At 63.9% G+C, this 455468-nt stretch carries 441 protein-coding genes, 7 tRNA genes and 13 pseudogenes (1 of these 461 running past the window's edge); 230 read left to right on the top strand and 231 right to left on the bottom strand.

The features are described from left to right. Positions 1-364: the end of a PAS domain-containing protein gene (locus CP556_RS08030; RefSeq protein WP_098727326.1), read on the top strand. It extends 488 nt beyond the left edge of the window; the window shows 364 of its 852 coding nt (coding positions 489-852); the start codon falls outside the window, past its left edge; its stop codon occupies positions 362-364. Positions 365-431: 67 nt separating this feature from the next. Here the strand turns inward: CP556_RS08030 and CP556_RS08025 are convergent, their stop codons facing one another. From CP556_RS08025 to CP556_RS08015, 3 genes are all read right to left on the bottom strand, one after another. Beyond that, positions 432-1721 (bottom strand): adenosylhomocysteinase, encoded by a 1290-nt coding sequence (locus tag CP556_RS08025; RefSeq protein WP_098725138.1) that lies wholly within the window; start codon positions 1719-1721, stop codon positions 432-434. Positions 1722-1989: 268 nt separating this feature from the next. Beyond that, entirely contained in the window at positions 1990-2715 is a 726-nt protein-coding gene (locus CP556_RS08020) for a hypothetical protein (protein WP_255291427.1), read from the bottom strand. A 213-nt stretch (positions 2716-2928) separates the two neighbouring features. Continuing rightward, positions 2929-4227: an amidohydrolase gene (locus CP556_RS08015; protein ID WP_098725136.1), complete on the bottom strand. Its 1299-nt coding sequence runs from the start codon at positions 4225-4227 to the stop codon at positions 2929-2931. Between the two features lie 94 nt (positions 4228-4321). Between CP556_RS08015 and CP556_RS08010 the strand changes: the two genes are divergently transcribed. Both CP556_RS08010 and CP556_RS08005 read left to right on the top strand, forming a co-directional pair. Beyond that, the gene (locus CP556_RS08010) at positions 4322-4969 is read left to right on the top strand and encodes a stage II sporulation protein M (protein ID WP_098725135.1); all 648 of its coding nucleotides are present in this window, start codon (positions 4322-4324) and stop codon (positions 4967-4969) included. Positions 4970-5180: 211 nt separating this feature from the next. Further along, entirely contained in the window at positions 5181-6029 is an 849-nt protein-coding gene (locus CP556_RS08005; protein ID WP_098725134.1) for a DUF4382 domain-containing protein, read from the top strand. Positions 6030-6107: 78 nt separating this feature from the next. Here the strand turns inward: CP556_RS08005 and CP556_RS26605 are convergent, their stop codons facing one another. Further along, positions 6108-6242, bottom strand: coding sequence for a hypothetical protein (locus CP556_RS26605; RefSeq protein ID WP_255291426.1), 135 nt, complete (start codon positions 6240-6242; stop codon positions 6108-6110). A gap of 718 nt (positions 6243-6960) precedes the next feature. On the opposite strand from CP556_RS26605, the gene CP556_RS08000 reads away from it, so the two are divergent. After that, positions 6961-7161 (top strand): hypothetical protein, encoded by a 201-nt coding sequence (locus tag CP556_RS08000; protein WP_098725133.1) that lies wholly within the window; start codon positions 6961-6963, stop codon positions 7159-7161. Between the two features lie 192 nt (positions 7162-7353). On the opposite strand, the gene CP556_RS07995 is transcribed toward CP556_RS08000, so the two are convergent. Together CP556_RS07995 and CP556_RS07990 are read right to left on the bottom strand one after the other, a co-directional pair. Further along, positions 7354-9951: a heavy metal translocating P-type ATPase gene (locus tag CP556_RS07995; protein ID WP_098725132.1), complete on the bottom strand. Its 2598-nt coding sequence runs from the start codon at positions 9949-9951 to the stop codon at positions 7354-7356. Positions 9952-10035: 84 nt separating this feature from the next. Beyond that, complete coding sequence (locus tag CP556_RS07990; protein ID WP_098725131.1) at positions 10036-10626, bottom strand: AsnC family transcriptional regulator; 591 nt, start codon at positions 10624-10626, stop codon at positions 10036-10038. 126 nt (positions 10627-10752) lie between these two features. On the opposite strand from CP556_RS07990, the gene CP556_RS07985 reads away from it, so the two are divergent. Continuing rightward, positions 10753-10950 carry a heavy-metal-associated domain-containing protein gene (locus tag CP556_RS07985; RefSeq protein WP_098725130.1) on the top strand — a complete coding sequence of 66 codons (198 nt, stop codon included), beginning with the start codon at positions 10753-10755 and terminating at the stop codon, positions 10948-10950. 68 nt (positions 10951-11018) lie between these two features. Here CP556_RS07985 and CP556_RS07980 read toward each other — a convergent pair. Next, a pseudogene (locus CP556_RS07980) lies at positions 11019-11198 on the bottom strand (permease); the annotation flags it as partial. A gap of 411 nt (positions 11199-11609) precedes the next feature. Here CP556_RS07980 and CP556_RS07975 point away from each other — a divergent pair. Next, positions 11610-11981, top strand: a complete 372-nt coding sequence (locus tag CP556_RS07975) for an SHOCT domain-containing protein (RefSeq protein WP_098725129.1) — start codon at positions 11610-11612, stop codon at positions 11979-11981. A gap of 117 nt (positions 11982-12098) precedes the next feature. Here CP556_RS07975 and CP556_RS07970 read toward each other — a convergent pair whose 3' ends face one another. After that, complete coding sequence (locus tag CP556_RS07970; protein ID WP_098725128.1) at positions 12099-12995, bottom strand: ABC transporter permease subunit; 897 nt, start codon at positions 12993-12995, stop codon at positions 12099-12101. Beyond that, complete coding sequence (locus CP556_RS07965) at positions 12992-13951, bottom strand: ABC transporter ATP-binding protein (protein ID WP_098725127.1); 960 nt, start codon at positions 13949-13951, stop codon at positions 12992-12994. The genes CP556_RS07970 and CP556_RS07965 overlap by 4 nt, the downstream gene beginning before the upstream one ends. Positions 13952-14123: 172 nt before the next feature. On the opposite strand from CP556_RS07965, the gene CP556_RS07960 reads away from it, so the two are divergent. Then, positions 14124-14756: a helix-turn-helix domain-containing protein gene (locus CP556_RS07960; RefSeq protein WP_098725126.1), complete on the top strand. Its 633-nt coding sequence runs from the start codon at positions 14124-14126 to the stop codon at positions 14754-14756. A gap of 48 nt (positions 14757-14804) precedes the next feature. On the opposite strand, the gene merB (CP556_RS07955) is transcribed toward CP556_RS07960, so the two are convergent. Together merB (CP556_RS07955) and CP556_RS07950 are read right to left on the bottom strand one after the other, a co-directional pair. Beyond that, positions 14805-15443: an organomercurial lyase gene (merB, locus tag CP556_RS07955; protein ID WP_098725125.1), complete on the bottom strand. Its 639-nt coding sequence runs from the start codon at positions 15441-15443 to the stop codon at positions 14805-14807. A 109-nt stretch (positions 15444-15552) separates the two neighbouring features. After that, positions 15553-17792: pseudogene (locus tag CP556_RS07950) on the bottom strand (copper-translocating P-type ATPase). 137 nt (positions 17793-17929) lie between these two features. On the opposite strand from CP556_RS07950, the gene hisG reads away from it, so the two are divergent. After that, complete coding sequence (gene hisG / locus CP556_RS07945) at positions 17930-18790, top strand: ATP phosphoribosyltransferase (RefSeq protein WP_098725124.1); 861 nt, start codon at positions 17930-17932, stop codon at positions 18788-18790. 91 nt (positions 18791-18881) lie between these two features. Here the strand turns inward: hisG and CP556_RS07940 are convergent, their stop codons facing one another. Together CP556_RS07940 and CP556_RS07935 are read right to left on the bottom strand one after the other, a co-directional pair. Next, positions 18882-19301, bottom strand: coding sequence for a DUF7344 domain-containing protein (locus CP556_RS07940; RefSeq protein WP_098725123.1), 420 nt, complete (start codon positions 19299-19301; stop codon positions 18882-18884). Between the two features lie 423 nt (positions 19302-19724). Next, a complete protein-coding gene (locus tag CP556_RS07935; protein ID WP_006092636.1) occupies positions 19725-20285 on the bottom strand; it encodes a TATA-box-binding protein in 561 nt (186 codons plus the stop codon). Positions 20286-20814: 529 nt separating this feature from the next. Between CP556_RS07935 and CP556_RS07930 the strand changes: the two genes are divergently transcribed. The 3 genes from CP556_RS07930 (at position 20815) to CP556_RS07920 (ending at position 22861) form a co-directional block, all read left to right on the top strand. After that, complete coding sequence (locus tag CP556_RS07930) at positions 20815-21909, top strand: methyltransferase domain-containing protein (RefSeq protein ID WP_098725122.1); 1095 nt, start codon at positions 20815-20817, stop codon at positions 21907-21909. A 231-nt stretch (positions 21910-22140) separates the two neighbouring features. After that, positions 22141-22395 (top strand): AbrB/MazE/SpoVT family DNA-binding domain-containing protein, encoded by a 255-nt coding sequence (locus CP556_RS07925; RefSeq protein WP_098725121.1) that lies wholly within the window; start codon positions 22141-22143, stop codon positions 22393-22395. A 1-nt stretch (position 22396) separates the two neighbouring features. Further along, entirely contained in the window at positions 22397-22861 is a 465-nt protein-coding gene (locus CP556_RS07920; RefSeq protein WP_098725120.1) for a type II toxin-antitoxin system VapC family toxin, read from the top strand. Between the two features lie 57 nt (positions 22862-22918). On the opposite strand, the pseudogene CP556_RS07915 reads toward CP556_RS07920, so the two are convergent. Next, positions 22919-23431, bottom strand: a pseudogene (locus CP556_RS07915) (acyl-CoA thioesterase). 97 nt (positions 23432-23528) lie between these two features. On the opposite strand from CP556_RS07915, the gene CP556_RS07910 reads away from it, so the two are divergent. Continuing rightward, positions 23529-24044: a DUF21 domain-containing protein gene (locus CP556_RS07910; RefSeq protein ID WP_098725119.1), complete on the top strand. Its 516-nt coding sequence runs from the start codon at positions 23529-23531 to the stop codon at positions 24042-24044. A 39-nt stretch (positions 24045-24083) separates the two neighbouring features. Here the strand turns inward: CP556_RS07910 and CP556_RS07905 are convergent, their stop codons facing one another. From CP556_RS07905 to CP556_RS07895, 3 genes are all read right to left on the bottom strand, one after another. Further along, entirely contained in the window at positions 24084-24545 is a 462-nt protein-coding gene (locus tag CP556_RS07905; protein ID WP_098725118.1) for a hypothetical protein, read from the bottom strand. Between the two features lie 28 nt (positions 24546-24573). Then, positions 24574-25578 carry an AAA family ATPase gene (locus CP556_RS07900; RefSeq protein ID WP_098725117.1) on the bottom strand — a complete coding sequence of 335 codons (1005 nt, stop codon included), beginning with the start codon at positions 25576-25578 and terminating at the stop codon, positions 24574-24576. Positions 25579-25663: 85 nt separating this feature from the next. Continuing rightward, the gene (locus CP556_RS07895; RefSeq protein ID WP_098725116.1) at positions 25664-26788 is read right to left on the bottom strand and encodes a DUF7282 domain-containing protein; all 1125 of its coding nucleotides are present in this window, start codon (positions 26786-26788) and stop codon (positions 25664-25666) included. Positions 26789-27042: 254 nt separating this feature from the next. Between CP556_RS07895 and rnz the strand changes: the two genes are divergently transcribed. Both rnz and CP556_RS07885 read left to right on the top strand, forming a co-directional pair. Then, positions 27043-27981: a ribonuclease Z gene (gene rnz / locus CP556_RS07890; RefSeq protein WP_098725115.1), complete on the top strand. Its 939-nt coding sequence runs from the start codon at positions 27043-27045 to the stop codon at positions 27979-27981. A gap of 418 nt (positions 27982-28399) precedes the next feature. Next, positions 28400-30061, top strand: a pseudogene (locus CP556_RS07885) (DUF460 domain-containing protein); the annotation flags it as partial. Positions 30062-30236: 175 nt separating this feature from the next. On the opposite strand, the gene CP556_RS07880 reads toward CP556_RS07885, so the two are convergent. After that, positions 30237-31403 carry an ISH3 family transposase gene (locus tag CP556_RS07880; RefSeq protein ID WP_098725114.1) on the bottom strand — a complete coding sequence of 389 codons (1167 nt, stop codon included), beginning with the start codon at positions 31401-31403 and terminating at the stop codon, positions 30237-30239. A 48-nt stretch (positions 31404-31451) separates the two neighbouring features. On the opposite strand from CP556_RS07880, the pseudogene CP556_RS25230 reads away from it, so the two are divergent. Further along, positions 31452-31769, top strand: a pseudogene (locus CP556_RS25230) (DUF460 domain-containing protein); the annotation flags it as partial. 15 nt (positions 31770-31784) lie between these two features. On the opposite strand, the gene CP556_RS07870 reads toward CP556_RS25230, so the two are convergent. Both CP556_RS07870 and CP556_RS07865 read right to left on the bottom strand, forming a co-directional pair. Next, positions 31785-32045 carry a DUF8015 family protein gene (locus tag CP556_RS07870; RefSeq protein ID WP_098725112.1) on the bottom strand — a complete coding sequence of 87 codons (261 nt, stop codon included), beginning with the start codon at positions 32043-32045 and terminating at the stop codon, positions 31785-31787. A gap of 179 nt (positions 32046-32224) precedes the next feature. Next, entirely contained in the window at positions 32225-32404 is a 180-nt protein-coding gene (locus CP556_RS07865; RefSeq protein WP_098725111.1) for a DUF7470 family protein, read from the bottom strand. Positions 32405-32534: 130 nt separating this feature from the next. Here CP556_RS07865 and eif1A point away from each other — a divergent pair, with 130 nt between their 5' ends. Continuing rightward, positions 32535-32822, top strand: a complete 288-nt coding sequence (gene eif1A / locus CP556_RS07860; protein WP_098725110.1) for a translation initiation factor eIF-1A — start codon at positions 32535-32537, stop codon at positions 32820-32822. 921 nt (positions 32823-33743) lie between these two features. Next, on the top strand, positions 33744-35105 hold the full coding sequence (locus CP556_RS07855) for a S8 family peptidase (RefSeq protein WP_098725109.1): 1362 nt from the start codon (positions 33744-33746) through the stop codon (positions 35103-35105). Positions 35106-35281: 176 nt separating this feature from the next. Here CP556_RS07855 and CP556_RS07850 read toward each other — a convergent pair whose 3' ends face one another. The 5 genes from CP556_RS07850 to CP556_RS07830 all read right to left on the bottom strand — a co-directional run bounded on the left by CP556_RS07850 (position 35282) and on the right by CP556_RS07830 (position 39723). Next, positions 35282-36394 carry a pyridoxal-phosphate-dependent aminotransferase family protein gene (locus CP556_RS07850; RefSeq protein WP_098727325.1) on the bottom strand — a complete coding sequence of 371 codons (1113 nt, stop codon included), beginning with the start codon at positions 36392-36394 and terminating at the stop codon, positions 35282-35284. A gap of 71 nt (positions 36395-36465) precedes the next feature. After that, positions 36466-37143, bottom strand: coding sequence for a plastocyanin/azurin family copper-binding protein (locus CP556_RS07845; protein WP_098725108.1), 678 nt, complete (start codon positions 37141-37143; stop codon positions 36466-36468). A 279-nt stretch (positions 37144-37422) separates the two neighbouring features. Then, positions 37423-37899 carry a plastocyanin/azurin family copper-binding protein gene (locus tag CP556_RS07840; protein WP_098725107.1) on the bottom strand — a complete coding sequence of 159 codons (477 nt, stop codon included), beginning with the start codon at positions 37897-37899 and terminating at the stop codon, positions 37423-37425. A gap of 121 nt (positions 37900-38020) precedes the next feature. Further along, a complete protein-coding gene (locus CP556_RS07835) occupies positions 38021-39253 on the bottom strand; it encodes an MFS transporter (RefSeq protein ID WP_098727324.1) in 1233 nt (410 codons plus the stop codon). A 131-nt stretch (positions 39254-39384) separates the two neighbouring features. After that, the gene (locus CP556_RS07830; protein ID WP_098725106.1) at positions 39385-39723 is read right to left on the bottom strand and encodes a DsrE family protein; all 339 of its coding nucleotides are present in this window, start codon (positions 39721-39723) and stop codon (positions 39385-39387) included. A gap of 261 nt (positions 39724-39984) precedes the next feature. On the opposite strand from CP556_RS07830, the gene CP556_RS07825 reads away from it, so the two are divergent. From CP556_RS07825 to CP556_RS07815, 3 genes are all read left to right on the top strand, one after another. Next, on the top strand, positions 39985-41337 hold the full coding sequence (locus CP556_RS07825) for an O-acetylhomoserine aminocarboxypropyltransferase/cysteine synthase family protein (protein WP_098725105.1): 1353 nt from the start codon (positions 39985-39987) through the stop codon (positions 41335-41337). After that, positions 41334-42539 (top strand): homoserine O-acetyltransferase MetX, encoded by a 1206-nt coding sequence (gene metX / locus CP556_RS07820; RefSeq protein ID WP_098725104.1) that lies wholly within the window; start codon positions 41334-41336, stop codon positions 42537-42539. The genes CP556_RS07825 and metX overlap by 4 nt, the downstream gene beginning before the upstream one ends. A 133-nt stretch (positions 42540-42672) precedes the next feature. After that, entirely contained in the window at positions 42673-43479 is an 807-nt protein-coding gene (locus CP556_RS07815; RefSeq protein ID WP_098725103.1) for a DUF7978 family protein, read from the top strand. 200 nt (positions 43480-43679) lie between these two features. On the opposite strand, the gene CP556_RS07810 is transcribed toward CP556_RS07815, so the two are convergent. Both CP556_RS07810 and serB read right to left on the bottom strand, forming a co-directional pair. Then, positions 43680-44057, bottom strand: coding sequence for a hypothetical protein (locus CP556_RS07810; RefSeq protein WP_098725102.1), 378 nt, complete (start codon positions 44055-44057; stop codon positions 43680-43682). A gap of 198 nt (positions 44058-44255) precedes the next feature. Beyond that, positions 44256-44900: a phosphoserine phosphatase SerB gene (gene serB, locus CP556_RS07805; RefSeq protein ID WP_098725101.1), complete on the bottom strand. Its 645-nt coding sequence runs from the start codon at positions 44898-44900 to the stop codon at positions 44256-44258. A 131-nt stretch (positions 44901-45031) separates the two neighbouring features. Between serB and CP556_RS07800 the strand changes: the two genes are divergently transcribed. After that, entirely contained in the window at positions 45032-46489 is a 1458-nt protein-coding gene (locus CP556_RS07800; protein ID WP_098725100.1) for a PAS domain S-box protein, read from the top strand. Positions 46490-46523: 34 nt separating this feature from the next. Here CP556_RS07800 and CP556_RS07795 read toward each other — a convergent pair whose 3' ends face one another. After that, positions 46524-46979 carry a universal stress protein gene (locus CP556_RS07795; RefSeq protein ID WP_098725099.1) on the bottom strand — a complete coding sequence of 152 codons (456 nt, stop codon included), beginning with the start codon at positions 46977-46979 and terminating at the stop codon, positions 46524-46526. A 241-nt stretch (positions 46980-47220) separates the two neighbouring features. Here CP556_RS07795 and serA point away from each other — a divergent pair, with 241 nt between their 5' ends. After that, positions 47221-48807: a phosphoglycerate dehydrogenase gene (gene serA, locus CP556_RS07790; protein WP_098725098.1), complete on the top strand. Its 1587-nt coding sequence runs from the start codon at positions 47221-47223 to the stop codon at positions 48805-48807. Between the two features lie 182 nt (positions 48808-48989). Here serA and CP556_RS07785 read toward each other — a convergent pair whose 3' ends face one another. Next, complete coding sequence (locus CP556_RS07785) at positions 48990-49268, bottom strand: AbrB/MazE/SpoVT family DNA-binding domain-containing protein (RefSeq protein ID WP_098725097.1); 279 nt, start codon at positions 49266-49268, stop codon at positions 48990-48992. A 145-nt stretch (positions 49269-49413) separates the two neighbouring features. On the opposite strand from CP556_RS07785, the gene hisI reads away from it, so the two are divergent. The 3 genes from hisI to CP556_RS07770 all read left to right on the top strand — a co-directional run bounded on the left by hisI (position 49414) and on the right by CP556_RS07770 (position 51449). Next, entirely contained in the window at positions 49414-49782 is a 369-nt protein-coding gene (gene hisI, locus CP556_RS07780; protein WP_098725096.1) for a phosphoribosyl-AMP cyclohydrolase, read from the top strand. A gap of 1 nt (position 49783) precedes the next feature. Next, complete coding sequence (locus CP556_RS07775) at positions 49784-50965, top strand: DUF7118 family protein (protein ID WP_098725095.1); 1182 nt, start codon at positions 49784-49786, stop codon at positions 50963-50965. A gap of 88 nt (positions 50966-51053) precedes the next feature. Then, on the top strand, positions 51054-51449 hold the full coding sequence (locus CP556_RS07770; RefSeq protein WP_098725094.1) for a universal stress protein: 396 nt from the start codon (positions 51054-51056) through the stop codon (positions 51447-51449). Positions 51450-51927: 478 nt separating this feature from the next. Here CP556_RS07770 and glmM read toward each other — a convergent pair whose 3' ends face one another. Further along, entirely contained in the window at positions 51928-53304 is a 1377-nt protein-coding gene (glmM, locus tag CP556_RS07765; RefSeq protein WP_098725093.1) for a phosphoglucosamine mutase, read from the bottom strand. Positions 53305-53429: 125 nt separating this feature from the next. On the opposite strand from glmM, the gene CP556_RS07760 reads away from it, so the two are divergent. From CP556_RS07760 to CP556_RS07745, 4 genes are all read left to right on the top strand, one after another. Next, a complete protein-coding gene (locus tag CP556_RS07760) occupies positions 53430-54374 on the top strand; it encodes an HVO_0234 family beta-propeller protein (protein ID WP_098725092.1) in 945 nt (314 codons plus the stop codon). 102 nt (positions 54375-54476) lie between these two features. Further along, the gene (locus CP556_RS07755) at positions 54477-55004 is read left to right on the top strand and encodes a hypothetical protein (RefSeq protein WP_098725091.1); all 528 of its coding nucleotides are present in this window, start codon (positions 54477-54479) and stop codon (positions 55002-55004) included. Between the two features lie 166 nt (positions 55005-55170). Next, complete coding sequence (locus tag CP556_RS07750; protein ID WP_098725090.1) at positions 55171-56028, top strand: ribose-phosphate diphosphokinase; 858 nt, start codon at positions 55171-55173, stop codon at positions 56026-56028. A 104-nt stretch (positions 56029-56132) separates the two neighbouring features. Next, entirely contained in the window at positions 56133-56675 is a 543-nt protein-coding gene (locus CP556_RS07745) for a heme NO-binding domain-containing protein (protein ID WP_098725089.1), read from the top strand. 161 nt (positions 56676-56836) lie between these two features. Here CP556_RS07745 and CP556_RS07740 read toward each other — a convergent pair whose 3' ends face one another. The 3 genes from CP556_RS07740 to CP556_RS07730 all read right to left on the bottom strand — a co-directional run bounded on the left by CP556_RS07740 (position 56837) and on the right by CP556_RS07730 (position 62781). Beyond that, positions 56837-58927: a CARDB domain-containing protein gene (locus CP556_RS07740; protein ID WP_098725088.1), complete on the bottom strand. Its 2091-nt coding sequence runs from the start codon at positions 58925-58927 to the stop codon at positions 56837-56839. Positions 58928-59250: 323 nt separating this feature from the next. Then, entirely contained in the window at positions 59251-62457 is a 3207-nt protein-coding gene (gene ileS / locus CP556_RS07735; RefSeq protein WP_098725087.1) for an isoleucine--tRNA ligase, read from the bottom strand. 93 nt (positions 62458-62550) lie between these two features. After that, a complete protein-coding gene (locus tag CP556_RS07730; RefSeq protein WP_098725086.1) occupies positions 62551-62781 on the bottom strand; it encodes a DUF8151 family protein in 231 nt (76 codons plus the stop codon). A 118-nt stretch (positions 62782-62899) separates the two neighbouring features. Between CP556_RS07730 and CP556_RS07725 the strand changes: the two genes are divergently transcribed. The 5 genes from CP556_RS07725 (at position 62900) to CP556_RS07705 (ending at position 65392) form a co-directional block, all read left to right on the top strand. After that, positions 62900-63589, top strand: a complete 690-nt coding sequence (locus CP556_RS07725; RefSeq protein ID WP_098725085.1) for a uracil-DNA glycosylase — start codon at positions 62900-62902, stop codon at positions 63587-63589. Between the two features lie 92 nt (positions 63590-63681). Beyond that, positions 63682-64158, top strand: a complete 477-nt coding sequence (locus tag CP556_RS07720) for an SRPBCC family protein (RefSeq protein ID WP_098725084.1) — start codon at positions 63682-63684, stop codon at positions 64156-64158. A gap of 71 nt (positions 64159-64229) precedes the next feature. Further along, the gene (locus tag CP556_RS07715; protein WP_098725083.1) at positions 64230-64649 is read left to right on the top strand and encodes an HIT family protein; all 420 of its coding nucleotides are present in this window, start codon (positions 64230-64232) and stop codon (positions 64647-64649) included. A gap of 146 nt (positions 64650-64795) precedes the next feature. Beyond that, positions 64796-65101, top strand: a complete 306-nt coding sequence (locus tag CP556_RS07710) for a hypothetical protein (RefSeq protein WP_098725082.1) — start codon at positions 64796-64798, stop codon at positions 65099-65101. A gap of 63 nt (positions 65102-65164) precedes the next feature. Then, complete coding sequence (locus tag CP556_RS07705) at positions 65165-65392, top strand: hypothetical protein (protein WP_098725081.1); 228 nt, start codon at positions 65165-65167, stop codon at positions 65390-65392. A gap of 299 nt (positions 65393-65691) precedes the next feature. Here CP556_RS07705 and CP556_RS07700 read toward each other — a convergent pair whose 3' ends face one another. Then, the gene (locus CP556_RS07700; protein WP_098727323.1) at positions 65692-66720 is read right to left on the bottom strand and encodes an A24 family peptidase; all 1029 of its coding nucleotides are present in this window, start codon (positions 66718-66720) and stop codon (positions 65692-65694) included. 190 nt (positions 66721-66910) lie between these two features. Between CP556_RS07700 and CP556_RS07695 the strand changes: the two genes are divergently transcribed. After that, on the top strand, positions 66911-67423 hold the full coding sequence (locus CP556_RS07695) for an HPP family protein (protein ID WP_098725080.1): 513 nt from the start codon (positions 66911-66913) through the stop codon (positions 67421-67423). A gap of 52 nt (positions 67424-67475) precedes the next feature. Here CP556_RS07695 and CP556_RS07690 read toward each other — a convergent pair whose 3' ends face one another. From CP556_RS07690 to CP556_RS07670, 5 genes are all read right to left on the bottom strand, one after another. Continuing rightward, the gene (locus CP556_RS07690) at positions 67476-67922 is read right to left on the bottom strand and encodes a low molecular weight phosphatase family protein (RefSeq protein WP_098725079.1); all 447 of its coding nucleotides are present in this window, start codon (positions 67920-67922) and stop codon (positions 67476-67478) included. Between the two features lie 54 nt (positions 67923-67976). Next, a complete protein-coding gene (gene arsB, locus CP556_RS07685) occupies positions 67977-69137 on the bottom strand; it encodes an ACR3 family arsenite efflux transporter (RefSeq protein WP_098725078.1) in 1161 nt (386 codons plus the stop codon). Continuing rightward, complete coding sequence (locus CP556_RS07680; protein WP_098725077.1) at positions 69130-69528, bottom strand: ArsR/SmtB family transcription factor; 399 nt, start codon at positions 69526-69528, stop codon at positions 69130-69132. Before CP556_RS07680 ends, arsB begins: the two co-directional genes overlap by 8 nt. Before the next feature lie 460 nt (positions 69529-69988). Further along, positions 69989-70378: a ferredoxin Fer gene (gene fer, locus CP556_RS07675; protein ID WP_098725076.1), complete on the bottom strand. Its 390-nt coding sequence runs from the start codon at positions 70376-70378 to the stop codon at positions 69989-69991. 423 nt (positions 70379-70801) lie between these two features. Then, positions 70802-71983, bottom strand: coding sequence for an inorganic phosphate transporter (locus tag CP556_RS07670; protein ID WP_098725075.1), 1182 nt, complete (start codon positions 71981-71983; stop codon positions 70802-70804). A 352-nt stretch (positions 71984-72335) separates the two neighbouring features. Between CP556_RS07670 and CP556_RS07665 the strand changes: the two genes are divergently transcribed. Beyond that, a complete protein-coding gene (locus CP556_RS07665; RefSeq protein ID WP_098725074.1) occupies positions 72336-73073 on the top strand; it encodes a hypothetical protein in 738 nt (245 codons plus the stop codon). 20 nt (positions 73074-73093) lie between these two features. Here CP556_RS07665 and CP556_RS07660 read toward each other — a convergent pair. The 3 genes and pseudogenes from CP556_RS07660 to CP556_RS07650 all read right to left on the bottom strand — a co-directional run bounded on the left by CP556_RS07660 (position 73094) and on the right by CP556_RS07650 (position 76719). After that, a pseudogene (locus CP556_RS07660) lies at positions 73094-73466 on the bottom strand (universal stress protein). Between the two features lie 63 nt (positions 73467-73529). Then, on the bottom strand, positions 73530-74696 hold the full coding sequence (locus CP556_RS07655) for an inorganic phosphate transporter (RefSeq protein WP_098725073.1): 1167 nt from the start codon (positions 74694-74696) through the stop codon (positions 73530-73532). A gap of 163 nt (positions 74697-74859) precedes the next feature. Further along, positions 74860-76719, bottom strand: coding sequence for an SLC13 family permease (locus CP556_RS07650; RefSeq protein ID WP_098725072.1), 1860 nt, complete (start codon positions 76717-76719; stop codon positions 74860-74862). A 118-nt stretch (positions 76720-76837) separates the two neighbouring features. Here CP556_RS07650 and hisA point away from each other — a divergent pair, with 118 nt between their 5' ends. After that, entirely contained in the window at positions 76838-77590 is a 753-nt protein-coding gene (gene hisA / locus CP556_RS07645) for a 1-(5-phosphoribosyl)-5-[(5-phosphoribosylamino)methylideneamino]imidazole-4-carboxamide isomerase (protein ID WP_098727322.1), read from the top strand. A 256-nt stretch (positions 77591-77846) separates the two neighbouring features. On the opposite strand, the gene CP556_RS07640 is transcribed toward hisA, so the two are convergent. Continuing rightward, the gene (locus tag CP556_RS07640; protein WP_098725071.1) at positions 77847-79343 is read right to left on the bottom strand and encodes a TrkH family potassium uptake protein; all 1497 of its coding nucleotides are present in this window, start codon (positions 79341-79343) and stop codon (positions 77847-77849) included. A gap of 126 nt (positions 79344-79469) precedes the next feature. Then, positions 79470-79736: a DUF8028 family protein gene (locus CP556_RS07635; RefSeq protein ID WP_098725070.1), complete on the bottom strand. Its 267-nt coding sequence runs from the start codon at positions 79734-79736 to the stop codon at positions 79470-79472. 266 nt (positions 79737-80002) lie between these two features. On the opposite strand from CP556_RS07635, the gene hisB reads away from it, so the two are divergent. Then, positions 80003-80590: an imidazoleglycerol-phosphate dehydratase HisB gene (hisB, locus tag CP556_RS07630; protein ID WP_098727321.1), complete on the top strand. Its 588-nt coding sequence runs from the start codon at positions 80003-80005 to the stop codon at positions 80588-80590. Positions 80591-80678: 88 nt separating this feature from the next. On the opposite strand, the gene CP556_RS07625 is transcribed toward hisB, so the two are convergent. After that, the gene (locus CP556_RS07625; RefSeq protein ID WP_098725069.1) at positions 80679-81341 is read right to left on the bottom strand and encodes a hypothetical protein; all 663 of its coding nucleotides are present in this window, start codon (positions 81339-81341) and stop codon (positions 80679-80681) included. A gap of 150 nt (positions 81342-81491) precedes the next feature. Between CP556_RS07625 and trpY the strand changes: the two genes are divergently transcribed. Further along, positions 81492-81995 carry a TrpY family transcription regulator gene (trpY, locus tag CP556_RS07620; protein WP_098725068.1) on the top strand — a complete coding sequence of 168 codons (504 nt, stop codon included), beginning with the start codon at positions 81492-81494 and terminating at the stop codon, positions 81993-81995. 91 nt (positions 81996-82086) lie between these two features. On the opposite strand, the gene CP556_RS07615 is transcribed toward trpY, so the two are convergent. Further along, positions 82087-82506: a DUF7522 family protein gene (locus tag CP556_RS07615; protein ID WP_098725067.1), complete on the bottom strand. Its 420-nt coding sequence runs from the start codon at positions 82504-82506 to the stop codon at positions 82087-82089. 163 nt (positions 82507-82669) lie between these two features. On the opposite strand from CP556_RS07615, the gene CP556_RS07610 reads away from it, so the two are divergent. Next, positions 82670-83284: an IMPACT family protein gene (locus tag CP556_RS07610; protein ID WP_098727320.1), complete on the top strand. Its 615-nt coding sequence runs from the start codon at positions 82670-82672 to the stop codon at positions 83282-83284. A gap of 45 nt (positions 83285-83329) precedes the next feature. On the opposite strand, the gene CP556_RS07605 is transcribed toward CP556_RS07610, so the two are convergent. Beyond that, positions 83330-84007, bottom strand: a complete 678-nt coding sequence (locus tag CP556_RS07605) for a hypothetical protein (protein ID WP_255291425.1) — start codon at positions 84005-84007, stop codon at positions 83330-83332. Between the two features lie 363 nt (positions 84008-84370). On the opposite strand from CP556_RS07605, the gene CP556_RS07600 reads away from it, so the two are divergent. Beyond that, complete coding sequence (locus CP556_RS07600) at positions 84371-84571, top strand: YgaP family membrane protein (RefSeq protein WP_098725066.1); 201 nt, start codon at positions 84371-84373, stop codon at positions 84569-84571. A gap of 53 nt (positions 84572-84624) precedes the next feature. Here the strand turns inward: CP556_RS07600 and CP556_RS07595 are convergent, their stop codons facing one another. Both CP556_RS07595 and upp read right to left on the bottom strand, forming a co-directional pair. Continuing rightward, the gene (locus CP556_RS07595) at positions 84625-85002 is read right to left on the bottom strand and encodes a cupin domain-containing protein (protein WP_098725065.1); all 378 of its coding nucleotides are present in this window, start codon (positions 85000-85002) and stop codon (positions 84625-84627) included. A gap of 84 nt (positions 85003-85086) precedes the next feature. Then, positions 85087-85764: a uracil phosphoribosyltransferase gene (upp, locus tag CP556_RS07590; RefSeq protein ID WP_098725064.1), complete on the bottom strand. Its 678-nt coding sequence runs from the start codon at positions 85762-85764 to the stop codon at positions 85087-85089. A 201-nt stretch (positions 85765-85965) separates the two neighbouring features. On the opposite strand from upp, the gene CP556_RS07585 reads away from it, so the two are divergent. From CP556_RS07585 to CP556_RS07575, 3 genes are all read left to right on the top strand, one after another. Continuing rightward, positions 85966-86688 carry a DUF5828 family protein gene (locus CP556_RS07585; protein WP_098725063.1) on the top strand — a complete coding sequence of 241 codons (723 nt, stop codon included), beginning with the start codon at positions 85966-85968 and terminating at the stop codon, positions 86686-86688. 90 nt (positions 86689-86778) lie between these two features. Then, complete coding sequence (locus CP556_RS07580; protein WP_098725062.1) at positions 86779-87972, top strand: inorganic phosphate transporter; 1194 nt, start codon at positions 86779-86781, stop codon at positions 87970-87972. Positions 87973-88060: 88 nt separating this feature from the next. After that, positions 88061-88792: a hypothetical protein gene (locus CP556_RS07575; protein ID WP_098725061.1), complete on the top strand. Its 732-nt coding sequence runs from the start codon at positions 88061-88063 to the stop codon at positions 88790-88792. 4 nt (positions 88793-88796) lie between these two features. Here CP556_RS07575 and CP556_RS07570 read toward each other — a convergent pair whose 3' ends face one another. Beyond that, positions 88797-90206 carry a hemolysin family protein gene (locus tag CP556_RS07570; RefSeq protein ID WP_098725060.1) on the bottom strand — a complete coding sequence of 470 codons (1410 nt, stop codon included), beginning with the start codon at positions 90204-90206 and terminating at the stop codon, positions 88797-88799. Between the two features lie 112 nt (positions 90207-90318). Here CP556_RS07570 and CP556_RS07565 point away from each other — a divergent pair, with 112 nt between their 5' ends. From CP556_RS07565 to CP556_RS07555, 3 genes are all read left to right on the top strand, one after another. Then, positions 90319-90624, top strand: coding sequence for a glutaredoxin family protein (locus CP556_RS07565; RefSeq protein WP_098725059.1), 306 nt, complete (start codon positions 90319-90321; stop codon positions 90622-90624). Next, positions 90624-91139: a redoxin domain-containing protein gene (locus tag CP556_RS07560; protein ID WP_098725058.1), complete on the top strand. Its 516-nt coding sequence runs from the start codon at positions 90624-90626 to the stop codon at positions 91137-91139. The genes CP556_RS07565 and CP556_RS07560 overlap by 1 nt, the downstream gene beginning before the upstream one ends. Positions 91140-91200: 61 nt before the next feature. After that, complete coding sequence (locus tag CP556_RS07555; protein WP_098725057.1) at positions 91201-91785, top strand: L-threonylcarbamoyladenylate synthase; 585 nt, start codon at positions 91201-91203, stop codon at positions 91783-91785. Positions 91786-92099: 314 nt separating this feature from the next. On the opposite strand, the gene CP556_RS07550 is transcribed toward CP556_RS07555, so the two are convergent. Both CP556_RS07550 and CP556_RS07545 read right to left on the bottom strand, forming a co-directional pair. Next, complete coding sequence (locus CP556_RS07550) at positions 92100-92786, bottom strand: CRISPR-associated protein Cas4 (protein WP_098725056.1); 687 nt, start codon at positions 92784-92786, stop codon at positions 92100-92102. A gap of 199 nt (positions 92787-92985) precedes the next feature. Then, a complete protein-coding gene (locus CP556_RS07545) occupies positions 92986-93576 on the bottom strand; it encodes a conditioned medium-induced protein 4 (RefSeq protein ID WP_098725055.1) in 591 nt (196 codons plus the stop codon). A 181-nt stretch (positions 93577-93757) separates the two neighbouring features. On the opposite strand from CP556_RS07545, the gene CP556_RS07540 reads away from it, so the two are divergent. Continuing rightward, positions 93758-95935 carry a (Fe-S)-binding protein gene (locus CP556_RS07540; protein ID WP_098727319.1) on the top strand — a complete coding sequence of 726 codons (2178 nt, stop codon included), beginning with the start codon at positions 93758-93760 and terminating at the stop codon, positions 95933-95935. 99 nt (positions 95936-96034) lie between these two features. Here CP556_RS07540 and CP556_RS07535 read toward each other — a convergent pair whose 3' ends face one another. The 5 genes from CP556_RS07535 to alaS form a co-directional block, all read right to left on the bottom strand. Then, complete coding sequence (locus tag CP556_RS07535) at positions 96035-96217, bottom strand: hypothetical protein (protein WP_098725054.1); 183 nt, start codon at positions 96215-96217, stop codon at positions 96035-96037. 99 nt (positions 96218-96316) lie between these two features. Continuing rightward, complete coding sequence (locus CP556_RS07530) at positions 96317-97048, bottom strand: type 1 glutamine amidotransferase (RefSeq protein ID WP_098725053.1); 732 nt, start codon at positions 97046-97048, stop codon at positions 96317-96319. A 133-nt stretch (positions 97049-97181) separates the two neighbouring features. Next, positions 97182-98444, bottom strand: coding sequence for a class I adenylate-forming enzyme family protein (locus CP556_RS07525; RefSeq protein WP_098725052.1), 1263 nt, complete (start codon positions 98442-98444; stop codon positions 97182-97184). A 126-nt stretch (positions 98445-98570) separates the two neighbouring features. Then, positions 98571-99356 carry an alpha/beta fold hydrolase gene (locus CP556_RS07520; protein ID WP_098725051.1) on the bottom strand — a complete coding sequence of 262 codons (786 nt, stop codon included), beginning with the start codon at positions 99354-99356 and terminating at the stop codon, positions 98571-98573. A gap of 58 nt (positions 99357-99414) precedes the next feature. After that, positions 99415-102192: an alanine--tRNA ligase gene (gene alaS / locus CP556_RS07515; RefSeq protein WP_098725050.1), complete on the bottom strand. Its 2778-nt coding sequence runs from the start codon at positions 102190-102192 to the stop codon at positions 99415-99417. Between the two features lie 354 nt (positions 102193-102546). On the opposite strand from alaS, the gene CP556_RS07510 reads away from it, so the two are divergent. The 3 genes from CP556_RS07510 (at position 102547) to CP556_RS07500 (ending at position 106255) form a co-directional block, all read left to right on the top strand. Then, complete coding sequence (locus CP556_RS07510) at positions 102547-103203, top strand: twin-arginine translocation signal domain-containing protein (RefSeq protein ID WP_098725049.1); 657 nt, start codon at positions 102547-102549, stop codon at positions 103201-103203. Continuing rightward, on the top strand, positions 103200-103898 hold the full coding sequence (locus CP556_RS07505; protein ID WP_098725048.1) for a hypothetical protein: 699 nt from the start codon (positions 103200-103202) through the stop codon (positions 103896-103898). The genes CP556_RS07510 and CP556_RS07505 overlap by 4 nt, the downstream gene beginning before the upstream one ends. A 146-nt stretch (positions 103899-104044) precedes the next feature. Next, a complete protein-coding gene (locus tag CP556_RS07500) occupies positions 104045-106255 on the top strand; it encodes a GAF domain-containing protein (RefSeq protein WP_098725047.1) in 2211 nt (736 codons plus the stop codon). A gap of 444 nt (positions 106256-106699) precedes the next feature. Here the strand turns inward: CP556_RS07500 and CP556_RS07495 are convergent, their stop codons facing one another. Then, on the bottom strand, positions 106700-107692 hold the full coding sequence (locus CP556_RS07495; RefSeq protein WP_098727318.1) for a replication factor C small subunit: 993 nt from the start codon (positions 107690-107692) through the stop codon (positions 106700-106702). A 166-nt stretch (positions 107693-107858) separates the two neighbouring features. Here CP556_RS07495 and CP556_RS07490 point away from each other — a divergent pair, with 166 nt between their 5' ends. The 4 genes from CP556_RS07490 (at position 107859) to CP556_RS07475 (ending at position 110284) form a co-directional block, all read left to right on the top strand. Next, a complete protein-coding gene (locus CP556_RS07490) occupies positions 107859-108953 on the top strand; it encodes a bactofilin family protein (protein WP_098725046.1) in 1095 nt (364 codons plus the stop codon). A 63-nt stretch (positions 108954-109016) separates the two neighbouring features. Next, positions 109017-109292 carry a ubiquitin-like small modifier protein SAMP2 gene (gene samp2 / locus CP556_RS27130; RefSeq protein WP_098725045.1) on the top strand — a complete coding sequence of 92 codons (276 nt, stop codon included), beginning with the start codon at positions 109017-109019 and terminating at the stop codon, positions 109290-109292. A 57-nt stretch (positions 109293-109349) separates the two neighbouring features. Then, on the top strand, positions 109350-109799 hold the full coding sequence (locus CP556_RS07480) for a GNAT family N-acetyltransferase (RefSeq protein ID WP_098725044.1): 450 nt from the start codon (positions 109350-109352) through the stop codon (positions 109797-109799). Between the two features lie 116 nt (positions 109800-109915). Next, positions 109916-110284, top strand: a complete 369-nt coding sequence (locus tag CP556_RS07475) for a hypothetical protein (protein WP_098725043.1) — start codon at positions 109916-109918, stop codon at positions 110282-110284. 84 nt (positions 110285-110368) lie between these two features. Here the strand turns inward: CP556_RS07475 and CP556_RS07470 are convergent, their stop codons facing one another. The 3 genes from CP556_RS07470 to CP556_RS07460 all read right to left on the bottom strand — a co-directional run bounded on the left by CP556_RS07470 (position 110369) and on the right by CP556_RS07460 (position 113853). Beyond that, complete coding sequence (locus CP556_RS07470) at positions 110369-111748, bottom strand: tryptophanase (RefSeq protein ID WP_098725042.1); 1380 nt, start codon at positions 111746-111748, stop codon at positions 110369-110371. Positions 111749-111921: 173 nt separating this feature from the next. Then, complete coding sequence (locus CP556_RS07465) at positions 111922-112509, bottom strand: hypothetical protein (RefSeq protein ID WP_098725041.1); 588 nt, start codon at positions 112507-112509, stop codon at positions 111922-111924. A 165-nt stretch (positions 112510-112674) separates the two neighbouring features. Then, positions 112675-113853, bottom strand: coding sequence for an aspartate kinase (locus CP556_RS07460; RefSeq protein ID WP_098725040.1), 1179 nt, complete (start codon positions 113851-113853; stop codon positions 112675-112677). Positions 113854-114073: 220 nt separating this feature from the next. Here CP556_RS07460 and CP556_RS07455 point away from each other — a divergent pair, with 220 nt between their 5' ends. Beyond that, positions 114074-114511 (top strand): hypothetical protein, encoded by a 438-nt coding sequence (locus CP556_RS07455; protein WP_098725039.1) that lies wholly within the window; start codon positions 114074-114076, stop codon positions 114509-114511. A gap of 377 nt (positions 114512-114888) precedes the next feature. Here the strand turns inward: CP556_RS07455 and CP556_RS07450 are convergent, their stop codons facing one another. After that, on the bottom strand, positions 114889-116526 hold the full coding sequence (locus CP556_RS07450; protein ID WP_098727317.1) for a DNA-directed DNA polymerase II small subunit: 1638 nt from the start codon (positions 116524-116526) through the stop codon (positions 114889-114891). 231 nt (positions 116527-116757) lie between these two features. Here CP556_RS07450 and CP556_RS07445 point away from each other — a divergent pair, with 231 nt between their 5' ends. Both CP556_RS07445 and CP556_RS07440 read left to right on the top strand, forming a co-directional pair. Beyond that, positions 116758-117639 carry a S24/S26 family peptidase gene (locus CP556_RS07445; protein ID WP_098725038.1) on the top strand — a complete coding sequence of 294 codons (882 nt, stop codon included), beginning with the start codon at positions 116758-116760 and terminating at the stop codon, positions 117637-117639. 168 nt (positions 117640-117807) lie between these two features. Next, positions 117808-118770 carry a S24/S26 family peptidase gene (locus CP556_RS07440; protein WP_098725037.1) on the top strand — a complete coding sequence of 321 codons (963 nt, stop codon included), beginning with the start codon at positions 117808-117810 and terminating at the stop codon, positions 118768-118770. A 323-nt stretch (positions 118771-119093) separates the two neighbouring features. On the opposite strand, the gene CP556_RS07435 is transcribed toward CP556_RS07440, so the two are convergent. Then, entirely contained in the window at positions 119094-120926 is a 1833-nt protein-coding gene (locus CP556_RS07435) for a Cdc6/Cdc18 family protein (RefSeq protein ID WP_098725036.1), read from the bottom strand. A 1337-nt stretch (positions 120927-122263) separates the two neighbouring features. Here CP556_RS07435 and CP556_RS07430 point away from each other — a divergent pair. The 5 genes from CP556_RS07430 to CP556_RS07415 all read left to right on the top strand — a co-directional run bounded on the left by CP556_RS07430 (position 122264) and on the right by CP556_RS07415 (position 125630). Further along, positions 122264-122902: an Era-like GTP-binding protein gene (locus CP556_RS07430; protein WP_098725035.1), complete on the top strand. Its 639-nt coding sequence runs from the start codon at positions 122264-122266 to the stop codon at positions 122900-122902. 5 nt (positions 122903-122907) lie between these two features. After that, the gene (locus CP556_RS07425) at positions 122908-123309 is read left to right on the top strand and encodes a DUF2073 domain-containing protein (RefSeq protein WP_098727316.1); all 402 of its coding nucleotides are present in this window, start codon (positions 122908-122910) and stop codon (positions 123307-123309) included. After that, on the top strand, positions 123309-124313 hold the full coding sequence (locus CP556_RS07420; protein WP_098725034.1) for an OapC/ArvC family zinc-ribbon domain-containing protein: 1005 nt from the start codon (positions 123309-123311) through the stop codon (positions 124311-124313). The genes CP556_RS07425 and CP556_RS07420 overlap by 1 nt, the downstream gene beginning before the upstream one ends. A gap of 445 nt (positions 124314-124758) precedes the next feature. Continuing rightward, positions 124759-124848: a hypothetical protein gene (locus CP556_RS27540; RefSeq protein WP_486187772.1), complete on the top strand. Its 90-nt coding sequence runs from the start codon at positions 124759-124761 to the stop codon at positions 124846-124848. Then, positions 124848-125630: a DUF7089 family protein gene (locus CP556_RS07415; protein ID WP_098725033.1), complete on the top strand. Its 783-nt coding sequence runs from the start codon at positions 124848-124850 to the stop codon at positions 125628-125630. Before CP556_RS27540 ends, CP556_RS07415 begins: the two co-directional genes overlap by 1 nt. Positions 125631-125777: 147 nt before the next feature. Here the strand turns inward: CP556_RS07415 and CP556_RS07410 are convergent, their stop codons facing one another. Beyond that, the gene (locus CP556_RS07410) at positions 125778-126356 is read right to left on the bottom strand and encodes a DUF7090 family protein (protein WP_098725032.1); all 579 of its coding nucleotides are present in this window, start codon (positions 126354-126356) and stop codon (positions 125778-125780) included. A 402-nt stretch (positions 126357-126758) separates the two neighbouring features. Here CP556_RS07410 and CP556_RS07405 point away from each other — a divergent pair, with 402 nt between their 5' ends. Beyond that, the gene (locus CP556_RS07405; RefSeq protein WP_098725031.1) at positions 126759-127439 is read left to right on the top strand and encodes a class I SAM-dependent methyltransferase; all 681 of its coding nucleotides are present in this window, start codon (positions 126759-126761) and stop codon (positions 127437-127439) included. Between the two features lie 311 nt (positions 127440-127750). On the opposite strand, the gene CP556_RS07400 is transcribed toward CP556_RS07405, so the two are convergent. Continuing rightward, on the bottom strand, positions 127751-128332 hold the full coding sequence (locus CP556_RS07400) for a DUF1684 domain-containing protein (protein ID WP_098725030.1): 582 nt from the start codon (positions 128330-128332) through the stop codon (positions 127751-127753). Positions 128333-128471: 139 nt separating this feature from the next. Here CP556_RS07400 and CP556_RS07395 point away from each other — a divergent pair, with 139 nt between their 5' ends. Continuing rightward, entirely contained in the window at positions 128472-130847 is a 2376-nt protein-coding gene (locus tag CP556_RS07395; RefSeq protein ID WP_098725029.1) for an ATP-dependent DNA helicase, read from the top strand. 178 nt (positions 130848-131025) lie between these two features. Next, positions 131026-132897 (top strand): SLC13 family permease, encoded by a 1872-nt coding sequence (locus tag CP556_RS07390; protein WP_098725028.1) that lies wholly within the window; start codon positions 131026-131028, stop codon positions 132895-132897. A gap of 6 nt (positions 132898-132903) precedes the next feature. Here the strand turns inward: CP556_RS07390 and CP556_RS07385 are convergent, their stop codons facing one another. The 5 genes from CP556_RS07385 to CP556_RS07365 all read right to left on the bottom strand — a co-directional run bounded on the left by CP556_RS07385 (position 132904) and on the right by CP556_RS07365 (position 137667). Further along, positions 132904-133095: a hypothetical protein gene (locus CP556_RS07385; protein ID WP_098725027.1), complete on the bottom strand. Its 192-nt coding sequence runs from the start codon at positions 133093-133095 to the stop codon at positions 132904-132906. Positions 133096-133176: 81 nt separating this feature from the next. After that, a complete protein-coding gene (locus CP556_RS07380; RefSeq protein ID WP_098725026.1) occupies positions 133177-133488 on the bottom strand; it encodes a hypothetical protein in 312 nt (103 codons plus the stop codon). Between the two features lie 99 nt (positions 133489-133587). Then, positions 133588-134634, bottom strand: a complete 1047-nt coding sequence (locus CP556_RS07375) for an ABC transporter ATP-binding protein (protein ID WP_098725025.1) — start codon at positions 134632-134634, stop codon at positions 133588-133590. After that, entirely contained in the window at positions 134631-136544 is a 1914-nt protein-coding gene (locus CP556_RS07370) for an ABC transporter permease (RefSeq protein ID WP_098725024.1), read from the bottom strand. Before CP556_RS07370 ends, CP556_RS07375 begins: the two co-directional genes overlap by 4 nt. 4 nt (positions 136545-136548) lie before the next feature. After that, positions 136549-137667 (bottom strand): thiamine ABC transporter substrate-binding protein, encoded by a 1119-nt coding sequence (locus tag CP556_RS07365; RefSeq protein WP_098725023.1) that lies wholly within the window; start codon positions 137665-137667, stop codon positions 136549-136551. Positions 137668-137785: 118 nt separating this feature from the next. On the opposite strand from CP556_RS07365, the gene CP556_RS07360 reads away from it, so the two are divergent. After that, on the top strand, positions 137786-138898 hold the full coding sequence (locus CP556_RS07360) for an AI-2E family transporter (protein WP_098725022.1): 1113 nt from the start codon (positions 137786-137788) through the stop codon (positions 138896-138898). Between the two features lie 85 nt (positions 138899-138983). After that, positions 138984-139553 (top strand): DUF5518 domain-containing protein, encoded by a 570-nt coding sequence (locus CP556_RS07355; RefSeq protein WP_098725021.1) that lies wholly within the window; start codon positions 138984-138986, stop codon positions 139551-139553. Positions 139554-139571: 18 nt separating this feature from the next. On the opposite strand, the gene CP556_RS07350 is transcribed toward CP556_RS07355, so the two are convergent. From CP556_RS07350 to CP556_RS07340, 3 genes are all read right to left on the bottom strand, one after another. Continuing rightward, the gene (locus tag CP556_RS07350) at positions 139572-140960 is read right to left on the bottom strand and encodes an ABC transporter permease (RefSeq protein WP_098725020.1); all 1389 of its coding nucleotides are present in this window, start codon (positions 140958-140960) and stop codon (positions 139572-139574) included. Beyond that, on the bottom strand, positions 140957-141733 hold the full coding sequence (locus CP556_RS07345) for an ABC transporter ATP-binding protein (RefSeq protein WP_255291424.1): 777 nt from the start codon (positions 141731-141733) through the stop codon (positions 140957-140959). The genes CP556_RS07350 and CP556_RS07345 overlap by 4 nt, the downstream gene beginning before the upstream one ends. An 87-nt stretch (positions 141734-141820) precedes the next feature. After that, a complete protein-coding gene (locus CP556_RS07340) occupies positions 141821-142156 on the bottom strand; it encodes a Sec62 family protein translocation protein (protein WP_255291423.1) in 336 nt (111 codons plus the stop codon). A 276-nt stretch (positions 142157-142432) separates the two neighbouring features. Between CP556_RS07340 and CP556_RS07335 the strand changes: the two genes are divergently transcribed. From CP556_RS07335 to rpiA, 3 genes are read left to right on the top strand one after another with little or no spacing between them, the layout of a single operon-like run. Next, positions 142433-143374 carry an ABC transporter ATP-binding protein gene (locus CP556_RS07335; RefSeq protein WP_098725019.1) on the top strand — a complete coding sequence of 314 codons (942 nt, stop codon included), beginning with the start codon at positions 142433-142435 and terminating at the stop codon, positions 143372-143374. Further along, positions 143371-144228, top strand: coding sequence for an ABC transporter permease (locus CP556_RS07330; RefSeq protein ID WP_098725018.1), 858 nt, complete (start codon positions 143371-143373; stop codon positions 144226-144228). The genes CP556_RS07335 and CP556_RS07330 overlap by 4 nt, the downstream gene beginning before the upstream one ends. 52 nt (positions 144229-144280) lie before the next feature. Then, the gene (gene rpiA, locus CP556_RS07325; RefSeq protein ID WP_098725017.1) at positions 144281-144988 is read left to right on the top strand and encodes a ribose-5-phosphate isomerase RpiA; all 708 of its coding nucleotides are present in this window, start codon (positions 144281-144283) and stop codon (positions 144986-144988) included. 23 nt (positions 144989-145011) lie between these two features. Here the strand turns inward: rpiA and CP556_RS07320 are convergent, their stop codons facing one another. From CP556_RS07320 to CP556_RS07310, 3 genes are all read right to left on the bottom strand, one after another. Beyond that, positions 145012-145419 (bottom strand): hypothetical protein, encoded by a 408-nt coding sequence (locus tag CP556_RS07320; RefSeq protein ID WP_098725016.1) that lies wholly within the window; start codon positions 145417-145419, stop codon positions 145012-145014. Between the two features lie 51 nt (positions 145420-145470). Beyond that, entirely contained in the window at positions 145471-145926 is a 456-nt protein-coding gene (locus CP556_RS07315) for a hypothetical protein (protein WP_098725015.1), read from the bottom strand. Positions 145927-146066: 140 nt separating this feature from the next. Continuing rightward, the gene (locus CP556_RS07310) at positions 146067-146234 is read right to left on the bottom strand and encodes a DUF1931 family protein (protein WP_008013450.1); all 168 of its coding nucleotides are present in this window, start codon (positions 146232-146234) and stop codon (positions 146067-146069) included. Between the two features lie 282 nt (positions 146235-146516). Here CP556_RS07310 and larB point away from each other — a divergent pair, with 282 nt between their 5' ends. The 5 genes from larB (at position 146517) to CP556_RS07290 (ending at position 150461) form a co-directional block, all read left to right on the top strand. Next, complete coding sequence (gene larB / locus CP556_RS07305) at positions 146517-147275, top strand: nickel pincer cofactor biosynthesis protein LarB (protein WP_098725014.1); 759 nt, start codon at positions 146517-146519, stop codon at positions 147273-147275. 119 nt (positions 147276-147394) lie between these two features. Next, positions 147395-147544 carry a DUF7563 family protein gene (locus CP556_RS25885; protein ID WP_006184973.1) on the top strand — a complete coding sequence of 50 codons (150 nt, stop codon included), beginning with the start codon at positions 147395-147397 and terminating at the stop codon, positions 147542-147544. 87 nt (positions 147545-147631) lie between these two features. Continuing rightward, positions 147632-147880, top strand: a complete 249-nt coding sequence (locus CP556_RS07300; protein ID WP_098725013.1) for a GIY-YIG nuclease family protein — start codon at positions 147632-147634, stop codon at positions 147878-147880. Between the two features lie 165 nt (positions 147881-148045). Next, complete coding sequence (locus CP556_RS07295; protein WP_176548147.1) at positions 148046-148975, top strand: DUF8054 domain-containing protein; 930 nt, start codon at positions 148046-148048, stop codon at positions 148973-148975. Positions 148976-149066: 91 nt separating this feature from the next. Then, positions 149067-150461, top strand: coding sequence for a phosphoglucomutase/phosphomannomutase family protein (locus CP556_RS07290; RefSeq protein ID WP_098725011.1), 1395 nt, complete (start codon positions 149067-149069; stop codon positions 150459-150461). Between the two features lie 145 nt (positions 150462-150606). Here the strand turns inward: CP556_RS07290 and CP556_RS07285 are convergent, their stop codons facing one another. The 5 genes from CP556_RS07285 to CP556_RS07265 form a co-directional block, all read right to left on the bottom strand. After that, a complete protein-coding gene (locus CP556_RS07285; RefSeq protein WP_141551645.1) occupies positions 150607-151920 on the bottom strand; it encodes a hypothetical protein in 1314 nt (437 codons plus the stop codon). Beyond that, entirely contained in the window at positions 151815-152321 is a 507-nt protein-coding gene (locus CP556_RS07280) for a hypothetical protein (protein WP_098725009.1), read from the bottom strand. The genes CP556_RS07285 and CP556_RS07280 overlap by 106 nt, the downstream gene beginning before the upstream one ends. Positions 152322-152484: 163 nt before the next feature. After that, positions 152485-152994: a serine O-acetyltransferase gene (gene cysE / locus CP556_RS07275; protein ID WP_098725008.1), complete on the bottom strand. Its 510-nt coding sequence runs from the start codon at positions 152992-152994 to the stop codon at positions 152485-152487. A 195-nt stretch (positions 152995-153189) separates the two neighbouring features. Then, positions 153190-153858 carry a metallophosphoesterase family protein gene (locus tag CP556_RS07270; protein WP_098725007.1) on the bottom strand — a complete coding sequence of 223 codons (669 nt, stop codon included), beginning with the start codon at positions 153856-153858 and terminating at the stop codon, positions 153190-153192. A gap of 465 nt (positions 153859-154323) precedes the next feature. Next, positions 154324-154914, bottom strand: coding sequence for an IMP cyclohydrolase (locus CP556_RS07265; protein WP_098725006.1), 591 nt, complete (start codon positions 154912-154914; stop codon positions 154324-154326). 122 nt (positions 154915-155036) lie between these two features. Between CP556_RS07265 and CP556_RS07260 the strand changes: the two genes are divergently transcribed. From CP556_RS07260 to CP556_RS07250, 3 genes are all read left to right on the top strand, one after another. After that, the gene (locus tag CP556_RS07260) at positions 155037-155600 is read left to right on the top strand and encodes a homing endonuclease associated repeat-containing protein (RefSeq protein ID WP_098725005.1); all 564 of its coding nucleotides are present in this window, start codon (positions 155037-155039) and stop codon (positions 155598-155600) included. A gap of 74 nt (positions 155601-155674) precedes the next feature. After that, positions 155675-155747: transfer RNA gene (locus CP556_RS07255), tRNA-Gln, on the top strand. Between the two features lie 129 nt (positions 155748-155876). Further along, on the top strand, positions 155877-156554 hold the full coding sequence (locus tag CP556_RS07250; RefSeq protein ID WP_098725004.1) for a rhodanese-like domain-containing protein: 678 nt from the start codon (positions 155877-155879) through the stop codon (positions 156552-156554). Between the two features lies 1 nt (position 156555). Here CP556_RS07250 and CP556_RS07245 read toward each other — a convergent pair whose 3' ends face one another. The 4 genes from CP556_RS07245 to CP556_RS26595 all read right to left on the bottom strand — a co-directional run bounded on the left by CP556_RS07245 (position 156556) and on the right by CP556_RS26595 (position 161094). Beyond that, on the bottom strand, positions 156556-157935 hold the full coding sequence (locus CP556_RS07245; RefSeq protein WP_098725003.1) for an oxidoreductase: 1380 nt from the start codon (positions 157933-157935) through the stop codon (positions 156556-156558). 125 nt (positions 157936-158060) lie between these two features. Further along, positions 158061-158567: a KEOPS complex subunit Cgi121 gene (gene cgi121 / locus CP556_RS07240; protein WP_098725002.1), complete on the bottom strand. Its 507-nt coding sequence runs from the start codon at positions 158565-158567 to the stop codon at positions 158061-158063. Beyond that, positions 158567-160945, bottom strand: coding sequence for an ATP-dependent DNA helicase (locus tag CP556_RS07235; protein WP_098725001.1), 2379 nt, complete (start codon positions 160943-160945; stop codon positions 158567-158569). The genes cgi121 and CP556_RS07235 overlap by 1 nt, the downstream gene beginning before the upstream one ends. 26 nt (positions 160946-160971) lie before the next feature. Next, positions 160972-161094: a hypothetical protein gene (locus tag CP556_RS26595; protein WP_255291422.1), complete on the bottom strand. Its 123-nt coding sequence runs from the start codon at positions 161092-161094 to the stop codon at positions 160972-160974. Between the two features lie 250 nt (positions 161095-161344). On the opposite strand from CP556_RS26595, the gene CP556_RS07230 reads away from it, so the two are divergent. Then, positions 161345-161830 (top strand): universal stress protein, encoded by a 486-nt coding sequence (locus CP556_RS07230; protein ID WP_176548146.1) that lies wholly within the window; start codon positions 161345-161347, stop codon positions 161828-161830. A 186-nt stretch (positions 161831-162016) separates the two neighbouring features. Here CP556_RS07230 and CP556_RS07225 read toward each other — a convergent pair whose 3' ends face one another. Together CP556_RS07225 and CP556_RS07220 are read right to left on the bottom strand one after the other, a co-directional pair. After that, the gene (locus CP556_RS07225; protein ID WP_098724999.1) at positions 162017-163225 is read right to left on the bottom strand and encodes an inorganic phosphate transporter; all 1209 of its coding nucleotides are present in this window, start codon (positions 163223-163225) and stop codon (positions 162017-162019) included. Between the two features lie 99 nt (positions 163226-163324). Then, a complete protein-coding gene (locus CP556_RS07220; protein WP_098724998.1) occupies positions 163325-164164 on the bottom strand; it encodes a class I SAM-dependent methyltransferase in 840 nt (279 codons plus the stop codon). A gap of 114 nt (positions 164165-164278) precedes the next feature. On the opposite strand from CP556_RS07220, the gene CP556_RS07215 reads away from it, so the two are divergent. Next, the gene (locus CP556_RS07215; protein WP_098724997.1) at positions 164279-164524 is read left to right on the top strand and encodes a ferredoxin; all 246 of its coding nucleotides are present in this window, start codon (positions 164279-164281) and stop codon (positions 164522-164524) included. Between the two features lie 135 nt (positions 164525-164659). On the opposite strand, the gene mdh is transcribed toward CP556_RS07215, so the two are convergent. Then, positions 164660-165574, bottom strand: a complete 915-nt coding sequence (gene mdh, locus CP556_RS07210; RefSeq protein ID WP_098724996.1) for a malate dehydrogenase — start codon at positions 165572-165574, stop codon at positions 164660-164662. 248 nt (positions 165575-165822) lie between these two features. Between mdh and CP556_RS07205 the strand changes: the two genes are divergently transcribed. From CP556_RS07205 to CP556_RS07195, 3 genes are all read left to right on the top strand, one after another. Beyond that, positions 165823-166281 carry a TIGR00725 family protein gene (locus CP556_RS07205; RefSeq protein ID WP_098724995.1) on the top strand — a complete coding sequence of 153 codons (459 nt, stop codon included), beginning with the start codon at positions 165823-165825 and terminating at the stop codon, positions 166279-166281. 71 nt (positions 166282-166352) lie between these two features. Beyond that, positions 166353-167096: an Sjogren's syndrome/scleroderma autoantigen 1 family protein gene (locus CP556_RS07200; RefSeq protein ID WP_098724994.1), complete on the top strand. Its 744-nt coding sequence runs from the start codon at positions 166353-166355 to the stop codon at positions 167094-167096. A gap of 312 nt (positions 167097-167408) precedes the next feature. Next, positions 167409-168266: a phosphatase PAP2 family protein gene (locus CP556_RS07195; RefSeq protein ID WP_098724993.1), complete on the top strand. Its 858-nt coding sequence runs from the start codon at positions 167409-167411 to the stop codon at positions 168264-168266. A 19-nt stretch (positions 168267-168285) separates the two neighbouring features. Here the strand turns inward: CP556_RS07195 and CP556_RS07190 are convergent, their stop codons facing one another. Then, positions 168286-170736, bottom strand: a complete 2451-nt coding sequence (locus CP556_RS07190) for a DEAD/DEAH box helicase (protein ID WP_098724992.1) — start codon at positions 170734-170736, stop codon at positions 168286-168288. Between the two features lie 131 nt (positions 170737-170867). On the opposite strand from CP556_RS07190, the gene CP556_RS07185 reads away from it, so the two are divergent. After that, positions 170868-171368 carry a TspO/MBR family protein gene (locus tag CP556_RS07185; protein WP_098724991.1) on the top strand — a complete coding sequence of 167 codons (501 nt, stop codon included), beginning with the start codon at positions 170868-170870 and terminating at the stop codon, positions 171366-171368. Positions 171369-171423: 55 nt separating this feature from the next. Here the strand turns inward: CP556_RS07185 and CP556_RS07180 are convergent, their stop codons facing one another. From CP556_RS07180 to CP556_RS07165, 4 genes are all read right to left on the bottom strand, one after another. After that, entirely contained in the window at positions 171424-172644 is a 1221-nt protein-coding gene (locus CP556_RS07180) for an MFS transporter (RefSeq protein ID WP_098724990.1), read from the bottom strand. A 112-nt stretch (positions 172645-172756) separates the two neighbouring features. After that, the gene (locus CP556_RS07175) at positions 172757-173341 is read right to left on the bottom strand and encodes a diacylglycerol/polyprenol kinase family protein (RefSeq protein ID WP_098724989.1); all 585 of its coding nucleotides are present in this window, start codon (positions 173339-173341) and stop codon (positions 172757-172759) included. Between the two features lie 219 nt (positions 173342-173560). Further along, the gene (gene glyS / locus CP556_RS07170) at positions 173561-175339 is read right to left on the bottom strand and encodes a glycine--tRNA ligase (protein ID WP_098724988.1); all 1779 of its coding nucleotides are present in this window, start codon (positions 175337-175339) and stop codon (positions 173561-173563) included. After that, positions 175332-176186 (bottom strand): CBS domain-containing protein, encoded by an 855-nt coding sequence (locus CP556_RS07165; RefSeq protein WP_098724987.1) that lies wholly within the window; start codon positions 176184-176186, stop codon positions 175332-175334. The genes glyS and CP556_RS07165 overlap by 8 nt, the downstream gene beginning before the upstream one ends. Before the next feature lie 134 nt (positions 176187-176320). Here CP556_RS07165 and CP556_RS25880 point away from each other — a divergent pair, with 134 nt between their 5' ends. Continuing rightward, positions 176321-176482 carry a DUF7556 family protein gene (locus tag CP556_RS25880; RefSeq protein WP_176548145.1) on the top strand — a complete coding sequence of 54 codons (162 nt, stop codon included), beginning with the start codon at positions 176321-176323 and terminating at the stop codon, positions 176480-176482. Positions 176483-176501: 19 nt separating this feature from the next. On the opposite strand, the gene merB (CP556_RS07160) is transcribed toward CP556_RS25880, so the two are convergent. Further along, positions 176502-177155: an organomercurial lyase gene (gene merB / locus CP556_RS07160; protein ID WP_098724986.1), complete on the bottom strand. Its 654-nt coding sequence runs from the start codon at positions 177153-177155 to the stop codon at positions 176502-176504. Positions 177156-177231: 76 nt separating this feature from the next. Between merB (CP556_RS07160) and CP556_RS07155 the strand changes: the two genes are divergently transcribed. Then, positions 177232-177585 (top strand): winged helix-turn-helix transcriptional regulator, encoded by a 354-nt coding sequence (locus CP556_RS07155; RefSeq protein ID WP_255291421.1) that lies wholly within the window; start codon positions 177232-177234, stop codon positions 177583-177585. Between the two features lie 153 nt (positions 177586-177738). After that, positions 177739-178245, top strand: coding sequence for a hypothetical protein (locus tag CP556_RS07150; RefSeq protein WP_098724985.1), 507 nt, complete (start codon positions 177739-177741; stop codon positions 178243-178245). A gap of 111 nt (positions 178246-178356) precedes the next feature. On the opposite strand, the gene CP556_RS25875 is transcribed toward CP556_RS07150, so the two are convergent. The 6 genes from CP556_RS25875 to CP556_RS07125 form a co-directional block, all read right to left on the bottom strand. Next, positions 178357-178512 carry a hypothetical protein gene (locus CP556_RS25875; RefSeq protein ID WP_176548144.1) on the bottom strand — a complete coding sequence of 52 codons (156 nt, stop codon included), beginning with the start codon at positions 178510-178512 and terminating at the stop codon, positions 178357-178359. A gap of 177 nt (positions 178513-178689) precedes the next feature. Further along, positions 178690-180006: an ABC transporter ATP-binding protein gene (locus tag CP556_RS07145; protein ID WP_098724984.1), complete on the bottom strand. Its 1317-nt coding sequence runs from the start codon at positions 180004-180006 to the stop codon at positions 178690-178692. A 10-nt stretch (positions 180007-180016) separates the two neighbouring features. Continuing rightward, a complete protein-coding gene (locus CP556_RS07140) occupies positions 180017-181186 on the bottom strand; it encodes an ABC transporter ATP-binding protein (RefSeq protein ID WP_098724983.1) in 1170 nt (389 codons plus the stop codon). A 2-nt stretch (positions 181187-181188) separates the two neighbouring features. Then, entirely contained in the window at positions 181189-182223 is a 1035-nt protein-coding gene (locus CP556_RS07135) for an ABC transporter permease (protein ID WP_098724982.1), read from the bottom strand. Positions 182224-182225: 2 nt separating this feature from the next. Then, a complete protein-coding gene (locus tag CP556_RS07130; protein WP_098724981.1) occupies positions 182226-183227 on the bottom strand; it encodes an ABC transporter permease in 1002 nt (333 codons plus the stop codon). Positions 183228-183329: 102 nt separating this feature from the next. After that, a complete protein-coding gene (locus CP556_RS07125; RefSeq protein ID WP_098724980.1) occupies positions 183330-184913 on the bottom strand; it encodes an ABC transporter substrate-binding protein in 1584 nt (527 codons plus the stop codon). Positions 184914-185217: 304 nt separating this feature from the next. Here CP556_RS07125 and CP556_RS07120 point away from each other — a divergent pair, with 304 nt between their 5' ends. Continuing rightward, positions 185218-185637 carry a PPC domain-containing DNA-binding protein gene (locus CP556_RS07120; protein ID WP_098724979.1) on the top strand — a complete coding sequence of 140 codons (420 nt, stop codon included), beginning with the start codon at positions 185218-185220 and terminating at the stop codon, positions 185635-185637. Position 185638: 1 nt separating this feature from the next. Further along, positions 185639-189313 carry a DNA polymerase II large subunit gene (locus tag CP556_RS07115; RefSeq protein WP_098724978.1) on the top strand — a complete coding sequence of 1225 codons (3675 nt, stop codon included), beginning with the start codon at positions 185639-185641 and terminating at the stop codon, positions 189311-189313. Positions 189314-189616: 303 nt separating this feature from the next. Here CP556_RS07115 and CP556_RS07110 read toward each other — a convergent pair whose 3' ends face one another. Beyond that, positions 189617-190528 (bottom strand): alpha/beta fold hydrolase, encoded by a 912-nt coding sequence (locus tag CP556_RS07110; RefSeq protein ID WP_098724977.1) that lies wholly within the window; start codon positions 190526-190528, stop codon positions 189617-189619. A 398-nt stretch (positions 190529-190926) separates the two neighbouring features. Between CP556_RS07110 and CP556_RS07105 the strand changes: the two genes are divergently transcribed. The 3 genes and pseudogenes from CP556_RS07105 (at position 190927) to CP556_RS07095 (ending at position 192647) form a co-directional block, all read left to right on the top strand. Beyond that, complete coding sequence (locus tag CP556_RS07105; protein ID WP_098724976.1) at positions 190927-191265, top strand: DUF7130 family rubredoxin-like protein; 339 nt, start codon at positions 190927-190929, stop codon at positions 191263-191265. A 72-nt stretch (positions 191266-191337) separates the two neighbouring features. Continuing rightward, a pseudogene (locus CP556_RS26590) lies at positions 191338-191609 on the top strand (DUF7130 family rubredoxin-like protein). 129 nt (positions 191610-191738) lie between these two features. Beyond that, on the top strand, positions 191739-192647 hold the full coding sequence (locus tag CP556_RS07095; RefSeq protein ID WP_098724975.1) for a ketopantoate reductase family protein: 909 nt from the start codon (positions 191739-191741) through the stop codon (positions 192645-192647). 148 nt (positions 192648-192795) lie between these two features. On the opposite strand, the gene CP556_RS07090 is transcribed toward CP556_RS07095, so the two are convergent. Further along, positions 192796-193161: a NifU family protein gene (locus tag CP556_RS07090; protein ID WP_098724974.1), complete on the bottom strand. Its 366-nt coding sequence runs from the start codon at positions 193159-193161 to the stop codon at positions 192796-192798. A gap of 81 nt (positions 193162-193242) precedes the next feature. Beyond that, a complete protein-coding gene (locus CP556_RS07085) occupies positions 193243-193560 on the bottom strand; it encodes a DUF5783 family protein (protein WP_098724973.1) in 318 nt (105 codons plus the stop codon). A gap of 258 nt (positions 193561-193818) precedes the next feature. On the opposite strand from CP556_RS07085, the gene CP556_RS07080 reads away from it, so the two are divergent. Further along, entirely contained in the window at positions 193819-194211 is a 393-nt protein-coding gene (locus tag CP556_RS07080; RefSeq protein WP_098724972.1) for a hypothetical protein, read from the top strand. Positions 194212-194237: 26 nt separating this feature from the next. On the opposite strand, the gene CP556_RS07075 is transcribed toward CP556_RS07080, so the two are convergent. From CP556_RS07075 to CP556_RS07065, 3 genes are all read right to left on the bottom strand, one after another. Beyond that, positions 194238-195047: a DUF7260 family protein gene (locus CP556_RS07075; protein WP_098724971.1), complete on the bottom strand. Its 810-nt coding sequence runs from the start codon at positions 195045-195047 to the stop codon at positions 194238-194240. After that, entirely contained in the window at positions 195044-195973 is a 930-nt protein-coding gene (locus tag CP556_RS07070) for a DUF7551 domain-containing protein (RefSeq protein WP_098724970.1), read from the bottom strand. Before CP556_RS07070 ends, CP556_RS07075 begins: the two co-directional genes overlap by 4 nt. A 1296-nt stretch (positions 195974-197269) precedes the next feature. Beyond that, complete coding sequence (locus CP556_RS07065; RefSeq protein WP_098724969.1) at positions 197270-199126, bottom strand: sensor histidine kinase; 1857 nt, start codon at positions 199124-199126, stop codon at positions 197270-197272. Positions 199127-199534: 408 nt separating this feature from the next. Between CP556_RS07065 and CP556_RS07060 the strand changes: the two genes are divergently transcribed. Continuing rightward, complete coding sequence (locus CP556_RS07060; RefSeq protein WP_098724968.1) at positions 199535-200290, top strand: PHP-associated domain-containing protein; 756 nt, start codon at positions 199535-199537, stop codon at positions 200288-200290. Positions 200291-200471: 181 nt separating this feature from the next. On the opposite strand, the gene CP556_RS07055 is transcribed toward CP556_RS07060, so the two are convergent. Beyond that, entirely contained in the window at positions 200472-201347 is an 876-nt protein-coding gene (locus tag CP556_RS07055; RefSeq protein ID WP_098724967.1) for an ABC transporter permease subunit, read from the bottom strand. After that, the gene (locus CP556_RS07050; RefSeq protein ID WP_098727313.1) at positions 201344-202333 is read right to left on the bottom strand and encodes an ABC transporter ATP-binding protein; all 990 of its coding nucleotides are present in this window, start codon (positions 202331-202333) and stop codon (positions 201344-201346) included. The genes CP556_RS07055 and CP556_RS07050 overlap by 4 nt, the downstream gene beginning before the upstream one ends. Positions 202334-202435: 102 nt before the next feature. On the opposite strand from CP556_RS07050, the gene CP556_RS07045 reads away from it, so the two are divergent. The 7 genes from CP556_RS07045 (at position 202436) to sufU (ending at position 207277) form a co-directional block, all read left to right on the top strand. Continuing rightward, positions 202436-202777 (top strand): ArsR/SmtB family transcription factor, encoded by a 342-nt coding sequence (locus tag CP556_RS07045; RefSeq protein WP_098724966.1) that lies wholly within the window; start codon positions 202436-202438, stop codon positions 202775-202777. A 5-nt stretch (positions 202778-202782) separates the two neighbouring features. Continuing rightward, entirely contained in the window at positions 202783-203106 is a 324-nt protein-coding gene (locus CP556_RS07040) for a hypothetical protein (protein ID WP_098724965.1), read from the top strand. A gap of 123 nt (positions 203107-203229) precedes the next feature. After that, positions 203230-203589: a DUF7521 family protein gene (locus CP556_RS07035; protein WP_098724964.1), complete on the top strand. Its 360-nt coding sequence runs from the start codon at positions 203230-203232 to the stop codon at positions 203587-203589. Positions 203590-203600: 11 nt separating this feature from the next. Beyond that, positions 203601-204461 carry a sensor domain-containing protein gene (locus CP556_RS07030; RefSeq protein ID WP_098724963.1) on the top strand — a complete coding sequence of 287 codons (861 nt, stop codon included), beginning with the start codon at positions 203601-203603 and terminating at the stop codon, positions 204459-204461. A gap of 366 nt (positions 204462-204827) precedes the next feature. Continuing rightward, positions 204828-206075 carry an aminotransferase class V-fold PLP-dependent enzyme gene (locus CP556_RS07025; RefSeq protein WP_098724962.1) on the top strand — a complete coding sequence of 416 codons (1248 nt, stop codon included), beginning with the start codon at positions 204828-204830 and terminating at the stop codon, positions 206073-206075. 117 nt (positions 206076-206192) lie between these two features. Then, complete coding sequence (locus tag CP556_RS07020; protein WP_098724961.1) at positions 206193-206642, top strand: response regulator; 450 nt, start codon at positions 206193-206195, stop codon at positions 206640-206642. Positions 206643-206857: 215 nt separating this feature from the next. Continuing rightward, the gene (gene sufU / locus CP556_RS07015; protein ID WP_098724960.1) at positions 206858-207277 is read left to right on the top strand and encodes a Fe-S cluster assembly sulfur transfer protein SufU; all 420 of its coding nucleotides are present in this window, start codon (positions 206858-206860) and stop codon (positions 207275-207277) included. Between the two features lie 217 nt (positions 207278-207494). On the opposite strand, the gene radA is transcribed toward sufU, so the two are convergent. From radA to htpX, 4 genes are all read right to left on the bottom strand, one after another. Further along, positions 207495-208526, bottom strand: a complete 1032-nt coding sequence (gene radA / locus CP556_RS07010) for a DNA repair and recombination protein RadA (RefSeq protein WP_098724959.1) — start codon at positions 208524-208526, stop codon at positions 207495-207497. Positions 208527-208698: 172 nt separating this feature from the next. Beyond that, entirely contained in the window at positions 208699-209886 is a 1188-nt protein-coding gene (locus CP556_RS07005) for an outer membrane protein assembly factor BamB family protein (RefSeq protein WP_098724958.1), read from the bottom strand. Positions 209887-210600: 714 nt separating this feature from the next. Next, positions 210601-211206 carry a PspA-associated protein PspAB gene (pspAB, locus tag CP556_RS07000; protein WP_098724957.1) on the bottom strand — a complete coding sequence of 202 codons (606 nt, stop codon included), beginning with the start codon at positions 211204-211206 and terminating at the stop codon, positions 210601-210603. Positions 211207-211230: 24 nt separating this feature from the next. After that, the gene (gene htpX / locus CP556_RS06995; RefSeq protein ID WP_098724956.1) at positions 211231-212121 is read right to left on the bottom strand and encodes a zinc metalloprotease HtpX; all 891 of its coding nucleotides are present in this window, start codon (positions 212119-212121) and stop codon (positions 211231-211233) included. A 396-nt stretch (positions 212122-212517) separates the two neighbouring features. On the opposite strand from htpX, the gene CP556_RS06990 reads away from it, so the two are divergent. From CP556_RS06990 to CP556_RS26585, 3 genes are read left to right on the top strand one after another with little or no spacing between them, the layout of a single operon-like run. Continuing rightward, on the top strand, positions 212518-213642 hold the full coding sequence (locus tag CP556_RS06990; protein WP_098724955.1) for a 60S ribosomal export protein NMD3: 1125 nt from the start codon (positions 212518-212520) through the stop codon (positions 213640-213642). Continuing rightward, positions 213635-214810: a class I SAM-dependent methyltransferase gene (locus CP556_RS06985; protein ID WP_098724954.1), complete on the top strand. Its 1176-nt coding sequence runs from the start codon at positions 213635-213637 to the stop codon at positions 214808-214810. The genes CP556_RS06990 and CP556_RS06985 overlap by 8 nt, the downstream gene beginning before the upstream one ends. A 55-nt stretch (positions 214811-214865) precedes the next feature. Continuing rightward, positions 214866-214988 (top strand): hypothetical protein, encoded by a 123-nt coding sequence (locus CP556_RS26585; protein ID WP_255291420.1) that lies wholly within the window; start codon positions 214866-214868, stop codon positions 214986-214988. Between the two features lie 141 nt (positions 214989-215129). Here the strand turns inward: CP556_RS26585 and CP556_RS06980 are convergent, their stop codons facing one another. Further along, positions 215130-216995, bottom strand: a complete 1866-nt coding sequence (locus CP556_RS06980; protein ID WP_098724953.1) for a helicase C-terminal domain-containing protein — start codon at positions 216993-216995, stop codon at positions 215130-215132. A gap of 202 nt (positions 216996-217197) precedes the next feature. On the opposite strand from CP556_RS06980, the gene CP556_RS06975 reads away from it, so the two are divergent. Beyond that, positions 217198-217286 (top strand) — tRNA-Gly (locus CP556_RS06975). Positions 217287-217501: 215 nt separating this feature from the next. On the opposite strand, the gene CP556_RS06970 is transcribed toward CP556_RS06975, so the two are convergent. After that, positions 217502-217747, bottom strand: a complete 246-nt coding sequence (locus tag CP556_RS06970; RefSeq protein ID WP_098724952.1) for a DUF7561 family protein — start codon at positions 217745-217747, stop codon at positions 217502-217504. Positions 217748-217883: 136 nt separating this feature from the next. Between CP556_RS06970 and CP556_RS06965 the strand changes: the two genes are divergently transcribed. Then, positions 217884-218879 (top strand): YkgJ family cysteine cluster protein, encoded by a 996-nt coding sequence (locus CP556_RS06965; protein ID WP_098724951.1) that lies wholly within the window; start codon positions 217884-217886, stop codon positions 218877-218879. A 60-nt stretch (positions 218880-218939) separates the two neighbouring features. Here CP556_RS06965 and CP556_RS06960 read toward each other — a convergent pair whose 3' ends face one another. Next, on the bottom strand, positions 218940-219113 hold the full coding sequence (locus CP556_RS06960) for a DUF5786 family protein (protein ID WP_255291518.1): 174 nt from the start codon (positions 219111-219113) through the stop codon (positions 218940-218942). A gap of 180 nt (positions 219114-219293) precedes the next feature. Between CP556_RS06960 and CP556_RS06955 the strand changes: the two genes are divergently transcribed. Both CP556_RS06955 and CP556_RS06950 read left to right on the top strand, forming a co-directional pair. After that, positions 219294-220301 (top strand): DUF5784 family protein, encoded by a 1008-nt coding sequence (locus tag CP556_RS06955; RefSeq protein ID WP_098724949.1) that lies wholly within the window; start codon positions 219294-219296, stop codon positions 220299-220301. Positions 220302-220401: 100 nt separating this feature from the next. Continuing rightward, entirely contained in the window at positions 220402-221466 is a 1065-nt protein-coding gene (locus CP556_RS06950) for a zinc-dependent alcohol dehydrogenase family protein (RefSeq protein WP_098724948.1), read from the top strand. Positions 221467-221742: 276 nt separating this feature from the next. Here the strand turns inward: CP556_RS06950 and CP556_RS06945 are convergent, their stop codons facing one another. Continuing rightward, positions 221743-222030, bottom strand: coding sequence for a DUF5789 family protein (locus tag CP556_RS06945; RefSeq protein ID WP_098724947.1), 288 nt, complete (start codon positions 222028-222030; stop codon positions 221743-221745). A gap of 158 nt (positions 222031-222188) precedes the next feature. Here CP556_RS06945 and CP556_RS06940 point away from each other — a divergent pair, with 158 nt between their 5' ends. Next, the gene (locus CP556_RS06940) at positions 222189-222980 is read left to right on the top strand and encodes a PHP domain-containing protein (RefSeq protein ID WP_098724946.1); all 792 of its coding nucleotides are present in this window, start codon (positions 222189-222191) and stop codon (positions 222978-222980) included. Between the two features lie 44 nt (positions 222981-223024). After that, positions 223025-223189, top strand: a complete 165-nt coding sequence (locus tag CP556_RS25870) for a DUF6757 family protein (RefSeq protein ID WP_176548143.1) — start codon at positions 223025-223027, stop codon at positions 223187-223189. A gap of 17 nt (positions 223190-223206) precedes the next feature. On the opposite strand, the gene CP556_RS06935 is transcribed toward CP556_RS25870, so the two are convergent. The 3 genes from CP556_RS06935 to CP556_RS06925 form a co-directional block, all read right to left on the bottom strand. Beyond that, on the bottom strand, positions 223207-223530 hold the full coding sequence (locus tag CP556_RS06935; RefSeq protein WP_098724945.1) for a 4Fe-4S dicluster domain-containing protein: 324 nt from the start codon (positions 223528-223530) through the stop codon (positions 223207-223209). A 70-nt stretch (positions 223531-223600) separates the two neighbouring features. Then, positions 223601-224401 (bottom strand): TrmB family transcriptional regulator, encoded by an 801-nt coding sequence (locus tag CP556_RS06930; protein WP_098724944.1) that lies wholly within the window; start codon positions 224399-224401, stop codon positions 223601-223603. Positions 224402-224722: 321 nt separating this feature from the next. Next, a complete protein-coding gene (locus CP556_RS06925) occupies positions 224723-225895 on the bottom strand; it encodes an MFS transporter (RefSeq protein ID WP_098724943.1) in 1173 nt (390 codons plus the stop codon). A gap of 165 nt (positions 225896-226060) precedes the next feature. Here CP556_RS06925 and hemB point away from each other — a divergent pair, with 165 nt between their 5' ends. The 3 genes from hemB to hemL all read left to right on the top strand — a co-directional run bounded on the left by hemB (position 226061) and on the right by hemL (position 231210). After that, complete coding sequence (hemB, locus tag CP556_RS06920) at positions 226061-227089, top strand: porphobilinogen synthase (RefSeq protein ID WP_098724942.1); 1029 nt, start codon at positions 226061-226063, stop codon at positions 227087-227089. 483 nt (positions 227090-227572) lie between these two features. Beyond that, a complete protein-coding gene (locus CP556_RS06915; protein WP_098724941.1) occupies positions 227573-229249 on the top strand; it encodes an ammonium transporter in 1677 nt (558 codons plus the stop codon). A 563-nt stretch (positions 229250-229812) separates the two neighbouring features. Continuing rightward, positions 229813-231210 carry a glutamate-1-semialdehyde 2,1-aminomutase gene (hemL, locus tag CP556_RS06905; protein WP_098724939.1) on the top strand — a complete coding sequence of 466 codons (1398 nt, stop codon included), beginning with the start codon at positions 229813-229815 and terminating at the stop codon, positions 231208-231210. Positions 231211-231243: 33 nt separating this feature from the next. On the opposite strand, the gene CP556_RS06900 is transcribed toward hemL, so the two are convergent. The 3 genes from CP556_RS06900 to CP556_RS06890 all read right to left on the bottom strand — a co-directional run bounded on the left by CP556_RS06900 (position 231244) and on the right by CP556_RS06890 (position 235512). Then, positions 231244-232428: a sensor histidine kinase gene (locus CP556_RS06900; RefSeq protein ID WP_098724938.1), complete on the bottom strand. Its 1185-nt coding sequence runs from the start codon at positions 232426-232428 to the stop codon at positions 231244-231246. 184 nt (positions 232429-232612) lie between these two features. Further along, on the bottom strand, positions 232613-234931 hold the full coding sequence (locus CP556_RS06895) for a nitric-oxide reductase large subunit (RefSeq protein ID WP_098724937.1): 2319 nt from the start codon (positions 234929-234931) through the stop codon (positions 232613-232615). 215 nt (positions 234932-235146) lie between these two features. Then, positions 235147-235512: a group I truncated hemoglobin gene (locus CP556_RS06890; RefSeq protein ID WP_098724936.1), complete on the bottom strand. Its 366-nt coding sequence runs from the start codon at positions 235510-235512 to the stop codon at positions 235147-235149. A gap of 219 nt (positions 235513-235731) precedes the next feature. Between CP556_RS06890 and hemC the strand changes: the two genes are divergently transcribed. Genes hemC through CP556_RS06875 form a run of 3 tightly spaced genes read left to right on the top strand, consistent with a single transcriptional unit; the run spans position 235732 to position 238446 of the window. Beyond that, positions 235732-236871: a hydroxymethylbilane synthase gene (gene hemC / locus CP556_RS06885; RefSeq protein ID WP_098724935.1), complete on the top strand. Its 1140-nt coding sequence runs from the start codon at positions 235732-235734 to the stop codon at positions 236869-236871. 14 nt (positions 236872-236885) lie between these two features. Further along, positions 236886-237698: a uroporphyrinogen-III C-methyltransferase gene (gene cobA, locus CP556_RS06880; RefSeq protein WP_098724934.1), complete on the top strand. Its 813-nt coding sequence runs from the start codon at positions 236886-236888 to the stop codon at positions 237696-237698. A gap of 4 nt (positions 237699-237702) precedes the next feature. Then, on the top strand, positions 237703-238446 hold the full coding sequence (locus tag CP556_RS06875) for a uroporphyrinogen-III synthase (RefSeq protein ID WP_098727312.1): 744 nt from the start codon (positions 237703-237705) through the stop codon (positions 238444-238446). Between the two features lie 34 nt (positions 238447-238480). On the opposite strand, the gene CP556_RS06870 is transcribed toward CP556_RS06875, so the two are convergent. From CP556_RS06870 to CP556_RS06860, 3 genes are all read right to left on the bottom strand, one after another. After that, a complete protein-coding gene (locus CP556_RS06870; RefSeq protein ID WP_098724933.1) occupies positions 238481-239506 on the bottom strand; it encodes a YndJ family transporter in 1026 nt (341 codons plus the stop codon). Next, a complete protein-coding gene (locus tag CP556_RS06865) occupies positions 239503-240180 on the bottom strand; it encodes a DUF4166 domain-containing protein (protein ID WP_098724932.1) in 678 nt (225 codons plus the stop codon). Before CP556_RS06865 ends, CP556_RS06870 begins: the two co-directional genes overlap by 4 nt. A gap of 85 nt (positions 240181-240265) precedes the next feature. Next, on the bottom strand, positions 240266-241138 hold the full coding sequence (locus tag CP556_RS06860) for a complex I NDUFA9 subunit family protein (protein WP_098724931.1): 873 nt from the start codon (positions 241136-241138) through the stop codon (positions 240266-240268). 202 nt (positions 241139-241340) lie between these two features. On the opposite strand from CP556_RS06860, the gene CP556_RS06855 reads away from it, so the two are divergent. Both CP556_RS06855 and recJ read left to right on the top strand, forming a co-directional pair. Next, the gene (locus CP556_RS06855) at positions 241341-242429 is read left to right on the top strand and encodes a CapA family protein (RefSeq protein ID WP_098727311.1); all 1089 of its coding nucleotides are present in this window, start codon (positions 241341-241343) and stop codon (positions 242427-242429) included. A 72-nt stretch (positions 242430-242501) separates the two neighbouring features. Further along, positions 242502-244184, top strand: coding sequence for a RecJ family nuclease (recJ, locus tag CP556_RS06850; RefSeq protein ID WP_098724930.1), 1683 nt, complete (start codon positions 242502-242504; stop codon positions 244182-244184). A 127-nt stretch (positions 244185-244311) separates the two neighbouring features. Here recJ and CP556_RS06845 read toward each other — a convergent pair whose 3' ends face one another. From CP556_RS06845 to CP556_RS06820, 6 genes are all read right to left on the bottom strand, one after another. Further along, positions 244312-244605, bottom strand: a complete 294-nt coding sequence (locus CP556_RS06845; RefSeq protein ID WP_098724929.1) for a DUF424 domain-containing protein — start codon at positions 244603-244605, stop codon at positions 244312-244314. Between the two features lie 4 nt (positions 244606-244609). Further along, positions 244610-245548, bottom strand: a complete 939-nt coding sequence (locus CP556_RS06840) for a tetratricopeptide repeat protein (protein ID WP_098724928.1) — start codon at positions 245546-245548, stop codon at positions 244610-244612. Positions 245549-245639: 91 nt separating this feature from the next. Next, positions 245640-247265: a hydroxysqualene dehydroxylase gene (locus CP556_RS06835; protein ID WP_098724927.1), complete on the bottom strand. Its 1626-nt coding sequence runs from the start codon at positions 247263-247265 to the stop codon at positions 245640-245642. Between the two features lie 107 nt (positions 247266-247372). Further along, positions 247373-248014 carry an isochorismatase family protein gene (locus tag CP556_RS06830; protein ID WP_098724926.1) on the bottom strand — a complete coding sequence of 214 codons (642 nt, stop codon included), beginning with the start codon at positions 248012-248014 and terminating at the stop codon, positions 247373-247375. A 102-nt stretch (positions 248015-248116) separates the two neighbouring features. Continuing rightward, entirely contained in the window at positions 248117-249982 is a 1866-nt protein-coding gene (locus CP556_RS06825; protein WP_098724925.1) for a hydantoinase B/oxoprolinase family protein, read from the bottom strand. After that, positions 249979-252042 carry a hydantoinase/oxoprolinase family protein gene (locus tag CP556_RS06820; protein ID WP_098724924.1) on the bottom strand — a complete coding sequence of 688 codons (2064 nt, stop codon included), beginning with the start codon at positions 252040-252042 and terminating at the stop codon, positions 249979-249981. The genes CP556_RS06825 and CP556_RS06820 overlap by 4 nt, the downstream gene beginning before the upstream one ends. Positions 252043-252338: 296 nt before the next feature. Between CP556_RS06820 and CP556_RS06815 the strand changes: the two genes are divergently transcribed. From CP556_RS06815 to CP556_RS06780, 8 genes and pseudogenes are all read left to right on the top strand, one after another. After that, the gene (locus CP556_RS06815; RefSeq protein ID WP_098724923.1) at positions 252339-253556 is read left to right on the top strand and encodes a CaiB/BaiF CoA transferase family protein; all 1218 of its coding nucleotides are present in this window, start codon (positions 252339-252341) and stop codon (positions 253554-253556) included. After that, entirely contained in the window at positions 253557-254648 is a 1092-nt protein-coding gene (locus CP556_RS06810; RefSeq protein ID WP_098724922.1) for a LeuA family protein, read from the top strand. Between the two features lie 153 nt (positions 254649-254801). Further along, positions 254802-255395: a helix-turn-helix domain-containing protein gene (locus CP556_RS06805; protein ID WP_255291419.1), complete on the top strand. Its 594-nt coding sequence runs from the start codon at positions 254802-254804 to the stop codon at positions 255393-255395. Positions 255396-255544: 149 nt separating this feature from the next. After that, positions 255545-256102, top strand: a complete 558-nt coding sequence (gene thpR, locus CP556_RS06800) for an RNA 2',3'-cyclic phosphodiesterase (RefSeq protein WP_098724920.1) — start codon at positions 255545-255547, stop codon at positions 256100-256102. A gap of 8 nt (positions 256103-256110) precedes the next feature. After that, positions 256111-256359 (top strand): annotated as a pseudogene (locus CP556_RS26580) (hypothetical protein); the annotation flags it as partial. Positions 256360-256455: 96 nt separating this feature from the next. Continuing rightward, positions 256456-256608: a 50S ribosomal protein L39e gene (locus CP556_RS06790; RefSeq protein WP_006184874.1), complete on the top strand. Its 153-nt coding sequence runs from the start codon at positions 256456-256458 to the stop codon at positions 256606-256608. A gap of 2 nt (positions 256609-256610) precedes the next feature. Next, positions 256611-256889 (top strand): 50S ribosomal protein L31e, encoded by a 279-nt coding sequence (locus tag CP556_RS06785; protein WP_098724919.1) that lies wholly within the window; start codon positions 256611-256613, stop codon positions 256887-256889. Positions 256890-256891: 2 nt separating this feature from the next. After that, on the top strand, positions 256892-257557 hold the full coding sequence (locus CP556_RS06780; protein WP_098724918.1) for a translation initiation factor IF-6: 666 nt from the start codon (positions 256892-256894) through the stop codon (positions 257555-257557). 22 nt (positions 257558-257579) lie between these two features. On the opposite strand, the gene CP556_RS06775 is transcribed toward CP556_RS06780, so the two are convergent. Next, entirely contained in the window at positions 257580-257891 is a 312-nt protein-coding gene (locus CP556_RS06775) for an ASCH domain-containing protein (RefSeq protein ID WP_098724917.1), read from the bottom strand. A gap of 151 nt (positions 257892-258042) precedes the next feature. Here CP556_RS06775 and rpl18a point away from each other — a divergent pair, with 151 nt between their 5' ends. The 6 genes from rpl18a to CP556_RS06745 all read left to right on the top strand — a co-directional run bounded on the left by rpl18a (position 258043) and on the right by CP556_RS06745 (position 264783). Next, the gene (gene rpl18a / locus CP556_RS06770; RefSeq protein ID WP_098724916.1) at positions 258043-258219 is read left to right on the top strand and encodes a 50S ribosomal protein L18Ae; all 177 of its coding nucleotides are present in this window, start codon (positions 258043-258045) and stop codon (positions 258217-258219) included. Next, positions 258216-258668, top strand: coding sequence for a prefoldin subunit alpha (pfdA, locus tag CP556_RS06765; protein WP_098724915.1), 453 nt, complete (start codon positions 258216-258218; stop codon positions 258666-258668). The genes rpl18a and pfdA overlap by 4 nt, the downstream gene beginning before the upstream one ends. Before the next feature lie 25 nt (positions 258669-258693). Beyond that, positions 258694-260367, top strand: a complete 1674-nt coding sequence (gene ftsY / locus CP556_RS06760; RefSeq protein ID WP_098724914.1) for a signal recognition particle-docking protein FtsY — start codon at positions 258694-258696, stop codon at positions 260365-260367. Between the two features lie 79 nt (positions 260368-260446). Next, positions 260447-261082, top strand: a complete 636-nt coding sequence (locus tag CP556_RS06755; protein WP_098724913.1) for a hypothetical protein — start codon at positions 260447-260449, stop codon at positions 261080-261082. 331 nt (positions 261083-261413) lie between these two features. Continuing rightward, positions 261414-263114 carry a nitrite/sulfite reductase gene (locus tag CP556_RS06750; RefSeq protein ID WP_098727310.1) on the top strand — a complete coding sequence of 567 codons (1701 nt, stop codon included), beginning with the start codon at positions 261414-261416 and terminating at the stop codon, positions 263112-263114. After that, complete coding sequence (locus CP556_RS06745) at positions 263104-264783, top strand: Coenzyme F420 hydrogenase/dehydrogenase, beta subunit C-terminal domain (RefSeq protein ID WP_098724912.1); 1680 nt, start codon at positions 263104-263106, stop codon at positions 264781-264783. The genes CP556_RS06750 and CP556_RS06745 overlap by 11 nt, the downstream gene beginning before the upstream one ends. Positions 264784-265327: 544 nt before the next feature. On the opposite strand, the gene CP556_RS06740 is transcribed toward CP556_RS06745, so the two are convergent. Next, positions 265328-266287 (bottom strand): AEC family transporter, encoded by a 960-nt coding sequence (locus tag CP556_RS06740; protein WP_098724911.1) that lies wholly within the window; start codon positions 266285-266287, stop codon positions 265328-265330. A gap of 597 nt (positions 266288-266884) precedes the next feature. On the opposite strand from CP556_RS06740, the gene CP556_RS06735 reads away from it, so the two are divergent. Further along, on the top strand, positions 266885-267490 hold the full coding sequence (locus CP556_RS06735; protein WP_098724910.1) for a GNAT family N-acetyltransferase: 606 nt from the start codon (positions 266885-266887) through the stop codon (positions 267488-267490). Between the two features lie 49 nt (positions 267491-267539). On the opposite strand, the gene CP556_RS06730 is transcribed toward CP556_RS06735, so the two are convergent. Next, positions 267540-268229 carry a haloacid dehalogenase type II gene (locus CP556_RS06730; protein ID WP_098724909.1) on the bottom strand — a complete coding sequence of 230 codons (690 nt, stop codon included), beginning with the start codon at positions 268227-268229 and terminating at the stop codon, positions 267540-267542. Positions 268230-268356: 127 nt separating this feature from the next. On the opposite strand from CP556_RS06730, the gene thiE reads away from it, so the two are divergent. From thiE to CP556_RS06715, 3 genes are all read left to right on the top strand, one after another. Next, on the top strand, positions 268357-269022 hold the full coding sequence (thiE, locus tag CP556_RS06725; protein WP_098724908.1) for a thiamine phosphate synthase: 666 nt from the start codon (positions 268357-268359) through the stop codon (positions 269020-269022). Beyond that, a complete protein-coding gene (gene thiM / locus CP556_RS06720) occupies positions 269019-269849 on the top strand; it encodes a hydroxyethylthiazole kinase (RefSeq protein ID WP_098724907.1) in 831 nt (276 codons plus the stop codon). The genes thiE and thiM overlap by 4 nt, the downstream gene beginning before the upstream one ends. A gap of 154 nt (positions 269850-270003) precedes the next feature. Then, positions 270004-270276, top strand: coding sequence for a DUF7553 family protein (locus tag CP556_RS06715; RefSeq protein ID WP_098724906.1), 273 nt, complete (start codon positions 270004-270006; stop codon positions 270274-270276). A gap of 369 nt (positions 270277-270645) precedes the next feature. Here CP556_RS06715 and CP556_RS06710 read toward each other — a convergent pair whose 3' ends face one another. Then, positions 270646-271281 carry a rubrerythrin family protein gene (locus CP556_RS06710; protein ID WP_098724905.1) on the bottom strand — a complete coding sequence of 212 codons (636 nt, stop codon included), beginning with the start codon at positions 271279-271281 and terminating at the stop codon, positions 270646-270648. A gap of 278 nt (positions 271282-271559) precedes the next feature. Here CP556_RS06710 and CP556_RS06705 point away from each other — a divergent pair, with 278 nt between their 5' ends. Beyond that, positions 271560-272780, top strand: coding sequence for a polysaccharide deacetylase family protein (locus tag CP556_RS06705; protein WP_098724904.1), 1221 nt, complete (start codon positions 271560-271562; stop codon positions 272778-272780). 360 nt (positions 272781-273140) lie between these two features. Here CP556_RS06705 and CP556_RS06700 read toward each other — a convergent pair whose 3' ends face one another. Then, positions 273141-274004 carry a sulfurtransferase gene (locus tag CP556_RS06700; protein WP_098724903.1) on the bottom strand — a complete coding sequence of 288 codons (864 nt, stop codon included), beginning with the start codon at positions 274002-274004 and terminating at the stop codon, positions 273141-273143. A 279-nt stretch (positions 274005-274283) separates the two neighbouring features. On the opposite strand from CP556_RS06700, the gene CP556_RS06695 reads away from it, so the two are divergent. Beyond that, positions 274284-275099 carry a sulfurtransferase gene (locus CP556_RS06695; protein ID WP_098724902.1) on the top strand — a complete coding sequence of 272 codons (816 nt, stop codon included), beginning with the start codon at positions 274284-274286 and terminating at the stop codon, positions 275097-275099. Positions 275100-275384: 285 nt separating this feature from the next. On the opposite strand, the gene CP556_RS06690 is transcribed toward CP556_RS06695, so the two are convergent. The 3 genes from CP556_RS06690 to CP556_RS06680 form a co-directional block, all read right to left on the bottom strand. Beyond that, positions 275385-276830: a dihydrolipoyl dehydrogenase gene (locus CP556_RS06690; protein WP_098724901.1), complete on the bottom strand. Its 1446-nt coding sequence runs from the start codon at positions 276828-276830 to the stop codon at positions 275385-275387. Between the two features lie 144 nt (positions 276831-276974). Then, entirely contained in the window at positions 276975-277373 is a 399-nt protein-coding gene (locus CP556_RS06685) for a hypothetical protein (RefSeq protein ID WP_255291418.1), read from the bottom strand. 224 nt (positions 277374-277597) lie between these two features. Beyond that, the gene (locus CP556_RS06680; RefSeq protein WP_098724899.1) at positions 277598-277819 is read right to left on the bottom strand and encodes a type II toxin-antitoxin system HicB family antitoxin; all 222 of its coding nucleotides are present in this window, start codon (positions 277817-277819) and stop codon (positions 277598-277600) included. A 154-nt stretch (positions 277820-277973) separates the two neighbouring features. Between CP556_RS06680 and CP556_RS06675 the strand changes: the two genes are divergently transcribed. The 5 genes from CP556_RS06675 to CP556_RS06655 all read left to right on the top strand — a co-directional run bounded on the left by CP556_RS06675 (position 277974) and on the right by CP556_RS06655 (position 282249). Then, complete coding sequence (locus CP556_RS06675; protein WP_098724898.1) at positions 277974-278510, top strand: winged helix-turn-helix domain-containing protein; 537 nt, start codon at positions 277974-277976, stop codon at positions 278508-278510. Next, the gene (locus CP556_RS06670) at positions 278511-278957 is read left to right on the top strand and encodes a toxin-antitoxin system TumE family protein (RefSeq protein WP_098724897.1); all 447 of its coding nucleotides are present in this window, start codon (positions 278511-278513) and stop codon (positions 278955-278957) included. A 151-nt stretch (positions 278958-279108) separates the two neighbouring features. Further along, positions 279109-280503 (top strand): signal recognition particle protein Srp54, encoded by a 1395-nt coding sequence (locus CP556_RS06665; protein ID WP_098724896.1) that lies wholly within the window; start codon positions 279109-279111, stop codon positions 280501-280503. A 156-nt stretch (positions 280504-280659) separates the two neighbouring features. Beyond that, complete coding sequence (locus CP556_RS06660; protein WP_343124870.1) at positions 280660-281613, top strand: hypothetical protein; 954 nt, start codon at positions 280660-280662, stop codon at positions 281611-281613. A gap of 270 nt (positions 281614-281883) precedes the next feature. Then, positions 281884-282249, top strand: coding sequence for a VOC family protein (locus CP556_RS06655; protein ID WP_098724894.1), 366 nt, complete (start codon positions 281884-281886; stop codon positions 282247-282249). Positions 282250-282309: 60 nt separating this feature from the next. On the opposite strand, the gene CP556_RS06650 is transcribed toward CP556_RS06655, so the two are convergent. Beyond that, positions 282310-282723, bottom strand: a complete 414-nt coding sequence (locus CP556_RS06650) for an RNA-binding domain-containing protein (protein ID WP_098724893.1) — start codon at positions 282721-282723, stop codon at positions 282310-282312. Beyond that, a complete protein-coding gene (locus CP556_RS06645) occupies positions 282720-283301 on the bottom strand; it encodes an AAA family ATPase (RefSeq protein WP_098727309.1) in 582 nt (193 codons plus the stop codon). Before CP556_RS06645 ends, CP556_RS06650 begins: the two co-directional genes overlap by 4 nt. 365 nt (positions 283302-283666) lie before the next feature. Here CP556_RS06645 and CP556_RS06640 point away from each other — a divergent pair, with 365 nt between their 5' ends. The 6 genes from CP556_RS06640 to CP556_RS06615 all read left to right on the top strand — a co-directional run bounded on the left by CP556_RS06640 (position 283667) and on the right by CP556_RS06615 (position 287570). Beyond that, positions 283667-284059, top strand: a complete 393-nt coding sequence (locus tag CP556_RS06640; RefSeq protein ID WP_176548142.1) for a hypothetical protein — start codon at positions 283667-283669, stop codon at positions 284057-284059. Between the two features lie 176 nt (positions 284060-284235). Then, a tRNA-Arg gene (locus tag CP556_RS06635) sits at positions 284236-284310 on the top strand. Positions 284311-284481: 171 nt separating this feature from the next. Further along, positions 284482-284721 carry a DUF7563 family protein gene (locus CP556_RS06630; RefSeq protein WP_098724892.1) on the top strand — a complete coding sequence of 80 codons (240 nt, stop codon included), beginning with the start codon at positions 284482-284484 and terminating at the stop codon, positions 284719-284721. Positions 284722-284957: 236 nt separating this feature from the next. Beyond that, on the top strand, positions 284958-285479 hold the full coding sequence (locus CP556_RS06625) for a PD-(D/E)XK family putative nuclease (RefSeq protein ID WP_098724891.1): 522 nt from the start codon (positions 284958-284960) through the stop codon (positions 285477-285479). 166 nt (positions 285480-285645) lie between these two features. Next, positions 285646-285948 (top strand): hypothetical protein, encoded by a 303-nt coding sequence (locus CP556_RS06620; RefSeq protein ID WP_098724890.1) that lies wholly within the window; start codon positions 285646-285648, stop codon positions 285946-285948. A gap of 2 nt (positions 285949-285950) precedes the next feature. Beyond that, positions 285951-287570: a DUF7845 domain-containing protein gene (locus tag CP556_RS06615; protein WP_098724889.1), complete on the top strand. Its 1620-nt coding sequence runs from the start codon at positions 285951-285953 to the stop codon at positions 287568-287570. 596 nt (positions 287571-288166) lie between these two features. On the opposite strand, the gene CP556_RS25225 is transcribed toward CP556_RS06615, so the two are convergent. Continuing rightward, complete coding sequence (locus CP556_RS25225) at positions 288167-288961, bottom strand: hypothetical protein (RefSeq protein WP_141551644.1); 795 nt, start codon at positions 288959-288961, stop codon at positions 288167-288169. A gap of 71 nt (positions 288962-289032) precedes the next feature. After that, complete coding sequence (locus CP556_RS25220) at positions 289033-289815, bottom strand: hypothetical protein (RefSeq protein ID WP_141551643.1); 783 nt, start codon at positions 289813-289815, stop codon at positions 289033-289035. A 296-nt stretch (positions 289816-290111) separates the two neighbouring features. On the opposite strand from CP556_RS25220, the gene CP556_RS06605 reads away from it, so the two are divergent. Continuing rightward, positions 290112-290393: a DUF7692 domain-containing protein gene (locus CP556_RS06605; protein WP_098724887.1), complete on the top strand. Its 282-nt coding sequence runs from the start codon at positions 290112-290114 to the stop codon at positions 290391-290393. Positions 290394-290744: 351 nt separating this feature from the next. Here the strand turns inward: CP556_RS06605 and CP556_RS06600 are convergent, their stop codons facing one another. The 8 genes from CP556_RS06600 to CP556_RS06560 all read right to left on the bottom strand — a co-directional run bounded on the left by CP556_RS06600 (position 290745) and on the right by CP556_RS06560 (position 297110). Continuing rightward, positions 290745-291128: a PD-(D/E)XK family putative nuclease gene (locus tag CP556_RS06600; protein WP_098727308.1), complete on the bottom strand. Its 384-nt coding sequence runs from the start codon at positions 291126-291128 to the stop codon at positions 290745-290747. Positions 291129-291288: 160 nt separating this feature from the next. Then, the gene (locus CP556_RS06595; protein ID WP_098724886.1) at positions 291289-292455 is read right to left on the bottom strand and encodes a hypothetical protein; all 1167 of its coding nucleotides are present in this window, start codon (positions 292453-292455) and stop codon (positions 291289-291291) included. A gap of 193 nt (positions 292456-292648) precedes the next feature. Then, positions 292649-292966, bottom strand: coding sequence for a hypothetical protein (locus tag CP556_RS06585; RefSeq protein ID WP_098724884.1), 318 nt, complete (start codon positions 292964-292966; stop codon positions 292649-292651). Beyond that, positions 292963-293769, bottom strand: a complete 807-nt coding sequence (locus tag CP556_RS06580; RefSeq protein WP_098724883.1) for a hypothetical protein — start codon at positions 293767-293769, stop codon at positions 292963-292965. The genes CP556_RS06585 and CP556_RS06580 overlap by 4 nt, the downstream gene beginning before the upstream one ends. After that, positions 293766-294332 (bottom strand): DUF8063 family protein, encoded by a 567-nt coding sequence (locus CP556_RS06575; RefSeq protein WP_098724882.1) that lies wholly within the window; start codon positions 294330-294332, stop codon positions 293766-293768. The genes CP556_RS06580 and CP556_RS06575 overlap by 4 nt, the downstream gene beginning before the upstream one ends. A gap of 2 nt (positions 294333-294334) precedes the next feature. After that, positions 294335-295987: an Env/VP5 family phage fusion protein gene (locus CP556_RS06570; RefSeq protein ID WP_098724881.1), complete on the bottom strand. Its 1653-nt coding sequence runs from the start codon at positions 295985-295987 to the stop codon at positions 294335-294337. A gap of 132 nt (positions 295988-296119) precedes the next feature. After that, a complete protein-coding gene (locus tag CP556_RS06565) occupies positions 296120-296659 on the bottom strand; it encodes a hypothetical protein (RefSeq protein WP_098724880.1) in 540 nt (179 codons plus the stop codon). 16 nt (positions 296660-296675) lie between these two features. Continuing rightward, positions 296676-297110: a DUF8023 family protein gene (locus tag CP556_RS06560; RefSeq protein WP_098724879.1), complete on the bottom strand. Its 435-nt coding sequence runs from the start codon at positions 297108-297110 to the stop codon at positions 296676-296678. A gap of 120 nt (positions 297111-297230) precedes the next feature. Between CP556_RS06560 and CP556_RS06555 the strand changes: the two genes are divergently transcribed. Further along, positions 297231-297416 carry a DUF8053 family protein gene (locus tag CP556_RS06555; protein ID WP_098724878.1) on the top strand — a complete coding sequence of 62 codons (186 nt, stop codon included), beginning with the start codon at positions 297231-297233 and terminating at the stop codon, positions 297414-297416. 344 nt (positions 297417-297760) lie between these two features. Here the strand turns inward: CP556_RS06555 and CP556_RS06550 are convergent, their stop codons facing one another. After that, a complete protein-coding gene (locus CP556_RS06550; protein ID WP_098724877.1) occupies positions 297761-298150 on the bottom strand; it encodes a type IV pilin domain-containing protein in 390 nt (129 codons plus the stop codon). Positions 298151-298716: 566 nt separating this feature from the next. Further along, on the bottom strand, positions 298717-299094 hold the full coding sequence (locus tag CP556_RS06545; protein WP_098724876.1) for a type IV pilin N-terminal domain-containing protein: 378 nt from the start codon (positions 299092-299094) through the stop codon (positions 298717-298719). A 325-nt stretch (positions 299095-299419) separates the two neighbouring features. Between CP556_RS06545 and CP556_RS06540 the strand changes: the two genes are divergently transcribed. Further along, positions 299420-300214, top strand: a complete 795-nt coding sequence (locus CP556_RS06540) for a hypothetical protein (protein ID WP_098724875.1) — start codon at positions 299420-299422, stop codon at positions 300212-300214. Between the two features lie 9 nt (positions 300215-300223). Here CP556_RS06540 and CP556_RS06535 read toward each other — a convergent pair whose 3' ends face one another. Further along, entirely contained in the window at positions 300224-300457 is a 234-nt protein-coding gene (locus CP556_RS06535) for a helix-turn-helix domain-containing protein (RefSeq protein WP_098724874.1), read from the bottom strand. 643 nt (positions 300458-301100) lie between these two features. Between CP556_RS06535 and CP556_RS06530 the strand changes: the two genes are divergently transcribed. Continuing rightward, the gene (locus CP556_RS06530; protein ID WP_098724873.1) at positions 301101-302153 is read left to right on the top strand and encodes a tyrosine-type recombinase/integrase; all 1053 of its coding nucleotides are present in this window, start codon (positions 301101-301103) and stop codon (positions 302151-302153) included. Between the two features lie 452 nt (positions 302154-302605). Here the strand turns inward: CP556_RS06530 and CP556_RS06525 are convergent, their stop codons facing one another. Continuing rightward, on the bottom strand, positions 302606-302872 hold the full coding sequence (locus tag CP556_RS06525; RefSeq protein WP_255291417.1) for a HalOD1 output domain-containing protein: 267 nt from the start codon (positions 302870-302872) through the stop codon (positions 302606-302608). 818 nt (positions 302873-303690) lie between these two features. Between CP556_RS06525 and CP556_RS06520 the strand changes: the two genes are divergently transcribed. Both CP556_RS06520 and CP556_RS06515 read left to right on the top strand, forming a co-directional pair. Next, positions 303691-304020 carry a hypothetical protein gene (locus CP556_RS06520; protein WP_098724871.1) on the top strand — a complete coding sequence of 110 codons (330 nt, stop codon included), beginning with the start codon at positions 303691-303693 and terminating at the stop codon, positions 304018-304020. A 447-nt stretch (positions 304021-304467) separates the two neighbouring features. After that, a complete protein-coding gene (locus CP556_RS06515; protein WP_098724870.1) occupies positions 304468-305646 on the top strand; it encodes a C45 family autoproteolytic acyltransferase/hydrolase in 1179 nt (392 codons plus the stop codon). Positions 305647-305819: 173 nt separating this feature from the next. On the opposite strand, the gene CP556_RS27535 is transcribed toward CP556_RS06515, so the two are convergent. The 3 genes from CP556_RS27535 to CP556_RS06505 form a co-directional block, all read right to left on the bottom strand. Then, a complete protein-coding gene (locus CP556_RS27535) occupies positions 305820-305996 on the bottom strand; it encodes a DUF7511 domain-containing protein (protein WP_486187771.1) in 177 nt (58 codons plus the stop codon). Positions 305997-306005: 9 nt separating this feature from the next. Then, a complete protein-coding gene (locus CP556_RS06510) occupies positions 306006-306233 on the bottom strand; it encodes a UPF0058 family protein (RefSeq protein ID WP_098724869.1) in 228 nt (75 codons plus the stop codon). A gap of 326 nt (positions 306234-306559) precedes the next feature. Beyond that, entirely contained in the window at positions 306560-307672 is a 1113-nt protein-coding gene (locus CP556_RS06505) for a glutamate--cysteine ligase family protein (protein ID WP_098724868.1), read from the bottom strand. Between the two features lie 268 nt (positions 307673-307940). Between CP556_RS06505 and CP556_RS06500 the strand changes: the two genes are divergently transcribed. The 3 genes from CP556_RS06500 to CP556_RS06490 all read left to right on the top strand — a co-directional run bounded on the left by CP556_RS06500 (position 307941) and on the right by CP556_RS06490 (position 309953). Beyond that, the gene (locus tag CP556_RS06500) at positions 307941-308549 is read left to right on the top strand and encodes an NAD(P)/FAD-dependent oxidoreductase (protein ID WP_098724867.1); all 609 of its coding nucleotides are present in this window, start codon (positions 307941-307943) and stop codon (positions 308547-308549) included. A gap of 115 nt (positions 308550-308664) precedes the next feature. After that, positions 308665-309288: a VOC family protein gene (locus CP556_RS06495; RefSeq protein WP_098724866.1), complete on the top strand. Its 624-nt coding sequence runs from the start codon at positions 308665-308667 to the stop codon at positions 309286-309288. Continuing rightward, complete coding sequence (locus CP556_RS06490; protein WP_098724865.1) at positions 309285-309953, top strand: alpha/beta hydrolase; 669 nt, start codon at positions 309285-309287, stop codon at positions 309951-309953. Before CP556_RS06495 ends, CP556_RS06490 begins: the two co-directional genes overlap by 4 nt. A gap of 78 nt (positions 309954-310031) precedes the next feature. Here CP556_RS06490 and CP556_RS06485 read toward each other — a convergent pair whose 3' ends face one another. After that, positions 310032-310448 carry a universal stress protein gene (locus tag CP556_RS06485; protein ID WP_098724864.1) on the bottom strand — a complete coding sequence of 139 codons (417 nt, stop codon included), beginning with the start codon at positions 310446-310448 and terminating at the stop codon, positions 310032-310034. 667 nt (positions 310449-311115) lie between these two features. On the opposite strand from CP556_RS06485, the gene CP556_RS25865 reads away from it, so the two are divergent. Further along, entirely contained in the window at positions 311116-311292 is a 177-nt protein-coding gene (locus CP556_RS25865) for a hypothetical protein (RefSeq protein ID WP_176548141.1), read from the top strand. 495 nt (positions 311293-311787) lie between these two features. On the opposite strand, the gene CP556_RS06475 is transcribed toward CP556_RS25865, so the two are convergent. The 3 genes from CP556_RS06475 to CP556_RS06470 all read right to left on the bottom strand — a co-directional run bounded on the left by CP556_RS06475 (position 311788) and on the right by CP556_RS06470 (position 314550). Beyond that, complete coding sequence (locus tag CP556_RS06475; RefSeq protein WP_098724862.1) at positions 311788-312882, bottom strand: aminopeptidase; 1095 nt, start codon at positions 312880-312882, stop codon at positions 311788-311790. Between the two features lie 78 nt (positions 312883-312960). After that, positions 312961-313107: a DUF7859 family protein gene (locus tag CP556_RS25860; protein ID WP_176548140.1), complete on the bottom strand. Its 147-nt coding sequence runs from the start codon at positions 313105-313107 to the stop codon at positions 312961-312963. A 426-nt stretch (positions 313108-313533) separates the two neighbouring features. Next, a complete protein-coding gene (locus CP556_RS06470) occupies positions 313534-314550 on the bottom strand; it encodes an NADP-dependent oxidoreductase (protein WP_098724861.1) in 1017 nt (338 codons plus the stop codon). A 269-nt stretch (positions 314551-314819) separates the two neighbouring features. Here CP556_RS06470 and CP556_RS06465 point away from each other — a divergent pair, with 269 nt between their 5' ends. The 9 genes from CP556_RS06465 (at position 314820) to CP556_RS06425 (ending at position 324008) form a co-directional block, all read left to right on the top strand. After that, on the top strand, positions 314820-315014 hold the full coding sequence (locus tag CP556_RS06465) for a cold-shock protein (protein WP_005554588.1): 195 nt from the start codon (positions 314820-314822) through the stop codon (positions 315012-315014). 129 nt (positions 315015-315143) lie between these two features. Continuing rightward, the gene (locus tag CP556_RS06460) at positions 315144-316016 is read left to right on the top strand and encodes a hypothetical protein (RefSeq protein ID WP_098724860.1); all 873 of its coding nucleotides are present in this window, start codon (positions 315144-315146) and stop codon (positions 316014-316016) included. Further along, the gene (locus CP556_RS06455) at positions 316013-316579 is read left to right on the top strand and encodes a cupin domain-containing protein (RefSeq protein WP_343124869.1); all 567 of its coding nucleotides are present in this window, start codon (positions 316013-316015) and stop codon (positions 316577-316579) included. The genes CP556_RS06460 and CP556_RS06455 overlap by 4 nt, the downstream gene beginning before the upstream one ends. A gap of 123 nt (positions 316580-316702) precedes the next feature. After that, positions 316703-317812 (top strand): FecCD family ABC transporter permease, encoded by a 1110-nt coding sequence (locus CP556_RS06450; RefSeq protein WP_098724859.1) that lies wholly within the window; start codon positions 316703-316705, stop codon positions 317810-317812. Continuing rightward, positions 317812-318675, top strand: coding sequence for an ABC transporter ATP-binding protein (locus CP556_RS06445; protein ID WP_098724858.1), 864 nt, complete (start codon positions 317812-317814; stop codon positions 318673-318675). Before CP556_RS06450 ends, CP556_RS06445 begins: the two co-directional genes overlap by 1 nt. A gap of 48 nt (positions 318676-318723) precedes the next feature. After that, positions 318724-319830, top strand: coding sequence for an ABC transporter substrate-binding protein (locus CP556_RS06440; protein ID WP_098724857.1), 1107 nt, complete (start codon positions 318724-318726; stop codon positions 319828-319830). Positions 319831-319889: 59 nt separating this feature from the next. Further along, entirely contained in the window at positions 319890-320993 is a 1104-nt protein-coding gene (locus tag CP556_RS06435) for an ABC transporter substrate-binding protein (protein WP_098724856.1), read from the top strand. A 106-nt stretch (positions 320994-321099) separates the two neighbouring features. Next, positions 321100-323166, top strand: a complete 2067-nt coding sequence (locus CP556_RS06430) for a DEAD/DEAH box helicase (protein ID WP_098724855.1) — start codon at positions 321100-321102, stop codon at positions 323164-323166. Positions 323167-323312: 146 nt separating this feature from the next. Continuing rightward, positions 323313-324008, top strand: a complete 696-nt coding sequence (locus CP556_RS06425) for a DUF7504 family protein (protein WP_098724854.1) — start codon at positions 323313-323315, stop codon at positions 324006-324008. Between the two features lie 193 nt (positions 324009-324201). Here CP556_RS06425 and CP556_RS06420 read toward each other — a convergent pair whose 3' ends face one another. Next, positions 324202-324456, bottom strand: a complete 255-nt coding sequence (locus CP556_RS06420; RefSeq protein ID WP_098724853.1) for a pro-sigmaK processing inhibitor BofA family protein — start codon at positions 324454-324456, stop codon at positions 324202-324204. An 83-nt stretch (positions 324457-324539) separates the two neighbouring features. On the opposite strand from CP556_RS06420, the gene CP556_RS06415 reads away from it, so the two are divergent. From CP556_RS06415 to CP556_RS25855, 5 genes are all read left to right on the top strand, one after another. Further along, positions 324540-324612: transfer RNA gene (locus CP556_RS06415), tRNA-Pro, on the top strand. A 270-nt stretch (positions 324613-324882) separates the two neighbouring features. Continuing rightward, positions 324883-325311, top strand: a complete 429-nt coding sequence (locus CP556_RS06410; protein ID WP_141551641.1) for a hypothetical protein — start codon at positions 324883-324885, stop codon at positions 325309-325311. Next, positions 325304-325723, top strand: a complete 420-nt coding sequence (locus tag CP556_RS06405) for a hypothetical protein (protein ID WP_141551640.1) — start codon at positions 325304-325306, stop codon at positions 325721-325723. Before CP556_RS06410 ends, CP556_RS06405 begins: the two co-directional genes overlap by 8 nt. Continuing rightward, positions 325716-327074, top strand: coding sequence for a replication protein (locus tag CP556_RS06400; protein ID WP_255291416.1), 1359 nt, complete (start codon positions 325716-325718; stop codon positions 327072-327074). Before CP556_RS06405 ends, CP556_RS06400 begins: the two co-directional genes overlap by 8 nt. A gap of 74 nt (positions 327075-327148) precedes the next feature. Continuing rightward, on the top strand, positions 327149-327319 hold the full coding sequence (locus CP556_RS25855) for a hypothetical protein (RefSeq protein WP_176548139.1): 171 nt from the start codon (positions 327149-327151) through the stop codon (positions 327317-327319). On the opposite strand, the gene CP556_RS25215 is transcribed toward CP556_RS25855, so the two are convergent. Beyond that, entirely contained in the window at positions 327316-327996 is a 681-nt protein-coding gene (locus CP556_RS25215) for a hypothetical protein (protein ID WP_141551639.1), read from the bottom strand. The genes CP556_RS25855 and CP556_RS25215 overlap by 4 nt on opposite strands. Before the next feature lie 132 nt (positions 327997-328128). Between CP556_RS25215 and CP556_RS06395 the strand changes: the two genes are divergently transcribed. Next, entirely contained in the window at positions 328129-328398 is a 270-nt protein-coding gene (locus CP556_RS06395) for a hypothetical protein (RefSeq protein WP_255291517.1), read from the top strand. 12 nt (positions 328399-328410) lie between these two features. Here CP556_RS06395 and CP556_RS25210 read toward each other — a convergent pair whose 3' ends face one another. The 3 genes from CP556_RS25210 to CP556_RS06390 all read right to left on the bottom strand — a co-directional run bounded on the left by CP556_RS25210 (position 328411) and on the right by CP556_RS06390 (position 330268). After that, entirely contained in the window at positions 328411-329124 is a 714-nt protein-coding gene (locus CP556_RS25210) for a hypothetical protein (protein ID WP_141551638.1), read from the bottom strand. A 201-nt stretch (positions 329125-329325) separates the two neighbouring features. Then, the gene (locus tag CP556_RS25205; RefSeq protein WP_141551637.1) at positions 329326-329994 is read right to left on the bottom strand and encodes a hypothetical protein; all 669 of its coding nucleotides are present in this window, start codon (positions 329992-329994) and stop codon (positions 329326-329328) included. Beyond that, positions 329987-330268 (bottom strand): phage repressor protein, encoded by a 282-nt coding sequence (locus tag CP556_RS06390; RefSeq protein WP_098724850.1) that lies wholly within the window; start codon positions 330266-330268, stop codon positions 329987-329989. Before CP556_RS06390 ends, CP556_RS25205 begins: the two co-directional genes overlap by 8 nt. Positions 330269-330791: 523 nt before the next feature. On the opposite strand from CP556_RS06390, the gene CP556_RS06385 reads away from it, so the two are divergent. The 3 genes and pseudogenes from CP556_RS06385 to CP556_RS06375 form a co-directional block, all read left to right on the top strand. Further along, positions 330792-331820 carry a tyrosine-type recombinase/integrase gene (locus CP556_RS06385; RefSeq protein ID WP_098724849.1) on the top strand — a complete coding sequence of 343 codons (1029 nt, stop codon included), beginning with the start codon at positions 330792-330794 and terminating at the stop codon, positions 331818-331820. Positions 331821-331988: 168 nt separating this feature from the next. After that, the gene (locus CP556_RS06380) at positions 331989-332414 is read left to right on the top strand and encodes a DUF7563 family protein (protein ID WP_394340729.1); all 426 of its coding nucleotides are present in this window, start codon (positions 331989-331991) and stop codon (positions 332412-332414) included. Between the two features lie 70 nt (positions 332415-332484). Continuing rightward, positions 332485-333129, top strand: a pseudogene (locus CP556_RS06375) (DUF7845 domain-containing protein); the annotation flags it as partial. Positions 333130-333508: 379 nt separating this feature from the next. Here CP556_RS06375 and CP556_RS06370 read toward each other — a convergent pair. After that, positions 333509-334045, bottom strand: a complete 537-nt coding sequence (locus tag CP556_RS06370; protein WP_098724848.1) for a hypothetical protein — start codon at positions 334043-334045, stop codon at positions 333509-333511. Between the two features lie 756 nt (positions 334046-334801). On the opposite strand from CP556_RS06370, the gene CP556_RS06365 reads away from it, so the two are divergent. Together CP556_RS06365 and CP556_RS06360 are read left to right on the top strand one after the other, a co-directional pair. Beyond that, positions 334802-335557, top strand: coding sequence for a hypothetical protein (locus CP556_RS06365; protein WP_098724847.1), 756 nt, complete (start codon positions 334802-334804; stop codon positions 335555-335557). Between the two features lie 227 nt (positions 335558-335784). Then, positions 335785-336039, top strand: coding sequence for a DUF7692 domain-containing protein (locus CP556_RS06360; protein ID WP_098724846.1), 255 nt, complete (start codon positions 335785-335787; stop codon positions 336037-336039). Between the two features lie 351 nt (positions 336040-336390). On the opposite strand, the pseudogene CP556_RS06355 reads toward CP556_RS06360, so the two are convergent. After that, positions 336391-336770: pseudogene (locus CP556_RS06355) on the bottom strand (PD-(D/E)XK family putative nuclease); the annotation flags it as partial. A 254-nt stretch (positions 336771-337024) separates the two neighbouring features. On the opposite strand from CP556_RS06355, the gene CP556_RS06350 reads away from it, so the two are divergent. Then, on the top strand, positions 337025-337219 hold the full coding sequence (locus CP556_RS06350; protein WP_098724845.1) for a hypothetical protein: 195 nt from the start codon (positions 337025-337027) through the stop codon (positions 337217-337219). 150 nt (positions 337220-337369) lie between these two features. Here CP556_RS06350 and CP556_RS06345 read toward each other — a convergent pair whose 3' ends face one another. The 4 genes from CP556_RS06345 to CP556_RS06330 all read right to left on the bottom strand — a co-directional run bounded on the left by CP556_RS06345 (position 337370) and on the right by CP556_RS06330 (position 340100). After that, positions 337370-337756 (bottom strand): type IV pilin domain-containing protein, encoded by a 387-nt coding sequence (locus CP556_RS06345; protein ID WP_098724844.1) that lies wholly within the window; start codon positions 337754-337756, stop codon positions 337370-337372. A 2-nt stretch (positions 337757-337758) separates the two neighbouring features. Then, complete coding sequence (locus CP556_RS06340; RefSeq protein ID WP_343124868.1) at positions 337759-338133, bottom strand: type IV pilin domain-containing protein; 375 nt, start codon at positions 338131-338133, stop codon at positions 337759-337761. 1024 nt (positions 338134-339157) lie between these two features. Then, a complete protein-coding gene (locus CP556_RS25850; protein ID WP_176548138.1) occupies positions 339158-339331 on the bottom strand; it encodes a hypothetical protein in 174 nt (57 codons plus the stop codon). 193 nt (positions 339332-339524) lie between these two features. Next, entirely contained in the window at positions 339525-340100 is a 576-nt protein-coding gene (locus CP556_RS06330) for a hypothetical protein (RefSeq protein ID WP_098724842.1), read from the bottom strand. A 63-nt stretch (positions 340101-340163) separates the two neighbouring features. On the opposite strand from CP556_RS06330, the gene CP556_RS06325 reads away from it, so the two are divergent. Both CP556_RS06325 and CP556_RS06320 read left to right on the top strand, forming a co-directional pair. After that, complete coding sequence (locus tag CP556_RS06325) at positions 340164-340724, top strand: DUF502 domain-containing protein (protein WP_098724841.1); 561 nt, start codon at positions 340164-340166, stop codon at positions 340722-340724. Positions 340725-341075: 351 nt separating this feature from the next. After that, positions 341076-343178 (top strand): minichromosome maintenance protein MCM, encoded by a 2103-nt coding sequence (locus tag CP556_RS06320; protein ID WP_098724840.1) that lies wholly within the window; start codon positions 341076-341078, stop codon positions 343176-343178. A gap of 54 nt (positions 343179-343232) precedes the next feature. On the opposite strand, the gene CP556_RS06315 is transcribed toward CP556_RS06320, so the two are convergent. The 13 genes from CP556_RS06315 to CP556_RS06255 all read right to left on the bottom strand — a co-directional run bounded on the left by CP556_RS06315 (position 343233) and on the right by CP556_RS06255 (position 357505). Continuing rightward, a complete protein-coding gene (locus CP556_RS06315) occupies positions 343233-344132 on the bottom strand; it encodes a transcription initiation factor IIB (protein WP_098724839.1) in 900 nt (299 codons plus the stop codon). 99 nt (positions 344133-344231) lie between these two features. Then, positions 344232-344585, bottom strand: coding sequence for a hypothetical protein (locus CP556_RS06310; protein ID WP_255291415.1), 354 nt, complete (start codon positions 344583-344585; stop codon positions 344232-344234). Positions 344586-344675: 90 nt separating this feature from the next. Further along, a complete protein-coding gene (thrC, locus tag CP556_RS06305) occupies positions 344676-345935 on the bottom strand; it encodes a threonine synthase (protein ID WP_098724838.1) in 1260 nt (419 codons plus the stop codon). 499 nt (positions 345936-346434) lie between these two features. After that, positions 346435-347364, bottom strand: a complete 930-nt coding sequence (gene argF, locus CP556_RS06300; protein ID WP_098724837.1) for an ornithine carbamoyltransferase — start codon at positions 347362-347364, stop codon at positions 346435-346437. A 28-nt stretch (positions 347365-347392) separates the two neighbouring features. After that, the gene (locus tag CP556_RS06295; RefSeq protein WP_098724836.1) at positions 347393-348463 is read right to left on the bottom strand and encodes a [LysW]-lysine hydrolase; all 1071 of its coding nucleotides are present in this window, start codon (positions 348461-348463) and stop codon (positions 347393-347395) included. Then, positions 348460-349608, bottom strand: a complete 1149-nt coding sequence (locus CP556_RS06290; RefSeq protein WP_098724835.1) for an aspartate aminotransferase family protein — start codon at positions 349606-349608, stop codon at positions 348460-348462. The genes CP556_RS06295 and CP556_RS06290 overlap by 4 nt, the downstream gene beginning before the upstream one ends. After that, positions 349605-350477 (bottom strand): acetylglutamate/acetylaminoadipate kinase, encoded by an 873-nt coding sequence (locus tag CP556_RS06285; protein ID WP_098724834.1) that lies wholly within the window; start codon positions 350475-350477, stop codon positions 349605-349607. The genes CP556_RS06290 and CP556_RS06285 overlap by 4 nt, the downstream gene beginning before the upstream one ends. A 1-nt stretch (position 350478) precedes the next feature. After that, the gene (gene argC / locus CP556_RS06280; RefSeq protein WP_098724833.1) at positions 350479-351555 is read right to left on the bottom strand and encodes an N-acetyl-gamma-glutamyl-phosphate reductase; all 1077 of its coding nucleotides are present in this window, start codon (positions 351553-351555) and stop codon (positions 350479-350481) included. Further along, complete coding sequence (gene lysX, locus CP556_RS06275) at positions 351555-352433, bottom strand: lysine biosynthesis protein LysX (RefSeq protein WP_098724832.1); 879 nt, start codon at positions 352431-352433, stop codon at positions 351555-351557. Before lysX ends, argC begins: the two co-directional genes overlap by 1 nt. A gap of 88 nt (positions 352434-352521) precedes the next feature. Continuing rightward, positions 352522-352686, bottom strand: a complete 165-nt coding sequence (gene lysW, locus CP556_RS06270; RefSeq protein WP_005554620.1) for a lysine biosynthesis protein LysW — start codon at positions 352684-352686, stop codon at positions 352522-352524. A 228-nt stretch (positions 352687-352914) separates the two neighbouring features. Further along, a complete protein-coding gene (gene argH / locus CP556_RS06265) occupies positions 352915-354438 on the bottom strand; it encodes an argininosuccinate lyase (protein WP_098724831.1) in 1524 nt (507 codons plus the stop codon). A 2-nt stretch (positions 354439-354440) separates the two neighbouring features. Beyond that, complete coding sequence (locus CP556_RS06260; protein WP_098724830.1) at positions 354441-355679, bottom strand: argininosuccinate synthase; 1239 nt, start codon at positions 355677-355679, stop codon at positions 354441-354443. Between the two features lie 662 nt (positions 355680-356341). Then, entirely contained in the window at positions 356342-357505 is a 1164-nt protein-coding gene (locus tag CP556_RS06255; RefSeq protein ID WP_098724829.1) for a helix-turn-helix transcriptional regulator, read from the bottom strand. A gap of 85 nt (positions 357506-357590) precedes the next feature. Between CP556_RS06255 and CP556_RS06250 the strand changes: the two genes are divergently transcribed. The 3 genes from CP556_RS06250 to CP556_RS06240 all read left to right on the top strand — a co-directional run bounded on the left by CP556_RS06250 (position 357591) and on the right by CP556_RS06240 (position 358794). Beyond that, the gene (locus CP556_RS06250; protein WP_098724828.1) at positions 357591-357785 is read left to right on the top strand and encodes a DUF7554 family protein; all 195 of its coding nucleotides are present in this window, start codon (positions 357591-357593) and stop codon (positions 357783-357785) included. A gap of 68 nt (positions 357786-357853) precedes the next feature. Then, entirely contained in the window at positions 357854-358354 is a 501-nt protein-coding gene (locus CP556_RS06245) for a 2'-5' RNA ligase family protein (RefSeq protein WP_098724827.1), read from the top strand. Between the two features lie 68 nt (positions 358355-358422). Next, positions 358423-358794 carry a hypothetical protein gene (locus CP556_RS06240; RefSeq protein ID WP_098724826.1) on the top strand — a complete coding sequence of 124 codons (372 nt, stop codon included), beginning with the start codon at positions 358423-358425 and terminating at the stop codon, positions 358792-358794. A gap of 26 nt (positions 358795-358820) precedes the next feature. On the opposite strand, the gene CP556_RS06235 is transcribed toward CP556_RS06240, so the two are convergent. After that, positions 358821-360971, bottom strand: a complete 2151-nt coding sequence (locus CP556_RS06235) for an ATP-dependent DNA helicase (protein WP_098727303.1) — start codon at positions 360969-360971, stop codon at positions 358821-358823. A gap of 168 nt (positions 360972-361139) precedes the next feature. Here CP556_RS06235 and CP556_RS06230 point away from each other — a divergent pair, with 168 nt between their 5' ends. Further along, complete coding sequence (locus CP556_RS06230; protein WP_098724825.1) at positions 361140-361559, top strand: hypothetical protein; 420 nt, start codon at positions 361140-361142, stop codon at positions 361557-361559. Positions 361560-361617: 58 nt separating this feature from the next. Here the strand turns inward: CP556_RS06230 and CP556_RS06225 are convergent, their stop codons facing one another. Beyond that, complete coding sequence (locus CP556_RS06225; protein ID WP_098724824.1) at positions 361618-362562, bottom strand: cation diffusion facilitator family transporter; 945 nt, start codon at positions 362560-362562, stop codon at positions 361618-361620. Positions 362563-362719: 157 nt separating this feature from the next. Here CP556_RS06225 and CP556_RS06220 point away from each other — a divergent pair, with 157 nt between their 5' ends. After that, complete coding sequence (locus tag CP556_RS06220) at positions 362720-363235, top strand: metallophosphoesterase (protein ID WP_098727302.1); 516 nt, start codon at positions 362720-362722, stop codon at positions 363233-363235. 319 nt (positions 363236-363554) lie between these two features. Here the strand turns inward: CP556_RS06220 and CP556_RS06215 are convergent, their stop codons facing one another. From CP556_RS06215 to CP556_RS06205, 3 genes are all read right to left on the bottom strand, one after another. Then, positions 363555-364358, bottom strand: coding sequence for an ABC transporter permease (locus CP556_RS06215; RefSeq protein ID WP_098724823.1), 804 nt, complete (start codon positions 364356-364358; stop codon positions 363555-363557). After that, the gene (locus tag CP556_RS06210) at positions 364358-365410 is read right to left on the bottom strand and encodes an ABC transporter ATP-binding protein (RefSeq protein ID WP_098724822.1); all 1053 of its coding nucleotides are present in this window, start codon (positions 365408-365410) and stop codon (positions 364358-364360) included. The genes CP556_RS06215 and CP556_RS06210 overlap by 1 nt, the downstream gene beginning before the upstream one ends. 80 nt (positions 365411-365490) lie before the next feature. Then, complete coding sequence (locus CP556_RS06205; protein ID WP_098724821.1) at positions 365491-366666, bottom strand: CBS domain-containing protein; 1176 nt, start codon at positions 366664-366666, stop codon at positions 365491-365493. 230 nt (positions 366667-366896) lie between these two features. Between CP556_RS06205 and CP556_RS06200 the strand changes: the two genes are divergently transcribed. The 3 genes from CP556_RS06200 (at position 366897) to CP556_RS06190 (ending at position 369019) form a co-directional block, all read left to right on the top strand. Continuing rightward, positions 366897-367130, top strand: a complete 234-nt coding sequence (locus tag CP556_RS06200) for a MarR family transcriptional regulator (RefSeq protein WP_098724820.1) — start codon at positions 366897-366899, stop codon at positions 367128-367130. 206 nt (positions 367131-367336) lie between these two features. Continuing rightward, on the top strand, positions 367337-367867 hold the full coding sequence (locus tag CP556_RS06195; protein ID WP_098724819.1) for a 50S ribosomal protein L16: 531 nt from the start codon (positions 367337-367339) through the stop codon (positions 367865-367867). 285 nt (positions 367868-368152) lie between these two features. Beyond that, positions 368153-369019: an ATP-grasp domain-containing protein gene (locus CP556_RS06190; RefSeq protein WP_098724818.1), complete on the top strand. Its 867-nt coding sequence runs from the start codon at positions 368153-368155 to the stop codon at positions 369017-369019. A gap of 123 nt (positions 369020-369142) precedes the next feature. On the opposite strand, the gene CP556_RS06185 is transcribed toward CP556_RS06190, so the two are convergent. Then, the gene (locus CP556_RS06185) at positions 369143-369544 is read right to left on the bottom strand and encodes an Hsp20/alpha crystallin family protein (protein ID WP_098724817.1); all 402 of its coding nucleotides are present in this window, start codon (positions 369542-369544) and stop codon (positions 369143-369145) included. Positions 369545-369616: 72 nt separating this feature from the next. Beyond that, a complete protein-coding gene (locus tag CP556_RS06180) occupies positions 369617-370630 on the bottom strand; it encodes a type II glyceraldehyde-3-phosphate dehydrogenase (RefSeq protein ID WP_098724816.1) in 1014 nt (337 codons plus the stop codon). A 247-nt stretch (positions 370631-370877) separates the two neighbouring features. On the opposite strand from CP556_RS06180, the gene CP556_RS06175 reads away from it, so the two are divergent. From CP556_RS06175 to CP556_RS06155, 5 genes are all read left to right on the top strand, one after another. Beyond that, positions 370878-371834, top strand: coding sequence for an aminopeptidase (locus tag CP556_RS06175; RefSeq protein ID WP_098724815.1), 957 nt, complete (start codon positions 370878-370880; stop codon positions 371832-371834). A 152-nt stretch (positions 371835-371986) separates the two neighbouring features. Then, entirely contained in the window at positions 371987-372568 is a 582-nt protein-coding gene (locus CP556_RS06170) for an LURP-one-related/scramblase family protein (RefSeq protein WP_098724814.1), read from the top strand. Between the two features lie 62 nt (positions 372569-372630). After that, a complete protein-coding gene (locus CP556_RS06165) occupies positions 372631-373284 on the top strand; it encodes an HVO_0476 family zinc finger protein (RefSeq protein ID WP_098724813.1) in 654 nt (217 codons plus the stop codon). 144 nt (positions 373285-373428) lie between these two features. Continuing rightward, positions 373429-374064, top strand: coding sequence for a protein-L-isoaspartate(D-aspartate) O-methyltransferase (locus CP556_RS06160; RefSeq protein WP_098724812.1), 636 nt, complete (start codon positions 373429-373431; stop codon positions 374062-374064). 56 nt (positions 374065-374120) lie between these two features. Beyond that, complete coding sequence (locus CP556_RS06155; protein WP_098724811.1) at positions 374121-374891, top strand: protein-L-isoaspartate O-methyltransferase family protein; 771 nt, start codon at positions 374121-374123, stop codon at positions 374889-374891. A gap of 622 nt (positions 374892-375513) precedes the next feature. On the opposite strand, the gene CP556_RS06150 is transcribed toward CP556_RS06155, so the two are convergent. The 4 genes from CP556_RS06150 to CP556_RS06135 all read right to left on the bottom strand — a co-directional run bounded on the left by CP556_RS06150 (position 375514) and on the right by CP556_RS06135 (position 378809). Then, positions 375514-377637, bottom strand: coding sequence for a bacterio-opsin activator domain-containing protein (locus CP556_RS06150; RefSeq protein WP_098724810.1), 2124 nt, complete (start codon positions 377635-377637; stop codon positions 375514-375516). 200 nt (positions 377638-377837) lie between these two features. Beyond that, positions 377838-378251 carry a group I intron-associated PD-(D/E)XK endonuclease gene (locus CP556_RS06145; RefSeq protein ID WP_098724809.1) on the bottom strand — a complete coding sequence of 138 codons (414 nt, stop codon included), beginning with the start codon at positions 378249-378251 and terminating at the stop codon, positions 377838-377840. 146 nt (positions 378252-378397) lie between these two features. Beyond that, positions 378398-378470: transfer RNA gene (locus CP556_RS06140), tRNA-Asp, on the bottom strand. Between the two features lie 266 nt (positions 378471-378736). Further along, a tRNA-Asp gene (locus tag CP556_RS06135) sits at positions 378737-378809 on the bottom strand. A 327-nt stretch (positions 378810-379136) separates the two neighbouring features. Between CP556_RS06135 and CP556_RS06130 the strand changes: the two genes are divergently transcribed. The 9 genes from CP556_RS06130 (at position 379137) to CP556_RS27530 (ending at position 389259) form a co-directional block, all read left to right on the top strand. Further along, on the top strand, positions 379137-379364 hold the full coding sequence (locus CP556_RS06130; protein ID WP_098724808.1) for a DNA-directed RNA polymerase subunit H: 228 nt from the start codon (positions 379137-379139) through the stop codon (positions 379362-379364). Beyond that, entirely contained in the window at positions 379365-380945 is a 1581-nt protein-coding gene (locus CP556_RS06125) for a DNA-directed RNA polymerase subunit B'' (protein WP_176548137.1), read from the top strand. A 3-nt stretch (positions 380946-380948) separates the two neighbouring features. Further along, complete coding sequence (gene rpoB / locus CP556_RS06120; protein ID WP_098724807.1) at positions 380949-382778, top strand: DNA-directed RNA polymerase subunit B; 1830 nt, start codon at positions 380949-380951, stop codon at positions 382776-382778. Positions 382779-382781: 3 nt separating this feature from the next. Further along, positions 382782-385709, top strand: coding sequence for a DNA-directed RNA polymerase subunit A' (locus tag CP556_RS06115; protein WP_098724806.1), 2928 nt, complete (start codon positions 382782-382784; stop codon positions 385707-385709). After that, positions 385702-386895, top strand: coding sequence for a DNA-directed RNA polymerase subunit A'' (rpoA2, locus tag CP556_RS06110; protein ID WP_098724805.1), 1194 nt, complete (start codon positions 385702-385704; stop codon positions 386893-386895). Before CP556_RS06115 ends, rpoA2 begins: the two co-directional genes overlap by 8 nt. 3 nt (positions 386896-386898) lie before the next feature. After that, the gene (locus CP556_RS06105) at positions 386899-387324 is read left to right on the top strand and encodes a NusA-like transcription termination signal-binding factor (RefSeq protein WP_098724804.1); all 426 of its coding nucleotides are present in this window, start codon (positions 386899-386901) and stop codon (positions 387322-387324) included. 253 nt (positions 387325-387577) lie between these two features. After that, on the top strand, positions 387578-388006 hold the full coding sequence (locus tag CP556_RS06100; protein ID WP_004267302.1) for a 30S ribosomal protein S12: 429 nt from the start codon (positions 387578-387580) through the stop codon (positions 388004-388006). Between the two features lie 2 nt (positions 388007-388008). Further along, positions 388009-388617: a 30S ribosomal protein S7 gene (locus CP556_RS06095; protein ID WP_098724803.1), complete on the top strand. Its 609-nt coding sequence runs from the start codon at positions 388009-388011 to the stop codon at positions 388615-388617. Positions 388618-389133: 516 nt separating this feature from the next. Further along, positions 389134-389259, top strand: a complete 126-nt coding sequence (locus tag CP556_RS27530) for a DUF7503 family protein (RefSeq protein ID WP_486187770.1) — start codon at positions 389134-389136, stop codon at positions 389257-389259. Positions 389260-389261: 2 nt separating this feature from the next. Here CP556_RS27530 and CP556_RS06090 read toward each other — a convergent pair whose 3' ends face one another. From CP556_RS06090 to CP556_RS06080, 3 genes are all read right to left on the bottom strand, one after another. Continuing rightward, a complete protein-coding gene (locus CP556_RS06090; RefSeq protein WP_255291413.1) occupies positions 389262-391055 on the bottom strand; it encodes a hypothetical protein in 1794 nt (597 codons plus the stop codon). Positions 391056-391435: 380 nt separating this feature from the next. Beyond that, a complete protein-coding gene (locus CP556_RS06085; RefSeq protein ID WP_098724802.1) occupies positions 391436-392134 on the bottom strand; it encodes a DUF7504 family protein in 699 nt (232 codons plus the stop codon). Positions 392135-392281: 147 nt separating this feature from the next. Further along, entirely contained in the window at positions 392282-393037 is a 756-nt protein-coding gene (locus tag CP556_RS06080) for a DUF5781 family protein (protein WP_098724801.1), read from the bottom strand. Positions 393038-393315: 278 nt separating this feature from the next. Here CP556_RS06080 and CP556_RS06075 point away from each other — a divergent pair, with 278 nt between their 5' ends. Beyond that, positions 393316-395502, top strand: coding sequence for an elongation factor EF-2 (locus CP556_RS06075; protein WP_098724800.1), 2187 nt, complete (start codon positions 393316-393318; stop codon positions 395500-395502). 453 nt (positions 395503-395955) lie between these two features. Here the strand turns inward: CP556_RS06075 and serS are convergent, their stop codons facing one another. Beyond that, positions 395956-397335 carry a serine--tRNA ligase gene (gene serS, locus CP556_RS06070; protein ID WP_098724799.1) on the bottom strand — a complete coding sequence of 460 codons (1380 nt, stop codon included), beginning with the start codon at positions 397333-397335 and terminating at the stop codon, positions 395956-395958. Positions 397336-397457: 122 nt separating this feature from the next. Between serS and CP556_RS06065 the strand changes: the two genes are divergently transcribed. Beyond that, a complete protein-coding gene (locus CP556_RS06065; protein WP_098724798.1) occupies positions 397458-398666 on the top strand; it encodes a potassium channel family protein in 1209 nt (402 codons plus the stop codon). Positions 398667-398838: 172 nt separating this feature from the next. Here the strand turns inward: CP556_RS06065 and CP556_RS06060 are convergent, their stop codons facing one another. The 4 genes from CP556_RS06060 to CP556_RS06045 form a co-directional block, all read right to left on the bottom strand. Next, positions 398839-399420 (bottom strand): magnesium transporter, encoded by a 582-nt coding sequence (locus tag CP556_RS06060; RefSeq protein WP_098724797.1) that lies wholly within the window; start codon positions 399418-399420, stop codon positions 398839-398841. After that, the gene (locus CP556_RS06055; protein ID WP_098724796.1) at positions 399420-399995 is read right to left on the bottom strand and encodes a magnesium transporter; all 576 of its coding nucleotides are present in this window, start codon (positions 399993-399995) and stop codon (positions 399420-399422) included. The genes CP556_RS06060 and CP556_RS06055 overlap by 1 nt, the downstream gene beginning before the upstream one ends. Positions 399996-400142: 147 nt before the next feature. Beyond that, complete coding sequence (crcB, locus tag CP556_RS06050) at positions 400143-400610, bottom strand: fluoride efflux transporter CrcB (RefSeq protein ID WP_394340728.1); 468 nt, start codon at positions 400608-400610, stop codon at positions 400143-400145. Continuing rightward, positions 400607-401014, bottom strand: coding sequence for a CrcB family protein (locus tag CP556_RS06045; protein ID WP_098724794.1), 408 nt, complete (start codon positions 401012-401014; stop codon positions 400607-400609). The genes crcB and CP556_RS06045 overlap by 4 nt, the downstream gene beginning before the upstream one ends. 358 nt (positions 401015-401372) lie before the next feature. Between CP556_RS06045 and CP556_RS06040 the strand changes: the two genes are divergently transcribed. Then, a complete protein-coding gene (locus CP556_RS06040) occupies positions 401373-402317 on the top strand; it encodes a cation diffusion facilitator family transporter (protein WP_098724793.1) in 945 nt (314 codons plus the stop codon). Here CP556_RS06040 and CP556_RS06035 read toward each other — a convergent pair. Next, entirely contained in the window at positions 402293-403462 is a 1170-nt protein-coding gene (locus tag CP556_RS06035) for a sensor histidine kinase (RefSeq protein ID WP_098724792.1), read from the bottom strand. The two genes, CP556_RS06040 and CP556_RS06035, sit on opposite strands and share 25 nt — an antisense overlap. A 153-nt stretch (positions 403463-403615) precedes the next feature. On the opposite strand from CP556_RS06035, the gene CP556_RS06030 reads away from it, so the two are divergent. The 3 genes from CP556_RS06030 to CP556_RS06020 all read left to right on the top strand — a co-directional run bounded on the left by CP556_RS06030 (position 403616) and on the right by CP556_RS06020 (position 408758). Then, positions 403616-404536, top strand: coding sequence for an MBL fold metallo-hydrolase (locus CP556_RS06030; RefSeq protein ID WP_098724791.1), 921 nt, complete (start codon positions 403616-403618; stop codon positions 404534-404536). Between the two features lie 201 nt (positions 404537-404737). Beyond that, positions 404738-406684 (top strand): AMP-dependent synthetase/ligase, encoded by a 1947-nt coding sequence (locus tag CP556_RS06025; protein ID WP_098724790.1) that lies wholly within the window; start codon positions 404738-404740, stop codon positions 406682-406684. Positions 406685-406877: 193 nt separating this feature from the next. Further along, positions 406878-408758, top strand: coding sequence for a cation:proton antiporter domain-containing protein (locus CP556_RS06020; protein WP_098724789.1), 1881 nt, complete (start codon positions 406878-406880; stop codon positions 408756-408758). A gap of 134 nt (positions 408759-408892) precedes the next feature. Here the strand turns inward: CP556_RS06020 and CP556_RS06015 are convergent, their stop codons facing one another. Next, positions 408893-409306, bottom strand: coding sequence for an EamA family transporter (locus tag CP556_RS06015; RefSeq protein WP_098724788.1), 414 nt, complete (start codon positions 409304-409306; stop codon positions 408893-408895). Between the two features lie 177 nt (positions 409307-409483). Here CP556_RS06015 and CP556_RS06010 point away from each other — a divergent pair, with 177 nt between their 5' ends. Further along, entirely contained in the window at positions 409484-410380 is an 897-nt protein-coding gene (locus CP556_RS06010; protein WP_255291412.1) for a DMT family transporter, read from the top strand. Between the two features lie 52 nt (positions 410381-410432). Here the strand turns inward: CP556_RS06010 and CP556_RS06005 are convergent. Together CP556_RS06005 and CP556_RS06000 are read right to left on the bottom strand one after the other, a co-directional pair. After that, positions 410433-410696 (bottom strand): annotated as a pseudogene (locus CP556_RS06005) (M20/M25/M40 family metallo-hydrolase); the annotation flags it as partial. A 27-nt stretch (positions 410697-410723) separates the two neighbouring features. Continuing rightward, a pseudogene (locus CP556_RS06000) lies at positions 410724-410852 on the bottom strand (DUF2391 domain-containing protein); the annotation flags it as partial. 114 nt (positions 410853-410966) lie between these two features. Between CP556_RS06000 and CP556_RS05995 the strand changes: the two are divergent. Beyond that, entirely contained in the window at positions 410967-412652 is a 1686-nt protein-coding gene (locus tag CP556_RS05995; protein WP_098724786.1) for an aldehyde ferredoxin oxidoreductase family protein, read from the top strand. 21 nt (positions 412653-412673) lie between these two features. On the opposite strand, the gene CP556_RS05990 is transcribed toward CP556_RS05995, so the two are convergent. The 3 genes from CP556_RS05990 to CP556_RS05980 form a co-directional block, all read right to left on the bottom strand. Then, positions 412674-413432 (bottom strand): TraB domain-containing protein, encoded by a 759-nt coding sequence (locus CP556_RS05990; protein ID WP_098724785.1) that lies wholly within the window; start codon positions 413430-413432, stop codon positions 412674-412676. Positions 413433-413523: 91 nt separating this feature from the next. Then, positions 413524-413841 (bottom strand): PLD nuclease N-terminal domain-containing protein, encoded by a 318-nt coding sequence (locus CP556_RS05985; protein WP_098724784.1) that lies wholly within the window; start codon positions 413839-413841, stop codon positions 413524-413526. A gap of 451 nt (positions 413842-414292) precedes the next feature. Then, the gene (locus CP556_RS05980; protein WP_098724783.1) at positions 414293-415429 is read right to left on the bottom strand and encodes a thiolase family protein; all 1137 of its coding nucleotides are present in this window, start codon (positions 415427-415429) and stop codon (positions 414293-414295) included. A 174-nt stretch (positions 415430-415603) separates the two neighbouring features. Between CP556_RS05980 and CP556_RS05975 the strand changes: the two genes are divergently transcribed. The 3 genes from CP556_RS05975 (at position 415604) to CP556_RS05965 (ending at position 418659) form a co-directional block, all read left to right on the top strand. Beyond that, entirely contained in the window at positions 415604-416584 is a 981-nt protein-coding gene (locus tag CP556_RS05975) for a DUF5806 family protein (RefSeq protein WP_255291411.1), read from the top strand. 63 nt (positions 416585-416647) lie between these two features. Continuing rightward, positions 416648-417079 carry a hypothetical protein gene (locus CP556_RS05970; protein WP_098724782.1) on the top strand — a complete coding sequence of 144 codons (432 nt, stop codon included), beginning with the start codon at positions 416648-416650 and terminating at the stop codon, positions 417077-417079. A 107-nt stretch (positions 417080-417186) separates the two neighbouring features. After that, positions 417187-418659: an aldehyde dehydrogenase family protein gene (locus CP556_RS05965; RefSeq protein WP_098724781.1), complete on the top strand. Its 1473-nt coding sequence runs from the start codon at positions 417187-417189 to the stop codon at positions 418657-418659. An 18-nt stretch (positions 418660-418677) separates the two neighbouring features. Here the strand turns inward: CP556_RS05965 and CP556_RS25845 are convergent, their stop codons facing one another. From CP556_RS25845 to CP556_RS05930, 8 genes and pseudogenes are all read right to left on the bottom strand, one after another. Beyond that, positions 418678-418824: a hypothetical protein gene (locus tag CP556_RS25845; RefSeq protein WP_176548136.1), complete on the bottom strand. Its 147-nt coding sequence runs from the start codon at positions 418822-418824 to the stop codon at positions 418678-418680. Between the two features lie 201 nt (positions 418825-419025). Next, positions 419026-420242 (bottom strand): annotated as a pseudogene (locus CP556_RS05960) (RNA-guided endonuclease InsQ/TnpB family protein). 110 nt (positions 420243-420352) lie between these two features. Next, positions 420353-420436, bottom strand: a tRNA-Leu gene (locus tag CP556_RS05955). A 78-nt stretch (positions 420437-420514) separates the two neighbouring features. Continuing rightward, positions 420515-420856, bottom strand: a complete 342-nt coding sequence (locus CP556_RS05950) for a ferredoxin (RefSeq protein WP_098724780.1) — start codon at positions 420854-420856, stop codon at positions 420515-420517. A 72-nt stretch (positions 420857-420928) separates the two neighbouring features. After that, a complete protein-coding gene (locus CP556_RS05945) occupies positions 420929-421882 on the bottom strand; it encodes an oxidoreductase (protein WP_098724779.1) in 954 nt (317 codons plus the stop codon). Between the two features lie 85 nt (positions 421883-421967). Next, entirely contained in the window at positions 421968-424682 is a 2715-nt protein-coding gene (locus CP556_RS05940) for a PAS domain-containing protein (RefSeq protein WP_098724778.1), read from the bottom strand. Between the two features lie 122 nt (positions 424683-424804). Further along, positions 424805-425359 (bottom strand): peptidylprolyl isomerase, encoded by a 555-nt coding sequence (locus CP556_RS05935; RefSeq protein WP_255291515.1) that lies wholly within the window; start codon positions 425357-425359, stop codon positions 424805-424807. A gap of 277 nt (positions 425360-425636) precedes the next feature. Beyond that, entirely contained in the window at positions 425637-426155 is a 519-nt protein-coding gene (locus CP556_RS05930; protein WP_098724777.1) for a peptidylprolyl isomerase, read from the bottom strand. Between the two features lie 157 nt (positions 426156-426312). Between CP556_RS05930 and CP556_RS05925 the strand changes: the two genes are divergently transcribed. After that, positions 426313-427284, top strand: coding sequence for a succinylglutamate desuccinylase/aspartoacylase family protein (locus CP556_RS05925; protein WP_098724776.1), 972 nt, complete (start codon positions 426313-426315; stop codon positions 427282-427284). A 35-nt stretch (positions 427285-427319) separates the two neighbouring features. Here the strand turns inward: CP556_RS05925 and CP556_RS05920 are convergent, their stop codons facing one another. Then, complete coding sequence (locus tag CP556_RS05920; protein WP_098724775.1) at positions 427320-428078, bottom strand: SDR family NAD(P)-dependent oxidoreductase; 759 nt, start codon at positions 428076-428078, stop codon at positions 427320-427322. A 595-nt stretch (positions 428079-428673) separates the two neighbouring features. Here CP556_RS05920 and CP556_RS05915 point away from each other — a divergent pair. Beyond that, positions 428674-430047: an MATE family efflux transporter gene (locus tag CP556_RS05915; protein ID WP_098724774.1), complete on the top strand. Its 1374-nt coding sequence runs from the start codon at positions 428674-428676 to the stop codon at positions 430045-430047. Between the two features lie 594 nt (positions 430048-430641). Here the strand turns inward: CP556_RS05915 and CP556_RS05910 are convergent. After that, the gene (locus tag CP556_RS05910; RefSeq protein WP_098724773.1) at positions 430642-431415 is read right to left on the bottom strand and encodes an IclR family transcriptional regulator; all 774 of its coding nucleotides are present in this window, start codon (positions 431413-431415) and stop codon (positions 430642-430644) included. 195 nt (positions 431416-431610) lie between these two features. On the opposite strand from CP556_RS05910, the gene CP556_RS05905 reads away from it, so the two are divergent. Both CP556_RS05905 and CP556_RS05900 read left to right on the top strand, forming a co-directional pair. After that, positions 431611-432807: an acyl-CoA dehydrogenase family protein gene (locus CP556_RS05905; protein ID WP_098724772.1), complete on the top strand. Its 1197-nt coding sequence runs from the start codon at positions 431611-431613 to the stop codon at positions 432805-432807. 6 nt (positions 432808-432813) lie between these two features. Then, entirely contained in the window at positions 432814-433812 is a 999-nt protein-coding gene (locus CP556_RS05900; RefSeq protein ID WP_098724771.1) for an MBL fold metallo-hydrolase, read from the top strand. On the opposite strand, the gene CP556_RS05895 is transcribed toward CP556_RS05900, so the two are convergent. From CP556_RS05895 to CP556_RS05885, 3 genes are all read right to left on the bottom strand, one after another. Then, entirely contained in the window at positions 433785-433937 is a 153-nt protein-coding gene (locus tag CP556_RS05895) for a hypothetical protein (protein ID WP_255291410.1), read from the bottom strand. The genes CP556_RS05900 and CP556_RS05895 overlap by 28 nt on opposite strands. 80 nt (positions 433938-434017) lie before the next feature. After that, complete coding sequence (locus CP556_RS05890) at positions 434018-434956, bottom strand: D-2-hydroxyacid dehydrogenase (RefSeq protein WP_098724770.1); 939 nt, start codon at positions 434954-434956, stop codon at positions 434018-434020. 3 nt (positions 434957-434959) lie between these two features. After that, positions 434960-436567 (bottom strand): class I adenylate-forming enzyme family protein, encoded by a 1608-nt coding sequence (locus tag CP556_RS05885; RefSeq protein WP_098724769.1) that lies wholly within the window; start codon positions 436565-436567, stop codon positions 434960-434962. 265 nt (positions 436568-436832) lie between these two features. Here CP556_RS05885 and CP556_RS05880 point away from each other — a divergent pair, with 265 nt between their 5' ends. Together CP556_RS05880 and CP556_RS05875 are read left to right on the top strand one after the other, a co-directional pair. Beyond that, the gene (locus CP556_RS05880) at positions 436833-437981 is read left to right on the top strand and encodes an acetyl-CoA acetyltransferase (protein WP_098724768.1); all 1149 of its coding nucleotides are present in this window, start codon (positions 436833-436835) and stop codon (positions 437979-437981) included. Next, the gene (locus CP556_RS05875) at positions 437978-438403 is read left to right on the top strand and encodes a Zn-ribbon domain-containing OB-fold protein (RefSeq protein WP_098724767.1); all 426 of its coding nucleotides are present in this window, start codon (positions 437978-437980) and stop codon (positions 438401-438403) included. Before CP556_RS05880 ends, CP556_RS05875 begins: the two co-directional genes overlap by 4 nt. Before the next feature lie 22 nt (positions 438404-438425). On the opposite strand, the gene CP556_RS05870 is transcribed toward CP556_RS05875, so the two are convergent. Beyond that, positions 438426-439454, bottom strand: a complete 1029-nt coding sequence (locus CP556_RS05870; RefSeq protein ID WP_098727299.1) for an FAS1-like dehydratase domain-containing protein — start codon at positions 439452-439454, stop codon at positions 438426-438428. 535 nt (positions 439455-439989) lie between these two features. On the opposite strand from CP556_RS05870, the gene CP556_RS05865 reads away from it, so the two are divergent. The 8 genes from CP556_RS05865 (at position 439990) to CP556_RS05830 (ending at position 450241) form a co-directional block, all read left to right on the top strand. Then, the gene (locus tag CP556_RS05865) at positions 439990-440763 is read left to right on the top strand and encodes an SDR family NAD(P)-dependent oxidoreductase (protein WP_098724766.1); all 774 of its coding nucleotides are present in this window, start codon (positions 439990-439992) and stop codon (positions 440761-440763) included. 125 nt (positions 440764-440888) lie between these two features. Then, positions 440889-442478 carry a class I adenylate-forming enzyme family protein gene (locus tag CP556_RS05860; protein ID WP_098724765.1) on the top strand — a complete coding sequence of 530 codons (1590 nt, stop codon included), beginning with the start codon at positions 440889-440891 and terminating at the stop codon, positions 442476-442478. A gap of 42 nt (positions 442479-442520) precedes the next feature. Further along, positions 442521-443813 (top strand): MFS transporter, encoded by a 1293-nt coding sequence (locus tag CP556_RS05855; protein WP_098724764.1) that lies wholly within the window; start codon positions 442521-442523, stop codon positions 443811-443813. Positions 443814-443924: 111 nt separating this feature from the next. Continuing rightward, on the top strand, positions 443925-445466 hold the full coding sequence (locus CP556_RS05850; protein WP_098724763.1) for a molybdopterin-dependent oxidoreductase: 1542 nt from the start codon (positions 443925-443927) through the stop codon (positions 445464-445466). 301 nt (positions 445467-445767) lie between these two features. Continuing rightward, a complete protein-coding gene (locus CP556_RS05845) occupies positions 445768-447186 on the top strand; it encodes an ABC transporter substrate-binding protein (RefSeq protein ID WP_176548135.1) in 1419 nt (472 codons plus the stop codon). A gap of 102 nt (positions 447187-447288) precedes the next feature. After that, positions 447289-448242 (top strand): carbohydrate ABC transporter permease, encoded by a 954-nt coding sequence (locus CP556_RS05840; RefSeq protein ID WP_098724761.1) that lies wholly within the window; start codon positions 447289-447291, stop codon positions 448240-448242. After that, positions 448239-449111, top strand: a complete 873-nt coding sequence (locus tag CP556_RS05835; RefSeq protein WP_098724760.1) for a carbohydrate ABC transporter permease — start codon at positions 448239-448241, stop codon at positions 449109-449111. The genes CP556_RS05840 and CP556_RS05835 overlap by 4 nt, the downstream gene beginning before the upstream one ends. 44 nt (positions 449112-449155) lie before the next feature. Next, positions 449156-450241 (top strand): ABC transporter ATP-binding protein, encoded by a 1086-nt coding sequence (locus tag CP556_RS05830; RefSeq protein WP_098724759.1) that lies wholly within the window; start codon positions 449156-449158, stop codon positions 450239-450241. A 6-nt stretch (positions 450242-450247) separates the two neighbouring features. Here the strand turns inward: CP556_RS05830 and CP556_RS05825 are convergent, their stop codons facing one another. The 5 genes from CP556_RS05825 to CP556_RS05805 all read right to left on the bottom strand — a co-directional run bounded on the left by CP556_RS05825 (position 450248) and on the right by CP556_RS05805 (position 455426). Beyond that, positions 450248-450823 (bottom strand): RDD family protein, encoded by a 576-nt coding sequence (locus CP556_RS05825; protein ID WP_098724758.1) that lies wholly within the window; start codon positions 450821-450823, stop codon positions 450248-450250. A gap of 75 nt (positions 450824-450898) precedes the next feature. Next, entirely contained in the window at positions 450899-451180 is a 282-nt protein-coding gene (locus tag CP556_RS05820) for a hypothetical protein (protein ID WP_098724757.1), read from the bottom strand. 120 nt (positions 451181-451300) lie between these two features. Further along, entirely contained in the window at positions 451301-452551 is a 1251-nt protein-coding gene (locus tag CP556_RS05815) for an acyl-CoA dehydrogenase family protein (RefSeq protein WP_098724756.1), read from the bottom strand. A 272-nt stretch (positions 452552-452823) separates the two neighbouring features. Then, the gene (locus CP556_RS05810) at positions 452824-454074 is read right to left on the bottom strand and encodes an acyl-CoA dehydrogenase family protein (RefSeq protein ID WP_098724755.1); all 1251 of its coding nucleotides are present in this window, start codon (positions 454072-454074) and stop codon (positions 452824-452826) included. A gap of 146 nt (positions 454075-454220) precedes the next feature. Continuing rightward, positions 454221-455426, bottom strand: a complete 1206-nt coding sequence (locus CP556_RS05805; RefSeq protein ID WP_176548134.1) for a thiolase family protein — start codon at positions 455424-455426, stop codon at positions 454221-454223. Positions 455427-455468: the final 42 nt, after the last annotated feature.

The raw sequence follows: 455468 nt of genomic DNA, 5'->3' as shown, positions 1-455468 counted from the left end.
GCTGACGACGCTCGCGCGACGATCGCTGGCGAGCGTGGAGTTCGCCGGCGATGCGATCGCGATCGTCGACCCCGACGGCGACGTCCAGTTCGCGAGTCGCTCCTTCGCGATGCAGTTCGGCTCCGATCGCGACGCGCTCACCGGAACCCCATGGCGGGCACTGTTCACCGACGCGGCCGTTTCCCACCTCGAGTCGGCGGCGCTCCCGACCGTCGCCGAGGGATGGCGGTGGACTGGTAGTTGCACCGGCCGTCGGCAGACGGGCGCGACGTTCCCGGCTCGCGTTCGGCTCGGCGGTCTCGAGGACGACAGTCTGGTGTTCGCGGTCGACGAAAGCAAGGGAAGCGACGGGCTCGAGGAGTGAGTGACGATGCCACGAATACGGAAAGAGAGCGCAGTGCGCTGCTAATTCTACTGAAAACGCGGTCGAGCTACGTTCCGTGGTCCCAGCTGCCCATGTAGTCGCGCTGGGTGTCCGTCAGCGAATCGAAGTCGACGCCCTCGGCCTCGAGTTTGATCTCGGCGATCTCCTTGTCGAGGTCGTCGGGGACGTCGTGGACGCCGGCGTCGTAGGCGTCGCTGTTTTCCAGCATCTCGCGCACGCAGACGGCCTGAACGCCGAACGACTGGTCCATGACCTCGACGGGGTGGCCCAGCGAGACGGGCGCGGCGAGGTTGACGAGTCGCCCCTCGGCGATGACGTTCAGCTTGCGACCGTCGGCCATCTCGTACGCTTCGACACCGTCGCGGGCCTCGAAGCGATCAGCCGCGAGGTCGTCGAGCGCCTCAAGGTCGATCTCGATGTCGAAGTGGCCCGCGTTGGCCAGCAGGACACCGTCTTGCATCTCCTCGAAGTGTTCTTCGACGATGACGTCGCGGTTGCCCGTCGTCGTCAGGAAGACGTCGCCCACTTCGGCCGCTTCCGACATGGGCATGACGTCGTAGCCCTCCATGTGGGCCTCGAGCGCGCGCCGGGGCTCGACTTCGGTGACGATGACGTTCGCGTTCTGGCCCGAGGCCTTCTTCGCGACGCCCTTGCCGCAGTAGCCGTAGCCCGCGACGACGACGTTCTTGCCGGCCCACGAGAGGTTCGTGGTCATCGCGATGGAGGCCAGCGAGGACTCGCCAGTGCCGTGGACGTTGTCGAAGAGGCGCTTCATGGGCGTGTCATTGACCGCGAAGACGGGGTACTCGAGCGCCCCGTCTTCGTCCATCGCGCGCAGGCGGTGGACGCCGGTGGTCGTCTCCTCCGCCCCGCCGACGATGCCGTCGATCAGTTCGGGGTAGTCCTCGTGGATCGCTGCCACGAGGTCCATCCCGTCGTCGACCGTGACCGTCGGCTCGTGGGCGATGACGGCCTCGATCGCGGCGTAGTACTCGTCGTCGTCGACGCCGCGCTTGGCGTAGCTGGTGATGTTCTCGTGCGTGTCGAGCGCCGCGCTCACGTCGTCGTGGGTCGAAAGCGGGTTGCAGCCCGTGACTGCGACCTCGGCGCCGCCCTCCGCGAGCGTTTCGACGAGGATCGCCGTCTTTGCCTCGACGTGCATCGCCATCCCGATACGCTCGCCCGCGAAGGGCTGGTTCGCGACGAACTCCTCGCGAACGTGCTCGCAGATCGGCATGTGTTGGGCGGCCCAGTCCATTTTTCGGCGTCCCTCCTCGCGAGCGGACTCGAGATTGTCGAGTTGCTCGCTGATCGGGAGATACTCGGTGTCGGTCATGTGTCGACTGAGTGGGACCGTGGGCAAAACGGTACCGAACCGCTCCGACGGTCGGTTCGTGGCGTGGCTCGGGTTCGACGACGAGAGATCTCTCCTGGGTCAAAACAAATCGGCGAGAGTGGTGGGTGATCCGCGGTCGCTACGTGCCTGCTCGATCGGGGCAATCGCCTCGAGGGCGAGCGCCGCGATCGGGTTCCGACACCGACGACGGTTCACTGCACGTCAGTGCCGTCGTCCGGCATCGGTCGGTCAGTCCGATCGAACCGGATTATTCTTCGGCATCGTCTTCGTCAGCGTCGCCGCCATCGTCATTCGGTCCGCCCGCATGACTCGGCGGACCGCCGCCCTTCTCGTCGTCACCGTCGGTACTGTCGTCGCCATCGTCACTCGGTCCGCCCGCGTGGCTCGGCGGCCCTCGTTCGTCGTCGCTCTCGTTGTCGTCATCGTCGTCAGCCGGCGGGCCGGCGTGGCTCGGCGGGCCGGCGTGAGCCGGCGCGTTCCCCGGATTGTTCTGGACGACGAAGCTCGCGATCGAGATCCCGATCGACGCGTTGGTGTCGTTCGAGTCGTTCTGCTGGGTCTGGACGTACTCGGAGACGATCGCCCCGAAGTTCGTCGCGGATTCGTTGCCGTCGTCGGTCTCGTTGCCATCATCGCCGTCAGTTTCGTTTTCGGTCTCGTTACCGTCGTCCGCCGCGGCGTCCGCGGTTAGCGTCACCGTCGTCGTGGCGGTGTCGTTCTCAGCCGTAGCGGTGACCGAGACCTCGACGTCCGCCGCAGGGGTCGGGAGTTCGACCGTTCCGTCGTCGTCGGTCGTGTACTCGCCCGCTCCCGCGTACGAGGTGTTATTTTCAGTCGTCGTTACGTCGACGGTCGCGTTCGCGACCGCAGTGTCGTTCGCCGTCACCGCGACGACGATATCGTCGCCGTCGTCGACGGCCACTGCGAGCTCGCTATCGCCCTCCTGTGCCGCCACGCCTGCCGATGCGAACACGGACAGGATCATAACGGCGACCAGTGTCATCGTTAGTAGTCGGTTTTTCATTCACTCGTGACTTTCCGTCTTTGTTAAATAAATCCGGACGGCGGTTCTCGTTGTTCGCCCACAATAGAAATCGTTCGAAAATTGTCCTAAGGGTTTATGCGACATTTTGAGCGTTTATTTCGATATTAGGTCAATCTGGGTCGAACGGTTCGAGCCCGGCGATTACTCGGCGGCGCGGGCCGAAAGCGACTCGGCGGCTTCGAGCGCTCGCTCTCGAACTGCCGCTTCCTCGAGCGTCAGTACCTCGCGATCGCGCATGAGTACCCGGCCGTCACAGACGGTGTGTCGCACGTCGGCGGCCGCCGCCGCGTACGCGAGGTGGCTCACGAGATCGTGTCGCGGCGTCAGGTGCGGTTGCTCGAGGTCGATCACCGCGAAATCGGCCGACGCGCCCGCCTCGAGACGACCCGACTCGAGGCCGATCGCGTCGGCGCTCCCCCGCGTCGCGAGGTCGACGACCGCTTCGGCGGGCACCGCGCTGGCGTCGTCGGCCGCGAGTTTGCCCAGCATGGCCGCGTCGCGGGCCTCGTCGAGCATCGAGAGGTCGTTGTTCGAGGCCGCGCCGTCCGTCCCGAGGCCGACGGTGACGCCGGCATCGAGCATGCGCTGGACGGGCGCCATCCCGCTCGCCAGTTTCATGTTCGACGCCGGGCAGTGGATCACGCCGGTGCCGGCCTCGGCGAGCAGTTCGATCTCCCGGTCGTCGACGTGGACGCCGTGGGCGACGAAGTCCTCGGACTCGAGGAACCCGTGCTCGGCGGCGTACTCGAGCGGCCGCTGGCCGTAGTCGTCGACGATCGGCGCGACCTCGGCTTCGGTCTCGTTGGCGTGATAGTGGATCGGCACGCCCGCTGCTCGGGCTTCGGGAACGAACTCCTCGAGGTACTCGCTCCCGACGGTCGTCAGCGAGTGGGGCATAAAGGCCGTCGAAATCCGCCCGTCGGCCGCGCCGTCGTACTCGCGGGCGATCTCGAGACTCGTTCGCGCGTCGTCGCGCGCGGCCTCGCCATCCTTGCCGACGGTGACGATACCGTGGCCGAGGCGGGCACGGAGCCCCGCATCCTCGACCGCGGCGGCGACCTCGGGGACGTGGAAGTACATGTCCGCGAAGGCGGTCGTTCCGGATTTAATGAGTTCGAGCAGGCCGAGTTCCGCGCCGACGCGGACATCGTCGGGCGTCAGCTCTCCTTCGGCGGGCCAGATGTCCTCCTGGAGCCACGCCTCGAGCGGTTTGTCGTCGGCGTACCCCCGCAGGAGCGACATGGCGACGTGGCAGTGGCCGTTGACGAACCCCGGCGTCACGAGCGAGTCCGCGGCGTCGAGCGTCTCGTCGGCGTCGCCCGCGAGATCGGGGCCGATCTCGAGGATTTCGCCGCTGTCCTGATCGATCAGTACGTCGGCAGTCGCCACCGTTAGATCGGGGCGGAGGACCTGCCCGTCGGTAATCGCAAGCGTCGTCATTGCTGGAAGATTCTCGTCGGGCCGCCTTAGCCTGTCGATGGCCACCCGCGAGACGAGCCGCGGGCTTTATGCGTTATTTCGGAAATATAAGACTATGAACGAACGAACCCAGCGCGAGCGTGACCGCTCCACCGGTGGCTATCCACCGCGCGAGGCGCTCGCGGACGCGTGGGACGAGCATAGCCGCTACGTTGGCTTCGCCGCTGGCCTGTTCGCGATCGGGATCCTCATCGGGATCGCGCTGATGGCAGCCGGCTACAACCTGCTCGAGATCATCGAAGAGATGGTTGGGGAGCCGCTCTTCCCGGATATCGGCGGGCAGAGCAGAACCGAACTCGCGCGCTTCTTGCTCGTGAACAACACGCGGGCGTTCCTGCTCTCGATCCTCGGCGCGCTTACGCTCGGTCTCCTGACGGCCTGGGCGATGGTGTTCAACGGAATCATTGTCGGGAATCTCGGCGCGTTCATCGCCAGCAACGACGGCATCGGCTTCATCCTCGTCGGCCTCCTTCCACACGGAATCTTCGAACTCCCCGCGCTCTTCATCGGCGCCGGCGTCGGCTTCCGACTACTATACCGGGTCGGCCAGCGGCTTCGCGGATCGCGCGACGCGATCCTCACGAAACGCTACTTCTACCGGACCGGGCTCCTCGTTCTCGCGGGCTGGCTGTTACTCGTCGTCGCCGCCGTCGTCGAGGCCTTCGTCACGCCCGCGCTGCTCGAGGCGCTGTTCGCTGCCTGACTCATTCTGGTGTACCGATGTACCGGAGCAACCGCAGGACGGTTCGCGGTTGCTCCGGCAATGACTTACAACAGATCGTATCAAAGGGCGGACAACAGCCTCACCGGAACATCGGCCAGCCCGCTGTTTTCCCAGTTTTGGAGGGTCTAAACGGTTGTGAACGGATCGAATCGTCGACCCCCTTTTACCGAATGGCTGACTGTCACTGCGTGTGAACAGACAAGCGGTCCAACTGATACTCGTGGCAGCCCTCGTCGCCATCGCCGGCTGTGCCGGCGGGATGGGTGGCACTCCAGAAAGCGATTCGCCGACCGACGACTCGTCCACCACGGACTCGAGCGATGGCGGGATGGGGACGGCCGCGTTCTACGTCAGCGACGACCCAAGCGTGATCGACGATTTCCAGCATCTCAACGTGACGATTACGAAGGTCGGATTTAAGCGAACCGGCGATCTGAGTGACGGCGACTCGAACGAGACCGACAGGAGCGGGAACGAAACTGACGGAGACGACGGGAACGAGTCCGACGATGGCTCCGAGTCGACGAACGAAACGGCGACTGAGACGGACGATAGCAACGAGTCGACGAACGAAACAGACGGCGAGACGGACGACGACGCGTCCGACGAGCACTGGGTCGAGCACGACGTCGACAATCGGACGGTCGATCTCACCGAGCTGAAGGGCGCGAACGCGTCCATGATCGACGAGTTCGAGTTGCCGGCCGGCGACTACGAGAAAGTCTTCATCTACGTCAGCGACACCGAGGGAATCCTGACCGACGGGAGCGAGACGAAAGTGAAACTGCCGAGTAACAGGCTCCAGATCAACTCGAAATTTACCATCGGGGACGGCGAGCGGGTCGACTTCGTCTACGACATTGCACCCCACAAGGCCGGTAACAGCGGGAAATACATCCTCAAGCCGGTGATCAGTCAGAGCGGCACCGGTGACGATGTCGAAATTCGCGACATCGACACGGAGAAAGACGACGGCGAGGACGGCGACAAACAGCGCGGCAACGGGAACGACGGCGAGAAGCAGGCCGAAGCGGCGTAAACTCGAGCACCGTCCGATCAGCCGCGGCCTGCGCACAGTTTACGTGGTCGATCGGCCGGCCGGTAGCACTTGATTCAGTTATCGGTTGTATCCACCCCGTTTGCCGTATTTCTCGTAGAGCGATTCGGGGCGACGCCGCGGCTCGGACTTGCTCGAGCCGAAGACGATCAGGTACGAACGCTGTGCGTGTCGTGCGAGGTTTTTATGTCTCATGAATCAGCATGGAATCATGCTTCGAAATCGTGGTGGTTTGGAAGCGCGTCTCGGGTGTGTCAGCACCCGGGACTTCGGTATCCGGACGAGGTGTGAAACTGAAACAGCGGATGTGACAGGTCGGTGTGCGAACTGAGCGAATGAGAGGGGCCAATTGCGGTTGAGTAGGGAGAAGACATATGGCACCCAACATTCATCAGTTGATATGAAGCGTCGGCTACTCCTCGCTGGAACGGGAACAGGGGTAAGTACTTTGCTTGCCGGTTGTTCAGGACTTGAGAGAGTAAGCGCACTGACTGGCGGGTCAAACTCGCCGAATCATTTCGTGCAACTCATAAATTTCAGGGACACAGCCTGTGAGGTCTTCGTTGAATGCGGATTTGACAGTGAAGTAGCCGAATATGGCCCAACAGTGGTGGAATCAGACGAGACTTGGCAGATCACACGGGTGAAGAACCAAGGGACGTTCACTGTTCGATTCTACGTGAATGACGAACTTGTGTGGGAAGACACACACGAAGTACCAACACCAGATGAGGGACGCTCCTCATTTGCCCAAGTAGAGTTACTTTCTGATGGTGGGACCCGAACACAGGTCATGGTAGAACACTAATTGAATAGTAAAGTTTGCTGAGTACTTCCTCTGTACTGAACGGAATTTTGTATACGAGTGTATCGGAGAACGGAGGTTTATTTCCGAAACGCCTCCAGAGACAGTATGGCGGAAACGCTCACAGCCCTCTACCAGCGCAACGAAGTGTTCTGGCTGGGATTGTCCGCAATTATTCTCGGAGTGTTGATTCCCGATACCCTCGCATTCGGGGGAATCAACCTCTCGGAACTGTTCGTCGTTACTGGAGGTGGCCTCCTGATTACGAGTGTTTTCGTCGGTATCTACAGACTCCTCACACCGACGTAACTGCCGGAGCGGTCGGCAACAGTGAGAGCGATACGGAGATACGTTGTACGTCCCGTGAGTTTCGTGGGGGCTGCTGAATGAAAAAAACCCATGTTATATCGATTGAGACGGACTTTGAACCGTCCGTTTCTACTCGAGCAAAATCCGGCCGAGGCTCGAGCAAAAAGCAGCCCCTCGAGGTCGGAGCGCCGCTCAGCGCCGAAGTCGCCCGAACAGTTCGTAGTCGTGATCCGGCGTGTACCGACGGAAGAGCAGGCTGTTCGAGAGGACCGACACCGAGGACAGCGCCATCGCGCCGGCCGCGAGGACGGGCTGGAGCAGCCCCAGCGAGGCCAGCGGGATCATCGCGGTGTTGTAGCCCAGCGCCCAGACGAGGTTCTGCTTGATCTTCTGGAGGGTGGCCTCCGAGATCCGGATCGCCTTCACCACGTCCAGCGGATCGTCGCGCATCAGCGTCACATCCGCAGCCTCGATGGCCACGTCCGTCCCCGAACCGATCGCCGTCCCGACGTGGGCGACCGCGAGCGCCGGCGCGTCGTTGACGCCGTCACCGACCATCATCGCCTTGCGATCCGTCGACTGGATGTCCTCGAGGGCGTCGGCCTTGTCCTCCGGCAGGACCCCCGCCCGGACGTTGTCGGGGTCGATTCCGACCCGCTCGGCGACGGCGCGGGCCGTCCGCTCGTTGTCGCCGGTGATCAACATCACGTCCAGCCCGCGCTCTCGCAGCGCAGCGACCGCCTCGGCCGAACTCTCTTTGACCGTGTCGGCGTCCGCGACCACGCCCGCGACCGCGCCGTCGACCGCGACCAGCATCGCGGTCTTGCCCTCGTCCTCGAGCCGTTCCATCGCCGCTTCAGCGGGCGACGGATCGACTCCCTCGCCCTCGAGCAGTCGCCGGTTGCCGACCAGCACCTCGCGGTCGGCGACGGTCGCCCGGACACCCTGTCCGGGGACGTTCTCGAACGCGTCGGGGTCGGCTAGCTCGAGGTCGCGCTCCTCGGCCCCCTCGACGATGGCCTGCGCGAGCGGGTGTTCGCTGTTGCGCTCGGCGCTGGCCGCGAGCCGAAGCACCTCATTCTGATTGAGCCCTGCTCGAGTCGCGAGCGCCCCGCCGTCGGCGGCTGGCTCGCCGCCGTCAGCGGCCGCTTCCGTCTCCCCGTCCTCGAGCGCGACGACATCGGTCAGCGTCATCTCGCCGGTCGTCAGGGTGCCGGTCTTGTCGAAGACGACGGTGTCGACGTCCTTCGCGCGCTCTAAGATATCGCCGCCCTTGAACAGGACGCCGTTTTGGGCACCCAGCGTGGAGCCGACCATCGTCGCCGCGGGCGTCGCCAGTCCGAGTGCGCAGGGACAGGCGATCAGCACCGCGGAGGCGAAGACGACGACCGCGAACTCGAACGTCGACAGCGCGGCCGGGCCGCCGCCGACCAGTCCCCACAGGGGGAGCGCACCCACGACGCCGGAGAGCGTCTCGGGGAAGAGGAACCAGACCAGCCCCCAGAAGATCGCGTTGAGGATGACCGCGGGGACGAAGTACGCCGAAATGCGGTCCGCGAGGTTCTGGATTTCGGGCTGTCGCGATTGTGCCTCTTTGACGGTCTGGACGATCCCCTGCAGAGCCGTGTCCTCGCCGACCTTGGTCGCCTCGACGGTCAACACGCCGTTCTCGTTGATCGTCGAGCCGATCACTTCGTCGCCCGCTTCCTTTTCGACGGGGACGGACTCACCGGTCACCATCGACTCGTCGACCGCGGACTGGCCGTCGACGACCACTCCGTCGGTCGGTACCTTCTCGCCCGGCCGGACCTTCATTCGGTCGCCGACCGCGACGTCCTCGAGGGGCACCTCTTCCTCGTTCCCGTCGTCGTCGACCAGCGTGGCCGTCTCGGCCTCCATCTCGAGCAGCTTCCGCAGGGCCTCGCCGGCCTGACCCTTCGAACGGGCCTCGAGGTAGTTACCCAGCGTGATGAAGACGAGGATCAACGCGGCGGTGTCGAAGTACATGCTACCGGCCAGCAGTCCCAACAGGACGACGAGGCTGTAGACGTACGCCGTCGACGAGCCCAGCGCGATCAGCACGTCCATGTTGGCGCGCCGGTTCTTCACGAGCGCGTTGTAAGAGTTGACGTAGAACGGGCGGCCCAGCACGAGCTGGACCGGCGTCGCGAGCAGGAACTCGAGCCAGCCAAAGTCGATTCCGAAGACGGTTTCCGGTATGAGCGTCCCACCGAGGAGGAACTTGTCGGCGAGGAAGAGCAGGAACGGGGCCGAGAGAACGGCACCGAAAATCGTCAGGCGGCGCTGTTTTCGCAGCTCCGCCTGTCGGGCCGCGTCGCGGCGCTCCCCCGCCGACTCCTCGTCGCCCTCATCGCGGACGGGCGCGTAGCCGGCCTCCTCGATCGCCCCGTAGAGGTCGGAAAGCGAGACGTCGTCGGGATTGTATTCGACCGTCGCCTCGTCGGTCGCGTAGTTCACGTCGGCGTCGATGACGCCGGGAACGTCCTCGAGCGCCGACTCGTTCGTTTCGGCGCAGTTCGCACAGGACATGTCCGTGATCCCGATCGACCGGCTTGCGCGCTCGGCACTATAGCCGGCCGTCTCGATGGCCTCGTAAATCTCGGCGAGCGATACCTCCTCGGGGTCGTACTCGACGGTGGCGTCGTCGGTCGCGTAGTTGGCGTTCGCCTCGCTCACGCCGTCGAGGGACTCCAAGGCATCGCCGATCGTCTGTGAACAGTTCGCACAGCTCATGCCCCGAATGTCCAGGTGTGCGGTCCGAGTACTCATTGAGAACTAGTACGGGATCCGACCTTACCCCCTTTACTGGTTACAATCCGAAGTTCAGCGGACTCGTTTCTTTGCGATCGAAGGTCAGACGCCCTCCTCGAGCCGGTCGTACCGCCCTCGGAACCGGCTCGCACAGGAGGGACAGCAGAAGTGGTACACCTCGCCGTCGATCCGGGTCGACTCCCCCTCGCTGTCGACGGTGTTCCCACACTCCGCGCAGGTGAGTGCAAACGCCGTTCCCTCGAGGGAAGGGGTCCACTCCGCGTCGTCCACCAGCGTGACGTCGTAGTCGACGCCGTCCGCGTCGGGGAGGAGCCCCTGAAGCCACTCGCGGACCTGTCGCACCTGCGCACGAGCGTAGAACCAGCACTCGCCGTCGGCGGTGACGAACACGTGCTCAACGGCGTCGGCGTCCGCGATGGTCGCTTTGCAGTCGTCGACGTCGGCCGCGGGAACGGTCGCCTGCACGAACACGGGGATTCCGGCTCGGAGCTGTGACTGATCCACGTCGACGGTGAATCCCTCGATGACGCCCGCCTCCTCGAGTCGCTCGACGCGGTCGGAGACGGCCGGCCCGGAGAGGTCCACCGCCTCGGCGATTTCGCTGTACGGTCGCCGAGCGTCTTCACCCAGTAGCCGCAGGATCTCCATGTCGGTCTCGTCGAGGTCGCGCATAGCGCTCGTTGAATCCAGCGATCAAAGAGCGTGGCGATTTTTTCTTTGTGTTCGAAAGTACTAGCCGTCTTTGAGTTAGCATTGAAAGTAGTAACGCACAAAGAATAGCCGCCCGTATCGTTTCGTATGAGTCAGACCATTACCGTCGAAGGAATGTCCTGCGAACACTGCGAGCAGACCGTCGGAGACGCGCTCGAGGATGTAGCGGGCGTCGAGTCGGTCGACGTCGATCGTGAGGCGGAACGGGCCACCGTCGAGGGGGATGTGGACACCCAGGTACTCGTCAGCGCGGTCGACGACGCCGGCTACGACGCAACGGCGTAGACGGAACTCGAGCGGCGGATGAACTCGTATTGTAGGCCATTGCCGACCGCTCTTGGAACCGGGATCAGCTTCGTGAGGATCGTGAGATCGCTCTCTCCGAGAACGTTCGCCATTCGCTCCTTCGAGACGTACACCTGAACGAGACTCGTGACCGTGAGCCCCATGCTGATCGCCCACGCCGCCGTCCAGAGGAACCCGACGCCGATCCGGAGCGACTCGAGGATTCCATCGATAAGTGTCGCCGCCATGCGTAGTAGATCGGATGGATCAGCTATTGCTGTTCTCCTTCGAAAAGCGTTGTCTGATCCGGCCCAGGCACTGATATCCAAAGTGAAATGGGGAGTGTGTATTGCAGAGGGTGGCGTGAAGACCGCTCGTTGGTCTCGTGGCGTCCCAGTACAGGGATCAATGAGGCCACCGATCACGCAAAACGATTCTGTACGTGGACATACTCCGCTGGAAGCAGGTATCGAGTGGTTCAACACGCTCCGAACGGGTGGCTCACTGGTCTCGGTTCAATGATGATCGCATAGTAATTCTAAACGATGGATATCAAAGATATTCCGGATCTAGACGCAAGGTTCGAAGGCAGAATCGCATTGAGTACGGAGGTCGTCTCTCTAGATAGAGACGGAACGATCCGTCACTGGTGAGATCTCATGGCAACAGAGACGAACGATACGAGACTCGTCACGATCGTCCTCATTACCCTCGGTGCCCTCGTGGTTCTGCCGACGGTCTTCATGGGGTTCGGCCCGATGATGGGGTTCGGCCCGATGATGGGCGGAATGTGGGGACACGGAGCGTGGGGTGACGGAACGGCACCCGGCTGGATGTCGCTCGTCGCCGTCCTGCTCCAACTCCTGTTCGTCGCCGCCATCATCGGTGGCGGATACCTCCTCTATCGTGCGATTGCCGGGTCGGACGACTCCGATCGGGCGCTCGAGGAGCTTCGCCTCACGTACGCTCGTGGCGAAGTGAGCGACGAGGAGTACGAACAGCGGCGAGACGCGCTCGAGCGGGACGGGTGAGGACCGGCGCCCTCGTGTAGAAACGTGATCCGTCGGCGACGACCGGCCGTTCGAACACGGTTCGTGAACGGGGCGTTCGGCCGCCTCGTGCTCGAGTCGATCGAAGCCGAGTCACCGTCACCCGAGGTCCGCGTCCTCGAACCGCCAGTAGCCCACGACGACGGGAACGAGTCCCCACGCGAGCAACACGACGACCGAGAACCAGTCGGCGAGGTAGAACGGAACCTCGCCCGCGATCCGGTTCGAGAGTTCGAGCGTCTCGGCTGACGCGGTAGCCGGGACGTCCTCGAGCGGGAACTCGGGGACCGCGTCCACCCGCTCGTCGAGGACGGCACCGGTGAGGACGCGATACGCCTCGAGCGGGTTGAGTCGCTTGAGGACGAAGTACCAGGTCTCGGCCCGAATCCCCGGCAGTGAACCGGTAGCCGCGTAGTGTATCCCGACGATCACCGGTTTCCAGAAGAACACCATTCCCACGAACGATCCGATGGTGAGCGTCCGCGCTCGTCCCTGGGTCGACGCGGCGGCCGACCCGCCGACTGCGAGGGCCGTGAACGTCAGCCCGAGCAGGACGCCGGTGGCCACGAACCCGGCGAACGTCGCGACGTCGGGGACGCCGTACAGCGCCACGACGAGGACGCTGGCCACGGCGAATCCGATAGTCAGCGCCGTCCCGGTAACGAGCAGTCGGCCGGCGAGTTTGCCGGCGACCACGTCGCCCCTGGAGAACGGATAGCTCAGCAGCACTCGCAGGCTCCCGGACCGGCGCTCGCCGACCACGGACATGTAGCCGGCGACCAGCGCGATGCCCGGGACGAACAGTTGCGCGAGCATCGCGACGCCCGAAAGGGCCATCGCGGCGCCGACGGTCACGGGCTCCGGGAAGAGCTGTTCAGCCGAGAGCAGCGACATCACCAGGAACGCGACGAAGACGAAGACGAGCCCCCAGAGCAGCCTCGAGCGCGCGGCGTCCTCGAAGTCCTTCCGGGCGACGTCTCGCCAGGAGACTGTCACGGTACCACCTCCGTGACGACGGCGGGGTCATTCACCGGTGATTCGGTACCGTCGCCGTCCGTCGTGTACGCCGTGAACACGTCCTCGAGGGACGCTTCCTCGGAGTCGATGTCGAGGATATCGACGCCGGCGTTCGTCAGTCGGGTCACGACCCGCGCTTTCGCACGCGAATCCGAACACGCGACCCGGAGGAGACCGTCCGCCAGCCGAACCGAATCGACCCCCTCGATATCGGTGATAGTGACGTCGATGTCGCCGGTCACGCGCAGGCGCAGTTCCGAGCCGGCACCGACGGTTCTCCGCAGTCCCTCGACGGTATCGACGGCCACTAACTCGCCCGCCGACAGGATGCCGACGCGGTCACAGACCGCCTCGACCTGGCCGAGAACGTGGCTCGAGAAGAACACCGTCGTCCCGTCTGCGGCCTCCTCGCGGACCAGTTCCCGCATCCGACGAATCCCGTGCGGATCGAGCCCCGAAGAGGGCTCGTCGAGGACGAGCAGGTCGGGATCGCCGACCAGTGCCATCCCCAGCGCGAGGCGCTGTTGCATCCCCTTCGAGTAGTCGCCGACCGACCGGGTGGCGTCGCGTTCGTCCAGTCCGACGCGGTCCAGTATCGCGTCGGGATCGTCGTCGGCGTCCGCCCACTCGATCGCGAACTCGAGGTGTCGGCGGCCAGTCAGGCGGTCATAGAGACTCATTCCCTCCGGAAGCACGCCGATTCGCTCGCGAAGCGTCTCCGACTCCTCGCGGACGTCCATGCCGAGTACCGTCGCGGTTCCCTCGGTCGGGCGCACGTAGTCCAGCAGCATGTCGATGGTCGTCGACTTCCCGGCCCCGTTCGGCCCGAGGAAGCCGAACACGTCTCCCTCCGCGACGCGCAGATCGAGGCCGTCGACGGCGACGACGTCGTCGCCGAAGCGCTTGGTGAGGTTATCTGTCTGAATCGCAGGCATCACCGCACGATACCGGCGCGGAACGCAAGGGCCGTTCTCCGAGTATACTGGGACGGTTTATCTACCCGCTCGAGCGACCGTCGGCCTTCGATTCAGGAGCCGTGGAGACTGGTACGGGAAGTGATCGGTGGATACCACTTTATTCGATGGCCGTCTGATGCTACCTAGAGCCATGCGAGAAGCCCGCGTGCGGATCAGCGACCCGGCGTTCGATCGGATGGGCATCGCGGAGCTCGTCTCGCTCTCTCGCGAGGCGGGGGTGCTGGGATTCGAGGAACTCGCGTGTCACGGAACCGGTGCGATCGTGCAGGTCGCGGTGGAGACGCCGATCGACGCGGACCGACTGTCCGACCTCGAGTACGTCGACTGGTGGGAGCGGATCACCGACTCGGAGAGCGACCACCGCTACGTGATCGCGTTTACCGCACCGGAGCTCCCCGAGAGCCTCACGGAGCGGGCGGACGATCTGGTCGGCACCTGCGAGCCTGACGTGACCGATCGGGGTGCCACCCTGTCGCTGGTCGGGTCACAGGAGACGATTTCCGGAACCGTCGACGAGTACGAGACGGCCGGTGTTTCGCCGGATCTACGGAAATTCGGGTCGTACGACGGCCGCGACCACCCGTTGGACGAACTGACCGAGCGGCAACGCGAGGCGGTCCGGACGGCCTACGAAATGGGGTACTACGAGGTGCCGCGAACGGTGACGACCGCGGACGTCGCCGCCGAACTCGACGTCGATCCGTCGACGATCGCCGAGCACCTCCAGCGGGCCGAGCGAAACCTATTGGGCCAGCACCTGTGAACGGGGCCGGTACGAGTCGAGACCGACGCCGGTCGTCCGCGCGGTCGGTCACGCGACGAGTTCGGCCGCCAGTTCCGTGGCACCCGCGAGCGGCATCGCGACGGTCGCCGCCGGAACGGTCGTCGCCCACCGTTCGTACGCCTCGAGATCCGGAAACGCCCTGACGTATGGACAGACCGCGGCGTAGATAGTCGAATGCGACGGTCCGTCGTCCGGCGGCAGCGCCACGGTTTCGTCGACACCGACGGAAAACACCGCCGTTTCGGGGGTGACTGTGAGCTCAGTCGTCCCCACAGCGCGCGCTTCGATTACCGCTCCGCCCGGGCTTTCGGTTCGAATCGCGACCGGTGTCTCCGCGAGCGCCGACAGAATCACGGCGTCGTAGAAACACCGGAAATAGTAGCGCTTCCCGTCCGTCTCGCCCCGGTGCGCCGTCTCCTCGCCGGTGTGGCACAGGTCGTCGACTGCGATCGGTCCGCCGCCGGTTCGGCGACGGATCTCGGTGCACCACTCGGCCAGCGTTTCGATCGCCTCCTCGCCGAGGAGCCGACCTAACGCAGCCCGGACATCGCTCGGGAGCGGTGCCTCGAGAACCGGTGTCTCCGGTATCCACCGATCGGAAGTCGATTCGGGTTCGTCCGCCTGTCCGTCGGTGGCGCTGTCGCAGGGGCACGGATCGTCTCCCATACTGTCCCGTCGAATGGCCACGGCTATCGGCTCGACTCCCAAATTACTGGGACCGTTTAGATGAGCGAGCAAGAACCGTACGGACGGTCGACGGGATCCAGTCATCGGATCAGTCCGCCGGTCGCGGCTCCCGCTGCGCGGAGACGCCCGGCAGGCTCGGGACCGAGAGATCCACGCGCCGGAGGAACTGTGCGTTGATCGCGACGATCACCGTGCTGAGCGACATGAGAAGCGCGCCGACGGCCGGCGAAAGGAGGATGCCGATCGGTGCGAGGATCCCGGCCGCCAGCGGGAGCGCGAAGACGTTGTAGCCCGCGGCCCAGACGAGGTTCTGTTGCATCTTCCGGTAGCTCGCCTGACTCAGTTTCACGAGTCGAACCACGTCCATCGGATTGTTCTTGACGAGGATGATGTCCGCCGACTGGACCGCGACGTCCGTCCCGCTCCCAATCGCGATCCCGATGTCGGCGCGGGTGAGCGCCGGCGCGTCGTTGACCCCGTCGCCGACCATCGCGACCGATTTGCCCTGCGCCTGAAGCGCCGTGATCTTCTCGTCCTTGTCCTCGGGCAACACCTCTGCGAACACCGTATCGATCCCGAGATCGGCCGCGACGGCGTTGGCCACGTCCTCGGAATCGCCGGTCAGCATCGCCACCTCAAGGCCGAGTTCGTGAAGCGCGTCGACGACCCGATAGCTCTCCTCGCGGATGACGTCCGCGAGTGCGAACGCGGCGACCGGCTTGCCTTCACGAACGAGATAAACCACCGTCTGTGCGTTCTCACCCGCTCGATCGGCGAATCGCTCGAGTTCCGCTGGCACGCCGCCCTCGAGTTCCGAGAGCAGGTTCGGACCGCCGACGTGTACCCGCTCGCCATCCACTGTCGCGCGAACCCCGCGCCCCTTTAACGCCTCAAACTCCGTGGCGGATCCCCTCGAGACGCCGCGCTCGTCGGCCGCTTCGCGAACCGCTCGAGCGATCATGTGTTCGGAGTCGCCCTCGACGGTCGCGGCGAGCCGCAGGGCGTCTTCCTCGGAGACATTACCGACGGTCTCGATGTCGACTACGCCCTGTTCGCCCTCAGTGAGCGTTCCGGTCTTGTCGAAGACGACCGTATCGAGGGTTCGGGCCCGCTCCATCGCGATGCGATCACGGACGAGCATCCCGTTGCGCGCGGCCAGCGAGGTGTTGATCGCAACGACGAGCGGAATGGCCAGTCCAAGCGCGTGCGGACAGGCGATGACGAGGACGGTAACGACCCGTTCGATCACCGTCGAATCGAATCCCACCGAGATCGTCCACGCGACGGCCGTGACGACGGCCGCGCCGAGGGCGACGTAGAACAGCCAGCCCGCGGCGCGATCCGCCAGCGCCTGCGTTTTCGATTCGCTCGACTGGGCCTCCTCGACCAGACGCATGATGCCGGCGAGAGTCGTCTCCTCGCCCGTCGCGCTGATCCGCACCCGGAGGCTGCCGTCGCCGTTTACCGTCCCGCCGATCACCTCGTCTGTGGGTTCCTTCGAGACCGGCGTCGATTCGCCGGTGATCATCGACTCGTTGACGTCCGACTCGCCCTCCTCGACGACGCCGTCCGCCGGCACGCTCGAGCCGGGCCGAACGAGGACGAGATCCCCTTCCTCGAGGTCGCTCGCGGGAACTTCTTCGGTCTCGCCATCGCTCGTAATCCGCTCGGCGGTATCCGGCATCAGCTTCGCCAGTTCGTCCAGCGCACTCGAGGCCCGCCGGACCGAGCGCATCTCGATCCAGTGACCCAGTAGCATGATGTCGATCAGCGTCACGAGTTCCCAGAAGAACGCCGACTCGGTCGGGACGACGAGGCTCGCGAGACTGTAGACGAACGCGACCGTGATAGCCATCGAGATGAGCGTCATCATCCCCGGCGCGCGCTCTCGCAGTTCCGGGACCGCCATCCGGAGGAACGGAACGCCGCCGTAGGCGAAGACGATCACCGCAAAGACGGGGGTGAGCCACTCGCTACCGGGGAACGCCGGCACCGAGAAGCCGAGCACGCCTGGAGCGTCTCGCTGTAGAGAAGGACGGGAATCGAGAGCAGCGTCGAGACGAAAAACCGCCGCCGGAACATCGTTTCGTGGCCGGCATGCATGCCGCCGCCGTGGTCACCGTGCTCGTGGCGGTCATCGCCGTGAGCGTCGCCAGCCCCGTGGCCGTCGTGCTCCTGTCGGTTGCGGATCTCGTCTCTGCCCCGTTCGGCGTCGTTGGCCTCGTCCTCGAGCAGGGACTCCTCGACTCGGTCCGACCGCTCACCGTTGCCTCGGTCGATATCGGACGGCACCGGATCGTCCTCGGATCGGCGGTCGTGGTCGTCCATTGGTCGGTTCTCGACCGGTAGCTATGTGGTCACGCACCAAGGAAGTGGGGCTTGGCTGCTCCCGGGAGAAGGGGCCGTGAGGTGGCCGTCGGTCGGATGAAAAGACAATTCCCGTCCCGCCGCCAAGACGCCAACATATGCGAATCGCCGTTCCCAACAAGGGCCGCCTGCACGAGCCGACGATCGACCTCTTAGAGCGGGCGGGGCTCCATCTCGAGAACGGAGCGGACCGAAAGCTCTACGCGGACACCGTCGACCCCGACGTGACCGTATTATTCGCTCGTGCGGCCGATATCCCGGAGTACGTCTCCGACGGCGCGGCCGATCTGGGTATCACGGGCTTCGATCAGGTGCAGGAGGCGCGCGTAGACAACGTCTCGGAGCTGCTCGATCTCGAGTTCGGGCGCTGCCGACTCGTCCTCGCGGCTCCCGAGGACGGCGATATCGAGCGACTCGAGGATCTGGCGGGCAAAACGGTCGCCACCGAGTTTCCGAACATCACCGAGGACTTCTTCGCCGATACCGGCGTCGAACCGGATATCGTCGAGGTGTCGGGCGCGACGGAACTCACGCCCCACGTCGAGATGGCCGACGCCATCGTCGACATCACGAGTACCGGAACGACGCTGAAGATGAACCGGCTGGCTATCGTCGACGAGGTGCTCTCGAGTTCCGTCCGGCTGTTCGGTCGCGACGACGTACTCGACGAACCCAAGATCGACGAGGTCAGGACCGCTCTCTCCTCGGTCAAGCAGGCCGAGGGCAAACGGTACCTGATGATGAACGTGCCTCGAGACCGACTCGAGGACGTCCGCGACGTCATCCCGGGGCTGGGCGGGCCGACGATCATGGACATCGCCGACGAAAACGACGATGAGGCGACCGTTGCTGTCCACGCCGTCGTCGACGAGCGAAACGTCTTCGAGACGATCACCGAGGTCAAAAACGCCGGCGCGAGCGGTATTTTGGTGACCGAGATCGAGCGACTGGTCGAGTAGTCCGGCCGGTCGGGACTCGAGGGGGTGGGTGAATTGGGACTCGAGTCGCTGGGTAAGCCGGGGCTCGAGCACCCGATCGATCCGAGTCCGACTACTCGAGTCGGGCGGCGATCGGTCGCTCGAGCGAGTCGAACTCGAGGAGCGAGCCGAACGCGGCGCAGTTCGCCGCCGGGCCGACGAGGCTCCGCACCCGATCGAAGCGCACGATATCGTGTTCCTCGAGCAGCGGGAGATGGGTTTCGCGGAGCGACGTGTGGATCCGCTGGCGCAGTTGGTGGATCGTCGTCCCGACCGTGGGGTCGTGTTCGGCGTCGGCGAGTCGGCCGACCAGCGTTCGGAGCGGGATCGGATCGTCGGTCGCGAGCACGCAGCGGAGGATCTCGCACCGGCGGTCGCTGTCGACGACGCGGGAGATTGTCTCGCGCGGGAGGGGGCGACGACCGAGCGCACCGTCGTTGCCGAGGCGAAACCGATCCGAAGCGGTCGGCGTAGGATCAGAGTGGATCGTCATGGGCACGAGAAAGTCAGTGACGGCACATCGGATAAACGCGACCGGTCGTTTCGACGAGTGTGACTCGATTCAGGCCAGTCGGGCCCGCTGTGGCCGGAATGAACGGTCGATAATCCGGCCAAAGCGGCGACGAGTCAGGTGACCGGTCCGGGAACTCGAGACGATTCGGAAACGGAGCGGTCCCCAGAACGCGAGTAATATGATACTACCGGCTGGCAGTGTACGGAATCAGTCTATAGACTGTAGATTCGAGACGATATCGCACGAACGTTCACCGACGAGACGACTGTGAGACGGACCGGTGTACGTTCGTTCCGAAGCAGCCGCGAACCGTCTTGTGATTGCTTCGGGACATCGGTACAGCGGACCGGATGAACGGACGGCAACTGGTGGCGACACCGGCTCGAGCGAAATCTGACAGCGTTACTCGAGCAGGCCGAGGTCCTCGAGCCGGGAGACGATCTTGTCGACCGCGTGTTCGGCGTCGACGGGCTTTTTCCCGCCGGTGATGACGAGCTTCCCGGAGCCAAAGAGCAGGGCGACGACCTCGGGGTCGTCGAGTCGGTAGACGAGACCGGGGAACTGCTCGGGCTCGTACTCGATGTTCTCGAGGCCCAGCCCGATGGCGATCGCGTTCAGGTTGAGGTTCCGGCCCAGATCCGCCGAGGTGACGATGTTCTGGACGACGATCTCGGGGTCTTCGTTGACCTGGATCTGGAGTTCACGGAGCTTGTCGAAGACGATGCGCAGGCTCTCGTGGACGTCGTCGGTGCTTTTCGCGCCGGTACAGACGATCTTTCCCGATCGGAAGATCAGGGCGGCGGATTTGGGATTCTGGGTTCGGTAGACGAGACCGGGGAACTGCTCGGGGTCGTAGTCGGCCCCCTCGAGGTCCATCGCGACGCTCTGGAGGTCGAGTTCCTGCCCGATGCCGGTCGACGCCACCACGTTTTCGATGTTGATGGTGTCCTTCGGATCCGTCATTAGTCGCTTAAAAGGACGTATTTAAGATTTATAAAGGTTGGTACCGCCACCTGATATATCCGGTAGATCCGACTAAAATCGATCCGAGACCGTCGCCGGGTCGCGGTTGTTCACACGACCAGTCGTATCGATCCGTGACAGACCAAACCACGTGCGGTGGCGCGCGCTGGGTCGCGGTTCGCCGTCAACGGCGAACCGCGGCGCGACCATGCGCGAGGTCTTCGTGAACGTAGTGAACGAAGGCTTGTCAGAGCGTGCTCTGACAGTGGATGAGCGAAGGAGCGAAGCGACTGAGTGTTAGCGCGGGACCGTCGGTCCCGCGAACCAGACGAACGGGCCTTCGGCCCGTGAGTAGAAATCGGCTGGGGAGGGCGTGGCGATTCCCTGTTGCCACGATAGCAGGACGCTCGTTTTCGACAAAATTCGTCCTCGAGCCCGCAGTGGAGGGTGCGAGACGAACGGACGAGCACCCCGTGAGTGAGTCGCGAAAAACGGCAGCCTCATACTCGAGGCGCGGCGACAGTCGTCCGTGTACCTGCTCGAGTTCGGCGGCGAGGACGACGCGTTCGCGGCCCGCGAGGCCCGGAGCGCCGCGACCGGCGTGGAGGGAATCGCACCGGGACTCGCCGTCGCACGCACAGTCGTCCCCGATCGCATCCGCGGCCTCGCCTACACCCACCGCGCGAGCGACCTCCTCGGACGGGGCGACGCTGACCTCGAGAGCGCTCGCGCGATCCTCGAAGCCGCCGCGATCGACCGGGAGGGATCGATCGCGGTGCGGGCGACGGACGTCCACGGCTCGAGCGGCGTGAGCACCGAAACGGCGGAACGCGAACTCGGCCAAATCCTGGTCGATCGGGGCTTTTCCGTGGATCTCGAGGAGCCGGATCACCGCCTGCGCGTCGCGTTTTCGGAAGGCATGCTCGAGGCCGACGGGGATGACGGCGTGCTCGATCCCCTCGAGGCCGACGGGACCGGTGACGCCGACGGCGAGGAAGTCTCCGTCTGTGCGCTCGGCTGGCTCGCGGCCGAGAGTGTCCGCGATTTCGGCGCTCGCGCGCCGACGGACAAACCCTTCTTTCAGCCCGGCAGCATGGATCCGCTGCTCGCGCGGGCCGTCGCGAACGTCGCCGGCGCGCGACCGGGCGCGACGATCCTCGACCCGATGTGTGGCACCGGCGGCGTGCTCGTGGAGGCGGGCCTCGTCGGTGCGGACGTGATCGGTACCGACGCGCAGGCGAAGATGGTCGAGGGCGCGCGGACAAATTTGGAGCACTTCCTCGAGCGCGACGAGCCCTCGCCGACCGGCGTGTCGCGGGGATCGTGGCACGTGGGTCGGGGCGACGCGACCCGGCTGCCGCTGGCTGACGACGCGGTCGACGGCGTCGTCTTCGACGCCCCCTACGGGCGTCAGTCGAAGATCGAAACGCATCGGCTCGCGGACCTCGTCGCCGGCGCGCTCGAGGAAGCCCGTCGGGTGGCCCCGCGAGCGGTCGTGGTCGCCGATCGGTCGTGGGCCGGGGAGGCCAGAGCCGCCGGGTGGGAACTCGAGTCCGCGTTCGAGCGCCGGGTCCATCGGTCGCTGACGCGGTACGTGATGGTGCTCGAGCGGCAATCGTCGTGAGGGTAGTGCAGTACCGTCTCCGAGCCTGCGCCGGAACCCGCACTGCAGCGGGAACGCTACTATCGTGGCGACGGGGAGTCGCTACGCATTCCCCGGTCGATTCACTCGCGACCCGACGCGCCATCATCAAGCCGAGTGGATAGCCGTTCAGTGGTGATTGATATGATGGACCCCTATCCATCCCCATATCTTATGGGGAACGATTACGTTTGATTAGATACGGGTGATAGAATGAGCGGGACAAACGATACTGCCAGCGAGGAGTATGGAACAGCACGAATCAATCAACGCGGCCGGTTGACGATTCCGAAGGAACTCCGTGACGAACTCAATCTCGAGGATGGGACCGAGTTCCGAGTCGTTCGCGACGGTGGCGACATCCGTCTCGTCAGGGAACTTCCCGACCTCGAGACGCTTACGCGGGGAGAAAAGTGGGGTGACGAGGCGTTCCGGGACGCGGGTGACGCGACTTTCGGTGGTCGGTAAGATGGGGTCGAAACGCGTCTTGCCCGACCTCAACGCACTGTCGATTCAGTTAGTGGACGACCATCCCGGCCATCCATACGTCGCTGAGGAACTGGTTCCAGCGCTCACCGGTAGCGATTCACTGATCGTCTTCGGCTATCTTCCGCTCCGGATTCAGTGGGTACTCGAGGATCTCGGCTTCGACACGTACGAAGCCCGAAACGCCGTTTCGTCGCTTCTTCAGTACCCGCTCGAGTTCGTCGACGTGGACGACGAGACCGTCCTCGACGCCTACGAAATCAGTGCGGAGAAGAACCACGATGTCTACGACTGCTTTTATATCGCGCTCGCCCGACAGACCGATGCCGACGCACTGGTGACTACCGATCGCGACTTCGATCGTCTCTCTGACAACGAACCGTTCGAGTACGTCAATCCGGTTCCGAAAGAAGTACTCGAGCGCTTTCACAACGTCGACGAATCGTAACGGCAACTCTGTGCGTTCGGCACGACGGAACTGAACCGGATATACAGACGAGTGGTATCAGTCCTCGATCTCGGTAACCCGATCCCGAAGCCGCGCTCCTTCCTCGGTCTCGACCGAGAGGTCGGGGACGGTGACCTTCTCGCCGTTTTCGTCGATGGCGACGAAGGTGAACGTCGACTCGGTCGTTTTCTCGGTCTCGCCGCTACGGGGTTCCTCGCGCCAGGCGCGCAGCGCGACGTGAACGCTCGTCCGTCCGGCGTCGTAGATACTGTCGGCTGTAAGTCAGTGAGGCGATTCACCGGACGATCACGGCGAATCGCCGCCACCGTTACAGCCGACAGTATAGGCCTCCACGAGGGCCGTATCGCCGATCTGAATCGGACGCTCGAAGTCGAGTTCGTTCACCCGGGCCGTGACGCAGGTCTCGCCGGCGAAACGCATCGCCGACATCGCGCTCACCTCGTCGAGCCACTTCATCAGGTTGCCGCCGTGGAGCGTGTCGTTGTTGTTCGCGTGATTGGGCTGGACGCGGAAGCGATTCCGAATGTGGATCTCGAGAAGCGTCGGCATACCCGACGTTCGTCCGGCGACGGGATAACGCTCCGTATCGGCGCGACATCGGCCGCTGAACCCTCGCTTTCATGGACGTTGTCCCGAAATCGAGGGCATGGTCGATCTCACGCTGGCGTGGTTCGGACTCGGTGCCACCGTCGTCTTACTCTGTTGTAGCGCCTTCTTCTCGAGCGCGGAGACGGCGATCTTCACGCTCCCGACGGCGTGGATCGACGAACGGGCGACGGGTGGCGATCGGCGAGCGACCGCGCTCAAATCCCTGCGGGACGACCCGCACAGGCTGCTCGTGACGGTCCTGGTCGGGAACAACGTCGTCAACGTGGCGCTCTCGAGCATCGTGACGGTCGTCTTCGTCACCTACCTCCCCACCGGAATCGCCGTGACCGCTGCGACGGTCGCCGTCAGCGTCGTCGTCCTCGTGTTCGGCGAGATCGTCCCCAAGTCGTACGGGCTGGGAAACGCCCAGCGGTGGGCGATGGCGGTCGCGCGACCGATCTCGCTGGTTGAGCGCTCCCTCTCGCCGCTGGTGACCGTTTTCGACGTCGTGACGGGCTGGATCAGCGATCGGCTGGGCGGAACGACGCATATCGAGAACCCGTACGTCGACTGAATCGACTGCCGAACGAGACGCCGTCGTCCTGACGAGCCGTCAACTGACTGCCGCCCGCTCGAACCGGTGAGCGGTGGTAACGGCGCTAACGACGAGGAACCCAGTACCGATCACCACATCGGGAGGGGACGAGCCGGTCGCGACTACCCAGCCGACAAACGCGCCGATAGCACTCAGCAATGCAGCGAAAAAACCCACCGAGAGCGCGGACACGATGGTCGGTCCGAACCGCCGGAGCAAGCACTCGGCGACGACGACGCCGCCGATCAGCGACGTGAGGATGATCGCGTTTCCCGTCGGTGACTCACCGATACCGGGCGTGATACTGAGGGGAATACGAACCTGCGGTGTGAGAATGAACACGGCCCAGAAACGAGTGAACAGCGTGATCGATTTCGGTTCATCGTTCGAGATAGCCGGGTCCTCGAGCGACGATGGAGAGCGAGACGGGGGCCCCGACTCGAGATCCGCGAGCCGTTCGTCGAGCGAATCGTCCGTCATCAGTGAGTCTCCATCAGGGGGACAGTCGTCAGGCGTCCCGACCCAGCTCCGCGAGCAAATGCGAGACGTGAATTCGATCGCTCGTTCCCTCGTGCATCTCGAAGTCGATATCGGCAGCCAGCCGGTGGATCTCGGCGAGGTGCTCGCCTTGGTAGCGCTTGCGCGCGACCCGGAGGATCACGTCCAGCACCTCGTTACCGTCTAACCCCTCATCGACGAGCAGGTCGTCCAGCGTCGATCGCGCGTCGGTGAACTCGCCGGCTTCGGCATCGTCGAGCATTTCCTCGACCTCGTCCTCGAGACCGACCTCACCGATCGTCTCGTAGGCCGCGCTCATCGTGAGTTCCCCCGCGTTCTCGACGGTCGTCTGGGCCGCGAGGATCGCCTGTCGAAGGTTGCCGTTCGCGTAGCCCGCGACGAACTCGAGGCCGTCGTCGTCGTACGCGACTTCCTCTTCCTCGACAATGCGCTCGAGGACGGTGACGATCTCCTCGCTGGTCGGCGAGGGGAAAGAGACGGGGAAACACCGCGAACGGATCGGCGGGATGAGCTTGGTCGGCTGGCGCGTGGCGACAATGAACTGCGTCGTCCGGTGGTGTTGCTCCATGATCCGGCGCAGGGCCTGCTGGAAGTCCTCGCGGACGTCCTCGGCGTTGTCGAGCAAGATTGTGGTGTACCCCCCTGAAACGGGCGCGTAGCTCGCCGACTCCTTGAGGACGTGGTTGATCATGTCCCGCTTGGACATCGACGAGCGGCCGACGAGGAAGTGTTCGAAGCGGGGATCGTTCTTGATCTCGGTCTTGGTCCGGCCGAAGAAGTCGGCGACGTTGATCTCGACGAAATCGTTGTCCGGATCCGCGTGCGCCTCGCGGACCAGTGCGCGCGCCGCGGCCGTCTTCCCGCTTCCGGGCGGGCCCTGTAGGAGGAGGTTGATCGGCTCCTCGACGGCCCGTTCGAGGTACTCGCGGGCGTCGTCCTGTGGCAACTCGGCCAGCTCCGGGGCGTGGGTTTCGGTCCACAGCGGCGCGTCCATCGCCAGCCAGTAGGGGTGGGCCGGGTAAGAATCGGTCGGTTACTCGGCGGTCGAACCGGCAGCGACTCGGCGATTGAACGGACGGCTACTCGCCGGTCGATTCGTTGTCGGAGCCGTCACCGTCATCGCTCGAGTTCTCGGCCGCACCCGCGAGCGTGAACGTCGTTTCGACCGGTTCTCCCTCGAACTCGATCGGCGACGCCGAATCAACGTCGTTCGGATCGCCCGCGTAGAGGCTCGCCGTCAGCTCCTCGTTCTCGTCGATGGCGGTGTCGTTGGCGAGATCGACGGTGACGTTCTCGTGCTCGCCGGGCTCGAGTTCGTCGCTCGTGCCGATCATCGAGCCGTCGTGCTCGAGGGCGACGAATCCCGCCTCGGGAATCGCCGCGGAGACCGTCACGTTCCCGTCGCTCGCGGTTTGGACCGAGACGCTCGGATCGGTATGGAACTCGAGATCGATCCGGTCGAGTTCCCCGTCGTCCTCGGTGTAGACGCCGATCGACTGGTTCCCAGGCGGTGCGCCGCTTGTGTCCGTCTCGAGGGCCACGGTCCGGGTCTCACCGCCCTCGAGTTCCAGCACCTGTCTCGCGAAGACGGCCCCGTCGATACGGACCTCGACGGGCTGTTGGGCCCGGAACTCCGTCGGATTTCGGATCGTGGCGTTCACCTCGATCGTCTCGTTCGTCGTCGCCGTCGCCGGCACGTCGATCGATTCGACCATGAACGAGTCGCTGACCGCATCGTCGCCGGTCGTCACCGTCGCGGTGTCACTGACCGGGAACCCATTCTCGAGATAGGGCTGATCCTCCTCGCCGCCGCTCGCCTCGTAGGCGTACCCTTCGTCGTCCGACGTGTCCCGATGAACCGTCGCGGTCAGCTGCCCGAGGAGTTCGCGGGTCGCGTCGTCCTCGCGCTCGAGGGTTACGTTCTCGTGGCTGCCGGCCTCGAGGCGTTCGGAGACCGCCAGCGGCTCATCGCCGCCATCGCTGATGACGACGTAGCCGCCCTCAGAAAGGGTAACCGACTGCACCGTGACAGTGGAGCCGTTGCCCTGTTGATCCTCGAACGTGATCGAGGCCTCGGGGTCCTCCTCGACGCCGAAGATGGCGGGGGCCTGGCCGACGACGATACCGGCGGCGATGACGATCATGATCGCGATCAGAATCGCACCGATCCGCTTCAGCGTGCCGAACGTCAGTCTCGAACTCATTGGGGGTGTCGTCGTCCTCGTCTTCGTGTTCGACGGACGTAAAATGCGCAGTCCGTTCGCAGACAACCGACTTGGTTCGGGATAGTTTTGCTGAATAATCGCCAGTTACGAGAGTTCAGAGAATCTGTTCGTCGCTAACGGGCGATCCGAACGGTCGGGCTCGCGATTCCCTCCCGAGGAGGGGAGTGCGAAACGCGAGACTCGACTCGAGCGATCCGAAGCCGGTTTAGTCGCGGCCCGCCGAAGGGGTACCGATGCCACTGCGCGTGACGTTTCTGGGGACGGCCGGCGCGATTCCGACGACGGAGCGGAACCCGAGCAGCGTCTTCGTCGCCCGCGAGGGCGAGGGGCTGCTGTTCGACGCCGGCGAGGGAACCCAGCGCCAGATGATGCGCTTCGGGACGGGCTTTTCCATCTCGAATCTGTTCGTCACGCACCTCCACGGCGACCACGTTCTCGGGATTCCGGGACTGCTCCAGACGATGGCCTTCAACGACCGCGAAGCACCGCTGGCGATTCATACCCCTCGCGGCACGCGTACCCAGCTCAAATCGCTGGTGAACGCCCTCGGAAACCGCCCCTCGTTTCCGGTGCGGATCAACGAAGTCGGCGGCGGCGACGTCCCCTATCGCGCCGAGGAGTACCAGGTCCGCGCGTTCGACACCGACCACGACACCCGCTCGGTCGGCTACGCGCTCGTCGAGGACGACCGCAAGGGCCGGTTCGACCGCGAGCGCGCCGAAGAACTCGGCGTTCCCGTCGGGCCGAAGTTCTCGAGACTCCACGAGGGCGAGTCCGTCCGGCTCGAGAACGGCACCGTCGTCGACCCCGAACAGGTCGTCGGCGACCCCCGCCCCGGTCGATCGATCGTCTACACCGGTGACACCCGCCCCGCGCAGGCGACGATCGAAGTCGCGGACGACCCCGACCTGCTGATCCACGACGCGACCTTCGCCGACGACCGGGCCGATCGGGCGACCGACACCGCCCACTCGACGGCCCGTCAGGCCGCAGAAATCGCGAACCGCGCCGGCGCGGATCGGCTCGCGCTCATGCACCTCTCCTCGCGCTACGCCGGTCACACCGCCGATCACGAGGAACAGGCTCGCGAGGTCTTCGCGGGCGACGGCGAGAACGTGTTCGTTCCCGACGACGGACAGGGGCTCGAGATTCCGTATCCCGACGGCGAGTAGGCCAGTCGACGCTACCGTCCGAGACAGGGGAACTGCGGATCACTTCGGACCAGCCACCCGGCGTGCAGTGGCGCGCGCTTGAGGCCAACCGAACGCAGTGAGGGTGGCCGATGACACTGCGCGAGGGATGAGCGAGCGGTGCGAGGCGCGAACACTGTGAGCGCCTCGGATAGCGAACGGTGACTGAAGGGAACCGTGAGCAGAGCGAGCGAATCGGCTGGGGAGGGCGTGGCGATTCCGTGTAGCCACGAAAGCAGGACACTTCGTTCACCGGATACCTATCAAAATCCGCTGTTCCATTCACCAAGTGAATAAGCGACTCGGCCGGAGAACGCGTCCCTGCTCCCGACTGTCACCCGACTCTATCGGAGTGCGAACCCGCGTCGGATTTATAGCCGTCTCGTTCCTATGGCCCGCTGTGAGTACGCGAACGAGTGCGCTCGATGCGGTCGTCTTCGGTGTCGATATCCAGAGCGGTGACGTGCGCGGCGATGCACCATCGTACGCACTGGCGGTCTACGATGGGGAGGAGATCACTCGAGACGTCGTCTCCCACCGCAAGCTCAGACGGCTGATCGACGACGAGGAGCCGGCGATCGTCGCGACGGACAACATGTACGAGCTGGCCGCCGACAAGGACCAGCTGATCCACTTCCTCGGCTCGCTGCCGACCGGAACCAAGCTCGTACAGGTAACAGGTGCCGAACAGCCCGAGCCCCTCTCCCGCGTCGCGAACCGCCACAACGTTCCCTACGGGAAAGACCCGATGCAGGAGGCCGAAGCCGCCGCCCGGCTGGCCGCCCACAACGTCGGCCACGAAGTCTCCGCGTTCACCGACACGACCGAAGTGAAGGTCGCCCGCGGCCGCTCGACCGGCAGCGGCGGCTGGAGCGAGGACCGCTACACCCGCCGCATCCACGGCTCGGTCAGGAAACGAGCCCGCGAGGTCGAGTCCGAACTCGAGGCGTACAACCTCGAGTACGAGCGCGACGTTCGGGAGGCCTACGGCGGCTTCGCGAACGCGATTTTCACCGTGCAGGCCCGGCCCAGCGACATCCCCGTCTCCCGGAATCGATCGGGGGACGTCCGCGTCGAGATCGAGCGCGAGCGCCGCGACGGCATCGAGTTCGAACCCCTCGTCAAGCGCCGCGATCACGTCGTCGTCGGCATCGACCCCGGGACGACGACCGCCGTCGCCATCGTCGGCCTCGAGGGTGAGGTGCTCGACGTCTGGAGTTCCCGCACCAGCGACACCGCCGACGTGATCGAGTGGATCGTCGAGCGGGGCCGCCCGGTCATCGTCGCGGCCGACGTGACGCCGATCCCCGAAACCGTCGAGAAGTTCCGCCGAAGCTTCGACGCCGCGGGCTGGACGCCCAAGAGCGATCTCCCGGTCGACGAGAAGCAACACCGCACGCGCGAGCACCCCTACGACGACGACCACCAGCGCGACGCGATGGCCGCCGCGCTCTTCGCCCTCGACGCTCACGAGGACCAGTTCGAGCGCATCGCCGACAAGCTCCCGCCGGGGATCGATCGCGGCGAAGTCACCGCCCGCGTCGTCGCCGGCGAGGAGAGCGTCGAGGCCGCCCTGCGGGACCTGACCGACGACGAGGGCGGCGAGGAGGAGGAACAAAACGAGCACGAGCCCCGCGAACTCACCGAGGAAGAACGGCGGATCAAGGACTTGGAGCGCCAGGTCGAACGGCTCCAGTCACACGTCGAACGCCTCGAGGGCCGCGTCGCCGAGCGTGACGACCGGATCGACGAACTCGAGTCGAAACTGACACTCGCCCGCCGCGAGGAACGAACGCAAGTTCGCAAGGACCGCGAGGTGAACCGCCTCGAGCGGAAGGCGAACCGCCTCGAGCGCGAGCGCGACGACGCCCGCGAGGACGTCGAGAGCCTCGAGAACAAGGTCGAGCGGATGAAGGCCCTCTGGAAGCTCGACCACTCGAACTTCAGCGACGTCTCCGCGAAGAAAGAGGGGCTGGTTCCGGTGAAGGTCGTCGAGAAGTTCACGAAGGGCGCGATCCGCGAGGCCGACGAACAGTACGGCATCGCGAGCGGCGACGTAGTCTCAGTACCTCACAAAGCATCGCCAGTTCACCTGACCTGAGTCACCTGTTCTGTTGTGATGAGTCGCCGATAGCGGTTGAACAACGCTGTTCGAAGGCGGAGCTGTCGCGTCGGCGGCTGACCGCCGCCGACAGCGACAGCGTAGCCACTCACAAGGCGGCGTTCCTGGTCGGTGACTACCGGTGGAACCGGTCGTCTGGTGGCCGGTTCGCGGGGACGGCCCGACGCACCGCGAGGGCCGTCCACGCAGCCCGTCGAACCATATTGATAAACTCCTTGTACGGCCACCACCAGAGGCGGCGCCCGCCTCGGCGGGGCGTCGCCACGTATTCGTGGTGGAGATACCGCCAGACGTTCTGCAACAGCAGACTTACTACGACGTACAGCAGTCTCACCGTCGCGTCTCGCGTTGTTGTCGTCGCTATCGTTTGCTCGGACAAGCGATAGCTCGACTCGATACCGAAGCGTTTCGAGTAATGGTATCGAGCGTCGCGTGGCGTGTCAATGAACGGTGCGTCAGCGGCGTAGCCGTGACGCGCCACGCCGTTCTCGTCGTACCGTCCGTTCAGGTACGTACAGTCGATGTAGACCGGAAACTCGACGGTCCAGCTGTGACCGTCGAGTTTCCCTGTCAGGTCGTGGTTGATGACGCGACTCCATCCTTCCGAGAGTTCCTGCTGAATCGTCTCACCCCACCGGATAATCGGGACAACGTAGGCGTAGTTGTGCGTCTGGAGTAACGTGAGACACTTGCTGTCGTAGAATCCGCGATCGAGGTAGACGGCCTTGACTTCGGTGTCAAGGCCGTCGAGGACGCCGAGGAACTCAGCGAGGACGCTGCTGGCGGTGTCGCCGTCTTCGAGACGGCGCACCGCCAGCGTGTAGCGTTTGTTCTTCACACGCGCGTAGAGTGTGGCGTAGGCGTGGAAGGCGGTGGTTCCGCGCTTGGCCTCGGAGTGGTAGAGGCCGTCTGTGTCGGCTTCGTCACCGTAGTAGGGTCGCAGGTGGAGGTCTGCGCAGACCTCCACCTGCTCGGGGAGCAATTCGACGACATCCTGCCGAAGGAGTGTGTTAGCCACTCGTTCGAGCCGTTCCGGCTCGAACTTCGTCCGCAGATGATAGAGAATCGTGTTCGCTGCGGGTGAGTTCTCGCTAGAGCCACATAACGTAGAGACCGAGGTCCCGTCGGCGCACGCGCCGACGAGGACCTCGTAGATGACCTCAGCATCTATTTCAGCGTTTTTCGAAAGGCCGAGCGAAACTTCCTCGTCAAGCCGGTTGACGAGAAAGTTAAGGAGTTCGTCTTCGTGGATTTCATTGTCTGCTTGTTGGGTCTTGAACACACCTTCAGCAAGCAGACGTTCTAACTAACCGGCTTTGTGAGGTACTGAGTCTACATCCGGGACGCCAGCGGCGCGGGCCGGTCGACAGCCGAACTCCTCGCGGAGTTCGATCCTCGCGTCGTCCTCAAGGACGGCGGCCTCTCGGAGATCGCCGACGAACTCCTCTTCGAGAGCGAGATTCCGGTCGGCCCCGCCGACGACGTGGCCATGCAGGAGGTCGACGAACTCGCCGTCGCCCGCGAGGCCGACGTCGAAGCCGCTATCGACGACTGGCACGAACGCGCCGAGGCGCGGAAACGCGACCGCAAATCGGCGATGGTCGACCAGCTCATCAGCGAGCACCGAGCCGGCGACAGCGAAGTGTGAACCGGCTCGATCGCGTTACGATTCGGGACCGGTTTTCATCGTTGAGAGCACCTCTGGCACCTCCTCGACGGAGACTTCCTCCCGCAGATCCTCGGCGTCGTCGACCGGCCCGTTGACGAACAGCGCGTGACCGATGAACGCGATCGAAACGAGTCCGAGCACGCCGATCGCGGCCGTGAGCGGGACGGGCGTCGCGTACCCGACGACGGCTCCGGTCCCGAGGCTCGCTGCGATGGCGACCAACACGAGATCGTAGTACTGGAGCGTGTATCCCATACGAGGGATACGCGATTCGAACGGAAAGCGCTTGACCCTCTGTGCTCAGGTCCTCGCTCGAGGACTCAGACGGGATACTATAGTAGCCACTAAAAGTCAATGCACACCAAATCGCACGAGTGCATTGGATCAGTGTGTAAATCGTTTCAGTGGCTACTATAGAGAGACAGCAGACCGTCTCAGAACATCCCGAAGTTCTGGAGCATCCCCGAGATCAGGGACTTGACGACCAGGCCGAGGCCAGCAACGATGAGTGCCATCCCCGCAGCGATCAGTAGATTCTGGGAGGCGATGAGACCGATACCGGCGAGCAAGATCACGATACCGGCGATACCGAGCGCGCCGAGGTTTTTCAACATACGCAGGGGTGCAGAGCCGAGCGAAATAAACGGCGTGGTTTCCGCGCTCGCACGTCCGTCACGCGCTGTCAGCGTCCGGCGTTCGGACGGACGATAAAGGATTAAACCACTCGAACGCGAATCCACGGTCATGAGCGACGGAGACGGCGGTCGGAAGAACCTCCGGATGCCCGAGGATGACGAGGTCTTCGCGACCGTCACGAACATGCTCGGGGCGAATCGGGTCACAGTACGCTGTGCCGACGGCACCGAGCGCACCGCGCGCATCCCCGGAAAAATGCAAAAGCGCGTCTGGATCCGCGAGGACGACGTCGTGCTCGTCGAACCCTGGGACTGGCAGGACGAGAAGGCCGACATCACCTGGCGCTACGAGAAGAGCGAGGCCGATCAGCTTCGCGAGGAAGGGCATATTCAGTGACCTCCTCCTCGCCGTAAACGGAGAGGGGGCGAAGCTCCCTCAAGCAGTCGGGCGGAGCCCGACGACGGCGAGGCTTCCCACGTCCGCACCGCAACGCTGGTTTGGGATATTTGCTGGTTTGTAACCCGGTCGGCATGACTGGGCTACTGGCGGGGCCACACCGCCGTTACTCCTATCCCGGTAGGGGGACTCAGAGTTATCTTGACCGAGACACCACAGCGGTTCGAGAGGGTGTCTCGAACGTTCTGGGTCTCGGAGTCCCCAATATTGTGCATTTAGGGTGGCGGTGAGACCGCCTCGGTGTACGTCATGTTACGACGTGATGACACTTAAATATCTGGAGTAGCGTCAAAATGTGGTTCGTGGAGGCATCGTCGGATTCACTCCCGCCGCAAACGGCAGGATTCTCTCCTCGAAGAAAGATAGAAACGAAGTTTTGCGCTGCGGGCCGCCTTCGGCGGCCCTCGGCAAAAATTCGATTAAAAGCACCGGAAGACGCGAAGCGTCTTCCGAGCCCTCGTTCACTCCGTTCACGAGGACACTCCTCCTTCCGTTTCGTGACGCTTCGCGTCACTCCACGTCAATCGTCGGCCCGCTCGCTCAGCCGTCTCACGGCCTTCGGCCGTTCGACTGATCGCGGCGCGTAGCGCCGCGCACGGCTTCGCTCGCGGTGAACGGCGTTGCTCACGGCTCATTGCATTCGCCATTCGCATTCCCGCGGTTCTCGCCCCTTCGGGCCCCGAACCGCGCACTGTTCGGGTTCTTCGAACCGCTCACTCGGCGACGATACCGGTGGATTGTTTCCGCTATCCGTCACTCGTCAGTCAATTCTACTGTTGCTCGAGGACGCACGACTGATCGCTTCGGCAGACTGTCATCGGACACAGAAGACTTATTCCGTCCTTGTCCGTCGACCCGCGCATGAAACTCAGCCGGCGACGGTTACTCGGCGGTATCGGGGCCGGCGCCGCGGCCGGGCTGCTCGGAGCGCCGGCGTCGGCTGCGGAATTTAATACCGATACCGACACCGAGCGGGTGTTCGTCCACCCCGAAACGGGGCTGCTCGAGGACCTCAGCGAACTCCTCGGCGTCATCGATGACAGCGGCGGAATCACGGTCCTCGAGTACGACAACTTCGAGTTCGTGGTCGCGGAGGTGCCGTCGAACAGGCTCGACGAGCTGCGCGGCGACCGCCGCGTGGCGTCCGTCGAAGACGACGAGGAGACGGGGATCCCGTCGAACTGGTCGCCGTCCCTGTCGGACATCCTGAATCCCCCCGGGGGATCCGACTGTTTCGGTCATCCCGATCAACGACCGTCTTGGGGCGTCGAACGCATCGGCGCCGATACCGTCGAACCGGACGGTTCGGGCGTCGACGTTGGGATTCTCGACACGGGAATCGAATCGCAGCACTGCAGTCTCTCGGTCGAGGGCGGTCGAAACTTCACCGATGACGGGACGCCAGGCGACTACGAGGACCGCCACGGCCACGGGACGCACGTCGCCGGAGTCGCCGGCGCGTCGGACAACGACCTCGGCGTCGTCGGCGTCGCTCCCGGAGCGAATCTATACGCGGTGAAGGTGCTCAACGACGACGGCTCCGGTCGGTACAGCGAACTGATCGCCGGGATCGACTGGTGTCTGTCGAACGACGTGGAGCTAATCTCGATGAGCCTCGGCGGCGAGGCCGCGAGTTCCACGATGGACCGGGCGATCGAGGCCGCACACTCGGCGGGACACCTCCTGCTTTGTGCGGCCGGGAACGAAGGAAACGGCGGGAACGGGTCGTGCGAGGCGGAGACGATGACCTATCCGGCGACCCACGAGGACGTCATTGCGGTGACCGCGATGGACGAGGACGACACGCTGGCGTCCTACAGCAGCGTCGGTTCGAATATCGACCTGCTGGCACCGGGAACGGGCATCACCTCGAGCACCGTCGACAACGAGTACGCGGAGGCCAGCGGGACGAGCGTCGCCTGCCCGTTCGTCACCGGCGTCGCGGCGCTCGTCTGGGAGACCCGAGAGGAAGACGCCCCCGGTCCCACTGAGCAGGTGCGCCGGATTCTCACTGACACCGCCGAACCGGTGCTGGGCTCCTGCGAGGAGGGACACGGACTCGTGGACGCCCGCACGGCGCTCGGTCACGAACGCGCGGACGGGGGCGGTGGCGTCGTTGCCGGTGGCGTGGGGTCGATTATCGAGAATATCGTCTCGGGACTGGAATGGATCGCGAATCAGATCGCGGCCGTCCTCGAGTGGTTCCTGGGCCTGTTCCGGTGAGCATCGGTCGAGCGGCTCGCTCGCAGGCGAGCGCGTACACACTGACCGTGTAGGCTGCCAGTTATTGACCGGACGGAGCGCGGCGAGACCCCACCGCAGCACCGGTCGATAGTACTAAATTTAGAATTGGTTACCCCCATCTGTGTGACGAGGATGAGCAGCGACGCGAGCGCCGACTACAGCCCGGCGACGTCTTCGATGGCGTCGGTCAGTTCCTCGATCGACTCGAGGTCGTGTTCGCCCATGTGGCCGATGCGGAACGTCTCTTCGCCGAGTTGGGAGCCGTAGCCGTTCGAGAAGACCATGTCGTACTTCTCGTCGACGGCCTCGATCGTCTCCGCGACGTCGATCCCCTGCGTGTTCTCGATACAGGCCACCGTCTGCGATTCGTACCCCGCCTCGGGGAACATATCGAAGTGCTCGCGGGCCCACTCGCGCGTGTACTCGGCCATTTCCCGGTGGCGCTGGTCGCGGGCGTCGTGGCCCTCCTCGAGCATATGCTTCATCTGTTTCCGATACGCGAGCATGACGGGAATCGCCGGCGTCGAGTGGGTCTGGCCCTTCCGGTCGTAGTAGTCCAGCGAGCGCTGGAAGCCGCCGTACCACGACGCCGACTCGGACTCGAGTTCCCGTTCGTAGGCGTCGTCGCTGACGACGCAGACGGCGAGCCCCGGCGGCATGGCGAAGGCCTTCTGAACCGACGTGAAGATGACGTCGATGTCGTGCTCGTCGATATCGACGAGGTCGCCACCGAGCGCGGAGACGGCGTCGACGACAAAGTAGGTGTCCGGATAGTCGGCGACGACGTCGCCGATCTCCTCGATCGGATTGCGGACGCCGGTCGAACTCTCGTTCATGACGCAGGTGACGGCGTCGTACTCAGTCTCGCTCTCCTCGAGGGCCTCGCGGACGTCCTCGGGTTTGACCGCCTGGCCCCACTCATACTCGAGCGTGTCGACGGACTTCCCCAGTCGCTCGGCCACGTTAGCCTGTCGCTCGCTGAAGCTCCCGCAGGTCGTACAGAGGACGTTCTCGTCGACGAGGTTGAGGAGCGAACTCTCCATGAACTCGGTCCCCGACCCCGTGAGGATGATGACCTCGTTGTCGGTGCCGAGGAACTCCTTCGTGTCCTCGACGACGGTGGTGTAGAGGTCGGTCATTCGATCCATTCGGTGGCCGAACATCGGCTGGCACATCGCCTCGAGGACGTCCTCGCGTACCTCGGTCGGGCCCGGGATGTACAGCGTTTTGTCCGGATAGTCGTCCTTATATTCGCGTTTCTTGCTCACGGAAATCACCTGATACGGATTACTGAGTCGCGAGGTGGTATGGTACTTTTGATGCCCGACCGACGCCGGCATCACTCGCCGGTTCGGACCTCGATGCTTCCCCGCATTCCGGCGTTGTTGTGAGGGTGACAGACATAGAGAGTCATCTCCTCGCTGGCGGTAACCGTCATCTTCTGCTCCTCACCGGGATCGGTGACTAGTTCGGTTTCGAGTCCATTAACGACCTCCTCGTCGTCGTTCCAGATCTCGATGTTGTGCATGGATCCGTTGTTCTCGGTCCAGCCGATCGTGTACTCCTCGCCCGCCTCGAGAACGAGCGTCGGGTTCGAGATTCCCTCGATTCGCGACGGCTCGAGGCCGACCCATTCGACGGTTTCTCCGCTGAATAGGACCTCGGCTCCTGGTTCGATCTCGAATTTGCGATTGGTATCGGTCGGTTCGGTCTCTCCGTCCTCGGCGTTGGTATCCGAATCGGAGTCGTCGGCGTCGGCGGAACCGTCCGACGCCGAATCACCGTCAGAACCGTCCCCGTCCGACGCCGAATCACCGTCAGAACCGTCCGCTGCCGACCCGTTCTCTCCATCAGTATCGTCTCCAGTCCCGGTTTTGTCGCCATCGCTGTCGTTGGTCGAGCTGCCGGGATCGTCGGTCGTACTTCCGTCTAGACAACCCGCGAGGACGCCAGTCACTGCTGTCAGTCCGCCGACTCGGAGTAGTCTGCGACGCGTCCGGTATTTGTCGTTTTCCATGAATATGAGAATATGTCAGCCATACTAAAAGGTGCTCATTCGGCTGGAAACGTAGTGGCCACACCCGGTAACGTATCGAAGTTGACAGAGCAACGCGGTGGAATGGTACTTTTGATGCTGCATCGGGACGACCGAGGACGGCATCAGCTCCGTCAATGTTCGCTACCGGCTCCTGTGTGGCTATCGTGTCCCACCGGAGAAAAAACGTCAGAAAGTGACCGGCAATTACAGCGGTCAGTGCGGTATCGACCGTTGCGGTCAATTCGAGACTAGAAGCCGTTATTCGAGCTCGATACTGCCCGCCATTCCGGCGGAGTAGTGGGGCTCACAGACGTACTCGACGGTATCGCTCGACGCGTCGAATTCCACGCTCAGGCCGGGTTCGCTGTCGCTGACCTGTTCGGTCGGTCCCGCGACTGCCGACTGGCTGTCGTCGTAGATTGCGAGGTTGTGCGAACCACCCTCGTTCTCTACCCACTCGATCGTGTAGGTCTCGCCCTCGGTGAGGCTAAGGTCGGGGTTCTCCACGCCTTCGATCGAAGACGGCGCGACGCCTTCCCAGGACTGAGCCAGCGATTTGAGTTCGATGGTCGTTCCGGACTCGATCGAATACGGGCCCTCACTGTCTCCGTTACCGTTGCCGTTGCCGTTACCGTCTCCGTTACCACCGCTACAGCCGGCGACGAGCGCCGTCGATGCGGCCGCGCCCGTGAGCTTCAGTGCTGTCCGCCGCGAAACTGGGTTGTCTCGTGCCATCATCGGGGATTGGGTCTGACCGCATAAAAATTGATACCTTCTCTCGTTACAATGTTATGTGAATACATACCGCAACATAGGGGAGAGTATATTCGCTGACTGTCCGATAACGTGACCGGTGTCAGGCGTCGCCGCGGTCGCTCGAGCGAACGCGATCGGTCGCCTCGAGCGGGAGTCGCAAAAACAGTGGCACCGTGACGACGGCGATCGCGATCTCGAGGCCGCCGACGACGAGAAAGGCGGTGCCGTAGCCGTAGCTGCTGGCGACGGTGCCGCCGAGGAGGAAGCCGCCGAGGAAGCCGAGGCTGCCGGCGAGATTGAATCCGGCCATGGCGATCCCGCGTTCGCTCTCGTCTGCGAGGTCGGTGACAAGCGCCATCGTCGCGGGGGCCACGAGCGCGCCGAGGACGCCGACGCCGACCATCGCGATCGCGGCGGTTGCGACCGATGGCGAGGCCCCGACGAGGAGGATCCCACCGCCGTAACACAGCGAACCGACGACGATCGGGATCGTGCGGCCGATCCGATCCGAGAGGGTACCCATCGGATACTGCAGGAGGGCGAAGGGCGCGAAAAAGCACGCCAGCATGAGCCCGGTCGTTCCGGCGTCGAGCCCGAACGCCTCCTGGAAGTAGAGGGTCCCCACGAGCGCGAAGAAACCGGCCGTGAGCCGATCGACGAAGCCGAAGGCGAACGGAATCGACAGCGTCGGCCGCCGGCGGATCCCGTCGACGAGCACGCGAGCGGACCGGCGTTCGTCTGGCGTGCGGTCCTCGACGAGCGAGACGGCGATGCCAACGAAGACGAGTAAGCCGGCGGCGACGAGCAGCGGTGCAAGCGGGTCGACCTCCGTTAGCTGGCCGCCGATCGGCGCGCCGAGGGCGGCACCGAGTCCGATGGCGATCCCCGCCGCGCCCATGTTCCGACCGTGGCCGCCCTCGAGGTCCATCAGCATAGTCATCGTCAGGGAGAACGCGCCGATGGTCATCGCGCCCTGAAAGACCCGCAGGAGGAGCACGCCCTCGAAAGGGATCGAACCCACCGCGGGCACGGCGGCGAGCGCGGCGTAGCCGACGGCACCGGCGACGGCGCTGGCGACGATGAACGGCGTCCGGCGGCCGGTCGCATCGCTCGCGACGCCCCAGACGCCGACGAACGTGACGTAGGCGGCGAACTCGGCGACCAGAAACCACATGCTTGCATCAAGCGGTGTCGCCGCGAACGCCGAACCCGTCGCGTCCGCACCCAGCGCCGCCACCAGCGTCGCCACGCCCGGATAGAGCAGCACCTGCGAGAACAACACCGCGAAGACGAGAGCGGCAAGCACGGCCCGGTCGCGATCACTCGAGTGCACGACGGGGGCTTGGCGCTCCGTGAGTATGAAGCCGTCCGTCTCGAGGCGAGCCAGTACCCGCCTGAGAGAGATCCTCGTCGGCCCTGTCATGCGGGAGAAGGGGCTCGGTGGGACGATGAGAGCGGCCGAACCTACGGACGGATGTAGGCGTAGCCCTCGCTCTGCAGTCGGGTGAGTTCGCCGCCGCCGGAGGGAACTGTTTCGACGCCCTCGACGAGATCCGATTCCGCGAGGTCTTTGAGATCGAGCGTGTTGCCACAGGCCTTGACCGAGATGCCCGTCTCGAGGAGCGATTCGACCGTGTCGCTGCCCTCCCCACCGGCCGTCAGCGGCTCGATCCCGTCGGCCTGTGCGACGATGGCGATGTCGTCGATCTCGACGGAGTCGTCTTTCGTGAGATTTTCTGCGATCGTGAGCGCGGTCTGTTGTTGTGCCGGTTCGTCGGCGATGAGGTGGAAGACCGTCTGCATGTCTCGATAGGGCGGCCGGCTAGGGAAAGCGTTTGAGCCTGCAAGCGAAGCGCCCGGCGGAACCGATCGGCTCGAGCCGATGGAAACGGTCGCTCTCGTCATCGCAACTCACCGACTCGAGTACTCGAAGCGCGTGGCTTCGGTGGACAGACGCGAGTAGCCCCGATCAGTCCACGATCGACCAATGCGTGACATTCTCTAGTCTGCGGTTTTTGCCGTTACTGCCACGCATATGAACGTGGAGTAGTATGCATACTAAACATGAGCGACGACGCGAGCGACGAGCACGGTGCCGACTCCGACGCCGAGGTCGGCGGGCGCGGACTCGGCACGCGCAGCGTCCACGCCGGCCAGTCTCCCGATCCGGAGACTGGCGCGATGGCACCGCCGATCTACCAGACGACCTCCTACGTCTTCGAGGACGCCGATACGGCCGCCGCCCGCTACGCCCTCGAGGACGACGGCTACATCTACTCTCGCATCGCCAACCCGACCGTCACGACGCTCGAGGACCGCCTCGCCGACCTCGAGGGCGGTGCCGGCGCGGTCGCGACCGGTAGCGGCATGGCCGCATTGGATTCCGCGGTGTTGATCCTCGCCGAGGCGGGCGACACCGTCGTCTGTTCGACCGACACCTACGGCGGGACGACGGCCTACTTCTCGAAGACGGCGACCCGCAGGGATATCGAACCGAAATTCGTCCCCACGCTCGAGTACGACGCCTACGAGGAGGCCATCGACGAGGACACCGCCTTCGTCCACGTCGAGACGATCGGCAACCCGTCGCTGGTGACGCCCGACTTCGAGCGCGTCGCCGAGATCGCCCACGACAACGGCGTCCCGCTCGTCGTGGACAACACCTTCGCGACGCCGGCGCTGTGTCGACCGCTCGAGCACGGGGCCGACGTCGTCTGGGAGTCGACGACCAAGTGGCTCCACGGCTCCGGCACCACGGTCGGCGGCGTGCTGGTCGACGGCGGCTCGTTCCCCTGGGGTGAGCACGGCTACGACGAGATCGCGGGGCAGAATCACGCCTACCACGACGTCGACTTCTCGCGGGACTTTTCGGACGCACCGTTCGCGGCCACGGCCAGATTCCGCTCGCTGCGCAGTCTCGGCAACCAGCAGTCGCCGTTCGACGCCTGGCAGACCCTCCAGGGGCTCGAGTCGATGCCCCTGCGCGTCGAAAAGCACTGCGAGAACGCCGCCATCGTCGCGGAGTACCTCGACGACCACGAGGACGTGGCCTGGGTCACGCATCCCGGACTCGCGGACCACCCCACTCACGACAACGCCACGCGGTATCTCGCGGACTTCGGCGGCATGGTCGCGTTCGGGCTCGAGGAAGGGTTCGAAGCTGGAAAGACGTTCTGCGAAAGCGTCGACCTCGCCCAGTTCCTCGCGAACATCGGCGACGCGAAGACGCTCGTCATTCACCCGGCAAGCACGACCCACGGTCAACTCTCGCCGGAAGAGCGCGAAGAAGCGGGCGTGACGGCCGATCTGATCCGGATGTCGGTCGGGATCGAGGATCCCGAGGACATCTTGGCCGACCTCGAGCAGGCGATCGAGACGGCGACGCGGGCCAGTGGAGGGACGGGTGAGACAGCGTGACGACGAAGGAGACGGTCGATCTGGGGGAGTTTCAGTTCGAGTCGGGGGAATCGATCCCGAACCTCGAGGTCGCCTACGAGACCTACGGCGATTTCACCGGCGATAACGCGGTCCTCGTCTGTCACGCGCTGACCGGCAGCGCCCACGTCGCCCGGCGACCGGACGCGGGCGGCGAGACGGCGGGACAGGCCCGCGCCTGGTGGGGCGACGTCGTCGGTCCCGGGAAGGCGATCGACACGAGCGAGTACTACGTGGTCTGTGCGAACGCACCCGGGTCGTGTTACGGGACGACCGGCCCTGCCAGCGAGAACCCGGAGACGGGCGAGCCCTACGGCACCGACTTCCCCCCGGTCACGGTCGGCGACTGGACCCGCGCTCAGCGGGAGCTACTCGACACCCTCGGCGTCGGCCGGCTCCACGCCGTCGTCGGCGGCAGCGTCGGCGGGATGAACGTCCTCGACTGGCTCCGCCGGTTCCCCGACGACGTCGAACGCGCCGGCGCGGTCGCCACCGCCGCTCGGCTCGACCCGCAGTGTCTCGCGCTCGATACCGTTGCCCGCCGAGCGATCACCAGCGATCCCAACTGGAACGGCGGCCACTACTACGGCGGCCCGGAACCCCGGGACGGCCTCGCTCGAGCCCGCCAGATCGGCCACATCATGTACCTCTCGAAGGCATCGATGGGGCGGAAGTTCGGCCGCCGCTCGGCGGGTCGGGAAGCGGTCCGCGGGGACCCGCCGGACTCCGCGGCCGCCTTCTTCCCCTACCGGGAGGTCGAGTCCTATCTGGACTACCAGGCCGACAAGTTCACCGACCGGTTCGACGCCAACAGCTACCTCTACATGACCCGCGCGATGGACGACTTCGACCTCTCGGCGGGGTACGAGTCCGACGCCGACGCGCTCGCGGCTTTCGAGGGAGAACTCCTCGTGCTCTCGTTTACCGGCGACTGGCACTTCACCGTCGAACAGGCCGAAGCGCTGGCCGAGGCCTGTCGCGACGCGAGCGTCGACGTCGCACACCACGTGATCGAGTCCGATCACGGCCACGACGCGTTCCTCGTCGAGCCCGAAACCGTCGGCCCGCCGCTCTCGGACCTGCTCGAGACCGGACTCGAGGGCCGTGCGATCACCGATACGGCACCGGCGGCCGACGAGACCAGCGACTTCGCCCCGGTTCACACGAGTCTGTTTTCGAAGTGATATAATCGCCCAACCGATACGAACGGAAATTTCCGCTCGAAAGGAGGCCTCGAGTATACGTACGATAAACAGAAGATCATGCTATATAAACAGTGTCGTAAAGTATAATACCACTCTGTCTGATGTGTTAGTGATGTCAGACGGGAAGCAACTGGATTACGACACCGAGGAATCGACGGAAGAACGCCAACGCGTACCGCGGGACGAGGGGAGCGATCTACCGATCAAAGAGGGGGCGGTGTTCGGAGCCATCGCCGTGGTCGCCACGTATCTGACGCACCTGCTTCTGACGGCGATTGCGACGGCACAATCGTCCCCCATCGCTGCATCCGTCGGGGCGGACGGCGACGTGGTCGTCACCGAAATGGTCGCCTCCTGGAAGGCCGCTGGCTGGAGCTACCTCAGCGTGTTCGGGACCGGATTCGAGGCCGACGGCGAAGCCGCAACGCTCAGTGACGCTCCGAACCACGGTGCCGCGTTCGCAAGTACCCTCATAAACGATGTGAGCAGCGCATTCGAACTGGCGACGCTGTTCCTGTTCCTTGTGACGGTCGGTGGAATCGTCGTCGCCGGGTATGCAGTCGCGACGTACACCGACGCAGACGGCCCCGTCGACGCCGCGAAAGCCGGCGTTACCGTCGCTATCCCCTACCTCGCGTTCGCCGCGATCGCGGCGTTCGTGATGACGCAGACGTACTCCGAGGTGCCCACTGTCGTGAACCTCATCGGCGCTGAGGACGGCGGCGTTCTCGGACTCACCACCGGCGACTACCTCAACGACGCGGGAGATTCGGTCAGCACTGACGTCGAGTTCGCTCCGTCGATGACCGATGCGATTCTCTTCGCCGGCATCATCGTTCCGGCGATCTTCGGCGCCGTCGGCGGCCTGCTCACCCAGCCGCGTGACGCCCTCGAGACCGTGATGGCGAAGGTTCAGTAAGGGAACTACGATCACCGATCGAACTACCCGGCACAGATATAGATCAGTGTCTCAACTGATTTTTCCGAGCTGATCACTGCGCCGAGAGCTGCGGCGCTCGAGTCGCCACTGTCGGAACGGTCGACGGACGATAGCGACGACGCGAGCATGGCGGCGGAAACACGAGGAAAGGAACGGTTCCGGACGCGAACTGTCGAGTATCAGTACTGCTGTTTGTGACCGTGGTCGAACGAAACGTACTGGTCTGCGGTCGAGCGGTCGGAGCGTCGGCGGTCGATCCAGTACTGCAGATCGGAGACGAACAGCGCGAGGTTTTCGCGGGCGAGCAGTTTCATCGAGACGCCCTGCGGCGAGCGGAACAGGGCGATCAGCGACCACATCGAGCCGGCGGCGAACGCGCCCATCGCGGAGAAGTTCATCCCGAGTGTGAAAAACGTCGTGCCGTAGACGAACCCGATCCCCATCGACGGGAGGCTCGTGCCGAGCGGAACCCGCGCGCTCGAGTCGCGCAGCGTCGGCGCGAGGAAGATAATCGAAAGGCCGCTTCCGAGCATGAATACGAGATCTTGCCACATCATCGAAAGTACTTACTCGAGTGTGAGTTAAAACTCTCTCGGTCCGGAAATCGGTAGTTATCACGGACACTCACCGAGTACTAACGGAGTGTCGAAACCGGCGCCAGGAGGACGAAAAACGCCGGAATCCGCAGAACGATCCGACGTCGCAGGACCGCAATCAGCGATTACGCGATCATAATAGAACGCGTTCCCGACGGATCAGCGCTCGGTGAGAACAGCCTCGTCGAGCAGCGTCTCGCGGGCCTCGGCCATCGACGTAACGACGACGTCACAGTGGGGCTCGACCGCCGGTTTGGGTTCGAACCCGATCGCCAGTCCGGCGACCTCGAGCATCGGCAAGTCGTTGGCACCGTCACCGACCGCGACGGTCTCCGCGAGGTCGACGCCGACGTCGTCGGCGAGGGCCGCAAGGGCGTCGTCCTTGGTGCCCTCGATCAGCGGGCCGTCGACCGTACCGGTGAGCTCGTCTCCCTCCATCGGGAGCCAGTTCGAGACGATGTGATCGACGGAGACGCCCTCGCGCTCGAGGGCGGCCGCGACGCCGCGTTCGAATCCCCCCGTGAGAATAGCAGTTGTGACGCCAGCCGCGTTCAGTTCCTCGATGAGGTCGGCGGCCCCCTCGCGGAGGACGACCTCGTCGAAGGCCGCGTCGGCCTCGTCTCGGGGGAGCCCCTCGAGCAGGGCCGCGCGCTTGCGCAGACTCTCGGCGTACTCGATTTCATTGTTCATCGCGCGCTCGGTAATCTCGTCCATATCGGCGGCGACGCCGCGGCGGTCGCCCAGCAGGACGGTCATCTCGGAGTCCGAAAGCGTCCCATCGAAGTCGAAAGCGACGACTGTCATTGTGCCCCGGTTGTGGGTCCCCGGATAAACCAGTTCAGGTTTCCCGTCGTCGAGCGGACCGATCGGTCGTCACCGGCGAACGGGTGTGAGTGGCCACTGTCTATATACATCGGGCGTTCCGTGACTGTTGCGTGATAGACGGCGAACGGAACGAAACGAACGCGACCGAGTCCCTCGAGTCGCCGCTCTTTGCGTTCGACGAGAGCGAGTTCTTCCGACAGCTCGTCGCGAACACCTCCGAGGGGTTGCTGACCATCGACGAGGAGAGCACCATCGTGTTCGCGAACCCCGCAATCGAGGACATCCTCGGTTACAGTCCGGGAGATCTCATCGGTTCCTCGAAGATGACGCTGATTCCCGAGCGGCTCCAGTCGGCCCACGCCGCCGGCCTCGAGAAGTACCTGCGAACGGGCGACAAACACATTAACTGGGACGGGATCGAACTCCCCGCCTTGCACAAGGACGGACACGAGGTTCCCGTGCTAGTGAGCCTCCGAGAGCACACCCACGAGGGACGGCGGCTATTCACGGGATTGTTCCGAGATATCTCCGATCAGAAGGCGCGTCAGCGCCGCTTCGAGGCCGTCTTCAACAACACCTACCAGTTCACCGGCCTCCTCGAGCCCGACGGAACGGTCCTCGAGATGAACGAGGCCGCGCTGTCCTTCGGCGACCTCGAGCGCGACGACGTCGTCGGGACGGCGATCTGGGACACGTACTGGTTCCGGACCCGCGAGGAAGCGCGCGAAACGGCGCTCGAGGGAGTCGAACGTGCCAGGGACGGGGACCTGTTTCGGGGCGAGATTCGAGTTCAGGGAACCGACAGAACCGCGACCATCGACTTTTCGATCCGACCGGTCACCGATCGGAACGGGAAGGTACAGCTCCTCATCCCCGAGGGGAGAGACATCACCGCCCTCAAACTGCGCGAACAACACCTGCGGGTCCTCCATCGACTGCTCCGACACAACCTTCGAAACGAACTCAACGTGATCAACGGGTACACCGAAACCCTCCTATCGGAGGTCGAAACCGACGCACATCGCGAGTACGCGGACGAAATCGCAGAGACCTCGAGCGCGCTCATCGAGATGACCGAAACGGCGAAACAGCTCGCCGATGTCGCCCTCGACGGAGGCGGGAAACAGACGGCGACTGACGTTCGGGACGTTCTCGAGGCGGTCGTCTGCGACCTCCGAGAGCAGTACCCCGCGAGTTCGATCACGGTGACCGAGTCGATCGACGTCGCGGTCGCTGCGGACCCTCGACTGCACACCGTCCTCGAAGAAGTGATCCACAACGCGATCACACACGCCGAGGAGTCCGATCCGACGGTGGAGATCGCGATCGTCGACACCGGCGGCGACACGATCGATGTGCGAGTCTTCGATACCGGTCCCGGGATTCCCGCGACGGAGCGGACGGGGATCTTCAACGACGAGCAGATCACGCAGATCAAACACGGGAACGGGCTCGGGCTCTGGCTCGCAAGCCTGATCGTCGACGACTACGGCGGATATCTTGATTACGAGCCCCGGTCCGACGGCGTTGGAAGCCGCGTGACCGTCTGTCTCCCGCGAACGCACTGACCGATCGGCCGGGAGCGGCCGACGGCGTCGGAAGTTACATCTCGTCCTCGACCGGCGTCTTGACGATCGTCACCGGTCGCGAGGCCAATCGTGCGACTCGGTCGGTGACGCTCCCCAGCAGCTGGCGGTAGTCACCGGGCCGTTCCTTCGATCCCATGACGAGCAGGTCGACGTCGGCTTCGTCCGCGTACGCGAGAATTTGCTCGTGAGGAGAGCCGTGCCTGACGACCGTCGTCGGCTTCAGCCCCGCGTTCCGGGCCGCCTCGGCCGCCGACTCGAGGGCGTCCTCGCCGACGTGTTCGAGCGCTGCCTCGAGACCCTCGAACTCGTGGACGTACTCGTCGCCGCTGTAGGAGTCGTACACGTCGCTGTCGACGACGTACAACAGGTGGAGCTCCGCACCGGTCCGTTCGGCGACGGCGATGGCGTGTTCGGTGGCAAGTTCCGTCCCCTCCGCCGCGTCCGTCGGTAATAGGATTCGGTCGTACATACTCAATGGTACGCGCTCGACGGGATAAGTTGGACCGGCTATTTCACGTTCGCGGGAATATCGTCCGGACGGCTGCCAGTGGTCGAGCGGACGTCGACCGAACGAGGAACGGCGTCGGCACCAGCGCAGAGTTGGCCGGCGACGGTCGCATCGCCCCGATTTCGCTTCGGAAGTGGCGGTATTTTTTGCCGCCCCTCGCGACAACGGAAGGGTTTACGTTCTCCACGCGGTTGTCTCGCGCATGAAGGTTCTCGTCACGGATCCGATCGCAGACGCGGGTCTGGACGTACTCAGAAACGCCGGCCACGACGTCGAAACGGGCTACGAACTCGAGGGCGACGACCTCCTCGAGGCGGTTTCGGACGCGAACGGACTGATCGTCCGCTCGGGCACCGAGGTCACCGAGGAAGTCCTCGCAGCCGCCGACGAACTCGCGATCGTCGGCCGAGCCGGCATCGGCGTCGACAACATCGACATCGACGCCGCGACGGACAGCGGCGTCATCGTCGCCAACGCCCCCGAGGGGAACGTTCGCGCGGCCGCCGAACACACCGTCGCGATGACGTTCGCGAGCGCTCGCTCAATCCCGCAGGCCCACATCCGCCTGAAAAACGGCGAGTGGGCGAAAAGCGACTACCTCGGCACCGAACTCGACGGCAAGACGCTCGGCGTCGTCGGCCTCGGCCGCGTCGGCCAAGAGGTCGCCAAGAAGCTCGACTCGCTGGGGATGGACATCGTCGCCTACGACCCCTACATCAGCGAGGAGCGCGCCGAGCGCATCGGTGCCGAACTCGTCGAGTTCGATCCGTGCCTCGAGCGCGCCGACGTCCTGACCGTCCATACCCCGCTCACGCCGGAAACGGAGGGCCTGATCAGCGAGCCCGAACTCGATCAGCTCGGCGACGGCTACCTCGTCAACTGCGCCCGCGGCGGCGTCGTCGACGAGGACGCCCTCGCGGCGAAAGTCGAGGACGGCACCCTCGCCGGCGCGGCGATCGACGTCTTCGCCGAGGAACCGCTCCCGGCGGACTCCCCGCTGCTCGAGCACGACGACATCATCGTTACGCCCCACCTCGGTGCCTCGACGGAGGCCGCCCAAGAGAACGTCGCGACCTCGACGGCCGCACAGGTCAACGCCGCGCTGGTCGGCGAGCCGGTCGCGAACGCACTGAACGCGCCGTCGATCGACGAGAGCGCGTTCCCCCGCGTCGAGCCCTACATCGAACTCGCCGAAACCGCCGGCAAGGTCGCCGCGCAGTTGCTCGAGGGCCGCATCGAGAACGTCGAAGTCGTCTACGAGGGCGACATCGCCGACGAGGACGTCGAGTTCGTCACCGCGAGCGCGCTCAAGGGCGTCTTCGAACCCCTCGAGTGGCAGGTCAACGCTGTCAACGCTCCCCAGATCGCCGAGGATCGCGGCGTCGACGTCACCGAATCCAAGACGCGACAGGCCGAGGACTTCCAGAGCCTGATCTCCGTGACGGTCAGCAACGACGACGATCAGGTTTCCGTCGACGGGACGCTCTTCGCCGGCGACGACCCGCGCATCGTCCGCATCGACGGCTACCGCGTCGACGCCATCCCCCACGGCCGGATGGTCATCACGCGAAACACCGACGAGCCCGGCGTCATCGGCCTCATCGGCTCCGTGATGGGTAAACACGGCGTCAACATCGCCGGCATGTTCAACGCTCGCGAGACCATCGGCGGCGAGGCGCTGACCGTCTACAACGTCGACAGCGAAGTCCCCGCGGAAGCGAAAGCGGAACTCGAGGAAGACGAGCGGGTCATCGGCGTCAGCGACATCACGCTGAACGGTCAGAGCTGAGCGGTCTCGAACGGACGAATCGGGACGGACACGGTGCTCGTTTTCAGCTCTATTCGATCGCATCGAGTGTTTTCGTCTCGACGGACCGACTCAGACGCCGTGATCACGGAACCGCTCGGACGATACCTCGAGCGGGAGATTATCGAAATCGTCGTAGCTATCGGTCATTCGTCAGTGTCAGGTCAGAGACGGTCGAGCGTCTCCGCTTCACGACGGTGGTCGGCGTCTCTGAGTTCGCGTACTCGTTCGGTGACCGACCCGGATTCGCGCTCATCGGCGTGAATTCCGTGGAGTTCATCGGGTGACGGGACCGGTTCGATGACGATCCGCTCGTCTGCTTCGTAGACGAATACCTCACCCGGCGTCTCGATCCCGAACGTTTCGCGGAGCGCCTTCGGACTCGTCGCCTGCCCCTTCTGCGAGACGCGGACAACTTCTGGGCCGTTCGTACTACTACTCATTTGTTGTTGTACCTCTGATCTCGAGTGTTACGGAGCTATCGCTCCCGAATGCCATCTCACTCTCGTACCCGTCACACCGCTCGGCGTCGTGGAGGTCCATGCTCGCGGCAAAAGACCTATCGCTCGGACGAACGATACTGCGCGTATGGACGACGACGTTTCGGTCGACTTCGGCGAGGACGGACTCGTCCCCGCCGTGGCACAGGACGCCGATTCCGGCGAGGTGCTCATGCTCGCGTACGTCTCCCCGGAGGCCCTCGAGCGGACCCGCGAGACCGGCCGTGCACACTACTACTCCCGGAGCCGGGAGGAACTCTGGGAGAAGGGGGCGACGAGCGGCCACGTACAAGACGTCGCGGAGGTCCGGGTCGACTGCGACGCCGACACGCTCCTCTATCTGGTCGACCAGGAGGGCGGCGCGTGCCACACCGGCCACCGGTCGTGTTTCTACCGGACGATAGCGGGCGAGAACGTCGGCGAGCAAGTGTTTGACCCCGACGCAGTCTACGAGTGAGATGAGCGAGCGCGTCCACTCCGCCGACGCCGACTCGGACGCCGGCGTCGGCACTGACGACGACGGACCGACCCCGCTCGAGGCGCTCGAGGCCGCCCGCCAGCGGTTCGACACGGCCGAGCGGCGAATCGCGGAGCACGGCGAGGAGACCGTCGAGGAGGTCGCGACGGCCTACCGCGACGCGACGAAACTACTGGACGACTACGTCGACCGAGCGACCGGGACCGGCAAGGAGAACTTCCAGGCCTACATCGAACTCGAGGGGAAGTTCGACGGACTCGTCTCGAGCCTCTCTGACGACATCGTCGAGTACGAGGCCTTCGAGGACTCCCTCGAGGCGATCGACAAACGCCGGCTCAGCGAGTCGGACTTCGAGCGCGCTCGCCAGGCCCTCGAGCCGGCCGCCGAGTACGCCGACCTGCTCGAGGAACGCGAAGCCGCCCGCGAGGAGGTCGCGGAGGCGCGCAAGGCAGCCAACAAGCGCTCGCGAGCGCTCGACGACGAAATCGCCGAACGCGAGCGGCTACTCGAACTCGCGACCGCCGATCTCGACGCGCCGGTCGAGCGGCTTCGGGAGCCGATCGAGCACTACAACGAGGCCATCCGCGAGGCCGTACAGGAGTACCGGCTCGCGGCCAGCGCACGCGAAGTGTTCGACCTGCTCGAGCGGAGCGCGTGGTACCCGTTCGTGAACTACGAGCAGCCGCCCGACGATCTGCTGGAGTACGTCCACGAGAATCCGGCGGGCGAGTACACGATTCCGGAATTGCTCGAGTACGCCGACTACTCCCGATCGAAGCTCTCACACTACGTCGACAGCGCGGACGAACTCAAGCGCAACGTCGCGACCCAGCAGACGTACCTCGACGGCATCGACGCCGAGCCGCTGACGGTCGACTGGCCACCGGAGTCGGCCGGCACGCTGCGTCGACGCGTCCGGGAGTACCGCCCCTTCGTCGCTCGCGTCGCCGACGAAGACGTGGTCGCGAGTCTTCGCGAGGTCCGCCTCCTCACGACCGACAGCGACTACGACCGCCTCCAGACCGCGGCGCAGGCCGTCGCCCGGCTCGACCCCGCCGAACGCGAACGGCTGACCGACGGTCGCGTCGCGGACGAACTCGAGGCTCTGCGGGCCGAACGGGAGCGACTCGAGGCGGCGCTCGAGGCCGACGACCTGGTCTGAGCGGCTCGCAGTTCGAGCGGCTCATGGTCCGAGCGGCTCGGTTCGTTTGGGCCCCGCACTTTAGCCGTCGGAGCCCGATTTCACTCGCATGAGCAGACACGTCCTCGTCCCGATGGACGACTCCGAGCCGGCGCGGGCGGCCCTCGAGCACGCCCTCGAGTGGGTTCCCGCCGATCGAGTGACGGTCGTTTTCGCGGTCGACGACCTCGATGCCGATTACGGCAGCGTCGTCTCGGGTGACGACGAGCCCGACTTTTTCGCCGAGGTCCGGGCGATCGCCGACGAGTACGATAGATCGGTCGAGACGACCGTCGCCGAAGGGTCGGGGGTGGCGGACACCATCCTCGAGTACGTCGGCGAGGCGGACGTCGACGCGATCGTCATGGGCAGCGAGGGGAAAGCCGGCGTCTCGCGGATGCTGCTCGGCAGCGTCGCGGAGGCGGTCACGCGGCGCGCGGAGATTCCGGTGACGATCGTTCCGTGACGGACAGTCGGAGTCGGTCGAGAGAGCTATGAATGGAATCGCCGATTCTAATGAGAAACAGCGAAAGAAGCGTCCTACTATCGTGGCAACAGGGAATCGCCACGCCCTCCCCAGCCGATTTCTACTCACGGCGGCGGAGCCGCCGTCTGCTTACGGGCCTTCGCCCGTTCGCATGGTCTGCGAGACCTCCGGTCTCGCACTATTCGTATGGTTCGCGGAACCGGAGGTTCCGCGCTAACGTTCGCGCCTCACGGCGCTCACTCATCCCTCGCGCAGTGTCCATCGACCGCCCTCACTGTGCTCACGGTTCCCTGCGGTCACCGCTCGCTTTCCGAGGCACTCACTGTGTTCGCGCCTCGCGACGCTCGGCCGGTCGACAGCGCGCGCCACAGCATGCCGGATGGTCGGTCTGGAGCGAGACGTTGCTCCCGTCACTGAGCGTTCGTGGGTGCTGAACGAGCGGCGGTAGAAACCGAATTCAGGCGTCGGCCTTCGCGTCGGCCAGCGCCTCGTACATGTCGTCGACGAGTTCCTCGGCGCGGTCGCCCTCGCGGGCCTCGGCGTAGATCCGGACGAGCGGTTCGGTGCCCGACGGGCGGGCGAGCACCCACGCATCGCCGTGATCCAGCCGGTAGCCGTCGCGGGTGTTGAGTTCGGCGTCGGACGCCTGGGCGTGGTTGGCAGCCGCGTCGAGCATCGCGTCGCGCTCGGCCGTCGACTCGTATTCGACGTTGCGCCGGACGTTGACGTAGCCGTCGTAGGGGGCGACGATCTCGCTGACCGGGCGCTCGGCGACTAACTCGAGGAAGCGCGCTGCAGTGAACGCCCCGTCCCGCGAGAGCCGGTATTCGGGGAAGAAGATGCCACCGTTGCCCTCGCCGGCGACCGGCACCCGCTCGCCGTTGGCCTCGAGTTCCTCGATGCGGGTGATGATGTTGGTCGAGCCGATGGGGGTCAACTCGAGTTCGGCCCCGACCGCGGTGACCACGTCGACGAGTCGCTGGGAGACGTTGACCGCGGAGACGGTGGTGTCGCCGGCCTCGAGTTCGGCGGCGGCGAGCGCGGCGAGCGTGGCGTCGCCCTCGACGTAGTCGCCGTTCTCGTCGAAAAAGATCGCGCGGTCGGCGTCGCCGTCGTGGGCGATGCCGACGTCGGCGTCGGTCGCCCGGACGAGCCGGCCGAGGTCCGCGAGGTTGTCCGGAACCGGTTCGGGGTCGCGACCCGGGAAGTGACCGTCGGGCTGAGCATTAACGGTGACCACGCGACAGCCCAGTTCCCGGAAGAACTCGGGGCTGGTCAACGATCCCGCGCCGTGGCCCGGATCGAGCGCGACGGTGAGGTCAGCGTCGGCGATCACCTCCCGATCCGCTGCCGCGAGCAGCCCGTCGACGTACTCCCGTTTGACCCCGTCGATCTCGCGGACGCGACCCGTCTCGTCCCAGGGGGCGACGGTAAACGACTCCGCGAGCAACGTCTCCTCGATGTCCTCGAGGGCCGAGATCGAGAGTTCGACGCCATCGCTCCCGACGAGTTTGACGCCGTTGTACGGCGGCGGGTTGTGCGAGGCCGTGATGACCATGACCGGCACTCCTTCGCGTTCGGCGTAGGCCTGTGTCCCCGGCGTCGGAACGATCCCAAGGCGATCGACATCGGTACCCGTACTCGCCAGCCCGCTGGCGGCCGCATCGGCCAGCATCCGCCCCGTGTGACGGGTGTCGCGAGCGATGGCAACCCGGTCCCCACCGCGACCACCACCCCAGGTCGTCCCCGCCGCTTTCGCGACGCGCAGGACGAACGCGGGCGTCAACTCCTCGTTGGCGACGCCCCGCGTCCCGCTCGATCCGAAGACTTGCATCACGTGGTACTCTAACCGGACCCCCCAAAGGGATTCCGCAAACCGATTCCGACGCGGCGGCCGCCGTCGCCCCGTGTGCCAGCGCAGGACGGAACGTTTTCGTCCCGCCCCCACGACGTTCCCGTATGGATTCGATCGAGGAAAAGCGCGTCTACGGCGACCGCGCAGGGGCAGTCACCGCGTACGTCGCGAGCGCAATGGGCATCGTTCGCGTGCGCGTCGCCGGCGACACCGTCGGCGAATTCGGCCTCTGTGAACGCTGTTCTGCTCGAGACATCGCGGCGGGCCCCGCCGCGGTCGCCATCGCGACCGACGAAGACGTCCGAGTACTCGCCCTCGAGGACGGAGCCGGAACGAACCGCAGCGGCGGCGACGGCGGTGACGATGAGAACGTTGGCGACGCGTCAATCGCGACCGAGGAGGAGACGTTCGTCGGGACGGGGTTCGGCCCGGCGGTCGCCGTCGGCTACGACGATGACGGCGATCTCCTCGCGGCCGACCCGGACGGTCGCGTCGCGTGTCAATCCGCGGACTCGAGCGAGTGGACCGCGCTCGCGGACGAGACCGTCGCGCCGGTTCGGGCGATCGACGGTGATCTCGTCGGGACGGCGGACGGCGTCTACCGCGTTCAGGACGGCGGACTCGACCACGCCGGACTGACCGACGTGCGCGACGTCTCGGCGGCCGGCGTCCCGCTCGCCGCCACCGCGGACGGACTCTACAAGCTCGGCAACGGCTGGATGGCGGTCCTCGAGGGGGCGTTCGACGCCGTCGGAGCCGATCCCCGCTCGGAGCCGGGCCGGCTCGTCCGCGCGCACGCGGTCACGGATGAGGCGATCTACGAGTACGCGCCCGACGACGACGCGTGGCGCGAATCCGATCGGTCGACCGATTCCGTGATCGGCTTTAGCTACGGTGAGACGACCTACGCCGTGACGGAGCAGGGGGCCTTCCTCGCGGGCGTGGGGCGTTCCGGAGGGACGGGCCACGTTGGGAGCGACGGGGAGTGGCGGACGCGAACGCTCGGTGTCAGGGACGTGACGGGGATTGCGATCCCTCGACGAGAGTGAGATCAACGGCCCAGCGATGTCGGAGAGTGTGCGTCTGAGACCGCCGGTCAGGCGCGATGTCTGACGGACGTTTAACTATACGGGATTATTCTCTGTGAGTACATGAGCGAACTACCACGCCGACGACTACTGGCTGTGACCGGCACCGCACTCACGGGTGCGGTCGCCGGCTGTACGGGCAGCGACGAAGACGCAGGGAACGGTAACGGGGACGGGAGCGGAAACGGGAACGGAAACGAACCCGCCGAGCCCGAGAACGAACCGACCGATGCGACGAGCGGCACGCTCCTCGGGGAAATCTCCGTCGAGAATCTAAACGACGAATCGCATACGGTCGACGTCATCGTCGAGTTCGGGGGCGATCCCGAACACTGGTCGACCCACGAACTCGCGGCCGACAGCGGCGCGGAACTCGAGCGGAACTGGTCGACCGAACCGGGTGCGTTCAACATCATGTTCCGGCTCGACGGGGGGGAACCGACCCAGGTCACGCCGGCGAAGTGGAACGATCCGGACTGCATCAACGTCTTCGCGCTGGTCACCCGAAACGGCGAACTGAAGATTCTAAGCGACACCGACGGCGGCGCGTGCGGCGACGGCGATGCGACGGTCGACGATGCCGAGGCGTGATCGAACGGGTCGTGAGCGAGCGATCGAATCGCGTGCCGAGTCGAACGGGTAGTTGCGTCCATTTCCTCACAACGGATCGCGACGACGCTTTTTTGCGAACGGTGCGAGTCGACTCTCTCGGTCCGAGAACGAAAACTGGTTTACCCCCCGGCCTGTCCCACCGACTATGATCGTCAGCGGATCGGCGTCGCAGGCTCTCGCCGCGACGCTCGCTCGAGAGCTCGAGGAACCGCTCGCCGCCGTCGAATACGACCGCTTTCCCGACGGCGAACTGCTCGCGGCCGTCCCGGGACTGGCCGACACCGACCCGGATCGGGCGGTGATCGTCGCCTCGACCGTCTCGAGCGACGCCCACCTCGAGGTACTCCAGTTACAGGACGCCGCTCGCGAAGCGGGCGTCGAGGAGGTCGTCACCGTGCTGCCGTACATGGGCTACGCTCGACAGGACGAGGCCTTCGAGGCGGGCCATCCCGTCTCCGCGCGGGCGGTCGCCCGTTCGATCTCGACCGGCGCGGACCGCGTGCTCACGGTCACTCCACACGAGGCGGGCGTCTGCGAGTTCTTCGAGCCGACGGCGACGGCCGTCGACGCGGCGGGTCGACTGGCCGAACCACTGCCCGACGACCTCGTAGAGCCGGTCTTTCTCTCCCCCGACGCCGGCGCAATCGATCTCGCGGAGACGGTTCGGGACGCCGCCGGCGCGGGTGAGACCGACTACTTCGAGAAGACCCGCCACTCCGGGACCGACGTCGAGATTTCCCCGAGCGACGTCGACGTGGCCGACCGAGACGTCGTCGTCGTCGACGATATCATCGCGACGGGGTCCACGATGAGCGAGGCCGTCGCCGTCCTGCAGGAGCGAAACGTGGGGCGCGTGTTCGTCACCTGCGTCCACCCGCTACTGGCCCGCAACGCCGTCACGAAGCTCTCGCGGGCCGGCGTCGAAGCGATCTATGGCACCGACACCATCGAGCGCGGGGTTAGCACCGTCTCGGTCGCACCGACCCTCGCAAGACACCTGTAAGCAAACGATTAAGTAGTCCCCGGCCAGTCACCTAGTTGTTAGCGCGTGGCACGAGACTTGCTCGGCCACACGAGACGCCGCGGATATCGAACTACATTGACTCGATGCACGGAATCGTCCACAAAACCCTCAAAGAGTACGTCGTCGCCCGGACCGACGACGACACGTGGGATACGATCGTCGAGCGCTCCGGCCTCGAGCCGAAGCTGTACCTGCCCGTCACCCACTACGAGGACGGCGAAATCGACGCCGTCCTCGAGACCCTGTCGACGATGGCCACCCAGGACAGGCGCGCGATCGAACGCGACTTCGGTCGGACCCTCGCGCCGGAACTGCTGTCGACGTTCAGCGCTCACTTGCGCCGCGACTGGGAGCTGCCGGAACTGCTCGAGTCACTCGAGGCGGTCACCGACGACGTGGAAGCTGCCACCGAGGGGACCGTGCTGCCTGCACTCTCCTGTCACCGCGAGTCCGACGCTGTGGTCGTCACGTACGAGTCGGGCCGCGACACCCGATACTGCGGCCTCGCCCACGGGATTCTCGAAGGGATCGTCGCCGCGTTCGACGCCGACGCGACCGTTACGGAAACGGCCTGCGCCAGCGACGGTGCCGACGCGTGTCAGTTCCGCGTCGACCTCGAGGCGTGAGCCCCGCGGTGAGTCGGCCGGTACTCGTTTTCATCTCGAATCAAATTCGTCAGTAGCGATGAGCACGAACGCCGCAGGTGCGGTCGTGCATAACGGATCGCGGTCACCCCGAACGTCGAACGCGGGATCCGTCTGAGCCGCGGTCGCGATCCCTCTCACGGTCAGCGACGGCGGACCAGCAACGCCCCGGAAACGGCCATCACGAGGGCAACGAGGGCCGCCGGGACGCCGAAGCCGGAGACCTCATCGAGCGCCGCGGCCGGCCCGCCGCCGACGCGAACGGTGACCGTCTGCTCGCCGACGCCGATCTCGTATCGCCCGCTCTCGTCGAACTGGAGGGTCGCCTCGACCGTCGTCGACTCGCCGGGTCGGAGCGCCACCGATCGCTCGGCGACGACGCCCTCGGCGGTCCGGAACGCGATGACGGCCGCCGCCGGTCGGTCGTCGGCGGATTCGACTGTCGCGGTCGCCGTCACCGACTCACCGGGATCGATCGTCTCGGAGGAGAGTCGGAGGTCGGAAACGGTCACGCTCGGAGCCGACCGGACGACGGCGGTCAGCCGCTCGGAGCCGACGCGAACCGTGTACTCGCCGGGCTTCGACGGCGTCCACGAGAGGCGATGGCTCGTCCCCTCGCCGGGCGCGAGCGTCCCCTGCTCGTGATCGGCCACTCGGCCGTCGACCTGCAGGGTCGCGTCGTAGGTCCCGTCGCGATCGCCGACGTTATCGACCGTGACCGGGATCGACACGGATTCAGCGACCGGAACTGCGATTACGTCGCCGTTCTCGCCGCTGATCGAATCGATCGTCGACAAGTTCCAGCGCGGCCACTCTCGGTCTCCCACGTCGATCGACTCGGTTCCCAGCCCGTACTCGAAGACTGCGACCGGCTGGTCGAAGGCCGCCCCGTGCTGGCTCCGACTCCACATCTCGGGGGTCGCTTCGGTCCGCGTGTACCGCTCGGCGGCGGCCCGGACGTCCGTTCCGCCGTACTCCTCGAGCAGGCGGAGGAAGTCCGCCTCGGTTATCTCCCCCTCCCGGGCGTTCAGCGTGCGGAAGACATCCTCGAGCGTGCGATCGCCGTCGGTCGCGAGCCGCAGTCGGCGGTCGATCTCGCCGTAGACGAGCGCCCCCTTCGCGTAGTCGGTGTCCGGGTCGTCCCACGTCGATCGGTCGATCAATACTCCGTCGGCGTACCGTGACCGTTCCCCTCGCTCGAGGAGGTCGCTGAAGTCCCCGAAGTCGGTGCGCCCGGTCTCGAGGGCAAGCAGACCCGCGTAGTAGTCTGCCTGGGCCTCGACCAGCCACTCCACTTCGGCGGCGGTGTCGTCGTTCGAATTGGAGAAGCGCTGGCGAACGTGAACGTACTCGTGGAACCAGACCGGGTTCGACTTCTCGAGCCGTTCGTCGGCGACAACCCACGCGTCCGATCGGCCGTACTTGAGCCCCGGCGGCCCCCAGTCGACATCATTTGGGACCGCGACGACGAACACCTCGTCGCTTCGCATCCCGACGTCGAGTCGGCCGCTGGCCTCCGTCAGCGCCGACAGGATCGCCTCGGGCGACTCCTCGAGGGTCGCGGCCTCGGGAACGACCAGCCTGAACGTCTCCCCGCCGACGGTCCGCCGGTGCTCCTGGACCTCGCCGAAGAACGCGATGTCGCCGCCGGTCGCACCCGGCCCGTCGACGCGCACCGACTTTTCGATGCCGACAGGATCGGTCCGACTGTACCCGATCGAAACGTCGGGCACCTGGACCACGCCCCAGTCACCGGTGTCGACGAACGTGTAGCCGTCGCTCGACGAGCCGACGGTCCCCTCGTCCCCCGTCCGATCGGCCGGCATCGTGTACCGAATCGTCGGCTCGTCGGTCGACTCGGTCCACTCGTAGGTCCGCTCGCCCGTCCGTTCGAACCCCGTCGTCGACTCGACGGTCGCACCGGGCTGTAACGTGATCTCGAGTTCCGTGACGGAGTCGGGGACGTCAAGCGTCGTCTCCGCCTCGAACAGGTCGGACTCCGCCGGACGGTGCCGAAGGACGGTCGTCCGGTGGAGGACGTCCTCGGAGCCGGCCGTTGCGGCCACCGATCCGGCGCTCGTCCCGGCCGAAACGAGCGACTCGCTGGAACCGACATCGAGACCGGACATCGCCTCGGAATCCGCGGTTCGTGCCGGCTCGAGGGCACCGACACCGGCCGGAAGACTGCAGACGAGTAAGACGACAAACACGAAGGTGGCGAGCCGAGATTTCACTACCCGTTGCTGGTCAGTCAGCGCTCAAGACGTTTATGGCAGCGGTACTGTCACGTTTCGTTGAAACAGCGGCGAGTGAGAACGATCCGGCGAGCGGTAGCCTCGTGACCGGTTAGTCCGACGCTTCCGCGGCCGCCAGCGGTTCGATCGTAATCTCGGACATCCACCTTTTTCTGCTCGGATGACTCCCTTCGGTCGTCATCCCTCGCGCAAAAATCCGTCCGGCGAGAGCAAAGCTCTCGCTGACCTTGCCTCACTCCGTTCGGCAAGAGACCAAAAAGCAGAACGGTCGGCTTCGCCTCTCGTTCCGGAGATTTATCGCATCAGTCCGACGCTTCCGCGGCCGCCAGCGGCTCGATCGCGATCTCCATCGTCACACCCTCGACATCCCACTCCTTGCGGTGGCCGTCCTCGACCGCGCGGCGCTCGTCCGCGCGAACCTCCTCGCTGATCAGGTCCTCGTGGTCCGCGACGAGGTCGGCGACGCGGTCGTCGTCAATCTCGAGATCCAGCGCGATCCGCTCTTCGACGTCGAGATCGAGATCCTTGCGCATCTCCTGGACCCGGCGGATGACCTCGCGAGCGTAGCCCTCGCTCTCGATATCGTCGGTCAGCGAGGCGTCGACGTAGGCGACGCCTCGGTCGTCGCCGTCGGTGCTGAACGCGGTGCCGGCGACGCCGTCGGGCGTCTGGGTGACAAAGGAAACCATCTCGTCAGTGATCTCCTCACCCGCGTCCAGTGCGTCCGCGACGGCGTCGTCGATCGCCTCGAGGCTCGGTTCGTCGATACGGGCCTCGTTGAGCGCGTTCATGACTTGGCCGGCGCGGTCGCCGAAGGCCGGGCCGAGTTCGCTCATGTCCGCTTCGGCGCTGTACTGGAGTTCCTCCCAGCGCTCCTCGGGCGAGACGAGTTCGATCTCGCGGGCGTTGAGCCGATCCTCGAGTAGCCCGGTGTGGCGCTCGACGGCATCGACGACGCGCTGGTCGTCCGCGGCGACGACGACGCGCGGAACCGGCCAGCGCAGCTTGCGGCCGGCCTGCTGGCGCGCGTTCGCGCCGGCCTCCTCGATCGCGCGGAGGAGGGCGACGTCCTCCTCGAGCTGTTCGTCCTGCCAGTACTCGTCGACCGCGGGCCAGTCCTCCATGTGGACCGTGGGGTGGCCGTCGTCGCCGGTGAGCGTCCCGTAAATCTCCTCGCTGATGAAGGGCGCATACGGCGCGAGCAGGGCGACGCTCTCCCGGAGCACCCGATAGATCGTCGCGTAGGCCGCAGTCTTCGAACCGCTGTCCTCCTCGGCCCACATGCGCTCGCGGACCGCCTGCACGTAAAAGCGCGAGACGTCCTCGACGACGAACTCGAGGAGCGCGTCGACCGCCCTATCCTGGCGGAACTCCTCGAGGTGGTCGGTCATCTCGGCCTTCGTGGACTGCAGCCGGGCGAGCACCCACTCGTCGATCAGCTCGAGATCTTCGTCCGCGTCCTCGAGGGGGGTTTCCTGTGGATCAAACTCGTCTAAGCGCATGTACGGCAGCGGGAACCGGAAGACGTTCCACAGCGTCCGGAGGTGGTTCTCCATCGTCTGCATCCCGTCCCAGTCGAAGCGCATGTCCTCGCCCTGCGGGTTGTTCGACAGCAAGAACAGCCGCATGGTATCCCGGCCGTGGCGGTCGATCGCCTCGTGGGGGTCGACCAGGATGTCCTTGGACTTGCTCATCGCGCGGCCGTCGGGCATGAGCGCGTGACCGTGCATCAACACCTCCGTGTAGGGGCTCTCGCCGAGTGCGGCGGTGCCCATCCCCAGCTGGGACCAGAACCAGCCGCGAGTCTGGTCGTGGGCCTCGAGGATGAGGTCGGCGGGCCAGAGCTCGTCGAACCGGCTGTCGTCCGAGGGGTAGTTCAGCGTCCCCCACGACGCGACGGAGGAGTCGAGCCAGACGTCGAACACGTCGGGAACGCGAGTGTAGGCGGTGTCCCCGTCGGTGATCGTCAGGTCGTCGACGGTGTCCTTGTGGAGGTCGACTTCCTCGGGGTCGATATCCTGATCGACGCGCTCGGCCAGTTCCTCGCGCGTCGAGACGACGATCATGTCCTCATCATCGTCCCGGTCTTCCGGCGTCCAGATCGGCAGCGGAATGCCCCAGTAGCGCTGTCGGGAGACGTTCCAGTCCGGTGCCTCCTCGACGAAGTCGCGGAAGCGGTTGTCGCGGGCCCACTCGGGGTGCCACTCGCTGTCCTCGATGTTCTCGAGGAGGTCGTCTTTGATATCGGTAATCGTGATGAACCACTGGTCGGTGACGATCTGGAGGATCCCCGTGTCACACCGCCAGCAGTGGCCGTAACTGTGATTGACGGTGCCCGAGGCGAGCAGCGCGCCCTCGTCCTCGAGGTCGGCCGTGATCTCGTCGTCCGCGTCCTTGACGAACTGCCCCTCGTATTTGCCCGCTTCCGCGGTGTAGACGCCGTCGCTACCGACTGGACAGAAGATCGGGAAGCCGAGTTCGCGGCCGCGCTCGAAGTCCACCTCACCGTGGCCGGGCGCGGAGTGAACCAGCCCGGTCCCGTCGCCGTCGGTGTCGACGTAGTCGGCGGCGTAGACCTCGAGTGCGCCTTCGTGGTCCGGATGATCGGGAACCTCCTCGCTGAGCGGATGCTCGTAGGTCCAGCCGAGCAGTTCCTCACCGGTGACTTCCGCCTCCACCTCGTAGTCGTCGTAGCGGCCCTCCCGCAGGACCTCCTGGTGTTTCGCCTCGGCGAGATACAGCAGCTCTTCCTCGCCGTCTCTCTCCGCACGAACCCCGACGTAATCGCCGTCCTCGTCGACCGCGACGAAGGTGTTCGCCGGGATCGTCCACGGGGTCGTCGTCCAGATGACGAGCGAGCCCTCTCGCTCGGCGAGGTCGAATTTGACGTAGATCGAGGGATCCTCGACGTCCTCGTACTCGACCTCGTTGTTCGCGATGGCGGTCTCACAGCGCGGACACTGTGAGATGGAGCGGTGGCCTTTCTCGACGAGGCCGCGGTCGGCGGCGTTCGAGAAACCCCACCAGGCCGCCTCCATGTACTCCGGCTCGACCGTTCGGTAGGGGTCGTCCCAGTCCATCCAGACGCCGAAGTCCTGAAAGTCGGATTGGAGTCCCTCGAGCTGTTCGTCGGCGTAATCCTTGCACTCCTGGATGAAGTTCTCCTCGCCGAACTCCTCGATGTCCTTCTTGTTCTCGAAACCCAGTCGCTCCTCGACGCGGGTCTCGATGGGAAGCCCGTGCATGTCGTAGCCGGGGCGATCGGTGACATCGTACCCCTGCATTCGCAGGAAGCGGATGTAGACGTCCTTCAGCGACTTGTTCCAGGTGGTCCCCATGTGCGCCGATCCCGACGTGTACGGCGGGCCGTCGACGAAGAAATAGGACTCACCGTCCGCTCGGTGCTCGACCGTCTGCTCGTAGGCGTCGACGTCGTCCCAGTACTCGAAGACCCGCTGCTCGAGTTCGTGTGGGTCGTACTGGTCGTCGACCTCGCCGAACCTGCTCATACTCGACCTAATCGCCTCCGGTAGTAAAGAGGAATCGATATTGCAGGTCGCTCGCGTCGATGTCTCGAGAAATCGAACGTCGTTTTCGGCCGCTCAGACGTACTTCGAGAGGACCTTCTGATAGCCCAGTCCGTACGCGCCAGCGTAGAGCATGACGCCGCCGAGGAGAGCCATCCACATTGCGATCATCGCCTCGCCACCCCCGAGGTGCTGGAGGCTCGCCTGTTCGACGAGGACGCCGCCGACCGTCAATACACCGGCGACGACGGTGTAGACGACCAGTGTGAGTGATTCCACGAGTAGTTCAGGATCGAGCGTTGGCATTACCCTGCTGGTACCCACCCACAGAAGGTAAACCTGTCCCCTCGAGTGCGACACGACCACATGGACGGAAGCCGCATCGAATCGACCGGTCTAAGCGCCTGCGGTCGTATCTCGGTATGTGCCCGCGACCGACCCCGATACCGATGCCGAACCCGACTCGGCAACCGCAGAATCCCCGGCCTATCCGAGCGACCGAAACGTCCTCGAGCCCGACTGCACACGCTGTTCGGCACTCGTCGAGTCCCGCGAGTGCATCTCGTGGGGAACCGGCCCGCTCGAGGCCGACCTGGTCGTCGTCGGCGAAGCGCCGGGATACGGCAACCCCGACGCCGACCGCTGGCGGGGCGGCAACTGGACCGGCAAAGCCTACACCTCGAGACACTCCGGTCGGCGCATCCGTCGGATGATCGACGAGATCGGCTACGGCGACGACGCCTACTACACGAACGCCGTGAAGTGCTTTCCGGCGAGCGATGACCCGACGAGTAATCGCGAACCAACCCCCGAGGAGCGCGCGAACTGCCGGACTCATCTCCTGACCGAACTCGAGACGATCGATCCGACGGTCGTCCTCGCGACGGGAAAGCACGCGACGAAGACCGTACTCGCGGCCGAAGAGCGGACGCTCGAGGGCTTTATCGACAGCGTGCTCGAGCCGGTACGGTGCGAACGGCTCGACGTCCGGCTCGTGCCGATTCTGCATCCATCCTATCAAGACGTCTGGATCGGCCGACTGGGATACGAGCCCGAGGAGTACCTCGAGGCGATCGGCGAGACACTCGACGAACTGTGCGTCGGTACCGCATAGGGACTCGGCTGTTCGGATCGTCGGGATCCTCGAGTCGGACGAACTCACACCCGCGGCTACTAAAATTTAAGCCACGAACGCAAACGTTCGGTATGCCGACGTATCAACGGACGGCAGTGGTCGATGCCGACTTCGAGACGGTCTGGAACTTTTACGACGGCGTCGAGGAACTGGAAGTCCTGACACCCGACTGGATGGGACTACAGGTACCTCGCGTCATCGGCCCCGACGGCCAGCGGGATCCGGACGGCTACGAGGTCGGAACCGAAATCCACCTCCGATCGCCGCTGCTCGAGCGGCTTCCGGCCGGCGAGTGGGTGGTCCGGATCACCGAACACGAGCCGAGCGAGGAGCGGGCGTATTTCGTCGACGAGCAGGTCGGTGATCGAGGGCCCTTCGAACGGTGGCGACATACGCACCGGTTCGCGGCGCTGGACGGGAAAACCGTGATTCACGACCGGGTGAACTACCGGCTGCCGGGCATCGGCGACCTGCCGCTGGCGACGCCGTCGCTCGCGGTCACGCTGTGGTATCGCCACCGTCGAACCCGGACGCTGCTGGCCGAGTGAGCCCGGTGTCGCGCAGCCCCAGGGTGATCGGCCGGGTAACCTTCATACGGCAAGCCGACACACACTCGAGCATGAGTACGATCTTCAGTCAGATCGTGGAGGGGGAGATCCCCGCGCGCATCGTGTACGAGGACGAGACGACGATCGCCTTCCTCGACGCCAACCAACTGGCACCGGGCCACACGCTGGTGATCCCCAAAGACGAGTACGAGCGGCTGAACGACGTTCCCGAAGACATTGCGACGGATCTCTACGCGACGATCCATCGCATGGTCCCCGCCGTTGAGGAGGCTGTCGACGCCGACGCGACCACCGTCGCGTTCAACAACGGCGAGGACGCCGGGCAGGAGGTTCCACACGTCCACTGTCACATCGTCCCCCGGTTCGAGGGCGACGGCGGCGGCCCCATTCACGCCATGTTCGGTGGCCCGGCCGATCTCGAGGACGACGAACTCGACGACATCGCCGACGAGATCGAGTCTCGATCCTGACTCGAGCGAACACCGTCACCGAGCCGGTCACGTCGCTATCCCAGAGGCGCGATTACGGCTCGCGGTCCCCGATCGCGATGCGGGCCGCTCCCGGAGAACATGTTCGCAGCGACGCCTTTGCTTCGCAGCCCCGAGTACGCCACTGGATGACCGATCGAGAGGCCGCCCTCCGAGAGCTCGCCACGCGGCTCCACGAGTACGACGCCGTCAGCGACGCGTTCATCGCGAAGAGTTTCACCGATCACATTCTGGTTCTCGACCTCGAGCGCGAGGAAACGGTTCCGAAGAACGTCCGCGAACTACTCGCTGCACACGATCTCCGCGGGGCGAATGCAGAGTACGGAACCGGGACGGATGACCCCTCATTCACCGGCGATCTCGGCGATGGAACCCGCCATCAGTTCGTCGATACCCGGACCCGGGGCGACCACCAGTCGTACGTCGTTGATTGACGGGACGGCGCACTCCGTCGAGGCCGCCGTGACGTTTTTACCGTCCGCGCGTGAGCCTCGCGTATGACCATCGCCGGCATCGTCGCCCAGTTCCGCGCTCACCCCGTCGCCACGGCCCTCGAGCTGGGCAGCGTCCTCGTCTGTTGCCTGCTCTTTGCGGGAACGTTCGTGCTCCTCTCGAGTGGCGTGCCGACCGGCCGGGGCGATCCGTGGCTGGCATTGATCGGCGTCGGCGTCGCGTTCGTCCTCTTCTGGACCGTCGTGGTGCCGCTGTACGAACGGACGCTGTAGGCGGTTCGTGGGACTGCGTTCGTAAATGGAGCAGTGGGTTCTGAGGGGGATACGGTGAACGGAGTGTCCTGCTATCGTGGCAACAGGGAATCGCCACGCCCTCCCCAGCCGATTCGTTCGCTCCTATTGTCGCTCACTCATCCCTCGCACAATTTCGAGTCGCGATTCGTCTTCGACTCACCGCGACTCAGCGCGCGCCACCGCACACTGGATGGTCGGTCTGGAGTGAAACGTAGTTCCCCTATATCTACCGCGAGTTTCGCAGGGAAAGTTCGAAACAGAACGCGCCGTCAGAGACGTTAAAACAACGTTCCCAGCAGTAGGTCGCCGTAGACCAGCGCGATCACCAGCCCGGCGAACACCGGGACGAGAAACGGCGTTCCCGGCGAGATCCAGACCGTCTCTTCGGTCGTGAGCACGTCGAGCCCCTCACGGAGCGTCTCGGGCGTCGTTCCGTAGGCCGAGCCGTCGATATCCTCGAGGAAGGCGTCGGCACCCCACGGATCGTCGTACTCGGGCGCGTCCGAGTCCGCCACGGATTCGGGGACCGCGTCGTCGGCGTCCGACTCGAGCGTCCCACCGTCGCTGCGCGGCTGTGCGGTCGCAGTCACAGCGCCGTCGGTCGGCGGATTCGGTTCGGTGGGCAGCGTCGACGGGTCGCGGTACCGCTTCGGGTCATCGCGCAGGTCGGCAAGCGAGAGTCCCCGCCAGCGGAGGTACATCCGGAGCGCGTCGATGTCGAGGCCGCCTCGAGAGAGCCCCGCCGGCGTCTCGAGCAGGCGGCCGTGGGTCTCCGGAATCCGCTCCCAAGAGACGGGCCAGCCGACGAACATGACCGGCGCGATTCGTCCCGCGGCGGCGTTTCGGATCGCCAGCGCGATCGGGAGCGCGATCCCCACCAGAACGGCGTTGGTCAGGATCGTAAACGAGAACGTGCCGATTGCGGTCGTCTCGCCGAGCGGGAGCGTCCGCGAGCCCAGCGCGTACTCGGGAAAGGTCGGAAAGAGGACGGCCAACACGAGCAAGGCCTTCGCGTCGGCCCCGCCGAAGCCGCCGAACCACCAGAACAGGTAGGCGATCGGGACGACTAGACCCAGGCTGATCGCCGTCGGAATCAGAAACTCGAAGGTCCAGGCGTCCCCGCTGGCGCTCCAGGCGAGCCAGCCCTCCCAGCCCAGCAAGACGGCCCCGAGCAGGGCGAGGGGGATCCAGACGGTACTCGAGACGCGTCTGGTCTCGATGTCGCGGTAGGCGGTCCAGGCGAAGACGGGAACGGCGAGGAGTCGGAGCAGATCCGGAGCCGTCCCGATGGCACCAGCGAGCGTCACGATCATCCATCCGAAGCGCGGTGCCGTTACGTTTTCGGCCTGTCCGGAATCCGTCATTCCGACTCGACCCGCGCTCGAGCGAATCGGTTCCGCTCCGACAGCGGTCGCGATTGTGTTCAAAGAGTCAATTCTGAGAGGCGGAACCAACGAAAAGTGAACGTCTATCCGTTTGCGCTGACAAGCACCGCGCATGAGAGAGGGCGCGGCGTTTTCGACCCTGTACGTCGGCGTTTTGCTCTCGGTTCCGGGACTGTTGGCCTGGGTGACCGGACAGGCGTTTATTTTTCCGAGTCTGGGCCCCTCCGCCTTTCTGTTGGCGACGGTTCGAGAGGGAGAGGTCACCGCGCCTCGGCGGGTGATCGGCGGGCACTGCATCGGCGTCGTGGCCGGACTGATCGCGTATCACGCTATCGCACCCGATCTCGGCGTGAGCGTGACCACGTCCGCACCGGCACTCGCGACCGCACAGCTCCGATTCGTCGCCAGCGGCGTGATCGCCGTCGTGCTCACCTCGGGCGGCATGCTCGCAACCGAGACGGTCCATCCGCCCGCCTGTGCGACGACGCTGATCGTTTCACTCGGATACCTCTCGTCGATCGTCGACGGCGCGCTCATCGTGCTGGCCGTTGTCGTCCTCGTCGCCGCGCACAGGTTCGTGAGACACGGGCCGTCGTTCGGCGACTACGGTCCGCTCGAGCAGTGACCGCGGCGGTCCCGCCGAAAGTCGGCGGAGGAGAACGAATATTAGCTGCAGTTTAGGGCGCGTCGGTGAATTCGTCGAACAGCGACGCGACCCGCTGTTCGATCTCGTCGCGGATCTCGCGTACCCGCTCGAGATCGCGACCGTCGGGATCCTCGAGCGCCCAGTCGCGGATCGCCACGTCCGTGCCGACGTCGCCGACCTCGAGCGTCGAACAGCCCATCGTTGCGACGTAGTCACACGATCGAAGCTCGTCGATCGTGATCTCACGGGGCGTTCGGTCGGCAAGGTCGAAGCCGGCGTCGGCCATCACCTCGATCACTTCCTCGTGGACCTCGTCGGCGGGATGGGTGCCGCCGGTCAGGATTTCGACGTGCTCCTCGAGGCCGCGTCGGGCGCGTTCGCGCTCGGCGAACGCGGTCGACATCTGGGAGCGGCCGGCGTTCTGGACGCACATGAAGGCGATACGAATCGGCTCGTTCGGCGTGGGGTTGGGGGTCATGATCGTGGTCGATGTGGGCAGTAGTTGTCAGTGAGTGTCGGCTACCAGTGGCTATCAATCGTCAGTGGGCGAGTCGGGTGTCGTCGTCTCGAGACTGCCGGTATCGGATCCGCTCCAGTCGAACCGGCGCTGGAAGTACAGCGCGACGTTGACCAGTGCGAGCAAGACGGGAACCTCGATAAGCGGGCCGACGACGGTCGCGAAGGCGACGCCGGAGCCGACGCCGAACACCGCCACGGCGACGGCGATGGCCAGTTCGAAGTTGTTCGATGCGGCCGTGAAGCCAATCGCGGTCGTCGTCGAGTAGTCGGCACCGATCCCGCGACCCATGCCGAAACTCACGAAGAACATGACGATGAAGTAAATCGTCAGCGGGACGGCGATCAGGAGGACGTCGCCCGGTGCGGCGACGATCGTCTCGCCCTGCGTGGCGAACATCACGACGATGGTAAACAGGAGCGCGACGAGCGTCAGCGGGTCGATCGTCGGCACGAACGACTCGTCGTACCACTCCCGACCTTTCGTCCGCGTCCCGACGTAGCGAGTGAGAAAGCCGCCGGCGAAGGGGATCCCGAGGAAGATCACGATGGCCTCGAACACCTGCACGGGCGAGACGTCGAACGTCGTGATTCCGGCGACGAGCGTCTCCATGCCCAGCAGCGGGGGCAAGAAGAGCCCGAAGAACCAGACGTAGACGCCGTAGGTGACGATCTGGAAGAGGCTGTTGAACGCGACCAGTCCGGTCACGTACTCGGTCGACCCCTCCGCGAGTTCGTTCCAGACGAGCACCATCGCGATACACCGGGCCATCCCGATGAAGATGAGTCCGAGAAAGTACTCGGGACGGGCCGGAAGGCCGGGCACGAGCCCGCTGAAGAAGACGACAGCCAGTCCGAACATCAGGGTCGGCCCGATGAGCCAGTTCTGGACGAGGCTCAGGCCGAGCACCCGCCAGTTGCGAAAGACCGTCGGGAGCCGCGAGTAGTTCGCCTTCGCCAGCGGCGGGTACATCATCGCCACGAGCCCGATCTCCACGAGGTGGAGCTCCCGGATCGGTTCGGTCACCGACGGCGCGACGGAGCCGAGTCCGACGCCGACGGCCATCGCGGCGAAGATCCACACGGTCAGGTACTTGTCTAGGAAGTCCATCGACCGCGGATCGCCGCAGCTCTCACAGCCGCAGTTCGGTCCGTGCTCGTGGGTTGCGTTACTCATCTCCCACGCTTCCCTCGAGGACGGTCACGAGAGCCACCGCCCGGTTCGTCGCTCGATACTTCTTCCAGCGCCCCTCCTTCCGGCCGTCGACGAGCCCCGCATCGACGAGCTGCGAGAGGGCGTGGCTCAGCCCGCTCTCGGTCACGTCGACGACCGCGTTCAGTTCACAGACGCAGAGCTCCTCACCGGCCGCGACGAGAACCCGCACAAGCGTGTACCGAGTCTCGTTTGCCAGCGCCGAGAGCACCGAGAGCTCGGCGTCGACCCGCTCCGAGCCGAGCGCCGCCTCGAGCGTCTCGAGTTCGTCGAGCCGCCGATCGACGTCTTCGTCGCGGCAGCCCTCGAGTTCGTCCTCGAGGTACCGTTGTAACCGATCCGTCACTTGAGACATCAGCAGATAGTTGCAAATCAGTTCAAGTAATAGTTCCGGTTAGGATCTATATAGTCAATATAGAGCCATGGATAAGGGTACTGGATGCCATTTTTATAATGATTTCTATAGTATGATTGAGTAAGTATTCAATTCTTTTGGGGAGAGGGGGACGATCCCTGCGTTCATCACGATCACCAAACAGTACCCGAACCGAAACGGAGGGCCAAAACCGGTCCTACCGCTCGAGGAGAACGGAGAAGAGCGAACGGTGGGTCACCGTCGTTCGGATCGGATGGCAAAACGGCGGATCTGGTGCGATAGTAGCCACTGACGGTCACTATACACCAGATCGCACACTCCCCTCGCGATCAGATAAACCGTTTTAGTTGGGGTATAGACGAGCAATACAGCTCGGGCAGCGGCTGAAAATACTCCCCGAAGACGGGGAAACGGTCGAACGACGACCGTCGGATGTGGCTTAAATGACGCGGTTTTGCAGGTAGTCGAGGTGTTTGGCGTTGTAGACGATCTTGACCTCGTCGGTCTCGGCGGATCCGATACAGGTCAGACGGACGTCCTTCTCCTCGACCTCCTCGTCGGAGAGGATCTGCTGCATGTCCATGTCGATCTCACCTTCGAAGACGATCGCCGCACAGTTCGCACAGGCACCGGCTCGGCACGAGAACGGCCAGTCGTAGCCCTGCGCCTCAGCCGCCTCGAGGATGTATTCGCCCTCGGCGACGTCGAGCGTGCCGTAATCCTCCTCGTCGAGGCCGGCGTCACTGGCCTCGTCGAAGAGGTCGTCGTCGTCCATGTCCCAGCCCTGGTCGTCCAGTACTTCGTAATTGAGGTATTCTACCGTGGGCATCACTCTGCGGTTCGAGGGCCGCATTGGTATAGCTTGCTGTTCAGTCCTAAATTGTCTTTGAGTCAGAATTGACCAATTCGAAGGAAAGAATGCGGTGATTCTACACAAGATCAGTGATCGAACGGGAGAGGAAAAAGAAATGTCCGAACGTGTTCCCCCGAGCGGCGCGTTTGTTGCCGGATTCGAAACAGGCGTCACTCGTCCTGATACCGGTCCGTGGATCCGCGAAGCGTCGCTCGAGGCCATCACTACCCGATCGTGGCAGTCTACCGGCTCACGCGTCGTCGCGATTCGGCTACGAAAGCCTGTCAGCAGGCCAGTCCGACGATCACCATTACGAGTCGGAAACGGAAAGACGAATGGCACGGCGCGACAGAGACGATCTGCCGGTCCATCAGGGATCGGATACTGGGGCCTGGCCTCTCAAAAGCCGAATATCGGAACGAACCGGAACGTGAGATAGGCGCCGATCGTCGAGATCGCTGGGACGACGTTCTGCATGAGGATTACGCGGGCGGTCGTCGAGGGGTCGAACAGATCCGACGCCTGCGGGATGTCCTCGGGTTCCTCCTCGCCGATCTGGGGGGATCGTTCGCCCTCTTCCTCGGCGGTCAGCGCGCCGACCGAGACGCGCGTTTCCTCGCCGGCTCTGACTCCCGACAGGGTCGTCGTTCGGGTGGCTCGTCCCCAGCCCAGCCCGACGATACTCATCGTCGCGATGACGACGAAGCTCGCGGGGATGCCGATCGACGAGAGTCCCACGACGATTCCCGAACTGATCACGGCGACGACGATCGCCGCCGTCAGCGGGAGATTCGTGATGTCGTTACCGAGCGTGTCGAGGGTGCGGCGGGCGATAGTAAAGCAGCCGACCGCGACCGCCGCCGAGCCGATCAGGATCAGCGGCACCATAGCGACGTCGCCGGTACCGTAGATCGGCGCGATCGCGTTGGCGATGTTGCTCGTTCCCGATGCGAAGCCCATCAGACAGCCGATAGCGACGACGACCATTGCACCCGTGATTTCCCGGCGGGTGGCGTCAGCACCGAACTGGAGCCGCGGAGCGAACCCCGAGCGGTCGATCGTGACCATCGGCCGACCCTCTTGCTTCCCTTCGATTGCGACCCAGGCGTTGATCTGGGGGTAGAAGTACCGCCCGACGACGCCGGCGACCCAGAAGCCGGAGATCGGCGCCACGACCCACCAGATGACGATCTCACCCAGCACCTCGAGGTCAAGTTCACCGGTCGCCATTCCCAGCGCGGCGATCGCGCCGACCGCGGTCATCGACGTCGAGGCGGGGACGCCAGCGTAGTTGCCGACGAACAGCGCGCCGCCGATGAAAAAGAGCACGGCGACGTTCGATCGCATCGTGAAGATCGACGTATCGGTAACGAGGTCGTTGCCGAGGGTATCGACGACCTGCGGACCGATGGTATAGGCACCGACGAAGAAGAATATCGACATCAGTCCGGCGGCCATCACCTTCGTGATCACGTTCGCGCCGACGGCCGGCCCGAACGCGGGCCCGGTCGTCGAGCCGCCGATGTTGAACCCGACGAAGATGGCGACGAGAATCCCGATGATCAGCAGTACTTCCGGCACGTTCGGTAGGTCATGCGATCCGACCGTAAAAACGCGCTTATTCGCGTCAGTGTCGGCGAATCACCAGGTAGTCCCCACTCGCTCGAGGGGTCGAACAAGGATCCGCCCGAGTTTCGTCTCGATATCTGACAAATACACTACTCGAGTCGGAGCAATCGGGACGAGAACGACAGTGACACGGCTCGTTCCCCCCGACGGGATCCCAAAGGATTTCACCGAATCGGCCCCTGTAGTACTCTAGAATGTTATCACGTGCGTACTCATTTCAGCCGGACAGCGATCCGAAGGACGGACGACGGTCCTCGCGATCGGAGAACACGTCGATCGATGCGTCCACAACTGTCGGTCAGCTATGAGACCGGCGCGCATCGACGCGATCATCGACTTCGCGTACGGCGGGTTGATTCTGCTCGCGGTCGTCCTCATCGCGACGCTCGATATTCGGGTCGGGCTGACGTTCGGGCTGGGGGTCTTCGCCTCGTATGTCCTCCACGTCGTCTGGAAGATGGCCCGGTTCGATCCCGACTGGATGACGTCGACCGTGCAGGAAACCGTCGAGAAGTCGGTCGAGCGATCGGTCGAGGAAACGGTCGGCGACACCGTCGAGAAACAGGTCGAAGAAACGGTCGATAAGACAGTCGGCGACACCGTCGAGCAAACCGTCAGTGAGACCGTCGAAGAAACGGTGGATCAGACAGTCGGTGAAACCGTCGAGAAAACGGTGAGCGAGACCGTCGAAGAAACGGTCGACCAGACAGTCGGAGACACCGTCGAGAAAACGGTGAGTGAAACCGTCGAAGAAACGGTCGGTGAAACCGTCAAAGAAACGGTTGATGAGACGGTGAGTGAAACCGTCGAGGAGACGGTCGAAGAAACGGTCGGTGAAACCGTCAAAGAAACGGTCGATGAGACGGTTGGTGAAACCGTCGAGGAGACGGTCGAAGAAACGGTCGGCAATCAACTCGAGGAGGTACAGGCCAAGGTCGAGTCCGTCGACGAACGCGTCGACCGTCGGCCTCGAGAGGACGAAGTCGAGGAACTGCTCGAGGAATCGGACGACGGTGACCAGGGTGACCGTACCGAGGGCTGAGCGGTTCCGAACTATCCCGCTCACCGAACGACCATGACTGGAACCGGTGACCGACGAACGACTCGCTCCGCGACGTTCCCGACAAACAGTCGTTCCGAAACGGTTCCACCGTGCGTACCGATCACGACCGTCTCATAGTCGTCGGCGCAGTTGAGACTCGTACGAACTGGATGGCCGAGTTCAACAATGGTCTCGAGGTCCGCGTCATCGCCGGCGTCCGCGGCGAGTTCGCGCGCGATCGAAGACCGGCTGTGCGAGTTCCTGCGCTTCGTCCTCGAGATCGTCGGCGAGCGCGAGGCCGACTACCTCGCCCCACATCGACGACGGGTCGCCCACGACGGTCAGGACGGTTATATCGGCGTCCGGGTTGGCCTCGAGTGCACGTTCGCTCATCTCCGAGCCGTCCAGCGGAACGAGAACGTGACCGACGACGATACGTCGAATAAACCCGAGGTATCACCCGACGAACGGAACAGCGACGAAGAAGCCGTAGGCGAGAATCGTCGACATCGACGGGCCGATGATCCACATCGAGACGTATTTCATGATGGCCCGCGGGTTGAAGAGATCGCCCGCGTTCAGGACCTCCTCGGGCTCTTCCTCGCCGATCTGCGTGACCGGGGCCTCGGGCTCTGCCTTCAGTGCACCCATCGACATCTCCGCGTCAACCTGACCGCGAACGGCGTCTCGAGCCGTGACGGGGCGAGTGGCTCGCCCCCAGCCCAGTCCGACGATCGTCATCACGGAGGCCATCACGAGGCTAATCGGAATCCCGGCCGCCGAGAGCAGGGTCGTGATCGTCGATGCGGTTATCATGACGACGAGCGCCGCGAGTAATGGGATGTCGCTGAGTTCGCTGCCGACGGATTCCATCGTCCGACGCGCGATAGTAAAGCCGCCCAGCCCGATCGCGACGGTCGCGATGATAATCGCGTTATCGGCCCCGAGCGCGCCGCTGCTGACCAGCGGTGCGACGGCGTTCGGGACGTTGCTCGCACCGGCGCTGAACGCCATGTAACAGCCGATGACGAGGACGACGATCGTCCCGACGAGCTCCTGACCGGTCGTGTTCGGTCCGAGACCGATCGAGGGGAGCGATCCGGTCCGATCGACGGTGAGCAATGACCCCTCGGTCGCCGAGATCTCGAACCGTCGATTGAGTTCCGGATAGATGTACCGGCCGACGAACGCGCCGATCCAGAGGGCGAGGATCGGCGTGACGATCCACCACGAGATGATCCACCCGATCGTCTCGAAGTCGAGCGTTCCCGTGGCCAGCCCCAGTCCCGCGATCGCCCCGACGGTCGTCATCGACGTCGGGACGGGGACGCCGAAGATGTTCGCGATGAGAATCCCCAGTCCGATGAAGAAGAGAACGGCGACGCCCGCCGCGAGCGAGATTTCGATCGAAATGATGTCGCCGCTGAGCGTGTCCATCACGTTTCGGCCGACGGTCCACCCCCCGAGAAAGACGAAGAACGTCATCAGTCCGGCCGCGGACGCCTTGCTGAGGAGACCGGCACCCACGGCGGGGCCCCACGCGATCCCGGTCGACGAGCCGCCGATATTGAATCCGACGAAAATCGAGGCGACGATTCCCACCAGCAGAACGGTTTCGACCATTCATCGGTAGTACAGGGCTGCTCCTGAAAGAAGTACTGAAACCGATCGCAGCGAGAGCGCCGCGATACTGCAATCTGACGACACTGTCGTGCGACTAGCGGCGCGGACGGTTCCGGTCGACGGTCCGACTGACGGCTCGCGTCACGACGGTCAGCGAGTCCGATCACACCCCCCAGAAGACCGCGATTCCGAGGACGGTCACGATCGACAACACCACCTGCAGTGGCGCGCCGATCCGAGCGAAGTCGCCGAATCGGTAGCCGCCGGGGCCGTAGACGAACAGGTTCGTCTGGTAGCCGATCGGGCCCAGAAACGCGGTGCTCGCGGCGAAGGTCACCGCGAGCACGAACGCGAACGGGTTCGCACCGATCCCCGCGGCCGCGGCCGCCGCGACGGGGATCAGGAGGACGACGCTGGCGTTGTTGCTGATAACGTTGGTCAGCAGCGCCGTGAGCAGGTAGAACAGCCAGAGGACCGCGATTTCGGGGAGCGGTCCCGCGGCCTCGACGACCGCGAACGCGAGCAACGCCGCTCCGCCGCTGTCCTCGAGAGCGATCCCCAGCGGGATCACGCCCGCCAGCAGAAAGATGATGTCCCACTCGACGGCGTCGTAGAGCTCGTTGGGCTCGAGCACGCCCGTGACGACCATCGCAACGACGCCCGCGAGCGCGGAGATGAGAATGGGTGAGAGCCCGAGGGCGGCGACGGCGACGACGCCGAGCATGATGGCGACGGCGATCGGCGCTTTCTCCGTGCGGTAGTCGGGCCGTGGCGGTTCGCGGGCGACGATCACGTCGTCCCCGCGGGCGAGTCGGTCGAGTACATCCGGCGGTGCCTGAACGAGCAGCGTGTCGCCGACGCCGAGGCGCTTGCCGACGATGCGCTCACCGACGAGTTCGCCCCGACTGCGCAATCCGAGCACGGCGGCGTCGAACTCCTCGCGGAACCGCTCGAGGTCGAGGCGCTCGCCCACGAGTTGCGAATCGAGCGAGACGACTAGTTCCGTGAGCACGCCGTCGGCCGCTGTCATGGCGTCCGCGGCTCCGTCCGGTCGGCCGACCGGTTCGACGCCAGTGGCGTCCTCAAGGGCCGTGATCGCGTCGCGGTCGGTCCTGACGACGAGGACGTCGCCCTCCCTCAGCGTGGCCCCCTGACGCGGTGCGATCGACCGTTCCTCGTCGCGGATCACCTGAACGACATCGATATCGGGGCCGAGGGCTTCGGTCGCGTCGCGGACCGTCTCGCCTACGAGCGGCGATCCCGGGACGACGGCGACGTCTGCGATGTAGTCGCCGACCTCGTACGACTCGAGGTAGTCCGCGCGCGGCGGGACGCGCTCGGGCAGGAGGTAGTGCCCGACGAAGATCAGGTAGAGGCTTCCGACGAGGACGACGATGATGCCGAGACCCGTGAACTCGAACATCGAGAACCGGTGGAGTTCGGGATACTCGGAACCGAGGCGAGCGCTGACATCGCTCGCGAGGATGTTGGTCGAGGTGCCGATCAGCGTGAGCATCCCCCCTAACTGCGAGGCGTAGGAGAGGGGAATGAGCAGCTTCGACGGCGACGTGTTCCCCCGATTCGCGACATCGGTGACGACGGGTACCAGTAGCGCGACGACCGGCGTGTTGTTCAGGAAGCCGGAGACGGGAGCGGTCGCAGCGACGGTCGCGAACACCTGTTTTCGAGTGCTTTCGCCCGCGAACGCTGCCATCCGGCGACCCAGTTCCTGAACGATCCCGGTCCGACTGATGCCACCGCTCAGGATCAGCATGGCCAGTACCGTGATCGTCGCCTCGTTCGCAAAGCCCGAGATGCCGGTCTCGGGATCGACGCCGGTCCAGGGCTCGAGGACGACTAGCATCACGATCAGCAAGATCGCAGTCACGTCGATCGGCAGACGCTCGGTGAGAAAGAGGACAAGCGCGAGGCCGACAACGCCGAATACGACAAGCATGTCCGTCGTCACGTCGGATCGAGGTACAGTCGCCTGTACGAGGAAATCGCACGCCGACAGCGGCATGGGACGAGTCACACCGACCATATATGTAATAATTCTGTTGGAAAGGAGAACAGTGTCGCGGCGATGGTCGTTCGGCGAAACCGTCGCCTTTACTCGCGCCGGCCTCGCGCACTCGAGTATGACCGACGATGCGAGCGGCGAGTTCGAGGAGTTCGAGGTGATCCCGGCGGTCGACATTCAGGACGGCGAAGTCGTCCAACTCGTCCAGGGGGAACGCGGCACGGAGAAGACCTACGGCGATCCCGTCGAGGCAGCCCGGCGGTGGATCGACGCCGGCGCAAGGACGCTGCACCTCGTCGACCTCGACGGCGCGTTCGAGGGCGAGCGACAGAACGCGGCCGCCATCGACGGGGTGATCGACGCCGTCGACGTTCCGACCCAGTTGGGCGGCGGTATCCGCACCGCGGAGGGAGCGATCGATCTGCTCGAGCGCGGCGTCAACCGCGTCATCCTCGGGACTGCGGCGGTCGAGAATCCAGAGATCGTCGGCGAGATCAGCGACCAGCAGCCGGACAGCGTCGTGGTCAGCCTCGACGCGAAGGACGGCGAGGTCGTCGTCGAAGGCTGGACTGAGGGCGCGGGGATCAGTCCCGTCGAAGCGGCCAAGCGATACGAGGAACTCGGTGCCGCCGCGATCCTCTTTACGAACGTCGACGTCGAGGGGCGACTCGAGGGCGTGGCGACCGATCCCGTCAGCGAACTGGTCGACGCAACCGATATCCCCGTCATCGCCAGCGGCGGTGTCGCGACGCTCGAGGATATCCGAGCGCTCGACGCGGCCGGCGCGGCGGCGGTCGTCGTCGGGAGCGCACTGTATGAAGGGAATTTCACGCTCGAGGACGCGCAGGCCGCGGTCGACGCCGAGGAGTAGTCACACCGAGCCAGTTTGCAGTGGCCGGGAGCGCGGCTCGAGCAACGCGAGAGTCGTGTGACTCGGGGGAGGGCAGGCGGTTTCCCGACACTCACTGCGAGCGAGGCCGCAGGCCGAGCGAGCGGCTTTTTGGTCGAGATTTTTGCGCGAGTGGTGAACGAAGTGAACCCGAGCGGAAAAAGGTCGGAGTGAGTGCTTTTATACGAAATTTTGCCGAGGGCCGCCTTCGGCGGCCCGCAGAGCAAAATTTCGTTCCTTAGGACCGCCAGAACTCCGGCGTCAAGAGGACGAGCACCGGGAGGATTTCGATGCGGCCGATCCACATCATGACGATCATTACGGTGCGAGTGAGCGGCGAGAAGGCGAGATAGTTATCGAACGGGCCGGCGACGCCGAACGCGGGACCGATGTTGAGGAAGATCGAGGCAGCCGCGCCGAGGGCGTCGAACTCGTCGACGGGGTTGCCGACGCGGGCGGCGTCGACGACGATGACTATCGTCAGCAGAAAGAAAATCACGAGCGCGAGCATAACGTACGTGAAGACGTCCCCGATGGTCTCCTCGTCGACCACCGTGTCGTCGAGTCGGACCGGCCGAACGGCGTCCGGGTGAACGGCGGTAAACAGGGTTCGGCGAAACGCCTTGAGGATGACCAGCCAGCGAAGCGACTTGATCGAACACGTCGTCGAGCCGGCCATCCCGCCGGTGAACATACAGAGAAACAGCATGTGCTTCGCGCCGGGCGACCAGAGATCGAAGTTCACCGAGGCGTAGCCCGTCGTCGTCACCATCGACACCACGTTGAAGAGTCCGTGACGGATCGTCGGCTCGAGTCCCATCGCGAGATCCGGGTCGAGCGCGAGCATGGCGACGACGATCGTCGCAATCGACGCGAGGATGCCGGCGTAAAAGCGGAACTCGGCGGACTCGAGCGGGCGCCGAATGTCGCCCTGTGTCACGGCGTAGAGGATCACGAAGTTGGTCGCGCCGACGATCATCACCGGGATCAGCGTCCACTGGACCGCCGACGAGAACGCGCCGATGCTGTCGGGCTCGGGTGAGAAACCGGCCGTGGAGACGCTCGTAAGGGCGTGCGAAACGGCGTTGTAGAGGGTCATCTCGGGTGCGAGGCCGACGAGGTGGAGCGCGAAAAGAAAGCCCGTCGTGAGGACCGTCAGTCCGATGTACAGTCCCCAGATGAGGCGAGCGGTCTCGTCGAGGTGGGGGCGGAGCTTGCGGACGTTCTGCGTCTGGGATTCGGTCTCCATCAGCTGGGCACCGCCGACGAGCAGGTGCGAGAAGAGGCCGATCGCGACGATCAGGATCCCGAGGCCGCCGAGCCACTGGAGGATCGCTCGCCAGAGCATGATCGCCCGGGAGTGGGCGCTGAAATCCGCGATCACGGTCGCGCCGGTCGTCGTCACGCCGCTCGTGCTCTCGAAGACGGCGTTGACCGGCCGCGCGAGCACGCCGTCGCCCGCGACGAGGAACGGAATCGCGCCGACCAGCGCGACGCCGAGCCACGTCAGTGCGACCATCAGGAACGCCTCCCGTTGTCCGATCTCGACGTCGTCGGTCAGCGCCTCGAGACCGATGCCGAGGACGACGGTGACCACGAGAGTGACGGCGAACGGGAGCGGGTCGTCGCCGTCCACCAGCGCGAGCGCGAGCGGCCCGCCTAGCGGAACGGCGAGCCACTTCAGGATCGTTCCGGTGAGACGACAACTCGAGCGCCAATCGACGCGCAACGACATCTAGTAGCAATACGTTGTTCACGGAGGGTATAACGATTCGGAACGGAGGCGACGGGAAGCGAGGGATCGAAAGGGAGGGTGTCAGCGGCGACCGGCGGAGCGCGACTGGTGGCTGGGAACCAACTCTCAGTGCTGGTTGTAGCCGTGACCCACGTAGAGAGCAAAGACATTGGCCGTCAGCAAGACGACGAACGTCAGCGTTACCGCCGGATCGCCGAGTCCCTGTGCGAGGAGGGGGAGATGCACGAATGGGAGCGCGATAGCGACCCAGAACGAGAGGAACTGGGCGGGGCCTTTGACCGATCGGAGCAGTCGGTTTCGCTCGTGCTGGGACTCCGACTCAGGGTTCGACGGAGCGATCGATTCGTTCGAAACGGGGGAGGGATTGGACATCGAGACGGGACACCTCTTCTCGATTACGACATTCACTCCCCGGATCATATAACGGCACGAATATTGTCGCCGTTTCGGCCCGTTTTATCGTCGTATTGTGATCGTACTGTTGTTTTCAAACTCCTTCAGAAGCCGTTAGACCTTTTACTATCCGTTCTGGGATGTTTTCCCGGAATTGTCTCCGAATTGTCCGGGCTGCCCTCCGAGCGGCGGCCGGCGGGGAGACGAGCGGAATTTCCTTGTACCGGGGGCGGTATGAGTTCGTCATGAGCGAGCGAACGGCGACCCGTACGCGCGAGACGGCCGAGACCTCGATCGAGTGCACGCTCACGATCGACGGGACCGGGACGGCCGCGATCGACACCGGCATCGGTTTCTTCGACCACATGCTGACGTCGTTCGCCAAGCACGGCCTGTTCGACCTCGAGGTCGAGTGTGATGGCGACCTCGAGATCGACGACCACCACACGGTCGAGGACGTGGCGATCGTCCTCGGAGAGGCGTTCGACGAGGCGCTGGGCGATCGATCGGGGATCGTCCGATACGCCGACCGGCGGGTGCCACTGGACGAGGCGGTCGCGGGGGCCGTCGTCGACGTGAGCGGTCGACCGCGGTTTTACTTCGATGGGACCTTCTCTCAGGAGTCGATTGGCGGATTCACCAGCGACATGGCGCGACACTTCGGCGAATCGTTGGCGATGAACGCCGGAGTGACGCTCCACCTCGAGGTCACCGGCGAGAACGCCCACCACGAGGTCGAGGCGCTGTTCAAGGCGCTCGCGCGGACGCTCGACGATGCGACGCGAATCGACGACCGCCGAGAGGGAGCGCCCAGCACGAAGGGAACGCTCTAGCCGTCGACCGGCGCTGTAGCGATTACATGGATTCGGGACGAGCGGTGCCTCGAGTCGATGCCGACAACCGTATCCGGTCTACGGTCTACTACGGACGGCGCAGCGTTCCCTGCTCTTCGACGAACTCGTCGGTCTCGACGGCGTAATCGACGACCGCTTCGACCTCGTGGCGCTCGAGGTCGTAAGCACCCGCAGCGAGCTCCTCGACGGCGCTGCGTGTCATGGGAAACTCGCGGTTCCGAAGGAGCCGGATGACCTTGCGGTAGGTCGCCGGTGGACGGGTCGACGCGGACGGCGAGTCCTCGTTCGCCGTCTCAGCGTCGTCCGGTGTCTCGGCGTCGTCCGATGTCTCAGCGTCGTCCGGTGTCTCGGCGTCGTCCGCCGTTTCGGTGTCGATCGGACGCTCGTCGCGCTCGAACGTGATCCCCTCCTCGCGACTCGCGGCAGTGTTTGGCTCGTTTTCGGTGCTCGTCAGTTCGTCTCCGACGGCGAGTCTCGAGCCGTCAGTAGCCGACTCGTCGTCGGTCGTCTCGAGGACGTCGGCTGCGGCCCCATCGTCGGTCTCGACAGCTGTCTCGGCCCTGGCGCGGGCGAGCAGCGGTTCGAGCAGCGTCTCGAGTCGCTCGCTGCAGTCGGAACAGCAGACGACGCGGCGCTGTTCGGCCTCCGTCGGCTCGAGTTCGGGCGGGACGATTTCGAACGCGCCGACGGCGTCGTCGGCACAGAAGTCACAGTTCCGGAGTGCGCGCATACTGTCGGCAATCACGGAGAACGTAAAAAATCATCCGTCAGACGAACAGTCACGCGAACGTATTTCTCTCCCCGCTCGAGGCGAACCGCAGACAGCGCGCGAGACCGATCACCGGGCATTATACCGACGCGTGCGTACACCCGGCAACGAATGTTCGACGAGATCATGGAAAAGTTCGAGGGATCGCCGAGTCAGCAGGCCGTCATCCGCCTGCTGCTCGAGCGGGGCTTCTCCGTCAACGACGACGGACGGGTCGTCTCTGGCGGCATCGAGATTCCGAACACGGGGATCGCTCGCGAGATCGGCGTCGACCGACGCGTCGTCGACTCGACGACCGACGTCATCCTCGACGATCCCGAACTCCGGCGCATCTTCCAGAACATCTCGCAGGTGCCGAGCCTGATGGACCTCGCGCCGGTGTTGGATCTGACGGTGCTGTCAGTCGCCGTCGACGACGCCGAACGGGAGGGGATCGTCGCCCGGGTCACGGGAACGCTCGCGGACAACGGCATCTCGATCCGCCAGACCATCAGCGAGGACCCCGAGTTCACCGACGAGCCCAGACTCTATCTGATCACCGACGAAACGCTCCCGGGCGAGGTGATCACCGAGATCCGCGACCTCGAGTTCGTCCGGAAGATCGAACTCCAGTAGTCCGCACGAGTCAGACAGACTGCTGTCAGTCGGTGTGGGCACACCCGCAGGACGGTCACCGTCGCACCGGGAACCCGGTACAGAGATCCGCTCAGTCGTCGGCGTCGTCTAGAGCGGCCGCGGCGACGGCGTCCGCGAACTCGTCGAGCACCGACGCGAGCGCGCTCGTCAGTTCTTCGAACCGGTCGATCGACATGTCGTCGGTCGTCACCCAGACACCGTGGGGACCCCGGATCACTCGCGAGAGAAAGCCGTTCTCGAACATGCGGATCGTCGCCTCGTACTCGCCGAGTTGCGTGTTTCGGTAGGCTGACTGCGAGTGAAATCCCAGTCGTTCGTGGTCGGCGAAGCCGATGAGATCGGCGGTCTGCTCGAGGTCCGAGCGGAGATACAGCTGTTCGACATCGTCTTCGGTGAAGTAAGTGATACTCCGCAGTTCGTCCCCGACCGTCGTCCGGCAGACGCTGTGAATTTCATCCGCGAGCTCGGAATCGATTGTATCGCCGTTCATGTGTGCACATATAGCACCCGAGAATAATAGCGTCTGGGGTCCAAGCGAAATCAACGGGACAACGCCGCTCGCGACGCGCGGGGGACCGACGGTCTCTTTTCGTCGGCCGGCGAATCGTCGCCATGAGCAGCGTCGGGACCCGACGGCGATGGGGTGGCCGATCGTGAGCGGCGCGTACCGAACCGTCGCGGCCGCCGCCACCGCCGAGTTCGTCGTGCAGGGGTCGGAGTTCATCGGCCACGTCCGACCAGTCGACTCCGTCCCGGCCGCCGAAGCGTTTGTCGAGGCCGTCGAAGACGAGTACGCCGACGCGACCCACAACGTGCCCGCCTATCGCGTTCGAGACGGCGACGACGCAGACGGCCACTTTCTCCGGGAGTACTCGAGCGACGACGGCGAGCCGTCGGGTTCGGCCGGCAAACCGGCGCTGAACGTCCTCACACAACAGGAACTCGAGAACTGCGCAGTCGTGGTGACTCGCTACTACGGCGGGACGAACCTGGGCGTCGGCGGCCTCGTCCGGGCGTACTCCCGCGCGGTGAAAGAGGCCGTCGAGGCGGCGGGAATCGCCGAGGAACGACCGCACGAACAGATCTCGATCACCGTCGCGTACGACGACTCGGGGACCGTTCGATCGGTCCTCGAGAGCGAGGGCTTCGAGTTCGAGGCCGACTACGAGGCGGAGGTCAATTTCGACGTTCGGGTCCCGCTCGCCGAGGGCGACGCGCTTCGGGATCGCATTCGGAGCGCGACGAGCGGTCGGGCCGACCTCGAGTGACTGGAAACCGAACCGGTGATCGATACCACCCATCTCGAGGCCGCATTACGGCGCGCCAGGTGCGCCGTTCCGGAGGGACTGACGGTGACGTTCGATCTCCGTCCGTGCGGCCTCGAGGTCGGCGAGTTGGTCGCGCTCGAAGCGCACGTCGAAGAAGCCCTGATCGAGGACGAGTTCGTCCTCGCACAGCCGAACGTGCGAGATGTCGGACCATCGCACGAGCGATCGGGTGTACGGTCGTCGCTTGACGAGACCGGCATCGTGGACGTGGATTGCAGGTGAATCACCCAGCGATCCGACCCGCCACCGGCCCTCGGCGAGGCTGGTGACTGCCCAGAGGATTGCGAGTCCCGTCCACACGATCGACGGCAACCAGTCACCGGTGGTTGCGTTGGCCGCGCCCAGTAACAGCCACATGGCGAGGACGATCGCGTCCAGTTTCGGGGTCCCCGGCGGCTCCCACTGCCACGTCGCAGCGGGCTCGTCGTCGGTGACCGAATCGACGTATCGGGCCTCCGCCAGCCGCATGACGGCGTATCCGGCGATCGCCACAGCGACGGCAAGCACCGCGACGATGAGACGGAACTCGAGCCAGCCGAGTAGCGCAGCGCCGACGGCGATGCCGAATGGTGTCGCCGAGAAGGGAAGGGCAGTCCGTCGAAGCCAGTTTCGACCGAGGCGTATCGGGAGTTCGCGGACTCGCCTCGCGAGGACGATGCCCACGAGCGCGCCCCCCAGGAGACCGACCGCGGCCGCCCCGAGGACAGCGATTCGGGTCGGCTCCGTGAGCGAGATGGCGACCGCGACGAGACCGGCGACGAGCGTGCCGACGTAGCCGGCGAACGCGAGTCGAAACGCCGTTTTCGCCGTTCCGGTGTTCTAGTTGCCAGTCATAGGAGACCCTATGTCAGTTCGTGTTAAAATGGTGTGGTTATTGCTGTGGATAGTACTGCTGTGACCGTCCGTTCGATGACCGGTTCGTCTGGACCGAGCGACGAAATATCCCGTAGAATGCGTCGGGGTTCGACCGGAAGCGAAGGGGTTGCAAGGATCATCGATATCCGCGTCGCGCTCCTCTAGCGAAACATGGACAAAAACGTGTGTAGAATCGACCGTCTCGGCCGCGTTATCCTCGCAACGATACTCCTCGTGGTCGGCTATCGAAACCGAAATCGGACACTCGGTTCGCTCGGATTCATCGCCGGAAGCGACCTCCTCGCGACCGCCGTCATCCAGCGCTGTCCGGTGAATTCGGTGCTCGGTATCGACACCTGCGAGACCGAGTGACGGCAGCGCAGCGAACGGAACACGCCGCTCGAGAACGTGCGCTTGCGACCCGCTTACTCGTCGGGGTCGTACGGTACGGCGTCGCCGTCGACCGGTGGAGCACCGATCGCGACGACCGAAACCGAGTCGGCCGCATCCTCGGGATTGTACGCTCGTTGTGGTGCCTCGGGCTGCACTGCGAACATCGATCCCGCCGGGACTGTGAACTCCTCTGCGGGCGTCTCGACGTGGAGTGTCCCCGAGAGGACGACGAACGCCTCTTCCTGCGTTTCGTGGGAGTGGTAGGCCAGCGGCAGCTGTTCGCCCGGCTCCGCATCGAATCGGTTGATCGCGACGTTGTCCAGTCCGGCCGCCTCGCTCAGTCTGCGAAGATCGCAGGGTCGACCGTCGACGGGTTCGAGATCATCCGGATCGACGACGCTGTAGTCCATGCGGTTCGATTCGGACCGACCTGCAAAAGTCCGTCGGCGCTCGTCGATCACGCGACCGCTCGGGAGCAATCGATTGACGAACGCTCAGGTCGTTCGGAACGCCCGGTCGCCGGCGTCGCCGAGGCCGGGGACGATGAACCCGTCCTCGTCGAGGCGGTCGTCGATCGACACCGTCAGCAGGTCGGCCTCGTCGAACTCCTCGTTGACGCGAAGGAGCCCCTCCGGTGCCGACACGGCAGAGAGGACGATCAGGTTCTCCGGTCGGATCGCGTTGTCGACGATGTGTTCGAGGACGGTACACATCGTACTCCCCGTCGCGAGCATCGGGTCGGCGATGATGACCGTGTCCTCCTCGTGGATCTCGGGCAGTTTGACGTAGTCGACCGAAATGGGGAAGGAGCCGTCCTCGGCGCGGCCGGCTTCCTCGTCCCGACTCGCGCTGATGACTCCCTGTCGCGCTCGCGGGAAGGCCTTCAACAGCCCCTCGACGAACGGCGTCGCGGCGCGCAGGACGTTGATGATCACGACGTCGTCGAGGCCGCGGACGCGCTCGCCCATCGTCTGCTCGAGGGGCGTCTCGATCTCGACGTACTCGGTCTCCATCCGGCCGTCGATGATCTCGTAGCCACAGATTCGACCGAGTTTGACCAGCCCCTTGCGAAAGCTGACCTGCTCGGTCTCGACGTCGCGAATGCGCGAGAGGGTGTCCTTCGCCAGTGCGTGCGTAACGAGGTGGGCGTTATCCCGGTCTTCGATCGTCATATCCCAACAGCCACTCGCCGGGTAGTTCACAGTATCGATCAGCCACGGTCAGGGCCCAGTGTGCCGTCTCGGGACACCGCTCGGCTATGAGAGTGGTGTTACCACAGTCCAAATACAAACCGATCGACCGGTTCCATCAGCACAGGCGAGTGACGGCAGAGAAGTTTATACCTGTCCGCACGCTACCACTCGGCCAGCCGAATGGAAGAGAGCATCTCGGGGTTCAAGCTTCGCGGTGACTGGGGCGACATCGTCGAACACGGCGAGCGGATCACGCGCGCGCTTCGAGACGCCGGCGTCCACGATCCTGATCGGGACGCCGACGCGCGCTACGCCGACGCGTTCGACGAGTGGGACGAGTGGCGCCCCAAGGCCCACGAAACCCTCGATTCCGACGTCAGTGAAAAGACCGCCGATCAGGCCAGCGTCGAGGAGGGCAAAGGCGAAAAAGCCGGCAAAGAGCCGGACGAAGACATCAAGACCGCCGGCGAGAAACTCTCGGAGTCGTACGAACAGCTCGAGGAGGACGACGCCGGGGCCGCGATGGACAACTGGAAGGAGTCGATCGATTACGTCGCGCGGGCGGCCGACTCCGCGAGCCGCAAGGCCCTGCGCCGGGTCGAGGACACGGTCTACCAGAACGTGATGACCCAGCTTGCGCCCTACTACTTCGACAACGAACTCGTCAGCGCCAACGTCCAGCAGTCGACGCGCAACGGCGGCAACGGCGAGCAGTTCGTCTTCGAAGTCAACGTCAACGACGACGAGCTCAAGGAGGAGGTCTCCGACCGTCTCGCCGAGTACGAAGACGAGGTCGACCGCTGGCACGTCGAAGTCGAGAAAGACACCGACGCCGCCGAAGCCATCGAAGGTGCGGAGCCGCCGCCCGAACCGGATGACAACTCGAGGTCGACGACGAACTGAGCGAGTCAGCCGGCTCACGTTGCGAGCAACCGGTACTGCCGGCCGACAGTCGGCACACACTTGTAGGGGCCGCTAATAGGGTCCGGATAGATGGTCGATATCGCCACGTTCGGCACCTTTGCTGTGGCCGCAGTCGCGAGTCTGTTTATGGCCTGGGCGATCGGTGCCGGCTCGAGCGGTTCCACCCCGTTCGCGCCGGCCGTCGGCGCGAACGCGATTTCGGTGATGCGAGCCGGTTTTCTCGTTGGCTTGCTCGGTTTCGCCGGTGCGGTCCTGCAGGGCGCGAACGTCTCCGAGGCGGTCGGGACCGGACTGATCGGCGGCGTGACGCTGTCGTCGCTCGCCGCCACGATCGCCCTGCTCATCGCGGCCGGCCTTGTGGCGATCGGGATTTTCACAGGGTATCCGATCGCGACCGCGTTTACCGTCACCGGGGCGGTTATCGGGACCGGACTTGCCATGGGCGGCGACCCCGCGTGGGCGAAATACACCGAGATCGCCACGCTGTGGGTTCTGACGCCGTTCGTCGGCGGCGGCATCGCCTACGCTGTCGCCCGGGCCCTCCGCGCCGAAGTGGTTGCCGAAGAGTACCTCATCATCGCCCTGGCCGCCATCGTCGGCGCGATCGTCGCCAATATCGAGTTCGCGCTCCTCGGCTCGCCGGGAGCCGGCGGGGCGTCGATCGCGCAGGTCGCGGGCGGTTCGCTTCCCGGACCGGCGATCGCCGGGACCGCGGCTGCGACGCTCATCATCGCGGCGGCCTGGGCGGGGGCGATCGCGCTGGACCTCAACAACGGGACCGAACGCGGCGAGCGACACTTCCTGCTCATCCTCGGCGGGCTCGTCGCGTTCTCCGCCGGCGGCAGTCAGGTTGGGCTGGCGATCGGGCCGTTGATCCCCCTCTCGGGCGAGCTCGAGCTGCCGCTGATCGCGATGCTCGTCGGCGGCGGCTTCGGGCTCCTGATCGGGTCGTGGACCGGCGCACCGCGAATGATCAAGGCGATCTCGCAGGACTACTCCTCGCTCGGGCCGCGACGCTCGATCGCCGCGCTCATCCCCTCCTTTATTATCGCACAGGCCGCGGTCTTCTACGGCATCCCGGTCTCGTTCAACGAGATTATCGTCAGCGCGATCATCGGGAGCGGTTACGCCGCGGCCGGCGCTGGCGGTGGCGTCAGCCCCCGTAAAATGGGCTTTACCGTGCTCGCGTGGATCGGTTCGCTCGCCGGCGCGATCGCCGTCTCCTACGTCGCCTACGTCGCCATCGCTGCGGTCTTGCTCTGAGACGGACCACTGTGCATCAGTTTCACAGCAGACCGGACGAGTCGAGCGACATCGAACGGTCTTTACACGACGGGTCGCGAGTGCGAGTATGGACGAGGACGCCGTCGACGTCACCGAAACCCCCGACGAGACGACCCAGTGGCGACGCGACGCGAGCACCTCGCGAACCGTTCGACTCCTGTGGACCTTCGGCGTCGGCACCTTCTTCGCCGCAATCGGTACCGTCGTCAGCTGGCGTCTGTACAGGGTCGCCGGCGAGGTTGGCGGCGGAGCCGTCGTCATCGCACTCATTGCCGCGCTTGCCGCGACGGTCCTCGCCCTCGCTGCCACGGACGACACCGAACGGCACCTCGAGCGGCTCACCCGACCGCTCCCCGTCGACGTCCCGTCAGGGACGAAACTGGATCGAGCGATGGACGCCGCCGTCGGTGCGGTCGTGATGGGGGCGGTCATCGGCGCGCTGATGGCGGTCGGTCGGTACGTCTCGCAGAACGAGCTGCTGGCCGTCGGCGCCGGCCCCTTCACCGGGCTGGCCGCACTGTTGATTCCGATCGCCCTCTTCGCGCTCGTGTTCGCCTCGTTCCTCCAGTCGGTCGGCGCGCTCGACCGCGAGGACCGCACGGTCTACCTCTACGAACCGGATCAGGCGATCGATCTCTCAGTCATCGAAGACGTTTCGATCCGGCCGATCGGCGATAGCGCCGTGGTGACGCTCAGTTACGCCCAGCCGGACGGCCAGTACGTCCAGGGGCCGAGACGGCTCGTCGTCCCGCCCGCAGTCGCACGTGACATCGCAGCGATCGTCGACTCGCAGCGCTGATCGCTCACTCGTCGTTTTCGTCGATCTCGAGCGGGGGCTCCCCCGCTTCCTCGTCCGGTTCAGGTTCCGCGTCCGTGATCTCGAGTTTCTTGAGACGGGCTTTCATAATGCGGGTATTCTCGACGGACTCGACCGTAATGCGGACGCCGTCGTAGGTGATCTCCTCGCCCTCCTCGACGAGCCGGCCCGCGCGATTGAAGATGAAGCCGGCGATAGTCTCGAACTCCTGGCCCTCGGGGAGATCGATCTCGAGGGACTCGTTGACGTCCTCGATATTCACCTCGCCCCGGACGAGGACGGTGTCGTCGTCGATCTCCTCGATCGGCTGTTCCTCGCCGCCCTCGAGGATCTCGCCGATGATCTCCTCGATCATGTCCTCCATCGTCACCAGCCCCTCGGTGGTTCCGAACTCGTCGATCACGATCGCCATGTGCATCCGGTTTTCGCGCATCTCGGTCAGCAACTCGTCGACGTTTTTCGATTCGGGGACGTGCAGTGTCGGCTGGATGAGATCCGCGAGCTCGAGTTCGTCGTTCGCCGACTCGCCGTAGTTGAGATCGCGGACGAGATCGCGGATGTGGACGACGCCCTGGACGTTATCGAGACTTCCCTCGTAGACCGGCACGCGGGCGTGACCGCTCTGGATGCAGGTTTCGATGGTCTCGTTGATCTCGGCGTTTTTCGGAACGGCCGTCATATCCAGCCGCGGGGTCATCACCTCCTTGACGATCGTGTTGTTGAATCGGAATATCCGCTGGAGCATCTCGTGTTCCTCCTCCTCTAAAACCCCCTCGCGCTCGCCGGACTCGATCATCTCCTGGATCTCGTCGCGGGTGACGTACGGTGTCTCGATCGCCCCCGTCGTCGAGCCGGTGAGACGGTTGATCTGTCTGGTGAGATAGTCGAAGAGGACGACGAGGGGGAGCATAACCCGTTCGGCGATTTTTAGCGGTCTGGCGACGCGAATCGACCAGGACTCGGTGTTCTCGACGGCGTAGGACTTGGGCGCACTCTCGCCGAACAGCAAGACGATAGCGGTGATCCCGAGCGTCGCGGCCGTGACGGCCGCCAGCCCGCCGAGATACAGTCCGAGGAGGGCCGTCGCAATCGATGACATCGCGATGTTGACGATGTTGTTCCCGACGAGGATCGTTACGAGCAGCCGATGGGGGTCCTCCTTTAGCGCCTTCACGCGTGCCGCGCCGGGAATGCCGTCTTCGGCCATCCCCTCGACGCGGTGTTTCGGGATCGAGAACAGCGCGATTTCGGACGACGAGAAGAACGCGGAGAGACCGACGAGGACAACGAGAGCGAGCGCGCCGAGGATCGTCACCATCGACTGGTCGATCTCGAGACCGACCAGTGGGATCTCGTAGACAGCGAGCACGACCTCGGGGGGCGGAGACAACGCCATTGATGTACAGGCTTATAGCCGGATCGGTTAACCGTTTCCCATTTTAGGATCGGTTACGGCTATCGCCGCCGGCGACGACACGTTTACCCGGCTCTTTCCCGTTCATTCGTCTATGAGCGAGACCGCCGAACCACCGATCACGTTCTACCGGCTCCAGGGCTGTCCGTACTGCGAGCGGGTCACCCGGCTGTTGAACGAGTACGACCTCTCGTACCGATCGCGGTTCGTCGAACCGATGCACTCCGAGCGGAACGTCGTCAAACGCGTCGCCGGTGTCCGAACCGTCCCCGTCGTCACCGACGAGAACACGGGCGTCACGATGGCTGAAAGCGCCAACATCGTCGACTACCTCGAGTCGACCTACGGCGAGGGCGATCGCCCCGACGCGGCCGCGGCGAGTACGGGAGGTGGCGACTGATGCCCGACTTCGAGGTCGTCGAACTCGGCCCAGCGGACCACCCCGAACCCGGCGAAGCAGCCCCCGACTTCACCCGGCCGCTCGTCACCGACGAGTTCTGGGAGGATCGGACGCTGTCCGAACTCGTCGACGAACGCGACGGCCGAACCATCCTCGTCTTCACGCCGATGACCGGCTCCTTCGTCGCGAAGTACGTCTGGGACGAACTCGCGGAACGCGACTGGGACGAACGCGCGGACCGGGTCGTCGGCGTCACGGCCTCGACCCCTTACGGCGTGAAACGCTTCCTCGAGGACAGCGACTCCCCCTTTACGTTCTTCAGCGATCCCGGAAACGAGGTCGCGGCGTCGTACGGGATCGACCACGACCTCGACGGCATGACCGGCATCAGCGAACCGCGAGTCGCCTTCTTCGCGCTCGGCGCAGATTGCACCGTCGAGGGCGCGTGGGTCGCCACCGACTGGCCCGAGTTCCCCGACTACGACGACCTCGAGGACGAACTCGGCCTCGTGTAACGACCGTCGCGCCTGCGAGTCCCGATAGCTTTTTGCCCGGCATCCGCCGATTTCGAACCGAATGAGCGAACTGGACCGCGCGGCCGACGCGATCGATTCGGGAGCGCTCGTCGTCTATCCGACCGAGACGGTCTACGGCCTCGCCGCGGACGCACTCGAGCCCGAGGCCGTCGATCGCGTCTTCGAGGTGAAAGGGCGAGATCGATCGAAGCCGCTCTCCTTTGCGGTGCCGTCGGTCCCGTCGGCGCTCCGGTACGTCCGCGCGACCGATCGAGAGCGGCGGTTCATGGCGACGTTTCTCCCCGGCCCCGTGACAGTCCTCTGTCGGCGACGCGAGGCCGTCCCGGACGAACTCACGGCGGGCCGCGACCGCGTCGGCGTCCGCGTGCCGGACCACCCACTCGCGCTCCGACTCTGTGAGCGGGCCGAGACGCCGATCACCGCGACGAGCGCGAACGTCAGCGGTCGAGCAAGCGCCCGGAAACTCGCGGATCTCGATCCCGAGATACGGGAGGCCGCAGCAGTCGTCCTCGAGGGAGGCGAAACCGCCGGCACCGAAAGCACCGTCGTCGACGTCTCGAGCGAGACGATCCACCGTCGCGGTGCGCAGGCCGACGAGATCGACGCGTGGCTCGAGGACTCGTAAATGGGGAAGCCTCAACCAGTAGCAGGGACCACTGTCTCACTTCGGACCGGTCAACCGGCGCGCGGTGGCGCGCGCTGTCAGCCGACCGAGTGCTAGCGAGGGGGGGCTGACGATATTGCGCGAGGGATGAGCGAACGAAGTGAGCGAATCGGCTGGGGAGGGCGTGGCGATTCCCTGTTGCCACGATAGCAGGATACCCTCTTTTTCTCTCAATCATCCTCGAGCGAACCGTTCCATTTACACGCCTATCGAATGGTTCGACTCGAGTCAGCTTCATCGTTCGAAACCGCATACATCACTGTCCGAAACCGTCACTATCCGAACCCCAACAGCGACCGCAAGGTTCGCGTCTTGACCCCACACTCTGTCGCAAACTCGCAGGACTCACATTTCGAGCGGTTGTTCGTCCGCCCGGGCGGACCGTCTAACTCGCGAACCGCCCGCAACGCGCTCCGATACTGCGCCTTCCGTCGCGTCGTCAGATCGATCGAGCGGATCACGCCGGAGGCCGGATACTCGAGCCAGGCCCGCTCCACCGACACCTGGTGCTCCCAGGCCAGCGCCTTCGCGGCCGCGACGGCGTGGACCGACTGGGACGTCCAGACGCCGGTTTCGGGCGGCTCTCCCGACGAGATCAGCGCCGGCTCGAGCGGGTCCGCGAGCACCTTGTGGACGATGCCCCGACAGTGACGCCCGGTCGCGAACACCTCTCGGTCGACGGGGTCACTGAGGCGCTCCCACTGGCCGCTTCCCTCGAGTCGGTCCCGGGTCGCCGCCAGCCGCTCGCGGTAGCGAACGGACGGGACGGCGATCGGTTCGGACTCGAGGGCCCCCGGCGGGGCCTCGAGTAACTCGTCGTACCGAGTGGCGAGCGATCGAATCGCCGCGACTTCGGGCGGCGGCTCGCGGTCCTCGTCCGGCAGCCGCCGCTGATAGTAACACTTCCGCGGACAGTAGGCGGCGGTCCGCAGATCGCTGAACGAGATGGGCGTGCGAGTCACGCTCCGTCTGGCCGCTCCCCCTCATAAAAAGTCTCGTCCAAATGGGCACTGTCCACGAGACCAGCAGTTCTACCGAGCGCTCGCTTCGCTCACGCTCAGCCGCATTCGTCGACGGCTCATACGGACTGCTGTCAGTCAGTTCCGGAGCAACCGCGAACCATCCTGCGGTTGCTCCGGTAAATCGTTACAGCAGACCGTCTCAGAACTCGACTTCGGTCTCCATCCCCTCCGTCGCGTCCTCGAGGCCGTCTTCGCGGAGGTCGGACGTCATGCGCTCGGAGAGATCGGCGTCGGCGAGGACGCTGGCGAACTCGTCGCGGTAGCGATCGTTCGCCGCGCGGGACTGGTCTTCCGCCTCGGCGACGCGACGGTATCGTCGGATCCGGGCCTCGCTCACGTCGTACTCGTCGGCCAGCGTCGCGTCGTCCTCCTCGCGGTCACGGATCGCCGCGAGGTCGACCTCGTCCGCATCGGTCTCGCCGACGAGGTGCAACGACAGTCGCGCCTCGAAGACCTCGTCCGCGTCGACCCCCAGCTCGTCGGCGACCTCGTCGTCGCTCCGGTCGTCGTAGAAGGCTCTGGCGACCGTGATCAACTCGTCGTCCGAGAGCGACGTTTCGAACTCGTAGCGCTCACGCATCTGCTGGACGACGCTCTCGAGGCGGTCCTCGTCCGATCGCTCGTCTCGCTCGAGCGAACCGCGGGTGTTCTCCTGTGATTCGGTGACAGTTTCCTCGCCATCGGTGACGTCGGTGAAGATATCCCGGAGCTCCTCGGTTTTATCGTTCATGGGTGGACACTCCAGACGGGAGTCTATATAAGCCTGTTGCCAGATCACGTTGGGTCGTTGAGTCGAACACGGATGACTAGTATAAACTCGAAATCGGAGGAAAATTTCCGCAAGACGGCAGCGAGGTTGTCTTCCGGTCCGTGGGGCAAGAATTAAGTTACAGCCCTGCCCGTCAATGGACATGAACACCATCGCACAAACAAGGGAGACGTACTGGGGGATCACCAGCGTCGAGTACGCGGTGTTCTATCTCCTTGCGTTTATCGCCATCGCCGTCCTCACCTACGGCGTCTACCAGCGGTTCAGCCGCTACGCCGAGGGGGACGACGATTCGTTCTCTCGGGTCAATGACCTCGGAAACCGAATCGTGAGCGCGACCAGAACCGTGCTCTCGAACGAGAAGCAGTTCAACAGGGACCTCTACGGCGGACTGATGCACTCGTTTATCATGTGGGGATTCCTGACGCTGTTCATCGCGACCCTGATCATCATGGTCGATCAGTACGCCTTCCAGAAAGTCCTCCACATGACGTTCTGGGAGGGCGACTTCTATCTCGCCTACTCGTTCATCGTCGACGCGATGGGGCTGCTGTTCGTCGTCGGCATCGGAATGGCCATGTACCGACGCTACTGGGTCCGTAACCACCGCCTCTGGGACCGCCACACCTCCACCGAAGACGACATCTTCATCTGGACGCTGTTCGCGCTCGGCGTCGGCGGCTTCCTCCTCGAGGGGCTGCGGATTTACAGCGCCGGTATCCCCGACTACGAGATCGTCAGCTTCGTCGGCTACGGGTTGGCGCTCGCCTTCAACGGGATCGGCCTCGCCACGCTGGGAGCCGAGCAGGCGGGGCTCAACGGGGCCGGCCTAAACGTCGAGAACCTCCACTGGCTCGCGTGGTGGACCCACTCGCTGATCGCCTTCTTCTTCATCGCGTGGATCCCCTACGCCAAGCCGTTCCACATGCTCTCTTCGTTCGCAAACGTCGTCACGCGCGACGAGAAGGCCGGTCAGCGCCTTCCGAACGTCCCCTCGGATCTCGACGCGACCAACGCGGAATCCATCGACGACTTCACCTGGAAAGAGATCCTGGACCAGGACGCCTGTACCAAGTGCGGCCGCTGTTCCTCCGTCTGTCCGGCGAAGGCCTCCGATCGTCCGCTCGATCCGCGCAACGTCATTCTCGACCTGAAATCGTATCGGGAAGACCTCGACGCCGGCGGCGAGGAACAACCCATCGTCGCCGACGGCGGGACGAGCGTGATCAACGCGGAGACCATGGAGTCCTGCATGGCCTGTATGGCTTGCATGGACGCCTGCCCCGTCGAGATCGAGCACCTCAAGAGCTTCACCCGGCTCAACCGCCAGATGACCGACCAGGGCGACGTCGCCCCCAGCATGCAGGACGTCTTCCAGAACGTCATGCAAAACGGCAACACGTTCGGCGACTCGCCGCGCAACCGTGGCGACTGGGCCGACGAACTCGAGTTCGACGTCACCGACGCCCGCGAAGAGGAAGTCGACTACCTCTGGTACGTCGGCGACTTCCCGAGCTACGACGAGCGAAACAAGCAGGTCGCCCGCTCGCTGGCGACCATTCTGAAGGAGGCCGACGTCAGCTTCGGCATCCTCTTCGACGACGAGAAGTTCGACGGCAACGACATCCGCCGCGTCGGCGAAGAGTTGCTCTACGTCGAACTGGCCGGCCACCACGTCGAGACCTGGGAGGACTGTGAGTTCGACAAAATCGTCTGTACGGACCCCCACTCCTACAACACGTTCAAGAACGAGTATCCGGAGGTCAACTTCGACGAGTTCTCGGACGATCCGATGATGCCGTTCGACTACGAGGAGCAGTGGAACGAGGACGGCGAGATCGAGATCTATCACTGGACGCAAGCCGTCGAGGAACTCGTCGCGGACGGCGCCCTCGACCTGAGCGGCACGGAACTCGACTACACGGTCACCTACCACGACCCGTGTCATCTCGGCCGATACAACGACGAGTACGAGGCCCCCCGCGAACTCATCAAAGCCACAGGCTGTACGCTCGACGAGATGCCCCGCAACCGCAGTAACTCCTTCTGCTGTGGCGGCGGCGGTGGCGGCCTCTGGATGGACTTCGAGGAAGAACCAAAACCCAGCGAGGAACGCATTCGGGAGGCGCTCGAGGACACCGACGCCGGCAGCGGCGTCGAGAAGTTCGTCGTCGCCTGCCCGATGTGCATGACGATGTACGAGGACGGCCGCAAGACCGGCGGCTACGAGGACGAGATCGAGGTCGTCGACGTCGCCGAACTCATCGTCGAAGCGATCGGGAAAGCAGACGAAGCGCAGGTCGAAGTCGCTGCGGACTGATCGACTCGCAGTCAGTTCGATCTCGGTGATGGGCGCGTTTCGGTCGCGTTCTCCTGCGGACCGACGTATTTGAGACGGAGCCGTGCACTCACTGTCCGGTTACGGCTCCAAATCGTCACGAAACAGCTCGATCACCTCGTCTTTCGATTCGGAGGCATCCCGAATGATCTGTTCGAGTATCACCGATTTGGGGACGGTCCGTCCGGTCTCGCGACGGATCTCCGCCTGTAGCTCCTCGAGCCGGTCGTTCGACGTTTCCGTGCTCTCGACCGACGGTTCCATGTATACATATTTTGACTTCTTTCGGAAAATATTTCTGCTGAGTTCCGTTCGAAACCGGCAGTAGCTGGCAGCAGCCACCGGGCAGAATGGAACACCGCTTCAGTCGGAACGACTGACCGAAGCCGACGCGTCAGCAGTGGTCTCGATCCGCTTTACCTCGCGAACGAACTCGAGGAAGTTGTCGAAGACCAGTTTCGCCTCGCAGGACCGCTGATAGTTTTCGTCCGTGATTTCGCCGAGGATCGACTCGAGGCGTTCGTCGGAGAGCTCCTTCCGGTGGACGAGTTCGCGAGCGGTCTTCGTATCGTACTCGGGGTGGAACTGGACGCCGAAGACTCGGTCCGCGCGGAAGCCGTGGTTGGAGTAGTCGTTCTGGGCGAGGGGCTCGGCACCGGGCGGCAACTCTGCGACCTCGTCGGAGTGGCTGGTGAAGGCGGTGAACGTCTCGTCGATGCCGTCGAACAGTCGCGACTCTGCATCCACGACCTGCTCGATCTCGCTGTAGCCGACCTCGTAGACCCCCATGTCCGCGACGGTGCCGCCGAGAACGTCGGCCAACAGCTGGTGACCCCAACAGACGCCGAGGAACGGGACCCCGCGATCGATCGCCTCACCGACCCACTCTTTGACGGGTGCCATCCACTCGTCGTCCCAGTAGACCGACGCTCGAGAGCCGGTCACGACGGCTCCGTCGTAGTCGAAATCGTCCGGTACCGCGCCGTCAGTGACGTCGAACTCCGCCAGGGAGGCGTCGAGTTCGCGCCGGAAGTTCCGCGTCGTGTTCTCGTCCCGATGGGCTGCGTTCAGGACGGCGATTCGCAGTTGACTCATTGCCTCCTAGTGGCAACTCGATAAAAATAGGTGTTCCGCCCAGTGCCGACATTGCCGTGACCGCCGACAGTGATCGGAAGCGCCAGCGCTCGAGCGGAGCGGCCAACGGACGGCCACAGTGGACCGCTGACGATTATCCACGAACGTAGTTCCCGTCCCCACCTCGGCGAAACCGGTCGCCGGTGTCGAACCAGCCGTCGATAAACCGACCGCGGTCACTACGCTCGTCGGACTCGTCGCGCTCGAGTTCGGCGGGTTCGTCCCAGTTCTCCGTACCGGTCCCACCGGCAGTCACGTAACCATCGGCGAGCATCGGTCCGGAGAGCTGCAATCGGCCGTCCGCTTCACCCTCGAGGGGGTCGCCCCCGCCGTCGACTAGCCGGGCGCGACAGTCCGGCACCGGGCGGCCGACAGCGGTCCCATCGATATCGTCTCCCGCCGAATCGCTCTCGGTTTCGAATCCCTGGCTCAGGGCGGTCGGACACTCGAGGCAACCGTACACTCGTGCGATCGGGACGCCACACTCCCGGTACGCCGCGACCACGTCGTCACCGACCGGGGCCTCGCAGATGGCTCGCTCGAGCGACTCGACGGCGTCCTCGAAGCCGGATTGGGCCGCGAGATCTCGAAGGACGGTCTCCCGACCGGCCAGCAGCGTCGCCCGCTCCTCGGCGATCGCGGCCAGCGCGTCGCCGGGGTCGAACGCGCGGTCGAGCAAGAGCGTGCCGCCGACGTACAGCACCGACAGCGCGACGCGGACGAGGCCGGCGGCGGTCGAGAGCGGCGCGGTGAGCGGGACGGTATCGTTCGCGGCGACCCCCCACGCCGCGACGCTCGTGAGGCAGTTGCGCTCGATGGCGTCGGGCGAGTAGCCGGCGACTGGTCGACCCGTATCACCGTGGAGGGCAAGCAGCGGGTTTTCCATCGACGGTCGCTCGTCGGCATCGACATCGTCTCGCTCGGTTTCGGATAGTTCCTCGAGCGTCACCGCCCGATCGAACGGGATCGATCGTACCAGATCGCGCTGGGCCGCCTCCGAGACGACCAGATCGGGCTCGAGGACGTCGAACGGGCGCTCGACGGTGGCCGGCGTCAAGAGGTGGGAGATCGGCGCGAACGTCGCACCGAGGCGTCGGCAGGCGAAAAACAGCGCGAGCGCGGCGACCCGGTTTCGCGTGACGAGACAGACGGTCTCTCCGGGACCGATAGCCAGCGTCGAGAGGCGCTCGGCCGTCCGCTCCGCGACCGTCGACAGCTCCCCGTAGGAGACGCGATCCTCGTGGATCGTCCCCGCAGGCGCGTGAAGTCGCCGCTCGGAGATGTCGACGACCGCCGTCCGATCCGGGAAGTGCTCGGCCCGGCGAGCCAGCGAGAGGGTCACGGCGAATGCTCCCACGCTCGAGTACGTAGTAGATAGGGGGTCAGGCGCAAGCACGGAACCGGAAGACGGGCCGACGCTCCAGCTGGCGCGCCGAGTCGACGGTTCACGCTTCGGTCGGGTCCCACCAACTGTCCGGCCGACTCACTCGGAATCGTCCGTCTGCGCCTCGAGAAAGCCCAACAACAGATCGTTGACCGTCCGCGAGCGCTCGACGAAGGCCAGGTGGCCGGCCCCCTCGAGTTCGCGGAACTCCCCTCGCGGAAGTCCCCGAACGAGGTCCCGCCCGGCGGCGGGCGAAACCAGTTCGTCCGCACCGCCGTGAATCACCCGCGTCGGCTGGGTCACCTCGACCAGCCACGCTGTCGCGTCGAAACCTTCGAGCGCCGCGACCTGAGCGTCCCACCCCTCGCGGTCGGCGTCGCCGTCCGCTCGCCAGTCAGCGATCCCGTCCAGCACGTCGGGCTGGGCCTCGAGGAAGTCATCGGAGAGCCCCGCCGCGATCGATCGGCGAAGCGCGTCCCGATCGTCCGGCGGCGCAAAGAGCGGCTCGAGGTCGTACTCGTCCCCGCGAGCCGCGGTTCCGAACAGCGTCAGCGTCGCCACGCGACTCGAGGTCCGGGCCGCCTCGAGCGCGATCGCACCGCCGAGTCCGCAGCCGACGAGGTGGGCGTTGCGGATTTCGCATTCCGAAAGGACCGCCTCGAGGTCGGCGACGAGCGTCTCGAGGGCGTAGGGGCCGGGCGGCGCATCGGAGCGGCCAGTGCCGCGGAGGTCCCAGACGACGACCTCGTGGGGGCCGGCGACGGCGGCGTGTTGCCAGCCCCAGAGCCAGCCGCCGAGGCCGGCCTCGGGGACGAAGACGACGGAGTCCCCCTCGCCCGCGCGGTCGTAGTGCAGTGAGACGCTCCCGTTCGATGCGGTCGGCATGGATGGATCGTCGTAACGGATACCGAAAGAAGGGGTGGATCTCGACTCGAGTCGGAGTTCAGGCGTTCAGTACCTGCCGCAACACGTCCGGCGCGTCCTCGAGCGCGTCGTCTAACGCCTCGACGTTGGGGCCGCCGCCCTGTGCGAAGTCCGGCGGGCCGCCGCCGCCGCCGCCGACTCGGCCGGCGAGTTCGCCGACGACCTCGCCCGCGTTGACGCCCACGTCGTCGGGCACGGCCACGACGAACTGGGCACCGCTCTCACCGCTGCCGAGGACCGCGATCTTGCCCTCCTCAGCGATGGCAGTCGCGGTCGCGCGCAGTTCGTCCATATCGGCGTCGATCCGGTCGACGACGGCCGTCGTGTCGCCGACGTCGACCTCCTCGCCGCCGCCACCGCCGCCGGCTCGAGCCTCGGCGAGTTGTTCTTTCAGGTCCTCGATCTGCTTGCCCCGTCCCTTCCACTCCTCGAAGAACCGTTCGGCGGTCTCGGGCACGTCTGCGGGAGAGACGTCGAGGATCTCGGCGGCCTCGTAGAGCGCGTCCTCTTTTTCCTGGGTCGCCGCGATGGCGGCCTCGCCGGCCGCGAAGGTGATCCGCTCGACGCCGTCTTGCACGCGCTCGGTGTTGAGGATCTTGATCGTCCCGATGTCGCCGGTCCGGGCGACGTGCGTGCCACCGCAGGCCTGCGTATCTTCGTCGACGTGGATCAGTCGGATCTGCTCGCCCGGCGGGATACCGCCCTGGTAGAGGTCGAAACCGTATTCCGCCTCCGCGTCGTGGCGATCGGGCCACTCCTGGGAGACCGCGGTGTTGTCCATCACGATCTCGTTGGCGCGATCCTCGATCCGCTTGACGGTCTCGCGGTCGATCCGGTCGTAGTGGCGAACGTCGATCCGCGAGCTCTCGACGCCCTTCTGGGCACCGGCCTGTCGGATGTGCTCGCCGAGCACCTGCCGTGCGGCGTGGATGACGATGTGGGTCGCGGTGTGGTGTCGCATGAGCTGTCGGCGGCGCTCACCGTCGACCTGGCCGTTGACCAGTTCGCCCTTCCCGGGGTCCTCGTCGGCCCGGTGAAGGATGACGCCGTCGACGATCTGGACGTCCTCGATCTCGAGGGTGGTGTCGTCGGTCGAAAGCGTTCCCGTGTCCGCGGGCTGACCGCCGCCCTCGGGGTAGAACATCGTCTGATCGAGGACGACGTCGTACCCCTCCTCGCGCTCGAAGACATCCAAGACGACCGCCTCGAACTGGGTGCGCTCCTGGTCGTCGTAGTAGAGTTTCTCCGTCTCGGGGAGGTCCTCGAAGCGCTCGTTTTCGCCCTCTTCGGCGGCCGCAACCGCTTCGGGCGTGTCGTGGCGCTTCGCGACGAGGCTGTAGAAGTCGTCGGGAACGTCGACCGCTGCGCCCGTCTCCTCGGCAATTTCCGCGACCATGTCCGGCTGGATCCCGTGGGAGTCGTAGAGTTCGATCAGTTCCTCGATCGGGATCGGCTCGCCCTTCTTGGCGTACTCCTCGGCGAGCGTCTCGACCCGGCGACCGCCCCGCTCGAGGGTCTCGCGGTACTTCTCGACCTCGGTGCGAACGATGTCCCGTATCGTATCGCGGTTCTCGTATGCGAGGCGCTCGGCCTGCATGTCGACGAGTTCGTCCAGCGGCGCGTCGACGCCGACCGTGTCACAGAGCCGTTTGGTTCGCCGGAGCACCATCCGCGCGAGGTAGCCGGTGCCGACGTTCGAGGGAACGATCCCGTCGCCCAGCATGTACGCCAGCGTACGGCAGTGGTCCGCGATCGCGTAGATGTCCTCGAGGGGCTCCATGAGCGCCTCGAGTTCCGCGGCGTCGACGCCAAGTTCGGCGGCGATCTCGCCGCGGGCGGTCTCCATGTCCTCGGCCTCGTCGATGTCCATGTGGCCCGCGAGCTTCGCGGTGCGGTGGATCAGTTCCTCCTGCTCTTCGGTGTGGTCGATCCCCGCGTTCTCTTTGAGGAACGCGATCATGTCGGGGTAGACCGCCTCGTAGACCGTCGGGGTGCCCTGAGACACCCAGGTCCAGCGCTCGAGCCCGTAGCCCGTGTCGACGATGTAGGTGTCCATCGGGCTGTAGCGGTTCCCGTCTTTCATCTCGTACTCGCCGTCGGGGTCTTGCTCCATCGACATGAAGACGAGCGTGGCGAGTTCGACGCCGCGGTAGATGACCTCGATGGCGGGGCCGGCGTTGCCGCCGCCGACCCACGGATCCTCGATGTAGATGACCTCCTCGAGATCGACGCCCATCGACTCGAAGAAGCCGTCGCAGAGTTCGACAGTGCGGTCCTTCCAGTAGACCTCGCCGTAGTAGGCGTACTCGTCTTCTTCGACGTCCTCGCGCGTGTTGAACGCATGATGGGCCATCATTTCGAAGGCCATGGTGTGCCGCCCCGTCTTGCCGACGTTGTCGATGTCCTGCATCCGGATACAGGGTTGGGAGACGCAGAGTGGGTTCGCCGGCGGCGGCGTCTCGCCGCTCGTCACCAGCGGCTGGAAGTCGTAAATCGACGCCTGCGTCAACAGGACGTCGTCGCGCCAGCGGTTGGCCGCGACCGGGTATGGATCGATTCGCTCGTGCTCGTTGGCCTCGAAGAAGGAGAGAAAGGCCTCGCGCATCTCCGACAGATCGTACGACTCGTCGAATCCAGAGTTGTCGATAAAGCCGTACTCCTCGCAGGGCGGCTCACCGCAGGTCACCCTGCTCTCGTCGCGCGTCCAGAAGTGAGCGCCACACTCCGGACACTCCTTGCGCTCGAACCCTTCCTCCTCGAAGTACTCGAGGCGGTACTCCTCCTCTAGTTCGCTCATTACGCGTCAATTGGCCCTGCAGCGCGTAAAACAGTTCCGCAACCGGTGTCACGACGCGATCGGTCGCGGCAGCGGTGACCGGTCTTCGTGCGGACCGGAACCCCCACGGTACCACCGTCATCGAGTCGTCCGACCGATACTCCTGCAGCGTTTGTTAACCCACTGCTGCCACAATATCATCCGTGATTAAGATAAGCAATTGATAAATATTCGTCAGTGAAACGTTCCGGTAATGGCGAATCTCGAGCGAACTCGAAGTGGTGTTCGGGCGACGCGATCCGGTGGGACGGATCGGGCGAGTCCGACTCACCACGGTGACACACACGGATTCGCGAACGAGGGTGAATACTGACGATGGGGACCAGACGTTCCTTCCTCCGGAAAGCCGGCCTATCCGCCGTCGGAACGGTCGCCGGTATCACCCTCCTCCCGCCGCCGCCCGACGCGACGGATCCGACGGGGACGGTCGAGGCCGCCGAACCACCCTCAGCGGTCTCCGAGTGGACCGACGAACCGATCACCGACGAAGACGACGCGCCGATCGGTCGCTACCACTACGAGCCGACGGGCGACGGGTTCCGCGCGACCGCTCCGTTCAACGTCGTCGTGCTCCCCGAAGCCGACGGCGATCGCGGCCTCGAGACCGTCATGTCCGTCCTCGAGGCCGAAGGGTGGATACGCAGCCCCGAAGAATACACGCGGTTCGCGTGGGATCGGGAGACCGAGTCGTACGTGCGCCAGCAGGCCACGGCCGCCCAGGCCTACTACGGCGTCAACGGTCGCCGCCACGTCCGGTGCTGGTCGTTCGACGGCGTCATCTCGATGCAGGCCCACGAGGATTCCCCCGCTCGGCCGACACACGGAGTCCCCTCCTACCAGCGGGGCCGAGACACGATCGAAGCGATCTTCGACGGAGCCGACTGGCGGGTTTCCCCCAATGCGATCGATCTGGCGAACGCGAAGAGACCCGATCACGACGGGGTCGCGACGGTCATCGCGGAGGACCCATGAGTACCGAAACGGACAGCCACCGATCGCTCGAGGTACGGGCGGTCGTGAGTGCCGCCCTCAGGCACCCCTTGCTCGGTCTCGAGCCGCGACGGACGGCGCTCGCGGGTGCCTATCTACTGGGGCTCATCGCGACGGTTCTCGCCAGCTACGTCGGAGCGAGAGTGCCGATCAGTGACTCCCTTCGCACGCCGCTGACGTCGGGGCTGGATACGCTCAGTCTGCTCGTCATCGCGCTGGTGACGGCGACGATGCTGCTCGCACCCTTGTGCTACGCGGTCTGGAACGGCGGTCCGCTGCTGTCGTTCGGCCTCCCCCTCGTCCCGGTCGCCGTCGGCGACACCGTGGCCGGTGCGTACGTCCTCGATCTCGATCTCGCGGTCGCGTTGACGGTCGGCGCGAGTGCGGCCGCACTCGCACTCCTCGCCACGGACGTTCGGCAGGTTGGGTCCGTTCGATTCTGGCGGGCCGAGCATGATGGCGACGATGATCGGTTACTGTTCGTCACCGCGCTCGCGACCGTCACCGCCGTCGGCGTCGGCCGGTTCGTCGGTACCGCCCCGTCATACGTGCTCGAGTGGTACGCGCCGATGGGGGCCGTCTGGCTCGTGACCGCCGCAGTCCTCGGGAGCTACTGGCTGAACTGGGCTCGATCGGCGTGGCACGCTCGTTCAGACCGGAGCGCCGGAGCATCGTAGCGTTCCATCGAGCCGCCCGAATCGGCAGCCGGTCGGATCCGCGAAGGAGTCAGTCGATTGCCGGCCGCGGCTCAGTGTTCGATACGCGCGACAAAGCTTTACCGTGCGGGACAGTCACGCCACACAGACAATTGAACGGCGACGGCATGGCGACTCCGCCAGCGAACACCCGACCGCGAACCGTGCTCTACGTGGCCGCCTCGGAAACGGCCGCCAGCGACGGTGCCGTCGCACTCGAGCGACTCGAGTCTGGCCCGAAGCGGTCGGTCCGCGCCGTTACCGAAGTCGACCGGATCCGTACCTGGGCGCCGGAGTCCGACTGCGTCGTCTTCGCTGAGACGCCGACGACCGCGGCGGGGTCGAACCTGCTCGAAGTGGTCGAGGCCTGTGACTCCGCGCCCGTGATCCTCTTTTCCGAGGCGTCGTACGCGCCTGCGGCCGCCCGGTCGACCGACGGCATCGACGGCTACGTCCGCCGCGATACCGACGACGCCGTTTCCCACCTCGCGGACGAGATCGAGTGGGTCTGTGGCGGTGTCGGATCCACCGGAAACGCCAGTGGGCGCGAGATCGACGCGGAATCCGACCCCGACCCCGACGCCGAGGCCGAATCTGACACCGACGCCGAAACCGAGGTCGAATTCGACACCGAAACCGATTCCGAGACCGACGTGATCGCGATGGCCGGTGTCCCGGCGCCACCGAGCCGTCGACCGGCCGACGCATTCCTCGAGTCGATCCCCGAACTGGTCGCCTGTCGCGACCGCGATCGGCTCTTCGAATTACTCGTCGAAATCGCGGCCGACGCGCTCGAGTACGAGTACTGCTGGCTGTCGACGGTCCGCTTCGGAGATCTCGTCCCGCGGACGACCGCGCCGGGGCTCTCGGCCAAGGCTCTCGAGTCGCTGTCGCGTGCGGGGCCGCTCGGGGACGTCCTCCGAACGGGCGAACCGCTCCGGATCGACGATCTCCCGACCGATGATCGGCTGCCGACCCCGCTCGAGGGGGTCGAGTCGATGTACTGCGTTCCGGTCGGCGACGTCGGGATCGTGCACGTGGCCGCCGACGCACCGGCGGCGTTCGACGAGTGTGACCGTGACGCCCTGACGACGTGGGGCCGGATCGCCACGTCGGTTCTCGAACGACTCGACGCCGACGCGACCGACACCACGGCGCGAGAGCGCTTGCGTCGGGAACGGGACCGACTGCGGACCGAGCGCGACCGTCTCGCGGCCGAACGCGACCGTCTCGCGGCCGAACGCGACGAGCTAGCAGCCGAACGCGACCGATATCGAACGGTCTTCGCGAACGTTCCGGATCCGGCCGTCCGGTACGAGATCGTCGACGGAGAGCCCGTCGTCAGGACCGTCAACGACACCTTCGCCGACGTGTTCGGTACCGATCCCGAATCGATCGTCGGCGACCCCGTCGACGAGTCGATCGTCCCGCCGGGTCTCGAGCGACGACGGGCGACGCTCCTCGAGTCGCTGCGGGCGGGCGAGCGGCGCCAGCTCGGTAGCCGGCGCGAGACCGTCGACGGCGTCCGCGAGTTCCTGCTCACGCTGGTCCCCCTCGCCGTGAACGCCGACGGGGATAGACACGGAGACGGAGACGCGGCCCCCGAGGGGAACGAGGGCGCCGACCACAACTCCGAGGGGCTGATCGTCTACAGCGACGTCACCGAGCACAGCCGTCGCGAACGCGAACTGGCCGCCGCCGAAGCACGTCTCGAGACGATCGCGGCCCTGATCCACGACGACGTACGAACGCCGCTGAACGTCGCCCGCGGCTACCTCGAGATCGCCGAGGAAACCGGCGATCGGGAGCACTTCGCGGCAGTCGACGACGCACAGGAGCGATTGCGGGAATCCGTCGATCGGCTGGTCACGATCGCCGGACGGGACGACGTCCTCGTCGAGACCGAACCCGTCGCCGTCCACGACGTCGCCCGGCGGGCCTGGGTGGCCGTCGACACCGGCGACGCGCGGCTCGTCACGCGAGCGGCGAATAATCGCGTCCTCGAGGCTGACAAGGCGCGTTTGCGGGAGCTACTCGAATCGCTGCTGATGGCCGTCGTCGACGAAGCGAACGAGAACGAGCCGGTCGTCACTGTCCGCGCGACCGACGACGGCTTCGCCGTCGCTCGCCGCGACCCGGCCACCGCAGAGACGGACACCGATCTCGAGGCGGATCCCGTCTCCGACCGGGTGGCCGCGGCGGACGGGACCGGCTTCGGGCTCGGCACCGTCGAACGGATCGCCGACGCCCACGGCTGGGACGTCGGCGTCGCCGAAGCGAACGGTCGCCTCACCGTCTCGTTTCGCGGGATCGAACCGGCCGACGTGGAGGGAGAGTGACTCCGTTCGAGGGTCGATCAGCGGTACACGGCTCGAACTGGCTGTAACTCAGCCGTTCCGTACAGGGTAGCCACGTCTCACTCTCGACCAGCCAACCGGCATGCGGTGGCGCGCGCTGGGCCGCGGCGAACGGAGGCGAGACGTGAACGAAGTGAGCGCCTCGGAAAGCGAACGGTGACCGCAGGGAACCGTGAGCCGTGTGAACCGCGGTATAAAGCCGTGCGAGGGATGAGTGAGCGCCGTGAGGCGCGAACGAATCGGCTGGGGAGGGCGTGGCGATCCCCTGTTGCCACGATAGCAGGACACTTCCTTCACTGTATTCCAGCCAAAACCTACTGTTCCATTCACACAGTTTCCCCTTCGTACGGACTACTCTCCGTCAGTTCCGGCGCACCCGAAACCTGCCAGAAGGACGCGCCGGCCACACAGGCCCAGCGGCCCGTCTCAGGCCTCGTTCTCGAGCGCCAGCGACGCCAGCATCGCCTCGAGTTGCAGCCGCTCGTTCGCGCCTTCGGTGATCCGGTAGTCGACCTCCCCCAGACGCTCGAGCAGGCGGACCGTCGCCCGCTCCGGAATGTCGAACTCCCAGGCGGAGCGGTGGAGCTGGTCGATGACGTCGCCGCCGGCGAGGCCGCGCTCGGTCAGCAAGTCCTCGAGGGCGGCTCGAGCAGCGGTGAAATCGCCGTCGATGGCGTGGCCGACCATCGCCTCGACCTCCTCGGGGCGGGCCGTCGCGGTGATCGCGAAGACGGTCTCCTCGTCGACGGTTTCGCCCATCACCGCGGCGGCCTGCAAGGCGTTAATCGCCTTGCGCATGTCGCCGTCGGCCGCGTAGACCAGCGCGTCGACGCCGTCGTCCGTCACGTCGATGTCCTCGTTCGCGGCGATTTCCCGGACCTGCGCCTCGATGGCGTCCGCGGAGAGTTCGGTGAACCGGAAGACCGCACACCGCGACTGGATGGGGTCGATGATCTGGCTCGAGTAGTTACACGAGAGGATGAAGCGCGTGTTGTTCGAGAACTGCTCCATCGTCCGGCGCAGCGCGGACTGGGCGTCAGAGGTCAGCGCGTCAGCCTCGTCGAGGAAGATGATGCGGTGTGAGTAGCCGCCGAACGACGAGCGCGCGAAGTCCTTGATCCGGTCGCGGACGACATCGATCCCGCGCTGGTCGGAGGCGTTGAGCTCGAGGAAGTTCTCGCGCCAGTCGTCGTCGTAGACCTCTCGAGCGATGCTCTTCGCTGCTGTCGTCTTCCCTGTACCGGCTGGCCCTGCGAAAAGAAGGTGGGGGAGATCGTCCTGCTCGACGTAATTTTTGAGTCGCGGAACGATGTCCACGTGGCCCTTGATGTCGTCGAGTCGCTCCGGACGATACTTCTCGATCCAGACTTCGGTCTTCCCGGGGGTGGGCTCCGCCGCCTCGGCGTCGGCCTCGCTCATACCGGTCGAAGGGGTGGCCCGAAGATAAAACGACCGAAGGTCGACGTCGGACAGCGTCGCCGGTGGCTCTGTCATCAGTGGTGGACAAATCACGGAATCGGACGGTTTCCGGCCCTGAAATCGTGGTCCCGGGTTTTAGACCCTGCTCGAGGAAGGAACACTCGTCATGCTCGGAAACGACTCGCTATCACGATTCGCCGTCGCCGTGCTGGTCGTCCTCGTCGTTTTCGGGACCGTCCCGGCGACGGCCGCCGCCCAGTCCGACGCCCGAACCGGCGGAACGATCGTCGTCGAGGAAGGCGAGACGGTCGATAGCCTCGAGGCCTTCGGCGGAAGCGTCGTCGTCCGGGGCACCGTCACCGGCGACGTCAGCGCCGTCGGGGGCGACGTTCGAATCGAAGAAACGGGCCAGGTCAACGGCGACCTCGAGGCCGCCGGCGGGAGCGTCACCATCGCCGGAACCGTCGACGGCGACGTCGAGGTCGGCGCGGGGAGCTTCACGGTCACCGAGAGCGGAACCGTCGGCGGCACCGTCATGGCCGGGGTCGGGAGCGCGACGATCGACGGCACGCTCGAGAGCGACGCCGAAATCGGTGCCGAGACGATCCGGCTGGGCGAGAGCGCGTCGATCGCAGGCGATCTGCGCTACGACGGTGATCTCGAGGGGAACACCGATGCTGTCACGGGCGAGATTCGAGAGGACTCCTCGCTCGGGGTCGACGTTGCGCCGACGATTCAGCCGTTCGCGTCGTGGCTGTTCACCGCCTACGCCTTCGCGGTGAATCTACTGCTCGGTGCACTCCTGCTCGCGCTGTTCCCGCGGTTCTCCGACGCCGTCGCCGACCGGGTCGCCACGGGTCCCCTCCGCTCCGGACTGGTCGGGCTGGGGGTGCTCGTGGGGATCCCGATCCTCCTGATCGCGCTCGCGATCACCGTCGTCGGCATCCCGCTGTCGATGATCGGCGGGCTCGTGTTCGCCCTGCTGCTCTGGATCGGAATTATCTACGGCCGCTTCGCCGTCGCTGCCTGGCTCCTCTCGCTGGTCGGTCTCGGCAACCGCTGGCTCGCGCTCGTCGTCGGCCTGCTCGCCGGTGCCCTCCTCTCTCGGCTGCCCATCCCCGTTGTCGGCGAGGTGATCAGTCTGGTCGTCCTCCTGCTCGGCGTGGGCGCGATCGCTCGCGCGCTGTTCAGTAATCGACGGCACGCTCGAGAGCGAGAGCAGCGGGTCGGCTCGAGCCCGGACGAACCGACGACGGACTGACGATTCGGGACTCGCCAGCGCGCGGAGCGACGCGCTCAAGGCCGCCGCCCCGTAACGCGGCGTATGCACGTCACCGTCGACGTCAAGGGCGAGGACACCTACGAACTCGAACTCGAGGCGGTGGCAGGGGCTGCGGATGCCGACGCTGACGCCGCTGACGGTCCCGATGTCGACGCCGCTGGCGGTCCCGACGGAACGCCGACCTACGCGGACCTGCTCCGCGCGATCGACCTGAGTCCCCACGAGGTGAGCGTCCTCGTCGACGGTCGCCCGGTCCCCGAGGATCAACCGGTCGAGAGCGACCACGTGACGGTGTTACGGCTCATTAAAGGCGGGTGATTCGATCGAGCCGAAATCGACGCGTTGTTAGCTCGCGCCGATCGACCCTCCTGACGAATGTTCGTCCGCACGGCCACCCCCGACGACGCCCTCGAGGTCCGGCGCATCCTCGACGGCGCAATGCTCGAGCCGGGCGACGTCGAGAGCCGGATCGACGCCGGTGACGTCCTCGTCGCGGGTGATCGACGGGGTGGCACGGCGAGCGCCGGTGACGATGGGACCGCTTCCGCAGACGGCCCGGACGCGACCGAGCGAATCCTCGGCACGGTCGTTCTCGAACCCCTCGACGCCGAGTCCGGGGCCCACGTCGGCGCGATCGGTGTCCGGCGTCGCCACCGTGGTCACGGCATCGGCCGGGCGCTGATCGAGCGGGCCCTCGAGCACGAAGGCCGACTGACGGCCCGGTTCGACGACCGCGTCCGGCCGTTCTACGAGCGCCTCGGATTTTCGATCGAGCCGATCGACGATCAGCGCCACCGCGGCGTTGTCGCGGCTGACCGCGTCTGACCGCAGCTTACCGCGTCTGACCCCGGTCCGCGTCTGACCGTCCGGTCCCGATCCCCGCCGCGACCCGTCGCCTGCCAGCGGAGTTTTATCCGAGAGAACGTGGTAGCCACCTCCGCATGGCGCTTCAACGGATGCTCAGCGGCGATCCATCGAAGAGTTCGAAGGTCTATCTAGCGATCGGTGCACTCTCGCTCGCGAAAGCGATCGCGGTCCGAAAGGATCGAGAGCGGTTCCGGCGCGAGCTACTCGACGCCGGCCTGTTCCTCGGCGTCGGGTTCGTACTGCGCCGGTTCAGCCGGATGAAAGCACAGAAACGACAGGAACTCGAATCCCAGCTCCCGAACTGGGCGGCCGACGTGATGAACTCCGAAGCCGCCTCGAGAGGGGTCCAGTCCATCGCGAAGCAGCGACTCGCTGGCAGAGCAGAGCCGGAGCCGGAACCGACGCTCCGGGATCGCGCCCGAGGCGTTATCTCGAGCCTGTAGCGACCCGATCCGTCGACTCTCTGCTCACAGCCAGTCCCGGCTCTCCTCCGCGTACAGTCAGTCCCCGCTCTCCTCTGCGTACAGTCAGTCAGTGTTCGTGCCAGTCGCAGCCGCGGGCTCCGCGGACAGCGGCTCGAGCGACGCCGAAAAGTGACGGAGCTCCGGGACTGCAGGGTCCGAGACGATCTCGAGTCCGGAAACATCGTCGCGCTTCTCGAGGACGGCTTCGGCCGTCTCGACGACGTGATCGAAGTGCTCCCGGTGGTAGGTCCGGCGCGGGACCGCGAGCCGAACCAGTTCCGGCCGGTTGGTCTCGGGAAACGCGAAGCTTCCGAGTTCGACCCCTCGAACCCCGCCCTCCCGATACAGTTCACAGACCAGCGCTTGCCCCGGAAACTCGTCGGGCGGAATCTCGGGAAACGTCGCTCCCGCGTCGATGTAGACCGCGTGTCCGCTGGTCGGGGTGTACACCGGGAGCCCGACCGCCTCGAGCATCGCGCCGAGTTCGCGAACCTGCCCGACCCGATCTTCAACGTACGATTCCTCGACGGCCTCGCGCAGGCCGACGGCCATCGCGGCGACGTCCCGACCGGCCATCCCGCCGTACGTCGGAAACCCTTCGTAGAGGATCGCGCGCTGTTTGCACCGCTCGAAGAGAGTCTCGTCGTCGGTCGCGACGAAGCCGCCGACGTTCACCAGCCCGTCTTTCTTCCCGCTCATGACGAGCGCGTCGGCGTAGCCCAGTTGCTCGCGAGCCGCCTCGGCTACCGTCGCGTCGGCGAACTCGTCCTCGCGTCGGGTCACGAAGTAGGCGTTCTCCGCGAACCGGCAGGCGTCGATCACGAACGTCGCATCGATCTCGTCGGCGAACGCCCGAACCCGACGGGTGTTTGCGACGCTGACCGGCTGGCCCGCCGCCGAGTTGTTCGTGATCGTCAGAATTACCAGCGGGACGCGCTCCGGCCCGACCTCGTCGACGACCGCTCGCGCTCGCTCGAGCGAGAAGTTCCCCTTGAACGGCTCGTTTGCCTCCGGATCTTGAGCGCCCGACACGGGACAGTCGACCGGATCAGCACCCTGATTCGAGACGTGCGCTCGCGTCGTGTCGAAGTGGGTGTTGTTGAGCGCGACGTCGCCCTCGGAGAGGAGGGTGCCGTAGAGGACGTTTTCCGCGCCGCGGCCCTGATGGGTCGGCACCACGCGCTCGAATCCCATCACGTCCGCGACCGCGGACTCGAGGCGATCAAAGCTCGCCGATCCGGCGTACGCTTCGTCGCCCCTGAAGAGCGCGGCCCACTGATCGTCGCTCATCGCGCCCGTCCCGCTGTCGGTAAGGAGATCGATGAAAACGTCGTCAGCGGAGAGATTGAAGGCGTTGTACCCGGCTTCCTCGAGCGCTCGTTCTCGCTGTTCTCTCGATGGGAGGCGGATCCGTTCGACTACTTTCGACTTGTAGGCGACCATAGTCGTTCGACGCCGCCGCGCGTGTTCAGTCTAGTTGGCGTCTTGTGACCGTCGACGGCTCGAGACGGCCCCTTCCGGACGGATCGGCGCATCGATGGACGGAACCGGCGAGACCATCGCTAGCGGGAGTGGCGATAGCGGGGCGGCCGGGCTCGACTCTTTCCGTCGGAGAATCACTGATCGCCGATCGCGGCGCTGTCGAAAGCGTCGTCGGTGAGCCGCGTTGGCGTCGGATCAGGGCCAACGAGTTGCAGGTCGTCGGCCCTACCGTCGCGAATGGTGAGCGTGCCCGACGAGGCGACCGCAGTATCGGCCGAGCCGGCGTTCGCGGATTCGGTCGTTTCGACACTCTCGTCGGAGCCGGTCGCCCGGGCGGAGGTCGGGTCGGTTGCGGTGAGCGCGTCGAGTTCGGCCGCCGTCGCGTCGACGACGGCACCGTCGTCCCGCACGACCACGTCCGAGTCACCGATGAATTCGAACTCGAGGTCCGCTCGCGTCGCGGACGCATCGTCGTCTTCATCGGTTCGATCCGTCTCGCCGAGATCGGTATCTCGGGAGTTCGCGTCCGCCGTTTCCACGGCCTCGAGATCGGCGAACAGTTCGGTCGCCGTCGTGTCGACGACGTCGTCGGACCGCGTCTCGTGCTTCCCGCCGCCTTCGACGAGTTCGGCCGGTGTCTCCGCGTCGTGTGCCTCGAGGATCGCGTCGGGATCGGGATCGATTTCCTCGAAGACCTCCCTCGCCGTCGAATCGGTACTCATGGTTTTCACTCCACCGTTTCCCCCCTTCGTTACGATGGCGTTACCGCTGTATTACCGACCGAATACTATCGAGAGTGTGACTATCACCGTCGGCGATCGATCGCACTCGCGGAGACGGCGACAGCGGAACCGATCGCGAGCGCGTTCGAAACGGGTTCGACCGAATTAGAACAGGTTCTGCGTCAGCTCGAGGGTCTCCTCGCGGTCGTCCCAGTCGACGAACAGGGCGACGCTGGTCGCGCTGGTGATGATGTCGTTGAGATGGATCCGGGCCTCGGAGAGGGGGTTGACGATCTCGCTGATGATCCCCGGCTGGTTCGGGAGTTCGCCGCCGGTCACTCGGATGACGGCGACCGGCGAGTCGACGGTGACGCTCGAGAGTTCGTCGCTGGCGATGACCTCGCGGTGAAGGATGTTCTCGGCGCGTTCGGCCTCCTCCTCGTCGATGTAGAAGGTGATCGTATCCATCCCGCTCGCGACGGCGTCGATGTTGACGTCGCTCTCGTGCAGGGCGGCCGAGAGGCGATGGAAGACGCCGGGCTGGTTCCGAATCGCGCGGCCGGCGACGGTCAGGCAGGCCAGCGGGCGCTCGCGCAGGTCGACCAGGTTCCTGAACTCGCCTTCAATGCTCGTCCCGCCCGACAGCAGGTCACCGTGCTGGTAGTGGACGACGCGCACGTCGAGAGTTCCGTCCTTGTAGGAAAGCGCGGAGGGCGCGACGACCTCGGCCCCGCGAAACGAGAGGTTCCGGAGTTCGTCGACCGAGATTTCGCCGACGTTTCGAGCCCCTTCGACGACGTGGGGGTCGCCCGTCATGACGCCCTCGACGTCCGTGACGATGACGACCTCGTCGGCGTCCATGTACTTGCCCAGCATGACCGCCGAGGTGTCGCTGCCGCCCCGGCCGAGCGTCGTGATCGAGCCGTCGGGGCCTTCGGCGAGGAACCCGGTGAGGACCGGTACCGTTTCGTCGAGCTTCGACGCGAGCTCCTGGCCGCGCCGCTGGGTCTCTTCGACGTTGACCTCGCCGTACTCGTCGGTGATGACGGGCCACTCGTCGCTACCGGGCTCGAGGAAGACCGATTCGATACCCCGAGCCGATAGTGCGGCCTTGAGCATCCGAACCGACGTCCGCTCACCCATGCTGACGATCTGGGCGCGGTCGGCTTCGTCGGTTTCGAACGTGATCTCGTCGAGCAGTTCGTCGGTGGTCGACCCCATCGCGCTGGCGACGACGGCGATCTCGTGGCCGTCCTCGACGGCCGCAGCGATCGAGTCCGCGGCGCGGTTGATCCGGTCGCCGCTGCCGAGACTCGTCCCGCCGAATTTCGCTACGACGCGCATACTGCCACCTCGGAGACGGCCCGCTTTGCGATACTGTGACTCATACTCGATCCGTTACCAGAGCGGGCAGATAACTGTGTCCCATCGATCGCACTTTTACCAGTCCCCGAGCGGGGGCTGAATCGACTCGAGGACGCGCGAAAATTGACAGTCGTCGAACCAGTCACGCGGGGCGGTCGCGACCGGGATTTATTGTTGTGCGTCGCATTACCACACGTCGATGAACGTACGGGACGCACTCGAGGCGGACGCGGACGCGCTCGCGTCGATCGCGGACTCCCCCACGGACGTGATGCGGAATCTCGTCCACGACCGCACGGTGCGCGTCGCCGAGGACGGGAGTCACGATCCGAACGCTGATGTCTCGAGTTCGCAATACGGCGGCTCCGATCCGGAGGACCTGCTCGGCTTCATTAGCTTCGACGCGCGCGAAGATACCGTTCACGTCACGCAACTCGACGGCACGAGCGAGGCCTGTGAGCGATTGCTGGCCGAACCGGTGCGCTTCGCCGAGCGCGAGTCGATGGCCGTCGAAGTGCTCGCCGCGCGGGATGCGACCCCCATCGAGACCGCCGCCGAGGCGCTCGGCTTCGAGCGGCGCGGTCACGGCCCCCGCTTCGACGGAGCCCCGACGGTTCGGTTTCGACTCGAGCCCTGACCGACGGCGAACGACATGCGCTGTGGCCCGCGCCTCGAGTGCTGACCGGCAGCCGTCCGCTCGGCGCTGATACCGCTTGCTTCCGCCAAGTCACTCGTGCTGTACAGGGGAAGGAGTGAACGGCTTGAGCATCCGCGAGCGAAGCGAGCGGTTCACCGCCGAAGCGGACGAAGTCCGCAGAGGCGGCTTTTTAGCGTAGATTTTTGCGCCGAGTGGTTCCGAGCGAAGCGAGGAATCCCGAGGCGGAAAAAGGTACTTCTACACGATCTATTGACCAAGAGACCTGAACGAGAACAGCGGAAAACCTGAGGAAAGAATCGCCGACACGGCCGAACTCGAGGCGCTATTCGGGACGAAGAGACGTGATACCGGATCTCTCAACTGAATTTCTGTACCGTCACGTCGAGCGTATCGAGATCGACGATCGGCGCGAAGCCGGCATCGGGGTCGATGTTGACGCTCTTCTGGAAGTCGGTCTGGGCCTGCCAGCAGCCGGAATTGATCGCGAGCACGTTGTGGTACTTCCCGAAGCCGAGTTTGTGAACGTGACCGGTGTGGAAAATGTCGGGAACCTCCTCCATGATGAGGTAGTCCTTTTCTTCGGGTGCGAGCCGGGTGTGGCCGCCGAACTGCGGGGCGACGTGGCGCTTCTTGAGGAGGTGGTACATCGCCTTGTGTGGGTCGTCGTAGCTTGCCTTCTCCTCGGGCAGTTCCGCGATCACCTCGTCCAACGAGACGCCGTGATACATCAGGACGGATACCCCCTCGAGGGTCACCGTCGACGGGTTGCTCACGATCTGTGGGTCGTGAGCGGACATGATCTCCCGGAGTTCCTCGTCGAACCCGGGCTGGGGCTCCGCGAGCCGAACCGCGTCGTGGTTGCCGGGGATCATGACGATCTCGATGTCACCCGGAACCTTCTTGAGATGCTCGCTGAACGCCTCGTACTGCTCGTAGATGTCAACGATGTCGAGTTCCTCGTCCTGATCCGGGTAGACGCCGACACCTTCGACCATGTCGCCCGCGAGCAGCATGTACTCGACGTGCTGGGCCTCCTCGGTGTGGAGCCAGTCGGCGAAGGCGTTCCACGCGTCGGCCATGAACTCCTGACTGCCGACGTGGACATCACTGATCAGGGCCGCCTGGACGTGGCGATCCGCGGTCGAGGGCTCGTACGTGCGGGGCACGTCCGGGAAGTACATTGAATCGACGAACGCAATTCCCGAATCGTCCGCCAGCGTCCCCTCCATCGCTACCACCTCGTCGCAGAGCAGTTCGTCGACGAGATCGACGTACTCGCGATCCTTCATCACCAGCCACGGGAAGGTCCCGGTCGCGTCCTCGAGTTCGATCAGCCAGTGGCCGCTGGCGGTCGATCGGATGTCGTTGACCAGGCCGACCATCGCGGCGTCGCTCCCGCCCGGCATTCCCTGAATGGCCGTCGCAGGGCGGTGATTGACCCGGCCTCGTAATTTCGCTCCGAGCCGCTCGAGGCGGTCCCGAAAGACGGAGACGAAATCGCTGTACTCGCCGGTCCCCGTGCTTTCACCCGTCATATCCCCGGTGATCTCGAGCGAACGGATCGCAGGATCGGCGAGACGATTCGCTGGGGAAGACCCCTCCGTTTCAACTGGAGATCGATCGGGCGAATCACCCCCCGAGGCACGTTCGGTTCCAGTTGAAACGGAGGGGGTCGAATCGGTGGACGACGCATCGGTTCGAGTGGCGTTGCGCCCCGCCGTTTCGCTCCCGACGCTCGTGGTACCCGATTCGACGGAATCGCCAGTATCGGAGCCGTTGGTTCGAGGCGAACCGGTGGTGTCGCTCCGCGAGAGGACCGACTCGACGTGATCGGCCCGGACGACGAGCGCATCGTTCGGAACGTCCTCGAGGACGCGCTCGAGTGCGGCGTTCGGATCCTCGGCCGCCGCGAGCCGTGTCACCGCCTCGCGTTCGGCGTTGTAGCCGCGGCTCGTGAGTTCGCTAACGAGTCGGGCAGCGGCCTCGAGTGGCACATACCCCGCATTCGCGAGGGACGGCAAAAGGATAGCGAATCCCCGATTCCCCGCGTCGGTTTTCCGATCGGTTCGAAAGGGACGGGGCCGGTTCCGGTCGCGCTCCCGTCCGCTCACGAACTCCGGCCGTTCCAGCCGTTTTGTGGAATCGGCAGCTTCCGGCGTCTGTACGTGAAAGCAGTCCGAAGTTTGCCGGAAAGTTGATACCGGGTTCGGAGAAACCGGTGGTCAATGGACGGTCCCGACGCCGACGACAGGAACCGCGATCGGCCCAGCCGTCGCGATCCGCCCTCGGGACCAGAGACGGGTCCGCCGTCAAAACCCGGAGACAGAGAGCGGACGGCCGGGTCGCGGTCTCGAGCGAAGCGCGACGATGCGGTCACGATCGAAGACGACGGCGTCGTCCGCTGGCTCCTCGAGACCGAGGATCGAACGGGAACCGCGGTTCGAGACATCGCGACGATCGGCGCGATCATCGCAGTCGTCGGCGTCCTCCTGTTCGGAATTACCGGTGCCTGGCCGCCGATGGTCGCCGTCGAGAGCGGCAGTATGGAACCCGCCCTCGAACGAGGGGACCTCGTCTTCATCGCCGACGACGGACGGTTCGCCGGCGATGGAGCTGTTGCGGGAACGGGTATCGTCACCGCTCAGAGCGCTCGAGAGACCGGATACGAGCGATTGGGTGAGCCGGGCGACGTTATCATCTTCGTTCCGAACGGTGATTCGACGCAGACGCCGACGATCCATCGCGCCCAGTTTCGGGTCGAACGAGGCGAACGATGGGTCGAGACGAAAGCCGATCCCGCATATATGAACGGCGCGACCTGCACCGACCTCGCGTCGTGTCCGGCTCCACACGACGGATTCGTCACGAAAGGCGACGCCAACCCGGCCTACGACCAGTTGCCGCGATCGGGCGCGGAGACGACCGTCGTCAGCGCCGAGTGGGTCACCGGCAAAGCGATGGTTCGGGTTCCGTGGGTCGGAGGAATTCGACTGACGATCGACTCGATACGCTCGATCGTCGGAAGCGGGCCGATCGTCGTTGCCGCCGTTGGCACCGCGCTCGCACTCGTCTGGTACGGGGCGATCGCCGGAGAGCGCGATCCGTAGATCGGTTTGAGCCGTCGGGTCGATCAGGGGTCGACGAAGCGATGTGGAATACAGTGATCACTGAATCGACGAGGCGACGTCGATGGCAGTCAACGAGGTGGCGTCGACAGGAGTCTATGAGTAACGCGAACAGAAAGTTAATTTCCGGGCCCGGTGAAACGGGTGACGATGAGCGGCCCTAGCTCCGGGAAGCCACCTGGCGATTCCGGCGACGACGACCGTGATCGGTCGGCCTCGAGCGCCGACAGTTCCCAGACGCCATCACGGGAACCGTCAGAGCCTACTGCCGATTCACAGCCTGCTGCCGATTCCGACGCTATTACCATCGAGGACGACGGCTACGTCCGCTGGTTCCTCAAAACGAACGACGAGAACGTCGTGATCGCGCGGGATATCCTGAGCAGCGTCGCCATCGTCGGCGTCGTCGCCCTCCTCCTGTTCGGAGTCAGCGGTATCTGGCCGCCACTCGTCGCCGTCGAGAGCGGCAGTATGCAGCCGAACATGCAGAAGGGAGACCTCATCTTCGTCGTCGAGGAAGGTCGGTTCAGCGGCGACGCTGCCGTCGAGGGAACCGGCGTCGTTACCCGCCGGAGCGCCCAGGAGACCGGCTACGACAAGTTCGGTAACCCCGGAGACGTCATCGTCTTTCGGCCTGACGGCAGCCGGGCCGAGACGCCGGTGATACATCGGGCGCACTTCTGGGTCGACGACGGCGAACACTGGGTCGAATCGAAAGCCAGCGAGGAAATCGTCGGCGACGCGACCTGCGAGGAAGTCCCCAACTGTCCCGCACCGTACGCCGGCTTCGTCACGAAGGGCGATAACAACGGGGGGTACGATCAGATAGGCGGCGGCGCGAATTCCGGCATCGTCAAACCGGAGTGGATCACCGGCAAGGCGCAGTACCGAATCCCGTGGCTCGGATGGGTCCGACTCACCTTCGACAACCTCCTCGGGGGCATGCTCGTTCCCGCGTCGCCCTCGAGCCCGGCGCTGCACGGACAGCCGTCACCGGCGACACCGTCCGGCGGCCCCGACGCAGCCGGCTTGGGATCAGGAGGTGAGCTCGCCGGCGTCGCGGGCATCGCCGGTGCCGGTGTCGCACTGGCCGCGGGCCGCTATCGGTCCTGAGCCCCAACCGCGAGCCGTTTCGAGCGGTCGTTTTCGAACGCAAGCGCTCTTTCCCGAACTCCCTCCACCGAGCTTTCAACGCTCTCTCGAGTCGAAACGAAGGGGCGAAACACTGTCGATCCATTGCCTCTATCGCGAGCAGAACGTGACGAACGGGACGCGTGAACGGTGTCTGCTGGCTGGAGGACTCGCTCGAGAACGAGTTGACGATCAGCAAACGCTGAAAAAGCCGGTGTCGCCCGTGATCGACTCAGCGTCCAGCGGTATCGCTTCCACTATTGGTGGGAGCGCCACAGTGTTGAACGGAGCCGTCGTCAGTTCCCTCAGTTCTCGAACCGGGCCTGAACGAACGGCTGAATGTCGTCGATATCGCTCAAACGGGAGTCGGAAAGCAACACGGCCTCCGTCTCTTCGAGTGGAACGGAGAGACTGATTTCCTTCGTCCGACCGTACCGACCTTTCGAGACGACGACGGCGTTGACGATGCCGAGCATGTCGAGTTCGCTGATGAGGTCCGTCACCCGACGCTGGGTCAGCACGTCCGCGTCGATCTCCTCGCAGAGGCGCTTGTAGATGTTGAACACCTCGCCCGTGTTGATGCTGTGGACGCCGTTTTTCTCGAGCAGGATGATCGAGAAGAGCACGAGCTTGCTCTGCGTGGGGAGCGTACGGACGACCTCGACGACGCGATCGAGTTCGATTTTGTCCTGGGCCTGCCGGACGTGATCTTCAACGATCGTCTCGGCCTGCGATCGCTCGGCCAGCTCGCCCGCCGTTCGAAGCAAATCGAGCGCGCGGCGCGCGTCGCCGTGTTCCTGTGCGGCGAAGGCCGCACACAGCGGGATGACGTCGTCGGAAAGCGCACCCCCTTGGAACGCGACGTCGGAACGGTGTTCCAGGATATCCCGCAGCTGATTCGCGTCGTACGGCGGGAAGACGATCTCCTCCTCGCCCAGCGAGGATTTGACCCGCGGATCGAGGAAGTCGGTGAACTTCAGGTCGTTCGAGATACCGATGATCGACACCCGCGAGTTCTCGAGTTCGGAGTTCATCCGCGAGAGGTTGTAGAGCGTGTCGTCGCCGCTTTTCTCGACGAGTTTGTCGATCTCGTCGAGCATGATGACGACGACCCGCTCGTCGTAGTCGACCGCATCGAAGAAGACGCTGTAGACCCGGTCGGTCGGCCAGCCGGTCATCGGAACCTCCTCGAAGGACTCCTTGTCCGCCTCGAGGTCGTCGATTTCGGCTTCGATCGCCTCGCGGTCCTCGAACGACGTCGACTCGAGGGGATGGTCCAATGGGTGCGTCGACGAATCGCCAGCCGACGCGTCATCGGTGCCGTCGCCGGTTCCCCGATCGGTGTTATTGCCGTCTGTCCGATCGGTACTGTCGCCGTCCGTCAGATCAGTGCCGTCGGTGGGACTCGAACGATCGGCGGGATCCGAAGACCCCTCCTTTTCGGGTGGAGAATCGGCCGACTCGGGGCTACTATCGTCTCCAGGTGAATCGTCAGCAATCGATTCTTGTGGGTCGTCAGAAACGAAATCGAACGGATCGGACGCCGTCTGATCGTCTACCAGATCGGTCGAATCGGACGCTTTGGCCGCCTCACGTTCGCGGGCCTCCAGATCGGCATCGTACTCGTCGAGGGCCTCGAGCAGCGATTCGAGTTCCGCAACGCGTTCGTCGATCCGCTCTTCGTTCTTTTCGATGAACTTGTTCGCGAGTTGTGCGAGTACGCGATACTGCGTATCGGTGACCTCGCAGTTGATGTACTCGACGTCACACGGGACGCTGTACTTCTGCGAGGTGCTCTCGAGTTCCTTGCTGACGAATTTCGCGCTTGCGGTTTTGCCGGTCCCGGTCTTCCCGTAGATGAGGATGTTCGACGGCGTTTCGCCCCTGAGTGCGGCGACGAGGATCGTCGCCATCTTGTTGATTTGGTCGCTCCGGTGGGGCAGTTCGTGTGGGGTATAGGACGGACGGAGGACTTCCTTGTTCTCGAAGATTGGTTCGCCGCTGAGAAGATCATCGAACAGCCCCTGATTCGACTCCTCGTCATCGAGGTCCGCTTTCTCGAGATTCGTCGAGAATCCACTCGTTCCGTCGATCTCGACCTCGTCTGACCCGTCGATATCTGAGTTGTCGTCTGACATCCGTCGTATACTAGCCCCCTTATTTCGTGTGGAGTGTCGAACCGGGAAGCAGGAATATCATCGTATTATGGCCTCCGTGGGAGGATTCACTGTTTCAGTTTCTCGGTTCGGGTCCAGTTGATGCAAACGAAACAGAGGAAAACCACGCTAATAAATTCTTCCTTTCCCCGCGCTCCGTGCCGGGACATCGACATCGGTTGCGGACGATCGAGCCGTGAATCGTTCGGAGAGATCACTGACGTATTGGCTCCGTGGGACCAGCAGTCGGAGCGAACAGCTCGCCGAGAGTCCGGATTACTAATTTTGTATATCTTGTTTTCGTATGCGTGAGCTTTATTGGAGGAGTGATTTGGAAGGGGAATATCCGTCTAATCGAGTGGTTTTGAAGATCGTCTACTCGAAAAGAGGGGGTGGGGATTCGATCGGTTCCCCGCGAGATACTCCGAGTGAGAGTGGAGAGTAACGTGGTAGGAGAGGATGAGAAGGAGAGTGAGACTCTGAGAGAGAATATGTGTGGGATGTCACATGATGTGGTATATTGCGGGACATTGCTGAATATGTAGGTAGGTAACACATGACAAGGCAATTCGGCCGACCCCCCCCCCACCCCTTCGTTTCGGGTGGAACAGTCAGAAGGAGGGAGGGGGGTGAAACAGGGGTCTATACAAGCGAATCTTTATGTGGATGGCACAGAAAATGTACCCGTAGAACTAGCAGACAAAACCATATTACTAGGTTGGTTGTTTGTATTGCTAGGACCAACTAGAATCTTTTTCTGGAACTGTAGGGACTACTAGACTACAGTATTTGTTACTAGAACCCTCTTGATTGGTCGATTCGACCGTCTCTGGCCTCAACGATTCGTCTCGAGTCGAAGGAAGGGGGTATTAGACCGACAACTCCGCCGATCGTTGAGCCGTGCCCTCGTTCGTCTCCACTCGAAACGAAGGGGTGGGGGGCTCGAATCGTTAGTTGTGGTGTGTTATCTTGCCGCAAGGTTATTGTGGTGTGTTATCTCACCATAATTATCTCACCATAATTGAGTTACCAGTCAGATCCGCTATTTCCCGGTTTCATCATCTCCAATTTTCATCATCTCAAATCGCAGATTTCGGATCACTACTCCGCTCGATTCAGAAACTCCACTCGGTTCAGAAACAATCGCGTCGTCCCTTCGTGACTCGAGCAATTCAGATCCACTCGCGACTCGAGTTTTCGTTTCATCCCGTATTCCGACACTCAGCTCGACCGAATTGTCAACACGTCTGACGTAGGCTTAAGTGAGTTCGCTCAGTAGTACGCGCAGATGCACCCCGCGGTGCTGGAGGCCCCCACAGATGGGACTATTCACAGAACTCAAAGATAGTATCTCTCGGGCTGCGGATCGCCTGTTTTCGGAACAGGAGCCCAAACGAATCGGTATCTACGGTCCGCCCAACGCTGGCAAAACAACGCTCGCAAACCGTATCGCGCGTGACTGGACCGGTGACGCAGTCGGTACGGAGAGTCACGTCCCTCACGAGACACGTCGTGCACGTCGGAAGGAAAACGTCGAGATCGAACGGGACGGCAAGACGGTGACCATCGATATCGTCGACACGCCCGGCGTGACGACGAAGGTCGATTACGAGGAGTTCACCGACGAGATGAACGAAGACGACGCCATTCGTCGCTCCCGCGAAGCGACGGAGGGCGTCGCCGAGGCGATGCACTGGTTGCGTGAGGACGTCGACGGCGTTATCTACGTCCTGGATAGTGCGGAGGATCCGATCACGCAGGTCAATACGATGCTGATCGGTATCGTCGAATCCCGTGATCTCCCGGTGCTCATCTTCGCGAACAAGACCGACCTCGAGGAATCGAGCGTCAAGCGGATCGAGGACGCCTTTCCGCAGCACACGACCGTTCCCCTCTCCGCGAAGGAAGGAGAGAACATGGACGAAGTGTACGGGAAGATCGCGGAGTACTTCGGGTGATATCGATGCCGAAAGCAACCAACGCAGACGATTCGGAGCCGGCCGACGGCGTACAGATCGACCTGATGAGCGGCGAGCGCATGGACGGCATGGCGACGATGGAGAAGATCAGAATGATCTTGGACGGCGTCCACGACGGCAACATCGTCATCCTCGAGGAGGGGTTGACGCCCGACGAGGAGAGCCGACTCATCGAGGTGACGATGGCCGAGATCAGTCCCGACGAGTTCAACGGGATCGAGATCGAGACCTATCCGAAGTCCGAGACCCGCGACTCGTCGTTACTCGGCCGGATCATGGGTAACGACGAGACGGAGGCGAAGCTGACGGTGATCGGACCGGCGAACCAGATCGAGACGCTCCACAAGGACGAAACGCTCATCAGCGCGCTCGTGTCCCGTAACTAATGCCACACCAGTGTACGAACTGCGGCCGGACGTTCGATGACGGCTCCAAGGAGATGCTGTCGGGCTGTCCCGATTGCGGTGGGAACAAGTTCCAGTTCGCACCGACTACCGCGGCCGCAGCTGAATCGTTCGACGGGGACGCCACCGCTGGATCGGCCGAGTCCGTCACCGGTGTCGAATCCGCCGGTGTCGCCGATTCGGCCGACGGTCCCGGCACGACGGACCCGTCCACCGAATCTGACAGCGTCACGACGCGCGCCGCGGAGACGGTTCGCGATTGGATGCCCGGTGGCTCCTCGGGCACTTCGGACCCCGCGGAGCCGTCGCCGAGAGTGGATGCCGGTTCAGGCGTCCACTCTCCATCCGAGACTCCATCGGAGTCTCCACCCGGTGATTCGGAACCATCCTCGAAGTCGGACAAATCCTGGCCCTCGAGCGGGAGACCCGACACCACCGAACCGGACGCCTCGGCGGAGGGAGAGTTCGCCGACTGGCCGGAGACGGCGCGGCGACCCGAGGACCGATCCGGCGCAACGAGCGAGCCGCCGGATGAGGAGTCCGTCGATGTCGAACACTCGAGCGAGCGACCCGACGGTCCAACCACGACGATCGACGACGAGAACTCGGCGCAGGCCGACGCCCGCAGTGAGGTCGTTCGCCCGGACGATCTTCCCGCTCATTCCGACGGATTCGATCCAGCCGAGACTGAGCGCGACGGTGCTGGTGGCGGCGCAGTTGACGCCTCGACGACCGGATCCGACGCCCCGCCGGAACATGGCCGCGTCGTCAGCGAACCCAGCGGGGATCGTCCGTCGATCGAAGATCTCCGGGAGGAACTCAACGAACAGTTCGAGAGCATCAAGATCGTTCGCCCGGGCCAGTACGAACTCAACCTGATGGAACTCTACAATCGCGACGAGTACATCATCTCCCTGCAGGAGGACGGCCGGTACGTCATCGATGTTCCGGATTCGTGGCGCGAGGGCGACGACAGCGACGATTGAGTGAGCCGAACGTCAGCATAGCTGATCGAATCGTCGAAAATCATGTGTTCGGCAATGAACCATCCTCGAAATGACACCGGATCGTTTCTACTGCAGAACCATTATATTCTCCGATAGAAGCTATCCTCTCGACAAATCTGTGTCCACTCGAAATGTTGGTCTCAAACGACACGACGACCGACAGCCTGAGAGCTGATTCTCCGGATACCCTCGAATTCGCAGCATTTTCTGTCGAGCCGTCGGCTCGACGAGAAACGACGGGAGTTCCACGAGAGGCAGGGGGTGTCGACACGGGGGTCATCGCTTGCCGAACTCCCTCGAGCCAATTGCGCACTCGAAGCGACTGGCGGTATAGAGAGCGTTCGAAGCGAAGAGGAGCCTTTGAAGCGAGGAGTAGCGAGCCGAGACAGATGGATTTAAGCGATACGGAACCGACGCCTCGAGTATGAGCACCGCAACCAAGGTCGTTCTCACGACGGTCGCCGTATCGGCACTGCTGTCGATTTTGCTCGTTTTCCAGACCGCATTCGCCTGATGTTCGCGGCGCGTCCACTTTCGGATTGGGTCGAGGCCGTCCGCAAGGAGCGCGCGCCCGACGTTCGGGTCCTCGACTGCGAGCGTGACTTCGAGACGCTACCGCCGGCGCACGCCGAGGATCTCGGTCTGCTTGTCGATACCCTCGAGCCCGCGAGCTATCCAGCTGACTGGCTCCCTGACGACGCGCCGACGCTGCTCGCTCGATACGCGAGTTCGGATCTCACGATCGGGATGCCGGGAGACGGTAGCGTCGCCTGGACCCGTCAGACCGAGCCGCCGATCGCCATCGTCAAACCGCGGGTCGAGGGCTCACCCCACGCGTTCATCGACTTTCTGATCGCCGAGGCGCTCATCCAACTCGATCTCGGAGTCCCCGAGCACTTCATCGGCTTCTTCGAGGAGTCGTATCGCGACCTCGATCAAGCCGTACCACTCGACCCGAACGACACCTACCAGGTCGCTGCGGCGCTGTACGACGGTTGGATCGGTTTGCAGACTCGTGAGGTCTTCGCGGACTGGCACGACGACCATTCCGAACTCGCTGACGCCTGGCAGGACGCGGGAACGCGACTCGAGGACCGCGTTTCAGGGCTGTCGCGTGCGGTCGCTCGCGGTGACACGGACTTCGCGGACGCGACCGAACTCGCGTGTGCGGCGATCAAGCACGCGATCGAACTGCCGGCTCCCTTCGCCGCGCTCGACACTGACGCTTATCTGGATCACGGGCCGGCGTACGCGATCCAGTGGGCCGAGAAAACGTTCGACTCGATCGAGAACTGATCGCTTCCAGTCATGCGAGTCGAAAGCCCACGCCCGTTGTTTCGAGCGTAGATTCTCCTGAAGAGGCGTCGGTGAACGAAAACTGATACGGGGAATCGGGAACGAAAGGCGCCGACAAAAACAGCGGTGCGTGTTGTCGGTCGCTACTTAAAATTCGGTGTCGACGCTGCCGTCCTCATCGAGGTCGATGACGCCGTCAAACAGCCCGCGGAACTGATCGACGAGCGCCTCGTCGTGGGGATCCTCCGAGAGGTGGAAGAGGCCGACGGCATCGTGTTCTGCGAGCAGTTCGAGGATCCGTTCGACCGCCTCGAGGGCCTGGTCGTCGCCGGCGTAGTAGGCGAGTTCGGTGACGGAGTCGAAACTGATGCGGAGTTTGCCGTCGTGGCCGTCGAGGAAGCCGTCGATGTGCTCGACGATGCCGTCGATGTCGTCGGGGGCGGCGACGTAGTGGACGGTGTCGCTCGAGCGCCGCGAGTAGCCGCGTTCGATGCTGAGCGTGTCGAGGATCTCGGCGCATTCTTCGTCGACGTCGTAGTACTCGAGTTTCTGCCTGACCTCGCGGGCGGTGGTTCGCGTGGAGACGACGAGGAAGTTGTCGGTATCGATCTTGAGGAAATCAGTGTCGATACGGTCCGTTTCGCCGGTACTCGGATGCAAGAGGAGTACGCCGGTCCCGCCCGGAATCGTTTCCGGGGTCCCGTCTATTTCGAGCGCATAATCCATATTGACGTGAACAACTTTCGGCACTCCCTTAAGATTGCGGATGTATCTTCCACGGCAGAGACACGTCCGAAAACGGCGGAAGGGTCTCGAAAACTGGCGAGGTGGGACAGAACGACTCACCGAGCGTCGAACTCGAAATCCGGATGCCCACGGATTTCGGTCACTGACGACCCTTCGATTCCATAATTTAGGCCCACCTAAAAGAATCTGTCGGTGATTCTCGCGACGGTGAGAACGATGCCGGTGTCGCCGGGAGTTACTGCGAAACGAGCGCTACGAAACAACCGAGCGCTACGAAGGGAGTTATCGCAGTCAGAACTGCAACCGGATATTACCGGTGTCCATGCGAACGACCAGTGTCCATGCGAACGAGTTTATTCGTGCGCCTCCCATCGGCCGCATATGACCGTCCGCGAGGAGTTCGACGAGTGGGCAACGAGCGGCCGAGACAGGGGGATGGAGGATCGCCACTGGCACACCGCCAAGCACGCCCTCGCACGGATGCCCGTCGAGTCCGGCGATACGATTCTCGATCTCGGCTGCGGAAGCGGGTACGCCGGCCGGGCACTCCGAGACACCAGAGACGCCGGTCGGGTCTACGGCCTCGATGGCGCACCGGAGATGGCCCGCAATGCGGCCGGCTATACGGACGACGAGGACGTCGGCTACGTCGTGGGTGACTTCGACGCGCTCCCCTTCGCTGACGACTCGATCGACCACGTCTGGAGTATGGAATCGTTCTACTACGCGGCGGACCCGCATCAGACGCTCGAGGAGATCGCGCGCGTCCTCCGACCCGGTGGCACCGTCTACTGTGCGGTCAACTACTACGAAGAGAACGTCCACTCCCACGAGTGGCAGGAGTTCATCACGATCGAGATGACGCGCTGGGATCGCGAGCAGTACCGCGAGGCGTTTCGCGATGCGGGGCTATCCGTCGCCGAACAGGATACTATTCCCGACCGCGAGATCACGATCCCCGACGAGAGCGAGTTTCCGCTCGAGGATTGGGATACTCGCGAGGACATGGTCGAGCGCTACCGCGAGTTCGGGACGCTGCTGACCGTCGGCGTCGCTCCCTGAACGCCGGATCGGTGCGCGCGATTATCTGACGCGAGGCAATTTTCCGACGCGGATCCTCTCCCTTCTCTTCTTCCCCATCGGTTCGTCGGATACGTCCCGAATCGGCGGCTGAACCCCCCAATTTCCACTCGAGACGCCCATTCCTCCGCGACAGCCCCCAACACGCCCGGTGGCTCGAGTCGAAACGCACCCGTGGTGGGGTTGAGAGCCGTACTGACTGCTATAGCGAGCACTCGAGGGCTACCGAATTCGACCCGTGCGTGACTACCGAGTCGAGAGATGGGGTGGGAGAGACTGCGACGACGAGCGAGTTACTCGTCCCGTTCGCCCGCCGGAATCGCTATTTCGAGCCAGTTTTCCTCGGGCGGGAGCGGGCAGTCGAACGTCTCGCTGTAGGCACAAAACGGCGAGTACGCGAGGTTGAAGTCCACGACGATCTCGTCGCCGGTCGTCAGGTCCCGTTCGGACTCGAGTTCCATGTATCGACCACCGTCGTAGGTCTGCTGGCCGGTCGTCTTGTCCCGGAACGGCACGAACAAGGGCTCCTCGTTCGGACTCTCCTGCTGGTAGGCCGCGAGTTCGAACGTGCCGTTTTCTAAGTCGTCGTCCTCGCGGTCGAGTTCGAACTCGAGCGTGACAACGCGGAGGTAGCGCATCTCGCGGCCTGCGGTGGTCTCCATCGACACGACCTCCGGATCGTCGTGAGCAGTTGCAGTCGCGCTCACGCGGTAGGCCGGGTCCGGCTCGAAGTAGTCAAGCCCGTCGAACTCGTCTCGCTCCTCCGGCGGAATCGGCGACTGTGGATGGTCTGCGAAAAACTCGTCTTTCTCGGCGCGTTTCGACTCGAGTTCGTCGCGCCAGCGGTCGACGTCAATGGAGTCGGTGTCGCTCATGGCCGATCTAGGCGGGCGGGACTGGAAGGCGTTACGTTCCGTTCGGCCGTCGGCTTTTATTCACCTGACATTCATATACCATCGCGCGGCCAATCCACTCCGTCAACGCTATGGACGACCGACGATGAGTACGGCAAGAATGACGAATTGGCGGACGGTGTTCGGCCACCCCCAACCCTACGAGCCCCAGGTCGACGGTATCGAGGCGGCCATCGAGACCGGACAGGATGGCGGCTATTCCGTCATCGAAGGTGCCTGTGGGACCGGGAAGACGATGATCGCGCTCACCGCGGGGATCGACCTCGTGCGCGACCCGGACACCGACTACGAACGCGTGCTCGTGCTCACGAGCGTCAAACAGCAACTGCGACAGTTCGAGGAGGACCTCGAGACGATCAACGAGAACCTGCCGGCCGACTGGGACGCGATTTCCGGACTCACGCTGGTCGGGAAGGCCGACGTCTGTCCGTACAACCGCGAGAGAGCGGCGGGGTTCGACGACGGCAACGTCTACGACCGCTGTGAGACCCTGCGCGAGCGCACCCGCGATCTCACCGGCGAGGGCGGCGATACGACCGCACAGAATCTGGCCGCTCGTGCCCGAAGCCAGCAGATCGGACTGGCAGACAGCGGTAGCCAGTCCAAGAATACGTTTCTCGAGACCGCGGGCGAACCGACATCGTACCCGCCGGCGCTCCCCGAGTACGGCGATGGCGGGCCCGTGGGCGCAGAAACCGAGTACTGCCCGTTCTACGCGCAGTACCTCGAGGACCTGCCGGACGACGAGGAGAACGGATCGGCCGCGGAGGCGGTTCCGTACGACTTCACCGACGCCGGGATGGTCTCCCCGGAGGAACTGGTCGCCCGCTCGGTGAAACACGGCACCTGTCCCCACTCCGTGATGGGGGCCGCTCTCGGCGAGGTCGAGGTCGTGATCGGCAACTACTACCACGCGTTCGACCCCCGAACCGTCGGCTCCTTTACCGGCGCGTTACTCGACGAGTCGACGTACGTCGTCTGCGACGAGGCCCACATGCTGGAACCGCGCGTCCGCGACCTGGTCAGCGAGGGCGTCGCCGACAGCACGCTCCGGGACGCCGAAACCGAACTCTCGCGGGTCATCCAGCCGATCAAGTTCGAGCGCGAAGGGAGGCAGGCCGAAGGCGGCTCCAAGACCGCCGACGCAGACCTCGTTCGCGCGGAACTCAACGACAGCGACGTCTCTTACGAGGAGCTCAATCGAACACTCGAATTCGTCCGGGACCTCCGCGAGGAACTCGACCGCCGGGTTACTGCCCACCTCGACCGGAACCACCGGGGCTGGCAGTCTGACCTGAACGATCTCCCCGACGAGGAGATTCCCCTCCGCGATCCGGGCGAGCCCGCCGAGGACGAACTCAGCGAGTGGGCGACCGAGGCGGGGTACGGCGACGCCGACTGGGTCCGCGCCGAGTCCGTCGGTGCGGTCGTCGCGCGGATCCTGAACGAGGCCGAGGACGAGGATCGAACCCGCGCCGCACCCGCCGTCGGCCGAGTCCTCGGCGAGTGGTATCGACAGGGCCACACCGATTACTTCCGGGAGATCGAACTCGAGCGCACGTGGGACGACACCGAGCCCGCGGACTCGTGGCGGCGGGCCTACAACGCTCGGCTGGCCCTGCACAACTGCGTCCCCAGCGACGCCATCGGCGACCGTCTCGCCATGTTCGGCGGCGGGATTCTGATGAGCGCGACCCTCGAGCCGATGGACGCCTTCACCGAAGTCACGGGACTCCAGTACCTCGCACGCGAGGAAGATCGACCGGTCGTCGAGCGGCGGTACGGACTCCACTTCCCCGCCGAAAACCGCGAGAGCTTCGCGGTCGCCGCACCGAAATACACCTACGATAATCGCGGCAGTCCGGGAGAAACCAATCCGACGCGGCGATCCTACGCCAACGCGATCGCGAAAGTCGCGCAGCTTTCCGGTAACGTCCTCGTCGGGATGCCCAGTTACGCCGAGGCCGAGTGGGCCGCCGGCGTCCTCGAGGATCGAGTCGAAAAGCCGGTTCTGCTCGACGCCGCGAGCGACGACGAGACCACGCAGTCGCTCAAAGACGAGTTCTTCGCGGGCGAGGGGAAGGTGCTCGTCACGAGCCTGCGGGGGACGCTGACCGAGGGCGTCGACTACAGCGGCGACCGCCTCGCCGCGGCGGTCGTCTGCGGCGTTCCGATCGTCAACACCTCGAGCCCGCGGACGAAGGCCGTCCGCCGAGCCTACGACGACGAGTTCGGCGATGGCTTCACCTATGCACTCACCATTCCTGCAGTTCGGAAGGCCAGGCAGGCCATCGGCCGCGTCATCCGCAGCCCCGAAGACGTCGGCGTTCGCGTTCTGCTCGACGAGCGCTACGCCCGCGATAGCTGGGACTCCGTTCGGCCCTATCTGCCCGATACCGACGAGTTCCAGCCCGTCAGTCCCGACATGCTCGACGTCGGCCTCGAGCGATTTCGGTCGCGGCTCGCCTCCCAGTAGCGAGTGATCGCGTCGATCGGCCGTCAGTAGGGGCCTCGAGCGAGTTCGCCCCGAATCGGGGCCTTCAAGCGCCAGCGCCAGAGAAGTGGGACCGTCAACTGTGTCCGGACTGCTTCCACTCGAGACTGGCATTGCCCCACTGGCTGCCGACTCGAGTTCGCTGGCAGTAACGCCCGAGATGCTGGTCGTCTTTGGGATCATCGGTCTCGCGCTCGTGTTGTTCGTTACTGAACTGCTCCCGGTCGACGTGACCGCCATTCTGATTATGGTGTTGCTGATGGTGTTGGGAGCCGACGGCGTCGTGAACTTCACCGAAATTTCGACGGCAGAGGGGACGTCGGGCTTCTCGAACTCGGCGACGATCACCGTGCTGGCGATGCTCATTCTCAGTTCGGGGATCAGTCAGACGGGGGTCGTCCAGATACTCGGGCGGAAGATGTCCGCGTTCGCGGGCGACGACCTCGACAAACAGCTACTGGCGACGATCGGCGTCAGCGGCCCGATCTCCGGCTTCATCAACAACACGCCGGTCGTCGCAATCCTCGTTCCCGTCATCTCCGATATCGCTCACAAGGGGAAGACATCGCCCTCGAAACTCCTGATCCCCCTCTCATACGCCTCGATGTTCGGCGGGATGCTCACGCTTATCGGCACCTCGACGAACATCCTCGCGAGCGACGTCTCCGAACGGCTGCTCGGGCAGCCGTTCTCGATGTTCGAGTTCACCAAGCTCGGAATCATCGTCCTGCTCGTCGGCAGTATCTATCTCATGACCATCGGCCACCGACTGTTACCCGAGCGCGTCCCCGTCGAGGAGGACTACGTCCAGGACTATGCCATCGAGGAGTACCTGACCGAAGTCGTCGTCGATGAAGACTCGCCGCTGATCGGGACGACCGTCGCCGACGCCATCGACCACGTCGAGTTCGACGCCGACATCCTGCAGGTCGTCCGCGACGACGAGGAGTTCATCGAACCGATCGGCCAGAAGACGCTCCGATCGGGTGACATGCTCCGGCTGCGGGCCGACCGACCGACCGTTCAGCAACTCGTCGATCGGGGGACGCTGACGCTCGCCGGTAGCCCCGAGACCGCCGACGACTTAGAGCCCGAGGCGGTCCCCGACCGGACCCTCGTCGAGATCGTCGTCCCCCGGGGCTCGTTCCTCGTCGGCGAGTCGCTCGAGAGCTCGACGTTTCGCCAGCGCTACGACGCGACCGTACTCGCCTTCCGAAGCCGGGGCGAGACGGTTCGGAGCGACATGGACGAGCGCCGGATCCGAGTGGGCGACACGCTGTTAGTTCAGGCGGCTCCGGACAGCATCGATCGACTGTCGAAAAACGACGACTTCATCGTCGCACACGAACCCGAGGAACCCGATTACCGGACCGAGAAGATCCCCCACGCGGCGGCGATCATGGCGGGTGTCGTCGGCTTCGTCGCCGTTCCGTGGGGCTCGGTCGGCGCTGCGCTCGCCGGCGCGACCGGCGTCGGCGCGTTCGAGGGACTTGCCGCCTTTTCCCTGCCGATCCTCGTGACCGCGCTCGCGGGGGTCGTCGCGATGGTCGCGACGGGCGTCCTCAAACCGACCGAGATCTACGACGCCGTCGAGTGGGACGTGATCTTCCTCTTGGCCGGCATCATCCCGCTCGGGATCGCCCTGGAGCAGACCGGCGGGGCGGATCTCCTGGGAACCCTCGTCGCCTCGACCGGTGCCTACCTCCCGGCCATCGGCGTGTTGTGGGTGTTCTATCTCGCGACGGGCCTCATTACGGGCGTCATCTCGAACAACGCGAGCGTCGTGTTGATGCTCCCGGTGGCCGTCGAGACCGCGACCCAGATCGGCGCGAACCCGTTCGCGTTCGTGCTGGCGGTGACGTTCGCGGCCTCGACCGCGTTCCTCACGCCCGTCGGCTATCAGACGAACCTCTTCGTCTACGGGCCGGGCGGCTACAAGTTCATGGACTTCGTCCGGGTCGGCGCACCGCTGCAGTTGCTGCTCTCCGTCGTCACCGTCTTCGGAATCGCGTTCTTCTGGGGCCTCACGTAGCGACTCTCACTCCTCGGCCTCGCCGCTCTCCTCGGTAGACTCTTCGTCAGCCAGCTCGGAATCGTCCAGTTCGGCTTCGTCCTCGTCCGTCGGTTCGTCCTCGTCGCCGCGCTCGAGTGCTTCGTCCAGTTCCTGTTCGCGCTGGCGCTTCTCCGCGTCGTCGGCCTGCTTGTCTCGGCTGTCTTTGGAGTCTGCCATCGGATCGGATACGGTCGCTGGCGGGATAACACTGTGGCAGCCACTACCGTCCGTCTGCAGACGGGACCGCTCACGGAGCCGTCACCGAGAGATTGCGGGTCGATACGGACGGAGTGCGGCCGCGTTCGGCACCACTCGAACGAGCGCTGAGGCAGGGTTGTACGCCACGCGGTCGCTTGGAGATTTCGCCGCCGTGAGTTTCCAGAACCCGGGCGAATCGAACCGCAGCCGACACAGCCCCCGCTCGTCCGTCCGTACCGACTTCGTTTCGGTCGTAACGACGGCTCCCTCGACGGGCCGTCGTCGGTTATCGCGGACGCGGACGGCGAACTCGGTGCCGACCGCTACCTCGCTCTGCTCGAGGCCGATCCGGAGCTGTCGAGTAACTCTCATGCGGAGTGGTACCACGACTGTCGTGAAAGAGGGCCGCTTGCGTGTTCCGGGCCGGCCGAGACGATTTTCCGCGGCGGCCGAGACGACCGACGACGGTTCTCAATGCGAATCGACGACGTGTGCGTCGTCGGGGTCGAACCCGACCGTCAGTTCGTCGCGGTCGGGAACCGTGGGAAGTCGGAGGACGATCCGCCCACCGTTCCATCGACCGTTGACGCGGACGGTTTCGCCGAGAAATTCGCTGGTCTCGACGCTTACCGTCAGCCGGTTTCGCTCCGCGGACTGCGAGAGCGCGCCTGGCCGCACGCAGAAGGCGAACCGATCGGTTCCGTCGGGCGCGGGCAGCGCGAACCGCTCGCCGTCGACCTCGACCCGCGCGTACTCGCCCTCGCGGCTCCGGACCTCGCCGTCGAAGACGTTGTTGTCGCCGACGAACTCCGCGACGAACCGCGTTTCGGGTTCGCGATAGATCTCCTGCGGTCGGCCGACCTGCTCGACGCGGCCGCCGTTCATGACCGCGAGCCGATCCGAGATCGCCAGCGCCTCCGCCTGATCGTGGGTGACGTAGACGGTCGTGATCTCGAGGTCGGACTGAATCCGTTTGATCTGTCGGCGCAGCGACTCCCGGAGCTGGGCGTCGAGCGCGCTCATCGGCTCGTCGAGCACGAGCAGATCCGGAGCCGGCGCGAGCGCTCGAGCCAGTGCCACCCGCTGTTGCTGGCCCCCGGACAGTTGGTCGGGGCTTCGGTCACCCATCCCCTCGAGATCGACCAGCTCGAGTAGTTCGGCGACGCGTTCGTCGACCGACAGTCCGTCGGGCGGCTCACGAAACTGGAGGCCGTAGCCGACGTTTTCGGAGACGTTCATGTGTGGAAACAGCGCGTAGCTCTGGAAGACGACGCCGACATCCCGTTGTTCGGGCGGGACGCCCGCCATCTCCCGACCGTCGAAGCGGACGGTTCCCTCGGTCGGCTCCTCGAATCCGGCGATCGTCCGCAGCGTGGTCGTCTTTCCGCACCCGGAGGGGCCGACGAGGGTGAAGAACTCCCCGTCGCGAACCGTCAGATCGACGCCCTCGAGCGCGACGGTTCCGGTATCGTCCGCACCGTAGACCTTCGAAACGTTCTCGAGGCGGAGGCCGGTCATCGCTCGAACCTCCCGCCGACGCGGTCGACGACGACGAAGCTCGCGGCCGTGACGCCCAACAGCACCGTCCCCATGGCGATCGCGGGGCCGGAGCGGCGACCGAGATAGCGCTCGACGGCGACGGGCATGGTGTACGCCTCGCTGCCGCTGGCCAAAATCACCGTCGAAGAGAACTCCCCGATCGAGATAGCGAAGGCGAAGGCGGCTCCGGCGACGATGCCGCTGGCCACCAGCGGGAGCTCGACGTCTCGGAGCGCACGATATCGGGAGGCTCCGAGCGCTCGAGCGGACTCGACCATTGCGGGATCGAGATTCGCGAGCAGCGGCGAGACGTTGCGCGTGACGAAGGGATAGGCCGCGACGGCGTGGGCGGCGACGATCGCGACCGCGCCCGTCACCTGGAATCGCCAGCCGCCGGGCAGCGGAATGCCGAAGACGAGGCCCTGTAGCAGGCCGATTCCGAAGACGACGCCGCTGACCGCCAGCGGGAGCATCGCCAGGGTATCGACGATCGCTCCGCCCCGGCCCGCGCGGACCGTCACCACCGAGACGACCACGCCCATCGGCACGGCGACGACCAACGTCGCGACCCCGAAGACGAGCGAGTTCCGGATCGCGATCCACGGCAGCGTCTGGTAGTCGGCTCCCTCGAGCTGGCGCTCGAGCAGGAACGCGTAGTGGCGAAGCGTGAACCCGCTTCCGTCGGTCACGCTCCCCAGGACGAGACTCGCCATCGGGCCCACGAAGACGACGACGGTGACGAGTCCATACCCGATGATCGCCAGTCTGCGCGGTGAGAGCGCCGTCCGGAGATCCGGAAAGAGCGGGGTTCGAGAGGGTGCAGTGGCCCCTCGAGCCAGCCCGGATCGAGCGGACTCGTACCGGAGGTAGGCGTAGGTCAGGGCGAGCGAGAGCACCGTCTCGAGGATCGCGAGCGTCGCGGCCTCGGCGTAGGCGAGCTGTCGAACGCGATCGTAGATCCAGACCTCGACGGTCGCGAGCTGCAGGCCGCCCAGCGCGAGGACGATGGGGAACGTCATGAACGTGAAGATGAAGGTCAACAGCGCGCCGGTCATGACGGCCGGCAGGAGCTGCGGCACGACGATGTCGCGAAACGCCCGGCGGGGACTCGCCCCGAGACTGCGAGCGGTTTCGCCGGCCCGAACGTCGACGGACTCCCAGGCGGCGACGGTGACGCGGGCCACCAGCGGCGCGTTGTAGAACGCGTGAGCGACGATCACGATCGCGAGCGGGTTCCACTCGATGAACGGGAACGGCCCGAGTCCGCCGATCGCGAGGAGCTGGTTGAGCGTCCCCGTCCGTCCGAACATCGCGTAGAAGCCGACGGCGACCATGATTCCCGGCAGGACGAAGGGGAGGATCGTCAGCGAGCGCAGCGTCCGTCGACCGCGGAACTCGTAGTTCGCGAGGACGTACGCGGCGGGTAGTCCCAGGGCGAGACTCGCGATCGTCGACAGCGCGGCCTGATAGGCCGTAAAGCCGAACAACCCCTTGCGAAACGCCGGGAGCTCGAAACTCGGCCACGGTACCGGCAGCGGAATTCCGGGGAGCGGGTACTCGAGCGACACCGTGATCGAGACGGCCGTCAGCCAGCCGACGAGCGACTCGAGGTGCGTTCTCACCGCCAGCGGCTCTGCGAAAACGTCCGCGAGCACCCCGAAATAGAACGGGTCGGTGAGGACCGCGCGGAAGAACGCGAGGGTCGCTGTGCCGTCGTCGAAGACGGCGTTGACGAAGACGACGCCGACCGGGAAGTAGAGCATGACGGCGAGGACGGCAGCTGTCGCGAGCGCCGTCAGGGCGAGCGCGCGGCGCTCGAGCCAGCGGCGAGCGGTGGCGGATCGCCGTCGAAGTCCGGCTCCCCGCTCGGACCGTTCCGGTCGAGACACGGGCCTACTGGCCGGCGAATTCGCGCGCCCAGTCTTCGACCCAGCCGTTGAGGTTGCCCCGGAGGTCGTCGTAGCCGATCGTCACCGCCTCCGGCGGCACGTGTGCGTACTGGTCGAACTCCTCGTCGAGGTCGACGTACTCCGATTCGACGGCCGGGAACTGGACGTTGCGCTGGGCGATGACGGCCTGAGACTCGCTCGAGAGGGCGAAGTTGAGGAATTCGTATGCGAGATCGAGTTCGGACGTGCCCTCGAAGATCCCCATCCCCTCGGGGTTGGCGTACCCCTGATCGTTCGGGAACGCGATCTGGTGACGGCTCATATCGTAGTCGTACTCGTTGGCGAACACCTGATCGGTCGAGTAGGAGACGACCATCGGCCGTTCTCCGTTCATGTAGGAGGCGGTATAGGACTCATCCCAGCTGTCGAGGATACGAACGCCGTTCTCGTCGAGAGCGCGCCAGTAGTCGAGATATCCGTCCTCGCCGTAGGCGTCGATCGTCCACAGCAGAAAGGCCTGTCCCGAGTCCGCACTCTGGGCGTTCTGGGCGAGCAACGCGTCCTCGTAGGCCGGTTCGGTCAGGTCGTCGAGCGTCTCGGGTTCGTCGACGACGGTTTCGTCGTAGACCAGACAGATGTAGCCAGTGTCGTAGGGGAGGACCCGCCCGTGAGGGTCGCCCATCTCGAGCCCGTCGCGGATCCGCTCGGCGTTGTCGATCCGGTCGACGTTGAGCTTGCGGAGGAGGCCGCCGTCGTCGAGGGTATCATCGATTCGGACGAGGTCGTCGACGTTCGCTCCGAGATAGACGTCGGCATCGATGTCGGCGTTCTGCCGTTCGCGATCGATGTAGTCGTTGATGGCGTTGTTCGGAACGGTCCACGTCAGTTCGGCGTCGGGGTATTCCTTCTCAAACGCCTCCTTGAGCCACGGGCCGGCCGTGCCCTCGCCGTCGACCATCGTCTCGTACGTCGCGACCTGCAACTCCCCTTCGAGGTCCAGATCGTCCGGCTCGGGATCGCCGTCGTTGGCGGGGTCGCCGTTCTCTCCGTCGCGAGTCAAACAGCCGGCGATGCCGGCGACGGCGCTCCCACCGACTGCGCCGACGAACGTTCGTCGTTTCATTACCCGGTGGTTGCACTGGGTTGTCTTAAGGCTCTTGATCGGTCGACGGTCCGCTTCGACGGGATCGCTTGAGCCGAAAGACTTTGTCCGCCGGGTGATAGTCACGGCTGTGACGGGAATGTCGACACAGAATGCGCGCGCGGACAGACGCCGTCCGTACGTACTCGCAGGAGTCGTCGTCGCGCTCGGCGTCGTGACCGGCGCTATTCTGCTCGAGGTACTCGGAACCATCCTCTTCGCCCTCACCGTCGCGTACGTCCTCATGCCGGTCCAAGGCTGGCTCGTCAGACGCGGGCTCACCGAGTGGACCGGCGCGCTCGCGGCGACCCTGATCGGCTTCGTAAGCGCGGTCGCCGTTTTCTCACCGTTGGTCATCGCGCTCTACGTTCGACTCGAGCAGGTCGTCGACCTCGTCGCGTCGCTGCCGCGGGAGCCGTCGGTGTCCGTTTTCGGGATGACGTATGCGATCGAAGCCGGTCAAGTACAGTCTTCCGTCCTCGACTTCCTCAGCGGGGCCGCGACCTCGTTCGCGCTGGAGCTGCCGGTGCTCGCGATAAAGTTCGCGCTATTCGTTGTGCTTCTGTTCGGACTGCTACTCAAGGGCAGTGAGGCGGGCCGGGCCGCCATCGCACCGGTTCCACACGACTATCGGGATATCGTCTACGCGCTCGCACGACGAGCCCGCGAGACGCTGTACGCCATCTACGTCCTGCAGCTGGCGACATCGCTTGCGACACTCGCCGTCGCATACCCGTTGTTCTGGGCCCTGGGCTACGAGGCGGCGATGACGCTGGCGATCGCCGCCGCGGTCTTACAGTTCGTTCCGATCATCGGCCCGAGCATGCTCGTCGTTCCGATCACGCTTTATCACGTCGCTGTCGGCGACCTCGTCGCGGCGACGCTGATCGGCGTACTCGGCCTCGGTCTCATCGCCTGGCTCCCCGATGTCGCCGTCCGCCCGCGACTCGCCAGACGGTCGGCCGGCTTTTCCGGCAGCCTCTACTTCGTGGGCTTCACTGGCGGGCTCTTCACCCTCGGCGCGATCGGCGTCGTCGTCGGTCCGCTGATCGTTGCCGTCTTCGTGGAAGCCGTCGATCTGCTCGCCGACGAGGTCGCCGACAGCGACGCCACGTTCACCGAACTCATGGAAGAGGGGCCCGAGGAGCCGTCGACCGATCCCGGAGAGACGGAGACGACGTTCGAAGAGCCGAGTTCGAACGCCGACGACTGAGACCGTCTCCCGACACGATTCGCGCACCGACGGCAGACACCGTTTGACCACCGACACTTTTCTCTCTGCTACCCTTTGGTTCGGTATGGTTCGGAGCCGAACGATCGTCAACGCGGGTATCGGCGCTATCATCGGCGTCGTCCTCTCGTTTATCCCCTTCTCGCCCGTCCTCGGCGGGGCCGTCGCGGGATTCCTCGAGGGACCGGACGAACGAGCGGGCGCGGTCGCGGGCGCGCTGGCCGGAGCGATCGCGTTCCTCCCCATCGCGGGGATCGGGTTCCTCCTCTTCGGCTTTCTGAGCCTCGGACTCGCCGGTGGCGTCCCCGTCGAAGGGGTCGCCCTGTTCGCGCTCGTGATCCTTGGCGTCGGGGCCTTCATCCTCCTCTACACCGTCGGGCTGTCGCTGCTCGGCGGGTATCTGGGGGCGTACCTCGCGCGGGAGTATCCCGACAGCCACCGCCGAACCCGGGAAACGGTCGGATTCGAAACGAACTCGGCGGACGGATCTCGCACGTCCGATTCGACGGCGACTCGAGACCGCGAGTTCGGCCACGAGTCCGACTCCGCGCTCGAGGGCGGCGACTCGAGCCGACGCCAGGACGATCGATACGCGGACGGGGATCGCGACCGCGGCTCCGAGCGAGAGCCGAAATAGGCCCTCGAGTCCCGTTCGTCACTCGTACCTGAGCGCGTCGATCGGATCCGTTCGCGCGGCCCGCCAGGCCGGATACAGCCCCGCGAGGACCCCGACGAGTATCCCCACGGCGATGGCGATCGCGACGTACTCGAGGGGGTAGACCAGCGGGAGATCGACGTACTGCGCTCCGAGATAGCCGCCGACGAGCCCCAGTCCCGTTCCCAGGATAGCGCCGATCACGCCCAGAATCACCGATTCGGTCAGGAACAGCCCGAGCACGTCGCGATTCTGCGCGCCGACGGCTTTCATGATCCCGATCTCGCGGGTCCGCTCGGTGACGCTGACGAGCATGATGTTCGCGATCCCGATCGAGCCGACGAGCAGGGAGATGGCCGCGATGCCGACGATGAAGTTCCGCAGGAGATCCAGCACGTCCTGAAGCTGGCCGAGCAGTTCCGTACTCGTCCGGAACTGCACCTCGAGGTCGTCGCCCAGGAGCTCGCTCGCGTCGGAGGCGTCGCTCTCGAGGTAGCTGGTCGCGCTCTCGCGGGCGGCATCGATATCGGACTGGTCGGCCGATTCGGCCTCGATGATGATCGCCAAAAACCGAGCGTCGCTGCTCGTGTCGCCCCCGTTGTCACCGCTCCCGTTACTGGCGCTTTCGTTGCTGCCACTCTCGTTTCCACTGCTCTCGTTGCCACCGCTCCCGTTGCCGTCGCTCTCGGCTCCGCCGTCGCCGTTACTCTCACCGTCACCCCCGAATCCCAGCCCGACTGCCTGTTCCGCGTAGTAGGGGTCCGTCGGCACGTAGATCCGCGGCGAGGACTCGAACCCCTCGAACGGGCTCAGCCCCTCGCTGGTGTCGGTGATGCCGACCACCTCGAGGGTCGTCTCTTGGCCCCCCAGTATCGTCACGGTCAGGTTGTCGCCGACGCTGACGTTCTCCTCGAACTGGCCCGCCGCCGCGGGGTTGATCACCGCTTCGCGTTCCCTCATTTCGAACTGCCTCCCCTCGACCAGTCGCTCCTCGCGGATATATGACTGCCCCGACGCGATCAACCCGTTACCCTGTGCGACCTGCTCCTCGCCGTTCGAGATCGCCTGCGTCTGGATCGTCGCGTAGCCGTAGGCCGCCTCGACCGCCTCGCGGTCCTCGACCGCCGCGAGATCGTCCGGCGTGAAGACGGGTTGGGCACCCGCCAGCGGGCCGCCCTCGGTGTCGGGTTCGGCGGCCCAGCCGTAGACGTTGCGCTGATCGTCGGGACTGATGTCACCGATCACGCCGGCCTGCAGGCTCGCACCCAGCGTGACGAACGTGATCACCGCAGCGATGCCGATCACGATCCCCAGCGTCGTCAGCGCCGAGCGGAGCCGATGGCCGCGGATCGACCGCCACGCGAGACGGAGGCTCTCGAGCGGATTCATTCGGCGTCGCCTCCGCCGTTTCGCCTTCCCTCGCGTCCCGATCCGCGGTCAGTCGTCGGTCCCATCCGCGACTCGCCGCTTTCCTTGAGTTCCTCGATCCGCTCGATTTTCCCGTCGAGCAGGTGGACGATCCGATCGGCCCGCTCGGCGACGTGGCGCTCGTGCGTGACGACGATCATCGTCGTCCCGCCGCCGTGGAACTCGTCGAAGAGGTCCAGAATATCGGCTTCAGTGGCGGTATCGAGGTTCCCCGACGGCTCGTCGGCCAACACGATCGCCGGGTCGTTGACCAGCGCCCGGGCGAGCGCCACCCGCTGGCGCTGACCGCCCGACAGTTCGTTCGGCAGGTGGTCGGCCCGATCGGCCAGGCCGACGCGCTCGAGCAGGTCGCGCGCACGCTCGCGGCGCTCGGAGCGGCCGACGTTCTGGAACAGCTGCGGTAACGCCACGTTCTCGACGGCGTTCAGCCGCGGCATCAGGTTGAACGTCTGGAAGACGAAGCCGACTTCGGTCCCCCGAAGTCGGGTCCGTTCGCGGTCGCCGAGCGTCCCGACCTCGCGACCCCCCACGACGACCGTGCCCTCGGTCGGCGTATCGAGACAGCCCACGAGGTTCATCAGCGTCGATTTCCCGGAGCCACTCGGTCCCATGATCGCGGTGTAGGATCCCCGTGGCACCTCAAGGGAGACGCCGTCGAGGGCGTGGACCGGCTCGCCGATCCGATAGGTCTTGCGGACGTTTGAAAGGGAGACGGCCGTGCCCGAAGTCGCCATGCGCGTTCGACCACGGACGCTCCAAAAAAGGTTCGGCGCAACGGCGGCCCGAAAGCGGTCACTGACCGCGAATTGCGGGCGACGTTCCTACCACTCGCTACTGACCGCTCCGTCTTGTGACGGTTCCCCGCTCGTCACGTCACTGCGGATAACGACGTAGATGATGAGGGCGATAATCCCCAGCGGTGGAAAGAGGAAGAGGAGTCCGGCAACGCCGATCGTCCACAAGAGTTCGTTGTTCGCCCGCTTCGAGGCGTCCTTGTAAACCCAGTAGGCGACGCCGATCGTGATGAGGAGGAGGACCAACGCCCCGATGAGATAGTACATCATCAGGTCGCCTGCGTCGGTCTGTAAGGGGAGGAGGGCGTGCTCCAGCATCATCTCACCTGCCTCGAGCGGTCGATCGTTCGGACGCGGGACCATCGGTGTCGATCGATGTCGACTCGATCGACGGGACGCGGAGTGCGTTCGTTCATTGTATCGTCCTCCACGTGATATACAATAAACACTAACTAAAGATCTTTCCATTGACAGCACGACGGGTCGCCGCGATACCAGCGGCGAGTACGGCCGGCTGTCAGTCGCATCGCTGTTCATCGAAGGCTGAGGGTGCAGGTACCGGAACGCCCTCTCGCGTCGCCGCTTCCCGGGCTGATGAGACAACCTATTTGTACTTCGAAAAACTACGATACTTAAACAGTGCCCTCCATCGACATCTCGGATGTGACGAAGCGGTACGGTACCGAAACGGCCCTCGAGGGACTGGATCTCACCGTCGAACGCGGCGAGATCTACGGCTTCCTCGGCCCGAACGGCGCGGGAAAGTCGACGACGATCAACCTCGTGCTCGATTTCATTCGGCCGACCCAGGGCGAGGTGCGCGTGTTCGACCTGGATGCCCAGTCGGACAGCCTCGAGATCCGCGAGCGGACCGGCATCCTCCCCGAAGGGGCCGAACTGTACGACCGGCTGACCGGCCGTCAGCACGTCGAGTTCGCGATCGAATCGAAACGAGCCGACGACGACCCCGACGAACTCATCGAGCGAGTCGGACTGTCGAGCGACGATGCCGATCGGAAGGCCGGCGGCTACTCGAAGGGGATGGCCCAGCGGCTCATGCTCGCGACGGCGCTGGTCGGCGAGCCGGACCTGCTGATCCTCGACGAGCCGTCGACGGGACTCGATCCCAACGGCGCTCGACAGATGCGCGAGATCATCCGCGAGGAGAACGCCCGCGGCGCGACCGTCTTCTTCTCCTCGCACGTTCTCGGTCAGGTCGAAGCGGTCTGCGACCGCGTCGGCATCCTCCGGGACGGCGATCTGATCGCCGAAGACACCGTCGACGGGCTCCGCGACGCCATGCCGAACGAGACCCGGCTTCGCGTGATCCTCGACCGCGTCCCGGACGACTCCTCAGCCGCGCTCGAGGCGGTCGAATCGGTCGACGGCGTCTCGTCGGTGACGCCCGAGGGCCGAACCATCGTCGTCGCCTGCGAGGACCGGGCGAAGACGACCGTGTTGCACACCATCGAGGAGTACGGCGTGACCGTCGAGGACTTCGAAACCGACGAGTCCTCGCTCGAGGACCTGTTCATGGCTTACACGTCCGATTCGGCCGGTAGTACGGGGGTGGTACAGTGAGTTCGATCGTCGTCGCGAAGAAGGATTTTCGCGACGCCATGCGATCTCGCGTGCTGCTCGGTCTCATTGCCGTCTTCGCTCTGTTTACCGCCGGTGGCGCGTTCCTCGCGTCGCGGCTATCGGGGCTGTTCGACTCGGGTGGCGGCGACACGACGATCGATCTGATCCTCGCGTTGCAGACGCCGGCGAGCTTTCTCGTGCCCGTCATCGCCCTGGTCGTCGGCTACGGCGCGATCGCCGGCGAGCGAGAGAGCGGGAGTCTGAAGTTCCTCCTCGGACTGCCACACCGTCGCCGTGACATCGTCTTGGGGAAGGTACTCGGTCGAACGGCGGTGGTGGCCGTCTCGATCCTGATCGGCTTCGGCGTCGGCCTGATCGGACTCGTCGCCTTCATCGGTCAGGTCTCGATCGTCGATTACGTCACCTTCACGCTGGTGACGGTGCTGTTCGGGTTCGTCTACGTCTGTATCGGCGTCGGAATCTCCTCGATGACGCGGTCGACGACCAAAGCCGCGATCGGTGCGTTCGGACTGGTCGTGCTGTTCTGGTTCCTCTGGAGCTTCCTCGCGCAGGCGCTGCTCTACGTCATCGAAGGCGAGTTCTTCCCCGACACGTTTCCCGACTGGTTCCTCGCGATGAACTCGTTGACGCCCGACGCCGCCTACGGCTCCGCGATCGCCGCCGTGCTCAGTGACAATCAGTTCACGGTTGCCAGCACCTACGAGACCGCGGGATTGACCGACGGAACGCTCCCGCTCCTCGCCGAGCCGTGGTTCGGTTTCGTCCTGCTGACGATCTGGGCACTCATCCCGCTCGGATTCGGGCTCTGGCGGTTCGACCGCGTCGACCTCTGATCGACGCCGCCGAGCTACAACGTTTTTCCCGTCGCCGCTCGCTTGCATAGCCATGAAGACGGAGGGTGGCTCCACCGCAGCGAAACGACGGGCCGGCGAACGTGCGGCCGAGGAAGCCGAAGCCGGATCCGTCGTCGGGCTCGGCACCGGCTCGACGACCGCTCACGCGATCCGGGCGCTCGGTCGCGCCGTCGACGACGGCCTCGAGATCCGCGGGATTCCGACTTCCTTCCAGTCCCGCGAACTGGCCCTCGAGGTCGGGATTCCGCTGACGGAACTCGACGCGGTCGACGCCGTCGACCTCGCGATCGACGGCGCGGATCAGGTGGTCGACGACCCCGATGCTCCGGCCCGCGGCGCGCTCATCAAGGGCGGCGGTGGAGCACACGCGCGCGAGAAACTCGTCGATACGGCCGCGGACCGATTCCTCGTCGTCGCGGATCCCTCGAAGCTGACCGATCGCCTCGAGCGGCCGGTCCCACTCGAAGTCCGTCCCGATGCCCACACGGTCGTCGCCGAGCGGATCCGGGAACTGGACGGCGAGCCGACGCTCCGGGACGCCGAGCGAAAGGACGGCCCGGTCGTGACCGACAACGGGAATCTGCTACTCGACTGCGCGTTCGGCTCGATCGACGATCCCGACGCGCTGGCGACGCGACTTTCGAAAATTCCGGGCGTCGTGGAACACGGCCTGTTCGTCGGACTGGCCGACGCGACCTACGTCGGTACCGAGGGGGGCGTCGAGGTACGGCGCTACTGACGCGGGGGCTGTTGAGCCGTTTCTCACTCCGTCGGCTCCGGATAGTCACCCGCCGCGTCGCGTGGCGCATCGACCGGCCGCGAGAACAGTACGGCGAGCAGGTAGACGGCCCCGAGAAGACGGGTCGCAGGTATCACCCAGCCCTTCAGCTCGAGGTCGTCGGGGTTTTCGTAGGCCGCTCCAAGCCCCCAGTCGACGACCGTCCGCGGGAGCAACGCCATGAGACAGCCGCCGATGACGATCCCCGTCTCGAGGCCCGCCGGCAGCCCATCGTCTCGGTGGAGGAGCCAGACGAACGCCAGCCCCTCGAGTCGCGCGATCGGGACCGTCCACGGTCGTAATCCGCCCCGATCGGGGGCCTCGAACGCGAGTCGTTCACCGAATTCGATGACCCGGTCGGGCGCGATCACCTCGAGCAGGCCGAACCCCATTCCAGTGTTCGTGTCGTAGTTCGCATCGGTTCCGTATCGATGTTTCAGCCGTTACCTCGAGCGGAGACGAAGCCGAGGCGACGACTGCTCCGATTCGTCGCGCGTCTCGTCGCTCGTCGTCCCCTCGCCCGTGCTCCGGGAGAGCAGCGTGACGGTCAGGTAGAGCACGCCGAGCAGGCGCGCCGCGGGCTTCACCCAGGGCCGTACCTCGAGGTCGTCGGTGTTGGCGTAGACGAAGTGCTGACTGAGCGTGATGATCGGTCGCGGGACGAGCACGAGCGCCAGCCCGGCGAGTCCAAGTCCCGCAGTGACCAGCGTCGATCCCTCGCGACCGCGGCCGAGCAGCCAGACGAAGAGCAGTCCCTCGAGTCGAGCGCCCGTCAGCGCCAGCGGTCGCCGCTGGGTCGCAGCGGGGTTTCGCAGGCCGATCCGCTCGCAGATTTCGATGATTGGCTCCGGCATGACGATCTCGACGAGTCCGAAGGCGATCAAGAGTCTCCGTAGCATGTCCCGCTCGTACCACGTCGGGGGGCAAAAAACTCGAGCCGGCGAGCCGAAGGTAACCGAACGGAGACCGGCCCGGCGATCGGTTCGGCGGCTACGCTACGTCGGTTTGCGTCCGCAAAAAATCGCTCAGATAGCGCGCCTTACAGGTCGCGGGGCTGGACCGTCTTCCGGTCGTTCGCCTCTGCGCGGCGGGCGGCGTCGTCGAGCAGTTCCGAGACTTCCTCGTCGAGTGCGTCGTAGAAATCCGAGGCGACGTTTTTGTCATCGAGCGCTTCCTTAACGGCGGCTTTGACGATAAGGTCTGCCATACGATGTATTCGTTTCGCATTACCCCATATAAGGATTCTGCTTAGCGACGGAAATACGGGGGTTGCAGCGGTTGATTCGCCCGTTTCGACGACCCGATCCACCGGAAAGTATATGTTTGATGAGTGGCGGAGCCGGTTTTCGCCGCTCTCGAACCGGTGGATCCGGCTCGCGCGCGGCCCTCCGGGGCTCGCGCGCACGTTCAGCGACTGGGGGACCGCCGGTCCCGTTCCGTCTCGAGACCGGGCCGACGGATTCGAGTACGTCGGTCGCGGAGGGCGAGTATGCGTGAACTGCTCGAGGCCGTCGCCGACGGCTCGCTGTCGCCGGCGGCAGCCGAAGCCGAACTCAGAGGATACGTCATCGGCGAGGCGGGCCGATTCGATGCGGCCCGCGACCGGCGTCGCGGGGTCCCGGAGGCGATTTTCGCAACGGGGAAGACCACCACACAGATCGTTGCACTGGCTGAAACCGCGCTCGAGACGACGGGGCGGGCGCTGCTCACGCGCGTCTCCGACGAACAGTTCGAGCGACTCGAAGCCCACCTCGACGAGACAGTTCCGGCGGCGACGATCGACCGGCGAAGCGGGGCGGTCCGAGTAACGACGCCGGCGTACGACCCGCCGTCGCTCGACGCGACGGTCGGGATCGCGACCGGTGGGACTGTCGATGGACCGGTCGCCGACGAGGCGGAACTCGTCTGTCTGGACGCCGGTGCGACGGTCGACCGGGTCGACGATATCGGCGTCGCAGCGCTTACCCGGACGCTCGACCAGCTCGATCGATTCCGCGAGGCGGACGTGTTGGTCATCGCTGCCGGCCGGGAGGGGGCGCTACCGACCGTCGTCGCCGGCCTCGTCGACACCCCGGTCATCGGCGTTCCGGTCTCGAGCGGCTACGGTCACGCCGGGGACGGCGAGGCGGCGCTCGCCGGGATGCTCCAGTCGTGTACCGTGCTGTCGGTCGTCAACATCGACGCGGGGTTCGTCGCCGGGGCCCAGGCGACCCTGATTGCACGGGCGATTGATGCCGCTCGTGACTGACATGCACACCTAGTTACGGAAAAATAGTTTCCACTACCGAAAACTCACACAGTGTATGGGGAAGGATATTTAACCGTTCACCCGGTACGTTCGAGTACCGGCTTCGGCCGGTGTGACCAATGCCCAAGTGTGACCACTGCGGCGCGCACGTCTCCGAACGGTTCGCACGCGTCTTCGCCGACGAACACGGCGAGATCCACGCGTGTGTGAGCTGTTCGGCCAACGCTGGAATCGCGGAAGCCGCGAAAGAGCGCGCTCGCGGCACCTGACCATCGCGATCGACGACCACACGAGCAACGACCACGCGCCCCCACCGGACCGGACGCTTTTTACGCTCCCCCGCCTGGCCACGAGCGATGGCCGATCACGTCGTCTACGTACTCGAGTGTGCCGACGGATCGCTCTACACCGGCTACACGACCGACCTCGAGCGCCGCGTCGCCGAACACGATGCCGGCGAGGGAGCGAAGTACACTCGCGGACGAACGCCGGTCGAACTCCGCTACCACGAGCGGTTCGACTCGAAGTCGGCCGCGATGTCCCGCGAGTACGAGATCAAGCAACTGCGCCGCGCGGCGAAGGAACGTCTCGTCGGCCTCGATTGAGAACCGGCCGCTCGAGGCGGTCGGTAGCCAGCGGTTCGTTGCTCTTCCAGTCGCCGGGCAACGCTTTGGCGCTCCCGAAGCCGTGAGCGCATCCCCGTCTTCCCTATTATCCCGAACACACTATCCGAAAAATAGATGTGTCGAGAGAATAATCGTTCTCTCGAGATGCAAATCGATGTCGTCGACGATCTCAGACAGCCCGAATACACCGGTGAGAACCGATGCGAACCGTGCACCGTCCTGAATCTGGTCATCGCGGCGGTACTCGGTTCCGTCATCGCGCGGAAATCCCGCCTCGGCGGTCTCCTCGCCGTCGGCGTTTCGGTGGCATTGATCTATCTTCGGGGATATCTCGTCCCCGGAACGCCGGCGCTCACCAAGCGATATCTCCCGCCCGAAGTCCTGCGCTGGTTCGGCAAGGAACCCGAACCGGACGTAGCCAGCGGTCTCGGAGGCGTCGACCCCGCGGCCGACACCGGGGACGTGACCAGCTTCGACGAGGCCGAGGCACTCGACACCGACGACGCTGGCGCCACCGCCGGCGAATCGACTGCACCCGAGGAGGAACCGACCCCCGTCGATCTCGAGACGCTGTTCCTCGAGCACGATATCCTCGAGCCCTGTGACGATCGGGACGACCTCTGTCTCACCGCCGACTTCGAGGCGGACTGGTTCGACGAAATCGACGCCCTCGACGAGTCGGGCATCGACGCCGCGGCGGCCGTCGACGCGTTCGGCTTCGACGCTGATCCCGACGAGTTCGAGCTCAACGAACAGAGCGAGTCGTGGTCGCTGCGCTCCCAGTCCGGTGCCGCGGGTCGCTGGCCCTCGCGGGCCGCCTTGCTGGCCGATATCGCGGCGAGCCGCGCCCTCGAGCCGTGGGTTTCTGACTGGGCTACTTACCCCCCCGAGACGAGAGGCGAGGTGCTCAACGGCCTCCGGATGTTCCTCGAGACCTGTCCGTCCGGCGGCGACGTGCGGATGGGCGAGGAGGTCGTCGAATCCTGCTGTACGTCACACGAGGTCGTCGCGGTCACCTGCGAGGAGACCGGCGAACGGCTCTTCGAACAGCGCCTCGCCGACGTCGACGCCTGACCCGGCCCCCTCGTTCGATTCCGGTCGTCGCGAGTCGCGCTCGCCGGCCCGTGCCGTCGCTTTTTTCGCACCGGCTGTCGACCACCGCACCATGGAGACGATCAGTTTCGGCACCGACGGCTGGCGGGCGACGCTCGAGGAGTTCACGGCCCCGCGGGTTCGGATGGTGGGGCAGGCGGTCGCCACCTATCTAACCGACGAGGGGATAGCGGGGCCGGTCGCGATCGGGTACGACGCCCGGGAGACCTCGCGCGGGTTTGCCGAGGAGCTGTCGCGAGTGCTGTGTGCGAACGGGTTCGACGTGTTGCTCGCCGACCGGGATCGGCCGACGCCGCTCGTCGCCTACGCGATCGTCGACCGCGACCTTGCGGGTGGGTTGGTCATTACGGCCTCGCACAATCCGCCGGAGTACAACGGCGTCAAGTTCATTCCCGAGGACGGCGCGCCGGCCCTGCCCGCCGTCACCGACGCCATCGCGGAGCGACTCGCTGAGCCCGAGTCGCTTCCCGAGGACGAACACGGGACGGCACGCGAGGTCGACTTCGCCGAACCTCACGCCGATACCGCCCTCGAGCTGGTCGAGTCGATCACTGGTACCACTGATCTCTCGGAGCTGACCGTCGCCTACGACGCGATGCACGGCAGCGGTCGCGATACGACCGACGCCCTGCTCGAGCGCGCCGGGGCCTCCCTCGAGCGCTCTCGTTGCGAGCGCGACCCCGAGTTCGGCGGTGGCTCGCCCGAACCCGCCGCAGAGAACCTTGGGGACCTGATCGCGGCCGTGACGGACGACGAAAGCGATGTCGACCTCGGGATCGCCAACGACGGCGACGCCGACCGTATCGCCGTTGTCACGCCCGAACGCGGCTATCTCGACGAGAACCTGTTTTTCGGCGCGCTCTACGACTACCTGCTCGAGACGGAGTCGGGCTCGGTCGTCCGGACCGTCTCGACGACCTACCTGATCGACCGGGTCGCGGAGGCCCACGGCGAGACCGTCCACGAGGTCCCGGTCGGCTTCAAGTGGGTCGCCGAGGCGATGGGCGAACACGACGCCCTCGTCGGGGGCGAGGAGTCCGGCGGGTTCACCGTCCGCGGGCACGTCCGCGAGAAGGATGGCGTCCTCATGGCGCTGCTTGCGAGTGCGATGCACGCCGCGGAACCGTTGGACGAGCGGGTCGATCGGCTGCTCTCCGAACACGGGACGGTCGTTCAGGACAAGATCAGCGTGGCCTGTCCCGACGACGAGAAAGAACGGGTTCTCGCGGCGCTCGAGGCCGAGATTCCCGACGCGGTCGCGGGGACCGACATCGAGGGCGTCAACACGGCTGACGGCTTCAAACTGCAACTGGCCGACGGCTCGTGGTTGCTCGTTCGTCCGAGTGGGACCGAACCCGTCCTGCGGGTCTACGCCGAGGCATCGGACGAGGATCGGGTCCAGGAACTACTCGAGGCCGGCGAGGAACTGGTCGCGCCGCTGGTGTGAGCGTTACGGTCGCCGAGACCCCCCTCGATACTGTCTCTATACCGTAAGGTCCGACTCGATAGAGGTGTCTTTCGTTAGATTCGATTGGCGACCGCTCTGGCTTCATCGATGTTTGAGCGTAGTAGATGAATGTCGCTGTGATCGGTCAGTTCGGGATTACGTGCTTCGATTCGGTCCAACAGTTCTTCGCCAGTCTGAATGCTCTCTTCGGCGATTGAACTGGTTTTGATGACGACTTTCTTTGCTTCCGGAAGCCGCTGATTCGGGTTGTCGGCCCCTTCGTATCGCAATACGTTTCTGCCCATGTGGTGTTGGCGACGTTTGTCTTCTCGAGGAGGTACCGAACGTCGTCTAACTCGGTGACGAACGTACGTGCCACACTCGAGTCGGAACTCCGCGAGAGCCGCGCCGCCAGCGCTGCCTGCTCGCTCGAGGAGAGGTCCTCGAGGTGGCGTAGCCCCTCGAGTTGACCGAGCGCGTGGTCGATACTCCCGGCAGTTTCCATCCCGTGCTCCTCTCGAAGCTGGCGACGAACGGCCGGTGCATCGATGTCCGGACTACCGCCGTCTGCGACGATTCGGTGAGTGACTTTCCCGGTCTTCGTGTTGATCGTATCGACCCGTCTGAGACCCGCCCCCGAATCGATGACGTCGCCGGCGTCGTCGAGCGCTTTCCGGAGATCGCCCGTACTCGAGACGCCTTTCAGCGTCCCCTTGGACCCGACGACCGTCTCGAGGACGAGATAGGTGCTGTAGCCCTGGTACCAGCCCGAGGCGAACTGACAGTAGTCCGACGACGAGCGGGAGGAGTCGGCGTACTGTTCGAGACAGTACTCGGCGGCTTCACTCGCAGTGTCTTCCGGTGTACGATGAGGGTTGTCCGTGTCTTGCGTGCGGTGGGTATCCGCGGCCATCCCGCGAACCATCTCCATCCAGAGTTGGCTCTCGTGTCTGGTGGGATCTTGCTGCACCGTCACGTACTCTTGGCTGAATTCGGCGATTGCCTCGCCGATCTCCCGGGGATCGTTGAAGAGCAAGCGAACGAAATCCGGGAGTTCCGCGGCGGCGTGCGTGAACCCCGAGAACGTACCGAGGTCGCTCTGGTCTGCCCAGTCGAATTCTCCGGCCAGGTGGCCGCCGATCGATCGTTTGCTGGCGACCGTTGTCGAACCGCGATTTCCGTATTTGTCTTCGGCCGTGACTACGGTATTGGCGCCGCGGAAGTCCGAGAGGACTTTTTCGCCTTCGGCATAGAAGTCGATCTTCTCTTCGACTTCGGTTGGTTCGATGCCGTACTGGGTGGAATACGTGTCAGAGAACTCCGTTACTCCCGTCTGTTCGAGTTCGACGTAGCTCACTCCGTGTGGGTCCTCGACGCAGATTTCGAAGACGAACTCGTAACCGGGGCGGTCGTACTCGCAGTCCGGTAGTTCGATCCCATCTCGCTCGCATCCCCCCACTTACCCAGTGTCCAGTGGCTATCGAAATCCTTCAGGTAGATTTCCGGTGGTGACGTACTGAAGATGGTGGGGTCTTTGTCGGGATCCTCGAGGGCCTCGTCGTCGGGAATGCCGTCGCCGGTAAGGGCGATGTCACCGAAGCTAGTCGTGTCGATCTGCTCGGGATCCGTTCCGAGTTCGAACTCGACGGCGTCGGGGAGACCTTCGCCGTCGGTATCGTCGAGTAACGGATCGGCGGAGACATCTCGAGTCGAGAAGAACGACGAGGCGTCACGGGGGTCGTCGGGATCGACGGCGACTTCCATCAACTCCTGGGCCTCGGACGAATCGTCGACGACTTCGATCTCCCAGCCCTCGAGCTGTTGAGCGTCGGTGAGGCCGTCGCCAGTCGTATCGATCATCGCGGGATGGTGAGACGCGTGGGTAACCGACGCATGAAGTTTCGTCTCGTTGTCCTCCTGGAAAAATCGAGGCGGGCGTTTCGGCGTCAAGAAGCCGGCGGGTGCGGACGGTGCAGTGAGCAGCGAACAACAGCGATAATCCGGCGCTCTCGACTGGTGTCGATCACTCGACTCGATCCGCGGGAACGCCGACGACAGTCGCGCCCGGCTCGACGTCGCTCGTGACGACCGAGCCGGCGCCGACGGCCGCGTCCTCGCCGATCGTGATGTCCCCTAGGAGTGTCGCGTTGGCACCGAGCTGTGCGCCCTCCTCGACCGTCGGATGGCGCTTGACCGGTTCGTTCGTGTCGCCGCCGAGCGTGACGCCGTGGTACATGTGGACGTTGTCACCGATCTCGGCGGTTTCGCCGATCACCACGCCCATTCCGTGATCGATCGTGACTCGCCGGCCGATCTCCGCACCCGGGTGGATTTCGACGCCGGTTAGCAGGCGGACGATGTTGGACAGCAGCCGTGCGGTGAGTTGAAAACCGGCGTTCCAGAGCCGATGAAGCAGCAGGTGCGCCCAGACGGCGTGCAGCCCGGGATAACAGAGCAGGACCTCGAGGTAGCCCGTCGCGGCGGGGTCGCGCGTGGCCATCGCGCGAACGTCCTCACGAATTCGTCGGACCATCGTTCACCTCGAGAGCCGACGGAGCGATCGCGACACGACGCCGTCGAACTGCGCTTAGACGGGGTGAGCGACAACACCGGCCCGCGGCGCCGCGAGGGTGGTTCCGCTCGGTACGCACGGGTGGGCCGGTGAATACCATATCCGACCGTAGCTGTGGGGACAGTGTAAAAGGATTCGTTTCCGTCCCTTCCCGGCTCACTCGCCGCGAGCCAGCCGCGTTCCGATTCGATCGGGCAATCCGGCTTCGTCGACTGCCTCCTGTACCGCATCGATGTCGTACTCGACGCGGTGGGTCTCGACGGTCAACGCGTCGAGGTCGAGCACCGCGTAGCCCGCCCGCGGATCGCCGTCGCGGGGCTGGCCGACGCTGCCGGGATTGACGACGATCCCCTCCGCGAACCGTTCGACGCCCTGCACGTGGGTGTGGCCGAGCACCAGGACATCCTCGTCGCCGAGCAGTCGCGGCGAGAAGTCCCTCGGATACGTGTACCGTGTGTACCGGTCGGGATCGTCCGGATGTCCGTGGACGAGTTTCACTCGCCCGTCGCATGCGAGGCGTTCGTCCGGAAGGTCGGTGAGCCACTCGAGTTGATCGTCCGACAGCTCCCGTTTGGCGTATTCGACGCCTGCACGGGCCATCCCGTTGAACCGAAAGGGTGCATCCCCGGCGACGGCGGCGTCGTGATTTCCCATCACCGTCGGCACGTCCCGCGCTCGCAACTCGTCGACGCAGTCAGCCGGCCAGGGATTGTAGCCGACCACGTCGCCGGCACAGAGGAGGTGGTCGACCGGAGGCATGTCCTCGAGGACGGCCTCCAGTGCGACCCGGTTGCCGTGGACGTCCGAGATGAGTCCGGCCTTCATGCTCGGACATAACAGTCGCGAGGTGTTTGTAGGTTGGCCGGGAGGGGACGCAGAAACTGTTCAATGGAGTGAAACTACGTTTTACTTCGGGCTGGCAAACCGGGGTGCGGATGGCGCGCGCTTGAAGCCGACCGAACGAAAGTGAGGGCGGCTGACGACATTGCGCGAGGGATGAGCGAACGACTGCAAGGAGTGAGCGTTAGCGCGGGACCTCCGGTCCCGCGAACCATGCGAATAGTGCGAGACCGGTGGTCTCGCATACCATGCGAACGGCGGCGGAGCCGCCGTGAGCAGACGGGCGCTGCGCGCCCGTGAGCAGAAATCGGTTGGGGAGGGCGTGGCGATTCCGTGTTGCCACGAGAGCAGGGCACTTCCTCACACGCATTCCCATCAGAACCCACTGCACCATTCACACGTCTATCGAACGACCGAAATCGACCCTCGAGCAGTTCCGTTCCGCGTCGATCAGTCGCCGTTCTCGATCGCCGTCTCGAACCCGCTATCGGTCCGAGCCACGCCGGCCGCACAGACCGCGTGCTCGAACTCGAGGTCGTAGACCTCGCTCGCGGCCGCTTCGGCACTCCCCGCCTCGAGATCGATCGGTTCGGGGCCATTCTTCTCGTAGGTCGCAACCAGCGTCGGCTCGTCGACGGTCTCGACGAGCAGCGCGTCTTTCCGAACCGTCCCGATCAGCGCCTCGCCGTCGCCACCGATCGTCGCCGCGATTCGAGGCGTGTCGTAGTCATCCTTCTCGTAGTCCAGCGCCAGCAGGCTCTCCGCCAGCGCGTCGCGGGCGGGATAGCCCACCTCGAGTTTCTCCGCGATCGGATCGACGTGCGAGCCGTTGCCGAAGGCGGCCGTCTCGCCCGTCGGCGTCTCGACTACTCGAAGACAGTTGTACGAGACGTACGGGTTGTCCGTTTCCGGGGCGTCCTCGGTGGGACCGACGGTGAGCGCCTCGTCTCGAGCGGTTATCTCTCGGTTCGGGAACGACCGCGACGAGACGCGGTACGCGCCGACTTCGGGACCGACGACGACGAATCGTCCGACGTACATACTCGAGCGTGCGCGAGAGAAGGGAAAAGGGATGTCGGTTCGCGCTCGTAGCTCGTCTTCATCGGTGCCGCTTCCGAACGCGCTCGCGAGGGTTTATATTGGAAGGCGCGGCGAACGGTGGTGTGACGACGGAGAAGGAGTGTCTCGAGGCGCTGCAGCGGGCGGCTGAGCAACTTGGTGAGTCACCGACGAAGGCGCAGTACGAGGAGTTGGGGCTGACGCCGGCTTCTGCGACGATTATGGAAATATTGAACGGGTGGAACGCGGCGAAAGAGCGTGCGGGATTAGAGACCTTTGATCCGTGTGTGACGGGCGGACAGCCCGTTCAGCCGAAACCGGATTGGGTCGATATTCCGGATGGCGTCGAGTGGCAGGAACTGACGGGCCAACAGCGTTGGTATTACAAGAACCGAGAGGAACGCATCGAGCGAAAGGATCGTCGCCGGGCGGAGATCCGTCAGTGGCTCTATTCGTACAAGAATCGCCACTGCGAGTGTGTCCGGTGCGATGAAGATAGACCGCCTTGCTTGGATTTCCATCACCCAGACGAGAAAGAACACAGCATCGCGACGATGGTTGCCAATGGTCACTCGAGGGCGAGTATTCGCAAGGAGATCGAGCGCTGCATCGTCCTCTGTGCGAATTGTCATCGACTGGAACACCACGACTCAGTGCTGACCGCCTGAGTTCGTAACACTCTAATACGGAAGCCAACTATGCTGTAATACCTCGTCGAAAGCCGACCCGGCGAAACATGTCAAGTCCATTAGGGTAGTGGCCAATCCTGAAGCCTTCTGGGGGCTTCGACGCTGGTTCGAATCCAGCATGGACTACTTCTCTGCCGTTTCGACTCGAGCACTTTCATACACCTGTCCCTTGGTCTCCAGTTGAAACGAAGGGGTCTCGCGGTAACTGCTACGTCACCAGAAGCCATATCTCTCTGTCCTCGCTATCTATCCAGCATGAACCGACGGACGTTCCTCGCTGTTGGCGGGACAGCAGCGATCGGCGGAGTGGCTGGTTGTCTCGGTGGCGGCGATGGGTACGCGACGAACACGGTCAACGGTATTGACGTTCCGCTCGCACCGGTTAAGGATGTCTACGAGTGGTACGAAGACGACGAGGCACGGATCGTCGACTCGCGTGGGCGCGCCCAGTACGACGCACTCCGGATCGCGGATGCCGTCTTTTCGCCTGCACCGAACGGGACCGCTGATGACCCCGTCGAAGAGTGGTCGACTGACACGCAGATCGTCACCTACTGTCGCTGCCCACACCATCTCTCCTCCCAGCGCGCCGCCGCGCTGATCGATGCGGGGTACGAAGACACGTACGCGATCGATGAAGGACTCGACGGCTGGGTGAACAACGACTATCCAGTCGCCGGTTCCAACGTCCAAGCTCAGCGCCAGCGCTACGAGATCAGCGGAACGACAGGTTCCCAGTACGCCGGTCAGGATGTCATGCTCGAGCAAGTCGGCGTAGACCGTCGCGAAGCGGCACCGATCGCCGACGACGGCTCGTATACGCTGCAGCTCTACTTTGCGGGCTCGACCGACTCCCGGTTCGAAGTCAAAGCGCCCGACTACACGACCGAGGGAACGCTCGCGGAACTAACGAGCGACACCGTCACGGCCTGAATCAGTCTCCCTCGGTCCGTTCGTAGGCTCCCTCTCGCTCGAGTTCCCCTCGTCTCCGAACGACATCGGGCGTCCGGCAGATTCCCGGGGCACCCGTCGCCTGCGGGACCGTACAGTTGTTGCAGCTCTCACAGAGCACGCGCGCCCCCTCGTCGCCCGACTCGGTCTCGAGCAGCCGCGCCCCTAACTGAGGCTCGGCGTAGAAGGGGCGCGCCATGCCGACTATGTCACAGGCGGGTGGTGCGTCGTTGGCGTCTGTGCCTTCTGCCCCGCTCTGCTCGCTCGAGCCGAGCAACCGATCAATCTCGCCCCGCTCGCGGATCCCGCCCTCTGCGAGCACGGGAATCGATAGTTGATCGCGCACGCGTCGACAGAAGTCCTCGTTCCACGCGGGTTCGAAATTGTACTGGAGCGACTGCACGCGGTTCGCCAGGGCGACGAGCCGCCGTCGTCCTGACCCGCCGAAGGCCGCGTCGTACTCCTCGCGAAGCGCCTCGTTGGCCCACGCTCGCTCGGGGTACTCCCCGCGGACGATACTCATATCCCAGATGACCGACGTCTGGACCGGGACGACCGCGTCGTAGCCGATCCGCTCGAGTCGGCGGGCGATTTCGACCCCGTCTGCGAGCGAGAGTTTCCGCCGAACGAGCGGCGACGGTGGCGCGGGCGTCTCGGCCGGCACCTTCGTCATCAGGGGGATGTCCCCCGCTCGTTCGCGGATCTCGTCGTGGACGACCGCCAGGAACTCGAGGCGGGCCTCGGGCGAGCCGCCGAACTCGTCGTCCCGTCGGTTGTAGAAGGGCGAGCAGAACTGCTGGACGATCCCCATGTTCGCGCCGGCGAGGTGAATCCCGTCGTAGCCGGCGTCGGCGGCTCGAGCCGCCGTGCGGCCGAAATCAGCGGCGAGATCGTACACCTCGTCAGTCGTGAGGACGTGCGGATCGTACTCGAGGAATCCCAGCCGATCGAGCAGCCGCAACTGCCACGGCGGTTCCGAGACGGCGAGTTGTTCGAGGTCGGGATGTTCCCGGCGATACTCGGCGTGCCAGGTCTCCATACTTCGGAGCCCGCCGTGCTCGAGCTGGATGAAGATCCGGCTCCCGTGGTCGTGGATCCGATCGGTCAGTCGCGCCAGTCCCTCGACGAACTCAGCGTCGTGGACGCGGGTCATTCCCGGCGCGGCACAGCCGCCCTCGCCGCGGACGATCGTCGCGCCCTGACAGATGAGTCCGACGCCCGACGCCGCCGCGGGCTCGAGGTCGTTGATCAACGCCTCGACCGCATCGGGGCCGTTGCCTGCACACTCGAGCAGCGGCGCGCGGTAGAGCCGGTTGGAGATCGTGAGATCGCCGATCTCGATTGGGTCCTCGAGGGTGGCCATAGCTAGACGTCCAGCGGATCGCACAAGAGCGTGGCGTCGACTATCACCCGTCGACTCCCGTCTGACGGCCGGTCACCGGCTCATCTTTCGTCGCCTCGCCTTTTTCCGCCTCGTCTTTCGTCGGTTCACTTCTCGACTTCGAGCAGGGCGACCCGTTCGCCAACCAGCGCCGACAGCGGCGCGTCGGTGGCTCCGCGTTCGGCGTCAGTAATTCCGAAGAACTCACAGAGCGTCTCCTCGTCTCGCGACTCGAGCGTCGGCTCCCGTTCGACGAACGCGTTCAGTTCTTCGAGAGCCTCGAGTGCGTCCGCTTCCGCGTCGACGGCGTCGCCATCGACGAGGACGACTGCCCGATTGTCTCCCTCGCCGACGCCCATCTCGAGCGCCCGGTCTATCTGCCGCCGGCCCGCGGCGTACAGCAGGATCTCGACGGCGCGATCGCGGGCGACGTTCTCGCCGCGCTCGATGGCGCGATCGGCCAGTTCGACGGCCCGCTCGAGGTGGGGACGATCGGCGATATACTGCGAATCGAACGCTTGGATCGTCACGCCGTGGCGATCCCCGATCGCGCCGATTTCGGTTACAAACGAGTCCAGATCGTCAATCGCGAGTCGGCACTCGAGTAGCTCCATCAGAAATCACCCAGGCTCGCTTGACTGTCGTCCGGATCCGCCGACTCTGCCGTCGTCGCGTCGCTGTCCGCGTCGCCGCTCGAGTCACCGATTGGCGCTCCACCTCCCGACTCGGCGGGCTCGACGCCGTCCATCGAGGGATCCTCTCGGCCGGCGTTCTCGAGGATGGTCTCGGCCGTCTTCTTCCCCTTGAGTACGCGGAGAACGACGCCTTTGTCCGCGGTCCGCAGGTCCGCGGGCTCCTCGATTCCCGCGTCGTAGAGCCGTCGAGCGCGCTTCCGGCCGACGCCGCCGACCGAGACGAGCTCGAGGAGCTCCTCGCCGACGCCGTGTTCGACGCGGGCGCGGGCCTCCCGGACGGCGATGGTCCACTCGCTGTCGATTTCCGCGGCGAGCGACTCGGCCGCACCGAGCAGCCACTCGGCGGTGTCGACCTTCCCGCGGAGGTCGCCCGGGCCGATCTTGTACCGGTCGGTCAACTGCTCCTCGTCGGTCTCCGCGGCCCAGTCCTCGAGCAGTTTCCCCGTCTTGAGCGCGGAGAGCCAGTCCTCGAAGCGCTCCTCCTCGAATTCGCTGGGCGCGTCACCCAGCAGTTCGGCCTCGCGCTCGTAGTAGAGTTCGCCGAACTTCTCGTCCTCGCCCGATCGGAGGTAGAGCTCGTACATGTCCGGCGTCCGCGAAACGAGCTGGTAGAGTCCAAGCGCGGTCGGGCGCTCGTTCGCCCGCTCGAGCCCGTGGACGATCGTCGCGGCGCTCATCGGATCCAGGTAGAGCCGGGAGACGGTGTGGCCGAGACTGGTGGCCTCGAGCGACTCGTCCCGACCACTCTCCTCGGCGAGGTCGGCCGCGGAGGTGAACGCGCCGGCTGCGTCGTCGCCGTCGTCGCCGTCGTCGTCCCCGCCCGAGTTACTGCCACCGTCGCGTTCGATAAAGTCGTTCGACTCGAGGTACGCCAGCACCGTGTCGGTCACCGTCTCGAGCCGGCCGGCTTCGGTCGACTGGCTGGCGTAGAGAGTGGCTTCGAGGAACTCGAGGAGTCCACCCCGCGTTCGGGCGAAGCCGGAGGCGATGGTCGCGAGGACGTGGGTCCGCAGCGCGGGCTCAGCTGCCAGCTTCGAGCGCACCGGTTCGGGATCGGCCCAGACGTATCGGTCGAACAGCTCCTCGCTTTCCTCGTGGCTCTTGGCGAGCAAGACGGCCTCGCCGTAGGGGTCGAGCCCTGGCCGACCCGCACGTCCCATCATCTGGTGGACCTCGAGGACATCAAGGGGTGCCATTCCGCCGGCGCTGGGGTCGAAGCGTCGCCAGTCGCGGACGATAACCCGTCGAGCGGGCGTGTTGACCCCTGCTGCGAGCGTCGGCGTCGCCGAGATCACCTTGAGGAGCCGGTCGCGAAAGGCGTCCTCGACGATGCTCCGCTGGGTGCTCGAGAGGCCGGCGTGGTGGAAGGCCGAGCCGCGTTCGACGGCCTCGGCCAGGTCCTTGCTGGTCTCGGTGTCGCTGTCGTCGCGGATGTCGTCGGCCAGTTCGGCCAACTCATCCCGTTCCTCGCCGGTCAGTTCGTGCTTCGAAACGCCGCCCAGCCGTCTCGCGGCGGCCTCGGCGTTCCGGCGGGAGTTGACGAACACGAGCGAGGAGCCACCCTCCCGCAGGATGTCGCGGACGAGCGCGGCCTCCTGTTTCTCCGAGCCCTCGACCGGCACCTCACGAGTCGAGCCGTCGTCGAAGTTCAGCGCGTTGCCGTAGTGGACGCCCATCTGGAGGTCGATCGGCCGCCAGTCGGTGTCCACGAGCGCGGCGTCGAGCCAGTCGGCGATTTCGTCGGCGTTGCCGACCGTCGCCGAGAGCGCGACGACCTGCATGCGCGGATTGAGCTTTCGGAGCTTCGCGAGGGTGACCTCGAGCGTCGGCCCCCGATTCCGGTCGTCGATGAGGTGGACCTCGTCGCTGACGACGCAGGTCAGATCCGAGAGCCAGTCGGCCCCGTTTCGCACGAGCGAGTCGACCTTCTCGCTGGTGGCGACGATGATATCCTTCGTCGAGAGCCAGTCGCTGGTGCTCTCGTAGTTGCCGGTCGTCACACCCGTTGTCACGCCGAATCGCTCGTAGGCTTCGAACTCCTCTTTTTTCTCGCTGGCGAGCGCTCGCAGCGGGACGATGTACAGCGCCTTCCCGCCGCGCTCGACCGCCGACAGCATCGAGAGCGCGGCGATCATCGTCTTCCCGCTGGCGGTGGGAACCGCGGCCACGAGGCTCTCGCCGTCGGTCGCGCCGGCCTCGACCGCCTCGGCCTGTGGCGGGTAGAGCTCCTCGATGCCGTCGCTCCGGAAGTGGTCGACGGCACCGGCCGGGAGCCCCGTCAGCTCCTCGATATTCATTACCTCTCCTTGGCGCGTCCCGCGGTTTAAAGTATCGTCTCGAGGGCCGTGGGCTCGGATCCTCGAGCAATGCGTTTGTCCGCCTTTCGATCCGTGTCGATCGCTGGCGGCTCCGTGCTTCCCTCGAGCGTTCGGTACAGCTGAGTCATGTCTCACTTCGGACCGGTCACCCGGCGTGCGGTGGCGCGCGCTATCGGGCGGCCGAACGACGAGTGAGGCCGGTCGACGATACTGCGCGAGGGATGAGTGAGTGACCATCGGGAACGAACGAATCGGCTGGGGAGGGCGTGGCGATTCCCTGTCGGCGCGCTAGCAGGACACTTCTTCCCCATATACCCATCAAAACCCACTGCTCCATTCACACCGCGAAGAGAGCGCTCGTTCGACGGCGATAGATCGATGGCCGTGGCTCCCGAACGGAACCGTATGTCCGCCCCCGATCGCGTCCTCGTCCCGACGCTCGGCCGTCCGCGGGAGGACGAGGCGCTCGCGTACGCCCTCGAGACGTTCCCCGACGCCGAGATCACGCTGCTCGCGGTCGTAACCCCGCTGGACGCGCCGCTCAGCGAGGGCGGCGTCTTGGAGCGAAGCGAGGACCGCACGTCGCAGGCTCGAGCCAGCGCCGAGGAGTTGCTCGAGTCGGTCGCCGGTTCCATCGACTCTTCCGATCTTACCGGTTCCGCGGCGGCGGACCGCGTCCGGATCGAGACGGCCGAGGGACGACCCGGCACCGTCGTCCCGCAGTACGCATCCGAGGAGGGAATCGATCACGTCGTCATCTACGGCTCCCGAAGCAGATCGACGGGGTTTCTCAGGCGGTTTCTCGGCCGCGGCATCGCCGCCACGGTGGTCGAACGCACCGCGCGACCGGTGACGGTGCTCTAGCCCCGACTGAAACGGTTTTCAACCGATCGTACGGCTGTCGTGCGACCCAGTGTCGAGCGGCCGCCGTGCAGTAAGCACCGCGCAGCGACCGTCAGTGGCTCCTCTCGAGCGAGGAATCGGGTGCCGGATCGTCTCGAAAAAAGATGGATTTCAGTGGTTTCTCGAGTTGTCAACGCTATCAGGGACTCAGCTCCCGATGACCCACGCGAACAGTTGATAGAGTCCGTAGCCGACGACGACCGAACTCCCGAGCGTCACCAGCCAGAAGGTTATCGTGATGCCGATCTTGCGCCGCGAGACGCCGGCTGAGCCGCCGGCCAGCCCGCCGCCGATGACCCCCGAGAGGATGATGTTGTTCAGCGAGATGGGGATCCCGAGCGCGATCGCTAGTTGGGCGATGATGAAGCCCGGCACCAGCGCTGCGATCGATCGGCGCACGCCGAGCTGGGCGTACTCCCGGGAGGTCGCCTGCAACAGCCGCGGCGCGCCCATCCAGGCCCCCGCGAGGATACCGACCGCGCCGATCGCGAGCAGGAGGCTTCCCGGCAGGCCGAGCTCGGCTCGAAAGAGGTTCTCGAGGGGGCCGGTCGCGAGCCCGACCTGCGAGCCGCCCGAGGAGAAGGCGACGATGCCGCCGAGGACGAGCAGGAACGAGCGGATGCCGTTTTCGACGGAGACGCGGACGCGCTCGCGAACCCAGTAGAACGCCAAGGCCCCGACTCCGATCGTTATGAGGACGGTGCCGAGATCGATCCCGGCGGCGAGCGTCGGCCCGCCGCCAAACTGTCGAGCGACGAAACTCGCGAGAGTGCCCTGATCGGCCGTCGGATCGGGGATCACCCCGAGGCGGACGTTGGCGACGATCGCGCCGACGATCCCCGCGAGCAGCGGGACCCCGACCGTCTCGGGAACGTCGTCGCGCCGCAGGACCGTCGCCGTCGCGTACGCCAGCCCGCCGGACATGATCGGCACCAGCGCCCAGAAGATCCCGAGTCGTCGGTAGGTGGCCATCGCCGGGTCGCCGCCAAGCGAGAGGCCGACGCCGACCATCGCGCCCGTCGTCGCGAACGCCGCGGGGATCGGATACCGCGTGTAGATCCCGATCGCCATGAACGACGCCGCCGTCAGCAGGCCTGCGGTGGCCGCAAGCGGCGTGATCGTGACGCCATCGATCAGCTCCCCACCGACGGTCTCGGAGATGCTGCCACCCTGCATGAGCGCCCCCGCGGCCGCGAGCAGTCCGATGACGAACGCCGCCCGCATCGTCGAGATGGCGTTCGCGCCGATTGCGGGTGCGAACGGCGGCGAGTTACTGTTGGCTCCCAGCACCCACGCCATGAACAGACAAGTGACGATCGCGGTCCCGACGAGGACAGCACCGGACAGTGCGACCATTTCGTCTCCCGTACCCCGTCGTTCCACGACTGCGTGGAAAAGCGTTCCCTCGGCAGTACTGTCGACCGCACGTTCGTCACGGTCGAGTCGACCGCCTCGTCAGCCGGTCTTTTCGAGCACCGCTCTGTAGTGAGCCGCCTCGTCGCCCCGAGACACGCCGCAAACGTCCCACGGCGTTTCGATCACCGCCTCTCGAAGCCGAGCGGGCGAGCACAGCAGGAACTGGAGCGTCCGCCCGATCTCCCGGCGCGGCTCGCCGTCGTCCGTCTCGCGTTCGAACTCGAGGTGGAAACACCGGTGAGCGATGCCCTCGCGAGGGTCGGGTCGGTAGCCGAAGAAGTCCTCGTCCAGTCGCGTCGGATCGTAGTTATCGACGACCGCGACTCCGCCGTCGTCGGTGACGCGGGTGAACTCGACGAGCAGTTCGCGGACGCCGACCAGCGAGCGGCCGAGGCCGAGCTGCGTGCCGACGACGTGGACGGCCCCGAACGCGTCCGTCGGCACCGGCAGATCGAACATGTCGCCGACGAGAACGTCCTCGAGGCCGCGCTCCGCGGCTTCGCCGCTCCGCCTCGAGGTCCTACGGACCTCGCACCGCTCGCGGGCGGCCAAGACCGCATTTGGACTCGCGTCAACGCCGACCGCATCGACGCCCCGATCGGCCCACCACAGGAGGTGGTTCCCTGCGCCACACCCCACGTCGAGGACCGGCTCGGCGTCGGCGACGCGCTCGAGCCCGTCGATCGTTTCCCGATCCCACGACTCGGGGCTCGAGAAGTAGAACTCGGCGACGTTCCCGTCCCGTCGCTCCGTCCCATCGCGATAGGTCAGCTGTCCCGGGGTATCGCGGTGGTGAGCGAGCATTGCTCGGCCGAGCGGATCCGCCCCACTCTGCCGTCGTTCCTCGGCTGCCGACGAGCCGGTCCGGTCCTGGCTCATACCCGAATCAAGGGGGCCGAGGATAGTAAATCACCGCTGACAATTGGTCCCGTATAACGTCTCTCACGGTAGACGACCGCTAACGATTTACGGGGATCGGCCCAACCCTCGCCCATGAAGGTCGAGTTCGACGAGGACACCTGTATCGGGATGTTCCAGTGCGTTGCCGAGTGGGACGCCTTCGAGGAGGACAAATCGAGGGGGAAGGCGACCCTCACGGACAGCGAGGAGGTCGAGGACGGGACCTTCGTCCGCGAAGTCCCCGACGACGCCGAACTCGACGCGAAGTTCGCCGCCCGGTCCTGCCCCGTCGACGCGATCACGATCTACGACGACGACGGCGAGCAGCTAATTCCCTGAGCCGGACTCCTGTCAGTCATCTCTAGGCGCATCCGTGACCAGCTATGCGGGTGCACCGGGACACAGTGACAGCAACCCGTATGACGCCGGCTCGAGCAGCGGACGTGAAAAAAGCCGACCGGGAACGACCGTCGCTTACGAGATCTCGTCGTACTGCTCCGACAGCTTCTCGGCGGCCTCGCCGAGCTGGTTGCGCTCGTACTCGGTGAGGTCCCACTCGATGATCTCCTCGACGCCGTCGGAGCCGAGCTTGACGGGGACGCCGAAGGCGGTGTCCTCGTGGCCGTACTCGCCCTCGAGCGCGACGCTGCCGGGGAGCACCTCGCCGGTGTCGCGCAGGATGGCCTCGACCATGTGGCCGACGCCGGTCGCCGGGCCCCACTCGGTCGCGCCCTTCTTCTCGATGACGTTCATCGCCGAGGCCTGGAGCTCCTCGAGCAGTTCCGCCTTCTCGTCCTCGTCGAACTCGGGGTCCCGGCCGTCGACGCGGACCTTCGAGAAGACGGGGACCTGCGCGTCGCCGTGCTCGCCGAGGATCGTCGCTTCGACGTTCTGGACGGGCGCATCGAAGCGCTGGGAGATTACGTAGCGGAAGCGGGCGGAGTCGAGCCGACCGCCGAAGCCGATCACCTTCTCGCGGGCGCGCTCGCCCGTCTCGTAGAGGTGCCGATTGAGCAGGTCGACCGGGTTCGACGTGGTGACGGTGATGAAGTCGTCGTTGTGTTCGGCCAGCGAGGAGCCGATATCCTCCATGATGGGCGCGTTGTCGCCCGCGAGGTCGATCCGCGTCTGTCCCGGCTGTCGCGGAATGCCCGCCGTGATGACGACGACGTCCGAGCCGGCGGTGTCCTCGTAGTCGCCCTGTCGGATCGTCGTGTTCGAGTCGTAGGCCGCGCCGTGATTGGCGTCCGCGGCCTGTCCGATCGTGTCGTCTTCCTTGTCCGGAATGTCGACGAAGACGAGCTCGTCCGCAACGTCCCGAAGCGCGATGTTGTAGCCTGCGGCGGCCCCGACCGTCCCGGCCGCGCCGACCACGCTAACTTTCGTCATACCACGTATTGCTTCCCCATCCCACACGTTAAATCCGTCGGACGATGGCGTTCGAACAGTGCTGCTGCTGTAGATATCGACGGCTGTCGTCGCGTCTGACCGTCCCGCAGTTACCGACGATCGAGCCGACCAGGCCGGCGCGAACCACCGTGCTGTCCTCGAAAATTTCCCGATTGACTTCGCGTTCCCGCGAGCCACGATCGCCTCGAGACCGAACCGATCATGCCTGTCGCTCGCGGAACGCACCCATGCGCGTCAGCGTCATCGGCGGCGGAACGATCACGGACGAACAGGCGGCTCGGGCGGAAGCGGTCGGACACGAACTCGCTGCCCGCGGCCATACGGTGGTCTGTGGCGGCCGCGACGGCACGATGGAAGCGGTCTGTCGCGGCGCGAAAGCCGCGGACGGCACGACGATCGGGATCCTTCCCGGCGAGTGTCGCGGCCACGCCAATGATTACGTCGATCACCCAATTGCCACCGGGCTCGGCCATGCCAGAAACGCCCTCGTCCCGCTGAACGGCGACGCAGTAATCGCGCTCGCTGGCGGCGTCGGCACACTTTCGGAGATCGGCTTCGCCGGCATCTACGACCGCCCCGTTATCGGCCTCGAGACGCACGACGTCTCGGATTTCGGGATGGCTTTCGAGACGGTCGAGTCGCCGGAAGCGGCCGTCGATTCGGTCGAATCGGCCCTCGAGCGGTGACCGAACCCGTCGCAAATCGGTGACGGTCGGCTGTCGCAGCTTTTTCGACGCTTCGAAACGTCTCGACGGATATGAGCGACTTCGACAAGGAAGCCGAGCGCGAGAAACTTCGAGAGAAGTACGAGCAGGACAAAGAAGAGCGCGAGGCGACCCAGCGGATGAGCGACCTACTGCTCAAGGGCGCGACGATGACAAACGCCCACTGTGGCACCTGCGGCGACCCGCTTTTCCAGTACGAGGGAACCACGTTCTGCCCCAGCTGTCACGGCAATCCCGACGCCGTCGAGGGGACGGGACTCGAGGCGCAACCGGCCGACGAACAGCCAACGGCGGGACAGCCCGCGACGGAACAGTCGACTGCGGAGCAGCCCACTACGGGACAGTCCGCTGCAGGGAAGTCTGCGACGGACCAATCCGCTGCAGGGAAGTCTGCGACGGACCAGCCGGCCGACGACGGTCGCGACCGTCCTGCGAAGGCCGATGCGACGACCGCGGACACGGTCGACGCTGCCGACTCCGAGGCTGGCCGTGCGGCCGACGCCAACGGGGAACCGACCGCTGCCGGCCGGCGACGAGCCGACGAGGGGGTCCGTCAGCCGCGATCCGAGACGTCCGATTCGAGCGCCGGGTCGAGGTCGCAGTCGACAGTAACCCCGCCGTCGGTCGACGGCGACCTCGAGACCGCACGCGACGCGCTCGTCCGCACGCTCGAGAAGTTCGCCGCGGAGGCCGCCGCCGCCGACGACCCCCGGTATGCCCGGGACTGTCTCGAGGCGGCACGCGAGGCCGGCGAGACGCTGTCGACCCTCCGTTGATGACGCTGGCCGGTACTGCTAGCTCTGCGTTGACGGCTCTCGACTGGTGGTCCCACCGACCAAATCTCACTTGTCGGTCCTCCCGGAGTGTCGTCGCGTACCATTCCGGCGTGAGAGTCGATCCGGACACGGATCTGTACACCAATAGATATATATTTAGTAAAAAACGTATACTCTAATGACACTCATCGACGGGCCAGATCGGCCAATTGCGCGCGCCGTGGTTCAGGTAGCTATTTCCCTCCGCCCTCCGTGCTACCGTCCCACAGACCGAAGTCACCCGTCGAACCACGAACTTGGGAGAAACTAACGATGGCACTTGGATTCGTCGTCATGCTCACGGTACTCGTCGTTTGCATCGGACTCATAGGAACCTGTGCGACCTGCCTCGATCGGACCGCTATCAGCCGGACGGCGGCTGAACTCGATCACCGATTCCTCGAGACCGCGCCGTATCTCGGCGCGGCGGCCCTGTTCTTCCTGGCAAAGCGGGCAACGACCGGCCATAGTGAACGGATCTCGCACGCGCTCGACTGGGACATCACCGCGGAGATATACGCCGTCGAAGGGGAGTTCGTGGCGGTTCTCCAGGACATCGTCCCCAAGGCCACGCTGGAGTTCTTCTCGGCGATGTACATGTTCGGGTTCCCGTTCCTGCTGGTAACCGCGCCGATCCTCTACTTCCTGTTGCCGTCCCAGCGCCACCTCAAGGAACTCCTCATCGCGTACCTGTTGAATTACCTGATCGGGACGATCTTCTACACGCTGTTCATCGCATACGGGCCGCGGAACCACCTGTCGTCCGTCTCCGGGCTGATGTACGACTTCTATCCGGAGACCCAGACGGTGACGTCGGCAGTGTCGTCGAACACGAACGTCTTCCCGTCACTGCACACGTCGCTGGCAGTTGTCGTCTTGGTGTTCGCCTGGCGGTCGCGCAGCGAATACCCGCGGTGGTTTCCGATCGCGTCGTTCGTGACCGCGTGCGTCGTCTTCTCGACGATGTACCTCGGGATCCACTGGGCGATCGACGTCCTCGCGGGCATCGTCCTCGGCGTCGGAGCCGTCTGGATCGCCGACTGGATCGTCACCCGCGCGGAGGGGAGACCGGGCCCCGCTCCCATCGGCGACGAGAGCGAGGACGGGATCACCTCCGAAGCAAGCGACTGAGCCGCGGGCCGAGTCGGACTCAGCCAGTGTAGTCGCTGCCGATAACCTCCCGAATCCGCTCGGCGGTTACCCGCCCGACGCCGTCGGCCGCCTGTAACTCGTCTTCCGTCGCGATCATCACACCTTCGACCGTGCCGAACTCCTCGAGCAGCGACCGTGCAGTGACGGGACCGATCTCGGCGATCGAGGCGACGACGTACTCCTGTTGCTCGCTCAGGGTCTTGGTCCCCTTCTCGCCGTGGACCGACACCTCCCGGTCGGCGGTCGACTGTTCCCGGCCGGCGATCACTGCCAGCAGTTCGGTCGTGTCGTCTTCGCTTTCGGTCCGCAACACGCTCGCACCGAAGTCGACGGCGAGACTCGAGAGCGCCCCCCTGATCGCGTTCGGGTGGACGTCCCGCTGTTCGTACAGCCCCTCGCCCTCGACGACGACGATCGGCCGCGAGTAGTGGCGAGCCATCGCGCCGACCTGCTCGAAGACGGATCTGTCACCCCCGACCAGGGAGTCGACGAAATCAGCGACGGACTTGCGCTCGACGACGACGCGATCCGACAGGACGTAGTCGCCGACGGAAAGCGTCTCGAGGCTGATCTCGTACTCCTCGCGTCGCGAGAGATCGCGGGCGATGTTCGCGTCCATCTCGCGCTGGTCGGCGACGACCGCGACCGTCTCGCCCTCGGCGTGCGGTTCGTGGGTTTCGACCTCGCCCTCGGAGTCGTCTCCGTCATCGTCATCGCTACTCGCTTCCGAGTTCTCGGGCCCGAACTCCTGCAATCCGGGCTGTCCCGCAACCCCCTCGCTTCCGCTGGAAGACCCACCGACTGCGTCGGGGTCAGCGACGCATTCGTCCACTTTCGCTTCGCTCTCGCCGGACGCCTCGAAATCGGCCAGCGATTGCTGGGAGTCGTCGAGTTCGTCCGCGAGGTCGTCGGCCATCCCCTTGAGGTCGCGGAGTTCGGACTCCATCTCCTTCTCGCGGCGCCGGGAGATCCAGAAGTAGGCCTCGTCGCGGGTGTCCTCGGCCATGAGGACGACGACGCGGCCCTCGGACTGGCGACCGGTCCGCCCCTTCCGCTGAATCGACCGGATCGCGGTCGGGACGGGTTCGTAGAAGAGCACGAGGTCGACCTCCGGGACGTCCAGCCCCTCCTCGGCGACCGAGGTGGAGACGAGTACCTCGAACTCGCCCGCCCGGAACTCGTCCAGTACTTCCTGTTGTTGTTTCTGGGTCATCCCGTCGGAGCCCTCGCGATCGCCCTGTCCGACGAACCGCTTCGCGTCGAAGCTCTCGCACAGGAACTCGGTGAGCGCCTCCGCCGTGTCGCGGGACTCGGTGAAGACGATCACCCGCTCGCCGCCCTCGAGCCCCAGCGTCTCGGCGAGCAGCATGCGAGTCTTGCTGTACTTGGGGTGGATCTCGTCGAAGCTCTCGGCCTTGCGCATGGCCTCGCGTACACGCGGGTCCGAGACCATTCGCTGGCTCGCCTTCGACGCGCCGGACGACCGCGCCTGATTGCGCTGGCGATCGAAATACCGACAGAGGGCCTCGACGCTCTGGGTCTCCACGAGGGTGACGGCCTGCCGGAGCTTCATCACTTCCGCATGAACCGACATCCCCTCGAACCCCTCCGACTGGTCGTTGTTGATCAGTTCCTGTAACTCCGCTCGCATCCGATTCAGGTCCTTCTGGGACTGGTCGGGCTGGGTCGAACTCGCGACGCCCAGTTCCTTGAGCTTCTCGAGACGTTCTTTGATGACCTCGTTCAGGGCGTCCCGGATCTCGAGGACTTCCTCGGGGAGGTCGATGCGCTCCCACTCGACTTCGGTGTCGTGGGTGAACTCCTCGACGTCGGCGTCCTCCTCGGTCATTACCTCGACTTCATCCAACCCGAGGTTCTCACAGACCTCGAGGATGGCCTCCTCGTCGCCGCCGGGCGAAGCAGACATTCCGGTAACAAGCGGTCGCTTCGCGTCGGCGTGGTAGCGCTCGGCGATGTAGTTGTAGGCGTAGTCGCCGGTCGCGCGGTGGCACTCGTCGAAGGTGATGTGGGTCACGTCCGCGAGCGAAACTCGACTCCCGACGAGGTCGTTCTCGATCACCTGCGGGGTCGCCATGACGACCGTCGCCGACTCCCACATCTCGGCGCGGTCGTCCGGACTCACGTCGCCGGTGAAGACGACGATTTCCTCATCCGGTATCTGCAGCGCTTCCCGGTAAAAATCCGCGTGCTGCTGGACGAGTGGTTTCGTCGGCGCGAGCATCAGCGACTTGCCGCCGACCTCCTCGAGTCGCCGTGCCGTCACGAGCAAGCTGACCGTCGTCTTCCCGAGTCCCGTCGGGAGACAGACGAGCGTGTGGTAGTTTGCGGCCGTGCCCGCGAGTTTCAGCTGATAGAGTCGGCGCTCGAGGAACTCGGGCTCGAGCAGCGGATGCTCGATAGACGCGATCTCCTCGTCCGTCGTTGCCATTACCGGCCGTTCATCGCCGCCGCGAATAAGGGTTCCCGTACCGGGGTGAAAGTGGTCCCGCGAGTGCACCGGCAGTGTCACCGGGCCGCGGCGGGTCGGCGGTATAAACCTGCAGGTGACATAGAGCGCGTATGGTGACCCGATCGATATCCCAGCGCCTTCCGGACGGGAAGTCGATTCTGACCGCCGTCGCCTTCGTCCTGCTGATCAATCTCGTCGGCGGGCTACCGGGCGTGTTCTCCTCGCCCGAAACGGCCTGGTTTCGAAGCCTCGAGAAACCCTGGTTCTACCCGCCTGGAATCGCGTTTCCGGTCGTCTGGACGCTGCTGTTTACCCTGCTCGGCGTTGCGCTGTGGCTGGTCTGGCGCAGCGACGCCGCCGGTCGGCGACTCGCACTCGGGCTGTTCGCCGTGCAAATGCTGTTCAACGTGGTCTGGACGCCCGCGTTTTTCACGCTCGAGGCACCGCTGGTCGCGCTGGGAATCATCGTCACGCTCTGGGTGCTCGTCGCCGGGACGATCCTCGCGTTTCGGCGGGTCGACCGCCGCGCTGCGGCCCTGCTCGTGCCGTATCTCGCGTGGGTAACATTCGCGGCCGCGCTCAATTTCGAACTCTGGCGGCTGAACGCGTGAGGACGTGAGAACGATGTGACTCCGGCCTCGAGTCTCAGAAGGCCGACGCGAGGGATCACTGCTCTGACAGCTCGGGCAGCCACTGGGTCAACACCACCGCGACGGCGACGAACCCGGCAAGTATCAGGTATGCCTCGTCGAAGAATCCCCGGTCGGCGAGCGCGCCGAACAGGACCGGACTGATCGCGCCGATGGTCATGTAGACGGTCCGCAGGAAGCCCAGTCCCGTCCCCTTCATGTCCGCCGGGAACGCCGAGGTCATGTACGGCAGGGTGATCGTCCCGTATCCGAGGATGCTCGAGAGGAAGACCGTGCCGACGACGATCGGCCAGAACCCCTCGAGGAACGGCAACGCGACCAGCGAGACCACGACGACGCCCAGTACGGGCGGGAGCGATTTCCGGATCCCGAATCGGTCGTACAGCTGGCCCGTCAGCGGCTGGACGAGGATCCCCATCGCGAAGAACGCGCTGAAGAGCCCGGTGGCGACGCCCTGGGAAAAGCCCTTGATCTGGATCAGATAGGTCGGATAGAAGCCCGTAAAGGCCTGCCAGACGCAGTAGGTCAGGATCTGGATCGCGGTCACGGTAACGATCTCGGGTCGGCGCAGCTCCGAGAGGACGTACCGGACCGTCTCGAGGGAGACGCTGTCGACGGCGCTGGTCGCGCCGGAGGTGCGTGCGGGAACGACGACCCAGAGGCCGACCGCCACGAGTGCGAAGGCGGGGACGGCGAGGCCGAAGCCGTACTGCCAGGCGAACGCCGAAGCGATTCCGCCGGCCGCGAGCGGCAAGAGCGTGTTTCCGACCTGTCCCGCCGCCATCGTCACGCCGATCGCGGTGCCGTCGTTGTCGGGGTAGACGTCCGAGAGCGTCGTGAAACGGGCGACGCCGTACAGCGCCGTTCCGAAGCCAAACGCCCCGGTCGCGAGGTATACCACCGGCGCGGAGCCGGCGACGGCGACGAGTCCGAGCGTCACTGCCGAGATCAGGGTACTCGCGACGAGGATGTTTCCCTCACCGAACCGGTCGGCGAGCAGACCGCCCGGGAGCTGCCCCAGCGCGTAACAGAGCCAGAGCGCGGTCAACAGGAGCCCGGCCGTGGTCAGGTCGAGTCCGTACGATTCTCGAAGATAGGGCAACAGAACGGGGTAGGCCAGACGGACGCCGATCGAGAGGAACCAGCCGGCGGCGACGGCGACCAGAATATCGCCGCGACTGTCCGTCAGGAAGGACCGCACGATCGACAGTCGATTCGTCGTTTCCGGGGGAGACACGTATTGATTCACCCTTTCGTCGGTGACGGTCTTGAGCGACCCAGAACGGTACGACCTTGCCGATATCGGAACCGGTCACTGCCGCCGTCGTCGCCGTCGGCAGCTCGCGCGGTCACAACGGCACGAACTCGAGGGCCACCCACGCCAGACAGGCCGCGTAGATCGGTATCGTCAGGTTGTCGTCGATGATGTAGGTGCGGATCTCGAGGGTGACGCCGTCGGCGAGGGTCGCGCCCAGGGCGGCGACCAGCGCCACGCCGATCGGGAGGAACGGGATCGCGATAACCGTCGAGACGAGGAACATCGTGATGAGTACCTTCGGCGGCTTGACCCGCTGGAGGGTGTTGTCCGAGACGGCTCCGCTGATCGGATCGCCGAGCGAGAGCATCAACATCGCGGGGAGGGCGATATCCTGCTGGAAGATCACGACGACGATAGCCATGCTGATCATGTACAGGGCGTAGCCGGCGGGATTGTCCTGCTCGTACTCGCGAGTCAGCACGTCGTAGAGTCGCCAGTCGAGTCCGATCCGAAGCCGCAGGAACTCGAGGACGAGCGCGCCGGTCGCGATGGCGACCATGAGAACCTTGAATCGGGGCCACGTGAGCCCGGCCTCGAGATAGTCGGCGAGCAAGTAGAGGGCGACCAACCCGGAGCCACTGGCGTGGACGAGTCGCCGCTTCAGTTCGTCAGCCATCACTTCGTGCCTCGGGGGAGGTGACCTTCAGTCCGTCGATCAATTCCAACCTTTTACCCTGCGCTCCCTTCGGTCGCTCGGTAAAAGGTTGATCAAAAGCCTCCTCCTTCCCCTCCGTTCGCTTCGCTCACTCCGGATCAGTCGTCGGCCCGCTCGCTCACCCTTCGGGTTCGCTCGCGGGTGCAGTGGGAATTACGTATTGCCAGCCTTGACGACTCCCTACAACTCCTCGAACGCGAGGTCGCCGGCACGAATCGCCGACAGCGTCTCGGGCAGCTCGTCGATCGGGAGCCGCTTCTGGTCGGTCGAGTCGCGTTCGCGGACCGTGACACCGCCGTCTTCCTGCTCAATACTCTCGTAGTCGACCGTCACGCAAAACGGCGTCCCGACCTCGTCCTGCCGGCGGTAGCGCCGACCGATGTTCCCCGAGTCGTCGTAGGTGACCGACAGCCCCGCCTCGCGCAGGGCCGCGGCGATCGCTTCGGCTTCGGCCTCGAGTTCGTCGTCGCTCTGGAGCGGGAAGACGCCGACGAACGTGGGTGCGACTTCCGGCTCGAGCTCGAGGAAGGTGCGCTCCTCGTCGGCGACCTCGTCCTCGCGATAGGCGTGGTGGAGGACGGTGTAGACGGTCCGGTCGACCCCGAAGGAGGGTTCGACGACGTGGGGGGTGACGTGCTCGCCCGCTTCCGTCTGCTCCTCGACCGCGAAGCCGGTCTTCGCGACGGGAATCTCGCGGGTCTCGCCCTCGAGATCGATCTCAACGTGATCCGCCTCGAATGCTGAACGATCGCGAGCCGCCAGGTCCTCGAGCTTCTGGACCACGGCCTGTGCGTCACCGCCGAACTCGGGACCGAGGTAGCTCATGTCGGGATCGACCGTGGCGCGCTCGACAGTCTTCGGTTCGTCGTACTGCCGGAAGATTGTGAATCGGTCGCCGGAGTGTTCGGCGTGCTTCGAGAGGTCGTAGTTGCCCCGGTGGGCGAAGCCGGCCATCTCGATCCAGTTGCCGTCGATTTCGCTCTCGGCGTCCCAGCAGTCGCTGGCGTAGTGGGCCCGCTCGCCCGCGAGGTGCTGGCGGAACCGGAATCGGTCCATGTCGACGCCGATCGATTCGTACCACGGCTTCGCGACGCCGAGGAAGTACGCGACCCACTGGTCGGTGATGATGCCTTCCTCGACCGCCTCGCCGATCGTCGTCTCGAACGCCTCGCCGTCCTCATCGTTCTGCTCGCTGGCCGGGTAGAGCGTGACCTCGACGGCTTCGACGCTCGAGAGGTCCGGTTCGTCGGCCTCGGGGTCGATGAAGTACTCGAGTTCGGCCTGCGTGAACTCCCGCGTGCGGATGATCGAGCGGCGAGGGCTGATCTCGTTGCGATAGGCACGGCCGATCTGGGTCACGCCGAAGGGAAGCTGGTTGCGCGCGTACTCCTTGAGCCGCGGGAACTCGACGAAGATCCCTTGCGCCGTCTCGGGGCGCAGATAGCCTGGATCGGAGTCGCCGGGACCGATGTTCGTCGCGAACATCAGATTGAACGAGTCGACGGCCTGACCGGCCAGCCCCGCACCGCAGTTCGGGCAGACGAGTTCGTACTCGGCGATGACGTCCTCGACTTCGGGGATGGGGAGGCTCTCGGCGTCCTCGTACTCCGTCTCGTCCTCGACGACGTGATCCGCGCGGTGGCTCTCGCCGCACTCGGGACATTCGACGAGCATGTCGTCGAAGCCGTCCAGATGGCCCGAGGCCTCGAAGACGGGTTCGGGCATGATCGTCGGCGCGTCGATCTCCATGTTGCCTTCCGCGAGCGCGAAGCGGTCGCGCCAGGCGTCCTCGACGTTGCCCTTCAGCGCCGCGCCCTGCGGGCCGAAGGTGTAGAAGCCGCCGACGCCGCCGTACGCGCCGGAGGACTGGAAGAAGTAGCCCCGCCGTTTGGCCAGTTCGACCAGTTTCTCGCTCGTCGGTTCCTCGGCGCTTTCCTCGGCGCTTTCGTTGTCACTCATACAGCGCCTCCAGAAGATCGACGTCGCAGACGATGCCGGCGAGGTCCTCGCCCGAGACCATCGGAATCTGTTCGATATCGTTGCTGATCATCCGCTGTGCAGCCTCCTGAATCGTCGTCTGGCTCGAGACCGTCACGATGTCGTCGCTCATGAACCCTCGGACCGGCCCCGTCGGAATCTCGATATCCCGCGTGGGGAGATAGCGGCTGCCGACGGCCTTGATCCCCTCCCAGGACCAGTCGTCGTCCTGATCGCCGAAGTTGTCGCCCGTCTCTTCCTCGCCCTCGACGATACGGGCGACGTCGATGATGTCGACTTCCGTGAGGACGCCGTTCATCCGGCCCTCGTCGTCCAGTGCGATCGTGTAGGGGACGTTCGCGTACGAGAGTTCCCGCTCGGCGACGGGGAGGGGCGCGCCCTCGTAGGTCGTGTTTACGTTCTCGCTGGCGTGGGACTCGACGGTGCCGTCGGTCGCCTGATCGCCCGTTGCGATCGCGTGAATGACGTCCGTCACCGTGACGATCCCCTCGAACTGCCCATCGACGACTGGGACGCGGCGCGCGCCCGCCTCGACCATCGTTCGCGCGACGTCCGCAAGGCCCGTCTCGGCGGTCGTCGTCGGCACGTCCTCGTTCATCAAGATGACCAGCTGGTCCTCGTCGGGCTGGTCGATGAGTGTCTCCCGGGAGATCAACCCCCGGTACTTGAGCCCGTCGTCGGTCTCTTCGACGACCGGCACGGACGAGAACGATCGTTCTTGCAGGTACTCGAGCACGTCAGTTCGGGTACCCGGCAGGTCGACGGTTACCACGTCCTCGCGGGGCGTCATCGCGTCGGCTACGTTCATATCTCCACGGTACGGCGAAAATGAGTATAAACCCAGTGTTTCAGAGGCCGGGAACCCGTCCGATTTCCGATCGGTATCGAGAACGGACAGTTCGATCCGATGAGTTTATATGTCAGTGGTTGTCACTCACTAACATGGCGACGAACCCCCACGCCATGACGTCCGACGACACCATCGTCGGTTCGATCGATTCGACGGCCGCGAGCGACGAGTACGTTATCGCGGATATCTCCGCGGACGGTGCCTGGCTTTCCATGCAGGCGGACGACGCACCGACGCTGCCGGCCTGGCGATAACTGGGGTGGGAAAATGGGATCAGTCGTCGACGAGACCGGTCGCGACTCCCGTCGCGGCCGATACCGGCATACCGACGGTTGCGACCGGCGTCTTCGCTGCCCACTGTTCGTACGCGCTCCGAGTCGGAAACGCAACGACTGCTGGACAAATCGAAGCGTAGGCGTTCTCGAGCGTCGGTTCGGCGTTCGTCGCCGCCGAGCCGTCGGTCGCGACGCCGAAGGAGACGACCGCCGTTGACGGCGTCGCCGTCACGTCGCCGTCGCCGGTCGCTCGAGCCTCGACGACCGACCCGTCCGGGCTCTCGGTGCGAATCTCGACCGGTTCGGACGTCAGTTCTGCGAGTGCGACCGCGTCGTAGAAACACTGGAAGTCGTAGCGGATGCCGTCCAGTTCGCCCCAGTGACCCGTCTCCGCGTCGGCGTGACAGAGGTCGTCGATTTCGATCGAGCCGCCGCCGGTTCGCTCTCGGAGCTCGGTGACCCACTCCGTGAGGGTGGTGATCGACGCGTCCCCGAAGAACCGCTCCATCGCCGTCTGAACGTCGCCGGGGAGGGGTGTCTCCATCACGGCCGTCTCGCCGAGCCAGCGATCGACCGACGGCCGGGTCTCGCTCTGCGTCTCCATCGATCGGCTATCGACCGTTCCGCAACACGCGCATGCTTTCTCCGTCATACACCGATACTTCGATCTGCGAAGTACTTGTACTGTCGAGTCCGAAGTAACGGAGTAGCTGCGGTGATCGAAAGCTATGGCCGAGACCGCTGACGACCGACTTGAACCGCCCGATTCGACCTGTGATGTCGACTGCTACTGCCGACTCGACGGGCTGATGGAACTGCTCAGCCGCCGGTACGCGATGCAGCTGATCTGCGTCGTCGGTGCGATCGGGCCGGCGCGATACGGCGAGATCGAGGACGCGTTCGACGACGTGAGCAGTTCGACGCTCTCGACCCGACTCGACGAGCTGGTCGATGCAGACTACCTCGACCGAGAGCAGTATGCCGAGATTCCGCCGCGCGTCGAATACGACCTCACCGACGACGGCGACGAACTCTGCCGGCGACTCCAGCCGCTCCTCGAGTGGGCCGCCGACAGGGACTGATACCCCCGCTATAGTAGCCACTGAAGTCACTGCACACCTGATCGCACGCTGCGTTGCGATCAGTCTGTAAATCGTTTCAGTGGCTACTATAGTATCCCGCGCTGCCGGTCGCACACCGGTAACAGTTTCACCTCCCGTGCCATACGTTCGCACATGTCGCTCGAGCAGGTATTCGCGCAGCTTCCGGCCCCCGATTCGCACACGTTTCCCGACTACTCGCTCCCGCGCGGCGAGCCGGTCATGCCGATCGCGGTTACCCGGGAGGAACTCTCACGAACACTCGCGCTGTACGAAACCTTCCAGAGCGTCGATCCGACCGGCTGGGACTCGAACTCGGTTCTCGAAGCGGCGACGACGTACATGCAACGAACGTTTGGACTGCCGCAGTATCGCCCGGACGAGCAGTTGCAGGACGATATCGCGGCGATGCTCAACGACTTTTCGGACGATCTGGGCGGTCGATCGCTGGGTGTCGTCGACGCGACGCCCGATCATCACCGGACGCTGTACTTCTTCCTCGTCAGCTGTCGCGGCTATTACGCCGCTCCACACGTTCGATTCGACCCCGACGAGACGGCGGTCGAGACGCTCTATGAACTCTACCGGCGGGTGACAGAACAGGATCTCTATGTCGAGCATCCGTCGTCGGTGTTCGACTGAGCCGGGTGATCGCCCGCAACGTCGCCGGTTTCGAAAGAAACTCCCGATCGTTTCGGTGCCGGGTCCGCGCACCGGTATCCATAGCGAGAGATCACTACTGGGTTATCGGGACTACCCCGTCAGGAACCCGCCCGGCGAAACCTGCGTCTCGGGACGGCCGTTCTCGCTCGTCTGGACGCCCGAGAACGAGGGCGAGTGTTCGATCGTTCGCTGTACCTTCGCGCCGGCTTTCGTGTGCGTTGCCAGAATGGCGAGTATATTACTCATACACGAGTAAATAATGCTGGCAACCCTTTAAACATTATTGCGATGATCGACCGTGTTGGATAATTGGTGATCGAGAGATTAGTGAACGTCCCTCACAGTTGCGTCGCGTCTCGAGACTCGCCCACGAACAACCGATAGAACCGTTCGGAGGGACGAATCTCGAGCGGGTCCCGCCCGTCACCGATGTAGGTGACAGGCCGCCAGATGCTCCCCGTCGCCGTACTCGGCCTCGAGTTCGTACGCCGGGCGCTCGCGGGCGCAGACGCTCCGCTCGGCGAAGGACTCGAGCAGCAGCTCCGTCGCCGCCTCCCAGCGGTCCGTTTCATCGTCGTCCCCGTCACCTATCCCGCGATCGGCCGCGACGAGGTCGATTGCCTCTTCGACGATCGATCCCGCCTCGCCTCGCGGCAGGTTGCCGTCGAAGAACTCGGTCCGTATCTCGGCGGCGGGCATCGGTTCGAACGTTCGTCGCTTGACCGCCCGCATGAACGCTCGCGTCCGTTCCCACTCCCCGTCGGCCCAGTCGTACTCGTCGGGCGCGATCAGGCGCGGACAGCGCGTGCGGAACCGGCAGCCTGAGGGCGGATCGACCGGACTCGGCACCTCGCCCTCGAGCACGCCGCGCGCACCGTTTTCCCGCGGGTCGGGGACGGGAATCGACTCGAGCAACGCGCGGGTGTAGGGATGCTGGGGGTTCTCGAACAGTTCTTCTTTCTCCGCTAACTCGACGATGTGTCCGAGATACATCACCGCCACCCGGTCGGAGATGTGACGGATCACCGAGAGATCGTGGGCGATGAAGAGGTAGGTAAGGCCGAACTCCTCCTGGAGTTCTTCCATCGTGTTCAACACTTGCGCCTGGATCGAAACGTCCAGCGACGAGACGGGTTCGTCGCAGACGACGAAATCGGGATCGACCGACAGCGCTCGCGCGAGGTTGATGCGCTGGCGCTGCCCGCCGGAGAACGCGTGGGGAAACCGGTTGTAGTGGCGCGGATCGAGCCCCACCTTCTCGAGGAGGTCCTTCGCCCGCGCTTCTCGCCCCTCGTCGTCCAACATGTCGTGGGCCCCCATCGGTTCCTCGATGATCTGGCCGACCTTCATCCGCGGATCGAGCGAGGACTGGGGATCCTGGAAGATCATCTGCATATCCGAACGCGTCCGCCGGAGGTCCTCGCCGCCGAGATCGGCCAGATTCTCCCCCTTGAAGTAGATGTCTCCCTCCGTGGGCTCGAGCAGGCGCAGGACCGTCCGCCCGAGCGTGCTCTTGCCGCAGCCGGACTCACCGACGAGCCCGAGCGTCTCGCCGGGCTGGATCTCGAGGGAGACGTCGTCGACCGCCTCGACGGTCTCCCGGTCGACGCTGATCGGCGGAAACTGGCTCGGATCGAACTGCACGCCCGCGAGCAGCCCCGACTCCTGTGCGAAGTACTTCGAGACGCCCTCGAGCTCGAGCAGCGTCTCCTCTCCTTCGTAGCCGCTCTCCTCGTCCATTCGAATGCCGCTACTCACGGCCCTCACCTCCGCTCTCGTCGCTGGCCGGATTCGGTGCGATCGATTCCGGCTCGTCTACGTCTCCGGCCGCCGCCCGATCGGTCCCCGCCGCCCCCTCGAGCGGCGGGCTCTCGTCGTAGCCGACGTCGAAGGCGTCGTGTTTCACGCAGGCCGCTCGATGCGGTTCGCCGTCGGCGTCGGCGACTCGCTTCGCGTCGGGATGGACCCGCTCGCACACCGCCCGCGCGTCGGGACAGCGCGGATGGAACCGACAGCCCGACGGCGGGTCGATCGCTTCGGGCATGACTCCCTCGATCGCCTCGAGCTCCGTGACGGTTCGATCGGGTCGGGGGATCGAGTTCAGCAGGGCGTTCGTGTAGGGGTGTTTCGTGTCGTAGAACAGCTCGTCGACCGGCGCTTGCTCGACGATCTCGCCGAGGTACATGACGTTCACTCGATCGCAGATCTCGGCGACGACGCCGAGGTCGTGGGTGACCCAGAGGAAGCTCGTCCCGTACTTCGCCTGGAGCTCGTCGACGAGGTCGATGATCTGTCCCTCGACGGTGACATCTAGGGCCGTCGTCGGCTCGTCGGCGATGATGAGGCTGGGTTCGCAGGCCAGCGCCATCGCGATCAGCACGCGCTGGCGCATCCCCCCGGAGAACTGGTGGGGGTACTCCTCGTAGCGCTCTTCGGGGTCGGGGATGCCGACCTCCCGAAGCATGTCGATTGCCACCGTTTTCGCCTCGCTTTCGGAGAGCCCGCGGTTGAGTTCGATGAACTCCCGCAGTTGGCCGCCGACGGTGAAGACGGGATTGAGCGACTCCATCGGATCCTGAAAGATCACCGCGATCTCGTTACCCCGGATCCGGGTCCGGATCTCCTCGTTCGAGAGCATCTCGTCGCGCTCCCGTCGTTCGCCGTCGGGCCCCTCTTCGAAGCCGACGATGGTCTCGCCCTTGTAGGTTATTTCGCCGCCGACGATCTCTCCGGGGCTCTCGACGAGCCGGAGCAGGCTCATCGAGGCGACCGATTTGCCGGCGCCGCTCTCGCCGACGAGGCCGACGATCTCGCCCTCGCGGATCTCGAAGGAGATGCCGTCGACGGCGCGTACTGTACCGGTTTCCGTGAAGAACTGCGTCTCGAGATTCTCGACGCGAAGGAGTGGTTCCGAGTTCATTGTTAGTCTTCGATTCTGGGGTCGAGGGCGTCCTGCAGGCCGTCACCGAACAAGTTGAAGCCCATGATGGTGATCATGATCGCGATGCCGGGCCAGATCGAGAGCCAGACGTTCGAGTGCATGTAGCCGTGCGAGATGTTGAGCATCTGCCCCCAGTCAGGGGTCGGCGGCTGTGCGCCGTACCCCAGAAAGGAGAGGCCGGCGACGATGAGTATCGTCACGCCGATCTGGAGCGTCGCGTACACTAACACCGGCGCGAAGCTGTTCGGGACGACGTGTCGCATGATGATGTTGCGATCCTTCACGCCGGCCGCTCGAGCCGCTTCGATGTAGTCCATCTCGCGGATGCTCAGGACGCGGCTGCGGATGATGCGGGCGAAGACGGGAATGAACGCGATTCCGACGCCGAGGACGGCGTACCAGATGTTCGCACCGCCGACGAAGACGGTGAAGACGATGATGAGGATCAGCGGCGGGATCGCGTACACCGTCTCGACCAGTCGCATCAGAACGTCGTCAACCCGGCCGCCGTAGTAGCCGGCGACGGCACCGATGATCGTCCCGCCAGTCAGTCCGATGAACGTCGAGACGAGCCCGACGAACACCGACACCTGCGTCCCGTAGACGATTCTGGTGAAGTAGTCCCGGCCGGTGTGGTCGGTCCCCAGCGGGTGCTCGATGGTACCGCCCGCCGGAAGCGGGTTCCACGACTGCTCGGCCAGCGGGAAGTACGGCGGCATGTGCTGTGTCCCCTCGCCCGGCGGCGGGATGTGCGTGGGATGGTCGAAGATGGGCAGCAGCTGTGCGAACGTGTAATTCGACGCGACCCCGAAGGTGAGCCGCGAGAGGTTGCTGTCCACCACGGCGTACACCGCGACGAACAGCACGACCGTCACGATGTACAGTCCCCAGCGGGCCGTCGTGTCCCGTTTGATTCGCGCCACGGTATAGCGCCAGCCGACGCGGGCCTCGACCGACTCCTCGTCTTCCGACGCCGGTTCCCGGCCGCTCTCGTACTGTGATTCACTGACTGCCATGGTTACTCTCTCTCACCGTAGGTAACTCGCGGATCGACGTACGCGTACGAGATGTCGGTGATGATGACGCCGAGCACGAACAGGAAGCCGAGCAGCATCGTAATTCCCATCACGAGCTGGTAGTCGTTCGTCGAGATCGCGTTGATGAACAGTCGTCCCATGCCGTTGATGTTGAACACCGTCTCGACCAGCACCGCGCCGCCGAGTGCCGTCGACAGATTGAGGCCGACGATCGTGATGATCGGGAGCTGGGCGACCTGGAAAGCGTGCTTTCGCAGGATCGTCCGCTCGGGCACGCCGTACGCGCGAGCCAGTTTGACGTACTCGCCCTGCAGTGACTCGATCATCTGCGTGCGCTCGACGCGCATGATCGTCGCCATCTGCAACGTTCCCAGCGCGATCATCGGCAACAGCAGGTGTCTCGCCGACTCGTAGTACAGCTCGAGGTGACCGTCGATACCCGGATAGGCACTGGGCGGTCGCCAGGGGTAGTAGAGCCCGCTCGAGGGGAGCCACCCCAGCTGGACCGCGAAGACGAGGATCAGGACGATCCCGATCCAGAACGAGGGGGTGCTGACGCCGACGAGCGCGGCGATCCGCGAGGCGTGATCGCTGGGCTCGTTGCGTCGGTTGGCGGCCACGATGCCGAGCGGAATCGCCGTCACCAGCGCGAACGCGTACGCCGAGAGGACCAACAGGAGCGTCGGTCCGACTCGTTCCATCATCAGCGCGGCGACCGGTCGCTGGTAGTGGATGCTCTGGCCGAGATCGCCCCGCAGGAGGCCGGCCATGTACGTCACGTACCGTTCGTGGAGCGGTCTGTCGAGCCCGTATCGCCGTTCGATCGTTCTGATCAGTTCCTCGCTGTGTTCCTGCCCCTGTAGCATGAGGCTGACCGGATCGCCCGGGCCGAGATTCGCGAGCAGGAACGTGATGACGGAGATCCCGATCAGGACGGGAATCGCCTGCAAGAGCCTGTGTATGGTGTACTTGAGTAGCTTCATTGGTCCGCGAGTCAGTCCGTTCGCTCGTCGATCTGTCCCGATTCGATGCCTGAACCGGCGGGGATTCGTTCCCCGCCGACCCAGCTATCGCGGTCCGCCGGCTCACTCCATCGACACGTTCGTGTAGTCCGCGACGAGGGTCGGGTTTCTCGTCACCTCCGGGTGGGCCTGAAGGTCCTGAACGTAGTCGCGAGAGGCCATCGTGTTGTCCTGCGTGAACGCGGGCAGCGCGGGAAGCTGTTCGACGATCTCCCGGATGACGGGCTCGTAGAGGTCGTAGCGCTCCTCCTGACCGGCCGAGTTTCGCCCCTCGGCGATCGCGTCGTGGAAGCCGTCGCTTCCCCCGTAGTAGTGGCCCTGATTCGTCCCCGCCTGACTCTCGTGGAAGAGCGGGTAGAGGTAGTAATCGGGGTCGGGGCCGCCGGTCCAGCCCAGCAGGTACATCTGGTAGTCGTCTGCGTTCCCGCTGGTGTACGTGTCGACGAGCGTCGCGAAGTCGAGCACCTGCACGTCGGCCCCGTAACCGATCTCGTCCAGTCGAGTGGCGATTCGCTCGGCGAGTTGGGCCCGGATCCCCTCCGGCGTGATGATCGTCGGCGTGAAGTCGTCGGGCGCGTGCTCGTCGAGCAGCGACTGGGCCTGATCGGGATCGTACGACGGCAACAGCTCCTGATACTCGTCTTCAGGGAACTCCCAGATTTCGTTGACGACCGGCGGAATCGGGCTGTACATCGGGGAGGTTACGTTCGCGCCGTTGGACTCGATGAAGTCCTGCATCGAGAACGAGTGGGCGATGGCCCGTCGCACCTCGGGGGTGGTTGTCGGCCCCTCGTTGCAGTTAAAGGCCATGTACATGAACGTCGGACTCTCCGCCGAGTGCAGATTCACGCCGTCCTCGTTCTCGAGGACATCCCAGTCGTCGTTGGGGATGCCCGCGATGACGTCCGTGTTCGCCGACCGAATGTCGGAGACGCGACCCGCCGGGTCCTCGTGGGCCTCGAAGCGGACCTGCTCGAGGTTCGGCTCGAGGTCGTCCCAGTAGTCGTCCCACCGCTCGATCTCGACGTACTCGTTCTCCTGCAGTTCCGCGAAGGTGAACGGCCCGGAGCCGACCGGATCGCTGTTGAACGCGTCGCGGTCGTCGGTCCGGACGCTCTCGGGCACCACCGTCACGCCCATCGTCGCGAGTTCGAACGGTCCGTAGGGGTCCTCCCCGAGGTCGACCTGCAGCTGGTAGTCGTCGATGACCTCGGTGCTCTCGATCATGTCGTACTCCGAGGCGTTCTCCGTCTCCTCTTCGACCGGGGCGCGAAAGGAGTGGGCGACGTCCGACGCCGTCACGTCGTCGCCGTTGTGGAACTCGGCCGCCTCCTCGATCTCGAAGATGTATCGCGTCCCGTCGCGCTCGACGGTCGGTTCGCCCGTTGCGAGTTTCGGCTGCAACTCGAGGCCCTCGTCGTACTCGTAGAGCCCGTCGAAAACCAGCTGAATCACCTGAAAGCTGTAGGCGTCGTTCGAGACGACAGGATCGAACTGCTCTTCGCGCGATTGTTCTTGCGTGAAGTGGAACTGGTCCCCACCACCGCTGCCACCACCACCGATGCACCCTGCGATCGTTGCCGCGGAGACGGCGGCACCCGAAGCGAGGAGCCGCCGTCGCGTGAGGCCGGTCTGGTCTCGCACCATCTTGCTGAATGGTACCAACCAACCAACCCATTTTAGTATCATCAGTCTAATGCGTCCAAATCGGTTGTTACTGTGAATAATACATACGATACCAGTTCTATAGACTACGATACCTGTACATTATTGCTCTGCAGTGTCCATCACTGCCGATTCTTTCCAGACACATAATCTATATAATTCTCCATTCTATACGGCTCTCCACCACTCGATTGATTTATACTATCCCGCGCCTGTGAGTAACGGCCTCGGGTGTGGCCGGGCGCGACCGGTGCGTTTTTTCTCCCGGCCGTCACAGTAGATGCGTATGAACTATCGCGCCGTCGAGACCACGGACGAGTACGTCGCCCGCCTCGAGACGGGTGCCGACTGGCGGGCCGAGATCGAGTCGCTCGCGGACGCGGTCGAGGCCGACGCCGCCTGGTTTACCGCGCTCGGTGCGGTTCAGGACGCCGAACTCTGGTTTTACGATCAGGACGAGTGCGAGTACTATCCGATCGCGTTCGACGAACCGCTTGAGGTCGCCAGCTGCGTCGGAAACGTCTCCCGGCTGGATACCGAACGCTTCGCGCACACCCACGCTGTCCTCTCGGACGACGAGGGAACCGCGTACGCCGGCCACCTGAACGAGGCGACCGTCTGGGCCGGCGAGGTCCACATGCGCGTCTTCGCAGAGCCCCTCGAGCGCGAGTACGACGACACCACCGAACTCGACCTCTGGCTCTAAGATGCGCACCGAAGACGAACAGTACTTTCAGGGGCTCGAGGACCAGCTCGAGGATGCCATCGATGTCGCCGAGCGAGCCAAGGAACGAGGCGGCGATCCGAAACCCGAAGTCGAGATCCCGGTCGCCAAGGATATGGCCGACCGCGTCGAGAACATCCTCGGGATCGACGGCGTCGCCGAGCGGGTACGCGAACTCGAGGGCCAGATGAGCCGCGAGGAGGCCGCCCTCGAACTCGCAGAGGACTTCGCCGAGGGGCGCGTCGGCGACTACGAGACGAACGCCGGCAAGATCGAGGGGGCGGTCCGCACCGCGGTCGCGCTCCTGACGGAGGGTGTCGTCGCCGCACCCATCGAGGGGATCGACAGGGTCGAGATCCTCACCAACGACGACGGGACGGAGTTCGTCAACGTCTACTACGCCGGTCCGATTCGCTCCGCGGGCGGAACGGCACAGGCCCTCTCGGTGCTCGTCGCCGACTACACGCGCGCACTCGTGGGCATCGAACAGTACGACGCTCGTCAGGAGGAGGTCGAACGCTACGCCGAGGAGCTCGGCCTCTACGACAAGGAGACGGGACTGCAGTACACCCCGAAGGACTCGGAGGCCAAATTCATCGCGAAGAACCTCCCGATCATGTTGGACGGGGAGGCCACCGGCGACGAGGAGGTCTCGGGCTTTCGCGACTTAGAGCGGGTCGACACCAACAGCGCCCGCGGCGGGATGTGTCTCGTCCTCGCCGAGGGGATCGCGCTGAAGGCGCCGAAGATCCAGCGCTACACCCGCAATCTCGAGGAGGTCGACTGGCCGTGGCTGCAGGACCTCATCGACGGCAACTACTACGATGACGACGGTGCGGATGCGGACGCCGCGGACGACGAATCCGGCAGCGAGGACGGCGAGGGCGAAGCGGCGTCGGCCGAAACCGACGCGAACGAACCGGATGACGGCGGCGACGCTCCCGGCGACGACTCCGAGGGCCCGCCGCGCGTCGAGACCTCCGAGAAGTTCCTTCGGGACCTGATCGCCGGCCGGCCCGTCTTCTCTCATCCGTGCGCGAAGGGCGGTTTTCGCCTCCGATACGGCCGGGCGCGCAACCACGGCTTCGCAACCGCCGGCGTCCACCCCGCCGCGATGCACCTCGTCGACGACTTCCTCGCGACGGGCACCCAGATCAAGACCGAACGTCCCGGGAAGGCCGCCGGCGTCGTCCCCGTCGATTCCCTCGAGGGGCCGACGGTCAAACTCGCCAACGGCGACGTTCGGCGGATCGACGACCCCGAGGACGCCCTCGAGATCAGAAACGGCGTCGAGGCGATCCTCGATCTCGGCGAGTATCTGGTCAACTACGGCGAGTTCGTCGAGAACAACCACCCGCTCGCCCCCGCCTCCTACACCTACGAGTGGTGGGTACAGGACCTCGAGGCCGCGGGCGTCGACGTCCAGGCCCTCGAGGACGACCCCCGAATCGACCTCGAGTTCCCCGACGCCGGGGAAGCGCTGGAGTGGGCCGTCGAGTACGACGCGCCGCTCCACCCCGAGTACACCCTCCTCTGGCACGACATCTCGGTCGACGCCTTCCGGACGCTCGCCGCGGCCGTCGCGGACGGACGGATCGAGGGCGACACCGACGGTGCCGTCGATGCCGACAACGGTACGCTCGTCCTCGAGTACACGGAGCCCGTCCGGGAGGCGCTCGAGACGATCGTCATCGAGCACCGCCAGCGGCCGGACGAGGACCGCCTCGAGATCGACGGCTGGCGGCCGTTCGTCCGCACGCTGGGCTGTGAGCCGCGACGGGCGGTCGCCGACGGCTCCGCCCTCGAGTCCGAATCCGGGACCGACGCGCGGGAGCCGACCGTCGACCTCGAGCGAACGTGGTCCGACGACGACCTCTCGGAGCGGGCGCGAACGTGGGGCCACGAGACCGAGGGCGACAACGCCATCGAGGCGGTCAACGAAGTCGCTCCCTTCCGGGTCCGCGAGCGGGCCCCGACCCGGATCGGCAACCGGATGGGTCGGCCGGAGAAATCCGAGAGCCGCGATCTGAGCCCGGCGGTCCACACCCTGTTCCCGATCGGCGAGGCCGGCGGCACGCAGCGCAACGTCGCCGACGCCGCCAAACACGCCGAGACGATGTCGGACACGCCCGGCGTCGTTGACGTCCAGATCGGTCGCCAGCGCTGTGACTCCTGCGGGACGGAGACGTTCAAGAACCGTTGTCCGGACTGCGACGCCCGCACGACGCCGGACTACCGCTGTTACGACTGCGACGTTCAGGTCGACCCCGACGAAGCCGGCCGCGTCGAGTGCCCCCGCTGCGAGCGCCAGGCGACCTGCGTGGACACCCGCGAGATCGACATCCACGAGGAGTACCGCGACGCCCTCGAGTCGGTCGGCGAACGCGAGAACGCCTTCGAGATCCTCAAAGGCGTCAAGGGACTCACCTCCCAGACCAAGGTTCCCGAACCGATCGAGAAGGGGGTCCTGCGCGCGAAACACGATGTCTCCACGTTCAAGGACGGCACCGTCCGCTACGACATGACCGACCTGCCGGTCACCTCCGTCCGCGCGAGCGAACTCGACGTCGACGTCGGCCAGCTGCAGGCGCTGGACTACGAGGAAGACATCCACGGCGAACCGCTCACCCACGAGGACCAACTGGTCGAACTCCGCGTGCAGGACATCGTCCTCTCGAACGGTGCGGCCGAGCACATGTTGCAGACCGCCGACTTCATCGACGACCTGCTCGAGCAGTACTACGGCCTCGAGCCCTACTACGAGTTCGAGGACCGCCAGGACCTCGTGGGGGAACTCGTCTTCGGCATGGCACCCCACACCTCCGCGGCGACTGTCGGGAGAGTGATAGGATTCACGAGCGCTGCCGTCGGATACGCTCATCCGTACTTTCACGCCGCGAAACGAAGAAACTGCGACGGTGACGAAGATTGCGTAATGCTCCTCCTCGACGGCTTACTTAACTTTAGTAAAACGTTTTTGCCGGACCAGCGCGGGGGGAAGATGGACGCGCCCCTCGTCATGTCCTCCCGCATCGATCCCTCCGAGATCGACGACGAGGCCCACAACATGGACGTCGTCAGGCAGTATCCCCGCGATTTCTATCTCGCCACACTCGAGCAGGCCGACCCGGAGGACGTCGACGTCGAGATCGCCGAGGACACCCTCGGTACCGATACCGAGTACACCGGCTTCGACCACACGCACGACACCACCAACATCGCGATGGGCCCCGACCTCTCGGCGTACAAGACGCTGGGCTCGATGATGGACAAGATGGACGCCCAGCTCGAGCTCTCACGCAAGCTCGCGGCCGTCGACGAGACGGACGTCGCCGAGCGGGTCATCGAGTACCACTTCCTGCCGGACCTCATCGGGAACCTCCGGGCGTTCTCTCGGCAGGAAACCCGCTGTCTCGACTGCGGCGAGAAGTTCCGCCGGATGCCCCTAACCGGCGACTGCCGGGAGTGTGGCGGCCGCGTCAACCTCACCGTCCACAAGGGGTCGGTGAACAAGTACATGCAGACGGCCATCCAGGTCGCCGACGAGTACGACTGCCGGCCCTACACGAAACAGCGGTTAGAGGTGCTCGAGAAGGCCCTCGAGAGCGTCTTCGAGAATGATAAGAATAAGCAGAGCGGGATCGAGGATTTCATGTAGCCGACCTTTTGCTCTGCGCTCCCTCACTCCGTTCGGTCGCTCGGCAAAAGGTCGATCAAAAGCACTCCTCCCTCCTCTCCACTCACTTCGTTCGTTCCGAGTCGGTCGTCGGCCCGCTCGCTCACCCCGTCTCACGGCCTTCGGCCGTTCGACTGTTCGCGGCGCGTAGCGCCGCGCACGGCTTCGCTCGCGGTCAATATCGGTGAAACGCCTGCCCTCCCCCGGGTTAGACGGCTCTCGCGTTGCTCGAGCCGTACTCCCGGCCAGTTAGTGAATGACAAGTGAAGAACGAACGAGACGGCCCTAATCGCCGCTGACTCGAGTGACGCCGGGCATCCCCGCCTTGGTGTACTGCGGGGTCGGCACCCGCTGTGGGTCCGGCAGCCAGTTTCGAAGGCGCTCGTTGAACCGATCGGGCCGCTCTCGAGGCGTCCAGTGACCGCAGTCCTCGATCACCTCGAGTTCGGCGTCCGGAATCCGCTCCGCCGCTCGTTCTGACCACTCGAGGGGGACCAACGGGTCGTCCTCGCCGTGGACGAGCAGCGTCGGCACCGACAGCGACTCGAGGTCGTCGACGAAGTTCGTTGCGACGCGGCCGCTGAAGGAGAGTTCGTTGTTCTGGAACTCCGTGAACGCCTGTATCGAGCCCGGCTCCATCAGTTTCTGCCTGACGTCGTCGACGAAGGGCTCGGGTAGTGCGTCGGCGTCCGCGACGAGCGAAGCGAGAACTCTGCGAACGCTTCGCGTACTCGTACTGGCGGCGATTTTCCCGAACTCGGTCATCCCGGGGATCTGCGAGAGGAACTTCCACTGGAGGGCGCTAGAGAGTCGGCCACCGAGCCCGTAGCTGTCGACGAGCGCGAGGCGCTCGACGCGGTCGGGGTTGGCGAGCGCGTAGCCGAGCGCGACGCCGCCGCCCATCGAGATCCCGGCGAGCGAGACGCGCTCGAAGGGGAGCGTCTCGAGGAAGCCCTCGAGGATATCGACGTACGTTTCGACGGTGTGCTCGACGTCCCCGGAACTGTTCCCGTACTCCGGCCAGTCGAGCGCGTAGACGCGGTAGTCGTCCGCGAGGGCGTCGATCGCGTGTCGCCACGAGACGGTCGCGTCGTCGATCCCCGCGCCGTGGCAGAGGACGACGGGCGGGCCGCTCGTCCCCGCGCGCCGGTAGGCGATCCGACAGTCACCGATCGTCGCGACGCCGGTCCCACTCATGTTCGGATCACGGTATCCGTTTCAGGGCCTGCGACCGTATGAGGGACCGGATTGCTCCTGATGGGTGCGTCCGCCGACCGCAGCGGATTCGGAGCGACTGGCCGTCCGGAGCTTCCGTCGTCGAGTAATTCGATAGTGCCCGACGTTTTCCTCGATCCGCCCGACTCGAGGTCATGTGAGACGACGGTAGCGCCACCCTCACGAAAATCAGGTGTGAGACAAATTATCATACTCCGTGTCTCTATTCTCACAGTGTATATTGTTTTCTATTACCGTGGATACGACCCACATGACCTGCTGTGATTTCGGCTCCCCGATATCGTGTGTTTCACTCCCTCGAGCGGCCGCTCGCACAATGCGCGCTGTGACTTTATCGCCGTCGCCGGCAAGCATCGTTTATGGTCGAAACTGGCGAGACACCGACGAAGGAAGGCGACGAGGAGGCCCTCGAGGAGGTACGGGCGCTCAACTTCGGGCAGACGGTCTACGACGGGGACGGCAACGAAATCGGCCGTATTCGGGGCTTCGAACGGAGCGGCTTCTTCGTCACCACTCGCGAGGGTGCCGAGGCGATGAGCGTCGAGCACGCTCGTTCGGGGCAGTCGTTCGGCGAGGCGGAACTCATGTGGCGCTGCATGGAGTGTGGCGAGATGGGGAATATCGAGGGCGGGCTCCCCGACGAGTGTCCGAACTGCGGCACCGAACGCGAGGACCTGATGTACTGGACCGAGGACTGAACCGTCGGGAGCGTCGATCGGACGATCGTCGCTGATCCGGCCCAATTTTATATAGCATATAGGGATTTATTGCTGCCCTCAGCGCAAGTCCATGCACGTAGTTCGCATGAAAACGGAACGAGACGACTGGGATTCGGAACAACGGTCTACACCGAGGACGGGACGGAAATCGGTCGAATTCGCGGGGTCGACGAGAACGGAGTCTCCATCACGCTTCGAGAGGGAATCGAGGGACTGAACGTCGAACACGCTCGATCGGGGCAAACGTTCGGGGACGCCGAGCTCATGTGGCGCTGCATGAGTGTGGCGAATTGGGACGGCTCGACCGCGACGTGCCCGATTAGTGTCCGAACTGCGGGGCCGACCGCGAGGACCTGTACTACTGGACGGAGGACTGAGCGCGGCCCGGAACCACGAGCCGCGGCCGCCCATCGGACGACATCGTTTTCACTCCACTCGTTCCACCTCGTGTCATGGATATTGTCGTCTTCGGGGCCGGCAGCCTCGGCAGCCTCGTCGGCGGACTGCTCGCGCGCGAACACGACGTGACCCTCGTCGCGCGCGAGGACCACGCTCGCGCCGTCCGCGAGTCGGGACTGCGCCTCGAGGGCGCGATCAACAGCGGTCCCTCCCGTGTTTTCCCCGTTGCGACGACCGACGGGGCCGACCTCGAGGCCGACCTCGCCGTCGTGACTGTCAAATCCTTCGACACCGCATCAGCCGCGGAAACGCTTGCGACGGGCGCTTTCGACGCGATACTCTCGCTGCAAAACGGCATGGGGAACGAAGCGACGCTCGCGGCGCGACTCGAGGCCCCTGTACTCGCCGGGACGGCGACCTACGGCGCGATCCTGCGGGATCCGGGCGTCGTCGAGTGCACGGGACGGGGCGACGTCGTTCTGGGCGCTCGAGCCGGCAAGTCCTCGGCGCTCGCGGACCGGATCGGCGAGGCCTTCGTCGCGGCCGGCCTCGAGACGACCGTCGCCGAGGACATGCCCCGTCGTCTGTGGGAAAAGCTCGCGGTCAACGCCGGGATCAATGCCGTCACGGCGCTGGCGGACGTCGACAACGGGGCCATCCTCGAGGCGCCGGCCGACGACCTCGCCCGGGCGGCCGCTCGCGAGACGGCGCGGGTCGCCCGCTCTCGCGATGTCGACCTGTCGAACCGCTCGGCACTGGCTGCACTCGAATCCGTCGCGACGGATACGGCTGCGAACACGTCTTCGATGCGCCAGGATATCCTGAGCGGGCGGCGCACCGAAATCGATGCGATCAACGGCTATGTCGTCGATCGCGCTGCTCAGGCCGGGCTCGAGGTGCCGGCGAACCGGACGCTCACGACGCTGGTTCGAACGTGGGAACGCGGGCGCGACCTTCGGTGAGCCGTTATCGGTTGCACGCACCGATCGCCGCGGAAGTCGGCGTCGGTCGGCGTGCGAACGAGCCATCGACCGCGATTCAGAGACCGTCCGGTGGCTCTCGCCGTTGAAAATAGCAAAATACCAGTTCGAATCCGCGCGGGAAGACGGGTTAAAACGGTGCTTCCGGCCCTTCGTCGACCTCGCCGCCGTCGTCGTCGACGGTCTCGCCGGGGAAGGACGGACTCATGCCGCCCATCTCTTCTTCGCCGCCGTCCATACCGGTAGAGGCGTTGACTTTCTCGATCTCGGGGATCTCCTTGACCATCCGGCTCTTGATCGCCTGAATCGTCATCGGCGAGATTCCGCAGCCACTGCAGGCGCCACCGAGGGCGATGCTGACTTCGCCGTTCTCGCGATCGATGTCCTGAATCGCTGCGCTGCCGCCGTGCATCTGGATCTGCGGGAAGTTCCGTCGCAGGAAGTTCGTCACGCGGTCCTCGAGGTCGTCCCCGTCGTTCTGGGTCTCGGTGCTCATAGAAACTCCTTGGGTATCAGCCCCCCTAAACCTTCCGTCCTTCATGTTCGGCTGCCGGCGTCGGTGACGGCTGTACCTCCGTCAGACGAAGCCAAAGACGCGCTGTAGTTCGGTTTCGATCTCTTCGACGTGGGCCTCGAGCACGGTTTCGAAGCGCTCCTCCTCGACGAGCACGTCGGAGAGTCGTCCGTGGGGGTCGTTGGGGAGTTCGATACGGAACTCGCCGTCCCCTTCATAGAACGGTTCGCTCTCGTTCAACACCTGCTGGTCGATCGCGTGGACGAGCTGGGAGTCGTAGCGGTCGTTCATCCGGTTGAACGCGTTCTTGTACGCCTGCTGAAGTTCGGGGAAGTAGTTGGCATACTTGTCCTCGAACTTTTCGGGATCGAAATCGGCCATATCCGAACCGAGGGGAGGCGACGACAAAAGTCGGACGATCATCCCCTTCGAAGGCGGTCCGTCGCCCTGGGGTCGTCCCCGGCTCACTGCGCTGCTCGAATTGGGTCCTGAGAGAGGCGACAACTCGAGCCGTCGTCGACCCGTCGGAGTCCAGTAGTGGGTCCGTATACCACTCAGCTTACACTGTAGGGGAGCCCTATATAGGAGCCGGCTTGCGCAAGCGGAACGGACACCCCCGTTCTCGGCGACTCCGAGACTATGGTCACTGACCAGGACCCTATTCCTCCCGAGGCGTTGCCACCGAGGTGGGGTCTGGCGGAACTCTGTGACGATCAGTTCGTCTACCGGCACAGCCGGCCACCGATCGAACTGATCGCGGATTGCACCCTCGCCGATCGATCCCATCCGGGACTCGGCCTCTGTCGGTGCTGGGAGCTTCGCTATCGGTACTTTCTCACGGATCGCACGATTTGCCGCTCGATCGGCCGCGTCTCGACCCGCCGAGCCGCTGTCGATGGCCTGCTCGAGTGCATGCGCAGTATCCACGAGACCGTCGCGACGGCCGACGACCCAGTCGCGGTGGGGGAGGTGCTCGAGAACGTCTCTCTCGGCGACCTCATCCCGAACGGCCTCTCCCGGCCGTCGGCGTAATCGCGTCGTACTGCCGGTTGGAACGTCTAGACGCGTCGCGTCAGCTGCGAGCGCACCGCCCGCTGACACCCCTCGCAGATGCCGTACAGTCTCGTTCCGGTCGACAGCAGCGGATACCGAACGGAGAGGGCCGAATAAACCGATCTGACCACCGTTCGGTATCGGGTTCCGCCCGGCCCGTAGCGATTGGTCGACTCGCTAAACTGCGCTTGCCGCCGGTCGATGCGCGCCTCGAGTCGGTCCCGGTACTCCTCGAGTCGCTCGTGTTTCGCCTGCAACGCGTCGAAGTTACACTGTAGGAGCGATTCGCCGGCCGTGGCCTGCAGCCAGTCGACGATCTCGTCGATCTCCTCGATCGCCGTCTCGAGCGCGGAGCGCTCGCGCTGGAGAAGTTCCTGCAGCGATTCGACCTCGCGCCGTCTGGTCGAGACCGCTTCGAGGACGGCACATTTGAGCGCCGGCGTCCAGCCGTTTTCCGTCACGAGTGCGACGGCGATGTCTTCGGTCAACTCCGCCGCGATCGTCTCGACGAGCGTTTCCTCGGCGTCGCAGTCGGCGACGCTGTGCGGGCGGACCGTTTCGGCGAACGCCTCGCGGACGGTAACACAGCGACCGATCGGTGTCGACGGGGTCGATCCCTGCGGCGGGGGTGCTTGCGTCACCGTCGTCGATAACGCGGGTGCCGTCTGCTGGGGCTGGACCGATCCGGGCTGCTCCGCCGGAACAGCTCGAACGCGCTGTGCGAACGTTTCGAACGCCGTTCCGCGGTCACGGACCGCGTCTCGTTCCTCGCCGACGCACTCGAGCGCCCGGTGGACGGCCGTCGATCCCGTCACGGGTCACCTCGCGTGCAGACGAGGCCACCCGTCGCCTCCTCGTCGTTCGTCAGGACGAACTGCCAGTCGCCGTCGCCGAGAGCGGTGACGTCCGTTACGCCGAGTTCGGCGGTCGACGTTGCCGTCCGACGCAGGACGTCGATCCCGATCGGTAGCGTCGGAAACCGCCGCTCGCCGCACTCGATGGCGTATCCCCGCAGGGAGACGGTCCAGGCGTCGCCGCCGGTCGCGTCGCTCGAGTCGCGCGTGACGCCGTACGCTCGGATCAGCGACAGCGAGTCCAGGAACTCGAGGCTCGTCGCGACGGGATCGTCTGCTGAGTCGACCGGCGAGAGGTTCGCCGCTGCCGCCTGCAGTACCCGCGTTCGTTCGACCGCGTCGAGGTGACACTCGAGCTCCGACGCCATCGTCTCGAGCAACACCAGACAGAGCGTGTCCCGGTCGGTCGTCGCTTCGGCCGCGGCCAGATACGTCTCCATGATCGCGCGCTCGGCGTCGTCGTGGTCGCGGGCCGAAAGGGCCTCGAAGACGGCACCGGAGACGTCGTGGCAGAAGCTGATCAGCGGGGACTCCTCCCGCCCTCGCTTCGCTCGACCGTTCGGCGACTGTGCCCCCGCGTTCGCGACTCGTCGGTTCGATCGCCGCCGCTCACCGTTCGCGGTGGAACCGGCGTCCGCGTCCGCCGCTCGAGCCTGACAGACGATCGGATCGTAAAACGGGAGTCGCGGATCGTACCGCCTGAGCGCGGCGCGATACTGTTCGGTCGCCTGTGCGGCGTCCGCCGCGTCCGGGCGGGTCGCGAACCGCTGGCCGGCGACCGGGACGGGCCGTTCGCCGGAGCGGGCACAGACGACGTAGTACGCTCCGTCGTCGCTGGCCAGTCGTTCGATGTGCTGGCGAATCTCTCTGAGTGTCGTTCCGACCATGGGTTCCTCCACTGGTCCGTCGTGGACTGCGGATCACTGTTTGCGAACCGGCACGCTCGACGGCCGAGCAGTTGCCGCCGGTCGGATCGTCTCCGCGGTATCGCAGACGGACGCGTTATTCTTTAGGCCAACCTAAAACATAATAAGCCCATCGGAGTTTCGACGTTTCTTCGTCCGCCACTGTGGACTACCGTTTGGGGGGAATACTCTCGATTCGATATAGCACTATGGATTTTATCATTTAAAATACAGTGCGGAACTACACGAAGAAGGCGTCTTCCCGTTGCTGAACTCGTTCCCATCGCGGTCGGTGTGGATGGATTCATCGGTTACCGTCGCTAGCCGCTTTCTCGTCGCCGTGATCGTTTATCGGCGTTCCATCGACCAAACCGGACTGTGCTCCGTTTCACCCTCGAGTCCGCGACTCGGGGACGAACCGTCTGTGCTTGGCTGTCCACACGGCGAACCGGCAGGCCGCGTCGCTCTCGAGTATCGTCGATCGCTAGCGGTTGGAACGTGTGATACGGCACCGCTCGACGGTATTCTGCTAGCCCGACTGCGAGGGATCGCGTCACCTCAGCGCGGGACCGAACGACGTATCGAATCAGCGTATTTAGGGCCATAACTGCTGTTCACCGCTAGTGTGGGGTCACTGCAGACCGTGCCTCGCGTCGAACGCGTAGGCGCGATGAGAGGGTATGCAGACTCTCGATCGAGCCTGCGATAGTACAGATCGAGACCGATTACCCCCGTTTTTCACTGCTCGTACGGGTCCGCATGGATACCCGCAGGTCATCTCTTCCCCTCGAGTCGATCAGCGCTGGGACCGCGCTCTCGAATCCAAACCCTGGGACTGGTCGAGACCGACTACCGTGATTTGTCGCCGGGAGGAGGACCGATCGCTCGCTGCGCAAACGACGAACTGGTTCAGCGTGAAACCGTCACTCACCGGACGCCACTCGTTCCGTTTAACGGGCGTTCCGGAGCCCGGTCACTGATTCCCGTTGGGGAGACGTCCCAACCGATCGATACGCCCGATCGCGACTGGGATTCGGTTACGAATCACGCGTCAATCGGCCGCTTAGATGCGTTTCGAACTGTGTTGTACCGATCCTCCCGTCCACCCGTTCTCGTGAAACATATATCTTATATCGCTATATCGAATTTCTCGAGCGGATGTAACCGCGACCGAACGCAACGGGCAGTCGCTGCGCCGCCGATCCTTCGGGTACGAGCGACTCGTTCTCGTCCTAGCTATGGGGCCGACGAGCAGTTCCTCGACCAGCGTCGGATCGCTCACTCGACATCGAGCACCTCGAACCGCGCGCCGCCCTGCGATGAGTCGACGACGGCGAGCGACCAGCCGTGGGCTTCGACGATCGTGCGGACGATCGCGAGTCCGTATCCGGAACCGGAGCCGGTACTGACGCCGAAACGGAGGACGTACTCCCGCCGCTCGAACGGAATCCCCGGTCCGTCGTCCTCGACGTAGAAGCCGACTCGATCGGGCAGCGGGCTCGAGGTGTCCGGTCTCGCGGTCGCCCGGGGAGCGTCGTCCGCTTCGAGCGTCCCGACGCGGACCGTCGTCGCGCCGGTTTCCGTTGTGGATTCCACGCGCTGACTGCTCGCCGAACCGCGTTCGCTACCGTCGCCGACCCGTGGTCGACTGCTCGCGGAGCCGTGCTCCACACAGTTCTGAAACAGGTTTTCGAACGCCTGCTGGAGCCGACGCGGATCGGCTCTCACCGTGCGCGTCGATTCGACGACGAGGGTGAGATCGTGGGTGTCCACGACGTTCCACGCGGCCTCGGCGACGGTCTCGAGGTCGCACTCGATGGGCGATTCGACGTCAGTGCTCTCCCTGGCGAGTTCGGGGAGTGCTGCCGAGAACTCTCGGAGGCGGTCGTGGACCGTTTCGAGCTCGTCGAGCAACTGTTCGAGTTCCGGATCCGTCCCCTCGAGGTCCGCGCGAACGAGTTGTAACAGGCTCTCGCCGGTGGCTAACGGGGTCGCGAGATCGTGGGAGACGACGCTCGCGAGCCGTTCGAGCTGTTCGTTTTTCAGCTCCAATTTCGCCGTCTGCGTCTCGAGCGCGTCGTTCTTGGCGGCGAGTGCGTCCCGCTGGTTCAGGTGGACGGTGATATCGGTCAGCGAGACGATGGCCCCTCGAGAGCCGGCCGCTCGCTCCGGAGCGATGGCTCGACACTGCGCGAGGAACCGCCGCGTTTCGCCGTCGACCGGTAGCGAGCACGAGACGGTGGCCTCGAGGGGGAGGTGAAACGGTTCACCGTCGGAGAGTTCAGCGGGAAGGACGGTTTCGGCAGCCACTCCCTCGAGCGGTCGATCCGCGCCGAGGACCGAGTGTGCGCTGGCGTTGGCCTCGAGGATCCGATCGTCCGGGCTGATCGCGAGAACGGGATCGTCGAGCGTTCGGAACACGCGCTCGTGGGCGATCGGGACGAACGTCGTCAGGTCCGTCCGCAAGACGAGGGCCGCGAGCGGGATCCCGACGAGCGTGAACGCGAGCGGCGTCGGATCGATTTCGGGGACCGGCCTGACACCGATGTGGTAGGCACCGTTGACGAGCCACGGTGTGAGCGCACATGTCAGAAGGACGGCGGATTGGCGTCTGTAGAGCCGGTTGTTCGTGAGCGCCGCATCAACCAGCAGTCCCGTTCCGATCAGTAACAGCATATACGAGTAGGCGACGTTGACGACGTGCCAGGGGCCGGGCTCCGTCTCGAGGAACGGCCGGCCGCCGACCTCGGTGAGCGAAATCGAACTGTAAAACAGCGAGTGATGCCGTGCAGTGAAGACGAATCCGAGCGTCAGTACGGGAACGACTGACAGTAACGCGATGCGTCGTCCGGAACCCCATTCGCTTCGGTCGGTGTATCGAAGAGCGAATACGAGCCAGGTGATCGGCGCGAAGACCACGCTCACGTACGATAGTTGGGTGAATCGCAGTTGCCAGCGCACCGTTTCCGACATGAGCGTTCCGACGTGGGTGGCCGACCAGACCGCCATCGTGAGCATGAACAGGCCGAACGCGAAGGCCGGGCGACCCGACTCGTTCCGGACGAGCAACCAGACGGCGACGCTCGTGCCGACGATCGCCGATAACAGAGCCGAGAACGTCACGTAACTGTACATGTTCTCCCCTGTGACGTGACAGGGTGAGTGCGTATACCAACGTATCGGTTCCTCGGGTCAGCTATCGTTCGTCTCGCCGTCCTCTTCCGTAGTCGACTATTGCGGGTACCATTACGCACCGATCTGTCGATTATGGCGATTCCGTGGCTGGTACTCGCCGAGAGAGAGAGAGAGAGAGAATGTATGGTCGCCGAGAGGGCCGATCGCGTTCGTCTCTTGGGACGACCGGAACTGCGGACGGTTCTCTCGAAGTATTCCACGCTTACCGTCGTCGACCCCAGTATACTGCGTTCTGAGCGGTGTCGACCGGCGAACTGCGATCCGGATGCGACCGGTAGCATAGTCTTTAAGCGCGACAACAAGCTATTGGTGGTAGCGACTCCGATACCCCTGACTCTGGAACCCTCTATGACCACGCAGATTCCGTTCGCGATCGACTTTCACGTCCACTCCGACGACTCCTACGACGGGCACGAACCGATCGAACTCATCCTGGAGCACGCCGCGGATATCGGACTCGACGGGGTGGTCATCACCGACCACGATGAGATCGACGAATCGCGGCGCGCCGCCAACCTCGCGCCCGAGTACGGACTGATCGGAATCCCCGGCGTCGAAGTTTCGACGCGACACGGCCACCTGCTGGCGATCGGCGTCGAGAAACGCCCCGATCCGGGGCAGCCGTTCATGGAGACCGTCGAGACTGTCCGCGACCTGGGCGGGGTGGCGATCGTCCCCCATCCCTTCCAGCGCAGTCGCCACGGCGTCCGGAAACGCCACATCGACGACGCCGACGCGATCGAGACCTACAACTCGATGGTCTTTACGGGCTACCGCAACCGGCGGGCCCGCACGTTTGCCAGCCGTCGAGACTATCCACAGATCGGTGCCAGCGACGCTCACTACCTCCCCAACGTGGGTAAAGCCTTCACCGAAGTCATCGTGACACCCGACACGGCGGCCCCGATGAAGGCGGATATCGACGGCGACGAACTCATCGAAGCCATCCTCGAGGGGCGAACCCAGATCCGCGGCAAGCGCACACCGATTCGCAAGAGTGCCGTCCAGTACGGGAAGGGTGCGGTGCGAAAGACGGCGTACATGTTCACCTCGCGCGCGCCGCTGTTGCCGACGGTGCCGGCCTCGATGGACAGATCGACCTGAATCGACGGACGGTCCGCTTGACTGTTGTAGCACGTCCGTAGACATCTCGAGCGTCTGCTTACGCTGGAATAGGGGGTGTCACGTTCTCCTCAGCCGACTCAGACGGACTCCGTTTTGTCAGTTCCGGCGCACCCACGACCCGCCAGACGGGTTCGCCGGGACATCGGGACAGCAGCCCGTCTCAGAGATCGGTTCGCTCGAACCGATAGTAGCCGATCGCGACGGGGACGGCCAGCCAGAACAGCAGGACGACGACGCCGAACCACTCCTGCAGATAGAACGGCGCGTCACCGGGGTAGCGTTCGGCAGGCGTCATTCCGTAGGCCTCCATCGACTGGAGTCCGTACTGGAACTGGAAGGGAAATATCGACCCCTCGACGACCTCGTTGGCCAGGTTCGTGTACGCGAAGATCGGATTGAACTGATCGAGCACCAGGTACCACGTCTCGGCTTCGACCGGCGGCCCCTCGTCGTAGAGGAGGTGGTAGGGCCCGGCGGTGAGCAGTTCCCACAGCGCGACGAACACCATGTAGAGTCCGACGACGATGGCCATCGACTTGCCCCGCGTGGAGACGGCCGCGGAGACGCCGACGGCCAGACCGACGAACGTCGTCCCGAACAGCAGCGAAATAGCGGCGAAACCCAGCCAGTCAACGAACGGGACCGAGCCGAAGAAGACGGCGCCGAGAACGAGCGAGACGAGGAACGCGAGCGCGACGGCGAGTCCGACGACGGCCGTGCGACCGAGCAGTTTCCCGAAGAGGACGTCGGTCCGGTTCGGCGGCAGCCCCAGCAGGAGCTTGATGCTTCCCGACCGTCGCTCGCCGACGACGGCCATGTAGCCGGCGATCAGCGCCGCGACCGGGAGGATCACCTGCAGCGGCGTGCCGAGGAAGCTGAGAACCTCGGCCGCAGTGACGTCGTCGACCGTGTACCAGATCGCGACGTAGCCGATGACGACGAGCCCGACGAGCAGGCCGATCAGCGACCAGAGAAGTTTCGACCGGCCGGCGTCGTCGAACTCCTTGCGGGCGACGGTGGGAACGTGCGAGGTCATCGTGGCACCTCCGTTTCCGTCTCGAGCGCAGCCCCATCGCCCGTCCCGGAGCGCGCGTCAGTCCCAGTTTCGCTCCCTGAACCGTTCGTCAGCGCCGTGAACAGCGACTCGAGCGAGACCTCCTCGATCCGCAGATCCTCGATCGTCGCGCCCGCGTCGTCGAGTGCGGTCACGACGCCGGCCTTCGCGGTCGGATCGGTGATCGTACACTCGAGGGTGCGCCCGGACGCGGTGACGTCGGTGAGGCCTCGAACGTCGGCGGCCACCGCCCGCAACTCGGCGGCGGGGCCCGAGAGCGCGAGCGTCATCGTCGCGCCGCCGCCGATCTCATCACGGAGTCCTTCGATCGTGTCGACGGCGACGAGTTCCCCCTCGTTCAACACGCCGATTCGGTCACAGACCGCCTCGACGTGCTCTAAGATGTGACTCGAGAAGAAGACGGTCGTCCCCCGTTCGGCCTCGCTGCGGACGAGTTCCTGCATCTCGCGGATCCCGTGGGGATCGAGTCCGCTCGAGGGCTCGTCCATGATCAGCAGGTCGGGGTCGCCGACCAGCGCCATGCCGGTTGCGAGCCGCTGGCGCATCCCCTTCGAGTAGTCGCCGGCCGGTCGTTGGGCGTCCTCGGCCGAAAGGCCGACCCGCTCGAGGATCTCGTCCGGATCGTCGCTGGCGGCTTTCGTCTTGCTGGCGAACTCGATGTGGCGCCGACCCGAGAGGCGCGGATAGATGTCGAACCCCTCGGGGAGGACGCCCACGCGGGGACTGATCTCGTCGGCATCGGTCTGTGCGTCGTAGCCCAGCACCGTTGCCGACCCCGCCGTCGGGCGCGCGAAGTCCAGTAGCATGTTGATCGTCGTCGACTTCCCCGCCCCGTTCGGGCCCAGGAAGCCGAACACCTCGCCGTCGTCGACGGTGAGATCGAGGTCGTCGACGGCGGTGAGGTCGCCGTACTCCTTCGTCAAGCCTGACGTCTCGATCGCGGTCATCTCGGTGGCCACTACACGGCGGTGGTACATAATGCACCAATCACGATTTCACGGTCAGAAACTGTGGGATCTTTTATATCATCCGTTCGTACGAACGGTCGAATGACCGACGATGAGGAGCGAGAACTGCTCGCGTTGCTCGACGACGAGTACGCGCGCCGCATCCTCATCGCGGCCAGCGAGGAACCGATGTCCGTCGAGCGCCTCACCGACCGCTGTGACGCGTCGCCGCCGACGATCTACCGGCGGATCGATCGGCTCACAGCGGCGGGCTACCTCGACGAATATCAGGAGCTCGATCCCGATGGACACCACTACAAGACCTACAGCACGCGACTCGAGCGCGTGGCGATCGAGATCACCGAGGGCTCGATGGAGTTGGACGTGTACCGCCGCGAGGAAGACCCGGCTGACCGGTTCACCCGGTTGTTCGAGGATCTCTGATCCCCATGTTCGGACCCGTGCTTCAGACGATCGAGGGCGAGGGCGGTGCAGTGACGATCGCGATCGCCGTCTTCGTCGGGCAGGCGGTCGCGTTCGTGATCGCCTGCTGGATCGCAAAGCGGTCCTACGACGGCTATCGAGACGCCCGCCGGCCGTCGCTGCTCTGGCTCGCGCTCGGTATCGCGCTACTGGCCGCGGTGCCGACGGTCGTCCGATTCCTGCTCCCGACGCTGCTCGGCGCGTCGTCGCTGACGACGACCGTCCTTGCGACCGCGAGCGAAATCGTCGGACTCACCGCGATCCTCTACACCGTCTACGGTCGACCGTGACACGATCGCATCGATCGAATCGAACACGTCGAGTACACCGATCACACCGCGTACGACAACGACGACACAAATGAGAACCGTTCCGTTCGACGCCGCGCGCGCCGACCGTCCGAGGTGGGATCGATGAGCGCGAGCAGCGCTGCGTTCCTCGAGGCCGACCGCGTTGTCACACTTCTCCTCGAGACGGCGGCGCTGGGCCTCGACGAGACGACGACGATTTTCTTCGTCGGGCTGGCGAGCGCCGCGCTCGGCTCGGTCGTCACGTGGACGGCGTATCGGGGCTACGCCCGCAACAACAGTCAACCGATGCTGTTCCTGGCCGTTGGGGTCGCCTTCCTTACCGCCATCCCGTTCGTGCTCGCACACCTGATCGATTGGACCACCGACGCGACCGACGCGACGGTGTTACTCGTCGTCACCGTCTGTCACCTGCTCGGACTGCTTGCGATCGTTCGCTCGTTCAAGAGACCCGATTCGAGATGAGAGCCACACCCATGTCTTCCCCACGATCCACGGTCGGAACCGCACTCGAGCGTATTCGAACCTGGTGTCGCTGGTTCTTCGGCGTCGCCACTCGGAGGCAAACCTACGCCAACGTCGCGTATCTCTTCCTCGCGTTTCCCCTCGGTATCGGCTACTTCACGGTCCTCGTCACCGGCTTCGCGATACCGCTCGGGCTCTCGTTCGCGCTGGTCGATATCGCCAGAACGGAACCGGGTGCACTCCCCATCGTCGCGATCCCGTTGGTGCTCGTCATGGTGTGTATCGGACTTCCGAGCGCGCTCTGTGTCCTGTTCGCCTCGATCGAGTTGAGCGCGCTCGAGCGACTCCTCGCCGATCGATTGCTCGGTACGGAGATTTCGACGGCCGAACCCGCGACGACCGTCCGCGAGCGGGCACGACGGCTCGTCTTCGATCGCGGGACGTGGAAAGGGACCGGCTACCTGTTTAGCAAGTTCGTGCTCGGGACCGTCTCGTTCGTCCTCCTCACCCTCGGAATCACGTTCACGTACGCGCTGGTCGCCGCACCGCTTCATTACCGGAACGAGACGGTCGGCATCCACATCGGCGACCCGATCGAGTTCGTTCCGGAGTTCACGTACCAACACGACGGCTGGACTATCGATATCTCCCCGATCACGCTCTCGATCGCCGACGGCGAATTGCTCTCGCTGTACGTCGACTCGCTGGCGGCGGCGCTGGCCGTCTCGGCGGTCGGCGTCCTCGTCGGACTCGTCGTCTTGCACCTGCTTAACGCCGTCGCGTGGCTCTTCGCGCGATACACGGAACTCCTGTTACGGAACACACAGCCGTCGATCTTCAGCGAACCGCCGGGACGGGATAGGAGTCGCTGACACGATTGACACGCTGATCCCATCGCTATTCTCTCCTCCTCGACACCAACATGGTTTGGGGATACCGGTTTGCGGGAAGCACTCCAAACGACTATTGCGGCAGGGGCACCCACCAGGGTTCCCCCACCACTCCCCCCTGCCGTTCACCTCCTGGCCCCGTCTCCACCCCATCTCCCTCCCCTCCTTCCCACTCCACTTACCGTTCCGTCCCCCCATCCGATCGACACGTCACCACTGGATTTCGGACCCGAGCCAGCGCTCCGTCCGGTCCGAACAGGCAATACAGGCCGGTTCGAAGCGATACCGGAAATACCGGCCACGGCCGGACCGAAGGAGTGTTTTGTATGTAGTCCGTCCTAGTCACCAATGAGTCAACAGAACCTCGACGCGCTCGATTCCGAGGCGATCCGGGAGGAGTTCCCGATCCTCCAGCGGGAGTTCAACGGCGAGCAACTCGTCTATCTCGACAACGCGGGGACGACCCAGACGCCCGATCCGGTCGTCGACGCGATGAGCGACTACTATCGTGAATCCAACGCCAACGTCCACCGCGGGATCCACCACCTGAGTCAGGAGGCATCGACTCTCTACGAGGAGGCCCACGACCGCGTCGCCGACTTCATCGGCGCGAGCGGCGGCCGCGAGGAAGTGATCTTCACGAAGCACACGACCGAAGCCGAGAACCTGGTCGCCTACTCGTGGGGCCTGAACGAACTCGGCCCCGGCGACGAGATCGTGCTGACCGAGATGGAACACCACGCCTCGCTGGTCACGTGGCAACAGATCGGCAAGCGCACCGGTGCCGACGTCAAATACATCCGAATTACGGACGACGGCACTCTCGACATGGACCACGCCCGCGAGCTCATTACGGACGACACCGCGATGCTTTCGGCGGTCCACGTCTCGAACACGCTCGGCACCGTCAACCCCGTCTCCGAACTGGTCGATATCGCCCACGACCACGATGCGCTCGCCTTCATCGACGGCGCGCAGGCCGTCCCCAACCGCCCCGTCGACGTCGAGGCCATCGACGCCGACTTCTACGCCTTCTCCGGCCACAAGATGGCCGGCCCCACCGGTATCGGCGTCCTCTACGGCAAAAAAGAGCTCCTCGAGGCGATGGAACCCTACCTCTACGGCGGCGGCATGATCCGCAAGGTCACCTTCGATGACTCCACCTGGGACGACCTCCCCTGGAAGTTCGAACCCGGCACGCCGCCCATCGCCGAGGCCGTCGGCCTCGTCGCTGCGATCGACTGGCTCGAGGAACTCGGCATGGAGCGCATCGAGGCCCACGAGGAGGAGCTGGCCCGCTACGCCTATGAGCAACTCGCCGCGGAGCCGGGCGTAGAGATCTACGGCCCCGAACCCGGCCCGGAGCGCGGCGGCCTCGTCGGCTTCAACCTCGAGAGCGTCCACGCCCACGATCTGGCCTCGATCATGAACGACCACGCGGTCGCGATCCGCGCCGGCGACCACTGTACCCAGCCGCTGCACGACAAGTTGGGGGTCGCGGCGTCCGCTCGAGCCTCGTTCTACGTCTACAACACGAGGGACGAAGTCGACAAGTTGGTCGACGCCATTGACGACGCACGTCAGCTGTTCACGTAAGCGAACACTGACACTCGAGGAACTGTCGAGAACGGTTCTGAGACAACGGACAACAGAAGGGACTGTTCAGTACAGGCACCCTCGATTTTTTATCGGCGTACACGAAACGTGGTGTAAATGGCCACGGAAGCCGAGCAATCGAACGAGCCGATCGATATTCTGCTGGTCGAGCCGAACCCTGGCGATAGTCGTCTCTTCGAGGAAAACTTCAAAGACGCGAATCTCCTGAACACCGTCCATACCGTCTCCGACGGGCAGTCAGCGCTCGATTTCGTCCACCAGCGCGGCGAGTACTCGAGCGAACCGCAGCCGGATATCGTCCTGCTCGAGCCCCAGTTACCCGGAAAGAGCGGGGTCGATGTCCTCTCGGAGCTGAAAAACGAACCGCTGAACGATATCGCGGTCGTCGTGCTCACGAGTTCGGACGCCGGAGAGCAGATCGTCCAGTCCCACGGGCTCGAGGCGGACACGTACATACAGAAACCGGTCGAACCGGAGGACTTCGTCGAGTTCGTGCAATCGATCGAGGACTTTTGGTTCGCAATCGTCGAGAAGTCATCACAGTGACTCCACACCGACCCCGTCTCGACCGATCCGGCGATCGGTCGAGACGGGGTCGGAGCCACGAACGGTTCAGCGTCTGCGTCGTCGATTCGCGCGACCGGCTCGCGGTAGTTCTCGACACGACTTGAACGGGCGGCCGTACCCCCCGAGTCGAGGCGTGACCGGCCGTTTCGGCCCCGGAACCCTTTTACAGCGCACTGGCCTATCCGTATCCAACGATGGGACTGGGCTCCGATATGTACCGACAGCAGATCCTCGACCACTACAAGAACCCCCGTAACTACGGGCGGCTCGAGGATCCGACGTTCACCCACGTCGGCGAGAACCCAATGTGTGGCGACGAGATTCGCATGGACGTCACGCTCGAGGACGACGACGAGACGATCAAGCGGGTTGCCTTCTCCGGCGACGGCTGTGCGATCAGTCAGGCCTCCGCCAGCATGCTCTCGGGCGAACTCGCCGGAAAGAGTCTGGCGGAACTACACGAGATGGATCGCGACGACGTGATCGACATGCTCGGCGTCGACATCTCCCCGATGCGAGTCAAGTGCGCAGTGCTGGCCGAGAAGGTTGCACAGGACGGCGCAGAGATCCATCAGGGCGAACTCGATGTCGACAAGACGACGACCGAAGAGTAACGCTGCTTTTCAAGCGCCGTTCTCGGTGCGACACAGATTCGGTTCTACTGAGCGGTCACCGGACGGGTCACAGGAGTAGAGTCGATAGTCCCGGTCTCGAGCGAGTCATCGCCGCGAGAGACGTCGCTCTGTCCGTCGATCGGACGAATGTCTCGCTCAGACGACTGGCCGGTTGAAAAATCACGCGAACGACGAAAAGCTCGCTCTCTCTATCCGGTTATTCCGGCTTCAGGCCGCCGTCCTGCACGCGCATGACGGCCTCACCGTCGGCGAGGTTCGGCGCGTCGACCAGTCGGACGATCCGCTTGTCGCCCTTGGACTTGCGGAGGTAGATCCGGAAGGTAGACTTGTGGCCGAGGATGTTGCCACCGATGGGCTGGGTCGGGTCGCCGAAGAACGAGTCGGGATTCGACGCAACCTGGTTCGTGACGATGACGGCGCAATTGTAGAGGTTGCCGACCTTGTCGATGTCGTGAAGGTGCTTGTTGAGCTTCTGCTGGCGGTTCGCGAGTTCACCGCGGCCGACGTACTCCGCGCGGAAGTGAGCGGTCAGCGAGTCGATACAGAGCAGCCGGACGGGGTACTCCGAATCCTCGTGTTCGCTGGCGAGTTCCTTTGCCTTCTCGGCGAGCAGCATCTGGTGGTTGGAGTTGAACGCCTTCGCGACGTGAATCTTCTCGAGGACATCCTCGATGAGCGCGTCCATCGCTGCCTCGTCGTCGGCCGTCCCCTCGATCTCGCGGTCTTCGAGCGTCGCGTTGATGGCTTCGTCCGGCAGTCCGCGGACCATGTCGTCGATCCGCTCGGGACGGAACGTGTCCTCGCTGTCTACGAAGATCGCACAGCCGTGGAGGCCGCCGACCTCCTTCGGAAGCTGGACGTTGACGGCCATCTGGTGTGTGACCTGGGACTTGCCGGCACCGAACTCGCCGTAGACTTCGGTGATCGATTGAGTCTCGATCCCGCCGCCGAGCAGGTCGTCGACCTCGTCGTTGTGCCAGCTCAGTTTACCGATCTCGTTTCGTCGCTCGAGCACCGTCGAGCCGGTTTCGAAGCCGCCGATGTCGGCGGCGTCGCGGGCCGCACTGACGATGTCCGCGGCGGTGGACTCGCCGACGTCGGCCGAGTTCGAGAGCTCAGACGGCGCGGCGACGGCGAGGCTCTGATAGGAGTCGAACCCTGAATCGTGAAGTTTGTCCGCGGTTGCCGGTCCAACGCCGGGAAGTTCCTCGAGATCTGCTTCGGGCATACTCCCTCGTTGTGCCGGACCCATCATAAACCCTCGTTAACAGGAGAGTGGAAGTGAAAGTGAGGGAGGGCGACGAGGTGGTTCGACACGAAAGCGACGGATTTAGAAGAAAAGGCGCGCGCCGGCGGAGCCGAACGACGAACTGCGACCGCCAACGAACTGCGACCGCGGTTCAAAACCTGGGTTCGTCTGCGTCCCACTCGAGGCTGGAGAGTTGCCCGTCGTCACAGCCGACGTACAACCGGCCGGGAGCGACCGCAGGCGTGCCGGTGACGGCGTCGTCGAGCGCGACGTGCCAGCGGGGCTCGGAGTCGTCGACGTCGATCCCGTAGAGGGAGCCGCTGGCGTCGCCGACGCAGAGGATGTCCCCGACGACGACGGGGCACGAACGGACGGGGCCGTCGAGTTCGATTCCCTTCCGCGAGAACAGCCAGCCGCGCAGTTTGCGCCGGCCGACGGTCGTGTCGGTGACGTGGACGTAGCCGTCCGCGGCCCCGGCGAACGTCGTCTCCGCGTCCGCGAGCACGGTCGGGGAGGTGGTGAACCCGTCTCGGATCTCGTACGTGAACCACGACTGGCCGGTGGCGGCGTCCAGCGCGAGCATCGTCCCGGCGCCGTCGGCGACGTACACCCGACTCTCGGCGACCGTCGGTCCGGCCGCGACCGCCCCACCGATCGGCGTCGTCCAGACTTCGTCGCCCGTTTCGACTTCGAGCGCGAGCACCGTCCCGTCCGCGGTCGCGGCGAACACCCGCTCGTCCGTCCACGGCTGCTCCGGCTCTCGCATCCGTTCGTTCTCGAGCAGGGCCGGATCGTCCGGCTCCGAGAGCGGGTTCTGCGGTGATCGCCGCTGATCCACGTCCCGCCCGTCGGCAATCGCTGGATAGCCGACCGCGGCCGACTCGGTCTCGTGGGTCCACAGGTCCGTCCCAGTCTCGACCTCGAGTGCGGTCATTCCAGTTTCGTGGCCGGCGTAGAGCCGACCGTCGGAGAGCGCGAGCGCGGTCTCGAGCGGGCTCGGTAACTCGGACCGCCACTCTTCCTCGCCAGTGGCGGGATCGAGCGCGGCGATGGCCCTGTCGGCCGTTCCCACGAAGAGTCGATCGCGGGTGACGACCGGTGTCGCGTCGGTCGCTGCCGCCGTCTCGAACACCCAGCGACGGCGACCCGTCGCCCGCTCGAGCGCATAGCAGTTCCCGCCGGTCGTTCCGACGTAGACGGTGTCGCGATCGAGCACCGGCGAGCCCGGCGACCCGGTGAGATCGGCCGTCCACGCCTCCGCGGGGTAAGACGGCCCCTCGAGGTCGCGCCGGAGCCCCGAGTTGTGCGGATCCCCCTTGTACTGGTTCCAGTCGGTCACTGCATGCGGATACCGACCGAACCGCTATAACAGTGGGTGGATGCACTGGCGTTGTCCGGGAGGACGCGAGATCAGTAGAGCCCAAGGACTTACCGCGACGAGCATCTGCGAACGAAGTGAGTAGTTTGCTACGAGAGAGCGAGGCTCTCTCGTCACTGAGCCGAGCTTCGCTCGGCGAGGTCCAAAAGAGCGCTTTGCGCTCTTTTGAAGATCACGAAAGCGCTCAGCGCGCTTTCGAACGACACCGCCGAAGCGGGCGAAGCCCGCGAAGGCGGCCTTTTTAGCGTAGATTTTTGCGAGTGGTTCGAGTGAGCGAAGCGAACGAGATCGTTCAAAATGGCTCCGCCGTTTTGTGATGCGAGAAATATCCGATTTCTCAGCAACCCGCAGCAAAAGGTACGTATACAACTGGATTGGACGGCCGTTTTACAGCACGTTCAAGTAACGAAACTAACGGTGATTCTAGTACCGAGCCGACGGCTCGTCGGTGAGAGAGGGGAGCGACAGGAAGAGAAAGCAACTGGTGTATGGCGCAGTTGTGATGATGTGGCTTCCTGTCGCGTACTTCTGTCTACCCGGGGAACTGCAATACCGGTGACTCCTACACAGTTTGGAAGTTCGTCGAACGGAGCGACGAAAACCAAATTACGAAGCGACAGTAAAACGGACGACACCGCCAGAACGGCGGTACAGGTCGTCATGGGTCCGCTCCGCTCATTCCCAGGGATGCGTTCCGCCTTCGCTGGGCCAGAGCGGATACCAGTAGTCCTTCTCGCGCTCGATCTCGAGTTCCCCGTCTAACGCCGACTCGAGGGTGAACTCCGCGCTCGAGTCGCGCTCTCGACCGTCGCGCGGGACGAAGGGATAGAAGCGCCCGCGACGGAAGGAGTAGATCCAGTAGGCGGTTCCGTCGCGGTCTTCGTACGCAAACACCGCCGCCAACAGCCGCGAACCGTAGCCGTGCTCGATAAACGTGTCCGCGGCGAAGTGCATGCTCGTGATGAGATCCTCCGGATCGTCGTCCGCGAGGACCACCCAGTGATAGCCGTGATCGTCGCTGGTAACCGAGAACTTGGTGCCGGTCTCCTCCTGCCCGGCCTCGAGGATCGCTTCGACCTCGTCGACGGCGTCCCGGAAGTCGCTCGAGTCGACGTCAGAGAAACAGAGCGCGCCGACGTCCAGCGACTCGTAGCCCAGGTCGGCTTGCATCGTGAGGTAGGCGGTGCTCATGCCGAAGAGGTCGTCGGGGTCGGCGTCGCGTCCGGCGTCGGCCTCGGCGCGCGAGCCGAGGATGGCGCGGAGTCCGTCCAGCAGTCCCATGTGTGGAGTGACGGGGCCGGTTCCTTAGAACGATTGCATTTCGCGCTCGAGGTCCCGAAGCTGTTCGACGCGGCGCTCGGTCGGCGGGTGCGTCGAGAAGAGCCGGCCGACGATGCCGGACTTGATCGGGATGATGAAGAAGGCGTTCATCTCGGCCTCCTCGCGCATGTCGTCTTTCGGGACCTTGTCCATCTCGCCGGAGATCTTCAGGAGCGCCGAGGCGAGCGCCGACGGATTCCCGGTGATGGCGGCCGCGCCGCGGTCGGCGGCGTACTCGCGGTAGCGCGAGAGCGCCCGAATGAGCAGGTAGCTGATGATCCAGACGACCAGCGAGACGAGGATGGCGACGACGATGCCGCCGCCGCCCTCCCGGCCGCCGCCGCGACCGTGGCCGCCGCCGAAAAAGGCCCCCCAGCGGACGATCATGAACGCGATGGTCGAGAGGAAGGAGGCGATGGTCATCACCATCATGTCGCGGTTCTTGACGTGGGCGAGTTCGTGCGCGAGGACGCCGTCGAGTTCGTCCTGCTCGAGCGTGTCCATGATCCCGGTCGTCACGCAGACTGCAGCGTTTTTCTGGTTGCGCCCGGTCGCGAAGGCGTTCGGGACCTTCGAGTCGACGACCGCCACCTTCGGTTTCGGGAGGTCAGCCTGCTGGGAGAGCCGTTCGATCGAGGCGTGGAGCTGCGGATACTCGTCGGCCGAGACCGTCTTCGCGCCCATGCTCTTGAGCGTGAGCGTGTCGCTGAAGTAGTACTGGACGAGCGAAAAGCTCGCGAACAGCAACGCGAACACCCACAGCCCACCACCGATATAGAGGGCGAGCGCGCCGGCGAATACGATGTACAATGCGAACAGCAGGAACATCGTCACGAACATCCGCGCGCGCAACCCCCAGTCCGCCTGCCAGTTCATACCCTGAATGAGGGGCTCCGGCGAGATAAGTGCCTTGACAAGAGGCTCGAGAACGAACGCGATAGTACTACCGCAGCCGACACCGGGTCTGTCAAACCGAGAGGATACGTTTCGCGTTCGCTGACCGATCAGCGACCGTCGGATCGACCCGTCCAACCCCTTCGTTTCGGCTGGAGACCGCGTGACGCGGTGACGTCTGACAACAGGGAGCTGAGAGGATGTCTGACGTGCGTCTGACGGATTCGGTCCGCCACCCTTCGTTTCGAGTCGAACGACACGAACGCCGGGGAACGAAACCGGTCGGAGACCGCGAGCGAACCGTGTGGATCTCCTCGAGCGACCGCGGCGAAATATCGGAACGCGTCCCTTAACTCCGTGAGCACCCAAACGGGGCCAATGAGTGAGTCGCGTGCGTTCTGTCCCCGGTGCGGGGACGCGGTGCCCGAGCGGTCGGCGAGCGACGCGAATAGCCCGTTGCGGCCCGGCGCGGAGGTCGAACTCTGCGATTCGTGTTACTTCGAGGACTTCGACTTCGTGGACGCGCCGAACCGGATCGACGTTCGCGTCTGCGCCCGCTGCGGTGCGGTCTACCGGGGGAACCGATGGGTCGACGTCGGCGCGGACGACTACACCGACATCGCCATCGAGGAGGTCAGCGAAGCGCTGGGCGTCCACGTCGACGTCGAGGACGTCGCCTGGCAGATCGACCCCGAACAGGTCGATCAGAACACGATCCGGATGCACTGTTACTTCACGGGCGTGGTGCGCGGAACGCCGGTGGACGAACAGGTGACCGTCCCGGTCAAAATCGCCCGCCAGACCTGTACCCGCTGCGGGCGGATCGCCGGCGACTACTACGCCAGCATCGTCCAGATCCGCGCCGAGGACCGCACCCCGACGACCGAGGAGATCGAACGGGCGAAGGAGATCGCGAACGCGATCGTCGCCGACATGGAGGCGACGGGCGACCGCAACGCCTTCGTCACGGAGACGAGCGAGACCGACGACGGGCTGAACATCAGGGTTTCGACCAACAAGATCGGCAAGAAAATCTCGAACAAGATGATCGAGGAGTTCGGCGGCACCGTCAACGACGCCGAAACCCTCGTCACGGAGGACGAGGACGGCAACGAGGTCTATCGGGTCACCTTCGCCGTCCGCCTGCCGCCGTACACGCCCGGCGATGTCATCGACCTCGCCGAGGACGACGGCGGTCCTGTGCTCGTCCGCAGCGCCCGCGGCAACCTCAAGGGCGTCCGTGTGACGACCGGTGAGCGCTACGAGGCGAGCTACGAGGAGGGGAACTCGCCCAACGCGCGCAGGCTCGGTTCGCTCGAGGACGCGGACGAAGCGACGGTCGTCACCGTCGAGGACGACAACGCCGTGCAGGTGCTCGATCCCGAGACCTTCCGGGCCACGACCGTCGCGCGACCGGACTACTTCGACGCCGAGGCCGAGACCGTCCCCGTACTGAAGAGTCGGGCGGGATTGCACATTCTGCCAGACGAGAGCGATGACTGAGGACGCAGACGACCGCGCCATCGACGAGAATCCCCACGACCTCGAGCCCGCGGCCGACGACGTCCTCGAGCGAGCGGAGGCGGACGCGCCACTGGCTGTGATCGTCGAGAAGCCCCGCGCGGAGACGACCATCGAGTCGCTACGTGCCGAGGGAGTCTACGACAACTCGAGGCGCGTCCGCGAGGACGGGCCGGAGCGGGTCTCACTCCCCATCACGGAGCCGCCGACCGAAACGCAGGTGCTCGAGGTCGTCAAACAACTCGAGCCCGAGCCGCGAAATACCGACCTCGAGGACCTGCTGGCCGACCGAGGATGGAGCGACGCCGACCTCGAGTCCGTCCCGGGCTCGTGGGCGGTGATCGGCTCAGTAATCCTCGTGACAGTTCCAGAGGATTGCCCCGACGAGGAAGCGCTGGCTGAGGCCCTGCTCGAGTTACACGGCGAGGCCGACAGCGTGCTGGCCGATGAGGGGATCGAAAACGACGGAACGGCCGGCACCTACCGCGAGCCCCGAATCAGACTGATCGCGGGCGACGACGATACAGAGACGATCCACGCCGAACACGGAACCCGATACGGACTCGATCCGGCAAAAGTTATGTTCTCGCCCGGAAACCAGACCGAGCGCGCCCGCATGGGCGAACTCGGGAGCGAGGACGAGCACGTCTTCGACATGTTTGCCGGCATCGGCTACTTCACGCTGCCGCTGGCCCGCGGTGGCTCGCGGGTGACTGCCACCGAGATCAACCCGACCGCCTTTCGCTACCTGCTCGAGAACGCCGTGCTCAACGACGTCGGCGACCGGGTCGACGCCTATATGACCGACTGTCGCGACCTCGCGAGCGAAATCGATGCCGATCGCGTCATCATGGGCTACTACGGGAGTTCGGACAGCTCGGACGGTGACGGAAACGGCGAGATGGACCACGGAACGAGAACCGACGAGGCTCACGACTTCCTCCCCGACGCCCTCGAGGCGCTCGTCCCCGGCGGCGTCGTCCACTATCACGAGGCGACCCCAGAGTCGCGGCTCTGGGACCGCCCGCTCGAGCGCCTCGCGGCGGCCGCCGACGAGGCCGGACGCGAGCTTGCGGTGCTCGAGAAACGGCGGGTGAAAAGTCACAGTGCGGGCGTCGACCACGTCGTCGTCGACGCGCGGTTCGAGTAGCGTCTCGGACGACTCGCGTTGCAACGCGATCCGCGTCGGCCCGCCGACTTCGGTCGTGACATTGATAGTTGCGGGCCGTCTGACACCGACCATGAACAGGAATCAGATCATCGCGCTCGTCTTCGCGTTCCTCATGATGTCCTCGATGGTGGCGTGGGGCGCAACGGCCCTCTTTTAGTCGGTCGAACGGACGGAGAGACGCTCGAGGTGCTCGCACGGACACCGAACTATCGCCGGACCGATCATCAGAGCTTCGCCGCCCCGGTCACCAGAGCCACTGCTCGCGAGACAGTCGTTGCTACTTCCGCGTGACAGGGTCTTACTCGCCCGTGTCCCAGACATCGGCTAACGGACTCGAGCGGGACGATTTCCGCGACCGTCGCGACTGCGACGATTGCCGATCGGTCTCGTCACCACGCTGGGTATCCGTCGTTCCGCTTCGTCCCGTTCGCGAGGATCCGTCAGCGACAGTGGCTCCGCCACTCGACGCCGTCCCGCTGAGCGCCGCTTGCGGCTCGAACGTCGGGAGATCGGGGCGCGTCATGCGATCGACCTGCGCTTCGAACCACTCCGGCATGTCCGCCCGGGCGCGCTCGAAGCAGTCGACCAGACTCGAGTCCGCCAGATACGTCGCCCCGTAATCGTCGGGCGCGCGAACGACCCGACCGCAGGCCTGAATGACGGTCCGGAGCGTCGTCCGGTAATACCATGCCCACTGCCCTTCCTCGAGGCGGTGGGCCACCCGCGAGTCGCCGGTGTTGAGAAACGGCGCTTTGCAGAGGACCTGCCAGCGACAGAGGTCGCCCTTGAGATCCAGCGCCTCCTCCATCTTCACCGAGAGGAAGACGTCGGGCTCGTCGCTGGCCTTCCAGGCCTCGAGTTCGGCGTCGCGGCCGTCGCGATCGTGGGTCCGGATCCGGTCGCTGACGCCGAAGTCGGCGAGGAGGTCGGCCAGCCGGTCCTGAATGTCGTAGGAGTGGGCGTGAACCAGCCCCTTCTCATCGGGATGGTGTTGCATCAGCCGGACGATCGTTCGGGCGATCTTCGGCGTCGTCTCGTCGCGCTCCTCGTAGGTCATCTTCCCCTGCGTGACGTCGTACAGCGGCCGGTTCTCGACGGGGAAGGTGTGGTCGACGTCGACCAGCGCGACATCGTCGGGATCGAGTCCGACCTGTCGGCAAAAGGCCGCCTTGTTGAGGATCGTCGCCGAGAGGAGGGCGAACTTGTTGCCCCGATCCCAGACGGTGTGCTGAAGGTACTTCTCGGGGTTCATCGGCTTGATCGTCAGCGGGCCGCCCTGCGGTTCGTCGCCATCGGCATCGCTGCCGTCGGAGCCGGCGTCACGACCGCGCGACTCGGACTGATCGACCAGCCACGTCGTCGGGCTCTGTGGGTCCCGGAAATCCGAAACGAACCACTCGAGTTCGCCGATGAGTTCCTGGAGTCGGTCGCGTTCGCGTACCTCGGCGGGGGAGAGCGGGTCCTGCTCGAGCAGGTCGTCCTTGCGGCGCGTACAGGTCTGTGCGAGGCTCTCGGCGTAGCGGACGGCTCGCTCGATGGAGTCCGTCTCGGGGACGCGCAGCTCGTCCCAGAACGGGACGGTCCGCGGCCCGAGTTGAATGGTCGCGTACATCTCGGCCCACTCGGCGAGGCCGTGGGCCTCGTCGACGACCACGACGTCGCGTTTGCGGAAGACCTCGCTGCCGGCGGTCTGCATGAAGTAGGCGAGCGTCATCGCCGCGATTTCCCGGTTCGATGCGATCGCGCGGTCGGAGAAGTACGGACACCGATGTTTGACGGAACAGTCGTAGCTGCGCTCGCGAACGCAGGGGGCCTGATTGACCGGCGTGTTTCGCTCGTTCGGCAGGATGCAGGAGTAGTTGGATTTCCCCCGGATGACGTTGAGATCGGCCAGCAGGTCGTCGGCCGCCACGTCGTCGAGCTGGGAGACCTGCGGGGTCGTGTAGTACGCACCGGTCGCGTCGCTGGGGTCGCCCTCGTCCGCGCGCTGTGCACAGCCGGCGATCGCGCGGGCGAGCAGGGACTTGCCGCTACCCGTCGGCGCGCGAACGAGCACGACATCGTTGCCGGCCGCGAAGGCGTCGCGAACGTCGCGGAGGGCCTGCTGTTGGGTCCCGCGGTAACTCGGCGCGGGGAACTCCTCGAAGATCCGCTCGGTATTCACCGTTCGACTCACGGCGCGGCCGCGTCCTAAAGGCTGCGGACCGTCGCTCCCGATGCGAATCTGCCGACACGTATGCGATCACGAGCGTCACCGAAATCGACCGCTATCGGTCAGTATCGATGCCCTACGAGAGTCCCCAGCGGGACGACGGCTCGGTAGCCGGTCGATTACAAATACGATATCAGCCGTCGGTCGGAGACGCGGAAGGGTCGCTCAGCGGTAGAGCACCGCGGTGCCACCTGGTTCCGCGGCGGCATCTTGCCCCGTGGCGTTCGAATCCCACCCCTTCCGCTCGCGGTTGCGGTCGCGCCGTGGTCGTCGCTCGTGCTCACGCGTTCCACGGCCGGTGCCGTCACCGTTCCTGTCACATCGCCTCCACTCGAAACCCCCATTTTTCGCGCTCGTCCCGACCCGAACTGGAGTGCCGGGAGGACGTCACGTCCGCAGCGATAGTGCACAGCCTCAGCGATAGCGCTACGGCCTCGGCGATAGCGCCACGGTCTCGGTTATAGCGATCCGATCCGCGAGGTCTCGTCGTCGACCCGCTCGAGTCGCTCGACGTCTTCGGTCGTCGGATAGTCGGGTATCGCTTCGAGACACGGATAACAGAGCAGATGTGACGAGCCGTCCTCGAGCTCGAGCGTGATCCCGGTTCCGACGGTACCGGCGTCGGTGCCAAAGGACCAGAGGTTGGCGATCCCGCCGGAGACCGTGACTGTCCGGCCGCAGCCGTCACAGGAAGTCTTCGACATACGCGCCAGTGGGTGCCGAACGATGAAAGTCGTTCTCCCGGGCATCGGTTACTCGATGCAAGGTGGCCGTGTGGCAAATGTTCGGACGGCGAAAGTCCGCACAGCGGTTATAGGCCACAGCGTCGTACCGCCGGCTATGGAGGTGAACTGCAAGGGCTGTGCCGGTTGCTGCATGGACTGGCGATCGCTGTTCGAGGACGAAACGGGATCGACCGCCGCTCGAGACGATGAAGACGAGACCGAGAACGGCTCCAGACGGAGACACCGGCGACGGCTCGATCCGTTCGGCGGCGAGGACGCGGAGCCATCGCCCCGGGAGCCCCTCGACGACGACCCCACCTTCGTTCCGCTGACCCGCGACGGGGTTCGTGCGTTCCTCAAGGCGGGGATGGCCGACGCCCTGACGCCGCGGTTCTGGCACGCTCGAGACGAAACCGAGGGCGTCGAGATCGACGAGGTGAGCGTCGCCGCCATCGCGGGCCGACCGGTCTTCTTCGTGGGCCTCCGGAAGCCGCCGAAGCCGGTGGCACCGTTCGGCCGCGAGGAGCCGACGTGGCTGCCGACCTGCGTCTTCCTCGATCCGACGACGCTGCAGTGTCGGATCCACGAGAGCGAGCTGTATCCCGACGAGTGCGGCGCGTACCCCGAATACAATCTCGCACTCGCACGGGAGACCGAATGCGAACGCGTCGAGTCCGCGTTCGGCAGCGACCGGCTGCTCGAGGCCGATCACGACGATCCCGACGGCATGCTCCTGGGCCCGCAGGCGATCGGGGCAAAGCTCTTCTGTCATCCGCGACCGGCCAACCTCGAGGGAGTCGTCGACCGAGCGGCGGCCGGCGGGCTCACGCGGCGAGATCGCGCCGAGGCGATCGCGGTCGCCGCGGCCTCGAGTCCGGGGACGCTCGCGATCTCGGATCACCACTACGATCGGGCGAAAGCGCGGCTGCTCGGGGGCGAAGATGCCGAATCGGAATCCGAAAACGACGTGTCGTGGGCCGGGCCAGCGATCCGCGAGTGGTACCAGCGCCGCCGGGAGGCCGGTGGTGCGGTGCCGTCACCGGCCGTCGCCGACGACATCGAAACCGATCGCGGCGCGCCCGAAACGCCGGGCTGGGACGCCCTCGAGTGAGTACTACTGCCATGATTGAGCGGCTCTTCGACGGAAGGAGGAACGGCCGACTCGACTACGCTATTCCGACTTGATCTGTTCGAACGTGTCTAGCAACGCTTCAGCGGAGTCTCCGGAGTCGTACTCGACTTTGCCGTGATAGATCGTCCGCTCGTCGTCGAAATCGGTATCGACCTTCGAGGCCTGTTGTTCGCGACGCTCGTGCTCGTCCTCGTCATAGGCACCCATTGACATGGTAAGTGTAAACATGGTAGGAGTGGTGCGACTATTAATGTAACGGTCGATCACACCCCATTGGGGAGCGACGACGAATACGCGGGGCGGCGAGGACGGCTGCCCAGCCGTCGAGGTCGGTGAGGGATGGTGACGGCAGACAACGAACAGTATATGCGTCGCCGTAGCTTACGGTGACCCGTGGCACGGCCGCTTCGCTTCCGTTACTCGCCCCAGTCCTGGAGCGACGGGCGAGTACAACACGAGATTCTCCAGCCGCTGCAGTCGAACATCGGCGCACAGTCCGTCACGCCGTGGTTCAAGATCGGCGGCGACTGGCAGACACACCGCTTCGAGATGCAAAACGGGGACATCGCCCTCTTCGCGCGCACCGACAGCGACGCCTACTGGATGGGCAACACGGAAACGCCATCCGCGCTGTGGAAGACCGACAAGTTCGGCTGGCGGGAGGTCCCCCATCGCGTCTCGCGGTGGGCCCAGCGCGAACTGACCGCGACGCTCCACGAGGAGGACCCCTGGCTCGCCGACTACCCGCATCTCTCGTGGTTTTTCCTACCGGTGTTCATGTCCAAAGACGGCCGCGACTCGACGCGCGCGTTCTTCCGGGAGCACGCCGCCGGCTTCCCCGACGCAGGCCGCCGGGAGACGACCCGCTTTTTCGAGGAGTTCCTCGAGACCGGCGTCCTCGACGAGTACCGACACGTCATGTCGGGCAAACTCGGTACCAGCAACCACGTCGACCGCGTCCGAATGAGCGCCGCGATGGCGGAGTTCATCGCGGCGAAACTCCTCACCGACGCGGGCTATGACGTGGTACCGGAGATCGAGGTCACGACCGGTCACTCGCTCGACTTCCGGGCCGAGAGCGACGAGACTAACGTCCTCGTCGAAGTCACGCGACCCCAGCCGCCCCAGAACCGCGCGGCGGCCGGACCCGTGGCCGCCGTCCGCGACACTGCCGAGACCAAGACAAGCGGCCAACTGGCCGAACACGGCGGCGGCGCGACCCTCTTCGTCGACTGCTCGAGCTTTCGGGACGACGCCTGGTCCGCCGTCCGCGGCGAACAGCCCGACGTTCGCCATCGACCCGCAGTCGTCTACCGCGTCCGGCCGAACGGCCACGCCGAGGGCTACCGGAAGGGGTCGGTGCCCCTCGAGTTGGACGATGCGATCGAATTTCTGGACTAGCGCGGCCGACACGACGACGACGGCCGTCCCTGTTTTGCTCTCGATCAGTCGCTGCAACGGAGTGTGAGCTATTTGTAGCGTGCCATAGTCTGCCACACACATGCGAGCAGCAGTCCTCGAAGAACACGGCGAACCGCTCTCGATCGAGGAGGTAGACGCGCCGGAGCCAGCGCCGGACGGGGCCGTCGTCAAACTCGAAGCGTGTGGCGTCTGTCGGAGCGACTGGCACGGCTGGCAGGGCGACTGGGGGTGGCTCGGCCTCGAGACCCAACCCGGCCAGATACTCGGCCACGAGCCCGCCGGCCGCGTCGCCGCCGTCGGCGACGAAGTCGAGACCGTCAGCGAGGGCGACCACGTCGCCGTCCCGTTCAACCTCGGTGACGGGTCCTGTCCGCGGTGTCAGCGCGGCCACTCCAACATCTGCGAGAACGTGATGCCGCTCGGGTTCATCGAGCAAGCGCAGGGTGCGTTCGCCGAACAGGTCCACGTCCCCGTCGCAGACCACAACCTCGTGGAACTCCCCGACGGCGTCTCGTCCGTCGACATGGCCGGGCTCGGCTGCCGATTCATGACCTCGTTTCACGCGCTGGCCCACCGCGCGGACGTCGGCGCGGGCGACTGGGTGTCGATCCACGGCTGCGGCGGGGTCGGCCTCTCGGCGGTTCACATCGCCGACGCGCTCGGTGCCAACGTCGTCGCGGTCGACCTCAAAGACGAGAAACTCGAGAAGGCCGAGGGACTCGGTGCGGTCGAGACGGTCAACGCGGAAGACGTCGACGACGTCCCCGGCGAGGTCCAGGGGATCACCGACGGCGGCGCTCACGTCTCAATGGACGCGCTCGGCATCGCGACGACCAGCCAGAACTCCGTCTCGAGTCTCGACGCTCGCGGCCAGCACATCCAGGTCGGTCTCACGACCCAGGACGAACAGGGAGTGATACCCCTCCCGTCCGACGCGATGGTCATGCAGGAAATCGAGTTCATCGGCTCGCTCGGGATGCCACCGACCCGCTACGACGAGATCTTCCGGATGGTTTCGACCGGGAAACTCGAGCCAGAAAAGGTCGTCTCAGAGACGATTGGACTCGAGGACGTCACCGGGAAACTCGAGGCGATGACGGACTTCGAGACGGTCGGGATTCCGGTCATCGACAATTTCAACTAAATTTTACTCTGCGGGCGCGGCTTTGCCGCGCCCTCGGCAAAATTTAGTATAAAAGCGCTCCTCCTTCCGTTCCGCTCACTGCGTTCGCTCCACATCAGTCGTCGGCCCGCTCGCTCCCGATGGTCGCTCGCGGATGCTAACGGTGCTTCTCCACCAGTGGAGAGTGCAAGTAGTTGCACCGAGCGCGAACGAAGTGAGCGCTCGGCCTTTTTCATCAAAGTTTTTGCGCGGGGTTCGAGCGAGCGAAGCGAGCGAGGACCCCGCGTAAAAAGTTTGTTAGAAGGAAACCGCGTCGGGCGTGTACGGGCTGCCGACCGGTGTCGGGTCGCGGTCGCTGTAGCCGACGCGGCCGACGGCCTTGTCGCTGACGGCGGAGTAGACGGCGAAACGCGCCTCTTCCGGATTTTCGAAGGTCTCGGACTCGAGGCGGGCGAGTACATCGCCGACCGTCTCACTGCCGTTGGGGAGTTCGAGGGTTCGATCGCCGTACTCCTCGATCAGTTCCTCGGTCGTCGCTGGGTACTCGTGGTCGTCGATGACCTCGCCGGTGCCATTGAGCAGCATTACACCCTATCCTCCGTGAACGATAATTATAAACATTGTCCATCTATGTTTCCTAGTAGCACTGTATACCTAATATACCTAGTATCACCCTAGAGATCGTGGAACCCGGGAGCGAGCCCGGAGAAACGCCTTTCAGAGCGGGGGCGTTCGAATACCGTATGCCATATGCCGATTTGCACGTCCACACGACGCGCTCGGACGGCAGCCTCGCACTCGAGGCGGTCCCCGACGCCGCTCGACGCGGCGGCGTCAACGTGGTCGCGGTGACGGACCACGATCGGGTACAGCCGTTCGACGGGCCGGTCGTCGAACGCGACGGCGTGACGCTGATCCACGGAATCGAGCTTCGCGTCGAGACGACGGGTGGGCAACGGATCGACCTGCTGGGGTACGGTCTCGAGCCGAGCGCGGACCTCGAGGCCATCCTCGAGCGGATCCAGGAAAACCGAATCGAGCGCGGACGGGCGATCGTCGACTGCGTGGAATCGCGGCTGAGCATCGATCTCGACGTGACGATCGACGGCGGGTTCGGACGACCGCACATCGCGCGGGCGATCGACGCACATCCCGAGACCGAGTACGACTATCAGGGCGCGTTCGATCGCGTCATCGGGTCCGGCTGTCCGTGTTACGTCCCTCGAGACGTTCCGTCGTTCGAACGGGGGCAGGCGGCGCTGGCCGAATCCTGTCGGCTCGTGTCGCTGGCTCATCCGCTCCGGTACCGCGATCCGGAGGGCGCGCTCGCGCACGCGGCCGAACTCGATGCCGTCGAACTGCACTACCCCTACGGCCGCGAGGTCGACCGCGCCCCCGTCGAGCGAGCGATCGAGCGCGACGAGCTGCTCCCGACCGGTGGCAGCGACGCCCACGACGAGCGCCTCGGCGTCGACGGGCTCTCTCGACGAGCCTTCGAGCGACTCGAGCTGACGGCCGGGTACTCCGAACGTTGACCGCTAGCGGAGGGTTCAATGCATCGTAGTCCTAACGAGCGAGTATGAACTGCCACTACTGTGACCGCGAGGCTGCGTTCGCCGCTGAGTCCGACGGACTCAAGGTCGGCCTGTGCGAGGAGCACTTCCGGACTCGGTTACAGGAGCTCGCCGAAGCGGACGGCCTCGAGAGCTTGAAGGAGAAAGTCGACGTCGATCGCGCCGAATAGGATCGTCTCGCGTTCTGTTATGCGGTTCGGCCGGCGTCGACGTCGATCGCGTCGACCGGGCAGACATCGACGCAGAGCATACAATCGATACACTGCGCTTCCTTGGCGGGATCGGCCTTCTCTTCGCTTTCCGGATGGCCGGGCGTGTCGATCCACTCGAAGACGTCGACCGGACAGTCCTCGACGCAGGCACCGTCCGCGATGCAGATGTCGAAGTCGACCGCGACGTGGGTGCCGTGAATGCCGAGTTCTTCGGGCTCGTCGACGGGACCCCAGACCGAGTGCCCCTCGTGTTCGTCGACCTGGTCGCGATTCTCGTGGAATTGCGGGTCTATGGCCATTGCTAACAGATTAAATGGCGGACGTACTTAAAAGTGCGTACTCACTGCAATGCGAGCGGCCGCCAGCAGTCTACTCGTCCGTCGTTCGGTCCTTGGCGCGCTTCTCGAGCCGGTCGTCGAGGAGTTCGCGCGTCCAGACGGCGAAGCCGTGATCGCGGCCGTAAGTCCAGACCGCCATCTCGTCGACCACGTCGGGAAGATCGCTCTCCTGGATTCCGGCCGCGACGATCGCTTCCTGATCGACCATGAGCAACTGCGCCGGCCACTCGTCCTGGACGTTGTTGGTCGTCTGGAGGGCGGGTACAACGACGACCTCCGCGCTCGGAGCCGCCGCCGAGAACGTCTCGCGAGCGTCCTCGGTCGGGACTTCGACGTACACGTCGACGCCGCGATCGGCGGTCGACTCGAGAGCCGAGCGGATCTCCTGATCGACGACTTCGGTCGCCGGAACGAGGTAGTGGACGGTGTCCTCGGCGTCCTCGAGGAAAAGGACGACGCGCTCGGTGACGTGTTCTTTCTGCGTGATTTCCCACATTCCCTCGTCGTCCTGTGAATCGGGTTCCTCGAGTTGGCCGAGCGCGTTCTCGGCGGCGTTGATCCGCGAGTCGAAGTCCTCGCGAAGCCGTCGACAGGCCGTATCGACTGGGACGGCTTTGTACTGGCGCGGTTCGGTCTGCTGGACGCTGACCAGGGCCTTCCGGTCGAGGCGCTCGATGGTATCGTACACCCGCGAGCGAGGGATATCCGCGACCTGACTGATCTCCTTGGCAGTCCCCTTCGAGATTCGGACCAGGGCCACGAGACACCGAGACTCGTACTTCGTCAGCCCGAGTTCCTCGAGGGTTGTCACTGCTTCCTCGGCGTTCGACACGGTTGACACACAGTCAGAACGGGGGAAAGAACGCGGCTTTCTACCGCCACGCCGTTATACGGCGGTCAGGAAAACGTGCGAAAGGAGTCTCCCCCACAGGGACAGCCGTCGGCGCTGCCGATCGGTCGAATCTCGCCGGGAGAGAGCCAGACTGCCATCGCTCTTCCGCAGTCCGTACATCGTGCTGCACCCTTCCGCCGTGACGCTGCTTCCATGGGGCAATCTACTCCCTGAGAACACATAAGCCAGTTGTGAGTTCAACGGGAATACAGGGACGTGTGCTCCGGCCGTAACAACGACGTCCGAGCCGCGGAGTTCGGATCAGTAACCCAGCGAGAGAGCCCAGTTGACGGCCAGCGCGACGAAGACGAGGGCCAATAACACGGCGAGGAACCCGAAGGAGACTCCCCAGCCGAACAGATCCGCCAGGGCTCCGGTGACGACCGAGCCCAGCGCGCCGACGACGCCGTAGACGGTCCGTACGAGACCGAATCCCGCGCCGCGTTCGGCCGGCGAGAGGTGGTCCATGAAGCGGGGCAGTAGCGCTGCACCCCAGCCGAGGCCGATCCCGAGGAGCACGACGCCGGCCGCGACCGCGACGGTCCCCGGAACCGCGACGAACAGCGCGAAGCCGGCGACCGAGAGGACCATGCAGGCCGCCGTCGTCACGTCACGACCGTAGCGGTCGGAGACCGAACCCACACCGACCTGCGTGATCCCCTGGACGACGAAGTAGCCCCCGAAGACGAGACTCGCCGTCGTCGCGGACTGGCCGCGGTGGGCGACGAGGAAGGTCGGCAGAAACGAAGACGTCGCCTGCCAGACGAAGTCGCCCAGGATCGCGAGCGCGCACGTGAAGGCGATCTCCGGCCGGGAGAGCAGTTCGACGACCGGCTCGAGTTCGAACCGTTCGGCCATCGGCTGGTCGGGCCGCTGGGGGGCGGTCGGCCGGACCGAGCGGGCGAACAGGACGAAGATGGGGACGGCGACCACCGCACCGACCGCGATCGCGGCCCGCCAGCCGTACCGGACGGCGACCCAGGCGGCGATCGGCGGCGCGACGAGTCCCGCAAGGGGACCGCCGCTGTTGTGGACGCCGATCGCGGCTCCGATCTCGTCGTAGGTCCGGGTCAGCAGCGACGTCGCGACGCTGTAGTGGAGGCCGGCGACGGCCCCGAGCGCGATGGTGCCGACCACGAAGACGGGGAACAGGGGTGCGATCGCGAGGAACGCGCTCGCGACGGCCGTCCCGCCGACGGCGACCAGAATGACGCGGCGCTCGCCGAACCGGTCGCCGAAAACGCCGCTGGGGAACTGCGAGCAAAAGTACGCCGTCCACATCCCCGTCAGCGCGAGCCCGATCACCGAGTTCGAGACGCCGAACTCGGCGGTGATCCGGGGAACGACCGGGCTGATCACCAGCCTGGCGGCCATCGTCGCCAGGAAGGCGAGCGTACACATCGCCAGGACCGTCTCCTCGTATCGCCAGCGCATTACTCGAGTTCACCCGTCGGTCGCGGCTCCCGGGGGCCGGGACGCGATCGCATCAGGCAGTCACCGACCCTGACGGATGAGGATACTGCTACCGGCAGCCGCCGCCTCGAGTCCGACCGCCGGCCGGAGCGCATCGCTTTTGCGACTCCCGTCGAATACACGTCTATGAACCTCACACATCGCCCCCGGCGGCTCCGACAGGACCGGGTTCGCGGCCTCGTCAGCGAGACGAGCCTCGAGCCGTCCGATCTGATCGCGCCGGTGTTCGTCGACGCCACGACCGACGAGCGGGTCCCGATCGAGTCGATGCCCGGCCACGAGCGGGTCCCGATCGACGGGATCGTCGATCGCGTCGAGGCGGTCCTCGAGACGGGCGTCGAGGCGATCATGCTCTTTGGCATTCCGGAGTCGAAAGACCCCGAGGGGAGCCGCGCCTGGGCCGAGGACGGCGTTATTCAGGAGGCGCTACGTCGAGTCACGAGCGAGACCGACGCCTACGTCATCACCGACGTCTGCCTCTGCGAGTACACCGACCACGGCCACTGCGGGCCGCTCGAGGAAGAGTTGCGAACCGATGGCAGCATCGTCGAGGCGGACGGGCCCGCGTGCGAACCGACGCTGACCGTCGACAACGATGCGACGCTCGAGGCTCTCGAGCGTATCGTCGTTTCGCACGCTCGCGCGGGCGCGGACATGGTCGCACCGAGCGGGATGATGGACGGGATGGTCGGCGTCGTCCGATCGGCGCTGGACGAAGCGGGGTTCGAACGCGTCCCGATCATGAGCTACGCGGCGAAGTACGAGAGCGCCTTCTACGGCCCGTTCCGGGACGCTGCGGACGGGGCCCCCTCCTTCGGGAACCGCCGTCACTATCAGATGGATCCCGCGAACTCGCGGGAGGCCATGCGGGAAGTCCGACTCGACGCCGAGCAGGGCGCCGACGTGATGATGGTCAAGCCCGCCCTTCCGTACCTCGATATCGTCTCGGCAATTCGCCGGGAGTTCGACCACCCCGTCGCGGCCTACAACGTCTCCGGCGAGTACGCCATGCTACAGGCCGCCGCCGAGAAGGGGTGGCTGGACCTCGAGGACGCGGCACTCGAGTCGCTGCTCTCGATCAAGCGGGCCGGTGCGGATCTAATTCTCACCTACTTCGCGGAGGACGTCGCCGAAGGGCTGACCGGCGGTCGATAGCCGGACGACCCTGGCCGAGCCGAGGGTGAATCGGCGAGCGCACCGTCGAACCGACCGACTCCGCGCGAGCAGCCGGTGACATTCGAACGAACGTCCATACCTCGCCCAGCGATGACGGACAACTGGCAACATCTACCGCGCGCGAGCCGTGTTGTGCTGTTCGAGGGGTGTAATGGGTCGTTACGGAGACGATCCGAATCCCCTCGAGTTTTTCCGGGTTTACAAAGAGAGAATATATAACCACGGCTCGAAAAATCCGCAAGATCGAATTGCCTTATACACATTAGATCACCTTTAGATTTGTTCGGTTGTCCCTATTACTCGCTCATTATTCGACGTTCATCAACGCTAACCCTTATATGCAGCTAGTCCATCGACATCAGACGTGATTCAGAAGACAACCATGCGCTCGAACGACTCATACATGGACATACGTCTACAACGTATCGGTAGCAAAACGACGGGAACGGGGGTGGCTGCCTGATGGAGCCGACGCTCTTGCAGTCCGGAGAGGTCGCCGACGTTGGCGTCCTCGTCGACGCGCTCAATTACACGTGGATCCTGGTGGTGTGTTTCCTGATCTTCTTCATGCACGCGGGCTTCGCGATGCTGGAGGCCGGTCAGGTTCGCTCGAAGAACGTCGCCAACCAGCTGACGAAGAACCTGCTGACCTGGTCGGTCGGTGTCGTCGCGTTCTTCCTCGTCGGAGCCGGTGTGAGCAGTTTCGTCGGCGGGGGCGGATTCACCTGGATCGCCGGTAACGATCCCGGTTCGTGGGCCAGCGGTTGGTTTTACGGGGCCGTCTTCGCGATGACGGCGGCGACGATCGTCTCCGGTGCCGTCGCCGGACGCGCGAAACTCCGCGCGTACGTCGCGTACACCGTCCTGCTAGCGGCGGTCATCTACCCGGTGGTCACTGGGATCACGTGGTCCGGTGGGTACATTCTCGAGTACGTCGGAACCGGCTTCCAGGACTTCGCCGGCGGGATGATCGTCCACGGCATGGGCGGCATCGCCGGGCTCACCGCGGCGTGGGTACTCGGTCCGCGCATGGACCGGTACAACAGTGACGGGAGCGTCAACGTCATTCCCGGTCACTCGATGACGTTCGCGGTGCTGGGAACGCTCTTGCTCGCCTTCGGCTGGTACGGGTTCAACGTCGGGACGGCCTCGATCTTCGTCGAGAACGCCGACGGCGAGATGGTGTTCAACGCAGCCGTCCTCGGCCGCGTTGTGCTGACGACAACGCTAGCGATGGCGATGGGCGCCATCGGCTCCGGCGCAGTCGCCCTCCTGAAAACCGGCAAAGTCGACACGCTCTACGTTGCGAACGGCCTGCTGGCCGGTCTCGTCGGCATTACTGCAATCCCCGACGTCACTGCGTGGTGGGGTGCCCTGGTCGTCGGTCTGCTCGCCGGCGCACAGCTGCCGATCGTCTTCAGTTTCGTCGAGCAGCGCCTGAAGATCGACGACGTCTGTGCGGTCTTCCCCGTCCACGGATCCGCGGGCGTCCTCGGAACGCTGCTGTTCCCGTTCGTGGCCGCTCCGGGCATGGTCGATAGCGTCGCCAATGCGTTCATCGCACAGCTCGCAGGCGTCGTCGCCATCACCGTCTGGACGGTCGTCATGACCGCTCTGGTCTTCGGTGCGCTGAAGGCCGTGGGACAGGCCCGCGTTTCGCCCGAACACGAGCGCGACGGCCTCGACGTCTCCGAACACGGCGTCGACACCTACCCCGAGTTCGGACAGCCCGACGTCGCGACCGACGGCGGCAGCGATGAGATCATTCGCGCCGACGGCGGCGAGCCGAACGACGGCGAGATCAAGATGGTCACCGCGATCGTCCGCCCGGACCGCCTCGGAGCGATCAAGAAGTCCCTCGCAGAAGCCGGCGCACCGTCGCTGACCGTCACCAACGTCTCCGGTCGCGGCTCACAGCCCGCGAAGAAGGGCCAGTGGCGCGGCGAGGAGTACACGGTCGACCTCCACCAGAAGGTCAAGATCGAGTGCGTGGTCGCGGACATCCCGGCCCAGGAGGTCGTCGACGCTATCCGCGACGGCGCCGAAACCGGCGAACCCGGCGACGGCAAGATCTTCGTCATGCCCGTCGAGGGCGCGACCCAGATCCGCACCGGGAAAACCGGTCGTGATGCCGTCTAAGTTCGGCTCACGCGGTCGACCGATCGCGGTCCGCCCGCCAACGGACCGCGACGTGAGGTGACTCATACGGTCTGCTGTAAGTCATTCCCGGCGCGACCGCAGGCCGGATCGCGGTCGCGCCGGTAAATCGTTACAGCAAACCGTATCACGCGACCCGCATTCCACGGTGTCTGGCAAACGAGGTTTGGCGACTCGAGGCCCGTCCGAACCGGGCGTCACGTCGGCTGTGGCCTCACCCGCCTCGCGGCCGACACAGTGCAGCTCACTGTGGTTTTGATCGGACATTGCCGTGCTGAATTCGCGCGGCGTTCGCCGCTTTTCTTGCGATCCGTTTCCTCCCGGTAGCCGACGGAAACCCGTCCGCCGTGTCGATCGAGGAGACTCGAGAGTCCTCCGGCTCGAGCCGAACGCGTTCGACGTGGGTCCGCTGATTTGGCGGCGTCCGGCCAGTGGTTCGGCTGCGGGTCATCGGTTCGGCTGCGGGTCATCGGTTCGGCGGCTGGCCACGCGGTTCGGCGACCGACCTCGGTACAACTTTCCCGCCCGAAATCCAACCTCCACCCATGACCGAGGATAACTCACGCGAACTGTACGATCGGGCGCTGTCGGTGCTGCCCGGGGGCGTCAACTCCGCGGTCCGTGCGGCGATCGAGCCGTATCCGTTCTTCGTTCGAAAGGGCGAGGGCGGCCACGTCATCGACGCCGACGGCAACCGCTACATCGACTGGGTGATGGGACTCGGCCCGCTGTTGCTGGGACACGACCTGCCCGAGCCGGTCCGGGCCGCCATCCAGCAGAAAGCCAGCGAGGGACCGATGTACGGCACCCCGACGGAGGTCGAGGTCGACCTCGCGGAGTTCGTCGTCCGCCACGTCCCGAGCGTCGAGAAAATCCGGTTCGTCAACTCGGGGACCGAGGCGACTACCTCCGCCGTTCGCCTCGCGCGGGGGTACACCGGTCGGAACAAGATCGTCGTCATGCAGGGGGGCTACCACGGCGCACAGGAGTCGACGCTGGTCGAGGGCGACGCCGAGGACCCCCAGCCCTCCTCGGCCGGGATTCCGCAGTCGTTCGCCGAGCACACCCTGCCGGTGCCGTTCAACGATGAGGACGCGATCCGCGAGGTGTTCGAGGAACACGGCGACGATATCGCCGCCGTCCTCACCGAACCGATTCTGGGCAACTACGGAATCGTCTACCCCGAAGAGGGCTACCACGAGTTCCTCCGAGAGCTCACCGATGAACACGGCTCCCTGCTCATCTTTGACGAAGTGATCACCGGCTTCCGCGTCGGCGGCCTCGGTTGCGCCCAGAGCGAGTTCGGCGTCACGCCCGATCTGACGACCTTCGGGAAGATCATCGGCGGCGGCTTCCCCGTCGGCGCGATCGGCGGCCGTGCCGAAATTATCGAGCACTTCGCGCCGACGGGCGACGTCTTTCAGGCCGGTACCTTCTCCGGCCACCCGATCACGATGGCCGCCGGCCTCGAGACCCTCAAATTCGCCGCGGAAAACGATGTCTATAGCCACGTCAACGGGCTCGGTGACCGATTACGCCGCGGGCTGACCGATATCGTCGCCGATCAGGCACCCAGCTACACCGTCACCGGCACGGACAGCATGTTCAAGGTGATATTCACCCGCGAAGGGCCGAGCGGCGTGCAACGCACGCCGGAAGACGCGAGCGGTGACAACCGCGAGCAGGGTCCGGACTCGCTCGAGGAGCAGTGCCCGGCCGGCTGTCGGCAGGATCCGACCTGTCCGCGCTACGACTACTCGCCGAAGAACGCCGGCGACGTGAAAAACGCCGAGACCGAGCGCTGGCGGCGCATCTTCTGGGGGGAGATGAAGGAACAGGACGTCTTCCTCTCGCAGAACCAGTTCGAGTGCCAGTTCGTCAGTTACGGCCACACCGAAGAAGACGTCGAGGAGACGCTCGAGGCGTACAAGGAAGCGCTGTGATCGGGCGACTCGCGGGTGGCGGACGGTGCCCACTCACTCCAGTACGAGTGCTGTCGTCGTCGCGCCCGCGAGCGATTCGTCGTCCCGTTCGCTCGAGGCGGCCGGGAGTTCGACCGCGAAGCGACTGCCGTCCGAGCCGGTCTCGGTGAGTTCGACGCTCCCGTCGTAGCGGGCGACCAGCTGGGAGACCAGATAGAGGCCGAGTCCGTGCGTGCTCCCGTAGCTTTCGACGCGGTCGAAGAGGGAGTCGACCGTCGGTTCGGGGATTCCGGGGCCGTTGTCCGCGATTTCGAACCGGACGGTTTCGGGGCCCGGTTCGACCGTCACCTCGACGCGTGGCGTCGCGGCGTCGTTGTGCTCGATCGCGTTCGAGAGGAGATTGGCGAAGATACGGGGGAGCAGGTCGTCCGCGCGGACGAAGACGTGATCCGGGATCGAGGTCTCCACGTCGATCGGGTCCCAGTTGTGCTCCAGTTTTCGGACCTCGTCGGCCAGCACTCGAGCGGCGTCGACGCGCTCGGGCCGGTAGCTGCCTTCGGTCGTCTGGAGCAGGACGCGGACGTCGTCGATCACCGTCGACATGGCCTCGGACTCGTCGATGACGATCTCGAGCCAGCGACGGCTGTGGCCGTCCAGCGAGGACTCCGTCTCGAGGACCCGCGACGCGTAGCCGTTGATGATCGTCGCGGTGTTCAACACCTCGTGGCGGAGGATCCCGTTGAGGTAATCGAGATAATCGCGCTGCTCCTCGAGGTGTTCCGTCCGGAGGGCCGTCCGCTCGGCGGTCAGGGCGCGCTCGACGGCGCGGCCCTCGATGCAACCGATGAGCAATCCGGTTCCGGCACCGAACGCCACGGCCCACCGAGCCCACGCCCCGATCAGGGCCCACGAGTCGGTCGGAATGGGGACCATGAGCGCGACGTTGACGCTCAGAAACACGGTGAGACCGCCGAGAAACCACCACGCGATACGCGGATATCGCGCCGGTGAGAGCGAGGACGAACGGAGCCAGCGGCCCGCGTACGCGATTCCCACGAGGAGGGGAATCGTCGTTACGACCCCGACTAGAAACTGACCCTCAGTGACTGCGGCCGAGACGAACGTCACTCGGAGCGCGATTTCGGCGAGTAACACGACCGCCAATCCCGTTCCGAAGATCGTCAGAGACGCCGGCAGTCGATCCGTGGCGACGGTTCTGGCGTTCTCGGCCCATTGCATACCCTGGTAGTACCAACCGGCTCGGTTAGTAGTTCCGGCCATTCCCCTCTAACGGGCCGGTAACGGCCGTTCGTGACCTGAAAAGAAAATCGATTCGAGCCGTATACGGACTGTTGGCAGTCAGTTCCGGAGCAACCGCGAACCGTCCTGCGATCGCTCCGGTAGATCGGGACGACAGACCGTCTCAGTCGTCGTCGCTGACCGACTCGAGGGAGTCGTGGTCGCCGAAGATCCGGTCGGCGATGACGTGACCGGTCGTCTCCGTTGCGGTCGCCTTCCGCTGGAAGAGGAGTTTCGCGCCGACGTCCCAGGCGAAGAGAACCGCGCCGGCGATCAGTAGCGTATCGCCGGGCATGCGCAGCCAGAACAGGGTCTGGATCAGCCCGCCGTTGTAGAACTCGAGGCTGCGCGCCGCGGCGTAGCTCTGGGTGAACGCGGTCTCGAGCTGGAGGAAGCCGATGGGGAGCAGGGACATGAAGAGCATCAGCGCCAGCCCGACGTTACAGCACCAGAACGACCAGCGCAGCCGGCGGTCGGACCAGTGTGCGTCGCGGGTGGTCAGCTGGAGGATGTAGACGGCCATCCCCATCGCGAGGAGGCCGAAGGCGCCGAACATCGCGCCGTGGGCGTGGGCGACGGTGAGGTAGGTCCCGGTCTCGTAGTAGCTGATCAGCGGGAGGTTGATGAAGAAGCCGATCACGCCGGCCCCGAAGAAGTTCCAGACGCTCGAGGCGACGATGAAGTAGAAGGCCGTCCGGTAGGGGAAGTCCGTCCCCGCGGTGTCCATCGCGCGGTACTGGCCCAGCGCCTCGTAGAGGATAAAGAGGAGCGGAATGAACTCGAGCGTGGAGAAGACGCTCCCGATGGGGAGCCAGGCTTCGGGGAGGCCGACCCACCAGTAGTGATGCGAGACGCCGATGATCCCACTGCCCATGACGAGCGCGGCCTGGAAGATGACGGCCTTCTCGGCGGATTTCTTGGTGAGGAGGTTCATCGAGACCAGGGTCAGCGCGATGACGACGACGATGAAGAACTCGAAGACGCCTTCGACCCACATGTGGACGACCCACCAGCGCCAGAACTCGGTGGTGACGATGTTGGTCTGGGGCGTGTAGAGGAAGCCCGCGACGAACAGCAGGCCGATCGAGCCGCCCGCGTAGACGATCATGTGTGCCAGCCCGTAGCGGGGCTCGCGGTCCAGCAGCGGCTTGAACCCGCGGGCCACGAGCGCGGTCCAGCCGAGGAAGCCGGCCAGCAGCCCGAACTGCCAGACGCGGCCGATCTCGAGGTACTCGAGTCCCTCGTTGCCAAGCAGCCACCAGAGCTGGCCGTCGAAGACGTTGTTCGTCCCGAGCCAGATGCCGGCCAGCCCGCCGACGGCGACGACCAGCAGCGCGACGATCAGGCACTTCACGTAGCGGGCCTGTTTGGGGGGTTCACGACCGGTGAGGAGCGGTGCGAGGAACAGCCCCGCACCGAGCCACATCGTGGCGATCCAGAGGATCCCGAGGTCGATATGCCAGGTCCGAGCGATCGACCAGGGCAGCCACTGGAGGATGTCGAACCCGATCGCTTCGCGGAGGCCGAAGAAGCCGTCGCGCTCGACGTAGTAGTGGGCGAGCAAACCGCCGAGGAACGTCTGTGCGGCGAAGAGGAGCGCGCCGATCAGGATGAATCGCGTGCTCAACAGCTGGCTCGGGGTCAGGTCGATCTCCGAGGGATGCGGGATCGAGACGCCGGCCGCGTCGGGTTCGGGAATCTCGACGGACTGGTAGAGCCAAATCGCGACCCCCGCACCGCCGACTAGCAACACCATCGCGATGACGCTCCAGGTCATCACCGGCCCGCCCGCATCGTTGCCCGCGGCGGGCGAGTACGGCCAGTCGTTGGTGAACGACGCCTCGGAGTCGGGGCGATCGGTGTGGGAGATCCAGGCGGTCCACAGCGCGAAGTCGGCGAACTCCTCGGCTTCCTCGACGCTGGGCACCTGTCCCTCGGGAATCCCGCGCTCGCGGTCGCCCTCGTAGTAGCGCTCGACGTACTCCTCGCGGACCTGTTCGTGGGCGTAGACCTCCGCGCCGGAGTACTCGACCCGATCGGACTGGTACTGACTCGACTGGAGTTCCTGTCGGACTTCCTGGTCGATTCCCGCCTGAACCGACGCATTTAGCGCCGAGTAGTTCTTGCCGTGGCGCTCCCGGGCGTAGTACTCGCGCATGTGTTCGGTCTTCGACTCGAGCGCGTCGGCGGTGTAGTCAGTATCGTAGTAACTGCCGTGGCCCAGAATCGAGCCCTGGTTCATCAGGCCATTCTCCTGAAAGACCGCCTTCCCGGACTGGACGTCGTCGCTCGTCGCGACCGTTTCGTCGTCCGGGCCGACGATGGTGTCGGGAATCTCCGGTTCGTTCGCGTAGGAGAGCCACGCCCCGCCGCCCATGACGACGAGATTCACGACGAAAATCGTCGCGAGGAACGTAGCGAGTTGCTTTCTGGATATCTGCATGACAGCTACAACTCGCGTAGAAAGCCCCGTCAAACGGCCCGTGAATTCCGACGATATGGAAAAGGAGGCGAACGTGTTCGTGACAGCGATGAGGTGGTGAGAACTCGTAGCCGTCACACATCCGTTATCTCTCCCGTCACACACCCGTTATCTCTCCGTCGAGACAAACGAAGCGCGTCGCGTCTCGCCGTTACGGACCGATCCGACGGGCGGGCTCAGTCGGCGGCCGTGACGATCGCACCCTGGTAGCTCGCGATTTCCTCGAGGACCGCCTCACGGTCGACATCGCCGACATCGAACTCGGCGAGCGCGTCGTCGAGGTGGGTCGCGATCGCCTGAAAGTCCGATGGGGTGATGCCCATCTCCGCGTGGACGGCTTTCATCTCGCCGCCGGCGTACTCGACCGGGCCGCCGGTGACCGAACTGATGAACTGGGCCTGGTGAGCCCGCTGTTTCTGCATGTCGACGTCGTCGAAGTAGCCCGCGACCTGTTCGTCCGCCATGACGCGATCGTAGAATTCGTCGACGACCGCCGCGATCGCGTCTTCGCCACCGAGTCGCTCGTAGAGGGTCTTCGTCATTCGATCGGATCTATCCGCCCCTAATAGTATAAATAGCATGCCGAACGTGTGTCGCAAAAATATTGTGTGAGATCACCACACAATCGAGGTTCCACGCCGGATTCGGCCTGACTCGCCTCGAAACGCCGTTCGTGACAGCAGTCCTCAGTGTCGGCGGTCCACGCCACTCTCGCGTCGGACAAGCGTGCGCTTTTCAACTCGAGGCACCGACTGACTCCTATGAGAACGCACGGGACGCTGCGACTGGCGACGAGGGGGTCCGCACTCGCCCGGCGACAGGCCTCGCTGGTGAAAGAGGCCCTGGAAGACCACCGGTACGAGGTCGAACTCGTCACCGTAGAGACGACGGGCGACCAGATCAGAGACGAGTTGATCCACCGGCTCGGGAAGACCGGCGCGTTCGTCCGCGAACTCGACGAGCGCGTCCTCGAGGAGGATCTCGACGGCGCGATCCACTCGATGAAAGATATGCCGACCGAACAGCCCGAGGAACTCGTGACCGCCGCAGTTCCTGAGCGAGGGCGGCCGGGCGACGCGCTCGTCACGCCCGACGGAGCGACGCTCGAGGAACTGCCCGCGGGCGCGACCGTCGGCACCTCGAGTCTGCGCCGGCGCGCGCAACTGCTCTCGGAACGCGACGACCTCACGGTCGAGCCCCTGCGCGGGAACGTCGACACGCGTCTCGAGAAGCTGCTCGCACCCGCGCTGCAGGACGAACACCAGCAGCGGACGGAAGCGGACAAGGAGCGGAAGGGGAATACCGGGGACGAGGACTTCGAGGCCGAGTACGACCGCACCACCGACGAGTGGTTCGACGACCTCTCGGAACTCGAGAAGGGCGCGCTCGGTCGAGAGATCGAGACGTCGTACGACGCGATCGTCCTCGCGCAGGCGGGCCTCGAGCGCAGCGGGCTCGCCCACTACGTCGACTATCAGGAGCTACCGACGTCGACGTTCGTCCCGGCACCGGGACAGGGAGCGCTCGCGGTGACCGCTCGGGACGGCGAGACGGCACGCGATATCCAGACTGCGATCGACTACCCGCGGAGCCGCGTCGAGACGACCGTCGAGCGAACGATTCTGGCGGAGCTCGGCGGGGGCTGTATCGCGCCGATCGGCATCTACGCGCTCGTCCAGGGCGAGCACGTCCACGCGACCGTGAGCGTCTTCGACCGCGACGGCGAGGAATCGGTGGCCGGGAGCCGAGATCTGCCGGTCGAAACCCACGCGGAGGCCGCCCGCGAGTTCGCGCGGGATCTCGCGGACCGCGGCGCAGCCGAACTGATCGAGGGGGCCCGCGATGACGCCGAGAGCGACGACGGCGGTGTCTCCGAGGAAGATAAACCCGAGGGGAAGTAGGTAGCGAGTACCAAATGTCAAGACCCGATATCGAGGCCGACCCCGGTACCGTCTACCTCGTCGGCAGCGGCCCCGGCGATCCCGACCTCCTCACCGTCAAGGCGAACCGCCTGCTCGAGGCCGCGGACGTCGTCCTCCACGACAAGCTTCCCGGTCCCGAAATCATCGACACGCTCCCCGAGGAGCGCCGCGAAGACGTCGGAAAGCGGGCGGGCGGCGAACGCACGCCCCAGTCCGAGATCAACGAGCGGCTGGTCGAACTGGCTCGCGAGGGCAAGTCCATCGTCCGGCTGAAGGGCGGCGACTCCTTCGTCTTCGGCCGCGGCGGCGAGGAAGCGGAGTATCTCGCGGCCCACGAGGTGCCCTTCGAGGTCGTGCCCGCGGTCACCTCGGCGATCGCCGCGCCAGCGGTGGCCGGCATCCCGGTCACGCACCGCGATCACGCTTCCTCCGTCTCCTTCGTCACGGGCCACGAGGACCCGACCAAGGAGGAGTCGGCGGTCGACTGGAAGGCGTTAGCCGCGACCGGCGGCACCATCGTCGTCCTGATGGGGGTGGGCCGGCTTCCGGACTACACCGCGGCGCTGCTCGAGGCCGGGATGGCCCCCGAGACGCCGGTTGCGCTCGTCGAACGGGGCACCTGGCCCGGCCAGCGGGTCGCGACGGGCACCCTCGAGACGATCGTCGACGCCCGCGACGAGGCAGGTATCGAACCGCCCGCGGTGACGGTGATCGGTGACGTCGCGGGAACGCGCGAGTCGGTCGTCGACTTTCTGCAAAACGACTACGGCGCAGCCGCCGACGAGACGGCCGAGAGTGGGGACTGAGCCGATGAGCGACGCACCCACAGTGGCCGTTTTCCGGCCCGACGACGACCGCCTCGAGCGAGCCGTCGACCTGCTTTCGGAGCTCGGCGCGGAGCCGGTCGCGGATCCGATGCTGGCCGTCGAACCGACCGACGCGACGCCACGAACCGACGCCGAGTACGTGATTTTCACGAGCAAGACCGGAGCCGAACTCGTCTCCGAAGCGGGGTGGGAGCCGGACGGCGAGACCGTCTGTGCGATCGGCCCCGCGACGGCGGACGCGCTCCGAGAGGAAGGGTACGCGGTCGATATCGTTCCCGAGAAGTTCACCTCGAGCGGGCTGGTCGCCGCACTGGAACGCGAGATCGACGGCGCGCGCGTCGAAGTCGCCCGCAGCGATCACGGCAGCCCGGTGTTGCTCGAGGGGTTCGAGGACGCGGGCGCGTACGTCCACGAAACGGTTCTCTATCGGCTAGTTCGGCCCGGCGGTAGCGGCGAGTCGGCCGAGCTGGCCGCCGAGGTCGGGCTCGACGCCGTCTGTTTCACCTCGTCGCTGACCGTCGAACACTTCCTCGAGGCCGCCGCGGAGGCGGGCGTTCGGGAGGCGGCGCTCGAGGGACTCGCAGACGCCGTCGTCGGCGTCATCGGCGAACCGACGGCGGAAACGGCAGCCGAACGGGGGATCGACGTCGACGTGGTGCCCGACGAAGCGACGTTCGACGCGCTCGCCCGGGAGACCGTGGCGGCAACGTCGGCGCGCAAACCGTAACGATGCCTCGACGGCCTGCTCTTTTCGCTACGAATCAGCCCTCGAGCAGTCGGACGGCGAGCAGGGCCGGGAGCGCAAATCCGAAGGCATTGACGCTCCCATGCCAGCGGATCATCTCGGGGATCGTGATGAGCGACGGCGTTCCGGGAAGCGAGGCGGACGCGAAGGCGAGCGCCAGCGCCATCGTCCAGCAGATCGACAGCGCGGCGACGGCGAGCAACAGTCCCGGCAGTCGCGCCACGGCGGGAACGACGTCACGGAGGAGGCGGATCGCGAATCCCGCGACGGCGACCGTGAAGGCGACGACTGCGACGACCTCGACCAGCGGTGAGAACGTGATCCCGACCGCGATCAGGAGGATGCCGACGACGATGACGACCGTCGCCGCGGCCGTTGCCCGTCCCGTGATCGTCGCCGGGAACGTTCCGTCGTCTTCCGTCAGAATTCGACCCGTCAGGCCGACGACGAGTGGCAACGCGAATCCGGCGTAGTGGAAGTGGACGCCCGTCAGAAGGACGATAATCGGCGCGAACCGGAGACTGACACCGGCCGCGTGCATGCAGAGAAACGTGGCGGCGACCGGCACGTACAGCAGGCCGGCGTCGATCGCGAGTTCGGGAAGCGGACCGCCACCGCGGGCGGTGAGCCGCCCGAGTCCACAGAGCGCGATCGAACCGGTAACGCAGAGCCACGGGAGGGTGAGCGCCACTGCAACGAGCGACCCCTGCGGCGCGGCGAGGGCGGCAACGAGCGCCAGCGCGGCCGGGCCCTGCCCGACGACGGCAGCTCGATACGGAACCGTCACAGCAGTCCCGTCTCGAGGAATCTCGACTACACCGAAACCGAGCGGGACGAGGACGAGCGCGGCGAGCGCCACGTACAGCGCTACGGGAGCGATCGGAATCGTCCCATCGATCGTCCCGGCGACGAGTCCCAGCCAGATGACGCTACCCGCTACCGCGCTCAGGTCGGTAACGCGCCGACCGGCGAATCGAGGGCGAGGGCAGACACTCGTCGTCGGGACTGGCTCTCGAGCAGCGGCTGGCTCGCGATCACTCACGCGTTCTCACCCGGCAGAGCGACTCCGCCGAGGGCTGACGGAGACGGAGCGTCGTCCTCGAGCGGTCGAAACTCGGTCTCGAACGCGCCCTGATATTCGAAGACGGTTCCGACGACAGGATTGGTGATCGTGGCCGAAACGCGAAACCGGTTTTCGCCGTCGTCGTACCAGTCACGAAGGTGGCCGTCGGCCGAGAACGGAGGGGGAACCTCGAGGTACCGTCCGCCGACCCGAAGCCACTGCGTGCCGATCGAGAGCGCCAGCGCGCCGTCCTCGGCCGAGATGTGGAGATCGGCCGCGACGCGCCCATGCCGCCCGAAGAGGTCAGTGAGACAGCCTCGAGCAGGGTTCCATCGGAGCGTATCCACGAACGTCCGGGGCGGCGATGTCTCAAAGCGCCGGCGAAGGACGAGCGCTTCGGTGCCCTCGTCGTCGACGAACGGCTCCGTGACGATCGTGAACGGAACGTCGGCCCCCCGCTCTGGGAAGAGGAAGTCGTCGAGCGTTCCGAGCCAGAGGGCCGGCACTGCGAGGGGGCTCCGATCGAGTTCGTGCATTCGGCCGACGCCCACCGCCTCGCGGCCCGCGCCTGACTCGAGGCCGTACCGATCGCGGACGCGGGGATGGAGCGTCCGCCACGCGTCGCCGACCCCGCGCTCGAACAGCCCGGTCACGACTCTCCCCCGTTCCTCCGGTGAACGCTGTCAGTCGGTGGGTCTCAGTGCGTTTTGGAATCATATCTCGATCGATGTCGTAGCGCTATCGGTGCTCGTCGGCCAGGTACGCCGACAACGTTCGGAGCGATTTCGACGATACCCCGAATTCCGTGGCGTCGTTGTCCGCGGTCGTGTTGTCCAGCCCTAGCACGCGATACTGGTCGCGGCCGAACGGAACCCAGGGGATGGGGTCGACGAGGATCGCCGCGATCGCGGCCAACCCCATCGGGATCGACACAACGGCTCCCCCGCCACGAATCCGGCTGACCGTCTCGGCGAGCGTGAGCCGTTCGGGGCCGCCGATCTCGTAGCACTGGCCGACGTGGCGGTCGTCCTCGAGGCCGTCCGCGAGCATCGGCGCGAGGTCGTCGACCCAGATCGGCTGGAGCCACGTCCGTTCGCCCCCCGGCAGCAGCGTGACCAGCGGCGGAGATAGCCGTTCGACGAACGGGATGAACGCACAGCCGTCGCCGAAGACGACCGACGGACGGTAGATCACCCACTCGAGGTCGGCGTCGCGGACGACGCGTTCGGCCCGCCGCTTCGCTCGGAAGTAGGCCGTATCGACGCCCGACTCGACGCCCAGTCCGCTCAGTTGGACGAACCGCTCGACCCCGGTTCGTTCGGCGGCCGCCACGAGGTGACGGGTCCCCTCGAAATGAACGGCTTCGTGGCTCTGCCCTCGCGGCTGGACGTGCGACGGGAGCGCAACGAGGTTGACGACTGCGTCGTGACCGTCGACAACTTCCTCGAGATTCGAGTCAGTCACGTCGGCGACGGCCGTCTCGACGGCAGCCGGGAGACCGTCCGCATCGGGCGTCCGCGATGCTGCTGTAACCTCGTGGCCGCGATCGACCAAGACGCGACACAGCGCCTGACCGATGAATCCCGAACCGCCCGCGACCAGGACATCCATACCGGCTTTTTCTATCACGGGATTGTAACTGTACGGTTCGCCGAACAGAGACGGTGACCGGGACGACGGACCGAGGAACGGCGGCCCGGCGGGCTATTTGAACCTGGGATTCGAACGAGGGATCGATGTGCCGATCCGAACGGACTCGAGCGATCGCGAACCGAGCTACTCGCGGAGATACGCGGGGCGAGATACCGGACCGATGAACGGGAGCCGTCGGCGGTTTCTGGCAGCGACGGGAACGGCAGTGGCCGGTGGCTGCACCACACCCGAATCTGACCCGGTCTCGCCCACTGATCACGAACGCACCGAAACGACGATCGGGTTCGCCGGCGATACGATGCTCGGACGGGATCTCAACGGGCACTACGGGCGAGACGACGTCGATCCCGCGTCCGTCTGGGGCGACCTCCGGCCCCGGCTCGAGTCACTCGACGGCGTCTGCTGTAACCTCGAGTGCTGTCTGTCGAGGCGCGGCGAACCCGTTCCGAACCGAACGTACCACTTTCGGGGTGATCCCGGGTGGGCCGTGCCTGCACTCAGTGCTGCAAACGTCCGGTTTGCGTCGCTGGCGAACAATCACGCGATGGATTACGGAGCGGTGGCGCTGACCGACACGATCGATGCACTCGAGGCGGCGGGCATCGACGTCGCGGGCGCCGGTGAGTCACCGGCAGCGGCCCGCGAGCCGGCCACGTTTTCCGTCGGCGCCGTCGACGTCGCCGTCGTCTCATTTGCGGATCGTTACGTCGGCTACAGCGCGACCGACGACCGGCCCGGAATAGCCCATATCAAACCCGATCCGGCGGATCCCGACACCCAACGGGTCGTCGGAGGGGCGATCGAGCGCGCGCAAGCCGACGATCCGGATCTGCTCGTCGCGTCGGTCCACTGGGGGCCAAACTGGGTCGAACGTCCCGGCAAACTGCTCGTCGATTTCGGCCACTGGCTCGTCGATCGGGGCGTGGACCTCGTTCACGGCCATAGCGCCCACGTCGTTCAGGCGATCGAGCGCTACGGCGACGGAGTCGTCCTCCATGATACCGGCAACTTCGTCGACGATTTCGGGATCAAAGGCGACCTGGGCAACGACCGAAGCTACCTCTTCGAGGTCACGCTTGAGGGCGGGCGTCTCGAGGAGATACGACTCGTCCCCATCGCGATCGACGACGGCGTCTCTCGCGCCGGCGAGGACGAGGCGGCCTGGCTCCGGGAGACGATGCGCGCTCGGTCCGCTCCGTTCGAGACGACGTACGAACGGGACGGCGACGGTCTCGTCGTCTCGCTGTGACCCGTTTCGTTCCCGGACGGACGAGCGGGACGATCCGCGGGTTTATGGGCGAAGCCGCCCCACCATTCCTCGATGGCAGGGCCGGTTCCCGAACTCGAGGATCGTGCGGTAGCGTGCGCCGAACGGCTGTGCGAGGCAGATCGCGTGCTGCTCGCCTCGCATATCGACGCCGACGGACTCACCAGCGCGGCGATCGCCGCGAAAGCCCTCGAGCGGGCGAAAATTCCGTTCGAGACGGTCTTCGAAAAGCAACTCGACGAGGACGCGGTCGCCGATATCGCGGCGACCGACTACGACACCGTCCTCTTCACGGACTTCGGGAGCGGCCAACTCGAGATTATCGGTGACCACGAGGACGCCGGCGACTTCACCCCGGTGATCGCGGATCACCACCAGCCCGCCGACAGGGAGACCGAGTACCACCTCAATCCGCTGCTGTTCGGGATCAACGGGGCCTCCGAACTCTCGGGGGCCGGCGCGAGTTACGTCCTCGCACGTGCGCTCGCGGACGTTTCCGACGATAGCTCGGATCCGTCGGTTGCGGCCGACGGTGGTGAGCAAACCACGGGTTTGCGAACCACGTCAGAGCAACGCTCTGACGGCGGTGAACCGAGTCAAACGAGGCAAACCACGTCAGAGCAACGCTCTGACGGCGGTGAGAGGTCCAACGGACCGCGATCTACGTCGGAGCAGCGCTCCGACGGCGGCACCGTTACCGCGTCGGGAGCCGCAAACGCCCGCGCCGACAACTGCGATCTCGCCGCCCTCGCAGTCGTCGGCGCCGTGGGCGATATGCAGGCCGCTGGCGGCGAACTCCACGGCGCGAACGCTGCGATCGTCGAAGAGGGCGTCGACGCCGGCGTCCTCGAAACGGGCAAGGACCTCGCGCTCTACGGGAAACAGACCCGTCCGCTCCCCAAGCTGCTCGAGTACGCCACCGACGTTCACATCCCAGGCATCTCGAACGACTCGAACGGCGCGTTGCGGTTCCTCGACGGCCTCGACCTCGAGTTGAAACGCGACGGCGAGTGGCGGCGCTGGTCGGGGCTCACCAACGACGAAAAGCAGACAGTCGCCAGCGCGCTGGTCCGGCGGGCCGTCTCGAGCGGCGTCCCCGCGAAAAAGATCGACCAGCTCGTGAGTACGGCCTACGTCCTCAGCAACGAGCCCGTCGGTACCGAACTCCGGGATGCCAGTGAGTTCTCGACGCTGCTGAACGCGACCGCCCGCTACGAGCGGGCCGACGTGGGGCTCGGCGTCTGTCTCGGTGATCGGGACGGCGCGCTCGAGCGCGCCCGACAGCTCCTGCGCGAGCACCGCCGGAACCTCTCGAACGGTATCGATCTGGTCACTCGCGAGGGGGCGACCCAGGAGGAACACGTCCAGTGGTTCCACGCGAGCGACGAGATTCGCGAGACCATCGTCGGCATCGTCGCGGGAATGGCGATGGGCAACGCAGGGATCAGCCGCTCGAAGCCGATCATCGCCTTCGCAGAGAAGAGCGCGGAGCCGCCCTCCGCGAACCGGAGCGGCGAAGCCGCGGAGGGCGACGAAGCGGTCAAGGTCTCCTCGCGTGGCACCCACTCGCTCGTCCGGCAGGGACTGGACCTCTCGACCGTGATGGGGGAGGCTTCTCGAGCCGTCGGCGGCGACGGCGGCGGCCACGACGTCGCGGCGGGTGCGACGGTTCCGAAAGGAAACGAAGAGGCGTTTATCGAACGCGCCGACGAACTCGTCGGCGAGCAACTCTCCTAACGACTGTCTGGCGGGTCGCGGGTGCGCCGGAATTGACGGAGCGTAGTCCGTCGGAGGGCTGGACCGGGCGCTCTGTCGCGCCATCGTAGCGCTCGCAGAAAAGCCACCCCTCTCGTAGTTCGCTCGCCTATTGCATCTGCAGTAACTGCGCGTGCAGCGTCGTTCCAACCTCGAGGACGTTCGCTTCATCGACGAAGCCCTCCTCGACGGCGAGTTCGACGGCGCGGGTGCCGACGATGTTGGCGACGGCCGCCCGTGCGAGACTCTCGACGACCGCGTTCTCGTCGACCTCGTCGCCGCCGTAGAACTCCTCGGTAACGGTCAGGGAGAGCTCGCCCTCCTCGAACGTCTCGCCGAGGACCTCCTCGTCGCAGACGGCGACCAGCACCCCTTCCGTCGTCTCTCGCTCGTTGACGATCATTCGATTACTCGAGTTCCCACTCGCGCTCGTCCTCGTCGTCATCTTCGGTGCTGAGATCGGCGACGCCGAGATCGTCCAGACCGATGTCGCCCTGTCGCTGGGGCGGCGACTGGCCTCCCATCCCGCGACCGCCGGCTCCGCCACCACCGCGACCGGCTCCCGGACGGCCGCCCGCTCCGCCCTGCCCCTGTCCGAGCATCTCCTCGCGGTCGTCCATCATCTCCTGTTCGGCGTCTTCGCGCATCCGGTTTGCTTCTTCGGCGATCTCTTCGGCCTCGTCGAACTCGCCGAGCTCCTCGAGGATCTCGGCTTTCGTCTCGAGCACCTTGGCGTTGCGCAGGCCGAGTCGGATCGCGTTGTCGACGCAGTTGAGCGCCTCCTCGGAGAGCCCGCGCTCCGAGAGGAAAAAGGCGCGGTTGAACCAGCCCGCGGCGAAGCGCTCGTCGATCTCGATAGCGCGTTCGGCGTGCTCTAACGCCTCGCTCGTCTGGCCAAACTCCCAGAGCGCGTAGGCGAGGTTCGTCTCGGCGGTCGCGGCGTGCTCGCTCTCCTCGTCGATCCGAAGGGCCTCGCGGTGGGCCCCGATTGCCTCGTCCCACTCCTCGAGTTCGCCGTGGGCGACGCCCTTGTTTACCCACGCCTCCTGTGCGATCCCGTCGTCCTCGGCGAAGTGAGCGGTCCGATCGAAGGCCTCGGTGGCCTGCTCGTAGCGATTGATCTGCATGTAGTTCAGGCCGACGTCGAGCAGTTCGCTCGCGTCGACGTCGTCCTGATCGATGTTGTGTTGGTCTAACGTGTCGGTGACGACGCGGGAGTCGACGGGGTCGACCTTCGACGGGTCGACGCCGAGCTCCGGCGGGTCCAGGTCGAACTCCTCGTAGGGATCGCCGAACCCCTCTCCCTCGGAGAAGCGATGGTCGCGATCGTCGTCTCGGTCAGTCATTGCTGCAAATTGGCGACGACGACTGTTAAGGGCTGCGACCCGGGTATCGACGGCGTTCCGAGAGCGCCGAACGCCCCTCAGAATGTGGCTCTCAGACTCGTTTGCCGAGGCGTCTCGTGACTCCTCGAAGGGACTGCGTTACTTCCGCCGGATGCGGCAGTCCGAGCTGGTACCGGACCCGATCCTGTCGCTTGAGCGGGTCGAAGACCGCGGGCTCTCTGAGCTCCCAGACCTGCGCACGACCCCGTCCGCCGTGTCGATCGAGGACGGCGTTCGCCGCGCGGCGGCCGGCCTCGTTGGCCGACTCCATCGACGCCAGATCCGAATTCGTTCGCACGTAGTCGCTCGCCAGCGTCAGGTTTCTGATGGCGACGTCGGCCGGCGGTCGATTCCGGAGCGACCCGACGGTGTTGATCAACAGCGGCGAGCGGTTTTCGACCCCAGTATCCGTTTCGACGATCGAGGGATCGAGGAACCAGTCGACCAGCATGTCGTCCCGCAGCCGCCGGTCGGGTCCGTTCAGGTGGGTCTTTAGCTGCGCCCAGATCTCCTCGGCGATCTCCTCGCGCGTGCATTCCCTGGCCGGTTTTTCGTGGTCGATTCCCGGCGTGTCCCAGTCGGAGGCAATCACCGAGAGAACGCCCTCGACCGCGTCGGGGCCGCGACTCTCGAGGTCGTACGCCGTCCAGAATTGGCGCTGTGAAATCGAGGTTAGCGCCCACGGTGCATCGGCGTAGACCTGGTGGCCGCGGCTCAGTTCGACGTTCTCGGTGAGGTAGAACTGGATCCCGTTCATCCAGGCCGTCTCGAGCCACCCGATCCGTCCCAGTTCCGGTGCCGCTCGGCGCAGCTCCGGCGTGAGAACTCGGGGGGCGACTTCGACCGGGACGGCCAGCACGAACTCGTCGGCCGTGACTCTCGTCCCGCCAGCCAGCTCGGCGCCGGTAACGCGTCGCCCATCGAACGCGAGGCCCTGCACGGGGGTGTTCGGCCGGAACTCGACGCCCAGCGTCTCGAGGTGGCGAACCCACGGATCGATCCAGGCCTCGTTCGTCGGCGCGTTCAGCACGCGCTCGGTCGGCTCGGTCGGATCGAGCTGGCCGAACAACAACTGGAGGTAGATGGTGCCGACCGTCCGGGCGCTCCCGACCTGCGGCCGGAGCGCGACGAGCGCCTGCGTGGTGTACGCGACCCGGTCGCGAAACGCCTGCGAGCGGTTCTCCGCGTCGATGAACTCCCACCAGGAGATATCGTCGAGTTCGCCCTCGCGCCGGGACTCGCAGGCGGTCAACAGGTACAGCAACCGCTCGAGCAGAAAGCGAACGTCCTTGCGGGGTAGATCCTCCGCGAACGCTGGGCGAAGGGCCTCGAGCCAGCCGCGGATCGTGTCGGGGGTGCGCGTCTCGGCGATGCGACTCGGGCCCGTCGAATTCGCGATCAGCGTCGCTTCGGTCTCGACGAGGTTGTCCGCGACGGTGCCGTCGCCGTCGGGGATCCGTTCCATGGTCTCGACGACGTGCCGGTAGAACGCCGGAAAGAATCGGAAGCCGTGTTCGCCCTGGAGCGCGTCCGGATCGTCTCCGATCGGCATCGAGCGTGCTTTGCCACCGAAGCGGTCGTTGGCCTCGAAGACGGTCACGTCGAACCCACGCTCGGCGAGTTCGTGGGCCGCGGTGAGGCCGCCGATCCCGCCGCCGAGGACGGCTACGTCGGTCATTGGAGTGTTCTGGTCGCCGATGTATATAACGAGCGTCCCTCCCTACGAACCGGTCGGCGGCCCGGCTCCCTGCGAACGAGGCGGTCGAGACGAAAGCGGCGCGGCCATCAGTCGTCGACGGGAGCCTCGAGTTCTTCGAGGACGGCATCGGTCGTCACGACGTCGCCGTACTTGGCGTCGATGTCGAAGAGGTTCGCACGGTGTGGTCCCTCGGCTCTGTCGCCGACGGCATCGGCGGGGACGATCGTTCGATAGCCGTGCTGGAGGCTGTCGACTGCAGTCGCGCGAACGCAGCCGCTGGTGGTCACACCGGCGATGACGAGGGTATCGACGCGGTTGGTGGTCAGTTCCGATTGCAAGTCGGTGCCGAAGAAGGCGCTGGCGTACTTCTTGAGGATGACGCGCTCGTCGTCGAGCGGTGCGATTCGGTCGTCGACCTCGACGCGTTCGGTGCCGAGTCGGAGTTCCCTGAGCGCGGGTACTTTCTCGATGAACACTCCCGCATCACCGTAGGACTCCTCGAACGCGACGGTGGTGAAGTACCGCGGGAGATCGAACGCTCGGAACGCCTCGAGGAGGCGTTCGGTTTGCTCGAGGACGTCTTCGACGTCCGACCCGAGATTCGAGTCCGGATCGGTGAAGGCGTTGATGAGGTCGATGACGACCAGTGCCGGTCGCTCTCCCATACCGACGGTCTCGCCGAATTCTCGTTCGTCGTAGCGGTCTTCGGTGGCTTCGATCCAGTCCATAAATTGTGTCTGTCAGTGCGTTCTGAGTCTGTCGGATGCGTTCCGGGTCTGTCAGGTGGTTCCCCGGCTGTCTGATGGGTCCGAGAGCAGTCGTTGGCCAGTTCAGTTGTGACGGTCGTCGAACTCGCGGCGTTCGGCGGCGATCCGATCGGCGAGTTCGCCCTCCTCGGGCAGAGGGCCGTAGTCGAACTCTTCGAGGTCGTCTCGTTCGTCGCGCCCGGTTTCGCGCGCCTCCTCGGTCGCGGCCCGATCCACGGTTCCGTCGTCGCCGACGATGACGCCGTACTCCTCGCGTGCGGCCTCGGTGGAGACGAGTCCCTGCCGGATCTCCTCGGCGACCAGTTCGGGATCCCGCTCGAACGGATCGCCCAGTCCGCCGCCGCCGGCGGTCCGGAAGATCAGTTTGTCGCCGGCCGAAACGGCGACGTTTTCGACTTTGGAGGGGAGTTCCTCCTCGGTCCCGTCGGTCCGGACGAGTCGTTTTTCGCTGGTCTGTGCGTGTTTCCCGCCGTCGACCCCCCACGGATAGGTGTGTGCGCGATCGTCCTGGAACGTAATCGCGCCGTCCTCTTCGAAGGTATAGACTTTCGTGATGCCGTGTCCACCGCGGAACTCTCCCGCACCGCCGGTATCGGCGCGCGTGCTGTACTCGTTGATGGTGAGCGGGTAGTAGGCCTCTTGAAACTCGGCGGGAACGGTTCGGAACAGCGGCCACCAGGAGTGGCCGTCGAGGCCGTCGCCGCCCGGCCGAGCGGGGATGCCGCCGTAGAGGATCTCGAGCATCTGGAAGTCGTTCCCCTCGGAGTCCGTCCCGGCGTACACTAGGTTCGGCGAGGTGCCGTAGCTGCCGGCGACGCTGAAGTCGTCGATGAGCTTCGAGAAGGTCGCCTGCAGGACGTCGAACTGGCGGGCCATCAGCGGCAGCCGGTTGCCCAGTGCGGCCGGGAACTCCGGCTGGACGACGGTCCCCTCGGGCAGGTTGACCTCGAAGAGATCGTAGTAGCCGTCGTTGAACGTCAGTAGCGGGTCGAAGGCCATGATGAGGAAGACGCCGGTGAACATCTTGAACATCTTCTCGTTCAGCAGGAAGTTCACCGTGCCGGGGACCTGCGCGTCGGTCCCCTCCCAGTCGAGGTGGACCGTATCGCCCTCGCGGTAGATCTCGAGGTGGAGCTTGATCGGGCCGTTGCCCATGCCGTCGTCGTCGACGTAATCCTCGAAGGTGTAGCGTTCGCCCTCGGGCACGAACTCCCGGATGAGGTCGATCATTCCGTCGCGGGTACGGTCGAGGATGGCGTCGCACCCCTCCAGGTAGGTCTCCTTTCCGAAGCGGTCACAGAGTTCCTGCACGCGAGCTTCGGCGGCGGCCGTCCCGGCCGCGAGCGCTTTGATGTCCGCCTCCGCGTGCTCGGGAAGACGCGTATTGTGCGCGAACGTCTCGAGGAGTTCGCTGTCGAACTCGCCTTCCTTGTAGAGTTTGACCGGTGGGAGACGCATACCCTCCTCGAAGATGGTGGTGGCCTGGACGGGCATGCTGCCGGGCGTCTTCCCGCCGACGTCCATCAGGTTCCCCCACTGGCTGCCGAAGCCGACGAGATCGTCCTCGTAGAAGATCGGTCGGAGTAACAGCATGTCCGGCGTGTGCGAGACCGCACCGGCGCACATGTAGGGATCGTTGGTGGCGATGACGTCGCCGTCGTTCAGCTCGTCCCAGCCGAACGGCGCGTTCTCGATGATCGTGTCGATCGCGCTGCCGAACTGCCCCATCACCATCCGGCCGTTCCGGTCGGCGATGAGGGGAAACTGATCCGACTGTTCCCGAATGACCGGGCTGATGGCCGTCGTCTCGAGGACGCGATCCATCTCGTAGCGCGTGTTCGAGAGCGTGTTCTCGATAATATCGAGGGTCGTCGTGTCGATATCGTGGTCCCCCACGAAGTCGGGCGTGGCGTTTGCGTGCTGGCTCATTTGGAATCACTCCGCGTTATCTCGAGGTTTGCGTACCGATCGACCGTCGCGGCGTGATCGGGCTGGACGACGACGGTCGAGTCGTCGTCGGTGACGATCGCCGGCCCGTCGATCACGTTCCCGGGTCGCATCAGTTCGCGGTCGTAGATCGGCGTGTCGTGGGAGGCATCGTCGAAGAAGACGTCCTGTGTCCCAACTCGTGCGTCGCTGGCGTCCTCGTCGCCGAGCTCGCTCGCTTCGAGCGTCACTCCCTGCATGGTCCCCTTGCCGATGACGCGGAGGTTCGCGATCTCGAGTGGCGCGTCCAATGAGAAGCCAAAGCGTTGCTCGTGGCGCGCCTCGAAGTCGTCTTTGATCGCCGCGATGCCGTCCTCCGTCCGGAGGGTCGACACGTCGATCGGGATGGACATCTGCACGTCCTGCCGGTAGTACCGGCAGTCGGCGTAGTACTCGAAGGCGTGGTTCTTCTCGGCGACGCCCTCGGATGCGAGCCAGTCGGCCGCCTCGTCGTTTAGCTCCTGGTACGCGTCGTACACTGCCTCCCCCTCGACGTCCCGATCCGTCTTCAGGTAGGTTTCGGAGAACTCGTTTTGGACGTCGCTCGTCAGGAAGCCGAAGGCGCTCATGACGCCCGGCCCCGGCGGGACGATCAGCGGGTAGGCGTCCATCACGTCCGCCAGCGCGTTGGCGTGCATCGGGCCGGCACCACCGAAGGCGACGAGACCGAAGTCGCGCGGGTCGTAGCCGCGCTCGACGGAGACGACGCGGAGCGCGCTGTACATGTTCTCGTTGACGATGTCGAGGATCGCCTGGGCGGCTTCCTCCACGGTACTGCCGCGTTCGTCAGCGACCGTCTGGATCGCGTTACGGGCCGCATCGCGGTCGAGGTCCATTCGACCGCCGAGCTGGACGTTCGAGGGAATGCGACCGAGAACGACGTTCGCGTCGGTCACGGTGGGCTCGTCGCCCCCCTGACCGTAACAGGCCGGCCCCGGATCGGCCCCGGCGCTCTCGGGGCCGACCTGGAGCGAACCGGACAGCTGAACGCGAGCGATGGAACCGCCGCCCGCACCGACCGTGTTCACGTCCACGGCTCGGGATTTGAACTCTCTGTAGCCGACTTTCGTCTGGCGAGTCGTCCCCGGTTTGCCGTCCTCAACCAGCGAGACGTCCGTCGAGGTGCCGCCCATGTCCAGCGTGAGTACGTCGGGAACCCCCTTCTTCTCAGCGATGGTCGCTGCACCGACGACGCCGCCCGACGGCCCCGACAGGGCGAGCTCGACCGGCCGGTGTTTCGCGGCGCCGGAACTCATCAGCCCTCCGTCGGAGCGGACGACGTTCATCTTCGCCGTCGAGCCGGCGTCCTCGAGCGAGGCGTCGAGCTCGTCGAGATAGTCGATGACCTGCGGTCGCGCGTAGTCGTTGATGACCGTCGTCAGCGTCCGTTCGTACTCGCCGTACTCCGGGACGATCTCCGCGGAGATCGAGACCGGAAGCTCCGGACACTCGTCCCGAATGACGTCCCGAACCTGCCGTTCGTGCGTCGGGTTCAGGTACGAGTTCAGGAGGGCGACGGTAAGCGACTCGACTCCCGAATCGGCGAGTTCTCGAACGGCGGCTCGTACCTCGTCCTCGTCGATCGGCTCCTGTTCGTTCCCCTCAGGTGAGTCGATTCGCCCGCCGACGCTCCGCGTGTCGACGAGATCGGCCAGCGGAGCCGGTTTCTCCATGTCCATCCATCCGTAGAGCGGTCCCGGCGTCCACGCTCGAGCCAGGTGGAGGATGTCCTCGTGCCCCTCACTGGTGATCAGACCGACTCGCGAGCCGGTCTCCTCGAGCAGCATGTTCGTTACGACGGTCGTGCCGTGGAACAACAGGTTCAGATCGCTGACGGTCGTGCCGGCTTTGTCGACGGCTTCCCCGATTCCGTTGATCACGCCCTCCGACGGGTTCGACGGCGTGGATAGCACCTTGTCGATCGTGAGTTCGTGGGTGTCCTCGTCGAAGACGATGACGTCAGTGAACGTCCCACCCACGTCCACTCCTAAATTGTGTGGCATTTGTTATCGTACGTGTATCAAAACCACAGCACCTCGAGTAAACGTTCTCCCGACCAGTGTTGGCTGTTTATATATGTGTGTTCTCGCTTCTCGAGCGAGACCGCGACGAGAACCGGTACGCTCTCGACTGACGTTCTTGCCGAGGATAGTGTGCAACTCGTCTCGAAGCGGTGACTTCCGTGTTTCCTGGTTCTGGTTTTCCGACGCATCCCGCCCCGACTGGTCCGGCAGGGTATATAAATAGCCAACACTGGGTGGACCAACTGTCTTTGGTCGACGCGATGTAGCACACCGAAATGACAGCACGAGAACGAACGGGTCCGCTCGATGGGCTCCGCGTCATCGACATGTCCGGGATGATAAGCGGCGCGTTCGCGACGACAATGATGGGCGATTTCGGCGCGGACGTCGTGATGATCGAACATCCCCAGACCGGTGATCCGATCCGCGAGTGGCCCCAGAAGACCGAGAGCGGGGAATCGCTCGCCTGGAAATCGCTGGGTCGAAACAAGCGGTGTATCACGCTCGATCTCGGTTCTGAACGCGGTCGCGAGATCGCTCTCGTCCTGATCGAAGACGCCGACGTCGTCTTCGAGAACTTCCGTCCGGGGACGATGGAGCGGTGGGGACTCGGCCCCGACGACGTTCACGACGTCAACGAGGAGGCGATCATGGTTCGGCTCTCCGGCTACGGACAAACGGGCCCGAAGTCCCAGAAACCGGGGTTCGGGACGATCGCGGAGGGTATCTCCGGCTGGGCGCACGCGAACGGCTTCCCCGACCGCGAACCGCTATTGCCCCCGATCAGTCTCGCGGATCTGACGGCCGCGCAGTTCGCCCTGCAGGCGACCATGATGGCGATCTTCGAGCGCGACATCGGCCGCGGCGGAAGCGGCGAGGGACAGGTCATCGACGTGTCGCTGACGGAGCCCCTCTGGCGGCTGTTCTTCGGCGAGGTCGAGGCCTACGACCGGATGGAACACGTCCGCGAACGGACCGGCAACCAGCACCCGAGCACGGCCCCGCGGAACATCTACGAGACCGCCGACGGGCACATCACCATGTCCGCTTCGAACCAGAAGATTTTCGAGCGCGTCGCCGAGGCCATCGACAAGCCCGAACTCGTCGACGATCCGCGATTCGAAGACAACTCGGCCCGCGTCGAGAACAACGAACCGCTCAACGCGGCGATCGAATCGTGGACGAAACAGCGCACGACCGCCGAGGCGACCGAGGCGCTCGAGGCCCACGACGCCATCGTCGGTCCCGTTTACGACATGGCGGATATCTTCGCGGACGAGCAGTTCCAGGCCCGCGATAGCTTCGTCGAGGTCGAGGATCCGGACGTCGGATCGATCAAGACGTTCGCCCCCGTCCCGAAGTTCTCCAGGACGCCGGGCGAAGTGGAGTTCCTCGGCCCGCAACACGGTGAGCACAACGAGGACGTTTACCGGGGCGAACTCGGGATGACGGCCGAGGAGTACACGGAACTGAAAGCGGAGGGAATCATCTAGATGCAACTGAACGACGTGACGCTCCGGGAAGGCGACCAGATGCCCGGACGGGAGTACACCGCCGAGCAAAAGATCGAGTGCGTCCGCGCGCTCGCCGACCTCGGCGTTCCGTTCGTTCAACCGGCGTTTCCAGCGACGGGCGAGAAGGACAGGTCCGTCGTCGCGGAACTCAGTGGCACGACCGACGCGGAGATCATCGCGCTGGCGCGGGCGCTCGAGCGCGACATCGACGCGGCGGTCGACGCCGGTGCCGACGTCGTCGAAACGTTCGTCTCGGTTTCGGACAGACACCTCGAGCACCTCCTCGGGATGTCCCGGGAGGAGATGCTGGCGATGCTGGCCGAGGCGGTCGACTATATCTCCGATCGCGGCGTCACACCGCACGTCACGCTCGCGGACGCCTTCCGAACGGATCACGAAGCGCTGATCGAGGTCTTCGAAACGATCCCGAACGTCCCGTTCGTCACGCTCGCAGACTCCGTCGGCGCACGGACGCCCGCGACCGTCTCGTCGACCCTCGATCGGCTCTCGGACGACGTCGACTTCTCGCGCGTCGGCGTCCACTTCCACGACGATATGGGCTGTGGCACGGCGAACGTCCTGACGGCGTACCACGCCGGCGTCCAAAAGGCCGACGTGAGCGTCGCGTCGCTGGGCGAACGGGCGGGGAACAGTTCGCTCGAGGAAGTGGTCGTCGCCTGTGCCGTCGATCTCGGCGACAACCTCGGCATCGAGACAGACGAACTCGTTCCGGTCTGTCGGACCGTCCTCGAGACGCTCGGGGAGGAGTACGGCGACCGAAAGGCGATCCTCGGCGAGGCGATCTCGGAACACGAGTCGGGGATCCACACCGCCGCGATGCTCAGCGATCCCGCCACGCTCGAACCGTTCGATCCCGCTGCTTTCGGCGGTGAGCGCCGACTCGTGTTCGGCAAGGCAACGGGGGACGATGGCGCGCGCAAACTCCTCGAACGCGCGGGTGTCGAGACCGACGACGAGACGCTTTCGTCGTTCAAATCGACGTTGGCCGAGCGCGGCCCGTTCGATCTGGACGAGGCGCTGACCCTCGCGACGCGGGAGTTCGGGGACTGAGAGACGATCGGTCCGCCGCTCGAGCCGTTACTCGACCCTCCACTGGTCGGGCGTTTTTAGGCAAGGGTTATGTCATGCGGACTGGTACCATACAGATACCGACCGGTACCGATGTTTCAAGCCGAAATACACCTCCAACAGGAGAAAGCGTGCGTGCTCAACGACTTCGCGGAGTACTTCGACACGTCGTTCGACGTCGACATCGAGGAGCTCCACGACCATCTCGTGACGTTTACGATTCGGATGGAAGAGCCCCGCGACGAGTACGTCGAGTTCTTCACGGACTCCGAGCAGGTCGAGCACGTCGAGCAACTCGACGAAGCGAACTACCTGATCACGAAGACGTCGTGCGGTGCGTACTCCGCCATCGACCGTAACCACGGCGTCCTCCGACGACAGAGTCGCGTTCTCACGAACCGCCGCGTCTACACGGTCCTGTTCTTCCGCCGGGAGGACCTGCGGGCCATGATCGACGATTTCAGCCGGATCGGCACCGTCACGCTGGGCAAGCTTACGGAGTTCAACAAGTCGAAATCGATGCTCACTGACCGGCAACTGGAGGTCGTCACGTGTGCCCTCGAGGAGGGATACTTCGAGTGGCCGCGGCGGATCAGCAGCGAGGAGCTTGCCGACGAACTGGATATCAGCCGGACGACGGCGCTCGAACACCTCCGCAAGGCGCAGTCGAAGCTCCTCACCAGCGCCATCGAGGAGAACAACCACCTGCCCGACCGCGCTGAACCGTAGGGTCCGATACCGGTCGGTCGACGGAGAGACGCTCCAATCGGTTCGTTTCACACACCGAACGTGAACGTACCACTCCGGCACCGACCGCGTTCCACTCCATCGTCGACCGAAGCCACACGTTCAATATTCGCTCTCTCGAAGCCCTGCATATGCGACTGTTCGTCAGCGTCGACCTGCCCGACGACCTCGCCGAACCGGTCGCCGACCTGCAAGCCGAGTTCACCGAGGCCAGCGGACTCAAATTCACGGACCCCGAGCAGGCCCACATCACGATGAAGTTTCTCGGCGATGTTGAGGAGGGTCGGTTACCCGCCCTCGAGCGAGAGATCTCCGCCGCAGTCGCGGACGCCGATATCGGCCCCTTCACCGTCCGCTACGGCGGACTGGGGGTCTTCCCGAGCCTCGAGTACATCAGCGTCGTCTGGCTCGGCGTCAAGGAGGGCGGCGACGAACTCACTCGACTCCACGAAGCCATCGAACACCGGACGACTGCGATGGGATTCGACGCCGAGGATCACGACTTCACGCCCCACGTCACGCTCGCGCGGATGGAACACGCCGGCGGCAAGGAACTGGTACAGGACCTCGTCCGGGAGCGCGATCCGACCATCGGCGAGACTCGAGTCGACGAGATTCGACTGACCGAGAGCACTCTCACGGACGGGGGCCCGGTCTACTCGACGGTCGAATCGTTCCCCCTCGAGTGACGCCGGTCCCGATCGAGACCGCCTACGCCGGTCCGGACCGGATCGGCGGCGGCACCCGCTTCCACGGCACCGGCTGCTGAAACCGGGGGCGGTTCTCTCGCCACGACGGCAACGCCGGTATCGAAAACTGGACCGACACGACCGAACGTAGCGTGACGATGTGCGAGGGCGTAACGCGCGTTCTCGAGCGGCGGCTCGATACCTCCCACACCTCTCGTTGCGGGTTCGTCGCGGCGGGTTCGGTTGCGATCGGATAGCGATTCGCGGTGATCGATCGTCTCGCGAGTAGCTGTCCGCGGTATCCCTGCAAGATGGACAAGATTTTAAGCCACCGCGGGCTACGTCCGGCTACTATGGGTAAGAAATCGAAGGGCAAGAAGAAGCGACTTGCCAAACTCGAGAACCAGAACAGCCGCGTGCCGGCCTGGGTTATGATGAAGACGGACATGGACGTCCAGCGCAACCCGAAGCGACGCAACTGGCGGCGTAACGACACCGACGAATAACGATGAGTGCAACTGATTTCGAGGAACGCGTCGTCACCGTTCCGCTGCGCGACGTCAAGAAGGGAGCCAACCACGAGGCCGCCGACTACGCGATGCGACTCATCCGCGAACACCTCGCGAAACACTTTGCGGTCGACGAGGACGCCATCCGACTGGATCCCTCGATCAACGAGACGATCTGGTCGAACGGTCGCTCCAACCCGCCGCGAAAGCTGCGCGTCCGCGCAGCCCGCTTCGACGAAGAGGGTGACGCCGTCGTCGAAGCCGAGGTCGCCGACTAAACTTGCAACGCCTCGCCTTCGCCGGGTCGGCGTACGTCGGTGTCTTCGCCCGTGCGACCGACTCGTGCGTGCTCGTTCGCCCGGACGTCGATGACGACGTCGTCGCCGACCTGACCGACGAACTCGAGGTGCCCGCCGTCCGGACGACTGTCGGCGGTTCCTCCACGGTCGGTGCGTTAGCAACCGGTAACGAAAACGGTCTCCTCGTCAGTTCGCGTGTCCTCGAGTACGAACGCGAGACGCTCGAGGAGGAGCTCGACCTCCCCGTCGCGGAGCTACCGGGCAGTATCAACGCCGCCGGCAACGTCGTCCTCGCGAACGACTCCGGGGCCTACGTCCATCCGGACCTGCCCCGCGAGGCGGTTCAAATCGTCACAGACACCCTCGAGGTGCCCGTCGAACGCGGCGATCTCGCGGGCGTTCGCACCGTCGGCACGGCCGCGGTGGCGAACAACACCGGCGTGCTCTGTCACCCGAAGGCGACCGACGAAGAACTCGACACGCTCGAGGATGCCTTAGACGTCCGCGCCGACGTCGGGACGATCAACTACGGTGCGCCGCTGGTCGGCTCCGGTCTGATCGCCAACGATGCCGGCTACGTCATCGGCGAGGACACGACCGGTCCCGAACTGGGCCGGATCGAAGACGCGCTGGGCTATCTCGACTGACGGTCTCGCTTTCCTTCCGTTTTCACCGTCGTTCAAACCGGTGTAACACGACCTCGCTGTCGTCGTCCCACTCGAAGTTCTCGTGGGCGCGCTCGAGCAGGCGTTCGTACGCCTCGAGGTCTTCCATTCCTTCTGCCTGGGCGTCTTCGTCGGTCAGATCGCCAAGCGTGCGTTCGCGGACCGCAATCACGTCGAAGGTCGTTCCGTCGATCGTGAACGTGTCCCCCTCCTCGGCGTACTGGTGACCGCGGTGGATCTGAGTGACCGCGCCCTCGAGGGCCTGACGCTGCATTCGATCGCTGGGTAACAGGTCGCCGGGATTGCGTTCGCTCATACACTCCGATTGGAGTCCGCTCGATAAAACCGTTAACCCGTCACTCGTCGGCCAAACAGCGGCTGCGCCCCGTCTCTCGCCACGTTCTGCTGGGTTCGGCGGTCCGGACTGGAAGGGAAGATTCTTCCGACTCCCTGCCGGATGGTGATGTATGAGTCAATTTACGGTCAGTGGTCGGTTCAAGAGCCGCGACGGCTTCGCGGAGTTCGAGACGACCATCGACGCCCAGAACGAGAACGTCGCCCGCGAACACACCCTCTCCCAGTTCGGGAGTCAACACGGCCTCAAGCGGAGCGAAATCAAACTCGACGAGGTGTCCGAACAATGAGTCAGCAGCAACTCCAGCAGCTGTCTCAGGAGCTTCAGGAGATCGACGAACAGATCGAGGGCCTGCAGGCGAACATCGAGGCCGTCCAGCAGGAGAAGACCGAGGTCGACGAGGCTATCGAAGCTATCGAGACGCTCGAGACCGACTCGACCGTACAGATGCCCCTCGGGGGCGGCGCGTATCTTCGAACGACGATCGAGAACATCGACGAAGTGATCGTCGAACTCGGTGCCGACTACGCCGCGGAGTTCGAGGAGGACGACGCCGTCGACGCCCTCGATAACAAGAAAGACCACCTCGACGACCAGATCGAGGAGCTCAACGAGCAACTCGCCGAACTCGAGACCGAGAGCGAGGAACTCGAGCAGCAGGCCCAGCAGCTCCAGCAGCAGGCGATGCAACAGCAGATGCAGGGGATGGGTCAGGGTCAGGGCCAGCCCGACGAGTAACGCGCCGTAGGGACTTTCATTACCCATGTTCGATAACCTGAAGGACAAGCTCGGGAGCTTCCGCGAAGACGCCGAAGAAGCCGCCGAGGAGAACGTCGAGGCGGTCGACGACGACGAACTCGAGGAAGGCGAGGAACTCGCGGCCGTCGGCCCGGACGCGGAAGCGGCGGCCTCGACGGACGCGGAAGCCACCGATACTACTCCCGAACCGACGGACGTCGAGACGTCTGAGCCGGCAGCCACGGCGACAGCTGACGTGGAGCCGGAACCGGACGCAGGATCGGAGCCGGACTCGACGACCGAATCCGCCACTGCTGACGCGGCCGAGTCCGCGGGACAGGAGCCGGCGACCGAACCCGAACCCGATTTCCTCGAGTCCGACGAGTCCGATTCGGTCGCGGACGAGGCGGTTCCCGATGGGGAGCCGGCCGAGACGGTGACTTCCGACGAGGAATCAGCCGTCGACGAGGACGAAGAAGTCGACGGGAACAAGGAGGAAGACGCTAACGGGGACGGAGACGCCGACGAGGACGGCGGACGGACCGGTCTCGGTGCCAGAGCGAGATCCCTCTTTACGGGGTCGTCTGACGACGCCGAACCGGAAGCGGACGAGGCGACCCCCGAGGCGGCGCAGGCCGCTGGGGCGACGCCGGACGAGGAGCCGACCGAGCCGGCCATCGAGGCGGACTCGGTCGACGGGGCGGCCGGTGACGAGAGATCGGTCGCTGACGAGGAAGCGGTCGTCGAGGAGGACGAACCGGTCGTCGACAACGAGACTGAGGACGCCGAAACCGACGACGGCGGCAACTCGACTGGATTCGGCACGAAGGCCAAGTCCCTCGTCAAGGGGAAGTTCGTCATCGAGGAAGAGGACCTCGAGGGCCCGCTCTACGAACTCGAGATGGCGCTGCTCTCGAGCGACGTCGAGATGGGCGTCGCCGAGGAGATCCTCGACAACATCCGCGACGAACTAGTCGGCGAGACCCGGACCTTCACGACCTCGACGGGCGCAGTCGTCGAGGAGGCGCTGCACAATGCGATCTACGACGTGATCAGCGTCGGCCAGTTCGACTTCGACGAGCGGATCGCCGCTGCGGACAAGCCGGTCACCATCATCTTCACCGGCGTCAATGGCGTCGGAAAGACGACCTCGATCGCCAAGCTGAGCCGCTACTTCGAGGAACGCGGCTACTCGTCAGTGATGGCGAACGGCGACACCTATCGTGCGGGAGCGAACGAGCAGATTCAGGAACACGCCGACGCCCTGGGCACGAAGTGCATTAGCCACGAACAGGGCGGCGATCCCGCCGCAGTGTTGTACGACGCCGTCGAGTACGCCGAGGCTAACGACGTCGATATCGTGCTGGGCGACACTGCGGGCCGACTCCACACCGACGAGGGCCTGATGGATCAGCTCGAGAAGATCGGTCGCGTCGTCGATCCCGATATGACGCTGTTCGTCGACGAGGCCGTCGCCGGGCAGGACGCGGTTAACCGGGCCCGTGAGTTCAACGACGCGGCAGAAATCGACGGCGCGATTCTGACGAAAGCCGATGCCGACTCCAACGGCGGCGCGGCCATTTCGGTCGCGCACGTCACCGGGAAGCCGATCCTGTTCCTCGGTGTCGGACAGGGGTACGACGATTTGGAACGGTTCGATCCCGACGAGATGATCGACCGGCTGCTGGCCGACGAATAGGCTGCTGGCCTGCGATCATCGACTTCTCAGTTTGGTACTATTTCAGAAGACACTTATTGACCGTCTGAGATCTTTGCGTATGAACCGCCCTCGGTCTCGACGTGCGCTCCTCGCGTCGGTTGTGACCACGGCGGCGGTCGCGACGGGCGGTTTCGAGCACGTATCGAACGCCACAAACAGACCGCCGCTCGAGTCGGGAACCGTCCCCGCCGACTGGTACGACTGTCAGTCAGTAACGCGTCCCGAGCCGGACACGCCGACGGATGACGGCGCGCTCACGCCTCGCCCGTACCCGTCACTTCCGTGGGGGAGCGTGTCCGAGGAGGCGAGCGATTCGTCGGACCGATCGCCGCCGTTGCTGGTGGACAGCGCGGCCGAGTACGTGACCGAGTTCGAGCGAGCGTACCGACGGAACGCGTTTATCGCCCAGTTCGGAAACATGACACGGACGTTCGATCTTCGCCGCAGTGCCCATCGAACGGCTGCGATCGGATCGTCCACGAACGCGGACGCGGTCATGGTGGCGCTTCGCTATGACCTGACCCTGGGAACCCAACTGTCGGCCGCCGATCCGCGCGACGAGTGGGATATCCGTGTTACGTACTACATTGACCAGAACATCGTTCTTCGGGCGCGATACGACGGGGTCGCCGAAAATCTGTCACTCGAGCCCGACCCGCGACGGCAGGGAGGACTCGTGGCCTGTTTGAATTAAGCGGATGGGATATCTCGTCGGTGAGTGATCGAATCGGATCGACGCCGCGATCACGTATTGTCGGATATAATTGCCGCTATTATCGGCGGGCCGTCGCTGCTCTCGGCTCGAGCCGGTTCGTATCGAACCGTTGGCCGTCCGTCTCCGACTGGTCCGATCGTCCGTCGCCGCACGTTGAGGCAATATTTACTGGAGTGGCCGACCCACGTCATGATTCGCCGAGTTACGGGGGTGTATAGGTGCGGGGTGTTATTACCCGCTACCCAATGGCCCTTCACGATAGTATGCAAGGTCGAGTAGCTGCCGAGACCCCTCGGCGGCGGTGGTTCGCGTGAATACAACAGAACAATACAAACAGAACAAACACCCGCTCGACGTTATCGACGACGTCTACGACTACGCCGACGAGGAGCTTTCCTTCGAGGAGATCGAGGAGCGCGCCGGCGGCGGCGAGTGGGAGCGCCTGAAGTGGGCCGGGATGTACGCCCAGAAGCAGGAGGGCTACTTCATGATCCGGACGAAAGTGCCGGGCGGGAAGCTCACTCCCGAGCAGGCCGAAGTGATCGGCGAGGTCACCGAGGACCTCGCGGTCGCCCCCGAGGAGTACGGCGGCGAAGCGCAGAACGAACTCTGGGGAGATGCCTATCTCGACATCACGACCCGTCAGGACATCCAGAAACACTGGATCCGCGTCGAGGACGTCCCCGAGATGTGGAACCGCTACGACGAGGTCGGCCTGACGACGGTCCAGGGCTGCGGTGACTCCGCCCGGAACGTTCTTGGATGCCCCGCGGCCGGACTCGACGATCATGAGTGTTTCAACGCACAGCCGGTCATCGAGGCCGTCTCCGATTTCTTCACCGAGAACCGGGAGTACGCCAACCTCCCGCGGAAGTTCAAGATCACGATCACCGGCTGCGCTCACGACTGTGCGCAGTCCCAGATCAACGATGTCGGACTCGTCCCCGCGAAGAAGGAGATTGACGGCGAGCACCTCTACGGCTTCCACGCCCGCGTCGGTGGCGGCCTCTCCGACGGCCCGCGAATGGGTTCGGAACTCGACGCCTTCATCAAACCCGAAGACGCCGTCGAGTTTTGCCGCGCCGTCGCCCAGACGTTCAAGGAGATCGGCGACCGCAACAACCGCGGCGTCTGCCGCATGCGCTACCTCGTCGAACAGCTCGGCCCCGAGAAGTTCGAGGAAGCGGTCCGCGACCGCTGTACGATCGACCTGCCGACCGGTGGCCAGAACCTGACCGTCGGCTATCAGGGCGACCACGTCGGCGTCAACGACCAGAAGCAGGACGGGCTCAACTACGTCGGCTTCAACGTCATCGCCGGCCGCATGGGCGGCGACGAGTTCGCCGCGGCCGCCCGCGCCGCTGAAACGTACGGGACCGAGGACGCCTCCGTGCGCCTCGCGACCGACCAGAACTTCCTCATCACCCACATTCCCGACGAGAACGTCGACGACCTGCTCGCGGAGCCGTTCGCACAGGAGTACAGCCCCGATCCGGGGCCGTTCTCGCGGGGCGCGGTCGGCTGTACGGGCAACGAGTTCTGTAACTACGCCATCATCGAGACGAAAAAGCGCACCAAGCGCTGGGCCCGCCAACTCGACGAGCGCATCGACGTCCCCGACGACATCGAGGCCATCCGGATGCACATGTCCGGCTGTTCCGCGTCGTGCGCCCAGCCCCAGATCGCCGACATCGGCTTCCGCGGCGAGACCGTCAAACTCGAGGACGAGAACAGTACCAACGCCGAGGGCGACAACATCGTCGAAGGGATGGACTTCGGACTCGGCGGCTCGCTGGGAGCCGACAACGAGTTCCTCGATTGGGTCGAGAGCGCCGTTCCCGCTGATTCCGTGATCCCGGCCCTCGAGCAGCTGTTCGAGGCCTACTCCGCGGATCGCGCCGACGGCGAGAAGTTCTACGAGTGGTGTCGCGGCGTCGACAACGAGCGACTCCGGACGATCATGCAAGGGGCGGACGCGCCGGTTGCACGAGGTGTTGCGCATGGGGACTAATAGCGAGGACGAACGCAGTGAGTCCTCGAACGGATCGAGCGGGGAGCGAAGCGACCCGCGAGGGAGCGAGGACGACGAGCGTCGATTCCCACGCGTTCCCGACTCGAGCGGCGATGACGACGCCGTGATGGTTCCTGAAGCCAGCGGCGGTGCGTCACGTTCCCGAGAGGATCACGCTCGAGAGGGGGCAATTCGAACTGACGGCGGCAGCGGTGCCGCCGACGCCAGCAGCGACGATAGCTGCTCGCCGAACACCTGCACCTGCGGCGAGAAGACGGCTGCCGACGCCGAGTCGGAGACGCAGCCGGTCGCGACCGACGGCGCAGGTGTGGCAAACGTCGACGAGATGGGCGAACTCGGCGACCTCGAGTTCACCGAGCCCGCCGAGAACGTCAGTCAGGACGTCGACAACGGCTCGCCCGACGCGCGCGTCGGGATTCCCGAGGGCGTCGACCTCGAGACGCCGGAGTACTCGATCCGCTCGCGGATGAACGATATCGAGACGCCGGACGAGAAGACCTGGTTCATGGAACTGGACGAGGCAGTCATCGACGAGGGCCGCTGTATCCAGTGTGGGACCTGTGTCGCCGCCTGCCCGTCGGACTCCATCGGGATCGGCGACGACGGGGAGCCGGAACTCGTCAAGATGTGCACCGGCTGTTCGCTCTGTTGGGACTTCTGTCCCCGCGGCGGCCTGCGCTACGAGCGCCAGTGGAAGATCACCGGCGGCGACGACAACGTCAAGGGCGCTGGCGATCCGATCACGGAGTTCTCCGCGAAGGTCGAGGACGACTGGACCGACAACGCCCAGGACGGCGGCGTCGTTACCGGCGTCCTCGCGACGCTGCTCGAGGAGGGCGAGATCGACGGCGCGCTCGTCGCGACCGAGAGCGACGAGCAAGAGTGGAAGGCCGAGAGCTACCTCGCGACGACGACCGAGGAGCTCATCGAAAACGCCGGTACCGTCTACAACCAGACGATGGCGCTGGGAAATCTCGACTTAGAGCAGTGGGAGCACAAGCTCCCCGACAAGTCCTGGGACGAACTCAGCATCGCGATCGTCGGCACGCCGTGTGAGATCGAGGGCATCCGCGCCCTGCAGGACTTCGAGTGGGACTACCAGGACCAGAACGAGGGTATTCGAGCTGTGGACTACACGATCGCGCTGATGTGTACCAAGAACTTCAACTACCACAGCCTCATGGGCGAGCAGCTAGAGGAGCAACGCGGCATCTCGCCGTCGGAGATCGGCAAGATGGACGTTCTCAACGGCAAGATGATGGTCTACGACCACGACGGCGAGATGATCGTCGAGGAGGACATCGAGAACTTCCACGACGCTGCGCTCAAGGGCTGTGACGAGTGTGCCGACTTCACCGGCTTCTGTTCGGACATCACCGTCGGCTCCGTCGGCTCGAGCGACGAGTACTCGAGCGTCATCGTCCGGACCGAGCAGGGGATGAAGGCCTGGGAGCTCACCGAGCCGAACCTGGACTACCACGACTTAGAGGACAAGTCCGCGGTCGGCAAGCTCCAGGGCTGGGACAAGAAGAAGGCCTTCGAGAGCCTCGAGCGGCCGTTCGACCCCGACGCGCCGCGGTTCATCGAGTACACCGACCACGCCGAGAACTACGGTACGGCGCTCAACCCCCACGATCAGGGGCACTGACCACGTCGCTTCGAAGCCGCTGTTCTCCGCTATTACGTTCGTTCTCTCGCCTTTCCGGGACGGCCGCTGCTCGTCCATCTCGTTCGAAACCGACCCGTGAAAGGGGTGGGACGCCCCGGTTCGCTGTCCGTTCGTCCAGTATCGGATTCGGCAACGGTGTCTCGGCTCGATCCGCCTCCGGGCCAGTAGTAGATGCCGGACACAGATCACTCGATCGTGTGCGGTGTTTTTCCATAGGCTTTGGGCCGACCTATGCATGCGAACGATACCCACACTACTATCTCCCTCTCTCGAGAGTTTCGGCCTGCTACTGTCTCGGGCTAACTTATTTATGCCCATTCGTGCTAGATATTGACACACTTGCGTGGCCGCATAGCGTGAATGAGCTCCCAGATGCAACGTACCCCCGTCACGATGCATCGACGGTGTACGGCGGCCACGCGAGTGTACCCCCCTTCCGTCTTCTCAATTTCTTCACAGACCATCCGATGTGGTGCGAGCGTCTCTCCGAGCCGGAGCCAGCGACGAGCGCTGAGTGGTCTCCTCAGAGTATCACACCGGACTGCAGTATCGCGATCATGACGGTGAGAACCGGGATCGCGAGCAGCGTCGTCAGGAACACGCACGTCGAGACGTACTCGGTGACGAGTACGCCCTCCGAGCGGGCGCTGCCGGCGAACTCGATGACGAGGATCAGCGGCGTCACGGCGGCCGGCATCGCGGTCTCGAGCACGAACACGCGAGCGACGGTCGGGTTTTCGAAGCCGATCAGAAGCGCGATACCGAGGCCGACGACGGGCGCGACGCCCATCTTGAGCGCCGTCGCGGGCCAGGCTCGAGAGACTGCGGATGCGGTATCGGCTCTCGCGAGCTGGATACCGAGGATGAGTAACATCAGCGGGATCGACGCGTCGCCGACGAGCTGGAGCGTCTCCATCGCCGCCGTGTCGGCGGGCGGGACGATATCCAGCGCTCGCGCGAGCAGTGCCGCGATGACGGCGTAGGCCAGCGGAATGTAGAACACGCGGCGGACGCCCTCGAGGCCGGCGGAGCCGCTGCTCCGGGAGGCGACGTAGACGCCGACGGTGTACATCAGCACGGACTGGACCGAGAGGAAGAGGACGGCCGTCTGGCGGCCGATCTCGCCGAACGCGAAGTCGGAGACGGGGATGCCGAGGTTTCCCGAGTTACAGAAGATCGCGACGAGCACGAGCGCGCTCAACGCCGGCTCTTCCTCGCCGACGGCGCGACCGGCGACCTCGGCGATCCCCCACATCGCCGCGGTGAAGAGACCGATCCCAGCCGTGACTCGCAGCAGCGTCGCCGCCTCGAGTTCGGTGACGGCGAGGCTGTGGAAGACCAGTGCGGGCGCTAACACGTAGACGACGGCCGTGTTCAGCGGCTCCGGATCGATCTCCTTGACCGTGGCCAGCACGTAGCCGACGGCCGCGATGGCGACGATCGGGCCGATCGCGGAGCCGAAGATACCGAGGAGATCGGCCATCAGTCGGCGCTCGACCTCGCAGTGAGCTGGCGACTCGAGGGACTCGGCGGCCGTGCAACAGTTACGCGCTGCATTCGAAACCAGATACTCCCCGCGCCTGATATGGGAGTTGTGATTACGCCGCCGAAACCGCGTGAATGACCGTGACAAATCGAGACGGACGGTGTCGTCTCTCCTCGCGGATGCCGAGTCGTCTTTCGGCCCGTTCTCTCTTTAAGTGCTTCTGGTCACAAGGTGAAGATACGACGGGAGAACGCACTTCTCGGGTACCACTATTCGACAGTCACAACGGTATGCGTCTCGTAATCAGTCGGTTCGACTCCGATCCGAGCTCAATTCTGACTTTAAGTACCTCTAGTCACAAGGTAGAGCTATGACGGGAAGTCGTCTTCTCTACGTATTCGAATTCGATAGCGACGGCACTCGGCGCTGCTGTCGTTCAGCTGTCGACTGACTCCGAACTGGCGTTCGTTCTGTCAGTGCCTCGTCCGAGAACCACGACCGACGGTCAAACGGCGGCGCTGGTATGGAGTCCGAACAAACGACGCGCTCGAGTCGCTTCAGCGGACTTATTTCGGGGACGCGGCAACCTCGACCATGGCATCCGACGCGCTCATTCGCGTTGCGACCCCGGCGGACGCGGCCGCCGTCCGCGATATCTACGCGCCCTTCTGCGAGTCGACGGCGGTCACCTTCGAGGAAACCGTTCCGTCGACGGCCGAGCTGGCCGATCGAATCGAATCAACCCTCGAGACGCATCCCTGGCTCGTCTGTGAGGTCGACGGTGCGGTCGTCGGCTACGCCTACGCGGGGGCGTTGCGGAAGCGCCGCGCCTACGAGTGGGTCGTCGAGCTGTCGGTCTACGTCGCCGACTCGGCCCGTCGGACGGGGGTCGGCCGCGCGCTCTACGAGTCGCTGTTCGCCGTCCTCGAGCGACAGGGAATCCGCGACGCCTACGCGGTGACGACGGTTCCCAACCCCGAAACCGAGCGGTTCCACGAGCGGCTGGGGTTCGAGCGACTGGTCGACTTCCCGGGAATCGGTTACACGCAGGACGAGTGGCAGGACGTGGCCTGGTGGCGGCGGCCGCTCGCCGAGAAATCCGCGACGCCCGAGCGGCCGCGCTCGTTCCCGGCGGTTCGCGAGGACGACGACTGGGACTCACTCGTGCGGTCGGGCGAGGACGCGCTCGAGCTGTCATGATTCCAGCCGACCCGATTCCAGCTCTCCTGACACCGGTCGTCCCGCCGACTCAGCAGCCCAGTCGATCCGCCAGCTCCCCGAGCCCCTCGGTGATCAGGTCCGGTTCCGCGCCGAAGGGCTCCCACGGGTTCCCCTTCCGGTCGAGCCAGACGCCCTGCATTCCCGCGTGGATCGCGCCCTGCACGTCGAACCAGAGCGCCGAGACGTGGACGAGTTCGTCGATCGGCGTCCCCGTCCGCCCGGCGGCGTGGCGGTAGAGATCCGGGTCGGGTTTGAACGTCTCGAGTTCGTCCGCGCTGATGGTATCGACGAGGAGGTCGTCGATTCCGGCGTGGTCGACCATCGACTCGAGCATTTCCGGATTGCCGTTCGAGAGGACGTACGTGTCGTAGCCGGCCTCGTGCAACCGCTCGACGCTTTCCCGAACGTCGTCGAAGACCTCGAGTTCGTGGTAGACCTCGAGGATTTCCTCGCGTTCGTCGGCGGAGAGGTCGATCCCGTGGGCCGCCAGCGCGTACGCGAGCGCATCGCGGTTGATCTCGTAGAACGTCTCGTATTCCTCGAGGTGGTTCGCGACGAGCGTGTACTGCATCGAGCGCTCCCGCCAGGTCTGCGAGATGGGTGCTGGATCGTCGACGTTCGCGTGCTCCGCGAGGGCAGCCGCGGTCGCATCGACGTCGACGAGCGTGCTGTAGGAGTCGAACGTGACAGTCCTCACGCGGTCGGGATCGAAGGCCATGGCGGCCCCTATGTCGCGGAGCGCAAAGAACGTGGACCGTTCGTTCCGCCACTGAATCGGTCGAACGGCGGCTCGAGACGGCTACCTGACCGAAGCCGCTTAGTTCGACCACCGACTACTATCTCTCGTGAATCCATCGAACTGGCGGACCTACTTCGTCACGCAGGCGTCGCTGTCGGACGACCGGACGACGCTCGATATCGTTCGCGCGGCCGTCGACGGCGGCGTCGACGCTATCCAGTTGCGCGAGAAAGAAACAAGCGCTCGCTCGCGGTACGAACTGGGGCTCGAACTGCGCGAACTCACGGCCGAGGCGGGCGTCGACCTGCTCGTCAATGACCGGGTCGACATCGCGCGAGCGATCGACGCTGACGGCGTCCACGTCGGCCAATCGGACCTTTCGGTCGGGGTCGCCCGCGACCTGCTCGGTTCGGATGCGATCGTCGGCTGTTCGGCGTCGACGGTCGCGGCGGCGCGGGAGGCGGACGCCGATGGGGCGGACTACCTCGGCGTCGGGGCCGTTTACGGGACTTCCTCGAAGGATGTCGACGCGGACAAGGACGGAGTCGGTCCGGAGCGAATCGCCGCGATCGCCGACGCGGTCTCGATCCCGATCGTCGGCATCGGCGGCATCACGGCCGATAACGCTCGGCCGGTCGTCGAGGCGGGCGCGGCCGGCGTGGCCGTGATTAGTGCGATTACGGCGGCTCCGGATCCGGCGGCCGCGACCGAGTCGCTGACTGCCGCCGTCGAAACGCCGAAGGCGATCGATACCGGAGGACAAGGGGAATGAGCGTAACCGACATCGACGCCGGCGACTTCGCGGAATCGGTTCGGACGGTTCGGGAAACGGAACCGCTCGTCCAGTCGCTGACCAACACGGTGACGATCAACGACGTCGCGAACGTGACCCTTCACTGGGGCGGGCTCCCGGTGATGGCCGACTCGTTCGGCGACGCCGGCGAGATGGCCGACCTTGCGCGTGCGGTCCTGATCAACACCGGTCAGGTGCCCGACGGCCGCGTCGAGGCGATGCACGAAGCCGGGAAGAAGGCGAACGAACGGGGCATTCCGGTCGTCCTCGATCCCGTCGGCGTCGGCTCGACGCCCTCGAGAGAGGCGGTCGCCGAGAGCCTGCTCTCGGTGATCGACTTCACCGTGATCAAGGGCAATTACGGAGAGATCAGCGCGCTCGCGGGCGTCGAGGCCGAGGTCAAGGGCGTCGAATCCGTCGGCGACTACGAGACGATCGAGCGGACATCCCGCTCTCTCGCCGAGTCGACCGGTGCCACCGTTGTCGCTTCCGGCGTCGACGACGTCGTCGCGGACGCCGACGGCGCAGTCCGGCTCACCGCCGGCCACGAGATGCTCGGCGAGGTCGTCGGCACTGGCTGCATGCTCGGCGTGACCGTCGCGACCTTCTGTGGCGCGCTCGAGGACGCCCGCGAAGCCGCCGTCCACGGGACGCTCGCGTTCGGTCTCGCCGGCGAGCGCGCGGCCGACATGGGGTACGCGGGCCCGGGCAGCTACCGGACGAACTTCCGCGACGCCGTCGCCGGCGTGACGGGTGATACCGTCGCCGGTCTCTCCCTCGAGGACCGACTCGAACAGGTGCGCTGAATCACGCTCGAGCGAGTGAACTGAATCACGCTCGATCAGGTGCGCTGCATCTCACTCGAACAGGGGCGCTGACCCGGCTGAATTTCGCCGGACACCGTTCTGATAGTCGGATCGTATTGAAACCGTTTTAGTACCTGCTGGTAAACAGAAGCGTATGGCTCGAGACGAACTCCAACGCGCGGCCGACTCGATCGAACGGGCGGCCGACGCGACGGCCGACGACGAGGTGCGGGACCGACTCCAGACGCAGGCGGCGAAATTCGAGGACTATGCGACGGCCGATCACGGACCGGATCACGGCCAGCTCGCGCGCCACGAACACATTCTGAACGAGATCGCCGACGACGAGGGCGGCGACGTCGCGTCGAGTCTCGAGGATGCGCTTGCAGCGATCTCCGAGTTCCGATCGGACCTCGAGGGCGTCTAGCGGTTCTCGCGGTTTTTGTCGATTCGAGGAGCGTGTCGTATCGATTCTCATCGAGAGACTTTTGGAATCGGTTCGTTCGGTGTGTGTCGTGAATGGTGCAGTGGTTCTGCTAGTGGCTAAGTGCAGCAAAGCGTCCTGCTATCGTGGCAACAGGGAATGGCCACACCCTCCCCAGCCGATTCGCTCACTCACTCTGTTCGTTCGCTCATCCCTCGCGCAATTTAGTGCCGCGGTTCATTAGCATTCACCGCGGCATAGCGCGCGCCACCGCACGCCGGTTGACCGGTCTGGAGCGATACGTTACTCCCCCTGAATTGAGCACGAAGTTACAAAATATTCGTTAGCAAGAACCCGTCCGATTCGCTGGCGTTAACAGACCGGCTTGGGGTTCGCGCCCATTCCCTCGAGCGTCTCGACGTACTCCTCGTAGGCGGCCTGAATCGCGCCGCTCGCGGCCTCCTGGGCGCGGTCCCAGTCCTCGTCGCTGTCGCAGACCGTCTCGAGCAGCGTTTTCGCGCGCTCGAGCTGGTCGTCCAGGTCCTCGCCGAAGTCGCGGAACAGGCTGGCCGTCTGCGGGTCGGCGTCGCCGACGAAGTAGCCGACGACCTGGTCCTTCGAGCGCTGGCTCGCGAGAATGCGGCCGACGAGTGCGCCGACCCGTTCCACGGTGTCCTCGCGATTTCGGAGATACTCGTGGAGCTGGGGGATCTCGTTCGGTTCGTACTCGTCGGCGTCGAGTTTGCCGTCGACGGTCTCGTAGTGATTTTGCTCCTCCTCGGCCGTGGTCTCGAATGCCGCGCGAGCCTCGTCGTCGGCCTCGTCGTCGGCCCACTCGCGGAACGTCTGCCAGGCGGCGTACTCGGCGTCGGCGGTCGCCTCGAGGACGGGTTCGGTGTCGATCTCCCCGCCGGTGTCGGCGTACAGCGACTTCGAGGAGCCGAGTCGCGAGAGTGCGGTCTGGTTGTCCTCGCTAACGGCCTCGACGAACGCGTCCGGATCGGTCATGCGGAGTGCTTCGACCGGGCTCGAGTTATGTCTGTCGTCAGCGACTCGCTGCCGGAGCCGCGGGCCTCCGCGCTGGCCGCTGTGACGGCTCCCGTTGGCTCGCCCTCGACCCCGCCTTGCCCTGTCCCGCCTCGTCCGTCCCCGTGTTGTCCGTCCCGCCTCGTCCGTCCCCGTGTTGTCCGTCCCGCCTCGTCCGTCGATAGGCGCCGGTTACCCGTCGCGGACCGAACGCCAACGGCGGCATAACAATTACCGTGTCCGGAATTTCTTCGATCGGAATGAAACGACGAGCGTATCTCGTGACGGCCGCCGCAGCGACGCTCGGTGGCTGTTCCGCCCTGAGCGATTCCGAAACGTCGGACGAACCGGACGATGACGACGGTAACGGAGATTCTGACTCGCCGGATCCGGTCGACGAGGATCCCGGGTCGTTCGATCAGTTCGACGACCTCTCGATGTGGACGGTGATGGAAGGCTCGCTCGAACTCGACGCCGAACGCGCATACGTCGGCGAGCAGTCCGGCCGCATGGAGGCGACGGAGGCAGAGCAACGAGTGATGATCAAACGGCGGTTCGACCAGCCGCGGGACCTCTCCGACGAGTTCCCGGCGATGGCGTTCGCGACCGAGCAGGATGTCGACCCGATCGTCCAGCTCTCCGATACGGACGGCAACCGGCTCCTCCTCCAGTGTGACGTCCCGCCGGGACTTCCGTTCGCCCGCTACGATCTCGGGGTCATCGGGACCGACGGCGACCCGGATCTGAGTTCGATCGCCCACATCAAGATTTCGGCGCTGGCGGGCAACGGCGAGTCGGTGACGCTGTGGTGTGACGACCTCCACTTCGTCTCTCGCCCGGACACCGGCAAAGTCCTCCTCCAGTTCGACGGCGGCCGCGCATCCACCGCGACCCGGGCTCGCTCGGCGCTGTCGGACTACGACTTCCCTGCGACCGCGTTCGTCCCCACCGACTACGTCGGCGGCTCCGGCTACGTCAGTCAGGGCCAACTCGAGACTCTCCAGAGCGAGGGATGGACGATCGCCAGTCAGGGGACGTCCAGTGGCAGTCTCGCCGGCCGGTCCGAATCGATACAGCGAGATCGCATCCAGGGCGCGATCGAGTGGCTCGAGAGCAACGGGTTCGAAGACGGTGCCGGCTACTTCGCCTATCCGCTCAATCGCTACGACGAGACGACGATGTCCCTCGTCGAGGAGCACCACGACGTCGGCTTCGTCGGCGGCTACGGCGGTCACGCCGATCTGTTGAACCCGGCGACCGCTCCGCGGACGGTCGGTCCGTCCGCCGACGAGGCCACGCAGTTACTCGACCGGACGGCGCAGTTCCGGACGATCACCACGCTCAGCTACGCCGACCTCTCCGGCGCGACGGGGATGGCGCTCGAGGAGACGCTCTCCCATCTCAGCGACCTCGAGTCGGCTGGTGACCTCGAGGTCATCGGGCCGGACGACATCGCGTCGAACCACATCTACGAGGAGTAGACGCTCAGGCGAATGATCGTCCGTCAGCGTGGCTGACGCTATTTTTGCGAGTGCGACAGAAATGGATGCGGCGGAGCCGCTAGTTGTCCACCTTCTCGCTGCTCAGTCGCCCGCGCCCTGCTCGCGGGCTATCGCCCGCTCGCTTTTTCGGCGCCTCGTTTTACTCGGCGCCGCCCCGCTCCACGGGTCGCTTGCGCTCCCCGTTTCGCTACGCGGTCTCCTTCGCTCCGCTCAGTCGCCCGCGCCCTGCTCGCGGGCTATCGCCCGCTCGCTTTTTCGGCGCCTCGTTTTACTCGGCGCCGCCCCGCTCCACGGGTCGCTTGCGCTCCCCGTTTCGCTACGCGGTCTCCTTCGCTCCGCTCAGTCGCCCGCGCCCTTCTCGATCGGCGCGTTGACGAGATTGCCCCACTCGGTCCAGGAGCCGTCGTAGTTGACGGTGTCCTCGTAGCCGAGCAGTTCGTGCAGGGCGAACCAGGCGACGGAGGAACGCTCGCCGATGCGGCAGTAGGCGACGGTCGTCTCGTCGCCGTCGATGCCCTCGTCGGCGTAGAGCTCCTCGAGCGCCTCGGGATCCTTGAAGGTGCCGTCGTCGTTGGTCACGGCAGCCCACGAGATGTTCTTCGCGCCGGGGATGTGGCCGCCGCGCTGGGCGGTCTCCTGGAGTCCTGGGGGCGCGAGGATTTCGCCGGAGTACTCTTCGGGCGAGCGAACGTCGACGAGGGGAACGCCGCGATCGATCGCGTTCTCGACGTCCTCTCGGTACGCGCGGATACTCTCGCGCGGGCCGGCGGCGTCGTACTCGGTGCTCGAGAAGTCGGGCTCCTCGTCCGTGGTGGGATAGTCGTTCTCGAGCCAGTACTCGCGGCCGCCGTCGAGCAGGTAGACCTCGTCGTGACCGTAGTACTTGAACTGCCAGTAGGTGTAGGCGGCGAACCAGTTGGAGTTGTCGCCGTAGAGGACGACCGTGTCGTCCTCGCTGATGCCGTGGCTCCCGAGGAGATCCTCGAAGTCCTCCTTATCGAGAATGTCTCGCTGGGTCTGATCCTGGAGTTGCGTCTCCCAGTTGAATCCGATCGCGCCGGGTGCGTGTGCGTCTTCGTATGCTTCCGTGTCGACGTCAACCTCGACCAGTCGAAGGTCGGAGCCGTCGTCCTGGAAGTCGTCGAGGCGCTCCTCGACCCAATCAGCCGTGACGAGTACGTCTTTGGCGTAGTCGTTTGCCATACTCGTTCTATGGACGGGGACACACAAAGGGACTACTTAACCGGTCAATTCGGACACCAGTCGACTCTGTCGGAAACAATTGCCGCCACTGGGATCGGTGAGCCACATCACCGTTCGTACAGCGGCTGTATTCGTTGGATTCGCGGTGTTTACTGGAGCGAGAGGGCGGGACAGGACAGGAACTCCACCGAAAACAAGCAAGTGTTGCCACTGTCCCGGTAGCCGGGATCGTGCCGAAATCGGTGCGTACTCGGATCTGCGGCTCGTATCGGTCGCCTAATGGACGAATCCGTCGTCGTCTCCCCCGACTGGCTCGCAGCGCGTTTAGACGACCCGACCGTGCGCATCGTCGACGTCAGGGACGCCTGGGAGTACGACGGGATCGGTCACCTGCCCGGCGCAGTGAACGTTCCCTTCGACAGCTACCGCGACGAGAGCGATGTCGACCGCGGCACTTTGCCCGGTGCCAAGGCCTTCGCCGATCTGCTCGGAGAAGCGGGGATCGATTCCGACGACACGATCGTCGCCTACGACGACACCCACGGCGTCTTCGCCGCCCGGTTCGTGCTCACCGCCCTCGAGTACGGCCACGACGACGTCCGCCTGCTCGACGGCGATTACAGCGCCTGGAACCAGGAGTACGAGACCACCAGTGAGGTCCCAGAGATCGAGCCGACCGACTACGATCCCGATCCGCTCGAGCCCTCGGAGAGCCCGCTGGTGGGCTACGACGCCGTCGCGGACGCCCTCGAGCGCGACGCCGTCTTCGTCGACACGCGCGAGCGTGAGGAGTTCGAGGAGGCTCGGTTGCCCGGCGCGGTGCGCTTCGACTGGCGCGAGGTCGTCGACGACGAAACGCGGCGGTTGAAACCCAAGGGGGAACTCGAGGACCTGCTCGCCGAGCACGGGATCACCCCCGATCGGGAGATCGTCCTTTACTGCAACACCGCGCGGCGGATCAGTCACACCTACGTCGTCCTGAAAGCGCTGGGCTACGAGAACGTCGCCTTCTATGAGGGAAGTTTGACGGAGTGGCTCGCCAACGACGGCGCGGTCGAGAGCGGTTCCGTGTCGCCGGCCGACGGCGAGGAGTAGGGTTCGGCGACTGCTTAGTGGAGCGTGAATGGAGCAGTGGGCTCTGCTATCGTGGCAACACGGAATCGCCACGCCCTCCCCAGCCGATTCGCTCGGTCATACTTCCCTCGCTCATCCACCGGAAGACGCGTACGCGTCTTCCGAGCCTTTGCTCACTCCGTTCACAAAGACCTCGCGCAGTGTCGGCGGCCGCCCTCACTGTCGTTCGGTCGGCCACAAGCGCGCGCCACTGCACGCCGGATGGTCGTTCTGGAGTGAGACGTTGCTTCCCGCAATCGAATACCGTCAGTCCTCGCCGCTCACATCCCGCCAGTCCGGCGCCGTCGAGTATTTCGAGTCCGAGAGCTCGTCGAACGCGGCGTATACGACCTCGTTCAGCGCGGGGTGGACGTGGACCGGCTCCGCGACGTCGTCGACCGTGCCGCCGCCGTCCATCGCGACGACCACCTCGTGGATCATCGTCGACGCCTGCGGGCCGACGATGTGACAGCCCAGAATCTCGCCGTCCGGCCCGGCGATGGCTTTGACGAAGCCGTCGTCGGCCTCGAGGATCATCCCCATCGGCGCGGCCCCGTAGGGGACGGTTACGGCCTCGTACTCTCGACCCGCGTCCTCGAGTTCGCCCTCCGTCCGCCCGACGCTCGCGACCCGCGGGCTGGTGAAGATCGCGTGGGGCATCGCCTCGGAGTCGATCGTCTTTCCGGCATCGTCCAGTACGTTCGCCGCTACAATCTTCGACTCGTCGTCGGCAGCGTGTTTGAACGGCTGCTCGCCGACCACGTCGCCCAGCGCCCAGACGCCGTCAGCGGCGGTCTCCAGCCGATCGTCCGTCTCGACGTAACCCGTCTCGTCCGTTTCGACGCCCGTGGCCTCGAGATCGAGCGTGTCGGTGTTCGGTCGCCGACCGGTCGCGAGCAGGAGTTCGTCGGCGGTGAGCTCGACGGTGTCGTCCCCGCTCTCGTCGTCGCCTGTGGGTTCGGCCGTCACGGTGACGCGGCCGTCGGTTTCGGCGACCGAGCCGGCTTCGTAGCCGGTATACACGTCGCAGTACGTCTCGAGCGACTCGGTCACGATCCCGCTCACGTCGTCGTCCTCTCGCGGGACCAACTGGTCGCTCCGGCCGACGATCGAGACGTCCGCTCCCAGCGCGCCGAAGAAGTAGCCGAGTTCGGCTCCGATGTAGCCGCCGCCGACGATCACGAGTTCGTCGGGTCGGTCCTCGAGGAAGAGCGCGTCGTCGCTCGTGAGAAAGTCGATGTCCTCGAGGCCGTCGATCGGCGGGACCATCGGCCGGCCCCCCACAGCGATGACGACGGTATCGCCCCGGATCCGCTGGGGCCCGTTCCCCTCGCCGTTCAGTTCGATCTCGATCGTCCGGTCGTCGACGAACCGGCCGTCACCGCGGTAGAGCGTGACGCTTTCGTTGTCCCGGAGGCCTGACTCCTGATTGTCCGCCTTCTCGTAGACCGTGTCGTGAACCGATTCCGTAATCTCACCGTAATCGATATCTTCCAGCTTCGCGGGAACACCGACTTCCTCGGCCCCGCGAACCGCTTCCGCGACGTCTGCGCGGTGGATGAGCGCCTTCGAGGGGACACAGCCCCGTGTGATGCAGGCCCCGCCCAGCGGCCCGGGTTCGACGACGGCCGCCTCGAGCCCTCGGTCGGCCGCTGCGGTCGCGACCTGACTCCCCGATCCGCCGCCGAGGACGACGATGTCGTACGCGTCCATACCGTTCGAAACCACGAACGGCCGCGTAAAACGGGGGCCTGCTATACGAACCTCGATTAGCTCCTGCCGCGCCGGCCGACGATCCTCTAGTAGCCACTGAAACGATTTACACACTGATCGCAACGCAGTCATTCGCTCAGGTGTTCACTGACTTTCAGTGGCTACTATAACCGCCGCCGTCCCGGCGAGCCCGTGATTCCCCTCGTCGTCGCGTTCCCACTCGAGTCGGCCCGCCGAGTCGTCGCCGTCGAGCCCGGTCTCGTCGGCCCGGAAGAACAGGAGGAGAGCCGGTCGGTCGTCTCGATCTCCGCCGATAACGTGACCGTCGCCGATCGGTCGGGCACCGCCGCCGTCACCGACGACAGCGGGCGCACCGAACCGGTATCGAACCGGCTCGCTCGTCGGATCGAACTCGTCGGTCCGTCGGACCGCGACGGGGATCACGCCGCGACCGTCCGGATTGATCGGCGCGCGATCGCAGCCCGGTCGGATCTCGATCTCGAGGTCAGTCGGGAAGTGTGCGGCGGCCTGTCCGCCGAACACTGCGAGTCCGAGCGTCGTCGCAACCAGTCCCGTTCCGGCTCGGAGAACGCGTCGCCGACCGAACTAGCGTTCCTTTTCGTCGATTCGACCTGTCGTGACGGCTCGTGGGGTGTGTTTGCCATGCGACGCTCGTAGATTCATCGCCGCTGGTACTATCCGATCTGGTCCCTCTCTCGAAAAAACGTGTGCTGGTATTGACTCTCGTGTCACCGCGCACAGGTATCTCAGAGCCAGTCGTCGCCCGGATCGTCGTCCGTCGCGTCCGTATACCCCTCGACCGCCGCCGCGAGATTCGCGAGGGCCTCCTCGGGCGTCTGTCCCTGGCTCGAGACCCCGGTCTCCTCGTCGTCGGCGATGTGGAGCCCGTGCTCGTTTTGCCGCATGGTCACGTCCGCGTCCGCGAGGGCCTCGTACTCCGAGGGATCCACGTCTGCGTCGGAACTCATACGTGGGAGTTGTTGCGGTCGGCTGAAATACTCTCCGACGCCGGGCGATCGGTTCGGACGGGAGCGCTTGAGGCACTTCCGCCGATGTCTCTGCCACTCCTCATATATGTGCGATAGCCGAAAATATATTGCTACACCGCGCGTACGTGCTCCCATGACCGAGTTCGACCCGGTACCGGACGCCGATGCCGTCGACGGGGTGCGCCAGCGGTGGCGGGAGTCGACCGATACGTTCGGACGCGTCTACGATACCGTTCTCGGCGTGACGGAGCCGACGCCGTACACCGAGATCGCGCGGGTCGCGGACTGCTCGCCGAACGCGGCGAAGAAGCACCTCGAGCGCCTCGCCGAGATGGGAATCGTTCGAGCCGATGCCGACGCACAACCCGCCCGATACGAGCGCAACGACGGCTATCTCGAGTGGCAAGAAGCCAGTCGGATCGCACAGGAACAGACCGTCGACGAGATCATCGAGCGCGTTCGACAGTTAGAGGCCCGTCGCGACGAGTTCATCGACCGGTTCGGGACGACCGATCCCTCCGCCGTGTCCGTCTTCGATCACGACGATCACGACGCAATCCACGCGCAGATGGAGCGAATTAGCGATTGGCAGGCCCTCGAGCGCGATATCCGCCTCTACGAACTCGCTCGACGGCTGGCGCAAAACGACGGACATCTCATTCCGGCGTAGATGAGTCCGCCATCGTCGGGTGACGATTCGTCGAGACCGCCCGATCGCCAGACTCTTCGACTCCTCGAGCGTCGGCTCGCCGACGACCCGCTCATCACTGAGACCACGTTCGACCCCGATAGCACCGAACCGAGGGTACTCGAGGCCCACGGCGATAGCGACCGGGTTCCGCCATCGGTCGACGCCGTCCGACTCGATATTTGCTGGTATACGACCGACGATTTCTCGATCCACTACGTCGAGACTGCGACCGACGGAACTCACTGGGAATGTCGGTGGGACCGGCATCCGAATCCGCATAACGCTCGTCTCCATTTCCACCGCCCGCCCGACGGAGCCGAGACGGTCGATCTCGAGCTATCGTCGCTTCATCCGTTAGACGTTATCGCGACGGTTCTGGCTGCCGTCGAAGACCGACTCGAACGGATGTGGGATGCGGGCTCCTGAGAGCGAGTCATCGTGGCTGCTGAGTCGCTCGAGTACGGGAACGGGTCGACCGAGTACAGAAGCGTGACCGACGGAGTTCACGCGTCGAACCGGTTCAGTCGTGTCGGCCGTAGAAAAAGCCTTTAACACCATCGTCCCGTAGACCCAGCAAATGGTACTCGACGATCTCGGGAGTTCTCTGCGGGGCACCCTCGACAAGCTCCGCGGGAAGTCGCGACTCAGCGAGGAAGACATCGAGGAGATCGTCAAGGAGATCCAGCGCTCGCTGCTCTCCGCCGACGTCGACGTCTCGCTCGTGATGGAGCTGTCGGACAATATCAAAGAACGCGCCCTCGAGGAGGAACCCCCGGCCGGCACCCCGGCGCGGGACTTCGTCCTCCGCATCGTCTACGAGGAACTGGTCGATCTCATCGGCGACTCCACCGAGTTGCCTCTCGAGGAACAGACGATCCTGCTGGCCGGCCTGCAGGGGTCCGGGAAGACCACGTCCGCCGCGAAGATGGCTTGGTGGTTCTCCACGAAGGGGCTCCGACCGGCCGTCATTCAGACGGACACCTTCCGCCCCGGCGCGTACGATCAGGCCGAGGAGATGGCCGAGCGCGCGGAGGTCGACTTCTACGGCGATCCCGACGGCGAGGATCCCGTCGAAATCGCCCGCGAGGGCCTCGAGGCGACGAGCGAGGCCGACGTCCACATCGTGGACACGGCGGGTCGCCACGCGCTCGAGGACGACCTGATCGCCGAGATCGAGCAGATCGAGGGCGTCGTCGAGCCCGACACGTCCCTGCTGGTCCTCGACGCCGCGATCGGGCAAGGGGCGAAAGAGCAGGCCCAGCAGTTCGACGAGTCGATCGGGATCGACGGCGTCGTCATCACGAAGTTAGACGGGACCGCGAAGGGTGGCGGTGCTCTCACCGCGGTGGACCAGACCGACTCCTCGATCGCCTTCCTCGGGACCGGCGAAGAGGTCCAGGACGTCGAGCGCTTCGAGCCCGACGGCTTCATCTCGCGGCTGCTCGGGATGGGGGACCTCAGCCAGCTCGCCGAGCGCGTCGAGCGCGCGATGGAGCAGACCGATATTGAGGAGGACGACTGGGACCCCGAGGACATGCTGCAGGGGCAGTTCACACTGAACGACATGCAAAAGCAGATGGAGGCGATGAACAACATGGGGCCGCTCGATCAGGTGATGGACATGATCCCCGGCCTCGGCGGCGGGATCAAGGACCAACTGCCCGACGACGCGATGGACGTCACCCAGGACCGGATGCGGGCGTTCTCCGTGATCATGGACTCGATGACCGACGCGGAGAAGGAGTATCCCAAGGCCATCGGCGCGAGTCAGATCAAGCGCATCGCCCGCGGTTCGGGGACCAGTGAGGAGCAGGTCCGGGAACTGCTCCAGCAGTACAAGATGATGGAACGCACCATCAAGCAGTTCCAAGGCATGGGCTCCGAACAAGAGATGCAGCGCATGATGAAACAGATGCAACAGGGCGGCGGTGGCGGTGGCGGCGGCATGGGCGGTATGGGGCCGTTCGGATAGACTACGCCCGCGTTTCGCCGATACGCGCCACACGAAACTTCCCAGTCCTATCGGTTTAGAAGACTCTCACACTGCCACTACGTTAATGCCCTTCTAGACGAATCCTCGAGTAGAATGAATCGTCGGCAGTATCTCGCCCGAACCAGTGCGGCCGGTGTGAGCACAGGAACCCTGGCAGCGATGGCCGGCTGTCTCGGTGAGCTCACGGGCTCGTCGGACACGGACAACGTCGCGGTCAGCGATCGAACCGGTGAACGCGCGATCGCCCGCGCGGCGGGGAGCCTGAACGAGGCCGCCCAGTCGCTGAACAAACTTGACGACCTCGAGGATCCCGAAGCGGTCGAGTTCGAGCCGACGGTGCCCCGCGACCACCTCTCGGCGGCTCGCGAGCACCTCGAGACCGCGGAATCGGAACTGGGCGACGACCGGATGAGCGACGTCGAGACGCTTCGCTCGTACGCGGACGCCCTCGACGGCCTCATCGCGGTGACCGTGGCGGTCACCGACGACACGATCACCGACGATATCGAGGCCGTCAACGCGGCGCTCGAGGAGAACGGTGATCTCGAGGCAGCGAACGAGACCGTCGACGAACGCAACGAGACCGTCACCGGCGCGCGCGAACGCCACGCGGAATCGACGACGACGATCGATTCCATCGACGGTGATCGGCTCAGTGAACTGTCCGGCATCGATCTCGCGGAGCTCGAGGACGGCGCGGCCGCGCTCGGCGAGGCGGTGACGTCGCTCGAGACGCTCACCGAGACGTACGATGCGACGCTGAGCGAGGAGGACGGATTCGGCGCGCTCGAGCGCGGCCGGACCCGACTGGAAAACGGCGAGTACGAGGACGCACAGGCGGCGTTCGAGACCGCCGAAGCGACGTTTTCGGCGTCGGTGGACCGACTCGAAACCGGTCGATCGGAGTCTCCGGAGGGATACGCCGAGTACTTCGAGACGGCGTCGTGTCAGAACGGCCACCTGCGAGACGCGGCAGCGGCGTTCGCCGAGGCGGCGGCCGCCGCGGCCGACAGAGACCCGGTCGCCGCCGAGAACCACAGGAATCAGGGCGAGAACTCGCTCGATGCGGTCGGTTCCTGTACGAACTAATCCGATACTCCGGTCGTCGCCTCTCGCTCGCGGGCTGCCGCCGGCGGAAGCTCGTCGATCAGAACGACCGCGTCCCCCTCGAAAACTGTTGTACCATGCATCTGACAGTCATACGCTGTCTGCCAGTATCAGTTGTTGGGAGGCCGGCGTTCCTGCGGAGGAGCAGTGTGTAGCGGGCGAGTTGATTCGATCGAACGCGATACTGGTTGGGATAGCAACTATTACCGTCGTCACTAGCGGCTTACGTCTGTCTGTCTATGCATAGTAAGCATGATCGAACTAGAATTTATTACATTCGCTTGTACGAATCCGGATCGATTGGCGTCGTTCTGGGAACGGGCTCTCGACAGCGAGCGTCGCGACTTTCCGTCGTCGCTCGAACCGGACGTCGTCGATCGGCCCGGTGAGGGGCCGGACCCCCTGTTCAAACCCCAGCCGAAGGGAACCGAGCGAGACCTGCCGATCCACCTCGACCTGTCGACCAAGGATCGGGAGGCGTCCGTCGATCGACTCCGCGAGTTGGGTGCGTCCGTCCGTGAGACGAAGATCGAGGAACACGAGACGCACACGGCCGTCTGGACGATACTGGAAGATCCAGCGGGCAACGGCTTCTGTGTCAGCGAGTACGACCGGTGAGGCGAGCGACTCGAGACGACCAGTATAGGGGGATCGATGGGCCGGCGAAACCGACCCGATTCAGGTGTCGACCGGCCGCCCGTCTTCCGTCGGCGGCGCGATGTGGTCGACGTACTCCTCGAGGCTCGGCTCTTCGACACGGACCCGAACGCTGATCTCGCCGAGTTCGTCGGGTTTGCCGACCGAGAAGTTGACGTAGTCCTCGAACGCCGCCTGCTTTTTCAGCGCGAAGGTAAACGCGTCGCCCTCGCGGTTGGCGAAGAACTCGCCGCGGGCGGTGTCGAGGATCTCCTGACGGTGCAACTGTTCCGAGAAGTGATCGAGCTCGTGGGCCTCGCCCCTGACCTCGCCGAACTCCTCCTCGAGGTCTGCCGTGGGAAAGATGTTCGCGACGGCGTCGATCACGCGACTCGTAACCTCGGTGTCGTATATCGGTGCCGTAATCTCGACGTCGACGCGGTAGATCTCGCTCATGGGTCGGCTTCGGCCTCGGCACGTTTCTCGTCGTCGGTTCCCCGGACGATCGACCGGATCCGGTCGTGGAACGCCTCGAGCGAGTCGGTGTTCTCGACGACCACGTCCGCGCGCTCCATCGCATCGTCCATCCCGAAGCCGCGCTCGCGTTCGTCGCGGGCGGCTAGCCCCTCGCCGCCGTCGGCCTTGCTCGCGTCCCGACCGCGCTCGTCGATTCGCTTGGCTCGCAGCTCGAAGGGGGCTTCGATACTGACCAGCGTGAACGCGTCGTCGAACTCCGCTTCGAAGACGTCGACCTCGGTGCCTGAGCGGATGCCGTCGACCAGCACCGTCTCGTGGGCCTCGAGGCGATCCTCGATCATCGGCAGCGATCGTTCGGCGATGGCCGCCGGGCCGTTTTCCTCGCGCAGCGCCTGCGCGACCGTGCCGTGGTCCGTCGCGGGGTCGAGCCCGCGGTCGGCCGTCTCCTGGCGGACGACGTCGCCCATCGTGACTACCGGGATTCCGTCCTCGCGTGCGACGGTCGCGGCCTCGCCCTTGCCGCTCCCGGGGAGTCCGACCGTTCCGATGACGTGCATCGAGACTACGTACCGGCGAGACGTGCATAAACGCTGTGTTCGCCGTTCGGTCCGGACCGCAGCGTCGCCCTCGGCGCTCGGGCCGTCCATCGGTTCGCTGCAACGGTTTTAGGATCGCCATTTGCCGCGTTGCATTCCGGCTCGGCCGCCCCTCGAGCCGGGCCGAACTCGGTATTTAGGCTCGCTCGAGTCGGCGCGGCTTATGCGCCTGCTATCGATGCGTTCGCTCGCATCGAACCGGCGCGTTCGGCGGTCGTATTTCGCTCAACCGTTCCAATTCGAGGCAATTCGATCAAACCCTGACTGATCGCTGAAACGGAGAGACCCCGTTATGTGGCAGTCCGTTGCGGAGACGGGTGCGTATCATGACAGACAAGATCATCTCCAGGCGTCGATTCACGGCCGGAGCCAGCGCCGGACTGGTCGCTGCAGTCGCGGGTTGTTCGGACGACGGCGAATCCAGCGAGGACTCGCCGGACGACGAGTCGGACGGAACGGACGGTTCCGGAGACCCCGGCACCGGCGATGGCGGCAACGAGTCCGACGACGGTGGGCTCGGTAACGAGTCGGATGACGGCGGACTCGGCAACGAATCCAACGAATCCGATACCGAATCCGATACCGAATCCGATGACAGCGAAGTGGGGAACGAATCCGACGACGAGACGAGTGATGACACGGAGAACGCGTCCACCAACGAGTCCGACGGCACCGACACCGAGAACTCGAGCGACGACGATACGGAGGTCGAGTTCTGACGCCGGCCGGTGCTAACGCGGGTACTCACGAGGACGCACCTCTTTTTCGCGCGACGTACCGGTCACCGTCGGGTACCGCGTTCGAACTTCGTTCGCCTGTTCGATAGCGCAGTGAGCGGTCGACTGCGACGAGAATCCCAACCGCTTATGCCGTTCCGTCGTGGATTCGGACTCGAGGGCACGTAGCTCAGTCCGGAAAGAGCGTCGGACTTCTAATCCGACGGTCGTGGGTTCAAATCCCATCGTGCCCGTACGAAAACTGTCGTTTTAGACCTTCTACCGAACGGTAGGAGTGAAGCCCGCTACGGTTCAGAATCGCGGGATTCTCGAAACGAGACTCGTCCTGAGAATCCGAACTTCGTTCAGCAGTTGAACATCCCCCTCTGCCCGCCTGCGTTTTTCGTTGTCGGGCAGTCTGTGAGGTGGTCGGCATGACGGTCGCTCCCTGGCCGTCGGTCGACAACTCGACGTGCAAGCACTGCGGAGCCCACGTCACCGACCACTTCTCGCGAGTTTTCGGTGACAACCGCAACCGAGCCCACCGCTGTGGCGACTGCGATACGTACGCACGACTGAGCCGCGGCTCCGCCGCTGGCGTCGACGTGTCGATTCCGGACCCGGAAACGTCGCCCGGCCGTCACGGGGGTGAGACCGATGTGTAGCTGGTTCGTTCCGGCGAATCGGCTGTACGATATCGAGAGTCGGACACCCATAGCCCATCCAGCCCACCAAGCGACTGACGCGGACGTTCGGCGGGCGCTCGAGAACCGAGGTGAGTCAGCGTGAATCGCCTCGTCGAATCAGACGAGTGCGAGCGTTGTGGTGATCGTATCGATGCGCTTCGCCGTCTCTGTCCGGACTGTACGCGTGCCGTTCGCGACGCGCGGGAGGGGCCACTATGAGTTCTCGAGCATCGGAACTCGAGAGTTCGAAGGCCAGCGGCGACGCACTCGAGGCCGAGATCGTCCAGGTCGTCGACGCGCTCGAGTACGTGAGCGATCACACCGCCACCTGGCACGACGCGCAGACGACGGCCGTCCTTGAGGCGAGTCGGTCGCTGCCGTTCTACGGAATCGTTCTCGTTGAGCCGGGCGTTCCGGTCGAGATCAAAGGCTGCCAGATCGAAACGAGCAACGGATCGAATTCGACTCGCGGGCGGTTCTACGTCAAGCGAGCCGCCCACGAGCAACTACTCGAAGCGGCTGGGATGTACCTGTTCGTCGTCTACATTCCGCGGCCGGGGTTGCCCCAGGTCGCCCGGGCGATCGTGCCGGCGACGCTCGTCGACGAGCTGCTGGCCGACCGGTGGTACGAGGTCGGCGGCTCGCGCTCGGAACAGGAGGTCGCGAAACTGGCGTGGTCGCACGTGATCGATCCCGCGGGCGTCGATCCGTCGGTAACCGTGGAGGGATCACGATGAGCCGTGCAGATGATCTCGATGTCCGCGACGGACGAGCCGTTATCCGTGATATTGGCGGCAACTACCAGCGTGCCGACCGAATCCGAGACTGTCGTTTTTGTCGTAATCGGCTCTATACGATCGCTGACGGTGTACGCCACGACTGCTTCAGCGGAGGCGATTCGGCGTGAGTGTCGACGCCGATCGGGATGACCGTAACCTCGAGGCCGAACTGGCGAGCTCGGCGGCCGGTCGGTTCGGCATCCCCGTCGACGCGATTTGCGTGGGCTGTGGGCGGACGCGCGTCAAGCGCGCAACCCTCGAGGAGATGGACCGGTCTCCGCAGGCCGATCCGATCGCCCTCGAGGCGAGCGACTGCACGTCGTTCAAGCACGTCTGCTACGGCTGTCAGAGTGCGACGTGGTGGAACCCCGTCGCCGTACTCACTGGCTTGCTCGAGAGCGAGCAAGAGCGCGAGCGAGGTGAGTAGCAGTGTCGCAAGTCGAAACGACGCCGCACGAGATCGAGGGCCGGTGGAAGTGGCCCGATTGGGGTCGTGGGCCCTACGACGCGCTGTCGTCGGTGATGCTCGGCGAGCCCTTCGAGGGCTACCTCGAGATCGACACGGAGATCGACGGCGAGCCCTGGCACCTGGAGGTTCGGTACAGCAAGTCGGGATTCGCGCCACGACTGTCCGACGGGATCAACGCCGAACGGCTCTACGAATGGGATATTGTGGGCCGTGGGCGCGGTGAGCGGAAGGCATCGTACAACATCGGTCCGCGGTTCCCGAACATGCGCCATTGGGAGAGCGGCGAGAAGTTGCAACTCCCGTGGGAGAATCAGGTCGGCGAGGTCGACGGTGTTGACGTCGAGTTTCACACGAGCAACATCGAACCCGACCGTGGCCTCGAGCTGCTGCCGGAGTTCTTCGGAGCGGTATTCGATCACGCCGGCGAGCGGATTCATTCCGATTACTTTCGAGCCGAGCCGCACGAAGCGAGCCGAATGTGGGCGTATGAGCGGTACGTTCGAATCCGACGCGAGTGGGCGGAAAAGCTCTCGTCGGCCGGTGTGCTGCAGAAGGTCGCGCACTACCTGTCCGACCTCAAGGGCGTGAAAGCCGAACTCCATATCAACAACAAGGAGGCGATCAACCACCAGAACCGGCTGATTTTGGATCCGTCATCGGCTGCCGAACTGCTGCCGGGGCACACCTACGGCCGAAAGTTCGAGATCTACCAGCTGAAGGACCCGGACGCGGTTTCGAAGAATCACCCGTCCTACCACCCGAAAGTGGAGGTGCTGGTAAACAAATCGATGAACGACAACGAGGCATGGGCATGGGCCGATCGCCACGCGGTCACCGAGCAGATCGAGGAAACGCTGCTGAATGCACTCCACTGGGAAGACATCCCGCTCGGTCCCGACGGAAACGGCGTGTACATCGCCGACGATCACTTCGATGCGGTGGCTCGAGACAAGCCGGTCGAACTGTATGAGGATCCGACGCCGCGCCTCGAGGCGAAGTCTGACCACCTGTTGATGACGACGCTGCGGGACATGGGCGAGACTGCGCGCGATGTCACCGAGTCGGTCGCGACGGACGGCGGCTCGACGATCGACGGCCTGGCCGACGAGCTGGGGAAGCATCCCGCCACGATCTACCGAGCCATCAACGACCTCGGCGAAGTCCTCGAGCTCGACCAGGGCGACGTGTCGTTCCGCGCTCGAAAGTACCGCGAGGAACTACGAGCTCTCGTCGAGTCGGCCGAGTACGCGATCGAGAGCTATGCCGATCGGATGCAGCACATCATGGGCTTGGCCGATCATGTCGCCGAGTCCTCTCCGTTTCAGGAGTGGCTCGCGAAGAACGGGGCCGACCTCGAGTTCGACGAGAACGGCAAGCCGCGTCGAATGCGGATCGATACGATTCTCTCCCGGTTGAAGGCCGACAGCTTCGAGGATCTCGCCACGATCGCGAGTGAAGCCCTCGAGAAGTGGTCGAAGTCGGGCAACGATCCGACAGCGCTCCGCGGCATCGAGCTGACCTGGAAGACTCCGGGCGGCGGCACTGAAACAGGATTTGTCGGCGCTGTCGCCGACCGCTGAACCGGCTTGGATAGTGGCAACACTACCCCTTCGTTTCGTTTGCGCAACCACACTTTCATTAGCGGCTGATTTTCACAAACTGAGTTGTGTTCGGTCGGGGTAGCCGCGGCGATCGCCGCGACCGCGCCGCAACGCCTGCGGGGTCGTTTCGCGCTTCGCGCGAAAGCCCCCTTGGCGGGTGTCCCCAAGGGGACAGTGCCAAAAAATTACAGCGCCCCACCTCGCTTTCGCACGCAGAACTGCAGTTGAAGCACATGAAACAGGGGTTGGTGACGTATTGGAAACTGATCGCTTTCGCTAGTAAACTCAGTACTGTCTCTCCATTCTACGTTCCTACCTCTTCTTCCACACAGTGTGATCGCTTCTGATTCAGCATGATACTCAGTTCTGCAGCTTCCTCATTCTCATAACCTCGTGTCTTGCTACTGATGACAAAGACTAAGTTTGCAAGTCTCTAAGCCAGACTCAGGTTGAAGACAATGGGACAGCTAGCTCGGCAGTTAATGAGGTCAGATGAAAAGGAGAACTATGATGCCTATGTTGCTATGGGAGAAGTCCAGCTGGACGAAGATCGCTCTCAAGACTAATTATCTTCATTATAGCTGTTCTATTACCTGATCTAGCCTTTCGTAATCTGGCGAGTGGTGGCTAAAGTCAGAAATATCGTAGAAGCGGTCAACGAAGTATCGATGCCATAAGAAGTACAGTTCATCCTTGCTCCAGAGGTTATCAAACCGAACATCAATAATGTATTTCCGGATTAATTTTGATTTGAAGATTGTTTTCTTATATTGATCATCACTCCAACTGAATTTCTCAATACCGTTCAACGGTAGAAGAGTGTTGAGGGTAGCCATTGCTGTTCTATGATTAGCATCAGGAAAAAAATGCAACCCGATAATTGCCCTTACCCAGTGTGCGCATTGCTGCGTCAGCGGTTCTCTCTTTGGGAATTCACCCATAACGCGATCGAGGTCCCCGTTCCGAACTACTGATATCCTGTGTTTAACCTGGTGATACGAAAGTACATCTCCATGATCATACCTGTGATCTGGGTTATTGAAATACTCTCTATTTCGCCACTTAATGTCCTCTGGATCTAATTCAGTAAAGTCGGTAATCCGATCAACCTCCGGATCAGGAAAGCTCTCACGGAACTCATCTAACCTATCGTCAGAAGTCACATATTCTTCGCCTCTGCCAGAGAGGTTATAGAGATCATGAGTAATCTCTATTATCAAATTTTCGCGGGTCAATTGCTGACAGCGGAGACGAACAACATTCTCTCGAAACCTATCTTTGCTTATATCTTTAGGGGTAGATGGCGAGCTTTTCTTGAGATATGTAAGAATATGTCTATCGATATCTTCAATAGACCGTTTAGTACGCATTTGTGTAATAGCTAGTACAGTGTAGATGACGTTAAATGTAGGGTAGAAGCGCAGCACCCTGCTATCTGGTCCTAATTATTCAGTGATCGGATGAAATCTTCGGTATCATTAATAAGACGTCTAACAGCCTCTTTTTCGGGCTCTTCTGCATGAGCACAAGTCTCACGAATGCTAGCTAGTGCTCTAAGGTCATTCCATATTGTCTTATCAATAACACCAGCATCCTTTAGTGTTTGAGCAAGTCGAGAAATCCCGTGAGTGGGGTCATAATTATCTACTTCATTTGAATTTTCACACATAGTCAATAGATGTCGTTCTAAGGCAACTGCTGCAACGACACCACTAGCCCGAATAAAATCATTGTTAAATAATTGGCGCGCTTGTTGAATTTCGTCTCGGGTTAACCTACTCGAAATCTGCTCACGTGCGCGGAATTTTTCGCTTTTCACTTTTGCAGGAAGCGCTTTCACAAGATTTCTCTGTTGATCAAACAAATCAATAGCTTTGTCAAATACATCTTTACTCCCTATCTTTGCATCAACCCTCAGAGAGATGATTTCTTTGAAGCCATCATACTTAGAATCGAAATCATTCAATCTCTGAGGTAAATAATCATCTACCAGAGGCCTAGCAGCTGTATGCCAGATTTCGTACTTTTCCCTTGCTTCTCTTTGAGCCTTTTTTGTATCCCCTTGTGGCGTTTGCCAAGAAAATAGCTGGTGACCAAGGGTGTTCTTGCCCGCTGGATAATTTTTCACACCATCAAAGAATATTGTGAGATGATGTTCAATATCTTCGGCTCTTTCCTCTAATTCCTCAATGTGAATCTCCAATTCATCATTTCCTATAGACATTTGTTACTATCTCATATAAAATCCAGATATGATTATTCTATCGGTAGAAGTGGCATATGGGGATGTAACCATATTTCGAGTAGATGTATTTCCTCCCCCCTGGAGTTGCACGTCGCGAAGAACGATTTCCTCGATATGAACACGAACCGAGTACCGGTTGTGTTCATATTCGGCCCATCGCCCATGAGAACGTACCGGTGACCGCAACGATCACGGCGGTCCCGAACCCCTCTTTATAAACTGAGACCGTTTGAGTGAACCGAAAAAACTAGGATAGGCGGGTTGTGTTCACGGCCATGTCTCACAACGAGACTCCCGGATCGGTGCGTGTCCGGACCGACGACGGTAACGAATGGCGCTTCGATGCCATCCAGAAAGCTTCCCGCTTCTACGACTGCAACCGATCGAACGCGATCGCGTTCGCGTGCAACGATGTGGACGCGCTGGTCTCCGCAGCTCGGCGCGTCCTCGAGCGCGACGACCTCACACTCGAGCAGCGCCGGGAGATCGCCGAGACGCTCTCGACTCGGGCGGTGACGTTCGAAGTCGATACAGATATCGCTGTTACTACTGATTGAGTTTTCGTCTCGAGAAGCGCCGGCCAGGGGCCAGCGCCGGAGCCCCCACCCCCCATAGGTGGTGTGTCAAGTGGGTGGGTTTGAGATCGAGTTTGACAATTTGGCTATTGACTTCACGGTGAACCGATCTCAGGTGCGGCGAGGTTCCGTCTGTCTCGCAGTCGGATAAATTCAGTCAGGCAGCGACCGAATCTTCTCCCCCGCCATTTGCAACTTTGAATCTCGTAGATATAGTCTTGTTGATTATCTTATACCAACCGAAACAATCAATAGTGATATCCAAAAACAACTTAGCGCCTCCGTGGATCCTCTCCCCCGCCCATTCGGAGGCATTCCCCACCTACCGTTTTGTCAAAAAATGGTATTGATCGCGATTTTCGCTTGCTCGGTCCCGCGGTGATCGCCGCCACCGTGCCATCGGAGTAGCGGGAGATCGCTCGAGCGGACCATCTTATCACAGAGAATCGTACAGCCTGACCGCCCATGTGGCCGGTAGACGGCGAAGCAGTACCAGCCGTCGTGACGCCGGAGTTTCTCGTGGTATTCTCGGTAGACCTTCCAGTTACCGGGCTGGCCGTCGGAATGCTCGTGCATCGTGGACTTAATCTCGACCGGCGTTCCATTCCCGAATCTCGCGTCGTGCCAGCTGGCCCGCTCGAGATCGAAGCGTCTCTTCTCAGCCATCCGTTTCTCGACGGCGGTCCCGAAGTGGTTCGCCCGTTTCGACCGATTCACGCGGACCACGCGCGTCGCGCGCCGATATATATACTCCTCCGCTGGCCTCGAGCCGTGCGCCCATCGCTCGCTTCGCTCCCGGTCGGGAGCGAGCGTGGTGGGCTATGGGCTACTCTAAATGGGGGACGGTTACGCTTTACAGCTTGACACCCCGACGCAGTCATGCGATCACCTGTTCGACTGTGGAAACCCATTCCGCCTTTTCGCCGCCCTCGTCGATATCGTCCCACCAATTTGAGACGGTAGCGTGACTGTACGGCACGAATTCGGCGGTTGCACGTGACGACATTCCCTGTCGACGGCAGATTTCCATCGTCCAGGCAGCGACTCGTTTCACGTCTTTCTCGGCGATCGCCTCGTCTTTCTCGTCGCCTCCAGGCGCGGACCAACTCCAGTCGGCCTCGTCGTTCGTGTTGAACGACCAGTCAGTCGGCGGAATGCCCTCGAGCGGGCGCGGATCCACGTCGACGAGGCTCCCGTTCGAGACTCGATCGGCGACGACCGCGGACTTCTGCGAGGTCTTTTTGATGATCGTGCCGACGCGCCAGAGCATCGGATGAATCGAACTCTCGTCGTGGCCGATATAGATGAGCGCGCCGCCGTACTTGCGGATCTTGAACACGAGCGGTCCCATCAGTTTTCGCACCTTGTGACCGTCTTCGCCGGTTCCGCTGGCATTCGTCGAGAACTCGTCGCCGATGAATAGCTTCGGCTGCTGCGGGTTCTCGACCGGATCACCGTCTTGACTGACCCACTCCTCGAGCAGCGGATAGTTCGGAATCCAGCCGTCTTCTACCGAGCCATCGTCGCGGACCCATCGGTTCGTCCGCTCGAGCGTGCGGATGTTCGAACCGACGAGAAGATTCCCGTCGACCCACCGCTCACGGAGCTGGCCCAACAGCCCAGAGAAATCGGTCTTCCCGTCTCCCATCTCGCCGAGTAGGACGATTACCGGTGCGGGTCCGGCGACGATCTCCTGCAGGCGCGTGACGGCCTTGATTCCGGCGAGGTCGGCCTCCTGAGACGGATCGCCGATGTAGTGCTTCAGTGTGAGCGTGTCGCCGTTCTCGAGCGCCTGACGGGCCGTTTCGCTTCCTTCGGCCTGCAGGATCTTCCGATTCTTGCCGACTGCCATGTAGTCCTTCGCGGGCTTCGTCTGCCAGCGTTCCGTGTCGTGATGAATCGCTCGCATCGCTAGCTGCCGGTCCACCTGTTCGTCGCGAACGAACCCCGAATGCCGAAGGACTTCTTCGGGGTCGCGCTCGAGGTTCCCGTCCTGATACTCGCGAAAGCCACCGACTGTGTAGTTGTCTTGCTCGTCGCTCATCAGTCAGTCCACCTCCATCGACTCGGTTCGTGACCAATGAGCAGCGGCGTCGACTCTGTTTTCCGCTGCTTCAGTAGTGCCGTCCTGAGCCCGGTGTTTGTCCGGCCTGTCCCGGCAGTGTCCGATTCATCGAAAACGAACAATGCAGGCGGATCTATCGTCTGATTCCGTATCTTCCCGTCATGGATGTATCTCATTGGTTCGTTCCTCCGTCGGAAACTGCGTTCTGTGCGTCATCCTCCGTTTCCTCGCTCGGCTCAGTCCAAAGCCGAGAGTAGCTGTACCAGCCGGCCAGAACCGGCGCAGTGACCGTCACGGCGAAGAATATCCGCGGAACCGGCAGATAGACCGCTCGCTCGAGCGTCTCTCCGTGAGAGGTCTCCCGCACGTTGGTCGGTACGTCCAGGGCCTCGGCCGGGAGCATAAACAGTCCCGCCCACAAGCCCACGACGATACCGACAGCCAGTGCCCACGCAACAATCGCCTTCTCTCGGTCGGTGAATCCCTTCATGATTCATGTCCTCCATCGGTAGCTGCAGCCTGTTCTGTGGCCGATTCCTCTGCTCTGACAGGCGTTCTCGGTCCGTGTCCCTCAGTGTACTCGTCGACGTACTGCCCCACGTCTTGAATCTCGTCATCGTCCGACGCAGCGGCGTCCTCCTTGGCCGATTCGAACCGATCTTTGACGGCCGTCCGCGGGTTCATTAATCCGCGCTCGTCGGCCTCGGCCTCCTCGTTGATCACGTCGCCCTGGATCTGCAGTCCCATCTTGCTGATTCGCCCGCGTAGCTGGTTCAGCTCAAGAAACGCCTCGACGAGATCACCGTGGATGTCCTCGAGCATGGTCTTCGTCGTGACGAGTTTCGAGTCGGCCATCTGCGACATGTAGCAGCCTCGAACGACCAACTTGCCAATATCCTCGTGATACGTGAACTCGCGGACTTCGAAGGCATCGCCGTCGTTGCAGACGTGCGGCGACGGCCCCTCGACGGTCTTCTGGCTCCACAACTCCGGCTCGACGTAGTATTTCTTTCTCACGTCATCGACGCCATTGATGTGGTAGACCGTCGTCATTCGCCGGTCGCGGAGCTTCCGGGCCCCCGTGACGAATATGGCTATCAGCGGCGGTCCTAACAGGATCAGCGCCGCGAACCACCCGAAGAATATCGGCGGGATACCCGGCACTGACGGCCGAATCCAGAGGATCGCAACGCCGAGCGAGAACAGCACTGCGAACACGAGCAGCTGCGCCTCGGCGACGACGTAGGTAAGTCGGTCCTTCCAGTTCCCGAAGGTGCCGCTCGTGTCGCTCATGCCTCGACCACCCCGGATTCCTCGGAGCGGACGACGTACCAGGCACCGAGCGCCGCGCAGCCGACAGAGATGAGAACGCCCGAGAACAGCCCCGTCTCACCGCCGAAGTGACGGAACGGGTTGGCCTGAACCGTCCCGGTCGAGACGATCGCGCCGCCGCCCGCGTCGAGCGACTTCTGGGTGGCGATCGCGACGGCCGCGCCCTTCTCGCCCTGTCGCGGCGAAACCATGAACGTGACCGTCTGCGTTCCCTCGTCTAACTCCCGCTCGCCGTAGTTGAAGCTCTTTGCGCCTTCCTCGAAGGCCCCCGATTCGGTGATACTGATCGTGGTCGGCTCGTCGGCCTCGATCTCGAGTGAGAACCGGCCGGGCTCGTAACTCCAATCCACGACTCGCGTCTCGTTGTCGATGATCCGAACGCGGTCCCCGTCGGCCTCTGCGACCTGCTCGCCGCTCGACTGGTTCGCCGCGGTCTCGTTACTCTGCGCGACGGCTGGCCCAACGCCCATGCCCATCGCGAGCGCCAGCGCTACGACCGTAGCAACAATTAAAAAACGCCGCATGGTCAGTTGTTCCCCAGACCCGGGATAGCGTCGGTAACGATGCCGAACACAGCGAGGATGACGACACCGATGATGCCGAGTCCGAGCAACCCGCCGCCGCCGCCCTCGAGCCAGTCCCCGCCGCCGAAGATCGGGCCGGGGCCGTCGCCGTCACCGCCGCTCGAGTCGTCTGCGGTGATCTGAGCCCGTTGTTCGCTCGCATCCTCGAGCGCGGCGACGAACTCGCTCGCGTTGTACTCGTCATACGTCGGATCACTCCAATCAGTCTGATTGACGGCGTTTCCGTCCCCGTCGTATATCTCTGTGATTGTGAAGTTCCCTCGGTAGAAGGTCGCCTCAGATGACCCGCCGTCGTACAGCATCGACATGGTCCCGTTGAAGTTGCTGACGTTGTACTCAGTCCCCTTCTCGAAGCCTCCATCCGGCGTTTCTGAGGAGAACAGAAGCCCCTCATACGTCTCGTTCACGTTGTTATAGTCGTAGGTCACCGAACCGTCATCAGAGGCGTTACGGGCCTTCTCGGTAGCGCCCTCGAAGTCAACAACCATTGTCGAATCGAGATCGCCACTCGCGAGGTTGAGCGTAGACCGGAGCGCGAGATTAAAGCGGTCCTCAGTCACGCCCGAACCGTCGTCACCGGACATATAGCGAACCATTCCCTCTGCTCCGCGCACGTCATTCGGGTCCAGTTCGCCGGAGTCCATCGACGCGTACAGGTCCTCAGCGACACCGTCGCCGTAGTTGCTCTGGACCGTGTCCGCCTGCTCTCGTAGCTCATAGAGACGATCCGCGACTAACCGAAAGTCGTAGACCGTCTCCGGGGGCAGGCTGGCCGCAGGCGCGTTCATGACGCCAACACCGCCGTTCCAACTTGCACCGTTCATATTCCCGCTTTTCTCGAACTTCCAGCGGTCCTGCTCAGGATTGTACTGCTCGTACTTGTTCTCGAGAGTGGGGATATCGGCGGTTGTCGAATACGACACATCAAGGGTTTGATGGTCGTAGGTCGTGCCGTTCGAGAGCGTCCATTGTTCGGTCGCCATTCCGTCGGCTCCGTAGCTTTGCACGTCGCCTGAGAACGGCCAGACGTGGACGAAGTTGTTATCAATCTCACTCGTATTATCAGACACGTTCATCAGGTACCAGAGACGCGCTGAATGCTGTGCCTGAATCTCGAGAAGGCTCTTTTCGTGAGTTGAGTAGTAGTCATTTATGGCCGCTTGTCCGGCGGCCTGTGCAGCTGTTGCCGACTCGTTGTTCTCATAGGCGTCGGCGATCGCGTTGCGCGCCTCGAGCGAGGCGAGCGTTCCGGTGTCTTGTAGGTAGTTCTGATAGACCGTATCATGAGACTCCCAGCTCTCATAGACCGACTGCCCCGAAACGTGCAGGTCTGTTTCGATCTGATCCGCCGATTGACTCTCATCGACAGACCCGAAGACCATTTCCGCCGCGTGGCAGGACCTCGGGAAAGCGAATTTCGCCGCCGCTCCGCAGTCCTCGCGGACGTCGAGACTCGAGGTCGTCCCCGCCGTCGTCGTAGTCGTCGCCGAGGCCGTCCCCGCCGCCGCGATCGGCGCGACCATCGAGCCGACGAGCAGGATCGCGAGCAGGAACGTAAACGCTCGCTGTGCCAGCCGTGGGCTTTGGGCCGACATCAGACGCCCCCCGCGATCGCCAGCGCGAGCACGACCACCGACGCGCTAGCTGTCAGAATGTACGCGAGCATCACCGATCTATTCCACACCGCCGTACCGTCGAAAATGTTGGAAGTCATGAATCGAACCTCGCTAATCCCGAATCACGTAGACGGCCGCGCCGATCACGGCGAGTCCGACCACGGCGAGCCCGGCGAGCATCCCGCCGCCGAGATCACCGCCGCCGCCGGACGGGAAGACGCCGCCGAGGAACCCGGAACTGTCCTCGATGCTCGCGCTGTCGATCGCCGAGGCGTTCCCGGTGACGACCACTCGGTACTCGCTGTCGAGTTCAAGGCCAGAGTCAGACTGGTTGTATTCGACCGCGCTCGTATTGCTCGCGTTCGCGGCGATCGTGTCCTCGAGCGCGACCGTCGCGTTCGCCGAGTCGTTCGCGTACTCTGTCTCGTTGTAGAACGTGACGGTGGCCGACGTGTTCGCCGGGTCGTCTATCGTCTCGTTCCACTCGAGCGAGACGGTGATGGGCTCGGTTTCGTTCGTAAGTTCGACCGTTTCGTTGGTCGAGTAGTCCGCGGTCTGTGCGCCGCCGATCGCCGCGAGCCCGACAGTCGCGACCACCGCGACTAACAGCACGAACCCGAGACGCTGCACCGTCGAAAATTGCTCACTCATGTACTGTACCTCCGGTTTACTTGTAGGCGATCAGGTAGAACCCGGCACCGTTCAGAAACACCATGAACCAGCCGAGCGGCCACATCGAAGCGACAGCGTGCGAGACGGCCGGGACGAGCGCCGAGAGGATGTTCAGGATGAACATCAGCAGGAGCGTGACCGTCTCCATGTCGGTGTAGTCCTCGATGGTCGTCTGGCCGTTCGTGACCCACGCCACGATCACGGTGATCATCGAGACGAGGAAGCCGTAGGTAACCTCCGTCCCCTGCGAACTGTACAGGACGCCGTCGAAACCGGTGTTGAACGGTGCCCCGAGGCTGAACGTTCCGACTGCTGCAACGGAGATCGTTGCAAGAACGAACAGCGGCGCGAGCACGCTGTCGATTAGGTCTATGCCGTCTTCACGCCGTACCGCGCCTGGTACTGCGTTTGATGGTAGGCTAAGTGCCATACGCTCGGTCCGCAACCCCTCTCTTCGAAATACTTCGGAATACCGGAGGGTTCCGGCGGTGATCCCTTGGTATTCCAGATAGTCACCAAGTTTTATCAGAGGGCGGGTTGCCCGCCGGATATGGCGCTAAACAAACTTCGCCAGTTAGACCGAGACTCGGTCGGGATTACGCTCCCGAAAGACGACATGCGCGTCGAGGGCCTTCTCGACGAGAACGGCGAGATCGACGGCGATTATCACATCCACATCCGTCACATCGACGACGGCCAGTGGTCGCTCGAGCTCGTCGAGGGGATCGACGCGTGACCGAGACCGCTGGAACCCGGTTCCAGATTCGACTCCATGAGATCACACGCAGATGTGTTGGGACGCCTCGATGTATGCACCTTGCCGTGGGCTGAGGGCCGCGAAGGTGCATAGAATCAGAACGAATTTGGTCAGCCATCGCCGTGATCTCGTTACCTTTCATCTCGCAGTCATAGAGCCCGAATCGGTCATTCTCCTACGAGCGACGCAAATCGGCACCCATGCATATACTCGTTTAAACTATGACTCGTAGAACTAGCCTCAAACTAATAAAGAACTCCTACCGTTCGTATCTCCGACAGCCAGTCAGCAAAAGGCGGTCTGTAATGACCGCAGGAATTTATTTAGCTTCCAAGGTTCGACTGGATGGTCGTATTACCATCTCCGCCCGATGCGACGACGCTACTACCTGGATGGCAAACAATAGTTCCTCCGACTTCGGATGTGGCGTTCCAATCAGGAGTGCTACCTCCATTATTACACCCAATACTTTCCACGTTATCTCCACCTTGCGTATACGTCACGTCGTAATTCCCATTGTCATTCTCCTCAACATTCACGCCAGCATTGGTTGGTGCACTCTGACTTTGCCCCATATCTAGTACAAACGCTGCGATCACGGCTGCGAGGATCACAGTTATGGCCACCATCAGTATGACCCCTATGACCGGTGACACTGCACGTTCATCGTCCGATCCAATCAACATTCTCCGTACCGATTTCCCATCTATCATTGTTCATCCACATCGGATGTGAACGGTGAGAAAGTCTTTGTCTCCCTTTCGAAGAGGAGAACTGCGGACCAAGTGGAATGGAATCAATCTTGTGTCCCTGATTTCTCAAGCCGCCTTACCGATGCTAACGGAGACTGGTCACCGGATCCATATATATTCACCTGATAGTCAAGGAATCTCATGAATTGGTGAACATCACAATTGATAAGCAGTGTCTGACGGAACCCTTACAGCGTCAGCTTGAAGCGCCGCTTTCAGGTGATTTGCTGAAATCGAAACCCTGTCCAAAGGAGTACTTCGGACAGGACTAAGACGGTGTCCAAAATCTGATGTGTTGGTAGTGGTGGGATGTGGTTTATCGACACTACCACCACTATGGTCGGCTTGAGGCAGAGTATGACCACCTAAAGTTCATTACATCCAATTCCTTCCATAAATATACTTGGACGGCTCAATCGAACAAAAATATCACTGACCGTTGTTCGAACCCAATTACTACAGCGAAAACAGCTACATGTCTGACTGTCAATGAAAAATACGGTCCAAATTGGCTGCTAAGCCTCTATTTAGCTTCCAAGGTTCGACTGGATAGTCGTATTACCCTCGTCACCGGATGCAACGACACTGCTGCCCTCTGCACAAATGATAGTGTCACCGATCTCGGATGTGGTATTCCAATCACTACCATTCGTACATCCAATCTGATTCACGTTGCTGCCTTCTTGGGTATACGTCACGTCGTAAGTGCTGTTACTATTGTTCTCAACATTGACACCCGCATTCGAAGGTGCGCTCTGACTTTGCCCCATATCCAGCACGAACGCCGCAATAACAGCGGCAAGAATCACAGTTATGGCCACCATCAGTATGACCCCTATGACAGGTGACACTGCGCGCTGTTCATCGTCGCCAACTAATTTGTTGCTGTAGTCTTTCAAATCCATGATTTGCTAACGCACCGACGATTGAACGGTGAGAAGGCTTATCCGCCCCCTCGTAGAATCGAAGGTGCGGATAGGGGAATGGAATCAACCCTCGTGTCTCCGTTTTCTCGAGCCGCCGTCGTCCGATGCTAATAGCTACGACTCTATCAGCATCATATATATTCACCTGATAGTAAAGAAATAACACTAATTAGACGGTTTCAATTCTGATAAGCAGCGTCTGACAGAAGCCTTACAAAGGGTCCTTGAATCGCCGCTATCTGGCGATTAGCTAATCACTCGCAAAACCGGTACGGATTTGCCGACCCGGTCACTGGATACATCCATGTCGAGCGACGGACCGATTCTCGGTGAGAAAGAAATCGCGCGCACCTACAACACGCCCTCTTATGCCGACCCATTCGACGCCGTCGAAGACTACCGACGCGTACTCGACTACGCGAGTCGCCACCCGAACAAGGGTTCGAGTGCAATCTCGACAGCGCTCGAACTTCCGCGGGGGCGCATCCGTCCGTGGCTCGACGGGGGCGCTCCCGACGCGGCCCGAGCGATCGAAACCGCCCACGACTACGGCTGGCTCGAGGCTGGCTACGACGACCCCGAGTTCACTGCGCTCAATACGCTCGTCGCGAACATCTTTTCGGGTGGTTCGATCGCCGAGCAGTTCTACCAGCCGAGCTTTGCGATCAACCACCGCGGCGAGGAGAGCCACGTCTTCGACGCCCTCGAGCTGGCTGGTGTCGAGTACACGGTCGTCGACGATCGCGACGGCCGGGCAGACGAAGCCCGCCCCACTGACGACGGGACGGTCCTCGGTCGCGTGCTCGCAGTACTCGGCGCTCCAGTCGGCCCGAAAGCCGACCAGGAACTCTCACTCCCGCCATATCTCAGCGACGCGCCCGCGAGCGTTCGCGAACAGTTTGTCTATGCCTATCTCGAGAATCGGGCCACCGAACACGCGGGGAAAGCAACGCTCACGCTTCGAGAGGATCGAAATCGGGAATATCTCGAGGGACTGGCTGATTTGATCGACGACGTGGCCGGCGGCGGGGTTCGGTTCTCGGAACAAGATATCGTCGTCTCGGCGGATGCGGCGCGGAGTCTGGGGACGGTTCGATAGATTGTAGGGCTATTTTTCCAATTCTTCGGCCTCAAGTTCTCCCTCGAGATACGCACGGCCGCGGTCGGTGATCCGGTACAGCCCCTCGTCGACGCGATCGACGAGCCCGGCATCGCGAAGCTTCCCGAGTCGCGTACTCAGATAGTGCCGCGAATAGTCGATATTCGCCTCAAGAACGCGAGGAGACAGGATCAGATCGGTGTCCGCGAGGGTCTCGAGGATGCGGTCATCGGCTTGCGTCATCCACGATACCCTCGGTCTTCGCATACAGTCACGTCCCATACTGGCATTTTATCAATACTGATTGGAGTTACTGGCAGTAACATTTGATTCACCACAGATTAACGAACGGTCGGTTAAATATAAGTGAGTGGGATGTTTCGGTGGCGCTAACGGAAGCTAGACGGACCCGCCGCTGCCCGGTCGGGTCCTCGTCAGAAACGCGGACCCGGTGTTAGGGGCACCGGCCCGCCTGGCCTCCGTATCATCGGTACGGAAGCATGTATTTGCGCAACGCTCCGGGGGATAAAGCCCCCGATAGACCGCATCGATCGGCCCACGGCCCACAGCCCACGGCCGCCTCGAGTTCCGATATCGGAACTATCGGAATCATGGAGAACCGCCGCTCAACACTCTCGAGCGCGAGTCAGTCACCGAAAGCGACTGTTATCGGAAATAACGGAAACCGCACTCCGACGACTAAGAGAGTCGGGTACTGTCGTACTAATCAGCCGACGGACGGCAGCCGCGTGCGCCCCCTGGACCAACAAGCGGCGCACGCGGTTCGTCCGCGGTCCCACAACTGTGAGACCATGACGAAACTGGAACGCTACCACGGTAAGAGTACCGGATACTGTAATAACAGCGATACGCTCGAGGTGGCTCGATGAATCAGGACCTCGAGCCGATTGCCCCTCACGAGGCGATCGAGATGTATCACGATGCGATGCGTGACGAACACGCAGTATCGACGCGAAAGAGCGCAAAACACCGGCTACGGGCGTTCGTACAGTTCTGTGATGAATACGAACTCGAGAATCTGAACGAACTCACCGGCCGAGATATCTACAAGTACCGAACGTGGCGTCGCGAAGGGAAGGGCGACGATCGAGAATCAATCAAACTGGTCACACTCAAAGGCCAGCTCGCGACGTTACGGCGGTTCCTCCGATTCGCGGCTAACATCGATGCCGTGGACCCGGAGCTGTACGAGCAGGTCACGCTGCCGACGATGAAGAACGGCGAAGACGTGTCGGATTCGACGCTGAACCCTGACCGGGCGATATCGATCCTCGAGTACCTCGAGCGCGCACATCCGGCTTCGCGGAATCACCTCATCGTGATGCTCCTGTGGCGGACCGGTGCGCGAACGGGTGCCGTTCGCGGACTCGACCTTCGAGATCTCGACTTGGACGGATCGCATCCCCGCATGTCGGGTCCGGCGATTCACTACGTACACCGACCCGAGACGGGGACTCCCTTGAAGAATCAGGATCAGGGGACCCGATGGAACCGAATTAGCGAGAAAACGGCTCGCTACATCGAGGATTACATTGAGTACCATCGCCACGATATTACGGACGACCACGGCCGTGAACCCCTACTCACGACGGAGTACGGGCGTCCGGCGGGGAACACGTTGCGGAAGACGCTGTACCGCGTCACGCGGCCTTGCTGGCGCGGTGAACCGTGCCCGCATGACCGAGATGTCGACGAGTGCGATGCAACCCATCTCGATCACGCGAGTAAGTGTCCCTCGTCTCGATCGCCGCACGACCTTCGCAGCGGTCGCGTAACCTACTATCGACGAGAGGATGTCCCTCGTCGGGTCGTCAAGGATCAACTCAACGCGAGCGAGGACATCCTCGATCGGCACTACGACCGCCGTTCTGACCGCGAACAGGCCGAACAGCGCAGCAACCACCTTCCAGACCTATGAAATCCATGAACGCTCAAAAGACGGTCTCTGACCCCGGAATCACCGATACCCATCGTGCCCGTTATCTGCGAACAACGTGAGCAGTAACGGCACCGGGGATTTGAACTAGACGGCGGCGAGCGGAGCGAGCCGACGGCGTAGTTCATACTCCCATCGTGCCCGCGTTCGACCACGACACATTCGCGAGCGAGAGCACTCGTTAAGATCGAACCCGGCTCGAGAAAAATGGGATCTGCCTCGAGTTTGACGAACACGGCGAGCCTCGGCGGATGCGGATCGATACGATTAACTGTCACGTCAGGTCCTCAAGCGCGATGACCGCACGCTCGAGCAGCGCCGAGAGACCGCCGAGACGCTTTCGACTCGAGCAGTGGCTTTCGAGGTCACTACTGAGACCGTTGTTGAAATGGACTCGTAAGAGATCGAATCTCAGTCCCGTGTATCAGAGCGGGTCACACTGCGGTTTTATCGGGATCGAGGGCCGCTACGCGGTTCTCGAGAGCTACGTCGCCTGTACTATCGACTGTCACCGTGTAGCCGTTGTAGACGAATTCGACTCGAGACGGACTCCTGTCGGAGTCGCTTGCGTCATAGAGTGAGTCGAGTGCGTCCGTGTTAATCGCGTAGTGGATCGGTGGGGTGAGCTCTTCCGGTTGGACTCCTTCACGTTCGGCGACTTTGTCCACGATCTTCAGACTGAGTGATTGAGTCGGTTGCACAATCTCCGATGTCAGGAACTACCACATAAAACCGGATGTTCCTCTAATGACGTGCGTCAGACATCGGCCTATGAACGGTTTCATGATTGATTCTGAATTGGAGGGAAATAAGTGATTACGGAGGCAGAGACTCACTTATTCAGAAGATAGTATCAATCGGGATTTCCGCTTGCTCGGTCTCACGGTGATCACCGTCACCGTGCCACCGGAGCAGTGGTATATCGCTCGAGCGGACTATTTTGCCACGTAGGATTGTGCAGCCAGAGCATCCATGTGCCCCTATAGTACCAACTGAAACGATTTACACACCGATCGCACAGTCCGCGGTTCTCGCTCGCGGTGCTCGCTCACGGCTCGCTTCGCTCGCCGTTCGCATCCCCGCGGTTCTCGCTCACTCCGTTCGCTCCGAACCGCGCTCGCTCCGAACCGCGCTACTGTCGTGCGATCATGTGCATTGACTTGCAGTGGCTACTATAGACGTTGAAATAGTACCAGCCGTCGTGACGCCGTAGTTTCTCGTCGCCGATATACTCTTCCGCTGGCCTCGAGCCGAGCCCCCACCGCTCGCTTCGATCGGTTCGGGGAACCTGTCGCTCGGATCGTGGGTGCGGATCGGTTTGCCTCACTGGCGTTGATCCGCTCGAGCGACCGTGTCGGTTATCCGGTCGCCGGGCGACGGCGAACGCACCGAGACGACTCGATCGATGAGGGGGCTCTCGAGAGAAAACTCTGTATCTAACAGGTAGAGCGTAAATCGTGAAATATGAAACGAACGAATACGATTCTCGCATTTCGATCAAGAGAATTTCGATGACACGGTGCTAACGGCGGAGAACGGAACGGTCTCCATGCAAATCGGTAACGTCGAAGAGCCAGAAGTAGACGATACGTTTAGCGAGATGCCGTACGTCATCAATATGCCCGGAGAGGTGCCGGACTCAAACGCGCTGACGGTCGATGGAAACACTGCCACGTGGCACCTCCACGAAGAGAGACCGAACGTTTTGTCCGTAGAGTCCGAGACTGGGTCCGACACGGCGTCCGACTCTGACTCCAGCGATGATGACGGTATCCCTGGATTCGGAGTCGGTGCCTCCGTCGTCGGATTACTCATTGCCGTGCTGGCGCTCGGATACCGACACGACTGAACTGCTCTGTCCCGGTTCAATCGTCGTTTGACGAGGGATGTGGAGCGAAATCGAGACGGAGATCGAGACCGTTCGTGACTCTCAGCAGACACTCGAGAACGACGATCGACCGAAGGGGGGAACACGTCTTCACTCAGTTTTGTTTAAAAATTGACTTGTTCCGGTACACTAATGTCGGCCACTAACGTTATATAGAACGTCGGCAGAGCCAATCGCTGGCATCACAGGGGATACGGGGGACGCACCGATCATCGCGACGCACGCACGACGATCGCTATCCCGCTGCCGACACGTGTACACCCTTTCGAATCCCGAAACTTTCCCGGTAGCCCTCGCTGTCGCCCGCGCTCGGTTGCCGCCGCTCGAGCCGACAATCTCCGCTCCCACCTGTACCTGGGCCTCCCGTTCAGGCCCACGATACAACCCGCTGGATCACCTTCCGACGGTATGGACGACACCGACCTCGAGCCGGTCGCGTTCACCGGCCCGGACGCGCCGTCCGAACCGGACACGTTCGCCGACCAGGCTCGCCGGCGCGCCGACACTGAACGCGAGGCCGTCGAGTGGGCTGTCGCCAAACTCGAGTCCCTGATCGACGCTCGGGAGGTCGACCTCGAGCCGCTGCTCGAGTACGCGCGTCGCAGTCGGGAGAGCATGCCCGACCGACACGTGCGGTCCTACGAGGCGATGGTCGAGACGCTCGACGTCGATCCCGAGATCTACGAGGTCTACGCCTTCGCGTACAGCGACCTCTGTGACGAACTGGCCGCCGAGCCGGCCGCCGACCCCTCGCGCGGCTGTACGAACGCGCTCGTGTCGCCGTCGCGGACCGGACGAGACGGCTCACTCGTGCTCAAGAACCGCGATATCGCCGGCCGGGGTGCCCGCCCCAAATCGGTCGTCGAACAGCCGTCGATCGACGGCTACCACGGCTTTCTGACCGTCGACACCTGCGGGACGGTCATGCTCTACAAGGGCGTGAACGATCGGGGGGTGGTCGCCGCGAACACCTACATCGACGCGAACCGGGACGATATCGAGCCCGAGGCGCAGTTCCGCAACGGCACCGTTGTCCGGCGCGTGCTCGAGGAATGTGCAACCGTCGCGGACGCTCACGAACTCCTCGAGTCGATCCCGACGCGGCAACTGATGGCCCAGACGCTGTTTCTGGCGGACGGAACCGACGCCGTCTTACTCGAGGTGAACCCGATCGAAGAGCGGATCGCGGTCGCCGACGACGGGGCCGTCGCCCGGACGAATCACTTCGTGCTGTCGCGCTCAGCATCGACCGAGAGCTCTCGCCGCCGCCGGGAGCGAGCGACGGCGCTGCTCGAGGCGGGAGGCGACGAGATCGACCGCGACTACCTCTGGGCGGTCGCGGCGGATCACGAGCACGGGCCGGGAAACGAGTCGATCTGTCGGCATCCCGAACCCGAGACGGACGACCACGCGTTCGGGCAGTTGACGACCGCGAGCGCGGCCGTCTTCGAGGGTGGCTCGCCGACGGTGGAACTCGCGATGGGCAACCCCTGTGAGACCGACCCGGCTCGGTGTTCGTTCGGCGACGAGGTTTCGATGGCGCTTCGGACGGGAGCGCGATGGCTCAAGCGGCTTCGATCCCAGTAGATATAGTAGCCACTGAACGTCATTGCACACCTGATCGCACGAGTACGTTACGATCAGCGTGTACATCGTTTCAGTGGCTACTAGAGGAATACGAGTTCGGCGTTCGGAAGAGTACCGAAAACCGAGTCCGTCAGTGAGAGATCGTTCGCTTCCGGCCACGTACTGGTCGCTCGTTATCGCATCTCCGCGACACAGGTATAGTCAGCCTCCTCTGCACGAACCCATATCGTTTCGAGTTGTTCGTCGGTCGCATCCGCGGGATAGAGAACGCACACGTCGGCCGAATTTACGTTTTCAGCCACGACGGCAGTCACTTCTATCGGACCCAATTTCTCGAATCTCGAGTTCATGTTTTGACACTATCGTGTGATCTTGTGGGGGTGTCTCTGCACGGAATAGATGAGATCTCCCAGTAGATGGGCAATCGCTTTCTTGTGTGCTTCTTTCCCACAATGGATGTGAGCGGGGCGAACCGATTGTGCGTCGTAGGCAGCAAATGCATCAGGAGGAAGCGTCTCTTCTTGTTCGAGATATCTCCGTATTTCCAACAGCAACGCGTGCAGATGTATGAGTTCTTGTTGTCTCACGTTACCATATATCGCTGTTTCTCTCCTTAGCGTTTTTTGAGACGGGATTTAGATGTACTGATCTGAGTAACAAGTGTGAATGGTAGGTTCATCTGCTGATAGCTTTTACTGCGTCTTTGGTGAAATCAGTATTCGCTCCATGGCCTATATTTATCCCGAGTCGCACGAATATTTTCACTCATGGAAACCGTGCTACTCTCGTACTAAATGCAACTATTTACACACTAATCGCACAGCTATCGTGCGATCGAATGTGCACTGACGTTCAGTGGCTACTTTCTAGTGAGACTCGAGCAGAATATCCGGTACGGAAATAGCTAATCTCGTCAGGCTCGAACGCGGCGGCGTTCGAGGTCGGCCTCGAGCCGATCGGCGGCCCGGAGCCGCAGTTTCTTCGCGCGCCGCTCGGTGATTCGCGAGTCGGTCATCCGGTCCGCGAGCGGGTCGTACTCCGCTGGCGTGAATCCGAGTCCGCGCAGGTAGCGCCGGACTTCCGCCCCCTCGAGGCCGTCGCGAATCGCCGCGTCGGTGATCGATTCGACGGTCTCAAATGTGGGGAGGTGGAGCGGTTCGTCGGTGACGGCGTTCGATTCGATGATCGCGTCCGATTCGGTGGGTACTGCCGTCCCGTCGCGAATCGTCCCGTGCTGGTCCGCGCGGGTGACGATCGATCGCACCTCGGCCGCGAGCCGGAGCACTTGGCTCGGGAGGGCGGCGTCGGGCGAGCGCCACTCGACCGTGGGCATCGCTTTGCGCAGCCGGACCGGGTTCCAGACCGCGTCGTAGGGGCTGAACTCGTTCTCGAAGGTGGCCCGGTCGACGCCGCGCTCGAACGCCCGTTCGCGGAACGAGTCGTAGGCGTCCTCGAGGCGCTGCTCCCACTCGGCGACGCTGTCGACGTAGGGCCAGAGCTGGCCCTGTTCCGGGCAGGTCTCGTAACACGAGCGCCGGTAGAGGAAGGGGCGGGCGCACTCGAGGATGCGTTCGCCGCGGTAGTGTGCCGAACTGTTGACCAGCGCGAACGCCGGGTCGATCGCGGTCAGGGCGTTGAGCTGGTCGGCGACGTTCGACCGCTCGAAGTGGACGTGCGTGCCGGCGCAGACGCGGGCGTCGTCGAACGCCGGCCCGACGATCCGGCGCTGGAGGTCGGTCCCCTCCTTATCGCGGTAGGGGATGTCCGCGGGTGCGACGTTCAGCGGCGTCGCGAGCGGGACGAGCCGCTTATTCCGATCGCGTGCCGCGTCGACGACGCGGCCGATTCGGCCGACGAGTTCCTCGCGGAGTTCGGCCATCGACCCACACGGGGTCGTCTTGATCTCGAGCATCGGCTCGACGAACTCGGGGTCGACCTGCGGCGAAACGTCGAGCAGTGTGTCGGGTGAGACGAGGTCGCCGGCGTCGTCGACGACCCAGTACTCCACCTCGAGGCTGGTGTTCATGGATGTGTCTGTTGGAGCGCGATGTCTGGCCCTCGAGCAAGCCGTCACCGGGCCGTCCGCCGACAGTTCTCCCGTTGGATTCGGTGCTAAGAGCGAGTTACGCGAATGGATTGAGCCTGCGTGCGCAGGTCGTGATGTCCGTTGGCACCGCTCACGGGACCGTTCCAACGTATGATCCGTGGAAACTCACGACACTGACACTGGTGTTACGTGGTGGCTTCGGGGTTGCTGGGGATTGATACCTCTGCAGTAACACTATGTAACTACGATGAGCGATGAGACGACTACGGACGATGCGACAGTGATCGTTGTCGGCGGCGGCCCCGCCGGACTGAGTGCGGCCCTCTTCGCCGCGAAGAACGGCCTCGAGACGTCGGTGTTCGACACCGACGGGACGTGGATGCACAAGGCCCACCTGTTCAACTACCTCGGCATCGGCTCGGTCGGCGGCAGCGAGTTCATGGCGACGGCTCGACAGCAGGTCGACGACTTCGGCGTCGACCGTCGCCAGGACGAGGAAGTGACCGGCGTCAGCGAAGCCGGTGACGGCTTTACCGTCGAGACCGAGGCAGGCAGCTACGAGGCCGACTTCGTCGTCCTCGCGACCGGTGCGAACCGCGAACTGGCCGAGGATCTCGGCGTGGCGTTCACCGACGAGGATACCGTCGATGTCGGCGTTGAAATGGAGACGAGCGTCTCGGGCGCGTACGCGACCGGCGCGATGGTTCGTCCCGAGGAGTGGCAGGCCACCATCGCCGTCGGTGACGGGGCCGCCGCAGCACTCAACATCCTCTCGAGCGTAAAGGGCGAACACTACCACGACTTCGACGTTCCCGACGACGCCGCGCGCGTCTTCGGCGAACACGTCGCGGAGTAATCGCGTCGACGCCGGCGTCTTCGCGGAGTAGCTGCGGAGACGCCGAACTCGCAACCGAACAAATCGCATTCGAACCCACCTCGGTCGGATTCACGACCGATTCGATTCACCCACCATGCCTACCGAACCCACCAATCCAGTCACGCCGGAACTACCCGACAGCCCCGTCCACACGACGGGAACCGATCACATCACCATCTGGGGGAGCAACGAGGCCGATACGATCGAGTTCTACCAGGACCTGCTCGGGATGCCGCTGGTGCTCCGCCAACCCAACCTCGACGACCCCTCGCAGACGCACCTGTTCTTCGACACCGGCGACGGTCGTATTCTGACCTTCTTCGTCAGCGACGACCGGCCGTCGAATCAGCGCGGCCAGCGCGGCGGCACCGGTGCCGTCCACCACCTCTGTTTCAGCGTCGATCCCGACGACTACGAGGACACGATGGACGCGCTCGAGGACGCGGGCCACCAGTACAACGTCTTCGACCGGGGCATCTTCCACTCGATCTACACCACGGACAACAACGGCCTCGTCATCGAGCTCTCGACGGACAAGTACGAGGTTCCCGACGACCGCCGCGGCGAGGTGCTGGCGAAGGCACAGGAGCTCCGCGAGGAAGACGGCGCCGACTACGCCAAGGACGAACACCTCCGCGGTGCGATCGAGGCGCTCGGCCTCGAGCTAATCGAACACGACCTGCCCGACGCCAGCACCGGCGTCGGTGGTGTCGAATGAGCGCGGGGGACCGCGTCGAGGGCCCACATCAGGGCCAGCCGCTGGTCACCGGCGGCACCGACCTCGAGGATGCGACCGCTGCGGTCGTCCTCACTCACGGTCGTGGCGCGACCGCTCGCGGGATGATCCAGATAGCCGACGACGTGGGTCGGGAGGGTGTCGCCTTCCTCGCGCCGCAGGCGGCCCGCCAGACGTGGTATCCGAACTCCTTCCTCGAGCCCGTTGAGCAGAACGAGCCCGGACGGAGCTCGGGGCTGCAGGCCATCAGTGACGCGATCGGTGAGGCCACCGACGCCGGGATTCCGACCGAGCGGATCATGTTGATGGGATTCTCGCAGGGGGCCTGCCTCGCCAGCGAGTTCGTCGCGCGCAACCCGCAGCGATACGGCGGCCTCGCCGCCCTGAGCGGCGGCCTCATCGGCGAGGACATCGATCCGGACGACTACCTCGAGAACGACCCCGACCTCGAGGAGACCCCCGTCTTCCTGGGCTGTAGCGACGTCGACCCGCACATCCCCGAGGAGCGCGTCCACGAGACGGCCGACGTCCTCGAGTCGATGCATGCAGACGTGACCAAACGGCTCTACGAGGGGATGGGCCACGGCGTCAACGAGGACGAACTCGAGTTCGTCTCGGGGATGGTCGCAGCGCTGGTCGACGACTGACTGCGGACTCCGTCACCGACCGATCGCGGTCCACCGAGTGTCCTCCGTAACTGAGTCGCGCTTCGCTCGAGGCTCGACTCAGCGGATAACGGTAACCGGCATGGGGGCGCGCCGGACGATTTTCTCGGCGACGCTGCCGAGCAAGATGCGGGAGAGACCGGACCGTCCGTGACTTCCGATGATGACGTGGTCGATGTCGTGCGCTTCTGCGAACGAGACGATCTCGCGTGCGGGCTTCCCGACGACGGTCTCGGTCCGAAACTCGACGTCGGGATCGCTGGTGATCGCGTCGATCTCGTCGGGGAACTCCGCGGAGACTTCCTCCTCTCGCTCCCGAAGCATCTCCTGTACGATACTGATCCCCGCCTCCGTCGAACTGTCCGCCGCCTCGATGACACGCAGCAACACGATCTCCGCGTCGGGATACGTCGAAAACGCGTGTTCGACCGCCTTCTGCGCGGGCTTTGAGCCGTCGTACGCGACGAGTACGTCCATACGCCTGATAGCTCTCGCGGGAGTATAAACCCGGTCGATAGCAACCGTTCTACTCGACCGAACGACTGATCGTCCTGTTTTCGATCAGTTCGCTAATTGTGTTGCCGATCCCCAGTATCGTTCCGGGTCGGCGACTGCTGTCTCACTTCGGACTGTCCGAGCGGCATGCGGTGGCGCGCGCTGAGTCGCGGTGAACGCCAGTGAACCGCGGCACAACCCCGTGCGAGGGATGAGTGAGTGAACGAAGTGAACGAGCGAATCGGCTGGGGAGGGCGTGGCTATTCCCTGCCGCCACTGGCGGCAGGACACTACCTGCTGCTATCCTCATGCTACAGATCAAATCGGATTGGTCGCCTGTTAGCAAGTAACTTCGAATACGCTCGAGGCCTCACTCACTCTATTCCACATACTTTGCAGTAGTTATAAGTTAATTTGGACCAACAATTAGAACGGAAGCCACACTCCATCAGTCGCGCGGGGCATGCGCCGAAATGCCCCGGGTGCTAGAGACACCCGAGACGTGGCTTCCAACCCACGAGGGTTCGAAAGCCATGATTGCGTACATTCTCGCGGGATATAAACGTCCCGTACGACCGCGGAATCGCCCGTCACGACCAGCGCCGACTTCGGAATCCGGTTTCGACGGGCTCCGTTCTTGGTGGTCGGCATGACCGCCGATCCGGACGCGAACGACGGGAGCGACGACGAGGACTCGCCGTTTCCCGACTGCCCGCGCTGTGGCGATTCCGCGTTGGTCTCGGTCGTCACCGGTCCCCACACCGGGTCCGTCGGTCCCTGTGGCTGTTCGGTCCCGCCGGATGTGTTCCCGCTCGAGCGCGAGTGATATCTCCGCTGGGCCCCTATTTCCTCCGTCGGACTCGAGCCCCGGCGGGCAGCCGACCTCCCGTCGCCGAACGTCACCACCGAAACCACCGCGTCGACGGCTGGGGGTCGGCCCGTAAACGGGACTCGAGCGGGTGTATCTGTGACTGCTCAAGCGGCTTCGAACTGCACTCTCCGTTGGACCTGTCTGAGCAGCGATGATAGATGGTGACGAGTGTCCTGCCTCCGCTGGCAGCAGGGAGTCGCCACGCCCTCCCCAGCCGATTCGCTCACTCCCTGCGGTCGCTCGCTCATCCCTCGCACGATTTCGTGCCGCGGCTCACCCGGCTCACGGTTCCCTGCGGTCACCGTTCGCGTTCCGAGGCGCTCACTTCGTTCACGCCTCGCAATTCGCCGCGGCCCAGCGCGCGCCACCGCATGCAGTTGTTCGGGTTGTTGTAGTCGCGGACGTGAATTAGAGTATCTGAAAAGTCGGCAATGAACGGACTGAGAGTGGTTATTCCTCGAACCCGTCTTCGAACCGGAACGTCCCGTTTCGCTGCACGACCTCCCCATCCACCTCGATGACCGAATCCTCGCTCATGTCGACGATCATGTCGACGTGGACCGCGGAGTCGTTGGCCTCGTTGCCCTCGCCGACGGTGTCGTCGTACGCTCGGCCGACGGCCATGTGGACGGTGTCGCCCATCTTCTCGTCGAAGAGCATGTTGTAGGTGAACTGATCGATGTCGCGGTTCATCCCGATGCCCAGTTCACCGAGTCGGCGCGCGCCATCGTCGGTGTTCAGCACTTCGGTCAGCACCTCCTCATTCTTCGCCGCCGAGTGGGAGACGACCTCGCCGCCCTCGAACTCGAGGAAGACGTCCGTGATCTCCCGGCCCTGGTGATAGAGCGGCATGTCGAAGAGGACCTCGCCCTCGACGCTGTCGGGCTGGGGTGCGGTGAAGACCTCGCCGCCGGGCAGGTTGTGTTCGCCGTGGTCGTTCAGCGTCGGATTGTTCGCGACGGACATCGTCACGTCGGTCGTGTCGCCGCTCTTGATCCGGATCTCGTCGGCGGGATCCATGATCTCGACCATGTGCTCCTGATGGGCGCGCTGTTCGTCCCAGTCCTTGTTGACGGCGTCCCAGACGAAGTTCTCGTAGCCGTCCGTGCTCATCTCCGCGAGCTGGGCGTTCGCCGGCGCGGGGAACTGCGTGAGACACCAGCGCTTCGAGAGGCGCTCCTCGAGAATCGGGCGATGGGCCTGCTGGTGGGCCGCGCTGGTCTCGGGGTCGACGTCGCTGGTCTGTGTGGCGTTGTCCGTCGCGCGAATAGCGATGTAGACGTCGGTATTCTCGACGAGCGCGAGTTCGTGCTCGGGTGTGTCGAACTCGTCATCGGAAGCCCGAAGATACGCGCGCTGCTGTCGCTTTCCGGTTCGCTGGCTGGTCGTGATCGGGTTCGCTCCCCGATCGCCGATCACCTCGTGGAGCGCGACGACCAGGTCCTCGGCGACTGGATGGGCATCGATGACGACGTTGTCACCGTCCTCGAGGTCGACCGAGTGATTGGCGATAATCTCGGCGTGTTCGCGGATTCGCGGGTCCATACCCCGGTATTGACGGGGGGAGGAAAAAAACGGTTCGTGATGGGGATCGATCGGCCGGCGACCTGTGACCGCCCCGAATCAGCGATCGCCGCGCATTCCGTCGCGGAACTCGAGGACGGTCCGCCGCAGGAGGAGATACGCGAAGAAGACCAGCGAGAGGAGGATCACGACGACCGCGATGATGACGGGGTCGTCGGGGATGAGGCCGATGAGGGTGTCCAGCATATTTGCCCGCTACACTGTCAGCGTGGTTAACCGTTTCGACCTCGAGCGGTTGAATCTGTCCGCCCGAACCGGTAACTAAAACCGGCATTTCAGCTTGCGCTGACTATAACGTGTGGCGGTTCCTCCGTTCGAATAGGCCTCGATCGCCGGCCCTCCACCGTCCGAGGCGCGTCCTCGAGATCGGGGCCTGTCGCCCGTCCCTGCGACCGCGACCGGCCGTCCGCCCACTCCCGTCTGACAACTGCGAGGCTGCGTGCGGCCGGACCCTCTGACATCGCTTTCAGGTCACCTCCCCGCTGACATCGTACGCTGGTCCCGCGATCCTCCCCCGTCGCGTACTGCATCGGTCGTCGCTCTAGCGGAGCGGACGACCGACTCGTCGGACCCGCGTTCCAAAGCGGAGAACTGAGCCGCGACACGACCCGTTCAGTCGCCGCGCTCGCCGACCTTGACCAGTTGCTTGCCGATGTTCTCGCCCTCGAACAGGCCGAGGAACGCGTCGGGGGCATTTTCGAAGCCTTCGACGACGTTCTCGCGGTAGCGGATTTCGTCTTCCTGAATGAACGTGGAGAGGCGCTTGAGCGCCTCGGCCCACCGATTCTGATAGTCGCCGACGAGCAGTCCCTCGACCTTCGCGCGGGTCTCGATGAGTTTCGCGAGCTTTCGGGGACCCGTGGGAACCTCGGTCTCGTTGTACAGCGCGATCTGGCCGCAGACGGCGACTCTCGCGTGGACGTTCAGGCGGGGCCAGACGGCGTCGGTGATCGGGCCGCCGACGTTGTCGAAGTAGACGTCGATCCCGTCGGGGCAGGCCTCGGCCACCGCGCTGCCGAGGTCGTCGGTCTCCTTGTAGTTGATCGCGGCGTCGAAGCCGAGCTCTTCGGTGAGCCACTCGACTTTCTGTTCGCTACCGGCGGTGCCGACCACGCGCGCGCCGTTGATCCGGGCGAGCTGGCCGACGACGGAGCCGACCGCGCCCGCGGCGGCGGAGACGACGACGGTGTCGCCGGGGTTCGGATCGCCGACGTCGAGCAGGCCCCAGAAGGCCGTCACGCCGGGCATCCCGAGCACGCCCAGTGCCGTCGAGACCGGACCGAGGTCCGGGTTCACCGGCTGGAGTTCGTCCGCGTCGGCGACCGCGTGCTCCGCCCAGAGGAGATCACCGGTTACCACGTCGCCTTCCGCGAATTCGTCGGCCTCGGACTCGAGGACTTCGCCGACGATGCCGGCCTGCATGGGTTCGCCGACGTTCCACGGTTCGGCGTAGGATTCCACGTCGCGCATCCGCCCGCGCATGTAGGGATCGACCGACTGATATAGCGTCTCGACGAGCACCTCGCCGTCGTCCGGTTCGGGCCGGTCGACGGTGACGAGTTCGAAGTTTTCTGCGGTCGGTTCGCCGACCGGACGACTGGCGAGTTGCCACTGCCTGGTTTCTGCCATACCCGTTCATGGTCGCGCCCCCAAGTCAATATTGGGCTCCCGGAACCTGGTCCGAACGGGACCGCCGTCCCGATCGGCTGCATGCAAACACGCCTCCGTTACTACTGACGGTGGACACCGACGTATCTCGGTACAGCGCCCGGAGGAGACGGACCGAGTGAGTGGTCGCTAAACCCGCCCATACCGGTCCGAACGGGTCTGTTCCCCGACATCGCCGTTCGGAACGAGTCGGTGCCTTTATCACTTCCGGACGCTTCTCTTTAGAAGCAATGGCGAAAGGAACCGTTGATTTCTTCAACGACACTGGCGGCTACGGATTCATCGAGACTGAGGACGCGGACGACGACGTGTTCTTCCACATGGAAGACATCGGCGGCCCGGACCTTGAGGAAGGACAGGAACTCGAGTTCGATATCGAGCAGGCCCCCAAGGGCCCGCGCGCGACGAACGTCGAGCGCCTGTAAGGCGAATTCGAACTGGTATCGGCACTTGACTGCAGTATTTTATCACCCCTGAGCGGCGGCGTTATCGAACGCGAAACTCCTCGTCCGCCCGACCACAATTTTATCTTTCAGTGACACGAACGACGAGTGATGACGGACCACTCCGACGCAGTCACGTGGTCACGTAGCGCGTCGGCGTCAACGCTCGGTCGTCTCTGTCAGTATTTTCAGGTCGGCTTTTTCGGCGGAATGACGCTACTGGTGGTTGCACTCGGAGCCGCAGGGCTTGCTCTCTCCGCCGTAAACGGCGCGTACGGACGACTCGCGCTGTTCGTCTTGCTCTTGCTGATCGGCGGGCCGTTCTCGCTGCTTTACGTGCTCCCGCTGGTCGACGACGAGACGGTCCGCTCCTCGATACGGACGTGGGTGGACCGCACCGGGTACGATCGGCTTCGCCCGCTCCCCGCAGCGGTGAGCGTCCTCGCTGGCGCGGTCGTGATCGTCGGCTCGGTCGCGGTGTCTCCGGTGGCCTTGCTCGCGTTGTTCTTGGTGGTCCCGGTCGGGACGTCGATCGGCATGCAGATGGTGAACTCCCGCGGCGAAATCGATCCCGTGGTGGGAACGGTTCGCGTGAACGACCAGTCGTTCGATCTCGAGGAACTCGCGGCCATCAGCGTCCGCCGCGTGCCCGGGACGGGAACCGTCGTCCTCCGACCGTCGTACGCAACTAAAACGCGAGGGGTGACGGCACCGGGGTACGTCTCAATGCCCCGAGACGTCTATGAGGAGGCCCGACCGCTTCTTGAGGCCGCCGCGAGCGAGACGGAGCGGACGATCCGACAGAGCCGGACCGAACGCGTCGTCCTCGTCATCTTCGGCGTCGGCACGCTCGTCGGTGCGGTCGGCGCCGCGTTCCTCGGGTTCGAGCGCGGGGGCGACGCGCGCGTAATCCTCTCCTACATCGCCTTGCTGGTCGGCTGCTTCGGAATCGCGTTCCTCGCGCTGGCCGCTCGAGAACCATGACGCTGTCGACCCGGACCGTTTTGTGGATCCGCCACCGACTCGAGACCATGACGGTGCCACTGGTCAGACGCGGCGAGGCGATCGAGTACGAGCCGGTCGACGCGGCCGACGGGCTCTCGAAGGGCGTTCTGATCGACGACGACCACGGCGCGCCGAACTTCGCGATTCGGCGGTTCGTCCTCGAGCCAGGTGCCGAGGTGCCGAAACACACCAACGACGTCGAACACGAGCAGTACGTCCTCGAGGGCGAGTACACGGTCGGCATCAGCGATGCGCCGAAGGCGCATCGAGCAGACGGCGATAGCGCGGAGCAAAGTCGAGGGAACTCGGCGAGTTCCCGACCATTGGACGACGAAGTCGTCCAAGACTCCGCGGACCGTTCGAGCGGGCGACGCCCGCGAGAAGAAGCCGTCGACGGCGACGACGAACACGAGGTCGAAGCCGGCGATTCCCTGCTGATCCCGGCCGGGACGGTCCACTGGTATCGTAACGAGGGCGACGAGCCGGGTGCGTTCATCTGTGCGGTTCCGAACGGAGACGACGAGATAAACCTGCTCGAGTGACGGCCCGGTTCGCCGGGCGCCTCGAGCCGAGAGAACTCGACCCGACTGCGGATGCTGACAGCGCCGTGTCATACCGTTCTCCAACCGCAACTACTAAACGTCTTTTAGGCACACCTAAATACGATGGCAGAAGCGCAGTCGGTCGAAGGGCACAGGTCCGCCCGAGAGCGGGAGGGATGGGTCACGGGGATGCTCATCCTGTTTTGTCTGGCGAGCACGGTCGTCACCGTCGTCGCCGGACTCGTGCAGGTAAGCTTCGGGGAGTATTCGATGACGTTCCTCGAGGCCTGGCAGGCGGTGTTCAATCCGAGCGTGATATTCAACCTCCACGCCTGGTCGGCGTTCCTCTTCGGTACGGACCTGCCGGAGATGAGCACCGCGAGCATCGTCGTCTGGACTCTCCGAATGCCGCGGGTGTTCGTCGCGATCATCGCGGGCGCGACGCTCGCGATCTCCGGTGCGATCTTCCAGGCCGTGACGCGGAACGAGCTGGCGAGTCCGTTCGTGCTGGGGGTCAGCTCCGGCGCTGGATTCGCCGTGCTGGCGACGCTGGTCGTCTTCAGCGGTCTCTCACCGTTCCTGCCGCTGATCGCCGCGCTGGGCGGGACGGTCGCGTTCGTGATCGTCTACACGATCGCCTGGAAGGGCGGGACGAGCCCCGTCCGACTCGTGCTCGCGGGCGTCGTCGTGAACATGGTCTTTCAGTCGCTCCAGCAGGGGCTGTTCTTCTTCGCGGACGATCTGGGCGTCGTCCAGACGGCGATCGCCTGGTTGACGGGTTCGCTCACGGGCACCGGCTGGGAAGAAGTACGGATCGCGATCCTGCCGGCGGCCGTGGCGATCGCGATCGCGCTCGCCGGTGCGCGGCAGTTGAACGTCCTCATGTTGGGTGAGAGCACCGCTCGCTCGCTCGGGATGCGCGTCGAACGGGTCCGCTTTGGCCTCTCGGCCGTCGCGATTCTGGCCGCCAGCGCCGCGATCGCCGTCGCCGGTATCGTCAGCTTCTTCGGCCTCGTCGTCCCCCACATCGTCCGGAACACGGTCGGTGGGGACTACCGACGGCTGATGATCGGGTGTCTCTTCGCCGGGCCCGCACTGATGGTTTCCGCCGACGTCGGTGCGCGGCTCGCGCTGGGCGGGACCCAGATGCCCGTCGGCGTCGTCACCGGACTGATCGGCGGCCCGTATTTCCTCTATCTGATGCGGAAACAGCAATCGATGGGTGAGCTATAATGTCACGCACACAGCGGAACGCGGATCGAGAACAGGAGCGGATCACCGACGACAACGGCGTTGCGGTCGAGAGCGCACTGGTCGGCGACGACCTCGAGCTCAGCTATCCGACGAGCGAGGAGACCATCGTCGACTGCGCGCGCCTCGACATCCCCGAGGAAGCGGTGACCGCGCTCGTCGGCCCCAACGGCAGCGGGAAGAGTACCCTCCTGAAGGCGCTCTCGAAGCATCTCGAGCCGGACACGGGATCCGTCCAGATACACGGCGAGGACCTCGACACGTTCAGTCGCAAGGAACTGGCGCGCGAGATAGGGGTCCTCTCGCAGGAGAACGACTCGCTCGGCTCGATTCCCGTCGAGGACCTCATCTATCACGGCCGCTACCCGCATCGGGGCTTTTTCGACGGCGTCACCGAGGAGGATCACCGGGCGGTCGAACGCGCGATCGAACTGGCGGGGATCGACCACCTCCGGGAGTCCGAACTCGGCCAACTGAGCGGCGGCCAGAAGCAACTGGCCTGGATCGCCATGGTGCTGGCACAGGACACCGACGTCCTGTTGCTCGACGAGCCGACCACGTTTCTGGACATTCACCACCAGTTCCGGGTGCTCGAGACGATCCGACAGCTCAACGAGGAGAAGGGCGTCACCGTGGCTGTCATCCTCCACGATATCTCGCAGGCGGCCCGGTTCGCGGACTATCTGGTCGCGATGTGCGACGGCGAACTCTACGACTGGGGGCCGCCCGAAGAGGTCGTGACGGAACAGCTGCTGGCCGACGTCTTCGGCGTCGAGGCCACCGTCGAGTACGAGCCCGAACTGCAGGTGCTGCCGAAGCGCGCGCTCCCGGATAACCAGGACTGACGCCGCCATCCGGAATATTTTTGTACTTTTAGGCCAGCCTAAAACCCGATGACGACCGATTCGAAACGGACGAGACGACGCCTGCTGAAGACGGGAGCAGCGATCACCGGACTCGGGACGACCGCCGGCTGTCTCGGCACGGAGGGGTCGGGGGACGGCGAGGGCGAGTACTCCGTCACGATGGAGCCCGTCGGCACCGTCGAGTTCGACTCCGTTCCGGAGAGGTGGCTCCCGTACACGGGCGATTACGCGGATATGGGCGTTGCGCTCGGGCAGGGTGACGGTCTGGTCGGAATCGGCCTGCAGAGCCGGTACGGGACCCACTATTACGACGACCTGCCGGGCGTCTCGGTCGACCCGGACGACCTGACCGAACTCTGGGACGACGGGACCGGGAAGGAGGTGTTCTACGAGCTCGAGGCCGACGTTCACCTCATCGATCCGAACTTCATGATCAACCGGCTGGGCTGGAGCCAAGACGAGGTCGACGAGATCAGCGAGACCGTCGCGCCGTTCGTCGGCAATACGATTTTCTCGGCCAGTTACGACTGGCACGATTACACCCGCTACACCCTCTACGAGGCCTTCGAGAAGGTGGCGGCGGTATTTCAGGAGCGAGAGCGCTACGAGGCGTTCGAACGGCTCCACGACGATGTACTGGCCGACGTTCGGTCCCGACTGCCCGACGAGCGGCCCGAAGTCGCGGTCCTCGTCCCCGCCTCGGCCGAGCCGGAAGCGTTCTATCCCTACCATATCGAGGACGATACCCAGTCCAAACACTGGACCGATCTTCGGGTCGACGGTGCGCTCGCCGCGAGCGGCGTCGGCGACGCGCAGGCGGCGAGCGGCACCGTCGACTACGAGACGTTGCTCGAGATCGATCCCGACGTCATCGCGATCAGACAACAGGGAACGGTCACCGAGTCGGAGTTCGAGCAGGGGATCGTCTCGTTCATGCGCGATCACAGCGTTGCGAGCGAACTCCGGGCGGTCCGAAACGACCGCGTTGTCTACGGCGGCATGACTTACCAGGGACCGATTATCCACCTGTTCCAGCTCGAGCGGGCGGCCCAGGGAGTCTATCCCGACGAGTTTGGTGGCGAGAAGCTGTTCGACCGGCAGGCGGTCGCAGATATCGTTACCGGCGACACCTGACACCGATCAGTCGGGCGGCTCCGGAACACTTTTACTGTTTTAGGCTGACCTAAAATTCGATGAGCAACGAACGGACGTGGACGAGACGGAATGTGCTTCAAACGGGGGGTGCGCTCGCAGGTGTGAGCGCGATGGCGGGCTGCATCGGAGACGACGGATCCTCGGACGGCGAAACCGCATACACGGTATCGATGCCGCCGGTCGGCGACGTCGAGTTCGAGTCGGTCCCCCAGACGTGGGCCGCCGGCACCGCGGATTGGGCCGACATGGGGATCGCACTGGGTCAGGAGCCGCCGGTCGGCCTCTATATCGCGGGGCGGTTACATACGGGGTATTACGTCGACATTCCCGACGTGAGCGTCGACCCGGACGATATCGAAACGCTTTGGGACGACGAGTTCGGCCCCGAGAAGTTCATGAACCTCGCCGAGAACGTGGACGTACTCGTCATGGATCCGAACTTCCTCACGGGACGGGCCGACTGGAGCGGCGACGCCATCGAGCGGATCAAATCGACGGGGACGCCGTTCTTCGGGAACAGTATCACCTCTCGGGGCTACTCGTGGCACCAGGACTACGACTACCTCACGATGTACGAGGCCTTCGAGAAACTCGCCGAAGTCTTCCAGGAACAGGAACGCTACGACGAGTTCGAGACGCTGCACGACGAGTTCAAGTCGGAACTCGAGAACGTCGTTCCCTCGAGCGACCGACCTGAGGCCGCGGTCCTGTACCCGCAGATCGCGGACGACTCCTTCCTCCCCTACATCATCGACGAGTCGACGAGTTACAAACACCTGCGGGACCTCGGAGTCGAGGACGCGCTCGCGAACTCCGACGTCGAGAACTTCCACAACACCCGCGGCTCGATCGACTACGAGACGCTCCTCGATGTCGATCCGGAGTACATCCTGCTTCGCACCGAGCAATACCTCAGCGAGGAGGAGTTCCAGCAGAACTTCCTCGAACCGATACAAAGTCACAACGCCGGGCAGAAACTGACGGCCGTCCAGAACGACAACGTCTACAAGACCGTCCCGTTCTATCAGGGCCCGATCATCAACCTCGTCGCCACTCAGCGGTTGGCCGAACAGCTCTACAGCATCGACGAGCAACTGTACGACCCGCAGGAAGTCAGCGATATCGTCAACGGCGACTTCTAGGCGAGCGCTCGGTCGAACTCCGCGAGGCGGCGCGCGTTCGGGCCGACCCGGGATCGACTCGCTCGAGTCCGAATCGCTCAAGTACGCCACGCTACTACTCACTGTCGTGTCGAAGCAGGTCCAGCAGGTCGATACCATCTTCTGTCACGAAACCGGTGGCGACTTTCTCGTCATCGTCGAACGTGACGGACAGCGGCTGTTCCGCGCGAAACTCGGGCTCTCGGAAACCTCGGCCGGGCCCCGCCCCGCGAAGTTCCGACTCAAAGATGGCTCGAGCGAGGAGCCCCGCCAGCCCGACGAGTTCGTCGAACTCGCCCGCCGGTCCAAGCGGATCCGCATCTCCGAACAGACCTCGAGCGCCGGTCGGCGCGACCTTCGAGAGATGCTCGAGGGCTACCAACTCGAGGACAAGGTCAAGACCGTCAGAACCTGTCGCTACTGCGCCGGCGCGGGCCGGTACTCGCCGATCACGACCGAGACCGCCGTCAAGGACGACAACGACTGGATCTGTACGGACTGTGCGAAACAGGAACTCGAGCGCCAGCTTTCCTTTTCGGGCGGCGGCGAGGTCTCGGGTGCCGCCAAGGAGCGTCTCGAAGACCTCATGCTGGAAGTACAGGACCTGGAGCGGATCGTCAACCTGCTCAAGGGACAGCTCGACCCCGATCTGACGAAGTTCGATACCATCTCGGCGACGACCGAGGAGGTCGACCCCGTTCGGACGGACTCGTTGACCCTGCATCCGGGTATCCAGAACCTTCTCGAGGACCGGTTCGAGACGCTGCTGCCGGTCCAGAGCCTCGCGGTCGAGAACGGCCTTCTGGATGGCGAGGACCAGCTCGTCGTCTCCGCGACGGCGACCGGGAAGACCCTCGTCGGCGAAATGACCGGCATCGACCGCGTCCTCGAGGGCAAGGGGACGATGCTCTTTCTCGTGCCGCTGGTGGCGCTGGCCAATCAGAAGTACGAGGACTTTCAGGACGAATACGGCCACCTCGTCGACGTCTCCATCCGCGTGGGCGCGAGCCGGATCGCCGACAACGGCAACCAGTTCGATCCGAACGCCGATGTCATCGTCGGCACCTACGAGGGGATCGATCACGCCCTGCGGACGGGCAAGGAGATGGGCGACATCGGGACCGTCGTCATCGACGAGGTCCACACGCTGAAAGAGGAGGATCGGGGCCACCGCCTCGACGGCCTCATCTCGCGGCTCAAGTACACGTGCGAGCAGCGGGCGGCGCGCCGCGAGGAGTACGACGGCGCGCAGTGGGTCTACCTCTCGGCGACTGTCGGCAACCCGACGCAGCTCACCGAAGCGCTCGAGGCGACGCTCATCGAGTTCGAGGAGCGGCCGATCCCGATCGAACGCCACGTCACCTTCGCGGACGGCCAGGAGAAAGTGCGGGTCGAGAACAAACTCGTCAAACGCGAGTTCGACACCGAGTCCTCGAAGGGGTATCGCGGGCAGACGATTATCTTCACCAACTCCCGGCGGCGCTGTCACGAGATTTCGCGGAAGCTCGACTACTCGGCCGCTCCCTACCACGCCGGACTGGACTACAAGCGCCGAAAGACGGTCGAACGCAAGTTCGGCGAGCAGGAGCTCTCGGCGGTCGTGACGACCGCCGCGCTGGCCGCGGGGGTCGACTTCCCCGCCTCGCAGGTCATCTTCGACTCGCTGGCGATGGGCATCGAGTGGCTCTCGGTCCAGGAGTTCCACCAGATGCTCGGCCGCGCGGGCCGGCCCGACTACCACGACACGGGGACGGTGTACGTCCTCGTCGAACCCGACACCGTCTACCACAATTCGATGGAGATGAGCGAAGACGAGGTCGCCTTCAAACTCCTCAAAGGCGAGATGGAGTCGGTGATGACTCACTACGACGAGGCCGCGGCCGTCGAGGAGACGCTCGCGAACGTCACGGTCGGCGGCAAGGCAGCGAAGGCACTTAACGACCGGATGCTCGGCGACGTCCCCACGAAACACGCCATCGGCAAGCTGTTGCAGTACGACTTCATCGACGGCTTCGAACCCACGCCGCTCGGTCGCGTGGTGACCGAACACTTCCTCGAGCCCGGCCAGGCGTTCACGCTTCTCGACGGGATCCGGAAGGACGCTCATCCCTACGAGCTCGTCGCGGATATCGAACTCCGGGACGAAGACCTCTGATCGGGTCCGCGATGTGATCCGTGACTGTCACTGGCGCATCAAATGTCGGCCACGATCGTTTGTGAGCCGTCTCGACGGCCGGAACGGTAAAGGACGGCAGCGTTCAATCGATAGTCAGTACGGGTATCCAACCCGGAGCTGTCACTATGGACACGACGACGCCAGCCGCGATCGACCCGCCCGCGAACGTGTTGCTCGTCCACTCGAGACGAGCATCGCCGAACGCCTGCGAGGAGCTGTGTTACGACGACAGCGACACGGCACACCTCACGGTCACCTTCGCCGACGAGGAGCCCGACTGTCCCGACGAGGATGCGATCGACGGCCCGCTCGGGCAGCTCACGATCGGGGATGTCCTGACTGACGCCGGCGACGAATCGGAGCCTGATTTCACCCGGCCAGTCGTCACCGATTCGGTGACCGATCCGACCGATCTCTCCGCGATCGGCGTCGCAGTCAGCCGGTTTTGTAAACACTGGGACGAAACCGGCGGGGAGATCACGGTCTGTTTCGACTCGCTCGATGCCCTGCTTCGCCACAGCTCTCCGAAGGAGGTCTTCCAGTTCGCACACGTCCTCACGAACCGGCTCTCGAGCGTCGACGCCTACGCCCACTTCCACTTCGATCCGACGCGTCACGAGGATCGGGTCGTCTCGACGTTCGGGACGATTTTCGATGCCGTCGTCGCCGACGACGATACCGACGAGTCGCTCCCGGAAGCGACTGACGAGGACGTCGCCGCGTTACTAGCCGAGTGGGACGAGGCGTCGACGATCGACACCGAAGCCGATGCGGTCACCGAAGCGACCGACGAGGACATCGCACGTATTCTCGGAAACTGAGACGGACTATAGTAGCCACTGAAACGAATTATACACTGATCACAACGCGATCCGTGATCAGGTGTGTATCGACTTTCAGTGGCTACTATACTCTCCGCCAGTTCCGGCGCACCCGCGACCCGCCAGACAGGTGCGCCAGTACATCGGTACAGCAGACCGTATGCGTCGACGGTTCGACGCCGATCAGCGGGGCTTACGGAACGAAGGCGACACCGAACAGCGAGAGCGCGAGCACGAGCAACGAGCCCGGAACGCCGCCGATCGCGACGATCGCAACCGTTAGCGGCGTCACCGCCACTCCGACGCCGAAGACGACCTGAGCGAGGTACAACACCACGAGTCCGCTCACCGCGTTGACGATGAAGGGTCTCGCGACCTCGATGAGCTGGGCCGCCACGAGGACGAGCACCAACACGAGAATCAGAAGCAACATCTCGAGTCCGGTCATGGCCGGCGCTATCACGGCATCGGGCAAAACCGTTCGGACCGTAACGAAACGCTTTATGATGTGGGCGCGGTTGGAGTAGATACGGGATCGTGGGTTAGCTTGGTATACTTCGGGCCTTGGGTGCCCGTGACCCCGGTTCAAATCCGGGCGATCCCATCGCGAAAATAAGGGTTACGCAACCCTTATACACCAGTTCTGTCCAATCAGCAAAAACGCACTGTGAGAACCATCCTCGCGACGTTGGACACCCACCGACCAGCCCACCCACATCGGTCGGTTCTGAGCGTTCTACTGTAACTCCAGTTACTCGAGTTTCTACCGCAAGCGGCGGAACCGTCTTTGCCCCCCTCCCATGGGGGGCAAACACGGAAGCCCCCGCGCATGTCGCCGCCCCCGGCGGCGACCATCCTGTGCGGAGGTGCACCGATGAGTAGTGGTATCGACTGGAGGCGCGACACACCCTCCAGGACTCGGGCACCGAAGGTCACGATGACTGGCACCGGCTACGAGTACGTCCGCTGCCGGCGCGGTGATCACGACGACACGGTGTACATCCACCAGTTGTGCGCGATCGCCGCTGGAGAGGACCCGCACAAGGTGTTCCACACGACTACGGAGATTCATCACATCTGCCCGATTCCGTGGCTGAATACGCCTGAAAACGTCGAATGCGTCACTTCTTGGGAACACCCTAACCGGCCCGTCGAGGACGAACCTCGCCTCTCGAAGGAAGTCTTCACCTACGAAGGCCCTGGGGAGTCGACCGTTCACGGCGTCCCCGAATCTGAGTACGAACGCCTAGAGGCGATTGCGACTGACGGTGGTCCCTCAGAAGACGGTGAGAACGATGAGTAGCGGAGTCGACTGGCAGCAACACCGACACAGCCCGGTACACGTTCCGAAGGTCTCCATGACCGGGAACGGTCACGAGTACGTCCGCTGTCAGCGCGGCGATCGCGACGACACGGTGTACATACACCAACTCTGCGCCATCGCCAACGGCGAAGACCCTCACAAGGTGTTCCACCCGGAAACGACCATCCACCACATCTGTCCGATACCGTGGCTCAATACGCCTGAAAACGTCGAGTGTAGGGCAAACTGGGAATATTCAGACCGGACTGAAGAGAACGAACCGCGTCTATCGAAGGAGGTTTTCACCTACGACGACCGTTCCCCGGAGTCGACCGTTCACGGCGTCCCTGAGTCTGAATATGATCGCCTTGAGGCTGCCCGAGATCACCTCGGCGGTGGTACCGATGAGTGATCCCAGCCGTGCAGTCGGCCCCCGATCAGCCACCGGCAGCGATCGGCTGGACGACTATGGCGGCTCTCGGCTTTCCAAGACTAACTGTACAACCGCCGATAGCGGCGCTGAGAGCGGCGTCCCCGACTCGTGGCACGCCCACTGGTGGCAGCGGAAGAACGCTATCGTAGACGGGTTCGTCGAGTCTCGATCGGCCCGTGCTGCTCGGCCGATCTCCGTCCGAGACGACCAGAAGCTTCGCGAGGAATGCACGACCGAGCGGTACGACGGCGGCCGCCGGGCGAAGACATGGAGTAGCGTGCTGAACGAGTTCCTCGACTGGTACAACGGGTATCGGCACGCACACCTCCTCTTCACCGATCCCGACGGAAACGAGGTCCGCGCACAGATGCCGAACTCGCATCAGCCGCGCTACGGGAACAAGTACTACGCCCGGCTGAAGGCCCTCGAACGGCAGATGATCCGCGAGTACGATAACCTCTACATCGCCATGCTGACGTTCACCGGCTCGACGAGAAACGCCAACGGTGGCTGGCGCTGCCCGGCCGATCACCTCCGCGACGTCGTCGACTCGTGGCGACCGAACCGCGGTCGCGGCGTCTATCACGCGCTTCGCGATGCTCTCGACGGAAAAGAATGGGAATACGCCCTCGTCGTGGAGAAACACAAATCCGGCTACGGTCACGTTCACTGCGCGATCTTCGTCGACGGCGCGGTCACCGAGTCGGATTTCCGTCCGGCGGTCGACGCGCACCTGCGCCAGTGCGAGATTGCTCACCGAGACGCCCACGACTACCACGCCGCCGAGGACTCGGCACGGCCGATCTCGATCCGCTCCGTTGATCCGAGCCTCGACCCGGCCGATCTCGACGCCAACCGTGACGACGTGGTCGGGAACGTCGGAAGCTACATCGGCGAGTACATCGGTGCCTATGGGGAACCGCTGTTCGATCGCGGCCTCGACGAGCTGCAGTTCCGCGCGGCCGTCTGGGCGACCGGCACCCAAGTCGTCCGGTTCAGTGAGGGAGCGAACGAACTGATCCGGAGCGAGCGCGACGATCGCGACGATCGCGACGACCAGGAGACGGTCGTGCTGCCGAACCCAGAGTTCGACCCGGACAAGCACGCGAACCCGGAGAGTGACGTGCTCCCGTTCGAGGTCATCAATCCCGGCTGGTCGATCGACGCGATCGGGCGTGTCGACGAAGAGGGCGAAGACCGATACGACGTGGCCCGGTCCGGCGTAGTCTTCACGACTATCGAAGATGCACAGCATCTCGATCCGCCGAACCCGCAACCGGACACCCCACCACAACCACGATATGAGGATCAAACGCTAGATAGGTATTAAACGCCTCGGACGGCCGATTACACTTCCGCCGAGGTCAATCGTCCAGTTATTATCGTGCGGCGTGAGTGACAACTATGCCGAACCATCCAGCGACGAAAGAGGTCCCCTGTCCGTTTTGTAACGAACCGGTCGAGATCGAGCTGATCGATCCTGAATACGGTGACTACGAACCGGTTCCACCGAAGGGACATGTCTGTGGCGAAGATCCCAAAATGGTTGAAATATCAGGAGAGAAAGAAAGCTAACTGGCGGGACCACGTAAGGATTGTGTTGCAGATATTTCAGTGCTGATCTGTATTTGGAAGACTAACACCTTAACGCCAACTAGTAATACCAAAAGTGTATAATATAGAGAAAATATGAAATTGTGGACAGTATATTCAGAGATGTCTATTCCAATGAAAGCCATATGTGGATATATGAGCACAGATCCCAAGAACAAGAGTATTATAATAACGAATGTGGAAAATATGTGGGTAGTGATTGAGAAAGGAAGAACCCTAGCCGATCTAACTCTATCATACTCCGGTACAACCAGCATTGGCAAAAAAACCCAGATCAAGATCAAAAGCCACGAGGACATTAGAGCTATTACCGAATATACATCATAGGATCCCACTAAAAAGAGAGAGTTTTCAGTAGTAGAGGTGATAACAAAGACTGAATAGCCAATTATCATCTCAATTGTAAACATCATTATTGCGAATGGAGATATGGCAGAGAAGAAGGAGCTTGTGCTGGGTGATTCTGGTTCAAGAATACGTTCGAAAATCGATAATTTGTCAGGATAGTCTACGAGTTTCCATTCTGACTGAGTTACAGCAAGTCCTGCTGAAGACATTTTTCGGCAGATGTTGATCATCTCCAGAACGAGGATAAAAACGAGAGTGACAGTTAGACCGAGTATCTCCGCGCTCACCATTGTTTAGTGTCTCAAATTCTATTCAACTCAGATTATAAATAGTGTTCGATAAAATATCGAGATAGTTTCTATAGGTCGGTGAAATCTATTAGTCAGCCTGTTTATCGAGGCAGTCTGCTGCTTCGATAAGAAATTCTTCCCCGCCGAGGACTCGGCCCGGCCGATCTTGACGCCAACCGTGACGATGTGGTCGGGAACGTCGGCAGCTACATCGGCGAGTACATCGGTGCCTACGACGAACCGCTGTTAGATCGTGGCCTCGACGAGCTCCAGTTCCGCGCGGCCGTCTGGGCGACCGGCACCCAAGTCGTCCGATTCAGTGAGGGAGGAAACGAATTGATCCGAAGCGAACGCAACGATCGTGACGACCAGGAGACGGTCGTGCTACCGAGCAAATTATAGAACAACTCAATTTTAGCCCTTTAATATATAAATTATTATTGATACATATAGGCCTGTCACAACAAGCATCATTCTCAAGACTCTCCTTCTGCGTTCCGGTGGAAGAGACCGTATTGTTCTATGCCAGAGTAATAGTTGCATGAGAGTCGTTTCTGGCCTTTCCTCTATATACGGCTGATATTGTCCGTTGGAGATTTCCTTTCTCAATTCTTTTATTTCTTCCCTAGCTTGATCCACTTTCTTATTTGATAATAGTTCTTCTATCTCAGTGAATTTTTCTAGGTATCTTTCTTTCAGTTCTGGTGAGTTCTTATCTTCTTTAATTTCTCTGATCCGCAATTGTAGATATTCTGAATATTCTTGTTTTTGATCGCCATCTAAATGTCTACTTTCAGCTATACGTAATTGTACATCCTGTAGAACGCTGACCTTTGTGACTTCATCGGAAATAGAAACCCCGTGCTTACGTTCAATAGCCTCAATTAAATCTGCCACCCACTGACTCCCGATGTCTTGGTTGTTGATCAATTGTCTTTCGATCGAATTTAAGAGATCGTTCTTTGCCTGGTTTTTCTTTTCGATTTTTGCAGAAGCGACCTCTCTATTCAGGTATGCTCTCGTCCCAAATATGCTTACAATACCGATTACAAGAGCTACTAAAATTGAGGCCCAATTCCTAGTAACATGATTGACAATAGCATCAAAAGCACTAGTCCAAATAGCCATAATAGTACGTGTGATCTCGAGAACACTATTGGATAGTGTTACTTATCTGATTACCATCTATCAATACGGCTACTTAAACCTGTTCTAATTTTTTTGGGGTACTAAGTCAATCACCTCAAGATGCTGTCCGGTCCAGTCTGGTCTTCATGGCGATCAAGAGTGCGCGGCACCTCGATCCGCCGAACCCGCAACCTATTAGCTCTACTCGCGCTTTCTTAATTCCCGCTCAAGTGATGAAATTCTCTCACCTATGCCAGACACCTCTTTTACGAGGTGATGAAGTGTATTTGACCGAGATACATTTTCTTGGTTGCCAAATCCGCTAAGAATGGTGATTAATTCTATCCGATTTCTAATATTATAGCTCTCTCCGTATTTATCATTATAGGTGCCTGTGCAGAACAATTCGACATCTTCATCGGGGATAAAGTCATCTCGATCAGGTGGAGAAAATACGCCAATTATGTCGTCTTTCGACATTAATTGTCCTTCTTCTTTAGAAAGAACATATACGTCTTCTATTTCGTCTTTAGTAGCAAGAACTACTTCGATTCGTTCACCAGAGGAAACAATTGGGGCAGACCATGCTTTTTCTTTTATTCTCCGTTTCTCACCATCATGAACATACCATGTGACGAAAACATGCTTTGCGGGACTTTCACCTGTATTTTGGATAACTAATATCGGAATGTTACCTCTAAGATCAACTGCAACGGTTAGTTCGGGCAGCCTTTCCTGTCGCATTAACCTAGTTTGATTTTTCTGAATTATCGTTTGACGACGATAAAGGATCACAAGAAAAAGAGAGAGAATAGACGACACCACAAGACCCGCAAGTTCTATTGTTTGTGGACTTATCATTCTACTCACTGTCAATTTCCAGCGTACTCGCATCCAAGTCGCCATTTAGATATTTTGTACCATCATCAGTTATTGAATAGAGACCATTTCCTAGATTCTGGATTAGACCATAATCAGTAAGCTTCCGGCACCGACGGCCGATATAATTTGGATGAAAGTCAAGATCGTTCCCGATTTTACCTAATCTATCTGCTATTTGAGACGGTTGATGGTTCCCGTATTCTGATAAAAATTCTAAAACTCTTTCGTCAGCATAAGCCATCCACTCTGCGTGTTTTCTCATGAACCTAATCAGATTTCATAGGTGCATAGTTACACCGAGAAGAAGTCTTCAAGGGGGTCCTAATACGATATGATGGGCTAGTACGAACCTATAAGTTCGTTCAACTGCCTTTCAGGGATACGGAAGCTATACGCGGACCTTACTTTCACGAGTCCTGAAAGGAAGCGGACCGGTGGTAGGCACACCGGGTCCGCGAAAAGCTCCCGTAATCTGGATACGGAAGCATGATCGAATTCGCATACTCGCGGCTTAAACCCCGCGTTCGGCGTGAAGACAGAAGTATCGGAAATTCGGAAACGACCCGGTTAGCACTAAGTGTAGCTGGAACTGAGATTCAGGTACACCGACGGACGGCGATCGCGTGCGCCCCCTGGACCAACAAGTGGCGCACACGATTCGTCCGCGGTCCCAATAACGAGACCATGCGCGAATGCACGCTACACGATGGTAAGAGTACCGTTTATCGAAATTCAGTTGACAATCGGCTGGCTCAGCAGCGGCCCGCTCCAGCGAGGTCGCGTCGATGACGGACGGCCCGAAAGACCTCACCCCGCGTGAGGCCTGGCACCGGTACCTCGACGGCCGCCGAACGGAGCTCACCGAGGAGACCGCGTCGACGTACCACTACCGACTGAAGCTTTTCGGCGAGTGGTGCGCAGACACCGGGATCGAGACCGTCGCCGACCTGAACGGCTGGCAGTTCGATCAGTACGAATCCTACCGCGCTGGTCAGGATGTCGCCTCGACGACGCTCCACAACGAGATGGAGACGCTGAAGAACTTCGTCGAATACCTCGAACGAATCGAGGCCGTCGACGACGGGCTCGCCGAGCGGGTGAACGTCCCGCACGTCCCGCGCGACGAACGCTCCCGCGAGACGAAGCTACCGACCGAGCGGGCGATCGCGTTGATCCGTCACTACCGATCGAGCGATGTCCTTCGCGGCTGCCGTCGACACGCGCTACTCGAAACGGCATGGCACACCGGCGCGCGACTCGGTGGCCTCCGGGCGCTCGATCTCCGTGACTTCGACCGCGACGAGCAGACGGTCGAGTTCGTCCACCGGCCAGAGACGGGAACGGTCCTGAAGAACAAAGGCGAGGGTGAGCGAGTCGTCGCGCTGAACGAGCGCGTCTGCGAGACGATCTCGACGTACATCCAGGGCGATCGGTACGACGAGCACGACGAACACGGTCGGCAACCGCTGTTCGCGTCGAGGCAGGGTCGACCGAACCCGAATACGATTCGCGTCTGGATGTACCTCGCGACGTTCCCGTGTATCCGAGGCGAATGCCCGCACGGGTACGATCCCGACGTCTGCGACTTCAGGAATCACTCGAAGGGCAGTCAGTGCCCGTCGTCACGAGCTCCACATCACATTCGGACGGGTTCGATCACGTGGCACTGCGATCGAGGCGTCCCCCGCGAGGTGACCGCTGAGCGGGTGAACGCCTCGCAGGACGTGATCGACGAGTATTACGACAAATCCGAGAAGCGCGACCGGATGGAGAAACGCCGCCGACCTCACCTTAATAAACTCAACATCGAATAGAGCCATGTCAGACGCTAATACCACTACGTACGCCGCACTGAGCCGTGAAAACAGCCGTAAGTCAACGCCGGGCGATCCCATACGATATAAAAGCAAAGCGGCGCGTTTTGTCGCTTTGCTCCGGGCGTTCTCACATCAGTTAGCAGCCGCTTTCTGGAGGTGGTCGGCATGACGGTCGCTCCCTGGCCGTCGGTCGACAACTCGACGTGCAAGCACTGTGGAGCCCACGTCACCGACCACTTCTCTCGGGTTTTCAGTGACAACGGCGAGCCGAATCCGGCCGCGATCGCGTGGAACTCCGTTGACTACGAGCGTCTGTATCACGAGTACCTCGAGCGGGCCGGCCCGCAAGCCGTACTCACGGAGCTGGCCGACCGCGCTCGCGAGCGGGATATCTGGCTCGTCTGTTGGGAAACGGACGCCCGATGGTGTCACCGCCGGTTACTCGCAAATGCGGTCGTCGCTCAACTCGAAGACGTCGAGATCGTTCATCATCCAGACCCGTCGACGATCCCCGCCGACACCGGTGATGACGAGAGCGGCGACGACCCGGACGCGACGCTGGCCGATTTCGTCGAAGCTGGAGGCGCATGATGGCTCAGGTCGAGACGACCCCGCACGAAATCGAGGGCCGCTGGAAGTGGCCCGACTGGGACGGGGTCATGCGGTCACTCGAGACCAGCCGGTCGAACTGTACGAAGATCCGACGCCACGCCTCGAGGCGAAGTCTGACCACCTGTTGATGACGACGCTTTGGGACATGGGCGAGACCGCCCGCGACGTGACCGAGACGGTCGCGACGGACGGCGGCTCGACGGTTGACGGGTTCGCCGACGAGTTGGGGAAGCACCCCGCCACGATCTACCGGGGGATCAGCGATCTCGGCGAGGTCCTCGATCTCGACCAGGGTGATGTATCGTTCCGGGCCCGGAAGTACCGCGAGGAACTGCGAGCGCTCGTCGAGTCGGCCGAGTACGCGATCGAGAGCTACGCCGACCGAATGCAGCACCTCATGGGCTTAGCCGATCACGTCGCCGAGTCGTCGCCGTTCCAGAAGTGGCTCGCGAAGAACGGAGCCGACCTCGAGTTCGGCGACCAGGGCGAGCCCCGGCGGATGCGGATCGATACGATTCTCTCCCGGCTGAAGGCAGACAGCTTCGAGGACCTCGCCACGATCGCGAGCGAAGCCCTGAAGAAGTGGTCGAAGTCGGGCAACGATCCGACTGCACTCCGCGGCATCGAGCTGACCTGGAAGACTCCCGGCGGCGGGACAGAGACCGGATTCATCGGCGCTGTTGCCGACCGCTGAACCGGCTTGGCTAGTGGCAACACTACCCCTTCGTTTCGATTGCACAAATATACTTTCATCAATTGCTGATTTTCACAATCTGAGTTGTATTCGGTCGGGGTAGCCGCGGCGATCGCCGTGATCGCACCGCAACGCCTGCGGGGTCGTTTCGCGCTTCGCGCGAAAGCCCCCTTGGCGGGTGTCCCCAAGGGGACAGCGCCAAAAAATTACAGCGCCCCATCGACACCTTCGCACAAAAATCTCCAGTTGATCCAGACGAAGCGGAGGTTCAGTCAAGTCGCGATTTGGTAGTTTAGTCAGTGTTCAATGTAGACCACGTATTTCTCAAACCATGGCTTGTTGACTGACTTGTTGCCGAGAACAAAGATTTCTATAGATTTTAGCAGAGTAGGGTTAGGGCGGAGTGAAGTAATATCAATGCGAGTGATACTACGGTAAGGTATTGACAGAGACGTAGGTTCCGGTATTTTTCGTCGTTCTTTGTCCGGTTGCCTTTGAAGAATTTCTTTGGGTTATCGGTGTCTTCGTTGCCGGAGATTGAGGTCATATACCCTATCATCAAGTTTCGACGGATAGATTGAGGAGAATCATTGATGTATTGGAGGTAGTCGTCAATGTCCTTTCCCGGTGTATGGTAGTCCTGTACTCTCAAGCCGTGAATCCCAATTATGACAGAAACAAGAGCAACCGACATCGCTCCAATGGGCAATAGAGTAAGGTCCTGAAAAAGGCCGACTATGGAGACGATAATCGCATCCACAGTTAGGATGGTCCCGATCTTGGATTCGACCGAGTTTCGACGTTCGGCTTCCTCTTGAAACCGAAGTCGGGCTTCTTCTAAAGCAATCTCGGAAAAGTTGACACTATCATTCTCTTCACTCGGCTCTTCACCCGAATCTTCATCGTCCTTCGCCATTAGAACTTTTTACCGCATTCGTCGCAGATCCGTGCTTCTTCGATATTAGCCACAATCCGGGTGGCAGCGTCGTCTTTGCATTCGGGACAGAGAGGCATAACGAGTCTTAGAAGGGGTTCCCACACTCGTCGCACGTACGAGATCTTTTTTCATTATATTCAGTACTCACGGTCAATGCCTCGCCTTTGCATTCAGGGCAGAGTGGCATGGTTAGAATCTCCTCCCGCACTTGTCACAGGTCCGGGTCTTATTTTTGTGGTCGACTGTCGTCTGTAATTCTGCGTGATCTTTGCACTTGGGACAGAGAGGCATTGTTAATTAAGCTGGTGTTTTGAATGTACTTCCACATTCGTCGCAGGTTTTTTCGATGAGCTTCCCCGCGTCTTCCAATGCAGCTGAACTGGTCATTGCTGCATCTTTGCAGTCTGGGCAGAGAGGCATGTTGTTGACTTTAGAATTCTCGGTCGCATTCGTCACATACCAAGCCTTTTTTCGATTTCTCTATTGTCGTGAGAGCAGCGTCTTCTTTGCAGTCTGGGCAAATCGGTATTGTCTACAGATTATTAATTTTTGCGTGATATAATTGTTGGCCGTAGAGTAGCTTAGTCGGTACTATCTACTGTATTCTTCTTTCCTTTGCGCACTTCTAACCGCAACTCATACCCGCTAAGAAACAACCGACATAAAGAGTCGAGTTCCTAATTCGCCTTTGAGTTATCACTTAATCTAAGTGTAAACATTTCATATAGTAGGGTAATGAGAAGTCTTTCAGAGATTCTGTTTGACCTCGGGTATTTTCCGCTTAGACATGAGTCGGTCAAACAAGATTTCATAGGTTGGTATTATGAGGGGACAAAGAACGAATTTGTCAGAGAAAGACTAGATGTTGAAAATTCTCGCCTATCCAAGTTAGCACAAGATGCAGGTACGGAGGCAAAAGAGTTCGACCAAACCAATAATATCTCTCAGATGGTGACCATATTCGAGGAAAAGAAGTCTCAAATAGAGACTATATTTTATTATCTAGCCTTTTTTGTCTCCGTAACTGGTGGTGGTTTTACCGCCGTTGGCGTCTTACAGATCAAGAATATAATCTTCTCAACTATTGTTCAGACCATAGGGGCGATTCTTTTAATAGGTCCAATAGGGCTCATTATAATTTATCGTATATTAATTCACCAGATAAAGACCAGCTCTGATTTAGTTACTAGATTTAATAAAGAACTGGTCGAGAACCCCGGTGATATACGTGAGAACGATCAGGACTGGCATTGGATTGCTTCTCAATTTCTCTGGAACCGAAGTCTTCTTTCGCCCTCAACCCATGCCTGTTTAATCCTCCTCTCTATTATACGAGTCATCAGCAAACGGTTATATGGGATTATAGCAGCAGATCTCCGAGATGAGATAAATGAATTCGTAGAGATGGACTCTCGGGAAATCATCTCTCACCAAATTAGACGGGCCCTTGACGGAGATCTATTAACCGGTCAAAAAAGCCGTCCTCCATAATCGGTAAGCAGTCATATTTCACCTTTCTCCCTGGGGTTGCACGTCGACAAATCCCGTTCCCCGAATATGCACACGAGACGCAAACCCTCGTGTGCAGATCTCGAGTCGTTCGGTCGCTTGAGGCCGCGTTCTTCTCTGGATGACCGACACGTTCCACCTGTTTTGGGCCGAAATAGGCCGTCCAGTGAGTCGAAAAAACGAGGATTTCGGGTGTCGTGTGTACGAGTATGCGAATCAGAACCGACGGCGACTATGCGTACCGACGTGACGCGATCGAACGCGCAGCTGACTTCTACGTCTGCAACAAGACGAAAGCGGTGGTAAGCGCTTGCGACGACGTACCGAAGTTCGTCCAGGCGTCCCGCAAGGTCCTCGAGCGCGACGACCTCGCGCTCGAGCAGCGCCGGGAGATCCCCGAGACACTCTCGACTCGAGCAGTGACGTTCGATGTCGATACCGAGACCGCTGTCACTACTGATTGAATTTCGTCTCGAGAAACGCTGGCTGAGGGCCAGCGTCGGAGCCCCCACCCCCATAGGTGATCTGTAGGTGGGAGGGTTTGAGATCGAGTTTGACAATTTGCCGATTGACTTTCAAGCCGGAACGATCTCAGGTGCGGCGAGGTTCCGTCCGTCTCGGAGTCGGACAGATTCAGTCGGACAACGACCGAATCCTCTCCCCCGCCATTCGCTTCTTTGAATTACACAGACATAATTTTGTCGGCTGTATGATACCTATCGGAACAATCAATAGTGATCACCGAATACAATTACTTGCCTCCGATCATCCTCTCCCCCACCCATTCGGAGGCATCCCCCACCTGCCGTTTTGTCAAAAATAGTATCGATCGCGATCTTCGATTGTTCGGTTCCGCGGTGATCACCGCCACCGTGCCACCGGAGTAGCGGAAGATCGCTCGAGCGGACCATCTTCTCACAAAGAATCGTGCAGCCCGATCCCTATGCGGCCGGTAGACGACGAAACAGTATCAGCCGTCGTGACGCCGGAGTTTCTCGTGGTATTCTCGGTAGCCCTTCCAGTTACCGGGCTGGCCGTCAGAATGCTCGTGCATCGTGGACTTACTCTCGACCGGCGTTCCGTTCCCGAATCTCGCATCATGCCAGCTGGCCCGCTCGAGATCGAAGCGACGCTTCTCGGCCATCCGTTTCTCGACGGCGATCCCGAAGTGGTTCGCCCGCTTCGAGCGGTTCACGCCGACCACGCGCGTCGCGCGCCGATATATACTCCTCCGCTGGCCTCGAGTTGCACGCCCATCGCTCGCTTCGCTCCCGATCGGGAGCGAGCGCGGTGGGCTATGGGCTACTCTCAAGGGGGGACGGTTACGCTTTACAGCTTGACACCATTTTCGTTCGTCGAGTAGTCGGCCGTCTGTGCGCCAGCGACCGAGAACTCGCTCCGGGTCACCCTGCCCAAAGACTATCTCTGCGTCGAGGGGATCGACGCGTGATGGGCGATCTACTCGAGGAGGCCAGGCGAGAACAACGCCGGGAACTTGAGCGGGAAGCGAGGAAGGCAATCGAACTTCGCGCTCGGCTTCCCCAGCTCGTCCAAGAGGCGATCGCCCAGCTACTCAAGGAAGCCGACGACCTTGAGCACGCTCGAGAACTTGCCGGGTTCGACGAGACGGATACGAACCGATGAGTGAGAACAGTGGATGAGCTTCTCAGATCTGACTCCCTGCGGTTGCATTCAGATGTATACGGAGACCCGATATAGCGCCCTACGATGGGCGATGCTCTCGCAGGATACTATTTGATGATGAAAATATTGGCTGTAGAATCAGCCCGTTAGTTAGATATCCGTCTGAAGGACGTTTTCTTCACCGTCATCGTTGACACCGATGATATTCGCACCCTTATTACAATAGAAACCATTGCCGACACTATCTGCACTTTGACCTTCTGGATCTGAACACTTGACAGTTTCAGTGTTGTCGCCCATCGAGGTAATTGTCACATTATAGCTACCAGGACTACTCGTGTCACTGGTATTGTTCGAGAGATCAAGTCCTGCTTGAGCTGGCGAACTCTGATTCGATCCCATGTCCAGCACGAATGCCGCGATTACAGCCGCGAGAATGACCGTAATGGCTACCATCAAAATAACACCTATGACAGGTGATACTGCTCTTTCCTCATTATCTCCGACCAGTTTGGAACGGTATTGTTTAAGATCCATTGTCAGATATCGGTTTGAATGACTGTCTCTTCACCATTATCGTTTGTTGCAACGATATTCTCTCCTTCTGCGCATTGGAATGTGCCTCCAACACTGTCTGTGTTGTTACCAGAGGTGCCTCCACAGTAGATTGTATCTGTACTGTCACCTATTGAGGTCACAGTTACGTCGTATCCCCAAGTAGAATTGTTCGAGATGTCGAGTCCTGCCTGGGCCGGGGAGCTCTGATTCGAACCCATGTCGAGTACAAATGCTGCGATCACAGCCGCTAGGATCACAGTAATTGCGACCATAAGGATAACTCCGATAACCGGACTCACTGCTCTTTCGTCACTATCGCCGATTAGCTTTTGCCGCACGGATTTTCCATCTATCATTTGAACCATGCACCGGGCATGAACGGTAGGAAAGCTTATCTGACCCCTTGTTGAACCGCGGAATGCGGAAAGGGGAATGAGGAACCAACCCCGTCGTGCTTTCTCTGGCCGCCGTTGTCCGATGCTCAATAGCCGACACTGAATCGGTCCTATATATATTTAGGCAATAGTGAAACTATTTCCCACTGATAACACTTTCAAAACTGATAATCAACTACCCATAGAAGCACTCCAGTGGTCCCTTGAAGCGCTGCCCTCTGGCGATTATCTGAACACTCGAAAAATCGGTATGGATTTGGCGATTCGACCACACGAGACAGGCATGTCTGATTCCGCTGGTCTCGTCACTGAAAGAGAGTTCGCGCGCACCTAGGACGGCGGGGATTACGATGACGCATGGGAAGCTGTTGAGCAGTATCGACGAGCGGTCACCCACCACGCCGACTCCATCTGTATTCCGTACTCGTAAATTGACCTGACAGGGGGTCTCCCTCATCTGCTGAATCCAGCAGATCTGGAAGCCACTCGGTTCTCGGTCAGAGGAATTCGAGGAGCCCCTCGCCATCTCACTTTCGCTGCCAAAGAGGAGACGATCAACGGTATGTGAAATACCGGTAATTCCGCTGGAGTATCAAACCGCGTTGTGAAAACTGAGTGCCGAGGATCAAGGCATACGGGTTCGAGGCGTGACAATCTCCGGTGCTAGCCGGTGGCAGGGCCCACACGGAGTATGGTCACAATGGCCACAGGGGTTTCGTACAGCCGTAGTGATCGTTTTGGTATTCGTCGTCATCACCTCACTACTCCATAGCGTATGTCCAACAATAAAGCTTCTTGTCGAGGTAATCATGCCAGATAGGGGAAGTAATGTGGTTGAATGTGTTGATTATCTCCTTGAAACTGTTCGATATTAAACGTTCGAAACGGGCCGTTATGGGCGTTTGTGACCGTCTTCCAAATCCGTCCCTGTCGCGGAACAGTATCGACCGATCGGTCGACGCTCTGACGGGCCGCACACCACCGATCAGGGAGACGGAGTTGGCTGCTCGAGCCGAGTGAACGAGCCGTCACCGCAGACGCAGTCCTCGCTCGTGCCCAGCGGGCGGATCGAGCCCGTCGGCGAGATCGCGCCGACAAGGATCGCGTCACAGTTCTCACAGCGGACCGCGGCTCGCGTTTGGGTGGATTGCGTTGCCATGGAGTGAGACGAAGCGGCTACATCGGTATCAGTGCGGCTCCAACGTACGAAGGGTGTTCGCCGGCCCTCGATTTCGGTATCGACCGGAACAGGTGGATTCACCGCCTGCAGAGGGCCGATCTCGAAAGCGAGTTCGAGACCGCCGGTGGAACGACGAATCGAGGAGCGAACTCGCCTCGATCTCTCTCCCTGACTACTCGAGGAACCGATCGCCGACGTAGATCACTCCCGCGGCGACGAGGCCGACGGGAATCGCCATGGCGATGAGGGGGACGAGCACGTCGCCGAGATCGAAGAGATCGGTCCCGCCGCTTCCACCGGTGCCGCCGGTGTCCGCGCTATCGGTACTGGGTGAGAAAACGACGGTGACGAGGACGCCGACGATCGTCATCACGACGTAGCCGAGCGTCCCGCTGGCGAAGGCGGTGATCATCGCTTCGCGCGTGTCAGCCATCTGCCGATCGAGTTGAAGCCCGCTGATCGCACCGAGTATCGGTCCGGTGAACACCATGACGCCGAACAGGACGATCATGAAGAACGCGGCGACGAATCCACCCTCGTCGGAGCCGTCGAAGAGCAGCCGGGTGCCGAGCGCACCGGTCAGTCCGAACCCGGCACCGACGATGGCGAAAATCGATGTCGTATAGGTGAGATACCCTTTGGTTCGATCGTCGGAGAGAACGTCCGAGACGGAACGGTTCCGTTGCTGGTGTGGTTCCCGTCTGGAAGCCGAGCCGGCAGTCGATTCGGATGGTGAATCTCGAGACACGACGTGTCGGACCAACCGCGTTCAGTTAAGAATAGTGGCCATCTCGTGACTGTATTGGGCCTGATGGTCGTCCTCACCTTCATTCGCAGTGCGATCTCGCCGGTGACCGCCGGCGTCACCTATCTCTTGGCCGACGAACCGCCGGCTCTGGCAATCGAGTTCGTGACGCTGCTCTCGCTGCTCGGTGTCTTCCTGCTGGTCGACCTCGTCGCGGAGCACACCGGCAAATACCTCTCGAAACGAGTCCACGCGGTGATGGAGACGATCCCCGCCGTCAGCACCGTTTACGAGAGCGTTCGCCGGGCCAGTCGGCTGCTTGTCGATGACGACACGGACCAGTTCCAGGACGTGAAACTCGTCGAGTTCCCCCACGAAGGCGCGTACATACTCGGTTTTCTCACCGCGGAGACGCCTCCCGTCGTCAAAGCCAGCGCGGACGAAGACGAGATGGTGACGACCACGGTCCCGCTCGCGCCGAATCCGGCGACGAACGGCTACGTCATGCACATGCCGACCGAGAAAGTCCACGAGGTCGACCTGACCGTCGAGGAGGCGTTCCGCTCGATCGCGACGCTCGGCGTCGCCGCGGATAGCCTCGGTGAGACCGCGAGCGGTGCCGATTGATACGGGCTGCTGTCACCCTCCTTCTCGGTCCCTGACAGCCAAAACAGATTGGCCGTAGTTACATACTGTCGGAGTCGAACGAACGACTGTGGCCGCGCGGCCAACCGGCCGACAGGAATGCTGGACACGGTGTGTGGTCCACGTCGGTCTGCCACGAAAACAGGGTCGACGGGTTCGACGTGGACCGAATCGGTTTTCCGATTTCTCGAGGGCGGGGACACGGCTTCGTATCGCACCCGACTGACGGAACCATGGCGGTTCAAGGGCGCGGGCACGACTGCGGCTCGTCCCCGTTCAGTTTCGCCCCGGTATACGACCATTTATACCCGATGGCGGTCCTAGAACGGTGCAATGGCGCAAGCGGGAAATTCCGAACTCGTCGACTCTTTCGAGCAGTTCTTTCGCAACTACTACGACAACGAGATCAAACAGCTTGCCCAGCAGTATCCCAACGAGCAGCGGTCGCTCCACATCGACTGGCAGGACCTCTACCGGTTTGATCCCGATCTCGCGGACGACTTCATCGCACAGCCCGAACAACTCCAGCGCTACGCCGAGGAGGCGCTCCGGCTGTATGACCTCCCGATCGACGTGAGCCTCGGACAGGCTCACGTCCGGATCCGAAACCTCCCGGAGACGGAATCCCCCGAGATCCGAGAGATCCGCGCGCGAGACATGAACTCCCTCGTGCAAGTTCACGGAATCATCCGCAAGGCCACCGACGTTCGCCCCAAAATCGAGGAAGCCGCCTTCGAGTGCCAGCTCTGTGGCACCCTCTCTCGAATCCCCCAATCCAGCGGTGACTTTCAGGAGCCCCACGAGTGTCAGGGCTGCGAACGGCAAGGACCCTTCCGCGTCAACTTCGATCAATCCGAGTTCATCGACTCACAGAAACTCCGCGTTCAGGAGAGCCCCGAGGGGCTGCGCGGCGGGGAAACTCCACAGGCCCTCGACATCAACATCGAGGACGACATCACCGGCGAGGTCACCCCGGGCGACCACGTCTCGGCGATCGGCGTTTTGCGACTCGAGCAACAGGGCGACCAGCAGGACAAATCCCCTGTCTTCGACTTCTATATGGAGGGGATCTCCGTCGAGGTAGACGAAGAGCAGTTCGAGGATATGGACATCACCGGCGAGGACAAAGAGGAGATCGTTCGACTCTCGAGCTCCGAGGGGATCTACGAGAAGATGGTCGCCTCCATCGCGCCCTCCATCTACGGCTACGATCAAGAGAAGCTCTCGATGATCCTCCAGTTGTTCTCGGGCGTGACCAAGCAGTTGCCGGATGGCTCGAGGATTCGGGGGGACCTCCATATGTTGCTCATCGGTGATCCGGGTACCGGAAAGAGCCAGATGCTCGCATACATCGAAAACATCGCACCGCGGGCCGTCTACACATCCGGTAAAGGTTCGTCCTCAGCGGGGCTCACCGCCGCAGCCGTTCGCGACGATTTCGGCGACGGCCAACAGTGGAGCCTCGAGGCCGGCGCGCTCGTCCTCGCGGATCGGGGAATCGCCGCCATCGACGAGTTGGACAAAATGCGACCGGAAGACAGGAGTGCCATGCACGAGGCCCTCGAGCAACAGAAGATCTCGGTCTCGAAGGCGGGGATCAACGCGACCCTCAAGTCCCGCTGTTCGCTGCTCGGCGCGGCCAACCCCAAGTACGGCCGATTCGACCAGTACGAGCCGATCAGCGAGCAGATCGATCTCGAGCCGGCGCTGATCTCGCGGTTCGACCTGATCTTTACGGTCACGGACACCCCCGACGAGGAAAAAGACCGCAACCTCGCCGAACACATCATCACGACAAACTACGCCGGCGAGTTGACGACTCAGCGCGAGGAGATGCCCTCGATGGACGTCAGTCAGAGCGAAATCGACGAGATGACCGCGCAGGTCGATCCGGAGATCGAGGCCGAACTCCTGCGGAAGTACATCGCCTACTCGAAGCAAAACTGCCATCCGCGCATGACCGAGGAGGCCCGTGAGGCGATCCGGGACTTCTACGTTGACCTGCGCGCGAAGGGGACCGACGATGACGCACCGGTCCCGGTAACGGCACGGAAACTCGAAGCGCTGGTGCGCCTCTCGGAGGCCAGCGCCCGCGTTCGGCTATCGGATACGGTCGAGCAGGCCGACGCCGAACGCGTCATCGAGATCGTCAGATCGTGTCTGCAGGACATCGGCGTCGATCCCGAGACCGGCGAGTTCGACGCGGACATCGTCGAAGCCGGGACATCGAAGTCCCAGCGCGACCGTATCAAGAACCTCAAGCAACTGATCGGCGACATCGAGGAGGAGTACGACGACGGCGCGCCGGTTGACATCGTCCTCGAGCGGGCCGAGGAGATCGGCATGGATCACTCGAAGGCTGAACACGAGATCGACAAGCTCAAACAGAAAGGCGAGGTTTACGAGCCGAGTACGGACTCGCTCCGAACGACGTAATGTCGGTGGCGGATCGACCTCGACAGCCTGTTCTTTGCGTAGCGAAACGACACGTTAGAGTTCTCTGAGGTTCGTGACGGTTGATCGAATCGTCACGGCTGCGACGTCGGCGACCTCGGCCGCAGCGGTCTGGGTCAGTGACGGCCACTCATCTCGTTCGCCGGCTGCCTTGTAGAGACAGGCCGCCGCGACCCCGCTTGGATTACGGCCGCCAATCAGTCCGGCCTCGAGTAAGGTATTGATATGCTCTCGCGCACGCCGTTCAACCGCCTGTCCAAGCTCGAGTTTCGATGCGTACCGCGGGAGATACTGCGTGGGATCGATCGGCCCCGTCGGCAGACCGAGTTCACGGTTCAAGGCATCGTAGGCGACGGTGAGTTCGTCGCTGTCGGCGCGCGCGACGGCGGCGATTTCGTCGGTCGTTCGGGCGATCGAGCGCGTCCGACAGGTCGCGTAGATCGCGGCGGCGGCGAAGCCTTCCAGCGACCGGCCCTGCAGGAGGTCCTCGGACTGAGCGGACTCGAAGAGCGCACAGGATTGCTCTCTGGCGGAGTCCGGTAGTGAGAGCAAGGCGGTGATCCGCCTGATCTCTGCGAATCCGTACACCTGATTTCGTTCGGCTTTCGAGGAGATTCGAGCGCGGTTGTGCTCTCGGCGTAATCGAGCGATCTGCCGTCGTTTTCTGCCGGTCAACCGAGAACTGTACCCCGAACTCGAGCCGGAGCCGTATCCGATCTCCGTCGAGAGCCCGCGATCGTGTCTCGAGCGGGTCAGCGGGGCTCCAGTACGTCTCGGGTCGCTGTCCTCGTCGTCGAACGACCGCCACTCGGGACCGCGATCGATCGCGTCCTCTGCCGAAACGAGCCCACACTCCTCACAGACTATTTCAGTATCCCTCTTTCGCAATCTGCCATCACATTCAGGACAGACTACAGACGCATCAGCATTTGCCATTGGTTATTTTATCCCCTATCTACCACTGGCTCCTGCTTGATATTTAAACTGTTGGAATGGCTAAAGGAAACCGTGGGGAGAGGGAAAGAATGGGGGAGGCTATCGGTCGACCAATTGCGCCAGCAGGGACCGTGACTTCGATTCCGACTCGCGGGTTGCCGTCTCGTCGTCGTCCGCTCGGTCGGCCAACAGTTGTTCGTACTGATCGATGACTGCCTGTCGGCGTCGTTCGCTCGTTTCGACCATTTTCTCGAGGGCGGCGATCCGGGCGTGAAGCCGCGCGCGTTCGATCTCGTAGGCGAGCGGCGGTTCCCGTCGATCCGAGTCGGGGGAGGGCCGTTGCAGCGGGTGACCGTCTCGGCGGTCCGATCCGGCGGGTCGGTTCGGAGAACTGTGTTCGGTTCGTTCGGCACTGAAGTGGATGGGCGTGAGACCTCGTTGCTCGGCGGACATGGCTCGATAACGCCTACCATACCGTTTCGGAAAAAGGTCAGTCAGTCGGGCGTCAGACGCGTCTGACGCGGGTCGTCCGTCCGGCCGACGTTACTCCTGAAGATGGTCGAGTACGCCTTCGGTGTCGGCCGGCACGGGTTCGGGTTCGCTCCCCGCCGCAGCGGCGGCGTCGGGATCCTTGAGCAGGTGACCGGTGGTGAGACAGGCGACGCGTTCGTCGTCGTCGACAATTCCCTCGGCGCGGAGTTTTCGGAGGCCGGCGACGGAAGCAGCCGAGGCGGGCTCGACACCGATCCCCTCGCCCGCGAGGTCGCGCTGGGCCTCGGTGATTGCCTCGTCGGAGACCGCGACGGCGGTCCCGCCGGTCTCGCGGATGCCGGGCAGCGCTTTCGGCGCGTTGACCGGGTTCCCGATACGGATCGCGGTCGCGCGCGTCTCGACGTCGTCCCAGCGCCGGACTTCGTCGGCCCCGTTCTCGATCGCTTCGACCATCGGCGCGGCACCCTCGGCCTGGACCCCGGTCAGTTTCGGGACCTCGCTCTCCTCGAGTTCGCCCGCCTGGACGAGTTCGCGGAACGCCTTGTACAGCGCCGACGTGTTACCCGCGTTGCCGACCGGCAGCACGATCCGGTCCGGGACGGTGTCGTAATCGGCGAGGAAGCCCTCGAGGATCTCGAGGCCGATCGTCTTCTGGCCCTCGAGCCGGAAGGGATTCAGCGAGTTCAGCAGGTAGGCCTCGCCCTGCCCCGCGAGTTCCTGAACGATATCCAGACAGGCGTCGAAGTTGCCGTCGACCTCGAGGATGCGCGCACCGTGGAGGCTCGCCTGGGCGATCTTGCCGGCGGCGACCTTGCCGGCGGGGAGGAGCACGAGCGTCTGCATCCCGCCGCGGGAGCCGTAGGCAGCCAGCGCGGCGCTGGTGTTACCCGTCGAAGCACAGGCCAGTCGGCTGACGCCGAGTTCTTCGGCGACCCGCACGCCGACGGTCATCCCGCGGTCCTTGAACGAGCCGGTCGGGTTCATCCCCTCGTGTTTGATCCGCAGGGTCTCGACGCCGATATCGTCCTCGAGGCGGGGGACCTCGTACAGCGGCGTCGCCCCTTCCTGAATCGAGACGCCCGATTCGAACGGCAGCGCGTCGGCGTAGCGCCAGACGCCCTCACCCTCGAAGTCGTCGAAGGTAGGCAGGTCGGCGTAGCGGACCTCGAGCAGCCCGTCACACTCGTCGCACGTGTATCGGACATCGTCGAAGGGGGCGAAGGTGTCGCCGCACTCGATGCACTCGAGCCAGACGCCATCGTCGGCGTCCGCAGGTTGTTCCGGTTGATCGGTCGAGAGACTGAGACTCATTGTCGGTCGAGAAGGTGGCGAGGGGGAAAAAGTGACTGGATTCGTCGGTGGGCGACCCGCTGGGCCGCGTCGCTGACCCCGTTCGGTGACGCGACGACGATGCTCGAGTCAGTCGATTCCCCGAACTGCGAACCGACCCCTGCAGTCCCCGTGATTCGTGATCGATACCCCTTTCCCCAGCGTTATAGCAGGACCAGCGCGATCAGGGCCGCCGGCCCTAACACCATGAGGAGCGTCGCGAGTACCAGTCTGAACGACATGGGTCGCGTCACTCCTCGACTGACTCTGATATAAGCGCGATAGATAGTTCAAACGGATGACCACACGGCGGCGTTGATCAATATCGGATTGACCGCGGAAACGAGCTGTTTCTCCGGCGGTTCAGTACTCCGACGAGCCAGTGCATCGAGTGTGCTCGGCCGCTGGAGTCCCTCGGTACGTCACTCACCGCTCTCGAAATCCGGACCAAAAATCCCACTCGCTTCGCTCGTGGGCGCGATCACTCGAGCAGCCAGCTCAACAACGCCTTCTGGGCGTGCAGCCGATTTTCCGCCTGGTCGAAGACGATGGAGCGCTCGCCCTCGATGACCTCGTCGGTGATCTCCTCGCCGCGGTGGGCTGGAAGACAGTGCATGACCGACGCATCGGGGGCGTGCTCGAGCAGCTCCGAGCTGACCTGGAAGCCCGCGAAATCGTCCATGCGGACGTCGCGTTCGTCCTCCTGGCCCATGCTGATCCAGACGTCCGTATAGATGATATCGGCATCGGTGACTGCCTCGACGGGATCTGTCGTGGCCGTCGGATCGCCGCCGAGTTCGCGGGCCCGCTCGAGGACGGCGTCGTCGACCTCGTACCCCTCGGGCGTCGCGATCGTCAGATCGACGTCCGTCAGCGCACAGCCGAGCGCGAACGATTGGGCGACGTTGTTGCCGTCGCCGATCCAGGCCGCCGAGACATCCTCGAAGCCGTCTGCGTGCTCGCGGATCGTCAGCAGATCCGCGAGCGTCTGACATGGGTGAGCGTCATCCGTGAGTCCGTTGACGATCGGAACCGAGGAGTACTCCGCGAGCACTTCGATGTTTTCGTGTTTGAAGACGCGAGCCATCACCGCGTCGACGTACCGCGAGAGCGCACGCGACGTGTCTTTCAGCGGTTCGCCCCGCCCGAGCTGGATGTCGTCTTCCCCGAGGAAGATCGCGTGCCCGCCGAGTTGTGTCATCCCCGTCTCGAAGGAGACCCGGGTGCGGGTACTCGCCTTCTGGAAGAGCATCCCCAGCGTCTGTCCGGACAGGTCGGCGTGGTCCTCGCCGGCTTCGACGGCGCGTTTGTACTCGTCGGCTCTGTCGAGAACTGCGAACAGTTCCTCCTCGGAGAGATCGTCGACGTCGAGGAAATGTCTCGGCCGTGTGTCGTCGGTATCTATCGTCATTGTAATCGTTCGTCTGGAATCCGTGTATTCACTCTTCACTGAGCGTCCGCGCGACGCGCTCGAGGACCGATACCGACTGGTCGAACTCCGACAACGGCAGTCGTTCATCGGGCGCGTGATCGAGGTCCGAGTTGCCCGGCCCGTAGGTGACCATCGGGCAGTCCCAGGCCCCGGCGTAGATGTTCATGTCGCTCGTTCCGGTCTTTCGCACCAGGCGAGGATCGCCACCCTCCTTGCGGATGGCGACGCGAAACGCCCGTGCGACCGCCGTTCGCGAACTCATCATCACCGGCGGGACCTTGTCCTTCCAGGTCACGGTCCCGACCTCGAGTTCGGCCTCCGCGGCTTCGCGAACGGTCCCGACGTCGAGCGCCGGCGGCACGCGCAACTGGATGTCCATCGTCGCTTCGACGGAGAGGCCGTCGTCGCTGACGCCGCCTTCGATGTCGACTGGCTTGGTCGTCACCTGTTCGAAGACCGGTTCGTACTCGTCGCCTTCGAAGCGGTCCTCGACGGCAGACCACCAGCGGACGGCGTGCTGGATCGCGTTCGGATCCGGCCGGGAGGTGTGGCCGGACTCGCTGGTCGCGACGTACGTGCCGGCGATCAGGCCGCGATAGCCCAGGGTGATCCCGTCTGCACCGGACGGTTCGCCGTTGACGACGGCGTCCGGTGACTCGTCACGGTCGTCGATCAGGTAGCGCGACCCTTTCGAGTCGATCTCCTCGCCGACGACGCCGACGAAGGAGACGCCGGTGCGGACGGCGGCGGCCGCCATCGCGGCGAGGGGCCCCGTCGCGTCGACGCTGCCGCGTCCCCAAAGAATCTCGTCGTCGCCGGTCTCTTCGACCTCGACGGGAATGTCCCCCGGTACGGTGTCGATGTGCGAGGTCAACAACACGGCGTCGTCCGCCGGCGCGCGGACGTTCCCGACCGCGTCGATCCAGACCTCTCGGTCGTGTGCCTCGAAGAAGTCCACGAGGCGCTTGGCCGCCTCCCGTTCCTCGCGGGTGGGCGATGGGATCGAAACGAGATCGATCAACAGCTCCCGGGCGTCCGCCGCCGTCACGTCCGTCGGTTCGCTCGAGTTCGCGTTCATGATTCGGTGTCGGATGCGACGACCGCGGTCAGCGCGTCCACGAGCCGGTCCGCCTCCGTCTCGTCGATCACGAGCGGCGGGAGCAGTCGCAGGACGGTCCGACCCGCGGGCAGCGCCAGCACCTGCTGATTCATCGCCAGATCGCGGGCGACGCGGTTCGCGCCGCGTTTCAACTCGACGCCGACGAGCAGCCCGTCGCCACGGATCTCGCGGACCTCGTCGCCGACCGCGGCCTCGAGTTCGGTGACCAGATAGTCGCCGATCTCGGCTGCGTGGGCGGGCCACTCCTCCTCGACCAGCGTCGAGACGGTCGCGTGAACCGCCGCGGCGACGACGGGGCCGCCGCTGAACGTGGCGTTGTGCGAGGCTGCGCCGTCAGCGATCCAGTCTCGGACCGCGACCGCGCCGACGGGGAGTCCGTTGCCCAGCCCCTTCGCCGTCGTGAGCACGTCCGGCGTGACGCCCGCGTTTTGGCAGGCCCACATCGAGCCCGTCCGGCCCATGCCGGTCTGGACCTCGTCGAAGACGAGCGCCGCGCCGGCCTCGTCGGTGCACTCGCGGGCGGTCTCGAGGTAGCCCGCGGGTGGAACGTTGATCCCGCCTTCGCCCTGGATTGGCTCGAGGATGACGGCCGCGGTCTCGTCGTCCACGGCGGCCGCGAGTTCCTCGCCGTCGCCGTAGGGGACGAACTCCACGTCACCGGCCAGCGGCTCGAAGGGCTTTTTGTACTTGTCCTTCCAGGTCGCAGCGAGCGCCCCCATGGTCCGTCCGTGGAACGAGCGGGTCGCGGCGACGATCTTCGAATTCCCCGTGGCGGACCGGGCGAACTTCAGCGCGGCCTCGTTGGCCTCGGTCCCGGAGTTACAGAACCAGGCGGACTCGAGTCCGTCCGGCGTCGACGCGACGAACGAGGCGTAGGCGTCCTCGCGCGATTGAACGGGATACGAGGAGTCGACGAAGGTCAGTTCGCCGACTTGCTCCTGGACGGCTTCCACGACCGCGGGGTGGGAGTGACCCAGCGGCGTGCACGCGAAACTCGCGCCGGCGTCGACGTACTCCGTCCCGTCGGCAGTGTAGAGGAACGGCCCTTCGCCGCGCTCGATGCCGATCGGCTTGCTCCCGGAGATAAAGTCGAGGTCGCTCATTCTGCGGCCTCCTGTGCCGTCTCGTCTGCATCCGCATCAGCGAGCGCGCCGGGCTCGAGGGTCGTCCCCTCGCCCGCGAGCGCGCTGGTGATCGGTTCGTCGGCGTTGGCCGTCGCGACGATAACCGATGACGCGCCACCCTCGAGGGCCTCCTCGGCTGCCATGACCTTCTTCGTCATGAACCCTTCAGCAGCGTCTTTGACGGCCTCGAACTCGTCGGGCGTGGACGCCGACTCGATACGCGTCGACTCGTCGTCGGGGTCCTCGTAGATCCCCGAGACATCGGTGAGGACGACCAGATCGGCCTCGAGTGCGCCGGCGATCGCGGCCGCGGCGCGGTCGGCGTCGGCGTTGACTGCAGTATAGCCGCCGCCCTTCTCCTTCCCGAGCACCGGAACGGAGACGACGGGCGTGTAGCCGCCCGCGAGCACCGTCTCGAGCAGGTCGGCGTTGACCGACTCGATCGTGCCCGAGTGGTCGCCGCGCTTTATCTTCTTCTTGCCGTCCTCTTTGACGCGGACGGCGGACTTGCGCTTGCCGCAGAGTAGTTTGCCGTCCGTGCCCGAGAGACCGACCGCGTCGACGCCCTCGTTGTGCAGGCTCTCGACCAGATCGGTGTTGAGCTTACCCGGCATCACCATCTTGAAGACGTCCATGGTGCGCTCGTCGGTAAAGCGGCCGACGACGCCGCCGGGTGTCTCGACGTAGGTCGGTTCCTCGTCGAGTTCCTCGAGCGTCTCGTCGACGGCGGTCGAACCACCGTGCGTGAGAACGACATCCTCTCCGTTTTCGACCAGCGAAGCCACATCGGAAAGTGCGCCTTCGGGATCGACGGCTCGAGCGCCGCCAATTTTCACTACCGTAGTCATCTCAGGGTGCCCCCACGGGGTGGAGCCCCGTGAACTCGAGTCCGGCCGTCTCCTCGAGTCCCAGCGCGACGTTGGCGGCGTGGACCGCCTGTCCCGCCGAGCCTTTCATCATGTTGTCGATGGCAGAGAAGACGACGATGCGCTTGTTCGATGGGTCGAGTTCGAAGCCGACCTCGGCCAGATTCGTCCCGGCGACCGCCTTGGGTTCGGGGTAGCGGTAGACGCCGGAGCCGCCGGCGGCCATGCGAACGAACGGCTCGTCCTCGTAGCAGCCCCGATAGGCCTGCCAGAGGTCACCCTTCGAGACCGGTCCCGAGGGGAAGACGTGGTTCGTCGCACTCGCGCCGCGGACCATGTCCACGGCGTGACAGGTGAAGGCGACCGAGGTGTCGAGGAACTGCTCGATCTCGGCCTCGTGGCGGTGGCCGGTCGGCGCGTACGGACGGACGACGCCCGAGCGCTCGGGGTGGCTCGAGGCCTCGCCGCCGCCGGCGCCGCCCTCCGACGACCCTACTTTCACGTCGACGACGATCTGCTCGCCGCCCTCGAGAATGCCGTGTTCGAACAGCGGGTAGAGGCCCAAAATGGTCGCGGTGGCGTTACAGCCGCCGCCCGCGATGAGGTCCGCGCCCTCGAGGTTCTCCCGATTGATCTCGGGAAGTGCATATTCGGCCTTCTCGAGGTACTCGGGAGCCTCGTGCCCGTCGTACCACTCCTCGTACTGGGCTTCGCTCTCGAGCCGGAAGTCCGCCGAGAGGTCGACGACGGTGTCTGCAATGTCGAAAAAATCGTCGATCCGGCCCATGGAGACACCGTGTGGTGTCGCCGCGAACAGCACGTCGACGGACTCGAGATCCTCGGGCTCGGTAAAGCGCAGGTCCGAGCCGCGCAGGGGCGGGTGGACGGAGCCCACGCTCTTGCCGGCTTTCGAACGGCTCGTGACCTCCGTAATATCGAAATTCGGATGGCCAGCGAGCAGTCGCAGGAGCTCGCCGCCCGTGAAGCCGCTCCCGCCGATGACGCTTGCGGTGACGGTCTCGGCGTTTGCGTCCGCGCCGGTCTCGGTGCCGTCCGCCATCAGGCGCTCACCTCGAGTTCCTCGTCGGCCGCGGCGTCGGCTTTCGACTCGAGCCAGTCGACGACAGTTCCCGCAATATCGGTCTCGACGGCCCCGTCGAGAGCCTTGAACTCGACCGTGTGGTTGACCTCGTGGACCGTATAGGAGTCACCGGTTTCCATGAGATCGACGCCGAGCAAGCCGCCGCCGACGGCGTCGCTTGCCGTCTCGACGAGTTCGCGCGCTTCGTCGTCGACATCGAACGGATCGACCTCGGCACCTTTCGCCGCGTTGGTGATCCAGTGATCCGAAGAGCGAACCATCGCGGCGATGGGCTCGCCGTCGATCGCGACCACGCGAATATCGCGGCCGGGTTTCTCGACGAACTCCTGGACGTAGAACACCTTGTGCTCGTAGTGGCCCAGCGTGGCCTTGTGCTCGAGGATGGCCTCGGCGGCCGACTCGGAGTCGATCTTCGCCATCAGGCGACCCCACGAACCCACGACGGGTTTGAGGACGCAGGGGTAGCCAAACTCCTCGATGGCCTCCATGGCCGTCTCCTTCGTGAAGGCGACTTTCGTCGCGGGCGTGGGAACGCCCGCCTTCTCGAGTGCGAGGCTGTTTTTCACCTTGTCGGCGCAGATGTCCGCGGTCTCGTGGCTGTTGACCACGGGGATGCCGTAGGCCTCGAAGAACTGCGTGGCGTACAGGCTTCGGCTCGTGGCGAGACAGCGGTCGACGACGATGTCGAGGCCGTCGAACGCCGCGGGGGCGTCCGAGATGTCGAAGGTCTGCTTGCGAACGTCGATCTTCGTGACCTCGTGGTCGCGCTCGCGAAGCTCGTTGAGGAGGAGTTTCTCGTCCTTTCGAATCCGCGAGTAGAGTATGCCGACGTTCACGCGAGACACCTCTGCGTCGGGGTTGCGGCGCTACGCGCTCTGCGAACCGGCTGCGCAGGGGACGGCGAAATCGCGCCCGTCTGCAAGGTCACTCACCCCAGTCCTCTTCGAGCTCGGGGGCCCGCTCGAGGACTGGCGGCTCCGTATCGACGACTTCGAGCTCGGCTCCACAGGTCGTACAGTCGACAATCTCTCCGACTTCCAGATCGTCGTGCAGGGACACTTCAGCCCCACACTCGACGCATTCGGTCATTGTACTCGCACGTGGGGGCCGGGGTCCCTTAAAGCCTTCGAACTTAACAGCAAAATTATATTAACTGCACGCCACTCTACCGGTCCGTGTGGGCTACTTCACCGCAGGTCTACTTTGACATATCATGGAGCAGGTAATTCGTCCCCACGCGGGGACCGTCGCCGAACGACCCGAGCGACTGCCCGCGATTTCGCGGGTCGACCGGGCCGTCCCGCTCGAGCGACCGCCTCAGACATAACCGTTCACCTCCGAACGGAGCGCCTCGCGGGCCGCCTCGAGCGCGTCGGCCGCATCCGCGAGGGTCTCCTCGTCGGTCGCGAGCGCCTCGCGGGCCGACTCGAGCTGGGGAGCGACCGCCTCGGGTGCGGGACCGCCTTGCGAGTCGCGGCTCGCGACGCTTTCGGCCGGATCGAGCGCGTCCGCGACCGCCTCGGGGTCAACGTGGGCCTCGAGCGACTCGCCGAGCACTTCCCGCGCGGCGGCCTCGAGGGCGTCGTAATCGGCCCCTCGTTCGGCGGCGACGGCGACCAGCTCGTGTGCGGTCCGAAACGGCAATCCGTTCGCCGCGAGCAGATCCGCGACGCCGGTCGCCGTCGAAAAGCCCTCGCCGGCTTCCGCCGCGAGGGTCTCCTCGTTCCAGTCGGCGGTGGCAACCGCACCAGCCGCGACCTCGCTGGCTTCCGTCACGGCGTCGACGGTCTCCCACGCGTGTGGCGTCGCCCGCTGCAGGTCGCGATTGTACGCGCGGGGTAATCCTTTCAGCGTCGTCGTCAGCCCTTGGACGCCGCCGGCCGCGTCGCCCGCGACCGCGCGGACGAGTTCCAGCGTGTCCGGGTTTTTCTTCTGGGGCATGATCGACGACGTCGAGGAGTAGTCGTCCGCCAGATCGACGAAGCCGCGGTTCGCGAAGATAATCACGTCCTCCGCCAGCCCCGATAGCGTCGTCGCGTGCGTCGACAGCGCCTGCACCGTCTCGAGCAGGAAGTCCCGGCTCGAGGCGGCGTCCATCGAATTTTCGACGACGCCCTCGAAGCCCAGTAATTCAGCGGTGCGCTCGCGGTCGATATCGAACGTCGTTCCGGCGAACGCGGCCCCGCCCAGCGGTGACTGGTTGATCCGGCCGTAGGCCTCGAGCAAGCGTTCGGTGTCGCGGCGGACGGCTCCCTCGTAAGCCAGCACCCAGTGTGCCACGGTGGTGGGCTGGGCGGGCTGGAGGTGGGTGTAACCGGGCATGATCGTCTCGGCGTGCGCCTCGGCGACGTCGGCCAGTGATTCGCGCAGCGCGAGCGTCGTCTCGATCGCCTCGAGGACGTCCTCGCGCAGGCGATAGCGGATGCAGGCCGCGACTTCGTCGTTGCGCGAGCGCGCGGTGTGCATCTTCCCGCCGTCCGCGCCGATGCGTTCGATAACGGCGGTCTCGATCGCTTCGTGGACGTCCTCGCCGTCGGGCAGCGAGTCGTGGCCGTCGACCTCGATCGCGTCCAGCGCGGTCAGGATCTGCCCGGCCACGGCGTCTCCAATAATTCCCTGCTCGGCGAGCATGACTGTATGCGCGCGGTCGACCTCGAGGTCGGCCGCAAAAATGCGTTCGTCCGCGTCGAGCGAGGAGAGGAAGCTCCGGGCGGGACCGCCGCTGAAGCGGTCTCGGCGGACGACGCCGTCGGATCCGGGATCCGACGAGGATCGCTCACCGCCTTCGTCGCCGCCGTCGGCTTCGAATTCGCCGCCGTTCTGAGCGCTCTCCTCGGTCATGATTACTCGTCGTCCTCGTCGCCGCTTCCATCAGTCGCGAGTTCGACTTCCTCGTCGGCTGCGTTCGCGGCGATCGCCTCGTTCGCGAGGCGGCGCTGGAAGCCGTGGTACTTCGCGACGCCGGTGGCGTCTTCTTGCTTGATCTTGCCGACCGTCTCGGTGTCGAAGGAGGCGTGCTCGGCCGAGTAGGCCGCGAACTTGCTGTCGCGGGCGACCGGACGCGCCTGCCCGCCCTCGAAGCGGATCGTGACGGTACCGGTGACGCGCTTCTGGGTCTCGGCGATGAAGCCCTCGAGCGCGCTCACGAGCGGCGCGTCGATCAGGCCCTCGTAGCCCTTCTGGGACCACTGCTGGTCGATCTGTGTCTTGAACTGGCGCTCCTCCTGCGTGAGAACGAGCCCCTCGAGGGCCTCGTGAGCATTCAGCAGCGTCGTCGCGGCCGGGTGCTCGTAGTTCTCGCGAACCTTCAGCCCGAGCATGCGGTCTTCCATCGTGTCGGTGCGGCCGACGCCGTATCCGCCGGCGAGTTCGTTCAGGGACTCGATCAGTTCGACTGGCTCGTACTCCTCTCCATCGATGGCGACGGGGTAGCCCTGCTCGAATGCGATCTCGATCTCCTCGGTCTCGCTACCGGGCTCGTCGGTCCACTCGTAGATGTCTCGCGGTGGGACGTAGTTGGGGTCCTCGAGGTCGTCGCCCTCGACGGAGCGGCTCCAGATGTTGGTGTCGATCGACCAGTCGCCGCCGCTACCGCCCTCGACGGGCAGGTCTCTCTCGGCGGCGTACTCCTGCTCCCACTCGCGGGTGAGCCCGAGTTCGCGCACGGGGGCAATGACCTCGAGGTCCGAGCTGCGCCAGACGGCCTCGAAGCGGAGTTGGTCGTTGCCCTTGCCCGTACAGCCGTGGGCGATGCCGGTACAGTCCTGTTCCTCCGCGACCTCGAGGATCGCCTCCGCGATCACCGGTCGGGCGAGCGCCGTTCCCAGCGGGTAGCCCTGATAGGTCGCGTTCGCGCGAACGCTCTCGAGACAGAGTTGCGCGAACTCCGCTCGCGCGTCGACGACGTAGTGGTCCAGGCCGAGTGCTTCGGCGGTTTCTTCGGCCTCATCGAACTCTTCGGCCGGCTGTCCGACGTCGACCGTGACGCCGATCACGTCATCGTATCCGTATTCTTCCTCGAGCAGCGGGACACAGACAGTCGTGTCCAGGCCGCCCGAAAACGCAAGTGCCACGCGTGTCATATCGTACTCGAGTAAACCCACAGGACGGACTTAAGCCCGTTGGTTTCAATTCCGAAAATAAGTTGGAGAGGCGCTGCTAACCGAAAATTCTGCAGTTTCGGGAACGGTGGAACGATCCGGGAACGTGGGGTGAAATAAAGAGTGGGCTCAAAGGCCCCGTCGCGGTCGCCGACGAGCGAGGGTCCCGTCGGTACCGGGAACGGCGAGCGCCGTGCCGACGGAGTGGCTCATTGGTCAAACACTGTAGATCCATAGTCTTAAATCCTACTACATCGCGCTCCCACCGGTCAGTACCGCGACACACGGCCGATCTCGAAGACAACGATGACGGTAGATAAAACGGGAAAACGACTGTTACGCTCGCGAGACCAACGACTGGGATCAGTCTCGCTGTGAACGGAACAACTGGTTTGTGGGGTATCGATTGTAGAGTAGAGTAGAGTAGAGTAGAGTGTCCTGCTACCGTGGCAACAGGGAATCGCCACGCCCTCCCCAGCCGATTCGCTCGCTCCACAGTCGCTCGCTCATCCCTCGCGCAATGACGTCGGCCGGCCTCGCTTTCACTCGGCCGACCGACAGCACGCGCCACCGCTCGTTCGTTGACCGATCCGAAGTGAGGCGGCGGTCCCCTCGAGAGAGCGAGAAGACGATAGACGCGGCGGCTATCGACGCGACTCGTCTTCGGGCAGCGCCAGCACGTTCTCCCGGCCGATCCGGAACACGTCGATCTCGTCGTCCTCGCGCAGATCGCCGACGACCTGGCTCGTCTTGGCCTCGGTCCAGTCCAGTTCCGAGACGACCTCCTGTTGTTTCACCCGGCCGCCGCGTCGCTCGAGCAGGCGCAGGACCCGCTCCTCGTTGCTCAGCAGTTCCGGCGGGGGACCGTCCGGCGGCTGATCGCCGGACGGACTCGAGTCGACATCGGTCGAGCCGTCGGTTCGCCACGCCTTGTCGGAGCCGGTGTCGGTCCCGTCATCGCCGGGGCTGTTTCGCCCGACCAGCCAGCCGACGACGCCGACGGTCGCCAGCAGCGCCAGCGCGAGGAGGACGATCACCCACGGCATCGCCGGTCCCCCGTCGGATGGGGTCTGGTCTGCGCTCGAGTTCGAGTCGCTGCTCTTGGCGAGCACGACCCGGGGTTGGTCGTCGGTGAACGAGTCGCCCTGCCACGAGACGGATCCCTCCGACAGTTCGCTCGGTGACGGATCGATCTGTCGCTCGCCCTCGTTCTCGTAGACGGTGTACCCCTCCGGCCAGTGGAACTGCAACGTCGTCCCTTCCCCGAGCGTGAATCCGGACAGCGCATCGCCCGCTTTGAGCTGCGTCATTTCGGTGAGCGCAAACTGTGACCACGTGAAGGAGACTTTCGCGTGACCGATCTCCCGCGGTTGCGAATCCACCTCCGTGGTAATGGACACGCCCGAAATGTTCATCTCTCGGTTCGTCTCGTTCTGTCCCTTCTCGAGGGTGTCGTTCCAGCTGTCTCGCTCCTCCTCGACGTACCGCTCCCTGTCGTTCGAGAGACTCTCGTTCAGGGCCTCCCACTCCGCCGTCGAATTGTTCTCGCCGTAGAGATCGAACTGGTGGTCGGCGGTCACCTGTGCCGACCCGTCCTCGGCGATGACGACGTCGATGTGGATCCGATCGGCATCCTCGAGTTCCACGCTCTCGTTCGAGTCCGTCTCGGTGCCGTCCGACCCGTCCTGTAGCGCCGCTCGCTGCGTCCCGGCGTCAGCCGCCACAGCGAACGGTGCCGAGACGAGCGCGAGCAAACACGCGACCACCACGAGCACGCAAATCAGGGCCCGCAGCCCCCTCACGTCCATTATGGGAACATGCCGTCGCCGTCTAAATAGGTCTTTCCGACCGCGGGAACGATGGTTTTTCACACAGTCAGCCGAACGTGAGTGTATGATCGACTCACGCGGTGAACTCGAGGTCGAAACGCTGCTGAAGATCGTCCTCGGGCTGGTGGCTGTATTGCTTGTCCTCGAGATTCTCGGGGCGGTGATCGGCAGTATCGCGGGGCTACTCGGCCCGTTCTTTATACTCGTTCAGCTCGGGATCGCGGTCCTGATCGTCCTCTGGCTGCTCGATCAAATCTGAATCGGCGACGCGATGGTCGCTTGCGAGACCATCAGACTGATAGCCACACCGGCCCAATACCGGGCGAAGTGTACAGCGTCAACGTTCCAGTTCCCGGCCGCGTCCGCCAGCTTGCGAACCGGCTCCACCCGGACCTCGTCGGATTCGAAACCATCCGCGAGGACCACTCCTGTCTCCTCAAGCGCCTCGGCGAGGACGACCACGTCGCCCAGCTCCAGCACCGCGCCCACCGCGCGCTCGAGGGTGCCCCCGCAGTCGAAGCCGAAATCACGGCCATCGACTACTTCGAGGATCCGCCGCTGGGGTCGGCACCGGTCGTCTATCTGGCCGTCGAAAGTCCCGGGCTCGAGGCCATTCACGCCGACCTCACCGAGGCGTTCGAGACGGTCGAGGGACTCGAGGGCGGCGACTACGTCCCGCACGTGACGCTCGCCCGCGGCGGCGACCTCGAGACCGCACAGCGGCTGGCCGACCGCGAAATCGAGCCGATCCGGTGGACGGTCAGCGGACTCGAGTTCTGGGACGGAACCTACAAGCTGCCGGTGAGCCGGGTCTCGCTCCCCGCCTGACTCGAGGTGAATATCGAATCGTGAGCCGTCCGGTGGCTATTACTCGACGGTCTCGCTATCTCGTAGCCATGTACCGACGCACAGTTGTCGCGGGTTCGACAGCGGTCCTTCTCGCGGGGTGTAGCGAGCTGACGAGTTTCACGGACGACGGCTACGCCGATTCGAGGGTGCAGGACGAGCAGACGGCGGAGTTCAACGCCGAGGCCGGCGAGGAACTGACGGTGACCGTCGAGAACGTCGCCGTCGCCGAACCCGAAAACGAAACGTCGGTCGAGTCCACAGCGATCAGTTTCCGACTCGATCACGCGGAGAACGGGCCGATAGAGACGCGATCGATCTCGGAGTCGGAGACGTTCGACGTGACGACCGAAAGCGGTGGGACCCACCTCGTGATCGTCACGAGCGGCGCGGCCGACGTGACGGTCGAACCGAGCGAGTGACGCCGTGCAGCGCGATTCGAGGCAAGTCAGGGAGCCGGCGGCTCGCCGTCGTACGCCTCGTGGTCGCCGTAGAAGTTGCGCATCGCGAATTTGAGCTTCTCCGGACCGATGTCGATCAGTTCCTCGCGCTCCTCGTGCGGAAAGGTGCCGTTGACGCTGTACTTGCCGAGATCGGACTTCGCCGAGCGAGAGTAGCGCCGATCGAGTAGCGCGCGGACGCCGACCTCCTCGGGCGATCGAATGACGCGACCGAGCGCCTGTCTGGTCTTGCGGACTGTCGGAATCTCGACGGCGTAGCGCCAGCCCGTCTCGGTGCCATCGAAGGCCACGTCGTAGGCCTCCTGAACCGCCTCGGCCCGATCGTCCAGATGCGGGTAGGGAACGCCGACGACCAGCACTGTGTTGGCGTCGTCGCCGTCGAAGCTCACCCCCTCCGCGAGGGTGCCCCACAGCGAGGTACAGAGCACCGCGTCGTCGTTCGCGACGAACTGCGTGCGGAGCGCCTCGACTGACTCGCCGGGCTCGTCCAGGTAGACCGTCCGATCGCTACGGCGCTCGAGCCGGTCGGCGTAGCGGCCCGCCTCGCCGTAGTTGGGGAAGAAGGCGAGCGTGTTGCCGGGCGTCATCCGGACGGCGTCGTGGATCGTCTCCGTCACCGTCTCCTGGACCGCGGGGTCGTCGCGATCCGAGGAGAACAGCGGCGGCGTCTCGACGGCGTACGTTCGCCGGTTCTCCTCGGGGAACTGCAGCCCGTAGGCCATCGTCACCGCGTCCTCGAGGCCCAGCACGTTCTCGGTGACGTCGAACGGCTGGAGGGTCGCGCTCATCAGGACGGTCGCGTAGATCTCGTCGAACAGCTGGCCGGTCACCTGCCGCGGGAGACAGGAGTACAGTTCCGCGCGGCCGTAAACCTCGTCCGTGCCGGCGTCGCGGGTGACGGAGACGACCGGGTAGAGCCCCTGCGTCGAACTCTCCGACATCCACGCGCTGACGAAGGCCGCGGCCCCCAGCGTCTGACACTCCGTCCGCGTGGCCGTCTCCCCCTCGCGGTAGGCCTCCTCGTACCGTTCGTCCAGTTCCTGGCCGAGTTTCATCGCGGCCTCGAGGTCGTCGTCGATCCCCCGCCCGGAGTAGCGCTGGAGGAACTCGAGCGTGAGGTCGTCCTTGCGGTCCTCGTTGGCGATGGGGACGTCTTCCCAGCCCTCGCCGATCCCCTCGCGATCGCCGAACCCGAACGAGTCCTCGTAGGTCTCGACGAGCGCGCGGTGAAACGCCGAGAGGACGTTGGCGGCGTCTTCCGAGCGCGGATCGTCGGCGTCGGCCAACTCGTCCAGCGCCGAGTCGAAGGTCCGCTCGGAGCAGGTCCGCGTCGCGTGCTCGCGGGCGGCGTCCTCGACGTTGTGCGCCTCGTCGAAGACGGCGATCACGTCCTCCGGATCGCGGCCCAGCCAGCGGAAGAACTGCTCGCGAATGGTCGAATCCAGCAGGTGGTGGTAGTTACAGACGACCAGATCGACGCCCTCGATCCCCTCCTTCAGCAGCTCGTAGCCACAGAACTGCTGTTGCTCGGCGTGTTCGTAAATCTCGTCGGGGGTGCGAACGTCCTCGAAGAGCCAGCCGAAGAAGTCGTCCGTATCCTCGGTCAGGTTGTTCCGGTAGTAGTCACAGACGTTCTGGTCCTCGAGGTCCTCGAGTCGCTCTTCGATCTCCTCGAGTTCGTCCATGACGGCGTTTCGGGCGTCGGCCGCTGACCCGTCGCCGTCCTGGCTCTCGGCGAGCAGTTCGCGCTGGCGGGCCTCGAGTTGCTCGCGGTCGCGTTCGGTGTCGACGACGGCGCGGGTGTTGTCCCGCAGGGCCTGACACTCCTCGTAGCCGACGTCGATGTGACACATCGACGATTTGCCTTTGAAAACGACGGCGCGAATCTGCTCCTCGCGCGTGATCGCGCGGGCTTCGGCGACGAACTGGCGCATCTGCTGGTGGACGTTCGTCGTGATGACGACCGTCTTGTCCCGCTCGCGGGCCACCTCGAGGGCTGGCACGAGCGACGAGAGCGTTTTGCCAGTCCCGCAGGCACCCTCGAAGAGGACGTTTTGCCCCCGCCCGAGGGTGTTGTGGATGCGGTCCATCGCCTCGCGCTGATTCTCGTACGGCCTGTCGTACGGGAAAAAGCGCATATACCCGGTCTCGGACACAGTACGTGATAGGTTCGCGCTCCGATAAAAGGATTCGTCTCGATTCGGTCGGCCCATTTAAGGAATCCCGTCGATCGCGCGCGGCTCGTGTGACCACCGGCCGGCGAACGCGCGGTACAGGGCCATGTGTCTCGAGCGCCTGCCCCCGGTATGGCGATTCCCGGATACGATGCCAGTAGCGTCGCCGAGTATTCCCTCGAGAGCGCAGGTGCCCGCGTCGCCGTCGTCGCGGGCGTCGTTCCCGACGAGTTCGGCCTCGCGAAGAGCGGGCGCGAGCCGCCGGTGGACGCGCTCGCCGATCCCGTCGACCTCGTGGCGCTCGACGAACTGAAGGCGGTCGAAGCCGTCCGGATCGCGCTCGTCTACGACCCCTCGAGACTGCCCCCCGGCGCGAGTCCGACCGACGTCGCGGTCGCCGTCGAAACGGCGGACGGGTGGGAGCCACTCGAGTCGACGGTGGACTTGGAGGAGACAACGGTCACGGCAGTGCTGAACGACCGGCCGCCGGGGACGACGGTGGTGGCGGGCTACGACGATAGAGACGATGCGAACGCTGAACCGACGGAATAGTGCGACCGGGGGAAACGGTGGGTGAGCAGACTTCGGTCAGGTTTTGGTCAGGTTTCGGTCAGGTTTCGGGTTCGATGTAGACTTTCTGCACCTGATTGTCGTGATCCATCAGGGCCAGCTCGATCTGGGTGATGCGCTCGTTGATCGTCTCGGCGTCGAGGTCGGACTCGAACGCGACGTCGGCGGTGACGAGCAGTTCCTCGGCACCGAAGTAGACCGTCCGGAGGTCGACGAGTTCGGTCACGCCGTCCCAGTCAGCGATGATCCGCCGGAGGTCGTCCTCGGCGTCTCTCGAGAGGCTCTCGCCGATGATGAGCCGCTTGTTCTCCCAGGCCAGCGCGATGGCAAAGCCCATGAGCATGATCCCGATGACGAGCGCCGCGCCGGCGTCGTACATCGGATTGCCGGTGGTTCGAGTGAGGTAGATCCCGAAGAGGGCGATCCCCGCGCCGGCGAGCGCGATGGTGTCCTCGGTGAGCGCGGTCAGCGTCGTCACGTCGCTGGTCTTGCTGAACGCCTCGCGGAAGCTCGACCAGCCGTACTCGTCCATCTGGCGGCTCATTCCCTGGTAGGCCTTCCAGAGGGCGTAGGACTCGAAGAGAATCGCGCCGATCAGCACGGCGTAGTTGATGTAGACCGGATCGACCGTCGCTCCGAGCAGCGTAACGTCCTCGCTGGCCCGGTGGACGCCGCCCTCCTGCAGCGCGCTGTAGCCGTGTCTGGCGCTCTCCCAGCCGGCGATGCCGAAGAGCATGACGCTGACGAGCAGGCTGTAGAAGAACTGCGCCTTCCCGTGGCCGAACGGGTGGGACCGATTGGCCTCCTGTGCGCCGTACTTGATCCCGACCAGCAGGAAGATCTGGTTGCCCGTATCCGAGATCGAGTGATACGTCTCCGATAGCATTGCGGGACTCCCGGTCAACAGATATCCGCCGAACTTCAGGATCGCGATCGCCCCGTTCGCGAACAGTGCGGCGAGCACGACGGAGGTGCTACTGGCCATCGGCGACGACTACGGGGAGGGGCCCCAAAAGTGTAAGCCGTTCTAGAGCCGGTTGTGCCTCGCTACCACGCTTGGTGGCACCATCTCTGCGCGCGATCGGGACGGTCGGATCGGTCGCATCCGAAAGGGACCTGTCAGCGGCGACCGAAGCATGACCATGATCGCGATCCTCTCGGACACGCACAGCCGCCGCGGCCACGAACTCGAGGGCGAGGCCCTGACTGCGGCCCGCGAGGCCGATACCGTCATCCACGCGGGCGATTTCACGAGTGAAACCGCACTCGAGGACTTCCAGAACGAGTGCGACCGACTGTTCGCCGTCCACGGAAACGCCGACGAGCCGGCGGTCTGTGACCGACTGCCGACGGCCCGCGTCGTCGAGGCGGGGGGCGTCCGGTTCGCCGTCACGCACCGACGGGACGGCGGCGAGACGGGGCTCGCCATGTTCGGTCGCTCGAGGGGGGCCGACGTCGTCGTCTTCGGGCACAGCCACCGGCCGACGGTCATCGAAACTGACGATATCACCCTGTTGAACCCCGGCAGTCACGCCGATCCGCGCGGGAATCAGCCGGGGTTCGCTACTCTCGAGGAGCGCGACGACGGCGGCCTCGAGGGCTCGATTCGGCACCCGGACGGGACGGTGCTCGAATCGCTCGAGATCCGAACGGCGTGACTCTTCGCGGCGTTATTTGAGGCAGTAGAGCCTATTTCTCCTGCGTATCGCTCCGCCGGAGTCGTTCCAAGTTCGGTGACCAGTAGACGTGTGAATAGAGCAGTCGGTTCTGCTACTGGCTGAGTGAAACAGAGCGTCCTGCTCTCGTGGCAACAGGGAATCGCCACGCCCTCCCCAGCCGATTCGTTCGCGCCTCGCGGCGCTCACTCATCCCTCGCGTGCTTTTGAGCCGCCGTTCGCTGGCGCGAACCGCGGCACAGCACGCGCCACCGCATGTCGTTTGGTCAAGTCGAACTCGAGGGCCGCCGATCGGCCGCGCTCAATCAGTCAGCCCGTAGCCGACCTTGAACAGGTAGACGTCGATCGCCAGGACGAGGACGGTAATCGCCGTGAGCACCGCGAGCGAGACCAGCGGTGCGAAGTCGGTGTAGGGCGCGGGCAGGATGCCGACGCCGATCAGGTCCGAGTGGCCCAGCAGTCCGTACCGGACGCTGTCGACCATGTAGACCATCGGGTTCACCAGCGAGAGGCCCACCTGCCAGGCGTGATCGAACGTCTCGAGCGAGTAGAAGACGGCGCCGAAGAACACCAGCGGGCGGAGGATGAACTGGTTCATCACGGTCAGATCGTCGAAGTCTCGAGCGACGAGACCGCCGATGATACCGAACCCGGCGAACAGCGCCGTGATGACGACCATCGTCGCCACGAGATAGAGGCCGTGTTCGAAACTGATCGGGACGAACAGTCGCCCGACGGCGGCGATGATGACGCCGACGATGAGGCCGCGCACCGCGCTGGCTCCGACGTAGGCGACGACCATCTCGACGTACGACAGCGGCGAGGTCAGCGTTTCGTGAATGTACTCGTTCCATCTGCCGTGAAAGATCGAGAACGAGGCGTTCTCGAAGGCGTTCGAGATTGCACCGAGGACGATGAGCCCGGGCACGATGAAGAGGATGTAGTCGAAGCCCGCGATCTGGTCGATCCGGTTGCCCAGGATCACGCCGAAGACGGCAAAGTAGAGCACGTTCGTGATCGCCGGCGGCATGAACGTGTTCTTGGGCCGGCGGACGAACCGCAGAATCTCGCGCCGGAAGAGCGCGCGGAAGCCGACCGACAGCATCAGGCGACCCCCTCCTGCTCTCGCTCTTGTTCCCTTTCTCGCTCCCGCTCCTGCTCGGGCGGCGACGACGTCCCCGTTTCGCTCCCGTCGGTGTCGTCGTCACCTGCGCCCTCCGCGCCGGATCGGGTTACGGTCCGATCCTCGCTCCGGGTCAGATCGACGAATATCTCCTCGAGCGAGGTCCGGGTAATCTCGAGATCGGCGATCTCGTGGCCCATCGCCTCGAGGTCGTTGAGCAACTGCGGTGCAGTCGAACCGCCGTCGTCGACGCGGACCTCGAGCAGGTCGCCGGAGACCGTCGTTTCGTGTGCGTACGCGCCGAGTTCGGGCGCGCTCGCGGGCACGGACTCGAGGCGGACGGCGATGGTATCGGTGCCGCGCGCCTTGAGTTCGTCCGGGGTCGCGACCGTCACCTTCCGGCCCTCGTTCATGATCGCGACGCGGTCGCAGAGCCGTTCGGCCTCCTCGATGTAGTGGGTCGTCAGCAGGATCGTCGTCCCCTCCTCGTTGAGTTCGGTGACGAGCTCCCAGAGGTCGTGGCGGAGCTGGACGTCGACGCCGGCGGTCGGCTCGTCGAGGATGAGCAGGTCGGGCTCGGTGACCAGGGCTCGAGCGAGCAGGAGTCGGCGTTTCATCCCGCCGGAGAGCCAGTCGAAGCGCTCGTCGCGCTTGTCGTAGATCCCGACGCGTTTGAGAACCTCGTCGGCCCGGTCGGCGGCTTCGGCGTCCGGAACGCCGTGGTAGCCCGCCTTGTGTTTCAGTACTTCTCTGATCGAGAAGAATCGGTCGACGTTGAACTCCTGTGGGGCGAGGCCGATCGCGTCGCGGGCCTCTCGGTAGTCGTCCTCGACATCGTGACCGAAGACGCGCGCCTCGCCGCCGGTCTTGCGGACCAGGCCGACCAGCGTGTTGATGAACGTCGTCTTGCCCGCCCCGTTGGGGCCGAGCAGGCCGAAGAATTCGCCTTCCTCGACGGTCAGCGATAGCTCCTGCAGGGCGCGCAGATCGCCGTACTCCTTTACGAGATCGACGGTCTCGATGGCCGGTGGCATCGGTACAGCGTCAGCCCCGACTACGGTTAAACCGTTTGTTCGGGGAACACGTCGCTCCAAAACCGGCTTGTGACTATCTCTCAGTCCGCCGTCCGCGGCCGACTTGAGGGAGCGATCGCACCGCTTTGCTGGACGATGTCGAACGCGGTCATCACGTCGGTTCGCGAGATCAGCCCGACGAGGTCGTCGTTATCCACCACGAGCAGCCGACCGATATCGTGCTCTCGCATCTGATCGATGGCGGCCATCGCGTCGGAATCGGGGGTGATCGTCTGCAACTCCGTCGTCATCACGTCTTCGACGGTGTAGGCGTCGCGCTCGACCGGTTCGATCTCGCGGGCGTCGGTCAGCGTCACGAGGCCGATGAGTCGCTCCCCCTCGAACGCGTTCGTATCGACGACCGGATAGCCGGTGTGGCGCTCGGTGAACATCCGCCGGATCAGCTGCGCGACCGTCGTCTCGGGCTCGACGGTGTGGAGGTCGTTCGCCGGCGTCATGATGTCGCCGACGGTGACGTCCTGGAAGGCCGCCTTCATCGTCACCTGCTGGGCCTCGCTCGAGGCGGCGATGTAGACGAAGAAGGCGACGCCGATGAGGATGATGTTCCCCGAAAAGAGACCGAACAGTCCCATCAGGACCGCGAACAGTTTCCCGATGCTAGCGGCCTGCTGGGTCGCCTGCGCGTACGGTTGACTGCGAGCGAGCAGCGCTCGCAGCACCCGTCCCCCGTCCATCGGGAACGCGGGGAGCATGTTGAAAATGGCGAGCGCGACGTTCAGGACGGCGAGATAGCCCAGGACGAATCGTGCGCCGTCGAGGCTTTCGGGGGTGACGACGAAGAGCCCGTAGGAGGCGACGCCGACCAGAATGCTGACGATCGGCCCGGCGACGGCGATGTTGAGTTCCTGTCGCCAGTCTTCGGGCATCTCCGAGAAGGCGGCGATACCGCCGAACAGCCAGAGGGTGATCGACTCGATCGGAAACCCGTATCGTCGAGCGGTCAGCGAGTGGCCGAGTTCGTGGAGCACGACGCCGACGAACAGTCCGATCGCCGCGGCCAGCCCGAGTAGCCACGACATCGAACCGCCGGTGATGGCTCCGACGTCGATTCCCGCCGCTAACCCGTCGTTCAGTATCCCAGCGACGTCCTCGATCTGTGCCCCGATGAGATACGCGAACAGCGGGAGCACCAACAGGAACGTCAGATCCAGTTTGATCGGGATCCCGAACAGGGACCCGATCCGAAAACTCCTCATGTAGAGTGATTTTGGCGGCGGAACCTTAAATACGCCGCCGGGACCGCCGGTCAAGAGAGTGGATGGGCCGCGCAATCGTGGCGGGAACCCGTTACAGCAATCCGTCTCAGCCAGTTTTTCGGTCGCGCTGCGTTCTCGCCCTTCGTGTAATATAACCACAATAATATGTACTAGGAAATCTATATCCTCTGCACCATAGACTTATACATGAGTTCGTGGATGCTGTTAGTATGTTGATGCAAGATACGCAATCGACCGACCGACTCAGCCCGCTTCCGACCGAACTTGACTCCGCACAGAGCAAACTCGTGTACGTCACCCTCGAGGCCACCGGCGGGGCGACGACCGGAGAACTGAGCCAACTCCTGAACATGCAGAAGCTCACCATCCTGAGCGTGCTCTCGTCGCTCTCGAGTCAGGGGCTGATCGAGGAGACCGGGTCGGCGTACGTCGTCGCGAACTGAGTTCGGAAACCGCCGTTTCGAACGCCGACCGCGTTGGGACGCCGGCCCGTTCTCGAGTCGACACCGCTGTCACCAGCCGGGACACCGGCCGTCGGTCCCGACGACCCGCGGTTCGCTCGCGGTGATCGACCGCGGCGCTGTCCGACGCGGCGCTTCGAAGCCTTTATCCGCCCGGTGGGCCTCCGTTTTTCTAAGTAATCACAACCATGTCAGACAAGCCCGCCTCCATGTACCGGGAGATCAGTAAGCCGGCCTACACGCGCCGCGAATACATTACTGGTATCCCTGGCTCGAAGATCGCACAGCACAAGATGGGCGACGTCAAAGCGGATCCCGACGACTACCCCGTCCAGATGAGCCTCATCACGGAAGAAGAGGTCCAGCTCCGCCACGGAAGCCTCGAGGCCTCGCGCCTCTCGGCGAACCGTCACATGCTGAAAAACGCCGGCGAGAACAACTACAAGATGATCCTGCGGAAGTTCCCCCACCAGGTCATTCGGGAGAACAAGCAGGCGACGGGTGCCGGGGCGGACCGTGTCTCCGACGGAATGCGCCAGGCGTTCGGGAAGATCGTCGGCACCGCCGCCCGAATGGGCGCCGGCGAGCGCATCTTCACCATCTGGTGTGACGTCGACGACGCCGAGTTCGCCAAGGACGCGCTCCGTCGCTCCTACAACAAGATCTCGCCGCCGTGTCGCATCGTCATCGAGCGCGGCGAGGAAGAACTAATAGCGTAAAACGAAGTTTTGCTCTGCGGGCGCGGCGAAGCCGCGCCCTCGGCAAAAATTCGATTAAAAGCACTCCTCCCTCCGTTCACTCGTCCTTTCAGTCCTCGCTCACATCAGTCGTCGGCCCGCTCGCTCGGCCTTCGGCCTCGCTCGCGGTGAGTATCGGTGAACCGCCTGCCCTCCCCCGGGTTGCGGGCTCCTCGCAGCGCTCGGAGCCCGCTCCCGGCCACCGCGTCTTACTCTCGAGAATCCCGTCTCGAGCACCTTTTTGCCCGTCTGCTCCGAGTACCGCGTATGATCGATCTCGCGGTCGCCAACGAGAAACAGACGTTTCGGCGGATGCAGGAGCCGCTGGCCGGACGAGGCATACGGGTTCACCACGTGCCCGTACGCGAGCGCACGGTCGCGCTCGGTGATCCGCCGTGGTCGCCCGACGACTACGACGTCGGCTTCGTCTATCCCGGTCGGCTGATGGAGGGCGGCGTCGCGGACGCCCTGCTCGAAATCCCGTGGCTCAACGACCACGAGACGGTGTTGACCTCGCGGAACAAGGCCGAGGTACTGGCGCGACTCGAGCGGGCCGCCCTTCCGGTGCCGGAGTCCGTCTACGTCTCGAACGACGTCGGCGAGGCCGAACTGGTCGCGGTCTTCGAGCGGTTCGAGCCGCCGGTCGTGGTCAAACCGAACTCGACGACGCGGGGCGTCGGCGTCGCGAAAGCCCACGATCTGGACTCTTTCCTGGGTATCTGTGATTACCTCTCGCTGGTCCACGACTACAAGGCGACCGGCGACCAGTCGTTTCTGGTCCAGGAGTACCTCCCGAACGCGACCGACTACCGGGTGATGGTGCTCGAGGGGGAGTACGTCGGCGCGGTCGAGCGCCGGCTCCCCGATGACGCGGTTCGCGAGGGCCAGTGGAAACACAACGTCCACCGCGGGGCGGAAGCGACCGGGATCGACCTCCCCGAACCGTGGCGCGATCTGGCCGAATCGGTCGCGGCCGAGCTCGAGATCCCCTTCCTGGGCGTCGATCTGCTCGAGACCGGCGAGAAACTGGTGGTCAACGAGACGAACGCGCGACCGACGATCGACGAGGAGACGAAGTACGAGCCGGAGTTCTACGATCGGCTCGCGGCCGCGATACGCGACGTCGCGGACTGATACGGTCTGTTGTACCGATGTACCGGAGTAACCGCGAACCGTCCTGCGGTTGCTCCGGAACTGACTGACAGCAGTCCGTATGAAGCAACCGAAACCGAGTCGATTCGACCGCGAGCAGCCCGATTACTCGAGGCTGATGTCCGACGACTGTTCGGCGCGATCGAAGACGACCTCGAGAATGCCGTTGTTGTAGGTCGCGGACGCGGTGTGCTCGTTGACGCGGGTCGGCAGCGAGACGCGTTCGTCGTACTGGCGGTGTTCGCTCTCGGCGGAGATGGTCAGCGTCTTGCCGTCGCACTCGAGTTCGATGTTGTCCTTCTCGACGCCGGGGAGATCCGCGACGACGCGGACCTCCTCGTCGGTCTCGTGGATGTCGACGTGGGTGTCCATGCCGAAGCCGTTATCGACAGTATTCGAGGAGTTGAAGTCCACGTTGGCGTCCGCGCCGTTCATCATCTCGTTCATCATTCGCTCAATCTCGCGGAACAGGTCGTCGAAGGGTTCGTCGCGGTCGTCTCGGCGCATGACAGACAGTAAGCCACCAGGCGGCAAAAACTTTCTGTCGTCGCTATACGATCGGGGCGCGAATCCGCGACCTTACAGTCCGATTCCCAGCGTCTCGTTGGTCGTCTCGATGCTCTCTGCGGCGTCGGCACTGCCGGTCACGGCCCGGATCGCGTCGACGTTCTCCGGTACGACATCGCTCTCCTGATGGATCCCCTGGAACAGGTACAGATCGCGTCCGACGGTCGAGACCGATTCCTCCCAGACGCAGTTCTCCCAGATGTCGCCGCGCGGCCGGCCCGCGTCCAGTGCGTACTCCTTGAGCGTCCCGCTGCCGTCGATGTCCAGCCGCTCGGGGATCAGGAACAGGCGCGACTCGTCGGCGAACAGTTCGCGGATCTCGCTCGCGTCGACTTCCTCCTCGAGCGTGACGTTGAGGCTGTGCATATGCATCAGCGTCGCGGGCACCTTCATCCCGAGCGTGTCGATGTCGAGGTCGGGGAAGATGGTCTCGACATCGGGACCGTGGTGGGAGGGGATCGTCACCGGGTTCGGGAGGATGTCGTTGATCGGCCCGCGGTCGGACTGGCCGGGGTCGCCGCCGCGACGGACGAGCGTCGCGCGGACCTTCTCGACGCCGTAGGCCTCCCGGAGCGGCGCGATGACTCGAGAGAGGCCGGTCGTGTTACAGGAGACGACGCGTACGTGATCGGCGTCGACGGCGTTCTCGAAGTTCGATCGCGCGTTGAAGCTCACGTCGGTGAGTTCGGCGTCCTCACCGCCCTGGTAGAGCGCGGGCGTATCGTGCTCCTCGTAGAGTTCCTTGTTCTGGGCCCCGATTCCCGAGGGTGTTGCGTCGACGACGACGTCGGCCTCGGCGACGAGTTCCTCGACCGGGCCCGCGATCTCGAGGCCGGCCTCGGCGAACAGTTCCTCGCGCTCTTCGATTGCCGCGTAGAGCGGGAACCCCTTTTGGATCGCCGTCTCGGCCTCGAAGTTCGGGCGCGTCTTCGCGACACCCAGCACCTCCATGTCGGGCTGTTGCCGGACGGCGTCCGCGACGCGCTTGCCGATCGTACCGTAGCCGTTGATTGCGACCTGTTGCATGTACCCGGGAGTGAACCACCGAGCGGGATAATCGTTTCGAGGACTCGCAGCCGATTCTTACTCGAATCGGAGTTCTCGATCGCTCTCGAGGCCGATCTCGGTACCGATTCGCACGGTACTCGAGCCGGCCAACCCCGCACGTTCGACCCGATCCGGCGGTCCGAACTCACAGGCGAGACCGTCCGAGACTCCGCGCGTAGCGCGATCGAGGGGAAGACATATCGGCCCGCTCGCCGCACACTCGCGTATGACAGCACTTCGAGCCGCGGCGGAGACGGCGGTCCGCCAGTGTCTGGGTCTCGAGGCGGGGGAGTCGTGTGCGGTCGTCACCGACGACGACCGGGTTCCGATCGGAGAGTCGATCTACGAGGTCGCGAGCGAGATCACCGACGACGCCGTGATCGTTCGCTATCCGCCGGGTGAAACCCACGGCGGCGAGCCCCCCGCTCCGGTGGCGGCGGCGATGGCCGGGGCCGACGTCGTCCTCGCGCCGACGACCAAGAGCTTGAGTCACACTCGCGCCCGCACGGACGCGAACGAGGCCGGGGCGCGGGTCGCGACGCTCCCGGGGATCACCGAGGACGTCTTCACGACGGGGCTAGGAGCAGATTACGAGTCGATCGCGGCCCACTGCGAGGCGGTCCGCGAGCAGGTCGCGGGGGCCGAGGAGGTCCGCGTCACGACCGAGGCCGGCACCGACATCACGTTCGGCGTTGGCGACCGCGAGTGGCTCGCCGACACCGGCATCGTCCACGATCCCGGCGAGATGTCGAACCTCCCGGCCGGCGAGGTGTTCATCAGCCCCGAGACCGCCGACGGGACCTTCGTCGTCGACGGGACGATGATGCCCCACGGGTTGCTCGAGGACGGCCGGACGCTCTCCTTCGCGGTCGAAGACGGATTCGTCACCCGCATCTCGGACGACGATATTCGCGAGACGGTCGAGGATGCCGCGGAGACGGCCGGTGACGCAGCGTACAACCTCGCGGAACTGGGTATCGGCACCAACGTCGCCGTCTCCGACCTCGTCGGCTCGGTCCTCCTGGACGAGAAGGCCGGCGGCACCGTCCACATCGCTATCGGCGACGACGCGGGGATCGGCGGCGACACCGAAGCGCCGATCCACCTCGACGGCATCATCCGGGAACCGAGCGTCTTCGCCGACGGCTCTCTCGTCGACCTTCCGGTCGCGGATGGTGACTGACTGATTGACCGGGCGGCCGACGCTCGAGGCACCGCTTTCGACTGCGATTGTTATCGCTTCCGTCGATTCCATTCCGTCGGGATGCGCTCGAACTCCGGCCGATATGTGAGAACCTAGTGGTTTCAAGTTCGGGTAGTGTGAGGTGGAATCCGATGAGCGACACTCGAGCGTACGATATCGAGGGAATCGAGCTCACCGACGACCGCTACACGGTCGAGCAGGGGCTCGTCCGAAACAAGTACAGGGCGCTCGACGCGGACGGGAACGTCGTCCTCCGGGGCAAACAGAAGATGCTGAAGATGAAAGAGGAGTTCCCCTTCGTCGACGCCGACGGAAACGAGGTGTTCACGGTGAAGGCCGGCGGCATCATCGACGTCGCGGGGAACTACGTACTCTCGGACGCCCGGACCGGCGAGAACATCGTCGTTCTGGACAACGACTACTCGCTGCTACAGGACACGTGGCGGATCCGCGACGCGACCACCGAGGAGAAACTGGCCGAGATCAACTCCCGCGGCGCGATGGTGACGCTGGCCCGGAACGTCCTTCCGTTCGGCGGCTGGATCCCGCACAAGTACGAGATCACCGATCAGAACGGTGCACACGTCGGCTCCATCAGCGGCCAGTTCTCGTTGCGCGACCGCTACGATATCGTCATCGACGACGCCAGCAGCGTCCCCAAAGAACCGATCATCGCCGCGGCGATGGTCATCGACGCGATTCAGGGGAACTAGGGTCGCTCCCAACCGGACGACGGGTTCAATCGCCTTTTAGGTGCGTAGCCGTTAGGAGGCCCATGAGCGAAATACCGGACCGGGTTCCGACGCCCTGTCCTTCGTGCTCGCCGGACCTCGAGACGGTCCACGAGGTACTTACGGAGGGCGGCGGACACCTGACCGTTCGATGCAGCGAGTGTAGTCACGTCCACAAGATTCAGCCCGAGACCGAGACGGAGGTCACCCTCGACGTCGTCATCTCCCAGGGCGGCGAATCGTTCACGGCGAACGTTACCACGCCCGAAGAGGAGCGCATCGAAGTCGGCAACGAGTTCATCCTCGAGACCGACGAAGTGCTCTCGACCGTCCGCGTAACGAGCGTCGAACTCGACGGACAGAAACGAGTCGAGGCGGCCCCCGCCGAGGAGATCGAGACCGTCTGGACCCGCGAGGTCGACAACGTGGCGGTCAACGTCACGATCCATCCCCAGGACGGCTCGAGGGACGACAGCCACAGTATCACGGTCCACGTCCCCGGCGACTACGAGTTCGAGGTCGGGGCGGTCGAGTCCTTCGGCGACGACGAGTTCGAGATCGACGCCTTCGTCGTCCGCGGCGACGCCGAGGGCTACCGGCGAGACCGCTTCGAGGAGGGCGGCGATACGGGCTTCGCGAAGGATATCAAACGCGTCTACGCCTACGACGAGCAGAGCAGCGCCTGGTCGGCCTGGTAGGCGGGCCGCGTCGCACTGCTCACCGTCACCCGTCCAGTGCTGGCCGCCCGTCTCCCGTCGTTTTCCTCCCAGCACAGGGGGCCGAACCCCAGTACTCGCCACCCCACTCCCTACTGTTCTCGAGTGCGTATTCGGCGCCGACCCATGTCCGACACCGATAGCTACGAGGCTCCACGCCGGCGGATGGTCGAGACCGTCGCGCCGCGCGTGGACGACGACCGCGTCCTCGCGGCCCTCGACGCGGTCCCGCGTCACGAGTTCGTTCCGCCCGACCGTCGGGACAGCGCCTACGCCGACCGGCCACTGCCGATCGGCGACGGACAGACGATCAGCGCGCCACACATGGTGGCGATCATGGCCGACCTGCTCGAGGTCGACCCCGGCGATGCTGTCCTCGAGATCGGCACTGGCTGTGGCTACCATGCGGCGGTGACGGCCGAGCTCGTCGGCGACGAGAACGTCTCCACCGTCGAGTACAGCGAGGAGTTGGCCGAGCGGGCCCGCGAGCAACTCGCGGAGCTGGGGTACGACGGCGTCTCGATCAGGGTCGGCGACGGACGCGACGGCTGGCCCGAGCACGCACTCTACGACGCAGTCTACTTCACCTGCGCGGCGACCGACGTTCCCGACCCCGTCGTCGAGCAAGTCCGACCGGGCGGCCAGGTGCTCGCGCCGATCGGAACCGGTCGCCAGACGCTCGTCGACGCGACGAAACGCCCCGACGGCTCGCTCGAACGGACCAAGAATGGCGGCGTTCGATTCGTCCGGATGCGAGGGTAGCTGACAATCGGACGAGCAAGCGCGCCATTCATAACGGCCGGTGCGATAGCTGGCGTATGGACCTCGCGGTACTGCGAGAGGACATGGTCGACGGCCTCGAGGCCGCGCCAAAGAACGTCCTCTCGGACGAAACCATCGCCGTCGCGATGCGCGACGTGCCCAGGCACGCGTTTCTCGACGACGAACGGACGGCCTACGCCGATCGCGAACACGACGCCTTCGGTACCCGCGTCCTCGCCCCGAGCACGGCCGCCAGACTGCTCCAGGCGCTCGCACTCGAGGATGACGAGACGGTGCTGATCGTGGGCGTCGGCGTCGGTTACACCGCCGCCGTCGCGGCCGAGGTCGTCGGCGAAGCGAACGTTCACGCTGTCGACATCTCCAGGCCACTGGTCGTCGAAGCGCGGGAGAACCTCGCCGACGCGGGCTACGACGGCGTCCTCGTCGACTGCCGCGACGGCGCGACGGGCTTCCCCGAGTACGCCCCCTTCGACCGGATCTTACTCGAGGCCGCCGCGGTCGAACCGCCCCGCGCCCTGCTCGAGCAACTCGCCGAGGGCGGGCGACTGGTCTTCCCGCGTGGCACCCAACGACAGCGACTCGAGGCGGTCTCGACCGACGGCGTGGTCGACCGGTTCGATCCCGTCTCGTTCGATCCGCTGCTGGTCGAGGGCGAGCAATCGGGAGCCGTCGAGCGAAACCGGATGACTCGCGAGGACCGCGAACGGGCACAGCGACGCGCCGAGTCCCGTCGCGGCTGGGAACAGGACTGGATCGAGTGGGACGAGGCCGCAGACCGGCAGTCACAGCGTCGCCGATCCCGATAGCACGGAACTCTCCGCTCTCGCCGAACAGTATTACGGCCCGATTTGCGGCCGCTCCTCTTTCGAGCCGGTACGCCGGTGTTGCTGGGATAGCCAGTACCGCTTTCGGATGACTTCGCGCGCACACCGCGAGATGTCTCTCGAGGGCGGGTAGAAAGGGTGGGGGGAATGGGGGTGGCGACAGTCTGTCTCAGATCGCCAACTACTCGTACGAACTGGTGGGAGTTAAATATAATCTCTAACTGTTTACCACCTCGATACAACAGATTCTAATTAATTAGTGTCTCATCGAGACATTACGATCGGGGGCCGCTGATTGACATAACCGGTGGTTTTGACAGAGACGACATTTCCCTGTCTGACCGCCCCGACTGATCGGACTCGTTCACACGTCGCTCTGCGGGGAGCTCTCTCGTTGGACTGCACTGTGATGGAGTACTCCCATCAAAACCGGTTTTCGGCACCCGTTCGACGAACGGCGTCGCTATAGAACGAATGGTTCGGGAAAGGGGGTGGGGGAATTGGGGATGGCGATAATGTGCCTCGGATCGCCAATTACCGATACGAACCGATGGTGGGTAAGAATACTTTCTAACTGTTTGTGTGTCCTTACAGAATATACTAATTAATTAGAATTCCCGTCGAACGCCATGGTGACGAGCTTTCGTTCAGCCGCTCGCAGGTGATAGTGGTACGTCGGCGGCGAGATGTCGAGCGCGTCAGCGAGGTCTTCGCCGGTGCTCTCGCGGGGCCACTCGAAGAACCCGCTGTAGTGAGCCGCCTGCAACGCTTCGAACTGCTTGTCGGTGAGTCGTTCCGCGAGGTGGGTATCGAGCTGTCGCGCCGACTGCGTGGTCGTCGTCTCCCGTTTGGCAATCAGCTCCGTCTCGGGATACTCCTCTCTGATCGCCTCGATGAGTGCCCGCGTCTCGACCCGTTGTGGAACGTCGAGAACGAGCGTCGATGTCCCGTCTTCGGCCGTCGCCATCCGGATCTGTACGTCGTACGTTCGAAGCACGTCGAGGAACGGCGTCGCCATCACCGTCAGCTCGAACAGCGTCTCGTCTTCGCCTTCGGAGACGACCGAGAGCGTCTCGATCGACGCCCACGATGCTTCCAGCGGGGTGAGATCCGCCGCCGCCGGCGCGCTGACGAACAGGACGATCCCGTCCTCGCCGCGGTCGACGACGCCCTCGAGCGCGATCGGCTCCGTCCCGGCGACGTGAGTCGACAGCCGGTTGAGCAGCAATCGCGAGCCCCCTACGGCGAGTTCGAGCTCGAGGCGACTATCGGTCAGCATCGCTCGCGTCCGTTCGACAGACTGAATCGCGTGTCCGATCGTCTCCCCGAGCTCGGCGAGCACCTCGCGCTCGCGCTCACCGACCGCGTCGGCTCCCGCGACGTGGACCATCAGGACGCCGTAGCGCCGTTCGTCCGCAGCGAGCGGGACGCCCAGGACCGTCTGAAACCCGTAGGTCAGCGCCTCCTTGCGTCGCACCGTCCACCGGTCGTCCTCGAGCACGTCGCGTACCGTCCGCACCTGCCCCGACTCGAGGATCTCCCGAACCAGTTCGATCTCGGGTGCGCAGTCGTTGCCGGCGCGGATTCCGTCGATGTACGCCGCGTCGATCCCGGCCCAGGCGGTCGGCGCGGGCGGTTCGTCGTCGCTCGCGGCGATCCAGGCGAACCGATACCGGTCCGTTCCGGCGAGGCGATCACATACCGTCTCCTCGATCGCCGCGCGCGTCGACGCCTGCGCGACGCCGTGATTGATCTCGCGGACGATCTCGTTCGTATGGTTGAGCCGCGTCAGCTCCTCGTTTTGCTGCGTGAGCGTCCGATCGTGATCGCGAAGCAGCTGCTCGCGTTCGGCCCGGTCCAGCGCCGCCTCGGTGTTGGCCGCCAGAATGTGCAACAGCTCCGTCATCGTCTCGTCGAACCCGTCGACGTCCTCCGTCCCCGCGACCAAGACGCCGTGCGTCCCCAGCGGGACGATCAGTTCGCTTCGACCCACCGTTTCTGCGGTATCGGTCCCGTCTTCGCGACTGACATCCTCGTAATAGGCGCTGTCTCCCTCGGAGAACGCCTCCCAGATCAGTCCCTCTCCCCGTTCGAACGTCTCCGCGAGATCGCCCAACTCGGGCGAGCGTCGCGTCGACGCCGCGCGCTCGAGAGCCCCCGCCGTCGGCTCGAACGCGTAGGCCGCCGCGACCGCCACGTCCAAGATCTCGCGGGCCGTCTCGACCGCCGCCCGGTAGATCTCCGCTTTGGTCTCGGCTCGCATCAGATCTCGCGTCGTCTCGTGTAACGTCGTCAGCGTCCGATCGTAGCGGCGCTCGCTCTCTCGGAGCTCCGTTTCGGTGCGGTACTGGGCGACTGCGTTCGTGATCTGGTTCGCCAACAGCGCGTACTGCTCCTCGCCGGATTCCTTCTGGAGATACTGTGTTACCCCCGCCGCGATCGCCTCGCTGGCGATCTCTTCCGATCCCCGCCCTGTAAAGAGGATAAACGGCAGGTCGGGGTCTGTCTCCCGGACTCGCTCTAACAGTTCCAGGCCCGTCATCTCCGGCATTTCGTAATCGCTGACGATACAGTCGACCCCGCGGCGCTCGAGAATTTCCAGCGCTTCCGCGCCGTCCGTCGCCGCCTCGGCTGTGATCGCTTCACGTTCGCGCTCGAGCATCTCTCCGGCCAGAGACGCGAAGCCGGGTTCGTTGTCGACGACGAGTACGGTGATCGGTTTCGTCATTGATCTGGAGATCGATGTCCTCGGTTGCTGACGTATTGACGAGGGAAGACTAAACAATTAGCATTTAGATCTCGATCGTTCGAACCATCTCTAGTAACAACTGGATGTCAGTGCCCACCGATCGCACAGCAATCGTGCGATCGACGTGAACACGTCCAGTTGCTACTATCATGCACTTTCGTTCAGTTCGACAGTCGAGATCACGGAATGGTTCCATCGAATTCGTATTCTCTCGCCCAGTTTATCGAGGGATGATCGATCTTGGACTCGAACCGAAACTCCATCTTCTGTTCAGTTGCATCGGCCGCATCGACCCAGTAAAACTGCCCGTTATCGGGGTAATAGACGAGAAATGCATCGATCAAGTCGTGATAGGTGTCCTCGTGATAATCGCCATTTTTCGTGGTTTGTGAGTGGGTATTGAATCGCATCGTATTCGCTTTGTTCGACCAGCCGGTCTTGCACTGGATCTGATGGAGGTCAGTCCCGTCGTCCACAATGAGATCGTACTTGTCGTTGTCTCCGAAGGGAACCGAGACGCTGTAGTCACTGGCTATGAGTTCGGACAGTGCTCTCGCTTCGGTCTCGTCGCCGACTGCTTTCGAATTGCGCATGGCATGATGGGTCGCCTTCTTGGATAAAAATGATCGGTGGGTCCACCGATTTCGGCGAAGTCCGTCGCTCACTGATTCAAATCCATCGTTCCGTTTTTTCGAAGAATAGCGACTCGCTTCGCTCATCGGTTAGTTCTTCGAAAAAGCGCCCGAGGCGGGATTTGAACCCGCGTCACAACCGTGACAGGGTTGTATGATGGGCCACTACACCACCCGGGCTCGCAACTCTTCGTTTCCGGCTAACAGTATTAAGGGTTTTGCTCCGGAGCTGTTTGGACGGCACGGTGACATAAAGTCCTGCTCAAGGAAGCGCGGGACGCACCAACGTCTACCAATTAGCCCCAAAGAGGGTTTATGTTTAGAATGTGATTCAAATCGGCAAATCACATCCGTACTGCTCGATCGTTCCAGAGTCACATCCCGTGTTGGTCTCCGACGGCTACTATCGCGACTCGCGTCGCTTGCCGGTTAGTTCCTTGAAAAAGCGCCCGAGGCGGGATTTGAACCCGCGTCACAACCGTGACAGGGTTGTATGATGGGCCACTACACCACCCGGGCTTCAACACATGGTTACCCGCTGCTGGTATTAAGGCTTTTCAATCGAACACCGTGTGGTACGGTCAATCTCGCCACGATAGCCGCCTCGAGCCCGTTTCCCCACTAGATCGTGCTACAACATCACACGACCCACAAGGAATATAACTGAGAACCGGATACTCTCGAGTGTGATCGACGGTTCCGGTCAGCTTTGCCCGGCCGGGTAGCCCCGCTTGTGCCTCGAGTTAGTAACCGTTAAATGCCTCCCACCGCTACCTGCCTGTAGTATCTCGTGACAGCCGCTTCTCTCCCGATAGCCGACACGCACACCCACACTCACACCAACACATGGTAGACGTAAGCCAACACGAACTGGTTCCGGAGCACAGTGTCCTCGAGGACGACACGCTCGAGGAGGTGCTCGAGGAATACAACATCGATCGTACAGATTTACCGAAAATACAGCGCAAGGATCCCGCCCTCCCCGACGAGGCGGAGATCGGCGACGTTATCAAGATCGTCCGTGACTCGCGGACGACCGAGCAGGCAGTCATCTATCGACTCGTGGTGGAATAAATGGCAATTGAACTAAACCGCGACGACCGACGAGAGATTTCGCGTGAATATTTCGCGAAGGAACGGATCGCCGAACACCACTACCGCTCGTTCAACGCCTTCCTCAACCGAGGAATGCAGCGGGTCGTCGACGAGAAGGAGACGATCGACACGGACATCGGCGACAAGGAAGGCGAGGAGCCGGTCCACGTCGAACTGGGCGATGTCCGCGTCGTCACGCCCCGCGTCCGAGAGGCGGACGGTTCCGAAGAACTGCTGTACCCACAGGAGGCCCGCCTCCGCAACATCACCTACTCCGCGCCGGTGTTCATGGAAATGTCCATCGTCAAGGGCGAGGAAGGCGACGAGCGGGTCGTCGACTCGACCGAGACGAAGATCGGCCGGATGCCGATCATGGTCGGCTCCGACAAGTGTAACATCGCCGGCTTCTCCGACGAGGAACTGATCGAGATCGGCGAGGACCCCGCCGACCCCGGCGGCTACTTCATCGTCAACGGCTCAGAGCGGGTGCTGATGACCAGCGAGGATCTCGCACCGAACAAGATACTCGCGGAGTACGACAGCAAGTACGGCGACGAGATTCAGGTCGCCAAGACCTTCTCACAGCGCCGAGGCTACCGCGCTCTCGTCTTGTGCGAACGGAATCGTGAAGGGCTGCTCGAGGTCTCGTTCCCCTCGGTGTCTGGCTCGATCAACTTCGTGACACTCGTGCGGGCGCTCGGCCTCGAATCGGACGAGGAAATCGTCCACAAGGTCTCGAACGACCCCGAGGTCGTCAAGTACATGCTCGAGAACCTCGAGGAAGCCGAGGTCCAGACCGAGGAGGGGGCCATCGAGGAGCTCGGGAAGCGCGTCGCCTCCGGCCAGGGGAAGAACTACCAGCTCAAGCGGGCCAACTACGTCATCGATCGCTACCTCCTGCCTCACCTCCACGAGGAGGGCGTCGAGGAGGAGGACGTCCGGATCAACAAGGCCCACTACCTCTGTCGGATGGCCGAGGCCTGTTTCGAACTCGCGCTCGGACGGCGCGAGTCCGACGACAAGGACCACTACGCGAACAAGCGGCTCAAGGTCAGCGGCGACCTGATGAAGGATCTGTTCCGGACCGCGCTAAACAAGCTGGCGCGGGACGTAAAATACCAGCTCGAGCGCGCAAACATGCGAAACCGGCAGCTCTCGGTGAACACGGTCGTTCGATCCGACGTGCTCACTGAACGGCTCGAGCACCCGATCGCGACGGGCAACTGGGTCGGCGGCCGATCCGGTGTGAGCCAGCTGGTCGACCGGACGGACTTTATGGGCGTTCTTTCCCACCTGCGCCGACTTCGCAGCCCGCTCTCTCGCTCGCAGCCCCACTTCGAAGCGCGGGACCTGCACGCGACCCAGTGGGGTCGCATCGGGCCATCGGAGACGCCGGAGGGACCGAACTGTGGACTGGTGAAGAACTTCGCCCAATCGATGGAGCTCTCACAGAACGTCGAGGACGAACAGGAACTCAAACGTGAACTCGCATCGATGGGCGTCGAGGGCATTCCCGGCCTCGAAGGTATCGAACGGACGACAGCGTCAGGGGACGATTAAATTATGAGCAGCCAACAACGAGAGGCGAAAGTCTACGTCAACGGGTCGCTGGTGGGGACGCATCCCGATCCGCACGAACTCGCAGAACAGATCCGCGAAGCGCGACGCATCGGCGACGTCAGCGAGATGGTCAACGTCTCGGTGAAAGACCGCACTCGCGAAGTGATCGTCAACGCCGACGCCGGCCGTGCACGACGGCCGCTGCTGGTCGTCGAGGACGGCGAGCCGCGCATCTCCCAGCAGGAGATCGAGGCGCTCCAGGACGGCGACCTCGAGTTCGAGGATCTCGTCGATCACGGCTACATCGAGTTCATCGACGCCGAGGAGGAAGAGGACATCCTCGTCGGCGTCGACGAGGACGATCTAACCGAGAAACACACGCACCTCGAGATCGATCCGTCGCTGATCTTCTCGATCGGTGCGGGCATGATCCCCTACCCCGAGCACAACGCCTCGCCCCGCATTACGATGGGGGCAGGGATGATCAAGCAGTCGCTGGGGCTGCCGAGCGCGAACTACCGGATCCGGCCGGACACGCGCCAGCACCTGCTGCACTACCCGCAGCTCTCGATGGTGAAGACCCAGACGACCGAGCAGATCGGCTACGACGAGCGGCCGGCGGCCCAGAACTTCGTCGTCGCCGTGATGAGCTATGAGGGGTTCAACATCGAGGACGCGCTGGTCATGAACAAGGCCAGCGTCGAACGCGCGCTCGCTCGCTCGCACTTCTTTCGCACCTACGAGGGCGAGGAGCGCCGCTACCCCGGTGGCCAAGAGGATCGCTTCGAGATTCCAAGCCAGGACGTTCGCGGTGCCCGCGGTGAGGAAGCGTACACCCATCTCGACGAGGACGGCCTCGTCAACCCCGAGACGACGGTCGACGAAAACTCCGTCCTGCTCGGGAAGACGAGCCCGCCGCGATTCCTCGAGGAACCCGACGACATGGGCGGGCTCTCGCCCCAGAAGCGCCGGGAGACCTCCGTCACCATGCGCTCGGGCGAGTCGGGGATCGTCGACACCGTCACCCTCATGGAGGGTGAAGACGGCTCGAAGCTCTCGAAGGTCTCCGTGCGCGACGAGCGGATCCCCGAACTCGGGGACAAGTTCGCGTCACGACACGGCCAGAAGGGTGTCATTGGCCACCTCGCACCCCAGGAGGACATGCCGTTCACCGAGGAGGGCGTCGTCCCCGACCTCGTGCTCAACCCGCACGCGCTACCGTCGCGGATGACCGTCGGCCACATCCTCGAGATGATTGGCGGGAAACTCGGCGCGATGGAGGGACGGCGCGTCGACGGGACGCCGTTCCTCGGCGAGGACAAAGACGAACTTCGCGGTGGGCTCGAGGACGCCGGGTTCAATTCGGCCGGTAAGGAGACCATGTACTCCGGTATCTCCGGCGAGAAGATCGACGCCGAAATCTTCGTCGGGGTCATCTTCTATCAGAAGCTCTACCACATGGTCTCGAACAAGCTGCACGCCCGCTCGCGCGGGCCGGTGCAGGTGCTGACCCGACAGCCCACGGAGGGACGCGCCCGCGAGGGTGGCCTCCGTATCGGGGAGATGGAACGCGACGTGTTCATCGGCCACGGGGCGGCCATGACGCTGAAGGAACGACTGCTCGACGAGTCCGACCGCGAGTTCATCCACGTCTGTGCGAACTGCGGGATGAGCGCGGTCGAAAATGTCGAACAACGGCGTGTCTACTGTCCGAACTGCGACGAGGAGACTGATATCCACGAGATCGAGATGAGCTACGCGTTCAAGCTCCTGCTCGACGAGATGAAGGCGCTGGGTATCGCACCGCGACTCGAACTGGAGGACGCCGTCTAACCCATGCAAGATACGACACCAAAAGACATCGGAGCGATCTCCTTCGGGCTCATGGAGCCCGAGGAATACCGGGAGATGAGCGCGACGAAGATCATCACCGCCGACACGTACGACGACGACGGGTTCCCCATCGACATGGGGTTGATGGACCCCCGACTCGGCGTGATCGACCCCGGCCTCGAGTGCAAGACCTGCGGGAAGCACTCGGGTTCGTGTAACGGCCACTTCGGTCACATCGAACTGGCCGCGCCGGTCATCCACGTCGGCTTTACGAAACTCATCCGACGGCTCCTGCGGGGGACCTGTCGGGAGTGTTCGAAACTCCTCCTCACCGAGGACGAACGCGACGAGTTCCGCGGTCAACTCGACGAATCCCGGAAACTGAGCCGGGATCTCAACGACGTGACGAAGGCCGCGATTCGGCAGGCTCGGAAGAAGGACCGCTGTCCGTTCTGTGGCGAAATCCAGTACGACATCGACCACGAGAAGCCGACGACTTACTACGAGGTCCAGCAGGTCCTCACCAGCGAGTACTCCCAGCGCATCGCCGGCGCGATGCAGGGCGATGAGGAGGAAGGGATCGACCGGACGACGCCGGACGAACTCGCCGAAAAAACCGAGATCGAACTCACGCGGGTTAACGAGATCCTTTCGGGCTCCTTCCGTCCGCGCGAGAGCCAGCGAAAGGCCATCGAGAAGGCTCTTGATATCGACCTGACCGAGGAGGACACGAACAAGCTGATGCCCAGCGACATCCGGGACTGGTTCGAGAATATTCCGGACGAGGACATCGAGGTGCTGGGGATCAACCCCGAGCGGTCCCGCCCGGAATGGATGATCCTCACCGTTCTCCCCGTCCCGCCGGTCACCGCGCGACCGTCGATCACGCTCGACAACGGGCAGCGATCCGAGGACGACCTGACCCACAAGCTGGTCGACATCATTCGGATCAACCAGCGGTTCATGGAGAACCGCGAGGCCGGCGCGCCCCAACTGATCATCGAGGACCTCTGGGAACTGCTCCAGTATCACGTCACGACGTTCATGGACAACGAGATCTCGGGGACGCCGCCGGCGCGACACCGCTCCGGCCGCCCCCTCAAGACCCTCTCCCAGCGGCTGAAGGGCAAGGAGGGTCGCTTCCGCGGCTCGCTCTCGGGCAAGCGCGTCAACTTCTCGGCCCGAACCGTGATCTCGCCGGACCCGACCCTCTCGCTCAACGAGGTCGGCGTCCCCGACCGCGTGGCCAAGGAGATGACCCAGACGATGAACGTCACCGAGCGCAATCTCGAGGACGCTCGTCGGTTCGTCTCGAACGGCCCCGAGGGTCATCCCGGTGCGAACTACGTTCGGCGGCCGGACGGTCGCCGGCTGAAGGTGACCGAGAAGAACTGCGAACAGCTCGCCGAGAAGGTCGAGGCCGGCTGGGAGGTCAACCGCCACCTCATCGACGGCGACATCGTTATCTTCAACCGCCAGCCGTCGCTCCACCGGATGTCGATCATGGCCCACGAGGTCGTGGTCATGCCGTACAAGACGTTCCGGCTGAACACCGTCGTTTGTCCGCCGTACAACGCCGACTTCGACGGCGACGAGATGAACATGCACGCCCTCCAGAACGAGGAGGCCCGCGCGGAGGCCCGCGTCCTCATGCGCGTTCAGGAACAGATCCTCTCCCCGCGCTTTGGCGAGAACATCATTGGGGCCATTCAGGACCACATCTCCGGGATGTACCTCCTGACCCACGACAACCCCCGATTCAACGAGACGCAGGCGCTGGACCTGCTTCGTGCCACCCGAATCGACGAACTGCCGGAACCGAGCGGGATCGATGACGAGGGAACGCCGTTCTGGACCGGCTACGACGTTTTCTCCGAACTGCTGCCCGACGACCTGAACCTCGAGTTCACCGGTACCGTCGGCGACGAAGTCGTCATCGAAGACGGCCAGTTGCTCCAGGGTACCATCGCCGAGGACGAGGTCGGTGAGTTCGGCGGCGAGATCGTCGACACGATCACGAAAGTCTACGGCAACACCCGCGCGCGGATCTTCATTAACGAAGTTTCGACGCTGGCGATGCGCGCCATCATGCACTTCGGGTTCTCGATCGGGATCGACGACGAGACCATCCCCGGGGAAGCCCAGTCTCGAATCGACGAGACGATCGACGACGCCAACGACCGCGTCGAAGAGCTGATCGAGGCCTACGAGAACAACGAACTCGAGAGTCTCCCCGGCCGGACGATCGACGAGACCCTCGAGATGAAGATTATGCAGGCGCTCTCGCGTGCGCGTGACAACGCCGGGAATATCGCCGACGAGCACTTCGAGGACGACAATCCAGCCGTCGTCATGGCCAACTCCGGTGCCCGCGGATCGATGCTCAACCTGACCCAGATGGCCGGCGCGGTCGGCCAGCAGGCGGTTCGGGGCGAGCGGATCAACCGTGGGTACGAGGATCGGACACTCAGCCACTACGAGCCAAACGACCTCTCCGCTGAAGCACACGGCTTCGTCGAGAACTCCTACACGAGCGGACTCACCCCGCGGGAGTTCTTCTTCCACGCGATGGGTGGTCGTGAGGGCCTGGTCGACACCGCAGTCCGTACCTCCAAGTCCGGTTACCTGCAGCGTCGGCTGATCAACGCCCTCTCCGAACTCGAGTCCCAGTACGACGGTACCGTTCGAGACACCTCGGACACGATCGTCCAGTTCGAGTTCGGCGAGGACGGCACGTCGCCGGTCAAAGTCTCCTCCGGAGACGACAACGACATCGACGTCGAACACATCGCCAGTCAGGTACTCGACTCCGAATTCGCCTCCGAAGAGGAACGAGACGAGTTCCTCGGTTCCAGACCACAGCCGACGAACCTCTCCGAACACGCCGACGATCGCCTCGCCGAGGACGTGGGGGTGAGCTCGGATGACTAGCGTCGACTACAATGTCGACGACGACACGATCGCGGTCGTTGAAGACACCGACCTCCCACGGCGACTCAAAGACGAGGTCTACGAGACGCTCGAGAGCCGCGAGGGCGCGACCGTCGAGGAAGCCGACGAACTCTCGAAGGCCGTCGAGACCCGCTATCTGAACACGCGAGTTCCCCCGCTCGACCCCGTCGGGACGGTCTCGGCCCAGTCGATCGGCGAACCCGGCACCCAGCTGACGATGAACACGTTCCACTACGCGGGTGTCGCAGAGATCGACGTGACCCAGGGGCTGCCTCGGCTGATCGAGCTAGTCGACGCCCGGAAGACCCCGGACACGCCGATGATGACCGTCTACCTCGAGGACGAGTACGCGACCGAACGCGAGAAGGCCCACGAGGTCGTCTGGAGCATCGAGGCAACCAAGATCCTCGCACTGGGCGACGTCTCGACGAACGTCGCGGACATGCGCGTTCAAATCTCGCTCAACGAGGACACGCTGCAAGAGCGGCTGATCACGGCCGAGGAAGTCGCCGAGATCATTGAGGACTCCCTTGGTGTCAAGACGGTCCAGCAAGGTGCCAGCATCGAGTTTGGCCCCGAAGAACCGTCCTACCGCGATCTCCTCCAGCTGGTCGAAGAGCTCCGCGAAATCACGTTCAAGGGGATCGAAGAGGTCTCCCGCGTCGTCATCCGGCGCGAGGAACTTGAGGACGGCGAGGAGTTCGTCCTCTACACCGAGGGATCGGCCTTCGGCGACGCCCTCGATATCGAGGGCGTCGATGCCTCGCGGACGACGTGTAACAACATCCACGAGATCCACCGCAACCTCGGCATCGAGGCTGCTCGCGAAGCGATCATCGAGGAGACGAACAACACGCTCGCCGAGCAGGGACTGGACGATGTGAACGTCCGGCACCTGATGCTCGTCGCGGACATGATGACCAATCGCGGCGAGGTCGAGTCGATCGGCCGCCACGGCATCTCGGGCTCGAAGGATTCGGTGCTGGCACGCGCGGCGTTCGAGGTGACGGTCAACCACCTGCTCAACGCCGCGATCCACGGCGAGATCGACGATCTCGACGGCGTCACGGAGAACGTCATCGTCGGCAAGCCGATCAAGCTCGGCACCGGCGATGTCGATCTCCGGATGGGATCGACCACCTCCGGGAGCGGTCAGGCCGACTGATCGATGGGTGTTACCCTCGACGACGACGCCCGCCAGTATCTCGGTGCGTTCGAGGACGTGACCGGCGTCGACGGTCGGGACTGTCTCGTCACCGAGGGCGGTAACAGGCTCCTGATCGTGGTCGAACGCGGCGGAATGGGCGAAGCGATCGGCCCCGGCGGTCGGACGGTCCAGCGATTCGAGGACCGGGTCGATGCGCAGGTTCGTCTCGTCGAAGGCGCGGACGATCCCGAGGCGTTCGTCGCAAACGTCCTCGCGCCAGCGGCCGTCTACAACGTCACCATCAGCGAAAACGACGATACTGTCGCCTACGTCGAGGTCGCCGAAGACGACCACGGCGTCGCGATCGGAACGAACGGTCGGACGATTGATGCCGCCCGAACGCTCGCGGATCGCCACTTCGGGATCGACGACGTCCAGCTCATCTGATTTGCGTCTCGCTGCGATTTTTGGCCGATACGTACCCCTCGAGGCGACAGTCTCCGAAATCGATCGACCGCTCGCAGTCGATCGTCCGTTCGGGGACCTCTCGCCCGCCGAACGTCGCTAACCCGCGCTCCGGGCGTAACTCGAGCCGGCGAAACGCCCGCAGATTCGGCGAGCGATGTTCCTAAAGCGATCTCGAGCCGTCACGCGGAGTCGAAACGGGTCGCTTAAGTGCCTTCGTCGGATAGCGACCTCCATGGCAAACGGCAAATATGCCGCGCGGAAGCTCAAGAAGGACCGCCAGAATCAGCGGTGGTCCGACTCTGACTACGCGCGCCGCGCCCGTGGACTTCGCGAGAAGTCCGATCCACTCGAGGGTGCACCGCAGGCTCGCGGTATCGTACTCGAAAAGGTCGGCATCGAGGCCAAACAGCCCAACTCGGCGATCCGAAAGTGCGTCCGAGTGCAGCTGATCAAGAACGGCAAGCAGGTCACCGCGTTCTGTCCCGGTGACGGTGCCATCTCGTTCATCGACGAACACGACGAAGTCACCATCGCCGGGATCGGTGGGGCGAAGGGTCGTGCGATGGGCGACCTCTCCGGTGTCAACTACAAGGTCGACAAGGTCAACGGCGTCGCACTGAAAGAACTCGTTCGCGGGAACGCGGAAAAACCGGTGCGATAATCATGGCTGCAGAAGATCAACCGGATCCGGACGCGCCGGCCGGTGGCACAGACGTTTCGGCGAAGCTCTTCGGTACGTGGGAGGTCGGCGAACTCGAGTACGCCGATCCCTCGACCGAGCGCTACATCACGGTGACTCCCGTCGCTCACACCGCGGGCCGCCACGCCAACAAGCAGTTCAAGAAGTCCCAGATCTCGATCGTCGAGCGCTTCATCAACCGCTTGATGCAGACTGAGGAGAACACGGGCAAGAAACAGCAGTCGCTCAACCACGTCCGTGACGCGTTCGAGCTCGTTCACGAGCGCACCGAAGATAACCCCATTCAGGTGCTTGTGACGGCCGTCGAGAACGCGGCCCCGCGGGAGGAGACCGTCCGCCTGAAGTACGGTGGAATTTCGGTCCCGAAGGCCGTCGACGTCGCCCCGCAGCGTCGGGTCGACCAGTCCCTGAAGTTCCTCGCAGAGGGCGTCTACAACTCGTCGTTCAAGACGACGACGGATGTCGAGGAGGCAATCGCCAACCAGCTCATCGGCGCGGCCAACTACGACGTCCAGACGTACGCCGTCAGTCAGAAAGAAGAGAAAGAGCGCGTCGCGGCAGCCGCCCGCTAACGCGATTTATCGATTTGTTTTTCGGTCGGTTTCTCACTCGGAGTAGTGCCATCGATTTTCGACCCGCTCTACTATAGTACCAACTGCAACTAGTTACACACTGATCGCACAGTCCGCAGTTCTCGCTCACTCCGTTCGCTCACGGCTCGCTTCGCTCGCCGTTCGCATCCCCGCGGTTCTCGCTCACTACGTTCGCTCCGAACCGCGCTCGCTCCGAACCGCGCTACTGTCGTGCGATCAGGTGTGCAGTGACTTGCAGTGGCTACTACAGCACTTCCTTGGATTTCCATCCGGTATCTCACCCTGACAGCCCCCATCGAGTGACGCTCGAGTGGTGGTACAGCGGCTCGGAGTTGGATTGCGAATACCACCAGTGAGGTGCTATTCGTATTTGATGTTCTACTAATTCGTTTAATAACGTTTCAACAAGTAGTCTATCATATTGGTATTATCTATCCTTTGAAAGAGATATTAAAATAAATTAATTACAGCCTGGTACTATACTTCGAGTGTACCATGACGGACATTACACAGTACTTGAAGAATCACCCGCGAATGATCGGCGCCCTGTTCACGATTCTGCTGTTACTTTCTCAGGCAGGGGCAGCCACGGCAAATACTAATCTTTTCTTAGGGCCATAGAGTTAGAGACTATCATCAAGTAATTCATCACTCCACCAAATTTCTTCATTACAAAATACTGGAAATTGTCCTTCTTCGTAGAATTTCTTGAGTTCTGGATCGGTTACTGACACATCTGGTATTTCATGAGGGACTACCTTATACCGGTTGACTGGTTCTATACGGGGTGAATAAACACCTCCTCTTCTAATCTCTGCTGAAATATATGGTAATATATTAACAACAGTTCCGTCCTCTATCTCATTTACTAAGCAAATATTTGGTATGCCGATTTCTGATTGTGCTATCGTTGTTCGTGCATCACCGACCATACGATATTGCTGCCCAACGATACTTTCTTGACGGGCAATATCTAGTGCACCATAGAGTGGGAATCCAAGGTTCAACAATTGAGCAATAAGGTTTCCTACGCTCACTGCACCACTATTGGGAACGTTACTGAGAGTTACGATTCCCCCAATACTACCGGCTTTAACGAGGTGGATTCCCTGTTCGTGTGATTGACACGCGTTTAGTAGGAACGCTTTTGCACCTACTGTATTAACCGTCGCAGCATTTAGTTTCCCATCCGAACACTGAAATCCATCTTCATCTATATGACCGATATAGTGTAGAAAATCACTATCTCTTGTCAATACGTCTGTAAGATCAGATGTGGTAAGCTCATAGTGGATAGTAGTTTCAAACGGTAACTCTTCGCGGGCACCGTAAGTCCCGTTAACGCCCTTGAGCTCTTCCTCCATATCAGGATCATTGCAAATCACTTCAATTTCAATAGGACCATCTTTCGGTGCCCGTCCAATATTATTTTCATATGCCATCAATGGGGCTGTACTAGTAATCTCTGATCCATCAATACCAGCCCATAATTGCCGAATTGTTGTCTCCGTTGGTGGGCTCTTGGATTCAGATATAGTTTTGTTCCCACGGCTGCTTCGAGAACTTGCACTTCGATGGAATTCCTCACTGCTTCGAGTAAATTCTTTGATTGACTTTTTCGCTGTTGAGTTAAATGATGATAGACTAGCATCCTCTTCTTGTATTTTAATAATAGCTAGATCGTTGGTAACGAAGGGTAGGAACTTAATATATTCTGCAGTTGGCTTAAACTGTGTCTCAAGTCGCCAACTAGGGAGATGTGGTTGCAAAGAAGCAAATGGCATCTCCAGATATGTTTCTAGCCGTTTAACAAGTGGTTGATCGTATGCAACTTCGGGATCAAATGTAAGGACAGATTCGACTGCCTCCCGTTCGTACAATGGAAGAGGCGTTGTCCCCTCTGTGCGGGCTACACAGTCGAGAAAGAATATCTGCTTCAGTATTCGTGCAACCGTTGTTTCGAGATTCCTTCCACTATCTAAAGAGTGTTTATAGCCAGATTTAGTGACTAATCTAGAATTCGTCCCTGAAACTACATCAGCATCAAGATAGTATGCTAATGGCGCGACTATGAACGTATTTTGAAGTGTCGGAGGAATCTTGATCCGGATTCCTGTTCCCGTTTGGGCAAATTCATCCGGAATCTGTAATTCATCACCTATTTCAAGGCGGGGCGGATGGCCGCGGAGTGTCGGATAGGTCCGTTCTGGGGTTGTGGTTTTCAATGCTGAACCAAAGGCAGACACCGCTGCCATAACGTCTTCCGGGTCGTTTGTCGTTGTAATCGTTCCTGCTGGTCGCTCATGGAATGATCGAGCACCAAGGATCACCTGTGTCGACTCGTCTAGATCAATGTATGTCTGATCATTGTCTGAATAGATGAAAACCGAGCTATCGATATCAGCATAGACCTTCATTGGTCCCGAGATATCCAATATATATTCGCCATACGGGAGGTCAGCCTGTTCGCTTGGGGGACTTTTTCTACCATCGTCTTATCCGCATCCCGGACGAGAATTTGGTTGATTGTTGGTAGCGTAATCGAATCAGTTGTAATCTTCACCACTGAATCAATAGGGAACCCGATTTGATCAACAGACGCTGACTCGAGCGAAACCGGCTCGTTCATCGTCAGTCGATACCGGTGTCGTTCGATCGGATCGATTATCTCGATCCCCTCTTCTGTCGGCTCGAATTTCGGTTTCATTGAAACGGATGAGTGGCTCATAGGGCGTCTCTGGAATCGCGTGTGGCCGTTCCCGAGATCGGACTGATGGACAGGTCCAGCGACGGACCGTTACTCCGAATCGACCGGCAGCCAGCCGGAGCTGTAGGCTCCGTCGTCGATATCCCACCGCTCCTGGTAGTCGCCGTTTTGCTCCCGAAGTTCGACGACCACGTCGAAAAGCGGCGAGAGGACTGGAACGACCTGCGCATCCCGTTCGACCGGGAGGTGATAGTGCACCATCCCGTCGATGGTCCTCGTTCGGCCGTTGATCAAATGCAGGAATTTGAACATTCGCTGTCTGCCGTACTCCTCGAGGAGGGGAAGCAACGAATTGATTCCGACCCTGACCTCGGACGGCTCGAGCACGTCGGCGGTGGCTTCGAAGGATTCGATCGCACTCGAGATGGCGATGCCGAGGTCGGCGAGGGTATCGACATCGGTCGTCGACGGTTCGATCGACGGCGAAACATCCGGAGCGGTCGCGGCGGCACTGCGCGCCTGCGCGTTGTAGGCGATAACCGAAAGCGTCTCCGAACTCCCGTCGTCGACGAAGTGTGAGACGGGGTGTGGTTCGCCGGTCGTCGAGACCAGAACGCGTCGCCGGACACGGCTGGCCCCACAACCTAGCAGCCGTTGACAGGTATCTCGACGCTGGTCAGGCTGGACGGAACCTACGACGAGAACGCTCGCTCCCTGTCGTTTCAACCGCGTTAGCTCGTCGGAGAAGCCGTCCCCGTTCGTCCCTTCACAGTCCGTTCCCGAGAGCATCACTAGTATGTTCCACGGTTTTATACCCTCAAACAATAAATGTTCGGGTTGAAGTGTACGGTCAACGCTTCGATGAACCGCCGTTTCAGGTATCCGCTCGAGTCGGCCGATCACGCCGGTCACCGTCGCGATTCTGGTCGAGACGACTCAGTCCGCCGCGGGTCCCTTGCCGCCGACGTACGCCCGTGTCGCGTCGACGAGCACCTGCCGGTAAGAGCTCGTGTCGGGCTCCCGTGCGAGCTCTCGGAACCGCTGTTTGAACGCCTCGAAGTCGACCTTCGGTGCATCCATCGCGGCCGCGTGCGCGAGGTCGTAGAGTCGGTGGTCCTTGTCGACGAGATCGTGCCGTTCCGCGAGCGCCAGTGCGAACGCGGCGTTTACGGCCGTGATTTCCGGGTCGGCGCTCGCAGAGAGACGCTCGAGCCCGGGTCGGGGCGGTGTCTCGGGTCGGTCGGCGACCGCCGCGGCGAGGCTCGACTCGAGGAAGGAGAGCAGTTTCTCGCCGGGGCCGACCGAGAGCGTGATGTCGTCGGCGTAGATATCTTTCATGTGGTTTGCAATCTGATAGCAGTGGGAGAGTTTGCGCCGTTCGACGCTCTTGCCGGCCAGCGCGAGATAGAGCACCTCCTCGGTCGACTGGGTGTGGGAGGGGTGTCGCTGCTCGTGGCGAGCCATGTGTGCGAACTCGTGAAGGGCGAGTTCGCGGGCCATCGCTGACGAGGCGGCCTGCCTCGAGATGTTGAGCACGTGGCGATCGTCGTCGTGAGCGGCCCAGGTTCGTTCGTCCGGATCGTCGCGGAGGTGGACGTAGACCGGCAGCGAGAGGTCGTGTTCGGTTTCGAAGAGGTCACGGGCGCTGAGGAATGGAGAGGTCGGACCCGGCCCCTGAACGCGAATATTCATGTGTGATACTAACAAGAGCCGACGGGATTTGACTCTTGCGTGCGATTGCACGCGGGTGAATTGGGTCGTGTCCGCCACACGGCTACGGTGGCGATGTGAGTTCGGATCGCGGCGTTCCGGGATTATGTAGTCGCGTCACCGTGGATCGGGAGTCACACATCACGGGTGGGATTCACTCACTCAAATTGGATATTCAAACGTTCGAACCGGGAAGACGACGAATTTCGGCGGCGACGAAACACTACCCTTTTGACCCCGCTGGCGGTAATGGGGTATATATGGGCCGACGCAAGAAGATCGTCCAAGAGTGTGAACGGCTGATGGACGAACCGGAGAACATCCGGAACATCGCCATCGCCGCTCACGTCGACCACGGGAAAACGACGCTTTCTGACAATCTCCTCGCCGGTGCCGGCATGATCTCCGATGAGACTGCCGGTGAACAGCTCGCGATGGACACGGAGGAGGACGAGCAGGAACGCGGAATCACCATCGACGCGGCGAACGTTTCGATGACTCACGAGTACGAGGGTACCAACCACCTCATCAACCTCATCGACACGCCGGGCCACGTCGACTTCGGTGGCGACGTCACCCGGGCGATGCGCGCCGTCGACGGTGCGCTCGTCGTCGTCGACGCCGTCGAAGGGGCCATGCCCCAGACCGAGACGGTGCTCCGTCAGGCGCTCCGAGAGGGCGTCAAGCCGACCTTGTTCATCAACAAGGTCGACCGTCTGATCTCCGAGCTGCAGGAAGGACCCGAAGAGATGCAGAACCGACTCCTGTCGGTCATCCACGACGTCAACGAACTCATCCGCGGCATGACCGAGGAGCGCGACGACATCGACGACTGGACCGTCTCCGTCGAGGACGGCACCGTTGGCTTCGGTTCCGCGCTGTACAAGTGGGGCGTCTCCATGCCCTCGATGCAGCGAACCGGGATGGACTTCGGCGAAATCATGGACCTCGAGCGCAACGACGAGCGCCAGGAACTCCACGAGCGGACGCCGCTGTCGGACGTCGTGCTCGACATGGTCTGTGAGCACTTCCCGAACCCGGTCGATGCACAGCCACGTCGTGTCCCGCGCATCTGGCGCGGTGACGAGGAGTCCGAACTCGCCGAATCGATGCGCCTCGTCGACGAGGACGGCGAAGTCGTCTTCATGGTCACCGACATCGCGATGGACCCCCACGCCGGCGAAGTCGCTTCCGGTCGCGTCTTCTCGGGTTCCCTCGAGAAGGGTCAGGAGCTGTACGTTTCCGGGACCGCGGGCAAGAACCGCGTCCAGTCCGTCGGGATCTACATGGGTGGTGAACGCGAGGAAGTCGATCACGTTCCCGCGGGGAACATCGCCGCCGTCACGGGTCTCAAGGACGCCATCGCCGGCTCGACCGTTTCCAGCGTCGAGATGACGCCGTTCGAGACGATCGAACACATCTCCGAGCCGGTCATCACCAAGAGCGTGGAGGCACAGACGATGGACGACCTGCCGAAGCTCATCGAGACCCTTCGACAGGTGTCCAAGGAGGACCCCACGATCCAGATTACGATCAACGAGGACACCGGCGAACACCTGATCTCCGGGCAGGGTGAACTCCACCTCGAGGTCATCACCCAGCGTATCGAGAAGAACCAGGGGATCCCGGTCAACACCGGTGAACCGATCGTCGTCTACCGGGAAGCGATCCAGCGTGCGAGCGATCAGGTCGAAGGCATTTCGCCCAACCGCCACAATCGCTTCTACATCTCCGTCGAGCCGCTGCCCGAGGACGTCGTCGACACGATCAAGAAAGGCGAGGCGTCGATGGACATGCCCGAGCAGGAACGCCGAGAGGCGCTCCAGGACGCCGGCATGGACAAGGACGACTCGCAGGAAGTCGAGCACATCCACGGCTCGAACATCCTGCTGGATCAGACGAAGGGTATCCAGCACCTGAACGAGACGATGGAGCTGTTCATCGAGGGGCTCGAGGACGCCCTCGACAACGGTCCACTGGCGAACGAGCCGGTGCAGGGGACGCTCATCCGCCTGCACGACGCTCGACTCCACGAGGACACCATCCACCGCGGCCCGGCACAGGTCATTCCCGCGACCCGGAACGCCGTCCACAAGGCGCTGATCGACGGCCGCATCAAGTTGCTCGAGCCGATGCAGGACGCTCGTATCGACGTTCCCAATGATCACATGGGTGCTGCGTCCGGCGAGATTCAGGGTCGTCGTGGCCGCGTCGACGACATGTACCAGGAAGGGGACCTCATGGTCGTCGAGGGTATCGCGCCCGTCGGCGAGATGATCGGGTTCGCGAGCGACATCCGCTCCGCGACCGAGGGTCGTGCCTCCTGGAACACCGAGAACGCCGGCTTCGAGGTCATGGCCGACTCCCTCCAGCGCGAGAAGATCATGGAGATCCGAGAGCGCAAGGGCATGAAGCTCGAGTTGCCGCCAGCGATCGACTACCTCTAAGCACCTTTTTACTCCTCGGGTGCGCTCACTGCGTTCGCGCACCGCTCGGAGGAAAAATCTGTCTTGCGAACGCTTTGCGTTCGCACGTGCCGCGAGACGCGAAGCGTCTCGCTTGCCACCAAAAACGCCGGAAGAGCGCAGCTCTTCCGAGCCCTCGTTCACTGCGTTCACGAGGAAGGCCGCTCGCGTCTTCGACGCTCGCGGTACAATCGCTAAACCGTCAGCCGCGCCTACCGCTGACTATTCAGTTTAAACTCCCCATTCGTCACGTAGCTCTGACTCGAGAGCCGGTTTCAAAGATTTGCGGACATTCTCTCGTCGGATGAGATCGAAGACGGACGAAACACGGTCGAGCGGTTCGGCGCTCGAGTAGTTCGGCGGCCGTGACGAAGAGCGATGGAGACAGGCGCGAACCGCGTTCGAGGAGTGCGTCGCTGAAGCGTTGGTGCGGTGTTATTCTCGTTCGCCGGCACCGAGCGCGGCCTCGCCGACCTTCTCGTGGCCCTCGATGACCTCCTTCCCGCCCATATACGGCTGCAGGGGCTCGGGAATCGTCACCGTCCCGTCCTCGTTCTGGTAGTACTCGAGGAGCGCCACCATCACCCGGGGAATCGCGAGCCCGGAGGCGTTCAGGGTGTGGAGATACTCGGCCGACTCGTGGCGCTCGGGCCGGTAGCGCAGGCCGGCGCGGCGGGCCTGGAAGTCCTCGAAGTTCGACGCGCTCGAGACCTCGAGCCAGCGGCCGCCTTCCTCGGGGCCGTCGTCCATGTCGTCGCCGGGGGCCCAGACCTCGATGTCGTAGGTCTTGGCGCTGGCGAAGGTCAGGTCGCCGGTACAGAGCTCGAGGATGCGGTAGGGGAGGCCGAGTTGTTTGAGGACTTCCTCGGCTTCCTCGAGGAGGTTCTCGAGGCGGTCGTAGCTCTCCTCGGGTTCGACGAAGTTGACGAGTTCGACCTTGTTGAACTGGTGGACGCGGACGATGCCTCGCGTTTCGGTGCCGTGCTCGCCGGCCTCGCGCCGGAAGTTGGGCGTGTAGGCCTGGTGTTTGAGCGGGAGGTCGTCGTCCAGCAGGATCTCGTTGGCGTACATGTTGGTGACCGGCACCTCCGCGGTGGGGCAGAGCCAGAGATCGTCTTCGTCGTACTCCTCCTCGTTGCTGCCGCCCAGCCGATAGGCGTCGTCGGCGAACTTCGGGAGCTGGCCGGTGCCGCGCATGGAGGCGCTCTTGACCGGGATCGGCGGAAAGAGATCGACGTAGCCCTGCTCGCGGTGGAGGTCCAGCATGAACTGGATCAGGGCGTGCTCGAGCTGTGCGCCCTCGCCTTTGAGGAAGTAGAAGCCGGCACCGGTCGTCTTGGCGGCGCGTTCCTCGTCGATGATGTCCAGCTCCTCCCCGAGGTCGTAGTGGGGGGTGACCTCGTCGGGCAGCTCGTGCGAGTCGTCGAACCCCCAGCGCCGATCCTCGACGTTGTGTCGCTCGTCGATTCCCAGCGGCACGCTCTCGTGGGGGACCTGCGGGATCTCGAGCATCCGTTCTCTGAGTTCCTCTTCGAGTTCGACCCCCTCTTCCTCGACCTCCTCGATCTTGGCTTTGAGCTCCCGGGAACGCTCGATGGCTTCCTCGCGTTCCTCGTCTTTCCCTTCGGCGACGAGCGTGCCGATCTTCTTGGTGATCTGGTTGCGATCGTGGCGCAGGTCGTCGCCGCGAGCTTTCAGTTCCCGCCACCGCTCGTCGAGTTCGAGTAGCTCGTCGAGGTCGACGTCGGCCCCGCGGTTCTCGAGGGCGTCGCGTACCTCGTCGGGGTTCTCGCGCAGATAGGTCCGGTCGAGCATTGGTCTTGCCCGTGCGTTCTTTGCGCCCGGGCAAAACCGTGTCGGAAGGCCGCGTCTCCCGATCGTTCGCTCGAGCCGTCGGCGGGAAACGCTTTTTTCGTCGGCGGGCCGACTCTCACGGTATGGACCCGCTCGAGGGCGAGCTATCGTCGGCGTCGATCGAGTACGAGCCCGTCAGCGTCAAGGACGTGCTCGTGGAGATGAAGGACACGGCGGAGCTGTTGATCGACCTCTCGTACTCGGCGGTGCTCCACCAGAGCGAGCCGCTTGCCACGGAGGTGCTCCGACTGGAAGAGCGGATGGACGTCCTCGAGTTGCGCGCGCGGATGAGCCTCCTGATGGCTGCACGGAAGCCCGCGGACGCGGAACAGCTCGCGCCCGTCCTCGGAATCGTGGGCGCGGCCGACGGGATCAGCGACGCCGCCGGCGACATCGCGAAGATCGTCCTCGAGGACGTGGGGCTGCCCGAAGCGATGCGGGCCGCGTTGCCGGACGCGGCGGGCACTCTCGTTCGGGGCGTTGTCGCCCCCGACTCCCCCTACGCCGGGCGAACGCTGAAAGACATCGACCTCGAGTCGGAAACTGGTGTGCGCGTGATCGCGCTCCGGCGGGGGAACGAGTGGCTGCTCAACCCCGGCCCGAACACGCGCGTCGAGGCCGACGACGTGGCGTTTCTGCGGGGCCCAGACTCGTCGATCGGTGACGTTTACGAGACGCTGACCGGCGAGGTCTACGAGGCACCCTCCGTCGAGACGGCCGACATCGACGACCTCGAGCGGGCCGTGGACACGATCATCCATATGAAGGACTTCTCCGAACTCGCGGTCGATCTGGCCTACAGCAGCGTGCTGTTCGACAGCGAGGAGCTCGCGGAGGAGGTCCGCAACCTCGAGGTCGAAGTCGACGCGATGCAATCGCGATTCGAGGCGTGGACGCTACGGGCGGCCGCCGACGCGCCGGATCCCGTCGCCCTGCGGGGGCTGATCCAGCTGGGAAGCAGCACGGAGCGGATCAGCGACACCGCGATCGAGATCAGCGAGGGCGTCTTGCGGGATATCGACGTCCACCCGGTCGTGCAGATGGCCGTTCAGGAGAGCGACGAGATCATCACTCGCGTCGTGGTCGAGACGGGGAGCGAACTCGACGGCACTGCGGTCACCGCCGGTGTTCCCGACGCCGAGTCGACGATGTCGGTGATCGCCATCCGCAGACCCAGCGAGGGGTGGCTGCTGGTCGCGGACGCCGACGCCGAGTTACGCGGCGGCGACGTGCTCATCTCGAAAGGGACGCGGACGGCCGCGGCGGACTTCCGAGAACTCGCGTCCGCGTAGTCTCGATTCATTTTCGTCGCGACGGACCGCTGCTCCCGTCCGTTCTTTAAGTGCCTCTGGTCACAAGGTAAAGATACGACGGAAGAACGGTCCTTCTCGAGCGAACCCACTGACCACCGAGACGCGAGTCTCCGGAACGTCCGAGTTCGTCTCATCCCGCACGGGTACGATCTCAGTTCAGAACGACGATCGCGACCCCCGAAAGGACGATAACGCCGAGAATGTCACAGAGGTTCGTGACGACCGGGATCGTCGTATCGTCGGGATCCAGCCCCTGCGTGTAGGAGACGTAGGTCGCACCGAGACTGAGCGCGACCGCGATGACGGCCAGCAGCATGCCGCTGACCACCGAGATGAGCATGAGGTCGACGAGCGCCATCGGTTCGGCGATCACCTGGCCGACGACCCAGGCGGCGATACCCAGCGCCGAGAAGATCGTTACCGCGAGTCCCAGAATCGCAAAGATGTTTGTCCACAGCACCTCGTCCCGGGGGTCGAACTCGAGCACCCCGAGATGCAATCGCGTCGAGAGCCGCGAGGAGAGTATCGCGCCGAGGTTGCCGCCCATGCCGATCATCACGGGGACGAGCACGAGCAGCGTCGGGTTCGCGAGGTAGGTCTCCTCGAGTGCCTCGAGGACGTAGCCCGACCCCATCTCGAGCATCGAGAGGACGAGCAGGATGGGAAACATCGTCCTGACGATGTGCCGGATCGTCCAGGTGTCGAGCGGGTCGTCGGGGTCCGCGGCCGCCATCAGAACACCACCCCGATGACGGTGAGCGCGACGAAGAGGAAGACGACGCCGAAGACGTCGCCGAGCGTGGTGACGATCGGGCCGATCAGGTTGTCGGGATCGAGACCGTACTTGTAGCTCGCGAACACCAGCGCCAGCAGGCCGAAGATCAGTGTAAACGAGGTCAGGACGCCGGAGACGAGCATGATCCCGATGAGTTCGACGAGTCGCGCGGACTCGCGTCCCAGCGCCTGGAGAATGCCCCACGAGAGGAACGCGATGACCATCGAGATACCGATCCCGTTGATGAAGGAGGCGACGATCGCGTTGACCAGCCGCCGATTCCACGAGAACGTCGGATCGATCAGCCCCTGGTGGAGCCCGCTCGAGATGCGCGCCCCCAGCGCGCCGTAGACGTTCCCCCGGGTCGCGAGGAAGGCGGGGAGCAACAACAGCATGCCGGGGAACCGCTCGAAGCCGGCCGTCATCCCCTCGGAGCCGAGGACCGACCCCGCGAAGATCCCGCCGGCGAGGCTGACCACGAGAATCGGCAGCGACTCGCGGTAGATGCGCCACGCGGTTTGGCGAGCCTCCATAGCGGCGAATGACGTAGTCCGGACATAAACCTACCGCGGGTCGAACGCGAGCACAACGTCCGACAGCGTGTGGATTGCTACCACACCTGGCCGATCGCTAACGTGTTTCACTGGGCTCGCTGGCGGAGGCCGTTTTTTGGACGTCGCTTAGAGAGAACTCGCCACGATGAGGACCCACGCGAGGCCGATCGCCGCGAGCGAACAGGCGAGGGTCGCCGCGGCGTTGCCGACCGCGAGGGCTCGCTCCCCGCGCTCGTACAGCCGGACCGTTTCGACCGAAAACGTCGAGAAGGTCGTGAACGAGCCACAGATTCCGGTGCCGACGAGCTGTAGCGTCGACTCGCTCGCGCCCGCGAAGACCGCGAGTCCGAAGACGAAACTGCCGACGACGTTGACCGCGAACGTCGCCAGCGGGAATCGGCCGCTCGAACCCCGGGAGACCCGCTGGCCGACCCAGTACCGGAGGACTGCACCGATCGCGCCGCCGGTGCCGACGAGGTGGGCCGGTGCCGGTTCGACGGTGACGACTGCTTGGATAGCCGTGCGTGCGAGAACGACGGCCGCGTGGGTGAACAACTGGATAGCGACGACCCCCTCGAGAACCATCGCACTCACGCTGTCTCACCGCTGGCGTGGTGTGGCGTCCCGACCCGACGTGCGAGCGCCCGCCCTACGAGCACGCCGAGCAGCCCGAGTCCGTAGTTCGCGGCGACGATGCTGACCAGCGCGAGCGGATTCGACGCGAGCGCGGTCTGGAGCGCGAACGTGCTGTAGGTCGTCAGCGAGGAGAGGAATCCCGTCGTGAAGACGAGGCGGGCCCGCGAACCGATGTGCCCCGCGTACTCGGCCTCGTAGACCAGAAAGCCGAGGAGGGCGCTCCCGACGGCGTTGACGAGGACGATCGAGGGAACGTCCGGGAGCGCTTCCATCGCGAAAAACCGGAGGTTCGAGCCGGCGAAACCGCCGACGGCGATCAGAGCGAGCGTCTCGAGTCGAACGAGCGGGTGTGCGTCTGCCATGGCTGGGTGGTCACGCAGGGACCGTCATACGGACTCCTGTCAGTCAGCTCCAGCGCACCCGCCACCCGTCGTGCGGGTGCGCCGGGACCCAGTGACAGCAGGCCGTATCAGCCGACCGACGCTCGCCGGCGTGGCACTGGGATCGACGCCAGCCACGGACCGGCACGTCTCGCCCGGCGGTTGGGTCAGGCGGGCCCCATCGCCCGATCGTGTGCTCCCTCTCGCGGGCACACAATGAGGGTTCCGGATGCCCTCTTGCGAGTCCTCCCGAAAGCGATCTCGCGGCTCCGAATCGTGCTCGAGCGACTCGAGTCGCGGAAGGAAAAGAGCCAAGGTTAGACTGCCTCTAAACCGAGCCATGACCGGAGACGCTGGCGGGGACGGCGGCCGGAGCGGGTTCGCGCGGGCGTCGTGGGCGAACGTCCTCGGTAACGTCGTGAAGATCGTCGCCGAGGGGGCGGCGGGGCTCGCGTTCGGGAGCGTCGCCCTGCTCGCGGACGCGGCCCACTCGCTCGCGGATCTCGTGGCCAGCGTGGTCGTTCTCGTCTGGGGTCGAAGCGCGTTCGACGAACCCGACACGACCCATCCGCACGGCCACGATCGGATCGAACCCCTGACGGCGCTGTTCGTCGGTGCCGTCATCGCGCTCCTCGGACTGAACCTGCTCTACCGGTCCGTCGAGGGACTCCTCACCGGCACTGATATCGAGTTCAGCGTCTTGCTCCTCGTGGCCCTCGGGTTCGCAATCGTCGACATGTACCTCGTCTACCGCTACACCGTTCGGATCAACGAACGCCTGCAGTCGACCGCGCTCGCGGCGCTTGCGAAGGACTGTCTGAACGATATCTACACCTCGGTCGCCGCCATCGTCGGCGTCCTCGGCGTCCTGGTCGGCTATCCGATACTCGACCCCGTCGCCGGCGGCCTCGTCAGCCTGCTGGTCGTCTACCAGGGCGTCGAGATCGGTAGGGAAAACGTCGATTACCTCATCGGTGCCGCGCCCGGTCCCGAGAAGCGCGGGGAGATCACCGACCGCCTGCGGAGCCATTCGGCCGTCGAGGGCGTTCACGACCTGACCGTCTTCTACGACGGCACCGTCCTCGAGGTCGAAGTCCACGTCGAGGTCGACGGCGACATGCCGTTTCGCGACGCCCACGACATCGAGTCGGAACTGGTCGATCAGTTGCGAGGCCTCGAGGATGTCGGCGACGCACACGTCCATCTCGATCCGTCCGGAATCGGCGAGTGGAAGGAGTCGGTCGACGAGTTCGGATCACCTTACGACGAGTCCGGGTCGCCGTAGTTACTCTCGGGGGCGTCCGCGGGAGACGACGCCCGCGGCAACGTGACGACGAAGACGCTCCCGTCCGGGCCGGTGTTGGTGAGCCTGACGGTGCCGTCGTACCTGTTCGCGAGGATCCGGGAGAGATAGAGGCCCAGCCCGTGGTTGGTCGACTTCCGCTCGAACAGCGACTCTCGAGTCGCCTCGGAAATCCCCGGACCGTTATCGGCGATCGTGACCCTCACGGTCTCGGGCGCCGTGTCGACGGTCACGCGAACGCGCGGCGCGTCGCCGTCGTTGTGTTCGATCGCGTTCTCGAGGAGGTTCGAAAAGACCCACTGCAGTCCCTGATTTCCCCTGACTGCGACCGCGTCGGGTAGCGTCGCCTCGAGTACGACGTCGTCGAACTGGGCGCGACACTCGGCCAGTTGCGCCTCGAGTACTGCGGTGAGGTCGACGGAGCCGGTTTCGGCTCCCCGGTTCGCGTCGAGCATCGCCCGCACGTCCTTGATGACGCCAACGAGGTCGTCGCTTTCGCCTTCGATCGTCTCGAGACGGTCGCGGAGCCGTTCGTCCTCGTATTGCTCGCGTAACAGCGATGCGTGACCGCCGATGATCTGCGAGGAGTTTAGCACCTCGTGTCGGAGGAGGTCGTTCAGGTACATGAGGAGCGCCCGCTCGTCCTCGAGTTGTTCGGCACGGACGGTGTCGGCCGTCACCTCGACCTCGCGCTGGATGGCACTCGCTTCGACGTAGCCGACGACGAATCCGCCCACTGCGCCCGCATTGAGGGAGAAGTGAGCCCAGGAGATGTTTCCCGCGAGGTTATGCCAGGGGGAGAACAGTATCGTCACGAGGTTGATCGCCAGAAAGATCGCTCCACTGCCGAGATACCACTTGAGTATCCGACCGTACCGATTCGCGTCGATGTCGCTCCGCTCGAGGCGGTATCCGCCCCACGCCAGCCCGAGGGCCGGGCCGCCGACGAAGAGGAAACTCAGCAGGACCTCGATTCCGTCGAGCAAATCAGCGAACGCGATCCACCAGCCGACGAGGAACGCGAACGAGAGGACGCCGCTCCCGATTACGATCCCGGGCGTGTGTGCTCCCCGGAGCCACGACTGGGGGGGTTCGAGGCTGATCTGATCCGACAGATCGTGGCTCACCTTCGATCGAGCGGGGGTCGTTCGGGAACGGTTCGAATCATCTATCGTACGAATGAGGGTGGGGTGTAAAGGGAGTAACGGCCCACCACGGTCGCGGTCGCATCGGCTGGCCGCGACGCGAGCTTTTATCCTGCGCGATGACGAGCTATCGATATGGAAGCCGGAGACGTCCGCGAAGTCAGGACCGGAGACTGTTCGGATCTCTACTATCTCGACACGGGGATGTACGGCACGGACGAGTACGGGTCCGTCTACATTATCGACGACGACCGCCCCGCCGTCGTCGACACCGGTATCGGCACCAACTACGACCTGCTCCGCGAGGCCCTCGAGCACGTCGGTATCGCTCGGGACGAACTCGCGGTCATCGCGCTGACCCACATCCACCTCGATCACGCCGGCGGCGCGGGCTTTCTCGCGGCGGACTACCCGAACGCCGACGTTTACGTCCATCCGATCGGGACCGATCACCTGATCGATCCCTCCCGCCTGGTCGCCGGAACGAAAAACGCCGTCGGCGAGCAGTGGGCCCACTACGTCGAACCGGAGCCGATCCCCGGCGACCGGCTCGTCGAGATCGAGGGCGGCGACGTCATCGATCTCGGAACGCACGAACTGCGCGTTCACGCGGCACCCGGCCACGCGCCACATCAGGTCGTCTTCGAGGACCCCGCGAACGATGCGGTGTTCGTCGCCGACGCCGCCGGCATCTGGGTCCCGAAGATCGAGGAAATCAGGGAGACTTCGCCGCCCTCGAACTTCGACCTCGAGCAGTGTCTCGACGACATCGAGACGCTGAAAGCGCTCGATCCGGACGTCTTCTGTTACCCCCACTTCGGGCCGCGATACGTCGGCGACAACGTTGATCGGGCCCTCGAGGAGTACGCGACCGTCCTCGAGGAATGGGTCGACGCGGTCGCGGACAAACGTCGGGAACTCGCGGACGACGAGGCCGTCATCGAGCACTTCGCCGCTGCGACCGAGATGACCGACGTCTGGGGAGCGGAGAAATCGAGCGAGGAGGCGAAACTGAACGCGCGCGGCGTGCTGGGCTACCTCGAGCACCGAGAGTGAGTCCGGGTCGACCGACGCGCCCTCACGAGGATCCGGAGCAGTCGCCCCGACGACAATCAACGTTCGGTTCTTTTCCGTTGAGATACAGTTCTCTGGCGTCATCGCGGTGGTTTCGGCGGATCGAACGGAAGCGATAAACCTGCCGACAGATGAAACCCGTTTCATCACGTTTTATCGCACGGGAGCTACTCTCACGCGTATATGAACTGGCGGGACGCCGAACGAGAGTACGAGGATGAGGTTATCGGGGAGACGACGCTCGCCCGGATGTTCGAGGAATCGGCCGAGCGGAATTCGAACCGACCGGCCCAGCAGTACAAGGGAGGGATCTACGAGCGGTCGCTGACGGACTCGGTTCTGCCCGCCGCCACGCCCGGCGAGTTCCGGACCATTTCCTACGCGGAGATGCGCGATATCGTCCGGACGCTTTCGGCTGGCTTCCGCGATCTGGGGGTCGAAACGGGGGATCGAGTCGGTCTCTTTTCCAATACCCGAATGGAGTGGGCCCAGTGCGATTTCGCTCTGCTGGGTGCCGGCGCAGTTATCACCACCGTCTACACGAGCTCCTCGCCCGATCAGGTCGAGTACCTGCTCGACGACCCCGACGCCGACGGCGTCGTCGTCGAGAACGAGGAACTGCTCGAGAACGTGCTCGAAGTCGAGGACGAACTCGACCTCGAGTTCATCGTCTCGATCGACGAGATCGACGGTTACGACGACCGCGACGACATCCTCACGCTCGGCGACGTCTACGCCCGCGGCGAGGAGCACTTCGACCTCGAGGCCTACGAAGCGCGACTCGAGGAGACGGAGCTGGACGACCTCGCGAGCCTGATCTACACCAGCGGGACGACGGGCCAGCCCAAGGGTGTCCAGTTAACTCACGGGAATTTCCGGTCGAACGTCAACGGTATCCGAAAGCGCTTCGCGCCACGCCCGGACAAGGGAGACGACGTCCCGACGCTGGACGAGGAGTCCCTGGCGATGTCGTATCTGCCGCTGGCGCACGTCTTCGAGCGGACGGCCGGTCACTTCGTCCTGTTCGCGAGCGGTGCCTGCGTCGCTTACGCGGAGAGCCCGGACACGCTCCAGGAGGACTTCAGCATCGTCAGCCCGACGACGGCGACGAGCGTGCCCCGCGTCTACGAGAAGATTTACGACGGCATCCGCGAGCAGGCCAGCGAATCGGGCGCGAAAGAGCGGATCTTCGAGTGGGCCACGGACGTCGGCGTCGAGTACCAGCGGGCAGACTCCCCGGGGCCGATCCTGACAGCCAAACAGGCGCTGGCGGACAAACTCGTCTTCTCGACGGTTCGCGAAGCGCTGGGCGGCGAGATTGACCTGCTCATCAGCGGTGGTGGGAGCCTCTCGCCGGAGCTTTGCCGGCTCTACCACGCGATGGGACTCCCCATCTATGAGGGATACGGCCTGACCGAGACCTCGCCGGTCGTCTCGACGAATCCGACGGATGCCGTGAAGATCGGCACGATCGGCGCGCCGCTGGTCAACGTCGACGTGACTGTCGACGAGACCGTCGCCGATCAGGAGGCCTTCGCTGACGACCCCGGCGAGGTCGGGGAACTCCTCGTGAAGGGACCGAGCGTCACGCAGGGCTACTGGGACAAGCCCGGCGCGACGCAGGGCGCGTTCACGGAGGAGGGGTGGTTCCGCACCGGCGACATCATCCACCTGCGGCCCGACGGCTACCTCGAGTTCCGCGACCGAATCAAACAGATCATCGTTCTCTCGACGGGAAAGAACGTCGCGCCCGGCCCGCTCGAGGACGCCTTCGCCGCGAGCGAGGTCGTCGAACAGGCGATGGTCGTCGGCGACGGCGAGAAGTTCATCGGCGCGTTGCTGGTCCCCAACACGAATCACATCCGCGAGTGGGCCGAGAAAGAGGGGATCGATCTGCCCGACGACCCGCAGGCGATGTGTGACGACGAGCGGGTCCGCGACCACATCCAGCAGGAGGTCGACCGGGTCAACCAGAACTTCGAGAAACACGAGACGATCAAGCGGTTCGAACTCGTGCCCCAGGAGTTCACCGAGGAAAACGACATGCTCACCCCGACGATGAAGAAAAAGCGCCGGGTCATCCTCGAGCGGTTCGAGGATCGCGCGAATCGGATCTACGAGGACGACTGATCGGCTCCGGCGCGATGACGGCCGGCCGTGGCTCCCTCGCGGACCCGATCGGGATCGACGGCTGGGGGACTCGTATCGGCCACGTTACGGCCGTTTCTCAGAGGAGTTAACCCACTGGAGTGATTTCGTCGAGACGAATGGATATGGCAGCAGCGTCATCGTACCGACCGCCCCTGGGCTACCAGAGACGACTATGACGGCGGGTGGCAGCGGCGATCTACTCATACTGGTCGCTGCGATCGTCGGGCTCGGCGTCATCTCGCAGCTGCTGTCGGCCCGATTCCGCGTTCCGAGCGTCCTCTTTCTCATCGCCTCCGGGGTCGCGATCGGGCCGGAAGGGCTCGGCGTGTTGACCATCGACTCCTTCGGCGAGAGCGGCCTCTCGACGATCGTCGGACTCTCGGTCGCCATCATCGTCTTCGAGGGGGCGTTCCACCTCAAGATCAGCAAGATCAAGGAAGCGCCAACGGCCGTGTTTCGGTTGACGACAATCGGCGCAGCGATCGCGTTTCTGGGGACCGCCGGTGCTGTCCGTTTCTTTCTCGAGGCCGACTGGGACATCGCGCTGTTGATCGGCGCGCTGCTGATCGCGACCGGTCCGACGGTCGTCACGCCGATCCTGAAGGTCGTCCCCGTCCGAGATCGGGTCGCGGCGACCCTCGAGACGGAGGGGATCGTCAACGACGTGACGGCGGCGATTCTCGCGGTCGTGCTGTTCAAGTCGATGACGATCCAGGAGATTCACGCGGACATCTATCTGCAACTGTTCGCCGAGCGACTCGGGACGGGGCTGCTCGTCGGCGTCGTCGTCGCGGCTGCCGTCTGGGCGCTCCTCCAGTACGTCGATCTCTCGCCCGATAACGCGCCGCAGAACGCGCGATTGCTCACCCTCGCGGGGGCGATAATCGCCTTCGGCGCGGCAGATTACGTCTTCGCCGAGGCGGGCGTCGCGGCCGCGGCGACGGCCGGGCTGATCCTCGGCAACGCCAACCTCCCCTACGAGGACGAGATCGAGGCGTTCAAGGGCGACATTACGCTGCTCGTCCTCTCGTTCGTCTTCATCACGCTCGCGGCTTTGCTCGAGTTCGATCAGCTGCTCGCACTCGGCCTCGGCGGCGTGGCCGTCGTCGCGATCGTCATGCTCGTCCTGCGGCCGCTCCTGGTCTTCCTCTCGGCACGCGGCGACCGATTCACGTTCAGCGAGACGCTCTTCATGAGCGCCGTCGGCCCGCGGGGGATCATTCCGGCGTCGGTCGCGACCCTGTTCGCCATCCGGCTGCAGACCGAGGCGGCCCCGACGAACCCGGCCGGTGCGGACCTGCTCGTCGGAACCGTCTTCCTCGTTATCCTCGTGACGGTCGTCCTCGAGGGCGGCCTGGCCCGGCAGATCGCGGAGAAACTCGACGTGATACCCATGCGTGTACTCATCATCGGCGGCGGCCGCGTCGGCCGATCGCTGGCAGAACGGCTGGAAGCGCGCGGTGAAAACGTGGTCCTGATCGAGGAGGATCTTTCGGTCCTCGAGGACCTTCGCAACGACGGGTTCACCGCCCGTCAGGGCGACGGGACCGATGTCGAGGTGTTGCGCGAGGCCGGCGCGGAGAACGCCCGGATCGTCGTCGCGGCGACCGGCGACGACGACGTGAACCTCCTCGTGGCACAGCTCGCGCAGTCGAACTTCGACGTGCAGACGGTGATCGCCCGCGCGAACAACCCGTCGAACGCGTCGGCGTTCGAGGATCTCGGCGTCGAGACGATCTCGGCGGCCGAGTCGACCGCGTGGGCGATCGACAACGTGATCGAACGCCCCGCGCTCTCGAACTGGATGTCGGAACTCGGGCGCTCCGGCGACGTCCAAGAGGTTGAGATCACCGACGAGTCCCTCATCGGAAAAACGGTCGTCGATGTCGGCAACGAACTCCCGGGTGGCGTCCTCATCGCACTCGTGAGTCGGAACGGGACCAACGAGGTCCCGTCCGCTGATGTCGTACTACAAGAGGGCGACCACATCACGCTCATCGGCCGGACCGAGGCGGTTCGCGAGGCCATCGAGCAGTGCGGAACGCCGGTGTAGTCGCCGTCGAATTCTCCGTTACGCAGTCGATACCAGCGCGACGTTCGGCTTGCGGGGCTCGGCGAGCCGGTCGTTTTCGTCCACTCGCTCACGCTCGAGCCGGTCTCCGATAACTCGAGCGGGGAGTGGAGAGATCAGGCCGCGACGAGCCCGACGGCAACGACTGCGAGCGCCAGCCCGGCCACGTTCGTCGCGCTGAGTTGTGCGTCGAAGTAGAAGACGCCGACGACCGCCGGGACCACGAAGTAGAGCGCGGCGATCGCGGAGACGATCGCCATGTTCCCGCGTGCGAGGCCGGCGTAGAAGCTGATGGAGGCGGCCGCGAGGAACGCACCGGAGACGAGGGCGAACGCGACGTCGACGCGCGTCCCGGCGATCGGGCGGCGGAGCGTGAGCACGTAGCCGCCGACGATCACGAGACTCGCGATGTAGGAGAGAAACACCGCGTTCACGGGCGAGAGCGATCGCGTCGCGATCCCACCTGCAACTGCCCAACCGCCGTACAACAGCAACGCTCCGACCGCGAACGCAATCTCCGCACTGACCATGCAGGCGGCTGCTCCGTTGGTCGGAAAAGCGTTCTGCTCGATGGTCGTCAGCCCTCGCTGGAGTGGTTCTAACCAGATACTATTTGAAATAATATTCTATAGTGAAAGAACAGAAGAAATAATCACTCTAGTCGGCCTTCATTTGGTATTAGCAATCACCGAAACGCCGTTCTCTTCGTGATCCTCGGTGCACTGTGGGGCGGTGCATATCCGGCGATCAAGGTTGGACTGGACGCGGTCCCCCCGGTGTTGTACGCTGCGGTACGATACGACATCGCGAGTCTGATCATGCTTGGATACATCGTTGTCGCAGTCGACTACTGGTATCCCCGGTCCCGTGCGGACTGGATCAACGCCACGATCGGCGGTGTCCTCATAATCGGTGCGTACAACGCGTTCTTATTTCTCGGCGAAACTATCGTCCCAAGCGCTGTTGCGGGTATTTTAGTCGGGTTGATGCCGATTTTCACCACTCTCTTTTCACGGCTTTTCCTTCCCAGCGAGGAGTTTGACCTCGCAGGGCTGGTCGGTGTCGCTCTCGGCTTTTTCGGTGTCCTAATCATCTCCCGCCCCGATCCCTCGAACCTGCTTACTACTGAAGTCGTCGGTCAACTGTTCGTTCTCGTTGCTGCCGCCAGCATGGCACTTGGCAGCGTTCTCACAGAGCGGTACGAAGCAACCCAGCCAGCGATAACGATGGAGACGTGGTCGATGCTTCTCGGCGCGATCTTCCTCCATGTCGCGGTGTTCGCCCAACCTGACGTTGCCATCGATTCCGCTCGCTGGACCGATACCGCGCTCGCGATGGTGCTCTATTTGTCCGTCTTCTCGAGCGCGGTCGCGTACTTCATCTATTTCTATTTGCTCGAACAGCTGGGTCCCTTCGAAATGAACTTCATCGCGTATGCGGCCGCCGCGTTCAGCGCGCCCTTTGGCTGGGTCTTGCTTTCCGAGGGTATTACGATTGCGACGATAGTCGGATACGTCGTTATTCTCGGCGGATTCGTGTTGCTGAAACGCGATCGGATCCGGAGCGAACTCGGCTCATCCCCGACGCTCCAAACCTCCGATTGAGGGGGTTCACTCCCGTCCATGAAAAGCCACTACGTCGGGAAGAGCCGTCCGTTCACGGACTCTCCTCACGCTTTGTGAGTAGTCGCTCACACACGTCGCATAGTACCGCTATCGATCGGTCGTATCCGCACAATTCGAGGTGTTCGTTCGGTGCATGATCCAACGTCGATTCGCCGGGCCCGTACGTGACCATCGGACACTCCCAGGCTGACGCGAAGACGTTCATATCAGATGTCCCCGTCTTCCGCAACTGACGTGGCTCTTCGCATTGCTCACGGATCGATGCACGGAACGCCCGAGGCTGATTCCTGTCCGGACGCCAAGAGCGGTGGGCTCCGAATGGTCAGGGCTCGCCGGGCAGGATATCACCCAGTGAGCCGCCGATCGCCATCGCGGTGAAGACGACCGACACCTGACAGCGGTTCACCCAGGACTCGGCCCACGACACACGTCCCCACAGCGTCAGCAACCCCGCGGCGGTCGCTGTACCGATTCGACGAATTGACCGCTGTCGGCGGCTGAAAGGAACTGATTTTGACCCGAAAAACCGATACCGTTTTGCGGCCGTGCCTACCAGTATGGTACTATGAAACACGTACGGGGACCGCTGTGTTCGATCGACGTCGGCGAGCGAACGGCCGAGACCGAGGAGATCGATGACGTCCTCGAGTCGTATATCGGGGGGCGTGCGCTCGGAACGAAACTCGCACACGATCGGATCCCGTTCGACGCCGATCCGCTGGGCGCGGACAACCGGCTCTACTTCGCGACGGGCCCGATGCAACACTCGACGATGAGTTTCACCGGACGGATGTCGGCAACCGGCCTTTCGCCGCTGACCGACGGCCTGTTGTCCTCGAACGCCGGTGGCTTCCTCTCGCGGAACTTCACCGGAACGGGCCACAGCGCCGTCGAGATCACCGGCGCGAGCGACGAACTCGTGATTCTCCACGTCACCGACGACGGCGTCGAGTTCGAGGAAGTCCCGGAACTCGAGGAGGCGACCGTCCCCGAGACCTGCGAGTACATCGAGGACGAACACGGCCTCGGCTCGGAGCACACGACGGTCATCGGCCCTGCGGGCGAGAATCGGGTCCGCTTCGCCTCGATCATGACCTCCGAGGAGCGGGCCTTCGGCCGCGGCGGCCTCGGTGCCGTCCTCGGCGCGAAGAACGTCAAGGCGATCACCTTCGACGGCGACTCGACCCGCGAGGTCGAGATCCCGCCGCTCCAGATGGAGATCCACGGTGAGGCCGCCCAGGCCGAGCATCCGATGAAAGCGCAGGGGACCACCTCGGTCGCGGAGTACGCGAACATGGTCGAGGCCCTGCCGAGTTACTACTTCTCCGAACTCTCCTTCGAAGGGATCGACGGGATCAGCGGCGACCGCGTCGAGGAGAAGAAGTACAAGAAGGGCACCTGCTCATCGTGTGCGTTCGCGTGCAAACTACCGACGCGAGACGAGGAGTCCGGCCTCGAGACAGAGGGCCCGGAGTACGAGACGCTGATGGCCTTCGGCTCGAACTCTGGAATCGACGACGTGGTCGACCTCATGAAGTCGAACAAGCTGTGCGACGTCTACGGACTGGACACCATCTCGGCGGGCGACACCGTCGCGGCCTACCTCGCCAGCGAGGACGAGTTCGGCAACGCCGACCTCATCCACGACCTCGTCGAGAAGATCGCCCACCGCGAGGGCGTCGGCGACACGCTCGCGGAGGGTGTCGACCGCATTCACGACGAACTGGGCGTCGACAACTGGTCGGTCAAGGGCATGGAGTTCGCCGCCCACGACGGCCGCACCCTCAACGGCCAGGGACTGGCCTTCGCTACGTCGAACCGCGGCGCCGACCACATGTACGCCGAGTTCTACCCCTACGAGTACCCGCTCGTCGACGCGGACGACGCCTTCGACAAGGAGGGTCTCGAGGGGAAACCGCCGAAACTCGTCGAACTCGAGAACGTCAACGCGATCAAGGACAGCGCCGTCCTCTGCAAGTTCTCCCGGGACTTCATGACCGACGAGCGCCTCGAGACGCTGCTCGACGCCGACTACGAGGAACTGCTCGCGCTCGGCGGCGAGGTCGTCACGCTCGAGCGCCACTTCAACAACCAGCGCGGCTTCGACCGGGGCGACGATACCCTGCCCTACGAGATTCCGGATTTCGAGCAGGGGCTGGCTGAATACTACGACGAACGGGGCTGGAACGACGACGGGACGGTCCCCGACGCGGCGTTCGAGGGCGGCCACGGCGCGCCGGCCGACGACTGACCGGACCGTCCGGCCGCGTTCTCACTGAATCGGAATTCGCGTCACCGACCGAGCCGGCGTTTTGATCGGAACCGTCGCGGTCGACGCGCCGTCCGCGCTCGCCGACTCGAGTTCCTCGAGCCGTCGTTCGATACCGTTGTGGTGGCCCGCACCGACAACCGCGATGACGTCGTCTCCCTCCCGGCGGAGCGCGTGGAGTCGCTCCGCCATAGCGCGGTCGCGCCGGTCGATCAGCACGGTCGCGACCTCGGGGAGGAGCCGCCGCAGGTGGTCGATCGCCGGCTGGACGTCGTCGCCGCTCGTGATCTCCTCGAACGGCAGCGAGAGCACCTCCAGTTGATCGGCGTACTCCTCGGGCCCCATCGACTGCATCCGGAGCATCGCTTTCGGGATCGTCAGCGGCCCGAGCCGTCGGGAGAGTGCCCGCATGATTTCGTCGATCGGTTCGTCGATGAGCGCGATATCGGTCTCGAGCTCGGCGGCCGTCTCGATCGCCGCCTCCATGTCGGTGTACTCGGGATCGAGGCCGTACAACCGCACGACCGACCGCTGGAGCGCCCGCAGCGCGCTATAGGCGGCCGCGGTCGGCGGCGGCAGCTCGCGGGTCAGTTCGGCGATATCCGGGCCGGTGTCGCCCTCGAGACGTTCGAAACGGGACTCGTCGAGTTCGACGGCGACGAGATCGGGGGCCATCTCGCGGATCGCCGCTCGGACGCGCCGCCGGTGCGTCAGTGAGAAGTGAACGCTGGGGACGAGGATGATGGTTCCGTGGTCCGACATCCCGTATTCGTTCGTCCGCCAGCGGCTTGAATCCACGACCGCTCGAGGACCGATTCCGTCGAACCCGTCGGTCTCGGACGCCCGTCGACGGTTACTCGTCGCGTTTTTCCTCGCCGTTCTCCGGCGAGAGTCGATCGTCACCGCGCGAGGGCAGCGGCGTGTCGTCGGCCCGCGAGGGATGGACGTTGAAGTTGTGGTCCCGATAGGGGTCGCTCTCCGGATCGTAGGAGAGTTCGCTGCGCTCGAACAGGTAGATGAAGAAGCCGATGAGCGGGAGACAGAACGTGATCGCCGCCCACTTCTTCGGCGGCTCGAGGCCGACTCGCCCGGCGTCGTAGTAGGCGACGGCGGTGAGCCCGAGGTGCCACAGGAGCGGGATCCCCACGAGTACCGCCAGCAGCGGGTCCATACGTCTACGGACGCGCTCGAGGTACCTAAATCGCTAGTTGCTTGCTCGAGGTGATCGGTTCGTTCTCGGCGGCTCGAGATGCGGTTGTCGCTGCAGTAGAATCAAAATGGATGCACCGATAGTGAGCGTTCTGCTATCGTGGCAACACGGAGAGGCCACACCCTCCCCAACCGATTCGCTCGTTGCACTCGCTCATCCCTCGCGCAACGTCAGGCCGCGGTTCATTCCCATTCACCGCGGCCCAGCGCGCGCCACCGCATATAGACGGTTCCCTCTGGCTGTCGCTACCCCCGTTTGAAAGAATCGCAAAATTGGATCGATCGCGAGGCTCAGTTGACGTCGAACTCGATCGCCGCACCCTGGCGCGACCACCTTTTGTCTCGGAGAGGGTGTTCGCTTCGCTCACACCCCTCCTCGCAAAATCTGGGCCAAAAAGCCTAGACCAACCGCCTTAGTTGACGTCGAACTCGATCGCCGCACCTTGACCGAAGCCGACGCAGAGCGTCGCCAGCCCGAGACCGCCGCCGCGCTTCTGGAGTTCGTTAATCAGCGTGACCGGCAGGCGGGCACCCGATGCGCCCAGCGGGTGCCCGATCGCGATCGCCCCGCCGTTGACGTTGAAGATGTCGGGGTCGATGCCGAGCTCGTCGCGCGAGTACAGCGACTGGCTCGCGAACGCCTCGTTGAGTTCGACCAGATCGTACTCGTCGATGTCTCGGCCGTTGCGCTCGAGCAGGCCCTTGGTCGCCGGGACCGGACCGATCCCCATGACGGTGGGGTCGACGCCGGCGACGTTGTTCTGGCCGACCTCGGCCATGATCTCGAGGTCGTGTTCCTCGGCGAAGGCCTCGCTCGTGACGAGCAGGGCGGACGCGCCGTCGGAGATCTGAGAGGCGTTGCCGGGCGTGACGGAGCCGTCCTCCTTGAAGACGGTCGGCAGCTCGGCGAGCTTTTCGGCGGTGGTGCCGGGGCGGAGCCCCTCGTCTTCCTCGACGGTGCCCTCTTCGGTCTCGATCGGAACGATCTCGTCGTCGAAGCGACCTTCTTCGGTGGCTTCGACCGCGCGCTGCTGGCTGCGGGCGGCGTACTCGTCCTGTTCTTCGCGGCTAATGCCGTACTCCTCGGCGACCTTCTCGGCGGTCATCCCCATCTGGAGATCGCCGAGATCGTACAGTTCGGCTAGCTTGGGGTTGATGCCGTCGAAGCCGCCGCCCATCGGGACGCGGCTCATGTTCTCGACGCCGCCGGCGATGATCGCGTCGCGGTTGCCGGCCGCGACGGCGTCGGAGGCAGAGATCACCGACTGCATCGAGGAGGCACACCAGCGGTTGATCGTCGTCGCCGGGACGCTCTCGCCGAGTTCGGAAAGCAGGGCGATGACGCGGGCCAGGTTGTTGTCCTGCTCGCCTCGCTGCTGGGCACAGCCCCACATCAGGTCGTCGATCTCCTCGCCGGAGAGGCCGGTTTCCGCGAGGATCTCGTCGATCAGCGGCACCGAGAGCGCCTCGCTCCGAACGTCGGCGTATACGCCGTCTTCTTTCCCCTGTGGCGTCCGTACTGCCTTCACGACGACTGGCGTCTGTGACATATACTACCGAATACCCCTCACGAACTTAAATCCGGTCGAACTCCCATTCATACGCGAACCGTTTACGGTCGGTAGCGACCGCGAGCCTCGAGTGATGTCGCGGTACTGCCGCCATCCGACGGTCGAACTCGCTCGAGAACAACCCTTATCTCGGATTGCTGGTAATACGCGGGCATGGACGAGGACGGACCGAACGCAACTCGACTCGAGGCCGATGCGGAATCGGCGGCCGACGCGGAGGGCGACGACGATGTCGACGACGCGGATGCCGCTTCCGATGCGGAATCGGCGGCCGACGCGGAGGGCGACGACGATGTCGACGACGCGGATGCCGCTTCCGATGCCGCCGAAGCCTCCACTGTTTCCGATGCGGACGCCGCTCTCAACTCGGATGCATCCGAGTCAGCGGCCGCTTCCGATTCGGATACTGCCCCCGATTCGACGACTCCCGCGGAACCGACCGACACCGATCCGGCGAGTGATGGCGACGCTGCAGACGGCGACGTTGCAGACGGTGACGCCACTGGCGACCCCGCTGGCGACGCTCCTGACGGTGACGCGGCTGCCGGGGATGACGATGCGAGCGGTCACGGGAGCGAGCCCGAAGAGACCGGCGGCGGATCGATGCCGGGCGTTCCGGACCCCGAGCCCCAGGAACACGACGTTCCGGAGGACGTCCGGAAGTACGCCCGCTTCACAAAGATGGACGGCGCACAGTACGAGCGGGTCAACGAGTTCCTGCGGGATCGGACCTACATCACCGCCCGCGAGTGGGCCATCGCCCGCCTCTGTTCGGACTTCCGGACCGAGACCGGCGTCGAGATGACCAAGATCGGCGAGAACCTGCCGGAGCTGATCCCCTTCATGACCGACACCTACACCCCTCAGGCGGTCAACCAGGCCCGCTCTTCCTTCGAGGACAAGGTTCGGACCGCCGGCGCGACCTTCCTCTACGGCGCGATGTGCGACTTCTTCACCGCCGAGGAACTCGACGACGTCATGTACGAATCGACGGAGGTCGCCAAGTTCCTGCTCGAGGTGGAGGGCGTCGACCTGTCGGTCGAGGACGAACTCGAGGCCGAGGAACGCATCTCGAGCGTAATGCGCGAGGTGCGCGAGGCCAGCGAGGAACTCCGCGAACGGGACGACGAGTAGCTCACGGCTCGCGGGAACGACAGAGAACTATAATATGGCTGTAGCGAATCGATCGGCACACGAATGAATGGTTCACGTGACGCCGGGGCGGAGTCGGTCGACGAGGGAGGGCTGTCGCCCGCCTTGCTTGGGATTGGCGTCGGCGTCGTCGACGTGGCTGTGTTCGCGTACCTCGGCCTCGAACTGGTCGATGATCCGGTCTTCGGTGCGTTCGTCGGGCTCGTACTCGGGATCGGAACGTACCTGTTCCTTCCCGGGGTTATGGCGAGGGATCGCGAACGGGATACCGACGACCTCGAGCCGGTGACTGTCGGGACCAGAGTCCGGAGCTTCCACCGGACGGCGGCCGGACTCGCGCTCCCGCCCGCGGGGATCATGCTGTTCGCGTGGCGGCTGATCAACGACTCCCTCCTGCTCGGCGTCATTGGAACGGCCGTCATCGCGTTGGCGATCTACGTGCCGCTCGCGGTGTTGCTCCCGCGACACCTCGCCTGAGGTGTGTCGGTCGGGACGAGCCGATCGCCGTCGATCCGTCCGCCGGCCACGACTCGTTGCACCTGCGAGTGTGTTCCTTTTGCCTACTCGAGAAGTAGGCCTCCCGTATGACTGACCTTCCGCTGACACCCGAGCGCGGCTGGGAGTCGCTGTACCTCGCGGGTAGCTGGACCGACGCTGGCGATCGGGACGCGATCTCCGACGAGAATCCGTACACGCGCGAGGAGATCGCGAGCGTTCCCGCGGGCACCGAGGACGACGTCGACGCGGCCTACGAGGCTGCGGCCGAGGCACAGGAGTCGTGGGCCCAGCAGCCGCCCCAGGCTCGAGCGGGCGCGATCAACGCGGCGATCGAGTTCGTGGGGGATCACCGCGAGGAGATCGCCGAACTGTTGTCCGTCGAGTCCGGTAGCGCGCCGGTCAAGTGCGAGGCGGAGATCCAGACCGCCCGCGGGATGATGCAGGAGGCGGCGAGCTACCCCTTCCGAATGAGCGGCCAACACATGGACTCGATCACGCCGGGGAAGGAGAACACTGCCGAGCGGGTCCCCGTCGGCGTCGTCGGCGTCATCTCCCCGTGGAACTTCCCGCTCCACCTCTCGATGCGGGCGGTCGCGCCGGCCATCGCGGCCGGCAATTCGGTCGTGCTCAAGCCCGCCTCGAACACCCCCATCACCGGCGGGCTGTTGCTCGCGCGAATCTTCGAGGCGGCCGGCGTGCCGGAGGGCGTTCTGAGCGTGGTCCCCGGCCGCGGCTCGGAGATCGGCGACGCGATCGCCGACCACGAAACTCCGCGCGTCATCGCCTTTACCGGCTCGACCGAGATCGGCCAGCGCGTCGCCGAGAAAGCGGCCAGTAACTGCGCGCTGCCCGCGCTTGAGCTCGGCGGGAACAATGTCCACGTCGTCACCGACCAAGCTGACCTCGAGCGAGCCGTCGACGGCGGTGTCTTCGGTTCCTTCCTCCATCAGGGGCAGGTTTGCATCTCGACCAACCGTCATCTCGTCCACGAGTCGCTGTACGACGACTACGTCGACGCGCTGGCCGATCGAGCCGCGTCGTTGCCGACCGGCGATCCAACCGACGAGGACACGATCATCGGTCCGATCATCGACGAGAGCCAGCGCGATCAGATCGTGGACTACATCGAGGAGTCGGTCGACGAGGGTGCGACCCTCGAGACCGGCGGCGATCACGACGGCCTCGTCGTCGAACCCACCGTGCTCTCCGATGTCGACAACGACATGGCCGCGGCCTGCAACGAACACTTCGGGCCCGTCGCGCCCGTGATCCCCTACTCGAGCGACGAGGAGGCGATCGAACTCGCGAACGACACGATCCACGGCCTGTCGGGCTCGGTCCACAGCGAAGATCTCGAGCAGGCCCGGCAAATCGCGGACGGGATCGACACGGGCATGATTCACATCAACGATCAGCCGATCAACGATGAGCCCCACGTTCCCTTCGGCGGGATGAAGCAGTCCGGCATGGGCCGGTACAACGGCGAGCAGATCCTCGAGGAAGTGACGACGACGAAGTGGATCTCGGTTCAACACGAGCCCCGCGAGTACCCGTTCTAACCCTCGAGGGGGGGGAACTCATTCGAAGAGCGCCAGAAGCCGCCCCCAGCTCCAGATTACGAGCCAACCTGCGAGGAGGACGAACAGGAGATACAGCGGCAACGCGTCCACGGCGACTCCGCGGGCGACGACGGCCTCGAGCAGCCCGCGCCGAGCCAGGAACACCCATCGCTGCGATCAGCAGCGAGCTGGCGGCGATGGCCTCGCACGCTATCTGAGTGACGGCTCGAGTATTGCGGCTGCGAATTTTGCTTCGAGCAGTGCAGCTGCTGCTCTTGAGGTATTCGCGATGTACGAGGGTTGGGATATCAACTGCCTCGCGCCGCAATTGCGGGGCTTGTCAGTAAACTCGGTCTCTGCCGATGATTAGTCGGACGGGACGAACCCCCGAGTCGACGTCACAGTTCCTGACTTCAGGGCAAGTTGACTGTCGCCCGTCCGCCGAGACGACTGTAGGCCCCGACGGACAAACCGCCACCCAACGTTCTTCGCACCAACGTAGTCCGCGTTCGCTGTCGAACCACACGACTCACACTCGAATTTGGACTGAGTAACGCGATTCCCTTCACTCGTGTGTCCACACTCTGGGCACCGTCGACTCGTGTCCTCCGGCGATACGAACTCCACAGAGATTCTCTCCTTCTCTGCTTTGTATTCCACGAGATCGACGAGTTGGCGATGCGCCCACTGGTGCAGGTCCTTCACTGGCGGCGTACGCTTACGGATGTGCCTCAGGTTCTCGAATGCAATGTATTCGCAGTCGTGAGTGAGTGCTTCCTCGATGATGCGGTTGGCGACCTGGTGGAGGGAGTCACGGACGTAACGTGATTCACGCCCGCTCATCTGTTGGACCGTGCGGTGGGCGGACTGCGTCCCGGTCTGCTGTAGGGAACCACGAATTTTTCGAATTGCCGGTGTCGATGCCGCAGTTCTCGTCCGGACGCGAAATAGGCTGTGGAAGTGGTGGCGATGTTGACGATACCGAGATCAACGCCGAGAACTGTCCTGTCCTCGGCGTCATTCTGTTGTTTGATTTTCTTCTCTGGCTTCCGTTTTCGGAAGCCGAGATGGAGGTAGTAGTCATCATCACGCCACGACAGCGTGGGTTCGGTGAGCTCCCAGTCCTCATCATCAAGATACTGATGCTGGTAACCGTCTTCGTCCCCCGGCAGATCGAGATCGCACCGAATGCGGTCATCGACTGTCGTGAGTGATACAGTGCCATCATCGAACAATGTCATCGTCCGAGCGTCGTACTTTACCGTGTCTGCGGTGAACTCGGGACGGGAGGTTTTGTAGTCCTCATCGAGGTCATCGATTTCTTCGACGCCGGAGAGGGCGGCTGCGGCTTGGTGGGTTGCGAGAATTGCGTGTTGACTCCTGAGGCGTGTCTTCTCACGAACCTCGTCGTAGGCGAGGTCTTGGAGGGATGTTTTTCGTGTTTCACCTATTCCCCATCCAATTTGACTACTGATGTTGCAGGCTGTCTGCCACTCCTGAATGGTAGCGTCAAGCAGCTGTTGCTGCTCTGGGGTGAGTTTCGGACGGGTGATCGCAGTCCGTCTCAGGTAGTCGTCAGCCACATATTCCAATATGTCAGTGAGATACTTAGTAGTTCTCTGTCATTCCGTTTGGACACTGTGATATCATCAGTATTGAGTCACGGAGAGACGTCTCTCGGTTTGTGTTGATATGCGAGGGTTGGGATTCGAACCCAAGGACCCCTACGGGAGCGGGTCTTAAGCCCACCGCCGTTGGCCTGCTTGGCTACCCTCGCACAGAAGTGCACTCGAGCGTTGTTCCGGGCCGGGGATGTGCGTTTCGGTGTGTTCGTGTCGATTAGATATCCCGCTCCCTACCAGTCGACGCTCAGCGTGCCGTCACCGTGGGGATCGGGGGCAATCTCCTCGTCGGTCCGGCGGTCGACGACGTGGATGCAGCCGTCGTCTTTCTTCGCCGGACAGATCTCGGCGGCGCGGACGTTGTGCTCGAGGTCGTCTTCGCCGAAGAAGTACTCGGTGGGCTGGGCCATGCCCGAGGCGATGGACATCTCCCAGTTGGCGCTGACCTCGGCGCACTTGCCCGCGCCGAAGCACTTGTTGGCCTCGAAGATGATCTTGTACGGTTTCTCGTCGACCGGCGGCGCGTCGCTGGAACCGACATCGCTGGCGCGCTGAATGCCGTCGTCGTCGCTCATGTGTACCCGTTCGAGCGAGCCGTCTTTCGCGTTACGGTTGGCACAAGCGACGGGCGGCCGCTGATCTCCGCGCTACGCCGAGACCGCCTCCTCCTTCGGCTTCGGCAGGTCGTACGTGACGTCGGTCAGGTCTTCCGAGACGGCCCACAACCGACGGGCTGTCTCCTCGTCGTACGATCGATCCGAGGAGGCCTGTCGCTCGGGCGTGCCACGCATGTTCTGGAAGCCGCCGGGGCCGTAGTACGCGCCGCCCTCGACGTCGGGCGCGGTCGCAGCGTAGAGCGTCGGGAGCGCACCCATCTCGGCCGACTGTGCGACCACCGTGTTCATCAGTTTCATCGCCGCTATTCGGAGCCGACTCCCGCTCTGTTCGGGCCCGCGCATCTGTAGCTGGGTGTTCGCGTAGCCCGGATGCACTGCCATGCTCTGTGCGTTCGTATCCGCGGTGAGGAATCTACGCTCGAGTTCGTACGCGAAGAGCACGTTCGCCAGCTTCGACTGGGCGTAGGCGCTCCACTTGTCGTAGGACTCCTCGCCTTGGAGGTCGTCGAAGTCGATCTCGCCGCTCTCGTGGACCCCGCTCGAGACGGTGACGACCCGCGCGGGATCGTCCTCGTCGGTCGCCAGACTCTCGAGCAGGAGGCCGGTGAGCGCGAAGTGACCGAGGTGGTTGACGCCGAACTGGGTCTCGAAGCCGTCCGCGGTCTCCGAGCGCGGGATCGCCATGACTCCCGCGTTGTTGATCAGCACGTCGATCGCCTCGTCCTCGAGTCCCTCGGCGAAGGAGCGAACGGACTCGAGGTCTCCCAGGTTGCACTCCTCGACACGCAGGTCGGCGTCGGGAACGTCCTCGCGAACGTCGTCGACCGCGTCCTCGCCGCGCTCGGTGCTCCGGCAGGCCATGATCACCGTCGCACCATTGCGCGCGAGTTCGCGGGTGGTCTCGAGGCCGATGCCGCTGTTCGCGCCCGTGATGACGATCGTTCGGCCGTCCTGTTCGGGAATATCGTCGGCTGTCCAGCTCATAGGCGTTCTATACCGCCCATGCCCTAAATGCGTGCGCTGTGGGTGATCCGGAAGGCGCTCGAGCGGGAGACGGAACGCGGCGGTCCTACTCCCGCTCTTGCGAGGCGGGTAGCGTAAACGAGAACGTCGCCCCCTCCCCGGGCTCGGAGTCGACCCAGATCTCGCCACCGACAGATTCCCGTCGCTCGTCTGTCGAGTTCGCCCTCACGCTGTTCGGCCGGACGCCGTGGCGTTCGACGATGCGTTCGCTGAGCGCGAGCCCGATACCCGTCCCCTCGTACTCCTCGCGGCTGTGGAGGCGATCGAAGATGGTGAACACCCGATCCTGATTAGCCGGGTCAATGCCGATCCCCTCGTCGCGGACCGAGATCACCCACTCGTCGCCCCGCCGGTCGGCACCGACGTGGACTCGCGGCGGCTCGTCGCCGCTGTACGTGATCGCGTTACTCAGCAGGTTCTGCAAGACCTGTCGCAATTGGCTGGCGTCGCCCTCGACGCGGGGAAGGTCCTCGACGGTGATCTCGGCACCGCTCTCCTCGAGCTGTATCTGGAGGTCCTCGCGGACGTTCTCGAACACCGCGTTCAGATCCGTCGGCTCGAACGGATCGCCCTGCGTTTCGACCCGGGAGTACTCGAGCAGGCCGTCGATCATGTCGCGCATGCGGTCGGCCCCGTCGACGGCGTAAGCGAGGAACTCCCGACCGTCCTCGTCGAAGGCGTCACCGTAGCGGTTCTCGAGTAACGTCAGGTAGCTCGTAACCATCCGCAGCGGTTCCTGCAGGTCGTGAGAGGCCGCGTACGCGAACTGCTCTAAGCGCTCGTTCGATTCCTCGAGCTTTCGCTGATACTCCCGGCGCTCGGTGACGTCCTGCACCACGACCATGCCCGCGAAGATCTCGTCGTCGCCGTTCCTGACGGGGAGCGTGTGGGCGTACAGGTGACGGCCGTACCGTTCGACTTCGAAGGAGTTCGCCTCCCCGTCGAGTGCCGCATGGAAGTACGGCTCGATCTCCTCGACCAGGCCGTCCGGATGGATCTCGTCGATGCTGCTCCCGACGCGGTCCTCCGCGGCGACGCCGACCTCATCGAGGAGTTGCCCGCCGACGGCCGTGTACGCGAGATCCTCGTCGAACAGGCCGACCGCGCCCTCGGGGAAGTTCTCCACGAGCGTCCGGTAGCGCCGCTCGGACTCTTCGAGCCGGCGCTCCCGGGCCTTCCGCTCGCTGATGTCTCGAACGATGCCCACCCGGTGCCATCGACTGTCGTCTTCGGGCAGCATCGCGAAGGTCCCCTCGACGGGAAGCGTCCCGCCGTCCGCCGTCCGAAGTTCGGCTTCGACGGAGGGCCACTCGACGTCCGTATCCGCGGTGGCGATTTCCAGTTCCCGGATCTTCCTGGCCACCGTGTCGTCGACGACCGCGGACGCATCGGTGCCGACGAGTTCGTCGGGGGCGTAGCCGAGCATCTTGGCGTACGTCTCGTTGACCATGGTAAACCGTCCGTCCTCGTCGACGACGTAGACGCCGTCGTTGACGACCTCGACGATCGTTTCGTAGCGCTCGAGGTGGTTCTCGCGATCGACCTGTTCGGTCACGTCCTGTGTGAAACTTAGCCCGGCGAAGATGTCTCCGTTCCCGTCGCGGAGCGGCGTCGCCCAGACGCGCCAGTTTCGGCCACCGAACGCCGTTTCCGTGCTGCCGGTTTCGCCGTCCTCGACGGCCGCTCGGAACAGCGGCTCGAGGTCCGTGACCGTTTCGTCGGGGAACACGTCGGGCATTCGGCTCCCCTCGAGTCGGTCTGCGGACGGGAGCACCTCGCCGAGCATGGTACCTTCGGTCAGCGTATACTCGAGATCGCGGTCGTAGACGCCGACGGCACCGTTCGGGAAGTGCTGGGCCAGCGCCCGGTAGCGTCGCTCGGACTCCTCGAGCGTTCGTTCGTGCGCACGCCGTTCGGTAACGTCGCGGAAGTAGACGGAGAGGCCGGTCGCCGACGGATAGGCGCGAACCTCGAACCACGCGTCGAGCGGGTCGGGGTAGTACTCCTCGAACGTGACGGTCTCCTGTTCGGCCATCGCCCGTTCGTACTCCGATTTGAACGCCCGTTCGCTGGCTTCGGGGAACGCCGCCCAGATTTCCGTGCCGATCAGCTCACGCCCCTCGGGGTTGATCAGTTCGTGTGCGCGATCGTTGAAGTAGGTGAACCGCCACTCCTCGTCGAGCGCGAAGAAGGCGTCCGAGATCCGGCCGAACACCTCCTCGCGTTCGGCGTGTGCCCGCTCGTTCTCGACGGCAGAGGCGAGGACGCCCGCGACACGTCCCACGAAATCGGTGTCGAACTCGGTGAATACTCGCTGGTCCGTCGTGTACGTCTCGAGGATGCCCCACGGCTCGTCGCCCGAGCCGATCGGGACGCTGATACCGCTCACGAGGTCGAGATCGGTGAGCGACGTCGGGACGCTCGTCCGCTCGTCGGCGCATAGATCGTCGACGACGACCGGCCCCTCTGCGGAGTGGGACTCCGCTGACCGCGAGTCCCGGTTCAACACGTCGGTCGCGTTCCCGACGGCCCCTGCCGTGCAGCCGACGCCCGCTCTGCAGACGCCCTCATTCCCGTCCGGTACTCGCTCGAGGACGACGCAGTAGTCGGTGTCCAACGTTTCGGCGACTGCGGCCGTCGCATCGCGATAGAGCCCGTCGAGATCGGTCCTCGAAAGCGCCTGCTGACTCAGTTCGGCGATGACTTCCTGTCGGCGAAGACGCTCGTGGAGATCCACATCGGTCGGCGAAGGCGCTCCCATTCGACAGCACTAGTCGCGCAGGAGATAAAACATCTCGGTCGCTCACGGCGTCGATACGGTCCGTCACGTCGCACAGGAAACATGCTACAAAACGGCAGTTTACACCTCGAATACCGCTCGAGTTACTCGTCGTCGACGGAGACGGACTCGAGGACGATGTCTTCTTTCGGCTGGTCGGTGGCGTTCGTGTCGACATCGCCGATCTCGCGAACGACGTCCATGCCACTGGAAGACTCGCTTCGCTCGTCTTCCAAGCCTCCACTCGCATCGCTCGCGGAGACGTCGGTGACCTTGCCGAAGACGGAGTGTCGGTCGTCGAGGTGGGGCTGAGGACCGAGCGTGATGAAGAACTGTGAGCCGTTGGTGTCGGGACCGGAGTTGGCCATGCTTAAAATACCCGCGTCGTCGTGGCGGAGTTCGGGGTGGAACTCGTCGTCGAACTGGTAGCCGGGACCGCCCCGACCGGTGCCGGTTGGGTCACCGGTTTGAATCATGAAGCCCTCGATGACACGGTGAAAGATCACGTCGTCGTACAGCGGTTCGCCCTCGATGGTGTCACCCGTCTCGGGGTCGATCCACGCGCGCTCACCCGTCGCGAGGCCGACGAAGTTCTCCACGGTCCGCGGTGCGCGCTCGTCGTAGAGCTCGACGTCGATATCGCCCTCGCTGGTGCGTATCGTTGCCGTCGTCCCTCCACTCGGAGCCCCAGCTTCGGACGACCCGCTCGCGTCGGGTTCCGTATCTTCCGTCTTGTCCCCCGCGCAGCCGGCGAGCGCCAGGGCGAGGCTCGAGGCGGTTCCTGCTAGTAGCGTTCGTCGATGGTAAGTGATACCGCTCGTGGGCGTGGCATCGAAGTAACCGTATCGGATTCCCTCCCGGTGATGGATGGCGTATCGCGCTCGAGTCGAGCGTCCGAACAGCCGGAAAATCGTCCGCAATCGGTCGATCGACGCGTTACTCGTAGTCGACGGAGACGGACTCGAGGACGACGTCTTCTTTCGGCTGGTCGTTGGCGTTCGTGTCGACGTCGCCGATCTCGCGAACGACGTCCATGCCGTCGGTGACCTTGCCGAAGACGGAGTGTCGGTCGTCGAGGTGGGGCTGGGGACCGAGGGTGATGAAGAACTGCGAGCCGTTGGTGTCGGGACCGGAGTTGGCCATGCTCAGGACGCCCTCGTCGTCGTGGCGAAGGTCGTCGTGGAACTCGTCGTCGAACTGGTAGCCGGGGCCGCCGCGACCGGTCTCGGTCGGGTCGCCGCCCTGAATCATGAAGTCCTCGATGACGCGGTGGAAGGCCACGTCGTCGTACAGCGGCTCACCGTCGACCTCTTCGCCCGTTTCGGGGTCCTCCCAGGTCTTGCCGCCGGTCGCGAGACCGACGAAGTTGTCGACGGTCCGCGGCGCGCGCTCGTCGTAGAGTTCGACCTCGATATCGCCCTCGTTCGTGTGCAGGGTAGCAGTAACGTCTCCCATATACTCAGAGAGGGCAGGACGAGTGAAAACGGTAGTGGTCTCGAGCCGCGAGCCGTCGGGGACTGCTCGAGACTCGCCGATTGGTCACTGACCGTGACGGTAGCGGCCACCGACGGCCGGCCGCAGGTACATACCGCGGGACGTAGAATGTCCGGGCATGAGCGAGGGTGCGCACACGGCTGAGCAGGTGACGCTCGCACGGTTGCCGTCGGGAATCGAACTGACGACGACGGTCCACACCTATCGCGGCGACGAGTCGGGCCCGACGCTGTACGTGCAGGCGGCCCAGCACGGCCGCGAAATCAACGGGACCGAGGTGCTGCGGCGGTTCCACGATCGACTCCCGCTCGAGTCGCTGTCGGGGACCGTGATCGCCGTCCCCGTCGCGAATCCGCTCACCTTCGATCGCGTCTCCTACACGACGCCGGAACAGCTCGACAGCGTCAACCCGAACATGAACCGGATCTGGCCGGGTGACAGCGACGGGAGCCTCCACCAGCGTATGGCCGCCCAGCTCTGGGAGTTCGCCACGGCGGCCGACGCCCTCGTCGATCTCCACACGGGGAGCCCCAACATGCTCCCCCACGTCGTCTACCGCGAGGGCGACGAGCGCTCTCGCAGCCTCGCCGACGCCTTCGGAACTGACCTCCTCCTGTCCGAACAGGCCGACGAAGATGCTCCCGACGAGTGGCACCACCGCGGTTTCGCGGGAAAGCTCCGGGTAGCCGCCGCTGAGGAGGGGATCCCGGCGATCACGCCCGAGCTCGCACACAACAAGCAGATCCTCGAGGACGTCGTCGACGAGGGCGTCGACGGCCTGCTCGACGTCTGCCGGTATCTCCGTCTCCTCCCCGGTGACGTCCCCGAGCGCGACCCGATCGTCGCCCGGAACCACCTCGGGCAGGTCACCGCCGACGACTCCGGGCTCTTCCGGCCGAACCCGTCGCTCGAGGTCGGTGAGTCTATCTCCGAGGGAACGGCTATCGGGACGGTCTATCATCCGGCGACGTACGAGCCGCTCCACGACGCCCGCGCTGACCGCGACGGGGTGCTCTACGCGCTCACCCGCGAGGCGACCGTGACCGCGGGGGACCAGCTCGCGAGCGTGGCGCTAGTCCATGAGGAGTGACCGACGCAGGTCTTGGGGCGAGCAAACGGGCCGTCTCAGGCCGAGAAGCCGCCGTCGACGACGAGTCCGTGGCCGTTGACGAACGAGGATTCCTCGCTGGCCAGAAAGAGGATCGCGTCCGCGATTTCCTCGGGTTCGGCGAGGCGTTTGAGCGGATACTGCTGAATCATTCGCTCGCGAGCTTTCTCGGGATCGTCCTGATCCTCGAGATACTGATCGAGCAGGGAGGTCTCGGTGAAGCCGGGACAGACCGTGTTCGCGCGGACGCCGTACGGACCGGCCTCCGAGGCGACCGCCCGCGTCATGTTCAGGACCGCGCCCTTGCTCATCGAGTAGGCGGACTGCTTCGGGAGCCCGAGAATGCTCGCCAGCGAGCCGACGTTGACGATGGCACCGTGACCCTGTTCCTTGAGGTGGGGGAGCGCGGCGTGACAGCCGTTCCAGACGCCCTTGACGTTGATGTCGATGACGAAGTCCCGGAGGTCGTCCTCGAGGGTCTCGAGGCTGCCGGCCGGATGACCCGTCCCGGCGTTGTTGACCATCACGTCCAGTCCGTCGTCCTCGGCGACCGCGTCGACGACCGCGTGGAACTGATCGCTGTCAGTTACGTCGAGTTCGTGGAACTCGGCGTCGCCGCCGGAGTCCTCGATGGCTTCGGCGACCGCCCGTCCCCCCTCGGTGTCGACGTCGGTGACGATGACGCGCGCCCCTTCTTCGGCGCAGCGCTCGGCTGTCGACCGACCGATCCCCGACGCCGCACCCGTGATAACTACGGTCTTGTCTTCGAGTCGCATACGTCTCGCATCGAACGGCTGCTACATAAAATCGTTCATAATTATCGCGTTCGAGAATTATTCTGTTCACAAATGATTGGCACGTACCGAACAGTGGAAACTTCTTTACCGTGGTCGGTTCCGTCTCCGCGGCCTACCCGTGACTGTCCGCCTCGTGACCGGTAAACGCACCATCCGGGAATCACGGAGCTCTTTTTCTAATAACTATATTGATACTAGGTCCAACGTATAGAAACTCATACTATACTGTTTGTTCCGACAGTCTTCTCCCGACTCGAGCGGCGAGGTTTGACGTGAATCCTCGGTAGACGACTCGAAGCTGCTGAAACGGCTCCTCTCGCGAACCCGAAGAGTGCGTACTCCTACGACCGGTATATTCACGGTTAGAGTCGTTACAAGTGTGTTATTTCGGCCTTGTCGACCGATATCGATTTTGACCACCGCTTACTCGAGTCGACACACCTCTGCGCTTCTACTGCTGTAAACATCACTTTTATAATCTATATGTACATATGGTAGGACAGCATCGACGAATCCTTTCGGCGTTTGCCCGGACCGACACCTTGATTCGGCCGATGGCCGTCGCCGACGGTGTATGGCCGAACTCAGCGGTCGCGTCCGGACCGTCTGGCGGCGGACGCTCTCGCTCTCGTGGCCGCTCGCCGTCCAGCAGACGTTCAACACGCTGATGCGGACGGTCGACATTATCGTCACCGGTCTGTTTTCGCCCGCCGCCGTCGCCGCGGTCGGGCTGGCCGATCTCTACGCCCAGCTCCCGCTGCGGCTCGGTCTCGGGCTCGGGACCGGTGCAATCGCCCTCTCGAGTCAGGATACGGGACGGGGGGCGGTATCGACCCGCGACCGGTCGATCACCCAGGCGTTCGTCATCGGATTTCTGGTGGGCCTGCCGCTCCTGCTCGTCGGACTGACGCTGTCGGGTCCGCTGATCGCCCTGCTCGGGGCCGAACCCGCGGTGGTCGAGATGGGCGGTCAGTACCTCGCGCTCGTCTTCGCGGCTGCGCCGATGCGCATCGTTGGTTTGGTCGGCGCGCGGTCGTTACAGGGGACCGGCGACACGCGGACGCCGATGGTAGTCAACGGCGGCGCGAACGTCATCAACATCGCGGCAACGGTCGGCCTGGGGCTCGGACTCGGTCCGTTCCCGAATCTGGGTATCGTCGGCGTCGGGCTGGCCACGGCGGTCAGCCGGACGGTCGAGGCCATCGCGATCACGGTCGCGGTGGCCAGCCCACGGACGACTCCCTCGTTCGCGCGCCCGCGAAGCCTCACCGTCACGCGCCAGCTCGTCGCGGTCAGCCTACCGAACATCGCGGAGGGGCTGAGCACGTCGCTCGCGAACTTCCCGTTCAATGCGCTCCTGTTGACCTTCGGGACCGACGTAACGGCCGCCTATCACATCAGCCGGCGGGCGTATCAACAGTTCAGCGGGCCGTTATACCGCTCGTACAGCGTCGCCGCGAGCATCGTCGTCGGTCAGCTACTCGGGGAGGACGATCCCGACGAGGCGCGATTCGCGGGGCTGGCGATTACGGCGCTCAGCGTGCTCACGCTCGGAGTCGCCGGCGTCGTTCTCGTCGCCGGCGCGAGACCGATCGCAGGGCTGTTCACGGGCGATCCCGCCACGCTCGAGCACGCGACGGCCTTCACTCGCGCCTTTGGCATCTCGATGCCGTTCTTTGGACTGTTCTTCCCGCTGTCGGGCAGTCTCCGCGGCGCGGGCGATACGCGGACGCCGTTTTACGCCCGGTTGACCGGAACCACCCTGTTTCTGCTCGGCTTCTCGTACCTCGCCGGAGTCACGCTCGGCTACGGGCTCCTCGGCGTGTACGCCGGCATCGTGCTCAGCTACGCGTGGTGGGCCCTCGTCGTCGGGCTGGGGTTCCTGTGGGGTGATTGGGCGGCCGGCGCGGCAGCGATGATGGCCGAGCGAGCGACGGATGCCAAGTAACCACACGGATTCGCGTCCGAAGTGGTCGCGATCGAACGAACGCCGAACCCCCGCTCTGCTCGTCACCGCTTGGCGACTCACAGGTAATATAGTACGCCTGCCATATTTCGCATTCTATACGTTCATTGATGTGTAATCTGTGTCGTTCTCTCACATCGATTTACTCGAGCAGACTCAGTTCCTCCATCTCTATTCGGAAATATAGCTGTATCGCCGTCTATGAGGCTATAATTGAGATGGGATCGAACGATATCTGAGGTAGTGGCTCTCACCCTGCTCTTCGTGACCCAGATCTACTATATTTTCTACTATACTATTGTACCATCATTTATGGGAGCTGCCGGTCTCGTCCGGTTGCAGTTGAGTGTTCGAGTTGTCGGTCGGTCCGCGTCGCCGTCGCAGCGACGCGGCAGACGAGGAGTAGGGAATTACGCCCATATGTCTGTAATCTACCGGCGCGACGACGGATGGAAACGCGTCGCGGGCTCCGCTCGCGGGTGTGACGAACCCGATTCGCTCAGTAGTCGTTCACTGTGAGTCCGGTGCTGTCGTCTCGAGTGACGCCACAGATCCGGATTCACTGTGATTGAACAGCTACGAGAACATCATGTTCACTTCGATCGTGTTCACTGTCGACAGTAACTGATCCTGGAAGTCGGTCTTCTCCCATTTATTCTCGAGTTGATGCTGTGGTCCGGCGACGCTGACGGCCCCATAGACGGTCCCGTCGGTGTCCAGTATCGGCGCGCCGATCGCATTGATTCCGGGTAGATACTCCCCGCGAGTGAACGCGACGCCCTCGTCTCGAACCGTCTCGAGTTCCTCGGAGAGCGTCTCTCGGTCGGTGATCGTCTTCTCGGAGAACGCGGGGAGTCCCCACTCGTCGACGATTTCGTCGACGCGTTCCTCGGAGAAGTGTGCGAGCATGGCCTTGCCGCCGGCCGAATTGTGGAGGTAGGTGTGCGTCCCGATATCGATGTCGCTCGTGAACGAACGAGTTCCCTCGCCGATGTTGATGATCGTTCCGAGCCCGTTCTGGTGTGTCGAACAGAGCACTCGTTCCCCGGTTTCGTCCGCGAACTCAGTGATAGGCGCGTCGGACGCCGCGTACAGCGGTTCGGCGTGTTTGGCGTGTTCGCCGAAGGAGAGAAATCGCAGACTCAGCCGATACTCGTCGCCCTCCTGGACCACGTATCCCTTCGAGCGCAGCGTCGTCAGATGGGCGTGGACCGTACTCTTCGCCAGCCCCGTTCGCTCGGTGAGATCCGTCACACCGGCCCCCTCAGCCTGCCACAGCGCCTCGAGCACGTCGAGTGTTTTGACCACCGCTTCGATCCGCGCCCCCCCGTCAGTGTCTGCCGTTGCCATACCCCACATTCGACGAAGTGAACTAAAACTGTTCCGCTCTACTGAACGCCACTTCCCTGTGAAAAAATCGTGTTAAATTCTATTTTCCGGTTGTTACCGGCTCAATCGACCGAATGCGTGCGAATTTCTTTCTCCACTGCCATTGAAAGACTGTAACACGGTAACGCTTAAGTATCGAGTTATATGAAATATGGTATGGACTTTAGCGAACCGTCCGAAGCCGTGCAGATCAAGAAGGCGCTCGACGATTTCATCGATCAGGAAGTCGCTCCCCTCGAGAACGAGTACGACGAGTTCCTCGGCGCTGACTACGAGAAGGAGATCGTCGACGACGAGCATCGGCAGGTCCCCGAGTATCGCAACATCGTCGAGAAGATCCGCAAGAAGTCCGTCGAGGCGGGCTTCTACGGGATGACGATGCCCGAGGAGGTCGGCGGCGGCGACATCGACATCCTCACGCGAGCGATCGTCGGCGAACACATGTCGAACCGGCCGCCGGGCTTCCACAGCTCGATCTTCGGCGGCGCGGGCGGGCCGACTCCCATCCTGCTGGCCTGTGACGAACGCCAGCGCGAGGAGTATCTCGATCCCCTGATGGACGGCGAGATCACGACCTGTTTCGCGCTGACCGAGCCGGGTCACGGCAGCGACGCCCACTACATGGACACCCGGGCGGAGAAAGACGGCGACGAGTGGGTGATCAGCGGACAGAAGTGTTACATCACGAACGGCCCGTACGCCGACTTCGCGATGGTGTTCGCCCGGACGAGCGGCGAGGACGGAGACCTCGGCGGGATCACCTGTTTCCTCGTCGACGACGACAACCCCGACTTCGAGGTCGGCACGATCCACCGTGCGATGGGGATGACCCCTGGGACGCACTCCGAACTGTACTTCAACGACTGCCGCGTCGGCGAGGAGCAGGTCCTCGGCGAGGTCGACAAGGGGTTCCAGTCCGCGATGGACTGGATCGGCGGCGGCCGGATCAACATCGCCGCCGGCTCCGTCGGCACGGCCCAGTTCCTGCTGGACATGTCCGTGGAGTACGCCCGCGAGCGGAAGACGTTCGACAAACCGATCGGTCATCGGCAGGGAGTCTCGTTCCAGCTGGCCGAACTGGCGACGGACATCGAGCAGGTCCGCCAGCTCTACCGCTACGCCGCCTGGAAGATGGACAACGGCGAGCGCGCTCGCAAGGAGGAGTCGATGGCCAAACTCCGCGGCGCGAAACTCGCGAACGACGCGGCCGACATCGCCATGCAGGTCCACGGCGGTGCCGGCTTCATGAAGGAGCTCCCCATCGAGCGCAACTATCGCTCGGCGCGGGTTTTCCGCATCTTCGAGGGGACCGACGAGATCCAGAAGCGAACGATCGCCCGGGAACTCATCTAAATCCCGATGGAAGACCCGACGGAGCGGGGGCCCGAGGCCGCACCGACTCGTGTCACGCGGCTTGACTTCGACATCGAGTGGCCGCCGAAACACGCCGCGGCGTACCTGCTCGAGGAGCCGGCGCTTACCCTGATCGACACCGGCGATCCGGAGGCGCCTGCAGAAGCGACGATCCGAGAGGAGTTGGCCGCAAAGGGGTACGATCCCACCGACGTCGAGGCGGTCATCGTCACGCATCCCCACAGCGACCACATCGGCCAGGTCCCGTTGCTGCGCGAGGCCGGTGCGACGGTGTACGCCCCCCGGCCGGTCCTCGAGCAACTCGAGCGCGAACCTGCCGATCTCGCGGCGGGCGTTCGACAGATCGGCCGGTCCGCGGGCTACCACGGCGAAGCGATCGATCGAGAGGTCGAGCGCGCCACGTCCTCCCTCGAGCGCAACCGCCGGTTGCTCGCGCCCGAGGAGACCGTCCCGTTCGAGTTCGGCGAGCCGTTCGTCGTCGCGGGCCGCGAGTTCGAGGCCGTCCACACGCCCGGTCACCAGATCCATCACGCGAGCCTGGTGACCGACCTGAACGGCGAGCGCGCCCTGTTCAGCGGCGACGCGCTCATCGAGCCGTTCCGGCCCGGCGCGATCCACGTCGGACTCGATTTCGGGGCCTACGAGGCCGTCGACGCCTTCCACGCCGCGATGGACCGACTCGAGGGGCGAGTCGTCGATCGCGTCCTCCCCGGGCACGGCCCCGTCTTCACCGAGTACGAGCGTGCGATCGACACCACTCGATCCTCGCTCGAGGAGCTGACGGGGGAGACGTTCGAAGCGGTCGCGGCCGTCGGGCCCGCGACGCCCATCGAAATCACCCGGAACCGCACCGGTGAGGTCCGTCATCCCGCACAGCTACTCGACACGCTCGGCGCGCTCGGCACGCTCGAGGCGCGTGACAGGATCGAGTACGAGGATCGTGACGGCGTCCGCTACTACTCGGTCAGAAAGGCCTCGCCGTGATCGTGCGGGAGGACGACCCGATCGGCGATGCCGCCGTAGATGTCTTCGGCCTGGGCGAGTAACGCTTCGGGCGGCGCTTCGATCGCAAACGTCGCCACCATTTCGTCGGTGACGAGGTCGGTCATCTCCCCCCAGCGCTGGTCCTTCGAGAGGTCGCGTAGCTCCTCGCCGACGGAGCGCCAGTACAGATGTACAGCAGACGGTCTCAGACGACGCGGTTCTCGAGGTCCTCGCCCTCGCGGAACCGGTCGTAGTTTCGCAGGAAGACATCTGCACAGCGCTCCCAGTAGTGAGGGGTGCTACCGGCCATGTGCGGCGTCACGAGCACGTCGTCACGATCCCACAGCGGCGACTCCTCGGGGAGCGGTTCCTCCTCGAAGACATCCAGCGCCGCGCCGCCGAGTTCGCCGTCCTCGAGCGCGTCGACGAGTGCGGGTTGATCGACGACGCCGCCGCGGGCGATGTTGACGAGTACGGCGTCCTCCGAGAGGGCCGCCAGCGCGTCGGCGTCGATCAGTCCCTGCGTTTCGTCGGTGAGCGGACAGGCGAGCACGAGGTAATCGCTCTGAGTCAGGACCGACTCGAGCCCGTCAGTTCCGTAGATCTCGTCGACGCTGTCGGGCACGTCGGTCGGATCCCGTTTGGTCCCGATCACGCGGGCGTCGAACGGCCGGCAGTAGTCGGCGACTTTCGAGCCGATCGCGCCGACGCCGACGATGCCGACCGTCCGATCGCCGAGTTCGCCGCCCGTGTACCGGTTCCACTCTCGGCGCTGCTGTTGTGCGACCGCGCGATCGAAGCGCCGCTCGAAGTGGAGCAGATAGCCAAGCACCTGCTGCCCGATCGGTTTCGCGTGGATCCCCGAGACGCTCGTCAGCGCCACGCCGCGGTCGGCCAGCGCGTCGTGATCGAAGAAATCGGTGCCGGCGCTGAGCGCCTGCACCCATTCGAGGTCGGCGGCCGCCTCGAGCACGTCGTCCGGCAGCCGGTGGGTAACGAGCACGTCGGCGTCATCGACGGCCGCGAGCAGTTCGTCCTCGTCCTCGACGTGCTCGAGGTCGATGTCGGGCCGGCGCTCGCGGATTTCGTCGGTCAGGATCGGCCCGCCGCCCCCGATGACGTGCGGCGTGACGATGACCCGCACGGGTTACGCCTCGCTGTCGTCGGACGATCCGTTCTCGTCGCTCGCCCCGCTTTCGTCGCGGTCCTCGAGCCTGTACTTCTGAATCTTCCCGCTCGTCGTCCGCGGGAGTTCGTCGATGAACTCGACCTCGCGGGGGTGTTTGTAGGAGGCGACGTTGTCGAGGAAGTACTCCTTGATCTCTTCTTCGGTGACGTCGACGCCGGGCTCGACGTTCGGGACGGTGACGACGTAGGCCTTCGGGACCTCGTTCCGGCGCTCGTCGGGGATCCCGACCACCGCGCCCTCGGCGACGGCCTCGTGTTCGGCGAGGAGTTCCTCGAGTTCGCTGGGATAGATGTTGTAGCCGGCGGAGTTGATCATGTGCTTTTTGCGGTCGACGATCTCGTAGTAGTTGTCCGCGTCCCGGCGGGCGATGTCGCCGGTGCGGAAGAAGCCGTCCTCGGTGAACGCCCGCTCGGTCGCCTCGGGCATGTCGTGATACCCCTTCATCACCTGCGGGCCGCGAACGAGGAGCTCCCCTTCCTCGCCGATGCCGACGGTCTCGCCGCTGCCGTCGACGATGATCGCCTCGGTCATCCGCGTCGGCTGCCCGATCGTGCCGTGGCGCAAGCCGAACGTCGACCCGCTCTGGGAGTGGGTCGCGCCGTTCGTTTCCGTGAGCCCGTACCCCTCGCTCATCTCGACGCCCGCGGTCTCCTCGAACTCCTCCTGGACCGCGACGGACATCTTCGCGCCGCCCTCGCCGGCCGACTCGAGGCTAGTGAGGTCGTACTCGCCGAAGTCCTCACTGTTGATCATGTCGACGTACATGGCGGTGACGCCGACGTAGTGGGTGATTCCCTCCTCCTCGATCAGCGCCATCGCGGTGTCGCCGTCCCAGTTGGCCGCGCTCCGGAGGTAGACGCTCCCGCCGCGGACGAGGGGTTGCCACGCGGTGTGGGTGAACCCAGTGATGTGGTACAGCGGTAGCCAGACGAGGCTGCGGACGTCCTCGTCGTCGAGCGCGCTCTCCTGTGAGAGTACCGAGAACGTCTGGGCGCGGAAGTTGCGGTGGGTGAGCTGGACCCCCTTCGGCTTCCCCGTCGTCCCCGAGGTGTAGGGCAACAGCGCCACGTCGTCGTCGGCGCGCTCGACGAACGTCTCCTCGCCGCAGACATCGTCGAAGGCGCGGAACTCGTCGGTATCGGTCCCGACCGAGATGACGACCGGGTCCCAGTCGATTTCGGCGAGCGCTTCCTCGAGGAAGGGCTCTAACGCTTCGTGGGTGAGTACGGCCGCCGCGTTGGTGTCCTCGAGCTGGTAGGTCAGCTCCCGCTTGCGGTACTGGGGATTGACCGGCGAGACGATTACGCCGGCCTTGAACGCGCCGAGTGCGCCGATCAGGTACGGCGGGCAGTTCGGCAGGTACTGCAGGAGGACGTCGCCGGGTTCGATTCCGAGGTCGGCCAGTCCACCGGCGAAGCGCGAACTCTCGGTCTTGAGGTCGTCGTGAGTGAGCGTCTGCCCGTGATACTCGATCGCCCGCGCGTCACCGTGGAGCCGGGCGGTCTCGTCGTGGAGCCGCGCGACGTTCCCCTCTCTGGCATCCTTGCTAACACTTGCCAATTCCATGGTGAATGCCACCACGGAATGCTATAAAATAGTATCTATGTCTGGCAAGAGATCGGGCCCCGCTCCGGAACGCCGTTATCTCCCAGCGACTCACCGCTTACCAACGGTACGCGTCCGGCACCGTCGCGGCGTCGTCACGTGCCGAGCCTCCGACCGATCACGCGACTCGAGACACGCGCGCTGTGGTACCGTCCACCACAAACTATTTGCGTTCGGTCGAGATATCGGATATCGATGATACGACCCACCGGACGGAGGGACACCTGTGGCTGAACCGATCCTCGCGGGCGTCGCGGAGAGTGAACTCGGCGAGACGCCCGACCGGAACTGGCTCGACAACGCGGCGATCGCGACCGTTCGCGCGCTCGAGGACGCCGGCTGTTCCCTCGGGGACGTCGACGGCGTCGCGGTCGCGGGCGGTAACGACTACATGCCCGCGCTGGTGCTGTCGGAGTATCTCGACCTCGACGAGCCCTCGTTCCTTGAGGGGACCGAGATCGGCGGCTCGTCGTTCGAGCACTTCTGCGGGCACGTCCGCGACGCGATGACCCGCGGCGAGGCGGACGTGGTGGTCGTCGCCTACGGCTCGACGGGCAAGACCGGCCCCGGCAGGGACCAGTCGCTCGAGGAGACCCACCCGATCGACGGCTTCGTCCGGCCGACGGGCCTTTTCAGGCCGCCCGGGGCCTACGCGATGGCCGCGCGCCGGCACATGCACGAGTACGGTACGACCGAGGAACAGCTCGCCGAAATCGCCGTCGCGACCCGCGAGTGGGCGTCGATGAACCCCAAGGCCGCCCAGCGGGAGCCGATCACGGTCGAGGACGTCCTCGAGTCTCGACAAATCGCCGAGCCGTTCAACTTGCTCGACTGCTGTCTCGTCTCGGACGGCGGCGGCGCGGTCGTCCTCGTGAGCGAGGAGAAGGCCCGCGAGCTCGACGTTCCGGAGATCGCCGTCGCGGGCGTCGCCTCGACCAGCACCCACCGGCAGGACATCAGCGAAATGCCGGACATGACGACCACCGGTGCGGCGGTGACGGGGCCGAAGGCCTTCGACCAAGCCGGGATTACCCACGACGACGTCGACGTCGCCGAGATTTACGACTCGTTTACCTACACCGCCCTGGTCACCCTCGAGGATCTCGGCTTCTGCGAGAAGGGCGACGGCGGCGAGTTCGTCTCGGGCGGTACCACTGCCCCCGGCGGCGAGTTGCCGATGAACACGCAGGGCGGCGGGCTCTCGTACTGTCACCCCGGTCACTTCGGGGTCTTCGTCCTCATCGAGGCCGCGCGACAGCTCCGGGGTGACTACGAGGGCGACCGACAGGTCGACGACGCCGAGGTGGCGATCGCCCACGGCACCGGGGGGGTACTCTCCTCGAGTAGCACCGTCGTCCTCCGGAGGGAAGCATGAGTGCCCCAGTCGAGGACCGTCGCGAGGAGTGGGACGGCCCGGTTCCCGTTCCGACCGGCGCGACGGTTCCCTTCTGGGCGGGCGCGCTCGAGGGCGACCTGCGCTATCAGGAGTGCGACTGTGGCCATTGCCAGCTGTACCCGCGGGCGGTTTGCACCGCCTGCGGGGCCGAGGATCCCCCCTTCGAAGACAGCGAGGGCGTCGGAACGATCTACACCTACACCGTCTGCCACGTCCCCGGCGAACCCGGCTTCGGTGATCGGACGCCCTACGTCGTCGGCGCGATCGACCTCGCCGAGGGGCCGCGCCTGCTCGCACTGCTCGACGCCGAGCCCGCCGACCTCGAGATCGGCGCGGCCGTCGGGGTCACGTTCTGGAGGGTCTCTGAGGAGGCCGCGATTCCGGTGTTCGCGCCGGAGTAGTCGACTCGAAAATTTTCCGTTTCTACTCGAGGTCGGCCGTCGCCGTCCCGGTCAGCAGCGTCTCGCCGTCGGTCGTCCGCGCCTCGAGTTCGGTCTCGACCGTTCCCGCGTTGCGATCGATCTCGCCGACCTCGCCGGTCGCGACGACGGTGTCGCCGGGGAAGACCCGTGACTGGAACCGAACGCCGAAAGACGTGACGTCCCGCAGGTCGAACCAGTTTGCGACGACGCGGGAGGTGATCCCGGCGGTGAACATCCCCTGCCCGAAGACGCTCTCGTTGCCCGCACTCGTGGCGAATGGCTCGTCGTAGTGAATCGGATTGAAGTCGCCGCTGGCCCCGGCGTACTTCACGAAGTGCTGGCGCTCGAGGTCTTCGACGACGACCGTCGGGCCGGTCTCGCCGGACTTGAGGTCGGCGACGGTACGGACGCGCTCGAACTCATCGACGGTCGGCGCGGGGGTCACGGGGTCCGTTCCGGCGGTGCCGCCGTCGGCCTCGGTCGGCTCACCGTCGCTCGCGGACCCGTCGGCGTCGCCCTCGGCCGCGCTCTCGTCGCCGTCGTCGATCGCCCCCTCCGTTTCGATCGCCGTCGAGCGGTCGGTCAGGACGAGTTCCCCCTCCGGCGTCCGGTACTCGGTCTCGAGGACGGCGAAGGTCATCGTCCCTGCGCGGCCGCCCTCGCGCTGGAAGACGTTCGCGAGGGTGGTCGTCCCCTCGAGGACGTCGCCGACGTAGATGGGTCGTTCGTACTCGTGGGCCTGCTCGCCGTGGATGACGTACTCCGGCTGGAAGGCGAGGTCGAACCCCTTGCCGTCGACGTCGGCGGGCGTGTACCGCGGGAAACGGCCGACCTGGCTGTAGGTCAGCGGCGCGGGGACGCGGTCGTGGCCGCGCTCCGCTGCTACCGTTTCGTCGCGGAAGACGTGGTCCGCGGCGGTGATCGCCCGCGCGAACTCCTCGACCTTACCGGGTTCGATTCGGAACTCCTCGACGGTGACCGTGGTGTCGCCGACCATCGCCTCGAGTTCCTCGAGGGGCCTATTCGGCATCGTGACCCTCCGTTCCTCGAGCCGTCGTTGGTTTCGGTCGTCGGTCCATCGCATCGGATCGCACCTCGGGTCCGCGGTGGCCGCGTTTCATTGCCGCCATGGTTTGCCCACGAGTGACATAACAGTACCCTTCTCGGATGCTAGTCGTTTGGGACTGCTCGGTTGATCCGAATTCGCCGGCTGGAGTATGACCCTCCCAACGGTGATGAGTCTCCTGCTATCGTGGCAACGGGGAATAGCCACACCCTCCCCGGCCGATTTCTACTCACGGGCCGAAGGCCCGTTCGTCTGGTTCGCGGGACCGACGGTCCCGCGCTAACGCTCGCTCGCAAGACTCGCTCACTCATCCCTCGCACGACGTTGTTGCCCGCCCTCGCTAGCGCTCGGTCGGCCGCCAGCGCGCGCCACCGCGTGCCGGCCGGTCGAATGGCTTATACCGGCGGTCGATGAACTCGGACACGCTCATGACAGTTACTGTCACGCTCGGGTATGGAGAACGGTCAGTCGAACGGACTCCGGTTACGGAGGCGGACCGATGACGGTCGACCAGTTCAGCGTCGCGGGCCAGACCGCGATCGTCACGGGCTCCTCGAGCGGCATCGGGAAGACGATCGTCGAGCGCTTCGCCGACGACGGCGCGAACGTGGTCGTCACCTCGCGGGAGATGGAGAACGTCGAACCGGTCGCGGACGCGATCAACGAGAGCGAGCGGCCGGGTGAGGCGATCGCGATCGAGTGCGACGTGACGGAGCGCGACGCGGTTCAGGAGCTGATCGACGAGACGGTCGACGAGTTCGGCGGGCTCGACATCCTGATCAACAACGCGGGGGCGAGCTTCCAGGCTCCGCTCTCGGAGATCAGCGAGAACGGCTGGAAGACCATCGTCGACATCAATCTCCACGGGACCTTCCACTGCTCGCAACTCGCCGTCGAGTACATGCGCGACAACGGCGGCGGCCGAATCGTCAACTTCGCCAGCGTCGCGGGTACTCGGGGCTCGAAGACGATGAGTCACTACGGCGCGGCCAAGGCCGGGGTCGTCAACTTCACCACCTCCGCGGCGGCCGACTGGGCCGAAGACGGGATCTGGGTCAACTGCATCGCGCCCGGGCTGGTCGCCACCGAGGGCGTCCGCACTCAGATGGGCGTCGAGGACGACGCTGCGGAGATCGCCCGCACCACTCCGGATCGGACGATCGGCAAACCCGAGGAAGTCGCCGACCTCGCGCAGTTCCTCGCCAGCCCCGCCGCCTCCTATATGGTCGGCGAGACGATTGAAATCAAGGGGATTCCACGCCTCGGCGAGTAACGCGGCGGGTCCCTCGAGCGGACTGATCGTCTCCGACGGCCGTTTGCGCGGGACGGGGACCGAAAGACGAACCCTGTTACCAGTACCCATATGCTTTTCCGGTCGAACGACAAACCACGGGCAACATGGAGCTCGATATCGTCTCCGCGGAGACGCTTTTGGAGTCGCCCTACGATGGGAACGTCGCGAACTTGCTCGAGCGAGCGGTGGTGGAACAGCCCGACACGATCGCCGTCGAACACGCTGGCGAGACGGTCACCTACCGCGAATTCGGTGACCGGGTCGCGCGCTTCGCCGACGGACTCCGAGAACTCGGCCTCGAGGCGGGCGATCGGGTCGGCCTCTACATGCCCAACGGAATCCCCTTCTGTACGGTCGTCTGGGCCTGCTGTCGCGCCGGCGTCGTCGCGAGTCCGCTGAACCCCGAGTATCGCCGTCGCGAGATCGAGTACCAGCTCGAGCACGCCGACGCCGACGCCGTTCTGATCGAGGGCGACGCGGACGAGTACGTCCGCGAGGCCGTCGCGGATCTCGAGACGGAAATCGTCAGCGCGACGGCCGCGGACGGTCATCCCTCGCTGCCTGCCCTCGGCGACGACGCCGACGCTGCCGGGGACGCCGCCGTCGTCGACCGCGAGGACGACGACGTCCTCCTGCAGCCCTACACGTCGGGAACGACGGGCCAACCCAAGGGCGTCTTGCTGACCCACCGCAACTTCCGGGTCCAGATCGCACAGAGCGTCTCGAGTTACAGCGCCGGCCCGATCGAGGGCGACGGGATCATCGTCCTCCCGATGTATCACATCACCGGGCTGCTCGGAATGATGGCCTCGCTGTGTGCCGGCCGGACGCTGCACTTGCTTCGGCCCGACCAGTGGGACCCCGAACTGGTGCTCCGAAAACTCGACGAACACGACATTCCGTCCTTCGTCGGCGTCGCCGCGATGTTCGTCGACCTGCTCGAGGCCCACGATCCCGACGAGTACGACCTGTCGACGCTGATCAAGGCGGGTCAGGGCGGGGACAAGCTCCCGAAGCCGACCCAGGAGCAGTTCGAGGAGGCGTTTGACGTGCCGCTCACGGAGGGGTACGGCCTGACCGAGACGACGGCGACGAGCCACACGATCCGGTGGTCGTCGCTGGGCAACCGGTCCGGCAGCGTCGGCCAGCCGGTCGGCCACACGCGCTCGAAGGTCGTCGACGAGGACGGCGAGGAGGTCGACCCCGGCGAGGAGGGCGAGATCCTCATCGCCGGCTCGCAGGTGATGAAGGGCTACTACAAGAACCCCGAGGCCAACGAGGAGGTCTTCACCGAGGACGGCTTCTTCCGCACCGGCGACATCGGCACGCGCGACGAGGACAACTACTACTACATCAAGGGCCGCGAGAAGGAGATGATCCTGACCGCGGGCTACAACGTCTACCCGCGCGAGGTCGAGAACCTGCTCTACGAGCATCCGGACATCCACGAGGCAGCGGTGTTCGGCGTCCCGGACGAGCGACGCGGCGAGACCGTCGCCGCCGCGATCACGCCGGCGCCGGACGCGGCGCTGACCGCAGACGACGTCGAGGAGTACGTTCTCGGCGAACTCGCACCCTACAAACATCCGCGAATCGTCGAGGTTCGCCGCGACCTCCCAAAGACGGGAAGCGGGAAGATCCGGAAGACGACCCTGCGCGAGGAGTTCGTCGCGGACCGTGGGCTCGAATCGTGAGCTATCTGTACCCGGGCGCTCGAGTCCGTACATATCACGACGATGTCTGAGGATCACACCTACTCGACGGCGGAGATCAGGACGATCGCGCTCGCGGTCATCGCCGGCGTCTTCTTCGGTGGTGTCGCGACCGGCGTCGCCTTCCCCACGCTCCCGTTGCTCGACGAGAAGCTCGTCATCTCCGCGATCATGCTGAGCCTGATCCTCTCGGCCAATCGGATCGCCCGGCTGTTCATGAACACGCCGGCCGGGACGATCATCGACCGGGTCGGCGCGCGGAAACCGATGATCTTCGGGCTGTTCACGCAAGCGCTGGCTCCCTTCGGCTACGTCATCGGTCTGCACACGCCCCCGACCGATCTCGGAACGCTGCCAATACTCGGCGACGTGTCGCTGCCGGGCGTCGTCTTCGTCCTCTCGCGGCTGTTCTGGGGGGTCGGCAGCGCGTTCGTCTTTATCGGCGCGTTCGCCACGATCACGTACGTCACGACGGCCGACAACCGCGGTCGCTGGGTCGGTTACATGCGTGGCGGCCAGTCACTAGGGTTCCCGACCGGGCTCGTCCTCGGCGGCCTCCTGACCGATCTCGCGAGCATGCAGACGGCGTTTCTCACCGCTGGCGTGCTCGCCCTGCTGGCCGGGATCATCGCGACGGTCGTGTTGCCGGACGTTCACGCCGGTGCGGAGGGCCGAGCGGCGAAACTCCGCGAAGTCCCGGCGTTGCTCGTCAGTAATCCGACCGTCCTCCTGATCGGCTACGGCAACTTCACCGTCCGCTTCCTCTGGGGCGGCATCATCCTCTCGACGCTCGCCCGCTACGCGAGCGACTACGGCCTCGAGCTGTCCGCCCTCGGTGCCGCCGGGATCAGCGGGGTGGTGATGGGGTTGGGCGTCGTGACGTCGGGATCGCTGACGGTCGTCACCGGCTGGGTGTCGGATCTGGTCAGCGACCGGACGCTGCTGACGGTGCCCGCATTCCTGTCGATGGGCGCGGGTTTCTTGATCATCGCCTACGTCCCGACGATCGAGGCGCTGCTCGGCGCGATCGTGCTCGTCGGCGGCGGCATGGGCGCGGCCGCGCCCGCCATGCTCGCGATCATGGGCGATCTCACGCCCGGCGACGAACTCGGCCGGATGGGCGGTGCCTATCAGGTGATGGGCGATATCGGACTCAGCCTGGGTCCGTTGATCGCGATTCCGGCCGTCGATAGCTGGTTCGGCTACCAGACGACCTACGTGCTCTGTGCCGCGCTCGTGTTGAGTTGCCTGACGATCGTTTCGCTCCCGCTGTTGCGCAACCCCGAGGTCTCGCGAGCAGGAGTAAAAGCGGACTAGGGCGGTAGTCACTGCGTCGATCGACGGCCGTCCGGCGCGGTTCGGAGTCGGGATCTCTCCTTCCGTGTACGAAGCTTTCATGTTTGGCCGCGGCTATTGTTACGTACTATCATGGCAAAGTCTCGCACGGGAGAGGTGGCCGCCCGGGCGCGCCCGTGGCTTCCCGCAGTCGCCGTGGCGCTCGCCGCGGGGCTGGGCGCCGTCGGGGGCTCGTACCTGTCCGTCGGCCGACGGCCGGCATTCGTCGTGGAGCCGTTCGACCGACTCGTGTTGCTGCTCAGTCCCGACGCGCTCGTGGCCGTTGCGATCACCCAACTCGGGACGCTCGGTCACCAACTGGCCTTCCTGACGGCCATTGCAGTGACCTGTACGGTCTTCGGGCTGGCTGCCCTGCCCGGCGCGGCGTTCCTGCTGGGTCGCGGCCCTGCTCCCGGCGCGTTGTCTCGAGGCGGCAGCGCTCTCCTCGGCGTGATCCTCGGGACAGTCCCTCCGGCCATCGTCGCGTACGGACTGACGCGCTCGCAGCCGTCGACGCTCGGCGTCGCCGCCGGCGCGGGATTCGTTCTGCTCGCGACGGCCGGAGCGTCCGCGCTGCTCGCCGGTGAACGCCGTTCCCTCGGCTCTCCCGCCCGGCGACGCGTCCTCGGTGCCGTCGGGTCGGCGATCGGCGTGAGCGGGCTCGCACTCTTCGTTCAGGGCACCGGCGAGGAGCCGTTCCCGTCGCCCCTCGAGATCCCCGAGGACGCCCGTCCCGAGGTCCGGGAGCTGCTCACGCGAGCGAAAGACCAGTCGTTCGGCGTCGAGGGGCTCGAGCCGCTGGTCAGCACGGACTTCTACGAGGTCGACATCGGTAACGTCGATCCCGACGTCGACCCCGAGGAGTGGTCCCTCTCGATCACGGGCGCGGTCGCGGAGGAACGCGAATACGATTTCGCTGACCTCGAGGGCATGACCCTCGAGGATCGCTTCGCGACGCTGCGGTGCGTCGGCGACCAGCTTAACGGCCGGCAGATGGACACCGCGCTCTGGAGCGGCGTGCCGGTCCGACAGCTCCTCGAGGCGGCGGAGCCGGCGGGCGATCGGGTCATCTTGCACGGAGCCGACGGCTACTACAACGAGTTCCCGATCGACGCATTGTGGCCGGGACTGTTGGCCTATCGAATGAACGGCCGGCCGCTGCCGCGGGCACACGGCGCGCCGGTGCGCGCGCTCGTCCCAGGTCATTGGGGCGAGATCAACGTGAAGTGGCTGACCGAGATCGAGGTTCGCGACGAGGACACGATGGGCTACTGGGAGCACCGGGGCTGGCACGGCACCGGCCCGGTCAACACCGTGGCCAAGCTCTGGCAGACCCGTTCCCTGGGAAGCGGCCGCTACGAGGTAGCTGGCCACGCCTACGCCGGAACCCGAGGTATCGAGGCCGTCGAGGTTTCGACCGACGAGGGCGACACCTGGGTTGAGGCCGAACTCTCCGAGCCCCTCCCCGGCGACGACGTCTGGCGGCAGTGGCGTCACGAGTATGGAGCGGGCGGGTGGCACAAAGTGATCGTTCGGGCCCGCGACGGAGACGGGAACCTCCAGATACCCGAGGAGGACGGCCCGCGACCCGACGGTGCCACCGGCTGGGTTTCCGAAACTGTCGGACCGCAGTGAGCACCGGATTCGTTTTGGACTATCGTCGTTCCGGACCGAAATCTTCGGTATCCCCCGGTCAGGTGTTCGTTTTCGTACGCGAGCGCTGATCGGCTGTAGTAGCCACTGTCAGTCACTGCACACCCGATCACACGACTGCTGTGCGAATCGTTTCAGTTGCGACTATCTCCCATTGATCACGACCTAATCGAACGAAACAGGGGTCTTTACTCCGAAACCAATGTATGAACTGTGCGAAAAAACATGAGGTTTATATGGTTGTAGCGGTATGCTATCAATAGCCAATATGGCTTGAGACTGAATGACACGGGACAATATCAACAGACGACGGGTGCTTACGGGAGCGGGTGTCGGAATCGCTGGAGCAATGGCTGGCTGTCTCGGTGGTGGTGGTGGCGACGATGACGTTCAGTTTCTTACGGACTACTATAACGACGCGTGGCAAGCGCTCTGGGATGAGCTTGAGCCCGATTTCGAAGACGAGACCGACATCCAAATGTCCATCGAGGAAGCCGGGATGTCGGGGAGTCAGGAGTCGCGGCTCTCGCAGCTGATTCAGGCGGGCAATCCGCCGGAAGCGAACACCTCCACGTTCGACCAGGTGGCCGATATCTGGGAGACGGATCAGCTCGAGACCGTCACCGACGTCGTCTCGTCAATCGAGGAAGTAAACGGGGAACTGAACGCCGGCGGCGCGTTCCTCGGTGAGGGGGACGACATCTATCAGATCCCACACGGTGTGTACGTCTCGAACTTCCAGTATCGCGCGGACGTTTACGAGGCGCTTGACCTGGACGTACCCGAGACCTTCAGCGATATCCTCGAGAACGCTCGAATCATCGACGAGGCCGGCGGCGACCTCGAGGACATGCGCGGATACGGACTGGCCGGCGCACCGACTGGCAAGAGCCAGGACGAAATGCTCGTCCTGCTCGCGAGTTCGGGAATCTCCGGTATCGGCCTCGCCTGGAAGGATCCGGACGCCCGCGAGGAACTCGAGATCAACTGGCCCGAGGACACGGTGATCGAGGTACTGGAGTACGTGGACGAACTCTCGCAGTACTCGCCGGATCCGACCAGCATCGGGTGGTCCAGCTCGCTCAGCAGTTGGGTGCAGGGGAGCTACGGCCAGTGTTATCACCTCAACGCCTGGCCGGCCGGCGTCACCGCACTGACCGCCGAGGCAGAAGACAGCGATGCGCTGCGTGGGGTCGCCGAGGACACGAAGGTCATCGCCTACCCGATGCTGGACGGCGTCGATCCGGACGAGAACTGGCTGTCCGCGCCGGCTCCCGACGGCTACCACATCTTCGCGAACTCCGAGCGGCCGGGCGACGCCAAGGAGTGGTTCGAGTGGCTCTACGCGGACAGCATGGAGCGCACCGCGAGCTTCTACGGGACGGATCCCGGTCGGTTCCTGCCGACCTACTCCGACGTCCTCGAGTCCGACGCGTTCCAGAACCAGGGTATCTACCAGGCGCATCCGCACCTGGTCGAGAAGCTCCAGTACTGCCAGGACGAGATCTGGGGCAACCACTACGGCAGCGTCGAAGAGGCCAACACCTCCTCGCCGGTGTCGCTGTACATGCAGCGTCAGTGGTTCTACGGCGAGATGATCAACCGGGTCGTCACCGACTCGATGAGCCCACAGGAGGCCTACGATTGGGGTTACGAGCAACTCGAAGAGGCGTTCGCAGAGGCACAGGACACGTTCGGATAGTCGATACGGCGCAGCCGGCTCCTTTCGACCGCGTCAGGGCGGAGCGAATCGTTTATGGGTAACCGTGAGATTAACATACATGCATGCAGAGGAGACCTAGATATGGCCAGTGAAACCGGAGAATCGATACGGCCCGGCAGGACGTACATTCCGTGGGACGACCTGCCGGTACAGCGGGAGACGATCGCCGGTATCGGGACCGTTCTCCCCGTCGTCGTCCTGTACTTACTCATCGCGGTGCTTCCGATCGTGTTCGCGTTCTGGGCATCGTTACACGAGATCCACACGCTCAATCCCGAGTGGCAGTGGGCCGGACTGTCGAACTATCGGGAAGTCCTGAACATCTCCACGTTCTGGGACTCGCTGTGGCGGGGGATCGTCTACATGGTCGGCAGCACGCTCCTCCAGCTCGCCGTCGGGCTCTGGATGGCGCTGGTGCTCAACCGTATCACCCGCGGCCAGAAACTGCTCACTGCAGTGGTCTTTACGGCCTACCTGATCCCGACGATCATCGTTTCGCTGGTCGCGATGCGGGTGTTCGACCCCGCCGGCGGCGTCTTCCAGATGATCGGCGCCGAGTGGCTCGGGCTGTGGGGCGGCCAGGAGGCCCCGCTCGGCTCGCGAGAGTGGGCCATGCAGCTGCTGATTCTCATCGGGACCTGGAAGTTCGCCGTCTTCGTCACCATCTTCACGCTCGCGCAGTTGCGCGCGATCCCGGATCGGTTCTACGAGGCGGCGAAGATCTGTGGCGCCAACCGGTGGCAGATGTTCCGTGACATCACGCTGCCGCGGCTCATGGGGATCGTTTTGGTCGTCGTCCTGCTTCGATCGGTCTTCATGTTCAACAAGTTCGATATCATCTGGCAGCTCACGGAAGGCGGACCCGGCGATGCCACGACGACGCTGCCCGTGCTGGCCTACAAGACCGTCTACACGGACCAGGCCTACGGGCTCGCCAACGCGATCTCCGTCGTCATGTTCCTGTTCCTGCTGGCGTCGGCGATCATCTACTTCAAACTGTTCAACCCCAGCGAGGAGGTGGAGACGACAACATGAGTCAGAGCGAACCACCGGGAGGCGTTTTCGGCCTCTCATACGACGGCGAGACGAGAGTCTCTGAGGCACTGAAACTCGTCAGTACCGCGATCATCGTGCTCGTCGGTGCCTGGCCGATCTACTGGATGACCCAGCTGGCCTTCACCCAGTACGAGACGGTAGAGGACTCAGTCACCGTCTTCCCGACGCCGGACATCTTCACGTTCGACAATTTCAACGTGCTGACTGATCCGGAGATGTACACCTACATGTTCAACACTGTCGTGGTGGCTATCGGGACCATCGTGACGGTCGTCCTCGTCTCGCTGATCGCCGGCTACGGCCTCGCGAGGCTGGAGTTCCCCCAGAAGGAGAACTTCGCGCGGATCCTCCTGATCGGGTACCTCTTCAGTCCGATCGTCATCGGGATCCCGCTCTACCAGATCTGGCAGAGCATCGGACTGCTCGGGACCCGGTTCGGGCTCATCATCGCCCTCTCGGCGATCTCGATGCCCTTCGCGGTCTGGCTGATGTGGAAGTACATCATGACGATCCCGGAGGCCCACGAGGAGGCGGCCTGGGTCGACGGCGCGTCACGGTGGCGAGGCTTCCGCGACGTCGTCGTGCCCCAGTGCCGACCGGCGATCATCGCCGCGGCCCTGTTCGCCTTCGCGCTCGCCTGGAACGACTTCACGTTCGCGCAGATCCTCTTGCCCCAGACCGACACCACGACGTTCGCGCCCGGTATCCTCCGTGCGATGGGGCAAGCACAGTTCCTGCCGGAGGGCTACCTGATGGCGATCTCGTTGGCCATGACCCTGCCGCCGCTCCTGTTCGCCTACTTCATGCAGAGCTATCTGCTGAAAGGGTTCCAGGTCAGAGCCCTCTGAGAGTGCACCACCTTTACAACTAACACCACGAGATAACACAACATATGCCAGACATCGAGATACGGAATCTGACGAAAGTGTACGAGGAATCGGGCAACGAAATCATCGCCGTCGACGACGTCGACCTCACCATCGAGGACGGCGAATTCGTGACGCTCGTCGGCCCCTCGGGCTGCGGGAAGACCACGACGCTACGCTGCGTCGCGGGGCTGAACAAGCCGACCAGCGGGACGATCACGTTCGGCGACCGCGACGTGACGGACAAGCCGGTCCAGGAGCGTAATATCGCGTTGCTCTTCCAGGACATCGCGCTCTACCCCCACATGAGCGTCCAGGAGAACATGGCCTACGGCCTCAAGATCACCGGCTTCTCGCGGGAGGAACGCATCGCCCGCGTCGAAGAGGCCGCCGAGTTGCTCCAGATCACCGACCAACTCGAGAAGATGCCGGCTGATCTCTCGGGCGGCCAGCAACAGCGCGTCGCGCTCGGCCGATCGCTCGTGCGCGACCCGGAGATATTCCTGTTCGACGAGCCGATGTCGGACCTGGACGCCAAGCTCAAGGCCGAACTGCGGCCGGTCATCGAGAAGGTGACCGACGAGATCGGCTGTCCGACGCTGTACGTGACTCACGACCAGGAGGAGGCGATGACCATGTCCGACCGCGTTGCGGTCATCAACGACGGCAAACTGGCCCAGGTCGCCCCGCCGAAAGAGGTCTACGACGAGCCCAATTCGCAGTTCGTCAGTCAGTTCATCGGCCAGCCGTCGACGCAGTTCTTCGAGGGTAACGTCACCTCGGTCAACGGCACCGCCGAACTCGACGTCAGCGGTTACGAGTACCACCTCGCCCGCGACGGCCTCGAGGGGTGGGCCGGCGAGGACGTCCGCGTCGGCCTCCGGCCGCAGTACATCAAGGTCAGCGACGACCCCGAGGCTGGCATCCCGGCGACGCACCTGCTCGATGAGCCGCTGGGCGACGCGACCCACAGCTTCTTCGACACGGAGTTCGGCGAGATCGTCGTCGTCACCGATCCGGACTTCGTGGGCAATGGGAAGGAGTATAGCCTCGTCTTCGACGACGAGTACATCCAACTGTACGACGACGACTCCGGCGTCCGGATCGCCTGACTCGGCTCAGTTCTTTTCGTCGCCGCTCGCTCGGGCGGCTGCGCTCGTATCCGCGTCGGCAGCGACCGCTGTCTCTTGATTCGCCGGTGCCGTTGAGCGGACGACGATCGTGTCGGCCGCGTGGTCGCCGATACGACGACCGCCGGTCACGAGCGCCGACGCGAGGCCGACCACCAGCGGCGGGACGCCGAGTAGATCGACGTATCGAAGCAGGTTTCGCACGGCGCTGGCCCGGAGCGTACACTGGCTTCCATCTTCCATGACTACCAGCAGGCCGCGGTTGACCTTCCCCGGCGTCCGTCCGTAGCGCCACTCGAGAGTAAACGAGTACGTCGCGTAGAGCGGCAGGAGAACGAGCAGCGAGAGTGGGACGACGGCCCCGCCCAGCGCCTCGTAGGGCCCGCTGAAGATCACGCTCGCGACGTAGATCAGCGGGAACTCGATCAGTACGTAACAGACGATCAGATCGATTGCCGCCGCGACGCCGCGGGCGAGCACCACGTCCCGGTCGCTCGCGGTCTCGACTTTCGGTGCCGGTTGTCGCTGGGTCGGCAAGAATCCGTCTAGCTTCCAGTCGATCACGGGCCCACCGCCTCGCCGTTCATGGCGGAATCATTCGCCAGCGGGTACAAAATACCTGCCGTCGTTCGCCCGCAGTCACTCCATGCGGATGTCCGTCCGCAACGTCACGAGGAAGTAACCCAACAGGAAGAGCGTAATCCCGCCGAAGACCTGCGAATCGATCGACAGGTAGCCGTCCACCTGGTACAGCAGGACGCTGGTGACCGCCAGCACGATGATGGCACCGCCGGTTCGCCGCCGTTCCCACAGTTTCTCGAGGGCGATTCCGGCGGTGGATTTCTCGACTGCATCCGACGCTTCGCGGATGTTCTCCAGACCTGCACTCTCCGTTTTCCGCGATGTGGACTCTCCACTCATATATAGCTGCAATTTCCTCCGAGGATTAAATAGATGTGGGTGACAGTGACACGGGAATCTCGTGACGCTCGCTCGGCCGGCGTCGCAGCCCTTCGGCGGGCGAGGCGATTCACTGCGCGATTATTCGTCGAGCGCGTCGATGCGCAGGTCGTCGTCGAACTGCAGGGTGTTCTCGATCTCGGCCTCGTCGACGTCCTCGAAGGCCCAGCGGGCGATCGAGCGGCGGTGGACCTCGTCGGCCCCGTCGACGATGCGGAACTCCCGGACGGATTCGTAGAAGTGTGCGATCGGCAGGTCCTTGCCGATCCCGTTACCGCCACAACACTGCACGGCGAGGTCGATCGTCTCGTTGGTGACGTTTGCGGCGAACATCTTCGACATCGCGACCTCGATGCGGGCGTCGTTGCGGTCGAGTTCGCGTGCGGCGTGGCGAACCATCGTCCGTGCGGCGTGGAGTTGCGTCTCGGCGTCGGCGATGCGGTGACGCAGTGCCTGCTTGTCCTCGAGTTTCGAGCCGAAGGCCTCGCGCTCCTGGAGATAGGCCTTCGCGATGTCTAGCGACCGTTCGGCCATCCCGGAGTAGCGCATGCAGTGGGTGAGTCGGCCGCCGCCGAGTCGCATCTGGGCGATCTGGAAGCCCTCGCCTTCCTCGCCGATCGTGTTCTCGACGGGAACGCGGACGTTGTCGAACTTCACTTCGGCGTGGCTCCCTTCGCGTTCGGTGATGCCGTGTCCGCCGAGGTGGGGTACGTTGCGGACGACATCGACGCCGTCAGCGTCACGCGGGACGAGGATGATCGAGGTGCCCTCGTAGGGGTGGGCGTCCAGATCGGTCCGAACCATCGTCAGGTAGAAATCAGCGTCGAGCCCGTCGGAGGTCCACCACTTGTGGCCGTTGATGACCCACTCGTCGCCGTCTTTGACGGCAGTGCTCTGGAGCATCTTCGGGTCCGAGCCGGCACCGACTTTGGGCTCGGTCATCGCGAACGCCGAGGAGAGCTCGCCTTGCACGAGCGGGCGGAGGTACGCTTCTTTCTGTTCTTCGGTGCCGACCATCTCGAGGGTGTGCATGTTGCCTTCCTGCGGGGCGTTCGCCCGGATCGCGAGCGCGCCGATCAGCGAGCGGCCGACCTGTTCGAACGAGGGCAGCATGTCGCTGAAGTCGAGTCCCTGACCGCCGTACTCCGCTGGCACCTGCGGCGCGAATAGATCCCGTTCTTTGGCCATCTCCCACATCTCGTGGATCTCGTCCATCGTGATCTCCTCGCCCGTGGCCAGCGCCTCGCGCTCGCGCGGAATGACGACTTCGTCCATGAATTCCTCTACGCGACCCGCAACCTCTTTTGCTTTCTCGGAATCGTGGTATTCCATAGTGTGTATGCTGTATCACACCATTGTAAATCTATAGGTGATTATTCCCATCGGTTGGAAACGATCGCGGTACTATCGACACCTCGAGACCCGTCACTGCCCTTCTTCATCTCGTCGTGTCCGCCCTGTCGTGGCCCGCTGTGTCGGTCCCCGTTCGAGCGACTCGGACTCGCTCGAGGACGATGTGCCGGTCTTTCCGGGGACCGTCGGACGGGCATCACGTTCGAGACGGCCGTCAAAAGAGAGAAACGTGAGTCTCGCGGTCGAACGGGTTAGTCGTCGAGTGCGTCGATGCGGAGGTCTTCGTCGAACTGCAGGGTATTTTCGATCTCGGCTTCGTCGACATCGTCGAAGGCCCAGCGGGCGATCGAGCGGCGGTGGACCTCGTCGGCCCCGTCAACGATGCGGAACGCGCGGACGTTCTCGTAGAAGTGTGCGATCGGCAGGTCCTTGCCGATCCCGTTGCCGCCACAACACTGCAGGGCGAGGTCGATGGTCTCGTTGGTGACGTTCGCCGTGAACATCTTCGACATCGCGACTTCGATCCGGGCGTCGCTGCGGTCGAGTTCGCGTGCGGCGTGCCGGACCATCGTCCGTGCAGCGTGGAGTCGCGTCTCGGCGTCGGCGATGCGGTGACGCAGCGCCTGCTTGTCCTCGAGTTTCGAGCCGAAGGCCTCGCGCTCCTGGAGATAGGCCTTCGCGATGTCGAGTGAGCGCTCGGCCATGCCGGAGTAACGCATGCAGTGAGTGAGCCGACCGCCGCCGAGTCGCATCTGGGCGATCTGGAAGCCCTCCCCTTCCTCGCCGATCGTGTTCTCGACGGGGACGCGGACGTTGTCGAACTTCATTTCGGCGTGGCCGCCTTCACGCTCGGTGATGCCGTGCCCGCCGAGGTGGGGAACGTTACGGACGACTTCGACGCCGTCTGCGTCGCGTGGCACCATGATAATCGATGTGCCTTCGTATGGATGGGCGTCGAGGTCGGTTCGGACCATCGCCAGATAGTAGTCGGCACCGAGCCCGTCGGAAGTCCACCACTTGTGGCCGTTAATGACCCACTCGTCGCCGTCCTTGACGGCGGTGCTCTGGAGCATCTTCGGATCCGAGCCGGCGCCGACCTTGGGCTCGGTCATCGCAAAGGCCGTCTGAATCTCCCCCTGCACGAGCGGGCGGAGCCACTCTTCTTTCTGCTCTTCCGTGCCGACCATCTCGAGGGTGTGCATGTTTCCTTCCTGGGGCGCATTCGCACGGATTGCGAGCGCGCCGATCAGCGAGCGGCCGACCTGTTCGAACGAGGGCAGCATGTCGCTGAAATCCAGCCCCTGGCCGCCGTACTCTTCGGGCACCTGCGGCGCGAACAGGTCGCGCTCTCTGGCCATGTCCCACATCTCGTGGATCTCGTCCATCGTGATCTGCTCACCCGTGGCCAGCGCCTCGCGCTCGCGCGGAATGACGACCTCGTCCATGAACTCCTCTACGCGACCCGCAACTTCCTTTGCTTTCTCGGAGTCGTGGTACTCCATATCATTCATGATCGCATACAGCACTGTAAAGCTATAGGTAGCGGTTCGCATGGATTGGCAAATGAACGCGATACTGGCCGCTCCTCGAGACCTGTCGCCCCCCTTCCCACGTCTCGGCCCGCCGCGTCAGTCCCCGATCGAGTGGCTTAGACCCGCTCGATGATCGTCGCGACGCCCTGGCCGAAGCCGATACACATCGTCGACAGTGCGGTGTCCTGCCCCGTTCGCTCGAGTTCGTGGGCCAGTTTCGTCAGCAACATTGCGCCGGTCGCGCCCAGCGGGTGGCCGTGGGCGATCGCCCCGCCGTTGACGTTGACGTCCTCCCAGGACGCGCCGGTCTCCTCGAGCCACGCGCCGACGACCGACGCGAACGCCTCGTTGACCTCGAAGAGGTCGATGTCGCCGACCGTCATCTCGGCCTGCTCGAGGACGTTCTCGGTCGCGGGAATCGGTCCCTTCAGCATCGTCACGGGATCGACGCCGACGACTTCGGTCTGGACGATGCGGGCCATCGGCTCCCAGCCGTGTTCCGCGGCGGCTTCCTCGCTCGCGATGAGCAGCGCAGCCGAACCGTCGACGATACCCGACGAATTGCCGGGGTGGTGGAAGCCCTCGCCTTCCTCGCGGAACGACAGCGGGAGTTCGGAGAGGGTTTCTTCGTCCGTTCCCGGACGCGGATGTTCATCCTGCTCGACCACGACCGTCTCACGGGTCGTTTCACTCCCCGTTCGACTATCCGAGTCGCTTTGCGACTCGCTCTCCTCACCGTCGAGTTCGGTCTCGACGGGCGCGATCTGATCGTCGTATCGGCCCTCGTCCCAGGCCCGCTTCCAGCGGCGCTGGGAGTCGGCGGCGATCTCGTCGAGCCCCTCGCGCGTAAGGTCGTACTCCTCGGCGATGCGCTCGGCGCCCTCGCCCTGCGTGGTCAACTCGTCGAAGTGCTCGAAGTACGTGTCCGTCAGTGAGTCGCCGTCCGACCCCATCGGGACGCGGGTCATGTGCTCGACGCCGCCCGCGATGAGCACGTCGTGCTGCCCGGCCATGACGTTCGCCGCGGCGAAGTTGGCCGCCTGCTGGCCAGAACCGCACATTCGGTTGAGCTGTACTCCCGGCACGATATCGCCCCAGCCGGCGACCATCGGCGCGAGTCGCCCGATATTCATGCCTTGCTCGTCGACTGGCGTCACACAGCCGTAGATCACGTCCTCGATCGTCTCCGGTTCGAAGCCGTTGCGCTCGCGCAGCGCCTCGAGCGGCTCGGCGGCCAGATCCTGTGGATGCGTGTCCCTGAACGAGCCGCCCCGTTTCCCGAACGGGGTTCGGACGGCGTCGACGATGACTGCGGAGTTCATAACGTGCGATTGGCTATTACACGATCGATCATAGAGGTTGTG

The organism is Natrinema sp. CBA1119 (assembly GCF_002572525.1).
Taxonomy (GTDB): domain Archaea; phylum Halobacteriota; class Halobacteria; order Halobacteriales; family Natrialbaceae; genus Natrinema.
The sequence above is the reverse complement of the archived record's forward strand: the minus strand, read 5'-3'. Positions and strand labels throughout refer to the sequence as shown.

Coding starts and splice junctions, on each gene's coding strand:
- CP556_RS08025 (WP_098725138.1), bottom strand. CDS start 1,721: ATGACCGACACCGAGTATCTCCCGATCAGCGAGCAACTCGACAATCTC.
- CP556_RS08015 (WP_098725136.1), bottom strand. CDS start 4,227: ATGACGACGCTTGCGATTACCGACGGGCAGGTCCTCCGCCCCGATCTA.
- CP556_RS08010 (WP_098725135.1), top strand. CDS start 4,322: ATGAACGAACGAACCCAGCGCGAGCGTGACCGCTCCACCGGTGGCTAT.
- CP556_RS26605 (WP_255291426.1), bottom strand. CDS start 6,242: ATGAGACATAAAAACCTCGCACGACACGCACAGCGTTCGTACCTGATC.
- CP556_RS08000 (WP_098725133.1), top strand. CDS start 6,961: ATGGCGGAAACGCTCACAGCCCTCTACCAGCGCAACGAAGTGTTCTGG.
- CP556_RS07995 (WP_098725132.1), bottom strand. CDS start 9,951: ATGAGTACTCGGACCGCACACCTGGACATTCGGGGCATGAGCTGTGCG.
- CP556_RS07990 (WP_098725131.1), bottom strand. CDS start 10,626: ATGCGCGACCTCGACGAGACCGACATGGAGATCCTGCGGCTACTGGGT.
- CP556_RS07985 (WP_098725130.1), top strand. CDS start 10,753: ATGAGTCAGACCATTACCGTCGAAGGAATGTCCTGCGAACACTGCGAG.
- CP556_RS07975 (WP_098725129.1), top strand. CDS start 11,610: ATGGCAACAGAGACGAACGATACGAGACTCGTCACGATCGTCCTCATT.
- CP556_RS07965 (WP_098725127.1), bottom strand. CDS start 13,951: ATGCCTGCGATTCAGACAGATAACCTCACCAAGCGCTTCGGCGACGAC.
- CP556_RS07960 (WP_098725126.1), top strand. CDS start 14,124: ATGCGAGAAGCCCGCGTGCGGATCAGCGACCCGGCGTTCGATCGGATG.
- merB (WP_098725125.1), bottom strand. CDS start 15,443: ATGGGAGACGATCCGTGCCCCTGCGACAGCGCCACCGACGGACAGGCG.
- hisG (WP_098725124.1), top strand. CDS start 17,930: ATGCGAATCGCCGTTCCCAACAAGGGCCGCCTGCACGAGCCGACGATC.
- CP556_RS07940 (WP_098725123.1), bottom strand. CDS start 19,301: ATGACGATCCACTCTGATCCTACGCCGACCGCTTCGGATCGGTTTCGC.
- CP556_RS07935 (WP_006092636.1), bottom strand. CDS start 20,285: ATGACGGATCCGAAGGACACCATCAACATCGAAAACGTGGTGGCGTCG.
- CP556_RS07925 (WP_098725121.1), top strand. CDS start 22,141: ATGAGCGGGACAAACGATACTGCCAGCGAGGAGTATGGAACAGCACGA.
- CP556_RS07920 (WP_098725120.1), top strand. CDS start 22,397: ATGGGGTCGAAACGCGTCTTGCCCGACCTCAACGCACTGTCGATTCAG.
- CP556_RS07910 (WP_098725119.1), top strand. CDS start 23,529: ATGGTCGATCTCACGCTGGCGTGGTTCGGACTCGGTGCCACCGTCGTC.
- CP556_RS07905 (WP_098725118.1), bottom strand. CDS start 24,545: ATGACGGACGATTCGCTCGACGAACGGCTCGCGGATCTCGAGTCGGGG.
- CP556_RS07900 (WP_098725117.1), bottom strand. CDS start 25,578: ATGGACGCGCCGCTGTGGACCGAAACCCACGCCCCGGAGCTGGCCGAG.
- CP556_RS07895 (WP_098725116.1), bottom strand. CDS start 26,788: ATGAGTTCGAGACTGACGTTCGGCACGCTGAAGCGGATCGGTGCGATT.
- rnz (WP_098725115.1), top strand. CDS start 27,043: ATGCCACTGCGCGTGACGTTTCTGGGGACGGCCGGCGCGATTCCGACG.
- CP556_RS07870 (WP_098725112.1), bottom strand. CDS start 32,045: ATGGGATACACGCTCCAGTACTACGATCTCGTGTTGGTCGCCATCGCA.
- CP556_RS07865 (WP_098725111.1), bottom strand. CDS start 32,404: ATGTTGAAAAACCTCGGCGCGCTCGGTATCGCCGGTATCGTGATCTTG.
- eif1A (WP_098725110.1), top strand. CDS start 32,535: ATGAGCGACGGAGACGGCGGTCGGAAGAACCTCCGGATGCCCGAGGAT.
- CP556_RS07855 (WP_098725109.1), top strand. CDS start 33,744: ATGAAACTCAGCCGGCGACGGTTACTCGGCGGTATCGGGGCCGGCGCC.
- CP556_RS07845 (WP_098725108.1), bottom strand. CDS start 37,143: ATGGAAAACGACAAATACCGGACGCGTCGCAGACTACTCCGAGTCGGC.
- CP556_RS07840 (WP_098725107.1), bottom strand. CDS start 37,899: ATGGCACGAGACAACCCAGTTTCGCGGCGGACAGCACTGAAGCTCACG.
- CP556_RS07830 (WP_098725106.1), bottom strand. CDS start 39,723: ATGCAGACGGTCTTCCACCTCATCGCCGACGAACCGGCACAACAACAG.
- CP556_RS07825 (WP_098725105.1), top strand. CDS start 39,985: ATGAGCGACGACGCGAGCGACGAGCACGGTGCCGACTCCGACGCCGAG.
- CP556_RS07815 (WP_098725103.1), top strand. CDS start 42,673: ATGTCAGACGGGAAGCAACTGGATTACGACACCGAGGAATCGACGGAA.
- CP556_RS07810 (WP_098725102.1), bottom strand. CDS start 44,057: ATGATGTGGCAAGATCTCGTATTCATGCTCGGAAGCGGCCTTTCGATT.
- serB (WP_098725101.1), bottom strand. CDS start 44,900: ATGACAGTCGTCGCTTTCGACTTCGATGGGACGCTTTCGGACTCCGAG.
- CP556_RS07795 (WP_098725099.1), bottom strand. CDS start 46,979: ATGTACGACCGAATCCTATTACCGACGGACGCGGCGGAGGGGACGGAA.
- serA (WP_098725098.1), top strand. CDS start 47,221: ATGAAGGTTCTCGTCACGGATCCGATCGCAGACGCGGGTCTGGACGTA.
- CP556_RS07785 (WP_098725097.1), bottom strand. CDS start 49,268: ATGAGTAGTAGTACGAACGGCCCAGAAGTTGTCCGCGTCTCGCAGAAG.
- hisI (WP_098725096.1), top strand. CDS start 49,414: ATGGACGACGACGTTTCGGTCGACTTCGGCGAGGACGGACTCGTCCCC.
- CP556_RS07775 (WP_098725095.1), top strand. CDS start 49,784: ATGAGCGAGCGCGTCCACTCCGCCGACGCCGACTCGGACGCCGGCGTC.
- CP556_RS07770 (WP_098725094.1), top strand. CDS start 51,054: ATGAGCAGACACGTCCTCGTCCCGATGGACGACTCCGAGCCGGCGCGG.
- glmM (WP_098725093.1), bottom strand. CDS start 53,304: ATGCAAGTCTTCGGATCGAGCGGGACGCGGGGCGTCGCCAACGAGGAG.
- CP556_RS07760 (WP_098725092.1), top strand. CDS start 53,430: ATGGATTCGATCGAGGAAAAGCGCGTCTACGGCGACCGCGCAGGGGCA.
- CP556_RS07755 (WP_098725091.1), top strand. CDS start 54,477: ATGAGCGAACTACCACGCCGACGACTACTGGCTGTGACCGGCACCGCA.
- CP556_RS07750 (WP_098725090.1), top strand. CDS start 55,171: ATGATCGTCAGCGGATCGGCGTCGCAGGCTCTCGCCGCGACGCTCGCT.
- CP556_RS07745 (WP_098725089.1), top strand. CDS start 56,133: ATGCACGGAATCGTCCACAAAACCCTCAAAGAGTACGTCGTCGCCCGG.
- ileS (WP_098725087.1), bottom strand. CDS start 62,457: ATGAGCAGGTTCGGCGAGGTCGACGACCAGTACGACCCACACGAACTC.
- CP556_RS07730 (WP_098725086.1), bottom strand. CDS start 62,781: ATGCCAACGCTCGATCCTGAACTACTCGTGGAATCACTCACACTGGTC.
- CP556_RS07720 (WP_098725084.1), top strand. CDS start 63,682: ATGCCGACGTATCAACGGACGGCAGTGGTCGATGCCGACTTCGAGACG.
- CP556_RS07715 (WP_098725083.1), top strand. CDS start 64,230: ATGAGTACGATCTTCAGTCAGATCGTGGAGGGGGAGATCCCCGCGCGC.
- CP556_RS07710 (WP_098725082.1), top strand. CDS start 64,796: ATGACCGATCGAGAGGCCGCCCTCCGAGAGCTCGCCACGCGGCTCCAC.
- CP556_RS07705 (WP_098725081.1), top strand. CDS start 65,165: ATGACCATCGCCGGCATCGTCGCCCAGTTCCGCGCTCACCCCGTCGCC.
- CP556_RS07695 (WP_098725080.1), top strand. CDS start 66,911: ATGAGAGAGGGCGCGGCGTTTTCGACCCTGTACGTCGGCGTTTTGCTC.
- CP556_RS07690 (WP_098725079.1), bottom strand. CDS start 67,922: ATGACCCCCAACCCCACGCCGAACGAGCCGATTCGTATCGCCTTCATG.
- arsB (WP_098725078.1), bottom strand. CDS start 69,137: ATGAGTAACGCAACCCACGAGCACGGACCGAACTGCGGCTGTGAGAGC.
- CP556_RS07680 (WP_098725077.1), bottom strand. CDS start 69,528: ATGTCTCAAGTGACGGATCGGTTACAACGGTACCTCGAGGACGAACTC.
- fer (WP_098725076.1), bottom strand. CDS start 70,378: ATGCCCACGGTAGAATACCTCAATTACGAAGTACTGGACGACCAGGGC.
- CP556_RS07665 (WP_098725074.1), top strand. CDS start 72,336: ATGAGACCGGCGCGCATCGACGCGATCATCGACTTCGCGTACGGCGGG.
- CP556_RS07655 (WP_098725073.1), bottom strand. CDS start 74,696: ATGGTCGAAACCGTTCTGCTGGTGGGAATCGTCGCCTCGATTTTCGTC.
- CP556_RS07650 (WP_098725072.1), bottom strand. CDS start 76,719: ATGCCGCTGTCGGCGTGCGATTTCCTCGTACAGGCGACTGTACCTCGA.
- hisA (WP_098727322.1), top strand. CDS start 76,838: ATGACCGACGATGCGAGCGGCGAGTTCGAGGAGTTCGAGGTGATCCCG.
- CP556_RS07640 (WP_098725071.1), bottom strand. CDS start 79,343: ATGTCGTTGCGCGTCGATTGGCGCTCGAGTTGTCGTCTCACCGGAACG.
- CP556_RS07635 (WP_098725070.1), bottom strand. CDS start 79,736: ATGTCCAATCCCTCCCCCGTTTCGAACGAATCGATCGCTCCGTCGAAC.
- hisB (WP_098727321.1), top strand. CDS start 80,003: ATGAGCGAGCGAACGGCGACCCGTACGCGCGAGACGGCCGAGACCTCG.
- CP556_RS07625 (WP_098725069.1), bottom strand. CDS start 81,341: ATGCGCGCACTCCGGAACTGTGACTTCTGTGCCGACGACGCCGTCGGC.
- trpY (WP_098725068.1), top strand. CDS start 81,492: ATGTTCGACGAGATCATGGAAAAGTTCGAGGGATCGCCGAGTCAGCAG.
- CP556_RS07615 (WP_098725067.1), bottom strand. CDS start 82,506: ATGAACGGCGATACAATCGATTCCGAGCTCGCGGATGAAATTCACAGC.
- CP556_RS07600 (WP_098725066.1), top strand. CDS start 84,371: ATGGACAAAAACGTGTGTAGAATCGACCGTCTCGGCCGCGTTATCCTC.
- CP556_RS07595 (WP_098725065.1), bottom strand. CDS start 85,002: ATGGACTACAGCGTCGTCGATCCGGATGATCTCGAACCCGTCGACGGT.
- upp (WP_098725064.1), bottom strand. CDS start 85,764: ATGACGATCGAAGACCGGGATAACGCCCACCTCGTTACGCACGCACTG.
- CP556_RS07585 (WP_098725063.1), top strand. CDS start 85,966: ATGGAAGAGAGCATCTCGGGGTTCAAGCTTCGCGGTGACTGGGGCGAC.
- CP556_RS07580 (WP_098725062.1), top strand. CDS start 86,779: ATGGTCGATATCGCCACGTTCGGCACCTTTGCTGTGGCCGCAGTCGCG.
- CP556_RS07575 (WP_098725061.1), top strand. CDS start 88,061: ATGGACGAGGACGCCGTCGACGTCACCGAAACCCCCGACGAGACGACC.
- CP556_RS07570 (WP_098725060.1), bottom strand. CDS start 90,206: ATGGCGTTGTCTCCGCCCCCCGAGGTCGTGCTCGCTGTCTACGAGATC.
- CP556_RS07565 (WP_098725059.1), top strand. CDS start 90,319: ATGAGCGAGACCGCCGAACCACCGATCACGTTCTACCGGCTCCAGGGC.
- CP556_RS07560 (WP_098725058.1), top strand. CDS start 90,624: ATGCCCGACTTCGAGGTCGTCGAACTCGGCCCAGCGGACCACCCCGAA.
- CP556_RS07555 (WP_098725057.1), top strand. CDS start 91,201: ATGAGCGAACTGGACCGCGCGGCCGACGCGATCGATTCGGGAGCGCTC.
- CP556_RS07545 (WP_098725055.1), bottom strand. CDS start 93,576: ATGAACGATAAAACCGAGGAGCTCCGGGATATCTTCACCGACGTCACC.
- CP556_RS07540 (WP_098727319.1), top strand. CDS start 93,758: ATGAACACCATCGCACAAACAAGGGAGACGTACTGGGGGATCACCAGC.
- CP556_RS07535 (WP_098725054.1), bottom strand. CDS start 96,217: ATGGAACCGTCGGTCGAGAGCACGGAAACGTCGAACGACCGGCTCGAG.
- CP556_RS07530 (WP_098725053.1), bottom strand. CDS start 97,048: ATGAGTCAACTGCGAATCGCCGTCCTGAACGCAGCCCATCGGGACGAG.
- CP556_RS07520 (WP_098725051.1), bottom strand. CDS start 99,356: ATGCCGACCGCATCGAACGGGAGCGTCTCACTGCACTACGACCGCGCG.
- alaS (WP_098725050.1), bottom strand. CDS start 102,192: ATGAGCGAACTAGAGGAGGAGTACCGCCTCGAGTACTTCGAGGAGGAA.
- CP556_RS07510 (WP_098725049.1), top strand. CDS start 102,547: ATGGGGACCAGACGTTCCTTCCTCCGGAAAGCCGGCCTATCCGCCGTC.
- CP556_RS07505 (WP_098725048.1), top strand. CDS start 103,200: ATGAGTACCGAAACGGACAGCCACCGATCGCTCGAGGTACGGGCGGTC.
- CP556_RS07500 (WP_098725047.1), top strand. CDS start 104,045: ATGGCGACTCCGCCAGCGAACACCCGACCGCGAACCGTGCTCTACGTG.
- CP556_RS07495 (WP_098727318.1), bottom strand. CDS start 107,692: ATGAGCGAGGCCGACGCCGAGGCGGCGGAGCCCACCCCCGGGAAGACC.
- CP556_RS07490 (WP_098725046.1), top strand. CDS start 107,859: ATGCTCGGAAACGACTCGCTATCACGATTCGCCGTCGCCGTGCTGGTC.
- samp2 (WP_098725045.1), top strand. CDS start 109,017: ATGCACGTCACCGTCGACGTCAAGGGCGAGGACACCTACGAACTCGAA.
- CP556_RS07480 (WP_098725044.1), top strand. CDS start 109,350: ATGTTCGTCCGCACGGCCACCCCCGACGACGCCCTCGAGGTCCGGCGC.
- CP556_RS07475 (WP_098725043.1), top strand. CDS start 109,916: ATGGCGCTTCAACGGATGCTCAGCGGCGATCCATCGAAGAGTTCGAAG.
- CP556_RS07470 (WP_098725042.1), bottom strand. CDS start 111,748: ATGGTCGCCTACAAGTCGAAAGTAGTCGAACGGATCCGCCTCCCATCG.
- CP556_RS07465 (WP_098725041.1), bottom strand. CDS start 112,509: ATGAGTACCGATTCGACGGCGAGGGAGGTCTTCGAGGAAATCGATCCC.
- CP556_RS07460 (WP_098725040.1), bottom strand. CDS start 113,853: ATGCGCGTCGTAGCGAAATTCGGCGGGACGAGTCTCGGCAGCGGCGAC.
- CP556_RS07455 (WP_098725039.1), top strand. CDS start 114,074: ATGAACGTACGGGACGCACTCGAGGCGGACGCGGACGCGCTCGCGTCG.
- CP556_RS07445 (WP_098725038.1), top strand. CDS start 116,758: ATGGACGGTCCCGACGCCGACGACAGGAACCGCGATCGGCCCAGCCGT.
- CP556_RS07440 (WP_098725037.1), top strand. CDS start 117,808: ATGAGCGGCCCTAGCTCCGGGAAGCCACCTGGCGATTCCGGCGACGAC.
- CP556_RS07435 (WP_098725036.1), bottom strand. CDS start 120,926: ATGTCAGACGACAACTCAGATATCGACGGGTCAGACGAGGTCGAGATC.
- CP556_RS07430 (WP_098725035.1), top strand. CDS start 122,264: ATGGGACTATTCACAGAACTCAAAGATAGTATCTCTCGGGCTGCGGAT.
- CP556_RS07425 (WP_098727316.1), top strand. CDS start 122,908: ATGCCGAAAGCAACCAACGCAGACGATTCGGAGCCGGCCGACGGCGTA.
- CP556_RS07420 (WP_098725034.1), top strand. CDS start 123,309: ATGCCACACCAGTGTACGAACTGCGGCCGGACGTTCGATGACGGCTCC.
- CP556_RS27540 (WP_486187772.1), top strand. CDS start 124,759: ATGAGCACCGCAACCAAGGTCGTTCTCACGACGGTCGCCGTATCGGCA.
- CP556_RS07415 (WP_098725033.1), top strand. CDS start 124,848: ATGTTCGCGGCGCGTCCACTTTCGGATTGGGTCGAGGCCGTCCGCAAG.
- CP556_RS07410 (WP_098725032.1), bottom strand. CDS start 126,356: ATGGATTATGCGCTCGAAATAGACGGGACCCCGGAAACGATTCCGGGC.
- CP556_RS07405 (WP_098725031.1), top strand. CDS start 126,759: ATGACCGTCCGCGAGGAGTTCGACGAGTGGGCAACGAGCGGCCGAGAC.
- CP556_RS07400 (WP_098725030.1), bottom strand. CDS start 128,332: ATGAGCGACACCGACTCCATTGACGTCGACCGCTGGCGCGACGAACTC.
- CP556_RS07395 (WP_098725029.1), top strand. CDS start 128,472: ATGACGAATTGGCGGACGGTGTTCGGCCACCCCCAACCCTACGAGCCC.
- CP556_RS07390 (WP_098725028.1), top strand. CDS start 131,026: ATGCTGGTCGTCTTTGGGATCATCGGTCTCGCGCTCGTGTTGTTCGTT.
- CP556_RS07385 (WP_098725027.1), bottom strand. CDS start 133,095: ATGGCAGACTCCAAAGACAGCCGAGACAAGCAGGCCGACGACGCGGAG.
- CP556_RS07380 (WP_098725026.1), bottom strand. CDS start 133,488: ATGAGAGTTACTCGACAGCTCCGGATCGGCCTCGAGCAGAGCGAGGTA.
- CP556_RS07375 (WP_098725025.1), bottom strand. CDS start 134,634: ATGACCGGCCTCCGCCTCGAGAACGTTTCGAAGGTCTACGGTGCGGAC.
- CP556_RS07365 (WP_098725023.1), bottom strand. CDS start 137,667: ATGAAACGACGAACGTTCGTCGGCGCAGTCGGTGGGAGCGCCGTCGCC.
- CP556_RS07360 (WP_098725022.1), top strand. CDS start 137,786: ATGTCGACACAGAATGCGCGCGCGGACAGACGCCGTCCGTACGTACTC.
- CP556_RS07355 (WP_098725021.1), top strand. CDS start 138,984: ATGGTTCGGAGCCGAACGATCGTCAACGCGGGTATCGGCGCTATCATC.
- CP556_RS07350 (WP_098725020.1), bottom strand. CDS start 140,960: ATGAATCCGCTCGAGAGCCTCCGTCTCGCGTGGCGGTCGATCCGCGGC.
- CP556_RS07345 (WP_255291424.1), bottom strand. CDS start 141,733: ATGGCGACTTCGGGCACGGCCGTCTCCCTTTCAAACGTCCGCAAGACC.
- CP556_RS07340 (WP_255291423.1), bottom strand. CDS start 142,156: ATGGTCCCGCGTCCGAACGATCGACCGCTCGAGGCAGGTGAGATGATG.
- rpiA (WP_098725017.1), top strand. CDS start 144,281: ATGAAGACGGAGGGTGGCTCCACCGCAGCGAAACGACGGGCCGGCGAA.
- CP556_RS07320 (WP_098725016.1), bottom strand. CDS start 145,419: ATGGGGTTCGGCCTGCTCGAGGTGATCGCGCCCGACCGGGTCATCGAA.
- CP556_RS07315 (WP_098725015.1), bottom strand. CDS start 145,926: ATGCTACGGAGACTCTTGATCGCCTTCGGACTCGTCGAGATCGTCATG.
- CP556_RS07310 (WP_008013450.1), bottom strand. CDS start 146,234: ATGGCAGACCTTATCGTCAAAGCCGCCGTTAAGGAAGCGCTCGATGAC.
- larB (WP_098725014.1), top strand. CDS start 146,517: ATGCGTGAACTGCTCGAGGCCGTCGCCGACGGCTCGCTGTCGCCGGCG.
- CP556_RS25885 (WP_006184973.1), top strand. CDS start 147,395: ATGCCCAAGTGTGACCACTGCGGCGCGCACGTCTCCGAACGGTTCGCA.
- CP556_RS07300 (WP_098725013.1), top strand. CDS start 147,632: ATGGCCGATCACGTCGTCTACGTACTCGAGTGTGCCGACGGATCGCTC.
- CP556_RS07295 (WP_176548147.1), top strand. CDS start 148,046: ATGCAAATCGATGTCGTCGACGATCTCAGACAGCCCGAATACACCGGT.
- CP556_RS07290 (WP_098725011.1), top strand. CDS start 149,067: ATGGAGACGATCAGTTTCGGCACCGACGGCTGGCGGGCGACGCTCGAG.
- CP556_RS07280 (WP_098725009.1), bottom strand. CDS start 152,321: ATGATCGATACGACTGGCGACGGCCTCACCGACGCTCAACAGCTCGAG.
- cysE (WP_098725008.1), bottom strand. CDS start 152,994: ATGGTCCGACGAATTCGTGAGGACGTTCGCGCGATGGCCACGCGCGAC.
- CP556_RS07270 (WP_098725007.1), bottom strand. CDS start 153,858: ATGAAGGCCGGACTCATCTCGGACGTCCACGGCAACCGGGTCGCACTG.
- CP556_RS07265 (WP_098725006.1), bottom strand. CDS start 154,914: ATGTACGTCGGACGATTCGTCGTCGTCGGTCCCGAAGTCGGCGCGTAC.
- CP556_RS07250 (WP_098725004.1), top strand. CDS start 155,877: ATGAACCGACGGACGTTCCTCGCTGTTGGCGGGACAGCAGCGATCGGC.
- CP556_RS07245 (WP_098725003.1), bottom strand. CDS start 157,935: ATGGCCACCCTCGAGGACCCAATCGAGATCGGCGATCTCACGATCTCC.
- cgi121 (WP_098725002.1), bottom strand. CDS start 158,567: ATGGAGCTACTCGAGTGCCGACTCGCGATTGACGATCTGGACTCGTTT.
- CP556_RS07235 (WP_098725001.1), bottom strand. CDS start 160,945: ATGAATATCGAGGAGCTGACGGGGCTCCCGGCCGGTGCCGTCGACCAC.
- CP556_RS26595 (WP_255291422.1), bottom strand. CDS start 161,094: ATGACTCAGCTGTACCGAACGCTCGAGGGAAGCACGGAGCCGCCAGCG.
- CP556_RS07230 (WP_176548146.1), top strand. CDS start 161,345: ATGGCCGTGGCTCCCGAACGGAACCGTATGTCCGCCCCCGATCGCGTC.
- CP556_RS07225 (WP_098724999.1), bottom strand. CDS start 163,225: ATGGTCGCACTGTCCGGTGCTGTCCTCGTCGGGACCGCGATCGTCACT.
- CP556_RS07220 (WP_098724998.1), bottom strand. CDS start 164,164: ATGAGCCAGGACCGGACCGGCTCGTCGGCAGCCGAGGAACGACGGCAG.
- CP556_RS07215 (WP_098724997.1), top strand. CDS start 164,279: ATGAAGGTCGAGTTCGACGAGGACACCTGTATCGGGATGTTCCAGTGC.
- mdh (WP_098724996.1), bottom strand. CDS start 165,574: ATGACGAAAGTTAGCGTGGTCGGCGCGGCCGGGACGGTCGGGGCCGCC.
- CP556_RS07205 (WP_098724995.1), top strand. CDS start 165,823: ATGCGCGTCAGCGTCATCGGCGGCGGAACGATCACGGACGAACAGGCG.
- CP556_RS07200 (WP_098724994.1), top strand. CDS start 166,353: ATGAGCGACTTCGACAAGGAAGCCGAGCGCGAGAAACTTCGAGAGAAG.
- CP556_RS07195 (WP_098724993.1), top strand. CDS start 167,409: ATGGCACTTGGATTCGTCGTCATGCTCACGGTACTCGTCGTTTGCATC.
- CP556_RS07190 (WP_098724992.1), bottom strand. CDS start 170,736: ATGGCAACGACGGACGAGGAGATCGCGTCTATCGAGCATCCGCTGCTC.
- CP556_RS07185 (WP_098724991.1), top strand. CDS start 170,868: ATGGTGACCCGATCGATATCCCAGCGCCTTCCGGACGGGAAGTCGATT.
- CP556_RS07175 (WP_098724989.1), bottom strand. CDS start 173,341: ATGGCTGACGAACTGAAGCGGCGACTCGTCCACGCCAGTGGCTCCGGG.
- glyS (WP_098724988.1), bottom strand. CDS start 175,339: ATGAGTGACAACGAAAGCGCCGAGGAAAGCGCCGAGGAACCGACGAGC.
- CP556_RS07165 (WP_098724987.1), bottom strand. CDS start 176,186: ATGAACGTAGCCGACGCGATGACGCCCCGCGAGGACGTGGTAACCGTC.
- CP556_RS25880 (WP_176548145.1), top strand. CDS start 176,321: ATGGCGACGAACCCCCACGCCATGACGTCCGACGACACCATCGTCGGT.
- merB (WP_098724986.1), bottom strand. CDS start 177,155: ATGACGGAGAAAGCATGCGCGTGTTGCGGAACGGTCGATAGCCGATCG.
- CP556_RS07155 (WP_255291421.1), top strand. CDS start 177,232: ATGGCCGAGACCGCTGACGACCGACTTGAACCGCCCGATTCGACCTGT.
- CP556_RS07150 (WP_098724985.1), top strand. CDS start 177,739: ATGTCGCTCGAGCAGGTATTCGCGCAGCTTCCGGCCCCCGATTCGCAC.
- CP556_RS25875 (WP_176548144.1), bottom strand. CDS start 178,512: ATGAGTAATATACTCGCCATTCTGGCAACGCACACGAAAGCCGGCGCG.
- CP556_RS07145 (WP_098724984.1), bottom strand. CDS start 180,006: ATGGACGAGGAGAGCGGCTACGAAGGAGAGGAGACGCTGCTCGAGCTC.
- CP556_RS07140 (WP_098724983.1), bottom strand. CDS start 181,186: ATGAACTCGGAACCACTCCTTCGCGTCGAGAATCTCGAGACGCAGTTC.
- CP556_RS07135 (WP_098724982.1), bottom strand. CDS start 182,223: ATGGCAGTCAGTGAATCACAGTACGAGAGCGGCCGGGAACCGGCGTCG.
- CP556_RS07130 (WP_098724981.1), bottom strand. CDS start 183,227: ATGAAGCTACTCAAGTACACCATACACAGGCTCTTGCAGGCGATTCCC.
- CP556_RS07125 (WP_098724980.1), bottom strand. CDS start 184,913: ATGGTGCGAGACCAGACCGGCCTCACGCGACGGCGGCTCCTCGCTTCG.
- CP556_RS07120 (WP_098724979.1), top strand. CDS start 185,218: ATGAACTATCGCGCCGTCGAGACCACGGACGAGTACGTCGCCCGCCTC.
- CP556_RS07115 (WP_098724978.1), top strand. CDS start 185,639: ATGCGCACCGAAGACGAACAGTACTTTCAGGGGCTCGAGGACCAGCTC.
- CP556_RS07110 (WP_098724977.1), bottom strand. CDS start 190,528: ATGAGTGGGACCGGCGTCGCGACGATCGGTGACTGTCGGATCGCCTAC.
- CP556_RS07105 (WP_098724976.1), top strand. CDS start 190,927: ATGGTCGAAACTGGCGAGACACCGACGAAGGAAGGCGACGAGGAGGCC.
- CP556_RS07095 (WP_098724975.1), top strand. CDS start 191,739: ATGGATATTGTCGTCTTCGGGGCCGGCAGCCTCGGCAGCCTCGTCGGC.
- CP556_RS07090 (WP_098724974.1), bottom strand. CDS start 193,161: ATGAGCACCGAGACCCAGAACGACGGGGACGACCTCGAGGACCGCGTG.
- CP556_RS07085 (WP_098724973.1), bottom strand. CDS start 193,560: ATGGCCGATTTCGATCCCGAAAAGTTCGAGGACAAGTATGCCAACTAC.
- CP556_RS07080 (WP_098724972.1), top strand. CDS start 193,819: ATGGTCACTGACCAGGACCCTATTCCTCCCGAGGCGTTGCCACCGAGG.
- CP556_RS07070 (WP_098724970.1), bottom strand. CDS start 195,973: ATGGTCGGAACGACACTCAGAGAGATTCGCCAGCACATCGAACGACTG.
- CP556_RS07065 (WP_098724969.1), bottom strand. CDS start 199,126: ATGTACAGTTACGTGACGTTCTCGGCTCTGTTATCGGCGATCGTCGGC.
- CP556_RS07060 (WP_098724968.1), top strand. CDS start 199,535: ATGACCACGCAGATTCCGTTCGCGATCGACTTTCACGTCCACTCCGAC.
- CP556_RS07055 (WP_098724967.1), bottom strand. CDS start 201,347: ATGACCTCGCACGTTCCCACCGTCGCCCGCAAGGAGTTCGACGACGCC.
- CP556_RS07050 (WP_098727313.1), bottom strand. CDS start 202,333: ATGACCGCGATCGAGACGTCAGGCTTGACGAAGGAGTACGGCGACCTC.
- CP556_RS07045 (WP_098724966.1), top strand. CDS start 202,436: ATGACCGACGATGAGGAGCGAGAACTGCTCGCGTTGCTCGACGACGAG.
- CP556_RS07040 (WP_098724965.1), top strand. CDS start 202,783: ATGTTCGGACCCGTGCTTCAGACGATCGAGGGCGAGGGCGGTGCAGTG.
- CP556_RS07035 (WP_098724964.1), top strand. CDS start 203,230: ATGAGCGCGAGCAGCGCTGCGTTCCTCGAGGCCGACCGCGTTGTCACA.
- CP556_RS07030 (WP_098724963.1), top strand. CDS start 203,601: ATGTCTTCCCCACGATCCACGGTCGGAACCGCACTCGAGCGTATTCGA.
- CP556_RS07025 (WP_098724962.1), top strand. CDS start 204,828: ATGAGTCAACAGAACCTCGACGCGCTCGATTCCGAGGCGATCCGGGAG.
- CP556_RS07020 (WP_098724961.1), top strand. CDS start 206,193: ATGGCCACGGAAGCCGAGCAATCGAACGAGCCGATCGATATTCTGCTG.
- sufU (WP_098724960.1), top strand. CDS start 206,858: ATGGGACTGGGCTCCGATATGTACCGACAGCAGATCCTCGACCACTAC.
- radA (WP_098724959.1), bottom strand. CDS start 208,526: ATGCCCGAAGCAGATCTCGAGGAACTTCCCGGCGTTGGACCGGCAACC.
- pspAB (WP_098724957.1), bottom strand. CDS start 211,206: ATGGGACTGCTGGACGGACTCCGCGCCATCCTCGGCTCGCGCGCCGAG.
- htpX (WP_098724956.1), bottom strand. CDS start 212,121: ATGAACTGGCAGGCGGACTGGGGGTTGCGCGCGCGGATGTTCGTGACG.
- CP556_RS06990 (WP_098724955.1), top strand. CDS start 212,518: ATGAGTGAGTCGCGTGCGTTCTGTCCCCGGTGCGGGGACGCGGTGCCC.
- CP556_RS06985 (WP_098724954.1), top strand. CDS start 213,635: ATGACTGAGGACGCAGACGACCGCGCCATCGACGAGAATCCCCACGAC.
- CP556_RS06970 (WP_098724952.1), bottom strand. CDS start 217,747: ATGTCGAAGACTTCCTGTGACGGCTGCGGCCGGACAGTCACGGTCTCC.
- CP556_RS06965 (WP_098724951.1), top strand. CDS start 217,884: ATGGAGGTGAACTGCAAGGGCTGTGCCGGTTGCTGCATGGACTGGCGA.
- CP556_RS06960 (WP_255291518.1), bottom strand. CDS start 219,113: ATGTCAATGGGTGCCTATGACGAGGACGAGCACGAGCGTCGCGAACAA.
- CP556_RS06950 (WP_098724948.1), top strand. CDS start 220,402: ATGCGAGCAGCAGTCCTCGAAGAACACGGCGAACCGCTCTCGATCGAG.
- CP556_RS06945 (WP_098724947.1), bottom strand. CDS start 222,030: ATGCTGCTCAATGGCACCGGCGAGGTCATCGACGACCACGAGTACCCA.
- CP556_RS06940 (WP_098724946.1), top strand. CDS start 222,189: ATGCCATATGCCGATTTGCACGTCCACACGACGCGCTCGGACGGCAGC.
- CP556_RS25870 (WP_176548143.1), top strand. CDS start 223,025: ATGAACTGCCACTACTGTGACCGCGAGGCTGCGTTCGCCGCTGAGTCC.
- CP556_RS06935 (WP_098724945.1), bottom strand. CDS start 223,530: ATGGCCATAGACCCGCAATTCCACGAGAATCGCGACCAGGTCGACGAA.
- CP556_RS06925 (WP_098724943.1), bottom strand. CDS start 225,895: ATGCGCTGGCGATACGAGGAGACGGTCCTGGCGATGTGTACGCTCGCC.
- hemB (WP_098724942.1), top strand. CDS start 226,061: ATGAACCTCACACATCGCCCCCGGCGGCTCCGACAGGACCGGGTTCGC.
- CP556_RS06915 (WP_098724941.1), top strand. CDS start 227,573: ATGGAGCCGACGCTCTTGCAGTCCGGAGAGGTCGCCGACGTTGGCGTC.
- hemL (WP_098724939.1), top strand. CDS start 229,813: ATGACCGAGGATAACTCACGCGAACTGTACGATCGGGCGCTGTCGGTG.
- CP556_RS06900 (WP_098724938.1), bottom strand. CDS start 232,428: ATGCAATGGGCCGAGAACGCCAGAACCGTCGCCACGGATCGACTGCCG.
- CP556_RS06895 (WP_098724937.1), bottom strand. CDS start 234,931: ATGCAGATATCCAGAAAGCAACTCGCTACGTTCCTCGCGACGATTTTC.
- CP556_RS06890 (WP_098724936.1), bottom strand. CDS start 235,512: ATGACGAAGACCCTCTACGAGCGACTCGGTGGCGAAGACGCGATCGCG.
- hemC (WP_098724935.1), top strand. CDS start 235,732: ATGAGAACGCACGGGACGCTGCGACTGGCGACGAGGGGGTCCGCACTC.
- cobA (WP_098724934.1), top strand. CDS start 236,886: ATGTCAAGACCCGATATCGAGGCCGACCCCGGTACCGTCTACCTCGTC.
- CP556_RS06875 (WP_098727312.1), top strand. CDS start 237,703: ATGAGCGACGCACCCACAGTGGCCGTTTTCCGGCCCGACGACGACCGC.
- CP556_RS06860 (WP_098724931.1), bottom strand. CDS start 241,138: ATGGATGTCCTGGTCGCGGGCGGTTCGGGATTCATCGGTCAGGCGCTG.
- CP556_RS06855 (WP_098727311.1), top strand. CDS start 241,341: ATGAACGGGAGCCGTCGGCGGTTTCTGGCAGCGACGGGAACGGCAGTG.
- recJ (WP_098724930.1), top strand. CDS start 242,502: ATGGCAGGGCCGGTTCCCGAACTCGAGGATCGTGCGGTAGCGTGCGCC.
- CP556_RS06845 (WP_098724929.1), bottom strand. CDS start 244,605: ATGATCGTCAACGAGCGAGAGACGACGGAAGGGGTGCTGGTCGCCGTC.
- CP556_RS06840 (WP_098724928.1), bottom strand. CDS start 245,548: ATGACTGACCGAGACGACGATCGCGACCATCGCTTCTCCGAGGGAGAG.
- CP556_RS06835 (WP_098724927.1), bottom strand. CDS start 247,265: ATGACCGACGTAGCCGTCCTCGGCGGCGGGATCGGCGGCCTCACCGCG.
- CP556_RS06830 (WP_098724926.1), bottom strand. CDS start 248,014: ATGGACTGGATCGAAGCCACCGAAGACCGCTACGACGAACGAGAATTC.
- CP556_RS06825 (WP_098724925.1), bottom strand. CDS start 249,982: ATGAGCCAGCACGCAAACGCCACGCCCGACTTCGTGGGGGACCACGAT.
- CP556_RS06820 (WP_098724924.1), bottom strand. CDS start 252,042: ATGCCACACAATTTAGGAGTGGACGTGGGTGGGACGTTCACTGACGTC.
- CP556_RS06815 (WP_098724923.1), top strand. CDS start 252,339: ATGACAGCACGAGAACGAACGGGTCCGCTCGATGGGCTCCGCGTCATC.
- CP556_RS06810 (WP_098724922.1), top strand. CDS start 253,557: ATGCAACTGAACGACGTGACGCTCCGGGAAGGCGACCAGATGCCCGGA.
- thpR (WP_098724920.1), top strand. CDS start 255,545: ATGCGACTGTTCGTCAGCGTCGACCTGCCCGACGACCTCGCCGAACCG.
- CP556_RS06790 (WP_006184874.1), top strand. CDS start 256,456: ATGGGTAAGAAATCGAAGGGCAAGAAGAAGCGACTTGCCAAACTCGAG.
- CP556_RS06785 (WP_098724919.1), top strand. CDS start 256,611: ATGAGTGCAACTGATTTCGAGGAACGCGTCGTCACCGTTCCGCTGCGC.
- CP556_RS06775 (WP_098724917.1), bottom strand. CDS start 257,891: ATGAGCGAACGCAATCCCGGCGACCTGTTACCCAGCGATCGAATGCAG.
- rpl18a (WP_098724916.1), top strand. CDS start 258,043: ATGAGTCAATTTACGGTCAGTGGTCGGTTCAAGAGCCGCGACGGCTTC.
- pfdA (WP_098724915.1), top strand. CDS start 258,216: ATGAGTCAGCAGCAACTCCAGCAGCTGTCTCAGGAGCTTCAGGAGATC.
- ftsY (WP_098724914.1), top strand. CDS start 258,694: ATGTTCGATAACCTGAAGGACAAGCTCGGGAGCTTCCGCGAAGACGCC.
- CP556_RS06755 (WP_098724913.1), top strand. CDS start 260,447: ATGAACCGCCCTCGGTCTCGACGTGCGCTCCTCGCGTCGGTTGTGACC.
- CP556_RS06745 (WP_098724912.1), top strand. CDS start 263,104: ATGGGGACTAATAGCGAGGACGAACGCAGTGAGTCCTCGAACGGATCG.
- CP556_RS06740 (WP_098724911.1), bottom strand. CDS start 266,287: ATGGCCGATCTCCTCGGTATCTTCGGCTCCGCGATCGGCCCGATCGTC.
- CP556_RS06735 (WP_098724910.1), top strand. CDS start 266,885: ATGGCATCCGACGCGCTCATTCGCGTTGCGACCCCGGCGGACGCGGCC.
- CP556_RS06730 (WP_098724909.1), bottom strand. CDS start 268,229: ATGGCCTTCGATCCCGACCGCGTGAGGACTGTCACGTTCGACTCCTAC.
- thiM (WP_098724907.1), top strand. CDS start 269,019: ATGAGCGTAACCGACATCGACGCCGGCGACTTCGCGGAATCGGTTCGG.
- CP556_RS06715 (WP_098724906.1), top strand. CDS start 270,004: ATGGCTCGAGACGAACTCCAACGCGCGGCCGACTCGATCGAACGGGCG.
- CP556_RS06710 (WP_098724905.1), bottom strand. CDS start 271,281: ATGACCGATCCGGACGCGTTCGTCGAGGCCGTTAGCGAGGACAACCAG.
- CP556_RS06705 (WP_098724904.1), top strand. CDS start 271,560: ATGAAACGACGAGCGTATCTCGTGACGGCCGCCGCAGCGACGCTCGGT.
- CP556_RS06700 (WP_098724903.1), bottom strand. CDS start 274,004: ATGGCAAACGACTACGCCAAAGACGTACTCGTCACGGCTGATTGGGTC.
- CP556_RS06695 (WP_098724902.1), top strand. CDS start 274,284: ATGGACGAATCCGTCGTCGTCTCCCCCGACTGGCTCGCAGCGCGTTTA.
- CP556_RS06690 (WP_098724901.1), bottom strand. CDS start 276,830: ATGGACGCGTACGACATCGTCGTCCTCGGCGGCGGATCGGGGAGTCAG.
- CP556_RS06680 (WP_098724899.1), bottom strand. CDS start 277,819: ATGAGTTCCGACGCAGACGTGGATCCCTCGGAGTACGAGGCCCTCGCG.
- CP556_RS06675 (WP_098724898.1), top strand. CDS start 277,974: ATGACCGAGTTCGACCCGGTACCGGACGCCGATGCCGTCGACGGGGTG.
- CP556_RS06670 (WP_098724897.1), top strand. CDS start 278,511: ATGAGTCCGCCATCGTCGGGTGACGATTCGTCGAGACCGCCCGATCGC.
- CP556_RS06665 (WP_098724896.1), top strand. CDS start 279,109: ATGGTACTCGACGATCTCGGGAGTTCTCTGCGGGGCACCCTCGACAAG.
- CP556_RS06655 (WP_098724894.1), top strand. CDS start 281,884: ATGATCGAACTAGAATTTATTACATTCGCTTGTACGAATCCGGATCGA.
- CP556_RS06650 (WP_098724893.1), bottom strand. CDS start 282,723: ATGAGCGAGATCTACCGCGTCGACGTCGAGATTACGGCACCGATATAC.
- CP556_RS06645 (WP_098727309.1), bottom strand. CDS start 283,301: ATGCACGTCATCGGAACGGTCGGACTCCCCGGGAGCGGCAAGGGCGAG.
- CP556_RS06640 (WP_176548142.1), top strand. CDS start 283,667: ATGACAGACAAGATCATCTCCAGGCGTCGATTCACGGCCGGAGCCAGC.
- CP556_RS06625 (WP_098724891.1), top strand. CDS start 284,958: ATGAGTTCTCGAGCATCGGAACTCGAGAGTTCGAAGGCCAGCGGCGAC.
- CP556_RS25225 (WP_141551644.1), bottom strand. CDS start 288,961: ATGCGTACTAAACGGTCTATTGAAGATATCGATAGACATATTCTTACA.
- CP556_RS25220 (WP_141551643.1), bottom strand. CDS start 289,815: ATGTCTATAGGAAATGATGAATTGGAGATTCACATTGAGGAATTAGAG.
- CP556_RS06605 (WP_098724887.1), top strand. CDS start 290,112: ATGTCTCACAACGAGACTCCCGGATCGGTGCGTGTCCGGACCGACGAC.
- CP556_RS06595 (WP_098724886.1), bottom strand. CDS start 292,455: ATGAGCGACGAGCAAGACAACTACACAGTCGGTGGCTTTCGCGAGTAT.
- CP556_RS06585 (WP_098724884.1), bottom strand. CDS start 292,966: ATGAAGGGATTCACCGACCGAGAGAAGGCGATTGTTGCGTGGGCACTG.
- CP556_RS06580 (WP_098724883.1), bottom strand. CDS start 293,769: ATGAGCGACACGAGCGGCACCTTCGGGAACTGGAAGGACCGACTTACC.
- CP556_RS06575 (WP_098724882.1), bottom strand. CDS start 294,332: ATGCGGCGTTTTTTAATTGTTGCTACGGTCGTAGCGCTGGCGCTCGCG.
- CP556_RS06570 (WP_098724881.1), bottom strand. CDS start 295,987: ATGTCGGCCCAAAGCCCACGGCTGGCACAGCGAGCGTTTACGTTCCTG.
- CP556_RS06565 (WP_098724880.1), bottom strand. CDS start 296,659: ATGAGTGAGCAATTTTCGACGGTGCAGCGTCTCGGGTTCGTGCTGTTA.
- CP556_RS06560 (WP_098724879.1), bottom strand. CDS start 297,110: ATGGCACTTAGCCTACCATCAAACGCAGTACCAGGCGCGGTACGGCGT.
- CP556_RS06555 (WP_098724878.1), top strand. CDS start 297,231: ATGGCGCTAAACAAACTTCGCCAGTTAGACCGAGACTCGGTCGGGATT.
- CP556_RS06550 (WP_098724877.1), bottom strand. CDS start 298,150: ATGATAGATGGGAAATCGGTACGGAGAATGTTGATTGGATCGGACGAT.
- CP556_RS06545 (WP_098724876.1), bottom strand. CDS start 299,094: ATGGATTTGAAAGACTACAGCAACAAATTAGTTGGCGACGATGAACAG.
- CP556_RS06540 (WP_098724875.1), top strand. CDS start 299,420: ATGTCGAGCGACGGACCGATTCTCGGTGAGAAAGAAATCGCGCGCACC.
- CP556_RS06535 (WP_098724874.1), bottom strand. CDS start 300,457: ATGACGCAAGCCGATGACCGCATCCTCGAGACCCTCGCGGACACCGAT.
- CP556_RS06530 (WP_098724873.1), top strand. CDS start 301,101: ATGAATCAGGACCTCGAGCCGATTGCCCCTCACGAGGCGATCGAGATG.
- CP556_RS06515 (WP_098724870.1), top strand. CDS start 304,468: ATGGACGACACCGACCTCGAGCCGGTCGCGTTCACCGGCCCGGACGCG.
- CP556_RS27535 (WP_486187771.1), bottom strand. CDS start 305,996: ATGAACTCGAGATTCGAGAAATTGGGTCCGATAGAAGTGACTGCCGTC.
- CP556_RS06505 (WP_098724868.1), bottom strand. CDS start 307,672: ATGAACACCAGCCTCGAGGTGGAGTACTGGGTCGTCGACGACGCCGGC.
- CP556_RS06500 (WP_098724867.1), top strand. CDS start 307,941: ATGAGCGATGAGACGACTACGGACGATGCGACAGTGATCGTTGTCGGC.
- CP556_RS06495 (WP_098724866.1), top strand. CDS start 308,665: ATGCCTACCGAACCCACCAATCCAGTCACGCCGGAACTACCCGACAGC.
- CP556_RS06490 (WP_098724865.1), top strand. CDS start 309,285: ATGAGCGCGGGGGACCGCGTCGAGGGCCCACATCAGGGCCAGCCGCTG.
- CP556_RS06485 (WP_098724864.1), bottom strand. CDS start 310,448: ATGGACGTACTCGTCGCGTACGACGGCTCAAAGCCCGCGCAGAAGGCG.
- CP556_RS25865 (WP_176548141.1), top strand. CDS start 311,116: ATGACCGCCGATCCGGACGCGAACGACGGGAGCGACGACGAGGACTCG.
- CP556_RS06475 (WP_098724862.1), bottom strand. CDS start 312,882: ATGGACCCGCGAATCCGCGAACACGCCGAGATTATCGCCAATCACTCG.
- CP556_RS25860 (WP_176548140.1), bottom strand. CDS start 313,107: ATGCTGGACACCCTCATCGGCCTCATCCCCGACGACCCCGTCATCATC.
- CP556_RS06470 (WP_098724861.1), bottom strand. CDS start 314,550: ATGGCAGAAACCAGGCAGTGGCAACTCGCCAGTCGTCCGGTCGGCGAA.
- CP556_RS06465 (WP_005554588.1), top strand. CDS start 314,820: ATGGCGAAAGGAACCGTTGATTTCTTCAACGACACTGGCGGCTACGGA.
- CP556_RS06460 (WP_098724860.1), top strand. CDS start 315,144: ATGACGGACCACTCCGACGCAGTCACGTGGTCACGTAGCGCGTCGGCG.
- CP556_RS06455 (WP_343124869.1), top strand. CDS start 316,013: ATGACGCTGTCGACCCGGACCGTTTTGTGGATCCGCCACCGACTCGAG.
- CP556_RS06450 (WP_098724859.1), top strand. CDS start 316,703: ATGGCAGAAGCGCAGTCGGTCGAAGGGCACAGGTCCGCCCGAGAGCGG.
- CP556_RS06445 (WP_098724858.1), top strand. CDS start 317,812: ATGTCACGCACACAGCGGAACGCGGATCGAGAACAGGAGCGGATCACC.
- CP556_RS06440 (WP_098724857.1), top strand. CDS start 318,724: ATGACGACCGATTCGAAACGGACGAGACGACGCCTGCTGAAGACGGGA.
- CP556_RS06435 (WP_098724856.1), top strand. CDS start 319,890: ATGAGCAACGAACGGACGTGGACGAGACGGAATGTGCTTCAAACGGGG.
- CP556_RS06425 (WP_098724854.1), top strand. CDS start 323,313: ATGGACACGACGACGCCAGCCGCGATCGACCCGCCCGCGAACGTGTTG.
- CP556_RS06420 (WP_098724853.1), bottom strand. CDS start 324,456: ATGACCGGACTCGAGATGTTGCTTCTGATTCTCGTGTTGGTGCTCGTC.
- CP556_RS06410 (WP_141551641.1), top strand. CDS start 324,883: ATGAGTAGTGGTATCGACTGGAGGCGCGACACACCCTCCAGGACTCGG.
- CP556_RS06405 (WP_141551640.1), top strand. CDS start 325,304: ATGAGTAGCGGAGTCGACTGGCAGCAACACCGACACAGCCCGGTACAC.
- CP556_RS06400 (WP_255291416.1), top strand. CDS start 325,716: ATGAGTGATCCCAGCCGTGCAGTCGGCCCCCGATCAGCCACCGGCAGC.
- CP556_RS25855 (WP_176548139.1), top strand. CDS start 327,149: ATGCCGAACCATCCAGCGACGAAAGAGGTCCCCTGTCCGTTTTGTAAC.
- CP556_RS25215 (WP_141551639.1), bottom strand. CDS start 327,996: ATGGTGAGCGCGGAGATACTCGGTCTAACTGTCACTCTCGTTTTTATC.
- CP556_RS25210 (WP_141551638.1), bottom strand. CDS start 329,124: ATGGCTATTTGGACTAGTGCTTTTGATGCTATTGTCAATCATGTTACT.
- CP556_RS06390 (WP_098724850.1), bottom strand. CDS start 330,268: ATGAGAAAACACGCAGAGTGGATGGCTTATGCTGACGAAAGAGTTTTA.
- CP556_RS06385 (WP_098724849.1), top strand. CDS start 330,792: ATGACGGACGGCCCGAAAGACCTCACCCCGCGTGAGGCCTGGCACCGG.
- CP556_RS06380 (WP_394340729.1), top strand. CDS start 331,989: ATGACGGTCGCTCCCTGGCCGTCGGTCGACAACTCGACGTGCAAGCAC.
- CP556_RS06370 (WP_098724848.1), bottom strand. CDS start 334,045: ATGGCGAAGGACGATGAAGATTCGGGTGAAGAGCCGAGTGAAGAGAAT.
- CP556_RS06365 (WP_098724847.1), top strand. CDS start 334,802: ATGAGAAGTCTTTCAGAGATTCTGTTTGACCTCGGGTATTTTCCGCTT.
- CP556_RS06360 (WP_098724846.1), top strand. CDS start 335,785: ATGCGAATCAGAACCGACGGCGACTATGCGTACCGACGTGACGCGATC.
- CP556_RS06350 (WP_098724845.1), top strand. CDS start 337,025: ATGGGCGATCTACTCGAGGAGGCCAGGCGAGAACAACGCCGGGAACTT.
- CP556_RS06345 (WP_098724844.1), bottom strand. CDS start 337,756: ATGGATCTTAAACAATACCGTTCCAAACTGGTCGGAGATAATGAGGAA.
- CP556_RS06340 (WP_343124868.1), bottom strand. CDS start 338,133: ATGATAGATGGAAAATCCGTGCGGCAAAAGCTAATCGGCGATAGTGAC.
- CP556_RS25850 (WP_176548138.1), bottom strand. CDS start 339,331: ATGGCAACGCAATCCACCCAAACGCGAGCCGCGGTCCGCTGTGAGAAC.
- CP556_RS06325 (WP_098724841.1), top strand. CDS start 340,164: ATGGTCGTCCTCACCTTCATTCGCAGTGCGATCTCGCCGGTGACCGCC.
- CP556_RS06320 (WP_098724840.1), top strand. CDS start 341,076: ATGGCGCAAGCGGGAAATTCCGAACTCGTCGACTCTTTCGAGCAGTTC.
- CP556_RS06315 (WP_098724839.1), bottom strand. CDS start 344,132: ATGGCAAATGCTGATGCGTCTGTAGTCTGTCCTGAATGTGATGGCAGA.
- CP556_RS06310 (WP_255291415.1), bottom strand. CDS start 344,585: ATGTCCGCCGAGCAACGAGGTCTCACGCCCATCCACTTCAGTGCCGAA.
- thrC (WP_098724838.1), bottom strand. CDS start 345,935: ATGAGTCTCAGTCTCTCGACCGATCAACCGGAACAACCTGCGGACGCC.
- argF (WP_098724837.1), bottom strand. CDS start 347,364: ATGACGATAGATACCGACGACACACGGCCGAGACATTTCCTCGACGTC.
- CP556_RS06295 (WP_098724836.1), bottom strand. CDS start 348,463: ATGAACGCGAACTCGAGCGAACCGACGGACGTGACGGCGGCGGACGCC.
- CP556_RS06290 (WP_098724835.1), bottom strand. CDS start 349,608: ATGAGCGACCTCGACTTTATCTCCGGGAGCAAGCCGATCGGCATCGAG.
- CP556_RS06285 (WP_098724834.1), bottom strand. CDS start 350,477: ATGACTACGGTAGTGAAAATTGGCGGCGCTCGAGCCGTCGATCCCGAA.
- argC (WP_098724833.1), bottom strand. CDS start 351,555: ATGGCGGACGGCACCGAGACCGGCGCGGACGCAAACGCCGAGACCGTC.
- lysW (WP_005554620.1), bottom strand. CDS start 352,686: ATGACCGAATGCGTCGAGTGTGGGGCTGAAGTGTCCCTGCACGACGAT.
- argH (WP_098724831.1), bottom strand. CDS start 354,438: ATGACCGAGGAGAGCGCTCAGAACGGCGGCGAATTCGAAGCCGACGGC.
- CP556_RS06260 (WP_098724830.1), bottom strand. CDS start 355,679: ATGACACGCGTGGCACTTGCGTTTTCGGGCGGCCTGGACACGACTGTC.
- CP556_RS06255 (WP_098724829.1), bottom strand. CDS start 357,505: ATGGACGTGAGGGGGCTGCGGGCCCTGATTTGCGTGCTCGTGGTGGTC.
- CP556_RS06250 (WP_098724828.1), top strand. CDS start 357,591: ATGATCGACTCACGCGGTGAACTCGAGGTCGAAACGCTGCTGAAGATC.
- CP556_RS06240 (WP_098724826.1), top strand. CDS start 358,423: ATGTACCGACGCACAGTTGTCGCGGGTTCGACAGCGGTCCTTCTCGCG.
- CP556_RS06235 (WP_098727303.1), bottom strand. CDS start 360,971: ATGCGCTTTTTCCCGTACGACAGGCCGTACGAGAATCAGCGCGAGGCG.
- CP556_RS06230 (WP_098724825.1), top strand. CDS start 361,140: ATGGCGATTCCCGGATACGATGCCAGTAGCGTCGCCGAGTATTCCCTC.
- CP556_RS06225 (WP_098724824.1), bottom strand. CDS start 362,562: ATGGCCAGTAGCACCTCCGTCGTGCTCGCCGCACTGTTCGCGAACGGG.
- CP556_RS06220 (WP_098727302.1), top strand. CDS start 362,720: ATGATCGCGATCCTCTCGGACACGCACAGCCGCCGCGGCCACGAACTC.
- CP556_RS06215 (WP_098724823.1), bottom strand. CDS start 364,358: ATGCTGTCGGTCGGCTTCCGCGCGCTCTTCCGGCGCGAGATTCTGCGG.
- CP556_RS06210 (WP_098724822.1), bottom strand. CDS start 365,410: ATGCCACCGGCCATCGAGACCGTCGATCTCGTAAAGGAGTACGGCGAT.
- CP556_RS06205 (WP_098724821.1), bottom strand. CDS start 366,666: ATGAGGAGTTTTCGGATCGGGTCCCTGTTCGGGATCCCGATCAAACTG.
- CP556_RS06200 (WP_098724820.1), top strand. CDS start 366,897: ATGTTGATGCAAGATACGCAATCGACCGACCGACTCAGCCCGCTTCCG.
- CP556_RS06195 (WP_098724819.1), top strand. CDS start 367,337: ATGTCAGACAAGCCCGCCTCCATGTACCGGGAGATCAGTAAGCCGGCC.
- CP556_RS06190 (WP_098724818.1), top strand. CDS start 368,153: ATGATCGATCTCGCGGTCGCCAACGAGAAACAGACGTTTCGGCGGATG.
- CP556_RS06185 (WP_098724817.1), bottom strand. CDS start 369,544: ATGCGCCGAGACGACCGCGACGAACCCTTCGACGACCTGTTCCGCGAG.
- CP556_RS06180 (WP_098724816.1), bottom strand. CDS start 370,630: ATGCAACAGGTCGCAATCAACGGCTACGGTACGATCGGCAAGCGCGTC.
- CP556_RS06175 (WP_098724815.1), top strand. CDS start 370,878: ATGACAGCACTTCGAGCCGCGGCGGAGACGGCGGTCCGCCAGTGTCTG.
- CP556_RS06170 (WP_098724814.1), top strand. CDS start 371,987: ATGAGCGACACTCGAGCGTACGATATCGAGGGAATCGAGCTCACCGAC.
- CP556_RS06165 (WP_098724813.1), top strand. CDS start 372,631: ATGAGCGAAATACCGGACCGGGTTCCGACGCCCTGTCCTTCGTGCTCG.
- CP556_RS06160 (WP_098724812.1), top strand. CDS start 373,429: ATGTCCGACACCGATAGCTACGAGGCTCCACGCCGGCGGATGGTCGAG.
- CP556_RS06155 (WP_098724811.1), top strand. CDS start 374,121: ATGGACCTCGCGGTACTGCGAGAGGACATGGTCGACGGCCTCGAGGCC.
- CP556_RS06150 (WP_098724810.1), bottom strand. CDS start 377,637: ATGACGAAACCGATCACCGTACTCGTCGTCGACAACGAACCCGGCTTC.
- CP556_RS06145 (WP_098724809.1), bottom strand. CDS start 378,251: ATGCGCAATTCGAAAGCAGTCGGCGACGAGACCGAAGCGAGAGCACTG.
- CP556_RS06130 (WP_098724808.1), top strand. CDS start 379,137: ATGGTAGACGTAAGCCAACACGAACTGGTTCCGGAGCACAGTGTCCTC.
- CP556_RS06125 (WP_176548137.1), top strand. CDS start 379,365: ATGGCAATTGAACTAAACCGCGACGACCGACGAGAGATTTCGCGTGAA.
- rpoB (WP_098724807.1), top strand. CDS start 380,949: ATGAGCAGCCAACAACGAGAGGCGAAAGTCTACGTCAACGGGTCGCTG.
- CP556_RS06115 (WP_098724806.1), top strand. CDS start 382,782: ATGCAAGATACGACACCAAAAGACATCGGAGCGATCTCCTTCGGGCTC.
- rpoA2 (WP_098724805.1), top strand. CDS start 385,702: ATGACTAGCGTCGACTACAATGTCGACGACGACACGATCGCGGTCGTT.
- CP556_RS06105 (WP_098724804.1), top strand. CDS start 386,899: ATGGGTGTTACCCTCGACGACGACGCCCGCCAGTATCTCGGTGCGTTC.
- CP556_RS06100 (WP_004267302.1), top strand. CDS start 387,578: ATGGCAAACGGCAAATATGCCGCGCGGAAGCTCAAGAAGGACCGCCAG.
- CP556_RS06095 (WP_098724803.1), top strand. CDS start 388,009: ATGGCTGCAGAAGATCAACCGGATCCGGACGCGCCGGCCGGTGGCACA.
- CP556_RS27530 (WP_486187770.1), top strand. CDS start 389,134: ATGACGGACATTACACAGTACTTGAAGAATCACCCGCGAATGATCGGC.
- CP556_RS06090 (WP_255291413.1), bottom strand. CDS start 391,055: ATGAAGGTCTATGCTGATATCGATAGCTCGGTTTTCATCTATTCAGAC.
- CP556_RS06085 (WP_098724802.1), bottom strand. CDS start 392,134: ATGCTCTCGGGAACGGACTGTGAAGGGACGAACGGGGACGGCTTCTCC.
- CP556_RS06080 (WP_098724801.1), bottom strand. CDS start 393,037: ATGAATATTCGCGTTCAGGGGCCGGGTCCGACCTCTCCATTCCTCAGC.
- CP556_RS06075 (WP_098724800.1), top strand. CDS start 393,316: ATGGGCCGACGCAAGAAGATCGTCCAAGAGTGTGAACGGCTGATGGAC.
- serS (WP_098724799.1), bottom strand. CDS start 397,335: ATGCTCGACCGGACCTATCTGCGCGAGAACCCCGACGAGGTACGCGAC.
- CP556_RS06065 (WP_098724798.1), top strand. CDS start 397,458: ATGGACCCGCTCGAGGGCGAGCTATCGTCGGCGTCGATCGAGTACGAG.
- CP556_RS06060 (WP_098724797.1), bottom strand. CDS start 399,420: ATGGCGGCCGCGGACCCCGACGACCCGCTCGACACCTGGACGATCCGG.
- CP556_RS06055 (WP_098724796.1), bottom strand. CDS start 399,995: ATGGAGGCTCGCCAAACCGCGTGGCGCATCTACCGCGAGTCGCTGCCG.
- CP556_RS06045 (WP_098724794.1), bottom strand. CDS start 401,014: ATGGCAGACGCACACCCGCTCGTTCGACTCGAGACGCTCGCTCTGATC.
- CP556_RS06040 (WP_098724793.1), top strand. CDS start 401,373: ATGACCGGAGACGCTGGCGGGGACGGCGGCCGGAGCGGGTTCGCGCGG.
- CP556_RS06030 (WP_098724791.1), top strand. CDS start 403,616: ATGGAAGCCGGAGACGTCCGCGAAGTCAGGACCGGAGACTGTTCGGAT.
- CP556_RS06025 (WP_098724790.1), top strand. CDS start 404,738: ATGAACTGGCGGGACGCCGAACGAGAGTACGAGGATGAGGTTATCGGG.
- CP556_RS06020 (WP_098724789.1), top strand. CDS start 406,878: ATGACGGCGGGTGGCAGCGGCGATCTACTCATACTGGTCGCTGCGATC.
- CP556_RS06015 (WP_098724788.1), bottom strand. CDS start 409,306: ATGGTCAGTGCGGAGATTGCGTTCGCGGTCGGAGCGTTGCTGTTGTAC.
- CP556_RS05995 (WP_098724786.1), top strand. CDS start 410,967: ATGAAACACGTACGGGGACCGCTGTGTTCGATCGACGTCGGCGAGCGA.
- CP556_RS05990 (WP_098724785.1), bottom strand. CDS start 413,432: ATGTCGGACCACGGAACCATCATCCTCGTCCCCAGCGTTCACTTCTCA.
- CP556_RS05985 (WP_098724784.1), bottom strand. CDS start 413,841: ATGGACCCGCTGCTGGCGGTACTCGTGGGGATCCCGCTCCTGTGGCAC.
- CP556_RS05980 (WP_098724783.1), bottom strand. CDS start 415,429: ATGTCACAGACGCCAGTCGTCGTGAAGGCAGTACGGACGCCACAGGGG.
- CP556_RS05975 (WP_255291411.1), top strand. CDS start 415,604: ATGGACGAGGACGGACCGAACGCAACTCGACTCGAGGCCGATGCGGAA.
- CP556_RS05970 (WP_098724782.1), top strand. CDS start 416,648: ATGAATGGTTCACGTGACGCCGGGGCGGAGTCGGTCGACGAGGGAGGG.
- CP556_RS05965 (WP_098724781.1), top strand. CDS start 417,187: ATGACTGACCTTCCGCTGACACCCGAGCGCGGCTGGGAGTCGCTGTAC.
- CP556_RS05950 (WP_098724780.1), bottom strand. CDS start 420,856: ATGAGCGACGACGACGGCATTCAGCGCGCCAGCGATGTCGGTTCCAGC.
- CP556_RS05945 (WP_098724779.1), bottom strand. CDS start 421,882: ATGAGCTGGACAGCCGACGATATTCCCGAACAGGACGGCCGAACGATC.
- CP556_RS05940 (WP_098724778.1), bottom strand. CDS start 424,682: ATGGGAGCGCCTTCGCCGACCGATGTGGATCTCCACGAGCGTCTTCGC.
- CP556_RS05930 (WP_098724777.1), bottom strand. CDS start 426,155: ATGGGAGACGTTACTGCTACCCTGCACACGAACGAGGGCGATATCGAG.
- CP556_RS05925 (WP_098724776.1), top strand. CDS start 426,313: ATGAGCGAGGGTGCGCACACGGCTGAGCAGGTGACGCTCGCACGGTTG.
- CP556_RS05920 (WP_098724775.1), bottom strand. CDS start 428,078: ATGCGACTCGAAGACAAGACCGTAGTTATCACGGGTGCGGCGTCGGGG.
- CP556_RS05915 (WP_098724774.1), top strand. CDS start 428,674: ATGGCCGAACTCAGCGGTCGCGTCCGGACCGTCTGGCGGCGGACGCTC.
- CP556_RS05910 (WP_098724773.1), bottom strand. CDS start 431,415: ATGGCAACGGCAGACACTGACGGGGGGGCGCGGATCGAAGCGGTGGTC.
- CP556_RS05905 (WP_098724772.1), top strand. CDS start 431,611: ATGGACTTTAGCGAACCGTCCGAAGCCGTGCAGATCAAGAAGGCGCTC.
- CP556_RS05900 (WP_098724771.1), top strand. CDS start 432,814: ATGGAAGACCCGACGGAGCGGGGGCCCGAGGCCGCACCGACTCGTGTC.
- CP556_RS05895 (WP_255291410.1), bottom strand. CDS start 433,937: ATGACCGACCTCGTCACCGACGAAATGGTGGCGACGTTTGCGATCGAA.
- CP556_RS05885 (WP_098724769.1), bottom strand. CDS start 436,567: ATGGAATTGGCAAGTGTTAGCAAGGATGCCAGAGAGGGGAACGTCGCG.
- CP556_RS05875 (WP_098724767.1), top strand. CDS start 437,978: ATGAGTGCCCCAGTCGAGGACCGTCGCGAGGAGTGGGACGGCCCGGTT.
- CP556_RS05870 (WP_098727299.1), bottom strand. CDS start 439,454: ATGCCGAATAGGCCCCTCGAGGAACTCGAGGCGATGGTCGGCGACACC.
- CP556_RS05865 (WP_098724766.1), top strand. CDS start 439,990: ATGACGGTCGACCAGTTCAGCGTCGCGGGCCAGACCGCGATCGTCACG.
- CP556_RS05860 (WP_098724765.1), top strand. CDS start 440,889: ATGGAGCTCGATATCGTCTCCGCGGAGACGCTTTTGGAGTCGCCCTAC.
- CP556_RS05855 (WP_098724764.1), top strand. CDS start 442,521: ATGTCTGAGGATCACACCTACTCGACGGCGGAGATCAGGACGATCGCG.
- CP556_RS05850 (WP_098724763.1), top strand. CDS start 443,925: ATGGCAAAGTCTCGCACGGGAGAGGTGGCCGCCCGGGCGCGCCCGTGG.
- CP556_RS05845 (WP_176548135.1), top strand. CDS start 445,768: ATGACACGGGACAATATCAACAGACGACGGGTGCTTACGGGAGCGGGT.
- CP556_RS05840 (WP_098724761.1), top strand. CDS start 447,289: ATGGCCAGTGAAACCGGAGAATCGATACGGCCCGGCAGGACGTACATT.
- CP556_RS05835 (WP_098724760.1), top strand. CDS start 448,239: ATGAGTCAGAGCGAACCACCGGGAGGCGTTTTCGGCCTCTCATACGAC.
- CP556_RS05830 (WP_098724759.1), top strand. CDS start 449,156: ATGCCAGACATCGAGATACGGAATCTGACGAAAGTGTACGAGGAATCG.
- CP556_RS05820 (WP_098724757.1), bottom strand. CDS start 451,180: ATGAGTGGAGAGTCCACATCGCGGAAAACGGAGAGTGCAGGTCTGGAG.
- CP556_RS05815 (WP_098724756.1), bottom strand. CDS start 452,551: ATGGAATACCACGATTCCGAGAAAGCAAAAGAGGTTGCGGGTCGCGTA.
- CP556_RS05810 (WP_098724755.1), bottom strand. CDS start 454,074: ATGGAGTACCACGACTCCGAGAAAGCAAAGGAAGTTGCGGGTCGCGTA.
- CP556_RS05805 (WP_176548134.1), bottom strand. CDS start 455,426: ATGAACTCCGCAGTCATCGTCGACGCCGTCCGAACCCCGTTCGGGAAA.